This window comes from Sphingopyxis sp. H050, from assembly GCF_001468265.1.
In the GTDB taxonomy this organism is placed as follows: Bacteria; Pseudomonadota; Alphaproteobacteria; order Sphingomonadales; family Sphingomonadaceae; genus Sphingopyxis.
On sequence record NZ_LNRZ01000003.1, the window covers coordinates 166,247 to 599,537 of the forward strand.

Genomic DNA, 433,291 nt, shown 5'->3' on the forward strand with positions numbered 1-433,291 from the left:
GCACCGAAATGATTTCGGCGGTCGGGACGACGGGCGGGCACTTGGGATCGGGGCTGGGGGTTGTCGAGCTGACCGTGGCGCTGCACTATGTGTTCGAGACTCCGCGCGACAAGATCGTGTGGGACGTCGGGCACCAATGCTATCCGCACAAGATCATCACCGGGCGCCGCGACCGGATTCGAACGCTGCGCACCGGCGGCGGATTGTCGGGCTTCACCAAGCGCAGCGAGAGCGAGTACGACCCGTTCGGCGCCGCGCATTCGTCGACCTCGATCAGCGCCGCATTGGGCTTTGCGATCGCGAACAAGCTGAAGGACGAGCCGGGCCGCGCGATCGCGGTGATCGGCGACGGGTCGATGTCGGCGGGCATGGCCTATGAGGCGATGAACAATGCGCAGCAGGCGGGCAACCGGCTGATCGTCATCCTCAACGACAACGACATGTCGATCGCGCCGCCGGTGGGCGGACTCTCCGCCTATCTGGCGAAACTGGTGTCGTCGCGGCCGTTCCTCGAGCTGCGCGAGATCGCGCGACGTTTTGCGCGCAAATTGCCCGAGCCGCTGCACAAGGCGGCGAAAAAGACCGACGAATATGCGCGCGGCATGGCGATGGGCGGGACGCTGTTCGAGGAGCTCGGCTTTTATTATGTCGGGCCGATCGACGGCCATAATCTCGACCATTTGATCCCGATCCTCGAAAATGTCCGCGACAGCGACCATGGCCCGGTGCTGATCCATGCGGTGACCAAGAAAGGCAAGGGCTACGCCCCCGCCGAGGCCGCGGCCGACAAATATCATGGCGTCCAGAAATTCGACGTGATCACCGGCGAGCAGGCGAAGGCGCCGCCGGGACCGCCGCAGTATCAGAATGTGTTCGGTGAGACGCTGGCGAAGCTTGCCGACAGCGATCCGCGCATCGTCGCGATCACCGCGGCGATGCCGTCGGGGACCGGGGTCGACAAATTCGCGAAGGCGCATCCCGAGCGGACGTTCGACGTCGGCATCGCCGAGCAGCATGCGGTGACGTTCGCCGCGGGGCTCGCGGCGCAGGGGATGCGGCCGTTCGCGGCGATCTATTCGACCTTCCTCCAGCGCGCTTACGATCAGGTCGTGCACGATGTCGCGATCCAGAATCTGCCGGTGCGCTTCGCGATCGACCGCGCGGGGCTGGTCGGCGCCGACGGATCGACGCATGCGGGCTCGTTCGACGTCACTTATCTCGCGACGCTGCCCAACATGGTGGTGATGGCGGCGGCCGACGAGGCCGAACTGGTCCACATGACCTATACCGCCGCCGAATATGACGCCGGCCCGATCGCCTTCCGCTATCCGCGCGGCAACGGCACCGGGGTGGCTTTGCCTGAAGTCCCGCAGAAGCTGGAGATCGGCAAGGGCCGGGTGGTGCGGAGCGGCAAGGCCGTCGCGATATTCTCGCTCGGTACGCGCCTCGCCGAGGCGCTGAAAGCGGCCGACACGCTCGAAGCACGCGGGCTGTCGACGAGCGTGATCGACCTGCGCTTCGCCAAGCCGCTCGACGAGGAACTGATCCGCAAGACGCTCGCGGCCCATGAGGTTTGCGTGACGATCGAGGAGAATAGCGTCGGCGGATTGGGCGCGCATGTGCTGACGCTCGCGAGCGACGAGGGGCTGATCGACGCGGGGCTGAAGCTGCGCACCATGCGGCTTCCCGATATATTCCAGGATCAGGACAAGCCCGAACTGCAATATGATCAGGCAGGCCTCAACGCGCCGCAGATCGTCGATACGGTGCTCAAGGCGCTGCGCCACAACAGCGCGGGCGTCGAGGAAGCGGGCGCCAGAGCTTAACCCACTCCGTTCGTGCTGAGCTTGTCGAAGCAGCGTACTTCTTTCTTTAACGTCGGCAAGTAAGAACGGCCCTTCGACAAGCTCAGGGCGAACGGCAGTTTAGGAGCGTCGGGCCGCATGAACTTCTTCAACCTCCTGCAATCGCTCGACGAGCTTTTGTACGAGGTGATGTCGTGGCTGGTTTTCTATCCGATCACCTTGTGGCGAACGCTGGTGCGGCCGCTGAAGATGATGGATTATTCGGACGTCGAGCAGGGCGACGCCGCCGACCAGCAATATGCCGACACGCTCAGCCCGCCGCTGTTCCTGCTGCTGTCGCTGATCCTCGTCCATGGCGCCGAGATCGCGCTGGTCGGCAATGATGCGGTGATCACGAGCAAGGTCGGACTGGCCGCGTTCGTCAGCAACAATACCGATCTGATCATCCTGCGCATCGTCAGCTTCAGCCTGTTTCCGGTGATGCTGGCGACGCGGATGGTCCGGGCGCAGAAGCTGCAGGTCAATCGCGACACGCTGCGCGGGCCGTTCTACAGCCAATGCTATGTCGCCGCAGTGCTGGCGATGCTGCTGGGCGGCGCGGTGATCCTGATCAAGCTGGGGCACGACTGGTCGGCGCTGGCGGGCCTCGCGCTGACGCTGTTCGGGCTCTTGTGGTTCGGCTTTTTGCAGACCGCCTGGTTCAACCAGCATCTGAAATGCGGCCGCCTCCGCGCTTTCGGCCATGCGTCGCGCGCGATGGTCGAAAGCCTGGCGGCGATGCTCATTCTGTCGAGCCTGTTTCGCTAGGCTTTCGTCTTCGCGCGTTCGCGCGAAACCAGAAAATTTCACGCCAAGGCGCGAGGAGCGCGCGACCCTTCAGCACCGTCGCGCGCGATCGCGGCGCCGGGCAATGAAAAAGGGCGGCCGAGGCCGCCCGATTCCTCAGATAGGTTAGGCCTTACGCGCCCGGGATCGCGGCGCTGGCGTCGCGGCCGTCGCCTTCGGGGGCGAAGATGATGTCGCGGGTGACGAGGCCCTTGTCGACGACCTGCGTGTCGGGGCTGCCGACATTGCTGCGGATGCCGGGGTCGCCGCGCTGGCCGTCGGCGCTGCCGATGATGGCATTTTCGGTCGCACTGCGCGGGGCGGGGCCACCGAAGAGCGCGCGGAGCGTCTGCTCGGCGGTCGATTCGCCGCCGGGGCGCGCGGCGCCGGGGGCCGGCGGGGTCAGCGCGAAATCGGGCGGCACGACGAGCGGCGCCTGACGCGACACCGCGAATTCGTCAGGCCGGTCGCGGCTGAACAGATTGTTCGACCCGCAGGCCGAAAGCGTCGTCGCAAGCACCGAGGCGGCGAGAATGGCGGTGGTCCGGTTCACTTTACAAATTACTCCCAATTCGCCCCGTTTATTCGGCGGAAGGCTTGGCGTCCGCGCTCTCGCCCTTTTCGCCCAAGAGCAGCGCCCGCGCAACCAGCAAAAGCACGCCGATCGTGATGCACGCATCGGCGACGTTGAAGATGAGGAAGGGGCGGAAATCGCCAAAATGCAGATCGGCGAAGTCGACGACATAGCCGAAGCGCACGCGGTCGACGATATTGCCGAGCGCGCCGCCAAAGATCAGCGCGAGCGCGATCACGTCGCCCTTCGCCTTTTCGCGGGTCATCCAGACCGCGACCGCGATCGCGACCAGCGCGGTGACCGCGACGAGCGTCCAGCGCGTCGTGTCGTTGCATTGCGAGAACATCGACAGCGAAATGCCGCAATTTTCGGCCCAGGTCAGGTTGAAGAACGGCAGCAGCTCGACGGAGCCCTGCGGCTTGGTTTCGAGCGAGATCGGCACGACGACGATCCATTTGCTGATCTGGTCGAGCAGGAAGGCGGCGGCCGCGACGATCAGGCCGAAGCGCAGATGGGGAGATTTTTGGCTCATCCCGCGCTCAATACCGTCTCGCAGCGATTGCACAAGGCGCCGTCCTCCGCCACCTCGGGAAGGTGGCGCCAGCAGCGGCCGCATTTGTGGTTTTCGGTGCGCTTCACATCCCAGTCGCCCTGATGGACGGTCGACGTGATGAAGATTTCCTCGAAATCGACATCATCGGCTTCGTTCGGCAGCCACACCTCGGCTTCGAGGCTGGAGCGGATGATCTTGTCGCGGCGCAGCGGTTCGATGCGTTCGGTGACGAGCGCGCGGGTTTCGCGAATCCGTGCCCATTTCTCAATCAGCTGTGTGTTCCCGCGCAGGCGGGAACCCGTCTCCGGATGGTGCGAAACGGAACCGGCAGGAGATGGGCCCCCGCCTTCGCGGGGGAACAGCAAATAATCGAAGTCCGGCCACTCCAGCAGATGCACGCTGCCAGCGTCGGAATACCGCGTACCCCAAACCTCTTCGCTGGTGAACACCAGCACCGGCGCGGCGTAGCGGACAAGCGCGTGGAACAGCACATCGAGCACGCTGCGGTATGCGCGGCGGGTGTCGGTGCCGAGCGGCGCGGCGGGGCCGAGGTCGCAGTAGAGGACGTCCTTGCGGATGTCGAAATAGAAGGCCGAGAGGTCTTCGTTGCAGAAATCCGACAGCAGGCGGGTGTAGCCGTTGAAGTCGAAGTCATCGACCGCGCGATGCATCTTCGCGTCGAGGTCGGCGAGCAGCGAGAGCATATAGCGTTCGAGCTCGGGCATCGCCGCAACGTCGATGATGCGTTCCTCCTCGCTGAACCCGTCGAGCGCGCCGAGCAGGTAGCGGAAGGTGTTGCGCAGCTTGCGATACTGGTCGGCGACGCCTTTGAGGATTTCGTCGCCGATGCGGTGGTCCTCCGTGAAGTCGACGCTGAGCGCCCACAGGCGGATGATATCGGCGCCGTGGGTTTCCATCACCTTGACCGGATCGGTCGTGTTGCCGAGCGACTTCGATTGCTTGAAGCCCTTGCTGTCCATCGTGAAGCCGTGCGTCAGCACCGCCTTGTACGGGGCCTGCCCGCGGGTGCCGCATGACTCCAGCAGTGACGACTGGAACCAGCCGCGGTGCTGGTCGCTGCCTTCGAGGTACAGGTCGGCGCTGTGCGTGCCGCCGTCGTGGCGGACAAGCGCGGGCCATTTGCCGCTTTCGAGGACGAAGGCGTGGGTGCAGCCCGAATCGAACCAGACGTCGAGAATGTCGGTGATGCGCTCGTAATCGGCGGCGTCATAGGCGTCGCCGAGATAGTCCTGCGCGCGCGCATCGCTCCACGCATCGACACCGCCCTCGCGCACCGCGGTGACGATCCGGTCGTTGACGACCGGGTCGTTGAGGTACTGGCCGGTCTTGCGGTCGACGAAGAGCGTGATCGGCACGCCCCACGCGCGTTGACGGCTCAGCACCCAGTCGGGGCGATCCTTGACCATCGACCCGATGCGGTTGCGGCCCTTGGGCGGCACGAAGCGCGTGCGCTCGATCGCGTGCATCGCGGCCTGGCGTAGCGTCGGCGCGTCGCAGAGATCCTCCTCATGCGGGTTGATCGCGCCGCCCTCATTCTCCCAGCGCTTTTCGCGCGGGGCCTTCGGCTCGATGTGCGTCATGACCTTGTCCATCGGCACGAACCATTGCGGCGTGCAGCGATAGATGACCTTCGCCTTCGAGCGCCAGCTGTGCGGATAGCTGTGCTGATAGTCAGCCGAGGCCGCGAGCAGCCCGCCGGCGTCGCGCAGGTCGGTGCAGATCGGGCCGTCGGGGGCGTTGAACTTGGGGTTGATCACGCTACCCTGGCCGCCGAGCCAGCCCCAGTCCGCGCGATATTTGCCATCGCCCTCGACCGCGAACACGGGATCGAGCCCGTTCGCCTTGCACAGGTCGAAGTCGTCCTCGCCGTGATCGGGCGACATATGGACGAGCCCGGTGCCGCTGTCGGTCGTGACGAAATCGCCGGCGAGCAAGGGACGCGGACGCGCGAAGAAGCCGCCGAGCTTGTGCATCGGGTGGCGGGCGATGGTGCCGGCGAGGTCGGAGCCTTTGAAGGTCTTGAAGTCGAAGCCAGCCGGATAGCCTTTGTCGCCAAACTTTGCCTTAAGATCGGCCGTGAGACGGCTCATGAAGGCACCGACGAGCGGTCGGGCAACGAGTACACGCATCTCTCGAACATTCTCGCCCCCGGCGAGGTTCAGCTTGAAGAGGTCGTATTCGACCTCTGGCCCATAAGCCAAAGCCTGATTGACCGGGATCGTCCACGGCGTCGTCGTCCAGATCACGGCATAAGCGCCGACCAGCTCCGCGATCGGGCTCTCGACGATCTCGAACGCGACGTCGATCTGGGTCGAGACGATATCCTCATATTCGATCTCGGCCTCGGCGAGCGCGGTCTTTTCGACCGGCGACCACATCACCGGCTTGGCGCCGCGATAGAGCATGTCGTTGGCGGCGAATTTGAGCAGCTCGCGCACGATGGTGGCCTCGGCCTCATAATCCATCGTGAGGTAGGGATGGTCCCAGTCGCCGCCGATGCCGAGGCGCTTCAGCTGCTCGCGCTGGGTATCGACCCAATGCTGCGCATAGGCGCGGCATTCGGCGCGGAATTCCTCGACCGGAACCTCGTCCTTGTTGAGCTTTTTCTTGCGATATTGCTCCTCGACCTTCCACTCGATCGGCAGGCCGTGGCAGTCCCAGCCGGGGACGTAGGGCGAATCCTTGCCCTTCAGCGTCTGGGTGCGGACGACCATGTCCTTGAGGATATGGTTGAGCGCATGGCCGATGTGCATGTCGCCATTGGCGTAGGGCGGGCCGTCGTGGAGGATGAACTGGTCGCGGCCCTTGCGGCTTTCGCGAATCTGCGCCTCCAGATTGCCCTCGATCCACTTCGCCAGAATCAACGGCTCCTTCTGCGGCAGGCCGGCCTTCATCGGGAAGTCGGTCTTGGGCAGGAAGACGGTGTCGCGATAGTCGCGCTGTTCTGCGGGTGCGGGCGTGTCGGTCATGGTGCGCGGCGCTTAGCGCAGATTCGCGTGGGCGCAAAGCATATGGGTAGTGGAAGAAAAGGTTTCACGCGAAGACGCGAAGACGCGAAGAAGGAGCACCGAGCCGACAGGCCCCTTTCCCCCCCCCAATGGCGAGGGATGGTGCGGGGCCGGAAGGGAAGGCCGCTTCGCGCCTTCGCGTCTTCGCGTGAAGTAAAAAATTCGGTTCTCCGCTCGCGTCTATTTCTGCCGCGGTCGCAGCGCGGGGCCGACCGCGCGGATGTCCTCGACCCAGATATAGCCGTTGAAGCTCGCAGGAACCTTCGCGAGTTGCTGCGGGGTGGTGAGGCCTTCGTTGGACTTGCCGCTTTCATAGGGACCAAAGACGATGATGCGCGCGCCGACGCTGTCCATGCGCTGGATCAGCCGGTCGGGCCAGCCCCAGAAGGCCCATTGATAGTTGACTGGGATCGCGATCACGCCGTTCCGGCAGCTTTCCGGTATGATGCCGGTCCAGCCATATTTGACATAATCCTTGGTGCAGGCCTTGGCTTCGGTCTTGAGGTCGAACGACCAATTGTTCGGCAGCAGCTGCCGCATCCGCTTCACCGGACGCGCGCCGCCGTAGAAGGCGTCGCCGATCTTCGCACTGTCGCGGCCCGAGGCCTTGAGGATCGCGAAAAGCTGGTCGGCCTCTTGCGGGTTGCGCGACTTGAAGTTGAAGAGGATCGGATGGACGGGGAGCGCCGCGAGACCTTCTTCGACGGTCGGCATCTTGCCGACGCCCTTGCCGCGCAGCGGGAAGGTCTTGCCGCCATCGGCGGTATAGCCATAGCCGATGTCGAGCGCCTTCAGTTCCGCCAGCGTCAGGTCGCGCGTCTCGCCACGGCCGTTCGTCCGGCAGTCGACGGTCCAGTCGTGGAACAGGACCATGCGGCCGTCCTTCGTCGGCGCGACGTCAACCTCGACCATGTTCGCGCCGAGCCCCACCGCCCAGCGCATCGATTCGGCCGTATTTTCGAAAACCTCATGCGTCGGGGGGTAGACATAGCGCGCGGTGCAGGTGTCGCGGCCGATCGCGGCGCGCTTGTCATAGAGGTGATAGACGCCGCGGTGCGCGATCAGCTTCGGCTTGCCCGCCGGGTCGGGCGCAAGCCAGCTCGCGTTCGAGAGGGTGAGCCATGCGACGAGGGCGGTGAAGACCCAGAGGAAGATTTTCGTGCCGCGGCGCATCGGCTTTTTCTTCGGGCCGGTGAGCGCGTCGGCCCAGTCGTCGGTATCGCTGGTGTCAGCCATCATTCCCCCTTCGTCATGCCAGACTTGATCCGGCATCCATTCCCGCCTCGCTGCGTGGACCCCGGATCAAGTCGCACGAGTCACGTGCCTCGTACGAGGGTGACGATAAATTAGATGTCAGCCAATCGCGTGCGCGCGGCGTCGCAATCCACCGCGATTTGAACCATCAATGCATCCATATCGTCGAACTTCGCCTCGGGCCGGATGAAGGCGTGGAAGGCGACGTCGATTTCCTGGCCATAAAGGTCGCCCGAAAAATCGAAGAAATGCGGTTCGAGCAACTCCTTCGGCGGGTCGAAGCTGGGCCGGATGCCGAGGTTCGCGGCGCCCTTCAGCACGCGGCCGTCGGGAAGCTTTCCGGTGACGGCATAGATGCCGTAGCGCGGGCGCAGATAATTGCCCATGTCGACATTCGCAGTCGGAAAGCCGAGCAGGCGGCCCTTCTTGTCGCCATGCTGGACGATCCCGCGCACCGTGAAGGGGCGCGTGAGCAGGCGCGTCGCGGTGGCGCAGTCGCCCGCCTGCAGCGCCTTGCGGATGCGGCTCGACGAAATGGCGTCCTCGGCATCGTCGACCGGGGCGACCATTTCGGTGAAGAAGCCGAGGCGGCGGGCGTGGTCGGCGAGCGTCACGACATTGCCGCCGCGCCCCTTGCCAAAGGTGAAATCGGCGCCGGTGACGACCCCCGCGGCGCCATAGCGGTCGAGCAGCAGGGCGGCGATGAAATCTTCCGCCGTGGTCGCGGCGAGCGCCGCGTCGAAGGGCAGGACGAGCATCGCGTCGGCGCCCGCCGCCGCGAACAATTCCTGCCTTTGGTCGAGCGTGGTCAGGCGGAAGGGCGCGACGTCGGGCTTGAACAGCCGCACCGGATGCGGGTCGAAGGTCGCGACGATCGCCGGGCGGCCCTCGTCGCGCGCATGGCGGACGGCGCGGCCGACGACCGCCTGGTGGCCGGCGTGGAAGCCGTCGAAATTGCCGAGCGCGATGACTCCGCCGCGCAGATCGCCCTCGATGCGCTGGTGGCCGTCCAGGCGGATCATAAGGCCTCGGCGAGCGGGAGCGGCGTCCGGGGCAGCGGGACGATGCCCGCCTTCAGCACGCGGATCGCATTGCCGCCCATCGCGGCGCGAATCTCGTCGTCGGTGAAGCCCGCATCGATCAGCGCCTGCGTCACTTGCACCAGCTTCGACGTGTCGAAGCGTACCGTGGTGCCGCCGTCATAATCGCTGCCGAGCGCGACATAGTCGATGCCGACGAGGTCCCGGACATGCTTCATCGCCTTGGCGATGCTCGCTGGGGATGTGTCGCAGATCGCAGCGTCCCAATAACCGATGCCGATGAGTCCGCCGGTCGCGGCGACGCCCCGGATCTGCTCGTCGTCGAGGTTGCGGTTGACCTTGCACGTCGCCTGCACCCCGCCGTGGCTCGATACGACCGGACGGCGCGCGATTTTGAGGATGTCGGCGACGCAGGCGCGGCTGCAATGCGCGATGTCGACGATCATGCCGAGCTCTTCCATCCGCGGCACCACCTCGCGGCCCAGCCATGTCAGGCCATATTTCCGGGTTCCGTGCATCGAACCCGCGACATCATTGTCGAAAAAATGCGCGAGCCCCGCCATCCGGAATCCCGCTTCGTGGAGCCTGTTCAGATTGCGAATATCGCCTTCGAGATCCTGCAACCCCTCGATGCTGAGCAGCGCGCCGGTCTTGAGCTGATTGCCGCGGCGCGCGGCGAGCAGAACGTCGATGTCGGCAGGGTCGGTGATGTCGATCAGCTTGCCGTCGGCTTTCGCGACCGCACGGTGAAGCTTTTCCGCGTGCCAGAGCGAACGTTCGAGCAGCGACGTCCACGTCCGCGGCGGCTGGAGCTGAGCGACGGTCAGCAGCGTGATATTGTCGGTGTCGCCGCTGTTTGCGTCGTAATTCTGCCCCTTTGGCGTCTTGGTGACGCTGGAGAAAATCTGCAGCGCGACATTGCCCTCTTCGAGCCGCGGCAGGTCGACGTGGCCGCGCTCGGCGCGATCGAGCATGTCGCGCTGCCAGAGCAAAGTGTCGCTGTGCAGATCGACGATCGTCAGCGTCTTGTGCAGCGCCTTTGCGCGCTCCGACACCGCGGCCAGCGGCTTGCCGTCGATCTTGTTGAGGCTGCGTTCGGTCATCCCCGGCGCGAGCGCGAAGAAAGCGGCTGCCACGACGAGCAGCAGGATCGCGAGACCGAGAAGCCAGCGTTTCATCCGCGTTTCCGCGCAAGCGTGACGAAGGCGAAGGCGGGCTTGCCGTCGGCGGCCGGGTGATCTTCGCGCGCGATCTCCCGCCACTCCTTCTGATCGGGTGCAGGGATCGAGGCATCGCCCTCGGGAGCGAGCGCGACTTCGGTCAATTCGATCCGGTCGGCGAGCGGCAGGAAAAGATCGTAGATTTCGGCGCCGCCGATCACCATCACATGCGGCGCATTGGCGAGCTTCAGCGCGTCCTCGACCGTCGCCACGGGCTCGGCGCCCTCGTCCTGCCAGTCGGGATCGCGAGTAAGGACGATGTGGCGGCGGCCTTCGAGAATGGCGGGCAGGCTGTCGAAGGTCTTGCGGCCCATGATCATCGGGCGGCCCATGGTGAGCTGTTTGAAGCGGCGGAGGTCGGCCGGAAGATGCCAGGGCATCTTGCCGCCGGCGCCGATGACGCCGTTGGCGGCGCGCGCCAGTATGAGCGTGATCTCGGGGCGGTTCATGCGGGAGAGGCTCCGGGCGCTGCACCCGCCCATGTGGCGTGGCCGAGTTTGCGGCCATCGCGGACTTCGGCCTTGCCATAATGATGGACGTGGCAATTGTCGTCGGCGAGCAGCGCCGGGATCAGGCCGATGTCGGCGCCGATCAGGTTGCGCATCACCACCGGCACCGCCCGCGTCGCGGTGCCGCCGAGCGGCAGGCCGGCGATCGCGCGGATATGGTTTTCGAACTGGCTGGTGACAGCGCCCTCGATCGTCCAATGGCCGCTGTTATGCACCCGCGGCGCCATCTCGTTGAAGACAGGACCGCCGTCGGTGGCGAAGAACTCGCCGGTGAGGACGCCGACATAGTCGAGCGCATCGGCAATCTCGGCCATCATCGCGCGCGCTTCGTCCTGCTGCGTCGCGACGATCGGCGGCGGCGGCAGGCTGGCGGCCGCGAGGATGCCGCCCTCGTGCACGTTGACCGTCGAATCCCAGTAGCGGATTTCGCCGTCGATGCCGCGGACGAGGATCACCGAAAACTCGTGCTCGAAGGCGACGAAACCCTCGAGAATCGCGGCGTGGCGGCCGATCGCCTGCCAGGCGCCCTCGGCGTCTTCGGCGGCGGCCAGGCGTGCCTGTCCCTTGCCGTCATAGCCCATGCGCACGGTCTTGAGGATGGCGGGCGCGCCGATTTGGGCGAGCGCGACGTCGAGCGCGGCGCGATCCGGCACCGCGGCGAAGGGCGCGGTGCGTCCGCCGAGGCCGGCGACGAAATTCTTCTCGGTCAGCCGGTCCTGCGCGATTTCGAGCGCCGCCGCGCCGGGCTGGACCGCGACATGGCCCGAGAGAAAGCGGACGGTGTCGACAGGGACATTCTCGAACTCGAAGGTGACGACGTCGCATACCGCGGCGAAAGCGGCGAGCCGCGGTTCGTCGTCCCACGCCGCCCGGCTGTGGTGCGCGGCGACTTCGGCGGCGACGCTTTCGGCGTCGGGCGCGTAAATATGGACCTTGTAGCCGTGCTGCGCCGCGGCGAGGCCCAGCATCCGGCCGAGCTGGCCGCCGCCCAAGATGCCGATCGTCGAGCCCGGTGACAGCAAAATGGTCAGCCTTCGCGAACGGGCGTCGGCGCCACGCTGTCGGTCTGCGTCGTGCGCCAGGCGTCGAGTTTTTGCGCCAGATCGGCGTCACTATTGGCGAGCATTGCGGCCGCGAACAGCCCCGCGTTGGTCGCGCCCGCCTTGCCGATCGCAAAGGTCGCCACCGGAATGCCGCCGGGCATCTGGACGATGGAATACAGGCTGTCGACGCCGCTCAGGGCCGCCGACTGGACGGGCACCCCGAGCACTGGCACGCGCGTCATCGAGGCGACCATGCCGGGCAGGTGCGCGGCGCCGCCAGCGCCCGCGATGATCGCCTGCAGCCCGCGGCCGGCGGCGCCCTTGGCATAGTCGACGAGGCGGTCGGGGGTGCGGTGCGCCGAGACGATGTGAACCTCATGCGCAATACCGAATTCTTCGAGAATCTGGACCGCATGCGCCATGGTCGGCCAGTCCGACTGGCTGCCCATGATGACTCCGACGAGCGGCGCGCTCATTCCATACCCTCCTGCCCCGGCGATGAATCACCGCCCCCCGTCCCCTAGCGACTGTCCCGCGCCTGGGCAACTTTGCGCAAATCTTCCCGCGCGTTTACCTCTTGGTATCAAAGGCTGTCTAACGTTCTGGCTGTATATCGTGCCGGCGGCCGTCGGCGGACCATTTGGGTATGCACCGGGGATTTGGAATGGATAGCGTAGGGGGGGCAAGGATCGCAGTCGACCAGCTCGGCTTCGCTTCCGTTGACTCCATTGATGACCAGCTGCGCGAACTGCGCCGGGAACGCGACGCGTTGCGCCGTGAAAACCGCATTTTGAAGATCGCGGTCGCCGAGCTCGAACGCGTGTCCGAGCGCGATACGCTGACGCCGCTGTTCAACCGCCGCTATTTCCTGACCGCGATCCACCAGCGCCTCGCGCGGTTCGAGCGGCACAATGAATGCGCCGCGGTGGTGTTCGTCGACGTCAACCAGCTGAAATATATCAACGACAGCTTCGGTCATGCCGCGGGCGACTTCGCGCTGATGGAGATCGCCAAGCGCCTCGACGAATCGATCCGCGCGACCGATGTCGCCGCGCGCATCGGCGGCGACGAATTCGGGCTGATCCTCGACCAGTCCACCGAAGAGGGCGCGCGTGTCCAGGTCAACCGCCTTGGCCATGTGCTGAGCGCCGCGCCTGCGGTCTACGACGGGCAGGAAATCATGCTGTCGGCCTGTTTCGGGATCGCCATGTTGCAGATCGGGATGACCGAATCCGACGTGCTCGCCGCCGCCGATCGCGACATGTATCGCAGCAAGCAGACGCAGCCCGGCTTCCCTGGCCAGCGATAACCACGCATTAACCATTGAAGCGCATCCTCGCCGCAGGGGCAGGGGGTGCAACATGGGTATCCAAGCGGACCATTTCATCGATATTCAGGACCGGATTTCCGGACAGATCGGCGCGCTTGCCGAGGCTTTGCCGCATTGCGCGGCCGGGCAGCTGGTGCAAGGGGTCGACGACATCCGCTGCCTCGCGCGCGACAACGGCTTCGCCGCGGTCGAGATGCTGGCCAGCCGGCTCGAATCGGCGGTCGCTGCGGGCGGCTATCGTGCCGCGGTGCTGACTTATCTCGACGCGATGAGCGATGCGGTGTTCGCGCCGCGCGGGCCGCTGTCCGCGGCCGCGCAGGAAGCGTGGCTGGCATCGGTCGCCATGCGCCTGGGCCACTGATGCGGCATTGACGCCAACCGGCCGACGTCGCACGACTTCCTCCCATGGACGCCATCATGCTCGCGCTCGTCGCGGTCGCACTTGCCAATGCCGACGGCCGCACAGGGATTTTTCTGTCCGACTTGCTGACCCTGCGGCGTGACCGGCGGCTCGTCGTCGCGATCGCTTTCGGCGCCTTCCTGATCAATGCCGCGGTTGCCGCAATCGCCGGCGCGATCGCCAACCGGATGATCGGCCAGGGCGTCGTCGCGTTGCTCGTCGCCTTTGCGATGCTGTCGGCGGCGGCCGCCTTGCTGTGGCGCGGGCGGCTGGGGCCATCGCCGGAAAGCCTTGCCGCGACGCCGCCGCCTGCGCTGGCGGTGCGGGTGCTGGCCAGCCAGCTTGGCGACCGCAGCCATTTCCTGATCGGCGCGCTCGCCGCGACGAGCGGCGCCGGAACATGGGCGGCGTCGGGTGGGATGATCGGCTGGGTGCTGGCGATGCTGCCCTTCCTCGCCTTCGGCTCGACGCTCGCCGAGCAGCACGGGGCAAGAATACTGCGCTGGGGAAGCGCGGCAATCCTGATCCTGTGGGGTATCAAGACCGCGATGGGGGCTTTCGGATTGTAAATCCGACCGATGCCTTCCTCGATCATCGCTTTTGTCGATGAGATCGATCAAATGCTTTCATGGGAATAGGGCGTACGGCTCCCTATATCGATGGCGGCAACAGAAAGGATCGACCCATGTCCAACAGCAACAATCAGCCCGCGGTCGCCGACGCGCTCAATGCGCTGCTCGCCGACAGCTTTGCGCTGTATCTCAAGACCAAGAATTACCATTGGCACGTGCAGGGGCCGCGCTTTCGTGAGTTGCACCTGCTGTTCGACGAGCAGGCGACGCAGATATTGGCCACGACCGACCTGATTGCCGAGCGCGTGCGCAAAAATGGTGCGCCGACGCTGCGCTCGATCGGCGACGTGTCGCGCCGGCAGTCGATTCGCGACGACGATGCCGCTGTGGTCGAAGCCGACGGCATGGTGCGCACGCTCGCGGCGGACAACCGGACGCTGCTCGCACAGCTGAAAGAGGTGAAGGCCGCGGCCGAAAGCGACGGCGACATCGCGACGAGCGGGCTGGTCGACGCCTGGGCCGACGAAACCGAGCAGCGGATATGGTTTCTGGAGGCGACGCTGGGATATTGATGGCGGCATGGGTTAGGGAGCGGACATTCCACTGAACCGTCTCCCGGCGAGGGCGGGGTCGCTGGAGATGTCAGGTAAGGCCGATGGCGACCCCCGCTTTTGCGGGGCGACGATGATGTCCGGCCGTTTTCAGAGCTATCTCCGTTCGTGTCGAGCGAAGTCGAGACATCCCGAAGGCATGCACGACGGAGGGGCATCTCGACTTCGCTCGACACGAAAGGGTTAGGAAGGCCTGAGGGTCCGCTTCCCGTCCTTAACCGCCATCCGCACGAACAAAAAGGGCGCCTTGCGGCACCCTTTCCGTTTCAGCGATCAGGTTTCGCTCAGTCCTGCGACGGCTGCAGGTTGACCGCCGCGAACTTGCCGCGGTCGTCGACCTCGATGTCGAAGGCGACGCGGTCGCCCTCTTCGAGGCCCGCCATACCGGCGCGCTGCACCGCGCTGATGTGGACGAAGGCGTCGGCCTGTCCGTCGTCGCGCGCGATGAAACCGAAGCCCTTCGTCGTGTTGAAGAATTTCACCGTGCCCGAGGTGCGTTCGCCGGTCAGCTGGCGACGGCCACGCGCGCCGCCGGGCGCCGGACGGTCGCCGCGGTCGTCGCGGCGCGGAGCGAATTCCTCGATCGGGAGCGGCTCACCCTCGATCTTGAGGTCGATTGCCGACACCTTGCCGTTACGCTCGACCAGCGTGAAGCCGAGCGGCTGGCCGGAAGCGAGGCCCTGAAGGCCCGCCTGCTCGACCGCGCTGATGTGCACGAACACGTCTTCGCCGCCATCGTCGCGCGCGACGAAGCCGAAGCCCTTTGACGGGTTGAAGAATTTGACGGTGCCATTGCCTTCGCCGACGACCTGCGCGGGCATGCCGCCGCCGCGTCCGCCGCCGAAACCGCCACCACCACCGCCGAAGCCGCCGCGATCGCCGCCACCGAAGCCGCCACCGCCGCCACGATCACCGCCGCCGAAACCACCGCGGTCGCCGAAGCCGCCGCGGTTGCCGCCGCCATAGCTGTCGCCACCGTAGGGAGCCGGTTCGAAGCTGTCGAAATTGCCGAAATCGTCGCGCTTGCCGCGCCCCCGCTGGCCGCGGCGATCCTTGTTGAAACTCATAGTCTAATAGTCGCTTTCGGTTCGTCCACACCCCATTGACGCGGTTCCTTGCGCCGGACGGGGACGCAGCTCACCATGGGCATAGACTCACCCCATGCCGCTAACGGCGCAAGATATAGCCTAATTATCCACAGCCTGCGAACAGAAAATTCAAAACGGCGGTGCAGAATTTTACACGCTTCGCCTCGATCGGCGCCTTGTTGCGCCCCGCGCGTGAATCCAGTCATTGAGCGGCAAGGCGGCTTGGCCTAAGGCGGCTCATATGACCGTATATTTTCACGAAGACGATCTGCCCGAGGGCGCGCTGGGACCCGGTGCGGTCGCGGTGGACACCGAGACGATGGGTTTGAACCCGCTGCGCGACCGGCTGTGCCTGGTCCAGATCAGCGATGGGTCGGGCAACGAGCATCTGGTGCGCTTCAAACCCGGCAGCAGCTATGATGCCCCGGTGCTGAAGGCGATCCTTGCCGACCGCAACCGGCTGAAACTCTTTCATTTTGCACGATTTGACATCGCCGCGTTGCAGCAGGCGCTGGGCGTTGTCACCGCTCCCGTCTATTGCACCAAGATCGCCTCGAAGCTGGTTCGCACCTACACCGACCGCCATGGCCTCAAGGAATTGGTGCGCGAGCTGCTGGGCCAGGATATTTCGAAGCAGCAGCAGTCGAGCGACTGGGGCGCGGCCGAGCTTTCCGACGCCCAGCGCGATTATGCGGCTAGCGACGTACGGTTCCTGCATGCGATGAAAGAGGTGCTGGATGCCCGCCTTGCGCGCGAGGGGCGCGCCGACCTTGCGCAGGCCTGTTTCGATTTCCTGCCGACGCGTGCCGCGCTCGACCTCGCCGGATGGCCCGAGGTCGACATCTTCGCGCACAGCTGACCGAGAGTGATTCGCAGATAGATTATGTCCGAACGCGCCGATCATGATCGCACCATGCGCCGGATGTGGGCGGCCAGCGGGTCGAACCACGACCGGGTCGTGCGCCTGTTGCGTTTCGGACTGCCGCTGGTGATCGGCGTTGTCGCGGCGGTGCTGATCTTCTCGCCCTTCACCCAGCGCAGCGAAATCAGCTTCCTGCTCGCCAAGGACAAGGTCGATATGGCGAGCGAGCGGATGAAGGTGACGCGCGCCGAATATCGTGGACAGGATTCGAAAGGCCAGCCGTTCGCACTGCTCGCGGGCAGCGCGGTGCAGAAGAGTTCGGCCGAACCGATCGTGCGGATGAGCGAGCTGTCGGGGGCGATCCGGCTGGACGACGGCCCAGCGACGATCGCCGCGCCCGAGGGCGCGTATAATATGGACACCGAAAAAGTGTCGGTGCCGGGCACGGTGCGGGTGCGGAGCGCGAGCGGATACCGGCTCGATGCGAGCAATGTCGCGATCGACCTCAAGAGCCGCAGCCTCGTCGGGACCGGTGGGGTCAGCGGCGCATTGAATATCGGACAATTCTCGGCCAATCGGCTGTCGGCCGACCTCGACCAGCGCATCGTCCGCCTGGAAGGCAATGCGCGGCTCAGGATCAATCAGGGAGCGCTGAACAAATGAAGGGGCTTTGGACCATGAAGAGCATGGCGCTCGCGGGTGCGAGTTTCGCGTTCACCAGCCTCGCGATCCTGTCGGCGGGCGGCGGCGCGCCTGCGCAGGCGCAGGCGCTCGCCAACCACAACAGCAATGCGCCGGTCGATTTCAACGCGGGCAGCATCGAGGTGCAGGACCGGTCTGATCGCGTCGTGCTGTCGGGCGGGGTCAAGGTGACGCAGGCGGGAATGACCGTCACGTCGCAGCGGATGACCGTCGCCTACACGCGCGCCGGGGGCACCGACGTCAACCGGCTCGACGCCACGGGCGGCGTCGTGGTGACCAAGGGCAATGAGACCGCGAAGGGCAATGTCGCGATCTATGACCTCGACAAGCGGCTGATCACGATGGTCGGCAACGTCCAGCTGACGCAGGGCGCGAACCGACTCAACGGCGGCCGGCTGGTGATCGACCTCAACAGCGGCAAGGCGACGGTCGACGGCCGCGGCGCGGCGCGCGGTCCCGACGGCAACCCCGTCAGCGGCCAGAGCGGCGGGCGCGTCACGGGCACTTTCACGGTTCCGGAAAGAAAGCAGTAACCTTAAACTTTAAGGATTGCGAAAGCGCCGCGGGGCGATTTTGTCCGCGGGGACCAGACCCATTGCGGTGCCGGGGGGCGGCCGCGCAAGGCAAGGCGTCCCCGATGCGATATTCCCCTTTGCTTCCGACCCGCCGCCCGATCTTCGGCCGCCGCATCGCGAGCGCCGACCAAGTCGCGCCGGTCGCTCCGACGCGCGAGGAACGGCGGCTGCTTGACCGCATCATCAGCCATATGGGGCAGCGAACACCGCGTTGATGCTCTTGGCGTAAGCGCCGCGGCATCCTACATGGGGCGCTCATGCCGCCCCAGACCCCTTCCGCGACAGCGCCCCGTGAAGAACCGCCCGTCCTCAAGACGCTGCGGCGCTTTCTGCCGTATCTTTGGCCCGAAGAGCAGACCGAGGCGAAAGTCCGCATCGTCCTCGCCGCGCTCATCGTGCTCGCGTCGAAGGGCGTACAGCTGTCGATGGGCTTTCTCTATGGCGCCGCGATCAACAAGATGGTGCCGGGGATGGAGGAGGGGGTCGCGCTCGCGATCGGGCTGGTGCTCGCCTATGCCGGCGCGCGCTTTGCCGGGGTGTTGTTCGACAATTTGCGCAACGTGGTGTTCGAACGCGTCGGGCAGGATGCGACGCGCGAACTGGCGATCGCGACCTTCACGCATCTCCATGCGCTGAGCCTGCGCTTCCACCTTGCGCGGCGGACGGGCGAGGTCACCAAGGTGATCGAGCGCGGCACAAAGAGCATCGACACGATGCTCTATTTCCTGCTGTTCAATATCGCGCCGACGGTGATCGAGCTGGTCGCGGTGCTGATCATCTTCTGGACCAAGTTCAGCTTCGGGCTGGCGGGCGGCACGGCGCTGATGGTCGTCGTCTACATCGTCTTCACGCGCAAGGTGACCGACTGGCGCAACGCGCTGCGCACCCGGATGAACGACCTCGACACGCTGACCGTAGGGCGCAGCGTCGACAGCCTGCTCAATTACGAGACGGTCAAATATTTCGGCGCCGAAGGCCGCGAGGCGGCGCGGTATCGCGACGTTGCCGATCAATATGCGCGCGCCGCGGTGAAGAGCGAGAACAGCCTCGCCTGGCTCAACATCGGGCAGAGCCTGATCACCAACGCCGCGATGGCGGCGGCGATGGCCTACACCGTGTGGGGCTGGTCGATCGGCGAATATAAGGTGGGCGACGTGGTGCTGGTGAACACCTTGCTCGCACAGCTTTTCCGGCCGCTCGACATGCTCGGCATGGTGTACCGGATGATCCGCCAGGGCCTGATCGACATGGAGGCGATGTTCCGCCTGATCGACACCCCGCCCGAAATCCGCGACGCCGAAGATGCGCCCGCGCTGGTTGTGACCGGCGGCGCGGTGGCGTTCGAGAATGTCGTTTTCGGTTACGAAGACGACCGGACGATCCTGCAGGGTGTCAGCTTCGCGGTCGATGCGGGTGAGACGCTGGCGATCGTCGGGCCGTCGGGCGCGGGCAAGTCGACGATCGCGCGCCTGCTCTTCCGCTTCTACGACCCGCAGGCCGGGCGCGTGACGATCGACGGGCAGGACATCAAGGCGGTCACGCAGGCGAGCCTCCGCGCCCAAATCGGCATCGTCCCGCAGGATACGGTGCTGTTCAACGACAGCATCGGCTACAACATCGCCTATGGCCGCGAAGGCGCGAGCGCCGAGGAAATCGCGGCGGCGGCCGAGGGTGCGGCGATCGACGGCTTCATCCGCATCCTGCCGCAGGGTTACGACACCGAGGTCGGCGAGCGCGGGCTGAAACTGTCGGGCGGCGAGAAGCAACGCGTCGCGATCGCCCGCACCTTGCTCAAAAACCCGCCGATCCTGATTCTCGACGAAGCCACGAGCGCGCTTGACAGCCGTACCGAGGCGGCGATTCAGGACACGCTGGAACGCATCGCCGAGCGCCGTACGACCTTGGTGATCGCGCACCGCCTGTCGACGGTGGTCAACGCCGACCGGATCATCGTGCTCGAAAGGGGCCGCGTCGCCGAAACGGGCACGCACGACCAGCTGCTTGGCATGCGCGGGCTGTATGCCGACATGTGGGCGCGGCAGCAGGCGGAGAAGGAAGAAGGCACGGTTTAGGGCGCGCAGGACAGTGCCGATACGGCATCTTTTCTTGCCGCTTGCCTTGACCCCCGACGCCCCCACCCCCTACGCAGGAAGCATGCCACACGACACGACCCTTATCGGCACGGTCGTGGCCGGCCTCGGGGTTGCTTTCCTGATGGGCGCGCTCGCGCACCGGCTGCGGATTTCACCGATCGCGGGCTATTTGCTCGCGGGCATTATCGTTGGGCCGTTTACGCCGGGATTCGTTGCCGACACCGGGCTGGCGATGCAACTCGCGGAGATTGGCGTCATCCTGCTGATGTTTGGCGTCGGACTGCATTTCTCGCTCAAGGACCTGCTCTCGGTGCGCAAGATTGCGGTGCCGGGGGCGATCCTGCAGATCGTGGTCGCGACCGCGCTCGGCATGACGCTCGGCCTGTGGCTCGGCTGGTCGATCGAGGGCAGCGCGGTGTTCGGCCTGGCGCTGTCGGTCGCCTCGACCGTCGTGCTGCTGCGCGCGCTGCAGGCGCGCGACATGGTCGAGACCGAAAAGGGCCGGATCGCGGTCGGCTGGCTGATCGTCGAGGATCTGGTGATGGTCCTCGCGCTGGTGCTGCTCCCCGCGATGTTCGGATCGCGCGGCGATGAGGGGGGCTCCGCCGGACTGCTCCAGTCGGCGGGGATCGTGCTGGTCAAGGTCGTCGGCTTCGTCGCCTTCATGTTCGTGATCGCGCGGCGGGTGCTGCCATGGGTGCTCCACTGGGTCGCGCATTCGGGATCGCGCGAGCTGTTCCGCCTCGCGGTGCTGGCGATCGCGCTGGGCGTCGCGTTCGGCGCGGCGGTGATTTTCGATGTGAGTTTCGCGCTGGGCGCATTTTTCGCGGGTATGATTTTGGGCGAGACGCAGCTTTCGCGGCGCGCCGCCGAGGAGACGCTGCCATTGCGCGACGCGTTCGCGGTGTTGTTCTTTGTTTCGGTCGGCATGCTGTTCAATCCCGACGTGCTGATCGAGCAGCCGGGGCCGGTGATCGCGACGGTCGCGATCATCGTCGTCGGCAAGTCGGTCGCCGCTTTTGCGCTCGTCCGCGCCTTTGGCCATAATTCGGGAACCGCGCTGACGGTGTCGGTCAGCCTCGCGCAGATCGGCGAATTTTCGTTCATCCTCGCGGGGCTGGGCGTGGGGCTGAAGGTTCTGCCCGAAACGGGGCGCGATTTGATCCTCGCGGGGTCGCTGCTGTCGATCCTGTGCAATCCGATCCTGTTTACGCTGGTGATGAAGCATGTCCGCAAGACGCAGGTCGAGGATGCGCCGGCGGCGGAAGAGGACCTGCCCGCGCCGTGCAACGCCGGGGTCGTGCTGATCGGCTATGGCCGCGTCGGCAGCCATATCGGCGGGCTGATCTGCGGGCGCGGCGAGGGGCTGACGGTCATCGAGGATCAGAAGGATATGGCAGCGGCGGCGCGCGCGGCCGGCGCGACCGTGATAATTGGCGATGCGACGAAGGAAAGCGTCCTGCGGCAGGCCGGGCTCGACACCGCATCGACGCTGTTGATCGCGATCCCCGAGGGGGTCGAGGCGGGCGCGATCGTGCGCCGCGCACGCGCGATCAACCCGAAGCTGGTGATCGTCGCCCGCGCGCATTCGGACGAGGAGGTCGCCGACCTGGTGCGGCGCGGCGCCGACCATGTCGTGATGGCCGAGCGCGTGACCGCCGCGCGGATGGCCGAGCGCGCGATGCTGACGCTGGCCTAGCTCCCATTCCCAACCGTTGTCATTCCCGCGAAAGCGGCAACCCAGCGTGGGGTCAGCTCCCATACGCTCTGGGCCCGCGCTTTCGCGGGGATGACAGGGTGGGAGTGTTTGCAGCCGATATTGAGGAGACCGGGCTTCCATCGCTCCCGCATCTTCCCTATCGCCCTTTGACAATGTCCGCCGACGCTCTCCTCCCTTTGCTCAAGTCCACCTTCGGTTTCGATGCCTTTCGCGGGCGTCAGGGCGAGGTTGTCGATCGCGTGATGGCGGGCGCGCGGACCCTCGCGGTGATGCCGACGGGGGCGGGCAAGTCGCTCACCTACCAGCTCCCCGCGGTCGCGCTGAACGGCTGCGTTGTCGTGGTGTCGCCGCTGATCGCGCTGATGCACGACCAATTGCGCGGCGCGCGCGCGGCGGGGATTCGCGCCGCGAGCCTCACCAGCGTCGATGCTGACTGGGCCGACACGCGGCAGGCGTATCGCGACGGTCAGCTCGATCTGCTCTACGTCGCGCCCGAGCGCGCGACGGGCGAGGGATTCCGGACCTTGCTCGAAGCGCAGACGCCGGCGCTGTTCGCGATCGACGAGGCGCATTGCGTCAGCGAATGGGGGCATGATTTCCGCCCCGACTACCGCCTGCTGCGGCCTTTGCTCGATGCGTTTCCGGCGGTGCCGCGGCTGGCCCTTACCGCAACAGCCGACAAGCACACGCGCGAGGATATTCTCGTTCAGCTGGGGATTCCCGCCGACGGCCTGATCCTCGCGGGCTTCGACCGGCCGAATATCCGCTATACGGTCCGCCCGCGCGTGAGCCCGGCGAAACAGCTTGTCGAATTTATCGCGGCCAATCCGGGGCCGGGGATCGTCTATGCCCCGACGCGCAATGGCACCGAGCGGCTCGCCGAACAAATCGCGGCGGCGACGGGGCGAAGCGTTGCGGCCTATCACGCCGGGCTCGACCCTGAACTGCGCGCGCGCGTGCAGCATGATTTCGTCGCGTCGGAGGACGGCATCGTCACCGCGACGGTCGCGTTCGGCATGGGGATCGACAAGCCCGACGTGCGCTTCGTGGCGCACGCCGGGCTGCCGAAATCGATCGAATCCTATTATCAGGAGACCGGGCGCGCGGGGCGCGACGGCGATCCCGCCGAGGCGATGATGCTGTGGGGCGCCGACGATTTCGCACGCGCGCGGATGCGGCTTTCGGAGCTGCCCGAGGCACGCGTCGCGGGCGAGCGGGTTCGGCTCAATGCGCTCGCGGCGCTGGTCGAAGCGGTCGAGTGCCGCCGCGCGCTGCTGCTGCGGCATTTCGGCGAGAATCCGCCCGAACGCTGCGGCAATTGCGACAATTGCCTCGAGCCCGGACGTCAGGTCGATGCGACGGTGCTCGCGCAGAAATTACTGAGCGCGGTCTATCGCACCGGGCAGAGCTTTGGCGCGGGGCATATCGAGGCTGTGCTGACCGGACGGCACGACGAGCGGATCGCGAGCCGCGGGCACGACAAATTGTCGGTGTTCGGGATCGTCGAAGGCGACGAGGCGCGGCTGATCAAGCCGCTGGTGCGCTCGCTCGTCGCGCGCGAGGCGCTGGGCACCACCGAGCATGGCGGGCTGATGCTCGGCCCCGCGGGGCGCGCGGTGATGAAGGGCGAGGTGCCGGTGCTGATCGCCGAGCCGCCGGTGAAGCGCACGCAAAGAGCATCGCGGCGCGGCGATGGTGAAACGGCGAACCCGGTGGGCGATCCGCTGTTCGACGCGCTGCGCGCGATGCGGCGCGAACTCGCGGTCGAGGCGGGGGTGCCACCCTATGTGATCTTCCACGATTCGGCCCTGCGCGCGATGGCGAGCGAGCGGCCGGCGACGCGTTCGGCGCTCGGGACGATTCCGGGGGTCGGCACCAGGAAGCTCGAGGCGTGGGGCGACGCGTTCCTGAACGTCATCCGCCAATATTGAACGCACCTTCACGCTTGTCAGCAAGCGGGCGGCGGGAGTAGATCGCTCTCATGAGCGATTTCAGACACCTCTCCGCCGGCTTCAGCGTCGCCCCGCAGATCAGCATCGAGGATGTTGCCGAGGCCAAGGCGCAGGGCTTTGCGATGATCGTCAACAACCGCCCCGACGGCGAGGAACCGTCGGCGCCGCAGGGGCCCGACATCGCCCACGCCGCAGCGGCCGAAGGGCTCGCCTATGCCGCGATCCCGATCGGCCATTCGGGGTTCAGCCATGCGCAGATCGACGCGCTCGACAAATTGCTCGGCGATGCGACTGGACCGATCCTCGCTTATTGCCGCTCGGGCACGCGCTCGACCCATCTGTGGGCGCTGACGCGCGCGCGCGCGGGCGACGATGTGGGCGAGATCGTCGATGCGGCGGCGAAGGCAGGCTATGACCTGACGGGCCTGCGTCCGATGCTCGACGCGCTCGCCGGCGAAAAATGAATCAGGCGGAACTGATCCAGCTCGGCCTGTCGCTGGTCGCGGTCCTGTTCGTCGCCTGGCTGGTCGGGAAGCTGGGGCTCGGCGCCGACCCGCGGATCGAGGATGCGGCCCATGCAATCCGTCTCGCCGAAGAGGCCGAGGCGGGGTTCAAGGGCGTCGAGGTCGCGCGCGACCATGCGGGCTTCGCGGCGATCGTCCGCAATGCCGAGGGGCGGATGATGCTCGTGCGCGCGCACGGCAATCATTTTGCGGCGCGGCCGGTCGATGCGGCGGTGATGGGGCGCCTCGACAAGGAATTTCTGACGCTGACGATGCCGGAGAAGACCTTCGGCGCGGTAACGCTCAAATTGGGAAAAGAGGCGGGGATGTGGGCATCGCGCATGCGGGATCTGAATTGTGGATAAGCTGCCCGATCCGGTCACCTATGCGGTTCCCGCCTTCATCCTGCTGCTGATCGCCGAGATGATCATCTCGCTGCGCGCCGACAAGAGCCGCTACGAGGCGCGCGACACGCTCACCTCGCTTATGCTCGGTACGGGGAGTCAGGTCGCGGGCGCCTTCGTCGGCGCCGCGGTGATCGCGATGTCGGTGTGGGTCTATCAGTTCCGCCTGTTCGACATCGGGATCGAATTCAGCCGTTGGTGGTGGGCGTGGATCCTCTGCTTCTTCCTCGACGATCTCGCCTATTACGCCTTCCACCGCAGTGCGCATCGCGTGCGCTGGTTCTGGGCGAGCCATGTCATCCACCACAGTTCGCAGCACTATAATCTGTCGACCGCGCTGCGGCAGACATGGACGGGCTTTTTCAGCCTGACCTTCCTGTTCCGCCTGCCGCTGTTCCTGATCGGCTTTCCGCCCGCGATGGTCTTCTTCTGTGCAGGCCTCAACCTGATCTATCAGTTCTGGATCCATACCGAGGCGATCCGGCGGTTGCCGCGCTGGTTCGAGGCGGTGATGAACACCCCGTCGCACCACCGCGTCCACCACGGCGTGAACCCGCGCTATCTCGACGCCAATTATGCCGGGGTCTTCATCATCTGGGACAAGATGTTCGGCAGCTTCGTCGCCGAACGCGACGACGAGCCGGTGCGCTACGGCATCGTCAAGCAACTCGGCAGCTTCAACATCCTGTGGGCCGCGGTTCATGAGTGGGTCGGGATCGCGAAGGACGTCTGGCACGCCCCGTGGCGGCACAAGCTTTCCTATATGTGGCGCGAGCCCGGCTGGAGCCACGATGGCAGCCGCGCGACGAGTGCGATGATCAAGGAGTGCTGGGCGGCCGGGGGACCTGTAGAGGGGCCGGCGGAGTAGGCATGTCGTCGCCCCCGCGAAGGCGGGGGCCGCCATTGGTTTGCTTAGCGATGAAGGGCAAGGACGGCATCGGTCCCCGCCTTCGCGGGGACGACGTGTTTTTCTTGCCACTCCCGCTAATGACATTCATGTAAGCACCCGGGCGACCGCCGTAGGCGGCGCGAGGGAGAGTCGCATGGATCAGTTCGACATCATCGTTATCGGCGGAGGCAGCGGCGGCAGCGCGGCGGCGGGACGGCTTGCCGAAGATGGATCGCGCAGCGTCTGCCTGATCGAGGCTGGCGGGCGCAACGATACGGTGCGGGTCAAGACGCCGGGATTTATGCCCTTCATCCCCAAATCGTCGAACTATCGGTACGAGACGGTGCCGCAGCCGGGGCTCAATGGCCGGACCGGCTATCAGCCGCGCGGGCGCGGGCTCGGCGGGTCGAGCGCGATCAACGCGATGGTCTATATTCGCGGCCATGCGTTCGATTACGACCAGTGGGCCTCGCTCGGCGCGACGGGCTGGAGCTACGCCGATGTGCTGCCCTATTTCAAACGCGCCGAGGGCAACGAGCGCGGGGCCGACGACTATCACGGCGCCGACGGGCCGCTCCATGTCATGGACCAGCGCTGGCCGAATGTAACGAGCAAGCGCTTCGTCGAGAGCGCCGCGGCGCTGCAACTGCCGCGCACCGGCGATTTCAACAAGCCGAACAATGAGGGCTTCGGCCTCTATCAGGTGACGCAGAAGGCGGGCGAACGCTGGTCGGCGGCGCGCGCCTATGTCGAGCCGCTGCGCGAGAAGGCCAATTTCGCGGTGCGAACCGGCGCGCTGGTCGAGAAGATCCTCGTCGAGAACGGCCGCGCGACCGGCGTGGTGATCCGGCGCGGATCGCGGCGCGAGACGCTCAAGGCGCGCGGCGGGGTGATCCTGTCGGCGGGGGCGTTCAACAGCCCGCAGATATTGATGCTGTCGGGGATCGGGCCCGCGGCGCATCTCAAGGACAAGGGGATCGACGTGGTCGCCGATCGCGCGGCGGTGGGCGCCGATCTGCAGGACCATATCGACTATGTGTCGAGCTGGGAGACGCGCTCGACCGATCCGCTCGGCCACAGCCTGGCCGGGACATGGCGGATGGTGAAGGCGATCCTCGAGCATCGCACGAAACGCACGGGGATCATGACGACCTGCTTCGCCGAGGCGGGCGGCTTCTGGAAATCGCGCCCCGATCTGCCCGCGCCCGACGTGCAATATCATTTCGTCCCCGCGATGCTTGAGGATCATGGGCGCACGAAGGTGAAGGGGCATGGCTTTTCGATCCATGCCTGCGTGCTGCGACCCGAGAGCCGCGGGTCGGTGATGCTCGCCTCTGCCGATGCCGCCGCGGCGCCGGTCATCGATCCGGGCTTCCTGACCGACGATCGCGATATCGCGACGCTGCGGGCGGGCGTTCGGATGATGCACCGCATCGTCGGCGCGCCGCCGCTTTCGCACTATGCGGGCGTCGACCGGCATCCGGTGGACATCGATGACGACGCCGCGCTCGACGCGCTGATCCGCAGCCGCGCCGACACCGTCTATCACCCCGTCGGCACGTGCCGGATGGGGAGCGACGCCGCGGCTGTGGTCGACCCGACGCTGAAGGTGAATGGTATCGAGGGACTGTGGGTCGCCGACGCGAGCATCATGCCGCGGCTGGTCAGCGGCAACACCAACGCGCCAAGCATCATGATCGGTGAGCGTGCGGCGGATTTTGTACGGGCGGCCTTGGGTTAGCGCGACCCAACCCCCTCGTCATTCCGGCGCCTTCGTGCGGCGTCGATGGCGCAAGATGTTGGACAACATAGGGCCAGCGCCGACGTCGAGATCGGGCGCTCGGCCCATGTCCCCGAAGGCGCGGAACGATGCTTGTCAGCGATTCGGTTCTGCAGCCTGACGGCAGCTGGCGTGTCTTCGCCCGCTGCGCTATCGCCACCCAAGAGGCTGAAAGGTCCGGGTTTTCGAGATTCGCACCCGCTGCGCTCAAAAAAAGAGGGCCGGGACTTTCGTCCCGGCCCAGCCTTTCAGGCTCTCCCCTCCTGAAACTGTTGACGCAATGAATGCCACATTAATGTCATGTTGTGAAGGCTAAAATTGCGGCACTCGCGCCTAAAAATTGTGCAGTCTTTTGTGCAGTTTCGGGAGCGGATTTTCGCGGCAAAAACCCGCTCCCTCGGCTCCTTAGAACGTCTTGCGCGCGGTGATCCCGAAGGTCCGCGGCTGTCCGACCGAATAGCCGAGGCGCGCGCGACCGCCGCGTTCGCGGTCGAACGAGAGCAGCGCATTTTCGTCGAACAGATTGTTGACATAAGCGATCAGCGACAGTCCATTATCGAAATCGACCCCGGCGCTGAGGTTGACGAGTTGATAGTCGGGTAGTTCGAGATCGACCGTCGTCGATGCCCCCGCCGGTGCGCCGCCGAAGGGCAGGCCGTGGACGAAGGTGCGCGGGTTGTTCTCCTGATCCGCGGGCTGGGTGTAGCGTGCGCCGACATGCTGGAACGACGCGCCCACATACGCCTTCGCCGTGTCGCTGACCGGGAATTCATAGCTGCCCGAGGCCGAGAGCTGGAACTTCGGCACCGACGGCAGGCGATTGCCGTCGCGGATGCCCGTCGCCGTGGTCAGCGCCCCGGGCAAAGTGGTGTCGAATTCGGCCTCGATCAGGCTGCCCGACAGGTTCAGGTCGAGGCCGTCGGCGGGCGACAGCCCAAGCTCGAACTCGACGCCCATCGAATGCGCCTTTGGCACGTTGAAGACGATGCGCGACGAACAGGTGCCCGCATCGAGCGTGACCTGCAAGTTGCGGATGTCGTTGTAGAAGCCAGCGGCGTTGAAGGTGAAGCCGCGGCCCTGCGATTTGACGCCGAGCTCGTAATTCCACAGCGTTTCGTCGTCATAGTCCTGGAAGCCGCCGAACAGGGCGGCGTCGCCCGGCGAGCAAAGCGGCAGGTTGAGCGGATCGTTGACGCCGCCGAGGCGGAAGCCCTTCGACGCCTGCGCATTGATCGAGACATCCTCGCTGACGTCGTAGGACAGCAGGAAGCGCGGGGTGAAGCCGCTCGATTTGGTGCTGTCGGTGCGGTTGTCGAGGTTCGAGAAGAGCCCCCCCGATTTGAAGCTGCGCGTTTCCTTGAAATCGTAATAGCGGCCGCCGGCGGTCGCGGTGAGCGCGTCGCTAATGTCGTAGCTGACCTCGCCGAAGATCGCGAACTGCTTGATGTCATAGGGCAGGTCGGCGTTGTACGGCGAGTTGGCGGGGAAGCCGTTGCGCGTCGCCGCCGAGGTGCCGGCGCCGAGCGTGGCGTCGGTCACCGCGTCATAGCCTGGGGTCGGCAGCCGCTGCGCATAGACACGGTCGATCTTCGAATAAAAGGCGCCGAGCACCCACTGGAACGGACTGTCGTTGTCCGACGCGATGCGCGCTTCCTGCGTCCAGGTTTCAAGATCGGTGGTATCGACGAGATTCGACGGGAGCAGCACGCCGGCGGCCGGATAGCCGAGGTCGACCGACACCGACCCGGTCAGCGCGCTCGCGTCGCGGCTGACCAGGATGTCGCGGTTGATATAGCTCGTCACCGAGGTCAGTTTCGCTCCGCCGAGGCCGACGTCGATCTTGAGGTCGGCGATCAGCGTTTCGTCCTCGAACCCTTCGCGCAGCAGCAGATATTGCTGGCGCTCGTCGAAGGTCACCGCGGGACGCGTCGTCGTATAGGGGTTGGCGTAGAGATTGTAGATCTCCTGCCGGTTGAAGCCGTCGGCCTTGACCTTCTGATAGACGATGCGCGGGGTGATCGAGAAATTGTCGCTCGGCTCGAGGGTGAGGGCGATGCGCCCGCCATAGCGTTCGCCGCTGTTGACGTCGTCGCCGCCCGCCGGTCCGATCGCGTTGATGAAGCCGCCGTAGCGCGTGTAATAGCCGACCGCGCGTACCGCCGCCTTGTCGCCGATGGGCACATTGACCGCGCCTTTCAGATGGCCGCCGATATCGTCGCCGTCGACCAGGTTGATGTTGCCCTCGACCGTGCCCTCGGTGACGCCGAGCTTCGGCTGGTTGGTGATGTAGCGGATCGTGCCGCCGACCGAACCCGAACCGAACAGCGTGCCCTGCGGCCCGCGCAGCGTTTCGACGCGGTTCAGATCGAAGAGGTCGAGGTCGGGGGTGAACAGCGAAAGCGAGATCACGCTTTCGTCGAGATAGACGCCGACCTGCTCCTTGACGCCCGGTTGGTCGCGGACGACCTGTCCCGCGGACACGCCGCGCACCGAGACTTGGCTCTGACCCGGCCCGAGGTTTTGCACCGAAAGGCCGGCGACGTTGCGCGACAGGTCTTCGAGCGTCACCGCGCCGGACTTCTGGATGTCCTCGGCGGTCTGCGCGTTGATCGAAAAGGGAATGTCCTGCAGATTCGCGTCGCGCTTCGTCGCGGTCACGATGATGATGTTGCCTTCATCCTCGTCCGCGGCGCTTTGGGCGATGGCAGGGGTGGTGATGGCCAGCGCGAGCGTCGAAAGCCCCGCCAGCAAAGAAATGCGTACATGCATCGGATCTCGTCCTCCTCTTGGGCGCGGGGCTATGATTGCCCCCTGGCGGTGACGTGTGCGCTTTTGACGAGTCCAAGGCAATGGGGGGCGAATCGGGGCGCAAAAAATGACCGGCAGCTGTTGCATCCGGGACACGGTCGAAAGATGCTGTCCAAGGGTGGCCGGGTCTCAAAAAGGAGGCCGGCCAATGAACTGCCGGGACAAAAAAAGGCCGGCCAATGAATGGCCGGCCAGTGGTTCGCAGGAGGAACCCCGGTAGGACCCCGCCGCCGTTTGAAAGAGGAGAGAGAGCGGCGGCGGGTATCCTGTCTCGTTATAAGTTGTAGGCGCGCTCGCCGTGCTCTGCGAGGTCGAGCCCTTCCTGCTCGACGTCCTTCGACGGGCGCAGGCCGATGGTGTATTTAAGGCCGAGGAACAGGACCGCGCTGACCACGCCGGTCCACAGCACAGTGGTGCCGACGGCCCAGATCTGCGTCGTCACCTGGCCCACCAGGTCGAATTCGCCGGCCTTGGCGACGGGCGCGGTGTAATCGATCCAGCCCTGACCGCCCCACGCCGGGTTGGCGACGAAGCCGGTGCCGATCGCGCCGACGATGCCGCCGACCGCGTGGATGCCGAACACGTCGAGCGAGTCGTCATATTTAAGTTTCTTCTTCACCGTGGTGACGAAGAAGAAGCAGACCAGCGAGGCGACCGCGCCGAGGATGATCGCGGTGCCGGGGTGGGCGAAGCCCGCCGCCGGGGTGATCGCGACGAGGCCGGCGACGACGCCCGAGACGCCGCCGAGGAGCGAGGGCTTCTTGTGGATGATCTGCTCGATGATTGCCCACGTTGCACCCGCGGCCGCGGTGGCGACGAGGGTGTTGATGAAGGCGAGCGCGCCGAAGGCGTTGGCTTCGAGACCCGAGCCGGCGTTGAAGCCGAACCAGCCGATCCACAGCAAGGAGGCGCCGATCATCGTCATGACCAGATTGTGCGGCGGCATCGGTTCGGTGTTGTAGCCGAGGCGCGGACCGATCACGAGGCAGCCGACCAGGCCGGCGATGCCCGCGTTGATGTGGACGACGGTGCCACCCGCGAAGTCGAGCGCGCCCCAGCCCCACAGCAGGCCATAGTCGGTCGGCGCGGCGTGCAGGAAGTCCGGGCCCGCCCAGTACCACACCATGTGCGCGATCGGGAAATAGGCGAAGGTCAGCCACAGCACCGTGAAGATGATCAGCGGCGTGAACTTGACGCGCTCCGCGAACGCCCCGACGATCAGCGCCGGCGTGATGCAGGCAAAGGTCATCTGGAAGATCACGAAGACATATTCGGGGAGGTACACCCCGTTCGAGAAGGTCGCCGCGAAGGTGTTGACATCGACGCCGGCGAGGAAGGCCTTGTCCAAGCCGCCGAACAGCGACGGGAAGGGCGTGCCGGTCGAGGTGAAGGCCATCGAATAGCCCCAGCTGAACCAGACGAGCGCCGCGACGCAGACGATCGTCAGCACCTGCATCAGCACCGACAGCATGTTCTTGGCGCGCACGAGGCCGCCATAGAAGAGCGCCAGCGCGGGCACCGACATCATCAGCACCAGCGCCGAGGCGACGAGCATCCAGGCCACGTCGCCCTTGTTGACCATCTCGGCGGTCGGCACGAACGGGGCGGGCGCCGCCGCCTCGGCGGCCGGCGCGGCAGGCGCCGCGACGGCGGTCGCCGCTTCCTGCGCCCATACGGGCAGCGCGGCGAACAGCGACAGGCCGGCGGCCCCCGCGCTCGCCGCAATCTTGTTTGCGAACGTCATATTTTCCCCCTTCGTCATTAGAGAGCCGCCTCGCCGGTCTCGCCGGTGCGGATGCGCACGGCCTGACCCACGTCGAGGACGAAAATCTTGCCATCGCCGATCGACCCGGTTCCGGCGCTTTGCTGAAGCGTTTCCACGACCCGCGGCGCGAGCGCATCGTCGCAGACGAGCTCGATCTTCACCTTCGGGACCATGTTGGTTGCATATTCGGCGCCGCGATAAATCTCGGTCTGCCCCTTTTGCCGGCCGAACCCCTTGACCTCGGTCACGGTCATGCCGGCGATGCCCAGCCCGGTGAGCGCTTCGCGCACCTCGTCGAGCTTGAACGGTTTGATGATAGCCAGGATCAGCTTCATGTTGCCCCCTTTTGCTTATGGCACGATGTTGCGGTGCAACAGCCGTGCCAGATTGCGCGGGGTCCGCAAAAGTTAACATTTTGTGACGGTTTTTGGCGCGCCAACGCACAGGATCGTGCGTTCGCTAGGCAGGCGAGGCAGTGCCTTGCCTAAATTTTAGGCATTATATCGCCTTGAAGCGCGCCCAGATCGGCAGATGGTCCGACGCGCGCGCGGCGAGCGCGCTCTTGTGGACGCCGGCCTCGACCGCCTCGAAATGCGGCGAGGCGAAGATGCGGTCGAGCTTGGCCACCGGGCGGCGGCTGTGGAAGCTGTGGCCGGTGTCGACGAGATGGTGGTGCGCGCCGAAATCGGCGAGGCAGCCGCCCTGGTTCCGCCATTCGTTGCAGTCGCCCATCAGGATCGTCGGCAACGGCTCGCCCGCGGCGACATGATGCAGGATCGCGCGCGCCTGTTGCCGCCGCCGGAGGCCCGAGATGTCGAGATGCATGCCGACGACGCGCAGCCGCGTATCGCCGACGCGCAGCGTCGCGGCGACCGCGCCGCGCGGCTCGAGCATCGGCAGGTGCAGCGCGTGGCTTTCCTCGACCTCGATCCCCTTGCGCACGAGCAGCGCATTGCCGTGCCAGCCGATGCTGTGCGGGCGGTCGGTGAGGGTGACGGGGACATAGTCGCTATGTTCGGCGAGCATATGCGGCGGAATCGCGCTCGCGCGGGTGCCGAAGCGGCGGTCGGCCTCCTGCAAGGCGACGATATCGGCGTCGAGTTCGCCCAGCACCGACAGCACCCGCCCGGGGTCGCGGCGGCGGTCGAGCCCGATGCCCTTGCGCATATTGTAACTGGCGACCTTGATCATGGGAGAGTCTTGCGCTGCCCTTTTATTCCGTTGGTGCTGAGCTTGTCGAAGCACTGTCCTTTCTTTTTTCAAAGAAAAAACGGTCCTTCGACAAGCTCAGGACGAACGGGGGAGGGGTTGGGTTGCAAATTCAGCCGATACCGAACTCCGCCAGCAAGGCCCGCGCCTCGGCCAGATCCTCGTCGAGCACCATCACCCGTACCGGGATCAACAGTCCGACGCTCTCGGCGATATTCATGCCCGAGTCGAAGCACACCGCGTGCACGCCCGCGCTTTCGAGGCGGCCGCGCAGCAGTTCGGCTTCCGCCCCGTTGGGCAGCCGCACCAGTTCGACGAGCGCCATCAGCCGGTAATGAACCGGTCGGTCGGTCGTGTCGGCAGGCCGTCGATGCTCCGGGTGCGTCCCTGGAATTTCTCGACCCACAGCTCGGGGTCGGCCTGGCGGTGATATTTTTGCAGCGTATCGCGTTCGTGGCTCAACTCCATCATCGGAACGCCCCAGCCGCAGCTCGTTTGCACGCTTTCGATGTCGATGACGAAGATCTGGCGCGTGCCGGGAAGCAAGTTGAAATGGGCCGCAAGCGCGTCCCATTCGGCATCCTGCGGCAGCACGGGGCGGCCGCGGCCGTAGATGCGCAGGATCAGCGCGGTGCGGTCGAAGGCGCAGAACATGATCGTGATCCGCCCGTCGGCGGCGAGATGCGCGTGCGTCTCGTTTCCCGATCCGCCGAGGTCGAGATAGGCGACCTGGCGTTCGGAAAGGACGCGGAAGCTGTCGGCATAGCCTTTGGGGGACAGGTTGATCCGCGCATCGACGGCGGCCGTCGCAGTGAAATAGATCGGCTGCTTTTCGATGAAAGCGATATGCTTGTCGGTCAGCGTGTTGGTGAAATCGGCCATCTTTGCTCTCCGTCCCGCCCGGTGCCTATCACCAATCCTTGCCCTCTTCTATCGCCGCGGCCTCGCCCGCGCGGGAGGCGCGGCCGAGCGCGGCGTTGCGGTGCGGAAAGCGGCCGAAGCGGTCGATGATGTCGAAATGCTTCTTCGCATAGTCGAGCGAGCGCGGATCGGCGAGCGTCGCCATCAGGCGCAGCGATTCGCGCTGGTCGGCGATATCCTCGCTATGTTCGAAGGGCAGATAGGCGAACTGGCGGCGTTCTTCGGCATAGGTCCGGTCCCAGCCGTGCGCGACGATTCCGCGCGCGATGGCGCGCGCCAGGTCGTCGGTCGCGAAGGCCTCGGCATGATCGCGGTGGATGTTGCGCGGCACCTGGTCGAACAGGATCGCCGCCGCGAGCGCGGTGTCGGGATCGGTCAGGAAATGGTCCGCGGGGAAAGCGCGCAACGCCCCGTGCCAGTCGGCGGCGAGCGCGCGGACCTCGGCATCGAAGTCCGGCCCGCCGCCGTACCAGTCGTCGAAGCCATGTTCGTCGAACCAGAAGGTCAGAAGCTGGCGCGCCCAATCGGCGGGGGGGGGCGAGGGTTCGGTTTCGGACAAGTCTGTCGCCCATTTATAAGGTCATCCCGGCGCAGGGCGTGTGGAGTCACGCGCCTCCACACGCCCTGCGCCGGGATGACGCATGAATTTAGTGAAGCAGCACCAAATCTGCGCTCAGACTATTCGGCCTTGGGCTTGCGATACGGCACGAATTCGCCGAGCGACACGAAGCCGCTGTACATATGGCTCGTGCGGTCGTGCAGCTGGACGGGGTCGATGCTGCACAGCTGGCTGCCGGTCGTTTTGGTCACCAGAATATCGTCGTCGTCGAGCGACGAGGCGCCGCCGCGCGGGCGGTTGACCCAATAGGTGCCGCCCGATTTATACACGATCGCGGTCTTGTCGATGATCTGCGAGCTGCCGGCGCTGTAAAGCGAGATGCAGTCCTGCGGCTTGCCGGCGACGCGGCCTTCGAGCAGCTTGGCAAGCTGCGCTTCGGGATCGAGCTTTTCGCGCGCCGTGGCGGCGGGAGCGGCCGCGAGAATGGCGGCGGAGAGGATCGTAAACATTATCGGACGCATGATGCGACTCCTGTCTGAGCTAACCCTACCCGCGCGCCTTATACATCAAAACCGATGAACCGTGAATGACTCGCGGCGGAATGCCGCCGCTCAGCAGGTCGGCAGCGGAATACCGAGCGGGCCCTTGCACTTTTTCTTCTTCTCGGGCTCGGCCGGGGTGGCGCCGCCGCTGGAGCCGCCCATGCCGCCGAAATCGGCGCCGACAAGCAACATCGTGTGCGAGCGGAAGCGGACCTTGGCGGTCCAGTCGATGTTCCACACCGCATTGCCCGCGGGCTTCGGCGGATAGGAGAAATTCGCCTCGGGACCGAAAGCGTTCAAATTGCCGAGCAGCATCTCGCCCGACGCCTTCTTGACCTCGGCGGGGATCTGGCAGCTCGTCTGCGACGGCGGCATCACGATCTTCCTGGCGATCAGGTTCGCGACGACCGAGGGCGGCAGCCAGTCCCACAGGCCGCCGCCGAATTCCTTCGACGCGCTGCTGGTCCACCACACGATGTCGCCGACGTCGTTCTTGCCGCCGCCATTGCCCATTCCGCCGATGGTCCACGCGACATAGCCGGTCGCGTTCGGCACGGCGTTCCAGCGGACGATCACCGACTGGTCGGGCTGGATCGCGGTCGAGGCGCTGAGACCCTGCATATAATCCTGCGCCAGCGTGAAGTTGATGTCCGAGCCTATATTGCTCGCGACGCGGTGCGCGCCGAGCAGCGACGAGCCCGGTCCCGGCTGCTTGCCGCCCTTGCTGTTCGGCCAGTCGACATAGGATTTGCTGTTCGACTGGCTGACCTCGCGGATCACCGGCACGACGGTGGAGAAGAGGTTCGGCGGAACCTGCCCTGCGGCGACCTTGGCGAAATCGATCACGACCGGCTGGCCGGGTCCGGCCTTGGCGCCGCAACCCCAATAGAGGAGCAGGCGGCCCTTGGGGCGCTCGAACTCGGTCGGATAGGTGCCCTCCTTACGCTCCGGCGCGATCAGCGGCACCGACTTGCCGAGCTTGGCCTGCGGCAGGAAGAAATGATCGCCCTTCGGCGGCGGCGCGGTCGGCGACTGGTCGGAGCCGAGGCGGAGGAGCAATTGATAGGCGACCTTGCTGTTCGGATCGCCGCCGAACGCCATGCTGAGCGCGCCGCCGAAGCCACCCTTTCCGCCGCCCATGGCGGCGAAGCCCGACATGGTCGCGACGTCCATTTCATAGCGTTCCTTGGGGCCGGTCGACTTTTGCGCCGATCCGGGAACGGCGGCGAGCATCGCGGTGACGGCGGCAATGGAAGCGAAACGCAGACTCGAACGCATGAAATCCTCCCTGTTGCGAGGGGTGTCCCTCGCGGATGACGATGCGGCCCAATTCTTATTGTGTTTGAAGGGGGTATAGGCGCGGAAATGCGCTGCGCCAAGTGAGCGGGGTCACAGGCGCGCACCACGATCGTCACCGCGGACTTGATCCGGGGTCCATGGCCGCGCCGCTGGCGTGATGGATGCCGGGTCGAGCCCGGCACGACGATATCGGGTTACGCCGTCCCGCCGACGGTCAGTCCGCTGACCAGCAGGGTCGGCTGGCCGACGCCGGCGGGGACGCTCTGGCCGCCCTTGCCGCAGATGCCGATGCCTTCGTCGATCGCCATGTCATTGCCGATGCCCATGACCTTGGTCAGCACGCTCGGTCCGTCGCCGATCAGCGTCGCGCCCTTGATCGAGTCGCCCAATTTGCCGTTCTCGATCTTGTACGCCTCGGTGCAGCTGAAGACGAATTTGCCCGACACGATGTCGACCTGGCCGCCGCCGAAGCTTTTGGCGAAGATGCCGGTCTTGACGCGGGATAGCAGCTCGGCGGGATCGTCGTTGCCGCCGCGCATGAAGGTGTTGGTCATTCGCGGCATCGGCGCATGCGCGAAGCTTTCGCGGCGGCCGTTGCCGGTGGGTTCGACCCCCATCAGCCGCGCGTTGAGGCGGTCCTGCATATAGCCCTTGAGGATGCCGTCCTCGATCAGGATCGTCTCGCCGGTCGGGGTGCCCTCGTCGTCGATGCTGAGCGAGCCGCGGCGGCCGCCGCCGACCGGGCTTTCCATCGCGCCGTCGTCGACCACCGTCACGCCGGGGGCGGCGACGCGCTGCCCGATGCGGCCCGAAAAGGCGCTGGTGCCCTTGCGGTTGAAATCGCCCTCGAGCCCGTGGCCCACCGCTTCATGCAGCAGCACCCCGGGCCAGCCGGGGCCGAGCAGCACGGTGAATTCGCCCGCGGGCGCGTCGACGGCGCGGAGGTTGACGAGCGCCTGACTCAGCGCCTCGTCGATCGCGCGGTTCCACTGCGCCTCCTCGAACAGATGGTCGTACATGTAGCGGCCGCCGAGCCCGAAATAGCCGCTCTCACGGCGGCCATTCTCCTCGACCACGATCGAGACGTTGAGGCGGACGAGCGGGCGGATGTCGGTCGCGAGGAAGCCGTCGGCGCGGACGATCTCGACCACCGACCAGCTGCCCGCGAGCGCGACCGAGACCTGCACGACGCGCGGATCGCGCGCGCGCGCGGCGGCGTCGACCTTCTGGCACAGCTCGACCTTCTTCGCGAAGGGGATGAGGTCGAGCGGGTTCGCCTCGTCATAGAGATGGCGGTTGGTGCGCGGCGGCGGGCCGGCCGGCGCCTGCGTCGCGGGGTCGAGCAAGGCCAACGTCTCGGCTGCGCGGCGGATCGCGCCGGCGCTGACGTCGCTGGCATGCGCGAAGCCGGTCATCTCGCCCGAGACCGCGCGCAGGCCGAAACCGGCGTCGGTCGAATAGTCGGCGGTCTTGAGGCGGCCGTCGTCGAAACCGAAGCTCTCGGTCGCGCGATATTGCAGGTACAGCTCGCCGTCGTCGGCCTTGGCGAGCGCTTCGCGCGCAAGCTTCTGCGCCAGATCGGGGTTGAGCGCATCGGCGCGGTAGAGGAAGCGGCGGGGGTCGGTGGGGCTCGTCATGGGCCCGATATAGGCACGCGCGCGCCGCGGCGCCAGCGTTCAGAGATAATTGACGGTGAGCGTGAAGGTGCCGCTGTAATCGCCGGGCGCCTGGTTGGCGCCGACGTTGAGCGTGCCGCCGACATAATAGGTCTGCACGCCGCTGGGCAGCAAGGTCGCCGAGGAGCCGAGGATGCTGACCCCGCCGCCGCTGGTGGTGATCGCGCGGACCAGGCTGGCGGTCATCGTGCCGCCCCCGCCCGCGCGGGTCAGCGTGACATTGTTGTCGCCGGTGACCGTGATGAACAGCAGCCCGCCGGTGCCCTGGAACATCGCGCGCTGTGAAGCCGCGCCGACGAGCGTGACCCCGCCGCTGCCCGAGCGCGCCCCGGTCGCGGGGCTGACCGTGACGGTGCCCGCGGCCGGACTGGTCGCGATGGTGCCGAAATCGAGATCGTCGACCTTTACGAGGGTGTTCGGGCGCACGACGACCGCGCTCGACGTCCCGGTCGTGTTCGCGGCAAAGGCGGGAGCGCCCGCGAGGGCGCCTACCGCAGCAGCGGCGACGGCGAGGCGGCGGAGCGCCGCTCGCGGATAACTGGTCCCTCGAATCCCCACGATTCTGCTCCTGTCTGGAACAGCCTTCTAGGGTCGGGGCATGAATCGATGATGCGCGGGGATGGTAAAGGCGCGCTTAAGCTTTAGCCGTGGTCGGCAACCCCGCCGACGAGGATGAAGCGCCGGTCGCAATAGCCGCAGTCGGCAAAGCCCTCGTCGGGATCGATCTCGAGCCACACGCGCGGATGGCCGAGCGCGGCGTCGGCAAGGCCGTCGCCGGTGCCGTCGCAGGCGATGCGGGTCTTGGGCGTGCGGATCGTCTCGGGCGGGGGGGCGGGCTGGGTCATCGACGCGCCTTTAGCAAGCGCGATGCCCGCCCGCAATCGCCTGTCAGAGGTAATTCAGCGTGATCGTGAAGGTGCCGCTGTAATCGCCGGGCGTCTGGTTCGCGCCGACCTCGAGCGTCGCGCCGACCGGGAAGTTATAGTTGCCGAGCGCGCTCGTTATCGTGAAGCGCGTCGGGGTGGTCGACAGGATCGCAGTCGGCGTGCTGCCGATCTCGAAATCGCGCACGCGCATCCGCGTACCCGGCCCGGTGATGAAGATCGAATTGGCGCCGAGCGAGATATTCACCTGGCGGTTCGGGGTGCCGAGCCCGGCGAAGCGCGCGGGCTCGCCATCGTTGCCGGCGAGCGTCGCGCCGCCGGTGCGCGTGCGCGTCCCGTCGGGTTGCAGCCGCACCGTTCCCGCGGTTCCCGAGGCGATGATGCTGCCGAAATCGAGGTCGTTGACCTTGAAGAAACTGAGCGGGCGAAGCACGATGACTTCGGCCTCGCCCTGCGTCGCATTTTGCGCAAGCGCCGGCGATGCGGCGAACGACGCGAGCAGGAGCGCAATGGCGGCTGGGCCGCGCTGCGCACGCAGCGGGCGAAAGATGTGGCTGGTCCTCACGAGGACTGCTGATAGCGGCGAGTTTCCAATTTAGCGTTAACGCAGCGCTTATCAGCCAATCGCGACTTTCGCCCGCGAAGCCACGCGGCTATGAGGCGGCCATGACCGAAGCCGCCATCCGCATCGACGCCGTCTCCAAAATCTATGCCGGGGGCAAGCAGGCGCTCGACAATGTCAGCTTCGACGTGCCTCGCGGGCAGATCTTCGGGCTGCTGGGCCCCAACGGCGCCGGCAAGTCGACGCTGATCAATATCCTGGCCGGGCTGGTCAACAAGACGAGCGGCAGCGCGAGTATCTGGGGCTTCGACATCGACGCCGACCCGCGCAACGCCAAATATTCGATCGGCATCGTGCCGCAGGAGATCGTCTTCGATCCCTTCTTCACCCCGTTCGAGACGCTCGAGAATCAGGCGGGCCTCTATGGCGTGCCGAAGGACAAGCGCATCTCGGACGCGCTGCTCGCGGCCGTGCATTTGAGCGACAAGCGCGACGCCTATGCCCGCACCCTGTCGGGCGGGATGAAGCGGCGGCTGCTGGTGGCGAAGGCGATGGTCCATTCGCCGCCGATCATCGTCCTCGACGAGCCGACCGCGGGGGTCGATATCGAACTGCGCCAGCAGCTCTGGGAATATGTGCAAAGCCTCAACGACCGCGGCGTCACCGTGGTGCTGACGACGCACTATCTGGAAGAGGCCGAGGAGCTGTGCGACCGGATCGCGATCATCAACCATGGCCGGTTGATCGCGAACAAGCCGACGCGCGAACTCGTCGACATGGCGCGCGAAAAAATCGTCGTCGTGACCCTCGACGCCGACGTCACGGTACTGCCGGCGCATCCGGCGTTCGAGAAGGTCGAGCGCGAGGGCGAGCGCAGCCTTGCGATCAGTTACAACAAGGACCGCATGAACGCGGGCGAGGTGCTCGCCGCGGTCAATGCGATGGGGCACGGCATCGTCGACGTTTCGACGCGCGAGGCCGACCTGGAGGATGTATTCCTCAACCTGACGCGCAGCGCCGCCTGAACCTCAGCGCCGCGTCAGGCGCGCCGCGACGCCGAAATGGTCGGACGGATATTCGCCGTCCACTTGCTCACGGCCGATGACCTGCGCGCCAGCGACTGCGAAGTGCGCCGAGTCGGCAAAGACATGGTCAATCACGCGCGGCGCGTGGCCGCGGGCGGGGTTCAGCGTCGTCGCTGCGGCGCCGGGCGGCAGCGCCGATACAAAGCGCGGCGGTCCCAGCGCCGCGAGCCCGGGATCGTCGAGCGGGGCGTTGAAGTCGCCCATCACGACCAGCGGCGTACCGTCGGCAGGCAGCCAGGCGAGCAGGTCGGCGATCTGTTCGGCGCGCACCGCGGCGGCCTCGGGCTGCCAGGCGAGATGCGTCGCGACGACGTCGACCGGGCCGCTTGCCGTTCGCACGCGGACGCGGATCGCGGTGCGATAGTCCGACAGCGGCGCGAGCTTGCGCCGCGCGACCTCGATCACCGGCAGCCGCGTCAGGATCGCATTGCCGAAGCGCTTGGGCGCGCCCTCCGGGTCCGGGGCGACGAAATGGGTTTCAGGATAGCGGAGGTCGCGCGCGATCGTGACCGCCTGATTGGGCAGGCCCTTGTCCGCGTCCTCCAGCACCTCTTCGAGCGCGATGACGTCGGCGTCGGCGCTGCGGAGCGCCGCGACGAGCAGCGGCCGCCGCTTCGGCCATTGCCCGCCCGCGTCGTGCCAGATGTTGAAGGTCGCAACGTCCAGGCTGCGGCGGTCGCGGGCCGGCATGCGATGCGCGCAAGCGGCAAGCGGCAGCGACGCCAGTCCGGCAAGCAGCGCGCGCCGACCAAGTTTCGCTTCGTACATACCGATAAATTCCCGTGACCTACGACTGCGATCCCCCTGTCATGCGGCGCGATGCTGTGCAACAGAGGCGGCATGAGTGAATACGACGTCATCATCGTGGGATCGGGCGCGGCCGGGCTGACCGCCGCGATCGCGCTTGCCGACCATTGCAAGGTCCTCGTCCTCGCCAAGGGCGAGCTCACCGGCGGATCGACCGCCTGGGCGCAGGGCGGCATCGCCGCGGTGCTCGACGCGGGCGACACGTTCGAAAATCATATCGACGACACGATGGTCGCGGGCGCGGGGCTCAACCGCCGCGAGACGGTCGAGTTCGTCGTCGAGAATGCGCCGCATGCGATTCTGCGGCTGATCGAAATGGGCGTGCCCTTCAACAAGGAAGCAGAGGCGTTGCACCTCACCCGCGAGGGCGGCCATTCCCACCGCCGCATCGTGCATGTCGACGATGCGACCGGTTGGGCGGTGCAGGCGGCGCTCTTGAAGACCGCCGAGGCGCATCCGAACATCACCTTGCTTCCCGGACAGGCGTGCATCGACCTGATCACCGGGCGGCACGAGGAGCGCTATTCGGGCTCGGGCCGCGTGTGGGGCGTCTATGCGCTCGACGAGAAGAGCGGCACGGTTCACGCGCATGTCGGCCGCGCGACGATCCTCGCGAGCGGCGGGGCGGGGCGCGTCTATCAATTCTCGACGGCGCCGCGCGGCGCGACCGGGGACGGCATCGCGATGGCGTGGCGCGCGGGCTGCCGCGTCTCGAACATGGAGATGATGCAGTTCCACCCGACCTGCCTCTACAATCTCGACGTCAAGAATTTCCTGATCACCGAGGCGGTGCGCGGCGAGGGCGGCATATTGAAGCACCCCGTCACCGGGTACCGCTATATGCCCGATTATGACGCGCGGGCCGAGCTGGCCCCGCGCGATGTCGTGGCGCGCGCGAACGACGACCAGATCAAGCGCTTCGGGCTCGATTATGTCCATCTCGACATCAGCCACCTCGACCCCGATTTCGTCGCCGGGCATTTCCCCAACATCTACGACAAGCTGCTGACGCTCGGCATCGACATGACCAAGCAGCCGATTCCGGTGGTGCCCGCGCAGCATTATACCTGCGGCGGCATCCTGATCGACCTCGCCGGCCGTACCGATCTGCCCGGTCTCTACGCCGCGGGCGAATGCACCGAGAGCGGGCTGCACGGCGCGAACCGCCTCGCGTCGAACAGCCTGCTCGAATGCTTCGTCTTCGGCGAGGCGGCGGCAAAGGACATCATCGCGCGCTGGGACCAGCTCGAACCGCCGCCCGCGATCCGCGCGTGGGACGAAAGCCGGGTGACCGACTCCGACGAAGAGGTGATCATCAAGCAGAACTGGACCGAAATCCGCCGCTTCATGTGGAATTATGTCGGCATCGTGCGTACGACCAAAAGGCTGGAACGCGCGCAGCACCGCATCCGCCTGCTGACCGGCGAGGTCGAGGATTATTACGGCCATTTCCGCGTCACGACCGACCTGATCGAGCTCCGCAACCTCCTCCAATGCGCCGACCTGATCGTGAAGAGCGCGCTGCACCGCAAGGAAAGCCGCGGGCTGCACTATACGCTCGACTATCCGGCGCTGTTGCCGGAGGCGGTCGATACGGTGCTGGTGCCGTGAGGTTGGTAAATAAGAATATCTCACGCAAAGGCGCAAAGGCGCGAAGAAGGGGTGAGCGTTGGATATTGAGGGTTTGGCGAGCATCGTCGTCGATTGCGGATTTCACCTTCACAAGAACCTGGGGCCGGGGCTTCTGGAATCGGTTTATGAAGCGATATTGTCTGATCAATTGACGCGGCGCGGCCTGCTCGTTGAGAGACAGGCCCCCATTCCTATTCGATACGATGGAGTGGAATTGCCAGAAGGCTTTCGCGCCGATTTGCTCATCGAAAAATGCCTGTTGATCGAGCTGAAATCCGTCGAGCGGCTTTCGCCGCTCCACGGCAAGCAGGTTTTGACCTATCTGCGTCTATTGAATTTGCCCCTTGGGCTATTGATTAATTTCGGCGGCGAAACTTTTAAAGAAGGCGTTCGTCGCATCGCCAACAACCATCGTGGCTAAGGTCTTCTTCTTTGCGCCTTCGCGCCTTTGCGTGAGACATTCTTCCTAACCGCCCACGCCCAAAAGCCGTCCGACGAAGATCAGCACGATCGCGCCGATGACCGACGCCAGGCAGCCCGCGCGGTGGAATTCGCCGCGGACGCCGCGTGTCGTTACCAGCCCGGCAAGCAGCGAGCCGCCGATGCCGAGCAGGATCGTCGCGATCCAGCCCATCTGCACCGCGCCGGGATAGAAGAAGCGCGCGAGCGCGCCGATGATCAGGCCCGAAAGAATCGCGCCGAGAATGTTGATCATGTGTTGAATCCTTCGTTCAAAAAGCGTTCGGCCAAGGCGGCGTGGAGGGCGGCGCCGCGCGCCATCACCTTTTCGTCGAGCACCATATGGTTGCTGTGCAGGCCGCAGCATTGGCGCCAGTCGCTGCCCGCCTCGCTCGCGCCGAGCCAGAACATTGCGCCGGGAACTTTTTCGAGCACATAGGAGAAATCCTCGGCGCCCATCACCGGATTGTCCATCGTCAGCCAAGCCTCTTCGCCGAAGGTCTCCTCGACGACCGCCTGGCCGAAAGCGACCGCGCGAGCATCGCAGATGGTGACGGGGAAGCCCTCGTCGATCTGCACCTCGGCGGTGCAGCCGTGCGCCTCGGCGATCGCGGGGGCGAGGCGCTTCAATTCGCGCGCGACCATCGCGCGGCGTTCGGGCGACAGGGTGCGGATCGTGCCGAGCATCTCGGCGGTCTCGGGGATGATATTGTTCGTCGTCCCCGCGGCGATCTTGGCGATGGTGACCACGGCGGGATCGAAGACCGAGATGCGGCGCGTCACCATCGTCTGAATCGCGGTGACGATCGCGCAGGCGACGGGGATCGGATCGACGGCGTCATGCGGCATCGACGCATGACCGCCGGCACCCTTGACCGTGATCGAGAGAACATCGGATGACGCGAGCAGCGGCCCCGCGCGCCCCGCAAAAATCCCGTGCGGCGCGTTGGGCATGACGTGGAGCGCGAAGGCCGCATCGGGCAGCGGGTCGATGATCCCGTCACCCAGCATGAAGCGCGCGCCGTGATGGCCCTCCTCGCCCGGCTGAAACATGAAGATCACCGTACCGGGCAGGCGGTCGCGGGCGGCGCACAGCAGCTTCGCTGCGCCGACGAGCATCGCGACATGCGTGTCGTGCCCGCACGCGTGCATCGCCCCGCTGATCTCCGAGGAGAAATCGAGCCCGGTTTCCTCGAGCAAAGGCAGCGCGTCCATATCGCCGCGCAGCAGCACGGTGCGCCCGTTCGCGGGGCCGCGGAGGATTGCGACGAGCCCGGTCGTCGACGGCCCCTCGCGAAACTCGAGCGGCAGGCCGGCAAGGGCGGCCTTGATCTTCGCCAGCGTCCTGGGGTTCTGCAGGCCAAGCTCGGGCTCGCGGTGGATGGCGCGGCGAAGGTCGACGAGGTCGGGGAGGAGGGTTTCGGCCTCGGCGGGCCAGCTTCGGGCGATCTCGTTCACTTCTTTCCTCCAAACAATTGCCGCCCCGCCAGATCGAGCATGATTTCCTCGCTGCCGCCGCCGATCGCGTTGACGCGGACTTCGCGGTAGATCCGCTCGACCTTGCTGCCGGTGATGTAGCTCGCGCCGCCGAGGATTTGGGCGGCTTCGCGCGCGACGGCTTCCAGCATGCGCGTCGCCTGCACCTTCAGCATCGCGAAGTCGGCGGGGCGGTCCTTGCCCTCTTTCACCTGCCAGGCGCAGAGGTCGACCCAGGCCTGCGTTGCCTCGATCTGGCGTTCCATGTCGGCGAGTTTGATGCGGATCGACTGGTGGCCGACGAGCGGCTGGCCGAACGTCTCGCGCTGCTGTGCCCATGCGGCGGCCTCGGCCATCGCGACGCGGGCGTAGGCGCAGCAGCCCATCGCCATGCCGAGCCGCTCGCTGTTGAAATTGCGCATGATGCCGATGAAGCCGGCGTTTTCCTGGCCGATCAGATTTTCGGCGGGGACGCGGACGCCCTCGAAATGGATCGCGGCGGTGTCGCTGCAGCGCCAGCCCATCTTGTCGAGCCGCGTCCGCTCGACGCCGGGACTGTCCATGTCGATCAGCAGCAGCGAGATGCCCGCCGCGCCGGGGCCGCCGGTGCGGACGGCGCAGGTCAGCCAGTCGGCGCGCATGCCGCTGGTGATGAACATCTTGCCGCCGTTGACCACGTAGGAGTCGCCGTCGCGGACGGCCGTCGTCTTGAGGTTGGCGACATCGCTGCCGCCGCTCGCCTCGGTGATGCCGAGGGCGATGATCTTGTCGCCCGCCAATACTGGTGGCGCGATGCGCTGTTTCAGCTCGTCGGAACCCAGCGCGAGGATGGGGGGCAGGCCGATGCCGTGCGTCATCAGCGACGCGCCGAGCCCGCCCGCGCCGACCGCGGCGAGTTCCTCGGTCAGCACGAGGCCGTGGAAATTGTCGAAGCCCTCGCTGTGCCCGCCATATTGCTCGGGATAGCGCAGGCCAAGGATACCCGCCTCGGCAGCTTTCTTGTGCAGCGCGCGCGGAAGTTCGCCCTCGGCCTCCCAGCGGTCGATATGCGGCGCGATCTCGCGGGTGACGAAGCGGCGGACGCTTTGCGCCAGCGCTTCGTGGGTTTCGTCATAATAAGGCGAGCGCGCGCGCCAGTCGTCGAAGGCTGTCATGCGAGCGATGCTGCGCGGCGTTGACGGGAACGTCAAGCGGGGCTTGCGCTGCGGCAACAAGCACTTAAGGTCGCGCGCCATGAACAAGCCCACCCTGCTCGCCGGCCTCGCCGCCTTCGCCCTTATTTCCACCCCCGCGCTGGCCCAGAAGACGCCCGAAGCGGTCGCCGAGGCGGCGCTCAAGAAGGCGCCCATCTTCGACGGGCATAACGACGTGCCGTGGGAGCTGCGGGGCAGCGTCGGCAATGTCATCAACGCCTTCGACTTCAACGACACCACCAAAGCCAAGCCCGACGGAAGTGTGATGCACACCGACATCCAGCGCCTGCGCAAGGGGCATGTCGGGGCGCAATTCTGGTCGGTCTATGTGCCGTCGAACACCAACGAGCAGCAGGCGGTGCAGCAGACGATCGAGCAGATCGACGTCGCGAAAAGGCTGATCGCGCGTTATCCGAACGATCTCGGCTTGGCGTCGACCTCGGCCGAACTCGAACGGCAGATGAAGGCTGGGAAGGTCGCCGGCATGCTGGGCGCCGAGGGCGGCCAGTCGATCGGCTCGTCGCTCGCGGTGCTGCGCGAGCTTTACGGCATGGGCGTGCGCTATATGACCCTGACGCACAGCAAGAACACGCCGTGGGCCGATAGCGCGACCGATGCGCCGAAATATGACGGGCTCACCGATTTCGGGCGGCAGGTGGTGCAGGAAATGAACCGCCTCGGCATGATCGTGGACCTCAGCCACGTCAGCGAAGCGACGATGAAGGATGCGCTGGAGGTGTCGAAGGCGCCGGTGATGTTCAGCCACTCGGGCGTGCGCGCGGTCAACGACCATCCGCGCAACGTCCCCGACAGCGTGCTGCCCGCGGTGAAGGCCAATGGCGGCGTCGTGATGGTCGTGCTCTATGCCGCCTTCCTCGATCCCAAGCTGCGCGCGCATGGCCTGTCGCGCACCGCCGAAAAGGCGCGGCTCGAGGCGCTGTATGTCGGCAATCCCGATGCGGCGACCGCGGCGCTGAAGGCATGGGACGCGGCGAACCCCGCGCCGCAGACGCCGATCGGGATCGCGGCCGACCATATCGACCATCTGAAGAAGACGATCGGGATCGACCATATCGGGATCGGCGGCGATTATGACGGGATGGACGCGACCCCGGTCGGGCTGGAGGATGTCGCCGGCTATCCGCGCCTGTTCGCCGAACTCGCGCGGCGCGGCTATACGCAGGCCGAGCTCGAGAAGATTTCGAGCGGCAACATGATCCGCGTCCTGAAGGCGGTCGAGGCCTATGCCGCGAGCCGGAAGGGCCAGCCGCCGATCGAAACGCCGGTCGCGAAATAAAGATCAGGAGCGGCGGCGAAACGGCCAGTCGGTCGCGCCGCTGGCCCACAGCGCCCACCAGATGATGACCGGTTGCAGCGCAAGCCGCGGGCCGTGATACCACCAGCTCAGCGTCTCGCCGTCGATGGCGACATTCGCGAGCGCATGGTGGACGTTGGCCGGCCAGACGCAGAGCGCATAGAGCGCCAGGCCCCAGCCCGCCGCCTTGCGCAGGCGCGGGATCATCAGCCCGGCGGCGCCCGCCAGTTCGGCGATGCCGGTCGCCGTCACGACCAGTTCGGGTTGCGGCACCCACGGCGGGGTGATCGCGACGAAGGGCGCCGGCGTCACGAGGTGGCGATAGCCCGCATAGCCATAGGCGAGCGCCAGCAACCAGCGCAGCGCCGTCCGAATGCCTGACGGGTCCAGGCTCACCGCCCGATCGCGGCGAGCATCGCCTCCACGCTGGTGAATTTCTCGCGCGGACGCCCGTCGAGCGCGGCGGCGACCTCGGCCGCCTCGATCCTGCGCCAGTCGCGGAAGGTGACGGGCGTCACGTCGCGGCTGGCGAGCAGCGCGTCGAGTCCCGCCCGGCCTTCCTTCGCGGCCCCGCGCCCGATGTCGTCGAGCACCAGCTCGGCGATCCGCGCGCCGTCGGGCTTGTTCGTTCCGATCGTCCCCGACGGCCCGCGCCGCGCCCATCCGACCGCATAGAGGCCGGGCAGGATCCGCCCTTCGTCGCTCGCGAAGCGGCCGCGGCCGTGCTCATAGGGCACGCCGGGAATCGGCGGCGTCTGATAGCCGATGCAGCTGATAACGAGGCCCGCGTCGATGGCATAGGTCTCGCCGGTGCCGTGGCTGCGCAGATCGGCATCGAGCGTCGTGCGCTCGACGATCACGCGCTGCACCCTTCCGTCACCCTCCAGTCCGACCGGCATCGCGAAGAAGTCGAAGTCGATCGTCACCGGTTTGGCGACCGGGTTCGCCGCAAACTGGCGAAGGTGCGTCACCGACTTGCGCATGCCGGGTTCGAGCATCGCGTCGTCGCCCGCGTCGGGCAGGTCGGCGGGGTCGACGCGCGGGCTGGCGCGTTCCAGATGGCCGAGCTCGCCGAGTTCTTTCGGGGTCATCGCGATCTGGTGCGGACCGCGGCGGCCGAGGATGTGGATATGGCGGACAGCGCTTTCCGCGAGCGCATCGCGGGCGTGCGACACGATGTCGCTGCCGGCGAATTCGGCCGGCGTCTTGGCAAGGATGCGCGCGACGTCGAGCGCGACATTGCCGTTGCCGATCACTGCGACGCCGGGGGCGTCCAGCGGCGGGTTCAGTCCGGAGAAATCGGGATGGCCGTTGTACCAGCCGACGAATGCGGCGCTGCCGATCACGCCGGGCAGATCGGCGCCGGGAATGTCGAGGGGCCGGTCGTTGGGTGCGCCGGTCGCGAGCACCACCGCGTCGTAGAGCCCGGTCAGTTCGTCGATGCTGACGTCGGCGCCGACCGAGACGTGGCCGACAAAGCGGACATTGTCGGCAAGCGCGACGCCCTCATAGCGGCGCGACACGGCCTTGATCGACTGGTGATCGGGGGCGACGCCGGTGCGGATCAGGCCATAGGGAACGGGCAGCCGGTCGATGACGTCGATCGCGATATCCTCGGCCTTTTGCAGCGTTTCGGCCGTATAATATCCCGCCGGGCCTGACCCGACGATCGCGACATGACGCATCAGCCAACCTCCTTCGGGGTCCCTGCGCCGGGGCGCGGCCCCTTTTGTTATGGCCTGATGCTAGCGGCGAAATGGAGGAGAGCAAGCGGACTGTTGCGCCGCGTCGCAGCAGCCTTGACAGCGCGCCCGCGCAATCATATTGCGCCCGCCTCTTTGCCCCGTCGTCTAATGGTAAGACTACGGATTCTGATTCCGTCTATCGAGGTTCGAATCCTCGCGGGGCATCCACCTCTTCCGAAAACAGCCATAAGATGCGTTCGCCTTGCGGATTGGGCCGTGCGCGCCCTCTGTCCGCCGCACTGCGCGCGGCCAGTCGTGGCTTTCGCCCCTTTCGCCGTGGCGTCACTTGTCAATCTTATCGGTTGAATTATCTTGCCCGCTGCGGGACGGATAGCCCGCCGACCGAATCACCCGCCGATCGTCCCAAGGAGAGAGTGGATGGCCAGCCTTGCCCAGAGCCCCGACATTTTTGACGCCGCGCGCGCGCTCGGCGTCGTCATCCTGCCGGCGACACCGACCATCGGCGCGGAAATCAGCGGGCTCGATCTCGACCGGCCGTTGACGCCCGAGGAGGGCGAGCTGCTGCGCGCGGCCTGGCTGCGTTTCAAGGTCGTCTTCTTTCGCGATCAGGACATCAGCCACGAAAGCCACGTCCGGCTCGGCCGCTTTTTCGGCGAACTCGAAGGCCATCCGGTCATCCCCTCGGTCGAGGGCTATCCGGAGATTTTGCGCATCGAGGGCGTCGAGGGCGTTCAGCTGACCGGCGACACGCTGGGCGCTTTTCAGGCCTATAACAAATGGCACACCGACGTGACCTTCCGCGAGCGGCCGTCGATCGCATCGATCCTGCGCGCCCGCCACCTGCCGCCGCTGGGCGGCGATACGATGTGGGCCGACGCGGCCGCGGCTTATGCCGGGCTGCCGCAGGCGGTTAAGGACCGGATTGAGGGGCTGGAGGCCGAGCATGACATCGTCCGCAGCTTCGGCGGGCTGGTGAGCGAGGAAAAGAAGGCGCAGCTCGCGCGCGACTTCCCGCCGGTGCGCCACCCGGTCGTGCGCACGCATCCCGAGACGGGCGAGAAGGTTCTCTACGTCAATTACACCTTCACGACGCGCATCCTGGGCCTGCCCGAGGAAGAGAGCGACAGCCTGCTGCGCTTGCTGTTCGACCGGATCAAGGTGCCCGAATATCAGGTGCGTTTTCGCTGGACCCCGAACGCGATCGGCATCTGGGACAATCGCTCGACCCAGCATTATGCGGTGGGCGACTATTGGCCCGAATATCGCGCGCTCGAACGCGTGACCGTGTCGGGCGATATCGTCACCCGATGACCTTCGTCGCCACCCAGCTCCTCTCGCCGCGGCCGCGCTTTCGCACGGCGACGCGCGTCGCGATCGTCGGTGCGGGCTTTTCGGGGACGATGCTGGCGCTGAATTTGCTCGAGCAGGCCGATGTCGAGGTGCTGCTGATCGAGCGCGACCGCCAGCGCATGGGCGCCGGGGTCGCGTACAGCAGCAGCGAAAGCGCGCACCTGCTCAACGTTCGCGCGGGCAATATGAGCGCCTTTGCCGACAAGCCCGATCATTTCTGCGACTGGCTGGCGGCGCGCGGGCTCGGCTGCGATGCGGCGTTCGTGACGCGCGCGACCTATGGCCGCTACCTGCGCGAGGCGCTGGCGGGCGCGATGGAAAAATATGGCCGGCGCCTGAAGCTGGTCGATGACGAAGTGCTCGATATTGCGGAGCGCGGCGGGCAGGTGACGCTCGGCCTGGTCAACGGCGGGCTGATCGAGGCCGACCGCGCGGTGCTGGCGATCGGCAATCTGCCGCCGCACGATCCGCCCGCGATCGCGGGCGCGCACCTGCCGTCGCACCGCTACATCGGCGATCCCTGGGCCAGCGCCTTTGAGGAGGGGCTGGAGAAGGACGCGCCGGTGCTGGTAATCGGCACCGGGCTGACGGCGGTCGACGTGATATTGCGGCTGGTGACGCATGGCCATGAAGGGCCGATCACCGCGCTGTCGCGCCGCGGTCTTCGCCCGCACCGCCATATCGACGGCCTTCGCCCGAAGCCGATCCTCGCCAAGCCGGCACCCGAATTGTCCGAACTGGTCGCGTGGGGGCGCGCCGAATCGCGAGTCCGGGATTGGCGGCTGGTCGTCGATTCGATCCGCCCGATCACGCAGATGATGTGGGCGTCCGCCGATGCCGAAAAGCGCGCGCGCTTCCTGCGCCATCTGCGGCCTTTCTGGGACGTGCATCGCCACCGGCTCGCGCCCGAGGTCGCCGACCGGATCGACGCCCTCGTGGCATCGGGGCAGCTCGATTTTCGCGCCGGCAAGATCGCCGATGTGGCCGTCGAGCCCGATGCGCTTGCCGTCTCGTGGCGTCCGCGCGGCGGCGACGAACCGGTCGTCACGCGCGCGGCGCGGATGATCAATTGCACCGGGCCGCAGGGCGACCTGCTGCGCTCGACCGATCCGCTGGTGAAGCGGATGCTGAGCGCCAAACGCATCCGGCCCGACGCTCTGCGGCTGGGCCTCGACATCGACCGCGACGGGCATGTCGTCGACGCGAAGGGCCAGCCGTCGGAGCATATCCTGGCGATCGGGCCGATGACGCGCGGCGACCTGTGGGAGGTCGTCGCGGTGCCCGACATCCGCATCCAGGTGAGCGCACTCGCGCGGCGCCTGGTCAACGCGCACTGGACGGGCGGCGAGGGGCTCTAGGCCCTCCCGACCGGAAAATTTCTCGCCCCCCTGCATCCACCGGCACCGCTGGCGCCGTCTAGTCTGTGATCGGCGCTTGCGCCGGTCCGGCGGCGACTCCGCGCGCATCCTCGTCCCTTTCCCCGTTTGGGGCCGACGATGCGCCTTGCCGGGGGTCGCCGCCTGTGGTTTCACCATGCCGTCCGGCATGAAGGGAGGAAGAACATGACCTATTTGCTTGCCGCGACCGCTGCCGCGGCTGCCGCGCCCGCCGCTGCGGCGCCGGTGACGACGGTCACCGTCCCTGTCGAACCGGGTCAGGCGATCAGCCCCGCCGATGTCGCGGCCTATATCGATCCGCGCGATATCGCGTCGTTCATGCCGCCGCCGCCGCCGACCACCGAGCTGGTCGCGGTCAGCGACAGCTTCTTCCGCCTCATGGAAAATATCACCATGGTCGCGCTGTTCGTGATCGGCTTTTTCCTGCTCGCCCGGCTGCTCCACGCGTGGATGCTGCACCGCTCGATCCGCCGCGCGCTCGAGGCCAAGTCCGACGCGGCGCTGCCGATGATCGACAAGCTCAACAAGCCCTATGAGCATCTGGGCTTTGGCACGCGGCAGGGCGATGCGCCGGGCGACGATCGCAACGGTCTCGTGCTGATCGCGATCGGACTGGCGATGGCGGGCTTCGGGCTGATCCAGGGGCATGAGCAGCTGATCCGCCTGTCGGCCGGCGCCGCGCTGTTCCCCGCCTTCGTCGGCGGCGCGCTGCTCTATCGCCGCCGCATCGCGCGCGCCGCGGCGGGCGGGGAGCATAACGCTGCGTGACGACGAGGACCTTCTCCTCAACCAGCGCGTTGCCGGGGGAGATCGCGCCGCCTTCCAGCTCCTCGTGCTGCGGCACGAGGGGCGGCTGCGCGCCTTTTTGTCGCGCGTCGCGGGCAGCGACGGCGACGACCTGGCGCAGGAGGCGTTCGTTCGCGCCTGGCAGCGCGCGGGCGATTATCGCGGGCAGGGTAGCTATGCCGCCTGGCTTGCCGGGATCGGCTGGCGATTGTTCCTCGACCAGCGGCGCACCGCGCGGCGACGCGAGGGGCTGGCGGCGAACGAGGATAGCCCGACGTCGAGCGATCCGCGGCCTGCGAGCGACGCCGCGCTCGATGCCGAGCGGCTGCTTGCCGGACTCACGCCGCAGGAGCGCGCTGCGCTCACGCTCTGCTTCGGCCATGGCTGGTCGCACGGCGAGGCGGCGGCGATCATGGGGGTGCCGCTCGGCACGCTCAAATCGCTGGTCTTGCGCGGGCGCGCGAAGGCGCAGAAGATGATCGGCGAAGGAGGCGGGTCATGACGCAGTCCGACGACAATCTCGACGCGATGCTGGGCGCGCTGCTGGCGCCGCCCGAGCGGCCGGGCGACCGGGCCTTTCTGTCGCGCGTTGACCATCGGATCGAGGCCGAGGCCGCGCTGATGCGCGCCGAGCGCCGCTTCTGGAAGAGTTTCGGTTTCGAGGCGCTGGCGATCGGCGCGCTGCTCGCGGCGCTGTGGCTGCTGTCGTCGTCCGAGCTGCTCGCGCCGCTCGCGGGGCCCGCGCACTGGGGCCTTGCGCCGCCGCTGCTGCTGATCCTCGCGCTGTGGTTCGCGGGGACGCAGCGGCTGCGGCGGCTATAGGCAGGCTCAGGCGTCGTCGCCCTCTTCGGTCGCCGGGATCGCGCGGCGGCGGCTCGGCTTTTCGGCGACGGGGATGTCGGCCGGGACGGGCGCGGCCGCGGCGCCCTTGACCAGCGCGTCGAGCGAGCCGCCGTCAAAGCCCAGTTCCTTCATCAGGCTGTCGATCACCGGCGCCTGCGCGCGATAGGCGAGCGCCGCCGATACCGCGCTGTTGGCTAGGTTGCCGCCGCCCGCATCGCCGCCGCCAGCGCCCGCGCCGCCGCCCTGCTGGCCGAGCCCGTCGACCTGGACGATCTTGATCGAATCGATCGCTTCCATCGGCTTTGCAGCTTCCCGGACGACTTCCGGCAGCACCTTCAGCAGCGCCATCTTGGTCTGGAGCGAAATCTGGCTGGACGAGAGGATGTTGGCGGCCTCGTTGATCGCGCGCTGGCCCGCTGCCTCGACCTCGAAGCGCACGCGCGCGGCCTCGGCGCGCAGCTTCTCGGCCTCGGCTTCGCCCTCAGCCTCGAGCCGCAGCGCAGCGGCGCGGTTCGCGGCGGCTTCCTTCTCGGCCTCGGCCTGCACCTTGACCGAAATCGCCTGCCGCTCGGCTTCTTTTGCGGCTTCGATCAGCTCGATGCGCTTCGAGCGCTCGGCGATCTCGGTTTCGCGCGCGGTCGAGACCTGCTCCTCGGCCGCCACGGCGACGGCGCGCGCTGCGTCGGCTTCGCCGCGCGCCTGGCTTTCCTCGCGGCTCTTGTTCTGGATCAGGATCTGCTGCTCCTGCCGCGCAAGCTCGATCGCCTGTTCCTGCGCGATGCGCGCTTCCTCGATGGCGCGGTCGGCCTCGATCTGCTTGGCATCGACCAGCTGCTTGGCCTGGATGCGCGCGTTTTCCGCCTCCTGACTGCGCTGCGCCTGTTCGCGCGCGACCTCGGCGGCCTGTTCGGCACGGCGGATCTCGATCTCGCGTTCCTGGCTCAGCTTCGCGAACTCGTTGTCGCGCGAGATTTCGAAGCTGCGCTTGTCGGCTTCGAGATTCTTCGTCTCGATCTGGACGCGGGTATCCTGTTCGATGTCGTTGCGCGCTTTCTTGCGCAGCTCGATCTGCTCGGTGAGCTTGGTCAGGCCCTCGGCATCGAACGCGTTATTGGCGTTGAAATGTTCGATCGAGGTCTGGTCGAGGCCGGTCAGCGACACCGATTCGAGCTCGAGGCCGTTCATCGCGAGGTCGTTCGAGCTGACCTGCTGCACCTTCTGGACAAAGTCTGCGCGCTGTTCGTGCAGCTGGTTCATCGTCATGCCCGCGGCGACCGAGCGCAGCGCGTCGACGAACTTGCCCTCGACCAGATCCTTCAGCGCCTCGGGGTTCATCGTGCGCAGGCCCAAGGTCTGCGCCGCCATGGCGATGGCGCCGCCATCGGGACGGACGCGGACATAAAATTCGGCCTTCACGTCGATGCGCAGCCGGTCGAGCGTGATCAGCGCGTCGGTATTCTTGCGCTCGACCGCAAGCCGGACGGTGTTCATGTTGACCGGCATCGTCTCGTGCAGCACCGGCAGCACCAGCGCGCCGCCGTTCATCACGACGCGCTCGCCGCGAAAGCCGGTGCGGACGAAGGCGATTTCCTTGGTCGCGCGGCGATAGAGCCGCGTGATGATGAGCCCCAGAATGAGCAGGACTGCAAAGCCGATCCCGGCGTAAATAGCGATTTCGATCATGGACCCTGTGTAACCCCCGATTCGCGCTTCCAGAAATGGAACGCCCAGGCGGGGATATTAGGATCAGTCGAGCCGCGGTAAATAGAAATCGCCCTTCGAATAGCCCTTGAACAATTCGCCTTCGCGTTTGACCAGCAATAGTTTTTCGCCGGTCTGGAAAGACTGATCGGGACTGTCGGGTTCGACCATGATCTGGTGCATTTGTCCGTGGTGATCGGTCACCGTGGCGCGCGCCGGATGGCCTTCGCGCGCGGTGCCGATGCTGATTTCGGCATAGAGACCGATCAACTCGTCGCGGTCGATCGCGGTGGTCTCCAGGCTCGGAAAAATCCGCCCGACGAGGCGCGCCGCAACGCCGGTCGGCGGCAGGGCGGCGACGGCGGCAAGCGGGACCATCAGCAGGTTCGATCCGGGGCCACCGGTAAGGCCGGTCACCAGCTGCTGGAGCCCGAGCCCGAGAGCGCCGAACAGGGCGAGGAACAGCACGAGCCACATCAGGAAGGGGACGCGCCCGATGCCGGCCCAGGCAAGCAGCGCATCGGCAACGCCCGCGTCGCCGTCGGCATCGATATCCATGCCGTCGATGTCGCCGAACAGCCCCGTCGCCTGCACCGCGCCGATCAGCAGCATCAACAGCAGCGCGGCGCTGAAGACGACATTTTCGGACGCGAGCAGTTGATCGAACATCGACGTCTTGTGGCGGTGGGGGGCACGCTTGGCAAGCGGGTGCTAGGGTCCTGACCCTAGGGCCGGTCGCCCTGCAGCGGCTCCTCGCCCTCGAGGCCCTGATATTTGAGCTGGAGGTAACGTTCGCGCGTCGCCAGCTTGTCGAGTTCGCCTGCGGCCAGGCTGCGCGCGGCGTCGCCGATCTCGCGTTCGAGCATCGTGAGGCCGCCGACGAGCGTTTCGTCGGGGGTGCGGCCGGCGTGGGCTTCCTTGCGCAGCCCGGCAGGAATGCGCTGATAGCCCGCGACGAGTTCGGGCAGGTCTTCGCCGACGAGTTTGCGGATGTTCGCCGCCGCCGGGCTCGACGCATCGAGCGTCTGGAGCTGCGGCGCGAGCAGGTCGAGCTGGACGCCGATGCCGTCGACGAGCTGGCGTGCAGGCGCGGGAAGCGCCGGGCGCTGCGCCTCGAGCCAGATTTCGGTGCGGCCGGCGAGCTGCTTGAGGTCGGCCTTGGGCAGATCCTGCTGGCGCGGCTCGGGGAAGGGCGAGCGGCCGAACAGCACCGCGACGCCGATCAGCAGCACGAACAGCGCGAGGAGGCCGATGAAGCCCAAAGGCTGGATCAGCGCGCCGAACAGCGCGGCGCCGATCAGCACGATCCCGCCCGCGACGAGGACGCGGCCGAGCTTTTTGTAGAGGTGCTGGCGGCGCAGCGCGACGCTCTTGGTGCCGATCGGACGCCGCCGCTCGCGCGACCGTTCGATCGCCGACGCGGCCGAAATCCGGATCTGGTCGACTTCGCTCATCGTCATGATCCGCCTCAGCCTTCGAGCGCGGCGAGCGGGCTGTCGGCACCGCCGACGCTCGCTTGCGCCTGGCTCGCCCCTTCGGCGCGCGCGATATAGCCCTTCGACTTGGCGACCTCGCCCTCGAGCGTGGTCACGGTCGTCTTCATCGTGTCGAGCGCCTTGATCTTGAAGGTGTCGATCGCGTCCATCGTGTCGTAGATATTCTGGAAGGCGCGCTGCAGCGTCTCCATCGGGATGGTGCTCGACGCCGCCTGCTCGTGGATGCGCGCGCTATTGTCCTTCAGCATCTTCGACGTGCCGTCGATGATGTTCGCGGTCGTGGTGTTGAGCGCGGTGATCTGTTCGAGGACGAGCTTCTGGTTTGTCATCGCCTGCGCAACGGTGATCGCGGTCTTGAGCGCGCCGACGGTGGTGGTGGAGGCGCGGTCGACGCCCTTCACCAGCTCGACATTGTTCTTCTTGACGAGATCGAGCGCGAGATAGCCCTGCACCGTCACCGCCATCTGGGTCAGCAGGTCCTGCGTCCGCTGGCGGGCGTAGAAGAGGGCATTTTCGCGGATCACCTTGGCCTTGGCGGGATCGACGCCGTCGAGTTCGGTCGCTTTCGCCTCGAGCCGCGCGTCGAGGGTATTCGAGATGTGGATCATCTGCTCGAGCTTGCCCATCGATTCCCACATCTTGCGGCGCTCGACGTCGATGGCGGCATTGTCCATCAGCAGCTCGTCCTTGCCGTTCGACAAGGCGGTCAGGATGCCGCCGATGTGCGTCTGGGCGCTGCGATACTGCGCGAAATAATTGTTGATCTTGCTGCCGAAGATCTTGTCGAAAAATCCGCGTTTGCTGAGCAGCTTGCCGTTCGCCGACGGGTCGAGCCGTTCGACCGTGGTGCGCAGTTCGATGAGGCTCTGGCCGATGTCGGTGTCGCGATCCATCGCGCGGATCGGGCGGTCGAGGAAACGGTTGCTGTGGCTCGCCGCCTCCAGCATTTCCTTGCGGCCCATATTGGTGATCTGGTCGACGCGCTTGCCGAATTCGGGCGAATTCTCGTCCTGCGCGACGAGGTCGTCGATGAAGCTGTCGACGCGTTCCTCCAGCTTCGATTTCTGGTCGGTCGACAAGGGCACCAGCCCCGCGGCTTTCTCGGGGGTCACGGCGGGCACAGGTTCGGGCGGCGTCAGCGTCAGTTCCTCGGTAGCGGTGGCCGTCACGGTCTCTTCGCTCATTCCATTTCCTTCCAACCCCAATGCCAATCGCTATATGGCATGCGAACCTGTGTTGTTCAAGCACTACACCTCGGCGTGGCGTGCGAGCCCCGGCGCGATCCAGGCCGAGATTATCAGCTGCGCCATATGATAGACGAGGATCGGGACCAGCACCATGCCGGCGGTCGCGGGCGGGAACAGCGTCGCGGCCAGCGGCGCGCCGACCGCGATGCTCTTTTGCGCGCCCGAGAAGAGGAGGGTGATCCGGTCGGGGCGGGTCAGGTGGAGCAGTCCGCCCAATATCCAGGCGCCGCCGAAGGATAGCGCGAGCAACATCGCGACCGCCGCGAACACGATCCCGATCTCGCGACCGTCGAGCAGGCCCCAGATGCCCGCGACGACCGCCGCCGAGAAGGCCACATAGACCGCGATGGCGATCGCAGTGCGATCCATGGCGGTCGCAAGGCCGCGGTGGGCGAGAACCCAGGGCCGCAGCCAGCGCTGGACGAGCTGACCGGCGATGAAGGGCAGGAGCAGGATCGAGACGATGCGCAATATCGCTTGCCCATGAATTTCGCCTTCGGCGCCCGCAAGCGCGGCAAAGAGCAGGGGCGAGGCGGCAACGCCGATCAGGTTGAGGAGGGCGGCCGCAACCACGCTCGCCGCGACATTGCCGCCGGCGAGACTCGATGCGGCGGTCGCCGACTGCACGGTCGATGGCAGGATGCCGAGAAAGAGAAAGCCGAGCGCGAGCGTCGCGGGAAGGAAAGGCGCGGTCGCGGCCTGCGCGCCGAGCCCGAGCAGCGCCATGGCGCCGAAGCAGAAGGCGAGCGCGCCGCCCTGCAGCTTCCACCCCAGGATGCCGTGCAGCACTTCGTCGCGCGGCAGGCGGACGCCGTTCAGGAAGAAGAGAAAGACGATCGCCGCGGTGGAAACGCCTTGCGCCACCGGCACCGCCGCGCCGCGCACCGGGAGCAGGCTGGCGACCAGGATCGTCGCGAGCAGCACGGGAACGAAGCGATCGGGAAAGATGCGGGCGAACATTGCCCCGAGCGATGGCGGCATGCTGCGGGGTTGGCAAGCCTCCCCATCCGTTCGCATCGAGCGACGCCGAGATGCCCCGCGCACAGATCGCAAGGTCGATGGGTGTCTCGACTTCGCTCGACACGAGCGGAAACGGGATTACACACCCGCCATGGCCGACATCCTGATCCTCGCCGCGCTGCCCGAAGAGGGCGATGCACTGTTTCCCGGCCAAGGCGCGCGCGAGGGCGGTTCCTTTGCCGTGCGCCGACTGGCGATCGGCCGCCATGCCCTGACCATCGCGACCTGCGGCCTCGGCAAGGTCAATGCCGCGCTCTGCGCCGGGATGTTCGGCGGCGAAGCCGAGGTGCTGCTGATGAGCGGCACCTGCGGATCGCTGGGCGCTGCGCCCGGCGCCTATTGGCTCGCCGAGGCGGTGCAGCATGACTATGGCGCGAACGAGCCCGGCCGGTTTCGCCGCTATCGCGCCGGCGACTGGCCGATCGGCGCGGCCGGGGAGGCGCATTTCACGGCGATGGCGGACCCGGGCCTCGGGCTGCCGCACGCGCGGATAGCGAGCGGCGACAGTTTCGTCGCCTGCCCCGACGCCGCGGCCGATCTGAAGAGCAATCTCGGCGCAACGCTCGTCGACATGGAAGTCGGTGCGCTCGCGCAGGTCGCGGCGCGGCTCGGCAAGCCCTGGGCCGCGATCAAGGCGGTGACCGACGAGGCGAACGGCGAGAGCGCCGGCGATTTCCACGCGAACCTCGTCCGCGCGGCGAACGTCGCGGCGCGCCAGATCGATCGGCTGGCGGCGATGCTCTAGACGCGTCGGCAATTTTGTTGCGATGCAGCACCGCTTCTGTTAGGGGCGCGGCGTTTCGCGGCGCTCTGCGTGCTGCCCCCTTCCATCAAGGTCCGTTTCCGCATGTCTCTGCGCAATATCGCCATTATCGCCCACGTCGATCATGGAAAAACCACTCTCGTCGACCAGCTGTTCCGTCAGTCGGGCACCTTCCGCGACAACCAGCGTATCGAAGAGCGCGCGATGGATTCGAACGATCTGGAAAAGGAACGCGGGATCACCATCCTCGCGAAGTGCACCTCGGTCGAATGGGGTGAGGGCGCCGAGCAGACGCGCATCAACATCGTCGATACCCCCGGACACGCCGACTTCGGCGGCGAGGTCGAGCGCATCCTGAGCATGGTCGACGGCGTCATCCTGCTCGTCGACGCGGCCGAAGGGCCGATGCCGCAGACCAAATTCGTCACCGGCAAGGCGCTCGCGCTGGGTCTCAAGCCCATCGTCGTCGTCAACAAGATCGACCGCAGCGACGCGCGCGCTTCGGAAGTGCTCGACGAAGTATTCGAGCTGTTCCTGGCGCTCGAAGCCAATGACGAGCAGCTTGATTTCCCGATCCTTTATGCCTCGGGCCGCGGCGGCTATGCCTCGGAAAGCCCCGACGCGCGCGAAGGCACGCTCGAGCCGCTGTTCAAGACGATCGTCAGCCATGTGCCGACCCCGGGCCTCGATGAAGACGCGCCCTTCACCTTCCTCGCGACGCTGCTCGACCGCGACAATTTCATCGGCCGCATCCTCACCGGCCGCGTCCAGTCGGGCACGGTCAAGGTCAACCAGCCGATCCACGCGCTCGACATGGACGGCAAGGTCATCGAGACCGGCCGCGCCTCGAAGCTGCTCGCGTTCCGCGGGCTCGACCGCGTGCCGGTCGAGGAAGCGCGCGCGGGCGATATCGTCGCGATCGCGGGCCTGACCAATGCGACCGTCGCGAACACCATCGCCGACACCAGCGTCAGCGAGCCGATCGCCGCGCAGCCGATCGATCCGCCGACGCTGTCGATGCGCTTTGCCGTGAACGACAGCCCGATGGCGGGCCGCGAGGGCAGCAAGGTGACGAGCCGCATGATCCGCGACCGCCTGCTGCGCGAAGCCGAAACCAATGTCGCGATCCGCATCACCGAAAGCGCCGACAAGGACAGCTTCGACGTCGCCGGCCGCGGCGAGCTTCAGCTTGGCGTGCTGATCGAGACGATGCGCCGCGAAGGCTTCGAGCTCGGCATCAGCCGCCCCAAGGTGCTGTACGGCGAAGACGAAAATGGCAAGCGCACCGAACCCTATGAGACCGTCGTCATCGACGTCGACGACGAACATTCGGGCACGGTCGTCGAGAAGATGCAGATCCGCAAGGCCGACCTCACCGACATGCGCCCGTCGGGCGGCGGCAAGACGCGCATCACCTTCAGCGGCCCGTCGCGCGGCCTGATCGGCTATCATGGCGAATTCCTGTCCGACACGCGCGGCACCGGGATCATGAACCGCCTGTTCGAGAAATACGGCCCGTACAAGGGCGTGATCGAGGGCCGCAAGAACGGCGTCCTGATCTCGAACGGCAATGGCGAAGCCGTCGCCTATGCGCTCGGCCCGCTCGAAGAGCGCGGCATCCTGTTCGTCTCGCCCGGCGAAGCGCTTTACGAGGGCATGATCATCGGCGAGAACGCCAAGCCCGACGACCTGGAAGTCAATCCGATGAAGTCGAAGCAGCTCACGAACTTCCGGTCTACGGGCAAGGACGATGCGATCCGCCTGACCCCGCCGCGCCGCATGACGCTCGAACAGGCGATTGCGTATATCGACGATGATGAAATGGTCGAAGTGACCCCGAAGAATATCCGCATCCGCAAGGCGCTGCTCGACCCGCACGAGCGGAAGAAGGCGTCGCGAAAAAAAGAGGCGGCGTAACTTCCAAAAAGATGCCGTGTGCCCCCGCGAAGGCGGGGGCCATCACCGGATGGTGCACAATCGCACCGGCAGGAGATGGATCCCCGCCTTCGCGGGGATACACAATCGAGCAAGGGTCGGTCTTGATCGAGAGGATGCGCCGTGAGCCGCCAGATCCTGTTCAACAAGCCCTTTGGCGTGCTGTCGCAATTCACCGACAAGAGCATGACCGCGAGCCCGGACGGCCCGCGCGCGACGCTGTCCGACTATATCGACGTGCCGGACGTCTATCCCGCCGGGCGGCTGGATCGGGATAGTGAAGGGCTGATGATCCTGACTGACGACGGCGCGCTGCAGGCGCGGATATCGTCGCCGAAGCACAAGACGCCCAAAACCTATCTGGCGCAGGTCGAGGGCGAGCCCGATGACGCCGCGCTGGAGGCGCTGCGCCGCGGCGTCATGCTGAACGACGGTCCGACGCGCCCCGCGACCGTGCGCCGCATCGACCCGCCCGAGCTGTGGGATCGCGACCCGCCGGTGCGCTACCGCAAGAGCGTGGCGGATAGCTGGATCGAACTCATCATCACCGAAGGCCGCAACCGCCAGGTGCGGCGGATGACCGCCGCGGTCGGCTATCCGACGCTGCGGCTGGTCCGCTGGCGGATCGGGGGGTGGGAGATCGGCGATCTGGGATTGGGGGAGTGGCGGGAGGTCGGGTGAAGGCCTTGTCCCGGCGCCCATCTTGCGAAACCGCCACTCGGCCCGCTGGCGATGAAGGGGCTTGCGCTACCCATCACATCCAATCATGATAGCGCTACCATAACGGAGCTTGGGAGAGCGCATGAACACCACGTCGGGAAGCCAGACCAATCTGGCGCTCATTTTTGCGATCGTCGCGGTCGCCACGATCGGCGGTTTGCTGTTCGGCTATGACAGCGGGGCGGTGAACGGGACGCAGGACGGCTTGCGGACGGCCTTCACGCTGGGCGAGGCGGGGCTGGGTTTTACGGTCGGATCGCTCCTTATCGGCTGCTTCATCGGCGCCTTTCTGGCCGGTACGCTCGCCGATGCGATCGGGCGGCGCAACGTCATGATCCTGTCGGCGATATTGTTCCTCGTCGGCGCGCTGATCCAGGGCTTTGCCCATGTCCAGGCGCTGTTCGTCGTCGCCCGGATCATGGGCGGGATGGCGGTCGGCGCCGCGAGCGTGCTGTCGCCCGCCTATATCTCCGAAGTCGCCCCCGCGCACATCCGCGGCCGCATGACGACGGTGCAGCAGATCATGATCATCACCGGGCTGACCGCCGCCTTCGTCGTCAACTATTTCCTCGCCGCGAGCGCCGGCACCTCGACCGCGCCCTATTGGGCGGGGATCGAGGCATGGCGCTGGATGTATCTGATGCAGGCGGTCCCCGCGGCGGTGTTTCTGATCGCGCTGCTCTTCATCCCCGAAAGCCCGCGCTACCTGGTGTCGAAGGGGCGGATCGACGAAGCCGGCCGGGTGCTGACCAAATTGTTCGGCGCCGAGGAAGCAGCGACCAAGGTCGAAGAGATCAAGGCGAGCTTCAACGCCGATCATCGCCCGCGGCTGTCGGACATCTTCGATCCGGTGAAGGGCGGGGTGCGCCCGATCGTCTGGGCCGGCCTCCTGCTCGCGGTGTTCCAGCAGCTCGTCGGGATCAACGTGATCTTCTATTATGGCGCGACGCTGTGGCAGCTGGCGGGTTTTACCGAGGACCAGTCGCTGCAGATCAACATCGTGTCGGGGGTCGTCTCGATCGCCGCCTGTTTCGGTACGATCCTGCTGGTCGACCGGATCGGGCGCAAGCCGCTGCTGCTGATCGGGTCGGCGGGGATGGCGGCGACGCTGTTCGCGCTCGTCTATGCCTTTGCCAATGGCACGCTCGACGCCGACGGACAGCTGCAATTATCGTCGTCGCTGGGCACGCTCGCGCTGATTGCCGCCAATCTGTACGTGATCTTCTTCAACCTGAGCTGGGGCCCGATCATGTGGGTGATGCTGGGCGAGATGTTCCCGAACCAGATCCGCGGATCGGCGCTGGCGATCTGCGGATTTTTCCAGTGGTTCGCGAACTTCCTCATCTCCTTCACCTTCCCGATCATGGCGGTCGGGCTGGGCCTCGCGGTCAGCTACAGCTTCTACGCGGTCTGTGCGGTGATCAGCTTCTTCCTGGTCAAGCGCTTCATCGTCGAGACCAAGGGCAAGGAACTCGAAGCCATGACCGGCTGAGCGCGTCCCAGCGAAGCCTGTCGAAGGGGGCCGGGCGACCGGCCCCCTTTTTCGCGGCCGGGATCAGGCGGCGCAATGCTCGCGGATATAGTCGCGGTGGAGCGGCATATGGTCGACCGACGCGGTGACCGCGGCCTTGATCTGGCGCAGCCGGTCGCGCGTCTGTTCGATCGGCATCAGTTCGGCGACCGGGTCGAACCGGCGCGCACCGAGCCGCTGGCCCTCCATCACCGCGAACCAGCTGGTGTCGTTGAACAATTCCTCATGCTCGCGAAAGGCGCGGCCGCTGCTCTGGAACACGCGGATCTTTTCGGCGAGTCGGTCGGGGATCGGCATCGTGCGGCAATAGGTCCAGAAGTCGGAATCGTCGCGCGTCGTCACATGATAATGGAGCACCAGGAAATCACGCACCAGCTCGCTCTCCTCGACCATCAGCCGGTTGTAACGGTCGATGCTGGCGGGCTCGAAGCCGGTGTCGGGGAAGTTCGACAGCAGGCGCGCGATTCCTGTCTGGATCATCCAGATGCTGGTCGATTCGAGCGGCTCCATGAAGCCTGCCGACAGGCCGATCGCCACGCAATTCTTGTCCCAGAAACGCGCGCGGTGGCCGGTGGTGAACTTCAGGAAGCGCGGATCGGCGAGCGGCTTGCCGTCGAGGTTGGCGAGCAGCACCGCCGCCGCCTCGTCGTCGCTGATATGGTCGCTGCAGTAGACATGGCCGTTGCCGATGCGGTGCTGGAGCGGGATGCGCCATTGCCAGCCCGCCGACCGCGCGGTCGAGCGCGTATAGGGCGTGAAGTCACCGCCATGCTCGCACGGCACCGCCACCGCGCGGTTGCACGGCAGATAGGCCGACCAGTCGATATAGGGGACGCCGAGCGCCCGCCCGATGAGCAGGCCGCCGAACCCCGAGCAATCGATGAACAGCTGTCCGCCGACGACGCGCCCGTCCGCCATCGTGACATGTTCGATATGGCCGGTTTCTCCATTGCGCGCGACGTCGGTGATCTTGCCCTCGACGCGGCGCACGCCGTTGGCCTCGGCCAGCTCTCGCAGATAGAGCGCGTAAAGGCCGGCGTCGAAATGAAAGGCGTAGGCGATCGACGACAGCAGCGAGCCCGGCGCGGTCGTGGGGCGCATGAACTTGCCGTGGCGGGCGGCCTTCGCCATCACCGAATAATCCTCGACGTCGGCGAACTCGGGTTCGCCGCGCAGCCGTTGCCAGAAAGCGTGGAAGGACACGCCGCTCATATCGACGCCGATGTTGCCGAAGGGGTGGAAATAGCGCTGGCCGATCCCGCCCCAGTCGACGAACTCGATCCCGAGCTTGAAGCTGCCCTTGGTGCGGCGGACGAAATCGTCCTCGTCGATGCCCAGCATACGGTTGAAGATGTTGATCTGCGGGATCGTCGCCTCGCCGACGCCGACGGTGCCGATCTCATCCGATTCCACCAGGGTGATGCGCGCATAGTCGGGGCCCAGGATGCGGGCGAGGGCGGCTGCCGTCATCCAGCCCGCGGTGCCGCCGCCGACGATGACAATCGACTGAATTCGGTTCGTTTCCATCACACTCCCCCTCCGGCGTCGGCATTTTTGTCACACCCGATCGCCGTCATTGATCCCTAACGCAAATCACTGCTTGTCGAAACCCGGTGTATGCCATATGACAGACGAATGGTAGCGCTACCTTTTGGGGTCTGCAACCATATGAGGCCGGAAAGGCCCATCACATGGGAGGGGTTTAAATGCCTGTTGCAACGATATTTTCTCGTGAAGCTTGGCTCTCGAATCAAGGTGCACCACGGCTCCGCCTGAGCGCTTCGACGCTGGCACTTGTCGCCGCCACGATAATCGCTACCCCGGTTTTTGCCCAGGACGGCGAAGTCGCCGAGCCAGCCGCCGACGATGCGATCGTCGTGACCGGCTTCCGCGCCGCGTTGCAGAGCGCGCAGGGCCGCAAGGAAAATGCGGACACCGTCATCGACTCGATCACCGCCGAGGACATCGGCGCGCTGCCCGACCGCTCGGTCACCGAAGCGCTGCAGCGCATCCCGGGCGTCACCATCAACCGCTTTTCCGCGGGCGTCGATCCCGATCACTTCTCGGTCGAAGGATCGGGCGTCACGATCCGCGGTCTCAGCTATGTCGGGTCGCGCTTCAACGGCCGCGATGCGTTCAGCGCGGGCAACGGCTCGGGGCTGAGCTTTGCCGACGTGCCGTCGGAACTGCTCGCGGGCGTCGATGTCTACAAGACGCCGTCGGCGGACCTGATCGAAGGCGGCATCGGCGGCATCGTCAACCTGCGTACGCGCCTGCCCTTCGACCAGACGGGCCTGCTGATCGCCGGTTCGGCCGAGATCAACTATGGCGATTTCGTCAAGAAATCGGCGCCGACCTTTTCGGCGCTGATCAGCAACCGCTGGTCGACCGGGATCGGCGAGATCGGCATTCTGGCCAGCGCCTCCTATTCGCAGCTCTATTCGCAGGCCGACCGCATCGGCATCTCCAGCTTCCGCCCGCGGACCAGCTATTCGGACGGGACACGCACCGATGTGGTGCCCTTTGCCGGCGCGACTGCGGGGCCGTCGGTGCTGTTCCCGCGCGGCGCCGTGCTTGGCCGCCAGAATTTCAACCGCGAGCGCTACGGCTATTCGGGCGCGTTGCAGTGGGAAAGCAACGACGGCACGCTGGCCGCGACCTTCCAGTTCCTGCGGTCCGACGCGCGCCAGGCGTGGAGCGAGAATACGATCGAAATCGCCACCGACAATGTGTCGAACAACGGGGACTCGCGCGCCGTCGCGGGCACCTCGCTCGACTTCGATGACAGCGGCGTGTTCGAAAATGGCGTGATCACCGGCCCGACCGGCTGGCGCGCCGACCAGCAGACCGACGATGTGCGCACGCCGGTGCTGGGGCTGCAATCGAACAATATCCGGCGCGACCATTATGAGCGGATCAAGACCACCGACTATTCGGCCAATCTGCGCTGGACCCCGACCGAGAATTTCGCGCTGAATTTCGATTATCAGCACGTCGATTCGAAGAGCGACGTCGAGGACAACACGCTGTGGGGATCGTCCTATCAGGATGCGGCCATCACGCTGAACGGCAAGGGCCTGCCGCTGGTGCAGTTCCTGCCGCCGCAGACCTGCATCAATCCGGCCTGTCCGGGGCCGGAAGGATCGACCGGCGGCACGATCGGCTTCGACGACGACGATCATCCATCCTATTTCGGCGCCAACCATCAGAGCTTCACCGATCCGTTCAACAGCTTTTACCGCGCCGCGATGGACCATCTCGAGGCGAGCGAAGGCAGCGAAGACGCCTTCCGCGTCGATGCCGAACTGTCCTTCCCCGACAGCGGCTTCCTGAAGTCCGTGCAGGTCGGCGGACGCTATGCCGACACCGAGCAGACGGCGCGCTTCTCGATCTACAATTGGGGCGTGCTCAGCGAGCAATGGGGCAATGGCGGGCCGGTCTGGTTCGACGACAATGTCGACGGCGTGGTCGGCGGCAATGGCGGCACCCCGCCGCAGGGATATGAGCAGGTCTATTATCCCAATTTCTTCCGCGGCGCCGCGAACAATCCGATCGCGGGCCAGGGCCGCCTTTTCTACGCGGGCGACACCGTCAAGGACCGCGCCGCCTATATCGCCTATGCCAACGCCATTGCGCGCGAGTGGCAGGGGACGACGACGTGCGGCGTCGACGGCCGGACGATCAACGCGGGCTGGAATTCGCTCGCCGACCGCTGCGGCAACGTCGCCGGGACGCCGTTCCAGCCGGGCGAGATCAACCCGCAGCAGAACAAGAATTTCGCGCTGTACGGGATGGTCAAGTTCGATACCGAGTTCGGGGGCGGAGCGCGGCTGACCGGCAATGTCGGGCTGCGCTACACGCGCACCAAGCGCACGTCGCAGGGCTTCCAGCAATTCGCCAACAACCCGACCTCGATCACGACCGAACAGGCATGTATCGACGCCGCAAACGCCGGCCAGCCGGCGACGGGTTTCTGTACCTTTACCCCGGCGGTGCGCCAGCAGGCGCGCGACTATCTGAACGGCGCGCTGCTGCCGATCGACGCCAAGACCACCTATGATTATTTCCTGCCAAGCGTGAACCTGAAGCTCGAGGTCGGCGGCGGGCTGCAGTTCCGCGCGGGCTATTTCAAGGGCGTCTTCGCGCCGCCTTTTGGCTTCTCGCGCAATTATTTCAACGTGACCGGCCTGTCCGCCGAGCAGAATGTCGACAGTAGCGGGGCGGCGATCCCGGGCAGCTTCCGCATCCAGTCGACGGTCACCGCCGGCAATCCGAATCTGTTGCCCACGACGTCGGACAATTTCGATCTCACCGCCGAATATTATTTCAGCAAGGTGGGACAGATCACCCTGTCGCTGTTCCATAAGCGGCTGCACAATGTGGTGACCAACGCGACGATTTCGACCGACCTCACCAACAATGGCGCGACCTTCCCCGTCGTGCTGACGACGGCGGTCAATTCGGAGGACACGGGCAAGGTCACGGGCGCCGAGGTGTCGTACCAGCAGGTGTTCGACTTCCTGCCGGGACCGCTGTCGGGGCTCGGCGTCCAGGCGACCTACACCTATGTCAAATCGTCGGGTGTGCCGCAGACGACCTTGTCGGCGACCGACCCGGACGTCGCGGCGGGGCGGCAGTCGGCGATCGCCGGCGACGCCTTCCCGCTCCAGGGGCTGTCGAAGCACACGATCAACTTCACCCCGTTCATCGACATCGGGCCGTTGTCGCTGCGCGCCTCGTACAATTGGCGCTCGCGCTATCTGCTGACGATCCGCGACGTGATCACGCCGTTCGATCCGATCTTCCAGCGCGCCTATGGCCAGCTCGACGCGTCGGCGACGGTCAGCGTCACCGACAATTTCAAGCTGGGCATCCAGGCGGTGAATATCCTGAACTCGCAGACCAAGACCGAAGCCGCGGTGCTCAACGGCGCGGGCGAGATCCAATATGTGCCGCGCCAATGGTATATCAGCGATCGCCGCTTCACGGTCCTGGCGCGCTTCACCTTTTAGGAGTGCATCCCGCCTCCTTACTGGGGCCGCCGCTTTGCAAGAAGCGGCGGCCCTTCTTTATGGCGGCTAGATCGATTGCAAGCTCGCGGCGCTTGCGGGGCTTGGGGGTGGAAACGAGACGATCCTCCCCACTTGTGGGGAGGTGGCAGCGCGAAGCGCTGACGGAGGGGGCTCTCGTCCTTGAGCGAGGCGTCAGGCCGAGAGCCCCCTCCACCACCGCCTGCGGCGGCGGTCCCCCTCCCCGCGAGCGGGGAGGATTAAGAACGTCCCCTTTCGCCCGAAACCGGTCACGCGTGTGCGGGGCGATAGGCGAGGAACATCGTCGCGGTCAGGCGCCCGGTGCGTGGATCGGCGGGATGGGCGACGGCCGGGTCGATGATGCCCGCATGGAGGGCGTTGCTGCGATAGAGGATCAGCCGGTCGAACGCCGCCGGTATCGCGGCGATCCGGGCATGATCGGCGGTGTCGGGCGACGGATAGGCGGCGTGGGGATGCTCCGCGAGCGCTGCGTCGCGGGCGCGATCCCATGCCGGTTCGCGGTCGGGCGAGATCGCCTCATAGCCTGTCGAAAGCTGCCGGAAAAAGGCGGTGCCGCCGAAATGCGGCGGGCAGAGATAATGGACCGTGGCGAAATGCAGCGGATCGCTGGTGTCGATATGCGGCACGGTCTGGAGCGGAACGAGCGCGGCCGCCGGGGTCGCGACGATCGAGAAGAAACATTCGGCGCGCGCCAGCCGGACGTCGCCAAGCGCATAGACACGGCGCACGAGTGGATCGAGCCGCGTCGCCATCGCGCGGACATAATCGAGCGGCATCGGCGCGCGCAGCCCCGGATAGAGATTGCCCGCAACGGGCGCAAAGGCGACCGCATCGCAGGCGAAATCGACCAGCGCCTGCGGGTCGGTCGTCGCGCCGTCGATGCGGATCAGCGGCGATCGCTCGGCGCCGATCGCGAGGACGTCGATGACCGCCGTGTCGGCGGGACGGCAATCGGGCGCGGTCGTCATCCGCCCGTCCTTCGCCGCGATCGCCGCGCGGTCAAGCGCGCGGCGCGGCGCCCGCGAACAGCTCGGCCAGCGCGGCGCGCATCGGGTGCGGGCGATAATCGTCGCCATAGGGGCAACAGCGCTGCGGCAGGCCGTCGGCGCGCGGCGCGAAGCCCTGCAGCCAGCTATATTTGTCGACCATGCCCCAGGCGAGGATATCGCGCAGCTGCGGATAGGCGAGCATCACCTCCATATAGGCGCGCGTGTAGTTGGCGACCCCGGCGTCGCGCGCCGCATAATCGGCGGGCAGGCCATTGTCCTTGACGTCGAATTCGGTCAGCAGCAGCCGGTAGCCCATGCCGGTGACGTCGTCGCAAAAGGCGCGCCATTCCTTGAGGTCATAGGGGCCGATACCCGTCTTGCGGTCGATCGTGCGCATTTCGATGTGCGACTGAATGCCGAGCGCGTCGCACGGCACCCCGCGCCTCCGAAACCCCTCGAGCAGGCGGAGCACCCCGGCGCGGTGGTTCGCATGGCCGGGCTCCCAGCTCATATAGTCGTTATAGACGAGCTCGGCGCCCGGCAGTTCGGCCCGCGCCGTGTGGAAGGCGAGATCGACGACCGCCTCGTGGCTGCCCATCGCCTTTGATAGCGAGGTGTCGACGAAGGCGCCGGTCTGGTCGTCGAACAATTCGTTGACGACGTCATAGCTGTGGATGACGCCGCGATAGCGCCGCGTCACCGTCTCGATATGGCTGGTGATCAGCCGCGCCGCCTCGGTCGCGGGCCGCGCGCCATAGTCGTAAGTGTTGACCCATTCGGGCAGCCATTTCGGACGGTGCCACAACAGGGTGTGGCCGCGAATGTCGAGCCCCTTCGCCTTGGCGTAGCGGACGATCGCGTCGAAGGCGGCGAAATTATATTGGTCGGGACCGGGCCGGATCGCCTGCCACTTCATCTCATTCTCGGCGACGACGAGCCCGCATTCGCGCTCGATGATCCGACGATACTCGGGATTGCCGATCGAGCCGCTGTCCGATCCTTCGGCGCCATAGGCGATCGCCGAGCCGAAGCGCAGCCCCTTGCGCTGCGCGATCGCGTGTAGGCCCTCGCCCGGCGCGGGCGACGAGGCCGCCGGGGCGGCGGTGCCCGCGCAGGCGGTGAGCGACAGCGCCGAGAGACCGGCAAGCGCCTCGCGCCGGCTGAACGCGATGTCGCTCATGGGGTGATCACCAGCTTGGCGCTCTGCAGCTCGGCCGAATTGGGGCCGACGAGGATCTCGAACTCGCCGGGTTCGATGACGCGCTTCATCTCGGCATTCCACATCTGGAAGGCCGCGGGGGTCAGCGTGATCGTCACCGGCTTAGTCTCGCCGGGTTTGAGCGTGATGCGCTGAAAGCCTTTCAATTCCTTGACCGGGCGGGTGACCGAGCTGACGCTGTCGCGGACATAGACCTGCACCACTTCGTCGCCGGCGCGCGCGCCCGTGTTGGCGACATCGACCGTCACCGACACCGGCTGGCCCGCGGCGATCGACGCCGCCGACAGGCGCGGGGCGCCGATGGTGAATGTGCTGTAGCTGAGCCCATAGCCGAACGGGAACAGCGGCGCCTTGTCATCGAACAGATAGCCGCGCCGCGCCGTCGGCTTGTGGTTGTAGAAAAAGGGCAGCTGACCGACGTTGCGCGCGACGGTGACGGGCAATTTGCCGCCCGGATTGACCCGCCCGAACAAGGCGTCGGCGATCGCATGCCCCTGCTGCTCGCCGCCGTACCAGGTCTCGAGGATCGCATCGGCCTTGGCGACGACGCCCGGATAGGAGGGCGGGCGGCCGTTGACGAGTATGACGACGACCGGCTTGCCGAGCGCCTTCAGCGCGTCGAGCAATTCCTCCTGCTCGCCGACGATGTCGATGTCCGACCGGTCGCCCAAGTGCGTGTCGGCCCAGCCTTCGCGGCTGGTCTGTTCGGTGTCGCCGATGAAGAGCAGGATATGGTCGGCGCCGCGCGCCGCCTCGACCGCCTCCGCGATGCGCTGACGGTTTGCGGCGGGATCGGCGAGCTGAACCTCGTCGGCCCACCAGTCGTCATTCTCGGTGATCTTGACGCCTTCGCTGTAGACGACCGTCGCCTTGTCGCCGACGAGCGCCTTGATCCCGTCGAGCGGCGATACGGTCTTCGGCGGGATGCCGTAATAGCCGCCGAGCCGCGCCACCGCGGCGTTGGGGCCGATCACCGCGATCTTCGGCTTGGCCGCGCCGGCGGCGGGCAGCGCGAGCGGCAGCACGCCGTCGTTCTTGAGGAGCACCAGCGATTTTTCGGCGGTGCGCCGCGCCAGCGCGATCGCCTCCGCATTGTTGGTCACCGCCGTATCCTTGAGCCGCGCGAAGGGATTTTCGAACAGCCCGGCGAGGAATTTGATCCGCAGCATCCGCGTCACCGCGGCGTCGATGTCGGCTTCCTTGACCTTGCCGGCGCGCACCGAGTCGACCAGCGTCTTGAACGCCGCGCCGTTGGGCAGGTCGCTGTCGACGCCTGCCGCCAGCGCCTGGCGCGCGGCGTCGGCGAGGTCGGGGGCGATCTTGTGCAGCTTGACCAGATCGTCGATCGCATAATAGTCGCTGACCACCGCGCCCTCGAATCCCCATTCGCCGCGCAGAACGTCGCCGAGCAGCCATTTGTTGACGTGGCTCGGCACCCCGTCGATCTCGTTATAGCTCGCCATCACCGCCTCGATCCCGGTGCGCTTAACCACCGCCTCGAACGGCGGGAAGAAATCCTCGCGCAGCGTGCGTTCGGCGATCGGCGCGGGGCCGACGTTGGTGCCGCTTTCGGGCTGGCCGTGGCCGGTCATATGCTTCAGCGTAGCGAACACCTTGCCCGGCGCGAGCGGGCCGGGACGCCCCTTGCCCTGCAGGCCTTCGACCGCGGCGACGCCCATTTCGCTGACCAGATAGGGATCCTCGCCAAACGTCTCCTCGATCCGGCCCCAGCGCGGGTCGCGCGCGACATCGACGACGGGCGAGAGCACATAGGGCACGCCGCGCGCGCGGACCTCGCGCGCGATGACGCTGTTGACGTCGCGGATCAGGTCGGGGTCGAAGGTCGACGCCATGGCGATCGATTGCGGGAAGCTGGTCGCGTCGCGTGCAGCTAGACCGTGCAGCGCTTCCTCGTGGAAGAGGACGGGGATGCCGAGGCGCGTGTTCTTGGTCGCCCAGGTCTGCACCGCGTTCACATAGTCGACGCTTTCGGCGATCGAACGCAATTTGTTGGTACGCGGGCTGCTCGGGCCGCTGCGGTCGGAGGGCCGCGCGATCTGGCCCAGCCCGTCGGGGAATTTCTGCGACGCCTTGGCCGCATTCCATGTCGTGTCGGCGTTCTGGACGTCGGCCTTGCTGTCCCAGAGGGTGATGATTTGCGCGACCTTTTCCTCGAGCGTCATGCGCGCGAGCAAATCGGCGACGCGCGCATCGACCGGCAAGCTGGCGTTGCGATAGGGCGCATTGGCGGGTGGTTTGGCGGCTGGGGCGGGCGATGCGGATGTCGCCGGCTGCGCCACGACCTGCGCCAGCGGCAAGCTCATCGTCGTGGCCAGAAGCGCGGCCGCCAAAGTCGTGCGCATGATCAGTCTCTCCCGTTTTTGCTTGCGCGGATCGATTCCCCGCGCTTATGGTAGCGCTACCATGAAAGAAAGCGGCGCGGGCTGTCAAGCCATGCCGAACGCTTTGGGGAGGGACGAGATCAGCGCGGCGCGAGTCATCGGAGCAATATGGGCAGGCGCGCTCGCGGTCCTTTCCTGTGCCGGTCCCGCGCATGCCGAGGACGGTTATGAGCTTTGGCTGCGCTATCGCCCGCTCCCATCATCCTATGCCGAGGGCGTCGCCGCGGCGGCGCCGGATCTGACGATCGACGCGCCCCGGAGCGCCACGGTCGATGCGGCCGCGACCGAACTCCGCCGCGCCTTTGCGGTATGGCTCGACCGGCCCCTTGCGATCGCGCACGCCGGCGCGGGCCTGTCGCTCTGCCGCGTCGATCGGCCGTGCGCCGAAAAATTGCCGCCCGCCGCCAAACAAGCCTCCGCTTTCCCCGGTGCCTTTCGCATCGACCGCCTGGACGGCGGCGGCATGGTGATTTCGGCGCGCGACGACATCGGCCTGCTCTACGGCAGCTTCGCCTTGCTCCGCCATATCCAGCAGCAAGCGCCGCTCGACGCGATCCCGCAGGCCGATACGCCGCGCGTTGCCATCCGCATGCTCGACCATTGGGACAATCTGGATGGCAGCGTCGAGCGCGGCTACGCCGGTCGCTCGATCTTCCAGTGGTGGCGGCTGCCGGGCTATGTCGATCCGCGGCTGACCGATTATGCGCGCGCCAATGCGTCGATCGGGATCAATGCGGTCGCGGTGAACAATGTCAACGCGCCCGCGACCTTCCTGACGCCGCGCTTCATCGCCAAGACGCGCGCGATCGCCGACACGCTGCGTCCCTATGGCATCCGCGTCTTTCTGTCGGCGCGCTTTTCGGCGCCGCGCGACCTGGGCGGGCTCGCCACCGCCGACCCGCTCGACCGCGGGGTCCAGCGCTGGTGGCGGGCGAAAGCCGACGAAATATATGCCGCCATCCCCGATTTCGGCGGCTTCCTGGTCAAGGCGAACAGCGAGGGCCAGCCGGGGCCGCAGGATTACGGCCGAACCCATGCCGAAGGCGCAAATATGCTCGCGCGCGCGATCGGCAAGCGCGGCGTCGTGATCTGGCGCGCCTTCGTCTATGATCCCGACCCGGCGGTCGAGCGGACGATGCAGGCCTATAACGCCTTCCAGCCGCTCGACGGGCAGTTCGATTCCAATGTCATCGTGCAGGTCAAGAACGGGCCGCTCGATTTCCAGCCGCGCGAGCCGGTCAGCCCGTTGTTCGGGGCGATGTCGAAGACACAGCTTGGCCTCGAGTTGCAGATCACCAAGGAATATCTCGGATTTTCGACCCATCTCGCCTATCTGGCGCCGCTGTTCGAGGAGGCGCTCGATACCGGCGGGCTGGGCAGGGACGGGCGCACGACGCTGGCCGACATCGTTGTGGGCGGCCCGACCAGCCTGATCGCGGGGGTCGCCAATATCGGCGCCGACCGCAACTGGACCGGATCGCATTTCGACCAGGCTAATTGGTACGCCTTTGGCCGGCTCGCGTGGAATCCGGCGCTGTCATCCGACGCTATCGCGCGCGAATGGGCTGCGCAGACTTTCGCGCCCGACGCGGCGCTGATCGACGCCGTCGCTGCCCTGATGATGACGAGCCGCCAGACGGTGGTCGATTATATGACACCCCTCGGCCTCGCGCATTTGATGGGCAGCGACCATCATCATGGCCCGGCGCCGTGGGTCGATGATCTTGGCAGGCCCGACTGGAACCCGGTCTATTATCACCGCGCCGACGCCGACGGGATCGGGTTCGATCGGACCGCCAGCGGCAGCAACGCGCTCGGCCAATATCCGGCGGGGCTGGCGAAGCGCTATGCCGACGAAAGCGACCCCGCGCTGCCGTTTTTGCTGTGGTTCCACCACAAGCGCTGGGACGACCGGCTGGTGACCGGGCGAACAGTCTGGGACGAGCTGGTCATGCGTTACGACCGCGGTGTCGCCGGGGTGGATGGCCTGGCTGCCCGATGGGGCAGCCTTCGCGGGCGGATCGACGCGCCCCGTCATGCCGAGGTGGCGGCATTGCTCAAGGTCCAGCAGGCGGAGGCACGCTGGTGGCGCGATGCGTCGATCGCCTATTTCCAGTCGCTGTCCCGGCGTCCGCTGCCCGCCGGCCATGCCGCGCCCGCGCACCCGCTGTCGTGGTACCGCGACCAAAGCTTTCCCGAGGCGCCGGGCCGATGAACGCGGCGTCCCCCCGATATTCGCCTAGCGCTGACAGGCCAGACGTTTTAGGGACGCTGGCATGAGCCAAAAGAGCGCTACCATGCCCCGACAGGGCCGCCGCCACGGCAAGGCCCCGACCATCTCCGACGTCGCCGCGGCGGCGGGCTGTTCGCCGATGACGGTCAGCCGCGTCATCAACGGCGATTCGAACGTCCGCGCGGCGACGCGCAGCCAAGTGATGGAGGCGATCGCCGCGCTGCGTTACATGCCGAACCGCGCCGCGCGCAGCCTGGCGGGCGGCGAGCAATTGCGTATCGCCTTGCTCTTCGACAACCCCTCGGCCTCCTATCTCAGCGAATTTCTGATGGGCGCGCTCGAAGAGGCGACGGCGAGCGACATCCATCTGATCGTCCAAAGCTGCCTCGACGTCGCCGAGGCGCAAGCGCTGATGCGCAACCTGGCGCAGGGCGGGATCAAGGGCTTCATCCTGCCGCCGCCGCTGTGCGACGATCAGAGCGTGCTCGACCTAGTCAGCGAACTCGATGCCATCGCGATCGAGGTCGGGCCGGGCAAGGCGACGGGATCGCACGGCGCGGTGATGATCGACGATTTCCAGGCCGCCTATGACATGACCAAACATATCATCGACCTGGGTCATAGCCGCATCGGCTTCATCATCGGCAATCCCGAACAGGTTGCGAGCGGACGGCGGCTCAACGGTTATCTGGCGGCGATGGCCGATGCGGGACTCGACACCCCCGACGAGTTGATCGTGCAGGGCCGCTTCACCTATCGGTCGGGCATGGACGGCGCCGAGCGTCTGCTCGCGGTCAATCCCCGGCCGACCGCGATCTTTGCCTCGAACGACGACATGGCGGCCGCGACCGTGGCGGTCGCGCATCGCCGTCACCTCGACGTCCCCAACGACATCACGGTGTGCGGGTTCGACGATACCGCGATGGCGAGCACGATCTGGCCCGAGCTGACGACGATCCGCCAGCCGATCCGCGAGATGACCGCCTGGGCGGTGTCGGCGATCGCGACGATCATGCGCGCGCGCAAGGCCGGCGAGGACGCCGAGGAGCAGCGGATGACGATGCCCTATTCGTTGATCCGCCGCGAATCGGACGCCGCGCCCAGCCTCGCCACGCGCCGGCCGAAGGGCGCCGAACGGCAGTGACCACGCCTCCGCCCCGCCCCCGGCTGCGATCGCGCGACTGGTTCGACAACCCCGAACGCTGGGACATGACGGCGCTCTACCTCGAGCGCTTCATGAACTATGGGACGACGCCCGAGGAATTGCAGTCGGGAAAGCCGATCATCGGCATCGCGCAGTCGGGCAGCGACCTCAGCCCCTGCAACCGCGTCCATGTCGATCTGGCGAAGCGCGTGCGCGACGGCATCCGCGACGCAGGGGGCATCCCGATCGAATTTCCGGTCCACCCGATCTTCGAGAATTGCCGCCGCCCGACCGCGGCGCTCGACCGCAACCTCGCCTATCTGGCGCTGGTCGAGATCTTGAACGGCTACCCGCTCGACGCCGTGGTGCTGACCACCGGCTGCGACAAGACGACGCCGTCGCAGGTGATGGCGGCGACCACCGTCGACATCCCCGCGATCGTGCTGTCGGGCGGGCCGATGCTCGACGGCTGGCACGACGGCGAACTGGTCGGCTCGGGCACCGTGATCTGGCGCAGCCGCCGCGCGCTGTCGGCGGGGCTGATCGACGAGGCCGAATTCCTGGGCCGCGCGACGTCGAGCGCGCCGTCATTGGGCCACTGCAATTCGATGGGCACCGCATCGACGATGAACGCGGTCGCCGAAGCGCTCGGCCTGTCGCTCACCGGCTGCGCCGCGATCCCGGCGCCCTACCGCGAGCGCGGCCAATATGCCTATCGCACCGGGCGGCGGATCGTCGAAATGGTCCACGAGGATCTGCGCCCGTCGCGCATCCTGACGCGCGAGGCGTTCCTGAACGCGATCGCCACGGTCAGCGTCTGCGGCGGATCGAGCAACGCCCAGCCGCATATCGTCGCGATGGCGCGGCACGCCGGGGTCGAGTTGGAACCGGACATCTGGAGCGAGCATGGCTATGACCTGCCGCTGCTCGTCAACATGCAGCCGGCGGGGCAATATCTGGGCGAGCGTTTCCACCGCGCCGGCGGGGTGCCCGCGGCGATGTGGGAGCTGCTGAATGCGGGCAAATTGTTCGGCGATTGTCTGACCGTCACCGGGCGCAGCATCGCCGACAATCTGGCGGGGCAGGAGAGTGCCGACCGCGAAATGATCCGACCGTTCGCCGATCCGTTGCAGGCGAAGGCGGGATTCCTGACGCTCAAAGGCAATTTGTTCGATTTCGCGGTCATGAAGACATCGGTGATTTCAGACGAATTCCGGCAGCGTTACCTGTCGCGCCCCGGCGCCGAAGGGGTGTTCGAGGCGCGCGCGGTCGTGTTCGACGGTTCGGACGATTATCACCACCGCATCAACGACCCGGCGCTCGACATCGACGAGAATTGCATATTGGTGATGCGCTCGTCGGGCATCCTCGGCTGGCCCGGATCGGCGGAGGTCGTGAACATGCAGCCGCCCGACGCGCTGATCCAGCGCGGCATCCAATGGCTGCCGACGCTGGGCGATGGTCGCCAGTCGGGCACGTCGGACAGCCCGTCGATCCTCAACGCCTCGCCCGAAAGCGCGGCGGGCGGCGGTCTCGCCTGGCTGCGCGACGGGGACATGATCCGCATCGACCTCAATGCCGGGACCTGCGACATGCTGGTCGATGCTGACGAAATCGAACGGCGCAAAGCCGACGGGCTTCCCGAGATACCGCCCAGCAACACGCCATGGGAAGAGCTGTTCCGCGAAAAGACCGGCCAACTCGGCGAAGGCGGGGTGATGGAGTTCGCGCTGAAATATCGCCAGACGTCGCGGCAGTTGCCCCGCCACAACCACTGACCCGCCCCGCGGCGGCCGGAAACTCCGAAGAAGTTTAAGCTAGCTTGCCAAGCGAGACCGTCGGCGCCGCGTCGGCCGCGGGCGGTTCGGCGCCGAGGGCGCCGAGCTCGCCGGCCTCGCGCGCCTTGCGGCCATAGACGAGTTCGAACAGCGGCCCCGCCATGACGGTGGTGACGATCGCCATCAGCACCATGATCGCGAACAGCGTCGGGCCGATGATGCCTTTTTGCAGACCGATGTTGATGATGATCAATTCCATCAGTCCGCGCGCATTCATCAGCGCGCCGATCCCCAAGGCGGTGCGATTGTCCTCGCCCGCAAGCCGCGCAGCAAGCCAGCAGGCGCCCAGCTTGGCCGCAATCGACGCCAGCAAGATGCCGAGCGCGATCGCGAGCAGCGACAGGCTGTTCACGGTGGTCAGCTGGGTATTGAGGCCCGAATAGGTGAAGAACATCGGCAGAAGGAAGACGACCGTCATCGGCTCGATCTTCTTCTTGATCTCTTCGGTCAGCAGCCCCCGCGGCATACAGGCGCCAAGCAGGAAGCCGCCGAAGACCGCATGAATGCCGACCGCGTCCATCAGAAAGGCCGACAAGGCATACAGCATCAGGACGACGGCAAGCAGCGTATGCGTCAACTCGCCCCTCGCCTCGACCGCGCGGCCGAGCGGGATGAGCAGACGGCGGCCGATGACGGCCATGAACAGCGCAAAGCCCACCCCGCCGACGATCGCGAGCAACGCCACGCCCGGCCCGCCGCCGAAGGTCGCAAGCACGATCGCCAGAACGCACCACGATACGGCATCATCGAATGCGCCCGCGGTCAGGGTCAACGTCCCGAGCGACGTGTTGGCGAGGCCGCGTTCGTTGATGATGCGGGCGAGCATCGGAAAGGCCGTCAGCGCGATGCACGCGCCCATGAACAGCGTCGCCGGGCCTTGGCCCAATCCTTCGGCGAACAGGCCCGGAATATCGAGCAGGAAGGGCGTGATCGCCGCAGCGAACAGAAAGGGCGCGACGATGCCTGCGGCGGACACACCGAACGCACTTCTCGCCTTCGAGCGGAAATGATCGAGCCGCAACGTCGTGCCGACAAGGAACATGTAGAGTCCGACGCCGAATTGCGCGCCGACGTACAGGACATTGCGCGTTTCCTTGGGAAAGAGCGCAGCCTGAAATTCGGGGAAGAAGAGGCCGAACAGCGAGGGGCCGAGCACGACGCCGGCGATCATTTCGCCGACCACCTGCGGCTGGCCCAGAAACCGTGCCGCAAGCCAGCCGACGACACGGCAAGTCAGCAAAATTACCGCGATCTGAAGAAAGAAATGAATGCTGAAGTCGCCCGGGACATAGCTTTGCACCCCACCGACCGTGGGACCGTGCGCGCCCATCACATCGCCGATGGTCCGGAGGAGATGATTCCATATGTCAGTCATAAGCGCGCGTCACCGGATCATGATTTCGAAACTGCCGACCGGCAGATTGTCGGCATCGAACAAATTGACGACCGGCGCATCGGCCCAGCTATACCGGACACGCGTCGCAGGTCTGCCGTCGTCGACAATGGTGACGGACATATCCGCAGCGCGGGCATCGGCAAAGCGACAACTGCCCGCCGCGTCGCCGCATAGTTCGAAGCCGATCGCGCCGTGGCTGCTCCAGGACATCAGTCCCCCTGTCACCCCGTCGAAGCGCACGACAATTTGGCCGTCTTTTCGCGTCGCATCGACGACGCGCGGGAACGGACCGCCAGCGGCCGCCCGCGCGAGCCGGTGGCCGAGCTCGATCTTGTTCGCGGGATGAATATCGAGCCTTTCACCCAGGTCGAGCGCGGGAACCAGCGTCATCGCCGGGTCGGCATCGGCAGCGCGGCGTTGTTCGTCGCGGAGCGCCGCCCAGCCGCTTTCCGCGGGCTTGGTCGCCGGATCGCCATAATTGGCGAGACCGACAACGAGCAGTGGCAAATCCTTGCGTCCGAACTGGGCGCGCCACCCGGCGATCAGCGCCGCGAGCCGCGCGTCATATCCGGGCGTCCCGACATCGGCCTCCCCCTGATACCAGGCGATGCCGTCGAGGCGGATCGGGCCGAGCGGCGCGACCATCGCGTTGTGGATCAGCCCCAGTCCGGCGATCTGGTCCCACGGCGGGCGCGGCGCGCCGCCCGCCTTGTCCGTCGCAATCGCATAGGACCAGCCATCGCCGAGCGGGATTTCGCTGCCATCGGCGAAGCTGAGCTTGAGCGCATCGGCGGGGCCCTGAAAGCCGCCATTGCCCCAGCTGTCGCCGACGAGGACCATGATCTCGTTCACCCCGGTGCGCCAATATCCGGCGGGAACCGCATAGCGGCGCGGGTCGGACCAGCTGAAGCTGTTGGCGATCACTTTGCCATTGACGAAGGTTTCGTCGCTGTCGTCGATGACGCCGAGCGAAAGCGTCGCGCCTTGCGCCGCCTGCGCCGGGGTCAACGTCACGCTGCGCCGCGCCCAGACATAGCCGTTGAAGCTTTTGAAGTCGGTCCCCTTCCATTCGTCCCAATAGGATATCGCGGGAAAGGGCTGCCATGTCAGGCGGTCGGGCTTGATCCACGGTTCCTCGCCCGGCGCGTCGCCGCTGAGCTTTCGCCACCAGCCGGCCCAGCGCGGGAAGAACGCCTGGTTCGCCGCAAGCGGATCGCGCGTGTAGAGCGCCAGCAGGTCGGCCTCGTCCTGGCCGTAGATCGATCGCGTCGCGGCGGGCGTCAGCCAAGCGCGGATTTGCGTCCCGCCCCACGTCGCATCGACCGCGCCGATCGCCACCCCGCGCGCCGCGCGCAGGTCGCGCGCCATATAATAGCAGGCGGCGGAGAAATCGGGGACGCTGTCGGCCGACGCGGGCGACCATGAGGGCCGCGCGGCGAAGCGGCGTTGCGGCAGCGTCGCGGTCGCCTTTTCGACCGTCAGCAGCCGCAGGCCGGGGTCGGCGAAATTCGCCGCCTGCGTATCGAAATCGAGCGCACGGCGCACCGGCAATTCCATGTTCGACTGGCCCGAGCAAAGCCAGACATCGCCGAGCATGACATCCTTGGCGGCCGCCGCCACCCGTCCGTCCGCGCCGCGAACGGTGAGTTCATAGGGGCCGCCCGCCGGAAGCGCGGTGAAGCCGGCCTGCCAATATCCCTCGCCATCCGCGGTCGTGGTCGCCTTCTTGTCCGCGAGCGTAACCGTCAGCTTGTCGCGGGGCGCCGCGGTGCCGCTCACCAGGATCGGCTGGCCGCGCTGGATGACGGCATGGTCGGTGAAGGTCGGGGCGAGCGTGACCTGGGCGTGTGCCGGACCGGCGCAGGCCGCGGCCGCCAGCAGCAGCGTCCGCCAGGTCATGCCGCGCGCACCAGCGGCAGCGGGTGACCGCCGACGTCGGGGCGAAAGGCGAATAACGCCCCCGCGAGCGGTTGCGCCGCGCGCTCCTCCGCCGACATCTCCTGATGCGCCGAGGTTGCATAGAGCGTCGCCAGATCGGGGCCCCCGAACGCCAGCTTGGTGATGTTCGCGGTCGGAAAGTCGACCTTCGCAATCTCTTCGCCCGCCGGGTTGAAACAGCGCGCCGCCCAGCCCGCATAACAGCCGACCCAGACATTGCCCGCTGCGTCGGTGATCGACCCGTCGGGGTGCCCCATGCCGTCGCCGAAGGTCACGAACGGCCGCAACGCACCGGGCAGTCCATCCGGCCCGATCGGGGCGGCCCGGATTGTTCCGGCGAGCGTATCGGTGAAATAGATCGTCGCGCCGTCGGGGGCGATGGCGGGGCCGTTGGTGATCGCGATCCCGCTGGGCCCCGCCTGCTCGACCTGTCCCGCCGCCAGCCGATAGAAATTGCCGGTTTCGGCCTCGCACGCATTGTCCATCGACCCGAACCACACGGCGCCCGTTGCATCGGTACAGGCGTCGTTGAGGCGATTGCCGGGCCGATCGGCCTCGACCGCCAGCCAGGCCGTGAATTCCCCGCTGGCCGGATCGAACCAGTGGAGCCCGCCCTGCAGTCCGCACAGCAGCCGCCCGTCGTCCGCCGGCAGCGCCCAGCCGATTTCGCCCGGCGCGGACCACTGGTCCAGCGCGAGCGATGCGGGGTCGAAGCGCAGGAGCCGCTTCTGCTTGATATCGACGAACCACAGGCACTGGCGCGCCGCGTCCCACACCGGCCCCTCGCCCAGCGACGTCGACGGCAAGGCGACCGGTTCGGGCGTCATCGTCATCAGCGCCAGCCCGCGTCGACCCAATAGTCGTGGCCGGTGCACATGCGCGCGTCGTCGGAGGCGAGGAACAGCGCCATCGCCGCGACATCGGCGGGCTGAACGCGCGCCTTCAGGCATTGCGCGGCGATGATCTCGGCCTCGCCCTCGGGCGTGTACCATTTGGCCTGGCGCGGGGTTTCGACATTGCCGGGGATGATCGTGTTGACGCGGATATTGTCGGCGCCCAGCTCACGCGCCATCGAGCGCGTCATCCCCTCGATGGCGGCTTTTGCGGTCTGGTAAAGCACCAGATCGGGCAGCGCGAGGTGCCAGCTGATCGATCCGAAATTGACGATCGATCCGCCGCCCGCCGCCTTCATGCCCGGGATGACCGCCTGCGCAGCGAAAAACAGATGCCGCAGATTGACCGCGATCCGCTCGTCCCAATAGGCGGGGGTGACGTCGCTTATCGCGTGGCGGTCATCGTTCGCCGCATTGTTGAGCAGGATGTCGAAGCTGCCGAGTTCGTCGGCGAGCATGGCGATATTGCCGCCCAGGCTGTCGAGATCGGTGAGATCGCAGCGGGCAAATCGCGGGGGCGACGCGGCATCGACCGACAGGCGGCGCGCCAGCGCTTCGCCGGCCTCGACCTGCCTGTCGAGGAAGGCCACATGCGCGCCCTGCGCGGCAAAGCCGCTGACCAGCGCCTCGCCGATCCCGCTCGCGCCGCCGGTGACCAGCACGCGCTTGCCGATGAGACTGGGGTATTTCGCCGCCGCTTTCGGATCGTGTGTCGTTCGAGTCAGCACGCTCAATCCCCCGTGTAGACCGTCTTGATCTGCGTATAAAATTCGACCGCCGCAAACCCCTGCTCGCGCGCACCATAGCTCGACTTGCGCGTCCCGCCGAATGGCACATGATAATCGACCCCGGCGGTCGGCAGATTGACCATCACCATGCCGGCGCGGACATGCTTGCGGAAATGGCGGGCGTGCTTCTGGCTGTTGGTCACAATTCCCGAGGACAGCCCGAATTCCCCGGCGTTGGCGAGGTCCAGCGCCGCGTCATAATCCTTGACCCGCACGGTCGAAACCACGGGGCCGAAGACTTCCTCCTTGTTGATCCGCATGTCGGGATTGGTGTCCGCGATCAGCGTCGGCGTCATATAATAGCCGGGCGTCGCCGCCTTCGCCGGATCGCCCCCGGTGACGCAACGCCCGCCCTCGTCGACCGCGATCTTCGCATAGCGCAGATTCTGCTCGAACTGCGCCTCGCTCGCCGCGGGACCGACCTGCGTTTCGGGATCGAGCGCCGCGCCGACGCGCAGCCCCTTGGCCTTTTCGGCGAGCGCGGCGACGAAACGGTCGTGGATCGCATCCTCGACGATCACCCGAGACGATGCGGTGCAGCGCTGGCCGGTCTGGAAGAAGCCGCCGTCGAGCGCGATCGCCACCGCCTTGTCGAGATCGGCGTCGGCCAGGACGACGAGCGGATTCTTGCCGCCCATCTCGAGCTGCACCCGCGCCTGCCGCGCCATCGCCGCCATGCCGACCTTGGTGCCAACGCCCTGCGATCCGGTGAAGGAGATGGCATCGACGCCGGGATGGTCGGCAATCGCCGCGCCGACTTGGCCCTGCCCGAGCACCATGTTGAACACGCCCGGCGGCGCCCCGCATTCCATGATGATGTCGGCGAGCGCGCTCGCAATCGCCGGGGTTACATTGGCGGGCTTTATCACGACGGTGTTGCCGAACGCGAGCGCCGGCGCCGATTTCCACGCCGGGATCGCGATCGGGAAGTTCCACGGCGTGATCAGGCCATAGACGCCGACCGCCTCGCGATAGGTCGCAACGTCGAGCCCCGGCCGCGTCGATTCGAGCGTCTGCCCGTGGCGGCGCAGCGCCTCGCCGCCGAAATAGCGGAAGATGCGCGCGGCGCGCATCACTTCGCCCATGCCTTCGGCGCGGGTCTTGCCCTCTTCGCGCGCAAGCAGCTCGCCAAGCTCGGCGGCGCGCGCCATGATCGTCGCCGCGACCTTGTCGAGCAGGTCGGCGCGCACTTCGGGCGAGGCGTTCGCCCAGCCCGGCTGCGCGGCGCGCGCGGCGGCGACCGCGGCATCGACCGCCGCCGCGTCACCCGCGGGGAACAGCGCGACGACCTCGTCGGTGTTCGACGGGTTCAGGCTTTCCAGCGTCGCTCCCTCGGCGCCGATACGCTCGCCGTTGATCAAATGCCCGAGTTTCAAAGTCATGGCGTGGGTAAGTCCTTCAAATACGATCGATGAGCCCGCGGCTCGCGAGATTGCGGAACAATTCGGTGATGCCCATCGTCCACGGCGGCGCATCGCGCGATGTGGTGACGATATTTTCCAGCGCCCCGAGCCACGGCGAGGAAATTGTCACCCGGTCGCCGACCTTGTGGGTGAAACCGCCGCCGGGCACGTCGCGGTCCTGCGTCGGCGCAAACAGCGTGCCGAGATAGAGCGCATAGCCATCGGGATAATGATGTTCGCTGCGCGCCTGCGCCGCGAGGTCGAGCGGGTCGCGGCTGATCTGGCCCATCTGGTTCTTGCCGGTCAGCACATAGCCATCGGCGCCCTCGATCCTGAGGTCGATCTCGGCGCTGCGCACATCGTCGATCGTGAAACCGCCGTCGAACAGGCGGATGAACGGCCCGAGCGCCGCCGAGGCGTTATTGTCCTTTGCCTTGCCGAGCAGCAGCGCCGAGCGGCCTTCGAAATCGCGAAGGTTCACGTCGTTGCCCAGCGTCGCCCCGACCGCTTCTCCCGCGCTGTCCATGACCAGCGCGACCTCGGGCTCGGGGTTGTTCCAGCTCGAATCGGACCGCACCCCGATCGGCGCCCCGGCGCCGACCGACGAGAGCACCGCCGACTTGGTGAAGACCTCGGCATCGGGGCCGATCGCGACCTCCAGATATTGCGACCACATATCCTCGGCGATCAGCGCCGCCTTGAGCGCGGCCGCCTCGGCCGAGCCGGGGACGACCGCGCGGATGCCCTGCCCGATATGCTGTTCCAGCCCAGCGCGGATCGTCGCGGCCTGCGAGGCGTCGCCGCGCGCGCGCTCCTCGATCACGCGCTCGATCGCCGACACGGCAAAGGTGACGCCCGCGGCCTTGATGCATTGCAGGTCGATGGGACTGAGCAGGCGCGCGCCGTCGGGCAGCGCCGGCGCCTCGGGATCGAGTGCGGCGACCGGCCTGCCATGCTCGGGCAGCCATTGGCGGCGCGCGATCGCGGCCGATACGGTCGCCGCGCTGGGGGTCAGGTCGTAAAGCACGCCGCCGTCGATGAGCACGGGCGTCGGACCCGCGCCGAAATCGACTCGTCCGAGCAGGCGAGCAGACCGCCAATCGGCGGGCAAAACGGGGCCCAACGCAAAACCCATTGACCTGAAACCTCCCCACAGCCATTGTTGTGATAGCGCTACCATCACGCTCTAGGGGGTCGTGTCAAGGTTGGCGATCAGAAAATCCGTCGCCGGGCGGGGCCGCAGCCTCACCGGACGAATGGAGGGGAGAGGCGCGTTGCGGGGTTGGTGCTATATTGCCTGGGCGGCTTGGACTCTGGCGGCGACGCCCGCCGCGGCCCAATCGGACGTGCCGCCCGTCGCAAGCTTCGACTATGTGACCTGTTCGGGCACGCCCGATGCCGAATCGGCGACGGCCGGACCGGGGGATTTCGCCAATCCGGTGCTGCCCGGTTTCCAGCCCGATCCCTCGATCGTCCGCGTCGGCGACGACTATTATCTGGTCAATTCGACCTTCAGCTGGTTCCCCGGCCTGCCGGTCTATCACAGCCGCGACCTTGTCCATTGGCGCCAGATCGGCAACGCCATCGACCGCCCCAGCCAGCTGACGATCGGCAAGGTCGGCGTCACGCGCGGACTGTTCGCGCCGACGATCAGCCACCACGGCGGGCGCTTTTTTATCGTCAACACCTGCATCGATTGCGGCGGCAATTTCATCCTGGCCGCCGACGATCCCGCCGGACCCTGGTCCGATCCGCACTGGCTCGACTTCGGCGGCATCGACCCGTCGCTGTTCGTCGATGATGATGGCAAAGCGTGGATCGCCTATAATGACGCGCCGCCGGGGCCGCCCGAATATGACGGGCACCGCGCGCTGTGGCTGCAGCAGATCGACCTGGCCACGATGAAGATGGCGCCGACGCGCACCTTGCTGGTCGACAAGGGCGTGCACGCTGCCGACAAGCCGGTGTGGGCCGAGGGACCGCATATCTACAAGGTCGGGCGCTATTATTATCTGACCGCGGCCGAGGGGGGCACCGCCGACCAGCACAGCCAGACGATCTACCGCGCCGAGACGGTCACGGGACCCTATCGCCCCGGGCCGGCCAACCCGATCCTGACCCAGCGCGACTTGCCCGAAGGTCGGCCCTGGCCGGTGCAGGCGACGGGCCACGCCGATTTCGTCCAGATTGCCGACGGCAGCTGGTGGGCGGTCTTTCTCGCGACGCGCCCCTATGCGGGGCAGCAGACCAATTTGGGGCGCGAGACCTTCCTGTTGCCGGTGCAATGGAAGGACGGCTGGCCGTTGATCCTGCCCTCCGGCACGCCGATCGCGCCGACCGGTAAGCGCCCGGCCCTGCCTGCCTTCGCCGGCGACACGCTGGGCCAATGGCGCGACGACTTCGACGATCCGCGCCTGGCGCTCGACTGGATGATGCTCCGCACCCCGCAGGGTCGCGCCTGGTGGAGCCTGTCGGGGAGCAAGGGCGCGCTGCAGCTGACCGCCCGTCCGGTCGCCGCTGGGTCGCTCGACCAGCCGAGTTTCGTCGGCAAGCGGCTGCGCCATCACGACGCGGTGTTTGAAACCCGCGTCACCTTTGCGCCCACCGCCACCGGCGACCGCGCGGGGCTGCTCGCGCTCACCGACGAGAATCATTTTCTCTTCTTCGGCCGCGAGCGGCTGGCGGGCGGCGACGCGATCGTGCTGCGGCGCCGCGGCGCGGCGACGGAACCCGCCGAGGGCGTGGTCGTGAAGCAGGCTACGCTCGGCGCCAGGCCAGCCGCCGCGATCGATTTGCGGATCCGCCTGAACCGCGACAAGGCCGCGCTGCAATGGCGCGCCGCCGGGGCAGCGGATTGGCAGACGCTGGCCGCCGACGTCGATGCGTCGGTGCTTGCCACCGTCGGCGCCGGGCTGTTCACCGGCGCGGTAATCGGCCCGCACGCGGCGCGCACGGACGCCCGGCCTTGATCCGGCCCGAGCCCGTCCGCGTGGTCATCTTGGGCGGCGGCACCGCCGGCTGGATGACCGCCGCCGCGCTCGCCAAATTGCTGCCTGGACAGGCCGACATCCATCTCGTCGAATCCGAAGAGATCGGCATCGTCGGGGTCGGCGAGGCGACCTTGCCGCATTTGCGCGAATTCATCCGCCGCCTCGGCCTCGACGAGATGGACTTCATGCGCAAGACGCGCGCGACGTTCAAACTCGGCATCGACTTTGTCGATTTCGGTGCGATCGGCGAGCGTTATATCCATCCCTTCGGCGCCTATGGCACCGACATCGCCGGGGTCGGCTTCCACCATTATTGGCTGCGGATGAAGGCCGCGGGCCGTGTCCCGCCGATCTGCGACTTCTCGCTCCCGATCGTCGCGTCGCGCGCGAGGCGCTTTGCGCCGATCCCCGCAGGCGGCGACTTCCTCGATAGCAGCTACAGCTATGCCTATCAGTTCGACGCGACCCGCATGGCGCCGATGCTGCGCGCTTTCGCGGAAGCGCACGGCGTGCGGCGCAGCGAGGGCAAGGTCGTCGGCGTCGACCGCGACGGGACAAGCGGCGATATCGCCGCGCTGCGCACCGACCGCGACGAGACCATCGCGGGCGATCTGTTTGTCGACTGCTCGGGCTTTCGCGCGCTGCTGATCGGCGAGGCGCTGGGCTCGCCGTGGGAGGATTGGTCGCAGTGGCTGCCGTGCGACCGCGCCGCGGCCTTGCCGTGCACCGCGCCCGACGGGCCGATCGAGCCCTATACCCGCGCGACCGCGATGCCCGCCGGCTGGCGCTGGCGCATCCCGCTCCAGCACCGCGTCGGCAACGGCTATGTCTATTCGAGCGCGCATCTGTCGGACGACGAAGCCTGCGGCGCGATCCTGGGCGCGATCGAGGGCGAGCCGCTCGCCGATCCGCGCGTGCTGCGCTTTCGCGCCGGGCGGCGGACCAAAAGCTGGGACCGCAATGTCGTCGCGATCGGCCTCGCCAGCGGTTTCCTCGAACCCCTCGAATCGACGAGCATCCACCTCGTGCAACAGGCGGTGACGCGGCTGGTCGAACTGTTCCCGCAGCGCCGCATCGACGCGTCCGACCGCGACACCTTCAACGCGCTCGTCGACCGTGAATATGACCGCATCCGCGACTTCCTGATCCTGCACTATCACGCCACGCGGCGCGACGATTCGGATTTCTGGAACCATGTCCGCACGATGGCGGTGCCCGAAACGCTGCAGCGCAAGATGGACCTTTGGCGGACGAGCGGGCGCGTCGAGCTCTATACGCAGGGCCTGTTTCTCGAGGCGAGCTGGGTCGCGGTCTATTTGGGCCAGGGGGTCGTGCCTATATCCTATGACCAGCGCGCCGACACGCCGGCGCCGGACCGTTTGGCGAAGTCGCTCACCGAACTCGATCAGGCGATCCGCCAGCGCGTCGCGGCATGGCCCGACCATGGCGACTATCTGCGGCAAGCCGGCGCGTGGGAAGCGGCATGAGCGGAGCGGCGGGCGTGACGCGGTCGGTGCTGGTCGTCGGCGACGGCGTCGTCGGGCTGGCCGCCGCGATTGCGCTCCGCCGCGCGCTGCCGGGCGCCGCGGTCCGGCTGGTGCAATTGCCGGGCGACGAGGACAGCTGGCTCAACCGGCTGGGCGCGGCGAGCCCGATCATCCATCGCTTCCACCGGCAGATCGGGCTCGACCCCCGGCTCTTCGCGCGCCGGACCAACGCCGATCCGGCGTATCTGCGCCACTATGTCCGTGACGGGCAGCCGGCGGTTCGCGAAGCGAGCACCGCGGCGATCCCCTTTGTCGAGGGCGTGCCGCTGCATCACATCTGGCTGCGCCACCGCCTCGAGGACGGCGAAGGCGCGCCTGATTTCGCCGCGATGCTGCTCGCGCTGCGCGAAGCGCGCGGCGACGAGGGCGGCTTCGGCCCACGCTTCGACATCGCTGCCTATCAAGGCCTGCTCGGCGAGATGGCGGCGGCGCTCGATATCGACATCGCGGCGGTGGCCGACGTCACCGTCACGGCGGACAATGGCGCGGTCGCGGGTCTTTCGGCCGATGGCGGCGCATGGCTGCGCGCGGATCTCTATGTGGACGCCGCCGGTCCGCGCTCGCGCCTGCTCACGGCGCTCGGGGCCGGATGGACCGATTGGTCCGATTGGCTGCCGAAGCTGTCGCTTTCGATGTCGCCGGACGGCGGCGGCGCGCAGGGCGACGAGCGGCTGGCTTACGAAGGCGGCGGGATCGTCTGGCAGACCCCCGTTTGGCGCGCCGCGCTCGCCCCCGATGCGACCGCCCGCGGCCCGGGCTGCCTCGGCCGCTGTTGGCTGGGCAACGCCGTCGCCATCGGCGAAGCCGCCGTGCGCGCGCCGACCGCCGATGGCGTCGGCCTCGGCGTCGCGCTCGAGGATATTTTGCGGCTGATCGCGCTGCTGCCGCGTCCCGACGGTGGCGGGCAAGAGCAGCGCGAATATGACCGCCGCGCCGCGATCGCCTATCGCGCGCTCGCCGACTGGAGTGGCCTCAGCACAGCGCCGGGCGCCGACGGCCCGCCGGGCCTCGCCGAAATAGGCGCGGCCTTTGCCGCGCGCGGCCGTGTGGCGATCGACGAGCTCAGCCCGATCCAGCCCGGCGAGTGGCTTGCCCGACTGATGGCGCTTGGCCCGCCGCCGCGCCGCGTCGATCCGACCGCATGGGCGCTGCCCGACGCCGTCGTCCGTTCCACCATCGCCCGCGCCGCGCCGGCGCGCGTGCCGACCTGAATCGCCAAGAGAGGATGATGATGCGCAAAAGTCTATGGCTGATGCCGCTGGTGCTGGGCGCCTGCGCCGCACAGGCCGGGGGCCCGACGCGGTCGGCGGCGTCCGCCGACGCGGGCAAGCTCCTGCTCGCGCCGGTCCCGCCCGAGGCGACGGCGCATCCCGCGCTCTGGCCCAAGCCGCACTGGCCGCAGCCGCGCGATGCCGCGACCGAAGCCCGCCTCGCCGCGCTGATCGCGCGAATGACCGTCGAGGAAAAGGTCGGCCAGATCGTGCAGGCCGACATCGGCAGCGTCACGCCGGAGGAGGCCAAGGCCTATCATCTCGGCTCGATCCTCAACGGCGGCAACAGCGGTCCCGGCCACGACGATCTGGCGCCGCGCGAAAAATGGCTCGCGCTGGCCGACGCCTTTTATGCGGCCTCGGTCGACACCTCGAACGGCGGCGTCGGCATTCCGATCATCTGGGGCACCGATGCGGTGCATGGTCACAGCAACATCGTCGGGGCGACGATTTTCCCGCATAATGTCGGCCTCGGCGCGGCGCGCGATCCCGATCTGATCGAGCGGATCGCCCGCGCGACCGCGCTCGAAATCCGCACGACGGGCATGGAATGGACCTTTGCCCCGACCGTCACCGTGCCGCAGGATTATCGCTGGGGCCGCGCCTATGAGGGCTATTCGTCCGACCCGGCGCTGGTCAGCGAATATGTCGGCCGCATGGTGCAGGGACTCCAGGGTCCGGCGACCGGCAAGGATTTGCTCAAGGGTCCTTATGTCATCGCCTCGACCAAACATTACCTCGCCGATGGCGGCACCGTCGACGGCCGCGATCAGGGCGATGCGCGGATCAGCGAAGAGCAATTGCGCGACATCCACGGCGCGCCTTACGTCCCCGCGCTCGAACAGGGCGTCGCGACGATCATGGTCAGCTTTTCGGGCTGGAACGGGGTCAAAAACACCGGCAACAAATCGCTGCTCACCGATCTGCTCAAGGATCATATGGGGTTCGACGGGTTCCTGGTCAGCGACTGGAACGCCCACGGCCAGGTCGCCGGATGCACCAACGCCTCCTGCCCGCAGACGATCAACGCCGGGCTCGACATGGTGATGGCGCCCGACAGCTGGAAGGCGATGTGGACCTCGCTCGTCGCGCAGGCGAAGGACGGCACGGTGCCGATGGCGCGGATCGACGATGCCGTCGCGCGCATCCTGCGCGTCAAGATGCGGCTCGGGCTGTTCGAGGCAGGCAAGCCGTCGAGCCGGCCCTATGCCGGCCAATGGGATTTGCTCGGCGCGCCCGCGCATCGCGCCATCGCGCGCGAGGCGGTGCGCAAGTCGCTCGTGCTGCTGAAGGATCAGGGCGGGGTGTTGCCGATCAAGCCAGGCAGCCACATTCTCGTCGCCGGCGATGCCGCCGACGATATCGCCCGCCAATCGGGCGGGTGGACGCTGACCTGGCAGGGTACGGACGTCACCAACGCCAACTTTCCGGGCGCCACCTCGATCTGGAAGGGGCTGGACGAGGCCGTAAGGGCCGCCGGCGGCAGCGCCGAATTGGCGCCGGGCGGCGCCTACCGCAAGAAGCCCGACGCCGCGATCGTGGTGTTCGGTGAAACACCCTATGCCGAATTTCAGGGCGACCTGAAGACGCTCCAGCTCCGCCCCGAGCTTCGCGCGCCGTTCGCGACGATGCAGAGGTTGAAGGCTGCGGGCATCCCGGTGATCGCGGTGATGATCAGCGGGCGGCCGCTGTTCATGAACCCCGAGCTCAACGTCGCCGACGCCTTCGTCGCCGCCTGGCTGCCGGGCTCGGAAGGCGGCGGCGTCGCTGATGTTCTAGTCGCCGGCAAGGACGGCAAGCCGCGGTTCGATTTCACCGGCAAGCTGCCGACCGCCTGGCCCGCCACCGCGCGCGCCGACGGCCCGGTCCTGTTTCCCTTCGGCTATGGGCTGGGCCTGAACGACCGCGCGCCATGGACGACGCTGTCCGAAGAGCCCGGCGTCGAGACGAGCGACAGCGGCAATGTCTGGTTCGCGCGCGGCATTCCCGCCGCGTCCTGGTCGCTGCGCGTGCTCGACGGCGCGGGCGACACGACGCGGATCACCTCGGTCCCCGCCGCGGCGCTCGGCGGGCGCGTGAAGGTCACTGCGACCGACCATGTCGTCCAGGAGGGCGCGCGCCAGTTCGCCATCGCCGGCGGCCCGGCGACGGTCGAAGTGTCGAGCCACGCCCCGGTCGATCTGTCGCGCGAGAGCAACGGCGACCTGTTGCTGGTCGCGACGATGCGCGTCGACCAGCCGCCGGAGCAGCCGGCAACGCTGGCCGTCAATCGCACCCCCATTCCCTTTGCGGCATTTTCCGCCGCAACCGCGGGCCAGTGGCGCAGCTATGGCGTGCCGCTGAAATGCTTTGCTGCTAAGGGGGCCGACATGACCAGGGTCGAGACGCCTTTTCGCCTGACGACCGACGGCGCGGCACGCTTCAGCCTTGCCGAGGTGCGGTTGGCGTCGGTGGCGGATGTCATCATCCCCTGCCCATGAAGGACTGGCTCACCCGCGCCGCGCCGGTTGCCGAGGTCGATGCCCGCGACGCCGAGGCCGCACAGGCGGCGCTGAAGGCGGCGAACGGCCGGCCGCTGGTGTTGCGGGGGCTGACCGCGGACTGGCCGTTGGTCGCGGCGGGACGAGAGGGCGTCGCGGCGCTGGCAGAGCGGCTGGCCGGCTACGGCCCCGGCGCGCCGATGAATGTCTTCACCGCACCGGCGGGGACGCACGGCCATTATTTCTATCGTGGCGACATGACCGGTTTCAACTTCCGCACCGAGCAGGCGACGATGCCCGAACTGCTCGACCGGCTGCTGTGGGCGAGCACGCTGGCCGATCCGCCGAGCTTTTACGCGGGGTCGACCCCGGCGGCGGATTTCATGCCCGGCTTCCTCGCCGATCACCCCTTGCCGGTCGCGGCCCCGGGCGCGATCCCGCGGCTGTGGACCGGCAATGCCTCGCACATCGCGACCCATTTCGATCAGTCGGACAATATCGCGGTCGTCGTCGCGGGCATCCGCCGCTTTGTGCTGTTTCCGCCCGAACAGGTCGCGAACCTCTATCTCGGCCCGCTCAACAAGACCCCGGCGGGGCAGCCGGTGAGCATGGTCGCGGTCGACGATCCCGACCTCGCGCGTTACCCGCGCTTCGCCGAGGCGATGGCCGCGGCAGCGGTCGCGACGCTCGATCCGGGCGATGCGATCTTCATCCCCTCGCTCTGGTGGCACAACATCCGCGCCACCGGTCCGCTCAACCTGATGGTCAATTATTGGTGCGATGCCGGCGCCGGCAGCTCGCCCTTGCTCGCCTTTGCGCACAGCCTGCTGGCGATCCGCGATCTGCCCGCTGCCGAACGCGCCGCATGGCGGACATGGTTCGAGCATTTCATCTTCGGCGACGAGGGCGCGGCCGCCGCCGATCATCTGCCGCCGCATGCCCAGGGCGTGCAGGGCGCTGCGTCGCCCGAGCGCGATGAGACGATCCGCAATTTCGTGCTGCGCGGGCTGATGGGGCCGCGTTAGCGCGCCACTAGTCGGGCGATAAAGTCGGCGTGGCTGGGCATCGCGCGCGCCTGCTGATCGAACACCGACGCGATCCGCTCCATCGCGGCGATGATCCTTGCGTCATCGGTCGCATCGACCAGCGGATCATATCCCTCGGGCAGGATATTCTGCCCCAGCATGACCGCCGCCCAGTTGGCGATGCCGAACAGGTCATGGTCGAAGCGGCGGATGCGGCCCTTGGTGCGGAACAGCTCGATCTTCTGCGCCAGGCTGTCGGGGATCTCCATCGCCGTCCTGTCGCGCCAGAAGGGCGTGTCGCGGCGCGCGGTCGCCTTGTAGTGCAGGACGATGAAGTCGCGGACATATTCATATTGATCGATCATCAACCGGTTATATTCGTCGCGCTCGACCGCGCTGAATCGCATATCGGGAAACAGCCAGAACAGCTTGTTGATCCCGGTCTGGATCAGATGGATGCTCGTCGATTCGAGTGGCTCGATAAACCCGCCCGCCAGGCCGAGCGCGACGACATTGCCCTCCCACAATCGCTCGCGAACCCCCGCGGTGAAGCGCAGCGGGCGCGGATCGGCCAGCGGCTCGCCGTCCAAATGGGCGAGCAGGGTCGCGCGCGCCTCGTCATCGCTGGCATAGGCGCTCCCATAGACGATGCCGTTGCCGGTGCGGTGCTGGAGCGGAATGCGCCATTGCCAGCCGAAACCGTGCGCGGTGGCGCGCGTCGCGGGGATCAGCGGATCGACGCGCGCCGACGGCACCGCCATCGCCCGGTCGCACGGCAGCCATTGCGACCAGTCGCGATAGCCGACCCCCATTTCGCGGCCGAGCAGCAGGCTGACGAAGCCCGAGCAATCGATGAAGAAATCGCCCGCGACCTCGCGTCCGTCGCCGAGGCGCAGCGACGTGACATGCCCGCTTTCCGCGTCGCGATCGACGCCTTCGATCCGTCCCTCGATCCGCTCGACCCCGTCCGCTTCGGCCCGGCGGCGCAGGAAGGCGGCGTACAGTGCGGCGTCGAAATGATAGGCCGCCGCCATCTGGTGCAGGGGCGAGCGCGGGTCGCCGCTCTGCGGGGCATAGCCGCCCTCGCGGACCGCGGCCCCCGTGATGAAATAGTCGGTGAACGGCCGGATCCGCGGATCGCACCGATGCTTGAGCCAGAACTGGTGAAAGGCGATGCCTTCGAAATTATGCCCGGGGTCGCCGAAGGGGTGGAGGTAGCGCTCGCCGAGCGCGCCCCAGTCGACGAACTCGATCCCCAGCTTGAAGGTCGCCTGCGTTTCGCGAAGGAACTCGGCCTCGTCGATGCCGAGCATGCGGTTGAAGTCGCGGATCGGCGGGATCGTCGCCTCGCCGACTCCGACGGTGCCGATCGCGTCGGATTCGACCAGGATGATCCGCCGCTGGCCGTCGTTCAGGAACCGCGCCGCGGCGGCGGCGGCCATCCAGCCGGCGGTGCCCCCACCGACGATCACGACAGTGCGGATCGGCGCGCCGCCTTCGGTCATGTCCGCTCCCATGCATCAAGGACAATGCGCGCGCCGATCGTCTCACCGGGCGCGGCGACCGGCATGGGCCGCCCCGCCGCGCCAAGGTTCAGCGCATTGTTGCTGTGTGGCACGGGTTCGAAGCAGAAGAAATCGGTATCGACCGATGTATAGACCACCGCACATGGCAGGTCGGACTGGATGCGCAGCGCCAGCGGGCGGTCGATCCACCAGATGGTCGCGCGGCCGTCCCAGCCGTCGTAACAATTGTCGCGTTCGCGGCCCGCGACCGCCCGCCCCGCCGCAAAGTCGCTGCTCGGATCGGGCGTTACGGCGCGCACCGGCAATTGGTCGGCGCCCGCAAGCCACATCTGTCCCGCGGTGAATTGCAGATGCGCGCCGGCGGCGTCGAAATAGGGATGCATCCCGATCGCCAGCGGCGCGGTGGCGTCGCTGCGATTGGTGACAGTCAGATCGACCGTCAGCTGCGCAGGCGCCAAGGCGAAGCGCTGCTCGGCGGAGAAGGCCCACGGCCAGTCCGCATCGCCATCATGCTCGTATCGCAGCACGGCTTGGTCGGCGCTGCTTTGGGTGACCGTCCACCCGCGCAGCCAGCCGACGCCGTGCAAGGGATGCGCGAAGCCGGCCTTGTTCGGCGGCAGCCGATGCGCGAGGCCATCCCACAGGAAGCAGCCGTCCGCGATGCGGTTCGAATAGGGAACGAGCGGAAAGCTCGCCATTGCCAGCGGATTCCAATCCGCCGCCGCGATCCCGCTCTCGTACAGCATCGACTGGTCGCCGATCCGCCACGCCGCAATCGCGCCGCCCGCCTCGGGCACGAGCACCAGCCGTGCCGCCCCTGCTGCCAGCGTGCGGGTCGCAAACGGGCTGTCGGCGCTCATTCGCTCGCGGCGGCGCCCGCTTCGCGCAAGACATAGACCGGGCCGATCTCGATCGCCTGCGCCGCCCCGGCGGTGTGCAGCGCCAGCTGCGCCGTGCCGGCAGCCATCGCCAGCGAAGCGGTGGTGCCGATCTGATAGAGCCGCCAATTCGGACCCACCGTCAGCACATTGTCGGCAAACCCCTCATAGGGCGCGGCATTTTGCTGCACCCGGATCGCCAGCCTGCCCTGCCCGTCGGGGGTCGATGCCGACACCGTGCGCGCCAGCACCGCGATCCGGAGCCGGTCGCCTTTCGCGATGGCGTCGCGCAGCGGCACCGCGGCGCCGGCGTCATACGCGTTGGCGCCCGCCCTGCTGACCGTCAGCAAGGTCGCGACGCGGCCATAGACGTTGGTCGTCGTCGCCTTGGCAACCTGGGTGGTCCCGTACAGCGCCCAGTCGCGCTTCGCCGGGTCGTTGAGCAGATTGCCCTTGCCGACCAGTTGCGGCGGCAGTTCGGGGTCGGCGGCGGGGGCCGCGGTCGCGGCCGTCTGGCGGAGCGACTTCGCGCCTTCGACGATGATCACCTGCCCGATCTCGATCGTCTGCCGCGCGCCGGCCAGTTGCAGCCCGAGCACCGCCTGCCCCTTGGCGATGTCGCGGTCGGCGGTCGCCGGCACTTCGTACAGCTGCCATTCGGACCCGACGGTCAGCGCCGTGTCGCCGAACCCGGCGTAGGGGGCGACATTCTGCTGGAAGCGCACCCCGATCCGGCCCTTGCCGTCGGGCGCGTCGGATTTGACCGTGCGCGCCCAGAAGGCTGCGACATAATCGCCCTTGCTCCGCAACCCGGTACGGATCGGCACATTCGCGCCCGCGTCATAGGCCGCGACGCCCAGCGATTGCAGCGCAAATTGCATCGCGGCGCCGCCGCCCGGGATGTCGGGCGACTTGACGATCTTCGACTTCAGGATCGTACCGTAGGTCGCCCAGTTCAATGCCGAGGGATCGTTGATCAGCGTCCCCGGCAGACTGTCGTCGAGCGCCTGCAACGCGGGCGTGGGTTGGCGCTCGTCGGCGGGCGCCGAGGGCGCCGCAGCGGGCGCCGCGGCGCTCGCCGGTTCGGGCAGCCCGATCGCAGCGCGCAGCCCGGGCAGCCACGCCTTCTTGTCGCTGTCGTAAAAAGGAAAGGTGTTGGTATAGGCCCAGGTGCACATGCCGATGCCGAGCGGCGCGAACGCCCTGGTCACCGCGGCATGATATTGCACGCGCTGGTCGAGCGGCACCGTCGTATGCGCGCCGGTTTCGCCCATGAACGGCAGCAGCCCGGTCCTTTCGCTGTAATCGCGGATCTTCTGCACATCGCGCACCAGCCGCGCCGCATCGTCGGCGCTGCCATAGGCGCGTCCCAGCGGCGGCGCCGGATCGACCCATGTCGCCCCCTGATGGGTGAAATCGAACGGCTCATAATAGTGAAAGGTCGGATAGACGTGCGGATCGTCGGGCAATGTCAGCGTCTTGAGCGAATCGATCCCGCTCCAGAATTCACCCCCGATGATCACCGGCCGGTCGGGGTTGGTCGCGCGCACCGCCGCCAGCGCGGGCGACAGCGCTTCGAGCAGGTTGGCGTTGGTGAATTTGTCGTGCGGCTCATTCTCCAGCTCGAACCACAAGCTCTTGGTGGGCTGGTCGGCGAAGGCGGCGCCGATCTGCTTCCAGATCCCGGCAAAGCGCGGCGCGCTGCCCAGCGGATCGCTGTGCATCGATTCGAAATTATGGCTGTCGAGGATGACGTTAAGCCCCGCCGCCTGCGCCGCGCCGACCAGATGCTTCACCCGCGCGAGGAAGGCGGGTTCGATCGTGTAGGGCGGCTCCTTGCCGGCGTGGCTGTCCCAGCGCACCGGCAAGCGAATGGTCTTGAAACCGGCCGAAGCGATATTGGCAAAATCGCTATCGGCGATGCGATGCCCGCCCCATCCGGTCTCGGTCGGGGGCTCGAGGCTGTTGCCCATGTTGATGCATGTGCCGACGGGCAATCCGCGCGGCGCCGCCATAGCGCTTGCGGGCACGATTATCGACGCCATTGTCGCGGCCAGCATCATCGCCTTTTTCATCCAAGGACCTCCCAATCAGCCGTCGTTCGAGCGCGGCTTGCGGTGATTTGGTAGCGCTACCAGCCGATGGCGTCAAAACCTAATTGCGCGGTCAATCGGCTGCCGGTCCACCCGCCGTTCAGCAGGCGTCGGCAGTCGGATCGCCTTTCATCGCGGCTCCTGCCGGCTGGGGCGTAAAGCTCAGGCGCGCGGGTCGCGGGCCATGGACAAGGCCGCCTTTACGCTCTTTTTACAGCGGCGGGTTAGGGCGGTCTTCGAGGGACCGCTCGCACCGGGAATTGGCTGATGCCGAAGACACGTGAGATCGAGCGGTTGCGCGCCGAGCATGCGGCGCTCACCACGCTGTCGCGCTTCCTGATGGAGATGGTTTCCGCGCCGCAGCCGCCGCGCGCGACCGAGCTGACCGCGGTGCGCGGGATGCTGCGCGATACGCTGGTGCGCCATCTGAAATGCGAGGACTGGGCGCTTTATCCGCGGCTGCGCGCGACAGGCGATGCGGCGATCAACCGCATGGCGAAGGAATTCGTCGACGAGATGGGGCATCTGGCGAGCGATTTCGACGCCTATGACCGGCGCTGGACCGACGAGGCGGCGCTTGCCTGCTGGGCCGACTTCTGCGCCGAGACGACGGGCATCCTGCACGCGCTGGGGATGCGGATCGAGCGCGAGGACCGCGACCTTTATCCGGTCGCCGAGACGATCGCGATCGCCGAGGCCGGGCGCGCCGAGAAGCGCGGGGGTCGCCGCGCGGCATAAGCCCTATCGATCCCGGTTGGTGACCAGCGTGAAGGGCGCCCAGCTTGCCGGGTGCGCCCAATGCGGCTTCCATCCCTCGACCGCGCTGCCGTCGGCATGCTTGCCGGTGCGTACAGCCTCCATCGCCGCGGCGAGCGCGGTCGCGGGGGTCGCTTTCTCGTTCGACAGCGCCTCGACGATCAGCGCCGCGGTCGCGTCGTCGGCGACGCGCCAGTGGCTCGCGAGCAGATTGTCCGAGCCCGCATAGAGGAAACTGCGCGCGAGGCTCGACAGGGATTCGCCGCTCGCGCCCGCTTCGGCGCCCGGGGTCGCGGTGTTGCACGCCGAGAGCACGACCCATTTGGCGCTGAGCGACAGGTTCGCCGCCTCGCTGGCGGTGAGCAGGCCATCGTCCTCGACGCTCGCCTTGCCCGGCGGGGTCAGCACGAGGCCGGGTTCGGAGCCGATCCCCATTTCATAGGGCAGCAGGCCGTGCGTCGCGAAGACGACGGTGACCGCGCGCGGCAGCTCGGCATCGGCCTTGACCGCGGTTTCGGTCGCGTCGGCGCCGATGCGCGCGCCGCGGCCCTTGCCGATCGTCGCCGACAGCCGCGTCAGCTCGGCGGCGGTGCCGGGGAGCGGCGACAGGCGGCGGAGCTTGTCGACCGAGGCCATCGTCTTGTCGCCGCTCGCGGCGGTGAAGCCGCTGCCGCGCACGCCGACGCCGCCGCGCCGCCGCGGGCCGGCGCCGCGATCCTCGCCGGCCGTGGCCGCCTCGCCGCTGCCGAGCAGGGTCGGCGCGCCATAGGCGACGAGCGGCGGGCGCGCTGCCGTGGCGGCGGAAGGCTCGTCGCGCCGCGCGAGCGCGAGCGCGCTGACCGAGGGCAGGGTGATGAAGCGGTAGCGCTTGCCGAGCCATTGGGTCGCGGCGAGGTCTGCCGCCGCGCCGCTTTCGGGGTCGCCCTGCGGCGCTTTCGCGATCAGCGCGGCGAGCGGCAGCCCGGCGATCGGCCCGCTGACGACATTGTAGATGCGGCCGTTCCGGGGCAGCGCGGCGGCGACCGGGGCGATCAATTGCTGGTAGAGGCGATAGGCGGCGGCGCGGTCGTAGCGGGGATAGCGTTCATCGATGACGCTCGGCGCGCCGCGTGCCTCGGCCTCGCCGAGCGCATTATAGTCGGCGAGCGAGCAGCTATTCTCGTCGATCCGGCATTTGAGCCGCGCGACGTCGGCGGCGATCGGCGCCGCGCCATTGTCGACGCGGTGCCACAGCGCCTTCCTCTTCGAGATGGCGAAGGCATAATGATGGCCCTCCGACGGCAGCAGCATCAGCACCGCCTCGTCGGGGGCGAGCAGCTTCTGCACCGCGGCGATGTCGATCGCCTTCGGCGCGACGAGCGTCGCATAGTCGGGGAATTCGGCGGCGATGCGGGCGTCCAGCGGCGCGAGGCGCGCGGCGGCGTCGTCGAGGTCGGCGCGGAGGGCCGCGGTCCGGCCCTCGTCGCGGCCGAGCGATTGCTCGCGGTAGCGCTGGGTCAGCGACACGACCGCCTGCGCCGCATCCTGGCGCTCGCGAACGAGGTCGCCGAGCGGTCCGGCACCCGCGATGTCGCGCGCCGCAGCCTCGTTGATCGCGTCGCCTGCATCCGTCAGCGTCAGGTCTTGCGCCGCGAGGAAGGCCGGCGCCATCGCATCGACCTTGTCGGTGCGCGCGGCCCAGCCGGCGAACATCACCACGTCATAGGCGCTCGATTGCGGATTGCGGCGGGTGCCGCGGGCGACGGCCTTGGCGAGCGCGGCGACCGCCGGATTGGCGTCGTTGGACGCGTTCAGCCGCGCGTCGCGTTTCAGGCGCAGGCGGTTCGCCGCTTCGATCGCGGCGGCGAGGCCGTCGGCCTCGCGCCCCGCCACCTGCGCGCGGGCACGGGCGAGCGTGGTGAGCAGGATGATCGTATCGGTGGTCCCGTCGGTCCAGCTGCCCTTTTCCTCCGCGAGTTGGAGCGGCAGCGCCTCCTCGAAAAAGGGCAGGGCCTCCGCGGCCTTGCCCTGACCGAGCAGCGCGACGGCGTAATTATAGCGCGCCTTCTGAGTGTTGATGATCGTACGGCCGAAAAGCTTCTCCGCCTCGACCGCGGCATAGGCGCCGGGGGCTTCGGACGCGGCGAAGCGGCCGACGATATTGCGGTAATAGCTGATCTGGTTGTGCGCGAGTTGCAGGTCTTGCTCGCGCCCGAATTGCTCGGCGGGCACGGCTTCCAGCCGGGCGACCAGCCGGTCGAAGGTCCGGTCGGCCTCCTCGTCGCGGCGGACCAGTGTCAGCGCCTCGGAATAGCGGCGGAGCAGGTCGATATCGGGCGCGTCCAGCCCGGCCGCGTCGAGTTCGGCGAAGGTGTCGTCGAGCGCCCGCACCGCCTCCTCATAGCGCCCCTCCCGCAGCATATCGTTGGTCGCAGATTCGATGACGAGGCGCGCGAGGTCGGCAGCGCGGCCGTCCAGCATGCCATATTCGGCGGCGCGGCGGTGGATCAGCCGCGCGTGGGCGAGGCGCTCGTCGAACGGCAAGCCATATTTCATCCAGTCGAGGAACAGCAGTTCGGCGCGATAATTGCCTGCGGCATGAAAGCGGTCGGCCTCGGCGCGCATGCGGGTAACGACGCGGCTGTGGTCGGCGTCGCCGGGCTCGCGATCTTCGGTGCGGAAATACATCCAATATTCGGTGCCCATGTCGGAGCGGTTGGCGCTCGACAGCTTGTCCGGATGGCGCAGAACGACGTCGATCGCGGCGAGCGCCGCGGCGACCTGGGCTTCGTCCCTCGTCCTGACGACCTGATCGAGCGCAGCGCGGACGGCGCGATTCGGTTCGTCGTCGCATTGGCCGTCCTCATCCTCGGCGCAGGCGGGCGGTTCCTTGGCGAACGCCGGACAGGCGGTGGAGGCGAGCAGCAAAGCGGCGAACGCGGGAAGCGCGCGGCGTATCGTCATCGAAGACCAGTCCAGCGATACGCGACCCGCGCCGGTTATTGCCGGACGGAGGCCCGAGCGCAATAGGGCGCGCGCCGCGGGCCGCGGGGTTCAGGGCCGGAGCGACAGCTTCCAGCTGAACGCGACGCGCCAGCCCTGATCGAAGCCCGGCACCGGCTGTTTCCAGGCGTCGGCGAGTTCGAGCCCGATCGTCGCGTGGTCGGCATAGGCGAGGCGGATGCCGCCGCCCCAGCTGCCGAGCCGATAGCCGATGCGCGGATTGGTCGGGCGCGCCAGCAGCGTGACGTCGGCATAGTCGACGAAGCCGTAGAGTTCGCTGGGCGCGAAGCGGCCCTTGCGCAGCGGCCGCAGCGCCAGCTCGGCAAAGCCCGCGCCGCCGCGGTCGCCCGAGACGAGCCCGTCGTCGAACGCACGCCCGAAGGTCGCGCCGCCGACGCTGAAGCGCTGCGCCGCGGGCAGCCGGTCGCGCGTCCAGCGGCCGGTCGCGGCAAGGCGCAGCACCATCGCCTTGCCGATCGCCTGGTTCGCCTCGACCGCCGCATCGCCATAGAGGAAGCCGGTTTCGCCGACCCCGACAGGCACGTCCGCGCCCCAGATGTCGAGGCCCTTCGCCACGCCGAGGCGGGCGCCGACGACGGTGCGCTCCTCGGTCATGCGGAAGGAGAGGCCGCCGCCCGCGGTCCAGGTTTTTTCGGCGGCCAGCGTCGATCCGAAGAGCGCATTCTTCGAATCGAGATGGTCGAGCCGGACCGAAGCGGTGAGGTTGCGGCGGGTGCTGCGGATCAGCGGGTGGGTGACGCCGAAGCCGGCGCTCCACGCGTCGCCGTCGATCGCGAGGTTGGCCGGGCGGGTGCGAAGCGCCGCCGCCGACAGCTCGGCGCGCGTTCCGTCCGCGCCGATCGGGGTCGAATGCGCGCCGGCGACATAGAGCAGCGACTTGAAATTGACCGCCGCTGCGCCGCTCAACCGCGTTTCGTCTCCGCTGCGCAGCAGGCTATAGCCCTTGGCATTCGCCTCGAGGATCCCGTCCTTCACATAGGAGGTTGTCCGCGTCGAAAAGCCGAAGCCGAGCGTCGGCCTTTTTGCGTCGACTGCAAGGTCGAGCGCGACCGCCCCCGGCGCGCCGGTCAGCGACAGTCCGGGCTTGACGGTCGCCCCCGGAATGTCGCCGATATTGCCGAGCGTGCGTTCGAAACGGCTGCGCGGCAGCGGGTTCCGGCCGGGCAGCGCGTTCGCCATGCGCGCGATCAGCGGGGTCGGGCCGCCGTCGCTTTCGCCGCTCAGCGTCACGGTGCTGATATAACCTTCGGCCGAGGCGACCTCGACGACCCCGTCGGACAGATCCTGGTCGGGGATGACGAGGGTGAAGAGCGCGACGCTCGACCGGCTGTAGGCGCGCGTCATCGCGGCGGCGAGTTTGGCGAGATTGTCGGCCGAAGCCTTTTTGCCGACGAAGCGCTGCGCGGCCTTGGCGACATTGGCAGGCACGCCCGCGCCGGTGAACTTGATTTCGGTGATGGTGATGTCGGGACGCGCGCCGAGTTCGACCTTGCCGAGCTCCATTCGGGGAGCCTGCGGGTCGGGTAGCGGGTCGCGACTGTCGCCGGTGGGGGCGAGCGGCGGCCGACCGTCGATCGGCGTCGCCGCGGGCTGGGCGGCCCAGGCCGCGGCGGGGAGGAGCAAGGCTCCCGCCACCGCCGCGGCGCGGACCCGACGCTGATGCGTCAACGGCCGGCGCAGCATGGGCGCTTATTGGCCGCCTTTGGGGGTGCCGAGCCCGCCAAGCAGGCCGGTGACGGTTCCCGTCACGGTGCCGACGACGCCGGTCACCGGACTGGTCGGCGTCGTGCCGCCGCCGGTCGCGCCGCCGGTAACTCCCCCCGTGACGCTGCCGAGCGTGCCGGTCGCCGTGCCGACGACATTGTTCACCAGCGCAACGGGCGCGCCGACGGGCGTGGTGGCGGGGCCGCCGTGCAGTCCGCCGCCGAGCAGATTGCCGGTGCCGAGCAAGCCGCCATTGGCGCCATTGCCGAGCGTGACGAGCTGACCGCCCGAGCCGACGCCGAGGGTGAGCAGCGAGCCGGTTTGCTGACCGGGCGAGAGGATGCTAGCGCCGATCAGCGGCGAGGCACCGGGCGAACCGAGCGCGGTCGCCTTGCCGATCGTCGCGGTGATCAGCTGACCCGGCGCGGCAGCGAGGCCGTCGACCAGATATTGCTTGCCTTCGCCGGTCTGGATCAGCGCGACGCCGGTCGATTTGACGACGCCGATGACGGTGCCGACCAGATTGGCATTGCCGGGCACCTTGCCATCGACCGCGCTGGCGAGGAGCAGGCCCTTGTCGGCGACGACGTTGACCAGGCTGCCGGTCTTGATCAGCACGCCGCCGATCACGGGATTGGTGCTCGCGGGGTCGCCGGTGTTGGCGAGCAGGCCGGTGCCGGCGATGCCGCCCGGCCCCACAAGGCCGCCGACCGCCAGCGCGCCGGCATTGCCGAGGCCGACGCCGTTGCCGGGCGCGCCAGCGGGGCCCGCAGGACCGGCCGGACCGGTGGCTCCGGTCGCACCCGCGGGCCCGGCAGGGCCGGTCGCCCCGGTGGCGCCACCGGCGCCGACGCTGCCGACGCGGTAGCTGCCCGACGATTCGCAGGCGACGAGCGCGAAGCACGCCGGGATCATGGCAAGCATGGTAAGAGTGGTACGAGACGAACGCATGAGACATCTCCTTGGAGAAGGCACTGGTCCCAGTGCGAACAACTGTTTTGTCCCAATATAAGTTCCGTAATATCAGTTAGTTAATTGCCGTTAACTCTCTGTAACAACTATCGTGACGTCTGCCTTTCAGGCCATTTGGGGCGGTTTCAGTTCGGCCGGAAATTAACTCTCTTTTTCGGTATACCGTGCGTCGAGAGCGACGATCTGCATGGCGCGGCGCTTTGCGGTCGCGCCCCGCTTAACGTCATGCGCCCTTTGCTTAAACCAGCTTATAACCGCGCCCGGTGCTTGATTTGCGCGGCCGCCTCGCCTAGCGGCTGCGGGCAGAAACCGGAGATTTTTTGCATGACCGACACGCCCCCCGACCATCTGTCGACCAACCCGCGCTCGCCCCATTTCGACATGGAGGTGCTGCAGCGCGGCATCGGCATACGCTTCAAGGGCAAGGAGCGCACCGACGTCGAGGAATATTCGATCTCCGAAGGCTGGATCCGCGTCGCCGCGGGCAAATCGAAGGATCGCTTCGGCCAGCCGATGACGATCAAGCTGTCGGGCGAGGTCGAGGCCTGGTTCGAAGATACCGCTGCCGAAAGCGGCGAGGCGTCGGAAGATTGAGGTCCCATAAAGGGGGAAGCCACCCGGAAGGCGTGGCCTCCCGGATGGCTTCGAGTGCTCGTCAGTAACCCTTGAGGGTTTGGGGGGGGCAGGGTTAGCCGCCGAGCGAAGCGGCGATGAGTTCGAGGCCGTTGCCGGGTTTCCAGCTGCTCTGGGCATAGGCCGGCGGGGCAAAAGCGTCACGATCGGGGTTGGCGTTGCCGCCGGCGTAGATGAAGCCTTGCACCGGATTGGCGCGCAGGCCGAGGTCGCCGATCGGGGCATACCATACGCGCACCATGCTCCAGTCGCCCGCCGGGCTGACGTCGACGACGCGGACGTTGCGCTCGATCTGGCCGCGGCGGCCGTTGATCGGCGACCAATTGGCATGGTCGATCAGGATTTCACGGTCGCTGACGATCTTCTTGACGACGGCGACATGGCCGAGCGGCATGCCGCCGGTGCCGGCGAAGGCCATCACGGCGCCCTTGCGGGGCTCGTCGCCGCGCTCGTAGGTGCCGGCCGCCTGTGACCACCAGGTCTTGGCATTGCCGCGGATGTCGACGCCCGATTCGGCGCGGGCGAAGGGGACGCACTGCAGATAGTCGCGGGCGGCGGCCGGAGCGCTGACGAGCAGACCGGTGATGGTCATCACAGACGCGACGACGGCAGCCAGATAACGACGATGGAGCATGGATTGCGACCCCCTGTGGCCCGTGTTCGGGCGTTGCAGCGTCTTTGCTATGGCTTGGCTTTTCCACCAACCGCGAAGCGGTGAATCGCGCCATCGATGCGGTGAGCGGGGGAACCTTTTGGTAAGCTTTTCAACTCGTCGTGCGGGCGGTTCGGCTCACCGGCAGATGCCGGGACTCAGGCCGCGACCGTCGCCGCCGGTTCGGGCGGGCGGAAGAGCATGAGCACGTCGGTCGCGGGCATGGGGCGGCCGTAATAATAGCCCTGGATGTTGCTGCAGCCGAGGGTGCGCAGCGTATCGACCTCGACCTCGGTCTCCGCGCCTTCGGCCGTCGTCGACATGCCGAGGCTGTCGGCGAGCGCGACGACCGCGCGGATGATCGCGATCGATTCGATACTGCCCTTGGCGGCGCCGACGACGAAGCTGCGGTCGACCTTGATCGTCGAGAATTGCGTCTTGCGGAGGTATCCGAGCGAGGAATAACCGGTGCCGAAATCGTCGAGGCTGAGGCGGATGCCGAGTCCAATGAGCTGGTCGAGCAGCTGCGCCGCGCCGCCGCCGTCGCGCAGGAAGACGCTTTCGGTGACTTCGATCTCCAGCCGCTGCGGCGGCAATCCGCTTTGCGCGAGCGCCGAGACGACGACCGAGGCGAAGGCGGGGTCGGTGAGCTGTTCGGCCGAGACGTTGATCGCGACCTTCAGGTTCGACGGCCATTTCATCGCTTCGTGGCAGGCCGTGCGCAGCACCCATTCGCCGATCGGCGAGATGAGGCGGCTGTCCTCGGCAAGCGGGATGAAGCGGCCGGGCGAGACATTGCCGAGCTTCTGGTTGTTCCAGCGGATCAGCGCCTCGAAGCCGTTCAAGGTGCCGTCGGCGGCGGTCACGACCGGTTGATAGTAGAGTTCGAACTCGCCGCGGTCGAGCGCGCCGCGCAGCTCCTGTTCCATCACGCGGCGTTCCTCGGCCTGCGCGTGGAGCGAGGCGACATAAGCGGCGACGACATTCCCGCCCTTGTCCTTCGACTTGTAGAGCGCGAGGTCGGCGTTGCGGGTCAGCGTCTCGACCGTCGCGCCGTCGGTCGGGCCGATCGCAAAGCCGACGCTGGCGCCGACGAACAGCTGGTGGTTGTCGACCACATAGGGACGGCTGATCGTCTGGATGATCCGTTGCGCCAGTCCTTCCGCCTCGTTCACCGAGGGGACGTTATGCAGGACGACGGCAAATTCGTCGCCGCCGAGGCGGCCGCAGGTCATGCCGCGTTCCATCATGCCCTTCAGGCGCGCCGCAACCTGCGCGAGCAATTTGTCGCCGACCGGATGGCCGAGCGTATCGTTGACCGCCTTGAAGCGGTCGAGGTCGATCATCAGCATCGCGCAGCGCGACTTGGCCTCGATCGCCTGCGTCAGCGCGCGGGCGAGATCCTCGTGCAGGCTCAGGCGGTTGGGCAGGCCGGTGAGATTGTCGAAGCGCGCCATCTTGGCGATCTGTTCGGCGGTCGCATGCTGCTCGGTGACGTCCGACCCGACGCCGCGGAAGCCCAGAAACTTGCCGGTCTCGTCGAGGCGCGGCGAGGCCGACAGCTCCCACCAGCGCGGCTTGCCGCCGATCGTCACGGGGACGATCAGGTTCGAGAAGCTCTCGCGCCGCTTCATCCGCTCGGCCATGTCGTGCAGCGCCTTGGGGAAATTTCCGGTCGCCCAGGCGTCGCCCGACAGCGCCTGGAGCAGCGGGATCCCCTCGAGCGCCTCGGCAGTGCCGCCCAGCGCATAGGCGAGGCGCGGCGTAACGTGGAGCAGGCGGCGGTTGTTGTCGGTCTGCCACAGCCAGTCGGCCGAGGTTTCCTCGAATTCGCGGAGCAGCAGGCTGACCGTTTCGGTCTTTTCGTGCAGCGTCTCCTCGGCGCGGCGGAAGCGGATATGCGCCTGCCCGAAGCGGACGCAAAAGGCGCTGAGCAACAGGCCGGCGACGAGCGTCACCGAGGCGAGCTCGGGCGCGCCAGCCATGACAAGCGCGCTTGCCGCGGACAGGCTGACCGGGGCGATGAACAGGATGCACGCCATCGGGATGCTGTGCGCGACGATCGCCAGCGTCAGCATCATCAGCAGCGAGATCGTCCACATCGACAGCACATGATCGAGCGGCGGGCCCAAGCCGAGCAGCCAGAAGGGGATCGACCAGGCGACCGACGAATAGAGGGCATGGCGATTGCAGAGCCGATATTCGGCCGCGCCCGACAGCTTGGGGTCGCCGAGCGGCAATTTGCTGAAGGCGCGGTAAGAGAAGAGACTGAAGCTGATTGTTCCCGCGAGCCAGGTGCCGATAATCGGCCAGGGCGCGCTGTGGACCATGGTCAAGGCGGCGACAAGCGCCATGCCGACGCCCATCCACAGGCGCAGCGTTCCCTTGCCGCGAAGCGGCGCGAGCTGAAGCTGGCGGAGATCGCCGACATCCTCGTTTCGCGGCCCCAGCCCCAAAAGGGTCCGCAGGGATACTCGATCGGCAACTATCTGGTCGGTCAGCAAACTTTTCACATCGCCCGGTCTAACGGCGACGGGTTACGGGAAGGTAACTATGCGGCTGATCGGCGCGGAAAAATTTGTCCCGTGGCGGGACGGTAATAGGAGAGGCTTGGGTGCGACCGCTTCCGGTAGTCGGCAACCAAGCCCCCGAAAACAGCCTCAGGCCGCAAGTTCGAACGGCTGGATTTCGCCCGCCAGATATTGCGCGCGCGCTTTCGAGCGGCTGAGTTTGCCCGAGCTGGTGCGCGGCAGGGTGCGCGGCGGGATCAGCTCGATCAGGCAGTTCATGCCAGTGATCGCGCGGACGCGGTCGCGGATCTTTTCGCGCAGCGCGATGCGCTCTTCCTCGTCGCTGGTGCGGCACTGGACGAGCACCGCCGGCGTCTCCTCGCCGCCGGGCGCGGTGATCGCGAAGGCCGCAATGTCGCCCGACTTGAAGCCCGGCAGCTGCTCGACCGCCCATTCGATATCCTGCGGCCAGTGATTCTTGCCGTTGATGATGATCATGTCCTTGGCGCGGCCGACGATGTAGATGTAACCATCTGACAAATATCCCATATCTCCGGTGTCGAGCCAGCCGTCGACCATGCACGCAGCGGTCGCTTCGGGGTCGCGGAAATAGCCGGTCATCAGCGACGGGCCGGTGCACCACACCTTGCCGACGGTCTGGTCGGGGAGCAGATTGCCGGCTTCGTCGCGGATCTCGATGGTCATATCGCGCGCGGCCTTGCCGCAGTTGACGATCGCGCGGTATCGGGTCGGCCGGCCGGCATCGTTCGCGGCGCCCGACAGCTCGGTTTCCTCGACCAGTTCGACGACGATGCCTTCGCCCGGCGGCATGATGCTGACCGCGAGCGTCGCCTCGGCGAGGCCGTAGCTCGGCAGGAAGGCGCTGGCCTTGAAACCCGCCTCGACGAAGGCGTCGACGAAGGCCTGCATCACGTCGGGGCGGATCATGTCGGCGCCATTGCCCGCAACGCGCCAGCGCGACAGATCGAAGCGCTCGGCGACATGGCTCTGGCTGGAGATGCGGCGCGCGCAAATGTCATAGCCGAAGGTCGGCGAATAGCTGAGCGTCGTGCCCTGGTTGCGGCTGATCAGGTCGAGCCATGCGAGCGGGCGGCGGGCGAAATCCTCGGTCTTCAGATAATCGACCGACACTTGGTTCGCCACCGGCGAAAGCAGGCAGCCGACGAGGCCCATGTCGTGATACCAGGGCAGCCACGACACGCAGCGGTCGCTTTCGCGCAGTTCCATGCCATGCGAATGCGCCGCCAGATTGTTGAGCAGCGCGCCATGTGTCACCGCGACGCCGTGCGGGAAGCGCGTCGAGCCGCTGCTGTACTGAAGGTAGCAGGTCTCGTCCGTCTTCTGCTCGGGAAGGGCGGCGGCGGGGGCCGCGCGCTTTTCGAACTCGCTCCAGTCCATCGGCTGGACCCCGCGCTCGTTCGCCGCGTCGATCGCCATCGCGGCGATTTCGGGGGGGAAAAACAGCATCTTGGGATCGCTGCTGGTCAGCTGGACGACAAGCTGGCTGACGTAGGAATCGCGGCCGCCGAAGCTGGTCGGCAGCGGCAACGGCACCGGCCAGGCGCCCGCGTAAATGGTGCCGAAGAACAGCGCGGCGAATTCGGGACCCGTCTCGGCGATCAGCGCGATGCGGTCCTCGGGCTGAACGCCCGCCGCGATCAGGCGATATGCGGTCGCCAGCGCGTCGGCCTTGAGCTCGCTGTACGGATAGGGGCGCACCAGCTTTCCGCGCGGATCGTGGAAATTGAGCCCGCGGGTGCCGCTGGCGGCATAGTCGAGCGCTTCGCCGACGGTAGCGAAGTCCGAGAAGCGGCGCGGCTGAGCGCATTCGGTCGGGGTGGGGACGAGTTCGTCCACCACCGGGGCGGTATTTTGGGTCATAGGGCGTGTCGGGTCCCGGGAATCGGGGCGCGCGGCAACAATCATGTCATGTTTTTCAGCCATGTCTGCCTTGCGCGACCCTCAAAGGTTGGAACAAAAAGGCCCATTTCTGGGCGTTAAAGCCCGATATGGCGGTGCTGATCGTTCTCAATCAGGCCCGACTGTGGCATAAACATGGCGCATGTCCAATCGCCGCGCGTCATCCGACCGGTCCCGCAAACGCCTGAACGCGGCCAAGCTCGACGAGCTGGCGCTCGCCTATGTCGCGCGATTCGCGACGAGCAGGGCGAAGCTTTCGCGCTATCTGTCTAGGAAAATTCGCGAATCGGAATGGATCGACGAGCGTGACGCCATGACGGCGTGCGAGGCGATCGCCGATCGGATGGAGCGGCTGCACTTTCTGGACGACAGACAATATGCCGCGATGCGCGCCGGCGCGATGACGCGGCGCGGCCTCGGCGTGCGGCGGGTCAAGGCGCAGCTCTACGTCGATGGAATCGCGCCCGAGGACAGCGGCGATGCGGTGGCCGAGGCCGAGGACAAGGCGCTGGCCGCGGCGGTCGGTTTTGCGCGGCGGCGGCGCTTCGGACCCTTTGCGGTGCGCCCGCCCGGCGATCCCAAGGAACGCGAACGGCAGGTCGCGGCCTTTTTGCGGGCGGGGCACAGCATGACGATCGCGCGCCGCATTCTGGCTGTGCTGCCAGGCGACGCCGAGGCGCTGGCGGCGCTGGACGCCGAGGCGGCGCTCGATTAGGCCTCGGCCGCCACCAGAGAAGGATCTGCCGATGCGTCTGTTGCTCACCGCCCTTGCCCTGTCGTTCGCCCTGCCGATGGCGGCGTGCAGCAAGGATGCCGGCGAAGCGGAGCGCGCGGCGACGATCCCGGTGACGGTGACGATGGCGGGGACGCAGCACCGCTTCGACGTCGAGGTCGCGCGCACCGATGCCGAGCAGCAGCAGGGGCTGATGTTTCGCACCAGCCTGCCGAAGAATGGCGGGATGATCTTTCCTTTTCCGAAGCCCAAGATCGCGAGCTTCTGGATGAAGAACACCCTGATCCCGCTCGACATGATCTTCATCCGCAGCGACGGCAGCATCGACCGGATCGCCGAGAACACCATCCCCGAATCGCTCGAGCCCGTAGCAAGCGGCGGCGAGGTCGCAGCGGTACTCGAACTCGCGGGCGGCACCGCCGCAGAGCTTGGCATCGACGAGAGCGCGACGGTGACTTGGAAAGATTGAGCCGTCTTTCTTTCCGTTTGTCCTGAGCTTGTCGAAGGCCCGTCCTCGCTTTCGGCGGCGACAAGACGAGAACAGCCCTTCGACAAGCTCTGGGCGAACGGAAAAAGGGGCGGTGCGATGCCGCTTTGGCGCTTGCGCGACGGCTCTGCTTGCCTGTAAACGCCGCAGCCATGAGCATTTTGGGCAAGATTTTCACCTGGTGGGACGGCGCGACTGTCGGCACGTTGCTGAACAGCTGGAGCACGGGCGAGAAGGTCGGCGAGGACAGCCTCGGCAACCGCTATTACCGCGCCAAGAAGGGCAGCCGCCGCTGGGTGATCTACAACGGCCCGAACGATGCGAGCCGGGTGCCGCCCGAATGGCACGGCTGGCTGCACGGCACGTTCGACGAACTGCCGACCGAGATTCTGCCCGCGCCGCATGCGTGGGAAAAGGAAGCCACCCCGAACCTGACCGGCAGCCTTGGCGCCTATCGCCCCGCGGGGGCGCTGGAGCGCGGCGGGCGCCGCGCCGCGGCGACGGGCGATTACGAGGCCTGGCGTCCCGGCGCCGACTGAATCGAATGCGGCCGCACTTCATCCGTAGCGCGCTTCTCGCGCTCGTCGCGGCGACCGCGCTCACCGCGTGCGATCGTGGCGGGGACGGCAAGCGGCCTGGCGAGACGAGCGCGCAGCTGGCGAAGTCCGACCGCGTCCCGAAGGAAGTCGGCGGCATCGAGGGGGCGACCCCGATGGATCAGCGCGTCGCGGTGGTCGGGTTGCTCAACAAGCGCAACGGCCTGGTCCGCGAGCTCGAAATGAAGCCCGGCGACATCGCGCGCGTCGGCCGCGCGATCGTGCGGCTGCGCGCGTGCGAGACGACCGCGCCGTGGGAGGATCCGCCCGAAACCGGCGCCTTCGTCCAGCTGACCGTGCAGGATCAGCGCGACGACAAATGGTATCGCGTCTTTTCGGGCTGGCTGTTCCGGGAACGGCCCGAACGCAACATCATCCAGCACCCGATCTACGACGTCTTCGTCAAAAGCTGTGCGATGACATATCCGGGCGGCGAACCCGTTGTTCGCTCGGCACCTAAGGCTGCCGCGGCGCCGGCGGCGGCCAACGCGTCCAGTGCGCCCCAGTCGCCCGCGACGAACGGCGGCGACGGCACGCCGGCCCCGCCTGCTCCCGCGGCCGCGGCGCCGGCGCCCAAGGCCGCGCCGCCGCCGTCCGACAGCACCGAATAGAGCCGCCGGAGATAGTCGCTCTGCGGGATTTCGATCGCGCCCAGGCTTTCGAGATGCGGCGTAATGAACTGGCAGTCGAGCAACCGCCAACCGCCCGCGATGAGCCGCGCGACGAGATGCGCGAGCGCGACCTTCGACGCGTCGCGCGCGCGGCTGACCATCGATTCGCCGAAGAAGGCGCGACCGAGCGAAACGCCGTAGAGCCCCCCGGCGAGCGTGCCGTCCAGCCACACCTCGACGCTGTGCGCGTGGCCGAGCTGGAACAGCTGCTCGTAGCTCGTCTTGATGACCGGGTTGATCCAAGTCGTCGGCCGGTCGCCCGCGGGCTCGGCGCAGAGCGCCATCATTTCGCGAAAGGCGGTGTCGGTGGTGACGCGGAAGCGGTCGGAGACGAGGACCTTTTTCAGGCTGCGCGAGAGGTGGAAGCCGTCGAGCGGCAGAATCGCGCGCAGCCGCGGTTCGACCCAATGGACCGACGGGTCGTCCGCCCCGTCGGCCATCGGGAACAGCCCCTGCGCATAGGCGCTGAGCAGCAGCGCAGGGTCGATCGATTCGAAATGCCGGGTCAGCTTGCGGGCTTCACGAATTTCAGCGTCATGCGGTCCGATTCGCCGATCGCCAGATATTTTTCGCGGTCCTGGTCGCCCTCGCGCAGGGTCGGCGGCAGGGTCCAGACGCCCTTTTCATAATCTTTCGTGTCCTTGGGATTGGCGTTGATCTCGCCCTTGCCCGCGAGCTTGAAACCGGCGGCTTCGGCAAAGGCGATGATCGAGCTTTCCTTCATATAGCCCGATTTCTCTTCCTTTGCCGGATCGTCATTCTCATTCAGCCGATGCTCCTCGACCCCCAGCACGCCGCCGGGCTTCAGCATCGCATAGATCTGCCGAAAGGCCTCGGCGGCATTGTCCTTGCCGCCGAAGCGCCAATTGTGGACGTTGCGAAAGGTGAGCACGACATCGGCGCTGCCGTCGGGGACCTTGGGGCCGGCGCCGGTACTCGGAAATTCGGCGAGCTTGAGCGCGCCATAGGTCGCCGCGTCGGCCGTCTGCTTTTCCTTGATCCGCACCAGACCGCGGTCCCAGGGCGCCGCTACATATAGGGTGCCGCCGCCCGCCTTGCTGAGCGGCGCCAGGATTTCGGTGTACCAGCCGCCGCCGGGCCACAGCTCGACGACCGTATCGCCGGGCTTCACGCCGAAAAAGGCCAGCGTTTCGGCGGGATGGCGATAGGCGTCGCGCTGGGTGTTCGCCGCCGTGCGGTTCGGTGCGGCGACGGCGGCGGCGATCGGGTCGTGGGGCTTATGATTTGCGTGGTGGTCCTGCTGCATCGCGGCAGCGGGGACGGCGATCAGGGCGGCTGCACTTGCAACCAGTAACAGGGAACGCATATGGGCACCTCTCTCCAGGGGAAAGCCCTGTTTGCGAAGGGATGCCCGGCAATGCAAGTGTCGATGCTGACGGTGGGGATCGGTGCCGCGGTCCTGTTCGGCGTGGCCGAGGTCGCGAGCTGGCGCCGCAACAACCGCCGCGACGTCGACAAGGTTGGATTCATGCCGTGGCGCGGGATCGCGCTTGCGTCGGCTGCCGTCGCGCTGTTCGCGACGGCGTTCTGGCTGGCCGGGAAATAAACCTTCCCCCGCGGGGGAAAAATATGGCGAGCCTGCGCATCCCTCTCTCCAAGCGGAGAGGGCAGGAAATTACAGGCAGGCCTCGAGATACGGCTGGTCGAAGCCGTATTGGCGCGCCTTTTCCAGCGTATAGGGGCGCAGGCCCATCGCGCGATACTCGCCGATGATCTTGCCGTCCTTGTCCTCGTCCAGATATTCGAACTTGAACAATTCCTGGGTGACGATGACGTCGCCCTCCATGCCGATCACCTCGGTCACATTGGTGACGCGGCGCGAACCGTCGCGCAGGCGCTTGATCTGGACGATCAGGTCGACCGAATCGGCGATCTGCTTCGAGATCGCTTCCTTCGGGATCTTGATGTCGCCCATCAGCACCATGTTTTCCATACGGCCGAGGCATTCGCGCGGGCTGTTGCTGTGCAGCGTGCACATCGACCCGTCGTGACCCGTGTTCATCGCGGCGAGGAGGTCGAAACACTCCGCGCCGCGGACTTCGCCCATGATGATGCGGTCGGGCCGCATGCGCAGCGCGTTCTTGACGAGGTCGCCCATGTGGATCGCGCCATTGCCCTCGAGGTTCGCCGGGCGGGTTTCGAGCGGCAGCCAGTGCGGCTGCTGCAGGCGAAGTTCGGCGGCGTCTTCGATCGTCAGCACGCGCTCGCCGGGGTCGATCATCTTCGACAGGGCGTTGAGCATCGTCGTCTTGCCCGAACCCGTACCGCCCGAGATGACGATGTTGAAGCGGCTGGCGCCCGCGATCTTCAGCGCGGTGCACATCTTCTGGCTCATCGCGCCCCACTGGTGGAGCATGTCGAGCGTGATCGGCTTGGCCGAGAATTTACGAATCGAGATCGCGGTGCCGCGCAAGCTGAGCGGCGGGACGATCACGTTGACGCGGCTGCCGTCCTTCAGGCGGGCGTCGGCGAGCGGCGTGGTCTGGTCGACGCGGCGGCCGACGAGGTTGCAGATGCGCTGCGCGATCTGGAACAGATGCTGTTCGTCGCGGAATTGGATCGGCGCGATGACCAGCTGGCCCTTGCGCTCGATATAGGTCTGGTACGGGCCGTTGACCATGATGTCCGAAATGTCGGGATCGGCCAGCAATTCCTCGAGCGGACCGAAGCCCAGCAGCTCGTCGACGAGCACCTTTTCCAGCGCGAACTGCTCGCGGCGGTTCAATGTGATGCGCAGCTCGGCGAGCACTTCGAGGATGATCGGACGGAATTCCTCGGTGAGCTCGTCCTTCGACAGTGTCGCCGCGGCCTCCGGGTCGACACGCTCGAGCAGGCGCGGCAGCACCTGCTCCTTGATCTTGTGAACGCTGGCTTCGAACCCTTGCGCCTTTTCCGGCTCCGCCATGTCGGCGGTCGAGCGCTGGTTCAGCCGCTCCATCGCCTCCTCTTCGGGGGTCAGGTTCGACGGGATCGGCGGCGGCGCCGTTTCGGGGGCGGGGGTTTCGATCGCGGGGAACTGGCTGCCGCCGGACAGGCCGGAGCCTCCCTGCATCGGCTTCGCCACGCCAAAAGCGGGGCGGCCAGCGGTTCCGGGACGGCGTCCGAATGCACTCATCACAATATCCTGCTTCGAATCAAACGGGTTGGGAAATCAGCCAATTTTCGTGGCTAAACCCCCATTCGATACGGTGAATAAATCGGAAACTTTGACATTCTCCTAATGCGGAGGCCGATATCGGAGCGGGCGCAAAAAAGCCCGCATCCGGTCGGATGCGGGCTCTTGAGACGCCGTGGACGGCGAAAGATCAGCCGGCGATATGCTCGGCAAGGACGGTGAGGCCGCCTTCATTGACTTCGGCGAAGCCGCCTTCGACCTCGATCGTCTCGGGCGCGGCGCCGCTCGTGGCATAGATGGTCAGCGGGCCGTTGCGCAGCGTTGCCATGAACGGCGCGTGGCCTTCGAGCACCGAGAAATCGCCCTCGCTGCCTGGCACGGTGACCATATAGACGTCGCTCGACCGCTCGAGGCGGGCGGGGGTGACGAGTTCGAACTTCAGAGCCATTCTCAAATCTCCCCCCTCCCGCTTGCGGGAGGGGTCGGGGGAGGGACTGTTTCGTTTATAGCGGACGGCCCGTCCCCTGACAGGCCCTCCCCTAACCCCTCCCGCAAGCGGGAGGGGAATCTTTTACGCCGCGTCGGCGGCCAGCTTGGCGGCCTTGGCGACGGCTTCCTCGATGCCGCCGACCATGTAGAAGGCTGCCTCGGGAAGGTGGTCGTACTCGCCGTCGACGACGGCCTTGAACGACTTCACCGTTTCCTCGATCGGCACGAACTTGCCGGGAATGCCGGTGAAGACTTCGGCGACGTGGAACGGCTGCGACAGGAAGCGCTGGATCTTGCGCGCGCGGGCGACGACCAGCTTATCTTCTTCGCTGAGCTCGTCCATGCCGAGAATCGCGATGATGTCCTGCAGCGACTTGTACTTCTGCAGCGTTTCCTGAACGCGGCGGGCGGTCTCATAATGCTCCTGGCCGACGGTCGCGGCGGTGAGCACGCGCGAGGTCGAGTCGAGCGGGTCGACCGCGGGATAGATGCCGAGTTCCGAAATCGCGCGGCTGAGCGTCGTCGTCGCGTCCAGGTGGGCGAACGAGGTGGCGGGAGCGGGGTCGGTCAAGTCGTCCGCGGGGACGTAAATCGCCTGCACCGAGGTGATCGAGCCCTTGGTGGTCGAGGTGATGCGTTCCTGCAGCGCGCCCATGTCGGTCGACAGCGTCGGCTGGTAACCCACGGCCGAGGGAATACGGCCGAGCAGCGCCGACACTTCCGAACCCGCCTGGGTGAAGCGGAAGATGTTGTCGACGAAGAACAGAACGTCCTGCCCTTCCTGGTCGCGGAAATATTCGGCCATGGTCAGGCCCGACAGCGCGACGCGCGCGCGGGCACCCGGGGGTTCGTTCATCTGGCCGAACACCAGCGCCACCTTCGACCCGTCGGGGGTTGGGTTGCCGTCGGCGTCCTTGGCGATGACGCCCGCGTCGAGGAATTCGTGATACAGGTCGTTGCCTTCGCGGGTGCGTTCACCGACGCCCGCGAACACCGACACGCCGCCGTGACCCTTGGCGATGTTGTTGATCAGTTCCTGGATGAGAACGGTCTTGCCGACGCCGGCACCGCCGAACAGGCCGATCTTGCCGCCCTTGGCGTAGGGGGCGATCAGGTCGATGACCTTGATGCCGGTGACGAGGATCGCGGCTTCGGTCGACTGGTCGACGAATTCGGGAGCCTTGGCGTGGATCGGCGCCTTGAGGTCGGTCGTAACGGGGCCGCGCTCGTCGATCGGATCGCCGATGACGTTGAGGATGCGGCCGAGCGTCTGCGGGCCGACGGGGACCGAGATCTGCGCGCCGGTGTCGGTCACCGGCTGGCCGCGGGTCAGGCCGTCGGTCGCGTCCATCGCGATCGTGCGAACCGTGTTTTCGCCGAGGTGCTGCGCGACTTCGAGGACGAGGCGGTTGCCGTTGTTGTCGGTTTCGAGCGCGTTCAGGATCGCGGGCAGCTCACCCGTGAACTGGACGTCGACGACGGCGCCGATGACCTGCGCGACGCGGCCGGTCGCGGTGCCGGCGGCGGCCTTGGGGGCAGCGGCCTTCTTCGGCGCAGCGGCCTTTTTGGCGGGTGCCTTCTTTTCAGGGGCGGGTGCGGTTGCCATGAATTCGTTCCTTGCTCAAAATCAGCTTACGAAGCTGAAAGTAATAACATGCTGCTGTTCGCCGACGCGTTGGTCGGAAGTGGTGATCGCTAGAAGGGCCTTCTGTCCACCTACCTCGTAATTGAACGTCTCGTAGGTCAGATTAGCGTTGCCTTGGCGTCGCTTCTCAGGCTTTCCTGAGTTGCCCGAAGAGCTGGTGCTCAACGACGTCGTCAATGCGTGAAATTGCCCAATCACTGCTGCTTCGTCAGCCTCAGCGATACGAACTTCGCAGATGCCTATTGGGTTATAGGCGAGTAGAAGTTGGGCTTGGCTGGGACTGCTCAGCGCCCAAGCCACCCCGCCCGATTTTCCAAACAGTGCTGTGGTAGCCGCCTCGGGTAAGCGGCGAGCAAGTGCATTGCCTTCTCCCAGCACGGATAGCGCTCGGGCCTTGTCGCCCGCGGTCGCTACACAGAATGACTTGAACAGAGCGACGCCGTCCTTTGCGCGAGCATCAGATGCCATCGCCTCGCTGGCAATAGCCGTAAAGCTCGTCGCGAGCCCAATGCAAATAAAGGCGAGGCGAAGCTTATGCATGTTACAGCGCTTCCGCGCCTGCAATGATTTCGATGAGTTCGGTGGTGATCGCCGCCTGACGCGTGCGGTTGTAAACGATGGTCAGCTTGTTGATCAGCTCGCCCGCGTTGCGCGTTGCATTGTCCATCGCGGTCATCGACGCGCCCTGTTCGGACGCGGCGTTTTCAAGCAGGCCCTTGAAGATCTGGATGGTGACGTTGCGTGGGAGCAGGTCGGCGAGGATCGCCTCCTCGTCGGGTTCATATTCGACGGCGGCGCCGCTCGACGCCGGAACGTCGGCGGGCGGCGGAACCGGGATCATCTGCTGGCCGGTCGCGATCTGGAGCAGCGCCGAACGGAACTTCGAATAGAAGAGATGCGCGACGTCGAACGCGCCGGCTTCGTACATCTCCATGACCTTCGCCGAGATGTCGCTCGCCTGATCGAAGCCGATGTCGCGGATGCCGGTGGTCTCATATTGCTCGACGATCTGGCCGGGGAAAAGGCGCGCGATCACCGGGCGGCCCTTGCGGCCGACGAGGTAGAACAGGACCTTCTTGCCCTCGGCCTGCAGTTCGAGCGCCTTGTCGCGCGCGGCCTTGACGATGTTCGAGTTGAACGCACCCGCAAGGCCGCGGTCGCTGTTGAGCACGACGAGCAGGTGCGTGTCGCTCTTGCCCGTGCCCGACAGCAGCTTGGGCGCCGAATCCGATGCGCCGACCTTCGACGCGAGGCTCGCGACGACGCCTTCGAGCCGTTCGGCATAGGGGCGCGCGGCTTCGGCGGCCGCCTGTGCTTTACGCAGCTTCGCGGCGGCGACCATCTTCTTGGCCTTGGTGATCTTCTGGGTCGATTTGACCGAGACGATCCGCCCTTTGAGTTCCTTCAGACTGGCCATCAAGCCTCTCTCTGTGTGTCCCCGCGAAGGCGGGGACCCATGGGCCCCCGCCTTCGCGGGGGCTCACAGTTATGGGTTACGCGAAAATCTTGGCGAAGGCGTCGAGCGCCGCGACCAGAGCCTTCTTGGCGTCGTCGCCAAGATCCTTGGTGTCGCGGATCGCCTTCAGCACATCGGCATGGTCGCTGCGCAGATAGGCGAGCATCGCGGCTTCGTAGCGTGACACGTCGCCGGTCGCGACATTGTCGAGATAGCCGTTGGTGCCCGCGAAGATCGACGCGGTCTGTTCCTCGAACGGCATCGGCTGGAACTGCGGCTGCTTCAGGAGCTGCGTCAGGCGCGCGCCGCGATTGAGCAGCTTCTGCGTCGAGGCGTCGAGGTCCGAACCGAACTGCGCGAAGGCTTCCATTTCGCGATACTGGGCGAGCTCGAGCTTGATCGAGCCCGACACCTTCTTCATCGCCTTGGTCTGCGCGGCCGAGCCGACGCGCGACACCGACAGGCCGACGTTGATCGCGGGGCGGATGCCGGCGTTGAACAGGTTGGTTTCGAGGAAGATCTGGCCGTCGGTGATCGAAATCACGTTGGTCGGGATGTACGCCGAAACGTCGCCCGCCTGCGTTTCGATGATCGGCAGCGCGGTGAGCGAGCCCGAGCCATTGTCTTCGTTCATCTTCGCGGCGCGCTCGAGCAGGCGGCTGTGGAGATAGAAAACGTCGCCCGGATAGGCTTCGCGGCCCGGCGGACGGCGCAGCAGCAGCGACATCTGGCGATAGGCGACGGCCTGCTTCGAAAGGTCGTCATAGACGATCACGGCGTGCATGCCGTTGTCGCGGAAATATTCGCCCATGGTGCAGCCGGTGTAGGGCGCGAGGAACTGCAGCGGAGCGGGCTCCGACGCGGTCGCGGCGACGACGATCGAATATTCCATCGCGCCATTTTCTTCGAGCTGGCGGACGATCTGCGCGACGGTCGAGCGCTTCTGGCCGACGGCGACGTAGATGCAATATAGCTTCTTCGATTCGTCGCTGCCCTTGTTCGCTTCCTTCTGGTTGATGAAGGTGTCGATCGCGACGGCGGTCTTGCCGGTCTGGCGGTCGCCGATGATCAGTTCGCGCTGGCCGCGGCCGACGGGGACGAGCGCGTCGAGCGCCTTGAGGCCGGTCTGGACGGGTTCGTGGACCGAGGTGCGCGGGATGATGCCCGGCGCCTTCACCTCGACGCGCATACGCTTGTCGGCCTTGATCGGGCCCTTGCCGTCGATCGGGTTGCCGAGGCCATCGACGACGCGGCCGAGCAGGCCCTTGCCGACGGGAACGTCGACGATCGTGCCGGTCCGCTTGACGACGTCGCCTTCCTTGATCTCGCTGTCCGAGCCGAAGATCACGATACCGACATTGTCGGCCTCGAGGTTGAGCGCCATGCCCTTCACGCCGTTGGCGAATTCGACCATCTCGCCGGCCTGCACATTGTCGAGGCCGTGGACGCGGGCGATGCCGTCGCCGACCGACAGCACCGAGCCGATCTCGCTGACCGTGGCGTCGGTGCCGAAATGGGCGATCTGGTCCTTGATGACCTTGCTGATTTCAGCGGCGCGGATTTCCATTATTCAGCCTTTCATCGGGCAGTTTGGCGTACGGGCTTTCAGCCCTTCATCGCCTGGGCGAAACTGTTGAGACGGGTACGGATGCTGCCGTCGATCAGCTGGCTGCCCAGCTGGACGACGAGGCCGCCGAGGATGGCGGGGTCGACGGTGGTCGCGATCTGGACGTCGCGGCCGACACGGGTCTTGAGATTGGCGGCAAGCGCCTTCAGCTGCTCGGCGCTCAGCGGATGCGCGCTGGTGACCTTCGCCGTCACTTCGCCGCGGTGCGCCGCGACGATCGCATGATAGGCGTCGATCATGCCGGCAAGGTCGCCGAGGCGGCGGTTGTCGGCGAGGACGCCCAGAAACTTCGTCGTCAGCGGATCGAGCTTCATTGCCCTGGCGACCGCGGCGATCGCTTTCGCCGCATCGCTGCGACCGACGACCGGGCTGGAAACGAGTGCGGCGAGGTCCGCCGATTCGGCGAGCCCGGCCTTCAGGTCCGACAGGCTCTTCTGGACGCTGTCGATGGCATTCGATTCGCGCGCCAGATCGAACAGCGCGCTGGCATAGCGGCCCGCGAGGCCCGCCGTGATGTTGCCCTGAATGCCGCCGGAATTCTCCACGCGTAAAAGTCCTTTGCTACGATCCCGTGGGGGATGGGTCGCACGGGTTTCAGCGGATATTCGAGAATATCCCCCGCAGCGAAGTCGCGGCGCGCCTAGCAACGATTCTGTTGCAATGCAAGGTGAGGGTGGGATGAATCACACCGCCTCCCGGCCCCGTTCGCGCCGAGCTTGTCGAAGCGCCGTCCTTTCTCCAAAGTGGACCGGTAAGAACGGGGCTTCGACACGCTCAGTCCGAACGGATGAGGGGAGTTATCGATGGGCGAGATGATCCGGATGACGATGGACGACGGCGCCGAGATCGCCGTCTATCACGCGCAGGCGGAGGGCGAGCGCCGCGGCGGGCTGGTGCTCATCCAGGAGATTTTCGGCGTCACCGACCATATCCGCGAGCTGTGCGACGACTATGCCGCCGACGGCTATGAGGTGCTCAGCCCCGCGCTGTTCGACCGCGAGCATCCGGGGTTCGAGAGCGACTATTCGGGGCCGCAGTTCCAGCGCGCGGTGCAGCTGGCGCGCGAGCTGCATCCGTTCGAGCAGAGCCTGAAGGACGCGCAGACCTGCATCGACGCGCTCAAGGGCAAAGGGCCGGTGTTCATCACGGGCTATTGCTATGGCGGGTCGGTCGCGTGGCGGATGGCGCAGATCAGCCCCGACCTCGCGGCGTCTTCATCCTATTATGGCAGCCTCGTCCCGACGATGTTCAAGGACGAGGCGCCGGCCTGCGCCACCATCGCCCATTTCGGCCGCTTCGACGAGGGGATCCCGATGGAGGGCGTCGAGGCGCTGATCGCCAAGGCGCATCCGACCGCGCAGATTTTCGTCTATGAGGCCGGGCACGGCTTCAACAGCGACCGGCGCAAGGATTATCACGAGGCGAGCGCCGATCTGGCGCGCGAGCGGACGCTGATGCTGTTCCGGGCGTGCGGCGGGTGAGGCTGATCGTCATCCACGGCCCCGCCGCGAGCGGAAAGCTGACCGTCGCGAAGGAACTTGCGGCGCTGACCGGGCTGCCGCTGTTCCACAACCATCTGGTCGTCGACGCGCTGCTGAGCGTGTTTCGCTTCGGCAGCCCGGCGTTCGTCGAGCTGCGCGAGAAAATCTGGATGGACGTCTTCGCCGCCGCAGCGGCGGAGAATCGCTCGCTGATCTTCACCTTCCATCCCGAGGCGAGCGTCGCGCCCGATTTTCCCGCGCGCGTCGCGGCGCTCGTCGGCGGAGCGGGCGGGCAGGTCGATTTCGTGGCGCTGACCTGCGCGCCGGACATCATCGAGACGCGCATCGAGGCGCCGGCGCGGCAGGCGAGCGGCAAGCTCTCGTCGCTGGCGCTGTATAACGAGCTGGAGGCGAAGGGCGCCTTTGCCTATCCGCCGCTGCCCCCGGCCGCGGTGGAGATCGACAGCGGCACGACCGAACCCGACGAGGCGGCGCGGCTGATCCGCGAGACGCTGGGGCTGCGCTAACCCGATCTCAACCTGTCGCGCGCACGCTCGTGTGCGAGGAGAGCGCCCATGCCGCTGATCGCCGCCCTGCTGCTGTCGGGGACGAGCTTCGCCATCGACCCGTCCTACAAGCCGGTGTCCGACCAGCTCGCGCCCGCGCGCGCGGGCAAGGTCCAGTGTCACGAGCCCGATCCCGCCGCGCGCACTTGCCGGATATTGACATGGCTCAGCGAAGGCGCGAACGGCCGCGTCCAGCTCCGCCAACTCACCGCGCTCGCCGACAGCCCGTCGCTCGCGGCCGAGCTGCGTTTTACGCTGACGCGCGAGGGAACGGCCTTCTGCGGCGTCGTCGACGACAGCTATATGGCGGGGTTTCGCATCGTCAGCGGCCGCGCGCCCTATGCGCCGGCAGACAACAAGCGCTATGCGATCCGCTATCGCGAGGCGATGATCGAGGCGCTGTGGAACCGCAAGACCTGCGCCTATGCCTTTGCCAGGCCTGGCGACCCGATGCAACTCGAGGTCGGGACGGTCGACGGCGAGTTCGCGGGCGAACTGATGGCAAGCTATATCTGGATCGACCCCGGCGCGGGCTGGCGGCTCAAGGCGCGGCCGCCGGTTTGACCGCCGACGCCGTGGCGGCGCCGGCCGCCGCCTTCTGGCACTGATAGACCAGCCGTTCGTTCGGGCTGGCGGGCAGCGCGCTGCGGATCGCGTCCTGCTGGACGGCGAGCGCGGCGATCTGACTCTGATCGGCGGTGCAGCTCTTGACCGTCACGCCGGCGCGAATCTCGCGCGCTTTCGCCATCGTTTCGGCATCGAGCAGATAGCGGTCGACGCGATAGTCGCGCCCCGCGGGGTCGATCGAGGCGACGGTGACGGTCGCTTCATCGTTGGGCACCAGGATCCGCTGCCAATTCCCGTCGGCGCCCTCAGTATATTGCGTCTTGTCGTTGACGCAGCCGTTCTCGCCGATCTTGATCGGCACGTCGGTGGTTTCGGACACGGTGATGCGGCTGCGGTCCTGGCGGATCATGCAGAGCAGATTGCCCTCGGCGAGCTTTGGTGCGGCCTCGCTGGCGGGGGCTTGGGTTTCGGCGGCGATCTCGGCGCGGGCATCGGGGCGGGTGACGAACAGGATCGCGGCGAGGACGATCAGCACGCCGCCCGCGCCGCCCGCGATCTTGGCCTTGCGCATATTCTGCTGGCCATAGAACATCAGGCCGGCGCCCGCCGCCAGCGCGCCGACCACGAAGATCACGCCCGCCAGCGCGATGCGGTTCTCGCGCGCCGCCAGCGCATCCTCCTCGGCGCGGGCTTCCTTGAGCTCGCGGTCGAGGCGCGCGGCCGCTTCCTTCCCGGCGTTCGCTTCGGCCGCCGCGCGGGCATCGGCCTCGATCGCGGCGCGGTCGCGCGCGTCGGCCTCGGCCAGCGACAGGCAGGGCGTGCCGATCGAGCCATATTGCTGCCCGGCATCGGACAGGAAGCGCGACAGCTCGCGCGCCGAGATGGCGAAGGCGAAGGGCGAATCGCCGTCGTCGGCGCGGGTGATCGCGCTGTTGATCCCGACGACTCGGCCGCAGCCGTCGACCAACGGGCCGCCCGAGTTGCCGCGTGAGATTTTGGCGGTGTGGACCAGCATCGCGACCCCGTCGACGCTCTGTGTATTGGACAGATTGCCCTCGCTCCGCGTCGGGGTGCGCGGGGTGATATAGTCGGAGGAGCTCCGCGCAGTCGCCAGGTCGACATTGCCCGGATAGCCGAGCGCGACGACATCGGCGCCCGAATCGAGCGGACCCGAATAGACCGCCGCGGCGGGCAGGCGGGTGCCCGTGATCTCGATCAGCGCCAGGTCGCGCGCCGTGTCGATCGCGATCAGCTTGGCGCCATAGCTTTTCTGCCCCTCCGACGGGACGACGCCCAGCGCGACATTGTCGGGGTATCTGGCCGCCGATTCGACGACATGCGCGTTGGTCACGATTCGCGTCGGCGAGATGGCGATGCCGCTGCCGTGGCCGAAGCCGACGACCTCGCCATCGACCATCGCAACGGTGACGACGCGCACGACGCTGCGCGAGGCGGCGCTGATATCGTCGGCGGCGCGGGCCGGAAGCGTGAGGGCGATCAGGGCGAGGAACAGCGCAAGGAGGCGGGTCATGGCGCGGAACCTAGCCGCTGACGGTGCGAAGGCAAGCTAGAGATAGGGCCTCCGCATGATCAACCACGCGCCCGCACTGCCGTAGAAGATCATCGGCGACCGGAGGCGGTCTTCTCCGTGCCGGGGAGGATCGGCGCTGTCCGCTCCCCACCTCCAATGCCGCCCCCCATCGAAGCCCCCCGAACTTTGAACGCAAGCATCGGGAAGCGCCCCCGATCGCGGCGTGGCATTGCGGTCTCAGCCAAGAGAAAGGACTGAAAAATGACCTATATGATCCGGGGGCTGGCCTCCGATCCCTTCGCCGGATTGTTTGATCTGGATGACGCTGCGCTCGCGGCGATCAACGCCCGCCGCGTCACCGCGACCGCTGACCGCGGGTTCCCGTGCCGCATCAGCCTGGAGGATGCGAAGGCGGGGGAGGCGCTGATCCTGCTGCATCACACCAGCCACGATGTCACGACGCCCTATCGCAGCAGCTATGCGATCTATGTCCGGCCGGGCGTCACCGCGGCGACCTATCGTGACGCGACCCCGCCGGTGTTCGAGGGACGCCCGCTCGCGCTGCGCGCGTTCGATGCGGCAGGGATGTTGCAGACCGCACGGCTTGCGGGGCCGGGCGAGGCCGATGGCGCGATCCGCGACCTGTTTGCCGATGAGGCTATTGCCTATATCGACGCGCACAACGCCGCGCATGGCTGTTTCGCCGCGCGAATCGAAAGGGATGCAGCATGAGCGCCGATCTGATGACCGACGACGATCGCTGGGCGGCGGTGCTGCGCCGCGACCGCGCGCTCGACGGGCGCTTCGTGACCGGGGTGCTGACGACAGGCATCTATTGCCGGCCGAGCTGCGCCGCACGCCACCCGCTGCGCGAGAATATCCGCTTCTTCGAGGGCGGCGCTGCGGCGCGCGCGGCGGGGCTTCGCCCGTGCAAGCGTTGCCTGCCCGACGATGTCGCGCGCGACGAGGGCGCGGTGCTCGCCGCGATCCACGCGATCAAGGCGAGCGAGGAGCCGCTCGCGCTCGCCGACCTCGCCGCGCGCACCGGCTATTCGTCGACGCATTTCCAGCGCGTCTTCACCCGCCACACCGGCCTGTCGCCTGCCGCCTATGCCCGCGCCTTGCGCGAAGAGCGCGCACGGCAGGCGCTGAGCGAGGGGACCAGAGTGACCGACGCGATCTACGACGCGGGCTTTTCGGGGCCATCGCGCTTCTATGAAAATATGGAGGGACGCATGGGGATGACGGCTTCGGCGTGGGTGAACGGCGGCAAGGGCGCGACGATCCATTGGGCGGTCGTGCCGACCAGCCTCGGCGCGATGCTCGTTGCGGCGACCGGGAAGGGCGTCTGCCGCCTGAGCTTCGACGAGGGGCGCGAGGCGCTCGAAGAGCGGTTTCCCGCGGCCGAGCTGGTCGAAGGCGGCGACGAATTTGCAGCGCTGCTCAAACAGGTCGTCGATGCGGTCGAGGCGCCGGTGAACGGCTTCGACCACATCCCGATCGACGTGAAGGGCACCGCCTTCCAGGAGGCGGTCTGGCGGGAGCTGCGCCGGATACCGGCGGGCGAGACGCGCAGCTACTCCGATATCGCCGCCGCTGTCGGCAAGCCCAAGGCGGTGCGCGCCGCGGGGAGCGCCAATGGCGCCAACAATGTCGCGGTGTTGATCCCGTGCCACCGCGTGGTACGCAGCGACGGATCGCTCGGCGGCTATGCCTATGGCCTGCCGATCAAGCGCGAGCTTCTGGAGAGGGAAAGCAAATGACTGATAAAATTGCCCGGTTCCGTGCGCTCCATGTTCCGGGCGACCCGCTGATCCTCGTCAACATCTGGGACGCAGGGAGCGCGAAGGCGGTCGCCGCGGCGGGCGCCAAGGCGATCGCGACCGGCAGCTATGGCGTCGCGGGTGCGCAGGGCCGGGCGGACGGCGAGGATTTTCCGCTGGAGGATGTGTTCGAAAATCTGGACCGCATCCTCGCGGTCACCGACCTGCCGGTCACGATCGACATGGAATCGGGCTATGGCGCCGATCCGGCGGCGGTCGGCGTCTCGGTCGGCCGCGCGAAGGCGGCGGGTGCGGCGGGAATCAATATGGAGGACCGCTTGCCGGGCGAGAGCGCGCTGCTGCCCGTCGCCGACGCGCAGGCGCGCTACCGCGCCGCCGCCGACACCGGCATCTTCGTCAATGCGCGCTGCGATACGTTCCGCGGGCAGGATGTGGCGCAGGATGGCGACGCGCTCGTCGCCGCGACGCTCGAGCGTGCGCGCGCCTATGCCGACGCGGGCGCGGGATCGCTGTTCGTGCCCTTCCTGCTGGACCCCAAATGCATCGGCGCGATCTGCGAGGGATCGCCCCTGCCGGTCAACATGCTGCGCGGCAAGGGCGGCCCGACGCACCAGGAACTCGCGAGCCTTGGCGTCGCGCGGATCAGTCATGGGCACCAGCCCTGGGCGGCGGCGATGGCATGGCTGACCGGGCAGGCGCAGCAGGTGCAGGGCGGCGCCGAACCCGATTATTGACGGCTATTCGGCCGCCTTCGCGGCGTTCTCCACGTCGTCATTCTGCTTGCCTTCGGCGCTTTTGCGCATGTCTTCGAGTTGGGCGAGCAGGGCCTCGCCATTGCCGCCATCGTGTGGATCAAGGGCGACGATTTTAGCAAGCGCGATCGCGCTGTCGTATTTGCCGTTGTTCGCGAGGGCGAAGGCATAGTTCATCCGCGTCCCGATATCTTCGGGTCCGAGTTGGAAAGCGCGCGCCAGCCCATCGACTGCGATCGGTGGAGGACGCATCCCCTGATTGACGAAGCTGCGGTAATAGGCCGCCAGCGGCATCGGATCGTTCGGATTGGTGCGGTTCGCCAGGATGATGGGTTTGCGCGCGGCGTTCCAGTCCGCGGCGACGGCGTCCTTCTTGTCCTCGACCTCGGCCATCAGCATCTCGCCAAGGAGCACATTGGCGCGCACATGCGCGGGATCGATGGCCAGCGCCTTGTCGGCCGCGCCGCGCGCCGCCGGCTTGCTGCGCTTGTCGTCGCTCAGCCCCCATTCGCACATTGCGATTTCGTACCAGATGCCGGCGTCGCCCGGAAATTGAAGGCTCAACTTCTTGAGGGCGTCGCGCGTGCGCATCATTCTTTCGTCGTCCCCGGCGCTCAACCGTTCGAGCCGCAGCGGCAGCGCCGCATCCTGCGCCGGCGTCAGCGCGGCGATGGTTATCGGCCCGGCGATCGCGATCGCGTCGCTGGTGGTGCGATAGGTCAGCGGCTTCGTCATGTAGCGATTGAGGTCCTTGTCGAGCTTTTCCAGGTCGCCGAAGCTGTCGGTGGCGGCCTTCTTCGGATCGACGCCCTTGTTGATCGCATCGACATAGGTGCCGAGCTGGCTGATGCGCGCCTGATCGTTGTAGAGCAGATGAGTGAGCAACCACGCGCGGCCGTAATAAACGTCGATTTGCCCCGAGTTGCGCATTTCGAGCGGGCGCTTGAACAGCAGCGTCTCGGCCGGAATCTTCGGCATGGTGAGCAGGCCGAACGCGCGGCCATAAGCGGGCTTGCCGACTTCGGCCTTGCCGTCTTTTGTGAAGTCGACGGTCGAATAATATTCGGCGAAGCCCTCGACGAACCACGCCGGGAAAGCGCCTGGCAGAAAGCGTCGCATGAAATGATGGGCATATTCGTGGAACAGGGTCTGCTGCGACTGCGGCGTCCCCTTGAGGACATAATCCTCGCGGTTCGATACCGCGAAGCTGCCCTCGGGATCGGGGCGATAGAAGCCCGCGATGTTCGATCCGCCCTTGCCGGCGTAGAGGCGGCCGGCATCCGTCGCGCGATCGACCAGATAGATGGTCAGCGGATTCGGATCCTTTCCGCCCTCGATCTTGAAGCGATAGCGCAGCGTCGCGTCGAAACGTTCGAGCTTCCCCGCGAAGTCGCGGAGGTCGCGCTCGCTGCCCTCACTATAGATGATGAAATTATTCGTATCGGCGCGAAGCCATTTCGCGTTGGCCGGCGAGGCCGTGGCCATCATTGCGATTCCGGCCATCAGGCTTAAACCGACTTTGATCATTCCGCGCCCCCGTTCCAAAGAACGAGGTGAAGCTGCCAGCCGCGACGGGCGCTGTAAAGCGATGGCAGCGTTAAACAAAGCTGTATGGATCAATATCTATGGCCAGCCGCGCCTTCGATGGCCAGTCGATCCGGCCGATCCAGTCGCGGATCGCGCCCTGCAGGTCGAAACTGCGCGGCGCGTGGAGCAGCAGGCGGAAGCGGTGGCGGCCGCGGAGCATCGCCAGCGGGGCCGGGGCGGGGCCATAGATGGCGAGGCCCTCGGCGACCGGCGCCTTCTGCCCCAGCCGCTGCGCCACGCCGCGCGCGACCTCGATATCCTCGGACGAGATGACGAGCGCGGCGAAGCGGCCATAGGGCGGCGCGCCGGCGAATTTGCGCGCCGCAGCCTCGGCGGCATAGAAACCCTCGCGGTCGTTCGCGACCAGCGCCGCCATCACCGGCGCGTCGGGAACACGCGTCTGGATCAGCACTTCGCCGGGCTTGACCCCCCGCCCGGCGCGCCCCGCGACCTGCGCGATCTGCTGGAAGGTGCGCTCGGAGGCGCGCAGGTCGCCGCCGTCGAGCCCCAAGTCGGCATCGACGACACCCACCAATGTCAGGTTGGGGAAATGATAGCCCTTGGTGACGAGCTGGGTCCCGATGATGATGTCGACCAGCCCGCCCTCGACATTATCGACGAACTCGGCGGCCTTAGCGGGCGACCACAAAGTGTCCGACGTGACGATGGCCGTTCTTGCCTCGGGAAAGCGCAGCGCCACTTCGTCGGCGACCCGCTCCACCCCCGGTCCGCAGGCGACGAGGCTGTCCTCGTCCTCGCACTCGGGGCACAGCCGCGGCGGCGGCATCACATGGCCGCAATGATGGCAGGCGAGGCGGTGGACGAGCCGGTGCTCGACCATCCACGCCGTGCAGTTCGGGCACTGGATGCGGTGCCCGCAGGTGCGGCAGAGCGTCAGCGGCGCAAAGCCGCGGCGGTTGAGAAACAGCAGGCTCTGCTCGCCCTTTTGCAATCGGTCGGCAAGCGCATCGACGAGCGGCGGCGCAAGCCAGCGGCCGCGGTCGGGCGGGTCGCTGCGCATGTCGATCGCCGCGAGGTCGGGCAGGGTCGCGCCGCCGTAGCGCGCGGGCAGGACGATGTGGCGGTAACGCCCGGCCTCGACCATCGCGAGGCTTTCGAGCGCCGGGGTCGCGCTGGCGAGAATGACGGGCAGCCCCTCGAAATGCCCGCGCATCACCGCGACGTCGCGCGCGTGATAATGGACGCCGTCCTCCTGCTTGAAGCTCGTCTCATGCGCCTCGTCGACGACGATGACGCCGAGGTTGGCATAGGGCAGGAACAGCGCCGAGCGCGCGCCGACGATGATCTTCGCCTCGCCCGCGGCGATGCTGTGCCACGCGCGGCGGCGCTCGGTCGACCGGAGGCCGGAATGCCACCCCACCGGCTCGCAGCCGAAGCGCGCGGCGAAGCGGGTGAGCATCGGTTCGGTCAGCGCGATTTCGGGGAGCAGGACCAGCGCCTGCTTGCCCGCGTCGATCGCGGCGGCGATCGCCTCCATATAGACTTCGGTCTTGCCCGATCCGGTGACCCCGTCGAGCAGCAGCGTCTCGAATTTCGCCGCGGCGACCGCGTCCCTCAGTTGCTGCGCGGCGGCGGATTGCTGGTCGGAGAGGTCGGGCGGGGCAAAGCGGCTGTCGGGCTCCGGATAGGGCTGGTCGGCCGACACCGCCACCGCTTCGAGCGCGCCGGCCTGCACGAGCCCGCGGATCACCGCCTCGCTGACCTCGGCCATGGCGGCGAGTTCGCGCACGATCCCCTGCCGGCTGCCGATCTTCTCGAGCGCGACGCTGCGCTGCGGGGTCATTCGCGCCGGCAGTTCGCCGGTCGCGCGATATTCGACGATCGGGCGCCGCGCGTCGGCGAAGGCGGCGCCGGGCAGCACCATGCGCAGCACCGATCCGGGCGGCGCCAGATAATAGTCGCTCGTCCATTCGACGAGCTTGCGCAAAGGCGCGGGAACCGGCGGCACCGGGACCACCTCGAACAGGTTGCGCAGGCGATTGTCGCCGACGGGTTCGGGCGCGCCGAAACTTTCGTCTTCCCACACCACGCCGCCCATCCGCCGCGGCCCCAAGGGCACGACGACGACGCTGCCGAGCGGCGCCTCGCTGCCCTGCGGCACCCGATAGTCGAGCGGGCCGAGGGCGGCGGTGAGAAGGAGAATGCGGGCGCGGGTCATGGGGTGGGCAGGATATAGGGCGGCGGGTAAAATAGGAAAGCACCGAGGTGGCGGCAGCCTTCGAGGGGTGGCGGCTCTCCGTCTCCCCTCCCGCCTGCGGGAGGCGCGCGCGCGACTACCATGAACGTCCGCCCCACCCCGACACGGCCCGCTTTGCACGCACGGCGGCATCCCGGCGCGGGCAAATCGAGGGTCGCACAGGGATGAACTTTCCTGAACTTTGGGCCGATGACGCGGCCTGTGCATCGCCTGGACCGATCGCCGCCTTCGCAGGACGGGACAGCGGCCTCGAACCGCGCTATCACGGCGCCGATGCGGGAAAAGGAACTGCGCTTCGCCCTGATTTGCTACGGCGGCATCAGCCTCGCCGTCTATATGCACGGCATCACCAAGGAGGTGTGGCGGCTGGCCGCCGCGTCGCGGGCCTTTCACGAGGGCAAGGTGCCCGGCGGGTCGGGCCGCACCTATCACGCGCTGCTGTCCGCAATCGAGGCGCGCAGCGGCACGCGGCTTCGCGTCCTGGCCGATATCGTCGCGGGGGCGAGCGCCGGCGGGATCAACGGCATCTTCCTCGCGCGCGCGATCGCGAGCGGCCAGTCGCTCGATCCCTTGACCGAGCTGTGGCTGAAGGACGCCGACGTCGACAGCCTGATCGATCCCGACGCGCGCCCCTTGTCGGCAGCGACCAAATTCTGGGCGGTGCCGCTCGCCGGCTGGATGATGAAGAAGCGCGGCAATGTCATCGACCGCACCGTCGGCGCAGGCGCCCAGGATGAGGTGCGCGCAAAGCTGTCGCGCTTCGTGCGGGCGCGCTGGTTCGAACCGCCCTTCGGCGGCGAAACCTTCTCGAACCTGTTGCTCGACGCCTTCGACGCGATGGCGGACGGGCCGAAAGGGCCGTCGCTGCTGCCGGCGGGCCAGCCGGTCGACCTGTTCGTCTCGGTCACCGATTTCGCGGGGCACAGCGCCCCGCTCCATCTCAACAGCCCGCCGCGCGTCACCGAGCAGGAGCACCGGCTGGTCATGCATTTCCGGCAGGACAGTGCCGCTGGGGACGGGCTCGGCGATATTCCCTCGCTCGCCGCGGCGGCGCGTGCGACCGCCAGTTTCCCGGGCGCCTTTCCGCCCTTCACCCTGCGCGAACTCGACCGGGTGCTCGATCGGCGCGGCATCGCCTGGCCGGGGCGCGACGGTTTCATCGCCGCGCAGCTGCCCGCCGGCGGTGAGGGCGATCCCGCCGACCGCGTGCTGATCGACGGATCGGTGCTCGCCAACGCGCCCTTCCGCCCCGCGATCGCCGCGCTCAAGCAGCGCCCGGCGCGGCGCGAGATCGACCGGCGTTTCGTCTATATCGACCCCAAGCCCGACTATCGTGCGATCAGCTTCGGCAAGGGCGGCGGGGCAGCGGCCGAAGGCGAGCCCGCGCGGTTGCCGGGTTTCCTGTCCACGATCCTTGGCGCGCTCTCCGAAATCCCGCGCGAGCAGCCGATCCGCGATAATGTCGAGGCGATCGAGGGCATGTCGCGTCGTATCCGCCGCATGCAGCATATCGTCGATGCGATGAAAGTCGAGGTCGAGGAACAGGTCGCGGCGCTGTTCGGCGCCACCTTCTTCCTCGACACGCCGACCCCGGCGCGGCTCCAGAAATGGCGCGCGAAGGCGCAGGATCAGGCGTCGGTGCGCGCGGGCTTTGCCTACTCGCCCTACGGGCATCTCAAGCTGTCGGCGGTGGTCGAGGATCTGGTCGGCGCGGTCAACCGGCTTGCGCCGCCCGAGGGCGATGTCCACCGCCGCAACCGCCGCGACGCGCTGTGGACGGAAATCCGCGCCCGCGGGCTCGACCGGCTGTCGGGCCGGCGCGGGCTGGGGGCGAGCGGCGATGCCGTCGCCTTCTTTCGCACCCACGACCTCGGCTTTCGCATCCGCCGCCTGCGTTTCCTCGCGCGCGAGCTCGACCGCGTGGTCGAGGCGAAGCGCGACGTGCGCGACCCCGCCTGCGATGCGATGCGAAGCGCCATCTACGCCGCGCTGGGCCTCTATCTCGAACGCGAGGGCGATCATTGGCTCGCCGGCATTGATGTGCCCGCCGACGCCGACGCGGCGATGTGGATCGACGCGCTCGGCGATCGCCGCGACCTGATCGGCGCCGATGCCGCGGCCGACGAACTGGTGGCCAAGGGACTGGCCGGGCTGCCCAAGGACGACCGCCGCGTCCTGCTGCTCGCCTATCTGGGCTATCCTTTCTATGACATCGCGACCCTGCCGCTGTTGCAGGGCGAGGGGTTCGACGAGTTCGACCCGATCAAGATCGACCGCATCTCGCCCTCCGACGCCACCGCGATCCGCACCGGCGGCGCGGGGGCGATGCTGAAGGGCATCGAGTTCAACAGCTTCGGCGCCTTCTTCAGCCGCGCCTACCGCGAGAATGACTATCTGTGGGGCCGCCTCCACGGCGCCGACCGGCTGATCGACATCGTGTCGAGCAGCGTCGCGGGCGACAAGGCGTTACCGGCCGAAGACCTCGCCGCGATCAAGCGACAGGCCTTCCACGCGATTCTTGACGAGGAAGAGGGCCGGCTGCCGAAGGTGAAGGCGCTGATCGCCGAGCTGAGGGGCGAGATCGGGCCGGCCTGACTGGGGTCAGTGCGAGTGCGGGCCCTCGCCATGGTCGTGCGCGCCCATGATATCCTTCGATCGGTCGGGCCGGGCCCCGTGCGGATGGCCCCTTTCGCTGTTGAATATCGATGCGACGAAGCCGTCGGTCGGCATGAAGCCGCCCTTGATCTCATATTTTCCCGCGACGTTCATCGCGGTCACTTCGTCCAGCGTCTTGCCCGCCGCCTTGGCGCTTTCGACCGCCGCGATCACGTCGGCGAGCATCGCGCGATACGCCGCGAGATCGGCCTTGGTCGCGAGCGGGCCATGGCCGGGGATGATCACGCTCTTGTCGTCGGCGAGCGCCAGCACGCGGTCGGCGGCGGCAAGCACGCCATAGGCCGATCCGCCGCTGTCGAGGTCGATGAAGGGCAGGCTGACCTTGTTGAAGAACAGGTCGCCCATGTGAAAGACGTTCGCGCCCTGCCAGTGGAGGATCGAATCGCCGTCGGTGTGCGCGTGCGGCGCGTGCATCACCTTGATCGTATCGCCGTTGAGGTGGAGCGTGATCCCGTCGTGATAGGTGAGCACCGGCAGCGCGCCCTTCGGGCTCGGCGGCACCGCCGTGCCGCGCACCGTCTGCTGCGACGCCATGCGCTCGCGGACATGGTCGTGCGCCATGATCATCGCGCCGGCCTTGCCGAAATTCTCGTTCCCGCCGCTATGGTCGCCGTGCCAGTGGGTGTTGATCAGCCATTCGGCGGGCGGCGCGCCCAGCGCCTTGACCGCCGCCTCGATCTTCGGGGTCAGCGGCGCATATTGATCGTCGACCAGGATCGTCCCGTCGGCGCCGTGGCTGACCGCAATATTTCCGCCGGCGCCAAACAGCACCGCCAGGCCGGGGACGACGGTCTCGGTGCGGATGTCGACCTTCGACCAGTCGGTCTGCGCGAGCGCCGGCAGCGGCGCGGCAAACAGGGCGGAAGCGAGCAGAGCGGCGCGGATCATGCAGGACCTTTCGCAAAGGAAAGTGCGAAGGTTACCCGAGCGTCGGCGGGATGCAAAGTCCTTCTCCCGCGAAGGAGAGCGACGGATCACTCCGTCAGATCGTCCCACATTTCCTTAATGCGGCCGAAAAAGCCCTGGCTCGCCGGGCATTCGTCGCCGGTTTCGGTCTCGCGGAACGCCTGCAGCAATTCCTTCTGCTTCGCGCTGAGCCTCGTCGGCGTCTCGACATCGATCTGGACGACGAGGTCGCCCGTGCCGCGGCCGTTCAGCACCGGCATGCCCGCGCCGCGCTGGCGGAGCTGCTTGCCCGACTGGATGCCCGCGGGAATCGCGATGTCGTGCTTCTTGCCGTCGAGGCCGGGGATGGCGATCGACCCGCCGAGCGCCGCGGTGGTGAAGCTGATCGGCGCCCGGGTGAACAGCGTCGTGCCCTCGCGCTCGAACACCTTGTGCCGCGCCATGTGGAGGAAGATGTAGAGGTCGCCCGGCGCCGCACCGCGCGCGCCGCTTTCGCCCTCGCCCGACAGGCGGATGCGCGTGCCCTCGTCGACCCCGGCAGGGATGTTGACGGTCAGCGTCTTGCGGCGGTCTACACGGCCTTCGCCGTGGCACGTATTGCAGGGGTCGGCGATCACCTCGCCCGCGCCCTGACAGGTCGGGCAGGTGCGCTCGACCATGAAGAAACCCTGCTGCGCGCGCACCTTGCCGTGACCGGCGCAGGTCGAGCAGCGGTTGGTCGCGGTGCCGGGCTTGGCACCCGATCCGTCGCACGTCTCGCAGCGCGCCGCGACGTCGACCTGGATCTCGCGCGTCACGCCGGTGAAGGCGTCCTCGAGCCTGATTTCCATGTCGTAACGCAGGTCGGCGCCGCGCGCCGGGCCGCGCTGCTGGCGTCCGCCGCCGAACGCCGAGCCGAAGATCGATTCGAAAATATCGCCGATGTCGCCGAAATCGGCGCCGGTGCCACCGCCGAAGCCGCCCGCGCCGCCGTTGACGCCGGCCTTGCCGAACCGGTCATAGGCCGCGCGCTTCTGCGGATCCTTCAGGCAGTCATAGGCCTCGTTGATCGCCTTGAACCGCGCCTCGCTGTCGCCGCACCCCGGATTCTTGTCGGGGTGATATTGCATTGCGAGCTTGCGATAGCTGGCCTTCAGCGCCGCGTCGTCGGCGGTGCGATCGACTTCGAGCAGTTCATAATAATCGATGTCGAGCGACATAATCTATCGGCCCCTAGCCCGGCCTCCCATTTCCGTTCGCCCTGAGCCTGTCGAAGCCTGTCCCGAGCGACGCCGCAGGCGGCGTCGAGGGGGGCCGTTCTTCTCTGAAGAAGAAGGGCGGTGCTTCGACAAGCTCAGCACGAACGGCATGAGAGGTCAGCCTTTACTTCTTGTCGTCTTCGACTTCGGAGAATTCGGCGTCGACGACATCTTCGTCGGCCTTCGCCTCGCCGGCATCGTCGGCGCCGCGGGACGCAGCCGACTGCTGTTCCTTCTCGTAGATCGCCTGGCCCAGCTTCATGGCGACCTGCGCGAGCGCCTGCGCCTTTTCGGTCATCGCCGCGCTGTCGCCGCCTTCGACCGCGGTCTTGGCTTCGGCGATCGCCGCCTCGATCTCGCCCTTCAGGCCCGGATCGACCTTGTCGGCATGTTCCTGCAGCTGGCGCTCGGTCGTGTGGATCAGGCTTTCGGCGTTGTTCTTCGCCTCGGCCGCCTCACGGCGCTTCTTGTCCTCTTCGGCGAACTGCTCGGCGTCCTTGACCATCTGGTCGATGTCCGCGTCGCTGAGGCCGCCCGAGGCCTGGATCTTGATCTGCTGTTCCTTGCCGGTGCCCTTGTCCTTGGCGTGGACCGACACGATGCCGTTGGCGTCGATGTCGAAGGTCACCTCGATCTGCGGCACGCCGCGCGGCGCCGGCGGGATGCCCACCAGGTCGAACTGGCCGAGCATCTTGTTGTCGGCGGCCATTTCGCGCTCGCCCTGGAAGACGCGGATCGTCACTGCCGACTGATTGTCGTCAGCCGTGGAGTAGACTTGCGACTTCTTGGTCGGGATCGTCGTGTTGCGATCGATCATGCGCGTGAACACGCCGCCCAGCGTCTCGATGCCAAGGCTCAGCGGCGTGACGTCGAGCAGCAGCACATCCTTGACGTCGCCCTGCAGCACGCCCGCCTGGATCGCGGCGCCGATCGCGACGACTTCGTCGGGGTTCACGCCGGTGTGCGGTTCCTTGCCGAAGAAATCCTTCACGACGTCGCGGACGCGCGGCATGCGCGTCATGCCGCCGACCAGCACGACCTCGTCGATCTCGCTGGCCGAGACGCCGGCGTCCTTGATCGCCTTCTTGCAGGGCTCGAGCGTGCGCTTGACCAGCTCTTCGACCAGCTTTTCCAGGTCGGCGCGGGTGATCGTCTTGACGAGGTGCTTCGGCCCGTTGGCGTCGGCGGTGATGAAGGGCAGGTTGACCTCGGTCGTCGCGGCCGAAGACAGTTCGATCTTCGCCTTTTCGGCGGCCTCCTTCAGCCGCTGGAGCGCCAGCTTGTCGCTGCGCAGGTCGATGCCTTCGTCCTTCTTGAAGCCGTCGGCCAGATATTCGACGATCTTGCTGTCAAAGTCTTCGCCGCCGAGGAAGGTGTCGCCGTTGGTCGACTTCACCTCGAACACGCCGTCGCCGACCTCGAGGATCGAGATGTCGAACGTGCCGCCGCCAAGGTCATAGACCGCGATCGTCTTGTTCTCGGTCTTGTCGAGGCCATAGGCCAGCGCCGCCGCGGTCGGCTCGTTGATGATGCGCAGCACTTCCAGGCCCGCGATCTTGCCGGCGTCCTTGGTCGCCTGGCGCTGCGCGTCGTTGAAGTAGGCAGGAACGGTGATCACCGCCTGCTCGACCTTTTCGCCCAGATAGGCCTCGGCGGTTTCCTTCATCTTCTGGAGGATATAGGCCGAAATCTGCGACGGCGAATAATCCTCGCCGCCCGCCTTGACCCACGCGTCGCCGTTCGGGCCCTTGGCGATGGTGTAGGGGACGAGTTCCATGTCCTTCTTGGTCATGGGATCGTCGAAGCGGCGGCCGATCAGGCGCTTCACCGCAAAGATGGTGTTTTCGGGATTGGTGACCGCCTGGCGCTTCGCCGGCTGGCCGATCAGGCGCTCGCCGTCCTTTGCAAAGGCGACGATCGAGGGCGTCGTGCGCGTCCCTTCGACATTTTCGATAACCTTGGGCTTGCCGCCTTCCATCACCGCGACACAGCTGTTCGTGGTGCCGAGGTCGATCCCGATCACTTTTGCCATTGATAACCGTCCTTGTTGCTTCTTCGGCGCCCTAATCAGGCACGCCGTCCATGGGTTTGATGGGCGCGATATAGGTGCGCTTTGCCTTGGCACAAGGGTTTTGACCGCCTATCTGGAATCCGAAAATTTCGCGCTTTTACGGAGTCATCCCGAAATGAAACCCTTCGCTCCCCGTCTCTTTCTTGGCACCGCACTTGTCGCCACCGCGCTGACCCTGACCGCGTGCGAGCAGAATCTGGGCAAGGGCCAGCCGCTGAACGTCGTCGGCGGCTATATCCAGATGGCCGCCACCCCCGACCGTCCGGCGGTCGGCTATTTCACCGTCCAGGGCGGTCCGCGCGACGTCCAGCTGATGGCCGTCACCTCCGATCTCGCGCAGCGCGTCGAAATGCACGAGAGCGTCAAGGAAAATGGCGTGGTGACGATGAAGCCGCTGGTCAGCGCCGACGTCCCCGCAAAGGGCAAGCTGCAATTCAAGCAGGGCGGCAAGCATCTGATGATCTGGAACATCAACGGCGCCGCGGTGCGCGCGGGCAAGCTGCCGATGCAATTCGTCTTCACCAACAACAACAACGAGCGCATCCTGTTCGACCTGCCGATCAAGCCCGCCCCGGGCGGCGAGGCGGCCGCGACCGGCGAAACGGCAATGGATCACAGCAAGATGGATCATGGTGCGATGGACGCCGAAAAGGCGCCGGCGGACGCGGCCAAGAAATAAGTGCCGCGCCCGTCGCGACCCCTGACGAAAGGCGAGATCGCGCTCGCGCAAAGCGTCTTCGGCGACGCCATCGACTATGCGCGGGTGCGCGTGCGCCACTATAAATGGATCTTCTTCCAGCCGCGCCGCATCGTCATGGCGCCGATGGGCGACCTGCATTTCCATCCCAGGGGCGGCGTCTATTGCGACGATTTTTCCTCCCCGGCCGGTGTGCGCGAGGATGAATGGAAGGCCAAGGGGCTGTTCCTTCACGAAATGACGCACGTCTGGCAGGCGCAGCAGCGCGGACGTTGGTATCTGGTGCTCATGCGGCACCCGTTCGCGACCTATGACTACAGCCTCAAACCCGGCTGGCCGCTCCACCGCTACGGACTGGAACAGCAGGCGGAGATCGTGCGGCACTATTGGCTGCTGACGCAGGGCGCGACGATCGGCGGCGCGCCCGATGTGGCATCCTACCGGGCAATCCTGCCCGCGTCGTGGAAGGCATCCGGTTCCTGAGGAGAGACAGACATGCCCGAAGTTCTCGACCGCTTTCGTTCCTCGACCTGGGGCTGGCTGCGCGGCACGCTCCTCGGCTGGCTGACGCTGCTGCTCTGCCTCGTCGGGGTCGGGTTCCTGATCATCCTCGTTCAGTGGATCCGCAACCTCGGCGTCACGTACGAGCTGACCGAGGACCGCCTGATCCTGCGCAAGGGCATATTCGTCAAAAGCATCGACGAGATCGAGCTTTACCGCGTCAAGGACGTCCGCATGGACTTCACCCTTGTCAACCAGTGGGCAGGGATCGGCACCATCAGCATCGATTCGTCCGACGAGACGACGCGCGCGGGCGCGCTCGTCATCCCGCATATCGAGCGGGCGGCGGAACGGCGCGAGGAACTGCGTCGGCTGGTCGACGCCGCGCGGCAGAAGCGCCGCGTGCGCGAACTCGACGTATCGAGCGAAATGCTCTGATCTGGCAATTACCGGCTAGCCAGAAGGGTGGTGTTCGATCTATGTTCCGTGCATGGATGTCACCGCGCTCGCTATCGCCTTCGTCGCCCTCGGTCTCGGCGGCCTGATCGGCTGGCTGTTCGCCGGACGGCAGGCGGGGGCGCTGAAGGCCGAGCGTGATGGATTGTCCGAGCGTTTCAAGGCGGCGGTGACCGATCTTGCGGCCGAGGCCGAGGCGCGCAAGGCGGCGGACCTCAAACTCTCGGCGCTGCTTGCCGAACAGCGCGCCCGCGACGAGGCGCACGAGGCGCAGATCGCCCAGCTCCGCGACGCGCAGACGGCGCTCACGGCGCAGTTCCGCGAAGTCGGGCAGGCGATGCTCGGTGAGGCGCAAAAAGCCTTCCTCGAACGCGCCGAGCAGCGTTTCAAGCAGAGCGAGGAGACGGCGGGACAGAATCTCAAAGCCTTGCTGTCCCCGGTCCACGAGCGGCTGCAGAAATATGAGGAAGCCGTCGGCAAGGTCGAGGCCGAGCGCCGCGACGCCTTCGGACTGCTCCACGGCCAGATCGCGGCGATGCGCGAAGGCACCGAGCGCGTGTCGAGCGAAGCCGCAAAGCTCGTCAACGCGCTCCGCAACGCCCCCAAGGCGCGCGGCCGCTGGGGCGAGCAGCAGCTGCGCAATGTCCTCGAAAGCTGCGGGCTCAGCGAGCATGCCGATTTCCAGACCGAGGTCAGCGTCGCCGATGGCGACGGCGGACGCCTCCGTCCCGACGTCGTCGTCAAGGTGCCGGGCGGACAGAGCCTCGTTATCGACGCCAAGGTGTCGCTCAACGCCTATCAGGATGCGTTCGGCGCGGTCGACGAGAATGAAAAGGCGGTGCATCTCGCCGCGCACGCCGCGGCGATGAAGGCGCATGTCAACACGCTCGGCGCCAAATCCTACTGGAACCAGTTCGACGACACCCCCGATTTCGTCGTGATGTTCGTCCCCGGCGAGCATTTTCTTGCCGCCGCGCTCGATCAGGATCACGAGCTCTGGGACTATGCGTTCGAGCGCAAGGTGCTGCTCGCGACCCCGACCAACCTCATCGCGATCGCGCGCACCGTTGCGGCGGTGTGGCGGCAGGAAAAGCTCGCCGGGCAGGCGCGCGAGATCGCCGCGCTCGGCAAGGAACTCTATGCGCGCATGTCGGTGATGGGATCGCACATCGCGCGCGTCGGCAAGAATCTCGACCAGGCGACCGGCGCTTACAATGCCTTCGTTGGTAGCTTCGAATCTCAGGTTCTCACCCAAGCCCGGCGGTTTGAAAGCTTAGACATTGAAACCGGCGATAAGGCCATTGCGCCGTTGCCGGCCTCCGAGCAGAATGCCCGACCGATTACTAGAATATCGACAGCCGAACATCTTGATGAGCTGCCGAATTCGAACTTGGCCAGACTGTCAAAGTGATAGAGAGGAGACTCGATATGGACCCTTGATGCTTGAACAGAAGCAGACGAGTGTCGTGACGGTGATGTAGAGATTCCCTTAGAAGATCTGAATATCCTCCAAAGAGACTGCGAGCTGAGCGTAGCGAAGAGGTTTTTGGAAGCCCTATTTATATTCCTGCTGAACAATAAACGCGGCACTTCTGGTCTAGCCCTCCATTCAAGGAGAACGGCTATGTCGATGCTTCAGAAATATTGCGCTGAAACTGAGCCCGGTATCTGGCAGTGGTTCATTGCCACGCCGGAGGGGCGGTGGATCGCGGTATCTGCACGCAAGTTTCCGAGTCTGTCGGAAGCGAAGCAAGCATTGAAAAGCTTTCTGCGGTTGTTGAAACCGTAAGCTGAAATCCGCAACATCTGGCCAAGGGGGGCAGGCGAAATTCGTCTGCCCCTTTTCAGTTGGATCGCGTGAACGACTAGATCGCGCGCTTCAGCAGCGCCGTCTTGCCGTCGGCGCCGTTCAGGATCAGCGTGCCGTCGTTAGGGAAGGCGAGGCTCACCGGACCGCGCATCAGCGCGAAGAAGGCGCTCTCCTGCGTCATGCCCGCACCGGGGCAGGCCATCTTGGTCGCCATCAGTGGTCCTGCGGTCAGCGTGCTGCCCTCGACCCTGTAGCTGCCCGAGAAGCGGTTGCACCCCGCGCTACCGCTCAACCGCTCGCCGTCGAACTGCAGCGACGTCGGCCGCTCGCCCGCGACTGCAACACCGCCGATCGACACGAAGGTCCAGCTCGTTCCCGCAAGTTCGCTGGGCGGCAGCACCCCGCCGCCGCAGCCCTTCACCGTCTTGCCGTCGGCGGTGACCGTCACCGTGTCGCGATAGCGGCGATCGCTCATCCCGTCGCTGCATGTCGCATGCGTGACGTCGACCGTCAGTCGATCGGTGACATAGCGCTCGCCGTTGAACGAAGGCCGCGCTCCGGGATTGGGCACCGCGATCTTCGTCTCGCCGTAATCGCCGTTGTAGTTGAGCCGCTCGGGGGTGATCTCCAGCGTCCAGCCGGGCTCGGTGCCGAGCGCGAAATAGGCGGCGGGCTTCGGACCCTGCGGCGGCTGGGCGGCCGGGACGCAGGCGGCCAACGATAGGCCGACGGCAAGAAGCGGAAGCAACTTGGACACGGGAGCTCTCCTTGAAGTCCGTTCGCGTCGAGCGAAGTCGAGACGGCCATCGTCAGCGCGCGTCCTCACGGCATCTCGACTTCGCTCGATGCGAACGGGTATCGGATAGTAGCACAAGGGTGGCGCGCCGCTGAACGGAAAGCGTGTTCGCCGTTCAGCTTCGCCGCTGGTTCAGCACCTCATAGGCCATCACCGACGCCGCGACCGCGGCGTTCAGGCTGTCCGCCTTGCCCATCATCGGCATCTTCACGCGCAGGTCGGCCGCCGCGGCATAGGCTTCGGGCATTCCCTGCGATTCATTGCCGATCAGGATGAAGGTCGGCGCGGCGTAACGCACCGCCTGATAGTCCTGCGTATCGTCGCCGAGCCAGGTCGCGACCAGTTCGCCGGGGCCGCTGCGCAGCCAGGGCAGGAATTCGTCCCAGCGCGCCTGCACCAGTTTCTGCGTGAAGATCGCCCCCATGCTCGCGCGCACCGCCTCGACCGCATAGGGATCGGTGCTCTCGTCGAGCAGGATCAGCCCGCCCGCGCCGACCGCGTCGCCGGTGCGCAGCATCGTGCCGAGATTGCCCGGATCGCGCAGTCGTTCGGCGACGAGCCAGATCGGCGCGGCAGTGCGGTCGAGATCGGCGAGCGCGGTCTTGGGCTCGGCGTAGATGCCGACGATCGTCTGCGCATTGTCCTTGCCCGACAGTTTCGACAGGATCGCGGGCGTCGTGTCGATGACCTCGCCGCCGCTCGCCAGCGTTGCCTCGACCAGCGCCTGCGCCAGCGGATGCGCGGCGCCTTCCTCGGCCAGGAACAGCCAGTGCGGCAGCACGCCCGCCTCGCGCGCCTCGGTCGCGATGCGCAGCCCCTCGGCCAGGAACAGCCCCTCGGCGCGGCGGTGCCGCTTTTCGCGCAGCAGGCGTATCCGCTTGATCAGCGGGTTGGAAAAGCTTTCGATGCGGCTGCGGCGAGCCATGGCGTCAATCCTCGCCGAAGCTGTCCTTGACCAGCCCGACGAGCTTCAGCAGCGCGGCGTCGGCGCCGTCGCCCTTCGTGTGGATCGTGATGCTGTCGCCCTTTGCGGCGCCCAGCATCATCAGCCCCATGATCGAGGTGCCATTGACGCGCGATCCGCCCTTTTCGACCTCGACCGACACCGTCTCGGGCAGGCGGCTGACGAAGGTCACGAACTTGGCGCTCGCGCGGGCGTGGAGCCCGCGCTGGTTGGTGATCTCGACCGTCTCGCTGACTTCGCCGCTCATGGTCCCACTCCCAGCATCTCCGATGCGACGGAGATATATTTCTGGCCCGCTTCCTTGGCCGCGATCACCGCGGCGCGCAGGTCCATCGCCTTGCGGGCGCTTTCCAGCCGGATCAGCATCGGCAGGTTGACGCCCGCGATCACCTCGGTGCGCCCGCTTTCGAGCAGGCTGATCGCCAGGTTCGAGGGGGTGCCGCCAAACAGGTCGGTCAGCATGATCACGCCGCGGCCCTCGTCGACCTTGCGGATCGCGTCGGCGATTTCCTTGCGGCGCATTTCCATATTGTCGTTGGGACCGATGCACACGGTCGCGATCGCGCGCTGCGGGCCGACGACATGCTCCATCGCGCGCACCATCTCTTCGGCAAGGCGGCCGTGGGTGACGAGGACCATTCCCAGCAGCGGCAGAGCTTTATCGACACCCATGAAATCGCAGACCCTTATGCTTTGCCGGCGCCGGCGGGAGATGCGGGCGGGGGTCTGCCCTCAAGCCCATCTTGCGGCGCGGAGTCAAGATTGCGATGGGTCAGAACTGGCTCATAACCGGACGCACGTAGCGTTTGAGCAACACGGTCGGCGACATGGACCGACCGGTGACGCCCGCCGGTGCAGCCGAAGGCGATGGTGACATAGCTCTTTCCCTCGGCGCGATAACGGGGAAGCAGGGTCAGGATCAGCATCTCGATCTGCGCGACGCTGTCTTCGTAAGCGGGGTCGGCCATGACATAGGCGGCGACATCCGCGTCCAGCCCGGTGCCGGGCTTCAGCTTCGGGTCCCAGTGCGGATTGCGCAGATACCGCATGTCGAACACCAGATCGGCGTTGCGCGGCAGCCCGCGCGCGAAGCCGAAGCTCAGCACGTTGAGCACCGGTTCGTCGTCGCCGGTATCACCGAAGCGCTGGCGGACCTCCTGCTGCAGGTCGTTGCTGCTGTAATTGGTCGTGTCGATGACCTGCTCGGCCCAGCGGCGGAGCGGCTCCATCATTTCGCGCTCGCGGGCGATGCCGTCGGCGGCGGGACGGTCCTCGGCCATCGGATGACGGCGGCGCGTCTCGGAAAAGCGGCGCTCGAGCTCGGCGCCCGCGCAGTCGAGGAACAAAGTCTGGATGTCGCGGTCGCCGGCGTCGCGCAGCTCCTTGATCCGCTTGACGAGCAACGCCGGGCGGAAACCGCGGCTGCGGCTGTCGATGCCGACCGCGATCGGCCGCGCGGCCTCGCTGCGCTTCGCCGGCGCGTCGATCAGCGCTTCGAGCAGCGCGAGCGGCAGATTGTCGACGACCTCCCAGCCGAGGTCTTCGAGGACTTTCAGCACGGTCGATTTGCCCGCGCCCGACAGGCCCGTGACGAGCAGCAGGCGCTGGTCGGCCGGCGCGGCGCTCATCTTTCGGGCGCCAGCCGTTCGAGCGCGAGGAGGATCTTGATCGGCGCCGAGGCTTCGAACGCCGAAAGCAGCAGCGCGGGGAGCGGGTGACCGGCGACCATCTCGACCTGGTTGACCGTCGGCATGCGGTCATAGCGGTCGGTCAGCCGCACCGCGAGCGCGAGCGGAACCGGCGCGGCCCACGGCTTTTCGATGATGCCGATGCCGCGCACTTCGATCTTGCCGGCGAGTTCTTCGGGCGGGCGGCACCACAGCCGGTCGCGGTCGTACCAGATGTCGCAGCGATCGTCGGCGACCAGCCGCGCGCCGCGGTCGATCAGCCGGAGCGCAAGGTCCGATTTCCCCTGACCCGAATTGCCCAGAATCAGGACGCCGCCGCTGCCCGCCGCGACACAGCTGGCATGGATGTTGACGATCTCGGGCTTGGTCCTGCTCGGGAACATGGACGGCAGGCTTACCGGCGATGCTGCGGCGCCGCAAGGACGATAGCTCAGCCGCTATCAGGCAGTTTCGTCCGATCCTTCGCGCGCGGGCAGCGTGATCAGGAAGCTCGCGCCGGGCCGCCCGTCGTCGCGGTCGCGGGCGGAGATGGTGCCGGCATGGCCCTCGATGATCGTGCGTGCGATCGCAAGGCCCAGGCCGCTGTGCCGCCCGAAGGCTTCCCCCGACGGCCGTTCGCTATGGAATCGGCGGAAAATGGCCTCGCGCTGTTCGGGATCGATGCCGGGGCCGTCGTCGTCGATCCGGATATGGACCTCGTCGCCCAGCCGCGTTGCGGAGATGCAGACGAGTCCGCCCGCGGGCGAGAAACTGATCGCATTGTCGATGATATTGTCGATCGCGCGTTCCAGCCGGTGCCCGTCGCCCATCACCATCGTCGTGTCCTTGCGCGGCCGCGCGAAGGCGAGGCGCGGGGAGGGCTGGCCCTGTTCCGCCCGCGCGGCGCGGCCCGCCAGCATCGATTCGATCATCATCCCGACATCGACGGGTTCGAAATGGGTGCGCGACAATTGCGCGTCGACGCGGCTCGCCTCGCTGATGTCGCTGACCAGCCGGTCGAGCCGGCGGACGTCCTCGTCGGCGATGGTGAGCAATTGCGCGCGCTGCTCTTCGGTCGTGACGCGGCCGAGTCCCTCGATCGCCGATCGCACCGATGCGATCGGGTTCTTGAGCTCGTGCGTCACGTCGGCTGCGAAATGCTCGCCGGCGTCGATGCGTTCGCGCAGGGCCTGCGTCATGTCGCTGAGCGCGCGGGCGAGCGTGCCGATCTCGTCGCGGCGGCTCGGCAGGCGCGGGACGACCACCTCGCGGGCGCGGCCGAGGCGCACGCGCACCGCGGCGCGTGCGAGACGGCGCAAAGGACGGACGATGGTCCGCGCCAGGAAGAGCGAGAGCAGCACCGAGGCGAGCAGCACCATCGACACGACGACGGCGAGGCGGAAGCGCTCGGCGCGCACCGTCTTGGTGATGTCGCGCGCGTTCAGCGTCATCAGCATGACTTCGGGGGCGTCGAGGTCGACGACGCGGGTGGCGCTGAGCAATGGCGTGCGCTCGGGGGCGTAGCGGAAGCGCGTCGTGCCCTCGCCGCTCTTCATCGTCTCGGCGACTTCGGGCCAGGACTGGCCGCGGTCGACGTCCGGCTCGCGGAAATCGGGATAGGAGGGCGCACCGACGATCCAGTCGATGCCGCGGTCCATCGCGCGGGCGGCGTCGCGTTTCCATGGTTGCAGATCGGGATCGCGCAGCGTGTAGGTCGCGGGGCCGGTCTTGAAGCTGTCGGCGAGCAGCCGCCCGTCGGCCGCATAGAAGCGCAGGCGCGATTCGGTCGCGCGCGTGAAATCGTCGATCAGATGCTGGCGCCGGTCGGCGCGCGCGGACTCCAGCGCCTCGTCGAGCCGCGCCATCTGGTGCTCCATCACGTCGATACGCGTATCGACGAGGCGGCTGCGATAGGTGTCGAGATAGAAGAAGCCGCCGCCGAGCAGGATGATCGCGAGGATATTGACCGCCAAGATGCGCGTCGTCAGCGACCAGCGCGCCGACCAGACGAGCGGCGCCTCTTCCTGCTCGGCGGCGCTTCCTTCGGGTTTGAGCGCGTCAGCCGTCATCGGAGAAGCGGTAGCCCGCCCCATAGAGAGTCGCGATCGCGTCGAACTCCGGATCGGCCTCGCGGAACTTGCGGCGCAGGCGCTTGATGTGGCTGTCGATCGTGCGGTCGTCGATATAGACGTCGTCCTGATAGGCGGCATCCATCAGCTGGTTGCGGCTTCGCACGATGCCGGGGCGGCTTGCCAGCGTTTCCAGGATCAGGAATTCGGTGACCGTCAGCGTCACGTCCTTGCCGTCCCAGCTGACCTTGTGGCGCGCCGGGTCCATCGTCAGCCGGCCGCGGCTGATCGGGTCGGCGACGGGCTCGTCATCCGCGCTCGGCGCGGCGCGGTTGAGTTCGACGCGGCGCAGGATGGCGCGGATGCGCGCGATGACCAGGCGCTGGGAGAAAGGCTTGGCGATATAATCGTCGGCGCCCATCGCCAGGCCCAGCGCCTCGTCGATCTCGTCGTCCTTGCTGGTCAGAAAGATGACCGGCAGCTGGCTTTTCTCGCGCAGGCGGCGCAGCAGTTCGAGCCCGTCCATGCGCGGCATCTTGACGTCGAACACCGCAAGGTCGGGCGGATTGTCGATCAGCGGCTTCAGCGCCGCCTCGCCGTCCGAATAGACGCGCGTCACGAACCCCTCGGCCTGCAGCGCGATGGACAGGGATTGCAGGATATTGCGGTCGTCGTCGACCAGCGCGATGGTTGCCGTCATGCTCTTTCCGTTGGGCCGACCCGCACAGCGGACTAGCCGATCCGGCGCCCAGCGACAACCGCGCACGGCTCGCCCGTCATTTACCCTTTAATATTTTGACCTCGCGCGCCATCCTCGCTAACGCGACCGGGATTTCGGAATCGACGTCCCGTCGGCACCCCATGTTCATGCGGGCCCAGCGCCTTCGCATGACGCGCGTTGCATACCTATGCAAGGATGCGGGCGGGACAGAGGAAAGGCGAAGGCAAATGACGAAGGTTCTGCTCGGCGATGTGACCGTCGATACGAAGGCGGAGGTCGCCGAAAACCTTGGCACGTCCGCCCTGATCGAGGATGCCATTCGGAACGGCGAAGGCCTGCTCGCCAAGGATGGCCCGCTGGTCGTCCAGACCGGCAAGCACACCGGGCGCAGCGCCAAGGACAAGTTCATCGTCCAGGATGACCAGACGCGCGACACCATCTGGTGGGGCAAGACCAACGTCCCGATGACGCCCGACCATTTTGCCGCGCTCAAGGCCGATTTCCTCGCGCACCTCGCCGAGCGTCCGCGCCTCTATCGCCAGCAGCTGTTCGGCGGCTCGCAGCCCGAGCATCGCGTCGGCGTGCAGGTCGTCACCGAATTCGCCTGGCACAGCCAGTTCATCCGCACGCTGCTCTGCCGCCCGACCGCGGCGGAGCTCGCGGCGTTCGCGGCCGAATATACGATCATCGACCTGCCGAGCTTCCGCGCCGATCCGGCGAAGCACGGCACGCGCACCGAAACGGTGATCGCGGTCAATTTCAGCGAAAAGCTGATCCTGATCGGCGGCACGCAATATGCGGGCGAGATGAAGAAGTCGGTCTTCGGCATCCTCAACTATCTGCTTCCCGTGAAGGGCGTCATGCCGATGCATTGTTCGGCGAATATCGGCGCCAATGGCGACACAGCGGTCTTCTTCGGCCTCAGCGGCACCGGCAAGACCACCTTGTCGGCCGACGCCTCGCGCACGCTGATCGGCGACGACGAGCATGGCTGGTCGGACACCGCGGTCTTCAATTTCGAGGGCGGGTGCTACGCCAAGATGATCCGCCTCTCGCCCGAGGCGGAGCCCGAGATTTTCGCGACCACCAAGCGCTTCGGCACCGTGCTCGAAAATGTCGTGATGGACCCCGAAACGCGCGAACTCGACTTCGACGATGCGACGCTGGCCGAGAACAGCCGCGGTTCGTACCCGATCGACTTCATTCCGAACACGTCGGAACAGAATATGGGGCCGGTGCCGACCAACATCATTATGCTCACCGCCGACGCCTATGGCGTGCTGCCCCCGATCGCGAAGCTGACCCCCGACCAGGCGATGTATCACTTCCTGTCGGGCTACACCGCGCGCGTCGCCGGCACCGAGATCGGCGTGACCGAACCCGAGGCGACCTTCTCGACCTGCTTCGGCGCGCCCTTCATGCCGCGCCACCCGTCGGTCTATGGCAATTTGCTCAAGGAGCGCATCGCCAAGGGCGGCGTCCAATGCTGGCTCGTCAACACCGGCTGGACCGGCGGCATGGCGACGATGGACGGCATCAAGCGCATGCCGATCAAGGCCACGCGCGCGCTGCTCAACGCCGCGCTCGACGGCAGCCTCAACGACGCCGAATTCCGCAAGGACCCGAACTTCGGCTTCCTGGTGCCGGTGGCGGTCCCGGGCGTCGACAGCGCGCTGCTCGACCCGCGCGAAGCGTGGGCCGACAAGGCCGCCTATGACCGCACCGCGCAAACGCTGGTCGGCCAGTTCATCGACAATTTCGCGCAATTTGCGGAGCATGTCGACGAGGGCGTCCGCCAAGCCGCGCCGCAGGCGGCCGTCGCAGCATAATTGACCCGGATCGCTTCCGGGTGCTCACTCACCCGGAAGGACCGGACAATGACTACCGACTACTCACCGCGCCTGTTCGAGCGCGATTCCGATATCCGCGCGATCGGCGAAGGCCTGCTCGCGCGCACGCTGCCGCGCGAGGCATGGACGCACGAGGCGCATCTCGGCGCGTGCCTGTGGCTCGTCAGCGAGCGCCCCGACATCGACATCGACGCCGAGATCGCGACGATCATCAGCCGCTACAACGAGAGCGTCGGCGGCGTGAACGACGACACGCAGGGCTATCACGACAGCATCACGCGCGCCTATGTCGCGGGCGTGCGGCTCTTCCTTTCCGAAACCGCCGAGACCGGGCTGTCGGCCCGCGTCAACGCCATGCTGCGCTCGGACGTCGGCCGTCGCGACTGGCCGCTGCGCTTCTACAGCCGCGAGTTGCTGTTCTCGGTTCCGGCGCGGCGCGGGTTCGTGGAGCCCGATCTGATGCCTTTGCCGTAACGGCGGAGGCGGATATCCGATCAAGTCGGCGATGACGAGAGTTTGGAGCAAAACGGACCATTTCCCGTCACCCCGGGCTTGACCCGGGGTCCGCCTTTTCTTCATCTCCGCCAATGGAAAAGCTGCCGTGCGTCTATATCCTTGCGCGCTCGTCGCACGGCACCTTCTATACCGGCGTCACGTCGAACCTCGTTCAGCGCATATACCAACATCGGACAGAGGCCTTCGAAAGCTTCACCAAGGACTATGGCATCAAGCGCCTCGTCTGGTTCGAGATGCACGCGACGATGGACACGGCGATCCTGCGCGAGAAGCGGGTCAAGCGATGGCTGAGGCCGTGGAAATATGACCTGATCAACGCGATGAATCCGACATGGCGCGATCTGGCGGAGGACTTCGGTTTCGATCCGCTGCCATTGGCACAACGGAAGGCGGACCCCGGGTCAAGCCCGGGGTGACGATGACAGTGAGCGGGGGCCTGAGTTCTAACCCTTCCCCCCCGCGATATATTCGTCGACATTCTTCGCGAGCACGTCGAGCGGGACGTTGCCGCCCTTGACCACCGTGTCGTCGAAGTCGCGGAGGTCGTATTTCGCCCCCAGCGCCGCCTGCGCCAGCCCGCGCTGGCGGACGATTTCGCTGTGTCCGACCTTGTAACCGCACGCCTGGCCGACCCAGCTGCAATAGCGGTCGATCTCGCTCGCGACCTCCAGCGGGTTCGAGCCATTCTCCTTGACGAAGAAGTCGACGCCCTGCTCGCGCGTCCAGCGCTTGGCGTGGATGCCGGTGTCGACCACCAGGCGGCAGGCGCGGAACGCCAGCGACTGGAGATAGCCCAGACGCCCGACCTCGAAATCGTCGTACAGGCCAAGCTCGTCGGCGAGCTGCTCGGCATAGAGCGCCCACCCTTCCGAATAGGCGTTGAACGCCAGCATCGTGCGGATCAGCGGCATCGAATGCGCATATTCGCCCTGCCACGCATGGCCGGGAATCGCTTCGTGCATCGTCAAATCGGGCAGCGAATATTTGCTGTGCAACTCGGTCGTGCGCAGGTTGATCCAGAAGCGTCCGGGAATGCTGCCGTCGATCGATCCCGCGCCGCCATAGGCCGCGGGCGCGCCGGGTTCCTCGGCGAGCGGCAGACGCTTCACCTCGACATTGCCCTTCACCAAAGTGCGGAAGGCACGCGGCAACTGCGCCCGGATCTTGCCGAGCCAGGTCTGGATATAGGCGACGATCTCGGCGCGGCCCTGATCATTGTCGGGGAATTTGAAGCGCGGGTCCTTCGCCAGCTCGTTCATCCGGTCGCCGACCGAGCCATTGGTGTAGCCGAGCTTGCGCAGGATCGGGTCCATCCGCCCGTGCAGGTCGGCAAGCTGTTCGCGGCCCATCGCATGCACCTCGTCGGGGGTCATGCGCGTCGTCGTCGAGGCGCGGAGTGCCCAGGCGTAGAATTCGTCGCCATGCGGCCGCGCCCACATGCCCGCGTCCATCGTCGCCTTGGGCCGCTGCGCCTTCAGCTCGGCGAGCTGGCGTTCGAGCGCCGCCGCGACCGGCCCCTGCACGATCTTCGACGAGCGCGCGTTCCAGTCGCCGCCGATCTTCGCCTCGCCGGTACGGCGGACGAGGCTTTCGACCATCGATCCGCCGGCCTTCGCGTCGGCAACGGTCGCTTCGAGCTGCTTGACCGCCTTGTCGATCAGAAAGGCCGGGGCGATCAGGCCCAGGCCGCCTGCGGCCTTGAGGCGTTCGGTCTCGCCGTCTAGGACGCCGGGAAAGGCGTTGAGGCGCGACAGATAGGCCTCGGCATCGGCGGCGTTCTTGACCGGATGATCGCTGTCGAGGAATTTCGGGACGTCGAGATAGGCGCCGACATTCTGGATCACGACATAGGGCGTGTTGCGCCAGCCGCCGACCGCGACGTCGCCATAGGGCAGCGCAAAGCCGTCGATCGCGACGCTGTACGCGCTGTCGACGACCGCCAGGCTGGTGCGCGTCGCATAGTCGAGCCCGTCGGTCTTGAATGCGCGGATGCGCGCGACGTCGGCCTTCAGCGTATTGGCAACCGCCGCCTGGCCTGCCGCCGAGCGGTCGCCGAGCTGGGCGCGCATCGCGGCGCGGTCGCCCGTGTCGATGCCCAGTCCGGTCGCGCTCTCGGGCGACAGTTTGAGCAGATTGTCCGCGATGGAGTCGAGCAGCGTGCCGGCGGGTGATTTCGCCGACGTGGCGGCTGCGACGGTTTCGGCGGCCGCCGGCGCGGCGATGGCGATGCCCGCGGCGCCGGCGCCGAGCGTGGCGAGCGTCTGGCGGCGGCTGACGGGGGTGGAAAGCATATTGGACACGGGGGCGGCTCCCTTGCGCGACTTTGTTTCGGTTGAAACCTGTCTAGGCACGCCGACGCGCCGGTCAACGAAAAGGGGCCGGGAAAGCCCACGCCTTCCCGACCCCCGTCGAAAATTATCGACCGTCCATCAGTCGGTCAGGTCGGCGGGCACCTTGCCGCCGTTCGCCGCGAGTTCGCGCATCACCGCCTTGTGCAGCCAGATGTTCATTTCGGCGCTGCCGTCGAGCGCGCCGGTATAGCCGAGCTCGGTCGCCAGCTCCTTGCGGTTGGCGAGGCTCGAGTCGATGTCGAGCAGCTTCATCAGGTCGACAATCGAGGTGCGCCAGTTGAGCTTCTGGCCGGCGTTGGCGGCTTCTGCCGACAGGATCGCCTCGACATCGACGTCGCTGATCGGTGCAGGGGTCGCCGCCGCGGTGGCCATCGCGCTGGTCGCGGCGTCGAGGGCCGCGCCGATGGGGCTCGGCGCCGCAGGCGCCGCGGGTTCGGCGGCAACCGCCTTCTTGCCGAAAATCGCGTCCTTGATCTTGCCGAAAATGCTCATGATTCTGCTCCCACTAGATGCGCGGCCCGTGCCCGAAAGAGCGAGTCGCCGGGCCGCAGGATGGACCTAGGCATTTGAGAATGACAGTGAAATGAACCGCTCGTGCTCCGCCCTTCGGGCGCGTAGGATGATGTGCATCGGCATGTTTCGATCTCGTGCCGCAGCGGGAGACCTTTCATGAATCTGACCGACATATTGGCGCAGGCCGGCGGCATCGAATCCATGGCGAAGGAGCTGGGGGTGCCGCCCGCAATCGCGAAGCAGGGCGCCGAAGCATTGCTGCCCGCGATCCTCGGCGGGTTCAAGAAACAGGCGCAGGGCGGCGGCGGCATCGAGGGGTTGGGCGGTCTGCTCGGCCAGCTCGGCGGCGGCGGGCTGCTCGACTCGGTGCTCGGATCGCAGCCGACGCCGGTCGATCAAGGCAATGACGTGCTTGGTCAGATTTTCGGGTCGAAGGAAGTCAGCCGCGACGTCGCCGGCCACGCCGCCGCTCAGACCGGGCTCGATTCGGGGCTGCTCAAGAAGATGCTGCCGATCCTCGCGATGATGGTTGCGGGCTATATGGCAAAACAGGGCAGCGAGAGCGGCGGCGGTTTGGGCGACCTGATCGGCGGCGCCTTGGGCGGCAGCGATACGAGCGGCGGGCTCGGCGGAATGCTCGGCAGCGTGCTCGCAGGCAGCGGGGGCAGTGCCGGTGGTCTGGGCGGCCTCGGCAAGATGCTCGACCTCGACGGCGACGGCAATCCGCTCGACGACATTATCGGGATGGCGGGGAAGCTGCGGGGGTAGCCTGCCAAGGATCGTCCGCTAGCGACCGGAAGGCGACATCTCTTTCATCGTCACCCTGAACTTGTTTCAGGGTCCATGGTCCGTCGCCTCGTTCAACGCAGCGGCCGATTAGAGCGCAGCCCATGGATGCTGAAACAAGTTCAGCATGACGGCTTTTGAACGTCCGCTTCCCACCTCAAAGTCGCCTTTCACCATTTCGGATAAGGCGTCTCTTCAAGCCGCCATCAGGCGCAGTTCTTGGCGGAAATCATCGTCACCCCCGATGCGGCCGCGCATTGGAGTGACGGCATCGCTGCCGTCCCCTTCGCCTTCCTCGAACAGCGCGCACGCCGCTTCGCCGCCGCGGGCGAGGCTGTAGCGTTGCGCGACCTTGCCGGTCGGTCGAAAGCCCAGCTTGCGCAGCACCGCGCCCGACGCCGGATTGTCGAGGAAATGGCCTGCCGACAGCTTGGGCAGGTTCATCGCGCGCGCAATGCGAAGCAGCTGCCGCCCGGCTTCGGTCGCGAAGCCGAGACCCCAATAGGGCCGCGCGATCCAATAACCCATTTCCAGATCGCCTTCCGGGCTGGGCGAAATGCCGCAGCCGCCGACGAGGCGCGGGGCGCCGCCGGTGCGGGCGAAGATCAGGAAGCGCGGCTGGTCGGGATCGACGGGCAGGCTCAGGAACTTCTGCGCCTCTTCCTCGCCATAGGGCCAGGGCGCGGTCGCCAGATTGCGGACGACCGCCTCTTCGCCGATCGCACGGGCAAGGGCGGGAGCATCTTCCTGCCAGCCGGGCCGCAGCAACAGTCTTTCGGTACGCGCGAACATGTCTTTTACTCCCAGTGCCTGTCGCCCTGGCGCCGGATGGTGACGCTTTGACGACATTCGATACGGAGGGAGATGGATGGCCCTGTTTTCGTGCCTGAAATTCCTGGCTCAATTCCGGCTTCGGATTTCGGGCAAGAAAAAAAGGGAGTCCGGGGGTGACCCGTCTCCCTCGTTTCGAACTTCGTTCCCGCGTCAGCGGAAAGGACAGCTCCGGGTCATCCCTTGATGGGCGACCCGTGCAAGATCGCCCTTATTCGGCGGCTTCCGCCATGGCGTCGACCGACACATATTTGCGGCCGAGCTTGCCATCGTGGAATCGGACGCGGCCGTCGGCGGTGGCGAACAGGGTGTGATCCTTGCCCATGCCGACGTTGACGCCCGCGTACACCTTGGTGCCGCGCTGGCGCACGATGATGTTGCCGCCGATCACTTCCTGACCGCCGAACTTCTTCACGCCAAGGCGCTTGGCCTGCGAGTCGCGACCGTTGCGCGACGAACCGCCTGCTTTCTTATGTGCCATGACCTAACTCCTTATCTCGTTCGGGGAACCGAGCTGCGTTACCGCGCTCAGGCTTCCTTCTTGGGGGCCGCCTTCTTGGCAGCGGGCTTCTTTTCGGCGGCAGCTTCGGCCTTGGGCGCAGCGGCCTTCTTCGGTGCAGCAGCCTTCTTCTCGGCAGCCGGTGCAGCGGCGGCTTCAGCAGCCGGAGCGGCTTCGGCCTTCGGCGCGGCTTCCTTCTTCGGCGCGGCCTTCTTGGCTTCGCCGACGGCGAGGATGCGCAGCAGCGTCAGCGACTGGCGGTGGCCGTTGCGGCGACGATAGTTGTGCCGGCGGCGCTTCTTGAAGACGATGACCTTTTCGCCGCGGGTCTGCGCGATGATCTCGGCCGAGACGGTGAGGCCCTTGGCGTCCTTCACCTCGCCGCCGTCGCCGGCCAGCAGGACGTCGCCCAGCGACACGGTGTCGCCGGCTTCACCCTCGATCTTCTCGACGGCGATCTTGTCTCCAGCGGCGACGCGATACTGCTTGCCGCCCGTGCGCACGATTGCGAACATGGTCTTCCATCCAATCAGAAACTAGAACACCCGCGCTGCCAGACACCCGCCGAAGCAGGCGAATTTTCCGGCAAGCGGGAAAGTCAGCGCCACTAGCGTTCAATCCCTGAGCTGTCAACCGCATATTTCCGTGCTTTTTAAGGAAAAAGCCCTGCTGACGGCGCGGTGTGGCCAACCCGCCGATTCGGCGCTTGCTGCGATGCGCAGGCGCTCATATCAGAGGTCATGATGACGCGCACGCTGTTCCTGGCCGGTTTTTCCGTCGCCCTTTCGCTGTCGCTTTCGGCCTGCGCCGCGGCGCAGGGCAGCGGCGCAGCCGCGCCTTCGCTCGCCAAACGGCCGGTCGAGGGCCGATTCGACGTCGCGCCGCCGACCGTTGCGGTCACCCCGCCCGGGCCGCTGCCGACCGATCTGGCGGGTCGGCTCCAGCGCTGGGACGCCGACGCGCTCGCCGCGCAGCAGGCCTTCGCCGCCGAGCGCGGCAACACCGCCTCGCTCGTCTCGGCGGCGGCCGGATCGCCGGTATCGAGCGAGCGCTGGGTCGTCGCGCAGCAGGCGATCTCGCGCCTGATCGCGGCGCGCGCGCCGCTGACCAATGCGCTCGCCGACATCGACCGGCTCTATCTCGAACGCAGCATCGACGAGGCGGTCGACGGACTGCCCGACATCTATGCGCTACGCGAAAAGATTTCGGATACGGCGTCGGCGCAGGATGCGATCATCCAAGCGCTGAGCGACCAGCTGCCGGGCGAGTAAGCTCACCGCATAGTCCCATCGTCACCCTGAACTTGTTTCAGGGTCCATGGTCCGCGGTTTCCTTCGGCGCAGCGTTTGATGACAGCTCCGTCCATGGATGCTGAAACAAGTTCAGCATGACGAGAGCGTGGGACTATTGATTCAGTCCATGCTTTTTCAGCGCATGGCGAATCTGGTCGTAGCTGAGGCCCAGTGCTTCGGCCGCGACCTTCTGGTTGAAGCGGCAACGCGCCATCGTATCGGACAATATCTGCTTCTCATAGGCGTCGACCGCGGCGCGCAGGTCGCTGACCGTACCGGACGGCGGTGCGTGCGCCGCGGGCGCCGCGTCGTTCGCTGTGGCCGGCGCGGCGCTTTCGGCTTTCGCAGCGCCCTTGCGCGCTGCGGGCTGCCAAGGGCTCGCGAAGGGATCGAAGCTCAGCGCGTCGACCGGTCGCTCGGGGTCGGCCCAGCGATAGATGGCGCGCTCGATGACGTTGCGCAGCTCGCGGACATTGCCTGGCCAGTCGTGGCCTTCCATCGCCGCCAGCGCGCGCGGGCCGAAGCCAGGCCATTCGTCCCAGCCGAGCACCGCGGCCATGCGCTGCCCGAAATAGGTGGCCAGCACCTCGATATCGCCTTCGCGCGCGCGCAAGGGGGGCAGGGTGATGACCTCGAACGACAGCCGGTCCAGCAGGTCGGCGCGAAAGCGGTTGTCGTCGACCAGCGCGGGCAGATGCTCGTTGGTCGCCGCGACGATGCGGACGTCGACCCGGATCGGGCGCGACGAGCCGACGCGCGTCACCTCGCCATATTCGACCGCGCGCAGCAGCCGCTCCTGCGCCCCCATCGACATCGTCGCCAGCTCGTCGAGGAACAGCGTGCCGCCGTCGGCCTCTTCGAAGCGTCCGGCGCGCGTCTTGGTCGCGCCGGTAAAGGCGCCCGCCTCATGCCCGAACAGCTCGCTCTCGATCAGCGTCTCGGGCATCGCGGCGCAGTTCATGATCACATAGGGGCGGTCCCAGCGCGACGACAGGCGATGGAGGCGCTCGGCGATCAGTTCCTTGCCCGTCCCGCGCTCGCCGATGACGAGCACGGGGCGGTCGAGCGCCGCCGCCTGGCTGGCGCGATCGACCGCGTCCTGAAAGGCCGCCGACTGACCGATGAACTGGGTTTCGCGCTCCATTCCCAATCATTGGCAAAAATTCCCGCTGATTGGCAAGTCAAATCGGGCGGGACGGCGATTTGCGAGGGACGTTTGGCGGTTTTCCGCCGCCCGGCGCAATTGGCACGCCTCCTGCAATACTATTTGCGAACCGGCGCAGGACGCTCCGGTGCAGCGAGACAAGGAAGGTAGAACCCATGAAGACGATGTTTGCCCAAGCCGCCACTTTCGCGCTGAGCGCGGTCGGAGCGCTGGCCATCTTCGTCGGCGTGATCGACCAGCCGCAAGCCCTTTACGGCAGCGCTGCAGCAACCCCGGCGGTCAGCCAATTGGCCTGACCGACACACTGGTGCCGGGGCACTCTCCCCCTTGCCCCGCCCCGGCACCAGCATTTTAGGACCAAGTTTCGACAGGAGTTTCAAAATGGGTATTTTCTCACGAACCCGCGACATCATCGCCGCCAACGTCACCGACCTGCTCGACCGCGCGGAAGATCCCGAAAAGATGATCCGCCAGATCATCTTCGAGATGAACGAAACGCTCGTCGAAGTCCGCGCTTCCGCCGCCCGCACCATCGCGGACCAGAAGGAAATGCGCCGCCACATCGCCAAGCTCGAAAGCCTGCAGGACAGCTGGAAGGAAAAGGCCGAACTCGCGCTGTCGAAGGACCGCGAAGACCTCGCCACCGCCGCGCTCGTCGAAAAGCAGAAGGCCGGCGACATGGCCGAAAAGCTGAAGGCCGAGATCGCCGTCCTCGACGATGCGCTGAAGGGCTATGAGGCCGATATCGCCAAGCTGCAGAAAAAGCTGAGCGAGGCCCGCGCCCGCCAGTCGAGCGTCGTCAACCGCCTCGAAAGCGCCGAGAACCGCTACAAGCTGCGCGAGATGACCAACGGCGACCGCGTCGAGGACGCCTTCTCGCGCTTCGAAATCCTCGAACGCCGCGTGGACGAGGCCGAAGGCCGTGCCGATGCGCTGGGTCTTGGCTACAAAAAGTCGCTCGACGAGGAAATCGCCGAGTTGCAGGCGGCCGACAAGGTCGCCGACGAACTTGCCGCCCTCAAGGCAGCCCAGGCCAAGAAGTAAGGAGCCGGACCGATGGAAGAAGTGATCATTGTCCCGATCGTCATCGGCACGCTCTTCCTCGGTCTGCCCTGGCTGATCCTCCACTACATCACGAAGTGGAAGCAGGCCAAGACGCTGACCGGAGAGGACGAGCAGCTGCTCGACGAATTATACGACACGGCGCGCCGGCTCGAAAACCGCCTGCACACCGTCGAACGCATCATCAGCGCCGACCATCCCGATTTCCGCCCCTCGGTGCGGAGCGATGAGGAGCTGGCGCAACTCGAAAACAACAGCACGAGCCGGAGGAACTGAAGATGTCTGCCAGCCGCACCAAATTCTACCTCGACAAGCAGAACGCCAAATGGAGCGGCGTGTGCGCCGGGATCGCGGACTATAGCGGGATCGACGTCCTCTGGGTTCGCGTCGGCGCGGTCCTCCTTACCCTGATGGGCGGCTTCCCCTGGACGCTGATCGCCTATTGGATGGTCGCCTGGATGGGAACGCCGAAGCCCTTCGCGCTCTATGGCTCGAACGAGGAAGCGAAGTTCTGGCAGGGCGTGCGCTCGAACCCCAGCGCTTCGACCCGCGACATCCGCTCGCGCTTTCGCGACATCGACCGCCGGCTCGCCGACATCGAGCTCTATTACACCAGCCACAACCGCCGCCTCGCCGACGAGATCGACGCGCTCCGCTGAACGGAGCGCCCCAGGACTTCGGGCGTCAGGCAACAGGGAGACGCAATATGAATTTCGGTGGTCCCACCTTCGTCCTCGCCATCATCGCGCTGTCGATCGGCGGCTGGATGTTCACCACCTGGATCCGCGCCAAGCACGGCTATCCCATTGAGAACGAATGGGGCGGCACGGTTCATCGAACCGACGTCGACGCTGATCGAAAAATCGCTCTGCTCTCGGACGAAAATGCGAAGCTCGTGGGCCAGATCGGCCGGCTCGAGGAACGCATCTCGGTGCTCGAACGCATCGCGACCGAAGAGGGCGGCCGGGCCGCGCAGCTCGCCGACCAGATCGACCGGCTGCGCTGAGAGGATAGAAGACCATGAACCTCGATTTTATCAACGCCCTCGCCCCCGTCGCCGCGATCATCGGCCTGGCCGGGGTCGGCGGATGGGTCTTCACCACCTGGCTGCGCGTCAAGAACGGCTATCCGCTCGAAAACAGCTGGGGCAAGGCGATCTATCCCAAGACGAGCGACGAGACGATCGAACGCGTCAAGCTGATCGGCCAGGAGAACGCCCAGCTTCGCGCCGAGCTTGCCTCGGTGAAGGATCGCCTTGCGGTCGTCGAGCGCATCGTCACCGACGAGGGCCACCGGCTGAGCCACGAGATCGAGGCGCTGCGGCGCCCCGCGAATTGAGGAGTTGAGCGATGAGCGGCGGATTTGTGCTGGGCTTTTTCTTCATCGTGGTCGGGCTGCCGGTGATCTTCGGGATCGGGTTCGCGGCCTATGAGCGCCATCTGAAGTTCAAGGAACGGCAGCTGCAGGCGATCACGAACGAGACCGCCGAGAAGGCCGCACAATATGCGGCGCACACCGAGCGGCTCGAAGCGCGCGTCCGCGTCCTCGAACGCATCGCCACCGACCGCGGCGTCGATGTCGCCGAAGAGATCGAACGGCTGCGCGACGCGCCGCTGAACTGACAAGACAAGACGAAAGGATCCTCCCCATGAACCCGTTTGAAATGGTCATCGGCATCGTCCTCATCGTGACGATCGGCAGCATTATCCGCGCCAAGCACGGCGTCCGCCGCGACCGCCACGGCAACGAGTTTTTCGTGGCCAACACCGCCGCGAACGAAGCCGAAACCAAGGCGCTGCAGGCCGAAATCCGCGCGCTCAAGGACCGCATCCAGGTGCTCGAACGCATTGCCACCGACAACAATCGCGCCGTCACGCTCGACCAGGAAATCGAAAGCCTGCGCGACCGGTCGCACCCCTGAAGACCCGTGACGAAGAAGGAGCCGCACGATGGCCAACATTGCTTCTGATCTCGCAACGAACCTGATCCCCGCTGCCGTGGCGCTCAGCGCCCTGATGATCGTCAGTCTGGTCGCGCTCCGCGGCTGGCGCGACTGGATCCAGCTCAAGCGCGAGGAACTCGCGGCCGGCCAAATGCCGCCCGCGCAGGACGCAACCGTGCCGCACGCCGGATCGCGGATCGAGATCGCCGACCTCAAGGAGCGGCTCCGCAAGCTCGAAGCCATCGCCGCGGGGGTCGATCTGTAACAGTCCGTCGCTCCCGCGCAGGCGGGGGCCGCTGGCGTCAGGGAACGGGGGCGCCGACCGAAACCGACAACGGCCCCCGCCTGCGCCGGGGCGACGGTAAGGCCCTTCCCACCGCCCCCCAAATCTGCCACTGGCGCGGCCATGCGCAGCCTCGACGATATTTTCGAAGAATATGACTTCCTCGACGGCGACGATCGCTATCGCCTGCTGATCGAGCTCGGCCGCGCGCTGGAGCCGATGCCCGACGCGCTGAAGACCGATGCGACGCTGGTCCGCGGCTGCTCGGCGAGCGTCTGGGTCTATCCGGTGCCGCAGGACGACGGCCGGCTGCACTTCCTGGCCGACAGCAACGCCGCGATCACCAAGGGGATCGTCGCGCTCGTCCTCGCCGCGGTGCAGGACAGGCCCGCCGCGGACGTCGCCGCCATGGACGTCGCCGCCGCGCTCGCGCCCTTCGACCTCACCCGCCAGCTGTCGTCGAACCGCACGCAGGGCGTCCCCAACATGATCGCGCTGGTCCAGGACACCGCCCGCCGCCTCGCCACGGGGTAATCAACCGCCGACCCCGCGCCGCATTCCTTATCTTTTGCGGGCAAGAAAAAGGGCGCCGGAATTGCTTCCGGCGCCCGATTCTTTGCCTTGTCGTTCGATCAGAATTCGTACGACACGCCGACCTTCAGACGCCAGACCGACGAACTGACGTTGATGGCATTGTCGGCATCGAAGGTGGCGATGCCGGCGGCGTTAGTGAAGATATACCGGCCCTGCGCATCGACGCCGCTAACGTTCGCGATGTCCTGACGGCCCGCGAAGTCACGACGACGCTGGACGTTCCAGTCCTGGTCGAGGAAGTTCAGGAAGTTGTCCATCGTGGCGTAGAGCTTGATCTTGTCCTTGCGGCCGAACAGGTTCCCCGGTCCGGGCAGTTCCTGCGAGAAGGACAGGTCGACGTCGAAGTACCAGTCGTTCGAGCAGGTGTTGCGATCGATCGTTCTTCCGAGATAGGCCTTGGCGCAGCCGAGGCTGCTGGCGAAATCGGCAACCGTCTGAGCAACGCCCGCCGTCGACAGGGGCGAGACATTCGGGTCGTTGGCGCCGGTCGGGATGTACGCCAGCGCATTGTCCGAACCCGAAGCGCTGTCGCCGAACACGCCCGAGCCAGTGAAGGTCAGGCTGTACGGACGCCCCGAGCGTGCAACGAAGGTCGCGCCGATGCGCGTACCCAGATCGCCGAAGAACTTCTCTTCGAACGAACTTGAGACGGTGATGTTGTGGCGGCTGTTGTAGAAGCCACGCGATGCCGCCGGGTTCTGACGGTCGAACGCCGCCGTCTGGTCATAGTTCGACCCCGCGGTGGAGTTGTACATGTTGCGCCGGTCCTGCGAGTCCGAATAGGCGTAGCCGATGCTGAAATAGGACGAACCCGTATCGGTGAACAAGCCGCCGTCGAAGTCTTTCGACAGCAGGAACGACGCCGAGTGGCTGCGGAAGCTGCCGCCGTTGGTCAGCATCAGCTCGTCTTCGCGTGCCGTGGTGAAGCACGCCGCGTTGACGCCGGTGTAGGTCGGCGTGGGCGTGATGCCCACCAACTGTGCCGTACAACCCGCGTTGAGCGGATCGATCGTCACATACATCGGACGGCCGTCGATGGCGAAGGCCGCACGCCCGGCGCGCGGATCGGGGACCTGCGACAGGTCGACGATCGTATAGGCGTCGCGATACTTGCTGTAGATATAGTCGGCGTTGAACTTCCAGCCGCTGAAGAAGCCGCTTTCGGCGAAGTTCAGTTCCGACGAGAAACCAATGTTGGCGCGCAGGACCGACGGGATCTTGATGTTCGGATCGATCGACTGGGTGAAACCCTGGCTCGCCGCCGCGGTTGCCGATGCGGCATTGCGGAAGCAGGTCGGTACGCCCGTGAACTGGCCGTTGACGACGACGTCGATCTGGCCGGCGGGGCAGCCTGCAGCCTGGGTCGAGCCGAGCGCAAAGGCGCTGCCGTCGTTCTGGAACGCGTTCCCAAACCACACTAGCGGGTCGCCGCCCGAGAAGATGCCGACGCCGGCGCGCAGCTGCGCGCGGCTGAACACCGCGAAATCGTTCATGTCATAGGTCAGCGCGAGGCGCGGCATCACGATCGGGTCAAGGTTGCTGAACCCGGTCGTGTTGGTGATGCCATAACGACGCTGGAACACCGGATTATAGTCCGGCCCGGGGCCGCTGTACCAGTCGACGCGAACGCCCGCCACGGCGCTTAGCGCGTCGGTGACCTGCCATTCGTCCTGCGCGAAGATCGAATAGAGATTGCGCGTGAACTGCGCGGCGGCACTGTTGATGTCGCCGGTAGCGGTGACGTTGCCGAAAGCGCCCTCCGTCTGGCCGCCGACGATGTTGGCCGGCGTGGTCGACGTCTGGTTGTTGCCGAGGCCCGGCGATAGCAGACCCTGACGCAGATCGTCGATGCTACGGAAAACGAGCGTCCCTGTCGCATTCTGGACGAAAAGGTTAAACAGGTTGGCGCGATTGAGTTCGGCGCCGACCTTGATCGTGTGAGCGCCCTTTTCGAGCTTGGCGACCGCGCGATATTGGTCGATTTCGGTCTTCAGGTCGTTGGCCGACCGCGAGGTGCCGGGGCCCGCGAGAACGGCGCCGTTGATTCCCGAACCATTGCTCCCGGGAGCGCCGGCCGCGTTGTTGATGCCGACGATGATACGCGGAATCGGACTGCCCGACTGCGCTTCGCCGCCACCGACGGGGTCCTGAAGATCCTGCACCTCCGACCGCGAATAGCGCAGTTCGGTCGAGAATTCGTCGGTCCACTGCGAATAGAGGCGGCCCGAGTAATAGTTCGACTTGGTGCCGCTCACGTAGAAGGTGTTGAGGCCGATCGCCTGCGGCGAGGTGCCGGTGAACAGATCGTCCGGACGGATCACCGATTCCTCAAGCCGCTGATAGGTCGCCTCGAGACGATGCTGATCGTTGATCTGCAGGTCGGCGCGGACGAAATAACGGTCGTTCTTGTAAGGACGATTGGTGACCAGCGGGCCGGTTTCAATCCCGTAGACGTCGCTCAGAACCTGTGAGATTTCGTTGAACTGGGTGACGTTGATGCCCGCCTGCGGGTTGGCGTAGTTCGCACCCGCCGGGCCGTCGTCCTGCGACTGACCGGCTTCCTGATGCTCATAGGCGCCGAAAATGAACAGGCGGTCCTTGATGATCGGCGCGCCCAGCCAGGCGCCCCAGCGCTTGTCGGGCTTGATCGGCGCGACTGGGCGACCCTTGACCGAGTCTCCGCGCATGCCGTTATCCGAATATTCGAAGAAGCCGCCGAAACGATAATCGTTCGTACCCGACTTGGTCACGACGTTGACGGCGCAGCCGGTGAACTGGCCATAGTCGACGTCGAACGGCGCAAACTGGACCTGGGTTTCGCGAACCGCGTCATAAGGAAGCGGGGTCGAACTGCGCGACGAGAAGCCGGTGTCGTTGAGGCCGTAAACGTCGCCCTGGCTGATGCCGTCGACGGTGAAGGCATTGCCGCGGTCGTTCGCGCCAAGGCACGAGATGCGATCGACGCCCGAGCCGCCGTCGTCGCGGTCGAGGCTGACGCGCGGGTCGAGGCGGATGATATCGCGGATGTCGCGGTTGAACGAGGGCGCGGTTTCCAGAACTTCCGCGGTGAAGCTGGTGCCCGGGCCGACGGCCAGTTGCGTGACGCGCACGCGGGTGCCGGTGACGACGATTTCGCCGCCGCCCGACGCGAGCTGGAAGCGCAGGTCGGTGTTGCCCTGCAGCGAGGTGTTGACGTCCTGGATCGTCTGACCTTCGAAACCGTCGGCGGTCACCGAGATCGCGTAAGGCCCGCCGGTGACGAGGCCGGTTGCGGCGAAACGTCCGTCGGCACCAGTGACGATCGTCCGCGACGAACCCGTGCGGGTGTCGGTGATGATGACGGTCGCATTGCCGATCGCGGCGCCATTGTCGTCGGCGACCAAGCCCTGGATGCCGGTCGTGATCTGCTGCGCCTGGGCAGGCGCGGCGACGACGGTTGCGACGCTGATAGCCATAAGGCTAGCCGCAATCGAATAACGAAGTTTCATGTCAGGATGTCCCCTTGGTGGTGCATTTGGCAGGCGCGCAGCATGGGGCGCGCTTGACCTGCGAGCGCCCCTGAAGCCCGCATGTGGCACGATTGTGACAGCAATTGTGACAGTGCAAGGGAGGAGGCGGTCCCCAATCTGGAAAGTGTCAAAAAAGCCCCAATTTCCGTCCGGGAAGAAAAATTATCCACAAGGCGGCATGCGTTTTTTCGCGAAACTGTTGCTGCAATGCAACAAAGAGGGCGACGGCAGGCGCCAAAACCGGCGAAAAAATTGGCTCTCGCGCGACTCAGCGCCAGCGAGTCGGCGGACTTGCAAGCGCCGCGGCGGCGCGGTCGCGAACATCGGCGGGGGCATCGACGGGCATGCTGAAGCGCGCCTTCACCGCCCATTCGCCGTGATGCGACAGTTGGTAGTGGGTGACATGGGGCTTGCCGCCGATCGTCGCATCGTACCAGCCGCCCGCCGCGCTCTTCACGGCCTGCGCGAAGCCCGTCGGCGCGACGATGCGCTTGGCGGCATAATGGTCGAGGATCAGCTCGTCGGTCATCGCCGTCTCTTCGGCGAGGCCAACGTCCTTGCGATAGACATAGAGGTCGATCCAGCCGTCGCCCGCCGCGCCGCCCTTCAGCGTATATTGGATCGATACATCGGCCGGCCCATAGACGATGAGCTTGCGCGCCGGCATCGCGCCGAGGCTGGCGGGGAACAGGAAGTTCGAGGGCAGGTGGCGATAGCCGTCACCCTCGCGCCGCACTTCGTCCGAACGCGCGACCTCGTCGATCGGGATCGAGACCGGCGGGGTCTGCGCTGCCGCCACGCCGGGCGCGGCAAGCGCCGCTACGGCCAGGAGCAGGCGCAGCGCGCCGAACGTCACGCGGCGTCGCCGGCCTCTTTCGCCTTGTCGGCATAGACGCGAACGGGGTCCTTGCGGCCTTCGACGACATCCTTGTCGACGACGATCTCGACCACGTCGGTCAGGTCGGGCAGGTCGAACATCGTGTCGAGCAGGATCGCCTCGACAATCGAGCGGAGCCCGCGCGCGCCGGTCTTGCGTTCGATCGCCTTCTTGGCGACCGCGACGAGCGCGTCGTCGGTGAAGGTCAGCGCCACCTCTTCGAGGTCGAACAGCTTGCGATACTGCTTGACCAGCGCGTTCTTGGGCTCACCCAGAATCTTGACCAGTGCGTCGATGTCGAGATCCTCGAGCGTCGCGATGACCGGCAGGCGGCCGACGAATTCGGGGATCAGGCCGAATTTCAGCAGATCCTCGGGCTCGATATTCTTCAGCACTTCGCCCGCGCGGCGCTCGTCGGGGCCGGCGACATGCGCGCCGAAGCCGATCGACTTGCCCTGCAGGCGGTCGCCGATGATCTTCTCGAGGCCGGCGAAGGCGCCGCCGGCGATGAACAGGATGTTGGTCGTGTCGACCTGCAGGAATTCCTGCTGCGGATGCTTGCGCCCGCCCTGCGGCGGAACGCTGGCGGTCGTGCCTTCCATCAGCTTGAGCAGCGCCTGCTGCACGCCTTCGCCCGACACGTCGCGGGTGATCGAGGGATTCTCGGCCTTGCGGCTGATCTTGTCGATTTCGTCGATATAGACGATGCCGCGCTGCGCCTTTTCGACATTATAGTCGCTGGCCTGCAGCAGCTTCAGAATGATGTTCTCGACATCCTCGCCGACATAACCGGCTTCGGTGAGCGTCGTCGCATCGGCCATGGTGAACGGCACGTCCAGGAAGCGCGCGAGCGTCTGCGCCAGCAGCGTCTTGCCGCTGCCGGTCGGGCCGACGAGCAGGATGTTCGATTTCGCGAGCTCGACCTCGTCGCCGCGGCCCGAGTTGGCGAGGCGCTTGTAGTGGTTGTGCACCGCGACCGACAGCACGCGCTTGGCCTTGTTCTGGCCGATGACATAATTGTCGAGGTGCTGACAGATTTCCAGCGGCGTCGGCACCGCGCCGTCCTTGCGCGCGGCAACCCCGCCCTTGATCTCTTCGCGGATGATGTCGTTGCACAGCTCGACGCATTCGTCGCAGATGAACACGGTCGGCCCGGCAATCAGCTTGCGGACCTCGTGCTGCGACTTGCCGCAGAAGGAGCAGTAAAGAGTGCTCTTGCTGTCCGAGCCGCTCAATTTGGTCATATCTAATCCTCTGGCGGGCGCCAAAATCGGGCCGCCGTCATTATCCTAGTCCGCCGTCACCCGATTACAATATGGCAATTGGGTGACATCGGGACATGTCATCGAATAGCGTCGCGCGGCAAAGGCGGCGTCAAGAAACGCAGTTACTGCCGGGTTGCGACTTGCCTCGATCAGGGGGTCGGGCCTTCGCTCAGATCCTTCGCCGCATCGCCTTCGAGCGCGCCGGGGCGGCGGTCGTAGACATGGTCGACAAGGCCGAACGCCTTGGCTTCGTCGGCCTCGAGGAAGGTGTCGCGATCCATCGCCTTTTCGATGTCTTTCAAGGCCTTGCCCGTATATTTGACGTACAGGTCGTTCATCCGCTTGCGGATGCGCAGGATTTCCTTGGCCTGGATCTCGATGTCCGACGCCATACCGCGCGCGCCGCCCGACGGCTGGTGAATCATCACGCGGGCATTGGTCAGCGCGACGCGCATGCCGGGCTCACCGGCGGCCAGCAGGAAGCTGCCCATCGAGGCGGCCTGGCCGATGCAGACGGTGCCAACGCGCGGGCGGATGTACTGCATCGTGTCGTGGATCGCCATGCCCGCCGTGACGACGCCGCCCGGCGAGTTGATGTACATATAGATGTCCTTCTTCGGATTCTCCGATTCGAGGAACAGCAGCTGCGCGGTGATCAGCGAGGCCATATTGTCTTCGACTTCGCCGGTGACGAAGATGATCCGCTCGCGCAGCAGGCGCGAGAAAATGTCGAAGCTGCGTTCGCCGCGGCTCGTCTGTTCGACGACGACGGGAACAAGGGCGGCCAGCGGGTCGATCATGGAAATTTCGTCCTTACGTTTTTCGGGATGCCCTGCCGCGAACCGGCGGGCTGACCCTCCGCGATCCTACATCGTCGTGCTGCCAAAAGGATTCAAGGGGGCAAAAAAAGGGGCGGGATGTCCCGCCCCGGTAATGTCTGCTGTGCCGGCGATCAGTCGCCTTCGCCCGGCTCGGGCGAGAACAGATTCTCGAACTTGCCGGCGACGCCCTTATATTCGTCGGCGTCGGCGGGTGTTTCCTTCTTGACCGTGATGTTCGGCCATTCGGCGCTGAACTTGCTGTTCACTTCCAGCCATTTTTCGAGGCCGCTCTCGGTGTCGGGCAGGATCGCCTCGGCGGGGCATTCGGGCTCGCACACGCCGCAGTCGATGCATTCGTTCGGGTTGATGACGAGCATATTCTCGCCCTCATAGAAACAGTCGACGGGGCACACCTCGACGCAGTCCATATATTTGCAACGGATGCAGGCGTCGGTGACGACATAGGTCATGGGTATCGGCTCCCTGGGCCGGCGGCACCCTTGCCGTCCGGACGATGGTTGGACCCGCCTCTAAAACGCCCGAATATGGCGCGTCAACGCAAAGCGACAGTTGCGAATCACTCTCAATGGGTAGCCCGATCGCGGCATTTTGTGGCGACAGCTTTTCGTGGCCCGCCGATAGCTCAGCTGGAGGCGGCGGCGCCTTCGTCCAGCCTGAGGTAGCAGGCCTGCGCCTCGGGCGCGGGACCGCGCCGCAGGGGCAGGGCGATCAGCCGGATGACCTCGATCCGCTCGCCGAGCGGCAGCACCAGCGTCGCGCCGGCATGGACCGCAGCCGATGCGCGGGTGATGCGGCGGCCGTCGAGGCGGATATGGCCCGCGGCGACCATCGCCCGCGCGACACTGCGCGAGCGCGCGAAGCGCAGATACCAGAGCAGCTTGTCGAGCCGGATGCTTCCCGCCGCGCCCGGACTTGCCATCAGTCCTTCCGCGCGTCGGCAAGCATTGCGGCGAGGCCGGCGAAGGGGCTGTTGGGCGAGGGGCCGCGGCGCGGCTGCCGGTCGGGGCGGGCCGGGCGATCGGCCTGCCGCGGGCGGATCGCAGTCTCGGCGGGGTTCGCCGCCTTGCCGCGGCGGTTCTTGCCATGCTTGGCGGGCGGGCGGGCGCGCTCGCCCTGGATCGCGGGCTTGGCCCGGGCTTCGCCCTTGCGCTCCTGCTTGCCCTGTTTGCGGCGCTTCCGCTTGTCGACGGGATGCAGTCCCGACCAGCGCCAGCGCTGGAGCGCGGGCTCGCCGACGGTGCGGAACCCGAAGCTGCCGAGCAGCGCGCGCCGCGTCTCCTCGTCGAGCCCCAGCGACGTCGCGAGCGCGGGGTCGATCACAAAGCCCGGCGGCGCATGATGCTCGCCAGATTCGTCGTCGTGATGCTCGCCGCCGCCCGCCACCGGGGAGGTTGGCGGCGCCGCCGCCTGCATCCGCGCGGCATGCGCCTGCCGTGCGAGCTTTTCGGCCATGTCGATGCGCAGCCAGCCGCTGGCGCAGCGGCGGAAGCCCGCGATGATCAGGCCGCCGTGGCTGCCGGTCTTCTGGATCACCGCGCCCTGCGGCGGCAGCGCCGGGATCGTCGCGCCCTGCTGCGCCGCCATCAGCGCCGCGCGCCAGCGCACCGCCTCGGGCTTGAGCAGCAGCGGATGAAAGATGTCGAGCGAGCCGATGGTGAGGCCGAGCTTGCGGAGTTGCGGGCGCTCGTCGGCGGTGATCGCGGCCAGCTGCTGATCGACCGCGGCGCGGCTCGCGGTGCCACCGCCGTCGACGAGCGCGGCGAGCAAGGCGCGCACGCGCGGCGGCGTGAAAAGGTCGCCCGCCGCCTCGCCCATTGCGGCGAGCGGTCCGGCGTGACGCGCGAGCTGCTGCGCGACGAACGCCTGCAGCCGTTCCGAAATCGCCTGCACCTGCGCGGGGTCGAGCCGGCGCAGCGACGGATCGATCTGGATCGCCGGCTGGACCAGCGTCGGCCCGCGCACGAGCGTCGCGACGACCTGCTCGTGCCAGGCGAGGCGCGGCGCGGTGCCGGGCTCGCTGACGAGCGCGAGCCCGCCATCCTCACCCGCCGCGAGCACCCCGGCGCGGCGCGACAGCTCGCTGCGCAAATGCTTTTCAGCCGCGGCGAGCAGCAAGCGGTGGTCGCTCGCGCGCGCCTTGGCGTCGACCTTGAACGAAAAACCGCTGAGCGTTCCGATCGGCTCGCCGTCGACGGCGACGGTGCCGTCCGGGCCGACTGCGACGGGAAGCGCGGCGTGGCGCTGGCCCGCGTCGCGCAGCAGCAGCGCGAGGCGGCGATCGACGAACCGCTGCGCCAGCGCGGCGTGCAGCGCGTCGGACAGGCGCGATTCGAGCGCCTGGGTCTGCTCGGCCCAGCCCGCGCCGCCGGCGATCCAGTCGCCGCGCTGCGCGATGAAACAGAGCGTGCGCACCGCTGCGATCCGGCTCGCGAGCTGGTCGATGTCGCCGTCGGTGTCGTCGAGCCGCGCGAGCCGTTTCGCAAACCAGTCGGGATCGATCATCCCGTCGCCGCTGGTGCGCCATTGCCACAGCTTGAAGACCGTGCGGCTGTGATGTTCGGCGCCGAGCTGCTCGAAATCGGGCAGGCCGCAGACGTCCCATAATCGCGCGACCGCTTCGGGCTCGCCCGCGCGCATCCGCACCTCCATGTCGCCCGCAAGATGCTTGAGCACCGCCAGGTCGACCGCCTCGGGCGCCGCGCGTAGCGTCGGTTCGGTCGGGGGCTGGGCAAGGTCGGCGAGCAGCCGGTCGAGATTGTCGAGGCGCGGCGTGGGGTTGCGCCAGAACAGGCTGGCGAGCGGCGGGAAATGATGTCCTTCGATCGCGTGGATTTCTTCGGGCGTGAATCCGCCCTGCGGCAAGCCCACGGTGCCGAAGCTGCCGTCCTGCTGGTGGCGACCGGCGCGACCGGCGATCTGCGCCATCTCCGCGACGGTCAGGCGGCGGAGGCGGCGGCCGTCGAATTTCTGCAGGCTCGCGAAGGCGACATGCTGGACGTCGAGGTTCAGCCCCATGCCGATCGCGTCGGTGGCGACGAGATAATCGACCTCGCCCGCCTCGAACATCGCGACCTGCGCATTGCGCGTCTTGGGGCTCAATGCCCCCATCACCACCGCGGCGCCGCCCGAGAAGCGGCGCAGCATTTCGGCGATCGCATAGACTTCCTCGGCCGAAAAGGCGACGATCGCCGAGCGTTTGGGCAGGCGCGACAGTTTCGACGTGCCGGCATAGCTGAGCGTCGAAAAGCGCGGGCGGGTGATGATCTCGGCTTCGGGGACGAGATTGCGGACCAGTCCCTTGATCGTCGCCGAGCCGAGGATCATCGTCTCCTCGCGGCCGCGGGCGCGGAGCAGGCGATCGGTGAAGACATGGCCGCGTTCGGGGTCGGCGCCGAGCTGCGCCTCGTCGATGCCGACGAAGGCGACATCGCGCGTCACTGGCAGCGCCTCCATCGTTCCCAGCAGATAGCGGGCTTGCGCGGGCATGATCCGCTCTTCGCCGGTGATCAGCGCGACCGACGCCGCACCCTTGATCGCCACGACCCGGTCGTAAACCTCGCGCGCGAGCAGGCGCAGCGGGAAACCGATCATGCCGCTGGCATGGGCGGTCAGGCGCTCGACCGCCAAATGGGTTTTGCCGGTGTTGGTGGGGCCAAGGACAGCCTTGACCGGGGTGGAAGAGGATGACGTCATTGTCGTTCGACTCACGCTGGCATGGACGCAGGCCAATCGCAACCGCCGATCGTCGAACGGCGGCGAACAGGCCCGATTTTCTGCCGCGAGGCGCATCGTGGCGCAGCGGCGCCACGGCCCGCCGCAAGCCGGGCCGCCATCGCGGCCATTAAATTGACTTTAACGACCTTTCTTTACAGACGAATGGCCGAAAAGATCATTCGGCGGCCGGGTCAAGGGAGGCCCGTCGAGCGGGGGTTGCACTTTTTGTTCCAGCGTCACGAACCCATTGCGGGCCACGGACCCATTGCGGGTATCTCCGGCAATGCCGCTGCGCTTTCTATGGCGCAGGCGATTCCCTTCCGTCCCGCTGGCGTCGATGCGGATAGCGGGCTGTCGTGGCGCGACCGGTTTGCGCTGCTCGATCTGGTCCCCGATCTCGGCGACAATATCGGCTCGCGCGAATGGTGGCGCGGCCTCGCGACGTTAACCTTGCTCTGCGGCGCCGCCATCTCGACCTATCCCGGCGTGCAGCCGCTGCCGGCGAGCGGGGCGCCGGCGCTCAACGCGTCCGACTTCGACGAGGCGCGTGCGCAGATGATCGTGCCGCTGGCCTATGGCGGCGACACCGGCCGTCACATGGCGGCGACCGATGCGGTGCGTCCGCTGACGCAGACCCCCGAACGCCCGCAGATCGAGCTGACCGCGACGCTCGGCGCCGGCGACAGCTTCGCCCGCCTGCTCGAACGTTCGGGCGTCGGCAGCGGCGAAGCGCAGGCGCTCGCCCGCCAGGTGTCCACCGCTGTGCCGCTTGCTGACATCGCGCCGGGCACGCGAATCGACCTGATCCTCGGCCGCCGGGCCGCCCGCACCATGCCGCGCCCGGTCGACGCGCTCGCCATGCGCGCGCGCTTCGACCTGCGCATCGAAATGGAGCGGGTGGGCGGCAACCTGGTGATGCGCCGCATCCCGATCGCCGTCGACACCACCCCGCTGCGTATCCGCGGCCGCGTCGGCGACAGCCTCTATCGCTCGGCGCGCGCCGCCGGCGCCCCGCCCGAGGCGATCCAGTCCTATCTTCGCGTGATCGGCCGCCAGCTCTCGGTCGGCCGCGACATCCGCGCCGCCGACGAGTTCGACATCATCGTCGATCATCGCCGCGCCGAGACCGGCGAGAGCGAGACGGGCAAGCTGCTTTACGCGGGCCTCGTCCGGAACGGCAAGGCCCGGCTGTCGATGATCGAATGGAACGTCGATGGCCGGCTGCAATGGTTCGAGGCGTCGGGTGCGGGACAGCAGACCGGCGGCATGGCGCGCCCGACCAACGGCCGCGTCACCTCGACCTTCGGCATGCGCCGCCACCCGATCCTCGGTTACAAGCGCATGCACAGTGGCATCGACTTCGGCGGCGGTTATGGGGCGCCGATCTATGCGGTCACCGACGGCACCGTCGTCATCGCCGGTCGGCACGGCGGCTTCGGCAATTATGTGAAACTCAGCCACGGCGGCGGGCTCGGCACCGGCTATGGTCATATGAGCCGCATTGCCGTGCGCCCCGGCCAGCGCGTCGCGCGCGGGCAGGTGATCGGCTATATCGGCTCGACCGGCCTGTCGACCGGGCCGCACCTCCATTACGAACTTTATCGTAACGGCATCGCGGTCAATCCGGCGTCGGTGACTTTTGTCAGCCGCGCGCAGCTCGAAGGCAAGGCGCTTGCCGACTTCCGCGCGCGCATCCGCCAGCTCACCTCGGTTTCGACCGGCACTGCGCTGGCCCCGGTGACGGCAAAGCCCGCCGAGGGCCCGAAGCTCGGCTCGCTCGCCGATGTGGCGTCGAAGCGCGCGGGCGGCGGTCTCTAGTCATGGGCCCTCCCCCTTGATGGGGGAGGCGGCGAGACTTGCCGGCTTGCCGGCGGCGGGGGTGCGGTCTCGGCCTGAAACGCAGATGCTTGGACGCGCCATCACCCCCATCCCACTTCGGCCAACCTGCTGGCGCGGATAAGACGTCGCATCCTTCCCCCATGAAGGGGGAAGGGCGTTTGCGTCCAATATCCGTTTGCCCTGACGCGCCGCGTCGCTATGCACGCCGCATGACCCAAGCCGCTTTTCCCGACCTGCGCCTGCGCCGGACGCGCCGTACCGGCTGGAGCCGGGCGATGGTGCGCGAAACGCATCTGACGCCTGCGAACCTGATCTGGCCGTTGTTCGTGTGCCCCGACTCGGACGCCGAGGAGCCGATTTCCAGCCTGCCGGGCGTATCGCGCTGGTCGGTCGACCGGATCGTCGCGCGCGCCAGGGAAGCGGTCCAGGCGGGCATCCCCTGCCTCGCGCTCTTCCCCTACACCGAGGCCGACCGGCGCAGCGCCGACGGCGCCGAGGCGCTCAATCCCGACAATCTGATGTGCCGCGCGGTCGCGGCGATCAAGGATGCGCTCGGCGACGACATCGGCGTGCTCACCGACGTCGCGCTCGATCCCTATACCAGCCATGGACAGGACGGGCTGATCGACGACGCTGGCTATGTCCTCAACGACGAGACGGTCGAGGTGCTCGTCGGGCAGGCGCTCAATCAGGCGCGCGCGGGCGCCGACATCATCGCACCGAGCGACATGATGGACGGCCGCATCGGCGCGATCCGCGAGGCGCTGGAGATGGACGGCTTCGGCCATGTCCAGATCATGAGCTATGCCGCCAAATATGCCTCGGCCTTCTATGGCCCGTTCCGCGACGCGGTGGGTTCGCGCGGGCTGCTGAAGGGCGACAAGAAGACGTATCAGATGGACCCCGCCAACGTCGAAGAGGCGCTGCGCGAAGTCGAACAGGATCTGGCCGAGGGCGCCGACAGCGTGATGGTGAAGCCGGGTCTGCCCTATCTCGACATCGTCCGCGCGGTGAAGGAGCATTTCGCGGTGCCGGTCTATGCCTATCAGGTGTCGGGCGAATATGCGATGATCGAGGCCGCTGCCGCGGCGGGCGCAGGGGATCGCGACGCGCTCGTCCTCGAAACCTTGCTCGCCTTCCGCCGCGCCGGGGCATCGGGCGTCCTGACCTATCATGCGCTGCACGCGGCGCGGCTGTTGAATAAATGACCGAATGACCGACCGGACGGGGGACAAATGACGCAGACGCCACGCCGCTGGCTTTTCGTGCTCACCATATTGGTAGGCAGCTTTCTTCTTTTTCAGGTCCAGCCGATGGTGGCGCGCATGGTGCTGCCCAAATTGGGCGGTGCGCCCGCGGTGTGGAACAGCGCCATGCTCGTCTATCAGGCGCTGCTGCTCGGCGGCTATGCCTATGCGCATTGGCTCGGGCGTTTCGAGATCCGCCGGCAGGCGACGATCCATGTCGCCCTCTTGCTCTTTGCCGCGCTCTGGCTTCCCATCGGGATTGCGAACATCGCGGCGCCGGCGCCGGGGCAGGAGGCGCTGTGGGTGCCGCTGCTGCTCATCGCCTCGATCGGTCCGGTCTTTTTCGCGGTGTCGGCGCAGGCGCCGCTGATCCAGCGCTGGTTCGCGGCGGATAGCCGCGCGGGCGATCCCTATTATCTTTATGCCGCATCGAACCTCGGCAGTTTCGCCGGGCTGATCAGCTATCCGGCGCTGGTCGAACCGAACATGCCGCTGGCGACGCAAAGCTGGGGCTGGACCGCGGGCTATGTGCTGCTTTTCACGCTCGTCGCGGCGGCTGCGGCCGCGCGCTGGGGATCGCGGGCCGCGACCAGCGAAGAGGCCGAAGCGGTAGTCGACGAGCCGCGTCCGACGCTGCGGCGCCAGATCCACTGGCTGCTCATCGCCGCCGTGCCGTCGGGGCTGATGCTGTCGACGACGACGCATCTAACCACCGACATCGTCGCGATGCCCCTGCTGTGGGTTTTGCCGCTCGGGCTCTACCTGCTCAGCTTCGTCATCGCCTTTTCGGCCGCCGAACGGCTTAAGGAAACCTTCCGTGTCATCGCGCCCGCGGTGCTGCTTATTGCGGGTGGGCAGGCGCTGCTCAACACCGGCGGCGGGACGATGCTCATCGCGCTGCTGAGCTTGGTGATGCTGTTCGTCGTCGCGGTCGCACTTCACGACTATCTCTTTTATCTGCGTCCCGCGGCGCAGCATCTGACGCTCTTCTACCTCATCATGTCGGCGGGCGGCGTGGCGGGCGGGCTGTTTGCTGCGCTGTTCGCGCCGCTGCTGTTCGACTGGGTCTATGAGCATCCGATCCTCGTGCTCGCCGCGGCGATGCTCGTGCCGCTGCCGGCGTTGCTGCCGTGGAACATGTGGTTCAAGGTCCCGCCGAAGCAGGCGCTGCGGATGGTCGTCATCATGCTCGTGATCGCGGCGATTGGCTGCTGGCAATTGACGGAGAACTGGTCCGGCACTTTTGCCGACGGCAATGGCGTGTGGGCCGGCATGGTCCTGTTCGTCGGGCTGCTCGTCATCGGGTGGCGCTGGGCCTATATCGCGGTGCTCGCGATGCTGATGCTGGGCGTCGGGGGCCTCGATACGCTGAAGGCGGGCGCCGATGGCATGCGCGTACGCAGCTATTTCGGTGTCTATACCGTCACAGACGATCCAAGCCGCCTGCAGCGCCGCCTCGCGCACGGGACCACGTTGCACGGGCTGCAGAGCACCGATCCGAAGCTGCGGACGCTGCCGACGACCTATTATGGCTATCAATCGGGGGTCGGCCTGACACTGCGCAAGGCCGAGGCGCTGGCCGGGCCCAACGCCGCGATCGGTATCGTCGGCCTCGGCGCGGGGACGCTCGCCTGTTATCGCAAGCCTGGGCAGCAGTGGACTATCTTCGAGATCGATCCGGCGATGGTCGCGATCGCCCGCGATCCGTCCAAATTCACCTATTTGTCCGACTGCGCGGGGGATACGCCGATCGTACTGGGCGATGCGCGCTTGCAACTCGAAAAGCACAAGCCGGCGAGTTTCGATATCCTGGTCATCGACGCCTTTTCGTCGGACGCGATCCCGCTCCATCTGCTCACCAAGGAAGCGATCGGCATTTACGCCCGGGCGTTAAAACCCAATGGCGTGCTGCTGATCCATATTTCGAACCGCTTCTTCGGGCTCGAGCCCGTGCTCGCGGCTGAGGCAAAGGCGCGCGGCTGGAGCACGGCGATCCGTCTCGATCCGGGGCCGGGTGACGAATTCGGCCTGCTGACCCCATCGAACTGGGTCGCGCTGACCGCGACGCGTCGGCGACTGGACGAGTTGACCGGCGGCATCAGGCCGCGCAAGGATCAGAGCAAGGACGATGCTTGGGTCCCGCTGAAGTCGGAGGCCAATTTCCAGCGCTGGACCGACGATTATGCCTCCACCCTTCCGGTCCTGCTGTGGGGCCATCTGATCGGGAAGCGCGAATGACCTGGACCGACGTCAGCATCATCAGCGTCAACGGCAAGACGCCGCAGATCGACCCCAGCGCCTTCATCGCGCCGGGCTGCCGGATCATCGGCGACGTGACGATCGGACCCGACGTCAGCATCTGGTACAATTGCGTGCTGCGGGCGGACGTCAGCCGCATCGTCGTCGGCGCGCGGTCGAACATCCAGGACGGCAGCGTCGTCCATTGCGACGGCCCGATGCCGCACCGGCCCGAGGGTTTTCCGACGATCATCGGCGAGGATGTGCTGATCGGCCATATGGCGATGGTCCACGGCTGCACGCTGGCAGACCGGGCGTTCGTCGGGCTGAAGGCGACGGTGATGAACGGCTGCCGGATCGGCAGCGACGCGATGCTCGCGGCGGGCGCCTTGCTCACCGAGAACAAGGAAATTCCGGACCGCGAGCTGTGGGCCGGATCGCCCGCGCGGCGGGTGCGCGAGATCGACGACGCGCAGGCAGCAGGCATGCAGATGGGCGTCGCGCATTATGCGGCGAACGGCCGGATGCACAAGGCGGCGATCGAGGGGTGAATCTCCCCTCCCGCTTGCGGGAGGGGTCGGGGGAGGGCGTGTTTCAGCCACTGCCCAACCCTCGACATCCCCTCCCCTAGCCCCTCCCGCAAGCGGGAGGGGAACTCATCAGCTGAAGTTCACCATCGCATAGAGCATCGGGATCGACAGCAGGGTGTTGGTGCGCGAAAAGATCATCGCGGTCTTCGCCGATGCGGCCTTGGTCGCATCGTCGGCTTCGACGATGCCCAGCGCCTTCTTCTGGTTCGGCCAGATCACGAACCAGACGTTGAACGCCATGATCAGGCCCAGCCACATGCCCGCGCCGATCAGCTTGTAGGGATCCTGAAAGCTCAGCGCCGGAACGGCATATCGGGCGTGACCCGCGATCGCGAGGCCCAGCAGCACCGTGATCAGCGCCGCCCAGCGGAACCAGAACAGCGCCGCGGGCGCGATATGCTTGCCCACCGCGGGCATCAGCTCGGCCGGGATTTTGGGCATCGTCGGGATCTGGACGAAGTTGAAATAATAGAGCAGCCCGATCCACAATATGCCGAAGAAGGTGTGCAGCCAGCGCAGGATCGCATTGCCCGCGGCGATCCCGTCCTCGAAATTCTGGCCGTTGAGCCCCAGCATCAGGATGATCGCGAGCACCAGGCCGGCACCCAATACGGCGTGCAGATTGCCGAAAAACTTGTCCATATGCATTCCCCCTCTGTTTTGCGGCGCGGGTGCGACCCGGTGCCGATGACGCTGCTATGCCAGCGTCGGGGGCCTGCATCAACTTTTGTCGGGCGCCGCTTCTGCGGGCACGGCCAGCCCGTTCTTCAGCATCACCGGCAGCTGGCTGAGCGTGAACAGGAACGACAGCGCGGTGACGCCCCAGACCTTGATCGTCAGCCACAGGTCGAAGCTCATCTGCTTCGCCTGAATGAGCTCGTACATGACATGGTTCGCGACCCCGAGCGCGGCGAAGAACAGGCCCCAGTTGCGCGACAGCAGCAGCCAGCCCTTTTCGGTGACGCCGTTGAGCGCCGACTGGAGCAGATATTTGAGCATCGGCTTCTTTAACCACCAGCCGCCGAGCAGCAGCGCGGCAAAGCCGGCGTAGATGATCGTCGGCTTCATCACGATGAAGCGTTCGTCGTGGAACCAGATGGTCAGCGCGCCGAAGCCGATGACGAGCACGCCCGACATCCACAGCATCGGCGAAATCTTGCCGAGCTTCCACTTCGACACCGCCATCGCGATGACGATCGCGACCATGAAGGCGAGCGTGCCCTTGATCGCGGCCGCGGTCGCCGCGAAAGCGCCGGTGCCGCCCGAGGCGAATTTATAGGTCAGGAAGAAGATCAGCAGCGGCCCGAAATCGATCGCGAAGTTGAGCCAGCCATGCTTGGCGGGCGGCGGGGCGGGGACGGGTTCGGGGCCGCCGGGAAGTTGGTCGCTCATCTTATGTTTCCGGCAATGATGCCTGCAATTTCGTCGGCGTCGAAGGGGCGGAGGTCGTCGATCGTCTCGCCGATGCCGATCGCGTGGATGGGAAGCCCGTGGCGCTCGGCCGCGGCGACGAGGACGCCGCCGCGCGCGGTGCCGTCGAGCTTGGTCATGACAAGCCCGGTGACGCCGGCGACCTCGCGGAACACATCGATCTGCGACAGCGCATTCTGTCCCGTCGTCGCGTCGAGCACCAGCACGACGTCGTGCGGCGCGGCCGGATTGAGCCGTCCGAGCACGCGCTTGATCTTCTCGAGCTCGTCCATCAGCTCGCGCTTGTTCTGGAGACGGCCCGCGGTGTCGACGATCAGCACGTCGATGCCGGTCGCGGTCGCCTTCTTGACCGCGTCGAACACGATCCCCGCCGCGTCGCCGCCTTCGGGGCCGGCCATGATCGGCACGCCGAGCCGTTCGGCCCACACCTTCAGCTGCCCGATCGCGGCGGCGCGGAAGGTGTCGCCCGCGACCAGCATCACGCCATAATCCTGTTCCTGGAACAGATGCGCCAGCTTGGCGATGGTCGTGGTCTTGCCCGACCCGTTGACGCCGATCACCAATATGACCTGCGGGCGCGGAAAGGCGTCGATCTCCAGCGGCTCGGCGACGGGGCGCAGCACGGCGGCGATTTCCTCTGCCACCACCTTGCGCAGTTCTTCGGTGCCGTTGGCGGCGACGTCGCGGCGCTGGGACAGGCGGTCACGGATGCGCGCGGCCATCGCGGGACCGAGGTCGGCGGTGATCAGCGCATCCTCGATCCGGTCGAGATCGTCGTCGTCGAGCCGCGACTTGCCGGTCAGCCCCGACAGATTCTCGCCGAGCCGTTCCGACGTGCGCTTGAGGCCGCCGAGCAGCCGTTCGCTCCAGCTGAGGCCGCTCATGCCGCGATGCTTTCGGCGATCAGGCGGTCGCCGTCGCGGGCGGTCAATCGGACGGGGACGATGCTGCCGGGCTCGGCGGGCGCCGTCAGCGCCAGCGCGGCGAAATTCCCGGCATGGCCGGTCCGCCCGTCGCGCTCGACGAGCATCGACGCGGTGCGGTCGATCTGTGCGTCGAGCCAGCGCTGGCGGCGGACGGCATTGGCCTCGCGCAGCTGCGCGGCGCGCGCGCGGGCGACGCTGCGGCCGACCTGCGGCATCCGGGCGGCGGGCGTGCCCGCGCGCGGGCTGTAGGGAAAGATATGGCCGAAGACGATGTCGCAATCGTCGATCAGGGCCAGCGAATTGGCGAACATTATGTCATCCTCGGTGGGAAATCCGGCGATCAGGTCGGCGCCGATGGCAATCTCGGGGCGGGCCGCTTTCAGGCGATGCGTCAGCGCAACCGCCTCCGCCCGGCGGTGGCGGCGCCTCATGCGCGTCAGCACCATATCGTCGCCCGCCTGCAGCGACAGGTGGACGTGCGGCATCACGCGCGCTTCCTGCGTCAGCAGCGCGAACAGCGCGTCGTCGATCCTGTTCGGGTCGAGCGACGAGAGGCGCAGGCGCTCGACGGGCAGCGTCAGCAACGCTTCGACCAGCGCCGCGAGGCTGGTGCCGCTGTCGTCGCCGTAGCTTGCAAGATCGACCCCGGTGAGGATGATCTCGCGCTGGCCGTGATTGATGGCGATGCGGGCGCCGTCGAGCACGGCTTCGATCGTGGCGGAGCGGGCGCTGCCGCGCGCGATCACGGTCGCGCAAAAGGTGCAGCTGTGCGAGCACCCCGTCTGCACGCCCAGGAAGGCGCGCGCGTGATCGGACCCTGAGAGGGCGGGGGAGTAGGGAGGTGTCGCCTCAATTAAAGCTGTGTTCCCCCGTAAAGCCGTGTTCCCCCGCGAAGGCGGGGGTCCATCGACCGCCGGTTCCATTTCGAACCCACCGGAGATGGGTCCCCGCCTTCGCGGGGACACGGTGTTTCTGTAACTCTCGACCAGCCCCTTCACGTCGTTGCGCACCACCCGTGCACCCATCGCCGCAAAGGCCTCGGCTTCCAGTTCTGCCGCACACCCCGTCACGACGACCTCGGCCTCGGGCCGCTCGCGCAGCGCGCGGCGCACCGCCTGCCGGGCCTGTCGCACCGCCTCGTCGGTCACGGCGCAGCTGTTGAAAACGATCGTGTCGCGCCCGCCCGCCGCCTCCACGGCCGCGCGAACCGCTTCGCCCTCGGCGATGTTCAGCCGGCAACCGAAATTGACGACCTCTTGCCGGTCGGCGATGGCAATGCTCATCCGAAGCGCGTCCAGTCGGTCTCGCCGTCATACACGCGCGTTGCCGCCCCGCTCATCACGATCGGCTCGCCGGGCGCCCAGCGGATGATCAGGTCGCCGCCGGGCAGCGACACGGTGACCGGCGACTTGACCAGTCCTGCGCGAATCGCCGCGACCGCGGTGGCGCACGCGCCGGTGCCGCACGCCTGCGTCAGGCCGACGCCGCGTTCCCAGACGCGGAGCTGGAGCTGGTTCTCGCCGTCGAGGCTCGCGACATTGACGTTGACGCGCTCGGGGAACAGCGGGTCGGTCTCGATCCGCGGGCCGAGCTCGTCGAGCGCGACCGCATCGGCCTCGGGCACGAAGAAGATGATGTGCGGATTGCCGACATTGACCGCGGCGCCACGTTCCAGCTCGTCCCACGCGACGGGCATGTCGCGCGTGTCCATCGGCATCGCGAGCGGGATATGCTCCCAGTCGAACACGGGCTCGCCGAGCACGACTTCGGCGCCACCGTCGGCCGGCGTGACGCGCAGCATGCCGCCCAGCGTCTCGATCACCGACGGTTCGCCGAGCAGCGTCGCGACGCAGCGGGTCGCGTTGCCGCATGCCTCGACCTCGCCGCCGTCGGCGTTGAAGATGCGCATCTTCACATCGGCCTTGGTCGAGGGTTCGAGCAGAATCAGCTGGTCGCAGCCGATGCCGTGACGCCGGTCGGCAATCGCATGCGCGCGCGCCGGCGTCATCTCGACGGCAGCCACGCGCGCGTCGATGACGACGAAGTCGTTGCCGAGGCCGTGCATCTTGGTGAAGCGGTCCGCCATAGCTCGCGCATGTAAGGGGGCGCGGCGGCGAAGTCTAGCGAGGCATGGACCGGTCCCCCTTGACGGGGGAAGGATACGCAGTCTGGCGGCTAGGCGGAGTTGGATGGCGGTGAGGGCGCGTCACGGCGCCGTCGGTCCGGGTCAAGAACGAACCCCCTCGGCAGCGACCACCAGCACGCCGGCAGCTCGCGCTGCCTCCCCGATAAACAGGGAGGGGAATCTTACGCCGTCTTGCGCAGCGGCTCGTCTTCGCTGGTGTCCGGTCCCACCGGGGGCAACAGCGGCGCGCGCAGCAGGCCGCGCTCGGCGAGCAGACGTGCGGTGTCGTCGGCCGAAGCGGCGCGCCCATAATACCAGCCCTGTCCTTTCGAACAGCCGAGGCGGGTAAGCTCGATCGCGGTCGCCTCGTCCTCGACGCCTTCGGCGGTGATCGGCATCGCCAGGCTTTCGCCGAGGCGCACGATCGCGACGACGATCGCCTGCGCATCGGCGCTGCCTCGCATCGCGGCGATGAAGCTGCGGTCGATCTTGATGCGGTCGAAGGGCAGCGCGCGCAGGTGCGACAGCGACGAGTAGCCGGTGCCGAAATCGTCGAGGCTCAGCGACACACCCTGATTCTTGAGGCTGGTGACGATCGAGCGGACGAGCGGCAGATTCTCGAACAGCGAGCTTTCGGTGATCTCGACCTCCAGCTGGTGCGCGGGGAAGCCGGTTTCGACGAGCAGCTTGGTGAGCTTCTGGCTGAACCAGGGATCCTTCAGCTGCTGCGGCGAGATGTTGACGGCGAGCACGATCGACGGGTCCCAGCCCTTGGCGATCTCCATCGCCTCGCGGATGACCTGCAGCGACAGCTCGCCGATCAAGCCGCTTTCCTCGGCGACCGGGATGAAGCGCTCGGGCGGGATCAGGCCGTACTCGGGCGACTCCCAGCGCATCAGCATCTCGAAGCCGAGCAGGCGGCCGCTGGCGATGTCGACCTGCGGTTCGAAATGGGGAATGAACTCGCCGCGCGGCATGCCGTCGCGGATGCCGGTCTCGATCTGGTTGCGGACCTGGACCGCCATTTCCATGCCGTGTTCGAACCAGATGTGGCGGTTCCGGCCCTCGTCCTTGCAATGATACATGGCGATGTCGGCCTGGCGGACCATCGTCTCCATCGTCATGCTCGCGTCATTGGCCATCGCGATGCCCAGTGAGGCGCCGATGCGGATCTGCTGGGCGTCATGCGCCACCGTCGCTTCTAGCTCGGAGACGAGCCCCGCCGCGAGCGCGTCGATATTGGCGCGCGCCGAGGGTTCATAGGTCATCATCGCGACGAACTCGTCGCCGCCGAGGCGCGCCTTGGTCGCGTTGGGCGGCAGCACGGCGCTGATGCGCTCGGCTGCGACCTGCAGCACGCGGTCGCCGGCGGCATGGCCGTGGATGTCGTTGACGGTCTTGAAATGATCGAGGTCGAGCAGGAACAGCGCGACGTTGCGCTTGTCTACCGCAGCCGCCGCGATCATCTGCTGGCCCTTCGACAGCAGGGCGCGGCGGTTGAGAAAGCCGGTCAGCGGATCGGTGTCGGCCAGATAGCGCGCCCGATGCTCGGCCTCGGTGCGCTCGCGGATTTCGCGGTTGAGGTCCTCGTAGCGGCGCCAGCCGAACAGGATCAGCGCGATGTTCAGGATCAGCGCCGCCGACAGCACCTTGTCGGGGCCGCCGCCGAGGCCGACCAACGTGCGCACGACGGCTTGCATCACGGTGCCGCCGGTGCCGACGAACAGCAGGATCGCGGCGACGACGATGCCGCCGGCGATCACGTCGCGCTTGGCGTCCTCGCTCCGGTTGCGCGGCTTCGGCTCTACCATCATAGTCAGTTATTCCCCACCATCGGGTCCGTTATGGCGGCCAGCGGTGAAATTTGCGTTAAGTGGCGTGCGAGGCCGCGCTTGCGTTTCCGCCCGTTTTTGCGTAATGGCGCGGCGTCCGGAGGCATTTTGCCGCCGGGTGACATCGACATCCGCGACGGAAAACACTGTCCACGGATACCGCTGGTTGGCGAGGTTTCGCTCACCGGCGTGTTTTGCGTTGCGGTCGTCAGAAGGGACTTTTTAGGCGCATGTTCGACAGTCTGAGCAATCGGCTTGGCGATGTTTTCGGGAAGCTCCGCGGCCGCGGTGCGCTGACCGAGGCCGACGTGCGCGCGGCAATGCGCGAAGTGCGAATCGCCCTGCTCGAGGCCGACGTCGCGCTGCCCGTCGTGCGCAGCTTCGTCGATCAGGTGACGGAGCTCGCGATCGGCCAGAATGTCCTGCGCTCGGTTACGCCGGGGCAGCAGGTGGTCAAGATCGTCAGCGACGCGCTGACCGAAATGCTCGGCGCCGAAACCGCCGAGCTCGACCTTGCCGTCACGCCCCCCGCGATCATCATGATGGTCGGCCTGCAGGGCTCGGGCAAGACGACGACAACCGCGAAGATCGCGAAGCGGCTCAAGGAAAAAGAGCGCAAGAAGGTGCTGATGGCGTCGCTCGACGTCAACCGCCCCGCCGCGCAGGAACAGCTCGCCGTCCTCGGCAGCCAGATCGACGTTGCGACGCTGCCGATCGTCGCTGGCCAGCAGCCGGTCGAGATCGCGCAGCGCGCGCTGCAGGCCGCGAAGCTGCAGGGCTATGACGTCCTGATGCTCGACACCGCGGGCCGCCTCCACGTCGACCAGCAGCTGATGGACGAGATGCAGGCGGTGTCGCGCGCGGCGAACCCGGCCGAGACCTTGCTCGTCGTCGACAGCCTGACCGGCCAGGACGCGGTGCAGGTCGCGCAGCGCTTCACCGAACAGGTGCCGCTCACCGGTGTCGTGCTGACCCGCATGGACGGCGATGCGCGCGGCGGCGCCGCGCTGTCGATGCGCGCCGTCACCGGCAAGCCGATCAAATTCGCGGGCACGGGCGAAAAGCTCGACGGGCTCGAACTCTTCCAGCCCTCGCGCATCGCGGGCCGCATCCTCGGCATGGGCGATGTCGTCAGCCTCGTCGAACGCGCCGCCGAGACGATCCAGGCCGAAGAGGCCGAGGCGATGGCGGCGAAGATGGCCAAGGGCCAGTTCGACCTCAACGACCTGCGCACCCAGCTGAACCAGATGCGCCGCATGGGCGGCCTCGGCGCCCTCGCCGGCATGATCCCCGGGCTCAAGAAGGCGCAGGCGGCGATGGCCGACAGCGGCGCCAACGACAAGATGCTGATCCACTTCGACGCGATCATGAGCTCGATGACGCCGAAGGAACGCGCGAAGCCCGAAATCCTGACCGCGAAGCGCAAGATCCGCATCGCCAACGGGTCGGGCACGACGGTGCAGCAGGTGAACCGGGTGCTGAAGATGCACCAGGAAATGTCCACCGCGATGAAGAAGATCCGCAAGATGGGCGGCCTCAAGGGGCTCGGCGCGCTGTTCGGCAAGGGCGGCATTCCCGGCATGGGCGGCCGCGGAATGGGTGGCGGAGGTGGCGGTCTTGGCGGCGGCGGCCTCGGCGGGCTGCCCGGGCTCGGCGGCGGGGCGATCCCGCCCGACCTCGCCAATCTGATCAACAAGAAAAAATGACGGTCCCGACAGGCCGTCATCCCGGCGAAGGCCGGGATCCAGTGAATACCGAAACCGAAGTTTGAATTTGAATTAGAAAGAAGGACTTACATCATGGCTACCTCCATTCGCCTTTCGCGCGGCGGCTCGAAAAAGCGCCCCTATTACAAGATCGTCGTCGCCGACTCGCGCAGCCCGCGCGACGGCCGCTTCATCGAGCGTCTCGGCAGCTACAACCCGCTGCTCGCCAAGGACAATCCGGAGCGCGTGAAGCTCGACACCGAGCGCGCGGCGCACTGGCTGAGCGTCGGCGCGCAGCCGACCGACCGCGTCGCCCGCTTCCTCGACGCCGCCGGCGTCAAGGAACGCGCCGCCCGCAACAACCCGAACAAGGGTGTCCCCGGCGAAAAGGCCAAGGAACGCGCCGAAGAGAAGGCCCAGAAGCTGGCCGACGCCGAGGAAGCCAAGGCCGCCGCGGCCGCCGCTCCGGCCCCCGAGCCTGAAGCCGCCGCCGAAGAGGTCGTGGCCGAGGAAGCGCCTGCCGCCGAAGAAGCTGCCGCTCCCGAAGCCGCTGAATCGGACTCGACCGGTTCGGTGAAGAGCGAAGCGACCGCCGAAGCCGTCGCCGACGCCGTCGCCGACGAAACCCCGGCCGATGCGACCGCCGACGACGCGACCGCGATGGCCGAACAGGCGGCCGAAGGCGGCCCGGCCGAAGCCGCTGCCGAAGAAGCGCCCGCTGAAGAAGCCGGCGAAGAAAAGGCCGAAGGCTAAGCCTTGGCCGACGCATCGCGCCCCGTCACCCTCGCCGCCATCGCCGGCGCGCATGGGGTGCGGGGCGAGGTGCGCCTCAAACTGTTCGGCGAAGGCGCGGAAGCTCTCCGCGCCTTTTCCGTTTTTCATGCCGGAGAGCGCAAGCTCACGCTGAAATCGGTACGCCCCGCCAATCAGGGCGCGGTCGCGACCTTCGCCGAAATCACCGACCGCAGCGCCGCCGAGGCCTTGCGCGGCGCCGTCCTCACCGTCCCGCGCTCGGCGCTGCCGCCGCTTGCCGATGGCGAATATTATCATCACGATCTGATCGGGCTGCCGTGCGTTTCGACCGACGGCGCCGCGATCGGCCACGTCGCCGCCGTAGAGAATTTCGGCGCGGGCGATATCCTCGAAATCGAGAAGCCGGCCGAACCGGGCAAGAAGCCCGGCCGCTTCATGGTGCCGATGAACGCGCAGGCGGTTCCGGCATGGACCGACGAAGGCGTGACCGTGAACGCGGCGTTCGTCGAGTAACGACGGCTTCGGGGTGGAGAGCGGACGTTAAAATAGTCCGTTGCCCCCGCGAAGGCGGGGGCCGTAGTCGGCCTTGCGCAACGGCTCCAGCGGCCCCCGTCTTCGCGGGGGGCGACGGCAACTACCGCTCGTCTCCACAGACCAGCCCTTCATCGCCGATTGTCCCCGGCTCCCGGCGCTGTTAGCCTGACGGCGATTGGCAGTGGAGGGACTATGCGCCGGAAATCGGGTTTCGTTTTTGCTCTCATGCTCGGAGTCGCCGCTCCTGCGGCGGCGCAGGAAGTCGCCCCAAAAACCCTCGACCAACTTGCCCCCGAAATCGACGCGCTTTTCGTCAAATATCAGGCCGACCAGCATATCCCCGGCCTCGTCTATGGCGTCGTCAAGGACGGCAAGCTCGCCTATGTGAAGGGCCTCGGCGTCCAAAATATTGACAACAAGCGCCCCGTCACCCCCGACACATTGTTCCGCATCGCCTCGATGACCAAGGCGTTCACCGCGCTGTCGATCCTCAAGCTGCGCGACGACGGCAAGCTGCGGCTCGACGACCTGGCCGAGGATTATATCCCCGAGATGAAGCGCTGGACCTATCCGACGAAGGACAGTCCGCGCATCCGTATCCGCGACCTGCTCCAGCATGTCGGCGGCTTCGTCACCGACGATCCGTGGGGCGACCGGCAACAGGTGCTGCCGCAGGAAGACTTCACGAAGATGATCGCGGCCGGCGTGCCGTTCAGCCGCGTGCCGCAGAGCCAGCATGAATATTCGAACTTCGGTTACGCGCTGCTCGGCCGCATCGTCGCCAACGCCTCGGGCATGAAATATGCCGACTATGTCCGGCAGACGATCCTGACCCCGCTCGGCATGACCGGCAGCGGCTTCGATGCGCCGAATGCCCCCAAGGCCCGCTATGCGCTCGGCTATCGCTGGGAGAATGAGCGCTGGACCGCCGAGCCCGGGATGGTCGACGGCGCGTTCAACAGCATGGGCGGGCTCCAGGTCAGCGCCAACGACTATGCCAAATGGGTCGCTTTCCTGCTCTCGGCCTGGCCGGCGCGCGACGATCCCGAGACCGGTCCCGTCAAGCGCGCGACGGTGCGCGAGATCGCGCAGGGTCTGAACTTTGTCGCGGTGACCAACCGCATCGGATCGACGGGTGCGACCGCCTGCAAACAAGCCGCGGCCTATGCAATGGGCTGGCGCGTCGCGCAGGATTGCGACCTTGGCCTGACCCTCGCGCACGGCGGCGGTTATCCGGGCTATGGCAGCCATGTGATGCTGATGCCCGACTATGGCGTCGGGGTCTTCGCGCTGTCGAACCGTACCTATGCCGGCCCGTCCGCGCCCGCCTGGGATACGGCGGTCGCGATGGACAAGGCGGGGCTGCTCGTCGGGCGAGCGGTGCCCGTATCGCCCGCGGTCGCAGCGATGTATGCGGCATCGAAGGCCGCCTATGCTGCCGGCGATCTCCGTCCGCTCAACGGCAAGCTGGCGATGAACTTCCTGCTCGACCGCTCGGCCGAAACCTGGCGCGCCGAATTGGCGAAGCTCAAGGCGGAGGTCGGCGAATGCCCCGGCGACGAGCCGCTCGACCCCAGGGGCGCGCTGTCGGCGTCGTTCCGGCTCAACTGCGAAAGGGGCAGGCTCGACGGCATGCTGCTGCTTGCGCCGACCAATCCGGCGACGATCCAGTCGCTGCGTCTTCGTGTCGTGCCGAAAGAGGCGCCCTAGGCCGCCGCGACGAAAACGGTGCGGTCGCGGCCGCTTTCCTTGGCCGCATAAAGGTTGATGTCGGCGGACTTCATCGCCGCGCCGAAACTGATGTCGCGCGTGATGTGGACCAGGCCCATGCTCGCGGTGACCGGGCGCTTCAGCGACGGCACCATTTGCGCGACATAAGCACCGATCCGCTGGCGGAGCCGTTCGGCCTCGGCGGCGATGTCGCTCGCCGGGCCGCGGAAGAGCAGCGCGAACTCCTCGCCGCCGACGCGGCCCGCCGTCGCCGCGCCCGATCCCAGCGCGACGCCCGCGGCGAAGATCACCCGGTCGCCGACGTCATGGCCGTGACGGTCGTTGATCGCCTTGAAATGGTCGAGATCGACGAGTGCGATCGCGACCGGCGGATCGTCGTTGAACCCGTCCTCGATCGCGCGGCGGTTGGCCAGGCCCGTTAGGGGATCGGTGTGCGCGATGATGCGCATCGCCTCGGCCTGTGCGCGCGCCTCCTGCCGCTCGCGGCGGAGGCGGACGAGGCGGTCGAGGATGCCGAGCGCGGTCAGCATCACCTCGAGCCCCAGCGCGGGGAAGAGGAAGAAGAGGAACAGCGCGAACGGCCGGTCCAGAACGATGTCGTGAAACAGGCTGGTGCCATAGACGGCGGCGATGCCGCTCCATGCGGCCGCCTGATAGCGCGCGGTGCGGCTACCGCGGGCGATCGCGATGACGACGGTTGCTGCGCAGAGCGCCAACATGGCGAGCAGCAAGAGGTTGCGCACCGCCATATAGAGCGGCGGGCCGTCGATCAGCATTGCGGGCGTGGTCAGCAGGATGAGCGCCGGCGGCCAGCCGAGCAGCGGATAGAGCCGCTTGTGGACGGCGTGCGGCTCCAGATAGGTGCGCAGGAACGGCCCCGACACGACCACGCCGAGGTCGAAGAGGATGCAGATCCAAACCTGTCGCGCGGCGCTGTCGGGTTCGAGAAGCGGGCCGAGCGCGAGCGGCGACAGCGCGACCGCGAGCGCGAAATAGATGAGCGCCCGAGCGCTTTGCCAGATCAGGAACGGCTTGCGCAGAAGCGAGTAAAAGGCGGCGTTATAGGCGAGCGAAAAGAGCAGCAGGCCCAGGAAGATGCCGGTCAGCACGCCGTCCCAGTCCATGCTGGTGCCGGCGGCAAAGGAAGATTGCGCGTGCGCCGGCGTCGCCATGCCGCACAGCGTCGCGCCCACCCCCAAAAACCGCGCCCGTCGCGCCATAAGGCTCCCCGTCGAAAACTGACGAGGAGCCTAGGCGCGGAGCGGCTGATTTTTGGTTAACGCCGCCTTGTCACCCGGGTCGGGGCCGCGCGGGCTGGGACGGCCCGTTCTGCTGTGCGGCCTGCCGCCGCGGGGGGCGCGATCGGACCAGCTTCGCCATCGCCGCGCCTGGTCGCGCGATCGGTCACGCGGCGCAGGATGCGGCCAAGAAATCTGAGGCAGCGATCGATGTCGCCGCTGAAGCGGTCGTGCCCGTCATTCCAGCTACGCATAAAATGCTCTTCCATCATCGCTCTTGTCCTTTCGGTCGTGCGGCCACCAAATGCGCTCTTTTTGGCCGTAGCGCCAACAAAAGGGCTGGCGCCTGTCATAAGGACAGCTTATACAAAGCCGCATGTCGAAGCTCCCGCCCCTTGCGGCCATCCGCGCCTTCGAGGCGGCGGCACGGCTGCAGAATTTCTCGCGCGCCGCCGAAGAATTGGGGATGACGCAAGCGGCGATCAGCTATCAGGTCCGCCAGCTGGAGGACCGGCTCGGCCGCGCGCTGTTCGTGCGCGAAAAGGGGCGGGTGCGCCTGTCCGAAACCGGCCAGCGGCTGCTTCCGGCGATCTCGGGCGCCTTTGGCGCGATGGGCGATGCCTTTGCGGCGCTGGGCCATGACGAGGCCGAGGTGCTGACGATCAGCGCGATGACGACCTTCGGCGGTACGTGGCTCAGCGCGCGGATCGGCGGGTTCCAGCTCGCCTATCCCGACCTGGCCGTACGGATGCTGATGAGCAACGTCTTGGTCGATTTCAATGCGACGAACGTCGACGTCGCGATCCGCGTCGGCCACGGTGGCTGGCCTGGTCTGCGGGCCGATTTTCTGTACCGCAGCCATGTCACGCCTATCTGCGCGCCCGGCTTTCTCGAGGAAAACCGGATCGCCGCACCCGCCGATTTGCTGAACGCCGACCGGCTGGCGCCGAACGATCCCTGGTGGGCGGGCTGGTTCGCCGCCGCCGGCGTCGCCACGGTGCCGCCGCCGCGGCGCAGCGGCATCGAACTCGACAGCCAGTTGCAGGAGGCGAGCGCGGTGCAGGGCGGCTATGGTATCGCGCTGATGACGCCTTTGCTATGGCGCACCGAGCTCGACGCCGGGCGGCTGATCCAGCCCTTCGATACGCTCTATCAGCCGGGCACCGCCCATTTCCTTGTCCACCGCGAAAACCGCGTCGGCGTCCGCAAGATCGAACGCTTTCGCGAATGGCTGCACGCCGAACTCGCGAAGGATCGCCACCTGCTGCCGGAGCAGCTATGGGGGCCGCTGCCATGACCTTCACCGCCGTCCCGCTCACTCTCTACCCCGACATGTTTCCCGGCCCGCTGGGGCACAGCATGGCGGGGCGCGCGCTCGACAGCGGCACCTGGCAGTGCGCGCCGGTGCAGATCCGCGATTTTGCCACCGACAGGCACCGCACCGTCGACGACACCCCTGCGGGCGGCGGCGCGGGGATGGTGCTGAAGGCCGATGTGCTGGCGGCCGCGGTCGACCATGCGGTCGCGGCGCATCCGGGCCTGCCGATCCTCGCCATGACCCCGCGCGGGACGCCGATCACGCAGGCGCGCGTGCGACAGCTTGCGGCCGGCCCGGGCGCGATCATCCTCTGCGGCCGGTTCGAGGGATTCGACGAGCGCATTTTCGACGCGCGGCCGATCGAGCAGGTCTCGATGGGCGACATCATCCTGTCGGGCGGCGAGATGGGGGCGTTGCTGCTCCTCGACGCTTGCATTCGGCTGCTTCCCGGCGTAATGGGCGCGGCTTCAAGCGGGGACGACGAATCGTTCGAAAACGGTTTGCTCGAATATCCGCACTATACCCGGCCCGTCACATGGGAAGGGCGCACGATCCCCGAAGTGCTGCGATCGGGGGATCATGCGAAGATCGCGGCCTGGCGGAAACACCAGGCGGAAGATCAGACACGGTTACGCAGGCCGGACCTTTGGGAGCGTCATATCGATGCTCGGGCCCGACCTGCCTCTGGCGCGCGGCGAAAAGAAAAGGACTAGAGGACATGAACCTCATCCAGACGATCGAAGCCGAAGAAATCGCCAAGGCGGCGAAGACCATTCCGACCTTCCGTCCCGGCGACACGCTGAAGGTCGGCGTGAAGGTGGTCGAAGGCGAACGCACCCGCGTCCAGAATTTCGAAGGCGTGTGCATCGCGCGCTCGAACAAGGGCATGGGCTCCAACTTCACCGTGCGCAAAATGTCGTTCGGCGAAGGTGTCGAGCGCGTGTTCCCGCTCTATTCGCCGAACATCGACAGCATTACCGTCATCCGCAAGGGTGCCGTGCGTCGTGCGAAGCTCTACTATCTTCGTGGCCGCACTGGTAAATCGGCGCGCATTGCGGAGCGCCGCGATTACCGGTCGGAAGCCGGCGAAGGCTAAGGAGAGCTTCTCTCACCCAAAGCCGAAACAGCTTTCCAAAACGACCGGTTCCGCCAACAGGCAGAGCCGGTCGTTTTCGTTTCAGCACCAGCATAAAGGTCATAGCAGATGGGTTATCGGATCGTCGTCGCGGGTGCGACGGGCAATGTCGGGCGCGAGGTGCTCGCCATCCTCGCCGAGCGCGAGTTCCCGATCGAGGAACTGGCCGTGGTCGCCTCGTCGCGCAGCCAGGGCACCGACGTCGAAATCGGCGACACCGGCCGCACCGTCAAATGCCAGAATATCGACAATTTCGACTGGCCCGGCTGGGACATGGCGATTTTCGCGATCGGCAGCGACGCGACCGCGATCCATGCGCCGAAGGCCGCGGCGGCCGGCTGCGTCGTCATCGACAACTCGTCGCTCTACCGCATGGACCCCGACGTGCCGCTGATCGTGCCCGAGGTGAACCCGGAGGCGATCGACGGCTATACGCGCAAGAATATCATCGCCAACCCGAACTGCTCGACCGCGCAGATGGTCGTGGCGCTGAAGCCGCTGCACGACGCCGCCAAGATCACGCGCGTCGTCGTCTCGACCTATCAGTCGGTGTCGGGCGCGGGCAAGGCGGGCATGGACGAGCTGTGGAACCAGACGCGCCAGATCTTCGTCGGCGACGAGAAGGACATCCAGAAATTCACCAAGCAGATCGCCTTCAACGTGATCCCGCACATCGACAAATTCCTCGACGACGGTTCGACCAAGGAAGAATGGAAGATGGTGGTCGAGACCAAGAAGATCCTCGATCCGAAGATCAAGGTCACCGCGACCTGCGTCCGCGTCCCCGTCTTCGTCGGCCACTCCGAGGCGATCAACATCGAGATGGAGGATGAACTGTCGGCCGAGGACGCCCAGCGCATCCTGCGCGAGGCGCCGGGCGTCATGCTGGTCGATAAGCGCGAGGACGGCGGCTACATCACCCCCGTCGAATGCGTCGGCGACTATGCGACCTTCGTCAGCCGCGTGCGCGACGACAGCACCGTCGACAACGGCCTCAACCTCTGGTGCGTCAGCGACAACCTCCGCAAGGGCGCGGCGCTGAACGCGGTGCAGATCGCCGAACTGCTGGGGCGGCGGCATCTGAAGAAGGGGTGATTCTGAAATCCTCCCTGTCGCGTAGCGATGGGGAGGGGGACCGCTTGCGAAGCAAGTGGTGGAGGGGCCGCGGCCTTGCGCCAAATGCCCCTCCGTCAGCCTCTTCGAGGCTACCACCTCCCCATGCCTGCGGCACAGGGAGGATCTGAATTGCCGATGGCGAAGTGTTCGGGCTATGCCGCCCGCATGACCACCCCCTACAACTTCACCCACGCGCTCTGCCGCGCCCCCGCACCCTCTGCGGTGAACGGCATCCGCGCCAACGGCGGCCCCGACCCCGATTTCCGTGGCCTTCTCGCCGAGCACGAAACCTATGTCGCGACGCTCCGCGACCTCGGCCTGTCTGTCGACGTTCTCGACCCGCTCGACGATTTCCCCGACGCCCTCTTCACCGAAGACGTCGCGCTGACCTTTCCCGAGGGCGCGATTCTGCTCCGCCCCGGCGCGCCGAGCCGCGCGGGCGAGGTCGCCCATATCCGCGAGGCGCTGGCGGCGCGCCATGGCCGCCTGCTCGCAATGAGCGGCCCGGGATATGCCGACGGCGGCGACATTCTCCGCCTCGCGGACCGCGTGATCGTCGGCCTGTCGGCGCGCACCGATCGCGCCGGCGCCGAGGAACTCGCGGGATTGCTCTGCCAGCTCGGCTATGCTGCCGAGATCGCCGAGACGCCGCCGGACGTCCTCCATTTCAAGTCCGGCCGCGGGCTGATCGACGAAGGCACGATCCTCGCCGTTCCCGCGCTCGCCAACTGCCCGCAGTTCGCCGGGCTGGAGGTGGTGACGACCCCGCCCGGCGAAGCGCCCGCCGCGAATATCCTGCGCGTCCGCGACACGATCCTCGTCGGCGACCGCTGGTCCGCGACGCATGCGCTGCTTGGCGCGCGCGGTCTTGCGATCCGATCGCTCCCGACCGACCACATCGCGCATATCGACGCGGGACTCAGCTGCATGTCGCTGCGCTGGTGATCGCTCGGGACCACCCATCACCGTTCGTGGCGAGCCCTGAGCGCCTGCCAAGGCAGGCGAAGGGCTCGATGCGAACGGATAGGGGTGCCCGATGATCGCCGACATTTCCGCTCCTTCGCGCCTGCAGCGCCGCCTGACCGGTCTGCTCCTCGTCCTGCTCTTGCTCGCTCAGATCGACCAGCCCTATCCCGAGATCGCGCTGCTCCAACATATCCCCACGATGCTGCTGATCGTGGCCGCGCCATGGCTGCTGCGGCGCTGGCCGCTGTCGACACCGGCGCTGGCGTGCATCGTCGCCTTCCTTGCGCTGCATACGCTTGGCGGGCGCTATGCCTACAGCAACATCCCCTATGACGTGTGGGCGGAGGCGCTGACGGGATCGACGGTGTCCGATGCGTTCGGCTGGACGCGCAACCATTACGACCGCCTCGTCCATTTCGCCTTCGGCGCGCTGTCGGTCGTTCCCGTCGCCGAAATCGCAAGGCGCTGGGGCGGCGTCGGTCCGCGCGGCGCGGCGTTAACCGTGCTTGCATGGGTTTTGGCGATATCCTGCCTCTACGAAATCTTCGAATGGCTGCTGACGATCGCCGCCGCCGGTGAGACCGCCGATCGCTACAATGGGCAACAGGGCGACCTGTGGGACGCCCAAAAGGATATGGCGCTCGCGGCGCTCGGTGCGGTATTGCTGCTGCCGGTCGCAGGCAGGAGATAGACGATGCGGAAACTGGCAATCCTCACCCTTGTTGCCCTGCTGGCCGCCTGCAAGCCTGCGGCTGATCCCGCCGGCGAAGACAGGAGCGTTCCCACAGCGCCGCCGATGCCCGAGGCGAAGGCCGACGGACCGAACGCGGCGAGCACCGCGGTCAGCCTCGACGGCGAGGGGCTGCGCTTCGTCGACAAGACCAGCGGCAAGACCAGCCTGCTCGCCTTCGGCGTCCCGCGGGCGCAGGCCGAAACCGCGCTCGCCAACGTCGCGGGCCAGGCCGACGATCGCAGCACCAACGAGGAATGCGGGGCGGGGCCGCTCGACTTCACGCGCTTCGACGCGATGACGCTCAATTTCCAGGACGGAAAATTCGTCGGCTGGTTCCTCGGCAACGAACCCGGCGCAAGCGCCTATTCGACCGTCAGCGGGATCGCGATCGGCACGACGCGCGCCCAGGCGAAGCAATCGGTCGCCATCGTCGATATCGAGGACAGTACGCTGGGCGAGGAGTTCAGCATCGGCGGCGGCGCGAACGGCGTCGGCGGCATGTTCGCCGAACCGGGCGATGCGGCGAAGATCGACGCGCTGTTCGCGGGAGTGAATTGCTTCTTTCGGTGATGAATTCGGCGGCTCCTAGGCCAGGGGCTTCGCGAAAGGAGCAATGGCCGGATACGACCGATTGCGGGCGGTAGCTATTGCCATCATAGTTGCTTGGCGAAATCAGGAGAATGGCCGTGCAAGTTTTGAGATGGGCTAGGCTCACCTTGTTGGCTGCGGCAATAGCGTGGGCGATTATTCTTGCATTGGGCGCCCTAGATCTCGGCAAAGGGGAGACGCTCTATCTCTCCGGCGTCGTCGCGGGATTGATGCTTATATCGAGTGCCGTAGCGTGCGTCGTCATACAGCTAACTGGCTGGATCATTCGCAGACAGCAATAATGACGATAGGCGGGTTATATCCATGTCCACTTCCCACCCCAATATGGCCGTTCGTTGCCGATCTGGCGGCAATGTCGGGAAACGACCGGAAGCTGCCTAACCTACTACCGTTCGCATCGAGCCCTTCGACTGCCTTGCCAGGCGCCCAGGATAAACTTCCGGCCGCGCCGGAAGTCGAGATGCCCCTCGGCGTGGCGCAAGGTCGATGGGTGTCTCGACTGCGCTCGACACGAACGGAAAAGAAGGGTGACCGGAATCGACCGATTGCGGACGTTGGCGTTACGGGGCACAGTCTCATCATGCTTAGCTACCGTTCTCCAAATCTTCTGTGGCTTATGGCCGGAATAGCGCTCACGCTGAGTATTGGCGCTTGGCTTCTACTAGGCGAAACGCCGGTGGCATGGGCACAGATCGTCATTGCATTTGCTGTGGGGGTCGAAGCGTCGACATCTCAGACAGCAGCACAAATTGGAGCAATGTATTTTGATCAGGACAGCGACGAAGTCGAACGCCGGGTATACAGCCCACGCGGGGCATTGTTCCGATGCTGCTATCTAGGTTGTTTCGGCGCTGCGGCTGTCCTCTTAGGACGCGGCGGCTACAATCTCTTGCCAGACAATTTCTGGGCAGTTGCGTTCATCCTTGGGCCCATTCTGCTCTATTATCTTTGGGCTGGGGCGAGTTACGTGAATTCGATCTCTCACCTAGCTCGTCGAGAGAGTTGGCAGCGTCAAAAATTACGCGGCTGATGTCCGCTTCCCAACCCATTTGCGTCGTTGGCCACCGATATGGATGCAATGACCGCAAACGACCGATAGCGGGCGTTAACTAGTCGGTGCAAAAGGTTTGAGGCGTTGCTGGAGTTTGTAATGGGGAAGAATCAAAGCAAGTCGACTCTTTCATGGGCAAGCAGGCATAGTTCCGCGTTGACCTTGCATGGCATCTGGCTTGCTGCGGGCGTTTACGCATGGGGCAGCTTTCCCTTCCTGCTATGGTCATATGCCGCTTGCTGGGTGGCGTTCGGCATATTCTTGTTGGGTCGACGGTTGATCGCAGGAGCCTGAGCGGCTCGTCCGCTCCTCACCCCAAAGCCGACGCCCCCCTAATGTCCCATATCGGCCGCTGACGCCTTCGGCCCACCCGCCTTTGGCGAGCGCAGCAGCAGTACCAGCGGCACCGACGCCAGCGTCACCCACATCATCACCCAGAAATTGTCGACATAGGCGACCATCGCCGCCTGCCGGTTGATTTCGGCATTGATCATCGCCATCGCGGTGTCGCCGACGATGCCGAAGCGATCGGCGGTCGACGCGTCGAGCAGGCTCGTCGAGCTGTTGGTGACATGCGCCGCAAGGTCTTCGTGGCTGGTCTGGATATTCGCGCCGAGCAGCGTGGTCACGACCGAAATGCCGACCGAGGCGCCGATGCTGCGGAACAGGTTGAGCAGGCTCGACCCGTCGGTGCGATATTGCGGTGCGATCGTCGCGAACGCCATGGTGTTGAGCGGAATGAACACCAGCCCCATGCCGAGCCCCTGGATCAGCCCGCTGACGATCACGGGCCGCATCCCCATCTCCAGCGACCAGTGGCTCATCTGCCAGAGCGAATAAGAGGCGATGGCGAGGCCGGTGCCGACCATCCAGCGCGCATCGACCTTGCCCAGCAATTGCCCTGCCACCCACATGCTGACGAGAATGCCGATCCCGCGGATCGCCAGCACGACGCCGGTATCGATCACCGGCCAGCCGAACAGATTCTGCAGCATCGGCGGCAGCAGCGCCATCGAGGCGAACATCACGACGCCGATCACGACCATGAAGAACATGGCGGTGATGAGGTTACGGTCGGCGAGCATCTTGCGGTTGAACAGCGTGTCGCCGTGCGACGTCGCCAGATGGACCCCGAACATCCACAGGCAGGACAGGGCCACGCCGAACTCGATCCAGATTTCGATGCTGTCGAACCAGTCCTCATGCGCGCCGCGGTCGAGCATCAGCTGCAGCGCGGCGAGGCCGAGCGCGAGCATCGAGAAGCCGAACAGGTCGAACCGGCGGTCGGTCCTGCGCGTCGCGGGCAGCAGCGCCCACATCATCGCGAGCGTCAGCAGGCCGACCGGCAGGTTGACGTAGAAGACCCAGCGCCAGTTCGCGCTTTCGGTCAGCCAGCCACCGAAGATGGGGCCCAGAATCGGGCCGATCATGATCCCCATCGCCCAGATCGACATCGCGCGCGCGTGCCGCGCGGGCGGGTTGATGTCGAGCATGACCGATTGCGACAGCGGGCCGATGAAGGCCGCGAAAATGCCCTGAAGGAAACGGAACACGACCATCTGCTCGAGCGACTGCGCGGCGCCGCACGCCATCGACGCGACGATGAAGCCCGCGACGGCGACAAGGAACAGTTCGCGGCGCCCGATGCGGTCGGCAAGCCAGCCGGTGATCGGCATCGCGACCGCGCTTGCCAGGATATAGCTGGTGAGAACCCAGGTGACGGTCTCGTTCGTCGCGCCGAGCGCCGACTGCATGTGCGGGATGGCGACGTTGGCGATCGTCGTGTCGAGGATCTGCATGATCGACGCGCCCATCACCGCGATGGTCAGGAGGCCGCGATAGCGGACGCGCTCGTGCAGGGGGACGCTGTCGTCGACCGGCGCGGCTGTGGCGGGCTGGCCGCGAAAGGCGTTGCTTGCCACCGCTAGCGGCCGGTGAAGACCCGCACCTCGGCGGACAGGCCGGCGATCATGTCGCGCGACGGCTTTTCGTCGAAGGCGATGCGCGCGGGGACGCGCTGCGTCACCTTGACCCAGTTGCCTGTCGCATTCTGCGCCGGCAGCACCGAAAATTCGCTGCCCGTGCCCGCGCCGATCGTCAGCACATGGCCGCGGACTTTCAGCCCCGGATAGGCGTCGAAGCGGATTTCGGCGCGCTGGCCGACGCGCATGTCGGCAAGGTCGGTTTCCTTGAAATTGGCCTCGACCCACGGATGCCCGGTGTCGACGATCGTCACCGCGGGCAGGCCTTGAACCATCATCTGGCCGATCAGCAGACGATCGGACTGCGCGATGCGTCCCGCGCTCGGCGCCCGCACTTCGGTGCGGCCCAGATTGACCTCGGCCTGCGCCCGCTGGACCTTGGCGGCCTCGACCTGCGGATTGATGCCGCCGCCGCCGGTCGCGAGCTTCGCGCGCGCCTCGGCGGCGTCGGCCTTCGCCGCGGCGAGCTGCGCGCGCGCGAGTTCGACCGAATGCTTCGCGGCGTCATAGGCGGCCTTGGTGGTGAAGCCCTTGTCCATCAGCGCCGCCTGCCGCGCGAAATTGGACTGTGCGAACGCCAGGCTCTCTTCGGCCGCATGGATATCGACGCCCGTCGCGGCATAGCTCGCCGACAGATTGCCGACATCGACCTGGGCGGCGTCGATCGCGGCGTTCGCCTGCGCGACGGTCAGTGCATAGGGCTCGCCGTCGATGCGGAAAAGCAATTGGCCCCGCTGCACCATCTGGCCGTCCTTGACCGCGACCTCGGTGATGCGGCCACCGACTTCGGCGGCGATCGAGACCTTGTCCATCTGGACATAGGCATTGTCGGTGGAGACCGACCCGCCGCTGGTCAGCCACCAGCCGGCGCCGCCGGCGATCAGCAGCGCGGGCAGGCCGAACATCAGCAGGCGGGTGCGCCAGCTCGGCGCGGGCGCGGCTTTGGGGGCCGAATTCTCGACCGGCGGGGGCAGCGGATCGGCTTTGGGCGCGACCTTCGGCGGGGCGCTTTCGGCTTTCGGAGCGGAGGGGGAGAGCTGATCCATCAGGCGGTCTCTGTTTCTTTTTGGCATTCGCGGCGGGAGAGGTTGGCGCGGACCTTCTCGACGAGCGCCACCAGCTGTTCGCGCTCGGCAACGCTGAGGCCCTCGGTGGCTTCGTCGATGAGCTTCTCGGCGATCGGCCGCATCGCGCCGAGCATGTCACCGGCATGGGCGGTCAGATAGAGCCGCCGGGCGCGGCGGTCGGCGGGATCGGCGCGCCGCTCGACCAGACCGGCCTCCTCCAGCCGGTCGACCATGCGCGACAGGGTGATCGGCTCGACCTCGATCAGCTCGGCGAGCGGCCCCTGCCGGATCCCCTCGTGCCGCTTCAAATAGGTGATCAACCGCCATTGCAGCGCGGTGATCCCGGTGTCGCGCGTGCGCGCGTTGAAGGCGCGGCGGAACAGCCGCGCGCTGTCGTTCAGCAAATACCCGATCGATTCGCTCATGGCATGCCATATAATAGCTATTGCTACTATATCAACTGCCCATGCGCGATATGCGCGAAGATCGACAAAATCCAATTCGGTTCAATCCCTTGCCCTACCCTTGCCGGTTGCCGTCCCGTGGGGCAGGATGGCGGCATGACTCTGACCGCCGACCTCTTCTGGTCCTTTCGCTCACCCTATTCCTATCTCTGCATCGGCCGCTATCGCGCGCTGGCGGCGAGCCATGATCTCGCGATCAACCTGCGCCCGGTCTATCCGCTGGCGATCCGCCAGCCCGATTTCTTCGAGCGCAACCACCCCAACTGGCTGAGCTACACGATGCGCGACATGATCCGCGTCGCGCAGTTTCACGGCATCCCCTTCGGCCCACCGCGGCCCGATCCGATCGTCCAGAATGTGATGACGCGCGAGATCGCGGCCGAACAACCCTATATCTATCGCCTGACGCGACTGGGGCAGGCGGCTTCGCGGCGGGGCAAGAGTCTTGGCTTCTGCCACGAGGTCGCGCAGCTCATCTGGGGCGGGGCGCAGGACTGGCATCTTGGCGATCACCTGGCGGGCGCCGCACGGCGCGCCGGGCTGAGCCTCGCCGAACTCGACGCCGAGGCCGAGGCCGACGCCGAGACGCTCGACAACGAGATTGCGGCGAACCAGGTCGCGCTCGAGATAGCGGGGCATTGGGGCGTGCCGACGCTCGTCTTCGACGGCGAACCCTTTTTCGGGCAGGACCGGATCGAGATGGCGAAATGGCGCATGGAGCAGAAGGGCTTGCAGGCGCGCTGATCGGCCTTGCCGAACGGCGCTTCGCGAGCGCATAGCCCGTGCATGATGATCGAACCGCAATTATTCGAAGCGCGTGATGGTGTGCGGCTGGCGTGGCGCGAGATCGGGGAAGGGCGTTCGGTTGTCCTGCTTCACGGGCTGTTTTCGAATGCCGAGGTCAACTGGATCAAGTTCGGCACGGCGGCGCGCGTCGCCGACGCCGGCTTTCGTGTGATCATGCCCGATCTGCGCGTTCATGGATCGAGCGAGGCGCCACATGAGCCCGACCATTATCCGCCCGATGTGCTAGTGCATGACCTTGAGGACCTGATCGCGCATCTCGACCTCACCGATTTCGATCTCGGCGGTTTTTCGCTGGGTGCGCGGACGAGCACGCGCGCGGTCGTCGCTGGCATGAAGCCGAAGCGGCTCATCCTCGGCGGCATGGGGCTTGCCGGCCTCGCCGGCTGGGCGAAGCGCGGGCAATTCTTCCAGCGCGTGATCGCCGACTATGAGACCGCAAAGCGCGGCGACGACACTTGGCTGTCGATCCAGTTCATGAAGACGATGAAGATCGACCGCGTTGCGGCGGGCCTGCTCCTCGACAGCTTTACCGATACGACCCCCGACATGCTCGCCGCGCTGACGATGCCGACGTTGCTGGTCTGCGGCGAGCAGGATCAGGACAATGGATCGGCGGAGGAGTTGGCGGCGGTCTTGCCCGATGCCGTGCTGGCGACGATCCCCGGCACGCATATGTCGAGCGTCACCCAGCCCGAAATGGGTAAGGCGATCGCGGCCTTCCTGACCGCTTGACCGGGCCCGCGCCGCGGTCCAGATTGCGCGCCATCGCGCCTCCAGAGCGTGCCCCAAGTCCAGAGGATACCCCCATGAAAGCCATGATATCGACGCTGTCGCTTGCCCTGTCGCTCGCGGTCGCGACCCCCGCGCTTGCGCAAGCTACCCCCACCGCCGCCGACGCCGACGCCTTCATCGCGTCAGTCGAGAAGGACCTCTTCGACTATACGGTCGAAGCCAGCCAGGTGAATTGGGTCAACGCGACCTATATCACCGAGGACACCGACGCGATGGCGGCGCGAATCAACGCGGTCGGCACCGAAAAATCGGTCAAATATGCACTCGAAGCTGCAAAATATGCAGGGGTCGCAGGGCTCAGCGCCGATACGAAGCGCAAGCTCGAAATTCTCCGCACCGGCATCGTGCTGCCCGCGCCGACGACGCCGGGCGCCGCGACCGAGCTCAACACGATCGCGACCGACCTGCAGTCGCAGTACGGCAAGGGCCGCGGGACGCTGAACGGCAAGGAAATCTCGGGCTCGGACATCGAGGCCGAGATGGGCAATCTGAAGAACACGCCGGCGCAATTCGCCGAGATGTGGACGAGCTGGCACGACAAGGTCGGCGCGCCGATGAAGGACGATTATGCCAAGATGGTCGGCATCGCGAACGCCGGCGCGAAGGAGCTGGGTTTCGCAGACACGGGCGCGATGTGGCGCTCGGGCTACGACATGCCGCCCGAGGAATTCGCCAAGCTGACCGAGAAGATCTGGACCGACATGAAGCCGCTGTACGTCGCGCTTCACACCTATGTCCGCTGGAAGCTCAACGAGAAATATGGCGACGCGGTGCAGCCCAAGACCGGCCCGATCCGTGCCGACCTGCTCGGCAATATGTGGGCACAGGAATGGGGCAACATTTACCCGCTCGTCGCGCCCCCGGGCACCGGCGACCTTGGCTATGATATCGGCGACCTCCTGACCGAGCAGGGCAAGGGGCCGTTCGACATGGTCAAGGCGGGGGAGAATTTCTATTCGTCGCTCGGCATGGCGCCGCTGCCCGAGACCTTCTGGAAGCGCAGCCAGTTCCTGAAGCCCGCCGACCGCGAGGTCGTCTGCCACGCCTCGGCGTGGGATATCGACAACAAGGACGATATCCGCATCAAGATGTGCATCAAGGTGAACGCCGACGACTTCATCACGATCCACCACGAGCTCGGGCACAATTATTACCAGCGCGCCTATAACAAGCAGCCGTTCCTCTATCTGAACGGCGCGAACGACGGCTTCCACGAGGCGATCGGCGATTTCGTCGCGCTGTCGATCACCCCGCAATATCTCGTCGACATCGGTCTGCTCGATAAATCGAAAGTGCCGAGCGCGGACAAGGACATCGGCCTGCTGCTGCGGCAGGCGATGGACAAGGTCGCATTCCTGCCCTTCGGCCTGCTCGTCGACCGCTGGCGCTGGGGCGTGTTCGACGGCTCGATCAAGCCCGCCGACTATAACAAGGCGTGGACCGACCTGCGCAAGCAGTATCAGGGCATCGTCCCGCCGGGCGAACGGCCGGCGAACGCGTTCGACGCGGGCGCGAAGTTCCATATCCCGGGCAACACGCCCTACACCCGCTATTTCCTGGCGCGCGTGCTGCAGTTCCAATTCTATCAGGCGGCGTGCAAGCAGGCGGGCTGGAAGGGTCCGCTCCACCGCTGTTCCTTTTATGGCAACAAGGAGGTCGGCGCGAAGCTGAACGCGATGCTCGAAATGGGCGCGTCGAAGCCGTGGCCCGACGCGCTGCAGGCGTTCACCGGCAGCCGCGAAATGTCTGGCAAGGCGATGGCCGACTATTTCGCGCCGCTGAAGAAATGGCTTGACCAGCAGAACAAGGGCAAGCCGTCGGGCTGGTGAGCCGGACCGGCAGACTGAAACCGAAGGGCCGGGGTGGCATCACCCCGGCCTTTTTCATTGCACCTCGATCGATTGTTTGAAACGTGCCAGCCGCGCGGTCGCGGCGGCGGCATGCGGACCGATCCAGCGGTCGTGGATGTCCTGGATCGGCATCGCGTTGAGATGGTTCCAGCGTTCGCGACCGCGGCGTTCGGGGATCACGAGGCCGGCATCCTCGAGCACCTTCAGATGCTGCATCACGGTGCAGCGGTCGATGTTGGCGAAGTTGCCGCACAGCGTGCCGGTGGTCAGGGGCTGGTCCTTGAGGGTGTCGAGCATCTGGCGGCGGACGTGCGATGCCAGGGCCTTGAAAACCTTATCATATTCTTCGTGGATTGACATGTTATAAATATATAACATAATGGGACGAGAATCAAGCGGAGCGTGGATATGGAGCTGAAGTTTCGGGTCGCGGCGCGGATCGCGAAGCCGGTGCACGAAGTGTTCGAGGCGGTCGCCGACCCCGCGCAGCTGTCGCATTATTTCACGACGGGCGGCGCCGAGGGCCGTCTGGAGACGGGGGCGACGGTGACATGGGATTTCCATGATTTCCCGGGCGCCTTTCCAGTCTATGTGATCGAGGTGGTGCCGGACGAGAAGATCGTGCTCGAATGGCAGGCGAGCGAGGGTGAGGCGCACAATATCGAAGGCAGCGAGCCCAAGGATGCGGACTATCGCACCCGCGTGACGATGCGCTTCACGGGCCTCGACGACGGGCGCACGCTGGTCGAGATCGCCGAGGAGGGCTGGCGCGAGAATCAGGGCGCGCTCGGCGCGTCCTATGGCAATTGCCAGGGCTGGTCGCAGATGCTGTGCGCGCTCAAGGTCTGGATCGAGCACGGGATCAATTTGCGCGAGGACATGTACAGGTAATGGCCTGGCTGCCCTCACCCGCTGCGACTGGCGAGCAAGCTCGCAAGTCTCGCTGCCGACGCGAGGTCGTTCGTGCCCCCGGCACGAACTTTGATTGCCGGGGACAATCAATCCTCGCGTCCCCCCAAGGGGCGAGGGGCTTATTCCGGATATTCGAATTTCAGCGGGCGCGATCCGAGGGGCGCGCCGGTGTTCGCGTCGACCACCACCGGGCGGATCGCTGCGCCCGTCTCGACATCGATCTGGCGCGTCAGCGCGCCCGCGCCATTGTGCTTGCGCCCCCACGCGCCGATCGCGGCGAGGATGGGGAGGAAGTCGCGCCCGGCTTCGGTGAGCAGATATTCGTCGCGCGGCGGGCGCTGGCTGTAACGGCGCTTCGCGATCAGCCCCGCTTCGGTGAGCGTCGCCAGACGCCGCGACAGGATGTTCGGCGCGATGCCGAGGCTGGTGCGGAGCTGTTCGTAGCGGGTCAGCCCGCGGTCGAGGTCGCGCAGGATGAGGATGCTCCAGCGGTCGCCGACGCGCATCAGTCCGCGGTCGACGGGACAGCTACCCAAATTATTTTCATCGCCAGTCATTGAAGTCATATGGGACAGTCACTATCATTTTGCAAGTGACCCGATGGAGGGCCGCCTGCAAAGGAGAATGACGATGACGATTCCCACTGGAACGGCCCTGATCACGGGCGCTTCGACCGGCCTTGGCGCCGTTTATGCCGACCGGCTCGCAAAGCGCGGGCACGACCTGATCCTCGTCGCGCGCAACAGCGCGCAGATGGAGGAGCTGGCTGCAAAGTTGCGTGCGGCGCATGGTGTCGCGGTCGATGTGATCGCTGCCGACCTCACCAAGAGCGACGATGTGACGCGCATCGAGCAACGGCTGATCGACGATGCGAACATCGCCCTGTTCGTCAACAATGCCGGCATGTCGCTGAATGGCGGGACGCTGGAGAATAGCGCGGCCGATATCGAGCGGATCATCGCGCTGAACATCACCGCCGCGGCGCGGCTTGCGATTGCCGCGGGCAAGGCGTTCGGCGCGCGCGGGAAGGGCGCGATCGTCAACATCGCCTCGGTCCTCGCGCTGGCGCCCGAGACGTTCGAGGGCGTGTACAGCGGGTCGAAGGCGTTCCTGCTCAATCTCAGCCACGCGCTCGCCGCGAGCGGCCGTGACAAGGGCGTCCATGTCCAGGCGGTGCTGCCGGGCGCGACGCGCACCGAAATCTGGGAGCGGTCGGGCAAGGATGTCGATGCGTTCCCGGCCGAAATGGTGATGAGCGCGGGCGATCTGGTCGACGCGGCGCTGCTGGGGCTCGATCGCGGCGAGGAAGTGACGATCCCGCCGCTCGCCGACGAAGGGCAGTGGAAGGCTTATCTGGCCGCGCGGCTCGCGATGGGGCCGAACCTGTCGCGGCGCGATGTGGCCGAGCGGTATCGGGTGAGCGAGGCGGTTTGAGGTTTCGGGAGGGGCGGCATTTTCTCAGGCCGCCCCCTCATTCATCGTCACCCCGTACCCTTCGACAAGCTCAGTACGGGCTTGATCCGGGGCCTGCCTTGCTGAAGGAAAAGGCGGATCCCGGGTCAAGCCCGGGATGACGAATGGGGATTGCTGCCCCGCTTGCCCAAACCTGCCCCCATGCCGTATCGCGCGAGCATGGCGACGAAGACCAACCCCGGACAAAGCACGCGCGACAAGCTGATCGACGCGGCGTTCCGCGCGGTCGCGCGCGACGGGCTGGCCGACACCAATGTCAAGTCGATCGCCGCCGAGGCGGGGGTCAACCCGGGGCTTCTCCACTATCATTTCGCGAGCAAGGATGCGCTGATCGAGGCCGCGGTCGAAAGCGCGACCGCGCGCTATCTGGCCGCGATCGACGCGCTGATCGCGGCGACCCCGCGCGCCGGGCTGTTCGACGCCTATGTCCGCTTCGCCGCCGAGACGCTGGCGGCCAATCGCGACCTCTTCCGCGTCCGGCTGGCGCTCGGCGCGCGCGCGATGAACGATGCGCGGCTCGCCGATTGGCTGGAGACGGGCAATGCCGCCGTCCGCGGCCGGCTGGCGACCATATTCGCCGCAGGGGCCGGCCGCGCCGTGCCCGACGAGAGCGACCGGCTGCGCGCGCGGATGACCAAGGCGGCGTTCGAGGGGATGATGCTGTCGTGGCTGACGCGGCCCGATTTCCCGATGCAGGAAGCGCTTGCTGAATGGGCCGCGGCGATGCGTCCGGGGCTGGGCGAGGGCTGATCCGCCCGCTGTCGCCGCCCGATAGGCGATTTTCCGTGAGGATTTGTGATCCCCGGCGCAAGCCGGGGCCCATGGTGTCGTCTGGGCCCCGGCTTGCGCCGGCGATCACAAAGAGTGTTGAATATCGGCTTCGGCATCGTTATTTGGTTGGTCAACCAACCAAATAAGAAGATCGCTGACTATGCATATCGTAATGACGGGCGCGACATCGGGTTTCGGGGCCAACGCGGCCGAGCGGCTGGCGGCGAGCGGGCACAAGCTGACGATCGGCGCGCGGCGTCCTGCGGCGGTCGACGCGGCGTGGGGCGCCGAGGCGTTGCCGCTCGACCTCGACGATTTTGCTTCGGTCGACCGCTTTGCCGAGGCGGTGGCGAAGGGGCCGGCGATCGAGGCGCTGGTGCTTAATGCGGGATTGCAGACGTCGAAGCTGGAGGTGGGCGCTGAGGGGTTCGAGCGGACCTTTGCGGTCAACCAGCTTGCGCATTTCCGGCTGCTCCACCGCCTGTTGCCGCACCTTGCGACCGGCGCGCGCGTGATCCTGACGGGCAGTGGAACGCATGATCCCGAGGAAAAGACGCCGGTGACGCCGCCCGCGCATGCCAATGCCGGATGGCTGGCGTACCCCGATCGCGACCCGACGCTGCCGAAGACGGATCGGGCGCAGGCGTTCCGCGCCTATAGTTCGTCGAAGCTCGCGAATATCATGACCGCGCGCGAACTGGCGCGCCGCCGCCCCGATCTCGCCGCGATGAGCTTCGACCCCGGCTATGTGCCGTGGACCGGCCTCGCGCGGTCGAGCGGGAAGATCGTGTCGTCGCTGGTCAGCCTGATCCTGCCGCTGACGATGAAGCGCGACCGCAAGAGCACGGTCGCGCAGTCGGGCGAATATCTCGCCGCGCTGGCGGCGGCGCCGGCCCATGCCGCGGCGCAGGGCGATTACTGGTCGGTGCGCAATCCGGCGCTGGTGCGGATCGAGCCGTCGGCGCTGGCGCGCGACGATGCCGCGTGCGCGAAGCTTTGGGAGGATTGTGCGGGGTTGATGGGGTTCAAGCCCTGATCCTCCCTGCGGCATAGCCGTGGGGAGGGGGATTGTCGCCGCAGGCGATGGTGGAGGGGCCGCAACGGTCGCGCCAAAGGCCCCTCCGTCAGCGCTCCGCGCTGCCACCTCCCATCGCTACGCGACAGGGAGGATCATCACCATCGTCACCCCGGGCTTGACCCGGGGGCCGCCTTGCCTTTCCATGCCCGCATGGAGCGCCAGCCCTGCGTCTATATTCTCGCGCGGTCGTCGCACGGCACGCTCTACACCGGGGTCACGTCGAACCTCGTCCAGCGCATCTATCAGCATCGCGAAGGGACGTTCGACGGCTTCACCAAGGATTATGCGATCAAGCGCCTCGTCTGGTTCGAGCAGCACGCCACGATGGATGCGGCGATCCTGCGCGAGAAGCGCATCAAGCGATGGCTGCGGGCGTGGAAATATGAGCTGGTGGGCGCGATGAACCCGACGTGGCGCGATCTGGCGGAGGATTTCGGGTTCGCACCGTTAGTGCCGGGAAGAGGGAAGGCGGATCCCGGGTCAAGCCCGGGATGACGAAGGTAGGAAGCGATCGGAACACGACATTTATAGCTTCGTCATCCTGAACTTGTTTCAGGATCCATGGTCTGCCGTTTCCTTCGGCGCGGCATTTCATTCGAGCTCAGACCATGGATGCTGAAACAAGTTCAGCATGACGAGAATTGAACGTCCGCTCCCCACTCCAAAGCAGCCCCTCACGCATTCCGCGCCATCAGCCCGCCGTCGACCGGGATCACAGCGCCGGTGATATAGCTTGCCGCGGGCAGCACCAGGCTCAGCGTCACATGCGCGACTTCCTCGGGTTCGCCATAGCGGCGGAGCGCGGTGCGGCGTTTGGCGAAGACGGCCTTGTCCTCTTCGGGCACCTTGTCGGTCATGCCGGTGCGGATCGGGCCGGGGCAGATGCAGTTGACGGTGATGCCGTCCTTGCCGAGATCGACCGCGAGGCCCCTCGTCAGCCCGGTGACGCCGGTCTTGGCGGCGACGTAAGGCGTATCGCCGGGGGTCGCGCCGAGGCCTTCGGTCGAGGCGATGTTGACGATGCGTGCGGCGTCGCTTTGGCGCAGGTGGGGCAGTGCGGCGCGGACCATGCGTTGGTGCGCGGTCAGCATCACCGCGAGCGCGCGGTGCCAGATGGCTTCATATTCATCCTCGGCGTCGAGCGGGGCGAAGCTGGAGACGCCGGCGTTGTTGATGAGGATGTCGATGCCGCCGAAATGCGCGGCGATTTCGCTCACAACGCGCTTGATCGCCTCGCCGTCGGCGACGTCGAGGGCGAAGGCTTTGACGTTCGGGCCGGCTTCGGCGGCGACAGCCTGGCAGGCTGTCAGGTCCAGGTCGGTGACCGCGACCTTTGCGCCTTCGCTCGCGAGAAGCAGCGCGGTCGCGCGGCCCATGCCGCTCGCGGCGCCGGTGACGATCGCGACGCGGCCGGCGATGGAGCGGGAGAGGGGTCGGGTTCGACGTGCATTCGCCATTCGCTTTCCTTTTCCCGTTCGCCTTGAGCTTGTCGAAAGGCTGTCCTTTCTTCGACGTTAAAGGGAAGAACGGCCCTTCGACAAGCTCAGGGCGAACGGGCGTGGGAATGTCGCGTGGACGAGTCCCAATCCGTCAACGGAACGGCGGCTCGTTGAACGCGCGCAGTTTGCGGCTGTGGAGCTTGGCGCCTTCGTCGCGCATCGTTTCGCACGCGCGGATGCCGATCTGGAGGTGCGCGGCGATCGCTTCCTCGTAGAAGCGGTTCGCCTGTCCGGGCAGCTTGAGTTCGCCGTGGAGCGGCTTGTCGCTGACGCAAAGCAGGGTGCCGTATGGGACGCGGAAACGGTAACCCTGCGCGGCGATCGTCGCCGACTCCATGTCGATGCCGATCGCGCGCGACTGCGAGAAGCGCAGCGCGCTGTCGGTGTAGCGCAGCTCCCAATTGCGGTCGTCGGTGGTGACGACGGTGCCGGTGCGCATGCGTTTCTTGAGGTCGGCGCCGCTGGCGCCCGACACCGCTTCGGCGGCGCTGGCCAGCGCCTGTTGCACCTCGGCGATCGGCGGGATCGGGATTTCGACCGGCAGCACCGCGTCGAGGATATGATCGTCGCGGAGATAGGCGTGGGCGAGCACATAGTCGCCGATGCGCTGGCTGGGACGAAGGCCCCCGCAGTGGCCGATCATCAGCCACGCCTCGGGGCGCAGCACCGCGAGATGGTCGCAGATCGTCTTGGCGTTCGACGGGCCGACGCCGATGTTGACGAGCGTGATGCCGCCGCCGTCGGGGGCGATGAGGTGATAGGCGGGCATCTGGTGCCGCCGCCAGGCGCTGTCGGCGACGAGCGCGCTGGCGTTGACGCCGGGCTGGTCGACATAGAGGCCCGCAGCGCCCGCGAGCGCGGTGTAGCGGCCCTGTCCGACCTGCGCCCCCGCCCAGGCGACGAATTCGTCGACGTAGCGGTGATAGTTGGTGAAGAGGATGTAGCGCTGGAAATGCTCGGGCGCGGTGCCGGTGTAGTGGCGGAGGCGCGCGAGGGAGAAGTCGGTGCGCAGCGCGTCGAACAGCGCGAGCGGCTGCGACGCGGCGGGATCCTGCCCGAACAGGCCGTCGGCGAGCTCGTCGCCGATGTCGGCAAGCTCGGTGGTCGGAAAGTGCCGCGCAAGTTCGAGCGGGGTGACGCCGCCCATGTCCGATCCGTCGCTCGCGTCGAGGACGTAAGGAAAGGGGATCTGCTGCCCGGTGCGCGTGACTTCGAGGCTGATGTCGTAATGGCGCGCGAGGAGGGTGAGCTGTTCGCGGAGATAATCGGCGAAGAGGTCGGGGCGCGTTACCGTGGTGACGAACTCTCCCGCGCGCTCGAAGCGGCCGAAAGCGAGGTTGTGGCCCGTCTGGCCTTCGCGCTGCTCGCCCGTCGTGACGAGGCGGATCGCGGGATAGTCGAACAGCCCTGTCGCAGCGGCGTCGGCCGGCGGCAGGGTGCGATCGTGCACATAGGCGGCGATGGCGGATTTGAGATTGGTGACCGAGGTGCGGAACTTGTCCTGAAGCTCGGTGATGATCCCCTCGACGAGGGTGGTGTGATCGGTGGTTTCTGGCGATGAGTTGGATGTCATCAGGGCGCTGTTGCACGAAAATGTGACAAAAGGGAAGGGGGCGGCCCGATACGGCGCCGCCCCCGATTTCCTTACAGCTGCTCGAGCATATGGTCGGCGCTCGACACCTTGAATTCGCCGGGGGCTTCGACGTTGAGCTGTTCGACGACGCCGTCGTTGACGATCATCGAGAAGCGCTGGCCGCGCTTGCCCATGCCGAAAGCGGTGCCGTCCATGGTCAGGCCGACCGCGTCGGCGAAGGCGCCGTTGCCGTCGGCGAGCATGGTGACGCTCTTGCCCGCGCCGGCGCTCTTGCCCCACGCGCCCATCACGAAGGCGTCGTTGACCGCGGTGCAGACGATCTCGTCGACGCCCTTGGCCTTCAGCTCGTCGGCCTTGTCGACGAAGCCCGGCAGATGCTTGGCCGAGCAGGTCGGGGTGAAGGCGCCGGGGACCGAGAAGAGCGCGACCTTGCGGCCCTTGAAATAATCGGCGGTGGTGACCTGCTCGGGGCCGTTTTCGGTGACCTTTACGAAGGTGGCGTCGGGGAGCTTGTCGCCGGGCTGGATCGTCATGGAAGGCATCCTTTCACTCGAGGGGATTGGTTCGGGCGCGACATTGGGGCACGGCGGCGGCGAGTCAAGCTTGCCGGATCAATTCGTCAAAGCCGCTGGACCCTTTTCGCCCCGCGGGGCATTACAGGAGCATGGACACGACGCCGACCTGGTTCACCGGCCAGCTGCTGCTCGCACTGCCCGGCATCGGCGATCCCCGCTTCGAACATGCGGTGATCGCGATGGTCAGCCATGACGAGGACGGCGCGATGGGCATCGGCATCGCCGACCCGATCGACGGCATGACCGTCGGCGCGGTTCTCGACCAGCTCGACATCGAGCATGACGCGCCGCTGGAGCAGCCGGTCTATCTGGGCGGGCCGGTCGAGCAGACGCGCGGCTTCGTGATCCACAGCCGCGACTGGGCTGGCGCCGAGGCGCTGCAGGTCGCCGACCGCTGGCTGGTGTCGAGCTCGCACGACATTTTGCGCGCGATCGGCGCCGGGCGCGGGCCGAAGCAGTGGATGGTGGCGCTGGGCTATGCCGGCTGGTCGCCGGGGCAGCTCGAAGAGGAAATGGTGCGACACGGCTGGCATGTGACGCCGGGGAGCGACGCCATCTTGTTCGACACGCCGCCCACCAAGCGCTGGCAGGCGGCGTTCGCGGAAGCGGGAGTGGACGCCCGCCTGCTCACCACCGAAGGCGGTGAGGCGTAATCTTCAGCGCGCGAGGGCGAGCAGCGGCTTGCCCTGGTTGAGGTTGGCCAGCGCGGTGCGCGCGGCCCAGCGCGAATCCATATAGGTGCCGTTCGCGAGCTCGACGTCGTAGCGGATGTCGCTGGTGATCGCGGCCTTGTACGCGGTCTGCGCGTCGGCGGTCTGGCCGAGGCGGGCGTAGGCGGTGCCGAGGTTGATCAGGCGCGACGGGTCGTCACGATCGAGCGAACTATGCGTCAGCTTGTCGACCGCCATCGCGTTCTGGCCGGCCTTGAGTTCCTCATAGGCGACCGACAGCGGCGCCGAATCATTTTCTTCAGCGCCCGTCACGACGATCGATTGCGCCGCGGCAGGGGTCGCGAAAGCAAGAGCGACGAGCGGCAGCAGGATTTTTTTCATCTGGTGTATCTCCCCGAAAACTTGAGAGGATTTTCTCGCTCATGCCCCGGAAAGTCAATATTTCCGGGGCTTTGTAACACTCATGTCACAAAGAGGAATTAGGCTATTCGCCAAGGCGCATTATAAGTCAGGATTTTCATGATCTTGGCTTTCGAGACTCGATGTCACAGTTCCGCAGCGCGGGCTGTCACAATCCGATCGCGCAAAAATTTATTTTCGGGCGGTCCCGCTTTTCGGGCGGTTGAGTCGTGCCCGAAGCGCTGCGGAGCACCGCGCCGATCTTGATCATATAAAGAAAACTTTATATTTGATCGCGGACGCGCTTTCGGCTAGGGCGCGCACGAAAATTACGTGACCGCTCGCCTGCGGTCGACCTTGCCAAATGGAGAATTCCCCGTGGCCACTCTCGCCGCCGACACCCGCGATTATGTCGTTGCCGACATCAGCCTTGCCGACTTCGGCCGCAAGGAAATCAACATTGCCGAAACCGAAATGCCGGGCCTGATGGCGCTGCGCGCCGAATATGGCGCGGCGCAGCCGCTCAAAGGCGCGCGCATCACCGGTTCGCTGCACATGACGATCCAGACCGCGGTGCTGATCGAGACGCTGACCGCGCTCGGCGCCGAAGTGCGGTGGGCGACGTGCAACATCTTCTCGACCCAGGACCATGCCGCCGCCGCGATCGCCGCGTCGGGCGTGCCGGTGTTCGCGGTGAAGGGCGAGAGCCTGGCCGATTATTGGGACTATGTCGGCCGCATCTTCGACTGGGGGGTCGAGGATGGCACGACCGCGAACCTGATCCTCGACGACGGCGGCGACGCCACGATGTTCGCGCTGTGGGGCGCGAAGCTCGAGGCCGGCGAAACGATGCCGGCGCCCGAGAATGAGGAAGAGATCGAGATGCAGCGCGCGCTGAAGGCGTTCGTTGCCGCGAACCCCGGCTACCTCACCAAGACCGTCAAGGCGATCAAGGGCGTGTCGGAAGAAACGACGACCGGCGTCCACCGCCTGTACCACATCGCCAAGAAGGGCGAGCTGCCCTTCCCCGCGATCAACGTCAACGACAGCGTCACCAAGTCGAAGTTCGACAATCTTTATGGCTGCAAGGAATCGCTCGTCGACGCGATCCGCCGCGGCACCGACGTGATGCTGGCGGGCAAGGTCGCGACCGTCGCCGGCTTCGGCGACGTCGGCAAGGGCTCGGCGCAGAGCCTCCGCAACGGCGGCGCGCGCGTCCTCGTCACCGAAATCGACCCGATCTGCGCGCTGCAGGCGGCGATGGAAGGCTTCGAGGTCGTGACGATGGACGAAGCCGTCAAGCGTTCGGACATCTTCGTCACCGCGACCGGCAACGCCGACGTGATCACCGCCGACCATATGGCGGCGATGAAGAATATGGCGATCGTCTGCAACATCGGCCATTTCGACAGCGAGATCCAAATCGCGGCGCTCGCCAACTACAAGTGGACCGAAGTGAAGCCGCAGGTCGACCTAGTCGAGTTCCCCGACGGCAAGCAGATCATCATCCTGTCGAAGGGCCGCCTGGTCAATCTCGGCAACGCGACGGGCCACCCGAGCTTCGTGATGTCGGCGAGCTTCACCAACCAGACGCTGGCGCAGATCGAGCTCTGGACGCGCAGCGAGCAGTACAAGAACGACGTCTATGTCCTGCCGAAGCACCTCGACGAAAAGGTCGCGGCGCTGCACCTCGAAAAGCTGGGCGTGCAGCTGTCGAAGCTGACCCAGAAGCAGGCCGATTACATCGGCGTGCCGGTCGAAGGGCCGTTCAAGCCCGACCATTATCGTTACTGATCGTTCATAACTTGTTGCTTTAGGGCCACAACGCTCTCCAAAAATGGGACGCGGTGTGGCCCTTTTGCGTTATCGCATTGACTTCATCCCGTGTTTTCCTCTGAATTCGTGCAGCCGGGGGGCATACCGAAGGAGTTCCGGGGATTATGACCTCTCGCGATATGCGCGCCTGTCTCTATGCAGGCATTTCAGCCGTTGCACTATTAGCTTCCGCGGCGCCGGCTCATGCACAGGATGCGACGCCCGAAGATCAGGTGAGTGATACCGCGGCACCGCCTGAAGAGCGAAGCGGCGACGAGATCATCGTTACCGGATCGCGTATTTCGCGTCCCAATTTCGATACGGTCGAACCGTCGGTCGTCATCAGCGGCGACCAGATTGAGTCGCGCGGTTTCGAAACGCTTGGTCAGGCGCTGAACGAGCTTCCGGCCTTTGGCGTCCCCGGAAGCAGCCCGGTCGGCGCGGCTCAATCGGCCTTCGGTCCCGGTCAGAGTTTCGTCAACTTTCTGGGCCTCGGATCGGAACGCACCCTGACGTTGGTCAACGGTCGACGCTTCGTCGGCTCCAACACCGCGTCGATCTTTGGCCCGACCGGACAGGGCGGCAATCAGGTCGACCTCAACGTCATTCCCACCAAGCTGATCGACCGTGTGGAGACAATCGTCATTGGCGGTGCGCCGATTTACGGTTCGGATGCGATCGCGGGCACCGTCAACGTCATCCTGAAACGCGACTATGAGGGCCTTGAACTAGACGGCCAGTACGGCATTTCCAGCCGCGGCGACGCGGCCAATTATCGCTTCCGCGCGCTTGCCGGCAAAAACTTCCTCGATGGCCGAGCCAATGTTACGATTTCCGGCGAGTACAACAGGGGCGAGGGCCTTCTGCAGACGGACCGCCCCCGCCTCTATGACGGCGGGTTCTATGGTCGTCCCAACGACCCCAATTCACCGTTCGATAATGTGATCTTCCGTGATCGTCGCATCCCGACGATTTCGGAGTTCGGCATCCCTACGGTGTTCGATTTCATTCCGGTCAGTCAGGGGCAGCAAAATAATCTCGGCTTCCCGCAGGGCGGCTTTGTCGACGCGCAAGGTAATGCATTGCGCTTCGATGCGACGGGTAACCTGATTCCGATCGATTTCGGTACCTCGTTCGGTCCGCTCGACGCGAATGGCGACCCGCTGTCTTTCGATATCAACTCTTCGGGCGGCAACGGCTTCAGCCTTGTGCCGCTTTCCAACCTGCTGACTGATACCGAACGCTATAGTGCCAACCTGCTGCTGAGCTTCGATCTTTCGGACAATATCCGGCTATTCGGTGAAGGCTGGTACAGCCGCAGCAAGGGCGTCAACCTGCGCGACCAGCCGGAATATAACAGCTATCTGTTCGGCTATGCGGGTGACCCAGCCGGCGCAATCATCTTGAGCACGGACAATCCGTTCCTGACGCCTCAGGCCCGCGCGATCATCCAAGCACAGGCAATCGGCGACACCTTCCTGCTGCAGCGCGCCAACACCGACGTGATTTCGGGCCGCGCCACCGGCAACGTCGAAATCCAGCGCTACGTCCTGGGCGTCGATGGGAAGTTCAACGGCATCGGCGGACGCGAATGGGCGTTCGAGATTGTCGGCAATTACGGCCGGTCGGAAACCAACGGCAAGGTCCCGGCGATTGTCACGCAGAACTTCCTGAATGCGGTTGATGCGGTCGATCAGGGCCTGTTCAACGGGGGGCCGGCGAACGGGAACATCATCTGCCGCCCGGGTTCGGTGAATTCGGCGGCCGAGACGATCAGTTCGACCTGCGCTCCGTTGAACCTGTTCGGCGCACAGACGTCGCAGGCAGCGCGCGACTATGTCACGGCGATCACCCGGCCCGTGTCTGTCAACAAGCAGAAAATATTCACCGCTTCCCTGACGGGGCCGTTATTCTCGCTTCCCGGCGGCGATTTCTCGTTCGCGATTGGGTATGAGCATCGCGCGGAATCGCAGGACTTTGATCCGGGCGCATTCAACCGCGGCGGCGACGATCCCGATCCGCTGACCGACGCGGACGGTGACGGCGATCCCACCAACGACCGCGTTCCTTTTGGCCAGTCGGTCATCATCCAGCCGCTCAGCGGAAAATATAATACTGACGAGGTCTTCGGCGAACTTCGCGCTGCGCTTGTCGGCCCGTCGAACAATGTTCCGCTCATCTACTCGCTCGAGCTGCAAGGCGCGGCACGCTATGTCGATCACTCGACGGCTGGCGGCGATCTAACCTGGACGGCGGGCGCCAGCTGGCAGCCGATCCGCGATATCACGATCCGCGGCAATTACACCCGGGCGATTCGTGCGCCGTTCATCACCGAAGCGTTCAACCCGTCGAGCAGCTTCTTCGATTTCGCGGACGATCCGTGCGATCAGTTCCTCCAGGACGAAGGTCCGGCGCCGGCAACGCGTGCCGCCAACTGCGCGGCAGACGGAATCCCGGCCAACTTCGATGCGACCTCGGACGACGCCAGCTTCCTCCAGGCGGTCGTGGGGAACCCGAACCTCCGAAACGAGAAATCGAGCGCTTTCACCATCGGTGCGGTTCTGCGTCCGAGCTTCATTCCGCGCCTCTCGCTCTCGGTCGACTATGTCGATATCAAGGTAAGGGACGTGATCACGCAGCTTGGCGCGAATGAAATCGTCGCCAATTGCTACGATTCCGCCGACTTCCCCAATTCGGATTTCTGCGACCGGTTCACGCGTGATGCGACCAACCAGCTCGACTTTATCTCGACGGGTTATTTCAACGCGGCCGAGTTGCGGTACAAGGGCATCTTGGCGGCGCTCGACTATCGCGTCGCAACGCCGTTCCTCGGTGCCGAATCGAACGTCGGCCTCAATGCCAGCTATCAGTATCTGGACACGCTGACGTCGCGCGCAGATGCAAATTCGGCGCCGGCGACCAACAATGGCGAGGTCGGATATTCACGGCATCAGGCGGTGGCGACGATCGACTATAACAACAAGGGCTTCAGCACGTTCCTGCAGGCGAACTACACCGGCCCTGCTGTGTTCGATGCGGACGCCACCGACACGTTCCAAGACCCTGACGGTGTAGGCAGCTTTCTCTATTTCAACGCCGGCATGACCTATCGGATCGACAAGTCCTTCTCGATCCGGTTTGTCGTCGACAATTTGTTCGATCGCAAGCCGCCGTTCCCGTCGCCGACCGGTGGCGGCACGATTACCTATTTCCCGGGAGTGCTCGGTCGGTATTTCCGCGTCGGGGCCAGCGTCGGCTTCTGATAGCGACCGGGACGAAAAAGAAGGGGCCGCGCCGGAAACGGAGCGGCCCTTTCCTTTGCTTCAAGCTTCGTCGCCGATGCTTACCGCTCCGATCATCTCGACCGTTGCTGGGCCAACCGTCATTGGATTCCGGACGCCCGGAAGAATCGCGACATCGAACATTTCGGTAAAGGCGCCGCCCAGAAGTATCGAGTGAACGGTTTGCCCGGTTCGCGTATCTATGATCAGGACGCCGCATTGCGCATCGAGCTTGCGGTCCTCCAAGCCGGTCTGGACCGCGAGATCTTTGAACTTGCCTTCGCGCCCCAGCGAGACAGTGACGACTGCGAAGTCCTCGTGAAAGACAAGTCCGCGCAGAAAGCCGGGGCAGAAGGCGACATCTTCCTGATGCCCACCGGCCAGATCGGTCCGGACAATAAAGCCCCGTCCGGAATCGAGGAACCACAGCGCACCGTCGTGCAGCCGCGGACTGTGCGGCATCGTCAAACCGCGCACCACCACTTCACCGCTTGCAACATCCATGACCACGCCGCCGCCCATGCGCGCTGTACGCCAGCCGTCCTTTTCATCCGCCAAGGCCGCCATCGTGACGAAGCGGGGACGCCCGTGGTGCATCGCCATTCCATTGAGGTGACAACGATCTTCTGGAGCAAGGGCCGAAATAAATCTGGGTTTCCATATTGGCCGGAAGCTGTGGACCTCGTCGATCGTCGCGAGACATGAATAGCGGGAGTTGACGAAGACGATCCGGTCGTCGGCATCGAACGCCAACTCATGCGTGTCGACATAGCCGACGGTGTGGGCGGTGCGCGGGACGAGGGCCATGTCGAATGCGTTGTTGGCATATTGGCCGGGGCGCAGCATGTTTTCGAGTCGCCAGATCTGGAACATGGAGCCGACGAGCAATCTTCCGCGATCGTAGCAAAGCCCGGTCGCGCGCGCGTAATTCTGCTGGTTGAAGGACATGCGCATGTCCGGCCCGACACCCGCGACGATCAGCTGGCCGGTCTGGTAAGAGGTGAATGCGAGCGAAATCCGTTCGGCCAGCATCCAGTCGGCCAACCCGGCCGAAATGGCAATCGGCGCATCGCCCGGATCATGGGCGGCGGGGTCGGTGATCGTGGCCGCCAGAGCTGACAATTTCCCTTCCACGCATCCTCCTCAACCGGCTTTGCCGGCCGCGCCTCCGAATCCGGGGTTCGGCGTTTCGATCTTCGCTACGCGACGCCCGCGACGCCTGCAAAAGGATTATGGGCTATCCAGCCGCGCGCACGTGCGGCAAGAAGGGCGCGGCGGACGTCCGACGACATATTGCCCCACGCCGAACGATTGAAACCCATTGTTACAGTCGATAGGGCAGTCGGATGGCAACGCGCCCTTACTTTCCTTTTTCACATCCGAGACCGGCCCAACCATGACCCTGTCGTCGGGGGCAGTTTTCGCTGTCGGCCTGTTCGCAGCCCTGTGGCTGCTTGCCGGGCTGTGGGCGACCTTGCGCGGAATCGCGATGCAGCGGCGCTCGGCCTTTGTCGCGGGGCAGACCGAGCGGCTGGCGAGCCTGGTCGAGGCGTCGCCGCAGCTGCCCGTCGTCGTCCGCGCCGACTGGCGGATCGAGGCGAGCGAGCGGCTGGGGCGCTGGCTGGGGTTGGAGCAGGGGCCACGCAGCTTCGACGAACTGCGCGGGCTCGATGCCGGGCTCGATGCCGCGGGGCATGAGCAGTTACGCCAGGCGATCCTCGGCGCGCAGCGCGGGGCGAAGGCTTTCGTTCTCAGCGTGAAGCCGCAGGGTAGCAGCCGGACCATCGTCATCCACGGCGCCGCGGCGCCGCAAGCGGTCGCCGGGCCGGGCAGCGTGCTGCTCTGGATCAGCGACGCGACCGACGGGCAGCAGTCGCTGGCGCAGGCGCGCCACGAGCGCGACGAGGCGATGGCGGCCTTCGAGGCCTTGTCGGGGCTGATCGAGGCCGCGCCCTTTCCGATGTGGTTCCGCGAAACCGACATGCGGCTGGCGCTGGTCAACGGCGCCTATGTCCGCGCGGTCGAGGCGAAGAGCGCGAGCGCGGTGATCGAGGCCGGGATCGAGCTGTGCGAGCCGGTCGCGGGGGTCAGCGCCAGCGATGCGGCCGAGGCGGCGCGAACCGCGGGCTCGGCGCAGCAGCGCACCGTGCCGGTGACGATCGAGGGCGAACGGCGGATCATGCGCGTCGTCGACGTGCCGCTGGCGCCCGAGGGCGGGCGCGTGATCGGCATCGCCGGCTATGCGATCGACATGCAGGAGCTGGAGAGCGAGCGCGGCGCGCACCGCCGGTTCGTCGATACCCAGCGCGAGCTGCTCGACCGGCTGTCGGCCGCGGTCGCGCAGTTCGGCCAGGATCAGGGGCTGGTGTTTGCGAATCAGCCCTTCCGCCGCCTGTTCGCGCTCTCCGCCGACGATGTGTCCGAAGGACGCTCCTTTGCGCGGCTGCTCGACCTGTGGCGCGAGGGCGGGCGCACGCCCGAGGTGCGCGACTTTCCCGAATGGCGGCAGGCGCATGTCGACTGGTTCGCCAAGCCCGAAGCGAGCGAGGAAGACTGGTTGCTGCGCGACGGCACCCACCTGCACGTCGTCGCGCAGCCGACCCCCGATGGCGGGCTGTTGCTGATCGCCGAGGACCGGACCGAGCAGGTCCAGCTCGCCGGCGCGCGCGACACGCTGCTCCGCGTGCGCACCGCGACGTTCGACAATCTGTTCGAGGCGATCGCAGTGTTCGCGCCCGACGGGCGCCTGCACCTGTGGAACCAGCGCTTCCGGCGCCTCTGGAATATCGACGAGCATATCCTTGCCGGGCACCCGCGGGTCGATGCGCTGATGGGCGGATTGGCGGACCGGCTCGCCAAGCCGAGCCAGATCAGCGTCATGCAGGAGGTGATCCGCGCCGCAACGCTGGAGCGGACGCAGCGCGTCGGCGAGGTGCGTTTCGCCGACGGGCGCCATTTCGATTTTTCCTCGATCCCGCTGCCCGACGGCAATGCGCTGTTGATCATGCTCGACATCACCGCGAGCCGGAAGATGGAAGGCGCGCTGCGCGAGCGCAACGAGGCGCTGGAGGCCGCGGACAAGGTCAAGACGGCGTTCCTGTCGCGGATGAGCTATGAGCTGCGCACGCCGCTGACCTCGATCGGCGGCTTCGGCGAGATGCTGCAGGCGGGCTATGCCGGCGAGCTGCCGGCCTCCGCGAAGGCCTATGTCGATGCGATCATGGATTCGGTCGGGGTGCTGGGGCGGCAGATCGACGACGTGCTCGACCTGGCGCAGGGCGAGGCGGGGACGCTGGCGATCGAGCGCGCGCCGGTCGATGTGAAGGCGCTGCTCGGCAAGGCGCTGGCCGATGCGACGATATTCGCCGACGCCGAGAAGATGGAGCTGGTCGGGCAATTGTCGGCGAACCTCGGCACGATCGCGGGCGACGCGCCGCGTCTGTCGCGTCTCGTCGCGGGGCTGCTCGACAATGCGATCCGTTTCACCGCTCCGGTCAGGCGCAGCGGCGGCCGGGTGCTGCTCCATGCCGACGGCGACGACACGGGTGTCGAGATCGTCGTGTCCGACAATGGTCCCGGCATGCCCGACGCGATCGCCGCGATCACCGAGGGTACGCAAGCGGCGACGCAGAGCGGCGGTATCGGCCTTTCGCTCGCCCGCCAGCTCGTCGCGGCGCACGGCGGGACGATGCAGGTGATGAGCGAGAAGGGGCAGGGGACGCTGGTGCGCGTGAGCCTGCCGCGGGGAGCGTGAGGATGGCTTTTCCTGCGCCGATGAAGGATTTGGGCGGAGGCGCGGAGAAGAAGACTGGATTCGCGCGAAGACGCGAAGACGCGAAGAAGGCGCGCCGGGCCGCCAGGCCCCGTCTTATTTCGAAGGCCCCGCCCCAACGCGACGCAGCGGATAGCAGGCCGCTTTGCGGCAAACGCGACATCTTTGCGTCTTCGCGTCTTCGCGTGAACCGGGAATCGCCGCAATTCCGGCGGTTCTGTGCGAATCCGTTTCAGGGCCGCCATGGAATATAGCGGCGCCTATGATCTCGCCGAAGCAGACCGCATCGGTGCGGCAATCGGTGCGGCGTTGATGCCGGGCGACGTCGTGCTGCTGTCGGGCGATCTCGGCGCGGGGAAGACGACGCTGGCGCGCGCGATGCTGAAGGCGCGCGGGCTGGCGGGCGAGGCGCCGAGCCCGACGTTCGCGATCGTTCAGCCCTATGCGCCGCCCGAGGTCGATCTGCCCATCGCGCATGTCGACCTGTACCGGATCGAGGAAGAGGACGAACTGATCGAGCTCGGCCTCGACGATTATCTCTATGACGGCGCGCTGCTGATCGAATGGCCCGAGCGGCTGGGGTCGCAGGGCTGGGCCGCGGCGCTACGCCTGAGCATTTCAGGACAGGGCGGCGCGCGCGTCTTGACAGCGGCGGTGCCGACGTCTTGGGGGAGCCGATGGCCGCTCCGATGATTCCGCCCGCGCATGCCCCGGCCTTTCTCGCCGCGCATGGCTGGGGCGACGCCCAGATTTTGCCGCTCGCGGGGGACGCCTCCTTCCGCCGCTATTTTCGCGTCGTCGACAAGGGCCGGCAGGCGGTGCTGATGGACGCGCCGCCGCCGCACGAGGACCCGCGGCCGTTCATCGCGGTCGCCGAATATCTGTGCGGGCTGGGGCTGAACGCGCCGACGATCCTGGCGCGCGATCTGGCGCAGGGGCTGCTGCTGATCGAGGATTTCGGCGATGTGCGGCTGCGCGAGACGGTCGACGAACAGCTGCACCGCGAAAGCGATTATTACGCGGGCGTGACCGACCTGCTCGTGCACCTTCATGCGCGTCCCGCGATGGACGGGCTGCCGGTGCATGGGCTCGAACAATGGCTGGACGAGGTGATGCTGTTCACCGACTGGTATTGCCCGGCGCTCGATCTGGAGGTCGACCGCGACGGGTTCCGCGCCGCATGGCAAGCGGTGCTGGCGCCGGTCGAGGCCGACGGGCTGCCGCGCGTCACCGTGCTGCGCGACTTTCATGCCGAGAATATCATGCTGGTGCAGGGGCAGGACGGCGTCGCGCATTTCGGGCTGCTCGATTTCCAGGACGCGCTGGTCGGGCACCCGGCCTATGATCTCGCCTCGGTGCTCGAGGATGCGCGGCGCGATGTGACGCCCGCGGTCGAGGCGGCGATGCTCGATCGCTATGTCGCAGCAACGGGGCAGGGCGAGGCGTATCGCAATGCCTATTGGGCGCTCGCGGCGCAGCGCAACACGCGCATCCTTGGCGTCTTCGTCCGGCTGTGGAAGCGCGACGGCAAGCCCGGATACCGCCAGTTCCAGCCGCGCATGTGGGGGCTGCTCGAACGCGACCTCGCGCATCCGGCGCTTGTTCCCGTCCGGCAATGGTTCGACGCCAATGTCCCCGCCTCGAAGCGGGCGGAGGCCTGGTCGTGACGGCAAGGATCGAAAGCGCGATGGTGATGGCGGCGGGGATCGGCAAGCGGATGCGCCCGCTGACCGCGACGCGGCCCAAGCCGCTGGTGCGCGTGGCCGGCAAGGCGCTGATCGACCACAGCCTCGACCGGATCGAGGCGGCGGGGATCGGCCATGTCGTGGTCAACGTCCATTATCTCGCGGACGCGCTGGAAGCGCATCTGGCGGCGCAGAAGCGCCGCTTCACGATCGCGGTGTCCGACGAGCGGGCACAATTGCTCGAAACCGGCGGCGGGATGATGAAGGCGCTGCCCTTGCTCACCGGCGATCCGATCCTGATCGTCAACAGCGACAATATCTGGACCGACGGGCCGCAGGACAGCATCGCCAACCTCGCGCGCCACTGGGACGATGCGAAGATGGACGCGCTGCTGCTCGTGATCCGGCAGGCGAGCGCGACGGGGCATGGCGGCAAGGGCGATTTTCACATGGACCCGGCGGGCAAGCTGTCGCGCCGCAAGCCGGGGCGGATCGCGCCGTTCGTCTATACCGGCATCCAGCTGGTGTCGCGGCGTCTGCTCGTCGATGCGCCCGAGGGGCCGTTTTCGACCAACATATTGTGGGACCGCGCGATCGCGGCGGGGCGGCTCTATGGGCTGTCGCATATGGGGCAGTGGTTCGACGTCGGGACGCCGGCAAGCATCGCGCCGACCGAAGCCGCGCTGGGCGAGGTTTGACACGGATCGTCATCCCGGCGAAGGAAGCTGATGGCTGCGATTGATCAGCCCACCATCTTCTCGATCCCCGTTCACCGGGCGTTCGCCGACGCGCTCGCCGCCGGAATCATCGCGCGATATGCCGACGGCGCGCTCGGGCTTGCCGAGGGGCTGATCCTGTTGCCCAGCAACCGCGCGCGGAGCGCGGTGCAGGCCGCCTTCGTGCGCGCGGGCGGGCAGGGACTGCTCATGCCGCGGCTGGCGGTGATTGGCGATGCGGACCTTGACGAGTCGGTGGCGCTGGCGCTCGATGCCATCGACGACGAGCCGATGCCGCCCGCGATCGACGCGCTGCGGCGGCGCCTGCTGCTTGCCGAACTGATCGAGCGATATACGCCGCCGGGCGAGACGCCGATCGCGGGCGCCGCGGCGTTCCAGCTTGCCGACGGGCTGGCGCGGGTAATCGATCAGCTCCATTATGAAGAGGTCCGCGTCGGCGACCTGGTCGACCTCGACCTCGGCGCCTTTGCCGAACATTGGCAGGCGTCGCTCGGGCGGCTCAAGCTGCTCGTCGATCATTGGCCCGCGGTCCTGGCCAAGACCGGCAGCATCGACCGGGCCGAGCGGCGCAACCGGTTGCTGGGGCGCGTGACCGCGGCATGGCGCGCGGCGCCGCCGGCGCGGTTCGTCGTCGCGGCGGGCATCACGACCGCCGCGCCCGCGATCGCGCGGTTGCTGCGCACCGCGGCCGATCTGGAGCGCGGAATGGTCGTGCTGCCCGGCCTCGATCAGGCGATGGCGGCCGAGGAATGGGACGCGCTCGGGCCGACGCGGCCCGATCCCGAAAATCCGGCGCGGCCGCTGGAGACGCATCCGCAATATCATTTGAAGCTGTTGCTCGACCGCATGGGAGTCAGCCGCGACGCGGTGGTCGAATGGGACGCGACCTCCGGGTTTGACGGACCCGAGGCGCGCAGGCCCTTCGTCTCGCTGCTCTTCGCGCCCGCCGACTATAGCGCGCAGTGGCAGGCGGCGGGCGATTTATCGGCGGCGACCGAGGGGATTTCGGGGGCGGTGTTCGCCGACGACGGGCAGGAGGCGCAGGGGATCGCGCTGCTGCTGCGCGAGGCGATCGAGACGCCGGGGCGCACCGCGGCGCTGGTGACGCCCGACCGCGGCCTCGCCGAGCGCGTTGCGGCGGCGCTGGCGCGCTGGGGGATTTCGGTCGACGACAGCGCGGGCCAGCCCTTGTCGCGGACGCCGCCGGGGGCGTTGCTGCTGTTGCTGGCCAAGCTCGCGGCGGAGTTCGATCCGGTGGCGCTGGTGTCGCTGCTGGGGCATCCGCTGGTGCGGAGGGGCGAGGGACGGACGGTATGGCTCGATCAGCTGCGGCGGCTCGACCTGGTGCTGCGCGAGCCGGGGCTGCTGCCGGGATGGGACGGGGTGAGTGTGCGGATTGCATCGTCGCCCCCGCGCAGGCGGGGGCCGTTGGCGGCCTCGTCCGGCCATACAGGCGAAGACATCCAGCGGCCCCCGCCTGCGCGGGGGCGACGGATTGACACCGACACGCTGCAGGATTGGTGGGAATCGCTCGTGGAAGGCCTAGGCGTAGCACTCGCGCCCTTTGCCGCACCCGCCCCCCCCGCGACCTTGCTGGCGGCGCTGCAGCAGGCGGCCGAATGGCTCACCGGCGATGCGATGTGGGCGGGACCGGCGGGGCGGATGCTCGCCGAACTGTTCGATCAATGGGCGCTCGCGCGCGGCGATGGCCCGGCGCTGGTCGACCCCGCCGACTTTCCCGATATGCTTGGGCAATTGCTTGTGCAGGCAAGCGTGCGGCCGCCCTATGGCGGGCACCCGCGCCTGTTCATCTGGGGCTTGCTCGAAGCGCGATTGCAGCGCGCCGATCTGATGATTTTGGGCGGGCTCGACGAGGGGCGCTGGCCCGCGGCGACGCAGCCCGACCCGTGGCTCGCGCCGGGTATCCGTCGCCTGCTCGGCCTGCCCGCGCCCGAGCGGCAGCAGGGGATGGCGGCGCATGATTTCGCGAGCGCGCTCGCGGCGCGCGAGATCGTCGTCACGCGCGCCGAGCGGAGCGGCGGCGATCCGGCGGTGGCGTCGCGCTTCTGGTTGCGGCTCGCGGCGCTGGCCGGCGACCTGCCCGAACCGGCGCCGGGCGGGGTGGCGCTGACGCGGCTCGCGGCCGAACTCGATGTGCCGGTGGGCGGCACGCAGCCGGCAGCCCGGCCCGCGCCGCGGCCGCCGGGCGACGACCGCCCGCGCAAGATCAGCGTCACCGCGGTCGACCGGCTCGCGCGCGATCCTTTCGCTTATTATGCGAACCAGATGCTCGGCCTGTCGGCGCTCGATCCGCTGAGCGCCGCGCCTGATCCGCGCTGGCGCGGCACGCGCGTGCACCGGCTGTTCGAGGATTGGGTGCGCGGCGGCGCGACGCGCGAAGGGTTCGAGCGCGAGCTGGCGGCGCTGCGGGAGGATGCCGCGCTCGATGCGATTGCGCGCGCTTTCTGGCTGCCGCGGATCGAGCCGGCGCTGCGCTGGGCGGCGGCGCAAGTTTGGGACCGCGACGATCGCGCGCCGCTTGGGGTCGAGGTGAGGGGCGAGATCAGCGTCGGCGGCCTGACGCTGCACGGCAAGGCTGACCGGATCGACCGGGATGATCGGGGGCGGCTGGCGATCGTCGATTATAAATCGGGCGGCGCGCCGAGCGCGAAGGCGGCGTTCGACAAGCTGGACAACCAGCTCGGCCTGCTGGGGCTGATCGCGCGCGAGGGCGGGATGACAGACATCGCCGCGGCGCCGGTCGACGCGCTTGAATATTGGAGCCTGCGGCCCGACCGGCGCGCGGGCGGCGCGGGGAAGATTTCGAACACTTACGGGCCGCGCAGCGACCTTAAGACTGCCGAGATGGCGATCGACCATGCCGCCGATGCGCTGTCCGAGCTGGCGGCGCTCTACCTGTTCGGCGACGCGCCCTTCGTGCCGGGCGAGGTGGCGGGCTATGGCGAGTATGACCAGCTGATGCGGCGCGACGAATGGTTCGGGCGCGGGGAGGAGGGCGCTTGAGCAAGCCCGCCGGCCTCGCGACGCTCGACCCGCGGCAGGGCGCTGCCGCCGATCCCGAAAGCCATGTCTGGCTGGGTGCGTCGGCGGGGACGGGGAAGACGCAGGTGCTGTCGGCGCGCGTGCTGCGGCTGATGCTCGACGGGGTGTCGCCGGAAGCGATCCTCTGCATCACCTTCACCAAGGCGGGCGCGGCCGAGATGGCGCACCGCATCCACGAACGGCTCGCGGCGTGGGTGCGGATGGACGACGGCGATTTGCGGCTCGACCTCCGCGCGCTGGGGCTCGACTGGGACCGGCCGGGGCTGATGACGCGCGCGCGGTCGCTGTTCGCGACGGTGATCGACAGCCCGGGCGGCGCGATCCGGGTGCAGACGATCCATGCCTTTTGCCAGACATTGCTCGCGAGCTTCCCGCTCGAGGCGAAGCTGCTGCCGGGGTTTCGCGCGATCGAGGAGGATGAAGCGGGGGCGTTGCAACGGGCGGTGCTGAGCCGCCTGCTCGAAGAGGATGACGAGCGCGCCGCGCTGCGCGACGCGGCGGCGATGCTGTCGCGGCGGCTGGGGCAGGAGGCGGCTTTGTCCTTCCTGTCGAGCTGTGCCGCGGCGTTCGGCGGGCCGCGCGCCGCCCTGCCGCCATCGGCGCACGACCTGCGCGCGGCCTTCGACCTGCCGGGCGGCGATCCGGATGCGTGGATCGCGGGCGAGATCGCGGGCGGGGCGATCCGCGACGACGATATCAAGGCGGTCGCGACGAGCGGCGCGGCGTGGGGAACGAAGACGGGCGAAGCTTGCTCCGACGCGATGGTCGGCTGGCTGATCGCCGATGCGCCCGCACGCGCGGCGATGCTCGGTGATCTGCTCGGCCGCTTCCTCACCGGCAAGGGCGAATTGCGCGCCGACTTCGCGGGCGACAAGGGCAAGATGACCGGCTGCGTCGACGGCGCGGTGCGGATCGTCGAGGCGGTGCAGCGCCTGCTCGGCACCGCGACCGCGATGCGCGTCGCCGACGATCTCGCTGCAGCGTGGAAGCTCGGGAGCCGGTTTGCCGAAGCCTATGCGCTCGCCAAGCGCCAGCAGGGGCTCGCCGATTTCGACGATCTGATCACGCTCGCGGGGTCGCTGCTGCGCGTCAGCAGCTTCGGCGAATGGGTGCGCTTCAAGCTCGACCAGCGCACCGACCATATCCTCGTCGACGAGGCGCAGGATACGAACATGCGCCAGTGGGGCATTGTGCTGTCGCTCGCCGAGGAATTTTTCGCTGTGGCGCCAGGCGATGACGGGCGGATGCGCACGCTGTTCACGGTCGGCGACCGCAAGCAGGCAATTTTCGGCTTTCAGGGCACCGAGCCAAAGGCGTTCGCCACCGCGCGCGAGATGTTCCACATCCTCGGCGAACGCGCGGGCCAGGATTTCCGCAACGTCGATCTCGTCTCCAACTATCGCTCGACGCCTGCGGTGCTCGAGGTGGTCGATGCCTGGCTCGCAGCCGGGGGCACCGGCGCGATGGGGCTCGATGGCGCCGAGCCGCCGCACCGCCCCTTCCGGTCGGGGCATGCGGGGCAGGTCGAGTTGTGGCAGCCGCTGCCCGTGGGCAAGGCGCTCGATGCCGAGGCCGACGAGGGCGATGAAGGCGGCGACGGCGGCGATGGCGACGGCAGCGCGCCCGCCTCGGACCCCGCCTCGATGCGGCTGGCGAAGGCGATCGCGGGCGAGGTGCAGGACTGGATCGCGCACGGCAAGGACGGGCGGCCGGTCGCGCCCGGCGACATCATGATCCTTGTCCGGCGGCGGCGCGACCTTGCGGCGCGGATCGTCGCGCGGTTGCAGGCGCTGCACGTGCCCGTCGCGGGGGTCGACCGCTTCGCGCTGACCCAGCCGCTCGCGGTGCAGGACCTGATCGCGGCGATGCGCTTTGCAGTGCAGCCGCTCGACGATCTCAATCTGGCGTCGCTGCTCGTGTCGCCGCTGATCGGCTGGACGCAGGACGAACTGTATGCGCGCGGCCACAAACGCGGCCGCGCGGCGCTGTGGGAGCATCTGCGGGCGAGCGAGGGCGATGTGCCGCCAGCGACGATGGCGGCGCTGCGGCATCTGCTCGGCATGGCCGATTTCACGACGCCGTTCCGTTTCCTGGAAACGGTGCTGTCGGGGCCGATCGACGGGCGGCGCAAACTTTACGCGCGACTGGGGCGCGAGGCGCGCGATCCCATCGACGAGCTGCTGAATCAGGCGCTCGCCTTCGAGAGCCGCGAGACGGTGTCGCTGCTCGGCTTCCTGACGCAGGTGTCGGCGAGCGCGGCCGACATCAAGCGCCAGACCGAGGCGCGCAGCGACGTCGTACGCGTGATGACGGTGCACGGGTCGAAGGGGTTGCAGGCGCCGATCGTGATCCTGGCCGATGCGACCGACGATGCGGGAATCGGGCATCGTCCGTTCAGCGTCGATGTCGCCGCGTGGGAGAAACTGCCCGTGTTCGCGCTGCCCGCCGACGAACGGCACGGGGCGCTGGCCGACGCCCATGCGGCGGCGGCGCGCGCGGCAGAGGAGGAGCATTGGCGGCTTTTCTATGTCGCGATGACGCGCGCCGAGGAAATCCTGGTCGTGGCGGGGGTGACGAAGAAGGCCGACCGGACGATCCCCGAAGGCAGCTGGCACGCGGCGGTCGAATCGGTGCTGCCGGACATGGGCGCCGAATGGGAGGATGCCGGGCCGCTATGGGGCCGGCGCCGCGTCCACCGTGCCAATGCGGGCAAATGGGCGAGGAAGGAAAAGGCGGCGAAGGTGGCGGCCCCCGCGCTGGTGCTTCCCGAATGGGCGCATCGGCAAGCCCCCGAGGAAGCGCGCCCGCCGCGCCCGCTGGCGCCGTCGGCGCTCGGCGAGGACGATGTCGCGGTGCCGCCGCAGGGGACCGCGCGCGTGGCGGCGGTCGAGCGCGGCTTGCTGCTCCATGCGCTGTTCGAGCGGCTGCCGCCGGTGGCGGCGGGCAAGCGGCGCGAGGCGGCGCTGCGCTGGCTCGGCTTGCAGGCGCCGACGCTGGGTGATGCGGCGCGGTCGGCGATGGTCGGCGAAGTGCTCGCGATACTCGACGATCCCGCGCACGCGGCGCTTTTCGGCCCCGGCAGCCTGGCCGAGGTGCCGCTGTCGGCGGTGGTCGACGGCGCGGTGGTGGCGGGGATCGTCGACCGGCTGCGCGTCTCCGACGACGCGGTGACGGTGATCGATTACAAGACCGGGCGGCAGGTGCCCGAACACGTCGGGGCGGTGCAGCCGGCCTATCTGCGCCAGATGGCGGCCTATCGCGATGCGCTCAGCGTGATCTTTCCGGGCAAGCGGGTCGAGGCGGCATTGCTCTACACCGCCGCGCCGCGGCTGATCATGCTCGACGACGCGCTGCTCGACGCGCACAAGCCCGGCTTGCTGGCAACCAAGGCGAATTTGCCGGGTTCAGCCCTTGAGCCGGACGCGCCGACGTCTTAGCTTGGCGGCAACAGCGTTTCAGGAGTTCAGACTATGGGTACCAAGGCCATTACCGACGCCAGCTTTCAGGCCGACGTCATTGACAGCGACACGCCTGTGCTGGTCGATTTCTGGGCCGAATGGTGCGGCCCGTGCAAGATGATCGGTCCGTCGCTCGAGGAAATCGCCGACGAACTCGGCGAAAAGGTCGTGATCGCAAAGATCAACATCGACGAAAACCCCGACGCGCCGAGCAAATATGGCGTGCGCGGCATCCCGACGATGATCCTGTTCAAGAATGGCGAGATCGCCGACACCAAGGTCGGCGCGGCGCCGAAGAGCGCGCTCAAGGGCTGGCTCGAAAGCGCGCTTTAAGGGATGTGAACCCCGGCGAAAGCCGGGGCCCATTTCACCGCGCCACATGGGCCCCGGCTTTCGCCGGGGTTCACACAGGTCAACTCCGGTAATCGGCGTTGATGCTGATATAGCCGTGCGTCAGGTCGCAGGTCCACACGGTGGCGCGGCCGTCGCCAAGGCCCAAGTCGGCGCCGATGCGGATGTCCTGGCCCTTGAGATGCGCCGCGACGGGCGCTTCGTCATAGCCGTCGACGGGCAGGCCGTCCTTCGCCACCCAATGATCGCCGAAGCGGATCGCGAGCCGGTCGCGGTCGGCGGGTTCGCCCGCTTTCCCCACCGCCATGACGACGCGGCCCCAGTTCGCATCCTCGCCTGCGATTGCGGTCTTCACGAGCGGCGAGTTGGCGATGGCGAGCGCGACGCGCTTCGCGCTGGCGTCGCTGGTCGCGCCGGTGACCTGCACCTCGATGAACTTCGACGCGCCTTCGCCGTCGCGCACGACCTGATGCGCGAGGTCGAGGGCGACTTGGCGGATCGCCGCATACAGCGCGTCGGCGCCGGGGTCGTCGCGCGTGGTCAGCGGCGTATTGCCGGTCTGCCCGGTCGCGAACAGAAGCACCGTGTCGCTCGTCGAGGTGTCGCTGTCGACCGTAATGCTGTTGAAGCTGCCGCCCGTCGCTTCGGCCAACATGTCCTGCAGCAGCGCGGGCGCGACCGCGGCGTCGGTGAAGATATAGCCGAGCATCGTCGCCATATCGGGCGCGATCATGCCCGATCCCTTGACGATTCCCGCTACGTGGACGGTCGTGCCGCCGACGATCGCGCTCGCGGCCGAACCCTTGGCGAAGGTGTCGGTGGTGCAGATGGTTTCGGCGGCGGCTTCCCACGAGCAGGGCGCGGCGGTGAGGGCGGCTGCAACCCCGGCGCGGGCCTTGTCCTTGGGCAAGGGCACGCCGATGACGCCGGTCGAGCTGACAAAGACTTCGCTTGGCGCGCAGCCGAGATGGCCCGCGACCTGGCCCATGATCTGTTCGACCGCCTCGCGGCCGCGATAGCCGGTGAAGGCGTTGCTGTTGCCGGCGTTGACGATCAGCGCGCGGCCCTTGCCGCCCTTCACCTGTTCGCGGCCGAGCTCGACTTCGGACGAGCAGCAGACATTGCGCGTGAAGACGCCCGCGACGGTGGTGCCGGGCGCGAGCTCGACATAGGTGAGGTCGCAGCGGTCCCAATTCTTGTAGTGTGCGCGCGCGACGCGGCGCGTGACCCCGGCGATGTCGGGGAGCGCGGGGAAGGCAGCGGGGGCGAGCGGCGAGCGGGTGGTCATGGGGGGCGCATAATCGCTATCGGCCCAAAGCAAAACCCCTCCCTGCAAGGGAGGGGCAGCGAGACTTGCGAGCTTGCTCGCTCGTCGCAGCGGGGAGGGTTTCGCTACGCGACAGGCCCTCCCCCAACCCCTCCCGCAAGCGGGAGGGGGGATTGGCTTACGCCGGAATGCCGCTGATCGCCTTGATTTCCATGAAGTCCTTGAGGCCGAACAAACCGCCTTCGCGGCCGTTGCCCGACGCCTTGTAGCCGCCGAACGGTGCGCCGGGGCCGGGGCCCCAGCTGTTCACCGCGACCATGCCGGCGCGCAGCTTCGGTGCGACGTCGGCGGCCTTGGCCGGATCGCCCGAAATCACCGCCGACAGGCCATATTCGGTGTCGTTGGCGATATCGACCGCCTGGTCGAGATCATCATAGGCCATGACCGTCGCGACGGGGCCGAAGATTTCCTCGTTGGCGATGCGCATGTCGCGCGTCACGCCCGAGAAGACGGTCGGCTTGATATAATAGCCGCGATTGACGTTGCTGGGCAGGCCGGTGCCGCCGGTCTCCAGCGTCGCGCCTTCGTCGATCGCCGACTGAATCAGGCCCTGGATCTTGTCGTACTGCGCCTTGTTGACGACGGGGCCGAGATGGCCGCCTTCCTGCAGCGGGTCGCCGACTTGCGTTCCGTCGAACATCGCCTTGATGACGCCGACGGCTTCGGCTTCGCGGTCCTTGTGGACGAGGATGCGCGTCGGCGCGATGCAGCTCTGACCGGTGTTGACCAGGACGCCCTGCACGGTCGGGGGCAGCACCGTCTCCAGATCGGCGTCGGGCAGGACGATGTTCGGCGACTTGCCGCCGAGTTCCTGATGGACGCGCTTGACGGTGTCGGCGGCCGCCTTGGCGACGAGAATGCCGGCGCGGGTCGAACCGGTGAAGCTCACCATTTCGATGCCGGGGTGCGCGCTGATCGCGTTGCCGACGGTCGGGCCGTCACCCTGGACGAGGTTGAACACGCCAGGGGGGACGCCTGCGGCGTCGAGGATTTCGGCGAAGATCACCGCGTTGCCGGGGCATTCCTCCGACGGCTTCAGGATCATCGTGTTGCCGGCGGCGAGCGCGGGGGCGACCTTCAGCGCGATCTGGTTGAGCGGCCAGTTCCACGGCGTGATCATGCCGACGACGCCGATCGGCTCATAGACGACCTTGTTGGCGCCATGCTGTTCGGCGAACTGGAAATCCTTGAGCGCGGCGATCGTGCCGACGAAGCCGCCGATGCCCGCGCCGACCTGCGCGGTGCCCGCGAAGCTGACCGGCGCGCCCATTTCGCTGGCCATCGACTTCGCGAGGTCGGCGCCGCGCTTCTTATATTCCTCGACGATGCGGTTCAGCAGGTCGAGGCGTTCTTCGCGGGTGGTCTGCGAGAAGGTCTTGAACGCTTCCTTGGCGGCGGCGACCGCGGCATCGACGTCGGCGGCGGTGCCGAGCACGACGGTCGAGGCCGCTTCTTCGGTCGCGGGATTGATGACATCGTGGAGTTTGCCGCCCTGGCTGTCGACCCATTTGCCGCCGATGTAATGCTGCTTCAGGTGCGTTTCGGTGTCGCTCATCGTTCTTCTCCCATCGGCGTCTAGAATACGTCTCTCATTGCTACCTAATGATGGCAGCGAATGAATCAAGCGACACTCCCTCTTTTCGTCGGATGACGACAGCGAGAGGGCGATATCGGTTCAGCGCTTTTCGGCAGAAAGGCGTGACATCAGGATGGCGGCGCGGGTCGCCTGACGACTGATGCTCGGGATATCGACCGCCTCGCCGGGCGCATGGTCGCCGGTGCTGTACGGCCCGAGGCCCGCGAGGCCGTCGACGTCGGCGGCGACGAAGCTGATGTCGCCCGCGCCGCGTTTCAGCGGGTCGAGCGGCGCCATCTCGGCGAGGCCGAGGTCGCGGTTCACGCCGTTGAGCTTGGCGAGGAGCGCGCGGTTGCCGTCGGTCGGGGCCATCGAAGGATAGCCGCCGGGATCGAAGGCGATCGTCGCGCTGGTGCCGGGGGCATGCTCGGCGACGATCGCGGTCATCTTGGCCTTCACCCGCTCGATCTGCTCGGGCGAGAGCGCGCGGAGGTCGCCGCGGGCGATCGCGATCGGCGCGATGATGTTCGTCTTGCCATTCGCGGTCGCGCGGATGCCGCCCGCATCAAGCTCGGCCTGCTGTCCGCCCGCGATCAGCCCGACGTTGAAGGTCAGATTGGGTTCGGGCAGTTCGGTGCGGAACCGGTAAAGGATGCGCGCGAGTTCGTAGATCGCACCGTCACCGGCCGCGGCACTGAAAATCCCCGAACTGTGCGCGCTTCTGCCCGTCGCGGTGACGGTCCAGCTGTCCGACGAGCGCCGCGCGACCGATCCCATGTCGGCACCGCCGTCGCGCACCAAGCCCTCGAAATCGAGCGCGACGTCGCTGCGCTTGCCCGCTGCGATCAGATCGGCGCGCGCCTTCTCGATCGGGCTCCCCGAATCCTCCTCGTCGCCGGTCATATGGATTTCGATATTGGCGTTCTTCAGCGTGCCCGCCGCCTGCATCGCGCGCAGCGCCGCGACGATCACGACCATGCCGCCCTTGTCGTCACCCGCGCCGGGGCCTTCGCCCCATTCACCGCGCTCGCCCTTGCGGACGAATGTCTGGAACGGCGAGTCGGGTTCGAACACCGTGTCGAGATGCGCGATCAGCAGCAGGCGCTTGGCGCCGGGCTTGCCGGTGTGCGTTGCGATCAGGTGGCCGGCGCGGCCCGTGTCGCGCATCGGCTTCCACTCGACCTTGAAACCCAGCGCTTCGAGCTCGGCGCGCATCATCGCCCCGACCTTCTCGACGCCTTCGAGGTTCAGCGAGCCGCTGTTCTGGTTCACGAGCTTTTCGAGCAGCGCAAGGCTGCGGTCGAGCTCCGCCTCGACCGTTCTCGCCATCCTGGCTTCCGCCGGGCTGAGTTTCGCCGCCGCCGCAGGCGCGAGGGCGAGTTGAAGGGCGATCAGGGCGGCAAAAGGCAGCGATTTCATGGGGGACTCCTCCGGATGTCCCCTTGTGGCGCGGTCGGCCTGTTGCCGCAAGCCGTCAGCCGGGGCGCACCATGAAGATGTCGCCGCCGATACCGACGATGAACAGATTGCCCGCGCTGTCTTCGCCGAACGATGCGATCGAGTTCAGCGTTCCGGCGTCGGGGGCGAAATCCTCGTTGCGCCGCGCGAGACGCGACGATGGCTGTGTCTGGCCGGCGACGAAGCTAGAGAAAGGGATCGACCAGATATTGCCGCTGACGAAGTCGGCGAAGACATATTGGCCGACGAGCGAGGTCACCGGGCCGCGGTAGACGTAGCCGCCGGTGATCGAATTGCCCTGCCGCGGCCCGCTGCCATGGCCATATTCGACGACCGGATCGGTGAGGCCGCCGGGCGCGGTTCCGGTGTAGGGCTGGGTGCCTTCCTTGAAACGCCAGCCGAAGTTGAGGCCGGGCTGGGTCGTGGTGACGATATCGACCTCCTCGACCGCACCCTGGCCGACGTCACCGATCACCAGCGTCGAGCCGCTGAACGAGGCGCGAAACGGATTGCGGAGGCCATAGGCATAGACATAGGGATCGCCGCCGCCCGACAGGAACGGGTTGCCCGGCGCGGGCGCATAGCTGCTGCCGTTCGCTCCGACGGTCAGGCGCAGGATCTTGCCGAGACGGACATTGGTGTTCTGCGCGTTGTTGCCGGGGTCGCCGCCACCGCCGCCGTCGCCGACGCCGACATAGACGAGCCCGTCGGGACCGAAGCCGATCCAGCCGCCATTGTGATTGTCGGCGCCGGGATGCGGCACGCTCAGCACCGTGTCGTAGACGGTCGAGCTGTTCGGCTGGCCGAGCGTGTAGCGGCGGACCTGGACATCGCCATTCGCGGCGGTTGCAACCGCGAGCAGCCGCTGCGACGTCGCATGGTCGGGATAGGCGGCGAGGCCGAGCAGCCCACGCTCGCCGCTCGTCGAAATGTCGGTGATGTCGAGCACGCGCGTGCGGCTGCCGTTCGCGGGGTCGAAACGATAGACGTCGCCGCCCTTCTCGACGACATAGACATTGGTGCTGCCGGGGATCGGCGCGACATAGAGCGGCTGGCTGAAGCCGGTGCCGACGCGCACGACCGCTATGCCCTCGCGGCTGTTGGTGACCGTGATGTTCACCGGCTGGGTGGCGCTGGCGCTGCCGTCGCTGACGCGGAGCGTTACCGCATAGACATTGTCGCCATTGGCATCCCCGGGCAGGTCATAGTCGGGCGCGGCGGTAAAACGCAGCGCGCCCGCCGAGGTGATCGAAAAGAGCCCGGCGTCGGCGCCGCCGTCGATCGAAAAGGTCAGCGTGCCGCCATCGGGATCGCTCGCCGTCGCCTGATAGGCGGCGGTCGTGTTTTCGGCGATGCTGGCGGTCTGCGCCGAGGTGAAGCTGGGCGGGGAATTATTCGCGGGGGGCGGATTGCCGCCGCCACCGCCGCCACCGCCGCAGGAGGCGAGCATGAGGGGGAGCAGGGCACAGGAGACGCGTAACAACCGCATGCGGTGCCACCTTTCGCAAATCCCCCACCGCCAACCTGCCATCGGCGGCGAAGGCGCGCAAGCCGGTCGTCACCGGCGCGTTAACCGCATCTGCCGGTCGGCGCCCTCGACCCCTCCACGTGGCGCCGCGACGGGCAGTGGGTGTCAAGAGTTCTTGACAGGGTGTATCCGGCGCTGTAAAGAGTGTTTGACAGGTTGCGAGGTGGGCATTGGAAAACAGGGTGCGCGATTGCCGCGAGCGGGCGGGGTGGAGCCAAGGCGAGCTGGCGCGCCGGCTCGGCGTGTCGCGCCAGACGATCAACGCGGTCGAGACCGACAAATATGATCCGAGCCTGCCGCTCGCGCTGCGCCTGGCGCGGCTGTTCGGGCTGGAGGTCCGCGAGCTGTTTATCGACCATTGGTTGCCGGAGGACGAAGGATGAAGGCGATGACGCAGGACGACGCGCAGAAGTGGAAGAAGACGGCCGTGAAGCTGATTGCTGGCGCGATCGTCGGTGGTGGGGTGTCAGCGGCGGCGCTCGGGATCGCGGGGACGTCGCTGCTCGACGCCATGGGGCCGTCGCGCGTTGCGCTCGCGGCCGTCGGCCTTGTCTATGCGATGATGGCGATGCTGGTCGGCTTCGGGCTCGCGATGCCGCGTGCCGGCGCGCAATTGCTCAATGTCGGCGATGCGGATGAATTGCGCGAGGAGCGGGCGGGCATGATGACCTCGGTCATCACGACGGGCACGATGGGGCTGGTCCTGCTGTTGCTCGCGGTTGCGCGGGCACCGGGCTTCGAAGCCGGCCTCGTATCGGCGCACGCCGCGATGACGGCGCTGGTGGTCGCGGTCGCCGGCGGCATCGTCGCCAGCTGGGCGTGGCGCAACCGGTATGACGAGCTCAACCGCCAGCTCGGCCTCGAAGGCTGTTTCTGGGCCTTTTGCCTTAGCTGGGTGCTGCTCAGCCTATGGGCGGCCGCAGACTTTCTGGGGTTCGGGCTCGCACTGACCGCGATCGATGTCGTGACCACGCTGTCCGCGATGATGTTGCTCGGGTCGTTCATCGCGATCGGCCGACGCGGCATGATGAGCCGCTAGGCAAAAGAAAAGGCGTCCGATCCCCCCAGACCGGACGCCCCCCCTTGTAGCGCCGAGTGATCTCAGGCGCTGTAGTACATGTCGAATTCGACCGGGCTCGGGGTCTGTTCGAAGTTGTGAACTTCGGCCCACTTGAGCTCGACATAGGCTTCGATCTGGTCCTTCGAGAAGACGTCGCCCTTGAGCAGGAAGTCGTGGTCGGCCATCAGGCTGTCGAGCGCTTCGCGAAGCGAGCCGCAGACGGTCGGGACTTCGGCCAGTTCCTCGGGCGGCAGATCGTACAGATTCTTGTCCATCGCGTCGCCGGGGTGGATCTTGTTCTGGATGCCGTCGAGGCCCGCCATCAGCAGCGCCGAATAGCAGAGATAGGGGTTGGCCATCGCGTCGGGGAAGCGGAACTCGACGCGCTTCGCCTTGGCGCCCGCACCGTAAGGGATGCGGCACGAGGCCGAACGGTTGCGCGACGAATAAGCGAGCAGCACGGGCGCTTCGAAGCCCGGGACGAGGCGCTTGTAGCTGTTCGTCGTCGGGTTGGTGAAGGCGTTGAGCGCCTTGGCATGCTTGATGACGCCGCCGATGAAATAGAGGCACATGTCGCTGAGGCCGGCATAGCCGTTGCCCGCGAAGAGCGGCTTGCCCTTTTCCCAGATCGAGATGTGCGTGTGCATGCCCGAGCCGTTGTCCTGGCGGATCGGTTTCGGCATGAAGGTCGCGGTCTTGCCATAGGCATGCGCGACCTGGTGCACGACATATTTGTAGATCTGCATGCGGTCGGCGGTTTCGGTCAGCGTGCCGAAGGTCAGGCCAAGCTCGTGCTGCGCGGCGGCGACTTCATGGTGATGCTTGTCGCAGGGCAGGCCCATTTCGAGCATGGTCGATACCATTTCGGCGCGGATGTCGACGGCGCTGTCGACCGGCGCGACGGGGAAGTAACCGCCCTTGGCGCGCGGACGGTGGCCGAGGTTGCCGCCTTCATACGCGCGGCCGGTGTTGGTCGGCAGCTCGATATCGTCGATCTCGAAGCCCGACTTGTTATAGCCGGTTTCGAAGCGGACATCGTCGAACATGAAGAATTCGGCTTCGGGGCCGACATAGACGGTGTCGCCGATACCGGTCGAGGTGACATAGGCCTCGGCGCGCTTCGCGGTCGTGCGCGGGTCGCGGGCATAGCCCTCGCCGGTGGCGGGTTCGACGATGTCGCAGAAGATGACGAGCATCGGCGTCGCCGAGAAGGGATCGTCATAGACGGCGTCGAGGTCGGGCTTCAGGATCATGTCCGACTCGTTGATCGCCTTCCAGCCCTCGATCGACGAGCCGTCGAACATCAGGCCGTCCTCGAGCGCGTCCTCGTCGATCACGCCGGCGCACATGGTCAGGTGCTGCCACTTGCCCTTGGGGTCGGTGAAGCGCAGGTCGACCCACTCGATGTCGTTGTCCTTGATCCGCGCGATGATTTCCTTGGGCTTGGTCGCCATGGTCTGAACTTCCTTCTTGCGATGATGACCGGCTTGGCCGGGTCTTGTTGAACAGAATCGGGGAGCGGGAGGCGCCTAGAGCGCGTCCTCGTTGCGTTCGCCGGTGCGGATGCGGAGCGCGGTCTCGACCGGGATCACGAAAATCTTGCCATCGCCGATGCGGCCGGTCTGGGCAGCCGCGGCGATCGCCTCGACGACGCGCTCGGCGAGCCCGTCCTCGACGATCACTTCCAGCTTCACCTTGGGCAGGAAGTCGACGACATATTCGGCGCCGCGATACAGTTCGGTGTGGCCCTTTTGCCGTCCGAAGCCCTTGGCCTCGGTCACGGTGATGCCGCTGACGCCGACTTCGTGGAGCGCCTCCTTCACTTCGTCGAGCTTGAACGGCTTGATGATCGCCTCAATCTTCTTCACGCGTCTTGTCCCCCACTGGGTATGTGTCGGCCTGCAGCCAAAGCCGGATCAGGGCCCGCCTGGTCCGGTTCGCTCCCCATCCGGTTCGCACCTTGAGTCGCTGAGGCCCCATCATCTTGCACCAATCAAAAGCCGTGCCAATCGGCGAATCGCAAGCTTTCGGTAAGAATTTTGAAAGCAAATTGCGCCGCTGCCCAAGCGGCGGGCATTGATGCGGACTCGATGCCTAAAAAAACGGCAGATGTGGTCGGGGCGGCGATATTGGTTTCACGCGAAGACGCGAAGAGGTCGCGCGGTTGCCACGGGCGTGCCTCGCCGCAGGCGATCGAAAGGCGCGTCGCGCGATGAGCGGCCAACCCTCGCCGCGGCGCGCTCCCCTCTTCGCGCCTTCGCGTCTTCGCGTGAGATAATTCTATTCCGCCCTATCTCCCCATCGGCGCCGCGCTGTCGGCCAGATTTGCCTTCGTCCAGTTCGACCGGTCGATGACATAGGCGCGGATCGCCTCGGCATCGGCGGGGGTCAGCACGCGCGCGAAGCTGACCATGCCGCGGTCCTTGAGCGCGCCGCCCAGGATCACCGATTTCCACGCATCGGCATTGGTCAGCGTGGCCGAAACGCGGAGGTCGGGGGTGAAGCCGTTGCCGATCGCGCTGTCGCCGTGGCAGACTTGGCAATAGCGCCCGTAATGCGCCTTGCCCGCCGCGACCTGCTGAGGGGTTCCGAACTGCGGCGGCGGGTTCCACGCGAGCGCGGTCGTCGCGGGCGGGGCGGGGAGCTTCACCGTGCCGCCGATCTTGAGCACGACGAGGCGCGGCAGGTTGGGCACCTTGCGCGTCACCCCGCCCGCAACCCCGGCAACGAGCGGGAAGGCGCCGCCCTTGCCGGTCTGGAACGCCACATATTGCACTCCGCCGACGCGGAAGGTCGACGGCGCGCTGACGATCCCCGACTGCATGTCGAGGTCAAGGAGCTGCTTGCCGGTGTCGGCGGCATAGGCGCGAAAGCGGCCGGTGCTGGTCCCCTGAAAGACGAGATTGCCCGCGGTGGTCATCGTGCCGCCGTTCCATGCGGCGGGATAGTCGACGCCCCACGCGACCTTGCCGGTGCGCGGATCGAAGGCGACGAGCCGCCCGGTGGTCGCGGCGACCGCGGCCTTGAAGGCCGCCTTGTCGTCGGGCAGCATCGTCTTGTTGAGAGAGGCGCCGATGTTGAAGCCGAGCACCTTGCGCTTGTCGAGTTCGTCCATGTCGGCGAGATAGCCCTGCGGGATCTGCTGCGCCGGAATATAGACGAGCCCCGTGACGGGATTGTAGCTCATCGGGTGCCAGTTATGCGCGCCGAGCGCGCCGGGCACGGCAATGAAGGGCTTGCCGGTCTTGTAGAAACGCGCGTCGGGATTTTCCATCGGGCGGCCGGTCGCCATGTCGTAGCCCGTCGCCCAGTTGATCCCGTCGACGAAGGGCTTGGCGCCCAACAGCTTGCCATTGGTGCGGTCGATGGTGAAGAAGAAGCCGTTCTTCGGGGCGTGGTACAGCACCTTGGTCGGCTTGCCGTTCACCGCCTGCTCGGCGAGGATGATCGGCTGGGTCGCGGTATAGTCCCAGGTCTCGCCGGGTGTCTCCTGATAGTGCCACTTGTACTTGCCCGTCGTGGCGTCGAGCGCGACGACCGAGGAGAGGAACCAGTTGTCGCCCTCGCCGTTCGAGCGCGTGCCGTGGTTCCAGGGATTGCCGTTGCCGACGCCGAGGTAGATCTGGTCGAGATCCTTGTCGTAGACGATCGCGTCCCACACGGTGCCGCCGCCGCCCGAGGTCTGCCATTCGCCTTTATCGGACCAGGTGGCGTTGGCTTTCGAGGCGAAGATGTCGTCGCTGACCGCGCCGTCCTTTTCCTTCTTAGGATTGGGTGCGGTGTAGAAACGCCAGCGCTCCTTGCCGGTGTCGGCGTCATAAGCGGTGACATAGCCGCGCACCCCGAATTCGGCGCCGCCATTGCCGATCAGCACCATATCCTTCACGACGCGCGGGGCGCCGGTGATCGTGTAAGGTTTCGACGTGTCGAAGGTCTGCGTCGACCACAGCTCCTTGCCGCTCTTTTTATCGAGCGCGATCAGGCGGCCGTCGAGCGTCGCGAAGATGACCTTGTCGCCCCACACGGCGACGCCGCGGTTGACGACGTCGCAGCACGCGCTGACCGCGCGTTCGCCGGGAACCTTGGGGTCGAACTTCCACAAGGATTTGCCGGTCGCGGCGTCCCAGGCGCTGACCTTCGACCAGGCATGGGTCACATACATCACGCCGTCGACGACAACGGGCGTGGCTTCCTGTCCGCGGGCGTCTTCGAGGTCAGCGTACCAGGCGAGGCCGAGCTGACCGACATTCTTGTCGTTGATGTCGGTGAGCGGGCTGAAGCGCTGTTCGTCGTAGCTGTAGCCGATGCCGGCCCAGTCGTCGCCGTTGCCCCCGGTCTTGAGCAGGGCCTCGCTGGCCTTTTCGGCGTCGTCGAGCTGGCCGCCCGAGAGGCTGTCGTTCTTCGATGCGTTGCATGCCGATAATGCCAGTAGCGCGCTGCCGATCAGCGCGGCCGGAAACATCCGTTTCGCCATCCCATTCTCTCCCCACGCCTATGCTTGACGTTAACGTCAAGACTGCGCTGGAAGTATCGGACGCGCAAGCGGGAAAATGGGGGGCGGGGGAGGGGGCTTTGCGCCCTATTCGTCACCCCGGACCCTTCGACGCGCTCAGGACAGGCTTGATCCGGGGGCCACGAAGGCAAACGCTGCACTGAAAGTCATGGATCCCGGATCAAGTCCGGGATGACGATATTCAAAGGGCGCCGGTCAGTTCCAGGGCGGCGCGTTCAGGCCCTTGGGGCTGGCGGTGAAAATCTCGCAGCCGGTCTCGGTGATGCCGATGCTGTGCTCGAACTGCGCCGACAGCGAACGGTCGCGGGTCACCGCGGTCCAGCCGTCGGGCAGCATCTTCACCGCATATTTGCCGGTGTTGATCATCGGTTCGATCGTGAAGAACATGCCGGGGCGCAGTTCGGGGCCGGTGCCGGGGCGGCCGGCGTGGACGACCTCGGGCGCGTCGTGGAACATCTGGCCGAGCCCGTGGCCGCAGAAATCGCGGACCACCGAATAGCGATGCTTCTCGGCATGGCTCTGGATCGCGTGCGCGACGTCGCCCATGCGGTTGCCGGGCTTCGCCTGCTCGATGCCGAGCATCAGGCATTCATACGTGACATCGACGAGGCGCTTCGCCTTGATCGGCACATCGCCGACCAGATACATGCGGCTGGTGTCGCCGTGCCACCCGTCGATGATCGTGGTGACGTCGATGTTGACGATGTCGCCGTCGCGCAGCGGCTTGTCATCGGGGATGCCGTGGCAGACGACATGGTTGATGCTGGTGCAGCAGCTGTGCGTGAAGCCGCGGTAACCAAGCGTCGCGGGAATGCCGCCGCCGTCGAGCATCATCGTGCGGACAAGGTCGTCGATCGCGCCGGTGGTCACGCCGGGCTGGACAAAGGGAACGAGCGCGTCGAGGATCTCGGCCGACAGCCGCCCCGCCTTGCGCATCCCGGCAAAGCCCGCCTCGTCATGCAGCTTGATCGTGCCGTCGCGAACGCGGGCGGGCGCCGATGCGTCGTCGGCGGTTATGGAGACATAGTCGTACATGGTTTCCATATAGGGGAGAGGGCCTCAAAAAGCGAGACGGTCCCGAAACCAATCAGCCAAGGCTGCCTCAGAGAGTGTGCCGGCAGCGAGTGCCAGCATCGCGTCGATGGCATCTTGCGCCTCGAAACGGAGGTTGTGTCCGTTGATCGCGAGGAAAAGTCGGGCAAGAACCCATGCTGTTCGCTTATTGCCATCGCCAAAAGGATGGTTTCGGGCGATACCGAAAGCGAAGGCTGCAGCCAGTTTCGCCGGATCGTCTTCGCCATAAGCCCATTGGTTGACGGGCCTTGCCAACGCCGATTCTAGCATGCCGGGATCGCGGACCCCGGCTATGCCGCCATGTTCAGCTAGTTGCCGGTCGTGAACGGCCAGCGCAACATCGATGCCGAGCCATCGCGGCTCGGCCCTCGCGTCGTCGGTCACTTGGCAAGAACGCGGAGAATATCGCGATCTTCTCGCATGATCGCTTCGGCCGCGGCCATTTTCTCTTCGAAGTCCGGGTCAGCCGCCGTCAGGCGAATTCCATCGGGCGCTTCGGTCGCATAGAGCGTGTCGCCCAACGACACACGTAGCCGCGCCAAAAGCTCCTTAGGCAGGATGACGGCGGCGCTGTTGCCGACTTTAGTGATCTTGAGCGGCGTGTTCATACGATTGTTATAACGCCGCCGCTCAAGAATTTCAACCGGGCTTACTCCGCCGCCTTCTTCGCCTTGTCGGCCTTCGCCTTGCCCTTGGCGGCCTTGGGCGCGGCGGGGGTGATTTCGAAGGTCAGCGGGTTGCCGACATGGGCGTCCTCGCCGGTCTTCATCTTCACCTTGACCTCGCCGCCATGCACCAGCTTGCCGAAGAGCAATTCCTCGGCGAGCGGCTGCTTGATCTTTTCCTGGATCAGGCGGCCCATCGGACGCGCGCCATAGAGCTTGTCATAGCCCTTGCCGGTCAGCCATTCGCGCGCCGCATCGTCGAGCTGGATATGGACGTTGCGGTCGGCGAGCTGCAGTTCGAGCTCGAGGATGAACTTGTCGACGACGCGCGCGACAACCTCGGGCGGCAGATAGCCGAAGGGCACGATGGCATCGAGGCGGTTGCGGAATTCGGGGGTGAACATGCGCTTCACCGCCTCTTCCTGCACATCCTCGCGCGTCAACTGGCCGAAACCGATCGACTCGCGCGCCATGTCGCTGGCGCCCGCATTGGTCGTCATGATCAGGATGACGTTGCGGAAGTCGACGGTCTTGCCGTGATGGTCGGTCAGGCGGCCGTTGTCCATCACCTGCAACAGGATGTTGAACAGGTCGGGATGCGCCTTCTCGATCTCGTCGAGCAGCAGCACGCAGTGCGGGTTCTGATCGATCGCATCGGTGAGCAGGCCGCCCTGATCGTAACCGACATAGCCCGGGGGCGCGCCGATCAGGCGGCTGACCGAATGGCGCTCCATATATTCGGACATGTCGAAACGCTGAAGCGGGATGCCCATGATCGACGCGAGCTGCTTGGCGACCTCGGTCTTGCCGACGCCGGTCGGGCCGCTGAACAGATAGTTGCCGATCGGCTTTTCGGGATCGCGCAGGCCCGCACGGCTGAGCTTGATCGCCGACGACAGCACCTCGATCGCGGTGTTCTGGCCGAACACGACGCGCTTGAGGTCGGTTTCGAGGCTGGCGAGCGTCGCCTTGTCGTCGGTCGACACCGACTTGGGGGGGATGCGCGCCATCGTCGCGATGACGGCCTCGATCTCCCTGGCGGTGATCGTCTTCTTGCGCTTCGACGGGGCGACCAGCATCTGCATCGCGCCGACTTCGTCGATCACGTCGATCGCCTTGTCGGGCAATTTGCGGTCGTTGATGTAACGCGCCGACAGGTCGACCGCGGCGTTGATCGCATCCTGCGTATAGCGCACCTGGTGATGCGCCTCGAATGCGCTGCGCAGGCCCGCCAGGATCTTCTTGGTATCCTCGAGCGTCGGCTCGATCACGTCGATCTTCTGGAACCGGCGGAGCAGCGCGCGGTCCTTCTCGAAGTGATTGCGGAACTCCTTGTAGGTCGTCGAACCGATGCAGCGGATCACGCCGCCCGACAGCGCGGGCTTGAGCAGGTTCGACGCATCCATCGCGCCGCCCGATGTGGCGCCGGCGCCGATCACCGTGTGGATCTCGTCGATGAACAGGATCGCGTGCGGCAGGCCTTCGAGCTCGGTCACGACTTGTTTCAGCCGCTCCTCGAAATCGCCGCGGTAGCGGGTTCCGGCGAGCAGGGCGCCCATGTCGAGCGAATAGATGACCGCGGGCAGCAGCACCTCGGGTACGTCGCCCTCGATGATCTTACGCGCCAGGCCCTCGGCGATCGCGGTCTTGCCGACGCCGGGATCGCCGACATAGAGCGGGTTGTTCTTGCTGCGGCGGCAGAGGATCTGGATCGTGCGATCGACTTCGGCGGTGCGGCCGATCAGCGGATCGACCTTGCCACCCTTCGCCTTTTCATTGAGGTTGACGGTGAACTGGTCGAGCGCGGTTTCCTTCTTGGACTTGCCCTCGCTCTTGTCCTTCGTCTCTTCCTTCTCCTCGGGCTCGGCCTGCGGCGAGGGCTTGCCGCCCTTGCCGACGCCGTGGCTCAAATAGGAGACCGCATCGAGGCGGGTCAGATCCTGCTGCTGCAGGAAATAGACCGCATAGCTCTCGCGTTCGGAGAAGAGCGCGACGAGGACGTTGGCGCCCGTCACCTCATCCTTGCCCGACGACTGGACGTGCAGGATGGCGCGCTGGACGACGCGCTGGAAGCCCGACGTGGGCGACGGGTCGCTGTGCCCCTCGACCTTCAGGCTGTCGAGTTCGGTGTCGAGATAGTGGACGACCGCCGATTGCAGGTCGTCGAGTGCAACGCCGCAAGCGCGCATCACTTCGGCAGCATGATCGTCATCGATCAGCGCATACAGCAGATGCTCGAGCGTCGCATATTCGTGGTGGCGCTCCGACGCGGCCTTCAGCGCGTTGTGTAATGTCTTTTCGAGGCTTTCCGAAAAGGACGGCATGGTCTTCATCTCCTTGCGGGGACCAGGCCGGGGAGAGCGGCCCCCTTAGGAACATAAGGTGGCGATGCCGCCGCCCCACCGCAAGGGAAAAGCGGAGGCCCGTGTGAAATTGCTCTGACAGTGTTGCTTTATGGTTAACGGGAGGTTGCGGTTCTGGGGGTAGGGGCTGCGTTGGGTGAGGAAAGGACCTCCGCGTATCCGTCATCCCGGCGAAGGCCGGGATCACACCCTCCAGGATTTGCCCACCAGCGAGATCCCGACCTTCGCCGGGATGATGAGAAAAAAATCCTTCTTGTGCCGCAGGCATGGAGAGCTGGCAGTGCGAAGCGCTGACGGCGGGCGGTGGCATCGCTGTCGCCGCCCCTACACCATCGCTTTGCGACGGTTTCCCTTCCCATGGCTGCGCCACCGGGAGGATGGAAATATCCACTGCCGGTGTATCTCTGCCCTCCGGCCTAACGCGGCCGCTGCATGATCCAGCTGAACGCCATGGCGTTGAAGACGGTGTAGAGGCCGTAGAGCAGCAACGCGGTGAACCAGTTGCGCGTCGCGATCGCCATCGCGCCGACCAGCAGCAGGAATTCGAAGATATAGGTGATGTTCGGCCCGACCTTGTCGGCGAGCGGCTTCACCATCTGCTGGATCAGCGGATCGTCGCTTTCCATGAAAGCGCGGTGCATCGCGAAATTACCGATGCCGGCGCAGAAAATGGCGACGATCGCGATCAACATAGGTTTGCAGATGGGGCAGGCGGGGTGGAAATGCCAGCCTCTTTCAGGCTATGACCGTCCCGGATGCGGCGCCGCGCGCCCGCGCCGATCGAACGAACCCGATCCGCCGAAGAAGGACCTTCGATGACCGCTCTCCCCCGCTTCGCGGCCCTTGGCCTGGTTGCGCTTGCCGCGCAGTCGGCGCTGGCGCAGGAGCCCGTCGATCCGTTGCAGCCGAACCCGGCGCTCGTCGATCCGGTGTTGATGGCCCCGCTTCCCGTCGCGCTGATGGACCCCGACCCGCCGCTGCCCGACGCCGTGCGCGCGATGATCGAGGCCGCCTTTGCCGGCGGCGACGATGCCGATGTCGAGGCGGTGATCCGGCTTTCGCGGACGACCAATCCGCGCAGCCTCAGCGAAATCGATGCGCTGCTCGCTTATTATCGGAGCGCGAACCCTCCGGCGCTGCCGCCCGACCCCGTGGCCGAGATGCTGGCGGCGGCGATCGCGAGCGGCAAGGATGCCGATGTCGAGGCGGTCGGGGCGCTGGCGAAGGCGACCGACCCCGAACAGGCGGCCGAGATCGACGCGCGGCTCGCCGCGTACCGCGCCGAACGCCAGCGGCTGAAGGCCGAGGCGGCCGAGGCGGCGCGCATCAAGCTGGCGAAGGCGAAGATCTGGGAAAACTGGAAGGGCGAGGGGCAGATCGGTGCGACGCTGAGCACCGGCAACGCGCGCTCGAAGGGCCTGAGCGCGGGGCTCGCGGCGGCGCGGAACGGGCTCGACTGGAATTACAAGGTCCGCGCGCAGGCGGATTACCAGCGCACCAATGGCCGGACCTCGGTCGAGCGGTTCGTCGCCGAGGGCGAGCCGCAGTACAAGGTCAGCGACCGCGGCTTTGCCTATGGCCTCGTGCGCTGGGAGCAGGACCGCATCCTCGGCTATGACGCGCGCTGGAACCTGTCGGGCGGGCTGGGGTACAAGGTCGTCGACGCCAAGAATGTCTCGCTGAGCCTGAAGGGCGGGCCAAGCTGGCGTGCGACCGATTTTATCAGCGGGCGCGAGGAAAGCGAACTCACCGCGCTCGCCGGGCTCGACTTCGGCTGGCAATTGTCGCCGACGTTGCGGCTGACGCAGGTCGCCTCGACCATCGTCGGCGAACGCAACACCTCGACCAGCTCGCTGACCGCGCTCAGCGCCAAGCTGACCGGCGCGCTGTCGGCGCGCATCGCCTATTCGGCCGAGATCGACACCAACCCGCCGGCGGGGATCGAAAAGGTCGATACGCTGACGCGCTTCACGCTGGTTTACGGGTTTTAGCTGCCGTCGAAGGCGTCGGCGCCGCCGATCTCTTCGCCATCCGCGAGCAAGCCTGCGCCCGGGACATGATTGAATTCGATGCGGATGCCGTCGGGGTCTTCGAAGAGGATGGAATAATAGCCGGGCGCCCATGGCTCTTCCTGCGGGCCGTGGACGATATGGATGTCGGTGCGGCCCTTCAGAAAATCGTGGATCGCATCGACAGCGGCGCGGTCGCGCATGCGGAAGCAGGCATGATGCAGCCCCGGCGCGCCCTGATCGAAACGCTTGCCGGCATTTTCGGGGCTGGGCGTGCGGATGCCGATCGCGGTGCGACCGCCGACGCCGTAGAGCATATGGTCGCTGTCGAGCACCTTCTTGAGCCCGAGATAGGCGATGACATCGCGCCAGAAAGCCGTCGAGCGCGCGAAATCACCCGCGGTCAGGATGACATGCGCGACGCCGTTGAGATCGCCCGCCATCAGTTGGCGCCGATTGTGAACCCCGGCACTGGCCGCGTCTCGACATGGCCGGCGTGATACATGTCCATGAAGACCGTCGTCTTCGCGGGCTCGCTGCCTTCGCAGCGCACGTCGTAGCCGTCGATGATGTTGCCGAAGACGCCGATCCCGTAATTGCCGATCCGGTTGAACTGCGGCGGCTGGCCATTGGCGCAGCGCAGCGTCGCGAGATAGGCGAACTGGCCCTGCGGCATTTCGACGCGGACCGGATTTTCCTGACTGCCGAGCGGGTGCGCCTCGGCCTTCTCGATCGCCTTGTCGAGCTTCTTGCCCTTCGTCGCCGACTTGCCCGCGAGCATGTCGGCGATCGGGTCGCCCGCCGTCGCGGGGCCCGGAGCGGCAGCGAGAAGCGCGATGGCCGCGAGCATGGCGCCGCGCGTGAACATTTTTCCGTTCATGATGCCTCCCCCGATCTGCCTATTTCATCGCGGCGAGTGTATAGAGGAATTCGGCGTAGCCCATCGTCGCGTCGACGAGCCCCGCGACCTTCGGATTGGTCGAATCGATCAGGAAATATTCGTTCGGCGCGTGCGCGCCCGAGCCGTGTCCGATGCCGAAGTGGCCTGCGGCGATCGACACCGGCGGCGCAGTGAAGGTCGCGCCCGGCCAGCTGCCAGCCAGCCTTGCATTGACGTTCGCGGGGACCCCAAGCTTCTTGTAGGTCGCGAGTTCGGTGCGGATCAGCAGGCTGTCCTCGGCCGCTTCGGTCGGGTCGTAGCCGCCCGAGACGTTCATCTCGACATCCTTGAACCCATGTTTGTCGAGATGCGCGCGCAGCTTCTTCTCGGCCTCGGCGCGGGTCTGGTTGGGGACGAGGCGGAGGTCGAGCTTCGCGACCGCGCGGCCGGGCAGCACGGTCTTGCCGCCGGGGCCGGTATAGCCCGCGACCAGCCCTTCGATATTGACCGTCGGCTCCTGCGCGAGGCGGATCAGCGCGTCGTCATATTTGAGGTCGTCGATCCAGACGTTCACGCCCAGCGCCTGCTTCATCGCGGCTTCGCCGCCGCCCTTTGCGCCTTCGCGGATCAGCGCCTTTTCGCGGTCGGTGAGCGGACGGACATTTTCAAACCAGCCCTCGATCGCCGGGGTGTTGCCGTCGGGGGTGACGAGCGTCTGGAGCGCCTGGACCAGCCGCCAGGCGGGCGAATCGATCATCGCCTTCAGGCTGCTGTGCACGTCGCCCTTTGGCCCGCGGCCCCATTTCTCGCCGCTGGCGATCAGTTCGAGTTCGATGATTCCCTTCGACCCCAGATTGACGTCGACCGTGCCGGCCTTGTCCTGCGAGGCGAAGGGGATGAAGATGCCGTCGCATTTCCTGAGCGCGGCGAGGACGTTGGGCTTGGTCGCGACCTGGCGGAAGTGCGGCGAGCCGATCTCCTCCTCGCCCTCGCAGACGAGGACGATGTTGACGGGGAGCTTTGCCTTGGCGGCGCGGATCGCATGAAGCGCGGCGAGAAAGGCCGACTCCGGCCCCTTCTGGTTCACCGCGCCGCGGCCGACGATCGACAGGCCGAAACCGGGCTTGTCGACCATCTTGCCTTCGAGCGGCGGCGACGACCATTCGGCGGGGTCGAACTGCTTCACGTCGTACATGAAATAGATGCCGATCGTGCGCTTCGCGCCGACGTCGATCGTCCCGAACACGCCGGGATGGCCGTCGGTGGGGACGATCTCGACATTGGTGAAGCCCGCGTCCTTCGCCAGCTCGGCCATATAGGCCGCGCCTTCGGCCATGTTGCGGTTCTCGGCGGCGATCGAGGGCAGGGCGATCCAGTCGCGCAGCCGCTTGACCGCAGCGTCCTTGCCGGCCTCGGCGGCCTTGCGGATCGCGGCGCTCTGGCTGCTCGCGGCGAGCGCGGAGAAGGGCGCCATGACCGTAGCGCCCGCGCCGAGCATGGCGGCGCCGCGAATCAGGTCGCGGCGGTTCGGTCGGTCGACGTTACGGAAATCCATGGCTTGTCCCCTGCAGTGTCTGTGTCGCGGGGAGTGTTCTTCAAATTGAGCGGCATAGCAAGGCGGCACCGACGAGATCCCGGCCTGCGCCGGGATGACCGAAGAGAAACGTGGTGCCTCGCCCTTGAAGGCGGCGCAATAACCCAGCTATCAAGCCTTCTCCAGCAACCCCTCGTCGGCGATCCGCTTCTGCCAGAGCTTCGGCGCGTTGACGTGGACGTTCTGGCCCTCGCTGTCGACCGCGACGGTGACGGGGAAGTCCTTGACCTCGAATTCGTAGATCGCTTCCATGCCGAGGTCGGCGAAGCCCACGACCTTGCTTCCCTTAATGGCGCGCGCCACGAGGTACGCCGCACCGCCGACCGCCATCAGATAGGCGCTCTTGTGCTTGGCGATCGCCTGCGTCGCGGCGGGGCCGCGTTCGGCCTTGCCGACGCAGGCGAGCAGGCCTTGCTCCAGCATCATGTCCATGAACTTGTCCATGCGCGTCGCGGTCGTCGGTCCCGCCGGGCCGACGATTTCTTCGCCCACCGGATCGACCGGGCCGACATAATAGATGACGCGGCCTTTGAACTCGACGGGCAGCTGCTCGCCCTTGGCCAGCATATCGGCGATGCGCTTGTGCGCGGCGTCGCGGCCGGTGAGCATCTTGCCGTTGAGGAGCAGCCGGTCGCCCTGCTTCCAGCTTGCGACCACTTCGGGGGTCAGCGTGTCGAGGTCAACGCGGATCGCGGCCTGATCGGGCTTCCAGTCGATTTGCGGATAGTCCGCCAGCACCGGTGGTTCGAGGAAGACCGGGCCGCTGCCGTCGAGCGTCACATGCGCGTGGCGCGTCGCGGCGCAGTTGGGGATCATCGCGACGGGCTTCGACGCGGCGTGCGTCGGCCAATCGGCGATCTTGACGTCGAGCACGGTGGCAAGGCCGCCGAGCCCCTGCGCGCCGATGCCGAGCGCATTGACCTTTTCATAGAGCTCGATGCGCAGCTCCTCGGTCGGGTTCGACGGACCGCGCGCGAGCAGCTCGGTCATGTCGATCGGATCCATCAGCGACTGCTTCGCGAGCAGCATCGCCTTTTCCGCGGTGCCGCCGATGCCGATGCCGAGCATGCCGGGCGGGCACCAGCCGGCGCCCATCTGCGGCACCATTTCGAGCACCCAATCGACGATCGAATCCGACGGGTTCATCATCTTGAACTTCGACTTGTTCTCGCTGCCACCGCCCTTGGCCGCGACGTCGATCACGACCTTGTTGCCGGGGACCATCTCGACGTTGAGCACCGAGGGCGTGTTGTCCTTGGTATTCACGCGGCTGAAGGCGGGGTCGGCGAGGATCGAGGCGCGGAGCTTGTTGTCGGGGTGGAGATAGGCCTTGCGCACGCCCTCGTCTACGACCTGCTGCAGGCTGCGCGGGCTGTCGAGGCGGCAGTCCATGCCCCATTTGATGAAGACGGTGACGATGCCGGTGTCCTGGCAGATCGGGCGGTGCCCCTCGGCGCACATGCGGCTGTTCGAGAGGATCTGCGCCATCGCATCCTTCGCGGCGGGCGAGACCTCGCGCTCATAGGCGGCGGCAAGCGCGCGGATATAGTCCATCGGATGGAAATAGCTGATGTACTGGAGCGCATCGGCGATCGTCTCGATCAGATCGTCCTCGCGGATGGTGACGCTATTCATGGGTGCAGCCCCCTCTGCCTGATTTCAGGATTCGGGTTTCCCTAGACCCGGCGGGCCGGGGTGGGAAGGGGTTAGCGCCGGCGGCGGCCGAACAGCTTGCGCGCCGCCGGAGCGGCCGCCGCGACGCGGGGCCGAGGCACCGGCGCGCCGAAATCGACGAACGGGCGCTTGCGGACGAGCGCGCGCCAGCACGCGATCGCCGCGGAGATCAGCAGCACCGCCCAGCCGCCGCCGATCGCCGCCACCAGCGTCCATCCGAAGCTTTCGGGCGCGACGAGGCCCATGACGGTCGGAACCGTGGCGACGATCGCGAGCGAGCCGAAGAGCAGCCCCCAGCGGCCGACCTGCGCCAGCGCGAGGCCGATGGCGACATTGGCGAGCGCCAGCAGCAGGAACTTGACCGCGACGGGCCAGGGCAGGCTCGCCATCGCCGGCGAATAGTCTCCCGCGGTGAAGGCGGTCTGGATGTCGAAGAGCAGCCAATTCTCATAGGCGTCGGCAAGCGCCGCCAGGACCGGCAGCCCGGCGGCGGCGAGCAGCGGCCGCGACCTCAGTTCGCGGGCGAACGCGACCAGCCCCGAGGCCAGGAACCCGGCGTAGAGCAGCATGTAGAGATAGTCGCGCTCGTTCCCGGTGCGCATCGCGGCGAGCCGCGCGACCTGCATCGGATCGCTGTCGGGGCCGAACACCGCGAGCAGATCCTGCTGCCCGCGCACAAATTCGAACGCGAACACCGGGGCGCCATAGCCGGGATGGGCGGAATGGCTCGTTTCGGGAAATCCGAGCGCCGACCCCGCGACCAGCACGGCGATCCCGAACAGCAGCGTCGCAAGCCACCAGCGTGCCGCCGGCAGCGCGGGCGACATCAACTTATTGGCACTCGGCGCATTTGCCGCGCACCTCGATCACCGGGCGCTCGGCGGCGAAGCCCGTCGCCTCGGCCGCCGCGCGGACGCCGCCCGCCAGCTTGTCGTTATCGACATGGACCGCACTGCCGCAGCTGTCGCAGATCAGGAAGATGCAGTCGTGGAGGCAGCCGGGATGGCTGTTCGCAACGAAGGCGTTGGCGCTCTCGACGCGGCGGACCAGGTTGTTCGCGACGAACAGGTCGAGGATGCGATAGACGCTGTTCGGCGCGACCCGCTTGCCGCGCCTTTGCGACACGATGTCGGCGATCTCATAGGCGCTCGCGGGCTTGCCGATCTCGGCGACGGCGTCGAAAATCTCGGCGCGCATGTCGGTCCAGGCTTCGCCGCCCTTTTCGAGCGCGGTCTGCGCCGCCCTGGCGAGCGAGGCGCCGGTCGCCTCGACATGCGGATGTTCATGCTTGCCCATGGCTTTTCCTTATGCGCGGATACTTCGCGCGTCCTTGCCCCTGTTCAGCACAATGTATGTTGTTTGAGGGGCACCCGCAAGTTGCGGGCGCTACCTATCCGCGCGTTAACTGCGCGCGCGGCGGTTGAGGTCGTGGCCAAGCGCGACGACCGCGACGCCGATCATCGTCGCGAGCACTTCGCTGCCGTCGTGCGGCCGCGACAGCGCGCCCGCCATCATGCCGAGCCCGAAGCAGCCGACGCCGAACGGCATCATATAGCCATGGCTCAGCACGCCCGAGACGAGGGTGATGAGCGCGAAGCCGATCGCGATGACGAGCCCGATCTCGTGGAACAGGTGGCTTTCGAGGAAGACGCCGCCGACCGACGCGATCGAGGCGAAAAAGATCGTCGTTGCAAGGCAATGGACGAGGCAGAGCCCCGACAGGCCCATTGCGAGCTGGTCGCCGCTGAGCGACGTCAGCGGCCGCGAATCGCGCGCAGCCCGGACCAGCGCGCCGAGGCGCGGCCATGCATGGCTGTGACTGGCGACTTGGGTCACCCGATTCTCCGTTGGTCCAACTACGAGCCTTGATATGGCATAACATGACCGAGGTTACAATATCTCATTGTAACAAAATATCGTCGCTGCTCGGCTTTGCCGTCACCCCCCACCCACGCAGGCGGGTTTAAGAAAGCGGGGTCACGTCGTCGCCTCCGCCCGCAGCGCCTTCCGATCGAGTTTGCCGATCATCGTCTTGGGCAGGTTCAGGCGCACCTCGACCGCGCTCACCCGCTCATGCTTGCCAAGCTGTGGGTTGAGCCACGCCGCGAGCGCTTCGCCCGACACCTGAAAGCCCTCCTCCAGCGTCACGAACGCCTTCGGTACTTCACCGCGATAGGAGTCGGGCACCCCGAGCACGATCGCTTCCTTGACCGCCGGATGCTGGTGCAGATGCGCCTCGATCACGCTCGGATAGACCTTGAACCCGCCGACGGCGATCATGTCCTTCAGCCGGTCGACGATGCGGATATAACCCTCTTCGTCGATCGCCGCGACGTCGCCGGTGCGCAGCCACCCGTCCGCGGTGAAGCTGTCGAGGTCGGCGTCGGGGCGGTTCCAATAGCCCTGCATGATCTGCGGGCCTTTGACCGCCAGCTCGCCGGGTTCGCCCACGGGCGCGGCCTTCGACGGGTCTTCCTTGTCGAGCAAGCGAATGTGCGTCGCGGGCAGCGGCTGGCCGATCGTGCCGGGCTTGACCGGACCGTCATAGGGGTTGGTCGCGACGACGCCCGAGCTTTCGGTCAGGCCATAGCCCTCGACCAGCGAGGCGCCGGTGAGGGCGACGAATTTCTCGCGCAGCTCGGCGGGCATCGGCGCGCCGCCCGAGATGCAGACGCGCAGCGACGAGAAATCGGTCTTCGCAATATCGGGATGGTCGAGCAGCGCCTGATACATCGTCGGCACACCGGGCAGCGCGGTGGCCTTTGTCCGCGTGATCGTCTGCAGCGCCGCCTTGGCGTCGAAGCGCGGCAGCATCGCGATCATCCCGCCGTTGAGGACGGTGCGGTTGAGGACGCAGGTGTTGGCGAAGACATGGAAGAAGGGCAGCACGCCGAGGATGCGGTCGTCGGCGCCATGATCGGGATCGATCGCATTCACCTGCCGCGCGTTGGCGGTCAGATTCTGGTGCGTGAGCTTGGCACCCTTCGGCGTGCCGGTCGTGCCGCCGGTATATTGGATCAGGGCGATGTCGGTTTCGGGATCGATCGCGACGGCTTCCGGCTTCCCGTCATTGTCGGCGAGCGCCGAAAAACGGATGACGCGCGGATCGGCGGGAAGCGCCGTGACCTCGCTTTTCTTGAACAGGCGGTAGAGGATCGACTTGGCGGCGGGGAGGCCGCCCGCGACCGATCCCACGATCAGGCGCTTGAGGCTGGACCCATCGAGCACCTTGAGCGCGGTCGGCAGCAGCGCGGCGGCGCTGATCGTGACCAGCGTGTCTGTCCCCGAATCCTCGACCTGCGCTTCGAGCTCGGCGACGGTATAGAGCGGCGAGAAATTGACCACCGTCGCCCCGGCGGCGAGCGCGCCATAATAGGCCGCGACATAGTGCGGGACATTGGGCAGGAACAGCCCGACGCGGCTGCCCTTGCCGACGCCCTGCAGTTGCAGCCCGCGGGCAACGCGCGCGACACCGTTGGCGACCTCGGCATAGGAAAAGCGCCGCCCCAGAAAATCGAGCATCGGTGCATCGCCGCGCTTCGCGACGCTGGCGGCGAGCATCGCGGGAAGCGACAGCGGCGCGAACGGCTGGTCCCACGGGGTCGGATGGCGATAATCGTGCGACCAGTCGTGGGGGCTGTTCATCGAGGTGGGGGACCCTTTGTGCGCGTTATTGACATCACTCTAAGCAAGCCGGGACGCCTCCGCAATCTTGCGGCGCAGCAATGCGGCGGCTAGTCAGGGACGTCATTCTCGCCAGGGGTTTTCCATGCTGCAGCCGATTTCGCGTTTCGCCGCGCCGTTCGTCCTTCTTGTCGCCATGGCGACGCCCGCGGCCGCCAAGGACAAGGCGCCCCCCGCGACGCCCGCGCAGATCAAGGAGCTCTATGCGTGCCGCGACCTCGCCGATCCGGCCGCGCGGCTCGCCTGTTTCGACCGCGAGGTCGGCGAACTGTCGGCCGCCGATCAGGCGCGCGAGATCGTCTTCACCGACAAGGAAACCGCCAAGAAGACGCGGCGAGGGCTGTTCGGATTCTCCTTCCCCAAGCTGGGCGGAATTTTCGGCGGCGACGACGAAGAGATCAGCGAGATCGACACGGTGATCCGCTCGGTCAGCATCGACCGCTCGGGCAAATATACGCTCGTCATGGAAGATGATGCGGTGTGGACGCAGATCGACACCACCAAGCTGCCGCGCCAGCCGAAGCCGGGGCAGAAAATCCATATCAAGACCGCGACGATGGGCAGCTATTTCGCGACGATCGAAGGCGGCCGCGCGATCCGCCTGAAGCGCGACCGCTGACATCGCCGCCTTAGCTCTGCGAATTGACGATGGCGGGTGATGCGGTGATTCCCGTACCGGGTCCCGATTGCCCGCCGTTTGTGCTGCTCGACGACGCGCGCACCGATGGCGCCGCGGCGGCGCGGCTGTTCCTGAATCCCGCCGACATCCTTGTCGCGGCATCGGCGGCCGAAGTGCCGGCGCTGCTCGCGAAGCTGGAGGCGGCGCAGGCGCGGGGGCTGCATGCGGCCGGCTATCTCGCCTATGAGGCGGGCAAGGGCCTTGCCCCGGCATGGCGCGGTGCGGTCGAGGCGAACGGCGGGGGGGCGCCGCTCGGCTGGTTCGGGCTGTTCGAGCGGGTCGAGCGGATCGCGGCGGACGCTGTTCCCGCGGCGCTACCCGATCCCGCGAGCGGCTGGGTCGGCAAGGTCAGGCCGCGCGTGGCGCGCACCGACTATATCGCCGCGATCGAGGCGGTGTTGGGGCTGATCCGCGCCGGGGACATCTATCAGGCGAACTACACCTTCCGTGCCGACGTGCCCGTCGCGGGCAATCCGCTTGCCGTCTATGCGCGGCTGCGGCGGACGTCGCGTGCGGGCTATGGCGGATTTATCTGGACGGGCAGCCAGGCGATCGCGTCGCTGTCGCCCGAACTCTTTTTCGCGCTGCGCGGGCGGCAGGTGATGGCGCGGCCGATGAAAGGCACCGCTGCGCGGGGGGGCGACGCCGAAAGCGATGCCGCCACCGCGCGCGACCTCGCCGTCGATCCCAAGCAGCGCGCCGAGAATCTGATGATCGTCGACCTGATCCGCAACGACCTGTCGCGCGTCGCGGTGCCGGGAAGCGTCGCCGTGCCCGATCTGTTTCGGGTCGAGAGCTTTCCGACGATCCATCAGCTGGTCTCCGATGTCGCGGCGACCTTGCCGGCATGGGCAGGGGCGATCGACATCTTGCGCGCCGCCTTTCCCTGCGGTTCGATCACCGGCGCGCCCAAGGTGCGCGCGATGGAGATCATCGACGAGCGCGAGGCCGATGCCCGCGGCGTCTACACCGGCTCGATCGGCTTTATCGAGGCCGGCGGCGACGCGGCGTTCAACGTCGCGATCCGAACCCTGGTCTTTCCGACGATCTTTCCGTCGCAGACCGGCTTGCAGGATGCGCCGATGTGCGCCACGCTGGGTCTCGGTTCGGGAATCGTCGCCGACAGCCAACCGGCTGAGGAATGGCGCGAATGTCTGGCCAAGGGGGAATTTGTGGGCGCAGCGGGCGAGAGCTTCGACCTCATTGAAACGATGTTTTTCGACCCGGTCGAAGGCGTCCAGCGGCTCGAGGGCCATCTGGCGCGGATGAAGGCGAGCGCCGCGGCGCTGGGCTTCGCCTTCGACCGGCACGGCGCGCGCAACAGCCTGCAGTCGGCGACCTTCCGCCTGCGCACCGCCGCGCGGGTGCGGATGCGGCTGGCGCCGTCGGGCGCGCTCGCGGTCGAGGTGTCGCCGCTGCCCCGGCTCGCCGAACTGCCGGTGCCCGTCGCCGTGCGGCCCGCGCCGATGGCGGCCGACGACTTCCGCCTCGTCCACAAGACCAGCCTGCGCGCCGCCTATGACGAGGTCCGCAAGGACAGCGGCGCGGTCGAGGTGGTCTTCATCGACGAGCCGGGGTTCGTCACCGAGGGCAGCTGGAGCAACATCTTCGTCGAGCGCGACGGGCAGCTGCTTACCCCGCCGCTGTCGCTCGGACTGCTGCCCGGCGTGCTTCGCGCCGAGCTGATCGAAAAGGGCCGGGCGGTCGAATCGCACTTGCGCCTCGCCGACCTGCAGGATGGCTTTTTCATCGGCAATTCGCTTCGCGGCCTGGTGCCGGCGCGATTGATGGATGCTGCATAGCTAATTTATCCGATGCTGCGCTTGCGAAACGCGGGCGAAGGCTCTAGGCGCGGCCGCGCAATTTCCTGTCAATTTGCCTGCGAAGGAAAGCCTGTCCATGTCGCTGAAGCCGCATATCTCCGCCGCGCTCAATCGCATCCAGCCCTCGGCGACGCTCGCGATGACCGCGCGGGTGGCCAAGCTGAAAGCGGACGGGGTCGATGTGATCGGCCTGTCGGCGGGCGAGCCCGATTTCGACACCCCCGATTTCGTCAAGGAAGCCGCGATCGAGGCCATTCGCAACGGGCAGACCAAATATACGCTCGTCGACGGCACGGTTGCCCTCAAGGAAGCGATCCGCGGCAAGTTCCGCCGCGACAACGGGCTCGACTATGGGCTCGACCAGATCACGGTCAACGTCGGCGGCAAGCACACCTTGTTCAACGCGCTCGTCGCGACGGTCGACAAGGGCGACGAGGTGATTATCCCCGCGCCCTATTGGGTGAGCTACCCCGACATCGTCGCCTTTGCGGGCGGCAAGCCGGTGGTGATCGAGGCGTCGGCGGCGCAGAATTACAAGATCACGCCCGCCCAGCTCGACGCAGCGATCACCGAAAAGACGCGCTGGGTGATCTTCAACTCGCCGTCGAACCCGTCGGGCGCGGCCTATTCGCCGGAGGAGCTCGACGCGATCGGCGACGTGATCCGCCGCCATCCGCATGTCATGGTGATGACCGACGACATGTACGAGCATGTCTGGTACGCCGATTTCGCCTTCTCGACGCTGGCGCAGCGCTGCCCCGACCTCATCGACCGCATCCTGACCGTGAACGGCTGTTCAAAGGCCTATGCGATGACCGGCTGGCGCATCGGCTATGCCGGCGGTCCGGCGTGGCTGATCAAGGCGATGGGCAAGCTGCAGTCGCAGTCGACCTCGAACCCCTGCTCGATCGCGCAGGCGGCGGCGGCCGCAGCGCTCGGCGGGCCGCAGCAGTTTCTCGACGATCGCAACGCCGCGTTCAAGAAGCGCCGCGACATGGTCGTCGCGATGCTCAACGATGCGCCCGGCCTGTCGTGCCCGACCCCCGACGGCGCCTTCTATGTCTATCCCGACGCCAGCGGTTGCATTGGCAAGAAGACTCCCGACGGCAAGCTGATCGACACCGACGAGGCGCTGATCGACTATTTCCTCGACAGCGCGCGGGTTGCCGCGGTGCACGGCGGGGCCTTTGGCCTCTCGCCGGCGTTCCGCGTGTCCTATGCGACATCGGAAGCGGTGCTCAAGGAAGCGTGCGTTCGCATCCAGCAGGCGTGCGCGGCGCTGAGCTGAGCTGATGCATGCTGGGCGACCGCATTCCTGAATGTCGCACAACAACCCGGTTCACCGGATAGTAAGCCCTTTTGCGTAAGGGTGACCGTCATCACTGCACGGCTGGTCGGGGCGCTCCATATCGTCGGTGTAACCACAGCGGCACCAGCCGCGAAACAGATGATATGAGAAGAGGCTTCTATGCTGTCCATGCTCCGCTCCGACTGGTTTTTGACCATGCTCGCCGGCTTTGCGATCGGCGCGACGCTCGTCGTGCTGAACCAGCCGGGTCTGCCGATTCCGGCGTGACCACGCTCCGGCGTTCGCTCGCCGCACTGCTTGCGGCGGCGATACTATCGCAATGCGCCCCCGCGCAGGCCGAAAGCGTCGTCAAGCTGCCCGCCGCGCAGGTCGACCCCGCTGTCAAGGCGAAGCGCGCCACCGCGGTGCTCGCGGGCGGCTGTTTCTGGGGCGTTGAGGGCGTGTTTTCCAACGTCAAGGGCGTCATCTCGGTCGAATCCGGCTACCATGGCGGCAGCCAGGCGACCGCCAAATATGAGCTGACCCACGACGGCACTTCGGGCCATGCCGAGGCGGTGCGGATCGTCTATGATCCGAGCCAGGTCAGCTATGGCACGCTGCTCCGCATCCTCTTTTCGGTGGTTGCCGATCCCACGCTGAAGAATCGCCAGGGCCCCGATAGCGGCCCGCAATATCGCGCTGCGATCGTCCCGATGGATGCGACGCAGCGGCAGGTCGCGACCGCCTATCTGGCCCAGATCGCGCGCGGCAAATATTTCGCCAAGCCGATCGTCGTGCCGGTCGAGACCTACAAGGCCTTCTATCGCGCCGAGGCGAACCATCAGGATTTCATGCGCCGCAACCCGACCAACGGCTATATCCTCCGCTGGGACGCGCCGAAGCTCGCGGCGCTGAAGCGGCTGTTCCCCGACCTCGTCCGGAGGACGCCTGCCCCCTGACCGGCGGGTTCCGCGCTTTGTCGCGGCTGATGAATCGTTCGTCGCAAATCGCTGGTTCCGTCAGCCTGCGTACAGGACGGTTGCCGCACCAGAGGGGTCTGGGATCAAGGCGTCGGTCGCAACCGCGGGGTTCGAATGAGATTGAGATTTTCGGGCAGACCTCTGCTCGGCATGGTTTTGGGTGGCGGATTGCTCGCCGGATGCGTCAGCAGCGCCGCGGTCGTGCCGCCGCCACGCCAAGCGCAACCGGCCTATAGCGGCAAAACTTCGGTGACGGTCCCGATCGGCGCGCCGGTACGCGCTTCGGCTGCGGTCCCCGCGCCGCGCGGGACGCTCGACGCCGGTTTCCGCCGTGCGCCTGCGGGCCTCAACGACCGGCTCTACGCGCTGTGGCGTTCCTTTCCCGGCAAGACCGGCATCGCGGTGCAGCGTATCGACGGCGAATGGGCGCTCGCCCAGCGCGGCGGCGACCTGTTCCCGCAGCAGAGCGTCTCGAAGCTGTGGGTCGCGATGGCCGTGCTCGATGCGGTCGACAACGGCCGGATGACCCTGGACCAGCGTGTGCGCATCGGCCCCGAGGATCTGGTCGTTTTCCACCAGCCGCTCGCAAGCCGCGTCCAGGCCCAAGGGTCGGTGAGCATGAGCGTGCGCGACCTCATCGAAACCGCGATCACCCAAAGCGACAATCTGGCGAACGACAGCCTGCTCCGCACCGTCGGCGGACCCCATGCCGTGCGCGCCTTTGTGTCCAGAAAGGATCTGGGATCGATCCGCTTCGGCCCGGGCGAGCGGCTGCTTCAAGCCGGTACGGCGGGGCTCACCTGGCAGCAAAGCTATGCCAACGGCCGCAATTTCCAGGCGGCGCGCGCCGCGCTGCCGATGGCGACGCGTCAGGCCGCGATGAACAAATATCTCGCCGACCCGGTCGATGGCGCCAGCCCCTCGGCGATCGCCAGCGCACTGACCCGGCTCGCGCGCGGGACCTTGCTGTCGCCGCAATCGACCGACTATCTGATCGGCGTGATGAGCCGGACCAAGAGCGGTCCGAAGCGGCTCAAGGCGGGCCTGCCGCCGGGCTGGACCTTCGTCCACAAGACCGGCACCGGGCAAGATCTCAATGGCATGACGGCGGGCTATAACGACATCGGCATCGCGACGGCGCCGGACGGAACGCGCTATGCAATCGTCGTGATGATGGGTAGCACCACCTCTTCGATTCCGGCGCGCATGCAGTTGATGCAGGCGGTGTCGGGCGCCGTTGCCGAATTTCATGGACGATAGACGATGCGGATAGCCGCCCTTCCCCTGATCGCCGCCGCGCTGATGCTGGCCGGCTGCGCGACCCCCGAGGCGCGGCTGCGCACCGGGCTCAACAATGCCGGCCTGTCGAAGGCGATGTCGGCCTGCATGGCCGAGCGCATGGTCGATCGTCTGTCGCTGCTCCAGCTCCGCCGCCTTTCGGCGCTCGGCAGCCTGAAGGACAAGCGCGTCACCGATCTGACGCTCGACCAGTTCTTCCACAAGGTCCGCGCGCTCAAGGATCCGGAGATACTGACCGTGTCGACCAGCTCGGCGGCGCTTTGCGCGCTGCGCTGACGACTTAGCCTGCACGTCGGCCATTCGTCATCCCGGCGAAGGCCGGGATCTCATCCTCGCGTCCTGATGCACCGGCGCGATCCCCGCCTTCGCCGGGATGACGGAGTGGCAAGGCGGTCGGTCTCAGCTGATAGAATCTCTTGTCGTCGCAGGGGTAGCCTTGCCGCGCAACTTGTGCTTATGCGGCGCCAAACTTCTCCCGCTCCCAGAGTCGAAAGGCCCGGCAGACCTCATGAACATCCACGAATATCAGGCGAAAGAATTGCTCGCGAAATTTGGCGTCGCCGTGCCCAAGGGCATCGCCGCGATGAGCGTCGAGGAAGCCGTCGCCGCGGCGAAGCAGCTCCCCGGGCCGCTCTATGTCGTGAAGTCGCAGATCCACGCGGGCGGCCGCGGCAAGGGCAAGTTCAAGGAACTCGGCCCCGATGCGAAGGGCGGCGTCCGCCTCGCTAAGACCATCGAGGAAGTCGAAAGCCACGCCCGCGAGATGCTCGGCAACACGCTGGTGACGATCCAGACGGGTGAGCATGGCAAGCAGGTGAACCGCCTCTACATCACCGACGGCGCCGACATTAAGCAGGAATTCTATCTCGCGCTGCTCGTCGACCGCGGGTCGAGCCGCATCGCGGTCGTCGCCTCGACCGAGGGCGGCATGGACATCGAAACCGTCGCGCACGACACGCCGGAAAAGATCCACACGATCACCATCGACCCCGCCACCGGCCTGCAGCCGCACCACGGCCGCAGCGTCGCCGCGGCGCTCGGGCTGGAAGGCGACCTCGCCAAACAGGCTGCCAAGACGCTCGCCGGCCTGTATGCCGCGTTCCTCGGCACCGATGCCGAGCAGATCGAGATCAACCCGCTCGCCGTCTGCGAAGGCAAGGACGGCGACGAACTGCTCGTGCTCGACGCCAAGGTCGCGTTCGACGGCAATGCGATGTTCCGCCACAAGGACCTCGCCGACCTGCGCGACCTGACCGAGGAAGACCCGGCCGAGGTCGAGGCGTCGGAATATGACCTCGCCTACATCAAGCTCGACGGCAACATCGGCTGCATGGTCAATGGCGCGGGCCTCGCGATGTCGACGATGGACATTATCAAGCTGAACGGCGAATTCCCCGCCAACTTCCTCGACGTCGGCGGCGGCGCGAGCAAGGAAAAGGTCACCGCGGCGTTCAAGATCATCCTCAAGGACCCCGCCGTGAAGGGCATCCTCGTCAATATCTTCGGCGGCATCATGAAGTGCGACATCATCGCCGAAGGCATCGTTGCGGCGGCGAAGGAAGTGAATCTGGGCGTGCCGCTGGTCGTCCGCCTTGAGGGCACCAATGTCCAGCAGGGCAAGGACATCCTCGCCAATTCGGGCCTGCCGATCGTCGCCGCCAACGATCTGGGCGACGCGGCGAAGAAGATCGTCGCCGAGGTTCGCAAGGTCGCGTGATAGCTGAATCCTCTCCCCTCGGGGAGAGGATAGGGAGACTTGGGCCGTCAGGCCCTAGTCGGACTTGGCGAGGGTCCGTAACGTTTCTTACCCTCACCCAGCTCCGACTAGGCAGCAAGCTGCCAAGGCTGCGCATCCCTCTCCCCCAAGGGGAGAGGGTCAAGGTTGACGTTTACGTAAACGCCAATTATGGCGCGGTGCACAATTTACTGAGAGGAGCTTTTAGCCCATGAAAATCCTCGTCCCCGTGAAGCGGGTGCTCGATTACAACGTGAAGCCGCGGGTCAAGGCCGACGGCACGGGCGTTGACCTGGCCAATGTGAAGATGTCGATGAACCCGTTCGACGAGATCGGCGTCGAAGAAGCGATCCGCCTCAAGGAAAAGGGCGTCGCGACCGAGATCGTCGCCGTGTCCGTCGGCCCCGCGAAGGCGCAGGAAACGCTGCGCACCGCGCTCGCGATGGGCGCCGACCGCGCGATCCTGGTGCAGACCGACGATGAGGTCGAACCGCTGGCGCTCGCCAAGATCTTCAAGGCGATCGCCGATGCCGAACAGCCGGGCCTTGTCATCCTCGGCAAGCAGGCGATCGACGGCGACAACAACCAGACCGGCCAGATGCTCGCCGCGCTCACCGGCTGGGCGCAGGGCACCTTCGCCAGCGCGGTGAATGTCGAGGGCGACCATGTCAGCGTGACCCGCGAAGTCGACGGCGGCCTCGAAACGGTGAAGCTCAAGCTTCCCGCGATCGTCACCACCGACCTGCGTCTGAACGAGCCGCGCTACGCCTCGCTGCCGAACATCATGAAGGCGAAGTCGAAGCCGCTCGATACCAAGACCCCCGCCGATTACGGCGTCGACACCGCGCCGCGCGTCAAGACGGTCAAGGTTTCGGAACCGCCCGTCCGCTCGGCCGGCGTCAAGGTCGCCGACGTCGATGAACTGGTTGCCAAGCTGAAAGCGCTGGGAGTGCACTCATGAAAACTCTGGTTTGGGTCGAACATGACGGCAGCGCCGTCAAGGACGCCACGCTCGCTGCGGTAACCGCCGCGTCCAAGCTTGGCGAAGTCCATCTGCTCGTCGCCGGTTCGGGCGTCGATGCGGTCGCCAAGGAAGCCGCGCAGATCGCCGGCGTCGGCAAGGTGCATGTCGCCGACAACGCCGCCTTCGGTCACAACCTGCCCGAAAATATCGCGCCGCTGGTCGCCGAACTGATGGCGAGCCACGACGCGTTCGTTGCGCCCGCCACGACGACCGGCAAGAATATCGCGCCGCGCGTTGCCGCTTTGCTCGACGTGATGCAGATTTCGGAAATCTTGTCGGTCGAGGGTCCGAAGACCTTCACCCGCCCGATCTATGCCGGCAACGCGATCGCGACCGTTGAATCGTCGGACGCCAAGCTGGTCCTGACCGTTCGCGGCACCGCGTTCGACAAGGCCGCCACCTCGGGCGGTTCGGGTACGGTCGAAGCCGTTTCGGCCGGCGGTGACGCCGGCATCTCCAGCTTCGTCGGCGCCGAAATCGTCAAGTCGGAGCGACCCGAGCTGACCTCGGCGAAGATCATTGTCTCGGGTGGCCGTGCGCTCGGCTCGTCCGAGAAATATCAGGAAGTGATCGTGCCGCTCGCCGACAAGCTCGGCGCCGCGCTCGGTGCTTCGCGCGCCGCGGTCGATGCGGGCTATGTCCCCAACGACTATCAGGTCGGCCAGACCGGCAAGATCGTCGCGCCGCAGGTCTATTTCGCGATCGGCATCTCGGGCGCGATCCAGCATCTCGCGGGCATGAAGGATTCGAAGACGATCGTCGCGATCAACAAGGACGAAGACGCCCCGATCTTTCAGGTCGCCGACTTCGGTCTGGTGGGCGATCTGTTCACCGTCGTTCCGGAGCTGACCGGCAAGATCTGATCGTGGCGGGCGACCATCCCGGCGTGCCCGGTATCGGGTCCGACTCTTTCAGTGCCGGGGGGCGCCGCGCGACGCGCGGCAAGCCGGGCGAAGCCGATGACGAAGCGGCCGGGGGCGACGCCCACGGCCGCTCGTTGATTCTGGCGAGCGTCGCGCGCGATGCGCGGCTCGACAGGAAATTCCTGCTGCTGATCATCTTGGCGGCGATGATCGCGACGCTCGGCCTGCTGCAAAGCTCGACCGCAGTCGTCATCGGTGCGATGCTCGTGTCGCCGCTGATGGGGCCGATCATGGGACTCGGCTTCGGCCTTGCGACGATCGAAAGCAATCTGATCAAGCGTTCGCTGGTGACGCTCGCCGCCGGGATGGCGGTCGCGATCCTCGTTGCGATGCTGATCATCTGGCTGTCGCCGATCAAGGACGTCACCCCCGAACTCCGCGCGCGGACCCAGCCGACCCTGCTCGACCTGGGCGTCGCGGTCGTTGGCGGGATCGCGGGCGTCTATGCGATCATGCGCAAGCTGTCGGGGGTCATGGTCGGCGTCGCGATCGCGACCGCGCTGGTGCCGCCGCTGTCGACCGTCGCCTTCGGACTGGTCACCGGACGGTTGGATTTCGCGCTCGGCGCCGCGCTGCTGTTCCTGACCAACACGCTCGCCATCGCCTTTGCTGCAACTATCGTCGCGCGGTTCAACCATTTCGGCCCGTCGCTGACGCGGCAGCATACCGCGATGCAAGTCGCGGGGATCGTCGTCGCGCTCGGCATATTGTCGATCCCGCTCGCGCTGTCGCTCAACGGCATAGCGCGCGAGGTGCGGGCGCGCAGCATCGTGCAGTCCGAACTGAACCGCCTGCTCGGCGACGGCGACCGCGTCGACAGCCTGAATGTACGGACCGAGAATGACGAGGTGGCGGTCGACGGCGTCGTGCTCGTCGATCAATATGCCGCGCGGCTCAATGACGATCTGGCGGCCAAGGTGCGCAGCGAGCTCGACCGCGCGGGCCGAGTCAATATCGTGCAGTTGCGGCAGCAGACCAACGCCGCGGTTCAGTTCGAGGAGCGGCTGAACCAGCGTATCGCGACGCTCGAGCAGCGCGACGACGACAGCCGCGCGATCCTAGCCGGGCTGACCGTCGGCGACCTGCTGCCGCGCGATCGCGTGCTGATCGACGCACAGGCCCGCCGCGTGATCGTCCAGCGCGACCAGGAGACCGAGGGTGAGCAGGTCGCCGCCGCGATCGACCGCATCATGGCGTCGGTGCAGGCGACGCATCCGCAGTGGCTGATCCAGAATGGCGCGCTGACCGCGGTGGAGCCCGCGACGGAACCGGCGGGGCGCTGAACAGCTTTCGCAGACCTATTCGGGTTGACCTGTCGCGCCCGATCGCATGTGATGCACCATGATCCGCGGTGAACGGCCGGGGGCAGGGGAGAGACGATATGCGCGGCAAGCGGTTGGCGCTGGCGATGATGATGGCGTGTGCGGGATCGGGCCCGATTGCTCTGCCAAGCTATGCGCAGACGGCGCCTTCCGAAAAGCTGACGATCGACAAGGCGCGGATCGATGCCGCGCTGAAGGCGATGATCGCCGACGGACGCGCCGCGGGCGCCTCGGCGCTGATCTGGCAGGATGGGCGCGAGGTCTATTTCGGCAGTGCGGGCATGGCCGACCGCGACGCGAAGCGCCCGATGCGCCGGGATACGATCGCGCAAATCTATTCGATGACCAAGCCGGTGACCGGCGTCGCGCTGATGCAGCTGTGGGAAGCCGGCAAGTTCCATCTCGACGATCCGCTCTCCAAATATCTGCCCGAATATGCCGATATGCGCGTCTATGCGGGCAAGGATGCGGCGGGGCAGCCGCGCTATGTGCCTGCCGAACGGCCGATCACCGTGCGGGACATCCTGCGCCACACCGCGGGCTTTGCTTATGGTGCGGGGCCGACCCCCGCGCACGACGCCTATGTCGCGGCGAACCCGCTCGCGCTGGCGATCCCTCTGTCCGAGTCGAGCCGGCGGCTGGCGAAGGTGCCGCTGCTCTATCAGCCGGGAACGCAGTGGGAGTATAGCATTGCGGTCGACGTGCAGGCCGCGCTGGTCGAGAAATTGTCCGGCGAGCGCTTTGCCGACTATGTACGCGGGCATATCTTCGAGCCGCTCAGGATGACCGAGACGGCCTGGCGGCAGCCGGATGACCGGCTACCGCGCTTCGCTGCGATGAACGTGAAGAAGGACGGCAGGCTCGTCCAGCAGAGCGATGCCGAGGCGCGGACGCTGAATTTCCAGGATCATGCGCTCACCCCCGGCGGCTTTGGCCTCGCCTCGACGCTCGATGATTACCAGCGTTTCGCGCGGATGCTGGTCAATCAGGGCGAGCTTGACGGCGTCCGCATCCTGCAGCCCTCCACCGTGCGACTGATGGCGACCGACCAGCTCGACCCCGCGATCACCGAACGCGCCTGGCTGCCCGGCAAGGGGTCGGTCGGGTTCGGTTTCGACGTCGCGGTCCGCAAGGCTGCGCCGCAGACGCCGCAGGAGAATCGCGGCGCCGTCGGCGAATTTTTCTGGGACGGCGCCGCCTCGACGCTGTTCTGGGTCGACCCGGCGAACAAGCTGACCGCGGTCTTCTTCGTTCAGAGCATGCCCTTCGACGGGACGCTCCACCGCGATTTCCGCGCCGCGGTCTATGGCGCGACCTATACGGGACCGCCCGGCGACTGATTGCCGGTCCTGGGGGGGCAGGGCGAAGCGCTCGACCTGTCGGTGCGGGTAAGCATTTCCGCGCTCTTGCGCTTCGCCGCGTCCAGCGGCAAAATATCCCCATGGGGAGAGAGATTTACCATTGGTCGGTCGCGGCCGTCATTGCCGTGCTGATGCTGCCTGCGCCCGCTGCGGCCAAGGAGCCGCTGCGGCTGAAGCCCAGCTCGAAATGGAACGTCCATTATGCCGAGGACAGTTGCCGCATGGGACGCAGCTTCGGCGAGGGCGACCAGAAGGTCACGATGATCATCGACCGCTATCAGCCGGGCGATGATCTGAAAGTGAGCTTTATCGGCAAGCCCGCCGACGCCTATGCGGTCCAAAGCGAGGCACAGCTCCGCTTCGGTCCCAACGAGGAATGGCAGGGCGTGCCCTTTTTTCCGGCGACGCTTGCCGACAAGACGCCGACGCTGATCCTGCGCAACACCCTCCGCATCGCGCCGCGCGCCGAGGCGGAAGTCGATGCCTATCAGGCGGCGGTCGAGGCCGGCACCGACGACAGCTTCACCTGGTCGACGATCAGCCCCGAACGGGAGGCGGCGGTGACCTTCGTCGAAGTGAAGCGGGCGGTGCGGCGGCCGTTCATCCTCGAAACGGGCAGCATGGGCGCGCCCTTCGCGGCGCTGCGCAAATGCAACGATGAACTGCTGGCGCATTGGGGCATCGACGTCGCCCGCCACGCGACGCGCAGCCGGACGGTGGTGCCGAAGGAGAAGCCCAGTCGCTGGCTGCGGTCGGCGGACTATCCGATACGACTGCTCGCCGAGGGCAAGCGCGCGATCGTCCATTTCCGCCTGACCGTCGACGAAACCGGCAAGCCCACCGACTGCAACATCCAGCAATCGACGCGCCCCAAAGGCTTCGACGAGGCGGTGTGCAAGGGGCTGATGAAACGCGCGAGCTTCGAGCCGGCGCTCGATGCAGAAGGCAAGCCGCTCGCCTCTTATTATATCAGCACCGTCATCTTCCTGATCTAGGATCGTCCATGTCGCTTCTTCTCGTTACCCGCGGAGACGGCGTTGCGACCGTCACGTTGAACCGTCCCGAGGCGATGAACGCCCTGTCGCGCGCGCTCCGCGCCGAACTGGCCGCCGCCATGCGCGAACTCGCCGCCGATCACAGCGTCCGCGCGATCGTGCTGACCGGCGCGGGCGAGCGGGCGTTCACCGCCGGGCTGGACCTTAAGGAACTGGGTGCCGACACGAGCAACCTCGGCGCAGCCAATGCCGAGGGCGCCGAAGAGAATCCGGTGAGGGCGATCGAGCTGTGCCCGCAGCCGGTGATCGGCGCGATCAACGGCGTCGCGATCACCGGGGGGTTCGAGGTCGCGCTGGCGTGCGACATATTGATCGCCTCGACCCATGCGTGCTTTGCCGACACCCACGCGCGCGTCGGCATCCTGCCCGGTTGGGGCCTGTCGCAGAAATTGTCGCGCGTCGTCGGGATCAGCCGCGCGAAGGAATTGTCGCTGACGGGCAATTTCCTGGATGCGGAGGCTGCGCGCGACTGGGGACTCGTCAACCGCGTTGTGGCGCCCGCCGAACTTTTGCCGGCGGCGCAGGCCCTCGCGCGCGACATCGCGAGCATCGATCCCGCCACCGTGCGAACCTATAAAAGGCTGATTGACGATGGCTATGCGCTGCCCCTCGGCGAAGCGCTGGCGCTCGAGCAGCGCGTCTCGGGCGCCGCGAATCGTCGGGTTACGGCCGAGGAGGTCGAGGCGCGGCGTCTCGCCGTGATCGCGCGCGGGCGCGAGCATTCGGGACCGCGATAGGAGGAGCGTCGACTGGGTGCCGGTTGGCGCGCCCGACCCTGACGCTTTTGGTGGCTTGCCGTTTACGTAAACTGCAAGCAATATCGCGGCATGACCGATCTGCCCCAGGCCTTGGCGAGCGTCATGACCCGCGTCGCGGGACCCGGCGCGCTGTCCGGGCTCGGCCGGCTGTCGGGCGGCGCCAATATGGAAAGCTGGGCCTTCGATTGGGCGGGCCGCGGCTATGTGCTGCGCCGCGCGCCCTCGGCCGATTATATGGCGGAGCGGCCCTATGGCCACGCCGACGAGGCGGCGCTGGTCATGGCCGCGCATGCGGCGGGGGTGAAGGCGCCCGAGGTGGTGGGCGTGCTGGCCGCTGACGACGGCATGGGCACCGGCTATGTCATGCGCCGCGTCGTCGCCGAAGTCAGCCCGGCGAAGATACTGGCCAACCCGCCGCCCTCCCTGCTTGCCGACCTGGGCCGCGAACTCGCGCGCATCCATGCGATCCCGCGCGAGACGATTCCTGCTGCGATCCCGCTGATGGACACGGCCCAGGCGCTTGCCGAACTGAAGGCGCGTTTCCTTTCCTATGGCGGCGACCGCCCCGCGATCGCGCTGGCGGTCAAATGGTGCGAGGACCATCTGCCCGCGCCCGCCGATCCCGTGCTCGTGCATGGCGATTATCGCATGGGCAACATCATGGTCGATGCGGACGGCCTCGCGGTGGTGCTCGACTGGGAACTTGCGCATCGCGGCGACGCGCACGAGGATCTCGCCTTCGGCTGTATGACGGTGTGGCGTTTCGGCCGGCTGGACCGGCCTGCCTTCGGAATCGGGAGCCTCGAAGACTATTTCGCGGCCTATGAAACAGCTGGGGGGGCCAGGGTCGACCGCGACCGTTTCCGCTTCTGGCTGATCTACCGCACGCTCTGGTGGGCGCTTGGCTGCCTGCAGATGGGTCAGGCGTGGCGCAGCGGCGCCGACCGCACCGTCGAACGGGTCGTCGTCGGCCGCCGCACCGCGGAGCAGGAGCTCGATTTGATTCGCCTGCTCGGCGAAGAAGCGCCCGCAGCCGAGCGTGCACGAGGCTTGCCGCCCTCGCCGCCACCGGGTTCCGATCTGACAGGCGAGCCAACCAACCGCGAGATGGTGCAGGCGGTACGCGACTGGATCGAGGGCGCGATCAAGCCAAAAGCCGAGGGACACGCCAAGTTCGAGGCGGTGGTCGCGATGAACGCGCTGGGCATCGTCATGCGCGATCTCGACGCGGGCGTGCGCGCCGAGGACCAAGCGCTGTCGGCCGCCCTGATGTCGGGTGAGACGACCCTCGCCGAGCCCGGACTGCTCGCGAGGCTGCGCCGCGCGGTGCTCGACAAATGCGCCGTTGACAGTCCCAAATATGCGGCGCTCGCCGAGGCGCGCGCGGAGTGGAACGGATAAGACCAGCGGGAGAGACGATCATGGATTTTGCGGTTCCGGCCGATTTGCAGGCCTATCTGGACGAGCTCGACGCCTTTATCGAAGCCGAGATCAAGCCGCTGGAAGAGGCCGACGACAATATCCGCTTCTTCGATCATCGCCGCGAGCATGCGCGCACCGACTGGGACAATCAGGGCCTGCCGCGGCACGAATGGGAACAGTTGCTCCGTCAGGCTACGCGCAAGGCCGATGCCGCGGGCCACTGGCGCTTTTCGGCGCCGAAGAAATATGGCGGCAAGGACGGCAGCAATCTGTGGATGGCCGTGATCCGCGAGCATTTCGCGGCGAAGGGCCTCGGCCTCCACAACGACCTCCAGAACGAGCACAGCATCGTCGGCAACTTCCCCTTCGTCGAGATGTTCGAACAGTTCGCGACGAGCGAGGAACAGAAGCAGGAATTCATCCTCGGCGGCTTCGAAGGCAAGCGGCGCACCGCCTTCGGCCTCACCGAACCCGACCATGGCAGCGACGCGACGCATATGGAAACGCGCGCCGTCCGCGAGACCCGCGACGGCGTCGACGGCTGGCTGATCAACGGCCGCAAGATGTGGATCACCGGCATGCACGTCGCGACCCACTGCGCCACCTTCTGCCGCACCGACGGCAAGGACGGCGATGCCAGGGGCATCACCTGCCTGCTCGTGCCGACGGGGACGCCGGGTATGACGGTCGACGAATATATGTGGACCTTCAACATGCCGACCGACCATCCGCGCATGACCTTCGACAATGTCTGGGTGCCCGACAGCGCGCGATTGGGCCCCGAAGGCGGCGGCCTGTCGATCGCGCAGAGCTTCGTCCACCAGAACCGCATAAGGCAGGCGGCGTCGTCGCTCGGTGCGGCGGTCTTCTGTATCGAGGAAAGCGTGCGCTACGCGAGGGAACGCAAGCCGTTCGGCGAGGCGCTGGCCAGGAACCAGGCGATCCAGTTCCCGCTCGTCGAACTCGCGACCCAGGCCGAAATGCTCCGACTGCTGATCCGGAAAACCGCGTGGGACATGGACAACACGCCGCACAAGGAGATCGAGCGCACGCTCTCCGACAAGGTCAGCATGTGCAATTACTGGGCGAACCGCCTCTGCTGTGAAGCCGCCGACCGCGCGATGCAGGTGCATGGCGGCATCGGCTATTCGCGGCACAAGCCCTTCGAACATATTTACCGCCACCACCGCCGCTACCGCATCACCGAGGGCGCGGAGGAGATCCAGATGCGGAAGGTCGGGGCGTATCTGTTCGGCTATCTGGGGCCGCGGCGCGAGACACTGGGCAGGATCTGACGCCGAAGCTCTGCTTTGGGGTGGGGAACGGACGGTTGCCACCTTCGTCATCCCGGACTTGATCCGGGATCCACGACGACGGCGCGGTTATGGATCCCGGATCAAGTCCGGGATGACGAAGAAGACATTCTCCCCATGGCTGCGCCACCGGGAGGATCCATATCTGCAACCGGTCGAAACCGCTCAGCCCGGCTTGCGAAAACGCAGCGCGAACTGGTCGGTCTTGCCGCGGATCGCGGGGTCGAAGACGTTTGCGGTGCGCGGGTCGTCGGCGCGGCGGTAGAGGTCGCTTTCGGCCTCCAGCTTGAATCCCGCCTTGGTCAACGCCGCGACCACCGCCGCCTTGTCGATGCGGTGCAGGCTGTCGGCCAGCGTCGTGCCGGTGCCGTCGGCGGCGCTGTGATCGACGATCACCAGCGTGCCGCCAGGCTTGAGCGCCGCGAACAGCGCCGCGCTCGCCTTGTCGCCGGTGCCTTCGGGGAACGGTTTCAGATAGAGGTCATGGAAATTCTGGACCGTGATGATGGCGTCGAGCGGCGCGGGGAAGGCGGGGGCCGCGAACGGCCCCGCGACCGCGTCGACATTGGCATAGGCCGCGTCGACCGCGGCCTGGTCGGTGCCATATTGCGCCTTGAACTGGATGAATTCTGCGGGTTGGAAAGCATACACCGTGCCCGTTGGTCCGACCGCGGCCGCGAGCAGCCGGGTCACATAGCCGCCGCCCATGACGAAATCGCCGACCCGTTCGCCGGGCGCGATCTCGGCAAAGGCAAGCAGCTCGGCGGGTTTGCGCGCTGCGTCGCGGTCGCGGTCGGCGGCGGGGCGCGCCGGATCGGCGAGCGCCGCGGCATAGTTCGGGGCGGCGTCCTTGGCGACCAGCGGGGTCGCCGAAACGGCGAGGAGCAGGGCGAGGGCAAGCGGACGGATCATGGCATCGACTCCCTTGGTGTGTCGCACCGCTATAACAGCATCGCCGCCGCCGCGCCCCTTTATTTGCATATCGCGATTTTGATGATAGGTTTCTTCGTGAAACTAAAAATACAGAACAAGATTCGGGAGAGTCGGCATGCATGATCTGGTGATACGCGGCGGCACCGTCGTCGATGGGTCGGGCGGCGCGCCCTTTGTGGCGGATGTCGCGATCGATGGCGATCGCATCGTCGCGGTGGGCGAAAATCTCGGCGCCGGGCGCGAGGAGATCGACGCCGGCGGCAAGATCGTCACTCCCGGCTTCGTCGACGTCCACACCCATTATGACGGGCAGGCGACCTGGGACGCCGAGATGGCGCCGTCGAGCTGGCACGGCGTCACCACCGTCGTGATGGGCAATTGCGGCGTCGGCTTCGCGCCCGCCAAGCCCGACCGCCACGAATGGCTGATCTCGCTGATGGAGGGGGTCGAGGACATCCCCGGCACCGCGCTGGCCGAGGGCATGTCGTGGGACTGGGAAACCTTCCCCGAATATATGGACGCGCTCGAAAAGCTGCCGCGCACCGTCGATGTCGCGTGCCATGTGCCGCACGGCGCGGTGCGCGCCTATGTGCTCGGTGACCGCGAGAAGCCCGGCGCGATCCCGACCGAGGCCGACATCGCGGAGATGTCGCGCATCGTCGAGGAAGGCGTTCGCGCCGGCGCGCTCGGCTTCTCGACCAGCCGCACCGTGCTCCACAAGTCGATCGACGGCGAACTCGTCCCCGGCACCACGGCGACGCCTGAGGAACTGATCGCGATCGGCCGCGCGATGGGGCGCGTCGGTTACGGCGTGTTCGAAATGGCGAGCGACCTGAAGCGCGAGTGGAACGAGTTTCAGTGGATGGGCGATTTGAGCCGTGAAACCGGGCTGCCGGTGACCTTCGCTGCATTGCAGTCGATCGCCAAGGAACTGCCGCTGGAAGAGCAGATCGAGGAAATGCGCCGCCAGAATGCGAGCGGCGCCAACATCGTCGCGCAGATCGCGCTGCGCGGCAACGGCATCATCATGGCGTGGCAGGGGACGGTGCATCCCTTCCGCTTCAAGCCCGCGTGGGAAGAGATCATGGACCTGCCGTGGGCGCAGCAGCTCGCGAAGTTGAAGGATCCGGCGTTCAAGCAGCGCATGATCGAAGAGGCGAATGTCTGGCCCGAAAGCGATATCCTCGACTTCCTGATGGTCGTCGCCGAGGGCTGGCCGGTCCATTTCGAAATGGACCCCGACTTCAATTACGAGCCGAAGATGGACGAAAGCATCATGGCGCGCGCCGCCGCGGCGGGCGTGTCGCCGGCCGAATATGCCTATGACCTCCTCATGAAGGACGATGGCAAGGGCTTCATCTATTTCCCGATTTTGAACTACCGCGACGGCAACCTCAACTTCCTCGAGGATTTGCAGGCGGCCGACGACACCGTGAACAGCCTGTCCGACGGCGGCGCGCATTGCGGGACGATCTGCGACGCGGCCAGCCCGACCTTCATGCTTCAGCACTGGGTACGCGACCGCGCCGGCAAGCGCATCGCGCTCGAACATGCGGTGAAGCGCCAGTGCCGCGATACCGCCTTGCTCTATGGGCTGGAAGATCGCGGCGTCCTCGCGCCGGGCTATCTCGCCGACCTCAATGTCATCGACATGGATCAGCTTAAGCTCGGCAAGCCGTGGCTCGCCTTCGACCTGCCCGCGGGCGGCAAGCGCCTGCTGCAAAAGGCCGACGGCTATGTCGCGACGGTCAAGTCGGGCGTCGTCACCTTCAAGGATGGCGAAATGCAGGGCCCGACCCCCGGCGGTGTGATCCGCGGGCCCCAGCGCGTCGAACTGGCGATGGCGGCGGAATAGGCGGGTCGGCCCTATCGTCCGTTCGACACGAACGGGACCTGGTCGAACCTCGAACCGTCATTCGCTCGGGAGAGAATATTTGAAAGCCATCCAGCTTCGCGCCCCCGCCTCGCTCGACAATCTGACGCGCACCGATCTTCCCGACCCCGGCGATCCGGGGCCGGGCGAAATCCGGGTACGGCTTGCAGCCTCTTCGCTCAACTTTCACGACTATGCGGTCGTGACGGGGATACTCCCCGCTGCGGACGGGCGGATCCCGATGTCCGACGGCGCGGGGACGGTCGAGGCGGTGGGCGAGGGCGTCACTCAGTTCAAACCCGGCGATACGGTGGTGTCGATATTCTTTCCCGACTGGATCGACGGCGCGCCGCCGGCGACGGCGTTTCGCGGCGTGCCGGGCGACGGGATCGACGGCTATGCGCGCGAAGCGGTGGTGACGCCGCAGCATTGGTTTACCCAGGCTCCGACGGGCTATGATGCCGCCGAGGCCGCAACCCTGACCTGCGCCGGGCTGACCGCATGGCGCGCGCTGTTCGTCGACGGCGATACCCGGCCGGGATCGACCGTGCTGGTGCAGGGCAGCGGCGGGGTGTCGGTGTTCGCGCTGCAATTCGCCAAGGCGGCGGGCGCGCGGGTGATCGCGACCAGCTCGTCCGATGCCAAGCTCGAACGGCTGAAGGCGCTCGGCGCCGATGAGACGATCAACTACAAGGAGGTGCCCGCGTGGGGCGCGAAGGCGCTGGAACTGACCGGCGGCGTCGGGGTCGATACCGTCGTCGAAATCGGCGGCGCGGGCACGCTCGACCAGTCGATGATCGCAACGCGCGTCGGCGGCCATGTCTCGCTGATCGGTGTCCTGACGGGCTTTGCCGGGCCGGTGCAGACCGCGCTGCTCATGGCCAAGAATCTGCGCGTGCAGGGGCTCACGGTCGGCAGCCGCCAGCAACAGCTCGCCATGATCGCTGGGATCGAGGCGAACGGCATTCGCCCGATCATCAGCGACCATTTCCCGTTGGAAAATCTCGCCGACGCGTTCCGCCATCAGGCCGCGAGCGCGCATTTCGGCAAGATCGTCGTCGATATCTAGCCGCTCAACGCCCGAGCAAATCCGAAGGCAGCGTCGGCTCGCTGACGATCTTCGCCATGCGGCGCCACATTTCCTCGCGGCTCGGCTTGCCGCGTTCGATGGCGGCGCGCACCAGCTGCTCGCCGAGGCCGTAGTTGATCACATAGCTGCGATATTGTTCGGTGAAGCGCACCGACTGGTCGGCGCGCTGGGGCGACACGAGCAGATATTTCTCGGTCAGGGCGACCGCGGTCGGCCGGTCGATCGCGCCGTCGAGATATTGCTGCGCGATCGTCAGCCGGGCGCCCGAGATCGCCTTGATGGCTTTCAAAAGCTGCCAGTAGCGGTCGTCGGTCGGCGGCGCGATTCCGGCGAGCGGGATCAAGATATCGCGCTCTGTGTCGGCCTTGCTGTTGCCTGGGAAGGCGAGGTCGATCCCGTAATTCGCGCTGCCCTCGGCGATCAGGCTTTGCGGGCTGTAGAGCGGATAGACGCTGAACTCGCTCCACCCGCGCTCGCGCACCAGCTTTTCCTCGAGCTTCATGTTGAGCAGATGATGCCCCGGATAGCCCTCGTGACACCCGAGGTCGAGCGCGCGCGACAGCCGGATCGGCAGATCGGTGTTGACCTGGATCAGGCTGTGATAGGCCCCCTGGTAGTAATTATAGCCGCTCCAGCTCTTGCCCGTCACGAACTCCAGCCGGAAGCTTTCGTCCGCGGGCATCGCAATCTGCGCCGCGCTGCGGCCGCGGCAGCGCGCGATCGCGACGTCGAAGACCTTCTGCAGCCGGTGCTTGGGGATGGTAAAGCCGTCGAGATAGGCCTCGACGCGCGTCGCGAGCGGACCGTCGCCGGGGACCAGCGCCTCGATCGCGGCCAAGCCTTCGTCATAGCTTGCCAGCGGCTTCAGCCGTGGGCGGATGCCGAACAATCGCTCGGCCTCGTCGGCGAAGGCGAAGCGCGTGCCCTGCATCATCAGCAGGCGCGTCTCGGCGGCGCGGAGCTGCGCGCGAAGGAAGGCGGCGCGGCGGCGATCGAGCGGATCGGAGAGTCGCCGCGCCGCGCCATCGGTGCGCGCCATCAGGTCGCGCGTCGCGGCGAGCAGCGCCGCCTTGTCGCGCGGCGCCGCCTCCGCCGCAGTTTTCGCTGCGGCGGAGCCGTAATAGGCATCGATATAGCCGTCCTCGTGCGTCCCGATTTCGAGGCTGAGGCGCACATAGTCGGCGGCGATGGCGTTCAGCGCTTCCGCCGAAACGGGAGTACGGCGGACCTCGACCGAGGCGATGCCGGTGGCTGCATTGGGCCGCTTCGTCTCGGTCGTGGCGCAGCCTGCCAGCGCCAGCGCGATCAGGACAGCACCGGTCCGGGTCATGCGATCACCTCATCCTCATTCGTCTCGTCGACCCCGGGGACGCGATATGGCGGAGCGAATCGCAACATCGCAAATCCCGTCAGCGCGGCGGCGAGCGATCCCATCAGAACGCCGATCTTTGCCTCGTCGATCAATTCGGGCGAGCCCGGGAACGCAAGCCCCCCGATGAACAGGCTCATCGTAAAGCCGATGCCGCAGAGAACGGCGACGGCATAGATTTGCAGCCAGGTCGCCCCGCGCAGCTTGTCAGCGATGCCGAACTTCACCGCCAGCCAGATGCTGCCGAAGATGCCGATCTGCTTGCCGAAGAACAGTCCCGCGGCGATGCCGAGCGGCAGCGGCGCGAAAAGCTGGTCGATGCCGAGACCGCGCAAGTCGACGCCGGCATTGGCGAAACCGAACAACGGCACGATCGCAAAGGCGACCCACGGGTGCAGACCATGCTCGAGCCGGTGAAGCGGCGACGTGGGGCTGTCGGGCGCGCCCGGCGTGCGTTCGACGGGGATCGCCATCGCTGCGACCACGCCGGCGATCGTCGCATGAACGCCCGACAGCAAGGTCGCGTACCAGAGCGCGGCGAACAGCAGCAGATAGACGGTCAGGCTTTTGACGCCGCGCCGGCCCAGGAGCAGCATGACGCCGAACAGCGCCGTCGCAGCCGCGAGCGCCGCGACGTCGATCTTGGCCGTGTAGAAGAGTGCGATGATCGCGACCGCACCCATGTCGTCGACGATCGCGACCGTGACGAGGAACAGCTTGAGCGATGCCGGCGCGCGCTTCCCGAGCAACGCCAGCACGCCCATGGCGAAGGCAATGTCGGTCGCGGCCGGGATCGCCCAGCCTTGCGCGAGGCCGGGCGTACCGCCGGCGATCGCCATGTAGAGGATCGCGGGCACCGCCATCCCCGCCGCCGCGGCGATCATCGGCAGGCGCCGCCGGTCCCAGCTTGCCAGCTCGCCATCGACGAACTCGCGCTTGATCTCCAGCCCGACGAGCAGGAAGAAGACCGCCATCAGCCCGTCGTTGATCCACAGATGGACAGTCATCGGGCCGAGCTTGTCGGACAGTGTCGGACCGGTCGCCGCATGAATTACATGCTGATAGGTTTCGCCAAACATGCTGTTCGCGACAATCATCGCCAATATGGCTGCGAAAATCAGCAGCAGCCCGCCTGCGCTTTCGCTCTCGAAAAAGTCGCGCAGGGCGGATCGGGGCGCAGAAACGCTGGGCATAGAAAAGATTTTCGTCCGTTTTGGGTCAGGCTTTCGGGATCTTACTAGCCTTCACTGCTCGCGCCGTCACCCTTTACAAAAATTGTGTCGATATTACCGAATGACCCCGACCGATGGCGGGGCGCCATCGAGAGGGGGCGACGCGCGGGGTGGAGCTGTCGATCGCATCGCTGGAGTGGCTGGTGCTGGGCGCCGGTCGCGAACTGATGCTGTTTGCATCGGTCGGCATCCTGCTGTTCGGAATCGACGATCTGCTCTTCGATGGTCTGTGGATCGCGACGAACGGCCGCGACCGACTGGTCGATCTTGGTCTGAACAAGGAGCAACCGCTGGCTGGAAAGTTGGCGATCTTCATTCCGGCGTGGAAGGAGGCGGCCGTTCTGCCAACGACGCTGTTGCGCTCGCTGGCGGCCTGGGATGACGATGATTTTCGCATCTATATCGGCTGTTATCCCAACGACGCCGCGACGTTGCTCGCGATATCGCCGCTGGCAGCATCCGACCCGCGGCTCCGCCTGGTGATCGGCGCCGCGGACGGCCCCACGACGAAGGGCGACAATCTCAACCAGATGTGGGCGGCGCTGTGCGCTGACGAGCGCGCCGAGGGGTTTCGCGCCTTGGGCGTCATCCTCCATGATGCCGAAGACCATGTGCATCCTTACGAACTCGCTCTCTATCGCCGCACCCTCGACGGCCATGCGATGGTCCAGATCCCGGTCGTCCCCTTTGTCGATCAGGGTGCCACCTGGATCGGGGGTCATTATTGCGATGAGTTTGCCGAAGCCCATGGCAAGGAGGTCGTGCTTCGCTCGCGGCTGGGCCTGCCGATCCCATCGGCAGGCGTCGGCTGCGCGCTGGCCCGCAGCACCGTCGCCCTGCTGGCGATCGAACGCGGTGGCGATCCCTTTCGGCCAGACAGCCTGACCGAGGATTATGAGTTGGGCATGTTGATCGGCGCCTATGGCCTGTCGGCCCGGTTCGTCGATGCGATCGGACCCGATGGGGATCGAATAGCATCGCGCGGGGCGTTCCCGATCACGGTGGAAACCGCGGTGCGACAAAAGTCGCGGTGGATTGCGGGTATCGCGCTTGCGGCCTGGGATTCGCTCGGTTGGATCGACCGGATACGCAGCATACAGGATGGCGGTCGTCCCAATATCTGGCTGACGCGCTGGATGCTCTGGCGCGACCGACGCGCACCCTTGGCTGCGATCGTGCTGCTGACCGCCTATGTCGCGTTGGTTCTGACGATGCTGGGCGTTGCGGGGACGCAGTGGCTGGGATGGGCGATGCCAACGCCGGGAGAGGCGATCCGTACGCTGTTCCTGGTCAACGCGGTGGTTCTGCTCTGGCGGCTCGGCATGCGCGGATATTTCACCGCCCGCTGGTACGGGCCTCGGCAGGCGCTGCAGGCGCTGCCGCGCGCCTTTCTCGGCAATGTCATCGCGATACTCGCCGCGCGCCGGGCGGCTTCGCTCTATTGGACCATGCTCCGATCGGGCAAGGTCGTGTGGGACAAGACCGAGCATTTCCATCGCGCGCCGCTGACCGAGCCGCTGCCATCGCGGGCGACCGAGTGATCATCGGCGTACGCGTCTTGCTGCCGGCCGGAACCGAAGCGCGGGCGTTTCGCTTTTTGGCGCTGTGTCTGGTCGGATGGATCGGCGTGCGCGCTTTGGCGCTGTGGGATTCTGCGGCGCTGATGGCTGCGCCCGCGGGTGTAGCGTCGGTGTGGGCGCCTCCACCGCGGGCCTTCGCAGCGCCGCCACCTCCTTTGGTGACCTCCGCCCGCGCCGGAGACGGGCCGCTGGCGCGCCAAGCCTTTGCCATGTCGGCGCCTCCCTCCATGCCGGCAAACCGTCGCGGCGCGCGCCCAGCCGTCGCCGCCGGCGACGATGGCCGGATTGGCGGGGAGCCCTCGATGGCCGGTGGCGGTAGTCGGCACAGCTTGCGCTTGGCTTTGATGGCACGCCTGTTCCCGGCCGCCAGTCAGTCGAGCGGGGCCTTTTCCGGCCGTGAAAGCGTCTGGGCGGCCGGCATGCCCGCCGCTGCGGCAGCGCCCGGCTATGCGGAGCCCTTCTGGATGAACCGGCGGCTCGGTGGCTGGTCGCTGGGAAGCTGGCTCTATCTGCGCCAGGGATCCAATCGGACGCCGGGCAATATCGTGGCGGGCGGTCAACTGGGAGGCTCACAGGCTGGAATGCGGCTGGCCTACGGCTTCGGGGACGCCGGGCGCGTGCGGGCCTATGGCCGGGCGACGGTAGCGATCGAGCAGCCGCGCCAGCGCGAGGCCGCGTTCGGCGTCGCTTTCGCGCCGGTCCGGCGCTGGCCGGTCGACATTGCGGTGGAGCAACGCGTTGCGCTCGGCGACCAAGGGCGGACCGCGCTCGCCGCGCTGGCGAGCGGCGGCGTGGGCGATGTTCCGGTAGTGGCGGCGTTCCGGCTCGAGGCCTACGCCCAAATGGGCGTGGTCGGCCTCCACCGCCGTGACGGCTTTGCCGACGGGGCCGTCGTGATTGATCGCCGGTTGGGCAAGGACGAACGGTCGCCGCTGCGCCTTGGCGCGCTGGCGGCCGGAGCGATCCAGCCCGGCGCGTCGCGCGTCGATATCGGGCCGCGGTTGACCGTGAAGCTTCCCGAAGTCGGACAGGGCGCGCGGATCGCGCTCGACTGGCGGCAACGGGTGGCCGGCAACGCGCGCCCCGAAAGCGGCGTTGCGTTGACCCTGGCGGCCGATTTCTGACGCCGGGAAATTTAGGTGCCTCAGCCGATTCCCCGACCCGCAAAAATACTCTAGGGTCATGGGACTCGGCGCAGTTTTGCGCCGCAGACGCATGTTTCGGGGCTCATGGACCTTTACCTTCCAGTCGCCAATCTGTCGGTCAACGCGCTGGTCATCATCCTGCTCGGCGGCGGGGTCGGTTTCCTGTCGGGCATGTTCGGGGTCGGCGGCGGCTTCCTGACGACGCCGCTGCTGATCTTCTATGGTATTCCGCCGACGGTCGCGGCGGCGTCGGCCGCGACGCAGGTCACCGGCGCCAGCGTCTCGGGCGCGCTCGCGCATTTCGAGCGCGACGGGGTCGATGTGCGCATGGGCGCTGTGCTGATCGCCGGGGGGCTGCTCGGCTCGCTGATCGGCGCCGGGCTGTTCGAGCTGCTCACTGCCTGGGGCCAGATCGATACGACGATCAACGTGCTGTATGTGGTGTTGCTCGGTTCGGTGGGCACCATGATGGCGCGCGAGGCGGCGCTCGCGCTGCGCGCCGTGCGCGCCGGACTGCCCGCCCCGGCGCGCAAACGCCGTCATCACCCGATGGTCGCCAGCCTGCCGCTGCGCTGGCGCTTCTATCGCTCGGGCCTCTATATCTCGCCGCTCGCGCCGCTGCTGCTCGGCATGGCGGTCGGCGTGCTGACGATGCTGCTCGGCGTCGGCGGCGGGTTCATCATGGTGCCGGCGATGCTTTATCTGCTCGGCATGGGCACGCAGGTCGTGGTCGGCACGTCGCTGTTCCAGATCCTGTTCGTGACGATCGCCACGACGATGGTCCACGCGATGACGACCGGCGCGGTCGACATCGTGCTCGCCGGGCTGCTGCTGCTGGGCAGCGTCACCGGCGCGCAGTTCGGCGCGCGCTTTGCGCAGAGGGTGAAGCCCGAGTATCTTCGCCTGGCGCTCGCGGCGATCGTACTGCTCGTCGCGCTGCGCATGGGGGTCGGCCTCTTCATCCGCCCCGACGAGATCTACACGGTCCAATGAGGCTGCTCCGCCCCTCGATGATCGGGCTGGGGCTGCTGTTCGCAAGCTGCGCCCAGGCTGCCGACCCGCGGCTCGTGCCCGATGTGTCGAGCCGCGCGATCGACATCCAGTACAGTTTCACCGGCGAGGAATTGCTGCTGTTCGGCGCGATCCTCTATCCCGACCAGCGCCTGCCCGACCAGCGCGCCGACATCGTTGTCGTCCTGAAGGGACCGGTGCGGCCGATCATCCTGCGCGAAAAGCGCCGCGTCGCGGGCATGTGGGTCAATGCGAACAGCATTCGCCTGCGCACCTCGCCCGGCTTTTACGCGATCGGCTCGTCGCGCCCGATCGACAAGCTGGTCGACGAGCGGACCGCGGCGATCTTCGAGCTCGGCCTCGCCAATCTGTCAATGTCTCCGACCGGCTTTTCGGAGGCGCGGAAGCTCGAGCGCTTCGAACAGGGGCTGATCGACCTCTATCGCCGCAGCGGCCTCTTTTACGAGAACCCCAAGGCGGTCGAGATTACCGAGGGCGTGCTCTACCGCGCGCGCATTCCGGTGCCGGCGCGCGTGCCCGTCGGTACCTATCGCGCCGAAACCTATCTCATCAGCCGCGGCCGCGTACTCGCGGTCGCCTCGCGCGACGTCCAGATCCGCAAGGCCGGGTTCGAGCGTTTCGTCGCGCTCGCGGCCCAGCGGCACGGCTTCCTCTACGGCCTCAGCGCCGTCGCGCTGTCGCTGATCCTCGGATACGGCGCGTCGGCGGTTTTCCGTCGCCGGTAGGGATGATGAATCGCGCGTATAAGCGCTTTGTTTACCCTCGTCTGCGATACCCTCGCCGGGACACAAAAAAGGCGGGGCTCTTTATGGATATGCATGGCGGCGGGTTTGGCGCCGGGGATTCGACGGCTGCACAACATGTCCGGCTTGCCGGCGGGGGAACGGCGGCGGCCGTGGCGCCCGTTGCGACGCACCACCGCGACGATCTGTTGATCGGTGAAGTCATCGATGTTTCGGGCTCGGATTCGCGTATCCTGATCGACGCCGCGACGATCGGCCAATTGTCGTCGTCGAGCGACGCGTCGGTGGCGATGGCGGGTCAGGTCGGGGCGCAGGTCAAGGTTCGCGTCGGCAATATCTGGCTTGTCGCCAGCATTCGCGACCAGCGGCTGCACGAGCGCGGCGAAGGGCTGATCGTCGCGACGATCGACTTCCTCGGCGAAGGCGAAGAGGAAAAGATCACCGGCCGCATCCACAATTTCCGCCGCGGTGTGACGCGCTACCCGATCCCGGGCAGCCAGGTGTTCGCCGCGACGAGCCACGATCTCAAGCAGATCTACGCCGCCGACGAGCGCGCGCACGTCGAAGTCGGCACCGTCTATCCGACCAAGGATATTCGCGGCTCGCTCTACGTCGATGCGATGCTCGGCAAGCATTTCGCGCTGCTCGGGTCGACCGGTACGGGCAAATCGACCAGCGCCGCGCTGATCCTGCACAAGATTTGCGAGCTCGCGCCGCAGGGCCATATCGTGATGATCGACCCGCACGGCGAATATTCGGCCGCGTTCAAGGGCACCGGGGCCCTGTTCGACGTCGACAATCTGGCGATGCCCTATTGGCTGATGAACTTCGAGGAGCATTGCGAAGTCTTCGTCACCAGCCAAGGCCGCGACCGTCAGGCCGACTGCGACGTTCTCGCCAAATGCCTGCTGCAGGCGCGGCAGAAGAACCGCATGGCCGAGGGTATGACCAAACTCACGGTCGACTCGCCGATTCCCTATCTGCTGTCCGACCTGCTCAACATCCTGCAGAACGAGATGGGCAAGCTCGACAAGGCGACCTCCTCGGCGCCCTTCATGCGCATCAAGGGCAAGATCGAGGAAATGCGCGCCGACCCGCGCTATAATTTCATGTTCTCGGGCATGCTCGTCGCCGACACGATGGCGGGCTTCCTCGGCAAGATTTTCCGGCTGCCCTCGGACGGCCGGCCGATCTCGATCATCGATGTCTCGGGGGTTCCGTCGGACATCACCGGCGTCGTCGTCGCGGTGCTCTCGCGCCTGACCTTCGACTATGCGATCTGGTCGCGCGGCGAGCCGCAGCGGCCGATCCTGCTGGTCTGCGAAGAAGCGCACCGCTACATCCCGTCGAAGGATGTCGGCGGCGGCCAGGCGGTCCGCAAGATCCTCGAGCGTATCGCCAAGGAAGGCCGCAAATACGGCGTGTCGCTGGGCCTGATCACCCAGCGCCCGTCGGACCTTGCCGAAGGCGTGCTGTCGCAGTGCGGCACGATCATCTCGATGCGCCTCAACAACGAGCGCGATCAGCAGTTCGTGAAGGCGGCGATGCCCGAAGGCGCGCGCGGGTTCATCGACTCGATCCCGGCGCTGCGCAACCGCGAATGCATCGTCTGCGGCGAAGGCGTGTCGATCCCGATCCGCGTCTATCTCGACACGCTCGAGGAGGACAAGCGTCCCGCCTCCAGCGATCCTCTGTTCTCGAAGCTGTGGCGCGAGACCGGCGGCGAAACCGAAATCCTGGAACGCGTCGTCAAGCGCTGGCGCAGCCAGGGGCGCTAAGCCTCGCAAGCCGAACAGGAAGCGGCGCCGGTCCAAAGGACCGGCGCCGTTCTGCTATTTGGAAACAGGCGGTTCCCACAGCTCGATCGGATTGCCCTCGGGATCGTGGACGCGCGCGAAGCGGCCGACCGCGGGGTCGTCCCATTCGGGCTTGGTGATGATCTCGTCGCCCGCCTCGCGAAAGGGCGCCAGCACCGCGTCGAGATCGTCGACGCGCAGGTTGATCATGAACTGGCGGTCGGCAGCGAAATAGTCGGTGTCGGCCTTGAAGGGCGAGAAGACCAGCGGGCCCGCCGTGACATTCCATACCCACTCGTTCGGCGGCACGCTGTCGTCGGCGCTGCACCCGCCCCCGATGCCGAGACGGTCGCGATACCATGCGCTGAGCGCCGCGGGATCCTGGGCGCGGAAAAACAACCCACCGATGCCTTTGACATGTCCCATGCATCTCTCCCTCATTTCGATGCCGGAGAGACTAGGCGGCTTTGGTCAGCGAATCCATTCCCCGCTCTTGCGGAATTCTTCCTTGATCTGGCCCGATTGGTTGAGCCGCGGATCGGTGTAGGTCGGTGCGGGCGCAACGGGCGCTGCGGGAATCGGAGCAACCGGCGTCGCCATCTGCGCCGGCATCGGCGCTGGCGCAACGTCGGGCAGTACCGCCGCGGCGCCGGTCAGCGCGGGCACCGGGCCGGCGCCCGGCGCAATGCCCTGACCCTTCAGGATGGCGAGTTGCTGCGCGACCGGCAGATAGGGGCCGGGCACCGGCTCGCGGCCGAGATACGGCGCGCGGAACGCATCGGGCATGCCCCAGCGGCCGCGCCAGCGGTGGAAGATATGCGCGCCGACGATGTTGGTCATCACCAGGCTCTTGCCCCAGCGCGGCCAGATCGCGGTCGTGTGATAATGGGTGGCGAGGCCGACGCCGGGAAAGACATAGCCGCCCAGCGCCGCCGAGGCGACGCGGCTCGCGCGCAGCCACTGGGGCTTGCTCGGCGCGCGCGCCATCGCGCCGTCGCAAGAGAAGGTAAACTGGCAGACGCCCGCGCGCTGCGACCCTTGGAACACGACGCCGCAGATCGTGTTCGGAAAGCTCGGGTGGCGGGCGCGGTTGATGATGACCTGCGCGACGCCGCGCATCCCGTCGTCGCTCTCCGACGCGGCTTCGTAATAGATGGCCGAGGTCAGGCAATAATGCGCGCGTTCGCGATCGAGCGCGGTCAGGCCGCGAAAGATGTAAGGCTTCGCCGGCGGACCGACAAGCGCTTCCTGCTGGAGCTGCGCCGGGGTCAGCGGTGCGTTCGCGGTGGCATCGGCGAACCCGATGCTGTCGGGGCTCGGCAGCGTCGGGTCGATTTTCAGCGCATCCTCATAGGTGTCGGCATTCATCACCGCCCAGCGCGCCGGGTCATATGTCTTGAAGGCAAGCGGCACCGAAACGCTGTAGGCGCCGAACCCGCGCGGGCGATATTGCCCGCTCGACAGCATCAGCGCCGCGCATGCGACGACGACGATCGCGACCAGCAGGCCCCAATATTCGCGGCCCGGCCCCGCCGGCTTTTCCGGCACCGGATCGCGCCACGTCGAGCGGGCGGAAAGGGTCAGTTCGGGCTTCATGCGATGCGTCGAATCTCCGCAGCCGATTCGGACGGCTGCTCTCACCCTGCCTTATGCCCTGAAACGCCAACAAAATGTTTCACCGCGTGCGCCATGTGCCGCAGGGGGACAGCGGGCCGGGACGCGGTTAATCGCCGAGGCCGGTCGAAACAGGGCCGCATTAGGGCTCTGTTGAGGCTGTCCGTGATAAGGGGCGGCCATGACCGACGCCGGCCTTCCGATCTATCGCCGCAGCGCGCGAACCGATTACCGGATGTGGTTGCTGCTCTCCGTCGGGCTGATTTTCTTCTGGGCCGGATCGACGATTCGTCCCGAGGACAATTGCAGCGAGGACGGACGCGAATGCGCGCCTTGGCTGGTGCCGTTGGCGCAAGGACTGGGTGCGATCGTCGCATTGGGGGCGGGTCTCAACATGCTCGCCAATCCGCGGCGCGGCAGCCTGTTCGATCCGGCGACCGGCGATCTTGTCTGGTGGCAGGCGCGGATCGGCAGCGCAGGCGGCGACGAGGGGCGCATCCATGTGTCGCAGATCGGCAAGCTGCGGATCGTGCGCGGCGACGAAAGCGACGACGAGGTCCATCTCTACGACCGCGAGGGCAATCGCCTCTTCTGGTTCGATCAGGAGGTGATCCCCTGGCCCTACGAGCGCTGGGCCGAAAGGCTCAAGCGACTTGCGCCGCAGATCGAGGTCGTGGTCGATACAAGCTAGCGTATCTCGACCGTCAGATGTTCGATCTCGCGCACCGGACGCAGGCGCTGGCAGATCGTCTCGCGAGCCACGCCGACCGCGCTGACGATCGCAGAATGCGCGCCGGGGCCGACGCGCCAGACGTGGAGGTCGCAAATCCGCGCATCGCCGGGCCCTTCGACCAGCGCGCGGATTTCTGCTTCGAGCTTGGCGTCCGTCGCATCGAGCAGCACCGCGCCGGTGTCGCGCATCAGCGACCAGGACCAGACTGCGATGACGATCGCACCGACGACGCCCATCGCCGGGTCGAGCCAGGTCCAGCCGAGATAGCGCCCGCCGAGCAGCGCCGCGATCGCGAGCACCGAGGTCAGCGCGTCGGCAAGGACGTGCAGATAGGCCGAGCGAAGATTATTGTCTTTCTCGTGCCCGTGGGAAGGACCGTGTGCATCGTCATGATCGTGATGATGGTCATGCCCATGCTCATGACCGTGCCCATGATCGTGACCGTGCCCCAGCAGCAGCGCGCTGACGATATTCACCCCCAGGCCGACGATCGCGACGATGGTCGCTTCGCCGAACTCGACGGGGCTGGGATTCACCAGGCGGATCAGCGATTCATACGCGATGCCGATCGCCACGATGCCCAGCACCAGCGCCGAGGCAAAGCCCGCGAGGTCGCCAACCTTGCCGGTGCCGAAGGTGTACCGCCCGCTTTCCGCATGACGCTTGGCATAACGATAGGCGAGGGCCGCGATGCCAAGCGCGCCGGCGTGCGTTGCCATATGAAAGCCGTCGGCGAGCAGCGCCATCGAATTGAACATCAACCCCGCGGCGATCTCGCCGACCATCATGACAGCCGTCAGCACCACGACCCAGAGCGTGCGGCGCGCATTCTCGTCGTGCCGCTTGCCCAGATAGACATGGCGGTGCGTCAACGCATCGATTTCGCTGTCGAGCGACATTCTTCCCCCTATTTGGCGTAGCGGCGGATCGCCGCAAGCAATTCGTCGCCGCCCTGCGCGCGGGCAGCATCCGACAGGCCGGGCGCGACGACATGCGATTGCAGATGCTCGGCGACGAGTTCGTCCATCAATCCCGCCACCGCGCCGCGTACTCCCGCCACCTGATGCAGGATCGCGGCACAGCCGGCCTCATCGGCAATCGCCCGCTCGATCGCCGCGACCTGCCCGGCGATACGCCGGGTGCGGGCGAGTAGTTGGTCCTTGTTGGCGTGGGCATGTGACATAGGATACCCCCCTATCCCATAATCGAAGAAAGGGCAAGGGCGCTGAAAGGCAAACTATCTTTCATCGCGTGGCGGCCATGCTATCCCTTGCGCCCCGGGCAACGCGGACGCCCGTTCAGACGATGCGCCGTCCAAGCTCCGCTCCATGAGCCGCGCTTGCGGCAAGGAGCGTGCTTGCAATGACGACCGACAGCTATTCGCCGCCGCGGCTTTCCCTCCTCCAACTTTTTCTGCGCTTCCTGCGCTTCGGCTTGCTCGCCTTCGGGGGGCCGGTGGCGCAGATTGCGATGGTGAAGCAGGCGCTGGTCGAGGAGGAGCGCTGGATTTCGCCCGCGCGCTTCAACCGGCTGCTCGCGGTGATGCAGGTTCTGCCCGGGCCCGAGGCGCATGAACTTTGCGTCCACTTGGGCATGGTCGCGCGCGGCCGGATCGGCGGCCTGCTCGCGGGGGTGGGCTTCATGCTGCCGGGTTTCGTGCTGATGCTGGGCGCGGCCTGGCTCTACAAGGATTGGTTCGTCGGCAACCCCGCGATGGCGCCGATCTTCCTCGGGGTGCAGATCGCGGTGCTGGCGATCATCCTGCGCGCGGTGCAGCGGATCGGGACGCATATCCTGGAGGACCGGCTGCTTTGGGGGCTTGCTGCGGCGTCGCTCGCTGCGACCCTGGCGGGCGTGCCGTTCTGGATTCCGCTCGTCGCGGCGGGACTGATCTACAGCTTTGCGGCGCGCCCGGCCGTGGCAGCGGCGGTGGTCGTGGTGGCGGTCGCACTGGCGTTGCTCATCTCGGGCGACGCCCCCGTCATCCAGGCCAGCGTCGCCGCGAGCAGGGCGGACGTCATCGCGCTGTTCATCGCCGGGCTGAAGGGCGGGCTGCTGACCTTCGGCGGCGCTTACACGGCAATCCCCTACGTGCGCGCGGACACCGTCGGACGCGGCTGGGTGTCCGACGCCAGCTTCCTCGACGGCGTCGCGCTGGCGGGAATGCTGCCCGCGCCGCTGGTCATCTTCGCGACCTTCGCGGGCTATGTCGCAGGCGGATTTCCAGGCGCGCTGGCCATCACGGCGGGCATGTTCCTGCCCGCCTTCGCCTTTTCGATGATCTTCTACGAACGGCTGGAGGCGGTGGTCGAGAATCCGGCGCTGCATCGCGCGCTTGCCGGGGTCGCGGCGGCGGTCGTCGGGGTGATCGCCGCGACATTGCTCCAGCTAGGCTGGGTGACGGCGCTGCGCGTGGCGACGCCGATCGCCGGGCTCGCGATCTTCGCAGGCGCGGTGGCGGCGGTGTTTCTGCTCAAGGGCAAATGGGTCGCACCGCTGCTCGTCGTCGCGGCGGGCGCCGCAGGGTGGCTGCTCAACCCCTGAGACTGCTCGCCGTCAAGTTGCGCGCGATCTGGTCGAGATGCGGCGCCCAGGTGCCGCAGCAGCCGCCGAAGATGTCGAGGTGCGGATATCGCCGCGCCAGCGCACCCATGCGCTGGCCAAGGTCGACCGGGTCGCCGTCCTCGATATGGCCGAGCTTGCAAAGATCGATCTTGTCCTTGGCGCTGGCGTTCGGGCGCAGGCTGCGAATCCGCTTGATCCAGTCGCCGGGTTCGAGCGCCGGCTCGAATTCGAGCGGGTGCGAACAGTTGATACCGTAAAAATCGGGACGCGCGTCGCCGGCCTCGGCATCGACCGCCTCGATCGCCTCCTTCAGGCTCGGACCCGATTTCAGGCAATGGTTGCTGTCGAGCGTGAACGATATCTGGAGCGGCAGGTCGATTCGCGCCGCCGCGCGCGCGACGCCGACCGCCTCGGGGACATTGTTGAAGGTCGCGGCCCATACATAATCGACCTCGTTGCGTTTGTGCACCTCCAGCTGGAAGCTGTGATACTCCTCGGCCTCGTCGGCGGTGATCGTCCGGTTGAGCGAATAGGCGTCGCCGCGCGGGCCGACCTGGCCGCCGATCAATATATCCTTGATCTGGCCTTCATAAGGCTGCGCGACCTCGCGCAGGAAGGCGATGGCCTGCGTCAGGGCATCCGCGAGCCCTTCGCGCGAATAGCCGAGCTTCGCGGCCCAATCGGGGCTGCCGCGATAGTCGAGGCCGCTGATCATCGCGGCGAAGCCATGCTCGGCCGCGACGTCGAGCACACGGCTGTACATCGCTTTCAGATCGGCCATCCCCTCGGGCTTGTCGAGCAGCGGATACATCGCGAACTCGGGCAGGTCGTGCCCGTGCCGATACTGGATTTCGGTCTCCTGACCGCCTTCGGTCAGATAGAAGATGCCTTCGCGCTGCGGTGCAAATCCAGCCATCGTGATCGCCTCCCTACTTCCCACTTGCCGACTCTCGCGTGGGAGCCTATATGCGCCTCACTCCTAGACATGGCTAGCCAGATGGGACGTCGGGGCCGCGGGCCGCGGCGGCCGTTCCCGCATGGGTTTCCGGTCTTGTGATAAGGAAAGATATTTGGTCGATCTCGACGCCCTCAATGCGATCATCGCGCCCGAAGCCGAGGCGATGGGCCTGGGGCTCGTGCGCGTCGCTTTCTTCGGCGGCGAGAGCGACCCCACGCTGCAGGTGATGGCTGAACGCCCCGACACGCGCCAGCTGACGATCGACGATTGCGCCGACCTGTCGCGCCGCATTTCGGCCCAGCTCGACGCGCTCGAAGAGGCGGGCAAGGACCCGATCGAGGTCGCGTACCGGCTGGAGGTGTCGTCGCCCGGCATCGACCGGCCGCTGACGCGTCGCGCCGACTTCGCCGACTGGGCGGGGCACGAGGCGAAGGTCGCGCTCAAGGAAAAGCTGAATGGCCGCCAGCGCTTCAACGGCGAGCTCGTCGGCATCGACGGCGATACCGTCACGATTTCGGACAAGGAAGGGGTGGAGCATAAGCTGCCGTTCGACGCGATCGATACGGCGAAGCTGGTTCTCACCGACAAATTGATTGCCGCAACCGTCCCGCTCTCGATCGAGGGCGCCGACGAAATGGAAGAAGAAGGACAGGACTGATGGCCACTGCCATTTCCGCCAACAAGGCCGAACTGCTCGCGATTGCCAATTCGGTCGCCAGCGAGAAGATGATCGACAAGGGAATCGTCATCGAGGCGATCGAGGAAGCGATCCAGCGCGCGGCGCGCGCGCGCTACGGCGCCGAGAACGACATTCGTGCGAAGCTCGATCCGCAGACCGGCGATCTTCGCCTGTGGCGCGTCGTCGAGGTCGTCGAGCAGGTCGAGGATTATTTCAAGCAGGTCGACCTCGCCGCCGGCCAGAAGCTGCAGAAGGACGCCAAGATCGGCGACTTCATCGTCGACCCGCTGCCCGCGGTCGACCTCGGCCGCATCGACGCGCAGTCGGCGAAGCAGGTGATCTTCCAGAAGGTCCGCGAAGCCGATCGCGAACGCCAGTATCAGGAATTCAAGGACCGCGCGGGCGAGATCATCACCGGCGTCGTGAAATCGGTCGAATTCGGCCACATCGTCGTCAACCTCGGCCGCGCCGAGGGCGTCATCCGCCGCGACCAGCAGATCCCGCGCGAACTGATGCGCGTCGGCGACCGCGTCCGCGCGCTGATCCTGTCGGTGCGCAGCGAAACGCGCGGGCCCCAGATTTTCCTGAGCCGCGCGCACCCCGACTTCATGAAGAAGCTGTTCGCGCAGGAAGTCCCCGAAATCTACGACGGCATCATCGAGATCAAGGCCGCCGCGCGCGACCCGGGCTCGCGCGCCAAGATCGGCGTGATCAGCTATGACGGCAGCATCGACCCCGTCGGCGCCTGCGTCGGCATGAAGGGCAGCCGCGTCCAGGCGGTCGTCCAGGAAATGCAGGGCGAAAAGATCGACATCATCCCCTGGTCCGAGGACACCGCGACCTTCGTGGTCAACGCGCTCCAGCCGGCAACGGTGCAGCGCGTCGTCATCGACGAGGATGACAGCCGCATCGAAGTCGTCGTTCCCGACGACCAGCTGTCGCTCGCCATCGGCCGCCGCGGCCAGAATGTCCGTCTCGCCAGCCAGCTCACCGGCAGCCAGATCGACATCATGACCGAGGCCGACGCGAGCGAGAAGCGCCAGCGCGAATTCGTCGAACGCTCGACGATGTTCCAGGAAGAACTCGACGTCGACGAAACGCTCGCGCAGCTGCTCGTTGCCGAAGGCTTCAGCGAACTCGAAGAGGTCGCTTATGTCGGCATCGACGAACTGGCGAGCATCGAAGGCTTCGACGACGAACTGGCGCAGGAGCTGCAGAGCCGCGCCGCCGAAGCGCTCGAACGCCGCGAGGAAGCTTCGCGGCAGGAACGCCGCGCGCTCGGCGTCGAGGATGATCTGGCCGAGATTCCGCACCTCACCGAAGCGATGCTCGTCGTCCTCGGCAAGGCGGGGATCAAGACGCTCGACGACCTCGCCGACCTCGCGACCGACGAACTGATCGCGAAGAAGCGCCAGGACAACCGCCGCGGTCCGGCGCGCGCCGAACGCGCCGAGGACAAGGGCGGCGTGCTGGGCGAATATGGCCTGACCGAAGAGCAGGGCAACGAGATCATCATGGCGGCGCGTGCGCACTGGTTCGCAGACGAACCGGCGGACGCTGCACCGCAAGCCGAGTCCGCGGCGGAGCCGCAAAACGGGGAGGCCGCCGATGCGGACCCCGCACAATGATCAGCTGAGCGAACCAGACCGCGCTGGTCGGCGCGGCCAGCATGTGCCCGAGCGGCGCTGCGTCATCACCGGCGAGGTTTCGCCGGCCGAACGGCTCGTGCGCCTGGCGCTCGGGCCCGACGGCGCGATCGCGCCCGACGTTCTGGGCAAGGCGCCCGGACGCGGCGCATGGATCGGCGTGACCCGCGCCACGCTCGAAGCGGCGCAGGCGAAGGGCAAGCTCAAGGGCGGGCTCGCGCGGGCGCTGCACGAAGGCAATATCACGATCCCCGACGACCTCGGCGCGCGGATCGAGGCGCAACTGAAGCGCGCGACGCTGGACCGGCTCGGGCTCGAATCGCGTTCGGGGACGCTGATCAGCGGCAACGAAAAGGTCGAGCAGGCGGCGCGCAAGGGGCAGGTTCGCCTGCTGCTTCACGCGAGCGATGCGGGCGAGGACGGCCGCAAGAAACTCGCGCAGGCATGGCGCGTCGGCGAGGACGACGAGGGATCGGGCCGCGAAGGGACCATCTTGCCGGTGGACCGGCAGTCCCTATCTATGGCATTGGGGCGTGAAAATGCGGTGCATTTGGCCGTCACAGACGCCCGTGCCGCCGACCGGGTGCTCGCGCATCTTGGCCGCTGGCAGTTTTTCTCCGGATGGAGTAGGGACGCGGCCGACCGCGTTTCCCTTGAGGATTCCCGCAGCGCGGGGGGCACAGTTCCCCGCGACGCGGCTAATCGGATGGCGTCCACGGATACCGGCACGGTTTCCGACGCTTCGGACGCGTTATGAAGGAAAATAGAGTTTAGATGAGCGACGAACAGGACAAGCCGACCCTTACCCGCAAGCCGCTGGGGCTGAAGCGGACGGTCGAGGCCGGCCAGGTGCAGCAGCAATTCAGCCATGGCCGCCGCAATACGGTGGTGGTCGAGGTGAAGCGCCGCCGCGTGCTCGGCCGCCCGGGCGAAGCCGCCCCTGCGGCCGAGGTCGAAGAGGTCGCGGCGCCCGCTCCGGCGCCTGCCGCCGCCCCCGCGCCTGTCGCGGAAAAGCCCGCTGCGCCGAAGCCCGCCGCCGACAGCCTGATGTCGCGTCAGGAGCGTCAGGCGCAGCTGCTGCGTGAGGCCGAGGAAGCGCGCATGAACGCGCTCGAGGAAAACCGTCGCCGCGAGGAAGCCGCGCGCGCCCGCGCCGCCGAGGAAGAAAAGAACCGCGTCGCCGAAGCGCGCGAGGACAAGGCGAAGGCTTCCGAAGCCGCGCCGGCCCCCGCCGCCGAAGTCGAAGCGCCGGCCGCCGAGGCTCCCGCCGCCGAGACGAGCGAAGCCGCGCCGCGCAGCACGACGAGTGCCGCGCCCGCGCCGCGCCGTTTCACGCCGGTCGAGGCGCCGAAGCGCCCCGAACCGAAGCGCCCCGAACCCAAGGCGACCCGCGGCGCCGACAACCGCCGCCAGTCGGGCAAGCTGACCGTCACGCGCGCGCTCAACGACGACGAGGGCGCCCGCGCGCGCAGCCTCGCGGCGCTGAAGCGCGCCCGCGAAAAGGAAAAGCGCTCGCACATGGTGTCGAGCGGACCGCGCGAGAAGCAGGTCCGCGAAGTCGTCGTGCCCGACAGCATCACGGTGCAGGAACTCGCCAACCGCATGGCCGAAAAGGGCGCGGACCTGGTGAAGGCGCTGTTCAAGATGGGCATGCCCGTGACCGTCAACCAGACGATCGACCAGGACACCGCCGAACTGCTCGTCACCGAATTCGGTCACGAGATCAAGCGCGTCAGCGAAGCCGATGTCGACATTCGCCACGACGAGGATGTCGACGACGCCGCGCACCTGAAGCCGCGCGCGCCGGTGGTCACGATCATGGGCCATGTCGACCACGGCAAGACCAGCCTGCTCGACGCGCTGCGCGGCGCGAATGTGCAGGCGGGCGAAGCCGGCGGCATCACCCAGCATATCGGCGCCTATCAGGTGAAGACCCCCGACGGCAGCCAAGTCACCTTCCTCGATACGCCGGGCCACGAAGCCTTTACCGAGATGCGACAGCGCGGCGCGAACGTCACCGACATCGTCATCCTGGTGGTCGCCGCCGACGACGGCCTGAAGCCGCAGTCGATCGAGGCTATCGCCCATGCGAAGGCGGCCGGCGTGCCGATCATCGTCGCGATCAACAAGGTCGACAAGGAAGGCGCCAACCCGCAGCGCGTCCGCGAACGCCTGCTCGAGCATGAGCTGGTGGTCGAGGAAATGGGCGGCGACGTCCAGAATGTCGAAGTCTCGGCACTGAAGAAGACCGGCCTCGACAAGCTGCTCGACGCGATCGCCGTGCAGGCGGAGATCATGGAACTGAAGGCGAACCCCGACCGCGCCGCCGAAGGCACGGTGGTCGAGGCGAAGCTCGACAAGGGCCGCGGCCCCGTTGCGACGATCCTCGTCCGCCGCGGCACGCTGCGCGTTGGCGACATCTTCGTCTGCGGCGCCGAAAGCGGCCGCGTCCGCGCGCTGATCGACGATCAGGGCAAGCAGGTGAAGGAAGCCGGCCCATCGATGCCGGTCGAGGTCCTCGGCCTCGGCGGCGTGCCGATGGCGGGCGATACGCTCACCGTCGTCGAGAACGAAGCCCGCGCCCGCGAAGTCGCCGCCTATCGCCAGAGCGAAGCGCTCAAGAAGCGGACGGTGCAGGCGCCGGTCAGCCTCGAGGGCATGTTCGAGGCGCTCGCCGACAAGGCGAAGGTCATCGAATATCCGGTGGTCATCAAGGGCGATGTGCAGGGTTCGGTCGAAGCGATCGTCAATGCGCTCAACCGGATCTCGACCGACGAGATCCGCGTCCGCGTGCTCCAGTCGGGCGCCGGCGCGATCACCGAAAGCGACGTGACCTTGGCCGCCGCCACCGGCGCGCCGATCATCGGCTTCAATGTCCGCCCGAACGCGAAGGCGCGCGAGATCGCGAAGCGCGAAAAAGTGCGCTTCATGTATCATGACGTCATCTATCACCTGACCGACGAGGTCCGGAAGGAAATGGCGGGCGAGCTGGGTCCGGAGCGCATCGAAAACGTCGTCGGCCGCGCCGAGGTCAAGGACGTGTTCCCGGCCGGCAAGCGCGACAAGGCCGCGGGTCTGCTGGTGCTCGAAGGCGTCATCCGCAAGGGGCTCCATGCGCGTCTCACCCGCGACGACGTCATCGTCTCGGCAACGACGATCGCCTCGCTCCGCCGGTTCAAGGACGATGTCGCCGAAGTGCGCGCGGGCCTGGAATGCGGTGTTGTGCTGGCCGATACCAACGACATCAAGCCGGGCGACAATCTCGAAGTCTTCGAGGTCGAGCTGCGCGAACGGACGCTGTAACAGGCGTCCGCTCCGCGCGGATCAGGAGGCGCCGGCATGCCCCGCTATGTGGCCCTATTCGGCAGCATCAACGTCGGCGGCAACCGGCTGACGATGGCCGACCTGCGTTCGGCGTTCGAGGCCGAAGGGTTCGAGAATGTCGAAACCGTGGTGGCGAGCGGCAATGTGCTGTTCGACCATGACGAGCGGCCGACGCGCGGGCTCGAGGAGAAGCTGGCGATCATGGTTGGCGACCGCTTCGACATGGAAACCGCCGCCTTGGTGCGCAGCCGCGATGAACTCGCGGCCGCCATCGCCGACAATCCGTTCGCTGGCACGAACGAGGACCGGATCGTCCACACGATGTTCCTCGACGGCCAGCCGACCGCGGAGCAGTTCGAGGCGCTGGCGACCGACCACCGGGTCCGGCCGATCGAACGCCTCGCGCTCGGCGACCGGGCGCTCTATATCGACTTCGGCGACGGCGCGGCCGACAGCAAATTGCACGCGCGGCTGATCGAACGGCGACTGGGGCACAAGGGCACCGCGCGCAACATCCGTTCGATCGCGCGGATCATTGCGAAACTGGACGAAGAAGCAAAAACGGCATGAAGCAGGAAAAGGATAAAGGCCCCTCGGTGCGGGTGCTGCGCGTCGGCGAGCAGGTGCGGCATCTGTTGTCGGAAATCCTGGCGCGCGGTGACGTCCACGACGACGTCCTCGCCACGCATCCGGTCAGCATCACCGAAGTCCGCATGTCGCCCGACCTGCGCCACGCGACCGTGTTCGTGAAGCCTCTGCTCGGCAAGGACGAGGAAGCGGTGATCAAGGCGCTGCGCACCAACACCGCCTATCTGCAGAAGAGCGTCGCGGCGAAGGTGCGGATGAAATATGCCGCGAAGCTCAAATTCCTGCCCGACGAAAGCTTCGACGAAGCGAGCCATATCGAAAAATTGCTGCGCGACCCGAAGGTGCTGCGCGATCTTGAGAGCGGCGAGGACAAAGCCCCGGACTGACCCCAAAAACTGTCGTCATCCCGGTGAAGGCCGGGACAACGGATTGATAGGGTGGCTAAGGGGCTATTTCCCCTTGATCCCCGCCGCTTCCTCCAGCTCGACCAGGGCATCCTCCAGATAGTCGATCAGCCGCTGGACATGCGGCACGCTGCGCCGACACGCGGTAATCCCGAAATCGATATTCTTGTTGTTCGACACCTGCGTGATGTTCATCGCCATGCCGTCGACCGGGATGCTCGCCGGATACATGCCGTCGAGCCGCGCGCCGTTCCAGTAGAGCTGCTCGCGCGGACCCGGAACGTTCGAGATGGTGACGCTGTACGCGGGGAATTTGTCGGCGGTGCGCGTCAGCGCGGTCAGCATCTGCGGCATTTGCGTGATCGCGGTATAGATCTGGATCTGCTGCGCGGTCATTTCGCGCAGCTGTGCCTTGGCGGCGTTCATCGACGCCTGAATCGTCCGCATGCGCTCGGCCGGATCGTCGATATGCGTCGCGAGGTTGGCGGTCACCGCCGCGACCGAATTGCCCGAATCGATATCGTCCTTGGCGCGGATCGACACCGGCGCCATCGCCTTCAAGGGCTTGTCGGGCAGCTCGTTCAGCGATTGCAGATATTTGCGCATCGCCCCCGAACACATCGCGAGCACCGCGTCGTTGATCGTCCCGTCATAGGCCTTGCCCATCGCGCGCACGCGCTCGAGCGACCAGCTTTGCGCGACGAAGCGCCGCGCGCCGGTGATGTTGCGGTTGAAGCTGGTGCGCGGCAGCCCGGCCCATGGCGTCGTCAGGTCGCCGCCGCCGAGCCCGAACATCGCCGCGGCATATTGGTTCAGCGCCTTGCTCACCCCGACGCTGTTGCCCCACTGCTCCTTCAGGAAAGCGCCGATGGCCTTTATGTCGGTGATGCTGGGCGTCGGCGCCTTTTTCGCGGTCGGGAATTTGCGCTTATAGGCTTCATAGACCTCGACCGACATCGGCGATGCGGTGGGCTTGTAACTCTTGTCGTTGCTCAGCATCGCATTGGTGAAATGCATCGAGCTCGCGCCATCCATGAAAGCATGATGGATCTTGAAATAGGTGGCGATCTGCCGGTTCGGCAGCCCCGAGATCAGCGTGATTTCCCACATCGGGCGGGTGCGGTCGAGCAAGGTGCCGTGGAGGCGCGAGGCGAGTTCGAACATCTCGCGATAGCGGCCCGGCTTGGGCAGCGCCGCCGCGCGGACATGGTAATGCATGTCGATGTCCTTGTCGGGCACCAGCCGGATCGGGCCGTACTGGCCAAGCGGGGTGAGCTTCAGCACTTCGCTGAACGGCCGCCGCAGCCCTTCCTGCTGGCGCAGCAGCGCGAGCATCTCGTTCAGCCATTCGGTCTCGTCGACCTTGTCGGGGAGCGTGTAGAGATTGACCCCGCCGACATGCATCGGCGTCTCGCGCGTCTCCGCGACCAGGAACATCGCGTCGGTCACCGGCATCAGCCGCATGGCAGCTCTCCCCACTCTTATGCTGCATCTTTGTTGCGCAGCATGGCAGGGGGTGCGGGCGAGTCAACACTCAGCGTCATGCCGGGCTCGACCCCGCACCCGCCTTTTTTCTTCAAGATTAGGCGGGCCCCGGATCAAGTCCGGGGTGACGAGGATGTAGCGACGCGTTATCGCACCCCCCATGGCCAAGCTCTATTTCTACTACGCCAGCATGAACGCCGGCAAATCGACGACGCTGCTGCAGGCGGATTTCAACTATCGCGAGCGCGGGATGGAGACGATGCTGTGGACCGCCGCGCTCGACGACCGCTACGGCGCCGGACAGGTGACGAGCCGCATCGGGCTGATGGCCGAGGCGCATAAATTCGATCCCGACAGCGACATGTTCGCCGCGGTCACCGCCGAGCATATGGAACGCCCGCTCGCTTGCGTCCTCGTCGACGAGGCGCAGTTCTTGACGCGGGCGCAGGTGCTCGATCTCGCGCGGCTGGCTGACGAAATAGGCATCCCGGTGCTCTGCTATGGCCTGCGCACCGATTTCTCGGCCGAGCTGTTTCCGGGTTCTGCCGCGCTGCTCGGCATCGCCGACGCGCTCGTCGAATTGAAGGCGGTGTGCGAATGCGGGCGCAAGGCGACGATGAACCTGCGTGTCGATGAAAGCGGCCGCGCCGTCGTCGAAGGCGCCCAGACCGAGATCGGCGGCAACGACCGCTATGTCGCGATGTGCCGCCGCCATTTCATGGAAAAGCGGCGCGCGGCCGCCGCGGCGCTGGCGTCGGCCTCCTGACCGGCTGCCGCTGTTCCCGCTTTTTGCGAAAGGATTGTCATGCGTAAGATCGTGTCGCTGAGCCTCGCCGCGGCGGCGCTCGCCGTCTCACCCCTACAGGCGGCCCCGGCGCCGAAGCCGCAAGCGGTGCTGGAGAGCAAGGCCTATCGGGCGGCGGCGAAGATCCTCGACCGCGATCACGACCGGATGGTCGCCGAGATCATCACGCTGACCGAAATCCCCGCACCGCCCTTCAAGGAAGCGGCGCGCGCCGCGGCGTACCGCGACATGCTGAAGGAGGCAGGCCTCGCGGACGTCGAGATCGACGCGGAAGGCAATGCGATCGGCGTCTATCGCGGCACCGGACCCGCGGGCGGCTCCGCGGTGATGATCGCCGCGCACCTTGATACCGTTTTTCCCGAAGGCACGCCGGTCAAGGTCCGCCGCGAAGGCACGCGCCTCCATGCGCCCGGTATCGGCGACGATACGCGCGGCCTTGCGGTGCTGCTCGCCTATGCCCGCGCGATGAAGGAAAGCGGCGTCAAGGTGAAGCAGGACATCATCTTCGTCGGCAATGTCGGCGAGGAGGGCCCGGGCGACCTCCGCGGCGTCCGCCACCTGCTCACCAAGGGGAAGTACAAGGACCGGGTGAAGGCCTTTTTCTCGATGGACGGGCTCGATCCGTCGCGTCTTGTCACCGGCGGCGTCGGGTCGAAACGCTATCGCATCACCTGGAAGGGGCCGGGCGGCCACAGCTTCAGCGCCTTCGGCCTCGTCAATCCGATGACGGCGATGAGCCAGGCGGTCGTCGATCTCTACAAGATACAAGTCCCCGCGCAGCCCAGGACCACCTATGCCGCCAGCGTCACCGGCGGCGGCACCTCGGTCAATTCGATCCCGAACGAGGCGTATATGGAATTCGACATGCGGTCCGAAAGTCCCGCCGAACTCGCGAAGCTGGAACAGGCGTTTCTTGGCGTCGTCCGGAAGAGCGTCGAGAGCGAAAACACCGCACGGTCGGTGAAGGAAGGGCCGATCACCGCCGATATCAAGCTGATCGGCGACCGCCCCGCGGGCGAGACTGCCGCGACACAGCCGATCGTGCAGAACGCCCAGGCCATCATCCGCGCGAACGGACTCAAACCCATATCGTCCTTTTCCTCGACCGATTCCAACCTGCCGATGAGCCTCGGTATTCCGGCGGTGACGATCGGATCGGGCGGCGAGGGCGGGCGCGCGCATGCGCTCGACGAATGGATCGACGTCGAAAAGACGAAGAGCCTGAGCGGCGCCAAGGTCGGCCTCGGCATCTTGCTCGCGACCGCCGGGGTGCAATGATGCAGGACGCGCTCTACGTCGATCTGGCCGACGGCGATCTCCGCCTCGTCAAGCTGACCGAGGCGCATCGCGAGGCGCTGCGCGGGGTGTGCGCCGCCGATCCCGACATCTGGCCCATTTATTCGTCGAGCTTCGGCCCCGGCCATTTCGACAAGAGTTTCGACGCGCTGATCGGCGGCGCGGCCCGGATGCCCTATGCAATCCTCGACGGCGACCGCCTCGTCGGCATGACCGCCTGGCTGCGCCCCGACTGGTCGGCGCAGACGGTCGAGATCGGCAACTCCTATATTCACCCCGGCGCGCGCGGCACCGGCTTCAACGGCCGGGTGAAGCGGCTGATGATCGACCACGCCTTCGCGTCGGGCATCCGCCGCATCGAATTCCGCATCGACGAGCGCAACAAGCGCAGCCAGGCCGCGGTCGCGAAACTCGGCGCCAGCAAGGAGGGCGTGCTGCGCTCCGAGCGGATCACCTGGACCGGCCATGACCGCGACACCGGCCTCTGGTCGCTGCTCCCGCGCGAGTGGAAAAACTGATCTTCCCCATCGCCGTGCGGCAGGCAGGAAAGGGTCAGCACTGGTTCAGACTCGGCCTGCTATTGGCGCGGTTCGGGTAGGGTCACTTCGGCTGAAAGACTCGACATGAAACAGAAACTCGCACTCTCCCTGGCCGCCTTGCTGCTTCCCCTTTCGGCAGCGGCGGCCGCCGAGCCCGCAACGGAATCGCGCGCGCTCGGCGTTGAATCGAGTATCACCTTCCCCAGCGACAGCTCGATCCGCAACTGGCGCGCCGATCGGGAGCGCGGCATCTGGATTCAGGATCGCAAGGGGGACTGGTATTACGGCAGTTTCGCCGGCCTCTGCCGCGACCTCGATTTTGCGCAGGCCATCGGCGTCGAAACCCGCGGCACCGCACGGCTCGACCGTTTCTCGGCGATCCTCTTGCGCGGCGAACGCTGCCTGCTCTCCTCGTTCGTGACGTCGGAAGCGCCGCCGTCCAAGAAGGACAAGAAGGCCGCGGCCGACGCAAATTGACAGCCCGCACCCCGCGCCGTAGCGGCGCGGGATGAACGGCTGGATCATCCTAGACAAACCCGTGGGCCTCGGCTCGACCCAGGCGGTCGGCGCGGTCAAGCGCGTGTGCCGCGAGGCCGGCCTCGGCAAGGTCAAGGTCGGCCATGGCGGGACGCTCGACCCGCTGGCGTCGGGCGTGCTGCCGATCGCGCTCGGCGAGGCGACGAAGCTGTGCGGGCGGATGCTCGACGCGAGCAAGATCTACGACTTCACCGTGCAGTTCGGGACCGAGACTGCGGGTCTCGACGCCGAAGGGGCGGTGGTTGCGACGAGCGATATCCGGCCGACACGGACCGAGGTCGAGGCGGTGCTGCCACGCTTCACCGGGCCGATCGAGCAGGTGCCGCCGGCCTATTCCGCGATCAAGATCGACGGCGAGCGCGCCTATGACCGCGCGCGCAAGGGCGAGGCGGTCGAGATGAAGGCGCGGGGGGTGACGGTTCACTCTCTTTCCGTTCGCCCTGAGCTTGTCGAAGGGCCGTTCTTTTCTTCGGACGTCGAAAGGAAGAGCGGTCCTTCGACAAGCTCGGGGCGGGCGGGGGAGGAAGCGGCAATACTCGAATCGCTCACCCTCACCGCCCATGTCTCGAAGGGCACCTATATCCGCAGCCTCGCGCGCGACATCGCGCGTGCCGTCGGCACCTTCGGCCATGTGACCATGCTCCGCCGCACCAAAGCAGGGCCGTTCGACCTGTCCCACGCGATTTCGCTGGACAAATTGAACGCATTCGGCCAAGGCGCCGCCCAATCAGACGTCATTCTGCCGCTGGAGGCAGGGCTGGTCGACATCCCGGCTCTGAACCTATCCCCGGAAGCGGCAGGGGCGATCCGTCAGGGTCGCGTCTGGACCGGGGAAAGCACGCACGACGGGCTCTATTGGGGACGGGACAGCGAAATGCGTCCAGTCGCGTTGATAGAGGCTTTGGCGGGAACGCTGAAAGTCGTGCGGGGCTTCAACCTATGACACGATGTTCGAAGGAAGAAATATGTCGATTACCGCAGAGCGCAAAGCCGAAGTCATCAAGGACAATGCCCGCGAAAAGGGCGATACCGGTTCGCCGGAAGTCCAGGTTGCGATCCTGACCGACCGCATCAACACGCTGACCGCTCACTTCAAGGCGCATCACAAGGACAACCACAGCCGCCGCGGGCTGCTGATGATGGTCAACAAGCGTCGCAGCCTCCTCGACTATCTCCGCAAGAAGGACGAGGGCCGCTATCAGGCGCTGATCGCGAAGCTGGGTCTTCGCAAGTAAGAATTCGAGGGCGGCTCCGGGTTCCGGGGCCGCTTTCATTTTATCCGTTCGGGCTGAGCTTGTCGAAGCCCCGTCCTTTTCTTCGAGAAGGAAGAACGGCCCTTCGACAAGCTCAGGGCGAACGGAGTTGGAGGAACAGTCGCAATCCGGCGACGGTTTCGCACGCAAGGGGTCAAGAAACGGCCCCGTACCGCCCCGGGCCGGATTGCCCGGAATCAGAGGCCCCGCCCGGCATAGGGCCCGGCGGGCGAAGGAAACACCATGTTTGACGTGAAAAAAGTATCGATCGAGTGGGGCGGTGAAACGCTGACCCTCGAAACGGGCAAGGTTGCCCGCCAGGCCGACGGCGCCGTGATGGCGACGCTGGGCGAAACGGTCGTCCTGTGCGCCGTGACCGCCGCGAAGTCGGTGAAGGACGGGCAGGATTTCTTCCCGCTCACCGTCCACTATCAGGAAAAATATTCGGCCGCCGGCCGCATCCCGGGCGGCTTCTTCAAGCGCGAGCGCGGCGCGACCGAAAAGGAAACGCTCGTCAGCCGCCTGATCGACCGTCCGATCCGTCCGCTGTTCCCCGAGGGGTTCTATAACGAGATCAACGCCATCGCTCAGGTGCTGAGCTATGACGGCCACAACGAGCCCGACATCCTCGCGATGGTCGCCGCGTCGGCCGCGCTCACCATCTCGGGCGTGCCCTTCATGGGCCCGATCGGCGCCGCGCGCGTCGGCTACATCGACGGCGAATATATCCTGAACCCGACCGACGAGCAGGTCGCCGAAGGCGACCTCGATCTGGTCGTCGCCGCGACCTACGATGCGGTGATGATGGTCGAATCCGAAGCCAATGAGCTGTCGGAAGAGGTCATGCTCGGCGCGGTCCTGTTCGCGCACGACGCGTGCAAGGACGTCGTCAAGGCGATCGTCAAGCTCGCCGAACAGGCCGCCAAGGATCCGTGGGAAGTCGCCGACGGCGACGACAATGCCGCGATCAAGGACAAGCTCAAGAAGCTGATCGGCAAGGACATCGCCGCCGCCTACAAGCTGACCGACAAGTCGGCCCGCTCGAACGCACTCAACGAAGCGCGCGCGAAGGCGAAGGAAAGCTTCACCGCCGACGGCCTCAGCCCGCAGGACGTCATGGCCGGCATCAAGCTGACCAAGAAGCTGGAAGCCGAAATCGTCCGCACCGCCATCCTGAAGGACGGCAAGCGTATCGACGGCCGCACGACGACGCAGATCCGTCCGATCGTCGCCGAAACGCACTTCCTGCCCCGCGCGCACGGATCGGCGCTGTTCACCCGCGGTGAAACGCAGACGATTGCGACGGCTACCCTCGGCACCAAGGAAAGCGAACAGATGGTCGATGGCCTCAACGGCCTGTCGTACCAGAACTTCATGCTGCACTATAACTTCCCGCCCTATTCGGTCGGCGAAGTCGGCCGCTTCGGCGCGCCGGGCCGCCGCGAAGTCGGTCACGGCAAGCTCGCATGGCGTGCGCTGCACCCCGTGCTGCCGACGAAGGACGAGTTCCCCTACACGATCCGCCTGACCAGCGACATCACCGAGTCGAACGGCTCGTCGTCGATGGCGTCGGTCTGCGGCGGCAGCCTCGCGATGATGGACGCCGGCGTGCCGATCAAGCGTCCCGTTTCGGGCATCGCGATGGGCCTGATCCTCGAAGGCAAGGATTATGCGATCCTGTCGGACATCCTCGGCGACGAGGATCACCTCGGCGACATGGATTTCAAGGTGGCGGGCACGTCCGAAGGCATCACCACGATGCAGATGGACATCAAGATCGCGGGCATCACGCGCGAGATCTTTGAAGCTGCATTGAACCAGGCCAAGGAAGGCCGCGCGCATATCCTCGGCGAGATGAACAAGGCGCTCGGCGAAACCCGCAGCGAATTGTCGGCGCACGCGCCGCGCATCGAGACGATGCAGATCGACAAGGCGAAGATCCGCGACGTCATCGGCACCGGCGGCAAGGTGATCCGCGAGATCGTCGCGACCACCGGCGCCAAGGTCGACATCGACGACGAAGGCCTGATCAAGATCTCGTCGAGCGACCTCGACCAGATCGAGGCGGCGCGCAAGTGGATCAGCGGCATCGTCGAGGAAGCCGAAGTCGGCAAGATCTACGACGGCAAGGTCGTCAACCTCGTCGATTTCGGTGCGTTCGTGAATTTCATGGGCGGCAAGGACGGTCTCGTCCACGTCAGCGAAATCAAGAACGAGCGCGTCGAGAAGGTCTCGGACGTCCTCAGCGAAGGCCAGGAAGTCAAGGTCAAGGTCCTCGAGATCGACCAGCGCGGCAAGGTTCGCCTGTCGATGCGCGTCGTTGATCAGGAAACCGGCGAAGAGCTGGAAGACACCCGTCCGGCCCGCGAACCGCGCGAACGTGGTGACCGTGGCGATCGTGGTCCGCGCCGTGACGGCGGCGACCGTGGCGATCGCGGCCCGCGTGGCGGCGGCGGTCGTGACCGCGACCGTGGCCCGCGCCGCGACGGCGAAGGCCGTGGCGACCGCGGCGATCGCGGTCCGCGCCGCGAGCGCTCGGAAGACGGTCCGGAAGATCAGGGCCATGTGCCCGACTTTCTGAAGGACTGAATCTTTCCGGCAACGGAATGAGAAGGGGCTGCCGAAGGGCGGCCCCTTTTTCGTTGGAATCGAATGACTTCGCTCTGGCCGCGGCTTAACCTGGGTTAGGAACGCGATTCTGGACCGCGGAAAACCGTGCTTTTTTGGCGGAATTTTGTCGATACGCCGTGCATTAGGCTCGACGATCCGAGCAACTTTGGAGCGTATCGGGAGTCCATCTCGCTGACAGGGCCAGTGAATGCGCGGGACCCTGATGACCCCATTGAAGGAGTAGCATATGGGTAACGTTTCCAAGACCTCCGGACTATTTTTGACTCTGGCGCTGCTGGCCGTGCCGGCGACCGGCAGCCTCGCTGCCCAGGAACAGGATCAGGATACGTCGGGCGGCGAAGTCATGGCGACCGTGTACGGCACGATCCCGCCCGCGTCCGAAATGACCAAGGGTCCCAAGGTCGAGGGTATCATTTCCGCGCGCACCGAAAACCGGATGCAGGTCACCACGGCCGACGGCAACACCCAGATCATCGCGCTCATCCCCGAAACGCGGGTGAAGGGCAGCGGCGGTTTCCTGGGTCTGGCCAGCAGCAAGCTCGCTTCCGATTCGCTTCTCAACGGCTTGCCGGTGACCGTCGACACGCTCCAGTATAGCGGCGGCCTCGCCGCGGGTTCGGTGGCGCTCAAGACCAAGGACCTGCGCACCGCGACGATGATCCGCACCGGCACCGACCAGCGGTTCGCCGAGCAGACCGCGGCGACCGAGGCGCTGCGCGGCCGCGTCGGCGATATCGACCAGTATAATATCAAGGGCACGACCAACGTGAATTTCGACACCGGCAAGGCCGTGCTGTCGGAGCAGGCGAAGGCCGAGCTTTGCCAGGTCGCGAACCAGGCCAGCACCACCGACAATGCCCTGCTGCTCGTGGTCGGCTACACCGACTCGACCGGCAGCGAGGAGTTCAATCAGGAACTGAGCGAAAAGCGCGCCACGCGCGTCGTCAACCATCTGCAGCAGGCCTGCGGCTGGAAGCCGTATCGCATGCTGACGCCCACCGGCATGGCCGAAGCCGACCCGGCGGCGGACAACAGCACCCCCGAAGGCAAGGCGCAGAACCGCCGCGTCGCGGTGAATATCATGGTCAGCAAGGCCGTCGACGGCCTCTAAGGCTTGCGGCGTGGGCATGGCCCACACCCTCTTCTTGGGGCGAAGGCGATCCTTCGCCCCTTTTTCTTGCCTGGTCCGCTCTTGCTCCGTCCCAAGGCCCGTGCAATAGGCGCCGCCCCTCCGCATACCGGGCCGCACAGGACAGATCATGGACAATCATTCGGCCGCGAGCGCGCTCGGCCTCGACTTCGGGACGACCAACACGGTCGCCGCGCTTGCCGACGGGCTGGGGGGATCGCAGCTTGTCGATTTTGTCGGCGACGAGGCGACCGGCCCCGTCTTCCGCTCGGCGCTCTGCTTCTGGGAAGAGGAGCGCGCGTGGCAGGGGGTCGCCTCCGACGCTGGCCCATGGGCGATCGCCGAATATCTCCAGTCGCCGCTCGACAGCCGTTTCGTCCAATCGTTCAAAAGCGTCGCGGCGAGCCCGCTGTTCGAGCGCGCGTCGATCTTCGGCAGGCCGTTCCGCTTCGAGGATATGGGGCGGCTGTTCCTCCAGCGCCTCGTCGCGCATGCCGGCGGGCGGCTCGATGCGCCGCCGCGCCGCATCGTCGTCGGCCGCCCCGTCGAATATGCGGGCGCACGCGCCGATCCGGCGCTTGCGCGCCAGCGCTACGATGCGATGTTCGACCGCTTCGGGGTCGAGATCGTCTATGTTCACGAACCGCTCGGCGCCGCGCACAGCTATGCATCGCGGCTGGCCGAACCCGCGACGATCCTCGTCGCCGACTTCGGCGGCGGCACCACCGACTTCTCGATCGTCCGCATCGCCGCGCCGGGCACCGCGCGCCGCTGCGTGCCCCTCGCCTCGTCGGGCGTGGCGATCGCGGGCGACCGTTTCGACCAGCGCATCGTCGACAAGCTCGTCCTGCCGCTGCTCGGCAAGGGCGGGCGCTATCGCTCGTTCGACAAGATATTGGAGATTCCGGGGGGATATTTCTCCGACTTCGCCGACTGGTCGCGGCTCGCGATGATGCGCAACCGCCGCACGATCGACGAACTGAAGCGGCTGCAACGCGATGCCGTCGATCCCGAACCGATCGGCCGCATGATCGCGCTGATCGAGCATGAGCAGGGCTTTCCGCTCTACGACGCCGTCGGCCGTGTGAAGCGCGCGCTCTCCGAAAGCGAGGTGGCCGCGTTCCGCTTTGCCGGCGGAGGGGTCGAGATTTCCGCCGAAGTGCGCCGCGCCGACTTCGAGGCGTGGATCGCCGACGACCTGCGCCGCATCGAAGCCGCGATGGAGGCCGCGCTCGCCAAGGCGGGCCTCGAGGCGGCGGCCATCGACCGCATCTTCCTGACCGGCGGATCGTCGCTGATCCCCGCGATCCGCGCGATCTTCGACCGCCGCTTCGGCGCCGAACGGATCGCGTCGGGCGGCGAGCTCACGTCGATCGCGCACGGGCTCGCGCTGATCGGCGCGGAGCCCGATCCCGCCGAATGGGCCGCCTGATCCCCTGATCCGGCGGGGCGCCCGGCGGGGCGACGGCCGATCGCCGACATCTTGGCGCGGCGGCCGACAGCGTATAGCTTGGCCGCGACCGATTTGCCCGATTCAGAGTGAGCCCATGATGATCAAAACGCTGATCCTGTCGCTTGCCGCGACCGCCGCCGCCGCTGCACAGCCGCCAAGCATGGCGCCGCCGCCGCCCCCGCCGCCGCTGCCGGTGCCGCAGAACGACAGCGGCCCCGACACGCGGCCCCATGTCGCGCTTGTCACCGATGCCGGAACGATCGTCGTCCGGCTCGAAAACAAGCGCGCGCCGATCACCACCGCCAATTTCCTGCGCTATGTCGATTCGAAGCGGATGGACGGCTTCACCTTCTATCGCACCTCGCGCAGCTGGGGCCCCCGCAGCAAGATCATTCAGGCCGGCAATCGGGGCGATGCGCGGCAGAATTTTCCGCCGATCGCGCACGAACCGACAAACGTCACCGGGCTCACCAGCTGCAAGGGCGCGCTTGCGATGGCGCGCCTCGTGCCGGGCGATGCGACGACCGACTTCTTCCTGCTCTTGTCGGCGATTCCGGGGTTCGATGCCGACCCGGCGATGAGCGGCGACAATGCAGGCTTTGCTGTGTTCGGCGAAATGGTCTCGGGCGAAGAGGTTGCCGAGGCAATCTATGCTGCGCCGGTATCCGAAACCGCCGGTGAAGGAGCGATGAAGGGCCAGATGCTGGCGCCGCCGTTCAAGATCATCTCGGCGCGCCGCGTTCCGGCCCCCGCCGACGCGCCGAAAGGCTGCGCGGTAAAAGCGCTATAAACCGGGCATTGCCCCCGATCATTTATTTTGCGTTCATCCGCGCTGTGGCTATACCGCGCGCATGACTCAGCGTTCCCCCTTGCGCGCGACGACGCGCCTGCTCGCCGCCGCTCTCGTGATTTCACCCCTGCTCGCGGCCTGTGCCGGCGGCAGCGGGGTCAAGAAGGACACGCGCTACGTCGCGCGCGACGTCAACACGCTGTACCGCGCGGCGCAGGATCGCCTCGACCGCGGCAATTATCAGGTCGCGGCGGCGCTGTTCGACGAGGTCGAGCGCCAGCATCCCTATTCGCCCTGGGCGCGCCGCGCGCAGCTGATGAGCAGCTTCAGCTATTATATGGACCGCGAATATACCCCGGCGATCGAGGCGGCGCAGCGCTTCCTCGCGATCCATCCGGGCAACAAGGACGCGCCTTACGCCTATTATCTGATCGGGCTCAGCTATTATGAGCAGATCAGCGACGTCACCCGCGACCAGAAGATCACGCAGCAGGCGCTAGCCGCGCTCGGCGAGGTGATCCGCCGCTATCCCGACAGCCGCTACGCCGCCGACGCGCGCCTCAAGGTCGACCTGGTGCAGGATCATCTTGCGGGCAAGGAAATGGAGATCGGCCGTTTCTATCAGCGCAGCTCGAACTGGCTGGCGGCGTCGATCCGGTTCCGCGAAGTGACGCAGAATTTCCAGACCACCAGCCACACGCCCGAGGCGCTGTATCGCCTGACCGAATGCTATCTCGCACTCGGCATTCCCGAGGAAGCGAAGAAGTCGGCGGCCGTGCTCGGCGCCAACTATCCGGGCAGCAAATGGTACGAGCGCGCGTACAAGCTGATGCAGAAGAACGCGCCGACCGCCTGATTGCGCTGCGCGTAGATTCGCATTTTGTTCTGCGGTAAGAGCGGGACATGCTGACGGCCCTGTCCATCGCCAATATCGTTCTGATCGAACGGCTCGACCTCGATTTCGAGGCCGGGCTGGGCGTGCTCACGGGCGAGACGGGCGCGGGCAAGTCGATCCTGCTCGACGCGCTGGGCCTCGCGCTCGGGATGCGCGCCGACAGCGCGCTGGTGCGGCAGGGGACCGACAAGGCGCAAGTGACGGCCAGCTTCACGCCGCCCGCCGCCGGAACCGCGCTCGCGGCGCTGCTTGCCGAAAATGAGATCGGGCTGGAAGCGGGCGAGCCGCTGCTGATCCGCCGCATGCTGAAGGCCGATGGCGGCAGCCGCGCCTTCCTCAACGACCAGCCCTGTTCGGCGGCGCTGCTGCGCGAGGTCGGCAGCCATCTGGTCGAGATCCACGGCCAGCACGACGATCGCGGTCTGCTCGCGCCCGCGGGGCACCGCGCGCTGCTCGATGCCTATGCGCGCGCCGACACCGGCGCGGTCGCGGCGGCGCATGCCGCGTGGCGCGCCGCCGAAGACAGGCTCGCTGCCGCGCGGGCCGCAATATCGGAAGCAGAGCGCGACCGCGAATGGCTCGAGCATTGCGTCGCCGAACTGCAGGCGCTGAACCCGCAGCCGGGCGAAGAGGCCGAACTCGCCGAGGCGCGCGCCGCGATGCAGAAGGGCGAGAAGATCGCCGGCGACCTCGGCACGATCATGGAGGCGTTCGACGGCAGCGACGGCGGCCCGGCGCTGCTCCGCGGCGCGGCGCGGCGGCTCGACCGGCTTGCCGGCGACCATCCGCTGCTCGCCGAAGCGCTCGCCAGCCTCGACCGCGCGATCATCGAGGCCGACGAGGCGGAGACCAAGCTAAACGAAGCCGCGCGCGCAATGGAATATGATCCCGAGCGGCTGGAGGCGACCGAGACGCGGCTGTTCGAGCTGCGCGCGATGGCCCGAAAGCATGGCTGTCAGCCCGACGAACTCGCCGCACTGGTGGGCGACCTCGCCGCGCGGCTCGACGCGATCGAGGGTGGCAGCGCGGGGATCGCCAAGCTCGAAGCGGCGGTGGCTGAGACGGCGGCCGCCTATACCCACGCCGCGACCGCGCTCTCCGACCTGCGCGCCAAGGCGGCGACGCGGCTCGACGCGGCGGTGGCGGGCGAGCTCGTTCCGCTCAAGCTCGACGCCGCGCGCTTCCAAACGGCCGTCGAGCGGCTCCCGGCCGAGCGCTGGGGCGCCGACGGGATCGACCGCGTCGAATTCCTGATCGCCACCAACCCCGGCGCGCCCTTCGCGCCGCTCGCAAAGATCGCCTCGGGCGGCGAACTGTCGCGCTTCATCCTCGCGCTGAAGGTCGCGCTCGCGGAGGAGGGGGGCGCCGAGACGATCATCTTCGACGAGATCGATCGCGGCGTCGGCGGCGCGGTGGCTTCGGCGATCGGCGAACGCCTCGCGCGCCTGTCGCGGGGAGCGGGACGGGGTGGGAACAAGCAATTGCTTGCGGTCACGCACAGCCCGCAGGTTGCGGCAAAAGGCGTGTCGCACTTCATCATCGCCAAATCGAGCGAAGGCATTGTCACGCGCACCAGCGTCCACGCGCTGGACGAAGCCGGCCGCCGCGAAGAAATCGCGCGCATGCTGTCGGGCGCCGAGGTCACGGAAGAAGCCCGCGCGCAGGCCGAAAGATTGCTGGAAACGATATGACAGGGCAGGCGGAACGCTATCGGGATGAGGGCTATCTCGCGCTGCCGGGCTTCGTGCCCACCGACGTGACACACGCACTGCTCGGCATGATGAAGGGCGATCTGATGCGTGGCGGCGTGTCGTTCGACCGGCTGAAGCGCAAGCATGCTTTGCTCGCGGCCGAGGCGGTCGAGATATACGGCCGGCAATATCTGCCGCTCTCGACCTTTCTTTGGGGCATGACCCCTGCGGTCAGCGCGCTCGTCGGCACGCAGCTCAAGCCCTCCTATTGCTATTTCCGCATGTACCGTGCGGGCGACGTCTGCCGCGTCCATTCGGACCGCTACGCCTGCGAGCACAGCCTGTCGCTGTTGCTCGCCGCGAGCGACGACAAGGCCTGGCCGCTCGAGGTCGGGTCGCAGCATATCGAAACCCCGCGCGAGCGCGCCGATCCCGATTTCGGCGACGAGGCCTATGGCTCGGTGCCGATGCTTCCGGGCGATGCGGTGCTCTATCAGGGCGTCCATCGGCTGCACGGTCGCACCCAGCCGAACCCCAACCGCTGGTCGGCGCATCTTTTCCTGCACTGGGTCGATCCCGCCGGGCCCTATGCCGAGCATGCGATGGAGGGGGTCAATATCCCCGCGACCGAAATGCTGGCGATGGAACAGGCCTGACCCACCGATGGCGCACCCGCTCGACCGGCCGATCTGGAGCATGCTGACCGGGCGGCAGGCGCATCTTGCCGAGGGCGATTACCGCGCGCTGCGCATCGATCGCGGCTATGGCGTGTTCGGCGTCGCCGCCGATACCGGTGCAGCGGCGCAGGCGGCGCTGGCGGCGCTCGTTCCCGAGCAGGGCGAACTGTGGATGGTCGAGGACGAACCTTGGCCGTTGCCGCCCGGTACGCGCGAGGTGAAGCGCGCCGTCCTGGCGCAGATGGTTGCCGAAGGACCCCCGCCCGAAGCGAACCCCGGCGAGCCCGACATGATCGCGCTCGGCGACGCCGACGCGGCTGACATGGCGGCGCTCGCCGATCATGCCAGGCCGGGACCATGGGGCCCGACGACGCATCGCTACGGTCCTTTCTTCGGAATCCGCGACAAGGGCCGCCTGCTCGCGATGGCGGGGCAGCGCATCCTCGTTCCCGGCATGGCCGAGGTGAGCGGGGTATCGACGTGGGAGGACTGCCGCGGGCGCGGCTATGCGCGCGCGCTTATCGGCCATGTCATGCGCGCGATGGTGTCGCGCGGCGAGCAGCCCTTTCTTCACAGCTATGCCGACAACGCCGGCGCGATTGCGCTTTATGAATCGCTCGGCTTCCGTATCCGGCGCGAGGTGCATGTGCTGGCCGTCGAGCGCCTCGCCCGGCCCGCCGCCTGATCAGCGCAGCTTGTCGCGGTTCGCGTAGAGCAACGCCGCCAGCACCGCCGCCGACCCGACGCCGATCCCCGCCGCAGCCTTCCAGCCGATCTTCTTGCCGCTCTTTGCCGCGGCTTCCCGGTCGGCTGCTTCGGTCGCTTCGGCGGCCGCCTTCTGCGCCTGAAGCTCACGCGCAGCGCGCAACACTTCATTTTCCTCTTCGTCCTGAGGCGGCGGGGGAGCTTGGTCGGTCATCACACTAAGTCCTTGTTATCCGGCGAGCGCCTGATCGACAGGCACATAGTCCGTTCCGACCGCTTCGGCGACGGCTTCGAACGTCACCTTACCATTCCAGACGTTGAGTCCCTGCGCAAGATGCTCGTCGCGTTTCAGCGCCTCTTTCCACCCCAGGTCGGCGATACGCAGCGCGTGGGGCAGGGTGACGTTGTTGAGCGCATAGGTGCTGGTGCGCGCGACCGCGCCCGGCATGTTGGCGACCGCATAATGGACGATGCCGTCGACGACATAGGTCGGGTCGGCGTGCGTGGTCGCATGGCTCGTCTCGAAGCAGCCGCCCTGGTCGATCGCGACGTCGACCAGCACCGATCCGGGGCGCATCGTCTTCAGCATGTCACGGCTCACCAGCTTCGGCGCCTCGGCGCCGGGGATCAGCACCGCGCCGATGACGAGATCGGCCTCGGCAACGCATTCGGCGAGGTTCGCGCGGTTGGAAAAGCGCGTCTTCGCGCGCGCCTCGAAGAAGGTGCCGACGCGCTCGAGCACTTCGGGGTCGCGGTCGAGGATGGTGACGTCGGCGCCGAGGCCCGCCGCCATCTGCGCCGCGTTGAAGCCGACGACGCCGCCGCCGATCACGCACACCTTGCCGGGCGCGACGCCGGGGACGCCGCCCAGGAGCACCCCGCGGCCGCCATGCGCCTTTTCGAGCGCGGTGGCGCCGGCCTGGATCGACATGCGGCCTGCGACCTGGCTCATCGGCTTCAGCAGCGGCAGGCCGCCATGCGGGGAGGTCACGGTTTCATAGGCGATACAGATCGCGCCCGATTTCATGAGGTCGAGCGTCTGTTCGGGATCGGGCGCGAGGTGGAGATAGGTGTAGAGAATCTGCCCCGGGCGCAGCATCGCGCGCTCGACGGGCTGGGGCTCCTTGACCTTCACCACCATCTCGCAGGTCGCGAAGATTTCCTCGGCGGTCTGCACGATCTCGGCACCGGCTTCGACATAATAGCGGTCATGAGCGCCGATGCCTTCGCCGGCGCCGGTCTGGACCAGGACGCGATGGCCGTGGACCACGAGCTCGCGCGCGCTTTCGGGCGTCAGGCCGACGCGATATTCGTGATTCTTGATTTCCTTGGGGGTGCCGATGATCATCTTCGCTCTCCATCGCGGGACCGGGCCGTCACAGGCCGGGGCCGATGCCGCGGGCTTATAGCAGAAAGCGCGCGCGAGGTGCTTGCATATGCTCGCCGCTCGATCGATACAGATGCACATATTTTGCACCAATCAGGTAAATGGCGCACGATGCTTGATCGAATTGACAGTAAATTGCTTGAGTTGCTGCAGCGCGACGGGCCGCGCCCGACCGCCGAACTCGGCGAGATCGTCGGCCTGTCGGCGTCGGCGTGCCACCGACGGATCCGCGCGCTCGAGACCGGCGGCTATATCACCGGCTATACTGCGCGGCTGAACCCCGAACGGATCGGCCTCGGCCTCGACGTCTTCGTCGATATCAGCCTGACCTCGCAGAGCGAGGAAGCGCTGACCGCGTTCGAGGCGGCCGTCAAAAGCTTCGACGAAATCCTCGAATGCCAGCTGCTGTCGGGGGCGTCGGACTATCGCCTGCGCGTCGCGGCGCGCAACGTCGCCGACTTCGACCGGCTGCACCGCCACTGCCTGTCACGCCTGCCCGGCGTCGCGTCGATGCACAGCGCCTTCGCGCTGCGCACGATCAAGGCGTTCGAAGGCTACCCGATCCAGCACGAAGAGCGCCGCTGAACGCCCCAGAATCCCGGGCGCCGGTTAACGCCCCTTTTACCATCTTCCCCGCATATCCCGGTGACAAGTTTCGCGGACGATCTGGGACGGCAGATTCCATACGTCCGAAGATGGGTCAGGGAAGCAGGATCATGGCGAAGGAAAATCCGATTCATAAGCAGCAGATCGATCCGGTGCTGATGGCCGATCGCTTCCCCTTCTACGATCTCGACGGTCGCCTCGCCGCCGACGCCGCCGAAATCTATGGCATCATCGCGGGCCGCGAAGAGCATATCGCGCGCGCCTATTGGGACGCCTTCAACGCGCTGCCCGGCATCGAGCGCAAGGTCGAGGGCGAGCTGCTCGCATCCTATGTGAAGGGCAGCGCGCGCCACACCGAAACCAAATATCGCGACGCCGCCGGGCAGGAGGTTGCGACGATCGCCTGTCAGAACACGCATATGGCGCGCCGCGTGAAGCTGCCGCTCGCCTCGGTCATGTCGTGCATCGCCGAGAGTCTGCGCCTGACGATCGAATTCGTCATCGACGCCTGTTCGGGTGACACGCAGCGTCAGGCGCGGCTGACGAGCGCGATCAACCGGCTTGCGCTGCTCGAGTTCGACATCATGCAGCGCTATGCCACCAAGCTCGACCGGGCGGTCATCTCGACCGAGCGCCAGTCGCTCGCGGGCGACTTCGACCGCTCGATCGCCTCGCTGGTGCAGGATACCGATCTGGCGCGCGAACAGCTGTCGAAGCAGGCCGCCTCGGCCGATCAGGCCGCGAAGGGCATGATCGCCAAGACCAGCGAAGTCGCCGCCGCGTCCGAACAATCTGCGATCGCCATGCGCGAGGCCGCCTCGACCGCCGCGGGCCTGATCCGCGCTATCGAGGACGCGCGCAGCGAAGTCGAAGCCTCGGCCAGCGTCGCGACGCGCGCCTCCGAACAGGCGGGCGAAGCCGTCGCCATGTCCGAAGCCTTGTCGCGCCACGCCGAATCGATCGAATCGATCCTGGGCCTGATCCGCGAGATCGCGGGCCAGACCAACCTCCTCGCCCTGAACGCCACCATCGAGGCCGCGCGCGCGGGCGAATCGGGCCGCGGCTTCGCGGTCGTCGCGCAGGAGGTGAAGAGCCTCGCCAACGAAACCGCGCGTGCGACCGACGACATCGCGGGCAAGATCACCGCGATCCAGCAGGCGACCCGCGGTTCGGTCGCCGCGAACCAGTCGATCCAGCATACCGTGCTCGAAGTCCAGCAGTCGGCGCAGCGCATTCGCGACGCGATGGACGCGCAGGCGCAGACCGTCACCTCGATCACCGCCGCGGTCGACGAAACCGCCCTCGCCGCCGATTCGATGTCCTCGACAATCGCGTCGATCAGAAATGATTCGGGCATGGTCGCGGGCGAGATCAGCACGCTCAGCCAGGAATTCGCCAAGATGGGCGACCGCCTCCAGTCGCTGGAAAAGGCCGCGAGCGAGTTCAGCCGCCGGGTCGCCTGACCTTGGCAAGTGCCGTGCCCCTGCCCTAAGGCGGGGGGATGACGACCCATATCCTGATCACCGGCGCGAGCCGCGGTATCGGCGCCGCGATCGCCGAAGCGCTGACCGCCGACGCGACGAAAATCGTCGCGCTGTCGAGCGCCGATGGCGACCTCGCCGACCCCGCGGCTCCCGGCACGCTCTGGCAGACCAGCCTCGACCGGCTCGATGGCCGCATCGACGTGCTGATCAACAACGCCGGCATCTTCGAGGCGAACCCGGTCGATGCCGACGACGCCGACTGGCTCGCCGGCTGGGAGCGCACGATGCAGGTGAATCTCACCGCGAGCGCGCTTTTCTGCCGCCGCGCCGTGCAGCATTGGCACGGCCGCCAATCGGGCGGCCGCATCGTCAACATCGCGAGCCGCGCCGCCTACCGCGGCGACAGCCCCGCGCACTGGCATTATGCGGCGTCGAAAGCCGGCATGGTCGCAATGACCAAGACGATCGCGCGCGGCTATGCGAAGGACGGCATCCTCGCCTTCGCCATCTGTCCGGGCTTCACGATGACCGGCATGGCCGACGAATATCTGGCGAGCCGCGGCGGCGACAAATTGCTCGCCGACATCCCGCTCGGCCGCGTCGCGATGCCCGATGAGGTCGGCGAGATGGCGCGCTGGTGCGCGCTCGACGCGCCCGCGTCGATGACCGGCGCGGTGCTGGACGTCAACGGCGCGAGCTACGTCCGCTGAGATGAGCTGGCTCGTCTCGCTCCCCTGTACCCGCGACGAGGCCGAGGCGCTGTCGGGCGAAATTCCCGAACTGGATGTGCTGGCGGAGGCCCCCGTCGTCGTCACGCGCGAGATCGATGAGGATGCCGGGCTGTGGCAGCTCGACGCCTATGTCGATCTGAAGCCGAGCGCCGCCTTGCTCAAACTGTTGCAGGCGCTGGTCCCGAGCGCGAAGGGCGCGAAGGCAAGCGTCGAGGAGCTGCCCGAAGAGGATTGGGTCACCCTGTCGCAGCAGGGGCTCGATCCCGTGCAGGCCGGCCGCTTCTTCGTCCACACCAGCAGCTACGCCGACCGCGTGCCGGCCGGCACGGTGCCCTTCCTGATCGATGCGAGCCAGGCGTTCGGGACCGGCGGCCACGACACCACCGCGGGCTGCCTCGCCATGCTCGACCGGCTGGCGCGGCAGGGCGCGAGCCCGCGCAACATCGCCGATATCGGCACCGGCACCGGGTTGCTCGCATTCGCGGCGATGCACCTATGGCCGCGCGCCAAGGTGATCGCGTCGGACATCGATCCCGCGAGCATCATCGTGACCCGCGACAATGCGACGATCAATGGCGTGCCGCTCGGCCGCGGCGGCGGGCGGCTCGCGCTCGCGGTCGCGCCGGGGACGGATCATCCCGCGATCCGCCACCGCGCGCCTTACGACCTCGTCATCGCGAACATTCTCGCCGGGCCGCTGATCACGCTCGCGCCCGACATCGGCGCGGCGACCGCGCCCGGCGGCCATGCCATCCTCGCCGGGCTGATCGCGCGGCAGATGGAGCCGGTGCTTGCCGCCTATCGCGCGCAGGGCTTTCGCCTCGCGGCGCGGGGCGGCAGCGCCGAATGGCCGTGCCTGCTGCTCGTCAAACGGCGGCGTTATGGCTGGCGCCGCAAGGAGCGCGCCTTCCACCGGGCAAGCCCGTCGGATGCCAGTTTCGGGAGCTGGTAAGCAAAGCGCCCTTCCTCCGTTCGTCCTGAGCTTGTCGAAGGACCGCTCTTTTTTCGGCGTCAAGAGAAGACAGCCCCCTTCGACTGACTTGTCAGTCGCTCAGGACAGGCTTCGACAAGCTCAGGACGAACGGAAATGAAGGAAGCGCTTAGACTTTCCCCAGCGCATAATCCTGCGTGCCGCGGGTGATCACCTCATCGCCGGGCAAAATGTCGGCGATCGGAATCGGCGGCAGCGCGGCATTGGCGGCGTAGAGCGGCGCGAAGTCGGTGTTCACCGTGGTGTCGAGCAACTGGTCGAGGCTGTCGATGACGAAATAATTCTGCTGGAAATCGTCGATCCGGTAATCGGTCCGCATCACGCGCGCGAGGTCGAAGCCGATGCGGTTCGGGCTGTCCGAATCGAGCGCGAAAACGCTTTCGGCATAGGAGGACACGATCCCCGCGCCATAGATACGCAGCCCCCCGGCCTCGCGGATCAAGCCGAATTCGACCGTGTACCAGTAAAGCCGCGCCAGCTGTTTCAGCGCATCGAATTTCAGGCTGCGCAGACCGCCTTCGCCATAGGCGACCATATAGTCGGCGAACACCGGATCGGCGAGCATCGGGACATGGCCGAAGACGTCGTGAAAGACGTCGGGTTCCTGCAGATAGTCGAGCTGTTCGGGGGTGCGGATGAAATTGCCCGCGGGAAAGCGCCGGTTCGCGAGATGGTCGAAGAAGACGTCGTCGGGAACGAGCCCCGGCACCGCCACGACCTGCCACCCCGTCGCGTCCATCAGCCGCGCGTTGAGCTCGCGGTAATCCGGAATACCCGGCTTTTCGAGCTTCAGCACGTCGATGCCGCGCAGGAACGCCTCCGACGCGCGGCCCGGCAGCATCGCCGACTGGCGCGCAAACAGCCGGTCCCACATCGCATGCTCGTCGGCGGTGAAGGCGTCCCAATTCTGCGCAATCGTCCAGTCGGCCGCGGCGCCCGGCGGCGGCACTTCGTGGACATGGGTAAAGCCGTCTTTCATCGGCGGAAGCCTAACATGAACTGGTTTCAAATGAAACCTTCACGCGCGAGCGACTCCAAGCCATCGCGCCGCGCGGGGAAGGCGCGGCAAGATGAACCGATCGACGATCCACAGCAAGACCAGCGACGCGGCGAGCAGCGGCAGGAACGCCGCGAGCAACAGCATGATCGCCGCGACGCCTTTCAGCCGCGCCGGATCGCGCGAGGGCTGCGGCGCGCCGAGCGCGTCGGCCGGCTTGCGGCGGCGCCACATCAGAAAGCCCGAGATGGCGAGCGTCATCATCGCCAGCGCGGTGGCGACGCCGGCCAGCTGGTTGGCAAGGCCGAAGAGCTGCCCCTCGTGCCACGCGATGCCATAGCCGACGACCCGGTCGATCGGATGCTTGTCGGAAAAGCCGCTGCGCGAAACCTCGAGGCTCGTTTCGGGATCGTAGCCGACCTTGCGCACCAGCGGCCGGTTCTGGGTCAGCGTCGTGAGCGTCCACACATCGCCGTTCGGCGGCCCGAACAGGTTGGGCGCGCCCGGCGGCTGGATGATCGCGGGCGCTGGCATATGTTCATTGCGGGCGCGCATGACGATATAGGCGAGCGGCGCGCGGTGCGCCGGCGTTTGCGGAGCGGGTGCCGCCGCCATCGCATGATGGTCGTGCGCCGCGTGCGGGTCGGCGCCCCCCTTCCAGTCGGGCACGCCCGCTACCCAGCCCATCTCGGCGCGCACCATGCGAAAGCCGCTGGCCCAGATGTCGGTCCACGGCAGCGCGGTCAGGAGCAGGACGAGCGCGAGGCCCGACACCCAGAAGCCGGTGACGGCATGAAGATCGCGCAGCGCCGCGCGGCCGCCGAGCGACAGCCGCGGCCAGACGACCCCCGCCAGCCCCCGCCCGCGCGGCCACCAGAGATAGACGCCGGTCACGATCATCACGATCGCCCAGCTCGCCGCCAGCTCGACGAGCAGGCCGCCGATGCGCCCGGCGAGCAGGCTGCCGTGCAGGCGCGCCAGCCACGCCGACCAGCGCGCATCGGGATCGGCCGAGCCGATCACGCGCCCCTGCGGCGACACCGCAATGTCGCGCATTGTGCCGCCGGCCAGGCCGACATGGACGATCGCGGCGTCGCCTGCCGCCTCGGGAATGCGATAATGGTGGAAGCTCGCGCCGGGATTGGCGGCGAGCGCCGCGGCGACCTGTGCATCGGCGTCGACCGCACCCGCGGTGGGCAGGCCGCGCCAGGCGCGCTCCTCCCAGCGGTCGATCTGCGGCTTGAACAGATAGGCCGCGCCCGTCAGCGACAGCATGAGCACGAAGGGGATAACGAACAGCCCGGCATAGAAATGCCAGCGCCAGATCGTGCGATAGAGCGGAATCGGATTGGTGTCGGTCATCCCCCTCCTCCTGCCTCAAAAGCGCGCGCGCAAGCCGGCGGAGACCGCGCGGCGCTCGACCGGATAATAGATCGCCGATGCCGCGGGCGTGACCACCGACGGCGTCGTCGCGGCAATCACCGCGCTGATGTCGCCGATCGCCTTCTTGCCCGTGATGTTGCGGACATCGACAAAAGCGTCGATCCCCGCGGCAATCCGCGCGCCGCCGGTTACGCCGAGCAAGGCATAGCCCGGCGTTTGCACCCGATTGCGGTAATCGGCGTAGGGACCGTCGGGCACCCACTCGACATTGGGTGCGACATGCAGCGCGTCGCTCCCGATCCGCACCTCGGCGCGATAGACGTGGCGCGGCACCACGGGCAGGCGATTGTCGCCGAACTGGCTGTCCCCCCGGAAACGGAAGTCGCTGTAGGTATAGACTTGCCGCAGCCGCAACCACTCGGTTGGGGCGATCTCCAGCGCCGCCTCGACCCCCTGATGCCGCGTGCGGTCGGCGTTGAAGGTCGCCGCCGGGATGCTGGCGTTGGTGGTGAATTGCAGCAATTCGCCCTTCAGCGTCGAGCGATACAGCGCCAGATCCCAGCTGGCGATGCCCGCCTTGCCGCGCGTGCCGGCCTCGGCCGTCCAGGCGCGCTGGGGGCGGATCGTCGACACGAGCTGGCTGACCGGCGGCGTCCCGATCGTCTGAAACACTTCGCCGAAGCCCGGAAACTCCGCCGAGCGGCTGTAGTTGGCGAAGAATTGCACATTTTCACCCGGTTCGAACAGCAAGCCGAGCTTGGGCGAAAAGGCGTCGAAATCGATCCGGCCATCGCGCGACGTCGACACATTGACCCGCCGCTTGCGGAAACCATCGGCATAGACGCCGCCGGCGATCAGGGTCAGCCTTTCGACCGGCCGCACCCGCACCTCGCCATAGATATTGGCGGTGCGCGCGGTCTGGTCGGCGTCGAAGGTCAGCGCGCCGCGGCGGCCGGCGATGTTCACGAACTGCAGGGCGTCGGTCGTCCCGCGCCGCCATTCGCCGCCCAGCGTCACCTCGACCGGACCCGCGGCATAATCGGCGCGGAAGAAGCCGCCGAGATCGAGCGAATCCTGGTCGATCAGCTGAAAGATCGGATGATAGAGCGACTTCGCGTTGACGAAGCCCCCGACATCGAGCTTGAACGCCCCCCAATCGAACGTCGTACGATTCTGCAGCCGCAGCGACACGATGTCGCGCGCCTGGTCGCCCGCCACCGCCGCTGCGCTCGCCGCGCGCGGGGTGGTGAGCGCCTGATTATAGGTCAGCGCGCCGGGAATCTCCTGCTTGATGTCGGCGTAGCTGGCGTAGAATCGCGTCGACACGACGTCGCCGAGTTTCAGCCCGACATTGCCGTGGAAGCGAAAGCTGCGGCGCTGCACATGGTCGCGGTCGCCGTCGGACGTGTCGGCGCTGACCGCACCCCACGCATCGACGCGCTCGCCGGCGACGCCGGCCGAGACGAGCCCGCGATAGCTGTCGAAGCTGCCGACGTCGCCGCGCAGGTAGAAACCTCGCGCCGTGCGTCCGGTCGGCGTCACGCCATTGACCGCGCCGCCCAGCGTCCCCGCCCCGAAGCGCAGCGCGTTGGCGCCGCGATAGACTTCGAGATGGTCGAAGAAGATCGGCTCGAGCTCCTGGAAATCGCCATTGTCGTCGGCGAGGTTGATCGGCACCCCGTCCTGCAGCAGCGTCAGCCCGCGCATATGGAACCCGCGCGACAGGCCCGAACCGCGGATCGAGATGCGCACCTCCTGCCCGTAGCGCGGCTGGAGATAGACGCCCGGCGAGAAGGCGAGCGTGTCGCGCAGGCTGACGACCGACTTGTCGGCATAATCCTGGTAGGAGACGACATCGGTGCCGCCCGGCGTGCGCGCGGCGCGTTCTTCGGCGGCGTCGGTCGCCGTCGGTGCGGTGACGATGATGGTGGCGTCGGCCTCGTCGGCATGGGCGGGCGAGCCGGCAAGACAGGCGGTAAGCGCCAGCAAGGGCGCCGCGCGATTGGCAATGGTCTTCATCGAAAGAATCTTCCCCGGATACAGGCATGGGGCCGCGCCGCGCTGTTGGGCGCGGGCGGCAATTCAGGCTGGATCAGGCGAAGTAGGGGGGTCCGGTACTCGGCGGGAGCGGCGAGGCGGCGCCCGGTGCATAGCCGAGCGACGGGACCGCGACGGGCGCGGGTTCGACTGCGGCGAGCTTTTCGGGCAGCGCCGGCAGGTCGGGGACGATCGGCGCCGCGGCCAGCGCGCCCCACGGGCAATGCTGCTGGCCCTCGCCGGGCTGGTGATCGCCCGCCTTCTGGAGCGGGATCGTCAGTGTCGCGCCCGGATTCGACGGATCGGAACAGACCCGGACGGTGATCGATCCCGCGGCGTCGCTCTCGATCATCCAGCCCGGCGCAACGAGCACCCGCGCGGCGAGCGCGAGGATCAGCGGCAACAGCAGCAGGATGCCCGGACGGCGAAAGACGGCGAGGATGCCCACGGCCGGCGCCTTATGGTGCGCCCGCGATGCTGGCAAGCGGACAGTTTGTCCTATTCCGCCGGTGTCTCTTCGATCTTCTTGCCCGTCCGCGTCCAGGGATAGAGGAACTGGCCCCAATAGCTTTTCGGCACATCCTCGGGGATGCCGTAATTTTCGGGCCAGCGGTCCTTTGGCAGGTGGAAGGTTCCGAAAATCTTGTCGAGCCACGGAAAGTGGATCGCGAAATTGACGTCGAACGCCTCGCGCTCCAGCCCATGGTGCCAGTGGTGGAAGCGCGGGGTCGCGATCCAGTGGCCCAGCCGGTTGAAATTGCCCCCGACATTGGCGTGGAGCAGCGACGACCAGACATAGACGAAGCCGATATAGGCCTGCATCACCGACGGCGAGAAGCCGAGCGTGAAGAGCGGCAGCGACGTGATCGCGCGGAGCAGGATGATCTCGACGAAATGCATCCGCGATCCGGCGAGCCAGTCCATCAACTTGGCGCTGTGATGCACCGCGTGAAAGCCCCACAGGAACGGCACCTTGTGGAACAGCCGGTGATACCAATATTGCGCAAGGTCCGACGCGACGAGCACGATCACGAACTGGACGATCCACGGCAGCGACGCCACCCCGGCGCGGAACGCGTCCCAGCTGTTCGTGTGCGCGTTGACGAACTGCTGCGGCGCCAGCGCGAGGAAGCCCAGCACCTGCACGAACATCGTGCTGACGAGATAATAGAACAGATCCTCGCGCCATTCGGTGCGGAACAGGCGCTGCGCGCGGCGGTGCGGGAAGGCGCGCTCCAGCGGCGCGAACATGAAACCGGTGACGAGCAGGTTGACGACAAAGAAGTCGAGCCCGAAGAAAATCCCCCAGTCGCGCGTCTCCTGCGGCTGGACGTTCGACCCGCCGAGCAGCGCCGCGCCGAGCCCGATCATCAGCGCGGTGAGCCCCAGCACCTTGCGCGGGCGGAGCAGCAGGCTGAGCAGCGACAACGCGTAGCTGACCAGCAGGACGATGTGGACGGCACCGCGAAAGCCCGTCCAGCTCTTGACGACCTCCAGCTCGGGGGTTGCGAACCAGTCGGGAAAGCGCAGCGCGATCACCATGAAGAAGCCGCTGATCGCGAAGAGCAGCCCGAAGAAACCCGACAGCCACCCGCTCCCGAACCGCCGCACCTCGGTGTGCGATTCGAGGTCGTGCATCAGCGTTTCGAGATAGTCATTCTTTGCCATGTCCGCCCCTTCACAGCATTTTATGCGCGCCGTCTGTGATGGCGCGCACGCGACAATAGCCGATCCTCCCCCACCGGGGGAGGGGGACCATCCGAAGGATGGTGGAGGGGCACGCGGTGTCACACGCTGCGTTTCCCGATGGTGCCCCTCCACCACTTCGTGGTCCCCCTCCCCGTGCCGGGGAGGATCATCATCCCGCCGCCTCGACGATCGCCGCCCATTCGGCTTCGTCGATCACCTTGATCCCGAGCGCGCTCGCCTGCTTCAGCTTCGACCCCGCACCCGGCCCCGCGACCACCAGATCGGTCTTCGCGCTCACGCTGCCCGCGGCCTTGGCGCCCAATGCCTCGGCCTGCGCCTTCGCCTCGTCGCGGCTCATCGTTTCGAGCTTGCCGGTGAAGACGACCGTCATCCCCGACACCTCGCTTGTCCGCGTCTCGACCACATAGGGCGGCGGCGAGACTTCGCTCAGCAGATCGTCCCACAGCGCGCGATTGTGCGGCTCGTGGAAGAAATCGCCCAGCGCTTCGGCCACCGCCGGCCCGATGCCGTCGGCGCGCACTTCGAGGATCGCCTTGATCGCGTCCATCTTGCGCGTCTGATATTTGCCGTCGGATTCGCCCTCGGCTTGCGGGTTGGCGTCGAGCCAGGCCTGAATCTCCGCCGCCTTGGCGGGCAGCAGCGCAATGTCACCAAGCCCTTTGAGCAGATCGCGCGCCGTCACGGCGCCCACGTGCCGAATACCCAGCCCGAACAGCAGCCGCGCTGCGTCGGGCGCGCGCTTCGCCTCGATCGCGGCGAACAGATTGTTGACCGACTTTTCCTTCCACCCCTCGCGTCCGAGCAGCTCGTCGCGGTGGTTCTTCAGGCGGAAGATGTCCGCCGGTCCCTTGTCGAGCCAGCCGAGGTCGAGAAATTCCTGGATGCTCTTCTCGCCCAACCCCTCGATGTCGAGCGCGCCGCGGCTGACGAAATGGCGCAGGCGCTCGAACTTCTGCGCGTTGCAGATCAGGCCGCCGGTGCAGCGGACGTCGACCTCGCCCTCCTCGGCGACCGCCTCGCTGCCGCACACGGGGCAATGGTCGGGGAACACATAAGCGGCGCGTTCCTCGTCGCGGGTCAGATTCTCCACCACCTGCGGGATCACGTCGCCTGCGCGCTGGATGACGACGCGGTCGCCCGGCCGCACCCCCAGCCGCCCGATCTCGTCGCGGTTGTGGAGCGTGACGTTCGAGACGACGACGCCGCCGACGGTGACGGGGGTCAGCCGCCCGACCGGGGTCAGCTTGCCGGTGCGTCCGACCTGGATGTCGATGGCTTCCAAAGTGGTCTGCGCGCGTTCGGCGGGAAATTTATGCGCGATCGCCCAGCGCGGCGCCTTCGCGACGAAGCCCAGCCGCTGCTGCCAGTCGAGCCGGTCGACCTTGTAGACGACGCCGTCGATGTCGTACGGCATCTCGGCGCGCTCGGCCTCGATCGTCCGGTAATGCGCGAGCACCTCGGCGACGCTCTCGAAGCGCTTCAGCAGCGGTGAGACGGGAACGCCCCACGCCGCGATCTGCTTCATCATCGCATAATGGGTATCGGCAGGCAGCGCGCTCGCCTCGCCCCAACCGTGCGCGAGGAAGCGCAGCGGCCGCGATGCGGTGACGCCGGCGTCCTTCTGGCGCAGCGATCCCGCCGCGGCGTTGCGCGGGTTGGCGAACTGGCGCGCCTTTTCGGGATCGTCGGCCACGGCGAGCAGGCGCGCGTTCAGCGCCGAAAAATCGGACTTGGCCATATAGACCTCGCCCCGGACCTCGAAGACGTCGGGCGCGTCGCCCTTCAGCGCCTGCGGAATGTCCGAAATCGTCCGGACATTGGCGGTCACATCCTCGCCGACGCTGCCGTCGCCGCGTGTGGCCGCCTGCACCAGCCGGCCCTGTTCGTAGCGCAGCGAACAGGACAGCCCGTCGATCTTGTCCTCGGCGGTCAGCGCGACCGTCTCGCTCTCGCCCAGATTGAGGAACCGGCGCACGCGCGCGACGAATTCCTCGACATCCTCGGCGGCGAACGCATTGTCGAGGCTCATCATCCGCTGCGCATGCGCCACCTTGGCGAGCGGCGAGCCTTCGACCGCGGCGCCGACCTGCGCGTTCGGGCTGTCGGCCCGGATCAGGGCCGGGAAGGCGGCCTCCAGCGCATTGTTGCGCCGGACGAGCGCGTCATACTCCGCGTCCGAAATCTCCGGCGCATCCTCGGCGTGATAGCGCTTGTTGTGATGCGCGATCGTCTTCGCGAGCCGCATCAGTTCGTTGGCGGCATCGGCTTCGGTCAGCGATTCAATGTCGGTCATTTAGAAAGCCCTTCCCGGTCAGGGGAGGGTCTGGGTTGGGGCCAGCGGTCGGCCAACTTCAACGCTTCGGCTTCGATATGCTGCAACACGCCGTCCATATTGTTTCGAACATCCTCGTTGGTGATGCGAATGGTTGCATAGCCATATTGCTCGGCCATGGCGCGGTCCAGCGCCTCGTCGGCTTCACGATCATGGGTGCTGCCGTCGATTTCGATAACCAAACCCTTGGATGGGCAGAGGAAATCGACGATGCGGAAATCTATGATCGCTTGCCGGCGAAATTTTAGCCCACCGAGTTTGGATCCCGACAGATGGCGCCAAAGCCATTTTTCGGGCGGTCGGTTCCCTCCGCATCCGCGCAGCCCTGGATAGCATTTCCGGCCGGGAAACCACTCCGCCCCTCCTCTTCAGGAGGGGCTTATTCATGATCGCCCCACCGGCTTGAACTCGGCGCGAGTGCCGAATCCGGCGATCAGCGGGCGGCCCTTGCGGATCGCCTCCTGCACCCCCGGCAATTGCAGCGATGCGGCGTGCGACTCCTTGCTGTCCCACAGCTCGACGATCCAGATCGCGTCGGGGTTCGCGCTGTCCTCGCCGATCAGATAGGCGATGTTGCCGGGCATCGCGCCCGTTCCCTCGGACAGGATCGCGATCAGCGCGGCGCGCTGTCCGGGCTGCGCCAGCATCTGGCCGATGAGGCCATATTGCGGATCGGCTTCTTCCATGATGCTCTCCAATGCACGGAGTTTCGGGGCGGGCAGCAGGGCGGCCGCCATCGCCGCCAGCGCGGCAAGATGATCGCGGCGGCTCAACATGGCCCAAAGATATTCTTGCCCATACGCCCCCTAAGCAATTGCATATCGCGGCGACCGCGCTAAACCGACGCCCATCGACCGACAGAGTCACTAAACGGGGCTGATATGGCTGGCAAGGAACCGAGCGCACGGCCGCTCTCGCCGCACCTTCAGGTGTATAAATGGGCGCCATCGATGGCGGTATCGATCCTGCACCGCGCGAGCGGCGACGGGCTCGCGATCGTCGGGGCGCTGATGTTCCTCTGGTGGCTCGGCGCGATCGCTTCGGGGCCCGAGGCCTATGCCGCCTTCATCGCCTGCGTGTGGCGCGATCCCAGCCCCGAAATCAGCACCTTTCACCAGGTGACCAATATCCTCGGCAAGGTCGTCGTGATCGGTCTGACCTGGGCCTTTTTCCAGCATCTCTTCTCGGGCCTGCGCCATCTCGTCCTCGACACCGGCGCGGGTTACGAGCTCAAGACCAACAAGCTGTGGTCGGCGCTCGTGATCATCGGCGGCATCGCCGCGACGGCGGCGATCTGGCTCTACATTTTCGCGGAGGCCCTCAATGGGTAATGGTACGCGCCTCGGCCGGGTCCGCGGACTCGGGTCCGCACAGCATGGCTCGCAGCATTGGCTGCAACAGCGGCTGACCGCGCTCGGCAACATCCTGCTCGTCACCTGGTTCGTCGTCTCGATGTTCCGGCTGCAGCCGACCGGCTATGCCGAGGTTCATCGCTGGGCGTCGAACCCGACGGTCGGCTTTGCGCTCATCCTGCTCGTGATCAGCGTCTTCTGGCACCTGCGCCTCGGCCTTCAGGTGCTGATTGAGGATTATGTGCACGGCGAAGCGACGCGCCTGCTGGCGCTCGTCCTGCTGAACTTCTACGCGATCGGCGGCGCCGCTTACGGCATCTTCGCCATTGTCCGCATCGCGCTGGCGCCCGCCGCCGGTATCGCCCCGGGGGGCATGTAAGATGACCGAAGCCTATAAGATCATCGACCATATCTATGACACCGTCGTCGTCGGCGCCGGCGGATCGGGCCTGCGCGCCACGATGGGCAGCGCCGAGGCGGGCCTCAAGACCGCGTGCATCACCAAGGTGTTCCCGACGCGCAGCCACACCGTCGCGGCGCAGGGCGGCATTGCGGCCTCGCTCGGCAACAACAGCCCCGACCACTGGCAGTGGCATATGTACGACACCGTCAAGGGCTCCGACTGGCTCGGCGACCAGGACGCGATCGAATATATGGTGCGCGAGGCGCCCGCCGCGGTCTACGAACTCGAACATGCCGGCGTGCCCTTCAGCCGCAACGCCGACGGCACCATCTACCAGCGCCCCTTCGGCGGCCATATGCAGAATATGGGCGAAGGCCCGCCGGTTCAGCGCACCTGCGCCGCGGCCGACCGCACCGGCCACGCGATGCTCCATGCGCTCTATCAGCAGTCGCTGAAATATGACGCGGACTTCTTCATCGAATATTTCGCGCTCGACCTGATCATGGAAAACGGCGTGTGCCGCGGCGTGATCGCGCTGTGCATGGAGGATGGCAGCATCCACCGTTTCCGCTCGCAGGCCGTCGTGCTGGCGACCGGCGGCTATGGCCGCTGCTATTTCACCGCGACCTCGGCGCACACCTGCACCGGCGACGGCGGCGGCATGGTGCTGCGCGCCGGCCTGCCGCTGCAGGACATGGAATTCGTCCAGTTCCACCCGACCGGAATCTATGGCGCCGGCGTTCTCATCACCGAGGGTGCGCGCGGCGAGGGCGGATATCTGACCAACTCCGAGGGCGAGCGTTTCATGGAACGCTATGCCCCGTCGGCGAAGGATCTCGCGTCGCGCGACGTCGTGTCGCGTTCGATGGCGCTCGAAATCCGCGAAGGCCGCGGCGTCGGCCCGCACAAGGACCATATCTATCTGCACCTCGACCATATCGATCCCGCGGTGCTGGCGGAACGCCTGCCGGGGATCACCGAGAGCGGGAAGATTTTCGCAGGGGTAGACCTGACGCGCCAGCCGCTGCCGGTCGTGCCGACGGTCCATTACAATATGGGCGGCATCCCCTGTAACTATCATGGCGAAGTCGTCACGCTGAAGGACGGCAACCCCGATACCGTCGTCCCCGGCCTGTTCGCGGTCGGCGAGGCCGCCTGCGTGTCGGTGCATGGCGCGAACCGCCTGGGCTCGAACAGCCTGATCGACCTCGTCGTCTTCGGCCGCGCCACTGGCCATCGCCTCAAGGAAATCCTGACCCCTGGCGCCGCGCAGCCCGCGCTGCCCAAGGACAGCGCCGACCTCGCGCTCGGCCGTCTCGACCATTTCCGCAATGCCGCCGGCGGCTCGCCGACCGCGGAAATCCGCACCGAGATGCAGCGCGCGATGTCGCAGCATGCCGCCGTGTTCCGCACCGACGAACTGATGGCCGAGGGCAAGGAAAAGCTCACCAAGACCTACCAGCGGATGAACGACGTCCATGTCACCGACCGCAGCCTGATCTGGAACACCGACCTCGTCGAAACGCTCGAGCTCGACAATCTGATCAGCCAGGCGACCGTCACGATGCATTCGGCGTACAACCGCAAGGAAAGCCGCGGGGCGCACGCGCACGAGGATTTCCCGAACCGCGACGACAAGACGTGGATGAAGCACACGATCAGCTGGTTCGACGGCTGGGGCGGCAAGGGCGGCGGCGTCCGCCTCGATTACCGCCCGGTCCACGAATATACGCTGTCGGACGACGCCGAATATATCAAGCCGAAGGCGCGCGTTTACTAAGCGCGCTGGTCCGGGCGCGGAGGTCTGGCGATTCCGGCTGCGGCCGGGGCGTCACTTGTCGCCGAACAGATTCTCGATCGGGTTGAGGTTCGAAAAGGGTTCCTCGACCGCATTGCCCATGATCCACAGGCGGTGACAGGCGATCGCGAAGAACATCAGCGCGATGCCCCAGACGATAGCGGTCTTGATGATCTGCCAGCGTTTCGCCTCATAGGCGGCCAAGGCCCGCGCCTTATGGTCGATGCCCAGCTCGCCCTCGAACTCGGCAACGAGCTGCGCGCGGCGGGTACGCGAAATGTTCGCGAGACTCGCCGCCTGCCCATCACTGTCCGTTTGGCGATTCGCCATAGCTGCACCTGCGGTCCCTATATCGGTCATCCCGCCATAAGGGGGAGGGGCTGATAAAGGGTTAACCGCCTGCTCGGAATGCGGCGAGTTGCGGGCGTTCGTTCAGATCGTCACGACCAGCTTGCCGACCGCGCTGCGGTCGCCCAGCTTGGCGATCGCCTGGCCGCCATCCTCCAGCGCATAGGTGCCGGTGACGCGCGGCTTGATCTTGCCCTGCTCCCACAGCTGGAACAGCCGCGCGATATTGGCGCGATTGCGCTGCGGCTCGCGCATCACGAAGGCGCCCCAGAAGACCCCCGCGACGTCGCAGCTCTTCAGCAGCGTCAGATTGAGTGGCAGGCGCGGGATGCCCGCGGGGAAGCCGACGACCAGATAGCGGCCCTCCCACGCGATCGAGCGCAGCGCCGGCTCGGCATAATCGCCGCCGACCGCGTCATAGATGACGTTCGCGCCATTCGGGCCGACCGCTTCCTTGAACTTGTTGGCCAACTCCTTCGACTGGTCCTTGTCGAACGGCTGGCGGCCATAGACGACCACCGCGTCGGCGCCGGCTTCGCGCGCGATCCCGGCCTTTTCCTCGCTCGACACGCCCGCGACGACGCGCGCGCCGAACGCCTTGCCCAGCTCGACCGCGGCGATCCCGACGCCGCCCGATGCGCCGAGCACGAGCAGCGTGTCGCCCTCCGCGATATGCCCGCGGTCGACGAGCGCGTGGATGCTGGTGCCATAGGTCATCAGCAGCGAGGCGCCCTCGGCGAAATCATGCGCCGCGGGCAGGTGATAGACATTGTGCACCGACACCGCGACCGCCTCGGTCATCCCGCCATTACCGCAGCCCGCGATCACGCGGTCGCCGACCTTGAACTCGGTTACCCCTTCGCCAACTTCGGCGACCAGCCCCGCGACCTCGCCGCCGGGCGCGAAGGGCCGTTCGGGCTTGAACTGGTATTTATCCTCGATGATCAGCACGTCGGGGAAGTTGACCGCACAGGCCTTCACATCGATCACGATCTGGCCCTTGCCCGCGGTGGGGCGCGGCAGCTCGCCAAGGGTCAGCGTTTCGGGGCCGCCGGTTGCGGTCGACAAAAGGGCCTTCATCATCGTCTCCTCTTATTGGAATTTCATGCCGCGGCGGGGCGCAGCCACGGACGCTCGGCGTCGAGCTTCGCTTCATAGGCGCCGATCGCCGCGTCGCTCTTTTCGGTGAGCGAAATCTCGTCCAGCCCTTCGAGCAGGCACATCTTGCGGAAGGGATCGATCTCGAAGATGAAGCGGTCCTGGAACGGCGTCGTCACCGTCTGTGTGTCGAGGTCGACATGCACCGGATCGGTCTGCGCGACCTCCATCAGCCGGTCGATCGCCGCCTGTGGCAGCACGACGGGCAATATGCCGTTCTTCACCGCATTGCCCGAAAAAATGTCCGAATAGCTGGGCGCGATCACGACGCGGATGCCCAGGTCGCCGAGCGCCCAGGCGGCGTGCTCGCGGCTCGACCCGCACCCGAAATTGTCGCCCGCGATCAGGATCGGCGCGCCCTTATATTCGGGGCTGTCGAACAGATTGCCGGGATCGGCGCGCAGCGTCTCGAACGCCCCCTTGCCCATACCCTCGCGGCTGGTGGTCTTCAGCCAGTGCGCGGGAATGATGACGTCGGTGTCGATATTCTTGAGCCCGAACGGAATCGCGCGGCCTTCGACCTTGTCCAGCGGGGTCATCCCATCAACTCCCGCACATCGGTGAGCTTCCCCGTCACGGCCGCCGCCGCCGCCATCGCGGGGCTGACGAGGTGGGTGCGTGCGCCCGGTCCCTGACGGCCGACGAAATTGCGGTTGCTGGTGCTGGCGCAGCGTTCGCCCGCCGGCACCTTGTCGGGGTTCATCGCGAGGCACGCCGAACAGCCGGGTTCGCGCCACTCCAGCCCCGCATCGGTGAAGATGCGGTCGAGCCCTTCGGCCTCGGCCTGCGCCTTCACGAGGCCCGAGCCGGGGACGACGATCGCCCATTTGACATTGGCGGCCTTCTTGCGGCCCTTCACGATCGCGGCGGCGGCGCGCATGTCCTCGATGCGGCTGTTGGTGCAGCTGCCGATGAAGATATTCTCGATTGCGACATCCTGCATCCGCGTGCCGGGTTCGAGGCCCATGTACGCGAGCGACTTGGCCGCCGCGGCCTGCTTCGACGGATCGGCGAAGCTCGCGGGGTCGGGGACGGTGCCGGTGATCGGCACGACATCCTCGGGGCTGGTGCCCCAGGTCACGCTTGGCGCGATGTCGGCGGCGTCGATGATCACGACCTTGTCGTACGACGCGCCCGGATCGGTCGCGAGGCCCCGCCAATAGTCGACCGCGGCATCCCAGTCGGCGCCCTTCGGCGCATAGGGGCGGCCCTTCAGATAGGCGAAGGTCGTCTCGTCGGGCGCGATCAGCCCGGCGCGCGCGCCGCCCTCGATCGCCATGTTGCTGACGGTCAGGCGGCCCTCGATGCTGAGCGCGCGGATCGCGCTGCCGGTATATTCGATGACATGACCGGTGCCGCCCGCGGCGCCGATGGTGCCGGTGATGTGGAGGATGATGTCCTTCGCGGTGACGCCGGGACCGACCTGGCCCTCGACGCGCACCTCCATCGTCCTCGCGGGTTGCAGCAGCAGCGTCTGCGTCGCCAGCACATGCTCGACCTCGCTCGTCCCGATGCCGAAGGCGAGCGCGCCGATGCCGCCGTGGCAGGCGGTGTGACTGTCGCCGCAGACGATCGTCGTGCCGGGCAAAGAGAAACCCTGTTCGGGCCCGACCACATGGACGATCCCCTGCTCGGGCGCGACCGCGTCGATATAGCGGATGCCGAAGTCGGGCGCGTTCTTCTCGAGCGCCGCCAGCTGCGCCGCGCTGTCGGCGTCGGCGATCGGCAGCTTGTTTCCGGCCGCATCCTTGCGCGCCGTGGTCGGCAGATTATGGTCGGGCACCGCCAGGGTCAGGTCGGGACGGCGCACCGTCCGCCCGCTTGCGCGAAGCCCCGCGAACGCCTGCGGGCTGGTGACTTCATGGACGAGGTGGCGGTCGATGAAGATCAGGCAGGTGCCATCGGGGCGCTGTTCGACGACATGCGCGTCCCAGATTTTCTCATACAGGGTGCGGGGGCGAGTCATGCGGTTCACTTACGCTGCCCGCATAACAATGCAAGCGAGTGGGACACAAAAACGCAATTTTCGGTCGCGGAACGCCTCATGCTTCGCTCGTCACCCTGGGACTTGATCCGGGGTCCACGGCATCGACGGCAGGAATAGGTCCGGGATCAAGCCCGTCCTGGGCGTGTCGAAGGGTCCGGCATGACAAAGGAAGGGAGGTGGCCTCGCGCAAACAACCGGCCTATAATCCCCCCCATGTCGACGCCCGCCATCATCCTGCTGATCCTCGCCACCGTCGTCGCGATGGAGTTCGTCGCCTGGGCGAGCCACAAATATATCATGCACGGCTTCGGCTGGGCCTGGCACCGCGACCATCACGAACCGCACGGGCACCTGCTCGAAAAAAACGACCTGTTCGCCATCGTCGGCGCCGCGATGAGCATTGCGATGTTCGCGATCGGCAGCCCGATGATCCTCGGCGCGTCGGGGTGGGAGCCGGGGACGTGGATCGGGCTCGGCATCCTGTTCTACGGCATCATCTACACGCTGGTGCACGACGGGCTGGTCCATCAGCGCTATTTCCGCTGGGTCCCGCGGCGCGGCTATGCCAAGCGGCTGGTACAGGCGCACAAGCTCCACCATGCGACGATCGGCAAGGAGGGCGGGGTGAGCTTCGGCTTCGTCTTCGCGCGCGATCCCGCGAAGCTGAAGGCCGAATTGAAGGCGCAGCGCGAGGCGGGGATCGCGGTAGTTCGCGAGGCGCTCGCCGACTAGGCCGTCCGGTAATCCGCCGTAATCATCCCGGCCGCAGCGAGTTCGGCTTCATGGCTCTCCTCGCGCCATTCTTCGAGCAGCGCCTGCCGCTCCCATTCCTGCATCGCGGGATGCGACAGGATATGGTCGACCCACGCCTGCCCGGCGCCGACATCGAGGCCATAGGTGCGGATGCGGAAGGCGACCGGCGCGTAAAAGGCGTCGACCGCCGAAAAGTCCGCGCCCGCCAGCCACGGTCCCCCGAACTTCGTCAGCCCTTCCTCGAACAGCTCGCGGATGCGCGTGACGTTGGTGCGCAGCGCATCGGACATCGGCTTCGGCGTCACGCGCACCCCGACATTCATCGTGCAATCATTGCGCAGCGCGGAAAAGCCGCTGTGCATTTCGGCGGTGGCACACTGCGCCCAGGCGCGCGCATCGACATCCTTTGGCCACACGCCCGCGTGCCGGTCGGCGAGATAGAGCGTGATGCCGAGCGAATCGTAGATGGTGCGCCCTTCGTGCAGCAACGCCGGAACTTGGCCCGTGGGGGAGAAGCTGCGGAACGCCTCGTAATTCACCGGCTTGGCGAAGGGCTCGATCCGGTCCTCGAATGCCAGGCCCAGCGCGCGCATCAGCACCCACGGCCGCAGCGACCAGCTCGAATAATTGCGGTTGGCGGTGATCAGCACATACATGCTTCGCGCTCCTGGGCGATGATGGGGGAGGTGTAGTCCGGGTCGTGCGCGAAGGGCAGGGGGCTGCCCTCGCGGAGCGCCGCCAAGACGCTCCCGAAATCGGTCTTCGCCCGCCAGCCGAAGCAGCGCTCGGCGCGCGACGGGTCGTAGACGCGGTCGATGGTCTCCGGCAGCACCCAGCCGGCCGCAGCGTAAAGCTCGGCCGCATCCGGATGGTGCCGCGCGATCACCGCGCGGGCGTCGCGCGCCAGCTCCCCGGCCTCCTCCCTCGCGAAGGGCGGCGGGGCCGAGAGGATGAAGGTGTCGCAGCCGATCTGCGGCGCGGCGTCCAGCGCGGCCAGATGCGCCGCCGCGGCATCCTCGACGGTCAGGCGGCGGCCCAGCAGTTCGTTCGCTTTCAGGTTCGGGCCGCTCGGCGCCGCATGCGTGTCGTCGTCCTCGGGAAAGAAGCGCCCCGTGCGCAGGATCGCGACGTTGATCCCATGCTCGCGGTGAACCAGCCGGCACGCCTGCTCGGCGGCCAGCTTGGTGATGCCATAGATGTTGCGCGGCTCTACGGGCGAGAAATCCTCGTCCATCCACCACGCGCCCGCCTCGCCCGCGCCCGCCCGGACGTCGGCGCGCACCATCAGCGAGGTGGTCGAGGTGAAGAGGAAGCGGTCGTTCCCCGCCGCGACCGCCGCCTCGATCAGGTTGAGCGTGCCCGTCACATTCGTGTCGACGAACGCCTGCCGCGGATAACGCGCAATGTCGGGCTTGTGCAGCGCGCCGCCATGGATGATCGCCTCGATGCCGTGCTCGCCCATCGTCCGGTCGACCAGCGCGCGGTCTGCGACCGTCCCGATGACCTGCGTATGCGTCCCCGGAACGACGTCCAGCCCGGTGACGTGGTGGCCGCTCTCGGCGAGCAGTGGCGCCAGATAGCGCCCCAGCCAGCCCGACGATCCGGTCAGCAGCACGCGCATCGGTGATTCTCCTCTCGGCCTTCGGCGCGCGCCTGATACACAGGCCGCGGATCGGGCGGCAAGCGCCGCTATTCTTTCAGGGCCACCGCAGGTCCCGCCGCGCCGCCCGTCACCGGCGGCAACTCGCCCAGGTCGAGCCAGCGTGTGTCGGCGCGCCCGTGATAGCTGTCGATCGCCGCGAACGGGATGCGGAAGGGAAAGCCCCAGTCGCTGTTCCACAGCGCGACGACGCCCGTCCGGGTCGCAGGCTCGAAAATCATCGTCGCGCGATAGCCCGACACCGCGCCCGAATGGCCGGCGAGCCGGCGTCCGTCATAGGTGAAATTGCGCCACCCGAGCGCATAGGAGGCGTCGCTGTTCGCCTGTCGCAGGCTGCTGCCATAGAGGCGTTCGGTGCGCACGCGCGGCTGATGCGCCAGTCGCAACACCGCGGCGGGCACCACATCGGGGCGCTTCCCCATCATCGCCTGCATCCATTTCGCGAAATCCACGATGTCGCTTTCGACCCCCGCCGCGGCCGGAACGCGCCAATAGGCCTCCTTGAGCGGGCGGACCTGCGTGCCGCGGTGCGGCTTCGCCCAATCCTTCGCATCCGTCAGATGCGCCATCCCATAGCCCGCGCTGACCATGCCGAGCGGGCGGAAAAAGCGATCCTCGACTGCGTCGGCGAACGGCTCGTTCGCCGCGATCGCCAATATCTCGCTCGCGGCGTCGAAGGCGATATTCTGATAGGTGTGACAGGTGCCGGGCTCGCATTGCAGCGGCGCGAGCGCCAGGCTGGCGCGCAGCAGCTGCGGGCTCTGCCCATCCTCCAGCCTCTCGTCATAGGCATTCTTGGTGAGGCCGGTGCGCTGCGCGAGCACATCCTCCAGCGTGACGCGCTCCTCGGCCCCGCCGGGCAGGCGAAGCGTCGTCCTCGACTGGCCGATCGGCCGCTTCAGATCGACCGCCCCGTCGGTCGCCAGCGCGGCGGCCAGCGTGCCCGTTGCGGTCTTGGAGACCGAGGCCCAACGAAACAGCGTCTGCAACGTCACCGGCGCGCCGCTCGCCTTGTCGGCGACGCCATAGGTGCGGACAAAGCGCAGCTCGCCATCCTCGACCACCGCGACCGCCAGCCCCGCCATCTCGGGCCGCTCTGCCAAGGCCGTCAGCTGCTGGTCGAGCGCGCGATAGTCGATCCGCCCGCGCCATTCGCCCGGCTTGTCGGGCAGGTTTTCGGGCGGCTTGAACGGGATCGTGACGCTGGCCAGCGTGCGGCCTTCCCCCAGCGCATGGAAACCGAACCAGCCGGCAAGCCCCAGCGCGATACCCGCGACGAGGCAGACGACAACCCGCTTCATCGACCTTGGTTTAGATGGCGACCTCATAATTGGCCGTCGTCTTAGCCGCGACTTCCTCCGCCGTCACCCCCGGTGCGAGCTCGATCAGCCGAAACGGGCTGTCGTGATCGTCGCGCTTGAACACCGCCAGGTCGGTGATGATCATGTCGACCACATTCTTGCCGGTCAGCGGCAACGTGCATTCGGGGATGAATTTCGGGCTGCCGTCCTTGGCGACATGCTCCATCACGACGATGATCTTCTTGACCCCGGCGACCAGGTCCATCGCGCCGCCCATGCCCTTGATCATCTTGCCGGGGATCATCCAGTTGGCGATGTCGCCATTCTCGGCAATCTCCATCGCCCCAAGCACGGTCAGGTCGATATGCCCGCCGCGAATCATCGCAAAGCTGTCCGACGAACTGAAATAGGCCGACTGCGGCACTTCGCTGATCGTCTGCTTGCCCGCATTGATCAGGTCGGCGTCTTCTTCGCCCTCGAAGGGGAAGGGGCCGATGCCGAGCATGCCATTCTCCGACTGGAGCGTCACCGTCATCCCCGCGGGGATATGGTTCGCGACCAGCGTCGGGATACCGATGCCCAGATTGACGTAATAGCCGTCCTGCAGTTCCTTCGCGGCGCGCGCCGCCATGTCATCACGCGTCCAGGCCATTATTTCGGCTCCCAATTTTTGTCGGAGGGGAAAATGTCGCCCCAGCCCATCTTTTCCCATGGGCCATAGACGGGGTTGGGGAACAGGAACCAACCCTTGTCCCAAAGCGCAGCTGCGCCCGCGCTCGTTGCGAGCGCCATGCGCTGCGCCGCGGGCAGATCCTTGACGTTGAACTGCTGGCTGAAATCGCCGAGCTGGTCGCCCGCCAGGATGATCACGCAATATTTCGACGCGATGGCGGCGCGGCGTCCGTCCTTGCTCGATCCGCCGGCGTCGTCGCCCATCAGGAACAAGGTCTCGCCATGCTTGAACTCGCCGAGCCCCGCGGCGCGCAGCGTATCCTCGCTGCCCTTGGCATTGGCGGCGCTGCGGTTGGTGTTGGCGATGACGGTGATCCCCGCGGCGCGGAGCCGCGCCACCATCTCGACCGTGCCGGGCATTGCGACCGCCTTGCCCGCGCCGGTCTTTTCCCACTGGTCCCAGATTTTGGGATCGAAGGCCGTGCCCTTTTCGGCGAAGTAACGCATCGGGCCGAGGTTCCAGATCAGCGTCTCGTCCGCATCGAAGACGGCCGCGTAGGGCTTGGTCCCGCACGGCTCGAATGCGGGCGCATCCACGCCCGCGCCCGGGGCGAGGACGACGCTGTCCTGCGGCCGCTGCTTGACCCGCCAGACGCCATAGTCGGCGATCCGCGCATTGGTCGCGCGAACGGCCACGGCGGCTTCGGGCGAGCCGTAAAGATATTGCAGTGCGACGGGCGGCTTGGCGGCTTCGGGCGCAGCAGCTGGAAGCGGCGGCGTTGACGCGACCTCAGCCGGCGCGCTCGCGCAGCCTGCCAGCAGCGCGGTCGCTCCGATAGCGAAGCGACGCATCACGCCGCCTCGCGCGGGCGCGTCGTGCGGAACTCGATCTTCTTGTCGTAGGGCGCGCCGACGATCATCCGCTTCACATAGATGCCGGGCAGGTGGATGCTGTCGGGGTCGAGGCTGCCGGTCGGCACGATTTCCTCGACCTCGGCGACGCAGATCTTCGCCGCGGTCGCCATCGGCTGGTTGAAGTTGCGCGCGGTCTTGCGGAAGATGAGGTTGCCGCTCTCGTCGGCCTTCCACCCCTTGATGATCGCCAGGTCGGCAAAGATGCCGCGCTCCAGGATATAATCCTGCCCGTTGAAAGTCTTCACTTCCTTGCCCTCGGCGACCAGCGTGCCGACGCCGGTCTTGGTGTAGAAGCCCGGAATGCCCGCGCCGCCCGCGCGGCAGCGTTCGGCGAGCGTGCCCTGCGGACAGAATTCGACCTCGAGCTCGCCCGCCAGATATTGCCGCTCGAACTCCTTGTTCTCGCCGACATAGGAGCTGATCATCTTCTTGACCTGCCGCGTGCGGAGCAGCTTGCCAAGGCCCTCGCCGTCGATCCCGGCGTTGTTGCTGGCGATGGTCAGGTCCTTGGTGCCCGCGTCGCGGATCGCGTCGATCAGCCGTTCGGGAATGCCGCACAGGCCGAACCCGCCGGCGCAGATATGCATGCCGTCGAACAGGAGGCCGTCCAGCGCGGCGGCGGCGTCGGGGTAGGTTTTCTTCATGTCCGCGGGCCCTTTTCGCTTGGGCTGCCGTAACGGCAGGAGAGTGCGTCTGCGCGATAGTGAATGGGCTCGAAGGGGTCAACCGCGACCCCGCCCCCCGGCGTCAGGGCAGGGCGATTTTCAGCGCCGCCGACAGATCGGCGAGCGCCTGGTCGCCGCTCGTAACCTTGATCGCGTGCATGCCGAGCTGGCTCGCGGGTTTGCAGTTGATGCCGAGGTCGTCGAGATAGATGCACTCGGCCGGTTCGACGCCCAGCGCCTCGCACATCATTTCGTAAATTCGCGGGTCGGGCTTGCGCACCCCCGCCTTGCTCGATTCGATGACGTGCGCAAAGCGCGCCATGATGTCGGCGACCTCGATTGCGGCCTCCGGGCTGCGCTTCATCCCGGCGCCGCGGATGCCCATCTTGCCGCCGGGGACATTGTTCGTGATGCACGCGATGGTGACGCCGCGCTCCTTCAGCGTGTCGAGCGCCGCGACCATCGCCGGGCGGACCGCGCCCGCGATCACCGCCAGCACCGCCTCGCCTTCCAGCTCATGCCCCAGCGCACGCGCCTCCTCGGCGAACAGGCTGTCGAAGGCGGCGGCGTCGATCTCGGCGCGCTCGAACTTCGCCCAGGCGTTGTTGTCGGGGTCGGCGGCATTGACGCGGCGCACGAAATCGCGCGGCAGCCCGCGCTCCTCCTCGAGGCGATTGAAGGCCTCGAACGGCGACGCCGTGATGACGCCGCCGAAGTCGAAGATAACGGTCGTGTAAGTCATGGTGGAGAAGGAAATCCTATTTCGAGGGCGGCGTCGCGACGCGGTTGCCCGACCAGCTCGCGTCGTCGATCGTCAGGTCGAGCCGGTCGGGCGAGCGCACCGTGTCGATCAGGAAGACATGGGGCCCGCTCGCGGCGAGGATCGCGTCCATCGCCTTTTCCAGGGGAATGGTCACGGTCGGAAGGCGCGCATAGCTCGACTTCACTTCCACCTTGTTCGGCCCGACGCGCGTCACCGTGATCGTCACGCCGTTCTTCGACGATCCGCGGGCGTCGGAGATGACGTCGCCCTTGTAGGTCCCGGCCACGCGGTCCGCGAGGTCGGCCTTGCGCGGCGCGGTCGCGGGTTTGGTTTCGGCATAAGCGGCGGCGGGCAACAGCAGCGCGGCCGCGACGGCAAAGGAAAGCGAACGAAACATATCTGGTCCTTTCGGGGCTGGTCAGGGTTCGACAATGATCCCTGCCTTGGGATCGGCGCGACCCGACAGCATTTCCTTGTAAGCATCCAGCGCGGCCTTGCCGCCGCTACGTTTGTCGATCCGCGCCAGGCGCGGCGCGACCTCCATGAAGCCCAGCCACGCCTCGGCGATCTTCTGCCCGAATGCGGCGCCGCCCCAGTCGGCGATCCGCTTCTGGCTGCGGCCGGGGGCGAAGAAGCCCTGCCGTGCGGGGCCGGGCAGCCCTTCGACATCGGCCTGCGCATCCCAGTGCGATTTGCCGACGATGATCGACGCCTTGAGCTGGCCGCCGAAATGGCTGTGGACGCTGCGCGTCACCGCGCCATTGCCCGCCATGTCGACCAGCGCCGAGGGCGTCCCGGCGCTCAGCGTCATGATCTGATCATAGCTGATGACGCGGTCGTAGATATTTTGCGCGGCGAGCGCGTCGACATTGGCGGCGCTGGTGAGGCCGACGATTTCGGGCCGCGGCTCGGGCCGCTGTTTCAGCGAAAAGCCAAGGCCGATCGCGGTCTTGCTCGATGCGCTTGCGATCAGGATCTGGTCGGCGCCATAATCGCCTTCGTCCTCGAACTGGTCGGCGATCAGCCAGCCGGTCAGGAACAGCGGACGGAAAACGGGCCAATAATCGTGGTCGGCGGCGCGATAGTCGTGCAGCGCGTCGATCCGCTGGTAATTGTTGTAGATGGGCGGCAGCGTGGTGCGCCGCGGCGTCACGTCGGTGAAACCGCCGGGTCCGACCTTGCCCGCGGTCAGCACCGCATCGCTTGCCATGGGATAATAGCCATAGAAGCGGTCGCCCGGCGCGATGCCCTCGGCCGCGCTCCCGGTCACCGTCGCGAAGCCCCAGACCGGCAGGCGTCCCGGCGCGCCCCGCTCGGCAAAGAAATCCCAATAGCCTTGGTCGTTGCCATCCTTATCCGGGCCGAAGAGGCCGGCGGGCTTGCCGAACACCGCATAGGTGATGTTGTTGGCGGTCATCGCATAGCTGTCGACGCGCACGCGCACCTCCCCCGCCGCGAGCGGCGCATCGGTGTCTTCGATCAAATGGGCTTGCGTGATATCGTCGCGATCGATGTCGATCGCCCAGCTGCTTGCATTCATGTGCGGACCCCTCCGGCTGTCTTGCCCGCGAGTGCGGGATGGCCGATACTCATACAGATGGCGTCGCCCCTGACAATCGCGGTCAAGCGCATTCACGAACCGCCCGGTCCCGGCGACGGCGCGCGCTTCCTGGTCGACCGGCTGTGGCCGCGCGGCGTGTCGAAGGAAAAGGCCGCGCTCGCGGCGTGGCTGAAGCCGCTGTCGCCGAGCGACGCCTTGCGCAAACGATACCATGGCGAAACCGCCGAATCGGATGCCGCCTGGGACGCCTTCCGCCTCGACTATTTCGCCGAACTCGACACCGGCGGCGAGGAGGTGAAGGCGGCGCTGTTCGTTCTCGACGCTGCAGCAGGCGCGGGGCCGGTGACCTTGCTCTATGCGGCGAAGAGCGAGGAGCGGAACAATGCGCTCGCGCTGCGCGAATGGCTGGCGCGGCGGTCCCTTTGACCGTCATCCCGGCGAAGGCCGCGATCTCGCCGGTGCGTCAGGGTGCAAGGTCGGGATTCCGGCCTTCAGCCAAGGCTGAAGTCTATCCTGAGCGCCTGCCAGGGCGGTCGAAAGGACGGAATGACAGAGAGGGTGTTGGGTCAACCCACCGTCGTTCCCAGCAGCGACCCGATCGCGATCGTCGCCGCCATCGCCATCGCGCCCCAGAAGGTCACGCGCACGACCGGGCGCAGCATCGGCGCGTTGCCCGCCCATGCGCCGAACGCACCGAGCAGCGCAAGGAAGAGCAGCGACGCCGCCGACACCGTCCACGGCAAGGAGGGGCCGCTATCGAGGAACACCGTCGCCAGCGGCAACGCCGCGCCCATGGTAAAGCTTGCGGCCGAAGCCGCGGCCGCCTGAATCGGTCGTGCCGCCGCCGCATCGGTCATCCCCAACTCGTCGCGCAGGTGCGTGTCGAGTGCGTCGTGTTCGGTCAGTTGCACCGCGACCTGCTCGGCGAGCGCGCGGTCGAGTCCGCGCTGCTCGTAAATCTGCGTCAGCTCTTCCAGCTCGAATTCGGGATCGGCGGCAAGGTGGCGCTTCTCCAGCTCGACGTCCGATTTCTCGGCGTCGAGCTGCGAGCTTACCGACACATATTCGCCCGCCGCCATCGACATGGCTCCCGCGACGAGGCCGGCGGTGCCGGTGACGAGAATCGCCGACTGCGACGTCCCCGCCGCGGCGACCCCCGCGATCAGGCTCGCGGTCGAAACGATCCCGTCGTTGGCGCCGAGGATCGCGGCGCGCAGCCATCCGATGCGGGTGACGGCATGGGTCTCTTCATGCATCGCGGCATTCCTACCAAAAGCGGATGACGCCGAACTGGTCGAACAGCTTCTCGTTGGATACCAGCGAATATTGCTCGATCTGCGATTGGGCGATCAATATGCGATCGAAGGGATCACGATGCTCGAAAGGCAAAAGGCCTGCCAAGCTGGCGTGTGCGACCGAAATGGGCAGTTGCTTGAAGCCGAAGCCCGTGATGACTTCCTCGAATCGTTCGGCGAGTTCATTAGCGCCTTCCAGCTTGCCGATCCGGAATTTGATCGCCACCTCGATCGCGGACACCGCGCTGATCCAGACATGATTATCCGGGTCCTCGATAGCGACGCGCACGGTTTCCGGCAGCCGTGCGGGTTCATTGGCAGCCCAGATCAGCGCGTGCGTATCGAGCAACAGGTTCATCGCGCGTCAGTTGCCGCTTTCGCCGTTCCAAAGCACCAGGTCCTCCTCGGGAAGCGGGTCCCAAAACCCCTTGTCGAGATCAATCTTCCCTTTCAGCGTCCCCAGGACGCGCTTCGCCTTGGGCGGTTCCTTCACCGGCATCAGCTTGACCACCGGCTCCTTCCCGCGCGCGATCGTGACCTCTTCGCCCGCGAGGACGCGGGCAATCAGGCGCGACAGATTGGTCTTCGCTTCATGGATCGTCACGATCGTCATGTCAGCTAAATTAGCTAAGCCGGTTAGCTAAGTCAATATTGCAGTCGCAGTCCCGGCCGCGCCCAGCGCGTCTTCACCAGCCGCCCGCTGCCCGACAGGGTGATATAGGCGTCCTGCATATCGGCGCCACCAAAGGCGATATTGGTGGTGAAGATATCGTCGGTCGCGACGAACTCGACCAACTCGCCCTGCGGCGACACCACGCTGATCCCGCACTCGCCGATCGTGGCGACGCAGATATTGCCGCTCGCCTCCATCGCCAGGCTGTCGAAGAATTTATAGCCCGCAGGGCGATAGAGCGGGATGCCGGGGCCGCCCGGGCCGGCGGCATCGTCGACCTTGCCGGGGGCGATGATGTTGAACTGGGTCAGGCGGCAGGTGTAGGTTTCGGCCGCGTAAAGCTTCGTACCGTCGGGCGAGAGGCCGATACCGTTGGGGTTATAGCTCGGGAAGATCACTTCCTCGATAAAGCTGCCGTCGGCCTTGGCATAGAAGATGCCGACGATATCGTGACACCGCTTTTCATAATCGACCTTGCCATGATCGGTGAACCAGAAGCCGCCGTGCGCGTCGAACATGATGTCGTTCGGCCCGCGCAGCACGACACCATGATCGCCGGTCTGATACAGCAGCTCAACCGCGCCCGTCTCGATGTCGATGCGCTCGATCCGCCCGCCCGAATAATCGTCGGCGATGCCGTGCGGGGCGAGGTAGCCGTTCGATTCGACATAGTTGAACCCGCCGTTGTTGCAGCAATACAGCTTGCCGTCGGGACCGATCGCCAGGCCGTTGGGGCCGCCGCCGGGGGTGGCGATGACCTCTCTCCGTCCGCCCGGCCAGCACCGCGTGATCCGCCCGGGGGCGATCTCGGTGACGATGACGCTGCCATCGTCCATCACGACCGGCCCCTCGGGGAAGCGCAATCCGTCGGCGATCAGTTCAAACTCGGCCATCCCCATCTCCCTTGCGTGTGCGCACTTGCTGTGCTTTGCGGCCATCATGCCCGTTCGCACGCTCTTCGCCACCCATTTTTACGAGGCCGACATCGGCACGCCCGACCTGCTCGCAGAGCTGGAGGCAAGCTGCCGCCTGTTCGCCGAAGAGGATGGCGCGGGGAAAGCGTGGAGCCGCGAGCATGGCTATAAGGGCTATACGAGCTACGCCAGCCTCGGCGACCTACCCGAGCGCGACCCGGCGTTCTATGATCTCAAGAAGCTACTCGACAAGGAGGTCAAGGCCTTCGCCAAGGCGTGCCATTTCGACCTCGCCAAGCCGCTGAAACTCGACAGCCTGTGGGTCAATGTCCTGAAACCCGGCGGCACCCACAGCGGCCATATCCACCCGCACAGCATCGTTTCGGGCACCTTCTACGTCGCCGTCCCGCCGGGATCGGGCGCGCTGAAACTCGAAGACCCGCGCCTGCCGATGCTGATGGCCGCGCCGGGCCGCGCCGACGATGCGCCCGAACATCTGCTGCCCTTCGTCTATGCCGAACCCGCCGCGGGCCGCGTGTTCCTGTGGGAAAGCTGGCTGCGGCACGAGGTGATGCCTAACGCCGGCAAGAAGGATCGCATCAGCATCAGCTTCAATTATCGCTGAGCCGATCCTATATCGGCGCCATCTGACAACACCCCCATTCCCGTTCGTGTCGAGCGAAGTCGAGACACCCATCGGCCTGGAGCAAGATCGAGGGGCATCTCGACTTCGCTCGATGCGAACGGATCAGGCAGGAAATGCATATGACCGCGACCTACGACGCCGACCTCCAGCTCTTCATCAACGGCGCCTGGCGGAGCGGCGAGGGGCGCGACGAGCGGCCGGTCTATAATCCGGCAACCGCCGGCACGATCGCCGAACTGCCGGTCGCGACCGCCGCCGACCTCGATGAAGCGCTCGCCGCCGCGACACGCGGCTGGCCTGTCTGGCGCGCCAAGACCCCCGAAGAGCGCGCTGCGCTGATGCACAAGGCCGCGGGGCTGATTCGCGAGCGCGTCGAGCATATCGCGACGCTGCTGACGCTCGAACAGGGCAAGCCGATCGGCGAAGCGCGCGGCGAGGTGCTGTCGGCGGCGGGGCTGTTCGACTATTTCGCCGAACAGGGCAAGCGCATCGAAGGCCGCGTGCTCCAGCGTCCGCTCGGCCAGCGCGCGATGGTCACCAAGCATCCGGTCGGTCCCGTCGCGGGTTTCAGCCCGTGGAACTTCCCGGTCAATCTGATGGTGAAGAAGATCGCCCCCGCGCTCGCCGCGGGCTGCGTCGTGATCGCGAAAGCGCCCGAGGAGACGCCTGGCTGCACCAGCGCGATCATGCGCTGCATCGCCGACGCCGGCATCCCGGGCGACGTCGTCCAGCTCGTCTACGGCGATCCCGACATGATCAGCCGCCATTTGCTGGCGAGCCCGGTGATCCGCAAGGTCAGCTTCACCGGCTCGACCGCGGTCGGCAAGCATCTGATGCGGCTCGCCGCCGACGGCGTGAAGCGCATCACGATGGAGCTGGGCGGCCACGCCCCGGTGCTCGTGTTCGACGATTGCGATCTCGAGGCGACGCTCGACAAGGTCGTGACGCAAAAGTTCCGCAACGCCGGCCAGGTCTGCATCTCGCCGACGCGCTTCTACGTCCAGCAGGGCATCTACGACGCCTTCGTGAAGGGCTTTGCCGAGCGCACCCAAAAGGTGAAGATCGGCAGCGGCCTCGACGCCGACACGCAGATGGGCCCGCTCGCCAACGCGCGCCGCATCCCCGCGCTCGAAGCGCTTGTTGCTGACGCGAAGGCGAAGGGCGCGCGCGTGATCGCGGGCGGCGAGGCCACGGGCAACGGCTATTTCTTCCAGCCGACCGCGATCGCCGACGTGCCGGTCGAGGCCGACGCGATGAACCACGAACCCTTCGGCCCGATGGCGCTGATCCGCCCGTTCGGCAGCGAGGACGAGGCGCTCGAACAGGCGAACCGCTTGCCCTACGGCCTCGCGGCCTTCGCCTTCACCGAGAACGGCCGCCGCATCAACCGCATCGTCGACACGATCGAAAGCGGCATGGTCGGCGTGAACAGCTTCGTCATCTCGACGCTCGACATGCCGTTCGGCGGGATCAAGGAATCGGGCTTCGGCAGCGAGAGCGGGCCCGAGGGTCTCGACGGCTATCTGGTGACGAAGGCGGTCCATATCTATTGAGGTAAATCCTCCCTGCGGCGCAGCCATGGGGAGGGGGACCGCCCGCGAAGCGGGTGGTGGAGGGGCCGCGACGTCGCGCTAGTGCCCCTCCGTCAGCGCTTCGCGCTGCCACCTCCCCATCGCTATGCGACAGGGAGGATTTAATCCCGCTCCAACGCCACGAAATCGCGCCCCAGCGGCGCCAGATGCGCGCCGCCGTCGACGAAGATCGTCTGCCCCGTCACCGCCTCGGCGCGCGCCAGATACACGACGGCATCGGCGATCTGCCCCGGCGTCGGCAGCGCCCCCAGCGGCATGCGCTTCGCCAGCCGCGCGACCTGCGCCGCCGAATAATCCTCGGTCGCCATCGTCAGCCCCGGCGCCACGGCATTGACCCGCGCCCGCCCGCCGAACGCCACCGCCAGCGTCTGCGTCGCCTGCCACAGCGCCGATTTCGACAGGCTGTAGGCGATCTGGTCGGGCACCGGATGGATGACCCGCTGGTCGACGATATTGACGATCGCCGGGCGCGTGCCCTCGCTTGCCGCGACGAGCGCCTTTGCCAGCATCACCGGCGCCGACAAATTGACCTGCATCATCTCGGCGAGCGCCGCGGCGGACAGGTCGCCCCACTCGCCCTCGGCGAACAGCGCCGCATTGTTGACGAGCAGGTCGGGCGCGCGCCCGAATTTCTCGATCACCGCCGGGATCAGCGCCTCGACCTCCGCCGGATCGGCCAGGTCCGCCGCAAACCGATGGCTCACCGCCCCCGTCTCCACCAGCGCCTCGGCCAGCACCGCATCGGCCTCGCCGGGGCTGCGCTTGTGGATCGCCAGCGCATAGCCCTCGCGCGCCAGCCGCGCCGAAATCGCGGCGCCGACGCGGTGGAGCCCGCCCGTGACGAGAGCGAGCCTCTGCGTCACTTCCGCGCGCGCCGCATCGTGATGCCGATCTGCTCGCCATCCTCGGCGATCGCCAGCTTGACGATCTTCACCTCGACCTCTTCGACCTTGTCGTCCTGCAGGAACAAAGTATCGATGATATGGTCGGCGACGCTTTCGATCAGCACGAAATGGACGTCCTTGGGGATGCCCTCGGTCGCCGCGAATTTGAGGTGCATATAGTTTTTCGAACGGCTGAGCGGCGTCGTCGGATCATAATGATCGGCCATCGCCAGCTTCGCGCGCACCGAAATGCGCAGCGGCTGCGGCAGGTGCGTTTCCTCGGAATAGATGCCGGTCAAAACGTCGACGGTCAGCCCGTCCACCTCCAGCCACAATGTATCGGTCACAAGATATTCCTGTCAGGCGGGACCGACATTCGGCTTTGCATCGCCGCGCCGCGCCCCTAAAGCGCCGCCGCATTAGCGAAAGGGTGCGCGTTGGTCGAGTTACTTCCATTGTCCGATATCGAGCCGCAGGCGGTCGAGCATCTGCTCGACCTCGCTTTCGGGACGGACCGCTTTGGACGAACCGCCTACCGTATCCGTCAGGGCATGGATGCGGTCCCGGCCTTGAGCTTCGCGGCGATCGAGAATGGCGCGCTGATCGGCACGATCCAGTGCTGGCCCGTCGCGCACCATGCACCGGATGGCACGGCGACCCCGCTGGTGATGGTCGGACCCGTGGCGGTCCGCCCAGACGTCCAGCGCGGCGGCCACGGCCGCGCCCTCATGGCGCGCATGCTCAAAGCGGCGGAAACGGAAGCCGACAGCGCGCTGATGATGATCGGCGATCCCGAATATTATGGCCGCTTCTTCGACTTCGCCGCCGACGCGACCGGCGCCTGGGACCTGCCCGGCCCCTATGAGACGCACCGCCTGCTCGCGCGGGCGGTGAACGGTCACGGCCTGCCGACGGGTGCTGGGATGATCGGGCCGCGCTGAAATTTGTTCGCGCGAAGACGCGAAGACGCGAAGAGGTTACGCCCGCCGCGAAGCGGTCTTTGCCATCAAAACTTCGCCGAACGCCGACCCGTCCCAGGAATATAGGGCCTATCGGCCAAAGGCCTCTTCTTCGCGTCTTCGCGTCTTCGCGTCTTCGCGCGAACCAAATCCGCCCCGTCCCACCGGATTTGCGCCCCCTGTCCAGGCAAAGCCGACTTGCGCCGTCCGCCCGTCCCCCTATGTCGGTCCCATGGTCAGCCCCGCGCCCTCGCTCCCAAAGGACTTCGCCCGGCTCTCGCTCGCCGAGGCGGCCGAGCTGCTCGCGGCGCGCAAGCTGCCGCCGGTCGACAGCTGGCATCCGGCACGCGAAGGCGACAGCGCGATGGAGATCCGCGCCGACGGCAGCTGGTTTCACGAGGGGGGCCGCATCAACCGCCCCGCAATGGTCAAACTCTTCTCGACGATCCTCCGCCGCGAGCCCGACGGCAGCCACGTCCTCGTGACCCCCGCAGAGAAACTGAGCATCGCGGTCGAGGACACGCCCTTCCGCGCCGTCGAAATGAAGAGCGAAGGGCAGGGCGACGCCCGCAAGCTCGTCTTCCGTCTCGACACCGACGATCTCGTCATCGCCGGCCCCGATCATCCGCTGCGTTTCGGCGGCGATCCGGACAATCCCGATCCGCGTCTCCACGTCCGCGGCGCCATCGGCAACGGCCTCGAGGCGCGCATCGACCGCGCGCTCTATTACGAGATTGTCGAGTTGGCGCTCGCCGAGAGCGCCGAGGCGCCCGCAATCTGGTCGAACGGCGCCCGCTTCCCGCTGGTGGACGCTTGATGCTGTCGGACAGGCTGCGCACCGCGCTCGACAATCTCCTCCCCGACGACGGCGAGGATGAATCCTATCTGCTCCATGGCGAGCGCCTCCGCGACGCCGCGGTGCTGGTCGCCTTCACCGACCGGCCCGAACCCGGCGTCATCCTGACCCAGCGCCCGCAATGGCTGCGCAGCCACGCGGGGCAGGTCGCCTTTCCCGGCGGCAAGATCGATCCGGGTGACCGCGATGCCATCGATGCGGCGCTGCGCGAGGCGGAGGAGGAAATCGGCCTCCATCGCCGCGACGTGGCGATCGCCGGGACGACGACGCCCTATCGCTCGGGCAGCGGCTATCACATCACCCCCGTGCTCGGCGTGATCCCCCCCGACCTGCCGCTCGATCCCAATCCCGACGAGGTCGAGGACTGGTTCGAGGTGCCGCTCGACATCCTGTTCGACCCCGGCAATTATGCGCGCCGCCATGCGAACTGGCAGGGGCAGGATCGCCATTATTTCGATATGGACTGGCAGGGACGGCGGATCTGGGGCGTGACGGCGGACATCATCATCAATCTGGCGCGGCGCTTGCCCGCGGGCTGGCACCGGTGACCGCGCTGCCCGCGGCCAAATGGCGGCACGCGCCGGGACTGCGCCGGATCGTCGCAGCGCTGGGGGCCGACCAGGTCAGGATCGTCGGCGGCGCGGTGCGCGACACGCTGCTCGGGCTGCCGGTAACCGACATCGACCTTGCGACGCCCTTGCTGCCCGACGAGGTGACGCAGCGCCTCGCAGCCGCCGATATCAAGATCATCCCGACGGGCATCGCGCATGGCACCGTCACCGCGATCGCCAGCGGCGATCATCACGAGATCACCACGCTGCGCCGCGATGTCGAAACCGACGGCCGCCGCGCGACGATCGCCTTTGCCGACGACTGGCGCGAGGATGCCGCGCGGCGCGATTTCACGATCAATGCGCTCTACGCCGATCCCGACAGCGGCGACGTCGACGACTGGTTCGGCGGCATCGACGATCTACGGTCGGGCTGCGTGCGGTTCATCGGCGATGCGGCGACGCGCATTGCCGAGGATCATTTGCGCATCCTGCGCTTCTACCGCTTCGCCGCCCGCTTCGGGCGGGGCGATCTGGAGCCCGTCGGCCACGCCGCGGTCATCGCCGCGCGCCAGTCGCTCAAAAGCCTGTCGCGCGAGCGCGTCGCCGACGAACTGCTCAAGATTCTGTCGATCGCCGACCCGCGCGCGATCGTGAACCAGATGGCGACCGACGGGATTTTCGAGGTGATCCTGCCCGAACTCGTGCCCGATTTCGCCGCGATCCTCGACCGGCTGCTCGCCAACGAAGCGGCCGCTGGCGCCCCGCCTTCGCCGCTGCGCCGCCTGTCGGCGCTGCTCCCCGCTGAGCCCGCGACGGCCGAACAGGTCGCGAGCCGCCTCCGGCTGTCGACCCGCCAGCGCAAGCATCTGTCGGCGCTGGCGGGTCATCGCGGCGACCTTCGGCCGGCGCGGCAACTGGCGCACGCCGTCGGCGTCGATGCCGCGCGGGATGCCTGTCTGCTGGGCGGAAACCCCGCGTCGGCCACGGCGGCGGCGGCGGCGCTCGAAAATTGGGCGGTCCCGATTCTCCCCATGAAGGGCGGCGACATCATCGCGCGCGGCATCGGCGCCGGCCCCGAAGTCGCGCGCATCCTGCGCGCGGTCGAGGCGGCATGGGTGGCGGAGGATTATCCCGATGCGGCCCGCGTCGGGGAACTGGTCGATCAGATGATCGGGCGCAGCAGCGACTGACGCCAATAGGCAAGCGCCGCGTCCGCCTCCATCGGATGCGCGAACAGAAAACCCTGCCCGAAGTCGCAGCCCAAGGCCGACAGCAGCCGTGCCTGGTCGGCGGTCTCGACGCCTTCGGCGGTGGTCCGCATCCCCAGCACTTCGGCCAGGCTCTGGATCGTGCGGACGATCGCCGCCTTGTCGCGGTCCTCGACCATATGATCGACGAAGCTGCGATCGATCTTGAGCACGTCGAGCGGCAGCCGCTGCAGATAGGCGAGGTTTGAATAGCCGGTGCCGAAATCGTCCATCGCGACGCGGGCATCCAGCGCTTTCAGTTCGCGAAGCACCGACAGCGCCAGATCGGGATCGCCGATAATCGCGCTTTCGGTCAATTCGATCATCAGCCGCTCGCCGCCGATTCCATTGGCGGCCAGCGCCTCGCGGACGACCGCGGCCACATCGTCGCGGACCAGCTGGATCGCCGACACATTGACCGAGATGTAACAATCGACCGGCTTGTCCGCATTTCTGCGGTCCCAGTCGGCCAGCGTCGCCGCGGCCTTGCCGATCGCCCATTGGCCCAGCGGCACGATCAGGCCCGAATCCTCGGCGATCGGGATGAATTCGGTCGGCGATATCGAATGGCCGGCGCTGCTGTTCCACCGCGCCAGCGCCTCGAAGCCGGCGACGACACCCGTCGACAGCTCGATCAGCGGCTGGAAATCGAGGTACAGCAGATCCTGCTCGATCGCATTGCGCAGCTCGGTTTCCAGCCCGAACCGATTGTCGGAAATCAGCGCCGCCTCGGGTTCATAGATTTCGATGCGGTCGGTGCGCTTGGCGCGCTTCAGCGCGATCTGCGCGTGGCGGATCTGATCGCCGATTTCGGTGTCGATCTCGGGCTGGATCGCGCAGCCGAGCGCGCAATCGACGCTAACCTTCAGTTCGCCGATGCGAAAGGGGTGGTCGAAACAGCCGCGGATGCGCCGCGCCATTTCGCGCACATCGGCCTTGCCGCCCGCGACGCGCGACGAGATGGCGAATTCGTCGCCGCCGGTGCGCGCCAGAATGTCGCCGCTGCGCAGGCTCGATTTCAGCCGGCGCGCGACGGTGATGATCAGCTCGTCGCCCGCCATCGGGCCGATATGTTCGTTGATGCGGCTGAAGCGCGCCAGGTCGAGCAGCAGGATCGCATGGTCGCCGCTGCCTTCGGGGTCGCCGCGATGTTCGACCAGCTCCTCGAAGCCGGCGCGGTTGGGCAGGCCGGTCAGGCTGTCGGAGACGAGCTCGCGGCGCAGGTTGCGCTCGGTCATCATCTCCTGCGTGCGGTCGATCAGCGTCAGCAGGAACAGCGACGCGTCGCCGCACTCCTCCGACAAGGGGCCGATCGATCCGCGCAGGTCGCGCGCCGCGACCCCGACGCCGAGCCGGCACGAGAATTCCTGATTGGCGTCGCCGCCCGACGCGGCGCGTTCGATGGCGCGGCGCAGCTCGATCGGCGCATCAACCCCCGCGGGCGCCAGGCCCAGCCGGTCGAACGCGGCGTTGCTGGCGTGCAGGCTGAAATTGCCGCGCGAAAGCGGTCGGATCAGCGCAGCCGGCACCGGCAAAGCGTCGATCCAGCCGACGAACAGCGAGGGCCGGTCTTCGCCGGTTCGATCAATAGGCATAATATTGGGTTTTGTGCGACCTTTCCCCATTGGCCGTTGCCTAGGGGACCGAGAGTAAAGAAGCTATTTACGGCAACATCGAAATATAATCAGTCGAAGCGATTGTTGCGCGGGAAACCGGTCGGCGGCATCCGCCCGGATGCGCTGCGCGCGACGCGCCAGGGGCCAAGGTCGGTTTCGGTGCGCGTGCGCCCGGTGTCGCCGCCCATCGCCCAGCTCAGCCCTTCGGCGAAAACGAAGGTCGTCGCGTCGGACAGTCCCCCGTCGCGATATTTCTGCAGCGTCACGCCCTGGCCGCGCGTCATCACCGGCACTTCGGCCAGCGGGAAGACGACGAGCTTGCGGTTCTCGCCGATCACCGCGACGCTGTCGTGGTCCGCTGCGATCGGACGGACGACGCCCAGATGCGCCTTGGGCTTCAGGTTCACGACGTTGCGGCCCTTGCGCGTTTCGGCGATGACCTCGCTCATCTGCGCGACGAAGCCGTGCCCGCTCGACGAGGCGAGCAGCAGGCGGCCTTCGGCGCTCGCCGGGATCAGCGCGACGATACGCGCGTCGGGATCGATGTCGACCATCAGGCGCAGCGGCTCACCAAAGCCGCGCCCGCCGGGCAGCTTGTCGGCGCCGACGGTATAGAAACGCCCGTCGCTCGCCGCGATCAGCAGCTTGTCGGTCGTCTGCGCGCGCGTGGCGAAGGCCAGCTCGTCGCCGTCCTTGAACTTGAACTCGGCCCACCCTTCGGGCGCGACATGGCCGCGCTGGGCGCGGATCCAGCCGCGTTTCGACAGGATGACCGTCACCGGCTCCTTCTCGATCATCGCGTCGAGCGGGATGTCGCGCGCGGGGGCGGCCTCGGCCAGCGTAGTGCGGCGCGCGCCGAGTGCGGTCTCGGGGCCATAGACGGCACGCAGCGCGGCAAGGTCGCGCTTCAGCCGGGTGCGCTGGCGCGCCGGGCTCTCGACCAGCTTGACCAGATCCTCGCGCTCGGCGGTCAGCGCCTCCTGCTCGCGCTTCAACTCCATTTCCTCGAGCTTGCGAAGGGACCGCAGGCGCATGTTCAGGATCGCCTCGGCCTGGCGGTCGGTCAGGACGAATTCTTCAATCATCACCGGCTTGGGTTCATCCTCGGTGCGGATGATCTCGATGATCCGGTCGAGGTTCAGAAAGGCAATGATATAGCCCGCGACCAGCTCCAGCCGGTCGTCGATCTTGGCGATACGATGCTTCGACCGGCGCACGAGCACGACGATCTGGTGCTCCAGCCATTCGCTCAGCAGCTGGTGCAGCCCCATCACCTTGGGCGTGCGCGTTGCGTCGAGGACGTTGAGGTTGAGCGCGAAGCGGTTTTCGAGCTCGGTCAGCCGGTAGAGGCTTTCCTTCAATATCTCGGGATCGACGTTGCGGCTCTTCGGAACGATGACGATCCGCAGATCCTCGGCGCTCTCGTCGCGGACGTCCTCCAGGATCGGCAGCTTCTTGTCGGCGATCAGCTGCGCGATCTGCTCGATCAGCTTGCCCTTGGCGACCCCATAGGGGATCTCGCTGACGACGATCTGCCAGGTGCCGCCCGGCTGCTTCTCGATCCCCGTCTCCTCCCAGGTGCCATCCGCTTGTTTTCCGGTCGAAAAACGCGCCCGAACCCGAAAGCCGCCGCGCCCGGTCTCATAGGCGTGCCGGATCGTCTCGGGCCCATCGACGATGATGCCCCCGGTCGGGAAGTCCGGACCGGTCACATGTGCGAGAAGTTCGTGAAGTTCTGCCTTCGGATTCTCGATCAACACCAGCGCCGCATCGATCACCTCGGCGGCATTGTGCGGCGGAATATTCGTCGCCATGCCCACCGCAATCCCGCTCGCGCCATTGGCGAGCAGGTTCGGGAACAGCCCCGGCATGATCTCGGGCTCTTCGTCCTCGCCGTTGTACGTCGGCTTGAAATCGACCGTGCCCTCGTCGAGCCCCTGCATCAGGTCGATCGCGACGCGCGTCAGCCGCGCCTCAGTGTAGCGGTACGCCGCGGCATTATCGCCGTCGATATTGCCGAAATTGCCTTGCCCGTCGACCAGCGGATAGCGGAGCGAGAAGTCCTGCGCGAGGCGCACCATCGCGTCATAGACCGCGGTGTCGCCGTGCGGGTGGAATTTGCCGATGACATCGCCGACGACGCGCGCCGACTTCTTGTAGCCCTGGCTCGGATCGAGCCGCATCGCGCGCATCGCCCACAGCAGGCGGCGGTGAACCGGTTTCAGGCCGTCGCGAAGGTCGGGCAGCGAGCGCGCGGTGATCGTCGACAGCGCATAGACAAGGTAGCGCTCGGACAGCGCGCTGTCGAACGGGGTGTCGATATTGCCGGGCTCGGAAGGAGGAAGGTCGTCGGTGGTACTGGCCATTATCGGGCGCCGATAGCAATCCTCGCGTTACAAGGCAAAGGGCTTAGGGCCCGGACCCTAAGGCTGGTCGGCATAGGCCTTCACCAGATCGAACATATAATCGCGCCCGACATAGACCGCCTTCACCTCGACGCGTTCGTTGAGGCCGTGGACGCCGTTGCCGTCGGGGTCGCCCCAGATGCCCGGAATGCCATAAGTCGGGATGCCTGCGGCGCCCAGGAATGTCGCGTCGGTATAGCCGTTCGCCATCGACGGAATGACCTTCAGCCCCGGCCAATATTTGCTCACCAGCTTCTGCATCGGGCCGAGGATCTTGGGGTCGAGCGGCGGCGCGGGCGGGGAAGGGCGTTTCGGCGGCAGCTGCGTGATCGCGACGCCGGGATCGCCGATCACCTTTGCCAGCTCATCCTTGATGCTCTCGATGCTGTGGCCGGGGAAGATGCGGCAATTGACGTTGGCGCCCGCGCGCTGCGGCAGCGCGTTGGGCGCATGGCCGCCGTCGAGCAGGGTCGCGACGCAGGTCGTGCGGATATTGCCGTGCAGGAAACGATCGGTATTGACGACTGCCTCCGCCGCCCTGTCGGCGGGGTTCTTCGCCAGCGCAACCATCGCCTTGCCAACCCCGTCGCCCCGCGCCGCGCCCGCTTCGGCGAAGAAGCGCCGCGTCGTGTCGGTCATCTCGACCGGAAACTCATATTCGTCGATCTTTGTGAGCGCGCGGGCGAGCTGGTAGATCGCATTGTCGCGCACCGGCACCGAACTGTGGCCGCCGGGGTTTCGGGTTTCGAGGCGGAAGTTGGCGAAGGTCTTTTCGCCGACCTGCACCGACTGGCCCAGAACCTTGCCCTTGCCGTCGCTGTCGCCGCCGCCGCCTTCGTTGAGCGCGAATTCGGCGTCGATCAGGTCGCGTTTGTTCGCGGCGAGCCATTCGACGCCGTTGAACGCGCCGTTGGTCTCTTCGCCGCAGGTGAGCGCGAGCTTGATCGTGCGCTTGGGTTTGTAGCCCTGGTGCTTGAAGCGGATCAGCGTGTCGGTCCAGACCGCCGCCTGCGCCTTGTCGTCGAGCGTGCCGCGGCCGTAGAAATAGCCGTTCTCCTCGATCATCTTGAACGGATCGCGCTCCCAATCCTCGCGCTTCGCCTCGACGACGTCGATATGTGCGACGAGCAGAATCGGTTTCGCCTTGTTCGACGTCCCCGGATAGACCGCGACGAGCCCGCCCTCCTTCGGATGTTCGGGCGCGGCGAACAGCGTGAGCTGGTCGTCGGTAAAGCCCGCGGCCTTCATCCGCGCCGCCATGCGTTCGGCGGCGAGCGTGCAGCTGCCCGACGACAGCGTCGTGTTGGTTTCCACCAGTTCCTTGTAGAGATCGCGAAAGGCGAGCTGGTCGGGCCGCGGCTGCGCCTCCTGCGCGGCGGCGGGCATGGCGATCAGGAGCGCGGACGTCAGCAGCGCAGTCGGTTTCTTCATGCGATCATCTCCCCTGTCGGCTGAAAGGAGCAGAAAGCGTCCCGGCTCGCAAGCCGCTTGCGCGGCGGCACGCTTTCGCGCAATCGGAGGCGAGAGAAGGGGAGAGTGCGTGACGCGGATCGAAGACGACCCACCGGGCGTGGTGGCGCGTGCCGTGCGGCGGCTGTTGCTGCTGCTCTATCGCATGCGCGGGTGGAAGGCGGCCGGCGTGGTTCCCGAGCCGAAACGCTTCATCATCATCGCCGCGCCGCACACCAGCAACTGGGATTTCGTCAACTATCTGGGGCTGACCGCGGACCTCGGCGTGCGGCCGCATTTCATGGGCAAATTGTCGCTGTTCAAATGGCCGATCGGCGGCTTCATGCGCCAGATGGGCGGGGTGCCGGTCGACCGCCGCAATGCCAGCAATGCGGTGCAGCAGATGGTCGACGAATTTGCGCGCCGCGCCGAATTCATGCTGACCGTCGCGCCCGAGGGGACGCGCGGCAAGGCGAAGAAGTGGCGCACCGGCTTTTACCAGATCGCGATGGCGGCCAAAGTGCCGATGGTCGTCGGCCTCATGGACTATGGCACCAAGACCGGCGGGCTCGGCCCGCTCATCTGGCCGACGGGCGATTTCCGCGCCGACATGATGAAAGTGTTCGACGTCTATAAAAGCTGTATCCCGAAATTCCCGGAGCGCGCCGTGCGGTCGATCGACGATATATTGGGAACGGACGAAAGCTGAGGAGCGCGCCGATGAGCGATGTGGTGACCCTGCTGGGGCTGAATTTCGCCGGATTGATCGCGGTAATCCTGATTCTGTGGGCGATTTCGGTGCGGATCCGCGACGTGTCCTTCATCGACGCTTTCTGGGCCTTCGGCATGGTCCTGCTCGCCTGGGGCAGCGCGGCGCAGGCCGGGATCGACGGTCTGCACGGCCGCCTGCTGCTCGGCCTGACCAGTCTTTGGGGGCTCCGGCTTGCGCTTCACTTATTCGTTCGCTGGCGCGCGCACGGCGAGGACCCGCGCTATGCCAAGATCATGGCGCGAACGATGGCGGCCAAGAAATGGAGCTGGGCGAAGGTCGCGCTGCTCACCGTCTTTCTGACGCAGGCGCCCTTGCTGTTCCTGACCAGCCTGCCCGCGCAGATCGGTATATGGGCCAGCGCGGCCGACGCGCAGCCGTTCGGGCTGCTCGGTTGGGCGGGCGGGGGCGCGGCGCTGGTGGGGATTGCGTTCGAGACGATCGGTGATGCGCAGCTGAACGCTTTTCGCAAGGATCCCGCGAACAAGGGCCAGGTGCTCGACACCGGCCTGTGGCGCTATACGCGGCATCCCAATTATTTCGGCGACGCGCTGACCTGGTGGGGCCTGTGGCTGATCGCCGCCGACCTCGGGCCGTGGGTCGCGCTCGCGAGCGTGATCGGGCCGGCCTTCCTGACCTTCACGCTGACCAAATGGTCGGGCAAGGCGCTCCTCGAAAAGGGGCTGCACAAGACGCGGCCCGACTATGCCGCCTATGTCCAGCGGACCTCGGGCTTCGTTCCATGGCCGCCAAAGGCGCGTTAGATGGGGGGCTGGGGGGCGATGAGAGCCCCGCCGACGTATCGGCGCTGGGCGATGCGCCGCGCATCCGCGCGATCCTGACCGCGGCCGCGCGCGAGGGGCGCAGCGTCAGCTATTCCGAACTGCTAGGCGATCTCGGCTTTCGTTTCACGCGGCCGAAGATGCGCGCGGTGTGCAAGACGCTGGCCGAAGTCGACCGGCTGTGCGCGATCGACGGAGAGCCCGATCTTGCGGTGCTGGTCGTGCGCGAGAGCGACCGGCTGCCGGGGCAGGGCTGGTGGGTCGGCGGGACCGCGCTGCTGCTCGGCTATGACGGACCGTGGGAAGGCGCCGCGGCGGCGCGCTTCATCCGCGAGCAGCAGCAGGCGGTGTTCGATTATTGGGAAGGGCGGTAGACCGCTAGCGGTCGAAAGCAGACCTATCTTTTATCGTCACCCTGAACTTGTTTCAGGGTCCATGGTCCGCCGTTCCCTTTGGCGCGGCGCCGGATGCAAGGTCCGGCCATGGATGCTGAAACAAGTTCAGCATGACGAAGGTCTGAAAACGGGCGGACGCGGACATAAAGGTCCTCCCCGCTTGCGGGGAGGGGGACCGCCCGCGAAGCGGGTGGTGGAGGGGGCTGTCGGCCTGAAGCGCCGCTTGAGGACGCCACCCCCCTCCGTCAGCGCTTCGCGCTGCCACCTCCCCACAAGTGGGGAGGATCGTCTTGTTCCCACCCCAAAGCGGAAATTGGCTTATTTCTTCAACCCGATCTCGCGCAGCCGTTCCTGCAGATATTCGTCGGCGGTGATCGGCGTCGGATAGAGGTCGGGATGCGCGTCATCGATGCAGCTTTCCAGTGTCTCGATCGGATAGTCCGAGCGGAAGTGGAGGAAGAAGGGCATCGAATAGCGCGCAACGCTCGCGCGGCCTTCGTCGGGGTTGCGGACGCGGTGCGTCGTCGAGGGCAGCTTGTTGTTGGTCAGCCGCTGGAGCATGTCGCCGACATTGACCGCCATCGCGCCCGGCGGCGGGCTGACCGGGAGCCAGCTGCCGTCCTTGTCGAGGATTTCGAGCCCGGCTTCCTCGGCGCCGAGCAGCAGCGTGATCGTGTTGATGTCCTCGTGCGCCTCGGCGCGGATGCCCTTGGCGGGGGCCTCGACCGGCGGATAGTGGAGCAGACGCATCACGCTGTTGCCGTCCTTGACCGTGTCGTCGAAGAAATCGGGGGCAAGGCCGAGATAGCGGGCGATCCCCGCCAGCAATTGGCCGCCGACGCGGTCGAATTCGGCGAACAGCTTGTCATACACGGCGCGAAAGCCCTCGACTTCGGCGGGCCAGACATTGTTCGGCTGCTGCGCGGCGAGGCGGTGCCCCGCGGGAAGGTCGCGGCCGACGTGCCAGAATTCCTTGAGATCGACCTCTTTCGCCCCCTTGGCGATTTCGGTCCCGAACGGCGTATAACCCCGCGCGCCGCCGCCGCCGGGGATGTGATAGGTGCGCTTCACCTCTTCGGGCAGCGCAAAGAAGTCCTTCGCCTTCGTCCAGGCTTCGTCGATCAGGTCGGGGTCGATGCCATGGTCGGTGATCATCGCGAAGCCGAAGCGCTCGAAGGAGGCGCCGAAATCATGCGCGAACCGGTCGGCGGGGAGCGACATGGAAATGACGGGAACGGCAGCAGTCATGTGTAGTTTGTCCATCTGATCAGGGGCGGCGCCTGCTGGGGCGCGGGATGAGTCGCGATCTAGGCGCTGGGCGGCGGCGATTAAAGGGAAAAAGGCGGTTTCGTCGCGCGCATCGCTCGGCTAAGCCCGCGGCCATGGCAAAGCAATATTGGCTGATGAAATCCGAACCCGACGCCTATGCGTGGGAGCAGCTCGTGCGGGAAGGCACGGGGATGTGGGACGGGGTGCGCAACCACAGCGCGAAGCTGAACCTGATGGCGATGAAGGTGGGCGACGAAGCGCTCTTTTACCACAGCAATATCGGCAAGGAATGCGTCGGGATCATGAAGATCACCGAGACCGCCTCGCCCGATCCGACCGCCGAGGAAGGTTCGCCTTGGGTGATCGTGCGCGTCGCCCCGGTGCGCGCGCTGAAATATCCGGTGACGCTGGCGGCGATCAAGGCCGACCCGAAGCTTGCCGACATGGACCTGATCCGCCAGTCACGCCTTTCGGTCGGGCGCGTCACGCCCGACGAGTGGAAGCATATCCTGAAAAAGTCGGAAAAGCCGGAGGGCTGACCAAGCCTGGAGCGGTTTCAGGTGAAACGGACGCGCTCTAGCGCAGCTTGACCTGCAGGTGCGCCGCCACCGAGGGATGGAGCGGGTGGGTGAACTCGCAGCCGTAATTATTGCCATCGGCGCGGCGGATCACCGCCTCGAGCGGCTGAAGGCCGGGCAGGCTCACCCAGATATTCTTGCCGATTGCCGGCCGCGCGAACGTGACCATGCGAAAGCCGGTCGATGAGAGGTCGTAGAGTTCGACATCGAACGGGTTGAAGCCAGGCTCGCGGAAGCGTGCGCGGGCCTGCACCGGTGCGCGTACGGCGCGTCGTCCCTGCGAAGCGATTTTCGTCCTCGTCTGCACTGTTTGCGAATCCCACATGGTCTGTTCGATTCGCAGGATCTAGCGCAGCGGTGGTTATCGCAAAGTGAAGATATATGGTGAAAATTCAGGTCAGCGGCGGGGTATCTTCGATCCCCATCAGATGGCCCGGATAGGGCGTCACCAACTGGCTGGCTTCGCGCCAATCGGCGGTCAGCCAGCGCGCATGATCCTCGGGATGAAGGATCAGCGGCATCGCGGCAGCGCTGTGGCGTTCGATCAGGCTGTTGGGATCGGTGGTGACGATCGCAAAGCCCGGCCAATCCTCATATTGGCGCTGGATTCCGGCGAAGGCGAAGATCGGGCGCCCGGCAACCGAGGCCCAGCGCCGGCGCTTCGCGCCGGCCGCGCCCGACCACAAGGCAAAGCTCGTCGCAGGGATCAGGCAGCGGAGCTCGGGATGGCGAAGTGTCCCGATCCAGAACGGACTTGCGAGGTTGCGGACGGTCGCGACGGGCTGCGTGCCCTGCGGCGGCGGCGGCACACCCCACAGTTTCGGGCGCAGATGAAGGCGTGGTCCGCCGCGGCTGTCGGGGGCGATCACCGGCGCCGGACGGCCGGGCGTGACATAGTCGCCGGTCCACGGATCGTCGCCTGCATCGACGCCAAAAATACCGGAAATCTGCGCTGCACTGGCGTCGAGCCGGTAGAGCTGCATGGCTAGTCGAGGCGGACGCGGCCGCGCCCGGCCTTCACCGAGCTGCGCGCTTTCTTGGTATCGACGCGCCTCGCCTTGGCTGCCTTGCTCGGCTTCGTCTTGACCCTCCGTTCGGGGCGGACGAGCGCGGCGTCGATCAGCTCGCTCAGCCGCTGCCGGGCGTCGGCGCGGTTGGCCTCCTGGGTCCGGAAGCGCCGTGCGAGAATGACGAGCTCCCCCTCGGTCGTCATCCGGCTGCCCGCCAGAGTTTTTAGCCGCCGAAAGCTGTCGGGATCGAGCCCCAAGGCATAGACATCGACGCGCAGCTGGCACGCGGTCGCGACCTTGTTGACATTCTGCCCACCCGGTCCCGTGCCCGCGAGAAACTTCTCGCGGATCGCGCTTTCGGGGATGTCAGCCACGGGTCGGCGCGGCGCCCTCGGGCGCCGCGAAGCCGAGCGCGGCGAAGCGATCGGGGAAAGGCGCCTCGGCGATTATTGACGGCTTGACGTCACGTTTCACGACCAGCCGTTCGGCGTGGAGCATCGTGCGGTCGCGCTTGCCGCCGGTGCCGTAAACGGGATCGCCGACGATCGGGAAACCCAGCCCTGCGAGCGCGTGGACGCGCAGCTGGTGCGTGCGGCCGGTCTCGGGGCGGAAGCGCAGCAGCGCGCGGCCATTCGCTTCGGCAAGCTTTTCCCAGTGCGAGACCGAGGGCTTGCCGTTCGGATCGGCGATCATCCGCCAGCCCTCTTCGGCGGTCGAGGTCTTGCCGAGCGGCAGGTCGATCGTGCCGCCGTCGCCGGGGGGAATGCCATCGAGGATCGCGAGATATTGCTTCTCGACCTCGCGCCCCTCGAACGCGCGGGTAAAGCGGCCGTGCGCCTTGGGATTGCGCGCGAGCAGCAGGCAGCCCGAAGTGTCGCGGTCGAGCCGGTGAACGGGCAGCGGCCAGCGTTTGAAGCCGAACTTCAGGAGGTCGAGATGATTTTCGAGGCTGAGGCTGCCGTCGCGCGGCGCGTCGACGGGCAGGCCTTCGGGCTTGTCGATGACGAGGGCCTCGCCGTCGAGGAAGAGAACACGGTCTGAAAGAAGCATGCCGCGCTATACGGCGACGCTCTCCTCGCCGAAAGCGTAAACGTCCATCGCAAGCACGGCATAGGTGGTGCTGGCGTGGAGGCGCTTCGCGTGCAGACGATTCCCGTCGGCGCCGGCGCCCATCGCGACGAACAGCGGCAGGATATGATCGGGGGTCGGGTGATTGTCCTTGCCGTGCGGCGCGCGGTCGACCGCGTGCAGTACATCGTCGATGGCGTTGGCCTCCATGCGGCCGGCGACCCAGGCGGTGAAATCGGTGACCCAGGCCGGCGCGGGCGCGCCGATCGCGGGGCGGGTCGTGAAGAAGGCGCGGAGATTGTGGGTGATGCTGCCCGACCCGATGATCAGCACGCCCTCGTCGCGCAGCGGGGCGAGCGCCTGGCCCAGCGCATAATGCCATTCGGGCGGCGCGTTCGAGGCGATCGAGAGCTGGACGACGGGAACGTCCGCGTTCGGGTAGATGACCGACAGCGGCACCCAGGCGCCGTGGTCGAGCCCGCGTTCGGGATCGGCGATGACGGTCAGCCCGTGGCCGGCAAGCAGATCGATGAGGCGCGCCGCCAGTGCCGGATCGCCGGGCGCGGGATAGCGCATCGCGAACAGCTCGTCGGGAAAGCCGCCGAAGTCGTGGATCGTCGGCGGCGCTGGCGAAGCGGTCACGGTCGCGCGTCCGCCCTGATCCGCCGCGTCATGATGCGCCGACACGACGAGGATCGCGCGGGGGCGCGGCAGCGAGTTGCCCAGCCCGGCGAGGAAATCCCGCGCCGGGCTGGGCTCGAGCGCCATCATCGGCGAGCCATGCGAAAGGAAAAGGCTCGGGAGACGGCGCATCGGATCAGGCGATCAGCTTGGCGGCGGTCTTTGCGACGCGCTCGCCCAGATAGCGGGCGCCGCCGAGATCGGCTTCGCTCGGCTGGCGCGACCCGTCGCCGTCGGCGACTGTCGTCGCGCCATAGGGCGCGCCGCCCTTGACCTCGCCAACGCCCATCTGGCCGGCATAGCCATAGTCGAGCCCGACGATCGTCAGGCCGAAGTGGAGCAGATTGGTCAGCACCGAGAAGAGCGTCGTTTCCTGCCCGCCATGCTGCGTCGCGGTCGAGGTGAAGGCCGCGCCGACCTTGCCGTTGAGCTTGCCCTGCGCCCACACGCCGCCGGCGGCGTCCCAGAAGCTCGCCATCTGGCTCGCCATGCGGCCGAAGCGCGTCGGGGTGCCGACGACGATCGCGTCATAGGTCGCAAGCTCGTTCGGATCGCTCAGCAGCGGGTGCGCGGTGTCGGTCTTGAACCCCGCGGCCTCGATCACCGCCTGCGGGGCGGTTTCGGCGACGCGGCGGATGTCGACCTCGGCGCCAGCGGCGCGCGCGCCCTCGGCGACGGCATCGGCCATCTGTTCGACATGACCATAGCTCGAATAATAAAGCACCAGTACCTTGGCCATCTTTCAGTCCTTTCCTTGCAGAGAGGCCGCCGCCACGCGGGAGGAGGCGTGCGGCGGCGGCTTTGGGATCAAGCGGCCTGCTTGAGGTCGTCGATTGCGGCGGTTGCGCGGTTCACGACATCGCCATCCATCATCTGCTGACCGGCGTCGATTACGGTGACGTCGGTGATGCCGACGAAGCCGAGAACATGACGAAGATAGCCGGTCGCGAAATCATAGTCACTGCCGACCGGCACGCCGCCCGACGCGACGACCAGATAAGCCTTCTTGTCCTTCAGCAGGCCTTCGGGGCCGGCTTCGGTGTAGCGGAAGGTACGGCGGGCGCGGGCGATCAGGTCGATCCATGCCTTGAGCGCGGCGGGAATGCCGAAATTGTACAGCGGCACGCCGATGACGATCGTGTCGGCGGCTTCGAGTTCGGCGATCAACTCGTCCGAGGTCGCGAGCGCGGCCTTCTGCTCGGCGCTGCGGTCGGCGTCGTCGGTGAAGTTGGCGAACACCCAGCTTTCGTCGAGCAGCGCCGGCGGCGTCGCCGCGAGGTCGCGGTGGACGACTGTGGCGCCATAGCTCTGGCCGAGCAGGCGCTCGACGAGGCGGTCGGCCAGGGTGCGGGTGGTCGAGCCCGTGTGGCGGGCGCTGGCGTCGATGCGAAGAATATTGGTCATGGCGTAACTCCTTTGGACTGGATCAGGTGGAAGGGGTGGGCCGCCGCCGACAGGGAGGGGGAGGAGCGGCGGCCCGGGGGGGCTGGTCAGAGGCTGTCGACGAGGACCAGCTCGGCGTCGTCGATCGCTTCGACCTCGATCGTGCCGACATCGCGGAGCGCGATACCGTCGCGGGGGTCGGCATCCTGACCGTTGACGCGGATGCGGCCCTTGGCGGCGACCAGATAGGCGTGGCGCCCGCCTTCGAGGTCGTAGGACACGCTCTCGCCGGCATTGACCGTTGCCGCGGCGACGCGGGCGTTGGCGCGGATCGGCAGCGCTTCATCGCCCTCGATCCCGCTCGCCAGCGTCACGAACTGGCCCGACCGGTCGGCTTTCGGAAACTGGCGCGCGCCCCAGCCGGGATTGCCGCCGTCGCGGTCGGGCATGATCCAGATCTGGAACAGCGTCGTTTCCTCATCCTCGAGGTTGAATTCGCTGTGCGTCACGCCGGTGCCGGCGCTCATCACCTGGACGTCGCCCGCCGCGGTGCGGCCGGTGTTGCCCATGCTGTCACGGTGCGTGATCGCGCCGCTGCGGACATAGGTGATGATCTCCATGTCGCGGTGCGGGTGCGGCGGAAAGCCCGACTGCGAGGCGATCGCATCGTCGTTCCAGACGCGCAGCGCGCCCCAGCCCATCCGATCGGGCGCGTAATAATTGGCGAACGAGAAGTGATGACGGGCATCGAGCCAGCCGTGGTTGGCGTGGCCCAGCGTGTCGAATTTGCGAATGTCGATCATCGGGCTTGTCCTTTCTCTTGGCGCCGCCCTCTCGGCATCGGTGCCGGGCGGTGCATCTGTTGAGGACAAAATAGGCGTTTCGATCGTTTCTAAAATAGCCTAGATGGAAAATCATCGTTTCCATTCAGGAGTAATTGCGTGGCGCTTCCCGATTATGAAGGCTGGGCCTGTTTCGTCGCCGTCGCCGATGGCGGCAGCTTCACCGCCGCGGCGGCCGCGCTCGGGCTGTCGAAGGCGAGCGTGTCGAAGGCGGTGACGCGGCTCGAGGCGTCATTGGGAATCACCTTGCTCCACCGAAGCTCGCGCGTCGTCGCCGTGTCGACCGCGGGGGCGGGGCTGCTCGACGAGGCGCGCGCGATGGTCGCGGCGGCGACTGCGGCGACCGAAGCGGCGCGCGGCGACCGCGTCGATCTCGCAGGCCCGATCCGCCTCGCCGCGCCGATGAGCTTCGGGATCAAGGTGCTGGGCCCGCCGCTCGCCGCTTTTCTGGAGCAGCATCCGGCGGTGCAGATCGAGGTGGCGCTCAGCGATGCGCGGAGCGACCTGCTCGCCGAGGGGATCGATCTTGCGCTGCGCATCTCCAGCATGGAGGATTCCAGCCTGCTGGCACGGACGATCGCGCCGGTCGCCACCTCGGTGCTGACGAGCCCCGCCTATCTCGATCGCTATGGCACGCCGCGCCACCCGCTCGACCTCTCGGATCACCGGCTCGTCGGCTATGGTCACCGCGACAAGGTGTTCCCGATCCGCTTCCACCGTGCGGGCGAGGAGGCGACGGTCGTCCCGACCGGGCCGCTGTTCGCGAACAATGGCGACATCGTGGTGCCCCTGCTGCTCGCGGGAAGCGGCATCGCGGTTCTGCCCGACTTCATCGCGGAAGCGGAACTCGCCTCGGGGGCGCTTGTCCGCATCCTCGCCGACTGGTCGCTGCCGTCGTCGTTCCTGCACCTGCTGTCGCCGCCGTCGCGGCTCCGCCCGGCGCGCGTAAGGGCGCTTTCGGACTATCTGGTCCAGGGGCTGAAGCAGTCGTGCACCGGCGCGCACGCGCATCACCTGGCGCTCGGCCGGCCGTGAAAATCGATCCCGAAACTGTTGCCGATAAGCCGCGACTCGTGGATTCCTGCGGGTTAAACCAAAATTAACCTTTTCCCTTCATTGCTTTCATGGTTAATGTTCCGGCAGCCCTGCAACGGGGGTGGTCGGTGGCACTGCGAAGGGGGCCGCGGACGGGTTGCGGGTCCATCGTGGGAACAATCAAGGGGTGCCCAATGCGCGTACTGCTGATCGAGGACGAGCCGACGACCGCGAAAGCGATCGACACGATGCTCACGACCGAAGGCTTCAATGTCTATACCACCGATCTGGGGGAAGAAGGCTTGGACCTGGGTAAGCTCTATGACTACGACATCATTCTGCTCGACCTGAACCTGCCCGACATGCACGGCTACGACGTGCTGAAAAAGCTGCGCACCGCCAAGGTGCAGACGCCGGTGCTGATCCTGTCGGGCATTTCGGAAATGGATTCGAAGGTGCGCTCGTTCGGCTTCGGCGCCGACGATTATGTCACCAAGCCCTTCCACCGCGACGAGCTGGTCGCCCGCATCCATGCGGTCGTCCGCCGGTCAAAGGGCCACAGCCAGAGCGTCATCAAGACGGGCAAGCTGGCGGTCAATCTCGACACCAAGACGGTCGAGGTCGACAGCGTCCGCGTGCATCTGACCGGCAAGGAATATCAGATGCTGGAGCTGCTTTCGCTCCGCAAGGGCACGACGCTGACCAAGGAAATGTTCCTGAACCACCTCTATGGCGGCATGGACGAGCCCGAACTGAAGATCATCGACGTCTTCATCTGCAAGCTGCGCAAGAAACTCGCGCTCGCCTGCGGCGGCGAAAATTATATCGAGACGGTCTGGGGCCGCGGTTATGTCCTGCGGGACATCGACGAAGAAGGGAATGAAGTGCGCCGGGTCGCCTGAGCCGCTTCAACGGAGAGTTTTAAACGGGGGACACCGGCGCGGAGCAATCCGCGCCGGTTTTTCCTTGCGGGCGGCGCGACATCCGAACGCGACCGGTTGCGGACACTAAGGTTACCCTTAACCCGTTCGCATCGAGCGAAGTCGAGATGCCCCTCAGTCGTGCATACCTTCGGGGTGTCTCGACTTCGCTCGACACGAACGGAGATAGGGGACGGTCTGAAAACGACCGAAACAAGACATTTATAGCTTCGTCATCCTGAACTTGTTTCAGGATCCACGGCCTACCGTTTCCTTCGGCGCGGCATTTCATTCGAGCTCAGCCCATGGATGCTGAAACAAGTTCAGCATGACGAGAATTGAGGGGCAGCTAACCACCCCAGAGCCGTCGATCGGTCGCCCTACCGTTTCCGCCCGAAATGCCCCGGCACCGTCGTCCCGCGCGTCAGCCCTGGGCGCCAGGTGTCCATCTTGGGTGGCGGGACGATCTGGAAATCGGCGGTGCTGTCGGCCGTGCGGAGATCATCGACGTGCGACGAGGCGCGGAGGCGCATCGTTTCGACCGCCTTGTCGGTCTCGATGCCGAAGCGCGTCCCCGCAACCCAGCGTACCGTGCCGAGCATCGCCTCGTGACCCGGCAGGAAGACGGTCATGCGTTCGCCGATTTGCAGGATATGCGGGCCCTGTCCGCCAAGGCCGGTTTCGGACACGTTGCGAATCGTGATGTCGAAGCGGCCGAGCCGTTGGCAGCCGAGCGACCCCTTCACCAGACGCGACTGCCGCGGCTGGCGTTTTTCGTCCGGTGCGGTTGAGGCGGAAGCCTCGGGATTCGACATGGGCGCGACCAATTACTCTCCGCCCGGTCACCCACGTCCGGCGGTCATTTTGGTCCCATCGATGCCATAACGCGCGAAGGTAAATTTTCGTTTGTCGTCTTTGATAATTATTGCGCTGGCGGAAGGCCGCCGAAGGTCACGATACTTTCCTCGCCTGTCGCCGAAACCGCTGAAACGCCGAAGAAATTATCATCGACGATAACGCCTTTCAGCGTCCGTCCGGCCGCGGCGGTATCGGCCGGCACGAGCTGGCTGTGGGTCCAGTCGCCGCCATCCGCGCGCCGCCAGTAAATGCGGTAGGCGGCGGCGCCGTCCACCTGGGTCCAGCTGATTTTCGTGTCCGAGCTGACTGCACCGTCGATGCTGACATTCGCCGGCGCAGGAGGAGCCGCCGCGAGTTCGCGCGCAAGGGCGACGTTGAGCGCGGTCACGCGCGCCAGATAGGGAAAATCCATCTCGTCGATGGTGTCGCCATATTTGCGGCCGTTTTCGGTGCGCAGATCCTGATGCTGATGGTCGTAATCCTCGATCCCGACGGTGAAGCGGATCGCAGGATAGCCGAGTTCGAGCGAGGGGAGATGGTCACCGCCGCGGCGGAAGCGGTCGGGACGGCGCACCGCGAGCACTTCGAGGCCGATGGCGGGATTGGCTTCGCCGGCGCGAACCGCGGCTTTGGCGAGCGCTCGCGACGGGCCGTCGTCCTCGCCGCCGATGCCGCGGCGCGCGAGTTGCGCGGCCAGGTCCTCGGACGCGCGAATGCCCTCGCTGAAAACCCTGACCCGATTGTCGACGATCGTGCCGTCGGTGCCGTGCGTCCCGCCGACGATGTCGTTGTTGAGCATTGCGACGACCTGCCAGCCCTTGTCCTTGGCGTGGCGTGCGATCAGCTTGCCCCCCCACAGGCCCTGTTCCTCGCCCGAGAGCAGCGCATAGACGATCGTTGCGCGATGCTTGTCCTTCGAGAGCAGGCGCGCGGCCTCCAGCACCAGCGCGGTGCCCGATCCGTCATCGTTCGCGCCCGGTGCGTCGCTGGTGTAATCCATCGGATCGGTGACGCGGCTGTCGATATGACCGGCGATGATGATCACGCGATTGAGGTCGCTACCCTTCTGGATCGCAAGGACATTCTCGACGACTACGCCCGACGGCGCGCGCGGCCCCTCGAAACGGTCGCTGATGCGTTCGACGGTCAGGCAGCCGCCGCAGGCTTTCGAGATCCGCGCGAATTCGCCCGCGCCCCAATTGCGCGCGGCGCCGATGCCGCGCTTGGGATCGGTCGCCGAGGAGAGGGTGTGGCGCGTGCCGAAGGCGACGAGCTTTTCGACGAGCGCTTTCAGCCGCGCGGGATCGGCGGCGGGGGTGTCGTCCTTGGCGAGGGCGGGGGCGGGCGCGGCGAGCAGCAGCGCGGCGGCGAGGGCGGTTCTGATCATGCCGCTTCATGCGGCGCGGCCCCGACGGATGCAAGAGGCCCGCCGCGTGGGGTCTCCACGGACGGGCCTCTCGTTTCATTTCAGCGGGTCAGCGGCTTAGCGCAGGCCCGAATAGCTGATGTCCTGCACGCGGCCATAGCGGATGTCGCAGCTGAACTTGCCCTTGTCATACGACCCGCCGCGGCCCCAGCGGCCGCCATAGCCGTCGGTGACGACGACACGGCCCTTGACGCGGTAGCCGTCGCGCTTGCGGTCGATGCTCGTCACCTGGGTGACATCGGTGCGGCCATAGCGGCTGGTGCCGCGTTCGACCGCGCTGACGCACTGGCTGACCGCGGCGCGGCTGTTGCCGTACCGGTTATAGTCATAGCCATAGCCGTAGCGCGGGTCGTTGTCGTAGCGGCCGCGGTCATAGCGGTCGTCGTAACGCCCGTAACGGTCGTCATAGCGGTCGCGATCGTTGCCGCTCGACAGGATCGCGGCGAGGCCGCCGAGCACCACGGCGCCGGCGATCACCTCGCCCGCGCTGATCCCGTCGCGGTCGTAGCGGTCGCGCGCCATCGCGGGGGTCGCACTCATCACCACCGCGCCGGCGGTGGCCGCACCAATCGCGGCTTTGGTAAGCTTGTTCATAGCCATGGTTCGGTCTCCAAAAAGCGCAGGCGGCCCGTTTGCTGCCTGTTGGGATTATTCTACCGATTCGGCTGTGACGGCGTGCTGAACCCCGTGCTTATCTGAGGTTCAGTATGGGTTTTGCTGGCGTTCATCTTCAGGATCCTCCCTGCCGCACGGCGGTGGGGAGGGGGACCGCCAAAGGCGGTGGAGGGGCCGCTTGCGCTGTGCAAGGGCCCCTCCGCCAGCGCTGCGCCAAAGGCGCAATTTATCCTGAGCGCCGGCAAGGCAGTCGAACGGCGCTGCCACCTCCCCATGCCTGCGGCACAGGGAGGATCGAATTAATTGAACCGGACGTCGACGACGCGGCCGTTGGTATAGCTGCAGCCGAAGCTGCGGACTTCGCCGCCGGCGCGCGAGGCGGTGCCGGTGACATACCAGCCGCCGTCGTTGGGGCGGGTTTCGGTGATGCTGTCGACGCGCGCGTCGTCGCCGAGTTCGGCCTCGGCCGCCCAGCTGCACGCGTCGGCGGCGCGCGCTTCGGCCTCGCCATTGCCATAGGGGCGGACTTCGGTGGTGGCGCTGCCATAAGGTTCGGCCTCGTCGCCCTGCGGCTCGTAGTTCGGCGCATCCTGCTGCGGCTCGGGGTAGGGCGGGTCGTAGCGGTCGCTGCGACGCTCGGCCTTGTCCTTGCTCGCCGAGCTGGCGATCGCGGCGATGGTGCCGAGGATCAGCAGCCCGCCGATGACCTCGCCGGCGCTGATATGGTCGCGGTCGCGATAGCCCCAGCCGCCATGATGGCGGCCGCGCGCTTCGGCGGGGACGGCGGCGAGCGAGGTCAGGACGATCGCGCTGGCGGTGGCAAGCGTGGTGAATTTGCGCATCGAAGCGACACTCCCCGAGGCAGGCAAGGGACGGTCCCGCCCGCAATGCTGTCTGACTACGCCGCCCATGCTTTCGCGCCGCTGAACCGGGGCCGCAGCGCGACGAAAGGAAAAGCCCGCCATCGGTGCGATGGCGGGCTCATCGGGACATGGTGACCAGACCTGTCCGGGTAGATCAGCAGGCGCAGCGCGGCTTGGGCCGCGGCTTCCACTTCTTCTTGGGCGCATAGCGCTTCCGCACCGGCGCATTCTCGTAATAGGTCCTGGTGGTCGTCTCGACCGTTTCGGTGATCGCGGGGGTGGTGATCGTCGTCACCACGACGACGCCCGGCGAGTACCAGCCATAGCCGTAGCCATAGCTCGAATAACCATAGCCGCCGTGCTGATAGACGGTCGTGCCGGGGTGGCCGTACCCATAGCCATAGCTATAGCCGTGGTGGCCGCCGCCATGGTGCCGCTTGCGGCCGGCCCAATATTCGTCGCACTTTTTCCTGTCGATCTCGCCGCCGATCGCCGAGCCGGCGAGCGCGCCGACGCCGCCGCCGATCAGGGTGCCGGCGGTGCGGTCGCCCTTGCCCGCGACTTGGTTGCCGACGACTCCGCCGACGACCGCGCCGACCACGGCGCCGCCGACCTTGCCGTCTCCACCGCCATCAGGGCCGCAGCGGTGCGCCATCTCGGCGTCGCGGGGATCATAGCCATAAGGCGCGCCATATTCGGGCGGCGGCGGATAGCCCGCGCCGGGGCCCTCGACGCTGCCTTCATAGCGGCCTTCGTAACGGCCGCCGTCGGGGGCCTCGTAGGTGCCGTCCCAGGTGCCGGTCCAGCGGCCATCGGCCTCATAGGCGCCGCTGACGCGGCGATAGTCGACCTCGCTCGGCACACGGTCGGGCGAGCCGGTGTAGACGCGCACGTCGGGCGCGGTCGGCGCGCCATATTCGAGCTTCGGCGCGGGCGCCGGTTCGGCGTTGGCGCGGCCTGCGAGCAGCAGCGTTCCGGCGGCGAGGCCCAGAAGCAGGACGGTGCGCATGACTAACTCCCTGTTATCCAAAGTAACGCCGTTGTTACGGCGTCCGGCGATTGGTTAACAGTGTGTTATCAAATTCAGCCGATTCCCGCGAATCCGTTAACCCTGACTTATGCGTCCCAAATTGGGTCAGGGCAGAAGGCTGGCCGCGACGCGCGCGACGAGCGCTTCGGCGCCCGCCTGATCGGCGGGTGAAAAGCGCGCGGGCTTCGGGCTGTCGAGGTCGAGGACGCCGATCAGGCGGCCGTCGGCGACGATCGGCACGACCAACTCGCTGCGGCTGTCGGCGTCGCAGGCGATATGGCCGGGGAAGGCGTGAACGTCCTCGACGCGCTGCGTTTCGCGGGTCTGCGCCGCGGCGCCGCAGACGCCCTTGCCCAGCGGGATGCGGATGCACGCGGCCTTGCCCTGAAACGGCCCGAGGACGAGTTCGGTGCCGTCGAAGCGGTAGAAGCCCGCCCAGTTGAGGTCGGGAACTGCCTGCCAGATCAGCGCGGCAAGGTTCGCCATGTTCGCGATGCCGTCGGGCTCGCCGGCGACGAGCGCTTCGGCCGCATCGGCGGCTTCGGCCCAGAGTTCGGCGGGATCGGTGGCGGAAAAGGCGAGGGCGTAGGACATGGATTTCTTTCAGGCTGGGCAGGTCTTGAACGGAGCGGGCGCAGGCGTCGTATCGGCGCGCCAGCTCACGCGGAAGATCACATATTGGGCGTCATGGTCCGAAAGACGAGGGCCATTTTTTCCATCGAACAAAGTCGCGACGGCGAGCGGCTCGATGCGGAGCCTATCGCTGCTGCGATAGCCGAGGAGGTCGTAGGCCTGTTTCCATGCCGCGGCGTCGGTCATCGGCGCAGGGCGAGCGGTGAAGGCGTCGCTCTTGCCCGCGAGCTGGAAAGCCGGGTCGGCGGCGAAGCGGCCGCTTTTGTCGCCCGCGCGGTAATTGTTGAAATCGCCTGCCGCGATCAGCGCCGCGTCGGCGGGCATCGAGGCCAGGAAGGCGTCATTCTCGCGCGTCTGCAGGATATGCGATGCCTCGGCGCGTGCGATGCCGACCTTGGCGGGCTCGCGCGAATTGCGATGCGTGTTGAAGAGATAAAGCGGTGCGGGCGCGCCAGGCAGCTGGAGCGTCAGCAGTTCGGCGCCCTTGTTCGCCAGGCAATCGAAGCCCGCACAGCTGTCGGCGCCGAAGGCCTCGCTGCGCGCGGCCATGACGGGCAGGTCGGTCGAGATATAAAGCCCGCCGTCGAGCCATTTGCCGAGACCTTCGCCCTTTGCCCACCGCGATCCCTCCGCATAGCCGGCGGGCGGCGCCGCGGGGGGAATGTTGCGCTCCTGCCCCAGCGCCGGACCCGGCACGATCGAGCGGAAGCCGGCGAGCGTCGCGATGCGCGACGCCTCGGGCGTGAACGCCTTGTGCAGGATCAATATGTCGGGGCCGCGCCCCGCCGCGCGCCGCTGCGCGATCCAGCCGGCCATGCGCGCCAGCTTCGCCTCGCGGCCGCTGCGGATCGGCCAGGGCAGACCCTCGACATTCCAGAACAGGACACGAAGCCGCATCGCTTTGCGCCCGTCGGGCAGCGTTGCGACCTTGGGCAGTGCGGCGGAGTCATAGCAGTCGGCGATCCGCTCGACGCGCGCCGCCCTGCCATCGGGGAGCATGGCCCAGATCGCCGCCACCAGTCCGAGCAGGATGGTGGCGGTGATCGCGAGCCCGCCGCCTATTCGACGGCCAGGCCGGTCCATTTGGCCGCAAAGGCATATTTGTCGGCCGCCTCGGCGATGATCTTGTCGGTCGGCTTGCCCTGTCCGTGGCCGGCGCGGGTTTCGACGCGGATCAGGTGCGGCTTGTCGCCGACCTGGGCGTGCTGCAACTCGGCGGTATATTTGAAGCTGTGGCCCGGCACGACGCGGTCGTCGGTGTCGGCGGTCGTCACCAGCACCGCCGGATACGTCTTGCCCGCCTTGATGTTATGATAGGGCGAGTAGGCGAGGAGATTGCGGAAATCCGCCTCCTTCGACGGATAGCCATAATCGTCGACCCAATAGCGCCCCGCGGTGAAGCGGTCGAAGCGCAGCATGTCCATCACGCCGACCGCGGGCAGCGCCGCGGCGAACAGGTCGGGGCGCTGGTTGACCACCGCGCCGACGAGCAGCCCGCCGTTCGACCCGCCCTCGATCGCGAGCTGGCCCTTGCCGGTGATCCCCTGCGCGATCAGATATTCGCCCGCGGCGATGAAGTCGTCGAAGACATTCTGCTTCTTGTCGAGGCGGCCGGCGTCATGCCACGCCTTGCCATATTCGCCGCCGCCACGGATGTTCGCGACGACGAACACGCCGCCCTTGTCGACCCAGGCGAGCTTGGTCGGCGAGAAGGCAGGGATCTGCGACAGGTTGAAGCCGCCATAGCCATAGAGCAATGTCGGCGAACCCTTGCTGCGGTCGAGGCCCTTTTTCATCACGATGAACATCGGCACTTCGGTGCCGTCCTTCGATTTGAAGAAACGCTGTTCGACCGAGAACTGCTTGGGATCGAAAGTCAGCTTGGGCTGCGCGAAAATCTCGCTCTTGCCCGTGACCGTGTCGAGCCGGAAGATGGTCGTCGGGGTCGCATAGCTCGCGAAGCTGTAAAAGGTTTCGGGGTCGCTTGACTTGCCGCCGAAGCCCGAGGCCGCGCCGATGTCGGCGAGCCGGATGTTGGAGATCGGCTTGCCGTCGAGCGCGACCAGCCGCGCTTCCGACTTGGCGTCGCCGAGGTAGGACAGGATGATGCGGTCGCCGACGCGCGATGCGCCAACAAGCGTGTCCGCCTCCTCGGCCACCAGCTGGGTCAGCGCCTTCGGCTTCCGGATGTCGAGCGAGACGAGGCGCGCACGCGGCGCATCCTTGTTGGTGACAAAGGTGAAGCGCGAGCCGGTGTTGGTCACATATTCCCAGTTGTTCGCATAATCGTCGACCAGCGGGATCGCCTTGCCGCCCTTCACCGGGTGGAGCGTCAGGCCATAGCGCTCGTCGGTGCCCTCCGACGAGGTAATCAGCACATATTTGCCGTCGTCGGTGACCGTCGCGGCATGGTTGAGCTTCGGGCGGTCGGGCGTCGCGTGGATCAGCACGTCGGCGCTCTGCGGCGTACCGAGCTTATGGAAATAGACCGCGTGATTCTCGTTGAGCGACTGAAAGGCTTCGCCTTCCTTCGGTTCGGGAAAGCGCGAATAATAAAAGCCGCTGCCGTCCTTGGCCCATTCCAGCCCCGAAAATTTCACCCAGCGAATCTCGTCGCCGGTATCCTGTCCGGTCGCGACGTCCTTGACCCGGACGATGCGCCAGTCGGTGCCGCCGTCCTGCACCGAATAGAGGAGATATTTGCCGTCCTCCGACGGGCTCCACCCGCCGAGCGCGGTCGCGCCGTCCTTGGCCCACGTGTTGGGGTCGATGAGGACGCGGCCCTCCCCCTTCAGCCCTTCGCGAACGAAGAGCACCGCTTGCGGCTGGAGACCGTCGTTTCGCGTGTAGAAATAGCGCGTCCCCGCCTTGGTCGGCAGGCCGAAGCGCTCGTAATTATACAGCTCGGTCATCCGCTTCTTGAACGCATCGCGGCCGGGCAGCGTCGCGAGATAGGCGTCGGTGACCTTGTTCTGATCGGCGACCCACGCCGCGACCTTCGGATTGACGCGGACGTCGTCCTCCAGCCAGCGATAGGGGTCGGCGACCTCGACGCCGAACTGCGGATCGACGGTGTTGCCGCGCTCGGTCGCGGGATAGGCGGGCTTCACGCTGGCAGCGGATGCCGCGGCATCGGCCGCCTGGGCGGCAGCGGGCGTCATCATCAGCGCGACCAGCGCAAGCGGGGCGCAGAAATTTTTGGGGGGCATGGCAAGGCGATCCTCATCGCAAGAGATATTATCGTATGTGCCAATGTAAGGATCGAACGGAGCCGGGCAAGCGGATTTGATGCCGAGATGCCACGCTTTTGCGCATGAAAAAGGGCGGCCATCCCTTCGGACGCCGCCCTTGATCTCTTGTGGCTGAAAGCGCGGCTTACGCGTCTTCCAGTTCCTCGTCGGTGAAGACCGGACCCGAATCCTGGCCCTTGGCGTCAACGTCGCGGTCGACGAATTCGATGATCGCGATCGGGGCGGCGTCCGAGGCGCGGATGCCGGCCTTGATGATGCGGGTGTAGCCGCCGTTGCGGTCCTTGTAGCGTTCGGCGAGGACGTCGAACAGCTTCACGAGCTGCGTGTCGTCCATCAGGCGGCTGTTCGCAAGGCGGCGATTGGCAAGGCCGCCACGCTTGGCCAGCGTGACCAGCTTTTCGATATAGGGGCGCAGTTCCTTCGCCTTGGCGACGGTCGTCGTGATCTGCTCATGCTTGATGAGCGAAGCCGACATGTTGCGGAACAGGGCCGTGCGATGCGCGCTCGTGCGCTGAAGCTTCCGGCCACCCGATTTATGACGCATGATATAGTCCTTCGTTCGTTAAGGGCCCGTGTGAGGTAGCCCAGACCAGGTCGATTGGCGGGTCGACCCATTCCCCACCCCGTCGCCCCCGCGAAGGCGGGGGCCGCTGGAGGCATAGCGCGCAAGCTTGCAGGCGGCCCCCGCTTTCGCGGGGGCGACGTGCTTTTAACCCAGCAGCTCCTGTTCGAGCTTCTTGGCCATTTCCTCGATATTCTCGGGCGGCCAGCCGGGGATGTCCATGCCGAGGCGCAGGCCCATCGACGACAGCACTTCCTTGATTTCGTTCAAGGACTTGCGGCCGAAGTTCGGGGTACGGAGCATTTCGGCTTCGGTCTTCTGAACGAGATCACCGATATAGATGATGTTGTCGTTCTTGAGGCAGTTGGCCGAGCGGACCGACAGTTCGAGCTCGTCGACTTTCTTGAGCAGGAAGCGGTTGAGCTGGTTGACGTCGCTCTCGTCGGCGGTGGTCGGCGACGCCGCCATGCCGATCATGCCGCTGTCGTTCATCGCTTCCTCGAAGTGGACGAAGACCTGCAGCTGGTCCTGAAGGATGCGCGCAGCGTAAGCGACGGCGTCTTCCGGGGTGACCGTGCCGTCGGTTTCGACGGTCAGGCTCAGCTTGTCGAAGTCCAACTCCTGGCCGATACGCGCATTGTCGACCTTGTAGGCGACCTGGCGGACGGGCGAATAGAGCGAGTCGACCGGGATCAGACCGATCGGCGCGTCGGCCGGACGGTTGGCGGTCGCGGGGACATAGCCCTTGCCGGTGTCGGCGACGAGTTCCATGTTCAGCGTCGCGCCATCGTCGAGGTGGCAGATGACATGGTTCGGGTTCATCACCTTGATGTCGCCCGAGACCATGATGTCGCCGGCCTTGACGGTCGCGGGACCGGTGGCCGAAAGCTGGAGCCGCTTCGGGCCTTCGCCTTCCATCTTGAGCGCGATCTGCTTCACGTTGAGGACGATGTCGGTCACGTCTTCACGCACGCCGGCCAGGCTCGAGAATTCGTGCAGGACGTTCTCGATCTTGATCGACGTGATGGCCGCACCCTGGAGCGACGACAGCAGAACGCGGCGCAGCGCGTTGCCGAGCGTCAGGCCAAAACCGCGCTCAAGCGGCTCGGCGACGAAGGTCGCCTTGCGCTTGCCGTCGGTGCCGGCCTTGATTTCCAGGTTGCTGGGCTTCTTCAATTCCTGCCAGTTCCGGATATTGACAGTCATGGACTTCCCTTTGCTAGTGGCGGGGCGGGCAGGGGTCGGCTGCGCGTCCAGCGAGGATTTGGTGCGGGCGGCGCCCCGGCGGGGCGCGCCCGAAAAGGCGTCAGACGCGGCGGCGCTTGGCCGGGCGGACACCATTGTGCGGGATCGGCGTCACGTCGCGGATCGACGTGATGTGGAAACCCACGGCCTGCAACGCGCGCAGGGCCGATTCACGGCCGGCGCCCGGTCCCTTGACCTCGACTTCCAGCGTGCGGACGCCGTGTTCGGCGGCCTTCTTGCCGGCGTCTTCGGCGCAAACCTGCGCGGCATAAGGGGTCGACTTGCGGCTGCCCTTGAAGCCCATCATGCCGGCGCTCGACCAGGCAATCGCATTGCCCTGCGCGTCGGTGATGGTGATCATGGTGTTGTTGAAGGTCGCGTTGACGTGCGCGACGCCCGACGAGATATTCTTGCGTTCGCGCCGACGAAGGCGCTGCGGTTCACGAGCCATTGTGCTGTATCCTACCTAAATCCGTAAAGCGGCCGGGGCGCAGCCAGAAGGCGGCCGCCGGCGCGAAAAACCGGCTTACTTCTTCTTGCCGGCGATCGGCTTCGCCTTGCCCTTGCGGGTGCGCGCATTGGTGTGCGTGCGCTGGCCGCGGACGGGAAGGCCCTTGCGATGACGCAGGCCGCGATAGCAGGCGAGGTCCATCAGGCGCTTGATGTTCATCGCCGTGTTGCGGCGAAGATCACCCTCGACCGTGTGGTCGGCGTCCAGCGTTTCGCGGATCTGGAGGACTTCGGCGTCCGACAGGTCCTGAACGCGGCGGCTGTGGTCGATGCCCAGCTTGTCGGCGATGTCGACGGCGGTCTTGCGGCCGATGCCGTGGATGTAGGTGAGCGCAATGATAACGCGCTTGTTGGTGGGCAGGTTGACGCCCGCGATACGTGCCATTGGGTACTTTCTCCTGCTCCACAGGGTCGCTGGCAACGACCCCATCTCAAAGCGTCTGATTTCCAACGCAAAAAACGGACCACGAATACGCTTGGAGCGTTTCGCCGTCCGGTCAGGCTGTCGGAATGGTGCGCAATTAGGGTGAGTCGCGCGCAAAGTCAAGCGAAGCGCGGCAGATTGCGCCAGGTCCTCCCGGTGGCGAGGCCATGGGAAGGAAGCTTATGGTTGCGAGGTAAGCGCCACCGCGCGCTCGTGCAAGCGGCTGACGACGGCCCGGTGGATGCCGGGGGCGCAGGCGATGACGCCGAAGGCTTGCGCGCGCGGGGTGTTGAAGACGAGCGGTTCGCCGAAGGCGTCGGTGACGACGGCCCCGGCCTCGGTCGCGATCAGCGCCGCGGCGGCGACGTCCCACTCGAACCCCCAGCGCAGGGTCGCGACCAGATCGGCGCGGTCGTCGGCGACCAGCGCCATGCGCAGCGCGATGCTGTTGGGCTTCGTCACCATGATCAGGTCGCGGTCGATCTTGGGCAGGCTGTCGGCGGGGACACGCGATCCGTCGAAGATCATCCGGCGGCTGGCGCGCAGCGTTTCGCCGTTCAATGTCGCGCCCTTGCCCTTTTGCGCGACCCACAGCTCGTCGAGCGCGGGCGCGTATAGCACGCCCAGTTCGGGTTCGCCGTCGATGACGAGCGCGACCGACACGCACCAGCCGGGCCGCCCGCGAATGAAATCGCGCGTGCCGTCGATCGGATCGACGCACCACATGGCGCGGCACGTCAGCCGGTCCTCATTGTCGGCCGTCTCTTCGGACAGCCAGCCAGCCTCGGGCACCATCGCGCCGAGCACGGCCTTGAGGCGCGCGTCGACCGCCAGATCGACGTCGCTGACCGGATTGTCGTGCGACTTGTTCCACACGTCGATGGCGCGCCCTTCGCCGCGCCAGCGCGCCATCGCCATGTCGCCGACCTCGCGGGTGGCGGCGATCACGGCTTCGAGGTTGCGACCCGGCATCGGGGTCTAGCCCGACGCGACGGTCATGCCGTCGATGCGCAAGGTCGGCACATTGGTGCCGTGACGGAATTCCAGGTCGTTCGCGGGGATCAGCGCCGCGAACATGTCGATGAGGTTGCTAGCGACGGTGAATTCGGCGATCGGCCCGGCGATCTGTCCATCGCGGATCACGAAGCCCGACGCGCCGCGGCTGTAGTCGCCGGTGACCGGGTTGACGCCCTGGCCGATCAGCTCGGTGACGTAGATCCCCTCCTTGATGTCGGCCATCAGCGCGTCGGGCGTGACGCTGCCCGCGGCGAGATGCAGGTTGCTCGCGCTGACCCCCGACGCGCCGCCGCCGCGGCTGGCATGACCCGTCGGTTCGAGACCGAGCTGCTTCGCCGATGCGGTGTCGAGCAGCCAGCCGGTGATCTTGCCCCCGGTCACGATGTCGCGCGGTGCGGTCGGCAGGCCCTCGCCGTCGAAGGCGCGGCTGCGCAGCCCGCGCCGGCGGTGTGGGTCGTCGCGGACGATGATGCTGCTGTCGAACAGCGCCTGGTCTTCCTTGCCGAGCAGGAAGCTGGTGCCGCGGGCGATCGCGGGGCCCGCGATCGCGCTCAGCAGGTGGCCGACGATGCTCGCGCCGATGCGCGGATCGAGGATGACGGGCAGCTTGCCGGTCGGCGCCTTGCCGGGATTGAGGCGCTTGACCGCGCGGCTGCCGGCGCGGACGCCGATCTCTTCGGCGCTTTCGAGGTCCGACAGGTGGTGCGCGCTGTGCCAGCCATAGTCGCGCTGCATGCTCGCGCCTTCGCCCGCGATGACGCTCGCGGACAGGCTGTGGCCGCTCGACCCATAACCGCCCAGGAAGCCATGGCTGGTCGCGAGCGCAAAGCGGGTGCGGCTGTGGCTGGCGCTGCCGCCCTCGCTGTTGGTGACGCCGGCGACGGCGCGGGCGGCCTCTTCGACCGCAAGCGCGGCGGCGCGCAGCGCCTGCGGATCGGCCTCGCTGCCGTCGTCGAGATCGAAGTCGGGGGCGGTGCCGCGGAAGAGGCGGTCCTGCGGTGCCAGCCCCGAATAGGGATCCTCGGGCGCCTCGCGCGCCATCGCAATGCAGCGCTCGACCAGCTTGGCGAGTTCGCCCGCGTCCATGTCGGCGGTCGAGACGCTGGCGCTGCGCTGGCCGACGAAGACGCGCAGGCTGATGTCCTGTCCTTCGGAGCGTTCGACATCCTCGAGCGCGCCGAGCCGCATCGACACCGAGGTCGCGGCGTTGCAATAATAAAGCGCGTCGGCGGCGTCGGCGCCGGCTTTGGTCGCGGCGTCGCACAGCATCTGGGCGCGGTCGAGGGCTTCGGCAACGGTCAGCATGGCCGCGCCCTATACGGCGCGCGGGTCAGCGTCAAAATCTAAAGTCGGTGATTACTTCGCGATCGCGGCGATGGCGTCCGTCGCGGCCATCGCGCCGCTGACCCACAGGAAGGGCAGCGTCAGCGCAGCCGCCCACAGGCGACGCGTGTCGCGGCGGAAGCGCTGGTGGAGCCCGCGGCTGGCGAGCGCCTGACGGCTGAGGTGATACCAGCGGCGTTCGGTCGAGCGTGCGATCGGCAAGGCGAGCGCGACAAGCATGATTAGCGCGACGACGATGAGGGCGGACGGCGCCCCGGCCGCGACGGCGCTCATGACAAGCCAGATCTGGAGGGCGGCAAAGGCGATCAGCGCCGCGGCGGCGTGGACCGTCATCCGGCGCCCCAGGCTGCGTGCCGGCGGCACGCTTGCAGTCGCTCGGCGCCAGAGGCGCGGTTCGAACGTCGATGCCATGTTTTCAGCCTCCCCGGCCGGCGATTCCCAGAAACCGCACGTTTTGCCCCAAATAATCCCAAGTCAAGACACTCTGCCCGCGATTCGTTAATTTTTGCATTCAATTCATCCCGGAATCGTAACAAAATCGCGTCGGAGTGCCGAAATCGCTGCAAAATAGGCGCTATTCGTCGCTCAGACGGCTCAAAACTGCTGCCAGTCGTCGAGCGCGAGACGTCGTTGGTCGACTTGCATCCAAAGCGCATGTCGATAGCGTCTAGCCCTTGTCCGATTGCAGACATCCATCTGCAACCATGCAACCGGGGAATATCGATGCGTTACCTGACTTTCGTCGCCGCCCTCACTTTGCCGTTCGCGCCCGCTCTGGCGCAGGAGGCCGCCACGCCGGCGGTCGAGCCCAAGCCCGCGGCGCTGGTCGCCGACGGCTTGCCGGAAGTGCCGGCCGAGCTTGCCGCCGCAACGCGGCCCTATATGGAAAATCGCGGCGCGGGCTTCGTCGGCTGGAACCCGGTCGACCGATCGATGCTGATCTCGACGCGCTTCGGCAACACCAACCAGATCCACCGCGTCGCGATGCCGATGGGCGCGCGCAAGCAGCTGACCTTCGAGGCCGAACCCGTCGGCTCGGCCGCCTGGTCGCCGAAGAGCGCCGACATCATGCTCCTCCAGAAGGACGTCGGCGGCAATGAATTCTTTCAGATCTATGCGATGAAGAATGGCCGGCTCGAACTGCTGACCGATGGCAAGAGCCGCAACAGCTACAACGCGTGGAGCAAGGACGGCAGCCTGCTTGCCTTCACCTCGACGCGCCGCAACGGCCGCGACAGCGATATCTATCTGATGAACCCGCGCGACGCGGCATCGAGCAAGATGATCGCGCAGGTCTCGGGCGGCGGCTGGGGCGTCAGCGACATCGCGCCGGACAAGAGCTGGGCGCTGGTCGGCAAATATGTCTCGGTGCAGAAGACCGATCTCTACCGCCTCGACCTCGCGACCGGCGCGATGACGCCGATCGGCGACCACAGCAAGACGGTGGCGCTCGGCGGCGGCTCCTTTGCCCCCGACGGCACCATCTGGATCACCAGCGACGAGGGCAGCGATTTCCAGCGGCTCGGGACGCTCGATGCGGCGACGGGGAAGTTCACGCCCAAGGGGCCGGCCGAAAAGTGGGACGTCGACACGTTCGACATTTCGGACGACGGCAGCCTCATCGCCTATGTCGTCAACGAGGCGGGGATAGCGAAGCTGCGCGTGATGGACGTCGCCAGCGGCAATGTCCGCACGGTCGAGCTGCCCGCCGGGATCATCGGCGGGATCGACATTGCCCCGTGGGGCGACATCGGCTTCAGCTTCACCTCGGCGCGCGCTGCGGCCGATGCGTACAGCGTCGATCCGAAAACGCTGAAGGTCACCCGCTGGACCGAGAGCGAGACCGGCGGCCTCGACGTGACGCAGAATGTCGAGCCCGAGCTGGTCAAGGTCAAGAGCTTCGACGGGCTCGAAGTGTCGGGCTTCCTCTATCGCCCCGATCCCAAAAAATTCCCCGGCAAGCGCCCGCTGATCATGAGCGTCCACGGCGGCCCCGAGGGGCAGTCGCGCCCCGGCTTCATGGGCCGCAGCAATTATCTGCTGAACGAAATGGGCATCGCGCTCTTCTATCCCAACGTCCGCGGCTCGACCGGCTATGGCAAGACCTTCGTCAGCCTCGACAACGGGCCGTTCAAGCGCGAGGACAGCGTGAAGGACATGGGCGCCTTCCTCGATACGCTCGCGAAGGACAAGAGCCTCGACGCGGGGCGCTTCGGCCTGACCGGGGGCAGCTATGGCGGCTATATGTGCTATGCGGCGGCGACGCACTATGCCGACAAGCTGCGCGCGAACCTCTGCGTCGTCGCGATCTCGAACTTCGTGACCTTCCTCGAAAACACGCAGGAATATCGCCGCGACCTCCGCCGCGTCGAATATGGCGACGAGCGCGTGCCCGAACAGCGCGCCAAGCTGATCGAGATTTCGCCGCTGACCCGCGTCGCCGACATCAAGAAGCCGCTGTTCATCGTCACCGGGGCGAACGACCCGCGCGTGCCCGCATCGGAAGCGGATCAGATCGTCGCGGCGGTGCGCAAGAACGGCGGTACGGCGTGGCACCTCGTCGGCACGAACGAGGGGCATGGCTTTGCGAAGAAGGAAAACGCCGATTATAATTTCTGGGCGTCGCTGCTTTTCTGGAAGCAGTATCTGCTGAACTGACGCCGGGCGTCGCCCCCGCGAAGGCGGGGGCCGCTATCGGCGTTCAGCAAGGATGCAGGCGGCCCCGCCTTCGCGGGGGCGGCGGCTATTTTTAGCTCTTCGGCGGAACCGGAAGCTCGCCCGCGTCGGCATCGGGGGTCGCCGGAACGGGCGCCATGCCGTTGGCCTGACGCTCCAGATCCTCGGCCGCCTTCTGGCGTTCGGCGAGCGCTTTCTCTTCGGCGACCACCGCGGCTTCGACTTCGGCGGCCGCGGCATCGATGCCGGCGATGCGTCTGGCGCGCTCGTCGGCGATCATCGCCTGCCAGTCGGTCTTGTCGGCCGCCTTCTGCTCGGCCTTCGCGCCCGAGACGAGCTGCTGCGTACAGCCGGTGAAGCCGCCGAGGCCGACCGGCGAGCAGCTGTCGGTGCCGAAGCGGCCGACGCGCTCCATCGCGGTCACGCGGTTGAGCCAGGCCTGGTTGCGCGGGTCGAGCGGGTCGCCGCCGCGAAAGATCTGCGGCACGCGATAGCGGTCCTGTTCGGGCAGGCGGTTACAGACGACGATCTCGTCGGCGCTCGACGGCTCGCACTTGTCGCTGCCATAGACGATGACCTGGTTGATCTTTTCGGCATTGGCCGAATCCTGCGCCGCGGCGGGAAACGCAGCGAAGCTGCTGGCGAGAAACAGCGCGGCGAGCGGCAGGCGGGTCATCACTTTATCCTTCATCCTGTTGTCGGGCGGCATGACAGCCCTTGTCTGCATCCGCGCTGAACGGAGCCGATCTGCGGGGAGTCTTATCAGATACGTTTCGAGAGCGCGATGGCTGCACGGCAGCCGGCGCGGATCGCGAGGCTGAGCAGCGGATAGCCGGGTGTGCTTTCGGCGCCCGCGGCGAGCGCGGCGTCCTTATGCTCCAGTTCCTCGGCACGGAAATCGGCGACCGCAGCGCTGAGTTCGGGGTCGCTGTCGCCGAGTTCGTCGAGCTGATCGCTGTAATGGCGGTCGATTTCGGTCTCGACCGCGGCGGTGCACGCCATCGCGGCGCGCGGCCCCATCGCGGCGGTCACCGCGCCGAGCGCAAAGCCCGCGACGTTCCACACCGGTTGCAATGCCGTCGGACGCACGCCGCGGCGGGCGACCATCGTATCGAAGAATTTGCGGTGGCGCTCTTCCTGCTCGGCCATATGCGCGATCTCGCGCGCCATCGGGTGGCGGTCGCCCATCACCGCGAGCTGGCCGGCGTAGATGCGCGTCGCGCCATATTCGCCCGCCTGGTCGACGCGGATCATCGCAGCGTTTTTGGGCGCCTTGCTCATACCGCCGATGTGGGCCGCCGGCGGAGCTTGGTCAAGACGAGCGCGGCGCCGGCGAGCGAAAAGATCGCGTTGAACCCGGCGAGCGAGACCGGGCCGAGCGTCCATTGCGGCACGTCGCAGCGGGTGATCGGCGCCGCCATGATGTCGTTCAGGGAGACCGGGCCGCTGACGCCGCTGCTGCAGGTCGTCAGCCCCTCCCACCAGCCATATTCGACCCCGGCGTGGAAGATGCCGATCAGGCCGCTGATCGCGATCGCGACCGCCGCGAGCGCGGTCAGCGCGCGCATCGCCGTCTCGTTGCCGCGCAGCAGCAGCGCAAGCGCGGCCAGAACGATCGCTGCCTGATGCGGCCAGCGCTGCCAATAGCACATCTCGCACGGGTGCAGGCCAAAGCCATATTGCGAGACCAGCGCGCCGCCATAGAGGGCGAGTGGGACGACAAGCGCCAGCAGCGGCGCGGCGAGACGGGATTGAGACATCAATACCTACCTTGGAATATCGTCATCCGGCGAAGGCCGGGATCTCGCCGCTGGTCATGATGCGACGATGAGATCCCGGCCTGAGCCGGGACGAAGAGAAATGAATCGATCGCTTCAATTATATCAGTTGCGCGCGGTCGGCTTGGCGGCGGGCTTGCCGCCCTGCGCCATGCGCGGCGCGCCGGGGTTGATCCGCCCGATCGTCTGCAACGCATAATAGAGCTGATAATCCTCGATGCCCTTCGCCTTCAGGTCGGCGGCGGTCGCGGTGAAGCGCGGATCCTCCTTTTCGTCCTTTTCGAGCAGGCTGTTGTCGACCTTCTTTTCGTTGATCAGGTGCCGGCGCAGGTCGCTCTCGCGGAAGCGCGGGCGGTCCTTGTAGTCGGCGTCAGACAGTTGCGGCACGCGGATGTCGGGATCGATCCCGCCTTCCTGCACGCTGCGGCCCGACGGCGTGTAATAGCGTGCGGTGGTCAGGCGGAGCGCCGTGGTGTCGGTCAGCGGCAGCACGGTCTGGACCGAGCCCTTGCCGAAGCTGCGCTCGCCCATGATCACCGCGCGGCGCTGGTCCTGCAGCGCGCCCGCCACGATTTCGGACGCGGAGGCCGATCCGGCGTCGATCAGCACGATCACCGGGGCGCCGCCCGCCAGGTCGCCGGGTTCGGCGAAATAGCGTTCGATGTCGCCCTTCTTGCGGCCGCGCTGCGAGACGATTTCACCGCGTTCGAGGAACAGGTCGCTGATCCCGACGGCTTCGTCGAGCAGCCCGCCGGGGTTCGAGCGGAGGTCGAGCACCCAGCCGCGCGGCTTGCGGCCGAGCGATTTTTCGACCGAGAGCATCGCGGCCTTGAGATCGCGCGTCGCATCGGCCGAGAAGCTGGTGACGGTCAGCACGCCGACGTCGCCCGAGACTTCCCATTTGACGGGCTTCAGGTCGATGACCTCGCGCGTCAGCGTCATTTCCAGCGGCTTGTCCTGGCCTTCGCGCACGACGGTGATGTCGATCGTGGTGCCCGGACGGCCGCGCATCTGTTCGACCGCCTCGTCCAGCGTCAGCCCAAAAATGAGCTCCTTGTTGATGTGGGTGATATAGTCGCCCGCCTTGATCCCCGCGCGGTCGGCGGGGGTGTCGGCGGTCGGTGTGATCACCTTGACGACGCCGTCCTCCATCGTGACCGACAGGCCCAGGCCGCCATATTCACCATCGGTTTGCGTGCGCAGGTTCGAATAGTCGCGCGCGTCGAGATAGCCCGAATGCGGGTCGAGGCTGGCGAGCATGCCGTTGATCGCGCCCTCGATCAGCTTCGAATCGTCGACCGGTTCGACATAGTTGGATTTGACCTCGAGATAGACGTCCATGAAGCGCGCAATCTCTTCCTGCGTCTTGCTGTCGACGGTCGCCATCGCGCCGGTCGCCAGCGGGACGAGCGCCAGCGTCGAAAGCGCGGCGGCGCCCTGCCACAGCGCGAAGCGGCGGCGCGGGGACGAAGGGGTCTTGGTCGATTCGGTCATGGGCGTCTTTCACTCACGCAGGACAAGTCCCGCCTTATAATCCCCGGCCGTCCATCCTCCTACGCATTTATACGGGCGTCAAGCGGTCGATCCCGATACGGGTCAGCGTGCGAATGGGGGATTAACGGCTCCGCTCACCCCAGCATCTGCGCGATATCGACCGGGCGCCCGGCGCGGCGCAGCTCGATGGTGATGCGGCTGTCGTTCGACCCCGCACGGCCCACCGGCGTCCCGGCGTCGAGCGTGTCGCCGACGCCGACCGACAGCCCGATCAGCCCGGTGACGAGCGAGGTCCAGCCGCCGCCATGGTCGATGATCAAAATCTTGCCATAGCCGCGATAATCGCCGGCAAAGCTGACGCGGCCGGGCGCAGGAGCGACGACCTGGCCGCCGGGCCGCGCCGCGATGGTGATGCCGCGCGACCGCACACCGCTGTCGTTGACCTCGCCCAGCCCCGCAACGATCCGCCCGACGACCGGCAGGCGATAGGCGCCGCGCGTCAGCTCGTTTTCGGCTTCGGCCGGCGGCGCGGGGCGCATCACCGCGCTGGTCGGATCGCGCGGGCGCGGCAGCGGGCCCGACAATTGGGCGAGCTCGCGGCGCGTCGCGCCGTCGGCCTCGAGCGTGTCCATCAGCTCGACGATATCGCGCGCCTTTTCGCCCAGTCCCAGCGCCCGGTCCGATTCGAGCTGCGCGCTGCTCATCAGCTCGCGCGACCTCAGGCGGCCCTCATTCTCGAGCCGGGTCAGCGCGTCGCGGCGCTGGGCGAGCTGAGTCCGGCTCGCGGCGAGCGCCTTCAGCGCCACCGCCTGTTGCTGGCGCACGCTGCGCAGCTGCGCGAGTTCGCGCCGCACGCCTGCGGTGCGCTTCTCGATCACCGGCATCGCGGCGTCGATCACCGCGCGCGCATGGACCATGTCGGTCAGCGAGCCGGGCTGCGCGAGGACGCTGACCGGCGGCTGGCGGCTGAGTTGCTGGAGCGCGGCGGTGAGTTCGAGCAGCGGCTGCTGCTGCTCGGCAAGCCGCGCCTCCTGGCCCTTCACCCGCCGCGTGACGAGCGCGACGCGCGCCTCGCCGGCGTTGATGTCGGCCTCGGCCGACTGGATGCGCGCGGCGAGGGCGGCGCTGCGTTTCTTGAGACGGTCGGCCTCGTCGCGCGCGGCGGCCGCCTGTGCCTCCAAAGCGGCGCTGCGCGCCATCGCGTCGGCCGATTGCTGCTTGGCCGAGACGAGCTGCTGGCGCTCGCGGTCGGCGATCGCCTGCGGATCGAAGACGTCGCTCTGCGCGACGGCAATCGCGCCGCCGATGACGGTCAGGCCCAGCGCCAGCGCCGCCGCCCAACGCCTCATTGCCGGCCCTCGCGGTGATAGGGGTGGTTCGCGATGATGCTGGTGGCGCGCCACAATTGTTCGGCCAGCATCGCGCGCGCCATCAGATGCGGCCAGGTCGCGCGGCCGAAGGCGATGACCTTGTCGGCGCCCTCGCGTTCTTCGGGGGTGAACCCGTCGGCGGCGCCCAGGCAAAAACGCGCTTCGCGCACGCCGCCATCGCGCCATTTTTCGAGAAGCTTGGCAAATTCGAGCGACGACATCTGATCGCCGCCCTCGTCGAGCAATATCGTGCGGCTGTTATCGCCGGGGGCAGGGGTACGCCCGCCCGTATCGGGAAGCTCCGAAATCTTCTGCGCCCAGGTCACGCGCTTCATATAGCGCTCGACCAGCTCGGCCTCGGGCCCGCGCCCGATGCGCCCGCGCGCGATGATGTGCAGCAACATGACGCCTCGCCTACGTTAGCGAGGCAAAGGCGTCAATTTACCGCGGCAACCGGCGGCGCGTCCCCGAACGACCACATGCGCTCGAGGTTGTAGAAGCTGCGAACCTCGGGACGGAACAGGTGGACGATGACGTCGCCGGCATCGATCAGCACCCAGTCGGCATTGGGCAGGCCCTCGACGCGGACGTGGCGGCCCGCTTCCTGCTTGATGCGCTGCGCCAGCTTGTCGGCGATCGCCGAGACATGGCGCGTCGACCGGCCGCTCGCGATCACCATATGATCGGCGATGCTGCTCTTGCCGGCAAGCGGGATGGAGATGGTTTCCTGGGCCTGATCCTCATCCAGCTGGTGAAGGATCAGTGCGTGGAGCGCGTCCACATTGTCATTGGCGGATGCAGTGCCTGCATCCTTACTGGCGGCGATCAAGCTTTTTCATTCCTTTCATCCATGGCCACGCACGAATGCGTCACAGGGTCGCGCATTGCGCGGCCTGCATAGCGTTCGAACCAGCGGGGGTTGGCCTGCCGTATTGCAGTTGCGGATCGCACATCGGGCGAAAAACGCAGGAACACGAGGGCAGGCGGTCTCCAGTTCGTCCAATGGAGTTTCTGGTCCGCGGGCCGGACGAAGCGCCGAAGCCAACCCATCGCCTGGGCGGCGTGAGTCCGGCCATTATAGCCCGGACGCGCGACAATCGCAATCGGCATGAGTCGGGCGATCCCCCGCCAGTCGCGCCATTGGGGCAGCTGGACGAGATTGTCGGCGCCCATGATCCAGATGAACTGCCGATTGGGATAACGGCGGACGAGTTTCCGCAGCGTATCGACCGTGTAGCGCGTGCCAAGCGCGGCCTCGATCGCGGTCGCCCGGATCGGCGAACGCCGCGCCATGCGCTGCGCGGAACCCAGGCGCGCAGGCAGCGAGGCCATGCCCGCCTTGGGCTTTAAGGGATTGCCCGGCGAAACAAGCCACCACAGCTCGTCGAGCCCGAGCGCCTCGATCGCATTGAGGCTGATCGCGCGATGCCCGCCATGCGCAGGATTGAAGCTGCCGCCGAGGAGGCCGGTGGGGATCACGGGAGCGTCTGCCAATCCTCGCGATAGTGGCGGATCCTGACGATCCGGATCGCGGCCTTTTCAATTCGATAGAAAAGAAGAAAGGGCGAATTCGTCACCCGCCATTTGCGATAGGAAGTCCCGTCTACGATGGGTCCGGCGAAAGGATTTTCGACCAGAAAGTGCGCCGCAGCCACAGCATTTCTAGCAGCCCTGTCAGCAAACTCCAAGTCGAGGGCGCTGTAATAATCATCGATGCGCGCCAAGTCGATCCGGGCGCTGGTTGTCCAGATGATCGCTGCTGTCACGGCTATGACGATGGCGCGCTTCGTCTTGCGATCCGCTCTTCAATCCACGCTTCCATCTCTTCCTGCGTGTGGACACGTCCCGCTGCGATATCGTCTTCGCCAACCTTGATGAACGCCAAAAACTCGGTTTCGCGCTCGACATATTCGCGCACGGCTTGTGCCACCAGCCATGACCGCGACCGGTCATATCGTTCGGCCAGCTGATCCAAGCCGTTTAAAACGCCGGCGTCGATCCGGGCGGAAATAGGTGAGCTAGTATCCATGTTTCGAAGTATACCACTTGTATACAAATGATTCAAGGACGCGTCTGACCGCTCCCGCGCACCAGCCATTTGTACGTCGTCAGCCCCTCGAGTGCGACGGGGCCGCGCGCGTGGAGCCGGCCGGTGGCGATGCCGATTTCGGCGCCGAGGCCGAACTCGCCGCCGTCGGCGAATTGCGTCGAGGCGTTGTGCATGACGATCGCGCTGTCGACTTCGGCGAGGAAGCGTTCGGCGATCGCAGCGTCCTCGGTGACGATCGCGTCGGTGTGGCGGCTCGAATGCGCGTCGATATGCGCGAGCGCGCCGGTCAGGCCGTCGACGAGCGCGACCGAGACGATCGCGTCGAGATATTCGGTGTCCCAGTCGCCCGCCGATGCCGGGTCGACATGCGGGCTGAGCGCCGCAATGCCCTTGTCGCCGCGCACTTCGCAGCCCGCCTGGACCAGCGCGTCGATAACGCCAAGCGGCCCGGGGTAAGCGTGGTCGATCAGGATCGTCTCGGTCGCGCCGCAGACGCCGGTGCGACGCATCTTGGCATTCACGGCCAATGCGACCGCTTCCGCCGGATCGGCCGCGCCGTCGATATAGAGATGGTTGATCCCGTCGAGATGCGCGAGCACGGGGACGCGCGCCTCGTCCTGAACCCGCGCGACCAGGCTCTTGCCGCCGCGCGGAATGATGATGTCGATCAGGCCCTGCGCGCGCAGCAGCGCGCCGACCGCGGCGCGGTCCTGTACGGGCACCAGCTGCACCGCGTCGGCGGGCAGGCCGGCTTCGGCGAGTCCTGCGACCAGCGCCGCGTGTATGGCACGGTTGCTGTGCACCGCCTCGCTGCCGCCGCGCAGGATCACCGCATTGCCCGACATCAGGCCCAGCGCCGCCGCGTCGGCGGTGACATTGGGGCGGCTCTCGTAGACGATGCCCACGACGCCGAGCGGGACGCGGACGCGGCTCAGTTCGATGCCGTTCGGTCGAGTGCTCCGGTCGATTTCCAGCCCGACGGGATCGGGCAACGCCGCGACCGTCTCGACCGCATCGGCAATGCCGCCCAGCCGCACGTCGTCGAGCCGCAACCGGTCGAGCATCGCCGCGCTCAGCCCCGACGCCTTTCCGCCCTCCATGTCGCGCGCGTTCGCCGCGAGGATCGCCGTGGCCCGCGCGCGCAATTGCGTCGCTGCCGCGCGCAGCGCCGCCGCCTTGTCGGCGGTGCTGGCGACGGCCAGCGCTTTCGCCGCGGCGCGCGCGCGGGCGCCCATGTCGGCGATCAGCGCATCGGGGTCCGTAAGGCGCGGCGGAGTGAGGGCTTCGGCGTTCATGCGACGGGGCAATATCACTTTTGACGCGATTCCCGAAAGCCCCGTTGCGCGAGGTCATATGCCTCACTAGTCAGGGCGCATGAGCGGGGACATCGAAAGCATCGGGGCGGCGATTACGGCGGGGCTGGCGGGGTCGGCGGTCGAACCCAAACATGGCGGCGCGGGTGGCCATGGCGGATCGCGTTGCCTCAACTGCGGCACGACGCTGGTCGGCTCGCACTGCCACCGCTGCGGCCAGAAAGCCGATGTGCATCGCAGCGTCGGCGCGATCGGGCACGACCTGGTGCATGCGATCTTCCATTTCGAGGGCAAGCTCTGGAACACCTTGCCGCTGCTCGCGTGGCGGCCGGGCGACCTGACGCGCCGCTATATTCACGGCGAGCGCGCGAGTTTCATCTCGCCGCTCGCGCTGTTCCTCTTCGCGGTCTTCCTCACCTATGCCGTGCTGGCGATGGTCGGCGCCGGGGGCGGTCTGGGCGAGGGCCTCAACAAGGCGGCGGCAGAGCAGACGCGCACCGCGGCGATCAAGGACAGCATGCAGGCCGAGGTCGACCGGATCGACACCGAGCTGGCGAAGCAGGATCTGCCCGCCGCATCGCGCCGGGAACTGGTGAGCGAGCGCGACACATTGCAGAAGAGCGCCGACTATCTCGGCGTGTCGCGCAGCCGCAGCCGGGACGAGCGCGCGAGCGACCGCGACGCGGGGCCGCCGGTGCTCGAAAATCCGAAGGACCAGGTGATCACCAGCGCCAATTTCATTTCGCAGAGCCGAATCAAGACGGGGGTGGAGTTCATCGATCACGGGCTCGAGAAGGCCTTCGCGAACCCGGCGTTGATTCTCTACAAATTGCAGGCGAACGCCTATAAATTCGCCTGGGCGCTGATCCCGCTGTCGCTGCCCTTCATGTGGCTGCTCTATCCGTTCAGCCGGCGCTTTCACACCTACGACCATTTCGTCTTCGTGACCTATTCGATCAGTTTCATGCTGCTGCTGTTCGTCGTCGTGCGGCTGCTCAACCTGACGGTTTTCGGCGACGTGATGACCTTCTTCGCGATGCTCTATGTGCCCTTCCACATGTATCGCCAGCTGCGCGGCGCCTATCGTTCGTCGCGCTTCGGTGCGCTCGTCCGCGCGACGCTGCTCGTCTTTTTCAGCCTGTTTTCGGTAATCATGTTCATGCTGCTGCTGCTCGCCCTCGGGATCAGCGGATAGCTGTCACAAAAGTCGGGCAAAGATCCGGCGAAACGGGAGACGTGCAATGCACCAGCTTTGGGGCGAGATGGATCGCCGCCTGCTCATCAAGCTCAGCAGCGCGGGGCTTGCCGCGCTCGCCCTGCCGGGCGCGGCGCAGGCGATGGCGGCGCAGGGCTTCACGCACAGCGTCGCGAGCGGCGAGCCCGGGCCGGACAGCGTGCTGCTCTGGACGCGCTACGCCGCGCCGTCGGATACGCGGCTGACGGTCGAGCTGTCCGAAACGTCGGACTTTGCGCGCGTCGTCGCTGGCGGCAGCGTGACCGCCGCGGGCGACCGGGATCATACCGCCAAGCTGACGGTGAGCGGACTCCAGCCGGGGCGCTGGTATTATTATCGCTTCATCGCGCCTGACGGCACGCAGTCGCCGACCGGCCGGACGCGTACGTTGCCGCAGGGGCGGACGCGCGCCTTCACGCTGGCGCTCTTTTCCTGTTCGAACCTGCCCTTTGGCTGGTTCAACGCCTATGGCCACGCCGCGGCGCGGCAGGACATCGACCTCTGCGTCCATGTCGGCGACTATCTCTACGAGTACAAGGCCGGCGACTATCCCGCGGCGAAGGACATCGTCCCCGGACGGCTGGTGCAACCGACGCACGAGATCGTTGCGCTCGCCGACTATCGCCTCCGCTACGCCTCGTACCGCGCCGATCCCGACCTGCAGCGGCTGCACCAGCTGTTTCCGATGATCGCGCAGTGGGACGATCACGAATTCGCGAACGACGTCTGGAAGGGCGGCGCCGAAAACCACAATGAGGGCGAGGGCAGCTGGACCGATCGCGCCGCCGCCGCCGAACGCGCGCACAGCGAGTGGATGCCCGTCGCCGATACGCGCTGGCGCGATTATCAGGTCGGCGACCTCGCGACGATCTTCCTCCCCGAAACGCGCGTCACGGCGCGCGACAAGCCCTTCGATCTGGGCGACCTGTTGAAGGGCAAGCGCGACGTCCCCGCGACGCTGAAGCAATTCGCCGAAACCGGCTACCGCGACCCCGCACGCCAGCTGATGGGCGAGGTGCAGGAGCAATGGCTGTTCGACGGCTTCGCCAAGTCGGTGAGGGGCGGGACGCGCTGGCAGGTCTGCGCGCAGCAGATCGTCATGGGCTCGCTGTTCACCCCGCCCGAATCGCGCAACTGGTTCGGCGCCGACCAGCCCGATTATGTGAAGCGGCGCGTCGAAATCTCGCAGCTCGCGGCAAGGGCGGGGCTGCCGCTCAACATGGACAGCTGGGACGGCTATCCCGCGGCGCGCGACCGGCTGCTCGCTGCGGCGCAGCGCGCCGACGCCGATCTCGTCACCCTGTCGGGCGACAGCCACAACGCCTGGGCGTTCGACCTGACGCACGACGACCGCCCCGCAGGGATCGAGGTCGGCGGGCACAGCGTCACCTCGCCGGGCTTCGAAAGCTATACGCGCGGCATTTCGGACGCGGTCCGCGTCGCCGCGCTGCGCGGCTCGTCGCCGCAGCTCAAATGGGCAAACACGCAGGATCGCGGCTATGTGACCGTGGCGCTGACCCCCGATCGCGTCACCGCCGACTGGCACAGTGTCGCGTCGGTGCGCGAGCACGACCTGAAACTGTCGGGCTCGCACCGCATGACCACGATGCGCGGCACGCGGAAGTACGACGCCGCTTAGCTGTAGGGCGGCGTGTCCTCGAACTCGTCGAACCACGGATAGTCGTTGGCGACGCTCGCGGTGAAATTGGGCGGCCGCTTTTCGAGGAAGCTCATCACGCCCTCGACGGCGTCGGGGCTGCGCCCGCGCGAGAAGATCACCCGGCTGTCCCAGCGGTGCGCGTGGATCGGGTGCGGCGCACCAAGCATCCGCCACAGCATGTGGCGGGTCAGCGCGACCGAGACAGGCGCGCTGTCGGCGGTCATCTCGCGCGCCTTGGCGATCGCCGCGTCGATCAGCGCGCCCGGCGCGTGGACCGACTGGACGAGGCCCTTTTCATGCGCCTCGGCGGCCGAGATGAGGCGGCCCGAATAGCAGAGGTCGACCGCGTTCGCGATGCCGATCAGGCGCGGCAGGAACCAGCTTGACGCCGCTTCGGGCACGATGCCGCGGCGCGCGAAGACGAAGCCATAGCGTGCGGTCTCGCTGGCGAGCCGCGCGTCCATCGGCAGCGTCATCGTCGCGCCGATCCCGACCGCGGCGCCGTTGATCGCGCCGAGCACCGGCTTCTTCGCGGCGAAGATGCGCATCGTGACGCGCCCGCCGCCGTCCTGCACCAGCGGATGCGACCAGTTGATCGTGCCGTCCTCGGCCACCGGGCTTTTCGAGACGCCGGGGGGCAATTGCCCCAGCTTGTCGGCGCGCTTGTCGTAATCGAACGTGTCGCCGCCGCCGCCAAGGTCGGCGCCGGCGCAATAGGCCTTCTCTCCATGCCCGGTGAAGATCACCGCGCGCACGCCGTCGTCGGCGTCGCAATCGTCGAGCGCGGCGATGATCTCGGCCATCATGTCGGCGGTGAAGGCGTTCATCTTCTCGGGGCGATAGAGGGTCAGGAGGGCGATCCCCTCATGCTTGTCGAGGCGAATCTGGTCGTAGCTCATGTCTCTCTCCTTGCCGTTACGGCCATCGTTGCAAGCGGCACGGGCGAAGGCAAGCTCTAGTTTACGTAAGCGTAAAGACATATCCTCCCTGCGGCGCAGCCGTGGGGAGGGGGACCACGCGCTACGCGCTGCCCCCTCGCCATCGCCACGCGACAGGGAGGATTGGCTTGCAACCCCGGGGATGACGCGCGGTTTCTTTGCCGCTATAGGCGCCCCGACCGCCCCGGTGCCGCGTCTCCCCCGTGAGTCGCCTGCCGGGGCCATTCATTTGGTTCCGACAGAAAGTGCCAGCCCATGTCCCGTCGCCGTCAGATCTACGAAGGCAAAGCGAAGATCCTGTACGAGGGTCCCGAACCCGGCACGCTGATCCAGTATTTCAAGGACGATGCGACCGCGTTCAACGCCCAGAAAAAGGGCACGATCAGCGGCAAGGGCGTGCTCAATAACCGGATTTCGGAGCATGTCTTCACGCTGCTCGGCAATATCGGCGTGCCGACCCACTTCATCCGCCGCCTCAACATGCGCGAGCAGCTGATCCGCCAGGTCGAGATCGTGCCGATCGAGGTGATCGTGCGCAATGTCGCCGCGGGCACGCTGTCGAAGCGTCTCGGCATCGAGGAAGGGACGCAGCTTCCGCGCACCCTCATCGAATATTGCTACAAGGACGATGCGCTGGGCGATCCGCTCGTCGCCGAGGAGCATATCGCCTGCTTCAACTGGTGCAGCCAGGAAGAACTCCACGATATCCAGGACATGGCGATCCGCATCAACGACTTCATGTCGGGCATGTTCGCCGCGGTCGGCATCCGCCTCGTCGACTTCAAGCTCGAATTCGGCCGGCTGTACGACGGCGATTTCAGCCGCATCATCCTGGCCGACGAGATCAGCCCCGACGGCTGCCGCCTGTGGGACATGACGACCAACGAAAAGCTCGACAAGGATCGCTTCCGCCGCGACCTCGGCGGTGAGGTCGAGGCCTATCAGGAAGTCGCGCGCCGGCTGGGCCTGCTGCCCGAGGGCGGCGACAACGCCGTTCTCGACCTCGAAAGCCACCGCAAGAAAAAGAGCTGACCCCCGGATGCCGGCGCCGACGCCGGCCGCGTCCCCGCCGGCATCGGGCAGACCGCGCTCGCTGCCGCCCCGGCGGCTGATCGGGGCGACATGTCGTCGGTCGAAAGCTCGGGCCGGCTAGGCGGGGCATCGCTTGACCCTTGCCAGGATGGCCGCCACATCAAGGACATGAAGACCAACCTGCTCCGGCGCGTCCCGATCGCGCTGTCGCCCCTCGTCCTCCTCGCCGTCGGCGCCGCGCCCGTCTATGCCAAGGAAAAGGCGGCTCAGCCTGCGGCCACGGCGACGGTCAACCCGCAAAGCGCCGCGGCCAGGGCGTGGGGCTTCGCCGCCAGCGACATCCCCGTCGATCCCAACATCGTCTTCGGCGTCCTGCCGAACGGGATGAAATATGCGCTGCTAAAGAACAGCACGCCAAAGGACAGCGTGATCCTGCGCATGCGCTTCGACGTCGGCAGCTTCGCCGAGGCCGACGACCAGCGCGGCCTGGCGCATTTCCTCGAACATATGGCGTTCAACGGGTCGACCAACGTGCCCGAGGGCGAGATGATCAAGCTGCTCGAGCGCAAGGGGCTCGCCTTCGGCGCCGACACCAACGCCTCGACCGGCTTCGACCAGACGGTGTACAAGCTCGACCTGCCCAATGCGTCGGACGACCTGATCGACACCGGTCTGATGCTGATGCGCGAGACCGCGAGCGAACTGACGATCGATCCCGCGGCGGTCGATCGCGAGCGCGGGATCATCCTGTCCGAACGGCGCGCGCGCGACACCTATCAGCTGCGCAGCCTGATCGACCAGCTCGACTTCCAGATGCAGGGGATGAAGGTCGCAAACCGCATTCCCATCGGCACCGAGGAGGTGATCAAGACCGCGCCGGTTGCCCGGTTGCGCGATCTCTACGACCGTTATTATCGCCCCGAACGCGCGACGCTGGTCATGGTCGGCGATTTCGATCCCGCCGCGATCGAGGCGAAGATCAAGGCGCGTTTCGGCGACTGGAAAGGCCGGGGCCCCGGGGGCGCCGACCCCGACATCGGCAATCTCGATTACAGGCGCGCCGCGGCCGCCGACGATTTCACCGATCCCGCGATCCAGGATTCGGTGACGATCGCCGCTTTCCGTCCGTGGGTGCTCGAACCCGACAGCAAGGCGAAGCGCGCGCGCAACCTGGCCGAGGAAGTCGGCGAGGCGATCGTCAGCCGCCGCCTGTCGAAGATCGCGCTCGCCGAGGATTCGCCGATCCTCGGCGGCTATTTCGCCGATGCCGAGGGCTGGAAGGTCTTCGAGCAGCTGACGATCGGCGCCACCGCCAAGGAAGGCGCGTGGAAGGAAGCGCTCGCGCTTGTCGAGCAGGAGTGGCGCCGCGCCGCCGAGCATGGGTTCACGCAGGCCGAGGTCGACGAGCAGATCGCCAACCGCCGCACGGCCTTCAAGAATGCCGTCGCGGGCGTGACGACGCGGCGCAGCGACGGTCTCGCCGACACGCTGATCGAGGCGTCGGACGGGGATTTCGTCGTCACCCGCCCCGAAACCGGGCAGGCGCTGTTCGAGGCCGAAGCGCCGAAGCTCAACGCGGAGACGGTGACCGCCGCCTTCCGCAAGCGGCTGGAAGGCTTCAGCCCGCCGCTCGCGCGGATTGCGGTCAAGAAGCCCGTCGAGGGCGGCGCCGACGCCATCCTCGCGGCGCTGAAAGCGTCGCAGCAGGTCGCGGTCGCTGCGCCGACGGCGGCCGAAAGCGCGGCCTTCGCCTACAATGATTTCGGCGCGCCGGGGAAGGTGGTCAGCGACACGCGGATCGAGGACCTGGGCATCCGCCGCGTCCGCTTCGCGAACAATGTGATGCTCAACATCAAGAAGACCGATTTCCAGAAGGACCGCGTCTCGCTGTCGATGCGTGTCGACGGCGGCACCTTGCTTGCGACGCGCGAAGATCCGACGCGGGTCGCGCTCGCGGGGTCGATCGTCGTCGGCGGACTCGAAGCGCACAGCTTCGACGAGCTGCGTACGATCCTGGCGGGCAAGACGGTCAGCCCCAGCTTCGGCTCGGCTGCCGACGCCTTCGGCGGCACGGCGCTGACCTCGCCCGAGGACTTCGCGCTGCAGGCGAAGCTGATGACCGCCTATCTGATCCACCCCGGCTATCGCCCCGACGGGCTGGCGCTGCTGCGCCGCGTCCTGCCGCAGCAATATGCCGCGAACGACGCGACCCCGGGCGCGGTGCTGGCGCGCGATGCCGGCGGCATCCTGGCCAACGACGATCCGCGTTCGCAGACGCCGCCGCTCGACAAGATGATGACGCTCGACTGGAACGGGCTGAAGCCAGCGATCGCCGACAGCTTCGATCATGGCGCGATCGAGATCGGCGTCGTCGGCGACATCGACGAGCAGGCCGCGATCGATGCGATCGCCGCGACCTTCGGGGCGCTGCCCGAGCGGCGCGCCGCCTTCGACCCGCGCGACGCAGCGCGCGTGCGCCACTATGCCGCCGACCGCAGCGAGCGGACGCTGATCCACAAGGGACCGGCCGAGCAGGCCGAGCTCCGCGTCTACTGGCCGGCGCGCGACGACAGCGACCTTGCCGAGACGATGCAGCTGGGCCTGTTGTCGCGGGTGATGCAGCTGAAGCTGACCGAAGAGCTGCGCGAGAAGCTGGGCGAGAGCTACAGCCCCGGCGCGGGCGCCAGCCTGTCCGACGAGTTCCCCGGCTATGGGCTCCTCTTCGCGGCAAGTAACATCGACTATAAGGATATCGCGACGACGCGCGGCGCGATCTTCACCATCGCGAAGGAGCTGCGCGACGCGCCGGTCGACGCCGACCTGATCGAGCGCGCGCGCAAGCCGATGCTGGAGGCGATGATCAAGGCGCGGCGCGAGAACAGCTATTGGCTGCCTTATGTGGCGGAGGCGACGACGCGCGAAGACCGGCTCGACCGCAGCCGCAAGAGCATCGCGATCGTCGAATCTGTCACCCCCGCCGCGTTGCAGGCGCTGGCGAAACGCTATCTCGTCGACGACAAGGCGCTGGTGATCAAGGCGGTGAGCGACAAGGCGAAGTAGGGCCGGTTGCGGACGGTTGCAGACGCTGGCAACGATGATATGTGCGGTGGCCCTGACACGGTCGGCGTGGGCGCGATAGTTCACTCTTGCGTTGCGGCGGGTTCGAGTCCCGCCCGTGGGTCCCTTCACTTCGCCGTCGATCTGGATGCAATGACCGGAATCGACCGGAAGGCGACATTTATAGCTTCGTCATCCTGAACTTGTTTCAGGATCCACGGCCTACCGTTTCCTTCGGCGCAGCATTTCATTCGAGCTCAGCCCATGGATGCTGAAACAAGTTCAGCATGACGAGAATTGAGGGGCAGCTAACCACCTCAAGCCAGCCATTCATGCCGCTGGACAGCCGCCTCCTCGTCAAACCCGCCCCGGCGCCCTTGCGCGGACGAAATTCTCGAGCGCGCCGTAAAGCATCTCGCGCGCGTCGCTGCCCAGCATCTCGGCGGTCAGCCAGTCGAACTGCACCCGGTCGCGTGCCCCCGCGGCGATGACGACGCCGGCGAGCAGCGCCTCGTCGAAGCTGACGCGCGGGCAGCAGGGCGGGGCGACCGCGAAGGGGTCGGGCCAGACATGGCCGATCGCCTCGACGACCAGGCGGTAGCGCCGCGCCGCGAGGATGTTGCCCCAGCGGCGTTCGAGTTCGGGCATCGGGTCGCGCTCGGCGCGGCGTCGATGGGCAGGTCGCGAACCAATGGCTGCTCGGCGAATTTCCGGACCAGTTCGCTGCTCTGCATGAAGCCTCCCGCATGGCGGCCCATTGGCTTGATCCCGCTCCGGGGCCGAAAAAGATGCCGGCCGCTATAAAGCATCGCCTTATGTTGCAGCGGCCGGCAGGAGGGGACTGCCCGACTGTGCTATTGAGAATTATTCGCAAATACAAGCGAAAAAAGAGGCGCCCCGAAGGCGCCCCTGAAAATGGCGGATTTTCAAACTCTTCATCCCGGCGAAAGGTAACCGGGATCACGTGCCTGCGGTCACCCTTCGCCGGGATGACAGATTCGGATCAATCTTCGCTGACCGGCTTCGACTGCAGCTGGATATAGTTCTCGATTCCCATGCGCTCGATCATCTCGAACTGCTTTTCGAGCTCGTCGACATGGTGCTCCTCGCTTTCGAGAATGTCCGAAAAGAGGTCGCGGCTGACATAGTCGCGCACGCTCTCGCAATGCGCGATGGCGTCCTTGAGCAGCGGGATCGCCTCTTCCTCGACCGCAAGGTCGGCCTTCAGGATTTCCTCGACCGTCTCGCCGACGCGCAGGCGGCCCAGCAGCTGGAAGTTGGGGAGGCCGCCGAGGAAGAGGACGCGGTCGGCCAGCTTGTCGGCATGCTTCATCTCGTCGATCGATTCTTCGCGCTCGAATGCGGCGAGGCGCGCGACGCCCCAATTGTCGAGCAAGCGATAATGCAGCCAGTACTGGTTGATCGCGGTCAGTTCGTTCTTGAGCGCCTCGTTGAGAAAATCGATGACCTTTGCGTCGCCCTTCATGAAGATGTCCTGTTCTTGTCGGGATGGGAATGATGGCCGGCATCATACCCTCCCGGCCGAATCAGGCCAAGGTCAAAAACGGCGGATTTTCAACGAAAATCAGGCGGTCGCCGCGGCGTCTTTGATGATATTGCGAGCGAAAGGCAGGCACTGGCCGCACTTGGGTTTGCGACCCAGTTGCGCATAGGCCGCCTTGGCGCACCGCAATTGGCCGTCCCGCGCGACATCGCGCAGATCGCGTTCCCTTATTGCGTTGCAGACACAGACGACCATGTGCGAATCCTTCTCAACAAGCATGATCTAGGGATAGTGCGACGGATTCGCAACAGGAAAGTTGCGACTGACTCGCAGTCCGAAAAGCGCCATTTTTCGTGACCGCGCCCCTTGCCCGAAATGTGATTCGCGGGCATAGGCGCGCCCATCTTCCCAAGCCCGCACGAGCAAAGGTCCGCCCCATGAAAGTGAATGTCTATGTGACGCTCAAGCCGGGGGTTCTCGACCCGCAGGGCAAGGCGATCCATCATGCGCTCGAGGGGCTGGGCTTCGGCGGCGTCGCCGATGTCCGCGCCGGCCGGTTTATCGAACTCGACGTCGCCGACGGCACCAGCGATGCCGATCTCGACGCGATGTGCGCGAAGTTGCTCGCCAACACGGTGATCGAAAACTACCGCATCGAACGTCCATAAAGGGAACCGCCGCCATGAAGACCGCCGTCATCGTCTTTCCCGGCTCCAATTGCGACCGCGATATGGCCGTTGCGCTGGAACGGGTGACCGGCAAGGCGCCCGCGATGGTGTGGCACCGCGAGACCGAGCTTCCCGACGGCGTCGACTTCATCGCGCTGCCCGGCGGCTTCTCCTATGGCGACTATCTCCGCTCGGGCGCGATGGCCGCGCGCTCGCCGATCCTGCGCGCGGTGTCCGATGCCGCGGGCCGCGGTGTCCCGGTGCTCGGCGTGTGCAACGGCTTTCAGGTGCTGACCGAGGCGCAGCTGCTGCCCGGCGCGCTGATGCGCAACGCAGGGCTCAATTTCGTCTGCCGCACGGTGCCGCTGACGGTCGAGAACAGCCAGTCGCTGTTCACCGCGGCCTATGGCGCGGGGGAGTCGATCAACATCCCGGTCGCCCATCATGACGGCAATTATTTCGCCGACACTGCGACGCTCGACCGGATCGAGGGCGAGGGTCGCGTCGCGTTCCGCTATGCCGACCACGTCAACGGCTCGGCGCGCAATATCGCGGGCGTCCTCAACGATGCGGGCAATGTGCTGGGCATGATGCCGCACCCCGAACGCGCGATCGACCGCGCGCATGGCGGCACCGACGGGCTACGCCTGTTCGAGGCGGCGCTCGGCGTCCTCGCCTGATACGTCCTCGGCCGCCTCGGTCGGCGCCTTAGGCCGCGGCTTCGGCTGCAACCAGCGCCCGACGAGCAGCAGTACGGTCGGCCAGAACATCGTGTTCCAGATGTCGTGCCAGTGCGCCGGATCGGGCTGGATCGAAGACCGGTTGATTTCGGCGGTGATGTCCAGCCATTCGCCACCGCAGGCCATCGCCAGCACCCCCAGCCAAGCGACAAACCAGCCGCCGCGCCAGCGCCAGAGCAGGCGTATGGTCAGAAAAAGCGCCATCCCGAAATAGATGTGCAACGCGTCCTTATCGAGGCCGGTCGCTTCGATGACCGAAAGTTTCCGTGCCTCGAACAGCGAAGCCAGCTCAATCAACGTCATGAAATTCGAATCCCGGGGAGGTCAGGCTTTGGCGCCGAAGGGGTTGAAGTCGGTGTCTTCGTCGAACACGTCGACACCTTCGCGGCGCTTCAACGCACCAACCACCGCATAGGTTACCGGCGTCAACGCAGCTTCCCATGCCGTCTTGATCAGCCATTGCGACAGCACGACCTGATAAAGCTGTTCGGGCGGCCATCCGGCAAGCCCGTAAAAGGCGAGCGGATAGAAAATCAGGCTGTCGAGACCCTGGCCGACGACGGTGGAGCCGATCGTACGCATCCACAAATGACGCCCGCTCGTCCACAGCTTCATCCGCGCGAGAACATAGCTGTTCGCGAACTCGCCGACCCAGAAGGCGGTCATCGACGCTAGGACGATACGCCAGCTGTTGCCGAATACGAACTCGTAGGAAGCCTGGCCGGGCCATCCCTCGGCGGGCGGCAGCGACACGACCACCCATGCCATGAAGGCCATGAAGGCCAATGCGGCGAACCCGGTCCAGATCACCCGGCGCGCGCGTGCATAGCCGTACACCTCGGTCAGCACGTCGCCGATGATGTAGCTGATCGGGAAGAAGAGAACCCCCGCGCCGAACGCCCACTGGGTGCCATTCGGCAGCGCGATATAGCTCGGCTTCGACGCGCCGATGATGTTGCTGAGCAACAGGATCGCGACGAACGCGGCCATGACGAGGTCGTAATAGCGGAAATGCCGGACGGCCGACGCATTGACGTGCGTGGGCGCGGCGGAGGGGGCGGAGGTTTCGGTCATCGCAGCCGCTGCTTAACGCGCTTTGCAGCCCGCGCAAACCACGCTATTCGCGCGGTCCACAGCCTCGCGCACGCGCCCGTAGCTCAGCTGGATAGAGCACCCGCCTTCTAAGCGGGTGGTCGCAGGTTCGAATCCTGCCGGGCGCGCCATTTTCCCGTCATTGCGGTCGGTCGGCCGCCGCCTGCTCGGCGCGCTTCAGCTTGCGCGCCTTTTGTTCATGCTTGACCGCGGCCTCGCGCAGACGGCGCGCAAGAAACGGATCGTCGGACGCGTTCGCCTTCAGCCGTGCCACGCGCGCGAGCTGCTCATAATAGATGGAGTCGCGAATCTGGTCCATTCGGGGACAGGTATCACGATGCCGTCCTAAAGGGGAAAACGCATTTCCGGCGATTTTTCCCGAATCGGGGCAGATTGGCGTCGATTGCCATTGATCGATATTTCCGATCAAAACTTGCGATATTTTCGCTTTTCGCACTGCAACAATTATGACTAGGGGAACGCTCCAACAACAAAGGAGCTCTCCCCAATGTCCGTTTTGAACACGACCCTGAAGCCTTTCAACGCCACCGCTTACAAGGACGGCAAGTTCGTCGACATCAGCGACGAAAGCGTCAAGGGCAAGTGGGCGGTCTTCTTCTTCTACCCCGCCGACTTCACCTTCGTCTGCCCGACCGAGCTCGAAGATCTCGCCGATATCTACCCGACGCTCCAGAAGATGGACGTCGAGGTTTATGCCGTGTCGACCGACACGCATTTCAGCCACAAGGCCTGGCACGACACCTCGCCGGCGATCGGCAAGATCAACTATTACATGGTCGGCGACCAGAACCACGCGCTCTCGAAGAATTTCGAAGTCCTGCGTGAAGGCGTTGGCTTGGCCGACCGCGGCACCTTCGTCCTCGACCCCAACGGCGAAATCCAGCTGCTCGAAATCACCCCCGAGGGTGTGGGCCGCAACGCCGCCGAACTGCTCCGCAAGATCAAGGCGCTGCAATATTGGGTCAGCCACCCGGGCGAAGTCTGCCCCGCGAAGTGGGAAGAGGGCGCCGAAACGCTCGCTCCCTCGCTCGACCTCGTCGGCAAGATCTAAGCTGACGCATAATTAAAGGCGGTGTGCCCCCGCGCAGGCGGGGGCCCATCACCGTGCGGCGCAATTTCGAGCCGGCAGGAGATGGATCCCCGCCTTCGCGGGGATACACGCTTTTTTCTCTCCCCCTCTCGCAGGAACTCTCCCCATGCTCGACGCCAATCTGAAGCAGCAGCTTCAAGGCCTCCTCACGAATCTTCGTGAACCGATCGAACTCGTCTCGTCGCTCGGCGACGACGCCAAATCGGCCGAGCTGGCGACCCTGCTCGACGACATCGCCGCGCTCTCGGACAATGTCAGCGTGACCCAGGCCGACGATGACGCGCGCCGCCCCAGCTTCCTGATCCGCCGCGCGAGCGACGCGAACGTCGCGGTGCGCTTCGCCGGCATCCCGATGGGGCATGAATTCACCTCGCTCGTCCTCGCGCTGCTTCAGGTCGGCGGCCATCCGCCGAAGGTCGCGCCCGAGGTGCTGGAGCAAGTGGCCGCGCTCGACGGCGACTATCACTTCGAAACCTATTTCTCGCTGTCGTGCCAGAATTGCCCTGACATCGTGCAGGCCTTGAACCTGATGAGCGTCGTCAACCCGCGCATCACCCACACCGCGATCGACGGCGGGCTGTTCCAGGCCGAGGTCGAGGACCGCAAAATCATGGCGGTGCCGACGATCTTCCTCAATGGCGAGACGTTCGGCCAGGGCCGGATGGAACTCGAACAGATCCTCGCCAAACTCGACAGCGGCGCCGAAGCCAAGGCCGCGGAAAAGATTGCGGCGAAGGATGCGTTCGAGGTGCTCGTCGTCGGCGGGGGCCCCGCAGGCGCCGCGGCTGCGATCTACGCTGCGCGCAAGGGTATCCGCGTGGGGCTAGCCGCCGAACGCTTCGGCGGGCAGGTGCTCGACACGATGGCGATCGAAAATTTTATCTCAGTCCAGCACACCGAAGGGCCGAAGCTCGTCGCGCAGCTCGAGCAGCATGTGAAAGACTATGACGTCGACATCATGAACCTGCAGCGCGCCGAGACGCTGATCCCCGCCAAGACCGCAGGCGGCCTCCACGAAGTGAAGCTCGCGAGCGGCGCGTCGCTGAAGGCGCGCACCGTGATCCTCTCGACCGGCGCGCGCTGGCGCCAACTCGGAGTGCCGGGCGAGGACCAGTATCGCAACAAGGGCGTGGCATACTGCCCGCACTGCGACGGCCCGCTTTACAAGGGCAAGCGCGTTGCGGTGATCGGCGGCGGCAACAGCGGCGTCGAGGCGGCGATCGACCTCGCGGGCCTCGTCGCGCATGTCACCCTGATCGAGTTCGACAGCGAATTGCGCGCCGACGCAGTGTTGCAGCGCAAGCTCGCCAGCCTGCCGAACGTCAAGATCATCACTTCGGCGCTGACCACCGAAGTGCTCGGCGACGGGGAGAAGGTGACCGGCCTCGCTTACAAGGACCGCAACAAGGACGAACTGCACCAGATCGAACTCGAAGGCGTGTTCGTCCAGATCGGCCTCGTCCCCAACACCGAATGGTTGAAGGGCAACGTGACGCTGTCGCGCCACGGCGAGATCGAGGTCGACCATCGCGGCGAGACGAGCCAGGCCGGCATCTTCGCCGCGGGCGATTGCACGACCGTGCCGTACAAGCAGATCGTCATCGCGATGGGCGAAGGGTCAAAGGCGGCGCTGTCGGCGTTCGACTATATGATCCGCCTGCCGGCCGACGTGGAAGCCGAAGCGGCGTAAGCCGTACTTCCTCCCTGCGGGGCAAAGCCGTGGGGAGGTGGCAGCGGCGCAGCCGCTGACGGAGGGGCCATGGCGCATTGTCGCGGCCCCTCCACCGCCTTCGGCGGTCCCCCTCCCCATGGCTTCGCCACAGGGAGGATGTTTCATTGCCTCATGCCGGACTTGATCGGGCATCCATTGGCGGCGCAAGGCCGCACGCCAACCGGCGAAGCCTCTGCGTGAGCCCGATCAGTCCGGCAGCGCCACGGGAGGTTTCGCCTCCAGCCACGCCGCCAGCTTCGCGACATCCTCGTCGCCGAACAGCAGCCCCAGCTTGCTGCGGCGCCAGAGGATGTCCTCGCTATCGCGCGCCCATTCGCGTTCGATCATCCACGCGACCTCGGCCGCAGAAAGCCCGTGCGCGATTTCGCCGCCCAGCGCGTCCCAGTCCTCGGCCTTCCCAAGCCACTGGCGCGCGTCGGTGCCATACGCCTTGACGATGCGGTCGACCGTCGCGGCGGTCAGGAAGGGGTGGGCAAGCTTGTATTCGGCCTTCAGCACCGCGGCGCTGCTCGTCGGAAAATCCCCACCCGGCAGCGGTGCCTTCGCGGTCCAGCGCTTGCCCGACAGCGCCGGGATATGTCTGGCCAGATCGTCGACCGCATGTTCGGCAACGTGGCGATAACTGGTGATCTTGCCGCCATAGATGGTGAGCAGCGGCGCGCCTTCCTCCAGGTCGAGGTCGATGCGGTAGCCGCGCGTCGCCGCCTCCGGCCGGCCCGATCCATCCTCGATCAAAGGGCGCACCCCCGAATAGGTCCAGACGACGTCGGCGGGGATCACCGGCTCGCGGAAATAGAGGCTTGCCCCCTCGCACAGATAGGCGATCTCGTCGGCGCTCGCATGGACGTCGGTCAGCGGTCCGTCATGGTCGAGATCGGTCGTCCCGATCAGCGTGAAGTCGCGCTCATATGGAATGCCGAAGAAGATGCGCCCGTCGGGAAGCTGAAAGAAATAGGCGTAGTTATGCTGGAACTTCCGCCGCACGACGATGTGCGACCCGCGCACCAGCCGCATCTTGTAGTCGGGCGGCGCCGACGCGCGGGCGAGCAGGTCGAGCACCGCGGGCCCCGCGGCGTTGACCAGGCTCTTGCCGGTAAAGCGATAGCTATGGCCGCGGTCGTCGCTGCCCTCGACCACCCACAGCCCGTTCTCGACGCGCAGACTTTCGGCGCGCGTATGCGTTCTGACGCGGGCGCCCTTGTCGGCCGCGTCGCGCGCGTTGAGCACCACCAGCCGCGCATCGTCGACCCAGCCGTCCGAATATTCGAAGGCTTTGACATATTGCGGCTGCAACGGTTCGCCCGCGACATGGCGCGTCAGGTCGATCGAGCGCGTCGCGGGCAACTTCCTGCGCCCGCCGATATGGTCATAAAGGAAGAGGCCGAGCCTCAGCAGCCAGCGCGGACGCAGGCCGTCGCGATAGGGGAGCACGAAGCGCAGCGGCCAGATGATGTGCGGCGCGATGCTCCAGAGGGTTTCGCGTTCCTTCAGCGCCTCGCGCACCAGGCCGAATTCATAATGTTCGAGGTAGCGCAGCCCGCCGTGAATCAGCTTGGTCGACGCCGACGAGGTGCCGTGCGCAAGGTCGCCCTGCTCGAGCAGCAGCACCCGCGCACCGCGCCCCGCGGCATCGCGCGCGACGCCCGCGCCATTGACACCGCCGCCGACGACGATGACATCATAGGGAAGGGCGCTGTCGGGCATGGCCGTTCCCTATGGCACCCATGGCGATTTTGCCAAGCGCGGACATCGTATGCGGCCTACGTATGCGCGTTGCATTCGGTGGGGGCATCCGCCAATTCTGAAAAGCTATCCAAGGGGACCCAAGTGAGCGTGAAAGTAGAGACCCTGATCCTGTTCGGCGCGACGGGCGACCTGGCGCAGCGGATGCTCTTTCCCTCGCTCTATAATCTGCATGTCGACGGATTGCTTGCGGACGAGCTGACGATCATCGCGTCGGGCCGGTCGAAGATGGACCGCCCCGCGAGCCACGAGTTGGTGCGGAAGGCGCTGACCGAACACCTCCCCGCCGACCGCCTCGACGACGCTGAGATCGCGGGCTTTCTCGAACGCGTCGATTATTGCCCGGTCGATGCGGGCGCTGGCACGGGATACGACGATCTCGCGGCGCAGCTCGGCGACCGGCTCGGCCGTCCGATCGGCGCCTATCTCTCTACCCCGCCATCGATGTTCGGCCCCATCGCGCAGGGGCTGAAAGCCGCGGGCATCGCCTGCGCCGAGTGCCGCATCGCGATGGAAAAGCCGATCGGCCACGATCTCGCCTCCTCGCGCGAGGTCAACGCACAAGTCGGCGATGCCTTTGCTGAGGATCGCGTCTTCCGCATCGACCATTATCTTGGCAAGGAAACGGTCCAGAACCTGCTCGCGCTGCGCTTTGCCAATATGCTCTTCGAGCCGCTGTGGAACGCGCAGGCGATCGACCATGTCCAGATCACGGTGGCGGAAACCGTCGGGCTTGAAGGCCGCGTTTCCTATTATGACGGGGTCGGCGCGCTCAGGGATATGGTTCAGAACCATATGCTGCAATTGCTCGCGATCATCGCGATGGAGCCGCCCGCCAGCGTCTCGTCGACCGCGGTGCGCGACGAAAAGGTCAAGCTGCTCCGCTCGCTCCGCAAGATGACCGCCGAGGATGTGAAGGCGCACAGCGTCAAGGGGCAGTACAACAGCGGCGCGGTCAACGGCGGCGCGGTCGCGGGCTATGCCGACGAACTTGGCAACCCGTCGAACACCGAGACGTTCGTCGCGATCAAGGCCTTCATCGACAACTGGCGCTGGAAGGGCGTGCCCTTTTACCTGCGCACCGGCAAACGCATGCCCGAGCGCAAATCGGAAGTGCTGATCCAGTTCAAGCCGGTGCCGCACAACATCTTCGCGCGCGTCGGCGCGGGCAAGCTCGACGCCAACAGCATGATCATCAACCTCCAGCCCGAAGAGAATATCCGGGTCAAGGTGATGGCGAAGCAACCGGGGCTCGACCGCGACGGGGTGAAGCTCAAAGAAGTGACGATGGACGTCTCGCTCTCACACAGCTTTGCGGGCGAGCGGCGGCGGATCGCCTATGAACGGCTGCTGCTCGATTTCATCGAGGGCGACCAGACCCTGTTCGTGCGTCGCGACGAGGTCGAGGCGCAGTGGGACTGGATCGATTCGATCCGCGACGCGTGGGCGGCGGTCGACATGGCGCCGCAAAGTTACACCGCGGGCAGCTGGGGCCCGTCGAGCGCCATCGCGCTGATCGAACGCGACGGAGCGAGCTGGCATGACTGAGGAATATCCGTCGCCCCCGCGAAGGCGGGGGCCGCTATCGACGAAGCGCAAGGTTGCCAGCGGCCCCCGCCTTCGCGGGGGCGACGAGGAAATAATATGACCACTCTCCACCCCACCATCGCCGCCGTCACCGACCGCATCATCGCGCGCAGCGCCCCGCGCCGCGCCGCCTATCTCGAGCTAATGGAGCGCCAGCGCGAGGCCGGGACCAACCGCGGCAGCCTGTCGTGCGGCAATCTCGCGCACGGCTTCGCGGCGGCGGGCGACGACAAGCCGGTGATCCGCACTGGCTCGGCGATGAACATCGGCATCGTCACCAGCTACAACGACATGCTCTCGGCGCATCAGCCGTACGGCCGCTACCCCGAACAGATCAAATTGTTCGCGCGCGAGGTCGGCGTCACCGCGCAGGTCGCGGGCGGTGTTCCGGCCATGTGTGATGGCGTGACGCAGGGGCAGGCGGGTATGGACCTGTCGCTGTTCAGCCGCGACACTATCGCGCAGGGCACGGTGATCGCGCTCAGCCACGCGATGTTCGAAAGCGCGCTGCTGCTCGGAATCTGCGACAAGATCGTCCCCGGCCTCCTGATCGGCGCGCTGCGTTTCGGCCATTTGCCGCAAATATTGGTCCCTGCAGGCCCGATGCCCTCGGGCCTCGCGAACAAGGAAAAGCAGCGCATCCGCCAGCTTTATGCCGAAGGCAAGGCGACCCGCGACGAACTGCTCGAGGCCGAGGCGGCAAGCTATCATGGCGCGGGCACCTGCACCTTCTACGGCACCGCGAACTCGAACCAGATGATGATGGAGCTGATGGGGCTGCACATCCCCGGCAGCGCCTTCATCAACCCCGGCACCAAGCTGCGGCAGGAACTGACCCGCGCCGCGACGCACCGGATTGCCCAGATCGGCTGGGACGGCGACGATTATCGCCCGCTGGCGCGCTGCGTCGACGAAAAGGCGATCGTCAACGCCGCGATCGGCCTGCTCGCCACCGGCGGTTCGACCAATCATGCGATCCATCTGCCCGCGATCGCGCGCGCGGCGGGGATTATCATCGACTGGCAGGATTTCGACGAATTGAGCCACGCGGTGCCATTGCTCGCGCGCGTCTATCCGAACGGCTCTGGCGACGTGAACAATTTCCACGCAGCCGGCGGGATCGGTTATGTCGTGCGCGAATTGCTGGGCGCGGGGTTGCTGCACGGCGATGTGCTCACCGTCGGTGGGACGATGGCCGACTATGCCGCCGAACCCGTGCTGGTGGACGAGGAACTCCATTGGCAGGCCGCTCCCGAAGAAAGCCGCGACGATACGATGCTGCGCCCGGTCGCCGCACCCTTCTCGCCCGACGGCGGGATGCGGCTGCTCGCGGGCAACCTCGGCCGCGCGATCATCAAGACAAGCGCCGTCGCCGAGGATCGCTGGACGATCGAGGCGCCCTGCCGGATCTTCGACGACCAGAATCAAGTGCTGGCAGCGTTCAAGGCGGGCGAACTCGAGCGCGACGTCGTCGTCGTCGTCCGCTTCCAGGGCCCGCGCGCCAACGGCATGCCCGAGCTGCACAAGCTCACACCCGCGCTTGGCGTGCTGCAGGACAAGGGTTTCCGCGTTGCTTTGCTCACCGACGGCCGCATGTCAGGCGCGAGCGGCAAGGTTCCCGCGGTCATCCACCTCTCGCCCGAAGCCTTGCCCGGCGCGGACGGGGTGAGCGGTCCGCTCGCCTATTTGGTCGATGGCGACATCGTCCGCGTCTGCGCGCGCAAGGGCGAAGTGCTCGCACTCGTCGATCCCGCGATCTGGGCCGCACGGTCGCCCGCCGTCGCCCCGCCGCCCGCGCTGGGCGTGGGCCGCGAATTGTTCGCGCTGTTCCGTCATCACGCCGACGAAGCCGAAAAGGGCGGGTCGGCGGTGCTGGCGGCGATGGAGGCGGTTACGGGCTAACCCCTCATCCGTTCGTGCTGAGCTTGTCGAAGCACCGTCCTTTTGTGTCGATGTCGCAGCGAAAGAACGGCCCTTCGACAAGCTCAGGGTGAACGGAGTGTAGAGTTTCGAACGGAGTTTTTATGGCAGACCAATCCATCGACCAGATCATGGCGCTCGCGCCGGTCATCCCCGTGATCGTCATCGACCGCGTCGAGGATGCGGTGCCGATGGCCGAGGCGCTTGTCGCGGGCGGGCTGCCCGTGCTCGAAGTCACGCTCCGCACTCCCGCCGCGCTCGACGCGCTTACCGCGATGAAGAGCGTCAAGGGCGCGGTCGTCGGCGCGGGGACCGTGCTCGATCTCGCCATGCTGACCGCGGCAATCCATGCGGGCGCCGAGTTTATCGTCTCGCCGGGCCTCACCGACAATCTCGGCAAGGCGGCGGTCGCGAGCGGCATTCCCTTCCTGCCCGGCACCGCCAACGCCGGCGACATCATGCGCGGCATGGACCTTGGCCTCGACCGTTTCAAATTCTTCCCCGCCGCGACCAGCGGCGGCATCCCGGCGCTGAAGGCGCTTGCCGGGCCATTCGGCCAGGCGCGCTTCTGCCCGACCGGCGGCATCACTCTGGCGACCGCGCCCGACTGGCTCGCGCTCGATGCGGTGCGCTGCGTCGGCGGCAGCTGGGTGGTCCCGTCGGGGCCGCTCGATCAGGTGAAAATCGAGGCGCTGGCGCGCGAGGCTGCTGCACTTCCCCGCCATTGATAAACGCCATCTTTACTGCCATCGTGCAGGGAAAGGCGGCAATATAGCCGCCCGTGGGGAGATGCGCGTGCCAAGACCGCAGCCGCATTTGGAAGAAGTACTCGCGTCCGAACCCGGATCGCATATCGCCGCATTGTTCGATTTCGACGGCACCATCATCTCGGGCTACTCCGCCACCGCAATGCTGCGCGAAAAATTTCAGCGCCGCGAAATGTCGGTCGAGGAAATCGCTGAGACCGCGCAGGTCATCGCGCAGCACAGCCTTGGCACCATCGGCTTTTCCGGCCTGATGTCGGGCGCCGCCAAATTCATGAAGGGCGTCGACGAGCAAAGCTTCATCGAATTCGGCGAGGAACTCTACAAGAAGCATATCGCGCGCAAAATCTATCCCGAGACGCGCGCGATCATCGAGGCGCATCAGGCGAAGGGTCACCGCGTCGCGATCATCTCGTCGGCGACGATCTACCAGATCGAACCGACCGCGCGCGACCTCGGCATTACCGACATCAAATGTTCGGCCTATGAAATCGAGGACGGCGTCTTCACCGGCGAGATCATCCGGCCGCTCTGCTTCGGCGAGGGCAAGGTGCTTGCCGCCGAAGAGCTTGCCGCAGACTATGGCCTCGATCTCGACCAGAGCTTTTTCTACTCGGACAGCGACGACGATATCGAACTGCTCGAACGCGTCGGCAAGCCGCGCCCGCTCAACCCGAACATGAAGCTTAAGGGCATCGCAGACGAACGGGGCTGGCCGGTGCAGCGTTTCGCGAGCCGCGGCACGCCGTCGTGGATCGACTACACGCGCACCATCTATGCGACCGGCTCGCTCGTCGGCGCCTTTGCCGCGGGGCTGCCGATCTGGGCGCTGACCCGCTCGCAGCGCGAGGCGGTAAATTTCTCGATGGGTCTGTTCGGCGATTTCGCGACCGCGATCACCGGCGTCGAGCTGGAGGTCGAGGGCGAGAAACATCTCTGGTCGTCGCGCCCCTGCGTCTTCATCTTCAACCATCAGAGCAAGGCGGACGTCATGATCCTCGCCAAGCTCATCCGCCGCGACATGGGCGGGGTGGGCAAGAAGGAGATCAAGGACATCCCCATCCTCGGCAAGCTGATGGAATGGGGCGGCACCGTCTTCGTCGACCGCGCCGACGGCAAGAGCGCGATCAAGGCGATGGAGCCGCTGGTCGACGCGATCCGCGAGGAAGGCAAGTCGATCTGCATCTCGCCCGAGGGCACGCGGACGCTGACCCCCAAGCTCGCGCCGTTCAAGAAAGGCGCTTTCCATCTCGCCATGCAGGCGGGCGTGCCGATCGTCCCGATCGTGATCCATAATGCGACCGACGTCGCGCCGAAGAACGAGTTCGTGATGCGCCCCGCGACGGTGCGCGTCACCGTACTGCCGCCGGTCGATACGTCGGGGTGGATGGTCGCGACGCTGAACGATCATGTCCGCGACGTGCGGAACATGTTCCTGCGCACGCTCGGCCAGCCGGAGGAAAGCGCCGCCGAGGCGTTGGCGAAGGAAGAGGCTGTACCGGTCGAGAAAGCGTCGGCCGCAAAGCCCGCGGCCAAGAAGGCTGCAGCGAAAAAGCCCGAGCCGAAGAAGGCGCCGCCCAAGAAAAAGACGGCCGCCAAAAAGGCGACGGCAAAGAAGGCGCCGAAGGGATGACTGCCCTTCCCAAACCCGTTCGCATCGAGCGAAGTCGAGATGCCCATCGGTCAGGCGCTTGCCATCGGGGTGTCTCGACTTCGCTCGACATGAACGGGTTGTTGGCAGGGTTTCGCTAAGCGGTGGCCGATGGAACGCCCCGCACCGGAATCGTGGCGGAGGAGGCGGCCGACCGGCTCTATATCATCGACGCGCGCAACGGGGTCGAGCGGCGCATATTGCTCGACTGGATCCATGCGACGTCGGGTGATCAGGAGCCGCAATGGGCCAGCCTCGACATCGAGGACGGCGATCATGCGCTCCCCGTCGACGTGCTCCGAGCGCGGCTCGGCGGGGCGGCGTCGCGGCAGGTCGTGCCGCTTCGCGTCGCGTGGCGCATCCCCGGGTTCGACCGCGATCGCGCGCTCAAGCTCCGCCACCTGATCTTCGGCGACCCACGCCATCCGGGGTCGCTGCGCGCGCGGCTGATCCTGCTTCGCGACCGACGCCGCGCACAGATCCTCGTCGGCGAGGCGGCGACGCTCGATGCGCTGCGCGACCGTTTCCGCGCCCAGACCGGCGGCGGCGACGGCGAGGGCGCCGACAGTCCCGAGTTCGCGGGCTTCGTCGCGCGGCAGGCGGCGCTCGCGCTCGATGTCGCCGAGCGCGGTATTCGGGGCACACGGTACAAGGTGCCGCGCTTCGTCGCCGATGGTCTGCGCACCAGCCCCAAATTCCGCGCCGCGCTTGCCGATCTGGCCGAGAGGACGGGGCGTCCGGTCGGCGATCTCTATCGCGAGGCGCGGCCGTTGATGAAGGAGGTCATTGCGCGGCCTTCGGCGCTTTTTCTCGATCTTCGCGCCCGTCTCGACCGGATGATGTTCGGGGGGTATGCGCCCGAGATGGAGGTGGATGCCGCCGAACTGGCAAGGTTACGCACTATATTGCGTGAACATCCGACCGCGATCCTGTTCACCCACAAGACCTATATCGACGGCGCGACGCCGAGCCGGCTGACCTATGAAAACGACATGCCGATGCTGCACAGCTTCGGCGGCGCAAACCTGGACTTCGCGGTCATGGGCGAATTTTTCCGGCGATCGGGGATGATCTTCATCCGGCGGAGCTTCCAGGACCAGCCGGTCTACAAGCTGGTGCTGCGCCATTACATCGCCTGGCTGCTCGCCAAGCGCTTCCCCTTGAGCTGGGCGTTCGAGGGGACGCGCTCGCGGCTCGGCAAGCTGATGCCGCCCAAATATGGCCTGATGAAATATGTCCTCGACGCGGCGCACGCGACGGGAACGCGCGACGTCCATTTCGTGCCCTTCGTGACCAGCTTCGACCTGATCCGCGACGTCGAGGAATATGCCGCCGAACAGACCGGGCGCAACAAGAAGCCCGAGAGCCTGTCGTGGTTCCTCGGCTATATGAAGAGCCTGAAAGAGCCCTCGGGCCGCATCCGCCTCGATATCGGCAATCCGGTGATCATCGATGAAGCCCCCGGTCCCGACGACAAGCGCGCGCTCGAGAAGATCGCCTTCGCGGTGGCGGTCGAGGCCAATCGGGTGACGCCGCTCACCGTCACCTCGGTGATGTGCCTGATCCTCCTCGGCCTCGCGCCGCGCGGCGCGACCGCGGCCGAACTGCTCGCGGCGATCGCGGCGGTCACCGACTGGGCGCGCGAGCGCGGCATCCGCCTCAGCAGCGAGCTCGAAAGCCGCGACGACAGCGCGCTGTCCGCCACCGTCGACACGCTCGTCGAAAGCGGGCTGCTGACGCGCTACGAGGCGGGCAGCGAGAATGTCTATTCGATCGACCCCGCCAAGCATCCGATGGCGAGCTATTACCGCAACATCATCGCGCATCATTTCCTCGACCGCGCGATGATCGAGCTGGCGCTGTTCCAGCTTCGCGAAAGCGGCGAGGGCGATAGGACGACCGCCTTCTGGACCAAGATCGATCGCCTGCGCGACCTGTTCAAGTTCGAATTCTTCTATCCGCCCCGCGACGAGCATCGCGCCGCGCTCGAGGCCGAGCTCGCGCGCATCGACCCCGTCTGGGACCGCCGCCTCGCGAGCGGCGACCGCGGCGTCGCGCAGCTCATCCACCGCTGCCAGCCGGTCGTCGGCCACGCGATCCTGTTGCCCTTTGCCGAAGCCTATTCGGTCGTTGCCGAACTGCTGACGCGCGCGAAGCCCGGCGACGCGGTCGATGCGAAGGCGCTGCTCGACACTGCGCTGGTCGAGGGGCGGCAGGCCTATCTCCTCCGCCGCATCAGCAGCGAGGCCGCGATCGGCAAATTGCTGTTCGAAAACGGCTTGTCGCTGATGCGGCACATGGGGCTCGCCGAAACCGCGACCCCCGACAGCCTCGCCGCACGGCGCGCGCTGCTCGCGGAACTTCGCGGGCTCGCTAACGTCATGGAATCGATGCGCCTGTCGACGACGGCGCTGGCCGATCGGTTGCCGGGAGCCTCGGATGCCTAAGCGGTTCAGCGATTTCTGGATCCTCCCCGGTACGGGGAGGGGGACCATGCGAAGCATGGTGGAGGGGTACGGGCAGTCTGGCGCGGCTTATGACCTCCTGTACCCCTCCACCACCCTTCGGGTGGTCCCCCTCCCCCGGTGGGGGAGGATCACCGAGAGAGGAAAACGACATGCTTAAACAGCTCAGCGCGCAGGACGCCCAGTTCCTCTACACGCAGACCGCGAACAATCTGACGCACATCATGGGGGTCTATATCTACGACCCCTCGACCGCGCCGGGCGGCTTCGTGCGCTTCAAGGACATCATCCGCCACGTCGAAAGCCGCGTGCACACCTCGCCCTTGTTCAAGCGCCGGCTGCACCGGCTGCCCTTCGACCTCGACCACCCCTATTGGGTCGAGGACGAGCATTTCGACATCGAGGCGCATATGAGCCACGCGCGCCTGCCCGAGCCGGGCGACTGGCGGCAGTTCTGCATCGCGGTCGCGCGCTATTTCTCGAAGCCGATGGACATGAACCGGCCGCTCTGGGACATCTATATCATCGAGGGGCTCGACCGCATTCCGGGGATTCCCAAGGGCAGCTTCGCGATGCTCCACCGCGTCCATCATGCCGCGGTCGACGGCGCGTCGGGCGCGCATGCCTTCATCGCGATGAGCGACATCGACGCCAGGGGGACGCCCGCGATTCCCGAACCGCCGCCGCTCGAAGAACTTGGCCGCCCGCCGTCGAGCGCCGAGACGGTGACGCGCGCCTGGTCGGCGTCGATGCAGTCGCCGGTCAAGTTCATGAACGCGCTGCTCAAGGTCTCGCCCGCGATCGTCGCCTCGGCGCGCAAGTCGATGGCCGAGGGCGGGATGACCGCGGGGGTCCCCGAAACGCGCTTCAACGTCCCGGTCGGCCCGCACAAGATGTTCGACGCGACCACCGTCGCGCTCGCCGACGTCGCCGAAATCCGCAAGAAGGTGCCGGGCGCGACGGTCAATGACGTCGTGCTGACGACTGTCGGCGGCGCGCTGCGCAAATATCTGGCGAAGCACAAGGAGCTGCCGAAGGAGAGCCTGGTCGCGGTCGCACCGATCAATCTTCGCGGCAAGGAAAAGGGCGCGGGGAAAGCGAGCACGCCGGGCAATCAGGTGTCGGCGATGAGCGTGCCGGTGCGCACCGACATCGCCGATCCGCTGGCACGGCTCGCGGCGATCCGCGACTATACGGTCGAGGCGAAGGAAGCGAAGGCAGGCGTCAGCGCACGGATCATGACCGACCTGTCGCAGCATATCCCGGGCGCGACGATGGCCGCGGTCGCGCGCATCCTGACCAGCGAACGCTTTGCGGTGCGCGGCACCAATCTGTTCATCTCGAACGTGCCCGGCGCGCAGGTGCCGCTCTATCTGGCGGGCGCGCAGCTCGTGCAGCAGCACGGCATGGCGCCGCTCGCGAACAATATGGGGCTGTTCGTCGCGACCCCCAGCTACAACGGCCGCATCGCCTTCTCGATCATCAGCGAACGCGCGATCATGCCCGACATTGCGTTTTTCAGGGAGTGTATCGACGAAAGTTTCGCCGATCTGATGGCCGCGACGCCGAAGCCCGAGAAGGCGAAAGCCGCTACGGCAACGCCGAAACCGGCGGCGAAAGCGAAACCGAAAAGGGCGGCCAAGGGAAAAAAGACGACCCCCTTATCGTCGCCCCCGCGCAGGCGGGGGCCGCTGGATGTTTCCGCGGCACCGAAGGGCAAGGCCGACAACGGCCCCCGCCTGCGCGGGGGCGACGATCGTGTCAAAACAGTTGCCAAAGGCAACGCAACCGGCAAGAATCGCAAAAAATAGCCATGTCTCGCAGGAACACTGAATGATTTTAGCCCCGACGCTCAGCGCCGACGCCGAGCTTGTCCGCGCGTCCGACTATGCCGCCTGGTCGAAAGCGGCGCGTGCCGCTGACGTCAAATCGGGGATGCAGGCGTGGCGCGACGCCGACGAAAGCCGGCATTTCGACCACAAGGCGATCCGGGCGCGGCTCGAAAAGCTCCGCAAGCTGTCGGCGGCGGGCGACGTCAAGGGCCTGCTGTTCGTGCTCAACGAGGGCATTCACGGCAATATCGACGGCATGGGGCACGAGCGCCTGTATCAAAAGGCGCGTTTCGGCACGAAAAAGCTGATCGAGGCCTATGTCGCCGAAGTCGTCGCGGCGCTGGGCAAGATCGCCGCATCGCGCAGCATTGGCAAGGAAGAGAAGCGCGACTTTTTCCGCCGCGCGCAGCATTGCTATGGCCGCTCGGCGCTGTTGCTCTCGGGCTCGGGCAGCTTCCTCTTCTTCCATGTCGGGGTCGTCAAAGCGCTGTGGGACGAGGGTGTGCTGCCGAACATCCTCGCCGGGTCGAGCGGCGGGTCGATCGTCGCGGCGATCGTCTGCACGCGCAAGGATGCCGATATCGGCCCCTTTCTCGACAGCAAGCGCCTCGCCAACCCGGCGCGCGATCCCGAGATGAAGCGCCTCGCCCCCGGCGAAGTGCGCGACCGGCTGGCCGAGTTGATCCCCGACCTGACCTTTCAGGAGGCTTATGAGATCAGCGGCCGCCATCTCAACGTCTCGGTTGCCCCCGCGGAAAAATATCAGAACGGCCGCCTCCTGAACGCGATCACCGCGCCGAACGTGCTGATCCGCGAGGCGGTGCTGGCGTCGTGCGCGGTCCCCGGCGTCTTTCCGCCCGTCATGCTGATGGCGCGCGACGAGGACGGCAACCGCGTTCCCTATCAGCCCGACCGGCGCTGGGTCGACGGATCGGTGACGCACGACATTCCGACCAAGCGGCTCGAACGCCTGTACGGGGTAAACCACCATATCGTGAGCCAGGCGAACCCGCTCGCGCTGCCCTTCGCGACCGATACGCGCAAGCAGATGGCGCCGATCGAGGCCATTCAACATGCGTCGATCGCGACCTTCAAGGCGTGGCTCAACGCCAATATGATCATTTTCCAGAAGCCGCTCGAATGGGTGCCGCCCTTGAACAGCCTCGCGAACATGGCGCGTTCGGTGATCAACCAGGAATATACCGGCGACATCAATATCATCCGCCCGCCGAAATTCTGGTCGCCGACCAAGATCCTGAGCGACCTCGCGCAGGAAGACATCGACGAACTGATCGACACCGGCCAGCGCACCGCCTGGCCGAAGGTCGAGATGGTGCGGACGCAAACCGCGATCAGCCGCGCGCTCGACGCGATCCTGGCAAAGATCGACAAGGGCGGCGACGACGGCCCCGGCCACCGCAGCTCGGCGCTGAAGAAGGCGGTCCGCTGACATGCCGGCGCTGACGCTGCCGGCCGGGTCGGCCGGCGCCGGCACCAGGCTGCACGTCACCCATTGGCTCCCCGATGGCCTGCCCAAGGCGGTGGTACTGCTCGCGCATGGTTATGCCGAGCACGCCGGCCGCTACCAGCATGTCGCCAGGCGGCTGACCGATTCGGGCTATGCGGTTTACGCCATCGACCATTGGGGGCACGGCCAATCCGATGGCGAGGGGGGCTATGTGCCGCGCTTCTCGGCCTTCACCGACGGCATGGCCGAGTTGCTGACGCTGGTCGAGGTCAATCACGGCGACGTGCCGCGCCTGCTCCTCGGCCACAGCATGGGCGGGCTGATCGCGACGCTGTTCCTGATCGAGCGCCAGTCGGCCTTCGTCGCCGCCGCGCTCTCGGGCCCCGCGATCGTGCCCGGCGCGCCGCCGTCGCGCTTCACCGTCTGGATCAGCCGCTTCCTCTCGCGCTTCTTTCCGCGCCTCGGCGTGCTGTCGCTCGACGCCAACGGCGTCAGCCGCGATCCCGCGGTGGTCGCCGCCTATCTCGCCGACCCGCTCGTCCATACCGGCAAGATCGGCGCGCGGCTCGGCAAGGAATTCATGGACGCGATGGCCGCGGCGCAAGCCGGTGCGTCCAAAATTACGCTGCCCATTCTGTTCCAGCACGGCGAGGAGGACAGCCTCGCGTCGGTCGCGGGCTCGCAATATCTGTTCGATCATGTGTCGTCGGCCGACAGGACGCTGAAGATCTATCCCGGCCTGTTCCACGAAATCTACAACGAACCGGAACAGGATGCGGTGCTCGATGATTTGATCGGCTGGTTCGACGCGCATGTGCGATAGCTACCAGCATCCGTTCGTGCTGAGCTTGTCGAAGCACCGTCCTTCTTCTTGCTGCGCCCAAAGAAAGAACGGCCCCCTTCGACGCCGCCTGCGGCGTCGCTCGGGACAGGCTTCGACAAGCTCAGGGCGAACGGAAGTGAGAGGCTGGCGTTAAAACGATATGAAAATCCTCCTCATCCTTATCTTCGCACCGCTGATCAGCCTTGCGCTGTTCTATTTCCTCTTCCCCGGCCGCCTCGTCGCGATCGCGCGCTGGCTGCTCCGCAAGCGCGGCGGCACGGTGCAGAAGAGCGTGACCGTCGAGGGCCGCGCCTGGCCCTATCTCGAGGGCGGCGATCCGGCGAAGCCGACCTTGCTGCTCGTCCACGGCTTTGCCGGCGACAAGGATAATTGGTCGATGATCGCGCCCTATCTGACGCGCGACTATCATGTCATCGCGCCCGACCTGCCCGGCTTTGGCGAGAATGAGCGCAACCCCGACCTTGCCTATGACATCGCGGCGCAGACCGCGCGGCTGAAAGCCTTCGCCGACGCGCTCGGCCTTTCGCGCCCGCATGTCGCGGGCAACAGCATGGGCGGCTGGATCGCGCTGCGCTACGCGCTCGACTATCCCGATGGCCTCGCCAGCCTGACGTTGCTCAACAATGCGGGCGTGCTCGGCGAGCATGAAAGCGACCTCCAGAAACAGGCCGCGAACGAGGATTACAACCCGCTCGTCCTCGCCAATCTGGAGGACGCCGACCGGCTGGTGGCGATGGTCGTCCACAAGCCGCCGTACATCCCCGCGCGGCTCAAGCCGGTGCTCTATGCCGACGGGCTCAAATATCGCGACCAGCTCGACCATATTTTCTGGATCATCGCCAACGAGGGCCGCGACCATCCGCTGAACGACCGGCTGGGCGAGGTGCGGGCGCCGACGCTGATCATCTGGGGCCGCCACGACCGGCTGCTCGACGTCAGCTGCGTGCCGGTGCTCGAAGCGGGCATCCCGGGCAGCCGCAGCCATATCTTCGAGCATGTCGGCCACGTCCCGATGGTCGAGGATCCGAAGGCGACCGCGGCGGTGATGAAGGGCTTTCTTGCCAAGCTTTGAATTGCGCGCCAGTCTCGCCTGAGAACAGGGAGAGGCGCATGCGGTTGAAGGTCGGCCTGCTCGGCGGGGGCAGCTGGGGAACGACGGTCGCGTCGGTGGTGTCGCGCAACGCGCCGATCACGCTGTGGGCGCGCGATGCCGAGACCGTCGACGGCATCAACAGCCATCACGAGAACCGCAAATATCTGCCCGGCATCAGGCTGCCCGCGGCGCTGCGCGCGACGAGCGACATGGCCGAAGTCGTCGCGGGCGCCGACGTGCTGGTGATGGGCGTGCCCTCGCACAGCTTCCGCGGCGTGCTCGAAGAGGCGAAGCGGCACCTTCGCCCGTGGGTGCCCGTCATCAGCCTGACCAAGGGCCTCGAACTCGCGTCGGGCAAGCGGATGACCGAGCTGATCGAGGAAATCCTGCCCGGCCATCCCGTCGGCGTCCTGACCGGGCCCAATCTGGCGCGCGAGATCATGACGGGGCAGGCGGCGGCGAGCGTGCTGTCGATGGCGGACGAGATCGTCGTCCGCGCGCTCCAGCCGGTGTTCCACTCGGGGCTGTTTCGCGTCTACACCAACACCGACCTCCTCGGCTGCGAGCTTGGCGGGGTGCTCAAGAATATCATCGCGATCGCGGTCGGCATGGGCGACGGGCTGGGGGCGGGCGACAATACGCGCGCCGGGCTGATGACGCGCGGGCTGGCGGAGATCACGCGGCTCGGCGTCGCGATGGGGGGACGGCCGGAGACGTTCGCGGGGCTGACCGGCATGGGCGATCTGATCGCGACCTGCACCAGCCCCTTGAGCCGCAACCGCCATGTCGGGGTCGAACTGGGCAAGGGGCGGCATATCGACGAGATCATCGCGGGCATGAACATGGTCGCCGAGGGGGTGAAGAGCGCGCCGACGGTGATGGCGCTCGCCGACAGATATGATCTCGCGATGCCGATCGCGCGCGACGTGTACGACGTGACGCAGGGCAAACGCGACGCGCAGGAGGTGTTCCGCGGCCTCCTGCGATCGAGCGTCGGCGACGAGGCGCATCCGGGTTAGCGGATTCACCGCCAGCCGTGCGGAATCGCGGTCGAGCCGGGAAGAAAACGCCGCCCTGCTTCGTTCTTTCTCCTGACCAACGGGTCCACCAGGAGAAAGACGATGAAAAAATGGACGATTTTGGCCGTCGCCATGGCTCTTCCCGCCAGCGCCGCGATCGCGGCGGTTCCCTATGGCGCGATGCCCGCAGGCTTCGAGCGCCCCGAAATCCGCGCGGTGCCGATCGCGGGCGTCTACAACCAATATTGGTACAACTATAAAGCCGACATTCTGGAGGCCGAGAAGGAGCTGATCAGCGACCTTCGCCACGCCACCGACCGCGAGGACCGCTGGGACGCGTGGGACGAATGGACCACCGAAGTCGTCGATGCCGACAAGGATTATGTGAAGGAAATGCGCAAGAAGGGCTATCGCACCGGCCGCGTGACGGTCGGCGGCTGACCCAGCCTTGCCCGGGCGGTAGGGGGCTTGTTCAAAATCCTCCCTGCGGCGAAGCCGTGGGGAGGGGAACCGCCGAAGGCGGTGGAGGGGCCGCAACGTCGCGCCATGGCCCCTCCGTCAGCGCTTCGCGCTGCCACCTCCCCATGCCTGCGGCACAGGGAGGATTGATCAGACACCACCCTCCGCCAACAACGCCTTCGCCTCCGCGCCCTGCCAGTCGATCGCGCCGACCACGCGCCACAGCTCGCGCCCGTCGGCGTCGTAGAAGATGCTCGTCGGCAGCGCGCTGTTCGCGGCGTCGAGCAGGGCATTGTCGGGGTCGATATAGGGCTGCAGCGCTTTCAGACCCGCCTTCTGGAACCAGGGATCGACGATTTCGGCGCCCTGCAAATCCTGCGCGACCGCGACCACGCTCATCCGCTTGCCTTCCTTCGCCGCCAGCGCATCGAGCGTCGGCATTTCGGCGACGCACGGCGCGCACCAGGTCGCCCACAGGTTGACGAGCAGCGGCTTGCCGCGGAACGCCGCGAGCGTCACCGGCGCATCGTCGGGACCGCGAAACGCGGCCGTGGGCGCGGCCTTGCCGGCATTGGCGCGATCGACGATGTGCTCGAACGTCTCGACGCCGCGGCCAGCCTTCGCTTCACCGGGCGAAATATTTGCTTGCGGTGCTCCCGCTTGCTCCCCGGCGGCCTTTTGCCTATCGCAGCCCGCGACCGATCCGGCCAGCATGAGGGCGAGGATCGCGGAATACAGGTTTGGATTGCGGCGAATGGCGGATACTCCGGAAAAGAGCAGCATGTGGGGCGGCCGCTTCGGTGGCGGACCCGCGGCGATCATGCAAGAGATTAACGCCTCGATCCCCGTCGACAAGCGCCTGTGGGAAGAGGATATCGCCGCCAGCCGCGCGCACGCCGCGATGCTGGGAGCGACCGGGATTATCGCGGCGGAAGACGCCGTCGTCATCGACCGCGGCCTCGCGCTGATCGCCGACGAATTCGCCGAGCAGGGCGTGCCGGTCGATCTCAGCCTCGAAGACATCCACATGACCGTCGAATCGCGGCTGAAGGAATTGGTCGGCGAGGCGGCCGGACGCCTGCACACCGCGCGCTCGCGCAACGATCAGGTCGCGACCGACTTCCGCCTCTGGGTCCGCACCGCCTGCACCCGCATCGACGCGGGACTGACCGCGCTCCAGTCGGCGCTGCTCGCGCGCGCCGAAGACCATGCGGACAGCATCATGCCGGGCTTCACCCACCTGCAGGTGGCGCAGCCGGTGACGCTCGGCCATCACCTGCTCGCCTATGTCGAGATGTTCGGCCGCGACCGCGGGCGCTTCGCCGATGCGCGCCGCCGCCTCAACGAATCGCCCCTCGGCGCCGCGGCGCTCGCCGGGACCAGCTTTCCGCTCGACCGCGCCGCCACCGCATCGGCGCTCGGCTTCGACCGCCCGATGGCGAACAGCATCGATGCCGTATCCGACCGCGACTTCGCGCTGGAATTCTGTGCCTCGGCTTCGATCGCCGCGATCCACCTGTCGCGCCTCGCCGAGGAAGTCGTGATCTGGGCGAGCCAGCCCTTCGGCTTCGTGCAATTGCCCGACGCCTGGTCGACCGGCAGCTCGATCATGCCGCAAAAGCGCAACCCCGATGCCGCCGAGCTGGTGCGTGGCCGCGCGGGCCTGCTGCTCGGCGCCTTCCAGCGCCTCAGCGTCATCGTGAAGGGGCTGCCGCTGACCTATTCGAAGGATCTGCAGGACGACAAGGAGACGGTGTTCGGCGCCTTCGACGCGCTCGCGCTGTCGCTCGCCGCGATGACCGGGATGGTCGAAACGCTGACGTTCCGCACCGACCGCATGCGCGCGCTCGCCGCCTCGGGCTTTTCGACCGCGACCGACCTTGCCGACTGGCTGGTGCGCGAGGCCGGGGTGCCGTTCCGCGAGGCGCATCATATCGTCGGCTCGTGCGTGAAGCGCGCCGAGGAGCTTGGCGTCGAACTGTCGGCGCTGGACCCGGGCGAGGCTTCGGCGATCCATCCGGCGGTGACCCCGGGGGCGCTCGCCGCGCTCACCGTCGAGGCGTCGGTCGCCAGCCGGATGAGCTATGGCGGCACCGCGCCCGAACGGGTAAGGCAGGCCATCGCCGCGGCCCGTGCCGCGCTGGAAGGACAAGAGTGATGGCGAACAGCCGCCCGATCATAGCCATAGTCGTCGCAACGTCGCTGCTCGGCGCATGCGGCAGCAAGGAAGATTTGAAGCCCGCGGCAGGCCAGCCTGCGGCGGCGATACCCGTGGGCGCGAAGCGCGCCCCGACGACGGAGGAGCTTACGACGCCCGACGCGCAGGCCAAGCCGGCGCGCAGCGACGAACTTCTCAAACGCTCCGAACAACGCCAACCCAATGATTTCGACTTGCCGCCTCCGGGCTGATGCAAACCGAACATACCTAGCCCGTTCGTGTCGAGCCCTGAGCGCCTGCAAGGCGGTCGAAGGGCTCGATGCGACCGGGGCAAGATGATCAGGACTTCCTTCGATGAACCATTTTGAAATTCGTGACGGCGTGATGCACGCCGAAGACATTCCGCTGCCGCGCATCGCCGAGGAAATCGGCACCCCCGTCTATGTCTATTCGCGCGCGACGCTCGAACGCCACGCCCAGGCCTTCGCCGACGGGCTGAAGGATGTGCCGAAGAAGCATCTTGCCTTTGCGATCAAGTGCAACCCGAACCTTGGCGTGCTGCGTGTCCTCGCGCGGCAGGGCTATGGCGCCGACGTCGTGTCGGGCGGCGAGCTCGAACGCGCGCTCGCGGCGGGCATGGCGGCCGAGGACATCGTGTTTTCGGGCGTGGGCAAGACGCGCGCCGAGCTGGCGCTGGGCCTCGACCGCGGCATCGGCCAGTTCAACATCGAGCATGAACCCGAAGGCGTCGCGCTGTCGGAGATCGCGCTCGCCAAGGACATGACGGCGCCCGCGGTGCTGCGCGTCAATCCCGACGTCGACGCGGGCACCCACGCCAAGATTTCGACCGGCAAGGCCGAGAACAAGTTCGGCGTCGGCATCGACGTCGCGCCCGACATCTTCGCCCGCCTCGCGGCGTTGCCCGGCCTGCAGATGCGCGGCGTCGCGGTGCATATCGGCAGCCAGCTGACCAGCCTCGCCCCGCTCGAGGCGGCGTTCGTCCGCGTCGGCCAGCTCGTCGCCGACCTGCGCGCCGCCGGGCACAGCATCACCCATGTCGATCTGGGCGGCGGTCTCGGCGTGCCGTACAAGGCCGGGGATAATCCCCCGAGCCCCGCCGAATATGGCGCGATGGTCGCGCGCGTGACGAAGGACTGGGACGTCACCCTGATGTTCGAACCCGGCCGCGTGATCGCGGGCAACACCGGCGTGCTGCTGACCGAAGTGCTGTGGGTGAAGCCTGGCGTCACCCATCCCTTCGTGATCGTCGACGCCGCGATGAATGACCTGGCGCGTCCGGCGCTCTACGACGCCTATCACGACTTCGTGTCGGTGACCCCGACGGGCGAGACGATGACCGCCTCGATCGTCGGCCCGGTGTGCGAAACCGGCGATACCTTCGCGCGCGACCGCACGACCGACAAGGTCGAGCCCGGCGACCTCGCCGTGTTCCGCACCGCCGGCGCCTATGGCGCGACGATGGCGTCGACCTACAACAGCCGCAGCCTGGTTCCCGAAGTGCTCGTCGACGGCGACCGCTATGTCGTCGTCGCCGACCGCATCGCCGCGGGCACGATCATGGCCGCCGAGCGGGTGCCGGATTGGATTGACTAGATCCTCCCCGGGACGGGGAGGGGGACCGCCCGAAGGGTGGTGGAGGGGGTTCGCGCCCTCAGGCGAGGTGGCGTGAGACGCCGCCCCCCTCCGTCAGGCCTGCGGCCTGCCACCTCCCCGCAAGCGGGGAGGATTTTGGCCGCATTTCTGCTAGGACTACCCCATGCACCAACTCCCCATCTTCCTGAACCTCAACGGCCGCACGGTCGTGCTGATCGGGGAGGGGGAAGCCGCCGACGCCAAGGCGCGCCTGATCGAGCGCGCCGGCGGCCGCGTCGTCCCGGCGTGGGAACAGGGCGCGACCATCGCCTTCGTCGCGCTCGATGACGGCGCCGAAGCGGCGGCGACCGACCTCCGCGCCCGCGGCCTGCTCGTCAATGTCGTCGACCGCCCCGAGCTGTGCGATTTCACCACCCCCGCGATCGTCGACCGCGCGCCGGTGACGATCGCGATCGGCACCGGCGGCGCCTCGGCCGGGCTTGCGAAAGCGATCCGTCAGCGGATCGAGGCGCTGCTGCCCGCGCGCCTCGGCGCGCTGGCGTCGGCGCTCTATGCCGCGCGCGCCGCGATGAAGGCGCGCTGGCCCGCGGCCGCCGACCGCCGCCGCGCGATCGATGCGGCGCTGGCCTCCGGCGGCGCGCTCGATCCGCTCGACGATGACGCCGCGGACAGGGTGGACGCGTGGCTGGCCGCCGATGGCGCGACCCGGCCGGGCCGCCTCGAGACCATCCGCCTGACCAGCGCCGACCCCGACGACCTCACCCTGCGCGCCGCACGCCTGCTCGGCGAGGCCGACCATATCTTCCACCCCGCGCGCATTCCCGCCGCGATCCTCGACCGCGCCCGCGCCGACGCCGTACGCCACCCGGCGGAGGCGCCGCCCGCCGATCCGCCGCCCGGCCTGTCGCTCTGGCTCGCGCCGCCCGCCGCGTGACCCGAATCCATCCGCTTTACGCCGCGATGGCGCCGACGATCTTCGAGCATATGTCGGCGCTCGCCCGCGCCCACGACGCGATCAACCTGGGGCAGGGATTCCCCGACGGCCCGCCGCATCCCGACATGGTCGCGGCCGCCACGCGCGCGCTCGCCGAAACATCGCACCAATATCCCCCGGCCCCCGGCCTCCCCGAACTGCGTGCGGCGATTGCCGGTTTCTATGCGCGGCGGCAGGGGCTGGCGCTGACCGGCGATCAGATCACCGTCACCTCGGGCGCGACCGAGGCGCTGGCCGCGGCGCTCCTCGCGCTCGTTCATCCCGGCGACGAAGTCATCCTCTTCCAGCCCGCCTATGACAGCTACGCCCCGATGGTGCGCCGCGCCGGCGGCGTCGCGGTGTCGGTGCCGCTCAGCCCGCCCGACTGGCGCTACGACGCCGAAGCGCTGGCCGCCGCGATCACCCCGCGCACGCGGCTGTTGATGCTGAACGACCCGCTCAACCCGGCGGGCACGGTCGCCAGCGAGGCCGACCTCGCGACGATCGCCGACGCGTGCGTTCGTCACGATCTGATCGCGATCTGCGACGAGGTGTGGGAGGATGTCCGCTTCGACGGCGTCCGCCACCGCTCCTTGCTGTCATTCCCCGGCATGGCGGAGCGCGCGATCAAGATCGGATCGGCCGGCAAGATCTTCGGCCTCACCGGCTGGAAGGTCGGCTGGTTCTGCGCCGCGCCCGATCTCGCGCAGGCGCTCGGCCGCGCGCACCAGTTCCTGACCTTCACCACGCCCCCCGCGCTGCAATGGGCGGTCGCCGAGGGGCTTTCCAAGCCCGATGCCTGGTTCGCCGACCAGCGCGCGGAGTGGGCCGCGTCGCGGCGGCATCTCGCCGATGCGCTCGAGCGCGCCGGCTTCGTCGTCCTGCCGAACGCCGCGACCTGGTTTCTCTGCATCGATCTCGCCGCCTCGGGCATCGCGCTTTCCGACCGCGAATTCAGCGAGCGCGCCGTCCGCGAAGCGAGCGTGGCGTCGATCCCGGTGTCGGCGCTGTTCGAGGGGGCGGGGCCGCAGCACATCCTGCGCCTCTGCTTCGCCAAGGACCGCGCCACGCTCGACGAAGCGGTGCAGCGCCTCGCCGCCTTCCGCGCCGCGCTCTGAGGCGCGATTCGCCAGCCCGTCGCCCTGTTTCCCCGCCGCGATCTCCCTGGTTCGGCGCACCGTCGCCGCTCCCGCGTCGCGGCGCAACCGCGCTTCGACGACCGGCGGGGCCGCATTACGTTAAGTTAACTCGGCGCCGCGCGCCCGGCGGCTTAGCCCTGCCCGCGGCGGCGCATCCGCCGCCGCAACCGACAGGAGCGTTTATGGAATTACCCGCCATCGATATCGACGCCGTGCCGCTGCTCGACACTGCGGTCGGGCTCTTCGGGGCGCTCGCCGCAGAGGGCCTCGCGCCCAGCGCCTCGGTGTTCGAGGCCGGCGTCACCGTCATCATGATCATCTACGACTGAAACCCGGCGCGCGCGGACGGCCCTTCGTCCGCGCGCCATTTTGCGAGCCGCCGCTGCGATGACCCCTGCCTCCCGCCACGACCATTTCCCGCGCCGCGATGCGCCCCGCCGCGCGCGGATGCGCGCCGCCGCCGATGCCGCCGAGGCCCGCTGGCACGCCGAAGACCGCGCGGCCGGCGGGCTGAGCGCCGCGCTCGACGCCGCCGCGACCCTGCCGCCGCCGGCTGCTGTGGCCAGCCTCGGTCGCTGGCTGGGCGACATCGGCTGGCTCGAGGCCCGCCTCGCCGATGCGCTGGCGCTGCTCGCCGCCGATCC

415 protein-coding genes, 2 tRNA genes and 2 pseudogenes (1 of these 419 only partly in view) are annotated in these 433,291 nt (G+C 66.6%); 205 read left to right on the top strand and 214 right to left on the bottom strand.

Translation table 11 applies throughout. The features are described from left to right. Positions 1 to 1,826: the 3' portion of a 1-deoxy-D-xylulose-5-phosphate synthase gene (dxs, locus tag ATE67_RS07005; protein ID WP_058816026.1), read on the top strand. Its footprint begins 103 nt before the window's first position; 1,826 of the gene's 1,929 nt are visible here — the last part of the coding sequence; its start codon lies off the left edge, out of view; the stop codon is at positions 1,824 to 1,826. A 117-nt stretch (positions 1,827 to 1,943) separates the two neighbouring features. After that, on the top strand, positions 1,944 to 2,612 hold the full coding sequence (locus ATE67_RS07010) for a hypothetical protein (RefSeq protein ID WP_058816027.1): 669 nt from the start codon (positions 1,944 to 1,946) through the stop codon (positions 2,610 to 2,612). Positions 2,613 to 2,763: 151 nt separating this feature from the next. On the opposite strand, the gene ATE67_RS07015 is transcribed toward ATE67_RS07010, so the two are convergent. From ATE67_RS07015 to purE, 9 genes are all read right to left on the bottom strand, one after another. Beyond that, positions 2,764 to 3,183, bottom strand: coding sequence for a DUF3035 domain-containing protein (locus tag ATE67_RS07015; protein WP_058816028.1), 420 nt, complete (start codon positions 3,181 to 3,183; stop codon positions 2,764 to 2,766). A 28-nt stretch (positions 3,184 to 3,211) separates the two neighbouring features. Next, the gene (gene lspA, locus ATE67_RS07020) at positions 3,212 to 3,736 is read right to left on the bottom strand and encodes a signal peptidase II (RefSeq protein ID WP_058816029.1); all 525 of its coding nucleotides are present in this window, start codon (positions 3,734 to 3,736) and stop codon (positions 3,212 to 3,214) included. Beyond that, the gene (gene ileS, locus ATE67_RS07025; RefSeq protein WP_058816030.1) at positions 3,733 to 6,747 is read right to left on the bottom strand and encodes an isoleucine--tRNA ligase; all 3,015 of its coding nucleotides are present in this window, start codon (positions 6,745 to 6,747) and stop codon (positions 3,733 to 3,735) included. Before ileS ends, lspA begins: the two co-directional genes overlap by 4 nt. 219 nt (positions 6,748 to 6,966) lie before the next feature. Further along, on the bottom strand, positions 6,967 to 8,022 hold the full coding sequence (locus tag ATE67_RS07030) for a glycerophosphodiester phosphodiesterase family protein (protein WP_197411898.1): 1,056 nt from the start codon (positions 8,020 to 8,022) through the stop codon (positions 6,967 to 6,969). Between the two features lie 110 nt (positions 8,023 to 8,132). Then, the gene (locus ATE67_RS07035) at positions 8,133 to 9,062 is read right to left on the bottom strand and encodes a bifunctional riboflavin kinase/FAD synthetase (RefSeq protein ID WP_058816032.1); all 930 of its coding nucleotides are present in this window, start codon (positions 9,060 to 9,062) and stop codon (positions 8,133 to 8,135) included. Continuing rightward, a complete protein-coding gene (locus ATE67_RS07040) occupies positions 9,059 to 10,258 on the bottom strand; it encodes a dipeptidase (protein ID WP_058816033.1) in 1,200 nt (399 codons plus the stop codon). Before ATE67_RS07040 ends, ATE67_RS07035 begins: the two co-directional genes overlap by 4 nt. Next, positions 10,255 to 10,749 carry a dihydrofolate reductase gene (locus ATE67_RS07045; RefSeq protein ID WP_058816034.1) on the bottom strand — a complete coding sequence of 165 codons (495 nt, stop codon included), beginning with the start codon at positions 10,747 to 10,749 and terminating at the stop codon, positions 10,255 to 10,257. The genes ATE67_RS07040 and ATE67_RS07045 overlap by 4 nt, the downstream gene beginning before the upstream one ends. Beyond that, positions 10,746 to 11,831 (bottom strand): 5-(carboxyamino)imidazole ribonucleotide synthase, encoded by a 1,086-nt coding sequence (locus tag ATE67_RS07050; RefSeq protein ID WP_082660246.1) that lies wholly within the window; start codon positions 11,829 to 11,831, stop codon positions 10,746 to 10,748. The genes ATE67_RS07045 and ATE67_RS07050 overlap by 4 nt, the downstream gene beginning before the upstream one ends. 5 nt (positions 11,832 to 11,836) lie before the next feature. Then, on the bottom strand, positions 11,837 to 12,328 hold the full coding sequence (purE, locus tag ATE67_RS07055) for a 5-(carboxyamino)imidazole ribonucleotide mutase (protein ID WP_058816035.1): 492 nt from the start codon (positions 12,326 to 12,328) through the stop codon (positions 11,837 to 11,839). A gap of 188 nt (positions 12,329 to 12,516) precedes the next feature. Between purE and ATE67_RS07060 the strand changes: the two genes are divergently transcribed. From ATE67_RS07060 to ATE67_RS07075, 4 genes are all read left to right on the top strand, one after another. Continuing rightward, entirely contained in the window at positions 12,517 to 13,161 is a 645-nt protein-coding gene (locus tag ATE67_RS07060) for a GGDEF domain-containing protein (protein ID WP_058816036.1), read from the top strand. A gap of 52 nt (positions 13,162 to 13,213) precedes the next feature. Then, positions 13,214 to 13,543 carry a hypothetical protein gene (locus ATE67_RS07065; protein WP_058816037.1) on the top strand — a complete coding sequence of 110 codons (330 nt, stop codon included), beginning with the start codon at positions 13,214 to 13,216 and terminating at the stop codon, positions 13,541 to 13,543. Positions 13,544 to 13,587: 44 nt separating this feature from the next. Continuing rightward, a complete protein-coding gene (locus tag ATE67_RS07070) occupies positions 13,588 to 14,151 on the top strand; it encodes a TMEM165/GDT1 family protein (protein WP_058816038.1) in 564 nt (187 codons plus the stop codon). Positions 14,152 to 14,267: 116 nt separating this feature from the next. Continuing rightward, complete coding sequence (locus ATE67_RS07075) at positions 14,268 to 14,726, top strand: Dps family protein (RefSeq protein WP_058816039.1); 459 nt, start codon at positions 14,268 to 14,270, stop codon at positions 14,724 to 14,726. A 323-nt stretch (positions 14,727 to 15,049) separates the two neighbouring features. On the opposite strand, the gene ATE67_RS21980 is transcribed toward ATE67_RS07075, so the two are convergent. Then, positions 15,050 to 15,832: a cold-shock protein gene (locus ATE67_RS21980; RefSeq protein WP_058816040.1), complete on the bottom strand. Its 783-nt coding sequence runs from the start codon at positions 15,830 to 15,832 to the stop codon at positions 15,050 to 15,052. 262 nt (positions 15,833 to 16,094) lie between these two features. Between ATE67_RS21980 and ATE67_RS07085 the strand changes: the two genes are divergently transcribed. From ATE67_RS07085 to ATE67_RS07130, 11 genes are all read left to right on the top strand, one after another. Continuing rightward, positions 16,095 to 16,712, top strand: a complete 618-nt coding sequence (locus ATE67_RS07085) for a ribonuclease D (RefSeq protein ID WP_058816041.1) — start codon at positions 16,095 to 16,097, stop codon at positions 16,710 to 16,712. 24 nt (positions 16,713 to 16,736) lie between these two features. Then, a complete protein-coding gene (gene lptC, locus ATE67_RS07090; RefSeq protein ID WP_058816042.1) occupies positions 16,737 to 17,378 on the top strand; it encodes an LPS export ABC transporter periplasmic protein LptC in 642 nt (213 codons plus the stop codon). After that, positions 17,375 to 17,950, top strand: a complete 576-nt coding sequence (locus ATE67_RS07095; RefSeq protein ID WP_082660247.1) for an LptA/OstA family protein — start codon at positions 17,375 to 17,377, stop codon at positions 17,948 to 17,950. The genes lptC and ATE67_RS07095 overlap by 4 nt, the downstream gene beginning before the upstream one ends. A 104-nt stretch (positions 17,951 to 18,054) precedes the next feature. After that, positions 18,055 to 18,207 (top strand): hypothetical protein, encoded by a 153-nt coding sequence (locus ATE67_RS21340; protein WP_156416937.1) that lies wholly within the window; start codon positions 18,055 to 18,057, stop codon positions 18,205 to 18,207. A 42-nt stretch (positions 18,208 to 18,249) separates the two neighbouring features. Further along, positions 18,250 to 20,064, top strand: a complete 1,815-nt coding sequence (locus ATE67_RS07100) for an ABCB family ABC transporter ATP-binding protein/permease (RefSeq protein ID WP_058816043.1) — start codon at positions 18,250 to 18,252, stop codon at positions 20,062 to 20,064. 82 nt (positions 20,065 to 20,146) lie between these two features. After that, entirely contained in the window at positions 20,147 to 21,784 is a 1,638-nt protein-coding gene (gene ybaL / locus ATE67_RS07105; RefSeq protein ID WP_058816044.1) for a YbaL family putative K(+) efflux transporter, read from the top strand. Positions 21,785 to 21,957: 173 nt separating this feature from the next. Further along, on the top strand, positions 21,958 to 23,736 hold the full coding sequence (gene recQ, locus ATE67_RS07110) for a DNA helicase RecQ (protein ID WP_058816394.1): 1,779 nt from the start codon (positions 21,958 to 21,960) through the stop codon (positions 23,734 to 23,736). 50 nt (positions 23,737 to 23,786) lie between these two features. Beyond that, on the top strand, positions 23,787 to 24,221 hold the full coding sequence (locus ATE67_RS07115; RefSeq protein ID WP_058816045.1) for a TIGR01244 family sulfur transferase: 435 nt from the start codon (positions 23,787 to 23,789) through the stop codon (positions 24,219 to 24,221). After that, positions 24,218 to 24,625 carry a hypothetical protein gene (locus ATE67_RS07120; RefSeq protein ID WP_058816046.1) on the top strand — a complete coding sequence of 136 codons (408 nt, stop codon included), beginning with the start codon at positions 24,218 to 24,220 and terminating at the stop codon, positions 24,623 to 24,625. Before ATE67_RS07115 ends, ATE67_RS07120 begins: the two co-directional genes overlap by 4 nt. Then, the gene (locus ATE67_RS07125; protein WP_058816047.1) at positions 24,618 to 25,532 is read left to right on the top strand and encodes a sterol desaturase family protein; all 915 of its coding nucleotides are present in this window, start codon (positions 24,618 to 24,620) and stop codon (positions 25,530 to 25,532) included. Before ATE67_RS07120 ends, ATE67_RS07125 begins: the two co-directional genes overlap by 8 nt. 175 nt (positions 25,533 to 25,707) lie before the next feature. Then, positions 25,708 to 27,294: a GMC family oxidoreductase gene (locus tag ATE67_RS07130; RefSeq protein ID WP_058816048.1), complete on the top strand. Its 1,587-nt coding sequence runs from the start codon at positions 25,708 to 25,710 to the stop codon at positions 27,292 to 27,294. A gap of 444 nt (positions 27,295 to 27,738) precedes the next feature. On the opposite strand, the gene ATE67_RS07135 is transcribed toward ATE67_RS07130, so the two are convergent. From ATE67_RS07135 to ATE67_RS07195, 13 genes are all read right to left on the bottom strand, one after another. Then, the gene (locus tag ATE67_RS07135; protein WP_058816049.1) at positions 27,739 to 30,102 is read right to left on the bottom strand and encodes a TonB-dependent receptor; all 2,364 of its coding nucleotides are present in this window, start codon (positions 30,100 to 30,102) and stop codon (positions 27,739 to 27,741) included. A gap of 313 nt (positions 30,103 to 30,415) precedes the next feature. After that, the gene (locus ATE67_RS07140; RefSeq protein ID WP_058816395.1) at positions 30,416 to 31,885 is read right to left on the bottom strand and encodes an ammonium transporter; all 1,470 of its coding nucleotides are present in this window, start codon (positions 31,883 to 31,885) and stop codon (positions 30,416 to 30,418) included. 17 nt (positions 31,886 to 31,902) lie between these two features. Further along, positions 31,903 to 32,241 (bottom strand): P-II family nitrogen regulator, encoded by a 339-nt coding sequence (locus tag ATE67_RS07145; RefSeq protein WP_003043080.1) that lies wholly within the window; start codon positions 32,239 to 32,241, stop codon positions 31,903 to 31,905. 163 nt (positions 32,242 to 32,404) lie between these two features. Continuing rightward, entirely contained in the window at positions 32,405 to 33,097 is a 693-nt protein-coding gene (locus ATE67_RS07150; protein WP_058816050.1) for an endonuclease/exonuclease/phosphatase family protein, read from the bottom strand. 130 nt (positions 33,098 to 33,227) lie between these two features. Further along, positions 33,228 to 33,440 carry a putative signal transducing protein gene (locus ATE67_RS07155; RefSeq protein ID WP_058816051.1) on the bottom strand — a complete coding sequence of 71 codons (213 nt, stop codon included), beginning with the start codon at positions 33,438 to 33,440 and terminating at the stop codon, positions 33,228 to 33,230. Then, positions 33,440 to 33,997 carry a pyridoxamine 5'-phosphate oxidase family protein gene (locus ATE67_RS07160; protein ID WP_058816052.1) on the bottom strand — a complete coding sequence of 186 codons (558 nt, stop codon included), beginning with the start codon at positions 33,995 to 33,997 and terminating at the stop codon, positions 33,440 to 33,442. Before ATE67_RS07160 ends, ATE67_RS07155 begins: the two co-directional genes overlap by 1 nt. A gap of 28 nt (positions 33,998 to 34,025) precedes the next feature. After that, positions 34,026 to 34,595 (bottom strand): DUF924 family protein, encoded by a 570-nt coding sequence (locus tag ATE67_RS07165; protein ID WP_058816053.1) that lies wholly within the window; start codon positions 34,593 to 34,595, stop codon positions 34,026 to 34,028. A 119-nt stretch (positions 34,596 to 34,714) separates the two neighbouring features. Continuing rightward, the gene (locus ATE67_RS07170) at positions 34,715 to 35,116 is read right to left on the bottom strand and encodes a hypothetical protein (protein ID WP_058816054.1); all 402 of its coding nucleotides are present in this window, start codon (positions 35,114 to 35,116) and stop codon (positions 34,715 to 34,717) included. Between the two features lie 90 nt (positions 35,117 to 35,206). Beyond that, positions 35,207 to 36,415: a hypothetical protein gene (locus ATE67_RS07175; protein ID WP_058816055.1), complete on the bottom strand. Its 1,209-nt coding sequence runs from the start codon at positions 36,413 to 36,415 to the stop codon at positions 35,207 to 35,209. A 215-nt stretch (positions 36,416 to 36,630) separates the two neighbouring features. Continuing rightward, the gene (gene tldD, locus ATE67_RS07180) at positions 36,631 to 38,073 is read right to left on the bottom strand and encodes a metalloprotease TldD (protein ID WP_058816056.1); all 1,443 of its coding nucleotides are present in this window, start codon (positions 38,071 to 38,073) and stop codon (positions 36,631 to 36,633) included. Positions 38,074 to 38,112: 39 nt separating this feature from the next. Further along, complete coding sequence (locus ATE67_RS07185) at positions 38,113 to 38,670, bottom strand: DUF4402 domain-containing protein (RefSeq protein ID WP_058816057.1); 558 nt, start codon at positions 38,668 to 38,670, stop codon at positions 38,113 to 38,115. Positions 38,671 to 38,753: 83 nt separating this feature from the next. Continuing rightward, a complete protein-coding gene (locus ATE67_RS07190) occupies positions 38,754 to 38,957 on the bottom strand; it encodes a zinc-finger domain-containing protein (protein WP_058816396.1) in 204 nt (67 codons plus the stop codon). Positions 38,958 to 39,000: 43 nt separating this feature from the next. Next, positions 39,001 to 39,561, bottom strand: a complete 561-nt coding sequence (locus tag ATE67_RS07195) for a DUF4402 domain-containing protein (RefSeq protein WP_058816058.1) — start codon at positions 39,559 to 39,561, stop codon at positions 39,001 to 39,003. A 101-nt stretch (positions 39,562 to 39,662) separates the two neighbouring features. On the opposite strand from ATE67_RS07195, the gene ATE67_RS07200 reads away from it, so the two are divergent. After that, entirely contained in the window at positions 39,663 to 40,583 is a 921-nt protein-coding gene (locus ATE67_RS07200) for an ABC transporter ATP-binding protein (protein ID WP_058816059.1), read from the top strand. Positions 40,584 to 40,586: 3 nt separating this feature from the next. Here the strand turns inward: ATE67_RS07200 and ATE67_RS07205 are convergent, their stop codons facing one another. Then, entirely contained in the window at positions 40,587 to 41,411 is an 825-nt protein-coding gene (locus ATE67_RS07205; protein ID WP_058816060.1) for an endonuclease/exonuclease/phosphatase family protein, read from the bottom strand. Positions 41,412 to 41,483: 72 nt separating this feature from the next. On the opposite strand from ATE67_RS07205, the gene nadB reads away from it, so the two are divergent. Together nadB and ATE67_RS07215 are read left to right on the top strand one after the other, a co-directional pair. Then, on the top strand, positions 41,484 to 43,061 hold the full coding sequence (gene nadB / locus ATE67_RS07210; RefSeq protein ID WP_082660249.1) for an L-aspartate oxidase: 1,578 nt from the start codon (positions 41,484 to 41,486) through the stop codon (positions 43,059 to 43,061). 58 nt (positions 43,062 to 43,119) lie between these two features. Then, positions 43,120 to 43,503 (top strand): GxxExxY protein, encoded by a 384-nt coding sequence (locus tag ATE67_RS07215; protein WP_058816062.1) that lies wholly within the window; start codon positions 43,120 to 43,122, stop codon positions 43,501 to 43,503. 45 nt (positions 43,504 to 43,548) lie between these two features. Here the strand turns inward: ATE67_RS07215 and ATE67_RS07220 are convergent, their stop codons facing one another. From ATE67_RS07220 to ATE67_RS07230, 3 genes are read right to left on the bottom strand one after another with little or no spacing between them, the layout of a single operon-like run. Further along, positions 43,549 to 43,797, bottom strand: coding sequence for a GlsB/YeaQ/YmgE family stress response membrane protein (locus ATE67_RS07220; protein WP_058816063.1), 249 nt, complete (start codon positions 43,795 to 43,797; stop codon positions 43,549 to 43,551). After that, positions 43,794 to 44,990 (bottom strand): M20 metallopeptidase family protein, encoded by a 1,197-nt coding sequence (locus ATE67_RS07225; RefSeq protein ID WP_058816397.1) that lies wholly within the window; start codon positions 44,988 to 44,990, stop codon positions 43,794 to 43,796. The genes ATE67_RS07220 and ATE67_RS07225 overlap by 4 nt, the downstream gene beginning before the upstream one ends. Before the next feature lie 5 nt (positions 44,991 to 44,995). Beyond that, a complete protein-coding gene (locus ATE67_RS07230; RefSeq protein ID WP_058816398.1) occupies positions 44,996 to 46,171 on the bottom strand; it encodes an acyl-CoA dehydrogenase family protein in 1,176 nt (391 codons plus the stop codon). Positions 46,172 to 46,250: 79 nt separating this feature from the next. On the opposite strand from ATE67_RS07230, the gene ATE67_RS07235 reads away from it, so the two are divergent. Beyond that, positions 46,251 to 47,507: a dipeptidase gene (locus ATE67_RS07235; protein WP_058816064.1), complete on the top strand. Its 1,257-nt coding sequence runs from the start codon at positions 46,251 to 46,253 to the stop codon at positions 47,505 to 47,507. A gap of 3 nt (positions 47,508 to 47,510) precedes the next feature. Here the strand turns inward: ATE67_RS07235 and ATE67_RS07240 are convergent, their stop codons facing one another. Then, on the bottom strand, positions 47,511 to 47,915 hold the full coding sequence (locus ATE67_RS07240; RefSeq protein ID WP_443028749.1) for a DoxX family protein: 405 nt from the start codon (positions 47,913 to 47,915) through the stop codon (positions 47,511 to 47,513). 2 nt (positions 47,916 to 47,917) lie between these two features. Then, positions 47,918 to 49,210: an FAD-dependent oxidoreductase gene (locus ATE67_RS07245; protein ID WP_058816065.1), complete on the bottom strand. Its 1,293-nt coding sequence runs from the start codon at positions 49,208 to 49,210 to the stop codon at positions 47,918 to 47,920. Positions 49,211 to 49,364: 154 nt separating this feature from the next. Here ATE67_RS07245 and ATE67_RS07250 point away from each other — a divergent pair. From ATE67_RS07250 to ATE67_RS07275, 6 genes are all read left to right on the top strand, one after another. Continuing rightward, positions 49,365 to 49,438 (top strand) — tRNA-Gln (locus tag ATE67_RS07250). Between the two features lie 210 nt (positions 49,439 to 49,648). Beyond that, complete coding sequence (locus tag ATE67_RS07255) at positions 49,649 to 50,542, top strand: TauD/TfdA dioxygenase family protein (protein WP_058816066.1); 894 nt, start codon at positions 49,649 to 49,651, stop codon at positions 50,540 to 50,542. Beyond that, positions 50,539 to 51,939: an FAD/NAD(P)-binding protein gene (locus ATE67_RS07260; protein ID WP_058816067.1), complete on the top strand. Its 1,401-nt coding sequence runs from the start codon at positions 50,539 to 50,541 to the stop codon at positions 51,937 to 51,939. Before ATE67_RS07255 ends, ATE67_RS07260 begins: the two co-directional genes overlap by 4 nt. Before the next feature lie 204 nt (positions 51,940 to 52,143). Next, positions 52,144 to 52,746, top strand: a complete 603-nt coding sequence (locus ATE67_RS07265) for a hypothetical protein (RefSeq protein ID WP_058816068.1) — start codon at positions 52,144 to 52,146, stop codon at positions 52,744 to 52,746. Further along, on the top strand, positions 52,739 to 53,266 hold the full coding sequence (locus ATE67_RS07270) for an RNA polymerase sigma factor (RefSeq protein ID WP_269433444.1): 528 nt from the start codon (positions 52,739 to 52,741) through the stop codon (positions 53,264 to 53,266). The genes ATE67_RS07265 and ATE67_RS07270 overlap by 8 nt, the downstream gene beginning before the upstream one ends. Then, entirely contained in the window at positions 53,263 to 53,586 is a 324-nt protein-coding gene (locus ATE67_RS07275) for a hypothetical protein (RefSeq protein WP_058816070.1), read from the top strand. Before ATE67_RS07270 ends, ATE67_RS07275 begins: the two co-directional genes overlap by 4 nt. A 6-nt stretch (positions 53,587 to 53,592) precedes the next feature. Here ATE67_RS07275 and ATE67_RS07280 read toward each other — a convergent pair whose 3' ends face one another. The 5 genes from ATE67_RS07280 to ATE67_RS07300 form a co-directional block, all read right to left on the bottom strand. Then, positions 53,593 to 55,290, bottom strand: a complete 1,698-nt coding sequence (locus tag ATE67_RS07280) for a flotillin family protein (RefSeq protein WP_058816071.1) — start codon at positions 55,288 to 55,290, stop codon at positions 53,593 to 53,595. Positions 55,291 to 55,353: 63 nt separating this feature from the next. Further along, positions 55,354 to 55,977 carry a YqiJ family protein gene (locus tag ATE67_RS07285; RefSeq protein WP_058816072.1) on the bottom strand — a complete coding sequence of 208 codons (624 nt, stop codon included), beginning with the start codon at positions 55,975 to 55,977 and terminating at the stop codon, positions 55,354 to 55,356. Between the two features lie 56 nt (positions 55,978 to 56,033). Next, positions 56,034 to 56,768, bottom strand: a complete 735-nt coding sequence (locus ATE67_RS07290) for a hypothetical protein (RefSeq protein WP_058816073.1) — start codon at positions 56,766 to 56,768, stop codon at positions 56,034 to 56,036. Between the two features lie 8 nt (positions 56,769 to 56,776). Beyond that, positions 56,777 to 57,988, bottom strand: a complete 1,212-nt coding sequence (locus tag ATE67_RS07295) for a toxic anion resistance protein (protein ID WP_058816074.1) — start codon at positions 57,986 to 57,988, stop codon at positions 56,777 to 56,779. 63 nt (positions 57,989 to 58,051) lie between these two features. Beyond that, the gene (locus ATE67_RS07300; protein ID WP_058816400.1) at positions 58,052 to 59,011 is read right to left on the bottom strand and encodes a bile acid:sodium symporter family protein; all 960 of its coding nucleotides are present in this window, start codon (positions 59,009 to 59,011) and stop codon (positions 58,052 to 58,054) included. Between the two features lie 151 nt (positions 59,012 to 59,162). On the opposite strand from ATE67_RS07300, the gene ATE67_RS07305 reads away from it, so the two are divergent. From ATE67_RS07305 to ATE67_RS07320, 4 genes are all read left to right on the top strand, one after another. Next, a complete protein-coding gene (locus tag ATE67_RS07305) occupies positions 59,163 to 59,816 on the top strand; it encodes a 5'-methylthioadenosine/S-adenosylhomocysteine nucleosidase family protein (protein WP_058816075.1) in 654 nt (217 codons plus the stop codon). A gap of 102 nt (positions 59,817 to 59,918) precedes the next feature. Continuing rightward, positions 59,919 to 61,751 carry a translational GTPase TypA gene (typA, locus tag ATE67_RS07310; RefSeq protein ID WP_058816401.1) on the top strand — a complete coding sequence of 611 codons (1,833 nt, stop codon included), beginning with the start codon at positions 59,919 to 59,921 and terminating at the stop codon, positions 61,749 to 61,751. A 141-nt stretch (positions 61,752 to 61,892) separates the two neighbouring features. Further along, positions 61,893 to 62,450 carry a pseudouridine synthase gene (locus tag ATE67_RS07315; RefSeq protein WP_058816076.1) on the top strand — a complete coding sequence of 186 codons (558 nt, stop codon included), beginning with the start codon at positions 61,893 to 61,895 and terminating at the stop codon, positions 62,448 to 62,450. Between the two features lie 121 nt (positions 62,451 to 62,571). Further along, positions 62,572 to 63,981 (top strand): sugar porter family MFS transporter, encoded by a 1,410-nt coding sequence (locus ATE67_RS07320; RefSeq protein ID WP_058816077.1) that lies wholly within the window; start codon positions 62,572 to 62,574, stop codon positions 63,979 to 63,981. 63 nt (positions 63,982 to 64,044) lie between these two features. Here the strand turns inward: ATE67_RS07320 and ATE67_RS07325 are convergent, their stop codons facing one another. Next, positions 64,045 to 65,547: a tryptophan halogenase family protein gene (locus ATE67_RS07325; RefSeq protein ID WP_058816078.1), complete on the bottom strand. Its 1,503-nt coding sequence runs from the start codon at positions 65,545 to 65,547 to the stop codon at positions 64,045 to 64,047. A 179-nt stretch (positions 65,548 to 65,726) separates the two neighbouring features. On the opposite strand from ATE67_RS07325, the gene ATE67_RS07330 reads away from it, so the two are divergent. Then, complete coding sequence (locus ATE67_RS07330; RefSeq protein WP_058816079.1) at positions 65,727 to 69,032, top strand: TonB-dependent receptor; 3,306 nt, start codon at positions 65,727 to 65,729, stop codon at positions 69,030 to 69,032. A gap of 287 nt (positions 69,033 to 69,319) precedes the next feature. Here ATE67_RS07330 and ATE67_RS07335 read toward each other — a convergent pair whose 3' ends face one another. The 3 genes from ATE67_RS07335 to ATE67_RS07345 are packed head-to-tail and all read right to left on the bottom strand — an operon-like array spanning position 69,320 to position 73,642. After that, the gene (locus tag ATE67_RS07335; protein WP_156416938.1) at positions 69,320 to 70,039 is read right to left on the bottom strand and encodes a DUF6445 family protein; all 720 of its coding nucleotides are present in this window, start codon (positions 70,037 to 70,039) and stop codon (positions 69,320 to 69,322) included. Positions 70,040 to 70,070: 31 nt separating this feature from the next. Further along, the gene (locus ATE67_RS07340) at positions 70,071 to 71,240 is read right to left on the bottom strand and encodes an endo-1,4-beta-xylanase (RefSeq protein WP_082660252.1); all 1,170 of its coding nucleotides are present in this window, start codon (positions 71,238 to 71,240) and stop codon (positions 70,071 to 70,073) included. Continuing rightward, a complete protein-coding gene (locus ATE67_RS07345; protein ID WP_197411899.1) occupies positions 71,237 to 73,642 on the bottom strand; it encodes a glycoside hydrolase family 3 N-terminal domain-containing protein in 2,406 nt (801 codons plus the stop codon). The genes ATE67_RS07340 and ATE67_RS07345 overlap by 4 nt, the downstream gene beginning before the upstream one ends. A 91-nt stretch (positions 73,643 to 73,733) precedes the next feature. Between ATE67_RS07345 and ATE67_RS07350 the strand changes: the two genes are divergently transcribed. The 3 genes from ATE67_RS07350 (at position 73,734) to ATE67_RS07360 (ending at position 78,836) form a co-directional block, all read left to right on the top strand. Next, complete coding sequence (locus ATE67_RS07350; RefSeq protein WP_082660254.1) at positions 73,734 to 75,896, top strand: alpha-glucuronidase family glycosyl hydrolase; 2,163 nt, start codon at positions 73,734 to 73,736, stop codon at positions 75,894 to 75,896. A gap of 82 nt (positions 75,897 to 75,978) precedes the next feature. Further along, positions 75,979 to 77,058, top strand: a complete 1,080-nt coding sequence (locus ATE67_RS07355) for a LacI family DNA-binding transcriptional regulator (protein WP_058816081.1) — start codon at positions 75,979 to 75,981, stop codon at positions 77,056 to 77,058. Next, positions 77,055 to 78,836 (top strand): IlvD/Edd family dehydratase, encoded by a 1,782-nt coding sequence (locus ATE67_RS07360; RefSeq protein WP_058816082.1) that lies wholly within the window; start codon positions 77,055 to 77,057, stop codon positions 78,834 to 78,836. The genes ATE67_RS07355 and ATE67_RS07360 overlap by 4 nt, the downstream gene beginning before the upstream one ends. Before the next feature lie 34 nt (positions 78,837 to 78,870). Here ATE67_RS07360 and ATE67_RS07365 read toward each other — a convergent pair whose 3' ends face one another. The 6 genes from ATE67_RS07365 to ATE67_RS07390 are packed head-to-tail and all read right to left on the bottom strand — an operon-like array spanning position 78,871 to position 86,449. Further along, a complete protein-coding gene (locus tag ATE67_RS07365) occupies positions 78,871 to 80,271 on the bottom strand; it encodes a cation:proton antiporter (protein WP_058816083.1) in 1,401 nt (466 codons plus the stop codon). Positions 80,272 to 80,280: 9 nt separating this feature from the next. Next, positions 80,281 to 82,191, bottom strand: a complete 1,911-nt coding sequence (locus ATE67_RS07370) for a sialate O-acetylesterase (RefSeq protein WP_058816084.1) — start codon at positions 82,189 to 82,191, stop codon at positions 80,281 to 80,283. Then, positions 82,188 to 83,063, bottom strand: coding sequence for an SMP-30/gluconolactonase/LRE family protein (locus ATE67_RS07375; protein WP_058816085.1), 876 nt, complete (start codon positions 83,061 to 83,063; stop codon positions 82,188 to 82,190). Before ATE67_RS07375 ends, ATE67_RS07370 begins: the two co-directional genes overlap by 4 nt. Then, a complete protein-coding gene (locus tag ATE67_RS07380) occupies positions 83,063 to 83,851 on the bottom strand; it encodes an SDR family NAD(P)-dependent oxidoreductase (protein ID WP_082660256.1) in 789 nt (262 codons plus the stop codon). Before ATE67_RS07380 ends, ATE67_RS07375 begins: the two co-directional genes overlap by 1 nt. A gap of 2 nt (positions 83,852 to 83,853) precedes the next feature. Next, the gene (locus ATE67_RS07385; protein WP_058816086.1) at positions 83,854 to 85,293 is read right to left on the bottom strand and encodes an aldehyde dehydrogenase family protein; all 1,440 of its coding nucleotides are present in this window, start codon (positions 85,291 to 85,293) and stop codon (positions 83,854 to 83,856) included. A gap of 16 nt (positions 85,294 to 85,309) precedes the next feature. Continuing rightward, complete coding sequence (locus ATE67_RS07390; protein WP_058816087.1) at positions 85,310 to 86,449, bottom strand: fumarylacetoacetate hydrolase family protein; 1,140 nt, start codon at positions 86,447 to 86,449, stop codon at positions 85,310 to 85,312. 139 nt (positions 86,450 to 86,588) lie between these two features. Here ATE67_RS07390 and ATE67_RS07395 point away from each other — a divergent pair, with 139 nt between their 5' ends. Genes ATE67_RS07395 through ATE67_RS07415 form a run of 5 tightly spaced genes read left to right on the top strand, consistent with a single transcriptional unit; the run spans position 86,589 to position 94,627 of the window. Further along, positions 86,589 to 88,283 (top strand): glycoside hydrolase family 43 protein, encoded by a 1,695-nt coding sequence (locus ATE67_RS07395; protein ID WP_231728076.1) that lies wholly within the window; start codon positions 86,589 to 86,591, stop codon positions 88,281 to 88,283. Next, positions 88,280 to 89,791 carry a tryptophan halogenase family protein gene (locus ATE67_RS07400; RefSeq protein ID WP_197411910.1) on the top strand — a complete coding sequence of 504 codons (1,512 nt, stop codon included), beginning with the start codon at positions 88,280 to 88,282 and terminating at the stop codon, positions 89,789 to 89,791. The genes ATE67_RS07395 and ATE67_RS07400 overlap by 4 nt, the downstream gene beginning before the upstream one ends. Continuing rightward, on the top strand, positions 89,788 to 91,062 hold the full coding sequence (locus tag ATE67_RS07405; RefSeq protein WP_058816088.1) for a tryptophan 7-halogenase: 1,275 nt from the start codon (positions 89,788 to 89,790) through the stop codon (positions 91,060 to 91,062). The genes ATE67_RS07400 and ATE67_RS07405 overlap by 4 nt, the downstream gene beginning before the upstream one ends. 17 nt (positions 91,063 to 91,079) lie before the next feature. Further along, a complete protein-coding gene (locus ATE67_RS07410; protein ID WP_231728077.1) occupies positions 91,080 to 93,602 on the top strand; it encodes a glycoside hydrolase family 3 protein in 2,523 nt (840 codons plus the stop codon). Next, the gene (locus ATE67_RS07415; RefSeq protein ID WP_082660259.1) at positions 93,599 to 94,627 is read left to right on the top strand and encodes a cupin-like domain-containing protein; all 1,029 of its coding nucleotides are present in this window, start codon (positions 93,599 to 93,601) and stop codon (positions 94,625 to 94,627) included. The genes ATE67_RS07410 and ATE67_RS07415 overlap by 4 nt, the downstream gene beginning before the upstream one ends. On the opposite strand, the gene ATE67_RS07420 is transcribed toward ATE67_RS07415, so the two are convergent. Genes ATE67_RS07420 through ATE67_RS21345 form a run of 3 tightly spaced genes read right to left on the bottom strand, consistent with a single transcriptional unit; the run spans position 94,624 to position 99,004 of the window. Further along, entirely contained in the window at positions 94,624 to 96,132 is a 1,509-nt protein-coding gene (locus ATE67_RS07420) for a tryptophan halogenase family protein (RefSeq protein ID WP_058816089.1), read from the bottom strand. The genes ATE67_RS07415 and ATE67_RS07420 overlap by 4 nt on opposite strands. After that, positions 96,129 to 97,013, bottom strand: a complete 885-nt coding sequence (locus tag ATE67_RS07425; RefSeq protein ID WP_058816090.1) for an aldose 1-epimerase — start codon at positions 97,011 to 97,013, stop codon at positions 96,129 to 96,131. The genes ATE67_RS07420 and ATE67_RS07425 overlap by 4 nt, the downstream gene beginning before the upstream one ends. After that, the gene (locus ATE67_RS21345) at positions 97,010 to 99,004 is read right to left on the bottom strand and encodes a glycoside hydrolase family 5 protein (protein ID WP_231728078.1); all 1,995 of its coding nucleotides are present in this window, start codon (positions 99,002 to 99,004) and stop codon (positions 97,010 to 97,012) included. Before ATE67_RS21345 ends, ATE67_RS07425 begins: the two co-directional genes overlap by 4 nt. On the opposite strand from ATE67_RS21345, the gene ATE67_RS21650 reads away from it, so the two are divergent. Both ATE67_RS21650 and ATE67_RS07435 read left to right on the top strand, forming a co-directional pair. Continuing rightward, on the top strand, positions 99,003 to 99,152 hold the full coding sequence (locus ATE67_RS21650) for a hypothetical protein (RefSeq protein ID WP_197411911.1): 150 nt from the start codon (positions 99,003 to 99,005) through the stop codon (positions 99,150 to 99,152). The genes ATE67_RS21345 and ATE67_RS21650 overlap by 2 nt on opposite strands. Positions 99,153 to 99,391: 239 nt before the next feature. Then, on the top strand, positions 99,392 to 99,862 hold the full coding sequence (locus tag ATE67_RS07435; protein ID WP_058816091.1) for a hemerythrin domain-containing protein: 471 nt from the start codon (positions 99,392 to 99,394) through the stop codon (positions 99,860 to 99,862). Between the two features lie 3 nt (positions 99,863 to 99,865). On the opposite strand, the gene ATE67_RS07440 is transcribed toward ATE67_RS07435, so the two are convergent. From ATE67_RS07440 to ATE67_RS07450, 3 genes are all read right to left on the bottom strand, one after another. After that, positions 99,866 to 102,823, bottom strand: coding sequence for a CHAT domain-containing protein (locus ATE67_RS07440; protein ID WP_058816092.1), 2,958 nt, complete (start codon positions 102,821 to 102,823; stop codon positions 99,866 to 99,868). 90 nt (positions 102,824 to 102,913) lie between these two features. Further along, positions 102,914 to 104,551, bottom strand: coding sequence for a ShlB/FhaC/HecB family hemolysin secretion/activation protein (locus tag ATE67_RS07445; RefSeq protein ID WP_156416940.1), 1,638 nt, complete (start codon positions 104,549 to 104,551; stop codon positions 102,914 to 102,916). Between the two features lie 21 nt (positions 104,552 to 104,572). Further along, positions 104,573 to 105,538 carry a hypothetical protein gene (locus ATE67_RS07450; RefSeq protein ID WP_156416941.1) on the bottom strand — a complete coding sequence of 322 codons (966 nt, stop codon included), beginning with the start codon at positions 105,536 to 105,538 and terminating at the stop codon, positions 104,573 to 104,575. A gap of 345 nt (positions 105,539 to 105,883) precedes the next feature. Between ATE67_RS07450 and ATE67_RS07455 the strand changes: the two genes are divergently transcribed. After that, complete coding sequence (locus tag ATE67_RS07455) at positions 105,884 to 106,153, top strand: DUF3297 family protein (RefSeq protein ID WP_058816095.1); 270 nt, start codon at positions 105,884 to 105,886, stop codon at positions 106,151 to 106,153. A gap of 94 nt (positions 106,154 to 106,247) precedes the next feature. On the opposite strand, the gene ATE67_RS07460 is transcribed toward ATE67_RS07455, so the two are convergent. The 3 genes from ATE67_RS07460 to ATE67_RS07470 form a co-directional block, all read right to left on the bottom strand. Then, on the bottom strand, positions 106,248 to 106,826 hold the full coding sequence (locus tag ATE67_RS07460) for a CHAP domain-containing protein (protein WP_058816096.1): 579 nt from the start codon (positions 106,824 to 106,826) through the stop codon (positions 106,248 to 106,250). Positions 106,827 to 107,002: 176 nt separating this feature from the next. Then, positions 107,003 to 109,357: a putative bifunctional diguanylate cyclase/phosphodiesterase gene (locus tag ATE67_RS07465; protein ID WP_058816097.1), complete on the bottom strand. Its 2,355-nt coding sequence runs from the start codon at positions 109,355 to 109,357 to the stop codon at positions 107,003 to 107,005. 147 nt (positions 109,358 to 109,504) lie between these two features. Then, on the bottom strand, positions 109,505 to 111,256 hold the full coding sequence (locus ATE67_RS07470) for a fatty acyl-AMP ligase (protein WP_058816410.1): 1,752 nt from the start codon (positions 111,254 to 111,256) through the stop codon (positions 109,505 to 109,507). A 181-nt stretch (positions 111,257 to 111,437) separates the two neighbouring features. Here ATE67_RS07470 and ATE67_RS07475 point away from each other — a divergent pair, with 181 nt between their 5' ends. The 4 genes and pseudogenes from ATE67_RS07475 to ATE67_RS21825 form a co-directional block, all read left to right on the top strand. Further along, positions 111,438 to 112,010 carry a regulatory protein RecX gene (locus ATE67_RS07475; RefSeq protein ID WP_058816098.1) on the top strand — a complete coding sequence of 191 codons (573 nt, stop codon included), beginning with the start codon at positions 111,438 to 111,440 and terminating at the stop codon, positions 112,008 to 112,010. A 31-nt stretch (positions 112,011 to 112,041) separates the two neighbouring features. After that, complete coding sequence (locus tag ATE67_RS07480) at positions 112,042 to 112,497, top strand: DUF192 domain-containing protein (RefSeq protein ID WP_058816099.1); 456 nt, start codon at positions 112,042 to 112,044, stop codon at positions 112,495 to 112,497. A 170-nt stretch (positions 112,498 to 112,667) separates the two neighbouring features. Next, complete coding sequence (locus ATE67_RS07485) at positions 112,668 to 113,054, top strand: NADH:ubiquinone oxidoreductase subunit NDUFA12 (protein ID WP_058816100.1); 387 nt, start codon at positions 112,668 to 112,670, stop codon at positions 113,052 to 113,054. Between the two features lie 239 nt (positions 113,055 to 113,293). Further along, positions 113,294 to 113,464, top strand: a pseudogene (locus tag ATE67_RS21825) (DUF2155 domain-containing protein); the annotation flags it as partial. Positions 113,465 to 113,499: 35 nt separating this feature from the next. On the opposite strand, the gene aat reads toward ATE67_RS21825, so the two are convergent. Next, entirely contained in the window at positions 113,500 to 114,291 is a 792-nt protein-coding gene (gene aat / locus ATE67_RS07495) for a leucyl/phenylalanyl-tRNA--protein transferase (protein ID WP_197411907.1), read from the bottom strand. Further along, on the bottom strand, positions 114,288 to 115,109 hold the full coding sequence (locus ATE67_RS07500; RefSeq protein ID WP_058816103.1) for a class I SAM-dependent methyltransferase: 822 nt from the start codon (positions 115,107 to 115,109) through the stop codon (positions 114,288 to 114,290). Before ATE67_RS07500 ends, aat begins: the two co-directional genes overlap by 4 nt. Before the next feature lie 57 nt (positions 115,110 to 115,166). Here ATE67_RS07500 and ATE67_RS07505 point away from each other — a divergent pair, with 57 nt between their 5' ends. Then, positions 115,167 to 115,349, top strand: a complete 183-nt coding sequence (locus ATE67_RS07505; protein ID WP_156416942.1) for a hypothetical protein — start codon at positions 115,167 to 115,169, stop codon at positions 115,347 to 115,349. Positions 115,350 to 115,418: 69 nt separating this feature from the next. On the opposite strand, the gene ATE67_RS07510 is transcribed toward ATE67_RS07505, so the two are convergent. The 7 genes from ATE67_RS07510 to ATE67_RS07540 all read right to left on the bottom strand — a co-directional run bounded on the left by ATE67_RS07510 (position 115,419) and on the right by ATE67_RS07540 (position 122,680). Beyond that, positions 115,419 to 116,918, bottom strand: coding sequence for a CpaF family protein (locus ATE67_RS07510; RefSeq protein ID WP_058816105.1), 1,500 nt, complete (start codon positions 116,916 to 116,918; stop codon positions 115,419 to 115,421). 190 nt (positions 116,919 to 117,108) lie between these two features. Then, a complete protein-coding gene (locus ATE67_RS07515) occupies positions 117,109 to 117,366 on the bottom strand; it encodes an ATP synthase F1 subunit epsilon (protein WP_058816106.1) in 258 nt (85 codons plus the stop codon). Between the two features lie 123 nt (positions 117,367 to 117,489). Beyond that, on the bottom strand, positions 117,490 to 119,013 hold the full coding sequence (atpD, locus tag ATE67_RS07520; RefSeq protein ID WP_082660261.1) for a F0F1 ATP synthase subunit beta: 1,524 nt from the start codon (positions 119,011 to 119,013) through the stop codon (positions 117,490 to 117,492). Positions 119,014 to 119,034: 21 nt separating this feature from the next. Next, entirely contained in the window at positions 119,035 to 119,592 is a 558-nt protein-coding gene (locus ATE67_RS07525; protein ID WP_058816107.1) for an NMCC_0638 family (lipo)protein, read from the bottom strand. 1 nt (position 119,593) lies between these two features. Next, entirely contained in the window at positions 119,594 to 120,469 is an 876-nt protein-coding gene (locus tag ATE67_RS07530) for a F0F1 ATP synthase subunit gamma (protein WP_058816108.1), read from the bottom strand. A gap of 76 nt (positions 120,470 to 120,545) precedes the next feature. Beyond that, the gene (gene atpA / locus ATE67_RS07535; RefSeq protein WP_058816109.1) at positions 120,546 to 122,075 is read right to left on the bottom strand and encodes a F0F1 ATP synthase subunit alpha; all 1,530 of its coding nucleotides are present in this window, start codon (positions 122,073 to 122,075) and stop codon (positions 120,546 to 120,548) included. Positions 122,076 to 122,113: 38 nt separating this feature from the next. Further along, positions 122,114 to 122,680: a F0F1 ATP synthase subunit delta gene (locus tag ATE67_RS07540; RefSeq protein WP_058816110.1), complete on the bottom strand. Its 567-nt coding sequence runs from the start codon at positions 122,678 to 122,680 to the stop codon at positions 122,114 to 122,116. Between the two features lie 258 nt (positions 122,681 to 122,938). Here ATE67_RS07540 and ATE67_RS07545 point away from each other — a divergent pair, with 258 nt between their 5' ends. From ATE67_RS07545 to ATE67_RS07555, 3 genes are read left to right on the top strand one after another with little or no spacing between them, the layout of a single operon-like run. Further along, the gene (locus ATE67_RS07545; RefSeq protein WP_058816111.1) at positions 122,939 to 123,616 is read left to right on the top strand and encodes a dienelactone hydrolase family protein; all 678 of its coding nucleotides are present in this window, start codon (positions 122,939 to 122,941) and stop codon (positions 123,614 to 123,616) included. Continuing rightward, complete coding sequence (locus ATE67_RS07550) at positions 123,613 to 124,143, top strand: hypothetical protein (RefSeq protein WP_058816112.1); 531 nt, start codon at positions 123,613 to 123,615, stop codon at positions 124,141 to 124,143. Before ATE67_RS07545 ends, ATE67_RS07550 begins: the two co-directional genes overlap by 4 nt. Positions 124,144 to 124,191: 48 nt before the next feature. Beyond that, positions 124,192 to 124,746, top strand: coding sequence for a hypothetical protein (locus ATE67_RS07555; RefSeq protein WP_058816113.1), 555 nt, complete (start codon positions 124,192 to 124,194; stop codon positions 124,744 to 124,746). Here the strand turns inward: ATE67_RS07555 and ATE67_RS07560 are convergent. Further along, positions 124,724 to 126,280, bottom strand: a complete 1,557-nt coding sequence (locus ATE67_RS07560) for a S1C family serine protease (protein ID WP_058816114.1) — start codon at positions 126,278 to 126,280, stop codon at positions 124,724 to 124,726. The genes ATE67_RS07555 and ATE67_RS07560 overlap by 23 nt on opposite strands. A gap of 261 nt (positions 126,281 to 126,541) precedes the next feature. Between ATE67_RS07560 and ATE67_RS07565 the strand changes: the two genes are divergently transcribed. Genes ATE67_RS07565 through ATE67_RS07575 form a run of 3 tightly spaced genes read left to right on the top strand, consistent with a single transcriptional unit; the run spans position 126,542 to position 128,798 of the window. Beyond that, positions 126,542 to 127,012 (top strand): DUF1203 domain-containing protein, encoded by a 471-nt coding sequence (locus ATE67_RS07565; protein WP_058816115.1) that lies wholly within the window; start codon positions 126,542 to 126,544, stop codon positions 127,010 to 127,012. Further along, on the top strand, positions 127,009 to 128,043 hold the full coding sequence (gene ada / locus ATE67_RS07570; protein WP_156416943.1) for a bifunctional DNA-binding transcriptional regulator/O6-methylguanine-DNA methyltransferase Ada: 1,035 nt from the start codon (positions 127,009 to 127,011) through the stop codon (positions 128,041 to 128,043). Before ATE67_RS07565 ends, ada begins: the two co-directional genes overlap by 4 nt. Next, complete coding sequence (locus ATE67_RS07575; RefSeq protein ID WP_058816116.1) at positions 128,040 to 128,798, top strand: isocitrate lyase/PEP mutase family protein; 759 nt, start codon at positions 128,040 to 128,042, stop codon at positions 128,796 to 128,798. The genes ada and ATE67_RS07575 overlap by 4 nt, the downstream gene beginning before the upstream one ends. 3 nt (positions 128,799 to 128,801) lie before the next feature. Here the strand turns inward: ATE67_RS07575 and ATE67_RS07580 are convergent, their stop codons facing one another. Both ATE67_RS07580 and ATE67_RS07585 read right to left on the bottom strand, forming a co-directional pair. Further along, positions 128,802 to 130,319 carry a hypothetical protein gene (locus ATE67_RS07580; RefSeq protein ID WP_156416944.1) on the bottom strand — a complete coding sequence of 506 codons (1,518 nt, stop codon included), beginning with the start codon at positions 130,317 to 130,319 and terminating at the stop codon, positions 128,802 to 128,804. Between the two features lie 94 nt (positions 130,320 to 130,413). Next, positions 130,414 to 132,582, bottom strand: coding sequence for a primosomal protein N' (locus ATE67_RS07585; protein ID WP_058816118.1), 2,169 nt, complete (start codon positions 132,580 to 132,582; stop codon positions 130,414 to 130,416). A gap of 312 nt (positions 132,583 to 132,894) precedes the next feature. On the opposite strand from ATE67_RS07585, the gene ATE67_RS07590 reads away from it, so the two are divergent. After that, positions 132,895 to 135,216: a patatin-like protein gene (locus tag ATE67_RS07590; protein WP_058816413.1), complete on the top strand. Its 2,322-nt coding sequence runs from the start codon at positions 132,895 to 132,897 to the stop codon at positions 135,214 to 135,216. Between the two features lie 6 nt (positions 135,217 to 135,222). Here the strand turns inward: ATE67_RS07590 and ATE67_RS07595 are convergent, their stop codons facing one another. From ATE67_RS07595 to dnaK, 3 genes are all read right to left on the bottom strand, one after another. Then, a complete protein-coding gene (locus ATE67_RS07595) occupies positions 135,223 to 136,185 on the bottom strand; it encodes an MBL fold metallo-hydrolase (RefSeq protein ID WP_082660262.1) in 963 nt (320 codons plus the stop codon). An 86-nt stretch (positions 136,186 to 136,271) separates the two neighbouring features. Further along, positions 136,272 to 137,402 (bottom strand): molecular chaperone DnaJ, encoded by a 1,131-nt coding sequence (gene dnaJ / locus ATE67_RS07600; RefSeq protein WP_058816119.1) that lies wholly within the window; start codon positions 137,400 to 137,402, stop codon positions 136,272 to 136,274. A 163-nt stretch (positions 137,403 to 137,565) separates the two neighbouring features. Next, positions 137,566 to 139,473: a molecular chaperone DnaK gene (gene dnaK, locus ATE67_RS07605; RefSeq protein ID WP_058816120.1), complete on the bottom strand. Its 1,908-nt coding sequence runs from the start codon at positions 139,471 to 139,473 to the stop codon at positions 137,566 to 137,568. Positions 139,474 to 139,627: 154 nt separating this feature from the next. Between dnaK and ATE67_RS07610 the strand changes: the two genes are divergently transcribed. From ATE67_RS07610 to ATE67_RS21350, 5 genes are all read left to right on the top strand, one after another. Continuing rightward, positions 139,628 to 140,191 (top strand): copper chaperone PCu(A)C, encoded by a 564-nt coding sequence (locus ATE67_RS07610; protein WP_058816414.1) that lies wholly within the window; start codon positions 139,628 to 139,630, stop codon positions 140,189 to 140,191. After that, on the top strand, positions 140,192 to 140,692 hold the full coding sequence (locus tag ATE67_RS07615; protein WP_058816121.1) for a hypothetical protein: 501 nt from the start codon (positions 140,192 to 140,194) through the stop codon (positions 140,690 to 140,692). Between the two features lie 12 nt (positions 140,693 to 140,704). Next, entirely contained in the window at positions 140,705 to 141,148 is a 444-nt protein-coding gene (locus tag ATE67_RS07620) for a PH domain-containing protein (RefSeq protein ID WP_058816122.1), read from the top strand. Between the two features lie 52 nt (positions 141,149 to 141,200). Beyond that, a complete protein-coding gene (locus ATE67_RS07625; RefSeq protein WP_058816123.1) occupies positions 141,201 to 142,577 on the top strand; it encodes a DNA recombination protein RmuC in 1,377 nt (458 codons plus the stop codon). Positions 142,578 to 142,790: 213 nt separating this feature from the next. After that, the gene (locus tag ATE67_RS21350; protein ID WP_156416945.1) at positions 142,791 to 142,955 is read left to right on the top strand and encodes a hypothetical protein; all 165 of its coding nucleotides are present in this window, start codon (positions 142,791 to 142,793) and stop codon (positions 142,953 to 142,955) included. A gap of 76 nt (positions 142,956 to 143,031) precedes the next feature. Here ATE67_RS21350 and ATE67_RS07630 read toward each other — a convergent pair whose 3' ends face one another. From ATE67_RS07630 to ATE67_RS07665, 8 genes are all read right to left on the bottom strand, one after another. After that, positions 143,032 to 143,733 carry an META domain-containing protein gene (locus ATE67_RS07630; protein WP_058816124.1) on the bottom strand — a complete coding sequence of 234 codons (702 nt, stop codon included), beginning with the start codon at positions 143,731 to 143,733 and terminating at the stop codon, positions 143,032 to 143,034. 154 nt (positions 143,734 to 143,887) lie between these two features. Further along, the gene (locus ATE67_RS07635) at positions 143,888 to 144,697 is read right to left on the bottom strand and encodes a TrmH family RNA methyltransferase (RefSeq protein ID WP_058816125.1); all 810 of its coding nucleotides are present in this window, start codon (positions 144,695 to 144,697) and stop codon (positions 143,888 to 143,890) included. A gap of 4 nt (positions 144,698 to 144,701) precedes the next feature. Then, the gene (locus ATE67_RS07640; protein ID WP_058816126.1) at positions 144,702 to 144,983 is read right to left on the bottom strand and encodes an HPr family phosphocarrier protein; all 282 of its coding nucleotides are present in this window, start codon (positions 144,981 to 144,983) and stop codon (positions 144,702 to 144,704) included. Beyond that, positions 144,980 to 145,384, bottom strand: a complete 405-nt coding sequence (locus ATE67_RS07645) for a PTS sugar transporter subunit IIA (protein WP_058816415.1) — start codon at positions 145,382 to 145,384, stop codon at positions 144,980 to 144,982. Before ATE67_RS07645 ends, ATE67_RS07640 begins: the two co-directional genes overlap by 4 nt. 38 nt (positions 145,385 to 145,422) lie before the next feature. After that, positions 145,423 to 146,364, bottom strand: coding sequence for an RNase adapter RapZ (gene rapZ, locus ATE67_RS07650; RefSeq protein ID WP_058816127.1), 942 nt, complete (start codon positions 146,362 to 146,364; stop codon positions 145,423 to 145,425). Continuing rightward, positions 146,361 to 146,807, bottom strand: a complete 447-nt coding sequence (locus ATE67_RS07655) for an HPr kinase/phosphorylase (RefSeq protein WP_058816128.1) — start codon at positions 146,805 to 146,807, stop codon at positions 146,361 to 146,363. Before ATE67_RS07655 ends, rapZ begins: the two co-directional genes overlap by 4 nt. A 57-nt stretch (positions 146,808 to 146,864) precedes the next feature. Then, positions 146,865 to 148,472 carry a sensor histidine kinase gene (locus ATE67_RS07660; protein ID WP_058816129.1) on the bottom strand — a complete coding sequence of 536 codons (1,608 nt, stop codon included), beginning with the start codon at positions 148,470 to 148,472 and terminating at the stop codon, positions 146,865 to 146,867. Next, positions 148,462 to 149,172, bottom strand: a complete 711-nt coding sequence (locus ATE67_RS07665) for a response regulator transcription factor (protein WP_058816130.1) — start codon at positions 149,170 to 149,172, stop codon at positions 148,462 to 148,464. The genes ATE67_RS07660 and ATE67_RS07665 overlap by 11 nt, the downstream gene beginning before the upstream one ends. A 248-nt stretch (positions 149,173 to 149,420) precedes the next feature. Here ATE67_RS07665 and ATE67_RS07670 point away from each other — a divergent pair, with 248 nt between their 5' ends. The 3 genes from ATE67_RS07670 to ATE67_RS07680 all read left to right on the top strand — a co-directional run bounded on the left by ATE67_RS07670 (position 149,421) and on the right by ATE67_RS07680 (position 151,975). After that, the gene (locus ATE67_RS07670; protein ID WP_058816131.1) at positions 149,421 to 151,022 is read left to right on the top strand and encodes a phosphoenolpyruvate carboxykinase; all 1,602 of its coding nucleotides are present in this window, start codon (positions 149,421 to 149,423) and stop codon (positions 151,020 to 151,022) included. 48 nt (positions 151,023 to 151,070) lie between these two features. Continuing rightward, entirely contained in the window at positions 151,071 to 151,517 is a 447-nt protein-coding gene (locus ATE67_RS07675) for a hypothetical protein (protein ID WP_058816132.1), read from the top strand. Positions 151,518 to 151,630: 113 nt separating this feature from the next. After that, on the top strand, positions 151,631 to 151,975 hold the full coding sequence (locus ATE67_RS07680; protein ID WP_058816133.1) for a GIY-YIG nuclease family protein: 345 nt from the start codon (positions 151,631 to 151,633) through the stop codon (positions 151,973 to 151,975). 27 nt (positions 151,976 to 152,002) lie between these two features. Here the strand turns inward: ATE67_RS07680 and ATE67_RS07685 are convergent, their stop codons facing one another. Beyond that, positions 152,003 to 153,850 carry a DUF885 domain-containing protein gene (locus ATE67_RS07685; protein ID WP_058816134.1) on the bottom strand — a complete coding sequence of 616 codons (1,848 nt, stop codon included), beginning with the start codon at positions 153,848 to 153,850 and terminating at the stop codon, positions 152,003 to 152,005. A 138-nt stretch (positions 153,851 to 153,988) separates the two neighbouring features. Beyond that, positions 153,989 to 154,402 carry a DUF3597 domain-containing protein gene (locus ATE67_RS07690; RefSeq protein ID WP_058816135.1) on the bottom strand — a complete coding sequence of 138 codons (414 nt, stop codon included), beginning with the start codon at positions 154,400 to 154,402 and terminating at the stop codon, positions 153,989 to 153,991. Positions 154,403 to 154,579: 177 nt separating this feature from the next. Between ATE67_RS07690 and ATE67_RS07695 the strand changes: the two genes are divergently transcribed. Continuing rightward, positions 154,580 to 155,191 (top strand): DUF937 domain-containing protein, encoded by a 612-nt coding sequence (locus tag ATE67_RS07695; RefSeq protein ID WP_058816136.1) that lies wholly within the window; start codon positions 154,580 to 154,582, stop codon positions 155,189 to 155,191. A 213-nt stretch (positions 155,192 to 155,404) separates the two neighbouring features. On the opposite strand, the gene ATE67_RS07700 is transcribed toward ATE67_RS07695, so the two are convergent. The 3 genes from ATE67_RS07700 to rplU all read right to left on the bottom strand — a co-directional run bounded on the left by ATE67_RS07700 (position 155,405) and on the right by rplU (position 157,054). Beyond that, positions 155,405 to 156,001, bottom strand: coding sequence for a GNAT family N-acetyltransferase (locus ATE67_RS07700; protein ID WP_058816137.1), 597 nt, complete (start codon positions 155,999 to 156,001; stop codon positions 155,405 to 155,407). A 250-nt stretch (positions 156,002 to 156,251) separates the two neighbouring features. Next, complete coding sequence (gene rpmA / locus ATE67_RS07705; RefSeq protein WP_058455005.1) at positions 156,252 to 156,521, bottom strand: 50S ribosomal protein L27; 270 nt, start codon at positions 156,519 to 156,521, stop codon at positions 156,252 to 156,254. Between the two features lie 47 nt (positions 156,522 to 156,568). Continuing rightward, on the bottom strand, positions 156,569 to 157,054 hold the full coding sequence (rplU, locus tag ATE67_RS07710; RefSeq protein ID WP_058816138.1) for a 50S ribosomal protein L21: 486 nt from the start codon (positions 157,052 to 157,054) through the stop codon (positions 156,569 to 156,571). Between the two features lie 225 nt (positions 157,055 to 157,279). On the opposite strand from rplU, the gene ATE67_RS07715 reads away from it, so the two are divergent. Continuing rightward, positions 157,280 to 157,810: a hypothetical protein gene (locus ATE67_RS07715; RefSeq protein ID WP_231728080.1), complete on the top strand. Its 531-nt coding sequence runs from the start codon at positions 157,280 to 157,282 to the stop codon at positions 157,808 to 157,810. A gap of 133 nt (positions 157,811 to 157,943) precedes the next feature. On the opposite strand, the gene pspF is transcribed toward ATE67_RS07715, so the two are convergent. Next, a complete protein-coding gene (pspF, locus tag ATE67_RS07720) occupies positions 157,944 to 158,975 on the bottom strand; it encodes a phage shock protein operon transcriptional activator (RefSeq protein ID WP_058816139.1) in 1,032 nt (343 codons plus the stop codon). Positions 158,976 to 159,151: 176 nt separating this feature from the next. On the opposite strand from pspF, the gene ATE67_RS21355 reads away from it, so the two are divergent. The 10 genes from ATE67_RS21355 (at position 159,152) to ATE67_RS07765 (ending at position 162,817) form a co-directional block, all read left to right on the top strand. Further along, positions 159,152 to 159,292 carry a hypothetical protein gene (locus ATE67_RS21355; RefSeq protein ID WP_156416946.1) on the top strand — a complete coding sequence of 47 codons (141 nt, stop codon included), beginning with the start codon at positions 159,152 to 159,154 and terminating at the stop codon, positions 159,290 to 159,292. An 85-nt stretch (positions 159,293 to 159,377) separates the two neighbouring features. Further along, on the top strand, positions 159,378 to 160,040 hold the full coding sequence (pspA, locus tag ATE67_RS07725; protein ID WP_058816140.1) for a phage shock protein PspA: 663 nt from the start codon (positions 159,378 to 159,380) through the stop codon (positions 160,038 to 160,040). A gap of 12 nt (positions 160,041 to 160,052) precedes the next feature. Then, the gene (pspB, locus tag ATE67_RS07730) at positions 160,053 to 160,334 is read left to right on the top strand and encodes an envelope stress response membrane protein PspB (protein WP_058455010.1); all 282 of its coding nucleotides are present in this window, start codon (positions 160,053 to 160,055) and stop codon (positions 160,332 to 160,334) included. 2 nt (positions 160,335 to 160,336) lie between these two features. Next, on the top strand, positions 160,337 to 160,717 hold the full coding sequence (gene pspC / locus ATE67_RS07735; protein WP_054731198.1) for an envelope stress response membrane protein PspC: 381 nt from the start codon (positions 160,337 to 160,339) through the stop codon (positions 160,715 to 160,717). Between the two features lie 47 nt (positions 160,718 to 160,764). Then, positions 160,765 to 161,064, top strand: a complete 300-nt coding sequence (locus ATE67_RS07740) for a hypothetical protein (RefSeq protein WP_058816141.1) — start codon at positions 160,765 to 160,767, stop codon at positions 161,062 to 161,064. Positions 161,065 to 161,078: 14 nt separating this feature from the next. Continuing rightward, complete coding sequence (locus ATE67_RS07745) at positions 161,079 to 161,396, top strand: hypothetical protein (RefSeq protein WP_058816142.1); 318 nt, start codon at positions 161,079 to 161,081, stop codon at positions 161,394 to 161,396. Between the two features lie 11 nt (positions 161,397 to 161,407). Beyond that, a complete protein-coding gene (locus ATE67_RS07750; RefSeq protein ID WP_058816143.1) occupies positions 161,408 to 161,680 on the top strand; it encodes a hypothetical protein in 273 nt (90 codons plus the stop codon). Between the two features lie 26 nt (positions 161,681 to 161,706). Next, complete coding sequence (locus ATE67_RS07755) at positions 161,707 to 161,979, top strand: hypothetical protein (RefSeq protein ID WP_058816144.1); 273 nt, start codon at positions 161,707 to 161,709, stop codon at positions 161,977 to 161,979. 28 nt (positions 161,980 to 162,007) lie between these two features. Further along, positions 162,008 to 162,265: a hypothetical protein gene (locus ATE67_RS07760; protein WP_058816145.1), complete on the top strand. Its 258-nt coding sequence runs from the start codon at positions 162,008 to 162,010 to the stop codon at positions 162,263 to 162,265. Positions 162,266 to 162,406: 141 nt separating this feature from the next. After that, positions 162,407 to 162,817, top strand: a complete 411-nt coding sequence (locus tag ATE67_RS07765; protein ID WP_058816146.1) for a SufE family protein — start codon at positions 162,407 to 162,409, stop codon at positions 162,815 to 162,817. Positions 162,818 to 162,915: 98 nt separating this feature from the next. Here ATE67_RS07765 and ATE67_RS07770 read toward each other — a convergent pair whose 3' ends face one another. The 7 genes from ATE67_RS07770 to ATE67_RS07800 all read right to left on the bottom strand — a co-directional run bounded on the left by ATE67_RS07770 (position 162,916) and on the right by ATE67_RS07800 (position 173,063). Beyond that, positions 162,916 to 166,332, bottom strand: coding sequence for a TonB-dependent receptor (locus ATE67_RS07770; RefSeq protein ID WP_231728081.1), 3,417 nt, complete (start codon positions 166,330 to 166,332; stop codon positions 162,916 to 162,918). Between the two features lie 322 nt (positions 166,333 to 166,654). Beyond that, positions 166,655 to 167,242: a hypothetical protein gene (locus tag ATE67_RS07775; protein WP_058816148.1), complete on the bottom strand. Its 588-nt coding sequence runs from the start codon at positions 167,240 to 167,242 to the stop codon at positions 166,655 to 166,657. Then, positions 167,239 to 168,507 carry an ATP-dependent Clp protease ATP-binding subunit ClpX gene (gene clpX, locus ATE67_RS07780; protein WP_058816149.1) on the bottom strand — a complete coding sequence of 423 codons (1,269 nt, stop codon included), beginning with the start codon at positions 168,505 to 168,507 and terminating at the stop codon, positions 167,239 to 167,241. Before clpX ends, ATE67_RS07775 begins: the two co-directional genes overlap by 4 nt. A 170-nt stretch (positions 168,508 to 168,677) precedes the next feature. Then, positions 168,678 to 169,328, bottom strand: a complete 651-nt coding sequence (locus tag ATE67_RS07785) for an ATP-dependent Clp protease proteolytic subunit (RefSeq protein WP_058816150.1) — start codon at positions 169,326 to 169,328, stop codon at positions 168,678 to 168,680. 152 nt (positions 169,329 to 169,480) lie between these two features. Then, positions 169,481 to 169,819 (bottom strand): ferredoxin FdxA, encoded by a 339-nt coding sequence (gene fdxA, locus ATE67_RS07790; RefSeq protein ID WP_058816151.1) that lies wholly within the window; start codon positions 169,817 to 169,819, stop codon positions 169,481 to 169,483. 173 nt (positions 169,820 to 169,992) lie between these two features. Continuing rightward, entirely contained in the window at positions 169,993 to 170,289 is a 297-nt protein-coding gene (locus ATE67_RS07795) for an RNA-binding S4 domain-containing protein (protein WP_058816152.1), read from the bottom strand. Next, complete coding sequence (locus ATE67_RS07800; RefSeq protein WP_058816153.1) at positions 170,289 to 173,063, bottom strand: helicase-related protein; 2,775 nt, start codon at positions 173,061 to 173,063, stop codon at positions 170,289 to 170,291. The genes ATE67_RS07795 and ATE67_RS07800 overlap by 1 nt, the downstream gene beginning before the upstream one ends. 321 nt (positions 173,064 to 173,384) lie before the next feature. Between ATE67_RS07800 and ATE67_RS07805 the strand changes: the two genes are divergently transcribed. The 4 genes from ATE67_RS07805 (at position 173,385) to ATE67_RS07820 (ending at position 178,959) form a co-directional block, all read left to right on the top strand. Next, entirely contained in the window at positions 173,385 to 174,902 is a 1,518-nt protein-coding gene (locus ATE67_RS07805) for a M23 family metallopeptidase (protein ID WP_082660264.1), read from the top strand. A 230-nt stretch (positions 174,903 to 175,132) separates the two neighbouring features. Next, positions 175,133 to 176,131, top strand: coding sequence for a porphobilinogen synthase (gene hemB / locus ATE67_RS07810; protein ID WP_058816154.1), 999 nt, complete (start codon positions 175,133 to 175,135; stop codon positions 176,129 to 176,131). Between the two features lie 27 nt (positions 176,132 to 176,158). Beyond that, positions 176,159 to 178,408: a spermidine synthase gene (locus tag ATE67_RS07815; RefSeq protein ID WP_058816155.1), complete on the top strand. Its 2,250-nt coding sequence runs from the start codon at positions 176,159 to 176,161 to the stop codon at positions 178,406 to 178,408. Continuing rightward, a complete protein-coding gene (locus ATE67_RS07820; protein WP_058816156.1) occupies positions 178,405 to 178,959 on the top strand; it encodes a gamma carbonic anhydrase family protein in 555 nt (184 codons plus the stop codon). The genes ATE67_RS07815 and ATE67_RS07820 overlap by 4 nt, the downstream gene beginning before the upstream one ends. Before the next feature lie 108 nt (positions 178,960 to 179,067). Here the strand turns inward: ATE67_RS07820 and ATE67_RS07825 are convergent, their stop codons facing one another. The 6 genes from ATE67_RS07825 to ATE67_RS07850 form a co-directional block, all read right to left on the bottom strand. After that, complete coding sequence (locus tag ATE67_RS07825; protein ID WP_058816157.1) at positions 179,068 to 179,640, bottom strand: urate hydroxylase PuuD; 573 nt, start codon at positions 179,638 to 179,640, stop codon at positions 179,068 to 179,070. A gap of 78 nt (positions 179,641 to 179,718) precedes the next feature. Next, positions 179,719 to 180,390, bottom strand: coding sequence for an inner membrane-spanning protein YciB (locus tag ATE67_RS07830; protein WP_058816158.1), 672 nt, complete (start codon positions 180,388 to 180,390; stop codon positions 179,719 to 179,721). Next, positions 180,387 to 181,313 carry a signal recognition particle-docking protein FtsY gene (gene ftsY / locus ATE67_RS07835; RefSeq protein WP_058816159.1) on the bottom strand — a complete coding sequence of 309 codons (927 nt, stop codon included), beginning with the start codon at positions 181,311 to 181,313 and terminating at the stop codon, positions 180,387 to 180,389. Before ftsY ends, ATE67_RS07830 begins: the two co-directional genes overlap by 4 nt. After that, positions 181,310 to 182,638 (bottom strand): radical SAM protein, encoded by a 1,329-nt coding sequence (locus ATE67_RS07840; RefSeq protein ID WP_058816160.1) that lies wholly within the window; start codon positions 182,636 to 182,638, stop codon positions 181,310 to 181,312. The genes ftsY and ATE67_RS07840 overlap by 4 nt, the downstream gene beginning before the upstream one ends. Continuing rightward, positions 182,635 to 183,441: a diaminopimelate epimerase gene (dapF, locus tag ATE67_RS07845; RefSeq protein ID WP_058816161.1), complete on the bottom strand. Its 807-nt coding sequence runs from the start codon at positions 183,439 to 183,441 to the stop codon at positions 182,635 to 182,637. Before dapF ends, ATE67_RS07840 begins: the two co-directional genes overlap by 4 nt. Positions 183,442 to 183,662: 221 nt before the next feature. After that, the gene (locus ATE67_RS07850; protein ID WP_058816162.1) at positions 183,663 to 185,294 is read right to left on the bottom strand and encodes a putative bifunctional diguanylate cyclase/phosphodiesterase; all 1,632 of its coding nucleotides are present in this window, start codon (positions 185,292 to 185,294) and stop codon (positions 183,663 to 183,665) included. A 248-nt stretch (positions 185,295 to 185,542) separates the two neighbouring features. On the opposite strand from ATE67_RS07850, the gene ffh reads away from it, so the two are divergent. The 4 genes and pseudogenes from ffh to ATE67_RS07870 all read left to right on the top strand — a co-directional run bounded on the left by ffh (position 185,543) and on the right by ATE67_RS07870 (position 190,015). Then, entirely contained in the window at positions 185,543 to 187,018 is a 1,476-nt protein-coding gene (gene ffh / locus ATE67_RS07855) for a signal recognition particle protein (protein WP_058816163.1), read from the top strand. A gap of 93 nt (positions 187,019 to 187,111) precedes the next feature. Continuing rightward, positions 187,112 to 187,576, top strand: a pseudogene (rpsP, locus tag ATE67_RS07860) (30S ribosomal protein S16); the annotation flags it as partial. Between the two features lie 198 nt (positions 187,577 to 187,774). After that, positions 187,775 to 188,284 carry a ribosome maturation factor RimM gene (rimM, locus tag ATE67_RS07865; RefSeq protein ID WP_058816165.1) on the top strand — a complete coding sequence of 170 codons (510 nt, stop codon included), beginning with the start codon at positions 187,775 to 187,777 and terminating at the stop codon, positions 188,282 to 188,284. 213 nt (positions 188,285 to 188,497) lie between these two features. Next, the gene (locus ATE67_RS07870; RefSeq protein WP_058816166.1) at positions 188,498 to 190,015 is read left to right on the top strand and encodes a serine hydrolase domain-containing protein; all 1,518 of its coding nucleotides are present in this window, start codon (positions 188,498 to 188,500) and stop codon (positions 190,013 to 190,015) included. Here ATE67_RS07870 and ATE67_RS07875 read toward each other — a convergent pair. Continuing rightward, the gene (locus tag ATE67_RS07875; protein ID WP_082660265.1) at positions 190,012 to 191,256 is read right to left on the bottom strand and encodes a sensor domain-containing diguanylate cyclase; all 1,245 of its coding nucleotides are present in this window, start codon (positions 191,254 to 191,256) and stop codon (positions 190,012 to 190,014) included. The genes ATE67_RS07870 and ATE67_RS07875 overlap by 4 nt on opposite strands. A 394-nt stretch (positions 191,257 to 191,650) precedes the next feature. Between ATE67_RS07875 and ATE67_RS07885 the strand changes: the two genes are divergently transcribed. The 8 genes from ATE67_RS07885 (at position 191,651) to ATE67_RS21360 (ending at position 198,181) form a co-directional block, all read left to right on the top strand. After that, positions 191,651 to 192,571 carry a LysR substrate-binding domain-containing protein gene (locus ATE67_RS07885; RefSeq protein WP_058816169.1) on the top strand — a complete coding sequence of 307 codons (921 nt, stop codon included), beginning with the start codon at positions 191,651 to 191,653 and terminating at the stop codon, positions 192,569 to 192,571. Then, positions 192,568 to 193,305 carry a tRNA (guanosine(37)-N1)-methyltransferase TrmD gene (gene trmD / locus ATE67_RS07890; RefSeq protein WP_058816418.1) on the top strand — a complete coding sequence of 246 codons (738 nt, stop codon included), beginning with the start codon at positions 192,568 to 192,570 and terminating at the stop codon, positions 193,303 to 193,305. The genes ATE67_RS07885 and trmD overlap by 4 nt, the downstream gene beginning before the upstream one ends. 5 nt (positions 193,306 to 193,310) lie before the next feature. After that, positions 193,311 to 193,688: a 50S ribosomal protein L19 gene (rplS, locus tag ATE67_RS07895; protein WP_058816170.1), complete on the top strand. Its 378-nt coding sequence runs from the start codon at positions 193,311 to 193,313 to the stop codon at positions 193,686 to 193,688. Positions 193,689 to 193,796: 108 nt separating this feature from the next. After that, positions 193,797 to 194,822 carry an aspartate-semialdehyde dehydrogenase gene (locus tag ATE67_RS07900; RefSeq protein ID WP_058816171.1) on the top strand — a complete coding sequence of 342 codons (1,026 nt, stop codon included), beginning with the start codon at positions 193,797 to 193,799 and terminating at the stop codon, positions 194,820 to 194,822. 186 nt (positions 194,823 to 195,008) lie between these two features. After that, positions 195,009 to 195,788, top strand: coding sequence for a dimethylarginine dimethylaminohydrolase family protein (locus ATE67_RS07905; RefSeq protein WP_058816419.1), 780 nt, complete (start codon positions 195,009 to 195,011; stop codon positions 195,786 to 195,788). A 91-nt stretch (positions 195,789 to 195,879) separates the two neighbouring features. Continuing rightward, positions 195,880 to 196,500: a DUF2238 domain-containing protein gene (locus ATE67_RS07910; protein WP_058816172.1), complete on the top strand. Its 621-nt coding sequence runs from the start codon at positions 195,880 to 195,882 to the stop codon at positions 196,498 to 196,500. A gap of 3 nt (positions 196,501 to 196,503) precedes the next feature. Further along, positions 196,504 to 197,112, top strand: coding sequence for a hypothetical protein (locus ATE67_RS07915; RefSeq protein WP_058816173.1), 609 nt, complete (start codon positions 196,504 to 196,506; stop codon positions 197,110 to 197,112). Between the two features lie 619 nt (positions 197,113 to 197,731). Continuing rightward, positions 197,732 to 198,181, top strand: a complete 450-nt coding sequence (locus ATE67_RS21360; protein ID WP_156416947.1) for a hypothetical protein — start codon at positions 197,732 to 197,734, stop codon at positions 198,179 to 198,181. A 353-nt stretch (positions 198,182 to 198,534) separates the two neighbouring features. Here the strand turns inward: ATE67_RS21360 and ATE67_RS07925 are convergent, their stop codons facing one another. Genes ATE67_RS07925 through ATE67_RS07935 form a run of 3 tightly spaced genes read right to left on the bottom strand, consistent with a single transcriptional unit; the run spans position 198,535 to position 201,676 of the window. Beyond that, positions 198,535 to 200,124 (bottom strand): MDR family MFS transporter, encoded by a 1,590-nt coding sequence (locus tag ATE67_RS07925; protein WP_058816175.1) that lies wholly within the window; start codon positions 200,122 to 200,124, stop codon positions 198,535 to 198,537. Between the two features lie 2 nt (positions 200,125 to 200,126). Continuing rightward, the gene (locus ATE67_RS07930) at positions 200,127 to 201,230 is read right to left on the bottom strand and encodes an HlyD family secretion protein (RefSeq protein WP_058816176.1); all 1,104 of its coding nucleotides are present in this window, start codon (positions 201,228 to 201,230) and stop codon (positions 200,127 to 200,129) included. Then, the gene (locus tag ATE67_RS07935) at positions 201,230 to 201,676 is read right to left on the bottom strand and encodes a MarR family winged helix-turn-helix transcriptional regulator (RefSeq protein ID WP_058816177.1); all 447 of its coding nucleotides are present in this window, start codon (positions 201,674 to 201,676) and stop codon (positions 201,230 to 201,232) included. The genes ATE67_RS07930 and ATE67_RS07935 overlap by 1 nt, the downstream gene beginning before the upstream one ends. Positions 201,677 to 201,811: 135 nt before the next feature. Between ATE67_RS07935 and ATE67_RS07940 the strand changes: the two genes are divergently transcribed. The 3 genes from ATE67_RS07940 (at position 201,812) to ATE67_RS07950 (ending at position 205,143) form a co-directional block, all read left to right on the top strand. Next, a complete protein-coding gene (locus ATE67_RS07940; RefSeq protein ID WP_058816178.1) occupies positions 201,812 to 202,459 on the top strand; it encodes a 2-hydroxychromene-2-carboxylate isomerase in 648 nt (215 codons plus the stop codon). Between the two features lie 42 nt (positions 202,460 to 202,501). Further along, positions 202,502 to 203,254 carry an alpha/beta fold hydrolase gene (locus ATE67_RS07945; protein ID WP_058816179.1) on the top strand — a complete coding sequence of 251 codons (753 nt, stop codon included), beginning with the start codon at positions 202,502 to 202,504 and terminating at the stop codon, positions 203,252 to 203,254. 74 nt (positions 203,255 to 203,328) lie between these two features. After that, positions 203,329 to 205,143 (top strand): M2 family metallopeptidase, encoded by a 1,815-nt coding sequence (locus tag ATE67_RS07950; protein ID WP_058816180.1) that lies wholly within the window; start codon positions 203,329 to 203,331, stop codon positions 205,141 to 205,143. 54 nt (positions 205,144 to 205,197) lie between these two features. On the opposite strand, the gene ATE67_RS07955 is transcribed toward ATE67_RS07950, so the two are convergent. Beyond that, positions 205,198 to 205,524: an ArsR/SmtB family transcription factor gene (locus tag ATE67_RS07955; RefSeq protein WP_058816420.1), complete on the bottom strand. Its 327-nt coding sequence runs from the start codon at positions 205,522 to 205,524 to the stop codon at positions 205,198 to 205,200. Between the two features lie 48 nt (positions 205,525 to 205,572). Between ATE67_RS07955 and ATE67_RS07960 the strand changes: the two genes are divergently transcribed. Beyond that, positions 205,573 to 206,055: an SRPBCC family protein gene (locus ATE67_RS07960; protein ID WP_058816181.1), complete on the top strand. Its 483-nt coding sequence runs from the start codon at positions 205,573 to 205,575 to the stop codon at positions 206,053 to 206,055. A 140-nt stretch (positions 206,056 to 206,195) separates the two neighbouring features. Here ATE67_RS07960 and ATE67_RS07965 read toward each other — a convergent pair whose 3' ends face one another. Then, positions 206,196 to 206,633: a winged helix-turn-helix transcriptional regulator gene (locus ATE67_RS07965; RefSeq protein WP_058816182.1), complete on the bottom strand. Its 438-nt coding sequence runs from the start codon at positions 206,631 to 206,633 to the stop codon at positions 206,196 to 206,198. A 73-nt stretch (positions 206,634 to 206,706) separates the two neighbouring features. Between ATE67_RS07965 and ATE67_RS07970 the strand changes: the two genes are divergently transcribed. The 4 genes from ATE67_RS07970 to ATE67_RS07985 all read left to right on the top strand — a co-directional run bounded on the left by ATE67_RS07970 (position 206,707) and on the right by ATE67_RS07985 (position 209,893). Beyond that, complete coding sequence (locus tag ATE67_RS07970; RefSeq protein ID WP_331458746.1) at positions 206,707 to 207,510, top strand: SDR family NAD(P)-dependent oxidoreductase; 804 nt, start codon at positions 206,707 to 206,709, stop codon at positions 207,508 to 207,510. 198 nt (positions 207,511 to 207,708) lie between these two features. Continuing rightward, a complete protein-coding gene (locus tag ATE67_RS07975; protein ID WP_197411900.1) occupies positions 207,709 to 208,299 on the top strand; it encodes a TetR/AcrR family transcriptional regulator in 591 nt (196 codons plus the stop codon). 181 nt (positions 208,300 to 208,480) lie between these two features. Then, positions 208,481 to 209,356, top strand: a complete 876-nt coding sequence (locus ATE67_RS07980; RefSeq protein WP_082660267.1) for an SDR family NAD(P)-dependent oxidoreductase — start codon at positions 208,481 to 208,483, stop codon at positions 209,354 to 209,356. Between the two features lie 192 nt (positions 209,357 to 209,548). Further along, complete coding sequence (locus ATE67_RS07985; RefSeq protein ID WP_058816186.1) at positions 209,549 to 209,893, top strand: GIY-YIG nuclease family protein; 345 nt, start codon at positions 209,549 to 209,551, stop codon at positions 209,891 to 209,893. A gap of 179 nt (positions 209,894 to 210,072) precedes the next feature. On the opposite strand, the gene ATE67_RS07990 is transcribed toward ATE67_RS07985, so the two are convergent. The 3 genes from ATE67_RS07990 to ATE67_RS08000 form a co-directional block, all read right to left on the bottom strand. Then, entirely contained in the window at positions 210,073 to 210,855 is a 783-nt protein-coding gene (locus tag ATE67_RS07990) for an SDR family NAD(P)-dependent oxidoreductase (RefSeq protein ID WP_058816187.1), read from the bottom strand. Between the two features lie 133 nt (positions 210,856 to 210,988). Continuing rightward, positions 210,989 to 212,470 (bottom strand): AMP nucleosidase, encoded by a 1,482-nt coding sequence (locus ATE67_RS07995; RefSeq protein ID WP_058816188.1) that lies wholly within the window; start codon positions 212,468 to 212,470, stop codon positions 210,989 to 210,991. A 71-nt stretch (positions 212,471 to 212,541) separates the two neighbouring features. Beyond that, positions 212,542 to 213,024: a peroxiredoxin gene (locus ATE67_RS08000; protein WP_058816189.1), complete on the bottom strand. Its 483-nt coding sequence runs from the start codon at positions 213,022 to 213,024 to the stop codon at positions 212,542 to 212,544. 131 nt (positions 213,025 to 213,155) lie between these two features. Here ATE67_RS08000 and ATE67_RS08005 point away from each other — a divergent pair, with 131 nt between their 5' ends. Next, on the top strand, positions 213,156 to 213,719 hold the full coding sequence (locus ATE67_RS08005; protein WP_058816190.1) for a YqgE/AlgH family protein: 564 nt from the start codon (positions 213,156 to 213,158) through the stop codon (positions 213,717 to 213,719). 3 nt (positions 213,720 to 213,722) lie between these two features. Here the strand turns inward: ATE67_RS08005 and ATE67_RS08010 are convergent, their stop codons facing one another. Continuing rightward, a complete protein-coding gene (locus ATE67_RS08010; protein ID WP_058816191.1) occupies positions 213,723 to 214,118 on the bottom strand; it encodes a hypothetical protein in 396 nt (131 codons plus the stop codon). A gap of 396 nt (positions 214,119 to 214,514) precedes the next feature. Between ATE67_RS08010 and ahcY the strand changes: the two genes are divergently transcribed. After that, positions 214,515 to 215,930: an adenosylhomocysteinase gene (ahcY, locus tag ATE67_RS08015; RefSeq protein ID WP_058816192.1), complete on the top strand. Its 1,416-nt coding sequence runs from the start codon at positions 214,515 to 214,517 to the stop codon at positions 215,928 to 215,930. 146 nt (positions 215,931 to 216,076) lie between these two features. Next, positions 216,077 to 219,214 carry a TonB-dependent receptor domain-containing protein gene (locus ATE67_RS08020; RefSeq protein ID WP_231728082.1) on the top strand — a complete coding sequence of 1,046 codons (3,138 nt, stop codon included), beginning with the start codon at positions 216,077 to 216,079 and terminating at the stop codon, positions 219,212 to 219,214. A 60-nt stretch (positions 219,215 to 219,274) separates the two neighbouring features. Here ATE67_RS08020 and ATE67_RS08025 read toward each other — a convergent pair whose 3' ends face one another. Both ATE67_RS08025 and ATE67_RS21985 read right to left on the bottom strand, forming a co-directional pair. Beyond that, the gene (locus tag ATE67_RS08025) at positions 219,275 to 220,366 is read right to left on the bottom strand and encodes a TIGR03032 family protein (protein WP_231728083.1); all 1,092 of its coding nucleotides are present in this window, start codon (positions 220,364 to 220,366) and stop codon (positions 219,275 to 219,277) included. 65 nt (positions 220,367 to 220,431) lie between these two features. Then, on the bottom strand, positions 220,432 to 220,554 hold the full coding sequence (locus ATE67_RS21985) for a hypothetical protein (RefSeq protein WP_269433438.1): 123 nt from the start codon (positions 220,552 to 220,554) through the stop codon (positions 220,432 to 220,434). A gap of 74 nt (positions 220,555 to 220,628) precedes the next feature. On the opposite strand from ATE67_RS21985, the gene ATE67_RS08030 reads away from it, so the two are divergent. From ATE67_RS08030 to trxA, 7 genes are all read left to right on the top strand, one after another. Next, positions 220,629 to 222,986, top strand: a complete 2,358-nt coding sequence (locus tag ATE67_RS08030; RefSeq protein ID WP_058816194.1) for a PAS domain-containing sensor histidine kinase — start codon at positions 220,629 to 220,631, stop codon at positions 222,984 to 222,986. A 261-nt stretch (positions 222,987 to 223,247) separates the two neighbouring features. Next, positions 223,248 to 223,697: a tRNA (adenosine(37)-N6)-threonylcarbamoyltransferase complex ATPase subunit type 1 TsaE gene (tsaE, locus tag ATE67_RS08035; RefSeq protein ID WP_058816195.1), complete on the top strand. Its 450-nt coding sequence runs from the start codon at positions 223,248 to 223,250 to the stop codon at positions 223,695 to 223,697. Further along, the gene (locus tag ATE67_RS08040) at positions 223,694 to 224,671 is read left to right on the top strand and encodes an aminoglycoside phosphotransferase family protein (protein WP_058816422.1); all 978 of its coding nucleotides are present in this window, start codon (positions 223,694 to 223,696) and stop codon (positions 224,669 to 224,671) included. The genes tsaE and ATE67_RS08040 overlap by 4 nt, the downstream gene beginning before the upstream one ends. Beyond that, positions 224,668 to 225,387 (top strand): nucleotidyltransferase family protein, encoded by a 720-nt coding sequence (locus tag ATE67_RS08045; RefSeq protein ID WP_156416950.1) that lies wholly within the window; start codon positions 224,668 to 224,670, stop codon positions 225,385 to 225,387. Before ATE67_RS08040 ends, ATE67_RS08045 begins: the two co-directional genes overlap by 4 nt. Positions 225,388 to 225,417: 30 nt before the next feature. Continuing rightward, complete coding sequence (gene addB, locus ATE67_RS08050; protein WP_058816197.1) at positions 225,418 to 228,450, top strand: double-strand break repair protein AddB; 3,033 nt, start codon at positions 225,418 to 225,420, stop codon at positions 228,448 to 228,450. Next, positions 228,447 to 231,926 (top strand): double-strand break repair helicase AddA, encoded by a 3,480-nt coding sequence (gene addA / locus ATE67_RS08055; protein ID WP_058816198.1) that lies wholly within the window; start codon positions 228,447 to 228,449, stop codon positions 231,924 to 231,926. Before addB ends, addA begins: the two co-directional genes overlap by 4 nt. 33 nt (positions 231,927 to 231,959) lie before the next feature. Beyond that, positions 231,960 to 232,280 (top strand): thioredoxin TrxA, encoded by a 321-nt coding sequence (gene trxA / locus ATE67_RS08060; RefSeq protein WP_058816199.1) that lies wholly within the window; start codon positions 231,960 to 231,962, stop codon positions 232,278 to 232,280. Between the two features lie 79 nt (positions 232,281 to 232,359). Here the strand turns inward: trxA and argJ are convergent, their stop codons facing one another. The 4 genes from argJ to ATE67_RS08080 all read right to left on the bottom strand — a co-directional run bounded on the left by argJ (position 232,360) and on the right by ATE67_RS08080 (position 238,148). Beyond that, positions 232,360 to 233,586 carry a bifunctional glutamate N-acetyltransferase/amino-acid acetyltransferase ArgJ gene (gene argJ, locus ATE67_RS08065; protein ID WP_058816200.1) on the bottom strand — a complete coding sequence of 409 codons (1,227 nt, stop codon included), beginning with the start codon at positions 233,584 to 233,586 and terminating at the stop codon, positions 232,360 to 232,362. Positions 233,587 to 233,743: 157 nt separating this feature from the next. Further along, positions 233,744 to 235,180: an aldehyde dehydrogenase family protein gene (locus ATE67_RS08070; protein ID WP_058816201.1), complete on the bottom strand. Its 1,437-nt coding sequence runs from the start codon at positions 235,178 to 235,180 to the stop codon at positions 233,744 to 233,746. Positions 235,181 to 235,300: 120 nt separating this feature from the next. Next, positions 235,301 to 236,620 (bottom strand): M20/M25/M40 family metallo-hydrolase, encoded by a 1,320-nt coding sequence (locus ATE67_RS08075; protein WP_058816202.1) that lies wholly within the window; start codon positions 236,618 to 236,620, stop codon positions 235,301 to 235,303. A gap of 55 nt (positions 236,621 to 236,675) precedes the next feature. Then, positions 236,676 to 238,148, bottom strand: coding sequence for a PQQ-dependent sugar dehydrogenase (locus ATE67_RS08080; protein WP_197411901.1), 1,473 nt, complete (start codon positions 238,146 to 238,148; stop codon positions 236,676 to 236,678). A 209-nt stretch (positions 238,149 to 238,357) separates the two neighbouring features. Between ATE67_RS08080 and ATE67_RS08085 the strand changes: the two genes are divergently transcribed. Together ATE67_RS08085 and ATE67_RS08090 are read left to right on the top strand one after the other, a co-directional pair. After that, positions 238,358 to 238,570, top strand: a complete 213-nt coding sequence (locus ATE67_RS08085; protein WP_058816204.1) for a helix-turn-helix transcriptional regulator — start codon at positions 238,358 to 238,360, stop codon at positions 238,568 to 238,570. A 5-nt stretch (positions 238,571 to 238,575) separates the two neighbouring features. Then, positions 238,576 to 239,226, top strand: a complete 651-nt coding sequence (locus ATE67_RS08090) for a hypothetical protein (protein ID WP_156416951.1) — start codon at positions 238,576 to 238,578, stop codon at positions 239,224 to 239,226. 62 nt (positions 239,227 to 239,288) lie between these two features. On the opposite strand, the gene glnA is transcribed toward ATE67_RS08090, so the two are convergent. The 9 genes from glnA to ATE67_RS08135 form a co-directional block, all read right to left on the bottom strand. Continuing rightward, positions 239,289 to 240,701 carry a type I glutamate--ammonia ligase gene (glnA, locus tag ATE67_RS08095; RefSeq protein ID WP_058816206.1) on the bottom strand — a complete coding sequence of 471 codons (1,413 nt, stop codon included), beginning with the start codon at positions 240,699 to 240,701 and terminating at the stop codon, positions 239,289 to 239,291. Between the two features lie 75 nt (positions 240,702 to 240,776). Then, positions 240,777 to 241,115: a P-II family nitrogen regulator gene (locus ATE67_RS08100; protein ID WP_058816207.1), complete on the bottom strand. Its 339-nt coding sequence runs from the start codon at positions 241,113 to 241,115 to the stop codon at positions 240,777 to 240,779. Between the two features lie 125 nt (positions 241,116 to 241,240). Next, positions 241,241 to 241,471: a hypothetical protein gene (locus ATE67_RS08105; RefSeq protein ID WP_058816208.1), complete on the bottom strand. Its 231-nt coding sequence runs from the start codon at positions 241,469 to 241,471 to the stop codon at positions 241,241 to 241,243. A 66-nt stretch (positions 241,472 to 241,537) separates the two neighbouring features. After that, positions 241,538 to 243,721, bottom strand: coding sequence for a PQQ-dependent dehydrogenase, methanol/ethanol family (locus ATE67_RS08110; RefSeq protein ID WP_058816209.1), 2,184 nt, complete (start codon positions 243,719 to 243,721; stop codon positions 241,538 to 241,540). A gap of 234 nt (positions 243,722 to 243,955) precedes the next feature. Further along, positions 243,956 to 244,795, bottom strand: a complete 840-nt coding sequence (gene map / locus ATE67_RS08115; protein ID WP_058816210.1) for a type I methionyl aminopeptidase — start codon at positions 244,793 to 244,795, stop codon at positions 243,956 to 243,958. A gap of 24 nt (positions 244,796 to 244,819) precedes the next feature. Further along, complete coding sequence (locus tag ATE67_RS08120; RefSeq protein WP_058816211.1) at positions 244,820 to 245,218, bottom strand: type II toxin-antitoxin system death-on-curing family toxin; 399 nt, start codon at positions 245,216 to 245,218, stop codon at positions 244,820 to 244,822. After that, positions 245,215 to 245,442, bottom strand: coding sequence for an AbrB/MazE/SpoVT family DNA-binding domain-containing protein (locus ATE67_RS08125; protein ID WP_058816212.1), 228 nt, complete (start codon positions 245,440 to 245,442; stop codon positions 245,215 to 245,217). The genes ATE67_RS08120 and ATE67_RS08125 overlap by 4 nt, the downstream gene beginning before the upstream one ends. Positions 245,443 to 245,483: 41 nt before the next feature. Then, positions 245,484 to 247,823 carry an ATP-dependent Clp protease ATP-binding subunit ClpA gene (clpA, locus tag ATE67_RS08130; protein ID WP_058816423.1) on the bottom strand — a complete coding sequence of 780 codons (2,340 nt, stop codon included), beginning with the start codon at positions 247,821 to 247,823 and terminating at the stop codon, positions 245,484 to 245,486. Positions 247,824 to 248,278: 455 nt separating this feature from the next. Then, positions 248,279 to 248,554: a hypothetical protein gene (locus ATE67_RS08135; RefSeq protein ID WP_058816213.1), complete on the bottom strand. Its 276-nt coding sequence runs from the start codon at positions 248,552 to 248,554 to the stop codon at positions 248,279 to 248,281. A 123-nt stretch (positions 248,555 to 248,677) separates the two neighbouring features. Here ATE67_RS08135 and ATE67_RS08140 point away from each other — a divergent pair, with 123 nt between their 5' ends. Continuing rightward, positions 248,678 to 249,853, top strand: coding sequence for a DUF481 domain-containing protein (locus tag ATE67_RS08140; RefSeq protein WP_231728084.1), 1,176 nt, complete (start codon positions 248,678 to 248,680; stop codon positions 249,851 to 249,853). Here ATE67_RS08140 and ATE67_RS08145 read toward each other — a convergent pair. The 8 genes from ATE67_RS08145 to ATE67_RS08180 all read right to left on the bottom strand — a co-directional run bounded on the left by ATE67_RS08145 (position 249,850) and on the right by ATE67_RS08180 (position 257,664). Further along, positions 249,850 to 250,314, bottom strand: coding sequence for a VOC family protein (locus tag ATE67_RS08145; RefSeq protein WP_058816214.1), 465 nt, complete (start codon positions 250,312 to 250,314; stop codon positions 249,850 to 249,852). The genes ATE67_RS08140 and ATE67_RS08145 overlap by 4 nt on opposite strands. After that, a complete protein-coding gene (locus ATE67_RS08150) occupies positions 250,314 to 250,751 on the bottom strand; it encodes a hypothetical protein (RefSeq protein WP_156416952.1) in 438 nt (145 codons plus the stop codon). The genes ATE67_RS08145 and ATE67_RS08150 overlap by 1 nt, the downstream gene beginning before the upstream one ends. A 19-nt stretch (positions 250,752 to 250,770) precedes the next feature. After that, the gene (locus ATE67_RS08155; protein WP_058816216.1) at positions 250,771 to 252,306 is read right to left on the bottom strand and encodes a M20/M25/M40 family metallo-hydrolase; all 1,536 of its coding nucleotides are present in this window, start codon (positions 252,304 to 252,306) and stop codon (positions 250,771 to 250,773) included. A 150-nt stretch (positions 252,307 to 252,456) separates the two neighbouring features. Continuing rightward, positions 252,457 to 253,980: a fumarate hydratase gene (locus ATE67_RS08160; RefSeq protein WP_058816217.1), complete on the bottom strand. Its 1,524-nt coding sequence runs from the start codon at positions 253,978 to 253,980 to the stop codon at positions 252,457 to 252,459. A 71-nt stretch (positions 253,981 to 254,051) separates the two neighbouring features. Continuing rightward, positions 254,052 to 254,846: a hypothetical protein gene (locus tag ATE67_RS08165; RefSeq protein ID WP_231728085.1), complete on the bottom strand. Its 795-nt coding sequence runs from the start codon at positions 254,844 to 254,846 to the stop codon at positions 254,052 to 254,054. Positions 254,847 to 254,850: 4 nt separating this feature from the next. Next, positions 254,851 to 255,315: a Fur family transcriptional regulator gene (locus tag ATE67_RS08170; protein ID WP_058816219.1), complete on the bottom strand. Its 465-nt coding sequence runs from the start codon at positions 255,313 to 255,315 to the stop codon at positions 254,851 to 254,853. Positions 255,316 to 255,420: 105 nt separating this feature from the next. Next, positions 255,421 to 255,855: a MerC domain-containing protein gene (locus tag ATE67_RS08175; RefSeq protein WP_082660271.1), complete on the bottom strand. Its 435-nt coding sequence runs from the start codon at positions 255,853 to 255,855 to the stop codon at positions 255,421 to 255,423. A 141-nt stretch (positions 255,856 to 255,996) separates the two neighbouring features. Next, complete coding sequence (locus ATE67_RS08180; RefSeq protein ID WP_058816220.1) at positions 255,997 to 257,664, bottom strand: AMP-binding protein; 1,668 nt, start codon at positions 257,662 to 257,664, stop codon at positions 255,997 to 255,999. Between the two features lie 124 nt (positions 257,665 to 257,788). Here ATE67_RS08180 and ATE67_RS08185 point away from each other — a divergent pair, with 124 nt between their 5' ends. From ATE67_RS08185 to ATE67_RS08255, 15 genes are all read left to right on the top strand, one after another. After that, on the top strand, positions 257,789 to 258,322 hold the full coding sequence (locus ATE67_RS08185) for a hypothetical protein (protein WP_058816221.1): 534 nt from the start codon (positions 257,789 to 257,791) through the stop codon (positions 258,320 to 258,322). A gap of 29 nt (positions 258,323 to 258,351) precedes the next feature. Further along, positions 258,352 to 260,184, top strand: a complete 1,833-nt coding sequence (pabB, locus tag ATE67_RS08190; RefSeq protein ID WP_197411908.1) for an aminodeoxychorismate synthase component I — start codon at positions 258,352 to 258,354, stop codon at positions 260,182 to 260,184. A gap of 97 nt (positions 260,185 to 260,281) precedes the next feature. After that, positions 260,282 to 261,493, top strand: coding sequence for a pyridoxal phosphate-dependent aminotransferase (locus ATE67_RS08195; RefSeq protein ID WP_058816222.1), 1,212 nt, complete (start codon positions 260,282 to 260,284; stop codon positions 261,491 to 261,493). A gap of 284 nt (positions 261,494 to 261,777) precedes the next feature. After that, positions 261,778 to 262,452 (top strand): peptide-methionine (S)-S-oxide reductase MsrA, encoded by a 675-nt coding sequence (msrA, locus tag ATE67_RS08200; RefSeq protein WP_058816223.1) that lies wholly within the window; start codon positions 261,778 to 261,780, stop codon positions 262,450 to 262,452. A gap of 171 nt (positions 262,453 to 262,623) precedes the next feature. Further along, positions 262,624 to 263,733 carry a serine hydrolase gene (locus tag ATE67_RS08205; RefSeq protein WP_231728086.1) on the top strand — a complete coding sequence of 370 codons (1,110 nt, stop codon included), beginning with the start codon at positions 262,624 to 262,626 and terminating at the stop codon, positions 263,731 to 263,733. Positions 263,734 to 263,736: 3 nt separating this feature from the next. After that, entirely contained in the window at positions 263,737 to 264,048 is a 312-nt protein-coding gene (locus tag ATE67_RS08210) for a hypothetical protein (protein ID WP_058816225.1), read from the top strand. A 232-nt stretch (positions 264,049 to 264,280) separates the two neighbouring features. After that, entirely contained in the window at positions 264,281 to 265,489 is a 1,209-nt protein-coding gene (gene sucC, locus ATE67_RS08215) for an ADP-forming succinate--CoA ligase subunit beta (RefSeq protein WP_058816226.1), read from the top strand. Positions 265,490 to 265,718: 229 nt separating this feature from the next. Beyond that, positions 265,719 to 266,468 carry an electron transfer flavoprotein subunit beta/FixA family protein gene (locus ATE67_RS08220; RefSeq protein ID WP_058816227.1) on the top strand — a complete coding sequence of 250 codons (750 nt, stop codon included), beginning with the start codon at positions 265,719 to 265,721 and terminating at the stop codon, positions 266,466 to 266,468. Then, positions 266,465 to 267,394, top strand: coding sequence for an electron transfer flavoprotein subunit alpha/FixB family protein (locus ATE67_RS08225; RefSeq protein ID WP_058816228.1), 930 nt, complete (start codon positions 266,465 to 266,467; stop codon positions 267,392 to 267,394). Before ATE67_RS08220 ends, ATE67_RS08225 begins: the two co-directional genes overlap by 4 nt. A gap of 2 nt (positions 267,395 to 267,396) precedes the next feature. Further along, complete coding sequence (locus tag ATE67_RS08230) at positions 267,397 to 268,737, top strand: DUF389 domain-containing protein (protein ID WP_058816229.1); 1,341 nt, start codon at positions 267,397 to 267,399, stop codon at positions 268,735 to 268,737. 98 nt (positions 268,738 to 268,835) lie between these two features. Further along, the gene (locus ATE67_RS08235) at positions 268,836 to 270,116 is read left to right on the top strand and encodes a serine hydrolase domain-containing protein (protein ID WP_058816230.1); all 1,281 of its coding nucleotides are present in this window, start codon (positions 268,836 to 268,838) and stop codon (positions 270,114 to 270,116) included. 101 nt (positions 270,117 to 270,217) lie between these two features. Further along, on the top strand, positions 270,218 to 271,132 hold the full coding sequence (locus ATE67_RS08240) for an energy transducer TonB family protein (RefSeq protein ID WP_058816231.1): 915 nt from the start codon (positions 270,218 to 270,220) through the stop codon (positions 271,130 to 271,132). Between the two features lie 8 nt (positions 271,133 to 271,140). Further along, on the top strand, positions 271,141 to 271,929 hold the full coding sequence (locus ATE67_RS08245; RefSeq protein WP_058816232.1) for an enoyl-CoA hydratase: 789 nt from the start codon (positions 271,141 to 271,143) through the stop codon (positions 271,927 to 271,929). 90 nt (positions 271,930 to 272,019) lie between these two features. Beyond that, a complete protein-coding gene (locus ATE67_RS08250) occupies positions 272,020 to 273,351 on the top strand; it encodes a phosphotransferase family protein (RefSeq protein WP_058816233.1) in 1,332 nt (443 codons plus the stop codon). Positions 273,352 to 273,371: 20 nt separating this feature from the next. Next, positions 273,372 to 274,667 carry an acyl-CoA dehydrogenase family protein gene (locus ATE67_RS08255; RefSeq protein WP_058816234.1) on the top strand — a complete coding sequence of 432 codons (1,296 nt, stop codon included), beginning with the start codon at positions 273,372 to 273,374 and terminating at the stop codon, positions 274,665 to 274,667. Positions 274,668 to 274,850: 183 nt separating this feature from the next. On the opposite strand, the gene ATE67_RS08260 is transcribed toward ATE67_RS08255, so the two are convergent. Further along, positions 274,851 to 275,597 (bottom strand): class I SAM-dependent methyltransferase, encoded by a 747-nt coding sequence (locus ATE67_RS08260; RefSeq protein ID WP_058816235.1) that lies wholly within the window; start codon positions 275,595 to 275,597, stop codon positions 274,851 to 274,853. Between the two features lie 136 nt (positions 275,598 to 275,733). Here ATE67_RS08260 and ATE67_RS08265 point away from each other — a divergent pair, with 136 nt between their 5' ends. Both ATE67_RS08265 and ATE67_RS08270 read left to right on the top strand, forming a co-directional pair. After that, complete coding sequence (locus ATE67_RS08265; RefSeq protein ID WP_058816236.1) at positions 275,734 to 277,473, top strand: N-acyl-D-amino-acid deacylase family protein; 1,740 nt, start codon at positions 275,734 to 275,736, stop codon at positions 277,471 to 277,473. A gap of 79 nt (positions 277,474 to 277,552) precedes the next feature. Then, the gene (locus tag ATE67_RS08270) at positions 277,553 to 278,560 is read left to right on the top strand and encodes a zinc-dependent alcohol dehydrogenase family protein (RefSeq protein WP_058816237.1); all 1,008 of its coding nucleotides are present in this window, start codon (positions 277,553 to 277,555) and stop codon (positions 278,558 to 278,560) included. 4 nt (positions 278,561 to 278,564) lie between these two features. On the opposite strand, the gene ATE67_RS08275 is transcribed toward ATE67_RS08270, so the two are convergent. Together ATE67_RS08275 and nhaA are read right to left on the bottom strand one after the other, a co-directional pair. After that, a complete protein-coding gene (locus ATE67_RS08275; RefSeq protein ID WP_058816238.1) occupies positions 278,565 to 279,911 on the bottom strand; it encodes a hypothetical protein in 1,347 nt (448 codons plus the stop codon). Continuing rightward, positions 279,908 to 281,143: a Na+/H+ antiporter NhaA gene (nhaA, locus tag ATE67_RS08280; protein ID WP_058816239.1), complete on the bottom strand. Its 1,236-nt coding sequence runs from the start codon at positions 281,141 to 281,143 to the stop codon at positions 279,908 to 279,910. Before nhaA ends, ATE67_RS08275 begins: the two co-directional genes overlap by 4 nt. A gap of 113 nt (positions 281,144 to 281,256) precedes the next feature. Here nhaA and ATE67_RS08285 point away from each other — a divergent pair, with 113 nt between their 5' ends. From ATE67_RS08285 to ATE67_RS08305, 5 genes are all read left to right on the top strand, one after another. Continuing rightward, positions 281,257 to 282,723, top strand: coding sequence for a glycosyl transferase family protein (locus ATE67_RS08285; protein ID WP_082660273.1), 1,467 nt, complete (start codon positions 281,257 to 281,259; stop codon positions 282,721 to 282,723). 383 nt (positions 282,724 to 283,106) lie between these two features. After that, complete coding sequence (locus ATE67_RS08290) at positions 283,107 to 283,886, top strand: hypothetical protein (protein ID WP_156416953.1); 780 nt, start codon at positions 283,107 to 283,109, stop codon at positions 283,884 to 283,886. Positions 283,887 to 283,991: 105 nt separating this feature from the next. Beyond that, on the top strand, positions 283,992 to 284,900 hold the full coding sequence (locus ATE67_RS08295; RefSeq protein ID WP_058816242.1) for a sulfite exporter TauE/SafE family protein: 909 nt from the start codon (positions 283,992 to 283,994) through the stop codon (positions 284,898 to 284,900). Next, complete coding sequence (locus ATE67_RS08300; RefSeq protein ID WP_058816243.1) at positions 284,897 to 285,664, top strand: TIGR02186 family protein; 768 nt, start codon at positions 284,897 to 284,899, stop codon at positions 285,662 to 285,664. The genes ATE67_RS08295 and ATE67_RS08300 overlap by 4 nt, the downstream gene beginning before the upstream one ends. A gap of 83 nt (positions 285,665 to 285,747) precedes the next feature. Further along, a complete protein-coding gene (locus tag ATE67_RS08305) occupies positions 285,748 to 287,460 on the top strand; it encodes an ATP-binding protein (RefSeq protein ID WP_197411902.1) in 1,713 nt (570 codons plus the stop codon). Between the two features lie 54 nt (positions 287,461 to 287,514). Here the strand turns inward: ATE67_RS08305 and ATE67_RS08310 are convergent, their stop codons facing one another. Continuing rightward, the gene (locus ATE67_RS08310; protein WP_058816244.1) at positions 287,515 to 287,904 is read right to left on the bottom strand and encodes a VOC family protein; all 390 of its coding nucleotides are present in this window, start codon (positions 287,902 to 287,904) and stop codon (positions 287,515 to 287,517) included. Between the two features lie 45 nt (positions 287,905 to 287,949). After that, a complete protein-coding gene (locus ATE67_RS08315) occupies positions 287,950 to 289,074 on the bottom strand; it encodes a cell wall hydrolase (protein ID WP_058816245.1) in 1,125 nt (374 codons plus the stop codon). Between the two features lie 199 nt (positions 289,075 to 289,273). Between ATE67_RS08315 and ATE67_RS08320 the strand changes: the two genes are divergently transcribed. Continuing rightward, positions 289,274 to 289,783, top strand: a complete 510-nt coding sequence (locus ATE67_RS08320) for a hypothetical protein (RefSeq protein ID WP_058816246.1) — start codon at positions 289,274 to 289,276, stop codon at positions 289,781 to 289,783. Here the strand turns inward: ATE67_RS08320 and dmeF are convergent. Next, positions 289,780 to 290,724 (bottom strand): CDF family Co(II)/Ni(II) efflux transporter DmeF, encoded by a 945-nt coding sequence (gene dmeF / locus ATE67_RS08325; protein ID WP_058816247.1) that lies wholly within the window; start codon positions 290,722 to 290,724, stop codon positions 289,780 to 289,782. The two genes, ATE67_RS08320 and dmeF, sit on opposite strands and share 4 nt — an antisense overlap. Positions 290,725 to 290,732: 8 nt before the next feature. Continuing rightward, positions 290,733 to 291,008 (bottom strand): metal/formaldehyde-sensitive transcriptional repressor, encoded by a 276-nt coding sequence (locus ATE67_RS08330; RefSeq protein ID WP_058816248.1) that lies wholly within the window; start codon positions 291,006 to 291,008, stop codon positions 290,733 to 290,735. A 179-nt stretch (positions 291,009 to 291,187) separates the two neighbouring features. Here ATE67_RS08330 and chrA point away from each other — a divergent pair, with 179 nt between their 5' ends. After that, on the top strand, positions 291,188 to 292,369 hold the full coding sequence (chrA, locus tag ATE67_RS08335) for a chromate efflux transporter (RefSeq protein ID WP_058816249.1): 1,182 nt from the start codon (positions 291,188 to 291,190) through the stop codon (positions 292,367 to 292,369). Here chrA and ATE67_RS08340 read toward each other — a convergent pair. Then, positions 292,359 to 293,306, bottom strand: coding sequence for a homocysteine S-methyltransferase family protein (locus tag ATE67_RS08340; RefSeq protein WP_058816250.1), 948 nt, complete (start codon positions 293,304 to 293,306; stop codon positions 292,359 to 292,361). The genes chrA and ATE67_RS08340 overlap by 11 nt on opposite strands. A gap of 154 nt (positions 293,307 to 293,460) precedes the next feature. On the opposite strand from ATE67_RS08340, the gene rimP reads away from it, so the two are divergent. Genes rimP through rbfA form a run of 6 tightly spaced genes read left to right on the top strand, consistent with a single transcriptional unit; the run spans position 293,461 to position 299,971 of the window. After that, positions 293,461 to 294,006, top strand: coding sequence for a ribosome maturation protein RimP (gene rimP / locus ATE67_RS08345; protein ID WP_058816251.1), 546 nt, complete (start codon positions 293,461 to 293,463; stop codon positions 294,004 to 294,006). After that, positions 294,006 to 295,655 (top strand): transcription termination factor NusA, encoded by a 1,650-nt coding sequence (gene nusA / locus ATE67_RS08350; RefSeq protein ID WP_058816252.1) that lies wholly within the window; start codon positions 294,006 to 294,008, stop codon positions 295,653 to 295,655. Before rimP ends, nusA begins: the two co-directional genes overlap by 1 nt. Continuing rightward, complete coding sequence (locus tag ATE67_RS08355; RefSeq protein WP_058816253.1) at positions 295,636 to 296,430, top strand: DUF448 domain-containing protein; 795 nt, start codon at positions 295,636 to 295,638, stop codon at positions 296,428 to 296,430. Before nusA ends, ATE67_RS08355 begins: the two co-directional genes overlap by 20 nt. Before the next feature lie 17 nt (positions 296,431 to 296,447). Further along, positions 296,448 to 298,976, top strand: a complete 2,529-nt coding sequence (gene infB, locus ATE67_RS08360) for a translation initiation factor IF-2 (RefSeq protein WP_058816254.1) — start codon at positions 296,448 to 296,450, stop codon at positions 298,974 to 298,976. A 36-nt stretch (positions 298,977 to 299,012) separates the two neighbouring features. Further along, a complete protein-coding gene (locus tag ATE67_RS08365; RefSeq protein ID WP_058816255.1) occupies positions 299,013 to 299,567 on the top strand; it encodes a DUF1697 domain-containing protein in 555 nt (184 codons plus the stop codon). Beyond that, on the top strand, positions 299,564 to 299,971 hold the full coding sequence (gene rbfA / locus ATE67_RS08370) for a 30S ribosome-binding factor RbfA (protein WP_058816256.1): 408 nt from the start codon (positions 299,564 to 299,566) through the stop codon (positions 299,969 to 299,971). The genes ATE67_RS08365 and rbfA overlap by 4 nt, the downstream gene beginning before the upstream one ends. A gap of 63 nt (positions 299,972 to 300,034) precedes the next feature. On the opposite strand, the gene ATE67_RS08375 is transcribed toward rbfA, so the two are convergent. Continuing rightward, a complete protein-coding gene (locus tag ATE67_RS08375; protein WP_058816257.1) occupies positions 300,035 to 301,453 on the bottom strand; it encodes a WS/DGAT/MGAT family O-acyltransferase in 1,419 nt (472 codons plus the stop codon). A 181-nt stretch (positions 301,454 to 301,634) separates the two neighbouring features. Here ATE67_RS08375 and ATE67_RS08380 point away from each other — a divergent pair, with 181 nt between their 5' ends. From ATE67_RS08380 to ATE67_RS08445, 14 genes are all read left to right on the top strand, one after another. Further along, positions 301,635 to 302,240 (top strand): thymidine kinase, encoded by a 606-nt coding sequence (locus tag ATE67_RS08380; protein ID WP_058816258.1) that lies wholly within the window; start codon positions 301,635 to 301,637, stop codon positions 302,238 to 302,240. A 39-nt stretch (positions 302,241 to 302,279) separates the two neighbouring features. Beyond that, positions 302,280 to 303,557: a M20/M25/M40 family metallo-hydrolase gene (locus ATE67_RS08385; protein ID WP_058816259.1), complete on the top strand. Its 1,278-nt coding sequence runs from the start codon at positions 302,280 to 302,282 to the stop codon at positions 303,555 to 303,557. After that, positions 303,557 to 304,093 (top strand): GNAT family N-acetyltransferase, encoded by a 537-nt coding sequence (locus tag ATE67_RS08390; RefSeq protein ID WP_156416966.1) that lies wholly within the window; start codon positions 303,557 to 303,559, stop codon positions 304,091 to 304,093. The genes ATE67_RS08385 and ATE67_RS08390 overlap by 1 nt, the downstream gene beginning before the upstream one ends. A 105-nt stretch (positions 304,094 to 304,198) precedes the next feature. Beyond that, on the top strand, positions 304,199 to 304,591 hold the full coding sequence (locus ATE67_RS08395; protein WP_231728087.1) for a DUF6491 family protein: 393 nt from the start codon (positions 304,199 to 304,201) through the stop codon (positions 304,589 to 304,591). A 31-nt stretch (positions 304,592 to 304,622) separates the two neighbouring features. After that, the gene (gene truB, locus ATE67_RS08400; RefSeq protein ID WP_058816261.1) at positions 304,623 to 305,594 is read left to right on the top strand and encodes a tRNA pseudouridine(55) synthase TruB; all 972 of its coding nucleotides are present in this window, start codon (positions 304,623 to 304,625) and stop codon (positions 305,592 to 305,594) included. Positions 305,595 to 305,616: 22 nt separating this feature from the next. Then, complete coding sequence (rpsO, locus tag ATE67_RS08405) at positions 305,617 to 305,886, top strand: 30S ribosomal protein S15 (RefSeq protein WP_058816429.1); 270 nt, start codon at positions 305,617 to 305,619, stop codon at positions 305,884 to 305,886. 261 nt (positions 305,887 to 306,147) lie between these two features. Then, positions 306,148 to 308,493 (top strand): polyribonucleotide nucleotidyltransferase, encoded by a 2,346-nt coding sequence (pnp, locus tag ATE67_RS08410; RefSeq protein WP_058816262.1) that lies wholly within the window; start codon positions 306,148 to 306,150, stop codon positions 308,491 to 308,493. A gap of 268 nt (positions 308,494 to 308,761) precedes the next feature. Beyond that, a complete protein-coding gene (locus ATE67_RS08415; protein WP_058816263.1) occupies positions 308,762 to 309,646 on the top strand; it encodes an OmpA family protein in 885 nt (294 codons plus the stop codon). 148 nt (positions 309,647 to 309,794) lie between these two features. Further along, the gene (locus ATE67_RS08420; RefSeq protein WP_058816264.1) at positions 309,795 to 311,096 is read left to right on the top strand and encodes an Hsp70 family protein; all 1,302 of its coding nucleotides are present in this window, start codon (positions 309,795 to 309,797) and stop codon (positions 311,094 to 311,096) included. A 115-nt stretch (positions 311,097 to 311,211) separates the two neighbouring features. Next, positions 311,212 to 311,907 carry a peptidylprolyl isomerase gene (locus tag ATE67_RS08425; protein WP_331458748.1) on the top strand — a complete coding sequence of 232 codons (696 nt, stop codon included), beginning with the start codon at positions 311,212 to 311,214 and terminating at the stop codon, positions 311,905 to 311,907. Between the two features lie 61 nt (positions 311,908 to 311,968). Next, positions 311,969 to 312,763, top strand: a complete 795-nt coding sequence (locus tag ATE67_RS08430) for an outer membrane protein assembly factor BamD (RefSeq protein WP_058816265.1) — start codon at positions 311,969 to 311,971, stop codon at positions 312,761 to 312,763. Between the two features lie 47 nt (positions 312,764 to 312,810). Beyond that, the gene (gene recN, locus ATE67_RS08435) at positions 312,811 to 314,493 is read left to right on the top strand and encodes a DNA repair protein RecN (protein ID WP_058816266.1); all 1,683 of its coding nucleotides are present in this window, start codon (positions 312,811 to 312,813) and stop codon (positions 314,491 to 314,493) included. Beyond that, on the top strand, positions 314,490 to 315,149 hold the full coding sequence (locus ATE67_RS08440) for a hypothetical protein (protein ID WP_058816267.1): 660 nt from the start codon (positions 314,490 to 314,492) through the stop codon (positions 315,147 to 315,149). Before recN ends, ATE67_RS08440 begins: the two co-directional genes overlap by 4 nt. 7 nt (positions 315,150 to 315,156) lie before the next feature. After that, entirely contained in the window at positions 315,157 to 315,855 is a 699-nt protein-coding gene (locus ATE67_RS08445) for a GNAT family N-acetyltransferase (protein WP_058816268.1), read from the top strand. On the opposite strand, the gene ATE67_RS08450 is transcribed toward ATE67_RS08445, so the two are convergent. Together ATE67_RS08450 and ald are read right to left on the bottom strand one after the other, a co-directional pair. After that, positions 315,856 to 316,089, bottom strand: coding sequence for a hypothetical protein (locus tag ATE67_RS08450; protein ID WP_058816269.1), 234 nt, complete (start codon positions 316,087 to 316,089; stop codon positions 315,856 to 315,858). A gap of 15 nt (positions 316,090 to 316,104) precedes the next feature. Next, on the bottom strand, positions 316,105 to 317,223 hold the full coding sequence (ald, locus tag ATE67_RS08455; protein ID WP_058816270.1) for an alanine dehydrogenase: 1,119 nt from the start codon (positions 317,221 to 317,223) through the stop codon (positions 316,105 to 316,107). 150 nt (positions 317,224 to 317,373) lie between these two features. Between ald and ATE67_RS08460 the strand changes: the two genes are divergently transcribed. The 4 genes from ATE67_RS08460 to ATE67_RS08475 all read left to right on the top strand — a co-directional run bounded on the left by ATE67_RS08460 (position 317,374) and on the right by ATE67_RS08475 (position 321,035). After that, complete coding sequence (locus tag ATE67_RS08460) at positions 317,374 to 317,847, top strand: Lrp/AsnC family transcriptional regulator (RefSeq protein WP_058816271.1); 474 nt, start codon at positions 317,374 to 317,376, stop codon at positions 317,845 to 317,847. Between the two features lie 131 nt (positions 317,848 to 317,978). Then, the gene (locus ATE67_RS08465; protein ID WP_058816272.1) at positions 317,979 to 319,331 is read left to right on the top strand and encodes a methyl-accepting chemotaxis protein; all 1,353 of its coding nucleotides are present in this window, start codon (positions 317,979 to 317,981) and stop codon (positions 319,329 to 319,331) included. A 38-nt stretch (positions 319,332 to 319,369) separates the two neighbouring features. Beyond that, positions 319,370 to 320,062, top strand: a complete 693-nt coding sequence (locus ATE67_RS08470) for an SDR family NAD(P)-dependent oxidoreductase (protein ID WP_058816273.1) — start codon at positions 319,370 to 319,372, stop codon at positions 320,060 to 320,062. 1 nt (position 320,063) lies between these two features. Beyond that, the gene (locus tag ATE67_RS08475; protein WP_058816274.1) at positions 320,064 to 321,035 is read left to right on the top strand and encodes a 50S ribosomal protein L11 methyltransferase; all 972 of its coding nucleotides are present in this window, start codon (positions 320,064 to 320,066) and stop codon (positions 321,033 to 321,035) included. A gap of 148 nt (positions 321,036 to 321,183) precedes the next feature. Here ATE67_RS08475 and phhA read toward each other — a convergent pair whose 3' ends face one another. The 8 genes from phhA to ATE67_RS08515 all read right to left on the bottom strand — a co-directional run bounded on the left by phhA (position 321,184) and on the right by ATE67_RS08515 (position 330,309). Then, positions 321,184 to 322,053 carry a phenylalanine 4-monooxygenase gene (gene phhA, locus ATE67_RS08480; RefSeq protein ID WP_058816275.1) on the bottom strand — a complete coding sequence of 290 codons (870 nt, stop codon included), beginning with the start codon at positions 322,051 to 322,053 and terminating at the stop codon, positions 321,184 to 321,186. A 39-nt stretch (positions 322,054 to 322,092) separates the two neighbouring features. Beyond that, a complete protein-coding gene (locus tag ATE67_RS08485) occupies positions 322,093 to 323,433 on the bottom strand; it encodes a PepSY-associated TM helix domain-containing protein (protein WP_058816276.1) in 1,341 nt (446 codons plus the stop codon). A gap of 15 nt (positions 323,434 to 323,448) precedes the next feature. Next, positions 323,449 to 325,473, bottom strand: a complete 2,025-nt coding sequence (locus ATE67_RS08490; RefSeq protein WP_058816277.1) for a TonB-dependent receptor family protein — start codon at positions 325,471 to 325,473, stop codon at positions 323,449 to 323,451. Positions 325,474 to 325,546: 73 nt separating this feature from the next. Next, complete coding sequence (locus ATE67_RS08495; protein ID WP_156416954.1) at positions 325,547 to 325,939, bottom strand: hypothetical protein; 393 nt, start codon at positions 325,937 to 325,939, stop codon at positions 325,547 to 325,549. Between the two features lie 50 nt (positions 325,940 to 325,989). Beyond that, on the bottom strand, positions 325,990 to 327,159 hold the full coding sequence (locus ATE67_RS08500; RefSeq protein WP_058816279.1) for a sterol desaturase family protein: 1,170 nt from the start codon (positions 327,157 to 327,159) through the stop codon (positions 325,990 to 325,992). 190 nt (positions 327,160 to 327,349) lie between these two features. Further along, the gene (gene ligA / locus ATE67_RS08505) at positions 327,350 to 329,494 is read right to left on the bottom strand and encodes an NAD-dependent DNA ligase LigA (protein WP_058816280.1); all 2,145 of its coding nucleotides are present in this window, start codon (positions 329,492 to 329,494) and stop codon (positions 327,350 to 327,352) included. Further along, positions 329,491 to 329,856: an endonuclease domain-containing protein gene (locus ATE67_RS20970; protein WP_331458752.1), complete on the bottom strand. Its 366-nt coding sequence runs from the start codon at positions 329,854 to 329,856 to the stop codon at positions 329,491 to 329,493. Before ATE67_RS20970 ends, ligA begins: the two co-directional genes overlap by 4 nt. Before the next feature lie 60 nt (positions 329,857 to 329,916). Then, positions 329,917 to 330,309, bottom strand: coding sequence for a putative quinol monooxygenase (locus tag ATE67_RS08515; RefSeq protein WP_082660274.1), 393 nt, complete (start codon positions 330,307 to 330,309; stop codon positions 329,917 to 329,919). 105 nt (positions 330,310 to 330,414) lie between these two features. Here ATE67_RS08515 and sdhC point away from each other — a divergent pair, with 105 nt between their 5' ends. From sdhC to sdhA, 3 genes are read left to right on the top strand one after another with little or no spacing between them, the layout of a single operon-like run. Further along, positions 330,415 to 330,864: a succinate dehydrogenase, cytochrome b556 subunit gene (sdhC, locus tag ATE67_RS08520; protein WP_058816282.1), complete on the top strand. Its 450-nt coding sequence runs from the start codon at positions 330,415 to 330,417 to the stop codon at positions 330,862 to 330,864. Beyond that, positions 330,857 to 331,264, top strand: coding sequence for a succinate dehydrogenase, hydrophobic membrane anchor protein (sdhD, locus tag ATE67_RS08525; protein WP_058816283.1), 408 nt, complete (start codon positions 330,857 to 330,859; stop codon positions 331,262 to 331,264). The genes sdhC and sdhD overlap by 8 nt, the downstream gene beginning before the upstream one ends. 1 nt (position 331,265) lies before the next feature. After that, positions 331,266 to 333,068, top strand: coding sequence for a succinate dehydrogenase flavoprotein subunit (gene sdhA / locus ATE67_RS08530; RefSeq protein ID WP_058816284.1), 1,803 nt, complete (start codon positions 331,266 to 331,268; stop codon positions 333,066 to 333,068). 51 nt (positions 333,069 to 333,119) lie between these two features. Here the strand turns inward: sdhA and ATE67_RS08535 are convergent, their stop codons facing one another. The 4 genes from ATE67_RS08535 to leuC form a co-directional block, all read right to left on the bottom strand. Beyond that, complete coding sequence (locus tag ATE67_RS08535) at positions 333,120 to 333,416, bottom strand: hypothetical protein (RefSeq protein WP_058816285.1); 297 nt, start codon at positions 333,414 to 333,416, stop codon at positions 333,120 to 333,122. 102 nt (positions 333,417 to 333,518) lie between these two features. Then, complete coding sequence (locus ATE67_RS08540; protein ID WP_058816432.1) at positions 333,519 to 334,514, bottom strand: NADPH:quinone oxidoreductase family protein; 996 nt, start codon at positions 334,512 to 334,514, stop codon at positions 333,519 to 333,521. A 23-nt stretch (positions 334,515 to 334,537) separates the two neighbouring features. After that, positions 334,538 to 335,131, bottom strand: a complete 594-nt coding sequence (gene leuD, locus ATE67_RS08545) for a 3-isopropylmalate dehydratase small subunit (RefSeq protein WP_058816286.1) — start codon at positions 335,129 to 335,131, stop codon at positions 334,538 to 334,540. Next, a complete protein-coding gene (gene leuC / locus ATE67_RS08550; protein WP_058816287.1) occupies positions 335,128 to 336,558 on the bottom strand; it encodes a 3-isopropylmalate dehydratase large subunit in 1,431 nt (476 codons plus the stop codon). Before leuC ends, leuD begins: the two co-directional genes overlap by 4 nt. 234 nt (positions 336,559 to 336,792) lie before the next feature. Here leuC and ATE67_RS08555 point away from each other — a divergent pair, with 234 nt between their 5' ends. After that, a complete protein-coding gene (locus tag ATE67_RS08555) occupies positions 336,793 to 337,311 on the top strand; it encodes a sterol desaturase family protein (RefSeq protein WP_058816288.1) in 519 nt (172 codons plus the stop codon). Here ATE67_RS08555 and ATE67_RS08560 read toward each other — a convergent pair. The 9 genes from ATE67_RS08560 to ATE67_RS08600 all read right to left on the bottom strand — a co-directional run bounded on the left by ATE67_RS08560 (position 337,308) and on the right by ATE67_RS08600 (position 344,848). Continuing rightward, positions 337,308 to 337,988, bottom strand: a complete 681-nt coding sequence (locus tag ATE67_RS08560) for a glutathione S-transferase family protein (RefSeq protein ID WP_058816289.1) — start codon at positions 337,986 to 337,988, stop codon at positions 337,308 to 337,310. The two genes, ATE67_RS08555 and ATE67_RS08560, sit on opposite strands and share 4 nt — an antisense overlap. Then, on the bottom strand, positions 337,976 to 338,953 hold the full coding sequence (locus ATE67_RS08565) for an NAD-dependent epimerase/dehydratase family protein (RefSeq protein WP_058816290.1): 978 nt from the start codon (positions 338,951 to 338,953) through the stop codon (positions 337,976 to 337,978). The genes ATE67_RS08560 and ATE67_RS08565 overlap by 13 nt, the downstream gene beginning before the upstream one ends. A 68-nt stretch (positions 338,954 to 339,021) precedes the next feature. Beyond that, on the bottom strand, positions 339,022 to 340,293 hold the full coding sequence (locus ATE67_RS08570; RefSeq protein ID WP_058816291.1) for a serine hydrolase domain-containing protein: 1,272 nt from the start codon (positions 340,291 to 340,293) through the stop codon (positions 339,022 to 339,024). Between the two features lie 10 nt (positions 340,294 to 340,303). Further along, complete coding sequence (locus ATE67_RS08575) at positions 340,304 to 340,945, bottom strand: CoA transferase subunit B (RefSeq protein ID WP_058816292.1); 642 nt, start codon at positions 340,943 to 340,945, stop codon at positions 340,304 to 340,306. Continuing rightward, on the bottom strand, positions 340,945 to 341,817 hold the full coding sequence (locus tag ATE67_RS08580) for an HAD family acid phosphatase (RefSeq protein WP_058816293.1): 873 nt from the start codon (positions 341,815 to 341,817) through the stop codon (positions 340,945 to 340,947). Before ATE67_RS08580 ends, ATE67_RS08575 begins: the two co-directional genes overlap by 1 nt. After that, on the bottom strand, positions 341,817 to 342,524 hold the full coding sequence (locus tag ATE67_RS08585) for a CoA transferase subunit A (protein WP_058816294.1): 708 nt from the start codon (positions 342,522 to 342,524) through the stop codon (positions 341,817 to 341,819). The genes ATE67_RS08580 and ATE67_RS08585 overlap by 1 nt, the downstream gene beginning before the upstream one ends. Before the next feature lie 103 nt (positions 342,525 to 342,627). Then, positions 342,628 to 343,287: an HAD-IA family hydrolase gene (locus tag ATE67_RS08590; protein WP_058816295.1), complete on the bottom strand. Its 660-nt coding sequence runs from the start codon at positions 343,285 to 343,287 to the stop codon at positions 342,628 to 342,630. A 16-nt stretch (positions 343,288 to 343,303) separates the two neighbouring features. Beyond that, complete coding sequence (locus ATE67_RS08595) at positions 343,304 to 343,705, bottom strand: hypothetical protein (RefSeq protein WP_058816296.1); 402 nt, start codon at positions 343,703 to 343,705, stop codon at positions 343,304 to 343,306. A gap of 21 nt (positions 343,706 to 343,726) precedes the next feature. Beyond that, positions 343,727 to 344,848, bottom strand: coding sequence for a DUF2855 family protein (locus ATE67_RS08600; protein WP_058816297.1), 1,122 nt, complete (start codon positions 344,846 to 344,848; stop codon positions 343,727 to 343,729). 57 nt (positions 344,849 to 344,905) lie between these two features. Between ATE67_RS08600 and ATE67_RS08605 the strand changes: the two genes are divergently transcribed. Further along, positions 344,906 to 345,295 (top strand): DUF488 domain-containing protein, encoded by a 390-nt coding sequence (locus ATE67_RS08605; RefSeq protein ID WP_058816298.1) that lies wholly within the window; start codon positions 344,906 to 344,908, stop codon positions 345,293 to 345,295. Positions 345,296 to 345,435: 140 nt separating this feature from the next. On the opposite strand, the gene ATE67_RS08610 is transcribed toward ATE67_RS08605, so the two are convergent. From ATE67_RS08610 to ATE67_RS08625, 4 genes are read right to left on the bottom strand one after another with little or no spacing between them, the layout of a single operon-like run. After that, on the bottom strand, positions 345,436 to 346,125 hold the full coding sequence (locus ATE67_RS08610; RefSeq protein ID WP_058816299.1) for a VIT1/CCC1 transporter family protein: 690 nt from the start codon (positions 346,123 to 346,125) through the stop codon (positions 345,436 to 345,438). Positions 346,126 to 346,135: 10 nt separating this feature from the next. Continuing rightward, the gene (locus ATE67_RS08615; RefSeq protein WP_058816300.1) at positions 346,136 to 346,522 is read right to left on the bottom strand and encodes a type II toxin-antitoxin system VapC family toxin; all 387 of its coding nucleotides are present in this window, start codon (positions 346,520 to 346,522) and stop codon (positions 346,136 to 346,138) included. A 6-nt stretch (positions 346,523 to 346,528) separates the two neighbouring features. Further along, positions 346,529 to 346,777 (bottom strand): type II toxin-antitoxin system Phd/YefM family antitoxin, encoded by a 249-nt coding sequence (locus ATE67_RS08620; RefSeq protein WP_058816301.1) that lies wholly within the window; start codon positions 346,775 to 346,777, stop codon positions 346,529 to 346,531. 32 nt (positions 346,778 to 346,809) lie between these two features. Continuing rightward, a complete protein-coding gene (locus ATE67_RS08625) occupies positions 346,810 to 347,730 on the bottom strand; it encodes an SMP-30/gluconolactonase/LRE family protein (protein WP_058816302.1) in 921 nt (306 codons plus the stop codon). A gap of 46 nt (positions 347,731 to 347,776) precedes the next feature. Between ATE67_RS08625 and ATE67_RS08630 the strand changes: the two genes are divergently transcribed. Together ATE67_RS08630 and ATE67_RS08635 are read left to right on the top strand one after the other, a co-directional pair. Beyond that, positions 347,777 to 348,376, top strand: a complete 600-nt coding sequence (locus ATE67_RS08630; protein ID WP_058816433.1) for a TIGR02466 family protein — start codon at positions 347,777 to 347,779, stop codon at positions 348,374 to 348,376. 140 nt (positions 348,377 to 348,516) lie between these two features. Further along, on the top strand, positions 348,517 to 349,950 hold the full coding sequence (locus tag ATE67_RS08635) for an NAD-dependent succinate-semialdehyde dehydrogenase (protein WP_058816303.1): 1,434 nt from the start codon (positions 348,517 to 348,519) through the stop codon (positions 349,948 to 349,950). 140 nt (positions 349,951 to 350,090) lie between these two features. Here ATE67_RS08635 and ATE67_RS08640 read toward each other — a convergent pair whose 3' ends face one another. Together ATE67_RS08640 and ATE67_RS08645 are read right to left on the bottom strand one after the other, a co-directional pair. Beyond that, positions 350,091 to 350,852: an SDR family oxidoreductase gene (locus ATE67_RS08640; protein ID WP_058816304.1), complete on the bottom strand. Its 762-nt coding sequence runs from the start codon at positions 350,850 to 350,852 to the stop codon at positions 350,091 to 350,093. Continuing rightward, on the bottom strand, positions 350,849 to 351,220 hold the full coding sequence (locus ATE67_RS08645) for a dihydroneopterin aldolase (RefSeq protein WP_058816305.1): 372 nt from the start codon (positions 351,218 to 351,220) through the stop codon (positions 350,849 to 350,851). The genes ATE67_RS08640 and ATE67_RS08645 overlap by 4 nt, the downstream gene beginning before the upstream one ends. A gap of 90 nt (positions 351,221 to 351,310) precedes the next feature. Between ATE67_RS08645 and ATE67_RS08650 the strand changes: the two genes are divergently transcribed. From ATE67_RS08650 to ATE67_RS08665, 4 genes are all read left to right on the top strand, one after another. Further along, a complete protein-coding gene (locus tag ATE67_RS08650) occupies positions 351,311 to 351,814 on the top strand; it encodes a GNAT family N-acetyltransferase (RefSeq protein ID WP_058816306.1) in 504 nt (167 codons plus the stop codon). A 250-nt stretch (positions 351,815 to 352,064) separates the two neighbouring features. After that, a complete protein-coding gene (locus ATE67_RS08655) occupies positions 352,065 to 352,649 on the top strand; it encodes a DUF1285 domain-containing protein (protein WP_058816307.1) in 585 nt (194 codons plus the stop codon). Then, entirely contained in the window at positions 352,649 to 353,236 is a 588-nt protein-coding gene (locus tag ATE67_RS08660) for a CoA pyrophosphatase (RefSeq protein ID WP_156416955.1), read from the top strand. Before ATE67_RS08655 ends, ATE67_RS08660 begins: the two co-directional genes overlap by 1 nt. Then, positions 353,233 to 354,432, top strand: a complete 1,200-nt coding sequence (locus tag ATE67_RS08665) for a CCA tRNA nucleotidyltransferase (protein ID WP_058816309.1) — start codon at positions 353,233 to 353,235, stop codon at positions 354,430 to 354,432. The genes ATE67_RS08660 and ATE67_RS08665 overlap by 4 nt, the downstream gene beginning before the upstream one ends. On the opposite strand, the gene ATE67_RS08670 is transcribed toward ATE67_RS08665, so the two are convergent. From ATE67_RS08670 to ATE67_RS08680, 3 genes are all read right to left on the bottom strand, one after another. Continuing rightward, positions 354,405 to 356,084: a putative bifunctional diguanylate cyclase/phosphodiesterase gene (locus tag ATE67_RS08670; RefSeq protein ID WP_231728088.1), complete on the bottom strand. Its 1,680-nt coding sequence runs from the start codon at positions 356,082 to 356,084 to the stop codon at positions 354,405 to 354,407. The genes ATE67_RS08665 and ATE67_RS08670 overlap by 28 nt on opposite strands. A gap of 89 nt (positions 356,085 to 356,173) precedes the next feature. After that, positions 356,174 to 358,471 (bottom strand): DNA topoisomerase IV subunit A, encoded by a 2,298-nt coding sequence (gene parC / locus ATE67_RS08675; RefSeq protein WP_058816310.1) that lies wholly within the window; start codon positions 358,469 to 358,471, stop codon positions 356,174 to 356,176. A gap of 57 nt (positions 358,472 to 358,528) precedes the next feature. Continuing rightward, positions 358,529 to 359,941, bottom strand: a complete 1,413-nt coding sequence (locus ATE67_RS08680; RefSeq protein WP_058816311.1) for a M20/M25/M40 family metallo-hydrolase — start codon at positions 359,939 to 359,941, stop codon at positions 358,529 to 358,531. Positions 359,942 to 360,050: 109 nt separating this feature from the next. On the opposite strand from ATE67_RS08680, the gene ATE67_RS08685 reads away from it, so the two are divergent. From ATE67_RS08685 to ATE67_RS08695, 3 genes are read left to right on the top strand one after another with little or no spacing between them, the layout of a single operon-like run. Continuing rightward, positions 360,051 to 360,668, top strand: coding sequence for a lysophospholipid acyltransferase family protein (locus tag ATE67_RS08685; protein WP_082660276.1), 618 nt, complete (start codon positions 360,051 to 360,053; stop codon positions 360,666 to 360,668). A gap of 11 nt (positions 360,669 to 360,679) precedes the next feature. Next, positions 360,680 to 361,492: a DUF1295 domain-containing protein gene (locus ATE67_RS08690; protein WP_058816312.1), complete on the top strand. Its 813-nt coding sequence runs from the start codon at positions 360,680 to 360,682 to the stop codon at positions 361,490 to 361,492. Continuing rightward, positions 361,471 to 361,884, top strand: coding sequence for a hypothetical protein (locus ATE67_RS08695; protein ID WP_058816313.1), 414 nt, complete (start codon positions 361,471 to 361,473; stop codon positions 361,882 to 361,884). The genes ATE67_RS08690 and ATE67_RS08695 overlap by 22 nt, the downstream gene beginning before the upstream one ends. A 339-nt stretch (positions 361,885 to 362,223) precedes the next feature. Here ATE67_RS08695 and ATE67_RS08700 read toward each other — a convergent pair whose 3' ends face one another. Then, positions 362,224 to 363,153 (bottom strand): isopenicillin N synthase family dioxygenase, encoded by a 930-nt coding sequence (locus tag ATE67_RS08700; protein WP_058816314.1) that lies wholly within the window; start codon positions 363,151 to 363,153, stop codon positions 362,224 to 362,226. A 134-nt stretch (positions 363,154 to 363,287) separates the two neighbouring features. On the opposite strand from ATE67_RS08700, the gene ATE67_RS08705 reads away from it, so the two are divergent. Then, positions 363,288 to 363,713 (top strand): EVE domain-containing protein, encoded by a 426-nt coding sequence (locus ATE67_RS08705; RefSeq protein WP_058816315.1) that lies wholly within the window; start codon positions 363,288 to 363,290, stop codon positions 363,711 to 363,713. A gap of 37 nt (positions 363,714 to 363,750) precedes the next feature. On the opposite strand, the gene ATE67_RS08710 is transcribed toward ATE67_RS08705, so the two are convergent. The 8 genes from ATE67_RS08710 to ATE67_RS08745 all read right to left on the bottom strand — a co-directional run bounded on the left by ATE67_RS08710 (position 363,751) and on the right by ATE67_RS08745 (position 368,697). Then, positions 363,751 to 364,077, bottom strand: a complete 327-nt coding sequence (locus ATE67_RS08710) for a PilZ domain-containing protein (protein ID WP_082660277.1) — start codon at positions 364,075 to 364,077, stop codon at positions 363,751 to 363,753. A gap of 67 nt (positions 364,078 to 364,144) precedes the next feature. Next, positions 364,145 to 364,735, bottom strand: coding sequence for an SOS response-associated peptidase family protein (locus ATE67_RS08715; RefSeq protein WP_058816317.1), 591 nt, complete (start codon positions 364,733 to 364,735; stop codon positions 364,145 to 364,147). Positions 364,736 to 364,737: 2 nt separating this feature from the next. Continuing rightward, positions 364,738 to 365,136, bottom strand: a complete 399-nt coding sequence (arfB, locus tag ATE67_RS08720) for an alternative ribosome rescue aminoacyl-tRNA hydrolase ArfB (protein WP_058816318.1) — start codon at positions 365,134 to 365,136, stop codon at positions 364,738 to 364,740. Further along, entirely contained in the window at positions 365,129 to 365,812 is a 684-nt protein-coding gene (locus ATE67_RS08725; RefSeq protein ID WP_058816319.1) for an RluA family pseudouridine synthase, read from the bottom strand. The genes arfB and ATE67_RS08725 overlap by 8 nt, the downstream gene beginning before the upstream one ends. Positions 365,813 to 365,818: 6 nt before the next feature. Then, positions 365,819 to 366,643: a DODA-type extradiol aromatic ring-opening family dioxygenase gene (locus tag ATE67_RS08730; protein WP_058816320.1), complete on the bottom strand. Its 825-nt coding sequence runs from the start codon at positions 366,641 to 366,643 to the stop codon at positions 365,819 to 365,821. Between the two features lie 4 nt (positions 366,644 to 366,647). Then, the gene (wrbA, locus tag ATE67_RS08735) at positions 366,648 to 367,250 is read right to left on the bottom strand and encodes an NAD(P)H:quinone oxidoreductase (RefSeq protein WP_058816321.1); all 603 of its coding nucleotides are present in this window, start codon (positions 367,248 to 367,250) and stop codon (positions 366,648 to 366,650) included. Between the two features lie 68 nt (positions 367,251 to 367,318). Next, positions 367,319 to 367,915 (bottom strand): FMN-dependent NADH-azoreductase, encoded by a 597-nt coding sequence (locus ATE67_RS08740; RefSeq protein WP_058816322.1) that lies wholly within the window; start codon positions 367,913 to 367,915, stop codon positions 367,319 to 367,321. 86 nt (positions 367,916 to 368,001) lie between these two features. Continuing rightward, the gene (locus tag ATE67_RS08745; protein ID WP_058816323.1) at positions 368,002 to 368,697 is read right to left on the bottom strand and encodes a pirin family protein; all 696 of its coding nucleotides are present in this window, start codon (positions 368,695 to 368,697) and stop codon (positions 368,002 to 368,004) included. A 138-nt stretch (positions 368,698 to 368,835) separates the two neighbouring features. Between ATE67_RS08745 and ATE67_RS08750 the strand changes: the two genes are divergently transcribed. Continuing rightward, positions 368,836 to 369,771: a LysR family transcriptional regulator gene (locus ATE67_RS08750; protein ID WP_058816324.1), complete on the top strand. Its 936-nt coding sequence runs from the start codon at positions 368,836 to 368,838 to the stop codon at positions 369,769 to 369,771. Positions 369,772 to 369,965: 194 nt separating this feature from the next. Continuing rightward, complete coding sequence (gene ctrA, locus ATE67_RS08755) at positions 369,966 to 370,673, top strand: response regulator transcription factor CtrA (RefSeq protein ID WP_058816325.1); 708 nt, start codon at positions 369,966 to 369,968, stop codon at positions 370,671 to 370,673. 398 nt (positions 370,674 to 371,071) lie between these two features. On the opposite strand, the gene ATE67_RS08760 is transcribed toward ctrA, so the two are convergent. The 15 genes from ATE67_RS08760 to ATE67_RS08830 all read right to left on the bottom strand — a co-directional run bounded on the left by ATE67_RS08760 (position 371,072) and on the right by ATE67_RS08830 (position 384,880). Continuing rightward, a complete protein-coding gene (locus tag ATE67_RS08760) occupies positions 371,072 to 371,506 on the bottom strand; it encodes a hypothetical protein (protein ID WP_058816436.1) in 435 nt (144 codons plus the stop codon). A gap of 107 nt (positions 371,507 to 371,613) precedes the next feature. Then, on the bottom strand, positions 371,614 to 372,936 hold the full coding sequence (locus tag ATE67_RS08765; RefSeq protein ID WP_058816326.1) for a M28 family peptidase: 1,323 nt from the start codon (positions 372,934 to 372,936) through the stop codon (positions 371,614 to 371,616). Positions 372,937 to 373,032: 96 nt separating this feature from the next. After that, positions 373,033 to 373,575, bottom strand: a complete 543-nt coding sequence (locus tag ATE67_RS08770; RefSeq protein ID WP_058816327.1) for a hypothetical protein — start codon at positions 373,573 to 373,575, stop codon at positions 373,033 to 373,035. A 314-nt stretch (positions 373,576 to 373,889) separates the two neighbouring features. Next, positions 373,890 to 374,432 (bottom strand): hypothetical protein, encoded by a 543-nt coding sequence (locus ATE67_RS08775; protein WP_058816328.1) that lies wholly within the window; start codon positions 374,430 to 374,432, stop codon positions 373,890 to 373,892. A gap of 175 nt (positions 374,433 to 374,607) precedes the next feature. Further along, entirely contained in the window at positions 374,608 to 375,462 is an 855-nt protein-coding gene (locus ATE67_RS08780) for a glycine zipper 2TM domain-containing protein (RefSeq protein WP_058816329.1), read from the bottom strand. Positions 375,463 to 375,588: 126 nt separating this feature from the next. Next, entirely contained in the window at positions 375,589 to 376,077 is a 489-nt protein-coding gene (locus ATE67_RS08785) for a GAF domain-containing protein (RefSeq protein ID WP_058816330.1), read from the bottom strand. A 9-nt stretch (positions 376,078 to 376,086) separates the two neighbouring features. Beyond that, positions 376,087 to 377,199, bottom strand: a complete 1,113-nt coding sequence (locus ATE67_RS08790; protein WP_058816331.1) for a hypothetical protein — start codon at positions 377,197 to 377,199, stop codon at positions 376,087 to 376,089. Further along, positions 377,175 to 379,325: a prolyl oligopeptidase family serine peptidase gene (locus ATE67_RS08795; RefSeq protein ID WP_058816332.1), complete on the bottom strand. Its 2,151-nt coding sequence runs from the start codon at positions 379,323 to 379,325 to the stop codon at positions 377,175 to 377,177. The genes ATE67_RS08790 and ATE67_RS08795 overlap by 25 nt, the downstream gene beginning before the upstream one ends. 166 nt (positions 379,326 to 379,491) lie before the next feature. Further along, a complete protein-coding gene (gene rplQ / locus ATE67_RS08800) occupies positions 379,492 to 379,911 on the bottom strand; it encodes a 50S ribosomal protein L17 (protein ID WP_058816333.1) in 420 nt (139 codons plus the stop codon). A 165-nt stretch (positions 379,912 to 380,076) separates the two neighbouring features. Next, positions 380,077 to 381,135 (bottom strand): DNA-directed RNA polymerase subunit alpha, encoded by a 1,059-nt coding sequence (locus ATE67_RS08805; protein WP_058816334.1) that lies wholly within the window; start codon positions 381,133 to 381,135, stop codon positions 380,077 to 380,079. A gap of 100 nt (positions 381,136 to 381,235) precedes the next feature. After that, complete coding sequence (gene rpsK, locus ATE67_RS08810) at positions 381,236 to 381,625, bottom strand: 30S ribosomal protein S11 (protein WP_003040416.1); 390 nt, start codon at positions 381,623 to 381,625, stop codon at positions 381,236 to 381,238. Positions 381,626 to 381,700: 75 nt separating this feature from the next. Next, complete coding sequence (gene rpsM / locus ATE67_RS08815) at positions 381,701 to 382,069, bottom strand: 30S ribosomal protein S13 (protein ID WP_037553668.1); 369 nt, start codon at positions 382,067 to 382,069, stop codon at positions 381,701 to 381,703. 219 nt (positions 382,070 to 382,288) lie between these two features. After that, positions 382,289 to 383,080: an inositol monophosphatase family protein gene (locus ATE67_RS08820; protein ID WP_058816335.1), complete on the bottom strand. Its 792-nt coding sequence runs from the start codon at positions 383,078 to 383,080 to the stop codon at positions 382,289 to 382,291. 6 nt (positions 383,081 to 383,086) lie between these two features. Beyond that, complete coding sequence (locus ATE67_RS08825) at positions 383,087 to 384,430, bottom strand: TldD/PmbA family protein (protein ID WP_058816336.1); 1,344 nt, start codon at positions 384,428 to 384,430, stop codon at positions 383,087 to 383,089. A gap of 51 nt (positions 384,431 to 384,481) precedes the next feature. Continuing rightward, entirely contained in the window at positions 384,482 to 384,880 is a 399-nt protein-coding gene (locus ATE67_RS08830) for a hypothetical protein (protein WP_058816337.1), read from the bottom strand. 312 nt (positions 384,881 to 385,192) lie between these two features. Here ATE67_RS08830 and ATE67_RS08835 point away from each other — a divergent pair, with 312 nt between their 5' ends. Next, positions 385,193 to 387,127, top strand: a complete 1,935-nt coding sequence (locus ATE67_RS08835; RefSeq protein ID WP_058816338.1) for a S9 family peptidase — start codon at positions 385,193 to 385,195, stop codon at positions 387,125 to 387,127. A gap of 91 nt (positions 387,128 to 387,218) precedes the next feature. Here the strand turns inward: ATE67_RS08835 and ATE67_RS08840 are convergent, their stop codons facing one another. The 11 genes from ATE67_RS08840 to ATE67_RS08890 form a co-directional block, all read right to left on the bottom strand. Beyond that, the gene (locus ATE67_RS08840) at positions 387,219 to 387,821 is read right to left on the bottom strand and encodes a hypothetical protein (protein WP_058816339.1); all 603 of its coding nucleotides are present in this window, start codon (positions 387,819 to 387,821) and stop codon (positions 387,219 to 387,221) included. Between the two features lie 86 nt (positions 387,822 to 387,907). Continuing rightward, positions 387,908 to 388,426, bottom strand: coding sequence for a demethoxyubiquinone hydroxylase family protein (locus ATE67_RS08845; RefSeq protein WP_058816340.1), 519 nt, complete (start codon positions 388,424 to 388,426; stop codon positions 387,908 to 387,910). Then, positions 388,423 to 388,905, bottom strand: a complete 483-nt coding sequence (locus ATE67_RS08850) for a disulfide bond formation protein B (protein WP_058816341.1) — start codon at positions 388,903 to 388,905, stop codon at positions 388,423 to 388,425. Before ATE67_RS08850 ends, ATE67_RS08845 begins: the two co-directional genes overlap by 4 nt. A 123-nt stretch (positions 388,906 to 389,028) precedes the next feature. Then, positions 389,029 to 390,417: a S41 family peptidase gene (locus ATE67_RS08855; RefSeq protein ID WP_058816342.1), complete on the bottom strand. Its 1,389-nt coding sequence runs from the start codon at positions 390,415 to 390,417 to the stop codon at positions 389,029 to 389,031. Positions 390,418 to 390,551: 134 nt separating this feature from the next. Next, entirely contained in the window at positions 390,552 to 391,766 is a 1,215-nt protein-coding gene (locus tag ATE67_RS08860) for a murein hydrolase activator EnvC family protein (RefSeq protein ID WP_058816343.1), read from the bottom strand. Continuing rightward, entirely contained in the window at positions 391,763 to 392,191 is a 429-nt protein-coding gene (locus ATE67_RS08865) for a 23S rRNA (pseudouridine(1915)-N(3))-methyltransferase RlmH (protein ID WP_058816344.1), read from the bottom strand. Before ATE67_RS08865 ends, ATE67_RS08860 begins: the two co-directional genes overlap by 4 nt. Before the next feature lie 32 nt (positions 392,192 to 392,223). Then, complete coding sequence (gene rsfS, locus ATE67_RS08870; RefSeq protein ID WP_058816345.1) at positions 392,224 to 392,616, bottom strand: ribosome silencing factor; 393 nt, start codon at positions 392,614 to 392,616, stop codon at positions 392,224 to 392,226. Beyond that, positions 392,613 to 393,266, bottom strand: coding sequence for a nicotinate-nucleotide adenylyltransferase (locus ATE67_RS08875; RefSeq protein WP_058816346.1), 654 nt, complete (start codon positions 393,264 to 393,266; stop codon positions 392,613 to 392,615). Before ATE67_RS08875 ends, rsfS begins: the two co-directional genes overlap by 4 nt. Next, entirely contained in the window at positions 393,263 to 393,553 is a 291-nt protein-coding gene (locus tag ATE67_RS08880; RefSeq protein WP_231728089.1) for a type II toxin-antitoxin system RelE/ParE family toxin, read from the bottom strand. The genes ATE67_RS08875 and ATE67_RS08880 overlap by 4 nt, the downstream gene beginning before the upstream one ends. A 2-nt stretch (positions 393,554 to 393,555) precedes the next feature. After that, positions 393,556 to 393,885 (bottom strand): CopG family ribbon-helix-helix protein, encoded by a 330-nt coding sequence (locus tag ATE67_RS21655; RefSeq protein ID WP_082660278.1) that lies wholly within the window; start codon positions 393,883 to 393,885, stop codon positions 393,556 to 393,558. Continuing rightward, positions 393,849 to 395,132, bottom strand: a complete 1,284-nt coding sequence (locus ATE67_RS08890) for a glutamate-5-semialdehyde dehydrogenase (RefSeq protein WP_058816348.1) — start codon at positions 395,130 to 395,132, stop codon at positions 393,849 to 393,851. The genes ATE67_RS21655 and ATE67_RS08890 overlap by 37 nt, the downstream gene beginning before the upstream one ends. Positions 395,133 to 395,211: 79 nt before the next feature. Here ATE67_RS08890 and ATE67_RS08895 point away from each other — a divergent pair, with 79 nt between their 5' ends. Both ATE67_RS08895 and ATE67_RS08900 read left to right on the top strand, forming a co-directional pair. Then, positions 395,212 to 396,345 carry a DUF3667 domain-containing protein gene (locus ATE67_RS08895; RefSeq protein ID WP_058816349.1) on the top strand — a complete coding sequence of 378 codons (1,134 nt, stop codon included), beginning with the start codon at positions 395,212 to 395,214 and terminating at the stop codon, positions 396,343 to 396,345. A 46-nt stretch (positions 396,346 to 396,391) separates the two neighbouring features. Then, positions 396,392 to 398,023 (top strand): alkaline phosphatase D family protein, encoded by a 1,632-nt coding sequence (locus ATE67_RS08900; protein ID WP_082660279.1) that lies wholly within the window; start codon positions 396,392 to 396,394, stop codon positions 398,021 to 398,023. Here the strand turns inward: ATE67_RS08900 and ATE67_RS08905 are convergent. Beyond that, positions 398,020 to 398,943, bottom strand: coding sequence for a crotonase/enoyl-CoA hydratase family protein (locus tag ATE67_RS08905; RefSeq protein WP_058816350.1), 924 nt, complete (start codon positions 398,941 to 398,943; stop codon positions 398,020 to 398,022). The two genes, ATE67_RS08900 and ATE67_RS08905, sit on opposite strands and share 4 nt — an antisense overlap. 294 nt (positions 398,944 to 399,237) lie before the next feature. Here ATE67_RS08905 and purC point away from each other — a divergent pair, with 294 nt between their 5' ends. Further along, positions 399,238 to 400,014, top strand: a complete 777-nt coding sequence (gene purC / locus ATE67_RS08910) for a phosphoribosylaminoimidazolesuccinocarboxamide synthase (RefSeq protein ID WP_058816351.1) — start codon at positions 399,238 to 399,240, stop codon at positions 400,012 to 400,014. A gap of 168 nt (positions 400,015 to 400,182) precedes the next feature. Beyond that, complete coding sequence (locus tag ATE67_RS08915; protein WP_058816439.1) at positions 400,183 to 403,074, top strand: M16 family metallopeptidase; 2,892 nt, start codon at positions 400,183 to 400,185, stop codon at positions 403,072 to 403,074. Positions 403,075 to 403,428: 354 nt separating this feature from the next. Here ATE67_RS08915 and ATE67_RS08920 read toward each other — a convergent pair whose 3' ends face one another. From ATE67_RS08920 to ATE67_RS08930, 3 genes are all read right to left on the bottom strand, one after another. Continuing rightward, positions 403,429 to 403,719 (bottom strand): hypothetical protein, encoded by a 291-nt coding sequence (locus ATE67_RS08920; protein ID WP_058816352.1) that lies wholly within the window; start codon positions 403,717 to 403,719, stop codon positions 403,429 to 403,431. A 355-nt stretch (positions 403,720 to 404,074) separates the two neighbouring features. After that, positions 404,075 to 404,557, bottom strand: a complete 483-nt coding sequence (gene bfr, locus ATE67_RS08925) for a bacterioferritin (protein WP_058816353.1) — start codon at positions 404,555 to 404,557, stop codon at positions 404,075 to 404,077. A 99-nt stretch (positions 404,558 to 404,656) separates the two neighbouring features. Next, entirely contained in the window at positions 404,657 to 404,830 is a 174-nt protein-coding gene (locus ATE67_RS08930) for a (2Fe-2S)-binding protein (RefSeq protein WP_058816440.1), read from the bottom strand. A gap of 182 nt (positions 404,831 to 405,012) precedes the next feature. Here ATE67_RS08930 and purS point away from each other — a divergent pair, with 182 nt between their 5' ends. Together purS and purQ are read left to right on the top strand one after the other, a co-directional pair. Next, a complete protein-coding gene (purS, locus tag ATE67_RS08935; RefSeq protein WP_037513977.1) occupies positions 405,013 to 405,243 on the top strand; it encodes a phosphoribosylformylglycinamidine synthase subunit PurS in 231 nt (76 codons plus the stop codon). A gap of 14 nt (positions 405,244 to 405,257) precedes the next feature. Continuing rightward, on the top strand, positions 405,258 to 405,923 hold the full coding sequence (purQ, locus tag ATE67_RS08940) for a phosphoribosylformylglycinamidine synthase subunit PurQ (RefSeq protein ID WP_058816354.1): 666 nt from the start codon (positions 405,258 to 405,260) through the stop codon (positions 405,921 to 405,923). Here the strand turns inward: purQ and ATE67_RS08945 are convergent. Both ATE67_RS08945 and ATE67_RS08950 read right to left on the bottom strand, forming a co-directional pair. Then, on the bottom strand, positions 405,885 to 406,286 hold the full coding sequence (locus tag ATE67_RS08945; RefSeq protein ID WP_058816355.1) for a hypothetical protein: 402 nt from the start codon (positions 406,284 to 406,286) through the stop codon (positions 405,885 to 405,887). The two genes, purQ and ATE67_RS08945, sit on opposite strands and share 39 nt — an antisense overlap. A gap of 21 nt (positions 406,287 to 406,307) precedes the next feature. Further along, positions 406,308 to 407,057 carry a queuosine precursor transporter gene (locus tag ATE67_RS08950; protein WP_058816356.1) on the bottom strand — a complete coding sequence of 250 codons (750 nt, stop codon included), beginning with the start codon at positions 407,055 to 407,057 and terminating at the stop codon, positions 406,308 to 406,310. A gap of 72 nt (positions 407,058 to 407,129) precedes the next feature. Between ATE67_RS08950 and ATE67_RS08955 the strand changes: the two genes are divergently transcribed. Then, positions 407,130 to 407,206 (top strand) — tRNA-Arg (locus tag ATE67_RS08955). Between the two features lie 8 nt (positions 407,207 to 407,214). Here ATE67_RS08955 and ATE67_RS08960 read toward each other — a convergent pair. Continuing rightward, complete coding sequence (locus ATE67_RS08960) at positions 407,215 to 407,394, bottom strand: hypothetical protein (RefSeq protein WP_058816357.1); 180 nt, start codon at positions 407,392 to 407,394, stop codon at positions 407,215 to 407,217. Between the two features lie 189 nt (positions 407,395 to 407,583). Here ATE67_RS08960 and ahpC point away from each other — a divergent pair, with 189 nt between their 5' ends. Continuing rightward, positions 407,584 to 408,147: an alkyl hydroperoxide reductase subunit C gene (gene ahpC, locus ATE67_RS08965; protein WP_058816358.1), complete on the top strand. Its 564-nt coding sequence runs from the start codon at positions 407,584 to 407,586 to the stop codon at positions 408,145 to 408,147. A 145-nt stretch (positions 408,148 to 408,292) separates the two neighbouring features. After that, positions 408,293 to 409,876, top strand: a complete 1,584-nt coding sequence (gene ahpF, locus ATE67_RS08970) for an alkyl hydroperoxide reductase subunit F (protein WP_058816359.1) — start codon at positions 408,293 to 408,295, stop codon at positions 409,874 to 409,876. 228 nt (positions 409,877 to 410,104) lie between these two features. Here the strand turns inward: ahpF and glpD are convergent, their stop codons facing one another. Continuing rightward, a complete protein-coding gene (gene glpD / locus ATE67_RS08975) occupies positions 410,105 to 411,622 on the bottom strand; it encodes a glycerol-3-phosphate dehydrogenase (protein WP_058816360.1) in 1,518 nt (505 codons plus the stop codon). A gap of 183 nt (positions 411,623 to 411,805) precedes the next feature. Here glpD and zwf point away from each other — a divergent pair, with 183 nt between their 5' ends. From zwf to ATE67_RS09025, 10 genes are all read left to right on the top strand, one after another. Further along, a complete protein-coding gene (gene zwf / locus ATE67_RS08980) occupies positions 411,806 to 413,209 on the top strand; it encodes a glucose-6-phosphate dehydrogenase (protein WP_058816441.1) in 1,404 nt (467 codons plus the stop codon). Between the two features lie 96 nt (positions 413,210 to 413,305). Next, on the top strand, positions 413,306 to 415,150 hold the full coding sequence (gene edd / locus ATE67_RS08985) for a phosphogluconate dehydratase (protein WP_058816361.1): 1,845 nt from the start codon (positions 413,306 to 413,308) through the stop codon (positions 415,148 to 415,150). A 122-nt stretch (positions 415,151 to 415,272) separates the two neighbouring features. Beyond that, entirely contained in the window at positions 415,273 to 415,896 is a 624-nt protein-coding gene (gene eda / locus ATE67_RS08990; protein ID WP_058816362.1) for a bifunctional 4-hydroxy-2-oxoglutarate aldolase/2-dehydro-3-deoxy-phosphogluconate aldolase, read from the top strand. A gap of 61 nt (positions 415,897 to 415,957) precedes the next feature. Further along, positions 415,958 to 417,565 carry an HAD-IB family hydrolase gene (locus ATE67_RS08995; protein ID WP_058816363.1) on the top strand — a complete coding sequence of 536 codons (1,608 nt, stop codon included), beginning with the start codon at positions 415,958 to 415,960 and terminating at the stop codon, positions 417,563 to 417,565. A gap of 122 nt (positions 417,566 to 417,687) precedes the next feature. Then, positions 417,688 to 420,030 (top strand): glycerol-3-phosphate 1-O-acyltransferase, encoded by a 2,343-nt coding sequence (locus ATE67_RS09000; protein WP_058816364.1) that lies wholly within the window; start codon positions 417,688 to 417,690, stop codon positions 420,028 to 420,030. 170 nt (positions 420,031 to 420,200) lie between these two features. Then, the gene (locus ATE67_RS09005; protein ID WP_082660281.1) at positions 420,201 to 421,859 is read left to right on the top strand and encodes a wax ester/triacylglycerol synthase family O-acyltransferase; all 1,659 of its coding nucleotides are present in this window, start codon (positions 420,201 to 420,203) and stop codon (positions 421,857 to 421,859) included. A gap of 22 nt (positions 421,860 to 421,881) precedes the next feature. Then, positions 421,882 to 423,330 carry a DUF3336 domain-containing protein gene (locus ATE67_RS09010; RefSeq protein ID WP_058816365.1) on the top strand — a complete coding sequence of 483 codons (1,449 nt, stop codon included), beginning with the start codon at positions 421,882 to 421,884 and terminating at the stop codon, positions 423,328 to 423,330. A gap of 1 nt (position 423,331) precedes the next feature. After that, complete coding sequence (locus ATE67_RS09015) at positions 423,332 to 424,171, top strand: alpha/beta hydrolase (protein ID WP_058816366.1); 840 nt, start codon at positions 423,332 to 423,334, stop codon at positions 424,169 to 424,171. Positions 424,172 to 424,331: 160 nt separating this feature from the next. After that, on the top strand, positions 424,332 to 425,264 hold the full coding sequence (locus ATE67_RS09020; RefSeq protein WP_058816367.1) for an alpha/beta fold hydrolase: 933 nt from the start codon (positions 424,332 to 424,334) through the stop codon (positions 425,262 to 425,264). 38 nt (positions 425,265 to 425,302) lie between these two features. Next, positions 425,303 to 426,304, top strand: coding sequence for an NAD(P)H-dependent glycerol-3-phosphate dehydrogenase (locus ATE67_RS09025; protein WP_058816368.1), 1,002 nt, complete (start codon positions 425,303 to 425,305; stop codon positions 426,302 to 426,304). Between the two features lie 5 nt (positions 426,305 to 426,309). Here ATE67_RS09025 and ATE67_RS21990 read toward each other — a convergent pair whose 3' ends face one another. Then, complete coding sequence (locus tag ATE67_RS21990; RefSeq protein ID WP_269433442.1) at positions 426,310 to 426,438, bottom strand: hypothetical protein; 129 nt, start codon at positions 426,436 to 426,438, stop codon at positions 426,310 to 426,312. On the opposite strand from ATE67_RS21990, the gene ATE67_RS09030 reads away from it, so the two are divergent. Further along, positions 426,437 to 426,745: a hypothetical protein gene (locus tag ATE67_RS09030; protein ID WP_231728090.1), complete on the top strand. Its 309-nt coding sequence runs from the start codon at positions 426,437 to 426,439 to the stop codon at positions 426,743 to 426,745. The genes ATE67_RS21990 and ATE67_RS09030 overlap by 2 nt on opposite strands. Before the next feature lie 168 nt (positions 426,746 to 426,913). Here the strand turns inward: ATE67_RS09030 and ATE67_RS09035 are convergent, their stop codons facing one another. Then, complete coding sequence (locus ATE67_RS09035; RefSeq protein WP_058816370.1) at positions 426,914 to 427,546, bottom strand: TlpA family protein disulfide reductase; 633 nt, start codon at positions 427,544 to 427,546, stop codon at positions 426,914 to 426,916. On the opposite strand from ATE67_RS09035, the gene argH reads away from it, so the two are divergent. The 7 genes from argH to ATE67_RS09065 all read left to right on the top strand — a co-directional run. After that, complete coding sequence (gene argH / locus ATE67_RS09040; RefSeq protein WP_058816371.1) at positions 427,545 to 428,921, top strand: argininosuccinate lyase; 1,377 nt, start codon at positions 427,545 to 427,547, stop codon at positions 428,919 to 428,921. The genes ATE67_RS09035 and argH overlap by 2 nt on opposite strands. Further along, positions 428,921 to 429,172, top strand: a complete 252-nt coding sequence (locus tag ATE67_RS09045; protein ID WP_058816372.1) for a hypothetical protein — start codon at positions 428,921 to 428,923, stop codon at positions 429,170 to 429,172. Before argH ends, ATE67_RS09045 begins: the two co-directional genes overlap by 1 nt. A gap of 103 nt (positions 429,173 to 429,275) precedes the next feature. After that, entirely contained in the window at positions 429,276 to 430,535 is a 1,260-nt protein-coding gene (gene lysA / locus ATE67_RS09050; RefSeq protein WP_058816373.1) for a diaminopimelate decarboxylase, read from the top strand. A 163-nt stretch (positions 430,536 to 430,698) separates the two neighbouring features. Continuing rightward, positions 430,699 to 431,469, top strand: coding sequence for a precorrin-2 dehydrogenase/sirohydrochlorin ferrochelatase family protein (locus tag ATE67_RS09055; RefSeq protein WP_058816374.1), 771 nt, complete (start codon positions 430,699 to 430,701; stop codon positions 431,467 to 431,469). Next, the gene (locus ATE67_RS09060; RefSeq protein ID WP_156416956.1) at positions 431,466 to 432,626 is read left to right on the top strand and encodes an aminotransferase; all 1,161 of its coding nucleotides are present in this window, start codon (positions 431,466 to 431,468) and stop codon (positions 432,624 to 432,626) included. The genes ATE67_RS09055 and ATE67_RS09060 overlap by 4 nt, the downstream gene beginning before the upstream one ends. Positions 432,627 to 432,829: 203 nt before the next feature. Then, complete coding sequence (locus ATE67_RS21365; protein ID WP_156416957.1) at positions 432,830 to 432,976, top strand: hypothetical protein; 147 nt, start codon at positions 432,830 to 432,832, stop codon at positions 432,974 to 432,976. A gap of 58 nt (positions 432,977 to 433,034) precedes the next feature. Beyond that, positions 433,035 to 433,291, top strand: a 257-nt coding sequence (locus tag ATE67_RS09065; RefSeq protein ID WP_058816376.1) for a hypothetical protein, incomplete at its 3' end; no start/stop codon positions are given.

Bases quoted from the DNA above. Each gene is read 5' to 3' on its own strand.
- ATE67_RS07010 (WP_058816027.1), top strand. From the start codon at position 1,944: ATGAACTTCTTCAACCTCCTGCAATCGCTCGACGAGCTTTTGTACGAG.
- lspA (WP_058816029.1), bottom strand. From the start codon at position 3,736: ATGAGCCAAAAATCTCCCCATCTGCGCTTCGGCCTGATCGTCGCGGCC.
- ileS (WP_058816030.1), bottom strand. From the start codon at position 6,747: ATGACCGACACGCCCGCACCCGCAGAACAGCGCGACTATCGCGACACC.
- ATE67_RS07030 (WP_197411898.1), bottom strand. From the start codon at position 8,022: ATGGCTGACACCAGCGATACCGACGACTGGGCCGACGCGCTCACCGGC.
- ATE67_RS07035 (WP_058816032.1), bottom strand. From the start codon at position 9,062: ATGATCCGCCTGGACGGCCACCAGCGCATCGAGGGCGATCTGCGCGGC.
- ATE67_RS07040 (WP_058816033.1), bottom strand. From the start codon at position 10,258: ATGAAACGCTGGCTTCTCGGTCTCGCGATCCTGCTGCTCGTCGTGGCA.
- ATE67_RS07045 (WP_058816034.1), bottom strand. From the start codon at position 10,749: ATGAACCGCCCCGAGATCACGCTCATACTGGCGCGCGCCGCCAACGGC.
- purE (WP_058816035.1), bottom strand. From the start codon at position 12,328: ATGAGCGCGCCGCTCGTCGGAGTCATCATGGGCAGCCAGTCGGACTGG.
- ATE67_RS07060 (WP_058816036.1), top strand. From the start codon at position 12,517: ATGGATAGCGTAGGGGGGGCAAGGATCGCAGTCGACCAGCTCGGCTTC.
- ATE67_RS07065 (WP_058816037.1), top strand. From the start codon at position 13,214: ATGGGTATCCAAGCGGACCATTTCATCGATATTCAGGACCGGATTTCC.
- ATE67_RS07070 (WP_058816038.1), top strand. From the start codon at position 13,588: ATGGACGCCATCATGCTCGCGCTCGTCGCGGTCGCACTTGCCAATGCC.
- ATE67_RS07075 (WP_058816039.1), top strand. From the start codon at position 14,268: ATGTCCAACAGCAACAATCAGCCCGCGGTCGCCGACGCGCTCAATGCG.
- ATE67_RS21980 (WP_058816040.1), bottom strand. From the start codon at position 15,832: ATGAGTTTCAACAAGGATCGCCGCGGCCAGCGGGGGCGCGGCAAGCGC.
- ATE67_RS07085 (WP_058816041.1), top strand. From the start codon at position 16,095: ATGACCGTATATTTTCACGAAGACGATCTGCCCGAGGGCGCGCTGGGA.
- lptC (WP_058816042.1), top strand. From the start codon at position 16,737: ATGTCCGAACGCGCCGATCATGATCGCACCATGCGCCGGATGTGGGCG.
- ATE67_RS07095 (WP_082660247.1), top strand. From the start codon at position 17,375: ATGAAGGGGCTTTGGACCATGAAGAGCATGGCGCTCGCGGGTGCGAGT.
- ATE67_RS21340 (WP_156416937.1), top strand. From the start codon at position 18,055: ATGCGATATTCCCCTTTGCTTCCGACCCGCCGCCCGATCTTCGGCCGC.
- ATE67_RS07100 (WP_058816043.1), top strand. From the start codon at position 18,250: ATGCCGCCCCAGACCCCTTCCGCGACAGCGCCCCGTGAAGAACCGCCC.
- ybaL (WP_058816044.1), top strand. From the start codon at position 20,147: ATGCCACACGACACGACCCTTATCGGCACGGTCGTGGCCGGCCTCGGG.
- recQ (WP_058816394.1), top strand. From the start codon at position 21,958: ATGTCCGCCGACGCTCTCCTCCCTTTGCTCAAGTCCACCTTCGGTTTC.
- ATE67_RS07115 (WP_058816045.1), top strand. From the start codon at position 23,787: ATGAGCGATTTCAGACACCTCTCCGCCGGCTTCAGCGTCGCCCCGCAG.
- ATE67_RS07120 (WP_058816046.1), top strand. From the start codon at position 24,218: ATGAATCAGGCGGAACTGATCCAGCTCGGCCTGTCGCTGGTCGCGGTC.
- ATE67_RS07130 (WP_058816048.1), top strand. From the start codon at position 25,708: ATGGATCAGTTCGACATCATCGTTATCGGCGGAGGCAGCGGCGGCAGC.
- ATE67_RS07135 (WP_058816049.1), bottom strand. From the start codon at position 30,102: ATGCATGTACGCATTTCTTTGCTGGCGGGGCTTTCGACGCTCGCGCTG.
- ATE67_RS07140 (WP_058816395.1), bottom strand. From the start codon at position 31,885: ATGACGTTCGCAAACAAGATTGCGGCGAGCGCGGGGGCCGCCGGCCTG.
- ATE67_RS07145 (WP_003043080.1), bottom strand. From the start codon at position 32,241: ATGAAGCTGATCCTGGCTATCATCAAACCGTTCAAGCTCGACGAGGTG.
- ATE67_RS07150 (WP_058816050.1), bottom strand. From the start codon at position 33,097: ATGATCAAGGTCGCCAGTTACAATATGCGCAAGGGCATCGGGCTCGAC.
- ATE67_RS07155 (WP_058816051.1), bottom strand. From the start codon at position 33,440: ATGGCGCTCGTCGAACTGGTGCGGCTGCCCAACGGGGCGGAAGCCGAA.
- ATE67_RS07160 (WP_058816052.1), bottom strand. From the start codon at position 33,997: ATGGCCGATTTCACCAACACGCTGACCGACAAGCATATCGCTTTCATC.
- ATE67_RS07170 (WP_058816054.1), bottom strand. From the start codon at position 35,116: ATGCGTCCGATAATGTTTACGATCCTCTCCGCCGCCATTCTCGCGGCC.
- ATE67_RS07175 (WP_058816055.1), bottom strand. From the start codon at position 36,415: ATGCGTTCGAGTCTGCGTTTCGCTTCCATTGCCGCCGTCACCGCGATG.
- tldD (WP_058816056.1), bottom strand. From the start codon at position 38,073: ATGACGAGCCCCACCGACCCCCGCCGCTTCCTCTACCGCGCCGATGCG.
- ATE67_RS07190 (WP_058816396.1), bottom strand. From the start codon at position 38,957: ATGACCCAGCCCGCCCCCCCGCCCGAGACGATCCGCACGCCCAAGACC.
- ATE67_RS07200 (WP_058816059.1), top strand. From the start codon at position 39,663: ATGACCGAAGCCGCCATCCGCATCGACGCCGTCTCCAAAATCTATGCC.
- ATE67_RS07205 (WP_058816060.1), bottom strand. From the start codon at position 41,411: ATGTACGAAGCGAAACTTGGTCGGCGCGCGCTGCTTGCCGGACTGGCG.
- nadB (WP_082660249.1), top strand. From the start codon at position 41,484: ATGAGTGAATACGACGTCATCATCGTGGGATCGGGCGCGGCCGGGCTG.
- ATE67_RS07220 (WP_058816063.1), bottom strand. From the start codon at position 43,797: ATGATCAACATTCTCGGCGCGATTCTTTCGGGCCTGATCATCGGCGCG.
- ATE67_RS07230 (WP_058816398.1), bottom strand. From the start codon at position 46,171: ATGACAGCCTTCGACGACTGGCGCGCGCGCTCGCCTTATTATGACGAA.
- ATE67_RS07235 (WP_058816064.1), top strand. From the start codon at position 46,251: ATGAACAAGCCCACCCTGCTCGCCGGCCTCGCCGCCTTCGCCCTTATT.
- ATE67_RS07245 (WP_058816065.1), bottom strand. From the start codon at position 49,210: ATGCGTCATGTCGCGATCGTCGGGTCAGGCCCGGCGGGATATTATACG.
- ATE67_RS07255 (WP_058816066.1), top strand. From the start codon at position 49,649: ATGGCCAGCCTTGCCCAGAGCCCCGACATTTTTGACGCCGCGCGCGCG.
- ATE67_RS07260 (WP_058816067.1), top strand. From the start codon at position 50,539: ATGACCTTCGTCGCCACCCAGCTCCTCTCGCCGCGGCCGCGCTTTCGC.
- ATE67_RS07265 (WP_058816068.1), top strand. From the start codon at position 52,144: ATGACCTATTTGCTTGCCGCGACCGCTGCCGCGGCTGCCGCGCCCGCC.
- ATE67_RS07275 (WP_058816070.1), top strand. From the start codon at position 53,263: ATGACGCAGTCCGACGACAATCTCGACGCGATGCTGGGCGCGCTGCTG.
- ATE67_RS07280 (WP_058816071.1), bottom strand. From the start codon at position 55,290: ATGATCGAAATCGCTATTTACGCCGGGATCGGCTTTGCAGTCCTGCTC.
- ATE67_RS07285 (WP_058816072.1), bottom strand. From the start codon at position 55,977: ATGTTCGATCAACTGCTCGCGTCCGAAAATGTCGTCTTCAGCGCCGCG.
- ATE67_RS07290 (WP_058816073.1), bottom strand. From the start codon at position 56,768: ATGACGATGAGCGAAGTCGACCAGATCCGGATTTCGGCCGCGTCGGCG.
- ATE67_RS07295 (WP_058816074.1), bottom strand. From the start codon at position 57,988: ATGAGCGAAGAGACCGTGACGGCCACCGCTACCGAGGAACTGACGCTG.
- ATE67_RS07300 (WP_058816400.1), bottom strand. From the start codon at position 59,011: ATGTTCGCCCGCATCTTTCCCGATCGCTTCGTTCCCGTGCTGCTCGCG.
- ATE67_RS07305 (WP_058816075.1), top strand. From the start codon at position 59,163: ATGGCCGACATCCTGATCCTCGCCGCGCTGCCCGAAGAGGGCGATGCA.
- typA (WP_058816401.1), top strand. From the start codon at position 59,919: ATGTCTCTGCGCAATATCGCCATTATCGCCCACGTCGATCATGGAAAA.
- ATE67_RS07320 (WP_058816077.1), top strand. From the start codon at position 62,572: ATGAACACCACGTCGGGAAGCCAGACCAATCTGGCGCTCATTTTTGCG.
- ATE67_RS07325 (WP_058816078.1), bottom strand. From the start codon at position 65,547: ATGGAAACGAACCGAATTCAGTCGATTGTCATCGTCGGCGGCGGCACC.
- ATE67_RS07330 (WP_058816079.1), top strand. From the start codon at position 65,727: ATGCCTGTTGCAACGATATTTTCTCGTGAAGCTTGGCTCTCGAATCAA.
- ATE67_RS07335 (WP_156416938.1), bottom strand. From the start codon at position 70,039: ATGACGACCGCGCCCGATTGCCGTCCCGCCGACACGGCGGTCATCGAC.
- ATE67_RS07340 (WP_082660252.1), bottom strand. From the start codon at position 71,240: ATGAGCGACATCGCGTTCAGCCGGCGCGAGGCGCTTGCCGGTCTCTCG.
- ATE67_RS07345 (WP_197411899.1), bottom strand. From the start codon at position 73,642: ATGCGCACGACTTTGGCGGCCGCGCTTCTGGCCACGACGATGAGCTTG.
- ATE67_RS07350 (WP_082660254.1), top strand. From the start codon at position 73,734: ATGCCGAACGCTTTGGGGAGGGACGAGATCAGCGCGGCGCGAGTCATC.
- ATE67_RS07355 (WP_058816081.1), top strand. From the start codon at position 75,979: ATGCCCCGACAGGGCCGCCGCCACGGCAAGGCCCCGACCATCTCCGAC.
- ATE67_RS07365 (WP_058816083.1), bottom strand. From the start codon at position 80,271: ATGACTGACATATGGAATCATCTCCTCCGGACCATCGGCGATGTGATG.
- ATE67_RS07370 (WP_058816084.1), bottom strand. From the start codon at position 82,191: ATGACCTGGCGGACGCTGCTGCTGGCGGCCGCGGCCTGCGCCGGTCCG.
- ATE67_RS07375 (WP_058816085.1), bottom strand. From the start codon at position 83,063: ATGACGATGACGCCCGAACCGGTCGCCTTGCCGTCGACGTCGCTGGGC.
- ATE67_RS07385 (WP_058816086.1), bottom strand. From the start codon at position 85,293: ATGACTTTGAAACTCGGGCATTTGATCAACGGCGAGCGTATCGGCGCC.
- ATE67_RS07390 (WP_058816087.1), bottom strand. From the start codon at position 86,449: ATGGGTTTTGCGTTGGGCCCCGTTTTGCCCGCCGATTGGCGGTCTGCT.
- ATE67_RS07405 (WP_058816088.1), top strand. From the start codon at position 89,788: ATGAGCGGAGCGGCGGGCGTGACGCGGTCGGTGCTGGTCGTCGGCGAC.
- ATE67_RS07410 (WP_231728077.1), top strand. From the start codon at position 91,080: ATGATGCGCAAAAGTCTATGGCTGATGCCGCTGGTGCTGGGCGCCTGC.
- ATE67_RS07415 (WP_082660259.1), top strand. From the start codon at position 93,599: ATGAAGGACTGGCTCACCCGCGCCGCGCCGGTTGCCGAGGTCGATGCC.
- ATE67_RS07420 (WP_058816089.1), bottom strand. From the start codon at position 96,132: ATGACCGAAGGCGGCGCGCCGATCCGCACTGTCGTGATCGTCGGTGGG.
- ATE67_RS07425 (WP_058816090.1), bottom strand. From the start codon at position 97,013: ATGAGCGCCGACAGCCCGTTTGCGACCCGCACGCTGGCAGCAGGGGCG.
- ATE67_RS21650 (WP_197411911.1), top strand. From the start codon at position 99,003: ATGTTGATGCATGTGCCGACGGGCAATCCGCGCGGCGCCGCCATAGCG.
- ATE67_RS21345 (WP_231728078.1), bottom strand. From the start codon at position 99,004: ATGGGCAACAGCCTCGAGCCCCCGACCGAGACCGGATGGGGCGGGCAT.
- ATE67_RS07435 (WP_058816091.1), top strand. From the start codon at position 99,392: ATGCCGAAGACACGTGAGATCGAGCGGTTGCGCGCCGAGCATGCGGCG.
- ATE67_RS07440 (WP_058816092.1), bottom strand. From the start codon at position 102,823: ATGACGATACGCCGCGCGCTTCCCGCGTTCGCCGCTTTGCTGCTCGCC.
- ATE67_RS07450 (WP_156416941.1), bottom strand. From the start codon at position 105,538: ATGCGTTCGTCTCGTACCACTCTTACCATGCTTGCCATGATCCCGGCG.
- ATE67_RS07455 (WP_058816095.1), top strand. From the start codon at position 105,884: ATGACCGACACGCCCCCCGACCATCTGTCGACCAACCCGCGCTCGCCC.
- ATE67_RS07460 (WP_058816096.1), bottom strand. From the start codon at position 106,826: ATGCTCCATCGTCGTTATCTGGCTGCCGTCGTCGCGTCTGTGATGACC.
- ATE67_RS07470 (WP_058816410.1), bottom strand. From the start codon at position 111,256: ATGACCCAAAATACCGCCCCGGTGGTGGACGAACTCGTCCCCACCCCG.
- ATE67_RS07475 (WP_058816098.1), top strand. From the start codon at position 111,438: ATGTCCAATCGCCGCGCGTCATCCGACCGGTCCCGCAAACGCCTGAAC.
- ATE67_RS07480 (WP_058816099.1), top strand. From the start codon at position 112,042: ATGCGTCTGTTGCTCACCGCCCTTGCCCTGTCGTTCGCCCTGCCGATG.
- ATE67_RS07485 (WP_058816100.1), top strand. From the start codon at position 112,668: ATGAGCATTTTGGGCAAGATTTTCACCTGGTGGGACGGCGCGACTGTC.
- ATE67_RS07500 (WP_058816103.1), bottom strand. From the start codon at position 115,109: ATGCGTTCCCTGTTACTGGTTGCAAGTGCAGCCGCCCTGATCGCCGTC.
- ATE67_RS07510 (WP_058816105.1), bottom strand. From the start codon at position 116,918: ATGAGTGCATTCGGACGCCGTCCCGGAACCGCTGGCCGCCCCGCTTTT.
- ATE67_RS07515 (WP_058816106.1), bottom strand. From the start codon at position 117,366: ATGGCTCTGAAGTTCGAACTCGTCACCCCCGCCCGCCTCGAGCGGTCG.
- atpD (WP_082660261.1), bottom strand. From the start codon at position 119,013: ATGGCAACCGCACCCGCCCCTGAAAAGAAGGCACCCGCCAAAAAGGCC.
- ATE67_RS07525 (WP_058816107.1), bottom strand. From the start codon at position 119,592: ATGCATAAGCTTCGCCTCGCCTTTATTTGCATTGGGCTCGCGACGAGC.
- ATE67_RS07530 (WP_058816108.1), bottom strand. From the start codon at position 120,469: ATGGCCAGTCTGAAGGAACTCAAAGGGCGGATCGTCTCGGTCAAATCG.
- atpA (WP_058816109.1), bottom strand. From the start codon at position 122,075: ATGGAAATCCGCGCCGCTGAAATCAGCAAGGTCATCAAGGACCAGATC.
- ATE67_RS07545 (WP_058816111.1), top strand. From the start codon at position 122,939: ATGGGCGAGATGATCCGGATGACGATGGACGACGGCGCCGAGATCGCC.
- ATE67_RS07555 (WP_058816113.1), top strand. From the start codon at position 124,192: ATGCCGCTGATCGCCGCCCTGCTGCTGTCGGGGACGAGCTTCGCCATC.
- ATE67_RS07560 (WP_058816114.1), bottom strand. From the start codon at position 126,280: ATGACCCGCCTCCTTGCGCTGTTCCTCGCCCTGATCGCCCTCACGCTT.
- ATE67_RS07565 (WP_058816115.1), top strand. From the start codon at position 126,542: ATGACCTATATGATCCGGGGGCTGGCCTCCGATCCCTTCGCCGGATTG.
- ada (WP_156416943.1), top strand. From the start codon at position 127,009: ATGAGCGCCGATCTGATGACCGACGACGATCGCTGGGCGGCGGTGCTG.
- ATE67_RS07575 (WP_058816116.1), top strand. From the start codon at position 128,040: ATGACTGATAAAATTGCCCGGTTCCGTGCGCTCCATGTTCCGGGCGAC.
- ATE67_RS07580 (WP_156416944.1), bottom strand. From the start codon at position 130,319: ATGGCCGGAATCGCAATGATGGCCACGGCCTCGCCGGCCAACGCGAAA.
- ATE67_RS07585 (WP_058816118.1), bottom strand. From the start codon at position 132,582: ATGACCCGCGCCCGCATTCTCCTTCTCACCGCCGCCCTCGGCCCGCTC.
- ATE67_RS07590 (WP_058816413.1), top strand. From the start codon at position 132,895: ATGCGGGAAAAGGAACTGCGCTTCGCCCTGATTTGCTACGGCGGCATC.
- ATE67_RS07595 (WP_082660262.1), bottom strand. From the start codon at position 136,185: ATGATCCGCGCCGCTCTGCTCGCTTCCGCCCTGTTTGCCGCGCCGCTG.
- dnaJ (WP_058816119.1), bottom strand. From the start codon at position 137,402: ATGTCGCTCGACATCGATTATTATGAACTGCTCGAAGTCGATCGCACC.
- dnaK (WP_058816120.1), bottom strand. From the start codon at position 139,473: ATGGCAAAAGTGATCGGGATCGACCTCGGCACCACGAACAGCTGTGTC.
- ATE67_RS07610 (WP_058816414.1), top strand. From the start codon at position 139,628: ATGAAACCCTTCGCTCCCCGTCTCTTTCTTGGCACCGCACTTGTCGCC.
- ATE67_RS07620 (WP_058816122.1), top strand. From the start codon at position 140,705: ATGCCCGAAGTTCTCGACCGCTTTCGTTCCTCGACCTGGGGCTGGCTG.
- ATE67_RS07625 (WP_058816123.1), top strand. From the start codon at position 141,201: ATGGATGTCACCGCGCTCGCTATCGCCTTCGTCGCCCTCGGTCTCGGC.
- ATE67_RS21350 (WP_156416945.1), top strand. From the start codon at position 142,791: ATGTCGATGCTTCAGAAATATTGCGCTGAAACTGAGCCCGGTATCTGG.
- ATE67_RS07635 (WP_058816125.1), bottom strand. From the start codon at position 144,697: ATGGCTCGCCGCAGCCGCATCGAAAGCTTTTCCAACCCGCTGATCAAG.
- ATE67_RS07640 (WP_058816126.1), bottom strand. From the start codon at position 144,983: ATGAGCGGCGAAGTCAGCGAGACGGTCGAGATCACCAACCAGCGCGGG.
- rapZ (WP_058816127.1), bottom strand. From the start codon at position 146,364: ATGAGCGCCGCGCCGGCCGACCAGCGCCTGCTGCTCGTCACGGGCCTG.
- ATE67_RS07655 (WP_058816128.1), bottom strand. From the start codon at position 146,807: ATGTTCCCGAGCAGGACCAAGCCCGAGATCGTCAACATCCATGCCAGC.
- ATE67_RS07660 (WP_058816129.1), bottom strand. From the start codon at position 148,472: ATGACGGCTGACGCGCTCAAACCCGAAGGAAGCGCCGCCGAGCAGGAA.
- ATE67_RS07665 (WP_058816130.1), bottom strand. From the start codon at position 149,172: ATGACGGCAACCATCGCGCTGGTCGACGACGACCGCAATATCCTGCAA.
- ATE67_RS07670 (WP_058816131.1), top strand. From the start codon at position 149,421: ATGACGAAGGTTCTGCTCGGCGATGTGACCGTCGATACGAAGGCGGAG.
- ATE67_RS07675 (WP_058816132.1), top strand. From the start codon at position 151,071: ATGACTACCGACTACTCACCGCGCCTGTTCGAGCGCGATTCCGATATC.
- ATE67_RS07680 (WP_058816133.1), top strand. From the start codon at position 151,631: ATGGAAAAGCTGCCGTGCGTCTATATCCTTGCGCGCTCGTCGCACGGC.
- ATE67_RS07685 (WP_058816134.1), bottom strand. From the start codon at position 153,850: ATGCTTTCCACCCCCGTCAGCCGCCGCCAGACGCTCGCCACGCTCGGC.
- ATE67_RS07690 (WP_058816135.1), bottom strand. From the start codon at position 154,402: ATGAGCATTTTCGGCAAGATCAAGGACGCGATTTTCGGCAAGAAGGCG.
- ATE67_RS07695 (WP_058816136.1), top strand. From the start codon at position 154,580: ATGAATCTGACCGACATATTGGCGCAGGCCGGCGGCATCGAATCCATG.
- ATE67_RS07700 (WP_058816137.1), bottom strand. From the start codon at position 156,001: ATGTTCGCGCGTACCGAAAGACTGTTGCTGCGGCCCGGCTGGCAGGAA.
- rpmA (WP_058455005.1), bottom strand. From the start codon at position 156,521: ATGGCACATAAGAAAGCAGGCGGTTCGTCGCGCAACGGTCGCGACTCG.
- rplU (WP_058816138.1), bottom strand. From the start codon at position 157,054: ATGTTCGCAATCGTGCGCACGGGCGGCAAGCAGTATCGCGTCGCCGCT.
- ATE67_RS07715 (WP_231728080.1), top strand. From the start codon at position 157,280: ATGATGACGCGCACGCTGTTCCTGGCCGGTTTTTCCGTCGCCCTTTCG.
- pspF (WP_058816139.1), bottom strand. From the start codon at position 158,975: ATGGAGCGCGAAACCCAGTTCATCGGTCAGTCGGCGGCCTTTCAGGAC.
- ATE67_RS21355 (WP_156416946.1), top strand. From the start codon at position 159,152: ATGAAGACGATGTTTGCCCAAGCCGCCACTTTCGCGCTGAGCGCGGTC.
- pspA (WP_058816140.1), top strand. From the start codon at position 159,378: ATGGGTATTTTCTCACGAACCCGCGACATCATCGCCGCCAACGTCACC.
- pspB (WP_058455010.1), top strand. From the start codon at position 160,053: ATGGAAGAAGTGATCATTGTCCCGATCGTCATCGGCACGCTCTTCCTC.
- pspC (WP_054731198.1), top strand. From the start codon at position 160,337: ATGTCTGCCAGCCGCACCAAATTCTACCTCGACAAGCAGAACGCCAAA.
- ATE67_RS07740 (WP_058816141.1), top strand. From the start codon at position 160,765: ATGAATTTCGGTGGTCCCACCTTCGTCCTCGCCATCATCGCGCTGTCG.
- ATE67_RS07745 (WP_058816142.1), top strand. From the start codon at position 161,079: ATGAACCTCGATTTTATCAACGCCCTCGCCCCCGTCGCCGCGATCATC.
- ATE67_RS07750 (WP_058816143.1), top strand. From the start codon at position 161,408: ATGAGCGGCGGATTTGTGCTGGGCTTTTTCTTCATCGTGGTCGGGCTG.
- ATE67_RS07755 (WP_058816144.1), top strand. From the start codon at position 161,707: ATGAACCCGTTTGAAATGGTCATCGGCATCGTCCTCATCGTGACGATC.
- ATE67_RS07760 (WP_058816145.1), top strand. From the start codon at position 162,008: ATGGCCAACATTGCTTCTGATCTCGCAACGAACCTGATCCCCGCTGCC.
- ATE67_RS07765 (WP_058816146.1), top strand. From the start codon at position 162,407: ATGCGCAGCCTCGACGATATTTTCGAAGAATATGACTTCCTCGACGGC.
- ATE67_RS07770 (WP_231728081.1), bottom strand. From the start codon at position 166,332: ATGGCTATCAGCGTCGCAACCGTCGTCGCCGCGCCTGCCCAGGCGCAG.
- clpX (WP_058816149.1), bottom strand. From the start codon at position 168,507: ATGACCAAATTGAGCGGCTCGGACAGCAAGAGCACTCTTTACTGCTCC.
- ATE67_RS07785 (WP_058816150.1), bottom strand. From the start codon at position 169,328: ATGATCGACCCGCTGGCCGCCCTTGTTCCCGTCGTCGTCGAACAGACG.
- fdxA (WP_058816151.1), bottom strand. From the start codon at position 169,819: ATGACCTATGTCGTCACCGACGCCTGCATCCGTTGCAAATATATGGAC.
- ATE67_RS07795 (WP_058816152.1), bottom strand. From the start codon at position 170,289: ATGGCAAGTCCGGGCGCGGCGGGAAGCATCCGGCTCGACAAGCTGCTC.
- ATE67_RS07800 (WP_058816153.1), bottom strand. From the start codon at position 173,063: ATGACGTCATCCTCTTCCACCCCGGTCAAGGCTGTCCTTGGCCCCACC.
- ATE67_RS07805 (WP_082660264.1), top strand. From the start codon at position 173,385: ATGGCGCAGGCGATTCCCTTCCGTCCCGCTGGCGTCGATGCGGATAGC.
- hemB (WP_058816154.1), top strand. From the start codon at position 175,133: ATGACCCAAGCCGCTTTTCCCGACCTGCGCCTGCGCCGGACGCGCCGT.
- ATE67_RS07815 (WP_058816155.1), top strand. From the start codon at position 176,159: ATGACGCAGACGCCACGCCGCTGGCTTTTCGTGCTCACCATATTGGTA.
- ATE67_RS07820 (WP_058816156.1), top strand. From the start codon at position 178,405: ATGACCTGGACCGACGTCAGCATCATCAGCGTCAACGGCAAGACGCCG.
- ATE67_RS07825 (WP_058816157.1), bottom strand. From the start codon at position 179,640: ATGGACAAGTTTTTCGGCAATCTGCACGCCGTATTGGGTGCCGGCCTG.
- ATE67_RS07830 (WP_058816158.1), bottom strand. From the start codon at position 180,390: ATGAGCGACCAACTTCCCGGCGGCCCCGAACCCGTCCCCGCCCCGCCG.
- ftsY (WP_058816159.1), bottom strand. From the start codon at position 181,313: ATGAGCGGCCTCAGCTGGAGCGAACGGCTGCTCGGCGGCCTCAAGCGC.
- ATE67_RS07840 (WP_058816160.1), bottom strand. From the start codon at position 182,638: ATGAGCATTGCCATCGCCGACCGGCAAGAGGTCGTCAATTTCGGTTGC.
- dapF (WP_058816161.1), bottom strand. From the start codon at position 183,441: ATGGCGGACCGCTTCACCAAGATGCACGGCCTCGGCAACGACTTCGTC.
- ATE67_RS07850 (WP_058816162.1), bottom strand. From the start codon at position 185,294: ATGATGGTAGAGCCGAAGCCGCGCAACCGGAGCGAGGACGCCAAGCGC.
- ffh (WP_058816163.1), top strand. From the start codon at position 185,543: ATGTTCGACAGTCTGAGCAATCGGCTTGGCGATGTTTTCGGGAAGCTC.
- ATE67_RS07870 (WP_058816166.1), top strand. From the start codon at position 188,498: ATGCGCCGGAAATCGGGTTTCGTTTTTGCTCTCATGCTCGGAGTCGCC.
- ATE67_RS07875 (WP_082660265.1), bottom strand. From the start codon at position 191,256: ATGGCGCGACGGGCGCGGTTTTTGGGGGTGGGCGCGACGCTGTGCGGC.
- ATE67_RS07885 (WP_058816169.1), top strand. From the start codon at position 191,651: ATGTCGAAGCTCCCGCCCCTTGCGGCCATCCGCGCCTTCGAGGCGGCG.
- trmD (WP_058816418.1), top strand. From the start codon at position 192,568: ATGACCTTCACCGCCGTCCCGCTCACTCTCTACCCCGACATGTTTCCC.
- rplS (WP_058816170.1), top strand. From the start codon at position 193,311: ATGAACCTCATCCAGACGATCGAAGCCGAAGAAATCGCCAAGGCGGCG.
- ATE67_RS07900 (WP_058816171.1), top strand. From the start codon at position 193,797: ATGGGTTATCGGATCGTCGTCGCGGGTGCGACGGGCAATGTCGGGCGC.
- ATE67_RS07905 (WP_058816419.1), top strand. From the start codon at position 195,009: ATGACCACCCCCTACAACTTCACCCACGCGCTCTGCCGCGCCCCCGCA.
- ATE67_RS07910 (WP_058816172.1), top strand. From the start codon at position 195,880: ATGATCGCCGACATTTCCGCTCCTTCGCGCCTGCAGCGCCGCCTGACC.
- ATE67_RS07915 (WP_058816173.1), top strand. From the start codon at position 196,504: ATGCGGAAACTGGCAATCCTCACCCTTGTTGCCCTGCTGGCCGCCTGC.
- ATE67_RS21360 (WP_156416947.1), top strand. From the start codon at position 197,732: ATGCTTAGCTACCGTTCTCCAAATCTTCTGTGGCTTATGGCCGGAATA.
- ATE67_RS07930 (WP_058816176.1), bottom strand. From the start codon at position 201,230: ATGGATCAGCTCTCCCCCTCCGCTCCGAAAGCCGAAAGCGCCCCGCCG.
- ATE67_RS07935 (WP_058816177.1), bottom strand. From the start codon at position 201,676: ATGAGCGAATCGATCGGGTATTTGCTGAACGACAGCGCGCGGCTGTTC.
- ATE67_RS07940 (WP_058816178.1), top strand. From the start codon at position 201,812: ATGACTCTGACCGCCGACCTCTTCTGGTCCTTTCGCTCACCCTATTCC.
- ATE67_RS07945 (WP_058816179.1), top strand. From the start codon at position 202,502: ATGATGATCGAACCGCAATTATTCGAAGCGCGTGATGGTGTGCGGCTG.
- ATE67_RS07950 (WP_058816180.1), top strand. From the start codon at position 203,329: ATGAAAGCCATGATATCGACGCTGTCGCTTGCCCTGTCGCTCGCGGTC.
- ATE67_RS07955 (WP_058816420.1), bottom strand. From the start codon at position 205,524: ATGTCAATCCACGAAGAATATGATAAGGTTTTCAAGGCCCTGGCATCG.
- ATE67_RS07960 (WP_058816181.1), top strand. From the start codon at position 205,573: ATGGAGCTGAAGTTTCGGGTCGCGGCGCGGATCGCGAAGCCGGTGCAC.
- ATE67_RS07965 (WP_058816182.1), bottom strand. From the start codon at position 206,633: ATGACTGGCGATGAAAATAATTTGGGTAGCTGTCCCGTCGACCGCGGA.
- ATE67_RS07970 (WP_331458746.1), top strand. From the start codon at position 206,707: ATGACGATTCCCACTGGAACGGCCCTGATCACGGGCGCTTCGACCGGC.
- ATE67_RS07975 (WP_197411900.1), top strand. From the start codon at position 207,709: ATGGCGACGAAGACCAACCCCGGACAAAGCACGCGCGACAAGCTGATC.
- ATE67_RS07980 (WP_082660267.1), top strand. From the start codon at position 208,481: ATGCATATCGTAATGACGGGCGCGACATCGGGTTTCGGGGCCAACGCG.
- ATE67_RS07985 (WP_058816186.1), top strand. From the start codon at position 209,549: ATGGAGCGCCAGCCCTGCGTCTATATTCTCGCGCGGTCGTCGCACGGC.
- ATE67_RS07990 (WP_058816187.1), bottom strand. From the start codon at position 210,855: ATGGCGAATGCACGTCGAACCCGACCCCTCTCCCGCTCCATCGCCGGC.
- ATE67_RS07995 (WP_058816188.1), bottom strand. From the start codon at position 212,470: ATGACATCCAACTCATCGCCAGAAACCACCGATCACACCACCCTCGTC.
- ATE67_RS08000 (WP_058816189.1), bottom strand. From the start codon at position 213,024: ATGACGATCCAGCCCGGCGACAAGCTCCCCGACGCCACCTTCGTAAAG.
- ATE67_RS08005 (WP_058816190.1), top strand. From the start codon at position 213,156: ATGGACACGACGCCGACCTGGTTCACCGGCCAGCTGCTGCTCGCACTG.
- ATE67_RS08010 (WP_058816191.1), bottom strand. From the start codon at position 214,118: ATGAAAAAAATCCTGCTGCCGCTCGTCGCTCTTGCTTTCGCGACCCCT.
- ATE67_RS08020 (WP_231728082.1), top strand. From the start codon at position 216,077: ATGACCTCTCGCGATATGCGCGCCTGTCTCTATGCAGGCATTTCAGCC.
- ATE67_RS21985 (WP_269433438.1), bottom strand. From the start codon at position 220,554: ATGGGTTTCAATCGTTCGGCGTGGGGCAATATGTCGTCGGACGTCCGC.
- ATE67_RS08030 (WP_058816194.1), top strand. From the start codon at position 220,629: ATGACCCTGTCGTCGGGGGCAGTTTTCGCTGTCGGCCTGTTCGCAGCC.
- tsaE (WP_058816195.1), top strand. From the start codon at position 223,248: ATGGAATATAGCGGCGCCTATGATCTCGCCGAAGCAGACCGCATCGGT.
- ATE67_RS08040 (WP_058816422.1), top strand. From the start codon at position 223,694: ATGATTCCGCCCGCGCATGCCCCGGCCTTTCTCGCCGCGCATGGCTGG.
- addB (WP_058816197.1), top strand. From the start codon at position 225,418: ATGGCTGCGATTGATCAGCCCACCATCTTCTCGATCCCCGTTCACCGG.
- trxA (WP_058816199.1), top strand. From the start codon at position 231,960: ATGGGTACCAAGGCCATTACCGACGCCAGCTTTCAGGCCGACGTCATT.
- argJ (WP_058816200.1), bottom strand. From the start codon at position 233,586: ATGACCACCCGCTCGCCGCTCGCCCCCGCTGCCTTCCCCGCGCTCCCC.
- ATE67_RS08070 (WP_058816201.1), bottom strand. From the start codon at position 235,180: ATGAGCGACACCGAAACGCACCTGAAGCAGCATTACATCGGCGGCAAA.
- ATE67_RS08075 (WP_058816202.1), bottom strand. From the start codon at position 236,620: ATGAAATCGCTGCCTTTTGCCGCCCTGATCGCCCTTCAACTCGCCCTC.
- ATE67_RS08080 (WP_197411901.1), bottom strand. From the start codon at position 238,148: ATGCGGTTGTTACGCGTCTCCTGTGCCCTGCTCCCCCTCATGCTCGCC.
- ATE67_RS08090 (WP_156416951.1), top strand. From the start codon at position 238,576: ATGACGCAGGACGACGCGCAGAAGTGGAAGAAGACGGCCGTGAAGCTG.
- glnA (WP_058816206.1), bottom strand. From the start codon at position 240,701: ATGGCGACCAAGCCCAAGGAAATCATCGCGCGGATCAAGGACAACGAC.
- ATE67_RS08110 (WP_058816209.1), bottom strand. From the start codon at position 243,721: ATGGCGAAACGGATGTTTCCGGCCGCGCTGATCGGCAGCGCGCTACTG.
- map (WP_058816210.1), bottom strand. From the start codon at position 244,795: ATGTACGACTATGTCTCCATAACCGCCGACGACGCATCGGCGCCCGCC.
- ATE67_RS08125 (WP_058816212.1), bottom strand. From the start codon at position 245,442: ATGAACACGCCGCTCAAGATCACTAAAGTCGGCAACAGCGCCGCCGTC.
- clpA (WP_058816423.1), bottom strand. From the start codon at position 247,823: ATGCCGTCCTTTTCGGAAAGCCTCGAAAAGACATTACACAACGCGCTG.
- ATE67_RS08135 (WP_058816213.1), bottom strand. From the start codon at position 248,554: ATGTTGATCGCGATCGTCGCCATTTTCTGCGCCGGCATCGGTAATTTC.
- ATE67_RS08140 (WP_231728084.1), top strand. From the start codon at position 248,678: ATGACCGCTCTCCCCCGCTTCGCGGCCCTTGGCCTGGTTGCGCTTGCC.
- ATE67_RS08145 (WP_058816214.1), bottom strand. From the start codon at position 250,314: ATGGCGGGCGATCTCAACGGCGTCGCGCATGTCATCCTGACCGCGGGT.
- ATE67_RS08150 (WP_156416952.1), bottom strand. From the start codon at position 250,751: ATGAACGGAAAAATGTTCACGCGCGGCGCCATGCTCGCGGCCATCGCG.
- ATE67_RS08155 (WP_058816216.1), bottom strand. From the start codon at position 252,306: ATGGATTTCCGTAACGTCGACCGACCGAACCGCCGCGACCTGATTCGC.
- ATE67_RS08160 (WP_058816217.1), bottom strand. From the start codon at position 253,980: ATGAATAGCGTCACCATCCGCGAGGACGATCTGATCGAGACGATCGCC.
- ATE67_RS08165 (WP_231728085.1), bottom strand. From the start codon at position 254,846: ATGTCGCCCGCGCTGCCGGCGGCACGCTGGTGGCTTGCGACGCTGCTG.
- ATE67_RS08170 (WP_058816219.1), bottom strand. From the start codon at position 255,315: ATGGGCAAGCATGAACATCCGCATGTCGAGGCGACCGGCGCCTCGCTC.
- ATE67_RS08180 (WP_058816220.1), bottom strand. From the start codon at position 257,664: ATGAACAGCCCCCACGACTGGTCGCACGATTATCGCCATCCGACCCCG.
- ATE67_RS08185 (WP_058816221.1), top strand. From the start codon at position 257,789: ATGCTGCAGCCGATTTCGCGTTTCGCCGCGCCGTTCGTCCTTCTTGTC.
- pabB (WP_197411908.1), top strand. From the start codon at position 258,352: ATGGCGGGTGATGCGGTGATTCCCGTACCGGGTCCCGATTGCCCGCCG.
- ATE67_RS08195 (WP_058816222.1), top strand. From the start codon at position 260,282: ATGTCGCTGAAGCCGCATATCTCCGCCGCGCTCAATCGCATCCAGCCC.
- ATE67_RS08205 (WP_231728086.1), top strand. From the start codon at position 262,624: ATGGTTTTGGGTGGCGGATTGCTCGCCGGATGCGTCAGCAGCGCCGCG.
- ATE67_RS08210 (WP_058816225.1), top strand. From the start codon at position 263,737: ATGCGGATAGCCGCCCTTCCCCTGATCGCCGCCGCGCTGATGCTGGCC.
- sucC (WP_058816226.1), top strand. From the start codon at position 264,281: ATGAACATCCACGAATATCAGGCGAAAGAATTGCTCGCGAAATTTGGC.
- ATE67_RS08220 (WP_058816227.1), top strand. From the start codon at position 265,719: ATGAAAATCCTCGTCCCCGTGAAGCGGGTGCTCGATTACAACGTGAAG.
- ATE67_RS08225 (WP_058816228.1), top strand. From the start codon at position 266,465: ATGAAAACTCTGGTTTGGGTCGAACATGACGGCAGCGCCGTCAAGGAC.
- ATE67_RS08235 (WP_058816230.1), top strand. From the start codon at position 268,836: ATGCGCGGCAAGCGGTTGGCGCTGGCGATGATGATGGCGTGTGCGGGA.
- ATE67_RS08240 (WP_058816231.1), top strand. From the start codon at position 270,218: ATGGGGAGAGAGATTTACCATTGGTCGGTCGCGGCCGTCATTGCCGTG.
- ATE67_RS08245 (WP_058816232.1), top strand. From the start codon at position 271,141: ATGTCGCTTCTTCTCGTTACCCGCGGAGACGGCGTTGCGACCGTCACG.
- ATE67_RS08250 (WP_058816233.1), top strand. From the start codon at position 272,020: ATGACCGATCTGCCCCAGGCCTTGGCGAGCGTCATGACCCGCGTCGCG.
- ATE67_RS08255 (WP_058816234.1), top strand. From the start codon at position 273,372: ATGGATTTTGCGGTTCCGGCCGATTTGCAGGCCTATCTGGACGAGCTC.
- ATE67_RS08260 (WP_058816235.1), bottom strand. From the start codon at position 275,597: ATGATCCGTCCGCTTGCCCTCGCCCTGCTCCTCGCCGTTTCGGCGACC.
- ATE67_RS08265 (WP_058816236.1), top strand. From the start codon at position 275,734: ATGCATGATCTGGTGATACGCGGCGGCACCGTCGTCGATGGGTCGGGC.
- ATE67_RS08275 (WP_058816238.1), bottom strand. From the start codon at position 279,911: ATGACCCGGACCGGTGCTGTCCTGATCGCGCTGGCGCTGGCAGGCTGC.
- nhaA (WP_058816239.1), bottom strand. From the start codon at position 281,143: ATGCCCAGCGTTTCTGCGCCCCGATCCGCCCTGCGCGACTTTTTCGAG.
- ATE67_RS08285 (WP_082660273.1), top strand. From the start codon at position 281,257: ATGGCGGGGCGCCATCGAGAGGGGGCGACGCGCGGGGTGGAGCTGTCG.
- ATE67_RS08290 (WP_156416953.1), top strand. From the start codon at position 283,107: ATGGCACGCCTGTTCCCGGCCGCCAGTCAGTCGAGCGGGGCCTTTTCC.
- ATE67_RS08295 (WP_058816242.1), top strand. From the start codon at position 283,992: ATGGACCTTTACCTTCCAGTCGCCAATCTGTCGGTCAACGCGCTGGTC.
- ATE67_RS08300 (WP_058816243.1), top strand. From the start codon at position 284,897: ATGAGGCTGCTCCGCCCCTCGATGATCGGGCTGGGGCTGCTGTTCGCA.
- ATE67_RS08305 (WP_197411902.1), top strand. From the start codon at position 285,748: ATGGATATGCATGGCGGCGGGTTTGGCGCCGGGGATTCGACGGCTGCA.
- ATE67_RS08310 (WP_058816244.1), bottom strand. From the start codon at position 287,904: ATGGGACATGTCAAAGGCATCGGTGGGTTGTTTTTCCGCGCCCAGGAT.
- ATE67_RS08315 (WP_058816245.1), bottom strand. From the start codon at position 289,074: ATGAAGCCCGAACTGACCCTTTCCGCCCGCTCGACGTGGCGCGATCCG.
- ATE67_RS08320 (WP_058816246.1), top strand. From the start codon at position 289,274: ATGACCGACGCCGGCCTTCCGATCTATCGCCGCAGCGCGCGAACCGAT.
- dmeF (WP_058816247.1), bottom strand. From the start codon at position 290,724: ATGTCGCTCGACAGCGAAATCGATGCGTTGACGCACCGCCATGTCTAT.
- ATE67_RS08330 (WP_058816248.1), bottom strand. From the start codon at position 291,008: ATGTCACATGCCCACGCCAACAAGGACCAACTACTCGCCCGCACCCGG.
- chrA (WP_058816249.1), top strand. From the start codon at position 291,188: ATGACGACCGACAGCTATTCGCCGCCGCGGCTTTCCCTCCTCCAACTT.
- ATE67_RS08340 (WP_058816250.1), bottom strand. From the start codon at position 293,306: ATGGCTGGATTTGCACCGCAGCGCGAAGGCATCTTCTATCTGACCGAA.
- nusA (WP_058816252.1), top strand. From the start codon at position 294,006: ATGGCCACTGCCATTTCCGCCAACAAGGCCGAACTGCTCGCGATTGCC.
- ATE67_RS08355 (WP_058816253.1), top strand. From the start codon at position 295,636: ATGCGGACCCCGCACAATGATCAGCTGAGCGAACCAGACCGCGCTGGT.
- infB (WP_058816254.1), top strand. From the start codon at position 296,448: ATGAGCGACGAACAGGACAAGCCGACCCTTACCCGCAAGCCGCTGGGG.
- ATE67_RS08365 (WP_058816255.1), top strand. From the start codon at position 299,013: ATGCCCCGCTATGTGGCCCTATTCGGCAGCATCAACGTCGGCGGCAAC.
- rbfA (WP_058816256.1), top strand. From the start codon at position 299,564: ATGAAGCAGGAAAAGGATAAAGGCCCCTCGGTGCGGGTGCTGCGCGTC.
- ATE67_RS08375 (WP_058816257.1), bottom strand. From the start codon at position 301,453: ATGCGGCTGATGCCGGTGACCGACGCGATGTTCCTGGTCGCGGAGACG.
- ATE67_RS08380 (WP_058816258.1), top strand. From the start codon at position 301,635: ATGGCCAAGCTCTATTTCTACTACGCCAGCATGAACGCCGGCAAATCG.
- ATE67_RS08385 (WP_058816259.1), top strand. From the start codon at position 302,280: ATGCGTAAGATCGTGTCGCTGAGCCTCGCCGCGGCGGCGCTCGCCGTC.
- ATE67_RS08390 (WP_156416966.1), top strand. From the start codon at position 303,557: ATGCAGGACGCGCTCTACGTCGATCTGGCCGACGGCGATCTCCGCCTC.
- ATE67_RS08395 (WP_231728087.1), top strand. From the start codon at position 304,199: ATGAAACAGAAACTCGCACTCTCCCTGGCCGCCTTGCTGCTTCCCCTT.
- truB (WP_058816261.1), top strand. From the start codon at position 304,623: ATGAACGGCTGGATCATCCTAGACAAACCCGTGGGCCTCGGCTCGACC.
- rpsO (WP_058816429.1), top strand. From the start codon at position 305,617: ATGTCGATTACCGCAGAGCGCAAAGCCGAAGTCATCAAGGACAATGCC.
- pnp (WP_058816262.1), top strand. From the start codon at position 306,148: ATGTTTGACGTGAAAAAAGTATCGATCGAGTGGGGCGGTGAAACGCTG.
- ATE67_RS08415 (WP_058816263.1), top strand. From the start codon at position 308,762: ATGGGTAACGTTTCCAAGACCTCCGGACTATTTTTGACTCTGGCGCTG.
- ATE67_RS08420 (WP_058816264.1), top strand. From the start codon at position 309,795: ATGGACAATCATTCGGCCGCGAGCGCGCTCGGCCTCGACTTCGGGACG.
- ATE67_RS08425 (WP_331458748.1), top strand. From the start codon at position 311,212: ATGATGATCAAAACGCTGATCCTGTCGCTTGCCGCGACCGCCGCCGCC.
- ATE67_RS08430 (WP_058816265.1), top strand. From the start codon at position 311,969: ATGACTCAGCGTTCCCCCTTGCGCGCGACGACGCGCCTGCTCGCCGCC.
- recN (WP_058816266.1), top strand. From the start codon at position 312,811: ATGCTGACGGCCCTGTCCATCGCCAATATCGTTCTGATCGAACGGCTC.
- ATE67_RS08440 (WP_058816267.1), top strand. From the start codon at position 314,490: ATGACAGGGCAGGCGGAACGCTATCGGGATGAGGGCTATCTCGCGCTG.
- ATE67_RS08445 (WP_058816268.1), top strand. From the start codon at position 315,157: ATGGCGCACCCGCTCGACCGGCCGATCTGGAGCATGCTGACCGGGCGG.
- ATE67_RS08450 (WP_058816269.1), bottom strand. From the start codon at position 316,089: ATGACCGACCAAGCTCCCCCGCCGCCTCAGGACGAAGAGGAAAATGAA.
- ald (WP_058816270.1), bottom strand. From the start codon at position 317,223: ATGATCATCGGCACCCCCAAGGAAATCAAGAATCACGAATATCGCGTC.
- ATE67_RS08460 (WP_058816271.1), top strand. From the start codon at position 317,374: ATGCTTGATCGAATTGACAGTAAATTGCTTGAGTTGCTGCAGCGCGAC.
- ATE67_RS08465 (WP_058816272.1), top strand. From the start codon at position 317,979: ATGGCGAAGGAAAATCCGATTCATAAGCAGCAGATCGATCCGGTGCTG.
- ATE67_RS08470 (WP_058816273.1), top strand. From the start codon at position 319,370: ATGACGACCCATATCCTGATCACCGGCGCGAGCCGCGGTATCGGCGCC.
- ATE67_RS08475 (WP_058816274.1), top strand. From the start codon at position 320,064: ATGAGCTGGCTCGTCTCGCTCCCCTGTACCCGCGACGAGGCCGAGGCG.
- phhA (WP_058816275.1), bottom strand. From the start codon at position 322,053: ATGAAAGACGGCTTTACCCATGTCCACGAAGTGCCGCCGCCGGGCGCC.
- ATE67_RS08485 (WP_058816276.1), bottom strand. From the start codon at position 323,433: ATGACCGACACCAATCCGATTCCGCTCTATCGCACGATCTGGCGCTGG.
- ATE67_RS08490 (WP_058816277.1), bottom strand. From the start codon at position 325,473: ATGAAGACCATTGCCAATCGCGCGGCGCCCTTGCTGGCGCTTACCGCC.
- ATE67_RS08500 (WP_058816279.1), bottom strand. From the start codon at position 327,159: ATGGCAAAGAATGACTATCTCGAAACGCTGATGCACGACCTCGAATCG.
- ligA (WP_058816280.1), bottom strand. From the start codon at position 329,494: ATGACCGACATTGAATCGCTGACCGAAGCCGATGCCGCCAACGAACTG.
- ATE67_RS08515 (WP_082660274.1), bottom strand. From the start codon at position 330,309: ATGTTGAGCCGCCGCGATCATCTTGCCGCGCTGGCGGCGATGGCGGCC.
- sdhC (WP_058816282.1), top strand. From the start codon at position 330,415: ATGGCTGGCAAGGAACCGAGCGCACGGCCGCTCTCGCCGCACCTTCAG.
- sdhD (WP_058816283.1), top strand. From the start codon at position 330,857: ATGGGTAATGGTACGCGCCTCGGCCGGGTCCGCGGACTCGGGTCCGCA.
- sdhA (WP_058816284.1), top strand. From the start codon at position 331,266: ATGACCGAAGCCTATAAGATCATCGACCATATCTATGACACCGTCGTC.
- ATE67_RS08535 (WP_058816285.1), bottom strand. From the start codon at position 333,416: ATGGCGAATCGCCAAACGGACAGTGATGGGCAGGCGGCGAGTCTCGCG.
- ATE67_RS08540 (WP_058816432.1), bottom strand. From the start codon at position 334,514: ATGAAGGCCCTTTTGTCGACCGCAACCGGCGGCCCCGAAACGCTGACC.
- leuD (WP_058816286.1), bottom strand. From the start codon at position 335,131: ATGACCCCGCTGGACAAGGTCGAAGGCCGCGCGATTCCGTTCGGGCTC.
- leuC (WP_058816287.1), bottom strand. From the start codon at position 336,558: ATGACTCGCCCCCGCACCCTGTATGAGAAAATCTGGGACGCGCATGTC.
- ATE67_RS08555 (WP_058816288.1), top strand. From the start codon at position 336,793: ATGTCGACGCCCGCCATCATCCTGCTGATCCTCGCCACCGTCGTCGCG.
- ATE67_RS08560 (WP_058816289.1), bottom strand. From the start codon at position 337,988: ATGTATGTGCTGATCACCGCCAACCGCAATTATTCGAGCTGGTCGCTG.
- ATE67_RS08565 (WP_058816290.1), bottom strand. From the start codon at position 338,953: ATGCGCGTGCTGCTGACCGGATCGTCGGGCTGGCTGGGGCGCTATCTG.
- ATE67_RS08570 (WP_058816291.1), bottom strand. From the start codon at position 340,293: ATGAAGCGGGTTGTCGTCTGCCTCGTCGCGGGTATCGCGCTGGGGCTT.
- ATE67_RS08575 (WP_058816292.1), bottom strand. From the start codon at position 340,945: ATGGCCTGGACGCGTGATGACATGGCGGCGCGCGCCGCGAAGGAACTG.
- ATE67_RS08580 (WP_058816293.1), bottom strand. From the start codon at position 341,817: ATGCGTCGCTTCGCTATCGGAGCGACCGCGCTGCTGGCAGGCTGCGCG.
- ATE67_RS08585 (WP_058816294.1), bottom strand. From the start codon at position 342,524: ATGAAGAAAACCTACCCCGACGCCGCCGCCGCGCTGGACGGCCTCCTG.
- ATE67_RS08590 (WP_058816295.1), bottom strand. From the start codon at position 343,287: ATGACTTACACGACCGTTATCTTCGACTTCGGCGGCGTCATCACGGCG.
- ATE67_RS08595 (WP_058816296.1), bottom strand. From the start codon at position 343,705: ATGTTTCGTTCGCTTTCCTTTGCCGTCGCGGCCGCGCTGCTGTTGCCC.
- ATE67_RS08600 (WP_058816297.1), bottom strand. From the start codon at position 344,848: ATGAATGCAAGCAGCTGGGCGATCGACATCGATCGCGACGATATCACG.
- ATE67_RS08605 (WP_058816298.1), top strand. From the start codon at position 344,906: ATGGCGTCGCCCCTGACAATCGCGGTCAAGCGCATTCACGAACCGCCC.
- ATE67_RS08610 (WP_058816299.1), bottom strand. From the start codon at position 346,125: ATGCATGAAGAGACCCATGCCGTCACCCGCATCGGATGGCTGCGCGCC.
- ATE67_RS08615 (WP_058816300.1), bottom strand. From the start codon at position 346,522: ATGAACCTGTTGCTCGATACGCACGCGCTGATCTGGGCTGCCAATGAA.
- ATE67_RS08620 (WP_058816301.1), bottom strand. From the start codon at position 346,777: ATGACGATCGTGACGATCCATGAAGCGAAGACCAATCTGTCGCGCCTG.
- ATE67_RS08625 (WP_058816302.1), bottom strand. From the start codon at position 347,730: ATGGCCGAGTTTGAACTGATCGCCGACGGATTGCGCTTCCCCGAGGGG.
- ATE67_RS08630 (WP_058816433.1), top strand. From the start codon at position 347,777: ATGCCCGTTCGCACGCTCTTCGCCACCCATTTTTACGAGGCCGACATC.
- ATE67_RS08635 (WP_058816303.1), top strand. From the start codon at position 348,517: ATGACCGCGACCTACGACGCCGACCTCCAGCTCTTCATCAACGGCGCC.
- ATE67_RS08655 (WP_058816307.1), top strand. From the start codon at position 352,065: ATGGTCAGCCCCGCGCCCTCGCTCCCAAAGGACTTCGCCCGGCTCTCG.
- ATE67_RS08660 (WP_156416955.1), top strand. From the start codon at position 352,649: ATGCTGTCGGACAGGCTGCGCACCGCGCTCGACAATCTCCTCCCCGAC.
- ATE67_RS08670 (WP_231728088.1), bottom strand. From the start codon at position 356,084: ATGCCTATTGATCGAACCGGCGAAGACCGGCCCTCGCTGTTCGTCGGC.
- parC (WP_058816310.1), bottom strand. From the start codon at position 358,471: ATGGCCAGTACCACCGACGACCTTCCTCCTTCCGAGCCCGGCAATATC.
- ATE67_RS08680 (WP_058816311.1), bottom strand. From the start codon at position 359,941: ATGAAGAAACCGACTGCGCTGCTGACGTCCGCGCTCCTGATCGCCATG.
- ATE67_RS08690 (WP_058816312.1), top strand. From the start codon at position 360,680: ATGAGCGATGTGGTGACCCTGCTGGGGCTGAATTTCGCCGGATTGATC.
- ATE67_RS08695 (WP_058816313.1), top strand. From the start codon at position 361,471: ATGGCCGCCAAAGGCGCGTTAGATGGGGGGCTGGGGGGCGATGAGAGC.
- ATE67_RS08700 (WP_058816314.1), bottom strand. From the start codon at position 363,153: ATGACTGCTGCCGTTCCCGTCATTTCCATGTCGCTCCCCGCCGACCGG.
- ATE67_RS08705 (WP_058816315.1), top strand. From the start codon at position 363,288: ATGGCAAAGCAATATTGGCTGATGAAATCCGAACCCGACGCCTATGCG.
- ATE67_RS08710 (WP_082660277.1), bottom strand. From the start codon at position 364,077: ATGTGGGATTCGCAAACAGTGCAGACGAGGACGAAAATCGCTTCGCAG.
- ATE67_RS08715 (WP_058816317.1), bottom strand. From the start codon at position 364,735: ATGCAGCTCTACCGGCTCGACGCCAGTGCAGCGCAGATTTCCGGTATT.
- ATE67_RS08725 (WP_058816319.1), bottom strand. From the start codon at position 365,812: ATGCTTCTTTCAGACCGTGTTCTCTTCCTCGACGGCGAGGCCCTCGTC.
- ATE67_RS08730 (WP_058816320.1), bottom strand. From the start codon at position 366,643: ATGCGCCGTCTCCCGAGCCTTTTCCTTTCGCATGGCTCGCCGATGATG.
- wrbA (WP_058816321.1), bottom strand. From the start codon at position 367,250: ATGGCCAAGGTACTGGTGCTTTATTATTCGAGCTATGGTCATGTCGAA.
- ATE67_RS08740 (WP_058816322.1), bottom strand. From the start codon at position 367,915: ATGACCAATATTCTTCGCATCGACGCCAGCGCCCGCCACACGGGCTCG.
- ATE67_RS08745 (WP_058816323.1), bottom strand. From the start codon at position 368,697: ATGATCGACATTCGCAAATTCGACACGCTGGGCCACGCCAACCACGGC.
- ctrA (WP_058816325.1), top strand. From the start codon at position 369,966: ATGCGCGTACTGCTGATCGAGGACGAGCCGACGACCGCGAAAGCGATC.
- ATE67_RS08760 (WP_058816436.1), bottom strand. From the start codon at position 371,506: ATGTCGAATCCCGAGGCTTCCGCCTCAACCGCACCGGACGAAAAACGC.
- ATE67_RS08765 (WP_058816326.1), bottom strand. From the start codon at position 372,936: ATGATCAGAACCGCCCTCGCCGCCGCGCTGCTGCTCGCCGCGCCCGCC.
- ATE67_RS08770 (WP_058816327.1), bottom strand. From the start codon at position 373,575: ATGGCTATGAACAAGCTTACCAAAGCCGCGATTGGTGCGGCCACCGCC.
- ATE67_RS08775 (WP_058816328.1), bottom strand. From the start codon at position 374,432: ATGCGCAAATTCACCACGCTTGCCACCGCCAGCGCGATCGTCCTGACC.
- ATE67_RS08780 (WP_058816329.1), bottom strand. From the start codon at position 375,462: ATGCGCACCGTCCTGCTTCTGGGCCTCGCCGCCGGAACGCTGCTGCTC.
- ATE67_RS08785 (WP_058816330.1), bottom strand. From the start codon at position 376,077: ATGTCCTACGCCCTCGCCTTTTCCGCCACCGATCCCGCCGAACTCTGG.
- ATE67_RS08790 (WP_058816331.1), bottom strand. From the start codon at position 377,199: ATGGACCGGCCTGGCCGTCGAATAGGCGGCGGGCTCGCGATCACCGCC.
- ATE67_RS08795 (WP_058816332.1), bottom strand. From the start codon at position 379,325: ATGCCCCCCAAAAATTTCTGCGCCCCGCTTGCGCTGGTCGCGCTGATG.
- rplQ (WP_058816333.1), bottom strand. From the start codon at position 379,911: ATGCGTCATAAATCGGGTGGCCGGAAGCTTCAGCGCACGAGCGCGCAT.
- ATE67_RS08805 (WP_058816334.1), bottom strand. From the start codon at position 381,135: ATGACTGTCAATATCCGGAACTGGCAGGAATTGAAGAAGCCCAGCAAC.
- rpsK (WP_003040416.1), bottom strand. From the start codon at position 381,625: ATGGCTCGTGAACCGCAGCGCCTTCGTCGGCGCGAACGCAAGAATATC.
- rpsM (WP_037553668.1), bottom strand. From the start codon at position 382,069: ATGGCACGTATCGCGGGCGTCAACCTGCCCACCAACAAGCGCGTTATC.
- ATE67_RS08820 (WP_058816335.1), bottom strand. From the start codon at position 383,080: ATGCCGGGTCGCAACCTCGAAGCCGTGATCGCCGCCACCCGCGAGGTC.
- ATE67_RS08825 (WP_058816336.1), bottom strand. From the start codon at position 384,430: ATGCTGACCGTTGCCGAAGCCCTCGACCGCGCCCAGATGCTGTGCGAC.
- ATE67_RS08830 (WP_058816337.1), bottom strand. From the start codon at position 384,880: ATGGCATCGACGTTCGAACCGCGCCTCTGGCGCCGAGCGACTGCAAGC.
- ATE67_RS08835 (WP_058816338.1), top strand. From the start codon at position 385,193: ATGCGTTACCTGACTTTCGTCGCCGCCCTCACTTTGCCGTTCGCGCCC.
- ATE67_RS08840 (WP_058816339.1), bottom strand. From the start codon at position 387,821: ATGACCCGCCTGCCGCTCGCCGCGCTGTTTCTCGCCAGCAGCTTCGCT.
- ATE67_RS08845 (WP_058816340.1), bottom strand. From the start codon at position 388,426: ATGAGCAAGGCGCCCAAAAACGCTGCGATGATCCGCGTCGACCAGGCG.
- ATE67_RS08850 (WP_058816341.1), bottom strand. From the start codon at position 388,905: ATGTCTCAATCCCGTCTCGCCGCGCCGCTGCTGGCGCTTGTCGTCCCA.
- ATE67_RS08855 (WP_058816342.1), bottom strand. From the start codon at position 390,417: ATGACCGAATCGACCAAGACCCCTTCGTCCCCGCGCCGCCGCTTCGCG.
- ATE67_RS08860 (WP_058816343.1), bottom strand. From the start codon at position 391,766: ATGAGGCGTTGGGCGGCGGCGCTGGCGCTGGGCCTGACCGTCATCGGC.
- ATE67_RS08865 (WP_058816344.1), bottom strand. From the start codon at position 392,191: ATGTTGCTGCACATCATCGCGCGCGGGCGCATCGGGCGCGGGCCCGAG.
- ATE67_RS21655 (WP_082660278.1), bottom strand. From the start codon at position 393,885: ATGGCTGGTGCGCGGGAGCGGTCAGACGCGTCCTTGAATCATTTGTAT.
- ATE67_RS08890 (WP_058816348.1), bottom strand. From the start codon at position 395,132: ATGAACGCCGAAGCCCTCACTCCGCCGCGCCTTACGGACCCCGATGCG.
- ATE67_RS08895 (WP_058816349.1), top strand. From the start codon at position 395,212: ATGAGCGGGGACATCGAAAGCATCGGGGCGGCGATTACGGCGGGGCTG.
- ATE67_RS08900 (WP_082660279.1), top strand. From the start codon at position 396,392: ATGCACCAGCTTTGGGGCGAGATGGATCGCCGCCTGCTCATCAAGCTC.
- ATE67_RS08905 (WP_058816350.1), bottom strand. From the start codon at position 398,943: ATGAGCTACGACCAGATTCGCCTCGACAAGCATGAGGGGATCGCCCTC.
- purC (WP_058816351.1), top strand. From the start codon at position 399,238: ATGTCCCGTCGCCGTCAGATCTACGAAGGCAAAGCGAAGATCCTGTAC.
- ATE67_RS08915 (WP_058816439.1), top strand. From the start codon at position 400,183: ATGAAGACCAACCTGCTCCGGCGCGTCCCGATCGCGCTGTCGCCCCTC.
- ATE67_RS08920 (WP_058816352.1), bottom strand. From the start codon at position 403,719: ATGCCCGAACTCGAACGCCGCTGGGGCAACATCCTCGCGGCGCGGCGC.
- bfr (WP_058816353.1), bottom strand. From the start codon at position 404,557: ATGAAGGGCGACGCAAAGGTCATCGATTTTCTCAACGAGGCGCTCAAG.
- ATE67_RS08930 (WP_058816440.1), bottom strand. From the start codon at position 404,830: ATGGTCGTCTGTGTCTGCAACGCAATAAGGGAACGCGATCTGCGCGAT.
- purS (WP_037513977.1), top strand. From the start codon at position 405,013: ATGAAAGTGAATGTCTATGTGACGCTCAAGCCGGGGGTTCTCGACCCG.
- purQ (WP_058816354.1), top strand. From the start codon at position 405,258: ATGAAGACCGCCGTCATCGTCTTTCCCGGCTCCAATTGCGACCGCGAT.
- ATE67_RS08945 (WP_058816355.1), bottom strand. From the start codon at position 406,286: ATGACGTTGATTGAGCTGGCTTCGCTGTTCGAGGCACGGAAACTTTCG.
- ATE67_RS08950 (WP_058816356.1), bottom strand. From the start codon at position 407,057: ATGACCGAAACCTCCGCCCCCTCCGCCGCGCCCACGCACGTCAATGCG.
- ATE67_RS08960 (WP_058816357.1), bottom strand. From the start codon at position 407,394: ATGGACCAGATTCGCGACTCCATCTATTATGAGCAGCTCGCGCGCGTG.
- ahpC (WP_058816358.1), top strand. From the start codon at position 407,584: ATGTCCGTTTTGAACACGACCCTGAAGCCTTTCAACGCCACCGCTTAC.
- ahpF (WP_058816359.1), top strand. From the start codon at position 408,293: ATGCTCGACGCCAATCTGAAGCAGCAGCTTCAAGGCCTCCTCACGAAT.
- glpD (WP_058816360.1), bottom strand. From the start codon at position 411,622: ATGCCCGACAGCGCCCTTCCCTATGATGTCATCGTCGTCGGCGGCGGT.
- zwf (WP_058816441.1), top strand. From the start codon at position 411,806: ATGCTCTTTCCCTCGCTCTATAATCTGCATGTCGACGGATTGCTTGCG.
- edd (WP_058816361.1), top strand. From the start codon at position 413,306: ATGACCACTCTCCACCCCACCATCGCCGCCGTCACCGACCGCATCATC.
- eda (WP_058816362.1), top strand. From the start codon at position 415,273: ATGGCAGACCAATCCATCGACCAGATCATGGCGCTCGCGCCGGTCATC.
- ATE67_RS08995 (WP_058816363.1), top strand. From the start codon at position 415,958: ATGCGCGTGCCAAGACCGCAGCCGCATTTGGAAGAAGTACTCGCGTCC.
- ATE67_RS09005 (WP_082660281.1), top strand. From the start codon at position 420,201: ATGCTTAAACAGCTCAGCGCGCAGGACGCCCAGTTCCTCTACACGCAG.
- ATE67_RS09010 (WP_058816365.1), top strand. From the start codon at position 421,882: ATGATTTTAGCCCCGACGCTCAGCGCCGACGCCGAGCTTGTCCGCGCG.
- ATE67_RS09015 (WP_058816366.1), top strand. From the start codon at position 423,332: ATGCCGGCGCTGACGCTGCCGGCCGGGTCGGCCGGCGCCGGCACCAGG.
- ATE67_RS09020 (WP_058816367.1), top strand. From the start codon at position 424,332: ATGAAAATCCTCCTCATCCTTATCTTCGCACCGCTGATCAGCCTTGCG.
- ATE67_RS09025 (WP_058816368.1), top strand. From the start codon at position 425,303: ATGCGGTTGAAGGTCGGCCTGCTCGGCGGGGGCAGCTGGGGAACGACG.
- ATE67_RS09030 (WP_231728090.1), top strand. From the start codon at position 426,437: ATGGCTCTTCCCGCCAGCGCCGCGATCGCGGCGGTTCCCTATGGCGCG.
- ATE67_RS21990 (WP_269433442.1), bottom strand. From the start codon at position 426,438: ATGGCGACGGCCAAAATCGTCCATTTTTTCATCGTCTTTCTCCTGGTG.
- argH (WP_058816371.1), top strand. From the start codon at position 427,545: ATGTGGGGCGGCCGCTTCGGTGGCGGACCCGCGGCGATCATGCAAGAG.
- ATE67_RS09035 (WP_058816370.1), bottom strand. From the start codon at position 427,546: ATGCTGCTCTTTTCCGGAGTATCCGCCATTCGCCGCAATCCAAACCTG.
- ATE67_RS09045 (WP_058816372.1), top strand. From the start codon at position 428,921: ATGGCGAACAGCCGCCCGATCATAGCCATAGTCGTCGCAACGTCGCTG.
- lysA (WP_058816373.1), top strand. From the start codon at position 429,276: ATGAACCATTTTGAAATTCGTGACGGCGTGATGCACGCCGAAGACATT.
- ATE67_RS09055 (WP_058816374.1), top strand. From the start codon at position 430,699: ATGCACCAACTCCCCATCTTCCTGAACCTCAACGGCCGCACGGTCGTG.
- ATE67_RS21365 (WP_156416957.1), top strand. From the start codon at position 432,830: ATGGAATTACCCGCCATCGATATCGACGCCGTGCCGCTGCTCGACACT.